The organism is Pseudoalteromonas sp. NCIMB 1079, assembly GCF_040567695.1.
In the GTDB taxonomy this organism is placed as follows: domain Bacteria; phylum Pseudomonadota; class Gammaproteobacteria; order Enterobacterales; family Alteromonadaceae; genus Pseudoalteromonas; species Pseudoalteromonas distincta.
Genome location: NZ_JBEWZA010000001.1, coordinates 1,211,102 through 1,672,474, shown reverse-complemented (window position 1 = coordinate 1,672,474; position 461,373 = coordinate 1,211,102). Strand labels below are relative to the sequence as shown.

Genomic DNA, 461,373 nt, shown 5'->3' with positions numbered 1-461,373 from the left:
GGATATACTAATTCAATTAACTATGGGGGCTATTTTAACGTTAAATAAATCATTTAGTAACTAGGCAAAAAACTTTGTGTTTAGTGGTTCTAAATAAAAGTTTTTTAACGACGTTAGTAATTGATTTAGATCGTTAAATTGTTCAAATAGTTATTTGGGTTAGTATCATTCACGGCTTTTTTCCAAAGCTTTATCATATTGCACCACTTGAAAAATTAATGACTGGCAGTGCGGGCTATTCTGAACAGGTGTCTGATTTAATTACACGTTCGGCGGGTGTTGGCGAAATTATATTTGGCGTGTGTTTATTTGTATTTTATAAAAATAAATACTTAGTAATTTTAAATATTTTAGCGTTAATTGGCCTTCTACTCGCTGTAGTTGCAGTGCAGCCACAATTACTTATTGAAGCATTTAACCCTGTAACCACTAATCTGCCTCTTATTGGGCTGAGCGTTATTTGGTTAAAAGAAATTAAGCAGTTGAATAATCGATACCTCTAAATAAAAAAAGGGTATGCAAGCGCATACCCTTTTTTGTAGTACTTAAGTTATATAATTAGTACTTATTTTTATGCGTCCACAAATGCAGTAATTCGCTCGCAATGGTTGCTGCGGCAATAGCGGTAAGCTCACTTTGGTCGTACGAAGGTGATACTTCTACTACATCCATACCTACCATGTTTATGCCTTTTAGCGCGCGCAGTACTTTAAGTACTTTATCTGACGTTAAACCACCACACACAGGAGTGCCTGTACCAGGCGCAAACGCAGGGTCTAAACAATCTATATCAAACGTTAAGTAAACAGGTAGGTCACCTACTCGCTCAAGTATTTGCGCTGCAATTTCATTTGCATGTAAATCATTGGCTTGCATTGCATCAATCACAGCAAACTCATGTTTACTTTGATCAAAGTCGGTACGAATACCTATTTGTATACTGCGTTCAACATCTATCAGCCCTTCCATTGGTGCATGATAAAACATAGTGCCGTGATCAAATCGCGAGCCATTGCTATAAGTATCGGTGTGCGCATCAAAATGCACTAACGCCATTTTGCCATGTATTTTTGCATGAGCACGTAATAGCGGAAGCGTTACAAAGTGATCGCCCCCTAAACCTAATAGTGTTTTACCTTGGCGAAGTATTTGATCCGCAGCCATTTCTAGTTGCGCAGTAAAATACTCAGGATCCCCGACAGGGTAAGTAAAGTCCCCTGCGTCTGCCACTTTTAAGCGATCAAACAACGGGAACGTCCACGGGTATTTAGTGTCTTCCCATGCTAAATGAACCGATGCACGACGAATTGCATCAGGGCCTAAGCGCGCACCAGGGCGGCCCGAGGTCGCTAAATCAAATGGTAAGCCTAAAACCACTACGTCTGCATCAATTGCATTAATGTTTTGCACCATAGGACGACGTAAAAACGTCATCCCATTTGAGTACAATGAGTGATCTGCGTGACCAAACAAAGTCGACATTGCTTATAACTCTTCTAAATAAGTGTAGCCATCAAGGCCGCTTTGCAACTCGTCTAAAACGCTTTGCTGTTCGTGTTTTTCAATTTTAGTGCTTACTAACTGCTCGTATGATTGCTGAAAACTTTCAACATCTAAATGTACATAGCGCATCATATCGGCAACAGTGTCACCTTGGTTTATCTCGGTAATACTTGCAACGCCTTGCTCATCCATATTGACAATTGCGCTGTGCGTATCGCCAAACAAATTATGCATGTCACCTAAAATTTCTTGATAAGCACCCACCAAGAAAAAACCCATTAAATAAGGTTTATCAGCGCTAAATTCTGGTACAGGTAATGTGCTTTCAATACCTTGTCCATCTACGTAATGCTCAAGTGCGCCATCTGAATCACAGGTTATATCAAGTAATACAGCACGTTTTTTTGGTGCTTCAGTTAAGCCACTTAATGGCAATACCGGAAATACTTGATCAATGCCCCATGCGTCTGGAAGCGATTGAAATAACGAAAAGTTTACAAAAAACTTATCGGCTAGACGTACGTTTAACTCGTCAATAATAGGACGATGAAAACGGTTTTTATTATCCATGTGCTTGTTAAGTTCATAACAAATACGGATATTTATTTGTTCAGCCCACGCACGCTGCGATAAGTCTAATAAGCCGAGTGCAAATTGGTTATGCGCTTCAGCTAAATCACCTTGGCTGTCGTGATAAATTTCAATTAATGCACGGTCATCCGTTAAATCAGTTAACTGTACAAACGATGCCCACATGTTTTTTAATAACAGGGGTGCATCTGCCGCTGGCGCTACTAACTCTTCTGGCGTGTAACTTTCAGTACCAATAACATTAGAAATAAGCACAGCATGATGCGCCGTAAGCGCACGACCCGACTCAGAAATAATAGTCGGCATTGGTTGCTCATATTGCTTACATGTATCACCAATGGTGTACACAATGTTATTTGCATATTCAGCTAAGCTGTAATTCATAGAGTTATGCGACTGGCTACGCGTGCCGTCGTAATCAACAGCCAAACCGCCACCTACATCAAGGCAATCAATTTCTGCGCCTAATTTACGTAGCTCACAGTAAAAACGCGCCGCTTCGCTTACACCTAAACGTACGTCACGAATGTTCGCCATTTGTGACCCTAAGTGAAAATGTACTAGCTGAAGTAAATCAAGCTGGTTTGCGTCTTTTAAACGATTAACTACATGCAAAACTTGCGATGCAGATAAACCAAATTTTGATTTTTCGCCGCCACTCGCTTGCCATTTACCTTTACCTTGCGACGCTAAACGTACACGAATACCGATGCGTGGTTTTACGTTAAGCTCTTTTGCTTGGCTAAGTACCATGTCTAGCTCAGAAAGCTTTTCAAGTACGATATACACTTTATGACCTAGCTTTTCGCCAATAAGTGCTAAACGAACGTATTCTTTATCTTTGTAGCCATTACATACAATAACAGCGCTGGTTTTTTCAGCCAATGCTAATACTGTAAGTAGTTCAGGCTTGCTGCCTGCTTCTAAACCAAGTTGCTTTTTTTCTACTTGTGCTTGGCTTGCTACTATTTCCTCAACCACTTCACGCTGTTGGTTTACTTTTATTGGGTAAACTAATAGGTAGTCTTTAGGGTAACCATAGTTTTCAATTGCAGTATTAAATGCGCCGCATAAGCTGTGTACACGATGGTGTAAAATTTGCGGAAAACGAACTAAAGCAGGTAAGCTTAAACCTTTATCTTGTAGTTGCTTTGCGATATCTGTTAATGCAATGGTTTGCTCTGGGGCATGAGCCTTGGGCGCAACATACACATCACCTTGATCATTAATACCAAAAAAACCTTGGCTCCAATGACGAACATTGTAGCTCGTACGAGCTTGTTCTAGTGATGTTGTTTCTTTCATTTATCTTTCTCTTTTATTTAATTAATTAGTGCCAACTCGGCTAGTGCCGCGCATTAAAAGAAAAATAGAGATCTAAGTCCAACAAGTATTTTTACTCGTAACGAGTGATTTCTAATATTAACAAAACAACCAATCACGCATTGCCCTCCAGCGTATATAAAATAGGACTTTGATGATTATTAAAGATAAGAAAAGCTGTAAAAAAATGGCTGTTTTTAAATGACTCTTTATAAATTTTATTAGCAAAAATGAGTTACCCTATTCAATAAAACTAATCTGGAGTTACTTTGGTAATAGAATCTGCTTTTGAAGAATTAGAACCGAGTGTTCTTCACGCTTCATATTACTCATAGTTTAGCCAACGTGTTGTGTTTAAGTAATACCTATGCATTTTTAAAATTGAATATAATCTGCACTTCTAAAACGCTCAGCATAACATCCACCAGCTTCAATAGTTGCTTAGCGCATATGTAGCGTTAGGTACTGCCTGTCGTATTGAAGTTGTTATATTTTATTGGCAGTTTGAAAATAATCGAGGTAGGACTTTAAATAGCACTAGGGTGTGTTTATCTTTGGAGGTAGAAATTGCAGCTGTGCATTTGGTTTTTAGCCAAGACAGGGCCTATATGTGTTTACCCCTATAAATAGCCGCTTTTTATTTATTGAGTATGAGCCAGCTATGCACTTTTTGGTGCGAACATAATTATAGCCATACCTAGCAGTGCAACTAAACCACCAATAATATCCCACATAGTAAGCTTTACGCCATCAACAACCCATAACCATAATAGCGCAACACAAATATATACGCCGCCATAAGCTGCATACACGCGCCCTGCTGCAGTAGGATGTAAAGATAGCAACCATGCAAATAGTGCCAAACTTAAAGCCGCAGGAATTAAAAGTAAAATGCTTTTATCTTGCTTAAGCCAAAGGTAAGGCAAATAACAACCCACTATTTCTGCTAAGGCTGTAATAGTAAAAAGTGCGATTGTTTTTAGTTCAAACATAATGCTCCACGCTAATATAACAAGCATAACAATCTATATAAATTGTTATGCTTAGTATTCGTTATGAATCTGCGTTGTTATTCGCTAAGCGCCATGGTGGCAAGTTTCATTGTGCTTTCAAACGACTTAGTGCCCGCTATAAATAAGCCATTGTGACAGAACACAGCGTCGTCAATACCGGTTTCATCTATAAACGCTTGATCAGATAAACCTGACCATGCTTTAGGAAGCGGTTTTCTATCTTCAAACGAGCCAGGCTCAACGGGTACTGTTTGTAATATCCATTGCCCAGAATGCGATGGGTAAACCATGTATAGTGCATCGCTTGATAAGATATGCACTGTTTTTTTCCACGGTGTGTACTTTTCAAGCACGATTACTCTGGCATCATCTGCATTTTCAATTGCTCTGGCGACAATCTCTTTTGCATTAACACTACCGTGAGCTGAGGCGATAAAACGAATGAGCATACGTGCTGCAAATTCAACGGCTTCATCAAAGCAGGTATCAAAGTTACTTTCTTCTTCCCATGTAGGGTTAAACATTGAAATTGTTTGGCTCAAGCTTATCCCTTTTGATACACCTTCAACATGACCACAATCAATGGCGTCAATAGTTGAAACTAAGCCTGAATCCACTCTATCAGCAACGGCCTGGTTATTATCACACAGTGCTAAGCCGTATTTTTTCCACACTAAACCAAATGATGAAAAAGGAATGCCATTTTCTCGCTCGCCTGCACCACCGCGTTGATGATGATCAAAGCGATTAGTTTCAGGATCGTATTCCCCACCTACATCTATTACGTAGTCGGCACTTTCTATAAGCGCTTTATCGCGTGTGCGTACCAATTTAAACGTTGGCAAAACATGTTTAAGTACCGCAATACTAAAAACGTCATCTGCATGAAAATTACCATTGTGGGTTACTACTGTTATTTCGCTCATTTGTTTATTGCTACTTTTAGAAAAGATAAAAATTCTCGCTTTGTAAGTTAGTCACTAATTATCGAGGCCGATTTTATACGAAGACAGGTGTTAAAAACAGTGAAGTATTTTTGCATCACTATAAAAGCTGCTTTTATAGTTAATAGTTTGAGTATGACTTTTATTACAAGGTAATAATGAGGCCAGATATTTACGACACATTAAGCTTTAACATGTCGTAGCGTTAATAAGCTTATTGGCTAAGCCCTAACTCCATAAATACACTTTGTGGATTATCTACATATGAGCCAAAACTGCTACAGCGTTTAAAGCCTAAATTTTCATATAAATTGATTGATTTTATTTGCTTTGGACCAGTTTCTAAACGTATTAACGGGATTTTCTTTTCGCCAGCTTGATGTAATAAAATCTGCATAATACGTCTTGATAGCCCTTTACCACGATGACTTGGTTTTACATATAAACGTCTTATTTCGCCATAAGGCTGAGTATCAAATTTCTCTACAATCGCACCACAAGCGATAATACCTTCTTCAGTTTTTAAACCAATAGCATACACATTAGGTAAGGTTAATTCGTTTAACTCCAAAGACTGCGCTGTAGCAACAGGGTATAAAGAATTTATAAGTCGGTCTATATCGTCAAATACATTTACTACATCGGGATCATTAGGGTTCAAATCGACTAACTGCATAAAGCTTCCATTCATTGTTATAAGTTTATTAAGCTTTAAATAATATATTCAAGCGGGCATAGCTTAGCATTGTTTAACCAAAAAATCTTTAGTCCTTATTTAGCATATAGTTTGAAGAATTTTAGCAGTTAGAAAAAGTAAAAGTGACCTAGCATATGGGAAGTCTCTTTTAGGTTATTCCCAATTATTAAACATTGGCCTTTAAGTAATGAAGCTCTGAGAGCATTTCCGTACCAAATTTGCTTAATTAATTGATCTATTTTGAGATAAGAAAATCGTGTCGATAACAAGGCAGAATTTTTTAACACAGTTACCGCCAGATTTAATCCCTCTAATTGATTAAGTATTATTGCGCATTAGTATTAGCGCTATGCCATTTTGCATAGCCTTCTTTATCCATCGGCCTTGCAATTAAGTAGCCTTGCATGGCGTCAATATTCATTTTTTTAAGTAAGTCATATTGTTCTGTTGTTTCTACGCCCTCTGCAACTACCTCTAAGTTTAAGCTTTTTCCTAAACTGATAATTGTTTGCGCAATATTAAAGCCAACCGTGCTATCTAAAATTTTATCAATAAAGCTTTTATCTATTTTTAATTCTTTAACAGGAAACGCACTTAAGTACGCTAAGCAGGAGTAACCGGTTCCGAAATCATCAATCGAAAATAAAAAGCCAGCGGCAATGAGTTCTTTCATTTGCCTAATTGTATAATCTATATCGCTTGAGAGCATTGACTCAGTTATTTCTAACTTAATTTGCTGTGCCCGAATATCAAATTTATTGATAGTGCTAAACAGCTCTCCTTTTAAATTTGATGAATTAAACTGGCTTTGACTAATATTAATTGAAACACTAAACGAGTCGTCAATTATGTTATCTGCTTTAAGTTCGTTTATTAAAATACATATATCATGTAAAACAATATTTTGTAGTTTTTGAATAAGCCCGTATTGCTCTGCAATTGGTATAAATTCGTTTGCCGCTATTAACCCTTTTTGAGGATGGTTCCACCTAATGAGTGCTTCAGCACCAATAACATCACCATACGTATTTACCTGAGGCTGAAAGTAAGCACAAAACTCATCAGATGCAATCGCCCTGACTATATCGGTTTCTAGTTCAGTTTGTTTTTCAAGCAGTGTTTGTAAGGCTGGATCGTAAAAGCTACTGCTATTCCCCCCTTTATTTTTAGAACGATACATAGCCGTGTCGGCAAATTTTAATATATTGTCAGCCTGTGCGTTTACGCTATCAATTAGACAAATACCTATGCTGCAGCTTACTTGAAATGCAAGGTTGCCCACTTCAAATTTATCATGAAAAGCTCTTTGGATCTCTTTGGCTACTATTTTGCACTCGATGCTCGCCTGCTGTGTATTTTCTCCAACGTGTTTTAGTAAAATAATAAACTCATCGCCACCCGCTCTGGCCAACGTATCAGATCCTTTTATTATTGCGCTTAACCTTTTTGATAATTCCACAAGTACTTCATCACCCGCACTGTGCCCAAGTGAATCATTAATACGCTTAAAATTATCTAGGTCTAAAAATAATAACGCCCCTATATTTTTATCACGCTTAACACTCTCCACACACATGCTTAATTTGTCGCTAAGCATTCTTCTATTTGGAAGATTCGTTAATGGGTCATAAAAGGCAAGCTTATGTACTTCTTGTTCGGCCTTTTTCTTTATTGAAATATCTCTGGCCATCCATACTACGTGCCTTTTTGTAGGACTATTGGGGTGGTAATGATCTAATGCAGCAGCCCTGCCTTCAAAAACTATATTCCCCTTTGGTACAGCTAATTCATATTCAAAAATTTGCGTCTCGTTAGTCGAGAGTGTTTTTTTAATAACGTCCATTATCATTTGTGCATCGTCTTGGGAGAGCAGGTCCTTAACACTTTGACCAATAAGGTCCTTGCTTGAATCAAGCAGTAACTCATTAGAAGTACCATACACATCGGTATAAATTCCCTCTTCACTTAAAATAAGGATGAGATCGGGCATTACCTTAGTGAAGGCTTTAAACTTTTTATTACTTTGCTGTAAATTCGCGAGAAGCTGTTTTGCTTTGTTAAATTCGTTACTTTTTTCAAGAGCGATACTAGAAAAGTGCACAAAAAAATCGATTAACTCTAAATCTTGCTTTGATGGTGATTTAGGAGTGCTGTGATAGATAGCAAAGGTGCCTAATAAATCGGCTTGAGTTGAGAAAATAGGCGTTGACCAACATGACTTAAGACCAAACTTTAGTGCTAAGTATTTAAAGTCCTCCCACAGCGGTGAAGTTTCGATATTTTCAACAATAGTGCGCGATTTCGAAAATGCTGCAGTACCACATGAACCTACTTTTGGCCCTATGTGAACTCCATCAAGCAAACTACAGTACTCTGGATGAATATTAGGAGCTGCGCAATGAAAAAGCTGCTGGCCTTTAACTGATAAGATTGAACACCTAGCGGATTCATCATCAATAATCTGCTCGATTGATGAACAAATTTCAGTAAGCACCTCACTTAAAGGTACCCCTAATGCAATTTTAGATAAAATGCCTTGCTGGTGAGATAATAACTTTTTTAACCTATCCGTACCCATTTTCCTTTACCCGTATTATTTATACACATTGAAACAACAAAAGCTTTAATCAAGCGCTTTTTTCTTACGCAGTAAAGTTCATTATAGTCATGATTAGTAAGTTTTTTATTTTATTGGCAAAAAATAATCGGGCCTGTCTTAAATAATCATAGTTGCATATTACTGAACACCTATTGTTACTATATAAACAAAACCACAATATTAAAGCTAACACTTTGTTACTTAAAAGTACTGTTCAAAATTTTTAAGCTATTTATACTATAAGTAATGATAAATATTTTTTGAGGTTACAGTGCAGATCACACAAGGTATGGAATACTTTTTTTCGGGGTTTAAATTAATTAGCCAAAAAGGGCTAAAGCGTTTTGTCCTTATTCCGCTATTAATTAATATTTTGCTGTTTGGTAGCTCGCTGTTTTTTTTAGTTGGCTGGTTAAGTGATAGTTTTAGCTACATAAACAACATGCTCCCCGAGTGGTTAAGCTGGTTAGAGTGGCTAATGTGGCCTATTGCTGTATTAGTTGTTTTGTTTAGCTATAGTATGCTCTTTACAGTTATCACTAATTTTATTGCAGCCCCTTTCAATGCGCTCTTGAGTGAAAAAGTTGAGCTTTACCTAACAGGTCAAAAAATTAACGATGACGGCTTTGCCGAACTAGTTAAAGATATACCTCGCATGCTTGCCCGTGAGTGGACAAAACTATGCTACTACCTTCCTCGCGCAATTGGCTTTTTTATATTGTTATGGGTTTTACCGGTCATTGGTCAAATACTATGGGTGTTGTTTACTTGTTGGATGTACGCAGTTCAATACGAAGACTATGCGTTTGATAATCATAAAATTGACTTTAAGCAAATGAAAGACGATTTAAAATCTAAGCAAGGTTTGTCATACGGATTTGGTTTTGCTGTTATGTTGTTAACTGCTATCCCTTTTATAAACTTAATAGTTATGCCAGTCGCAGTCTGCGGTGCAACACGTTTATGGGTAGATAACTATCGTCCAAAATATCGCAGTTAATTAAAAGGTTGCTAACTTTTTCAATATCCGAAGGACACCGCATTCTAGATTAAAAAGCACCTAAAGTGCTTTTTTTAATCTATTTTTAAAGCAATAAACTCAAGCGATGCACGCCTTGGTAATGCATCGCTTTGTTTATCTACTTATTCAAATTTTTTAATCAAAATACTAAAGCGCTGATTATTAATATTAACGGCTGTAACTTCACCAATTTTTATACTGTAGTTTTGCTGCTGATCAAACAGCTTTAGTATTTGACCTTTTACACGCTCTACGTATAAATAAGGTGTTTGGTCTGGCATCTTTAAACGAATGACATTGATTTTACTTAGTTCATGTACCGCGACCCAATTCTGACTCTGCATTAACGTATTATAACGACTAATACCTTCAGGCTGATAAACAACATCTTGGCGTATAACGCATGTATTACAGCCCTTTACTGATTCAATTCGCCAGTCAACAGCTGTATTTTTATAATACAAATTATCATTTTTTAGTAACCACTCACGTGCATTGTTAGTATCGCTACACGCTATTAGTAAGCTAAAAAAACTATTCAAGATAATAAACTTAGTGCTTAGCATTGGCTTCATACTATTGCTCTTTAATTGCTTTTAACTCAGCAATAATTGCACTACTTGGCTGTGCTTCTTTTATATAACTGGGCAGCGTTTCAATATTAGTAGGCGAGCTTTGTAAATTATGCACCTTACTGTTATTTGTCTTTGGCACCCCAAATCGATTACCTGCACTTTGCATATAAAACTGTAAATTAAGCATGCTCCACTCATCTACATCACTCAGAATTGATATTGTATTATCTTGGTTAGTATCAAAGCTGGTTAAGCTTTCGGTGTTAATTGCATTACAATTAAAATCAACTGGTAGTGAGCTATTTCTATTTAACCCCTGTACTTCAAGTATGGTGCTTTCATTTAAATCTGCTGAACTACCATTTGAATAATCAATAATAAAATCATCCGTAGAGCCTAAATGACTATTAGTATTTGGTGCAATATCGCAACTAGCATTGCCTGGGTAAAAACGCTCATAGTAGCGATCGCCTTCGTTATTACCTATTGTTGATAAACCCGCTAATTGATATAAATAGTTCATAGAGCTTAAATGATTAGGCTTAAAATTAACTTCTTCATCACCGCCATGGTATAAACCTAAGTTATGACCTAACTCATGAAATATTGTTGATGCTTGATAATTATAAATTACATTGGTTGCTACTTGCGTATCAAGCGTTAAACCCCAGCCCCCCATAGTTACCATTAAATTATTACCGCTTATCTCAGCAATACCCGAACCACTAATACTACCGTCTTCGTTACCACTACTTGCCATTAATAAATAATGGAAAATGGGCCTGCGAGTTATATCGCTATATTCCATTTTATAAGTAAATAAATTAGGGCTACTTAAATCGTATTCAAACGGGGTATAGCTATTAAAAGGGACAAGATTTCCGCCACCTAAATCAAAGTTTTGCGGTGCTGTATTTGTATTTTGATCAAACAAATCACCTACGTCAAAGTGGACTGTATAACCTTTTTCTGCAAAAACAGTGGCTACTTTTTCAAATGCTGTTCGATGTGGAGTAATACCTACATCACTGCTGTCCATATAATCAACTTCAATAAATATATCTTTTTGTGCGGTACGCGCCCCCCACTCATAAAGTGGTAAACCCGCGAATGTTGTACCCTGTTGCTCAGCGCAATCAGGAATACCATCCTCATCATCTATTGTGCAATTTATATTGTTTGGCCCAGCGGGTGTGTTAAACACAGAATAACTCCAATCAGTACTTTGATTAGTGTCTGTCGCATTAAACTCGCGCTTTAAGCTGCCTCCTTGCTCGGAGATGATTTGCTCTGCGTTACCACCTTGCCATTGTGATGGCGTTACTGGTTCTTGTACTGAGTTACCAAATTTTACAAAGTCGATTGTTTGTGTACCTGCACTATTAAGTAATTCTACAAAACCGTTTATGTACCAATAAGGTCTAATTTCATCACTAGCATTACCTACAAGCGCTATTTTAGGGTTGTTAACTGATGCATTTACTAAAAAATCATCTCCAAACTTACTTTGTAAAATAAGGTACTCACCATTTTCAAGCTCTTTATTGGGCAGTGAAAAAGTTGTCTCTGCACTAGTCGAGCTATTAACCATATTAATACTGCGGGATTTAAGCGAATAACTCTGTAAGTCTACAGCAGCCCCTGTGCCGTTATAAATTTCAATCCAAGGTAGGTCGTTACTAAATTGCACAGAAGAAACTTCAGTTATTTTTATATCTTGGCTAGAGGTAGTAAAAGAAGTAGCTGTTTGCGTTTCAATGGCCGTATCATCAAAATTAGTTAAATCAGCTGTAACACGGACAATATATTGGGTATCTTCATTAAAGCTTGCGCTTACATTTACAGTATGAAAATAAGTACTTGTGTCAATAGTAGTACCCGACAAACTTTCAATATTTAAGGCCAAGCAAGTAGTAAAATCATCTGCTGACACTTGTACACTTCCTGTACAAGCACCACTACTAGAATTAACTGCTAAAGTGCTCGTTAGCATAATATCTGAAAATGTAATACTAACAGGGCTATCTACAAGAACTGGGTCATTATTACTTTGGGGTGTTACATTACTAATTGTAGCGGGCGTTGAATCAACCACAGTAATATTCAAGGTAAATTCGGTTGTGTCTTTTGAATCAGACGCTGTTAACGTATAGCTTTGTGAAGTGATACTGTTTGCAGGAGGCGTGTAGCTAAAAAGTAAGGCCTGTGCATCAATGACACTAATTTGTGCACCATTTAAATCATCACCAAAATCAATCTGAACCGTATCGTTATCAGCATCGCTAACTACTAAACTAAATTCTGTGGCTTGATTATATTGCACGCTAATACTTACATCATCTGCAGTTGGTGGATTGTTTGGTGCTAATACTACAGCTGTTTTTTGAGCGCTATTTGTAGCGTTATCGTCATCGGTTACAGTAACCACAAATGTAACATTGGTATTTTGTGCAACAGTGGGCGCATTAAAGCTAATGCTTGTTTGTGTTTGAGTAAGTTCAACTACAGGACCACTTATTTGCTGCCAAGTTATGCTATTAATACTACCATCGCTGTCTTGTGCATCTGCAACTAGGGTTACGCTGTCACCTTTTTCAGCTTCTTCAGGGCCTGTAACAATGACTGTTGGCGCGCTATTTACTTGATTAATTAAAACCGTTTTACTCGCTTGAGCGCTTTTACCTGCATTGTCAGTTACGGTTACGCTAAAACCTAGTGTTGTATTTTCAGATACATTAGGGGCGGTAAAACTAAGGACTCCATCAGTTTGTGAAAACTCAACATTGTCCCCAGCAGACTGAATCCAATTAATATTACTTATAGTGCCATCTGTATCTTGAGCGTTAGCAACTAAACTAACTGTGTGCTGGCAAGTGCACTACTTGGGCCTGTTATATTAACTGTGGGAGCATTATTTTGAGAGGTGATAGTGCCTGAAAAAACTTGTTGTGCAGTAGCACCTGAGTTGTCAGTAACTGTAACCGAAAAGCTAAAGGTCGTATCGGTTGTTACACTAGGTGCAGTGGCTGTAAGCGTGTTACCGTTAGAGGTAAACGTAAACTCGGGCCCGCTAAGTTGTTGCCATTGATAGCTGACAATTTGTCCGTCGCTATCACTTGCAAGCGCTGTAATAGTAAATGATTGATTAGAAGTAATAACGTTACTGCTAACCGAAGGCGTAACACTGTGCGCAGTGTTACCAGAGGGCGTAGTTGTATCACTACTTTCGCCTCCCCCGCCACAACCTGTGATTAAAAGTGATAAAAAAAGTAAACTTAGCTATTTATTAATATTGTTTTTTACCACTTTTAGCCTCTACATATTAACTATACAAATTTTGTGGCACCTTAGTAACGTTTAAATGAACGGTTATTTCCTCACGATCATGATATAGATGTTTAGCTTGCAACTCGTAATTGATACCTTGTTTCTCAAGCTCTTTTCTGATCATCGAAAGGCATTCATAAACACTATCAAAGCGTTTTTTCATAGGCAGCTTTAAGTTAAATATAAACTCTTTTGCGTATGCATTTACTGCCCAGTCAATCATTAGCGTAGTCACTTTGGTCGGTTTTTCCACCATATCGCACACTAACCAAGTAATATTTCTTTTTTCTGGGCGATATTTAAAACCGTCGGCCCTAAAATGTTTAACTTGCCCAGTTTGCATTAAATCGTCATTCATTGGGCCGTTATCAATCGCACTTACAAACATACCACGGCGTACAAGCTGATAAGTCCAACCACCTGGGCATGCACCTAAATCAACACTGCGCATACCGGCAGCTACGCGTGACTCGCGTTGTTGCTCAGGTATAAATACGTTAAATGCTTCATCGAGTTTTAACGTTGAGCGACTCGGTGCATCGCTTGGCATACGAAGGCGCAAAATACCCATGAAAAATGGAGAATTATTAAAGCTATACGAGTAACCAACATAAGCCGTATTGTTTGTTAAAAACATGACATGCATTACTGGGCGATTTACTTTTGGCTCACGTAGTACAGTATTTTGTTTTTCGAGGGCTTTTTTAAGCGGTGTTGAGATTTTTTTACAGAACGTTAAAAGCTCTTTGCCTTCGTTTGTGTCTGGCGTTTCAACGCGCAGTTCTGAGCATAATGTAAAATCTTTAGCAGCTTCAACTACTGCGCTCACACGGTCCTCTACTGGCATGTTTTCAAGTAATGTGCCGGCAAACCATTGACGTGCAAACACCATGTTTTTAAAATCAACTTTTTTGATTATTTCATCGCTGTGATGCGCTTCAAAACATTCGTAAACAACATAACCTGTATTTGGTTTTGCTTTTACATACCCTGCAAAACCTTGCTCTGCAGCATGAAACGTTATTTCAGCAGCGGCATCGTTTTCAAAACCACTACGACAAAAAATCACAACACTAGACATATTAACCCTTAAACTCTTTAAAACTTAAATCGTGCAACTTGCACTAAAATAACAATCCAACCAATAATAAAGCACAACCCACCAAGCGGTGTTATAGGCCCAAGCCACTTCATTCCTGTTAGAGCGAGTAAATATAAACTACCACTAAAAAGTAGTGTGCCCATTATAAAAAAGCCACCAGCCCAACTCAGGTTTATGCCCCATTTAATTAAAATAGCCACCGCAATAAGTGCAAGTCCATGTACCATTTGATACTCAGCAGCCGTTTTAAAAACCCCTAATGAATACTCCGATAAACGGCTTTTTAAACCATGGGCAGCAAATGCACCTAACATCACCGAAAGCATACAAAAAATACTACCGGTCATTAAAAATAATTTAATCATCTAACCCCCTGCTCGAGTCTTAACGTATCTCAATTTGTTGCTTAATAAATTCAACGGCACTTAACGCTGCTGTTTCTCTATTTTGCAGTTCAGTTACGCCACTTTTTTTACGTGGTTTTAATGAGTGATCGCCATCACTCAGCCAAGTAAACAAAGGCTGCTTTGGCATTTTCATAGTAAGAAGTTCTTCACGTGTACCAAATGTATCTCGCTCGCCCTGTAATACCAAAAAAGGGCAAACAATATCAGCAAAATGATCGGTGCGTAATTTTTCTAGCTTACCAGGCGGATGAAATGGATAACCAAATGCTATAACACCTGAAAGGCTTTGCTCTGTACTACATGCAAGCATTGATGCCATGCGACCGCCCATCGATTTACCCCCTATAAACAACGGTAAATCTGGCTGCGCATTCGTTAGCACTCGTTCATAATAAATAAGTAACTTTGGTGCTCGCTCAGGAGGCCTGCGTTTATTAGTTTGTTTAGCGATTTGCATATATTCAAAATCAAATAAACCAACATCAACACCCTGCTCGCTTATTAATTTTGCCATGTGCTGCATAAAGTCAGAATCGCTACCAGCACCTGCGCCATGTGCAAATATAAACTGTGCTATTGCAGGTTGCTCCGTGCTTTTAAACCATTCAATCATTATTAATACTCATGTTCTTGCTCATGCTCTACTAGGCTCAGCATCCACTCTTTAAACGAAACTATTTTACCAAGCTCTGTTTGCGACTCACGAAGCACTAAGTAATACGCATTTTTACTCTCTAGGCTATGATTAAATGGAATTACCAAACGCCCTGCGTCTATGTCGGGTTTAGCTAATACACTATTGCCAATTGCCACACCTTGTCCATGTACCGCTGCTTGTAACACCATAGATGAGTGGCTAAATATAGGCCCTTGATTTACCTGGATGTTACGCACGCCTGCGGTTTTCATCCACGTTTTCCAGTTTTTACGTGTAGTGTCGTGTAATAGTGTGTGATGCGCTAAATCACTAGGTTGATCAAGCGGCTTTAAACCGCTTAATAACATAGGACTACAAAGTGGTACTAAATATTCGGTATGAAGCTTGTACGCTTGTACGCCATTCCAATGACCCCTTCCATAATAAATAGCAATATCTACGTCATCCGTGAGTGAGTTTTCATCTTGGTCTTGTGCTTTTATTCGCACATCTATCTCTGGATGTAACTCATTAAACAAACTCAAACGAGGCACTAACCACTGAATAGCAAAACTAGGGGTTAGGCTTACCGTTAGTGAGCCCTTAGCGCCACGAGCTAATAGCTTTTCAGTTGCATCAATAAGCTGAGTAAAAATCTCTTTAATATCTAAAAAATAGCCTTGGCCTTCTTCAGTTAATAATAAAGAGCGGTTTTTACGTAAAAACAACTTCAGCCCTAAATGCTCTTCAAGTGTTTTTATTTGATGACTTACTGCCGCCTGCGTTACATAAAGCTCTTCTGCAGCTTTTGTAAAACTTAAATGGCGCGCAGCCGCTTCAAAGGCTTTTAATGCGTTTAATGGAGGTACCCGTCTTGACATAATAACCAAGCTTAGAATTAGTTTTTCTTATGCGTGAGATTATATAGATCATATAAGTTTGTGTATATTAAAGGCATAAAAAAAGCGACCTGAGTCGCTTTTTAATAAACATCATGCTTAATTATAAATCGCTTGCACTTGTATCAAGTGGTGCAAAACTTTTAATTAAATCATCAACCGCTTTCATTTGCGTTAAGTACCCTTCTAACTTGCTAAGCGCTAGCGCACATGGGCCATCACATTTAGCTTCGTTAGGATTTGGATGCGCTTCAATAAATAAACCAGCAATACCCAACGCCATACCACTGCGCGCAAGCTCTGCAGCTTGTGCACGACGACCATCAGCAGAGTCAGCTCGTCCACCAGGGCGTTGTAGCGCATGTGTTGCATCAAAAATAACAGGTGCCATTGCCTTCATGTCATCCATACCCAGCATATCAACCACAAGGTTGTTGTAACCAAAGCTAGAACCACGCTCACAAAGAGCTACGTTGTTATTACCAGCTTCATTAAATTTAGTAATGATATGACGCATTTCATGTGGCGCTAAAAACTGTGGTTTTTTCACATTAATAATTGCACCTGTTTTAGCCATCGCCACAACTAAATCTGTTTGACGCGCTAAAAAAGCAGGTAACTGAATTACATCAACAACTTCTGCAACAGGTGCAGCTTGATGCGGTTCATGTACGTCAGTAATTAGTGGAATTTTAAACGTGTTTTTAATTTCTTCGAATATTTTTAAACCTTCTTCCATACCTGGACCGCGGTACGAATTGATTGAAGAGCGATTAGCTTTATCAAATGAGGCCTTAAATACATAAGGAATATTTAGTTTCGTCGTAACTTCTACGTAATGCTCTGCAACACGCATTGCTAAATCGCGAGATTCTAATACGTTAATACCACCAAACAATACAAACGGTTTGTTGTTTGCAAGTTCAATTTCATTAATTTTAATAATTTGGTCTTTCATTTAAATTCCTTAAGGTGCAACTGCTTGCATCATTAATCCACAAATATAAGCCATATAAGTACCCACACCGTAGCCTAGTACAGCTAACAAGACACCAACAGGCGCTAATGACGGATGAAACGCTGATGCTACAACAGGTGCTGACGCTGCGCCGCCCACATTAGCCTGAGAACCCACTGCCATATAAAATAACGGTGCTTTAATCAGTTTAGCCACAATTAACATGATGCTTGCATGCACTAACATCCAAATTGCACCCACTAAAAATAGCCCAGGGTTATTGAAAATAGCGGTTACATTCATGTGTAAACCAATCGATGCAACCAAAATATATAAAAAGCTAGAAGCTACTTTTGAAGCGCCAAACGCTTCTATTTGCCTCACTTTAGTAAACGATAAGCCTATACCAATCGTTGTTGATATAACAATTAGCCAAAAGAATTTACTGTTTAAGCTGTATTCTTTTGCCCATTCATAAGTAGTGCCAAAGTACGGCCCCAAAAAGTCAGCGCAAAAGTGTGCTAAGCCAGTTATACCAAATGCAATTGCAATCAGCGTCATGTAATCATTAAGAGTTGGGATGCGTGCATGTTCTGCGTGATATTCTTCCACACGCTTTTTCAAGTCTTCAATTGCGCTTGTATCAGCACCCGTCGCTGCATCAATCTTTTTATGATTTGCTGCCATTAACAATAAAACAGCCATCCAAATATTAGCGACAATTACATCTACTGTAATCATTACTGAGAATATATCACCACCAACTTCAAACATTTCTTTCATTGATGCTTGGTTAGCACCGCCGCCAATCCAGCTACCTGCAACAGTTGTCATACCGCGCCATACGGCATCTGGGCCATGCCCACCAACAATACTTGGGTCAAATGCGCTCACCACTAAAATAGCTAATGGCCCACCAATAACAATGCCTAAAGTACCCACTAAAAACATAATAAGTGCTTTAGGGCCTAAGTTAATAATCGCTTTTAAATCAATACTAATGGTAAGTAGTATCAAACAGGCTGGTAGTAAGTAGCGCGAAGCCACATAATAAACATTAGATTTATTACCATCTACAATACCAAAGGTATTTAATAACGAAGGTAAAAAGTAACACAGTAATAAAGCAGGTACGTATTTATAAAATCGTTTTAAAGCTGGACGCTCACTGTTTGAGGTTTTAAAAATAAACCCCAAAATAATAGCAAGCAAACCAAGCACAACGGCATCATTTGTAATTAATGCGCTTTGAGTTTCAACCATAATTATTCCTATTCTTAATGGTGCGTTTTATTATTATCTTCTAGTTCTTCTATTTGGTGTTGAATAATCTCTATTGCAGGATCGTCCGGACACTCATCTACAAAAAACTGTAAATCATCACGTGCCATTTTAGGGCAACCGAGCTGATTTAATAAGTAACCTCTGTCGCGTCTCTCATACGGGTCGTCGCCTATTAACTCCATTAGCATCTCTACACAGGTTAAAGCATGACCAAATTTATTTTCGCTAATGAAAGACCATTTTTGCTGAGCTAAAAATAACTTATATACTTCGTCATCAAAAATCAGTTCTAGTGGCTCTTGCTCTTGACCATCATCTTCATCTGCGTTTTCAGGGATAATATACCAACTTTGTTGTCCACTGCTTGGCTCTATTATGTAGCCTTCTTCGTCACTAATCGCCACATGTACGCCAACATCACCTTGGGTAAGACTAAGGTTCGCGTCACAGTTAGCTTGTTGTAAAAAATGACAAAGTATAATTGCCAGTGTTGTAGGTGAACCACTGCGCATAGAAAGCGTATAGCTTAATGTATTTAATTTATATTCAGGCACTTTTAAACCTGATGCACTAAATAGCCAATCACTGTAAAACATATCTAATAATTTTTCGAGGCGATCGTGCTCATCACTCACTTTTAAACACAGCGCTGAAATTTGCTGTTCAAAGTCAGTTAAAGTTTCATAACATGGTGTTAAATCTATCTGAGGGTCCCACTTTGACTCTGCTTTAATACAGCGGTAAATCGCTGGAGGTGTAAATTCATCGTAAGCATCATCAAGATAAGATTCATCGTGTTCGTCAAACCCGAGGGTAGTCATTAATACTGCAACATTTTAGAAAACGAAGGCGTAGTTTACCTAACTTTAAAGCTATATACCAATATAGAGGTGTATTTGAATATTTTCTGAGAGGGAGTTGTATTTGAGCTTTACAAAACAACTATAAAGCTCAAATAGTCAGATATTACTTAAAGCAAAAAAGCTGATTTAGACGTCGCTAAATAACCTATCGCTAAAATAACAGCGGTGTTAACTAAAACGTAAGCAACTTTCGCCGTCATTTTAGTTTGTCTGGCGCTTTTAGCCCCAATACCGATGTATATAACCACTAAAATTACTTTTTCTAATAGCCAATATTGTTCAAACGGATTAATTTTAGCCATAAATATAAGCGTAAGTGCAGACACTAATAACAAAGTATCTATACTGTGACTACCAATCATTACCGCTTTATTTTTTGCTAATTTACCACTGCCCATTCGCGAAAAAGCGCGAACATAAAATAATATTACACTTAACATCGCAATTGCCATGTGCGAGTGCTTTACTGCTAAATAATCCATATGCCCCTGTACTTCTGTTTTATAAAAATTTAATCAGGAAAACGGCTAAGAACCGCCTCTAACTCATCAAGCTTTTCGTTAAATACTTCAACCATTTTTGGTTCAAAATGTGTGCCTTTTTCAGCATTAATTTCATCAACCACATTTTGTAATGTCCAAGGCTCTTTATAACACCGTTTATGGCGAAGTGCATCGTATACATCAGCAAGTGCGACTATGCGACCAAATACATTAATTGCGTTTCCGCTTAGACCTTGTGGGTAACCAGACCCATCCCATTTTTCATGATGCTCTTTTGCAATAATTGCACCTGTACTCACAATTTCATGGGGAGAGTCTTTTAAAATAGTATAGCCTTTATCAGTATGGGTTTTCATCACTTCCCATTCTTGAGGTTCTAACTTTGCTGGTTTGTTTAAAATCGCATCAGGAATACCCACTTTACCTACATCATGAAGAGGAGACGCCAACCTTACTAAATCTGCATCATGTTTAGATAAACCATAGCCCTCAGCTAAAATATGACAAATATGTGCTACACGTTTAACATGATTACCTGTCTCGGTTGAGCGCTGCTCTACTGCTTCACTTAACCTATAAACAAGCTCTTGTTGTGTCGCTTCTATTTCAGACTGAAGCTGCACATTTTCAAAGGCAAGTTGCACATTTTGAGAAAATATTTTGATTAAATGACGCTGAGTATCCGTTAAATCCTTTGGGACACCTGATATGAACAGCATTGAATTATGATTGTACTCACTACTGCAGTACGCAAATAAGTAATTATCTTTATAAATGATACTTTTATCATTAAGCGCCTGATGACACGCACTTAACTGCTCAGCTTGTAATACCTCATCAAGCTCTTTACCTTCACTTTTTTCAAAATCGCCAGTGCCAGAGCAAACTATTAGTCTTTTATTTTTTTCATGTTCTGGGTTTTGTGCAACTAAAGTGGTGGCATACATAGCTTGATCAGCAATACCCAATAAAGATGTTAATTGCTGCATAACGCCTTCAATAAAGTGCTCTATTGAATGCGCAGAAAAAATATCACGAGACGCTATAATTATTTTCTCAAGCCCTTCGCGTGATTGCTCAATCGAAATAATATCCCGATACGAGCGTAGGCTCGACATAATAACAGTAAATAATTTTTGAGCCGTTAGCTCCGTTTTCGATTTGTAATCGTTAATATCATAATTAATAATGACTTGACGTTCAGGTGCCTGGCCAGGTTGGCCTGTTCTTAAAATAATCCGTATATGATTATTTTTAGCTTCTTCACGAATAAACTTAGCAACCTGCAAACCAGCGTCGTCGGTTTCCATTACCACGTCAAGTAGCACAATAGCGGCATCTGGATGCTCTTTTATGAGCTCTTTCGCTTCAGCACCTGAGTAGGCACTAATAAACTCTAAGCGTTTATTTTGAAATTCAAAATCACTCAGTGCTAGTTTTGTAACAGCATGAACTTCAGGTTCATCATCAACGATTAATACTTTCCAGGTACCGTGTTCAATCTCATCGATTGTTTCTTCTGGTTCATCTGAAAATAAAAAATCACCCATCATAGTCGAAATTCCTTCATGGCATTATTTAACGCACTAGTAGGAAATTATTATTCTCTAGGGCCACAGTGCAAGTGTTACACGGTCATTGTTACCAAGGTCTTTCACTGTTTTAATATTAACAAACGCCATTTTTTCAAAAAAATGACGAACAGCTTCACCTTGCTCAAAACCGTGTTCTATTAAAAGATAGCCATTAGATGACAAATAGTCACGTGATTGTGTAATTATTTGTTTAATATCAGACATTCCGCAATCATCAGCCACTAATGCCGATAGAGGCTCAAAGCGCACATCACCCTGATTTAAATGTATATCACTACTTTCTATATAAGGAGGGTTAGTGACAATTAAATTGAATTTTTCGCCATGCAACTCACTAAACCAGTTACTTTGTTTAACATGTACATTATTAATCGCTAATCGCTGCTGGTTACGTGTAGCAAGTGCAACTGCATCGCTTACTCTATCTACTGCAGTAATTTGCCAATTAGGCATTTCACTACCCAGTGCCAACGCTATTGCACCAGTACCTGTGCCTAAATCCAGCACTTTTGCTGTAGCGGGTAGCGCTATTTCAAGTGCTTGCTCGACTAATGTTTCAGTATCTGGTCGAGGTATTAGGGTCGTTGCGTTAACTTCAAGCGATAAGCTCCAAAATTCACGCAGCCCAGTTATATGGGCTACGGGCTCACCTTTTAAACGTCTTTGGATAAATACATTAAACTGCGATTGTTGCTCATCACTAAGCGTATGTTCTGGCCAAGTAAAAAGGTAACTGCGAGGTTTTTGAAGTATATGAAGAAGTAAAACTTGTGCATCTAATTTAGCACTTTCGCTGCTAAGTGCTAATAAGTCAGCACCTGCAGCAATTGCTTGTTCAAGAGTGTGAGCCACAATTACTCGTCGCCCATGGCCGCAAGTAAGTCAGCTTGATGCTCTTGCATTAATGGGTCAATAACACAGCTTAAATCACCGGCTACCACTTCGTTTAAACGATAAAGTGTTAAGTTAATACGGTGATCGGTAATACGACCTTGCGGGTAGTTATAAGTACGAATACGCTCAGAACGATCGCCACTACCTACCAAGTCACGACGTTCAGAGGCTTCTGCCGCATGGCGTTTTTCATCTTCAGCTTGTTGCAGTCGAGCTGCAAGTACTGACATCGCTTTAGCGCGGTTTTTATGCTGCGAACGCTGATCCTGACACTCAACCACAACACCGGTAGGTATATGTGTAAGTCGAATAGCAGAATCAGTTTTATTTACGTGCTGACCACCTGCGCCTGATGCACGAAATGTATCAACTTTTAAATCTGCTGTATTAATTTGTATCGCTTCTGCTTCTGGTACTTCTGCCATAACCGCAACAGTACACGCTGAGGTATGAACACGACCTTGTGATTCAGTCTCTGGTACACGTTGTACGCGATGTACGCCTGATTCAAACTTTAATTGACCGTAAACACCTTCGCCACTGATATTTGCAATAACTTCTTTGTAACCGCCATGCTCACCTTCATTGGTGCTTACAACTTCTACTTTCCATTTTTTATTTTCTGCGTAGCGGCTGTACATACGAAATAAGTCACCAGCAAAAATAGCCGCTTCATCGCCGCCCGTCCCTGCACGTACTTCAACAAACACGTTGTTGTTATCTCGCGGATCTTTTGGCAACATTAATACTTGAATTTGATCTTCAATCACTAGTATTTGTGCTTTTGCTTCTTTATATTCTTCTTGCGCCATTTCACGCATTTCAGGGTCAGAATCTTTAAGCATTTCTTCTGCACTGGCTAAATCGTCTTGCGTTTCTTTGTAGGTTAAAAACGTTTTTACAATCTCTTCAAGCTCAGAATATTCTTTTGAAAGCCCACGAAAACGATTTTGATCACTAATGACCGACGGGTCGCTTAGCAGCGCTTGTACTTCTTCGTAACGCTCTACTAAGGTTTCTAATTTATTATAAACAGACTCTTTCATTTAACGGTTATTCCTGATCAATACCTAACATTTTTTTCAACTGGTTTAGCTGCGCCACTTCACCTTTTTTCGCTGCGTCTTGTATTGCACGGGTAGGCGCGTGCATTAAGCGATTGGTTAATTTATTGGCGAGCTCTAATATAATTTTTTCTGCATCTTTACCTGTGTTTAGCTGACTAACAGCACGCTCTACAAGTTCTGACTTAATTGTTTGTACATCATTTCGATAATGGCGGATTAAATCTACCGAATCGAGTGAACGCATCCACATTGCAAATTCTTTGGTGCGCTCAGTAATAATTATTTGTGCTTGCTCGGCAGCTTGCTCTCGCGCTGCCATATTCTCGCTTACAATGGTTTGTAAGTCATCAACGGAATATAAATAGGCAGCATCTAGCTCCCCTACTTGGCTTTCTATATCGCGCGGAACCGCAATATCTATAAATAGCATAGGCTTGTGACGGCGCTGCTTAAGCGCTTGTTCAACAACCCCTTTACCAATAATAGGCAAAGTACTGGCTGTAGAACTAATCACTATATCGGCTTTATGTAAACGTTCTGGCAATTGCGCTAAAGCAATTACATCCGCCGACACCTCGTCAGCTAAGCTTCGAGCTCGCTCAATAGTTCGGTTTGCAACGGTGATATTTTGTGGCTCATTTTGATATAAATGTTTAGCAACTAACTCTATGGTTTCGCCGGCGCCAATTAATAATACGTTTGTTTTATCGAGCTTACCGTAAATATGCTTCGCTAAATTAACAGCCGCAAATGCAACCGATACAGCGCTTGCGCCAATATTTGTTTCGGTTCTAACTTGTTTCGCCACCGAAAATGTTTTTTGAAACAATCTATCAAAAGTAACACCTACAGCATCGTGGGTTTTAGCGCTAAAAAACGATTGTTTTATTTGCCCTAAAATTTGCGGCTCCCCTAATACCAAGGAATCTAAACCGCAAGCTACACGCATCAAGTGATTAATAGCGTCATTACCTTCGTGGCAATAAATATTATTACTCAGTTCATGTTCATCCAAACCATGGAAACTGGCAAGCCAAGTCAACAGTGTTTGGGAATTTTGCTGAGCGAGGCTACAATAGATCTCGGTTCGATTGCAGGTAGACACAATAACCGCTTCATTAAAGTCGGCATGGCCGCTTAATTGTTGCAACGCCTCTGAAATTTGCTCAGGCGAAAAGGCCACTTTTTCACGTAATTCTACGGATGCGGTTTTGTGATTTATACCTAGTGCTATTATGGTCATATTTGCCAAATATTGCTGAGCCCTACTTCAAAGGCGGTAATTTTACCAAAAATCAGCGGAATATGGAAAGTAAGGAACAACATTTGATTCGACAATATTTGATTTTATTCATGTTTTTTTTGTTTTTAGGTGGCTGTGCTCATCAAATTGATACAAAAACAACACTTTATGATGATTGGAAACCACGTTTAGCTGCTCAAAAAACTTGGCAGGTCGAGGGTAAACTCGCGTTTATTAGCCCACAAGAGCGTCAATCTGCAAACTTAAATTGGCAGCAAACAACAAATTCCAATAATTTAATACTGACTACCTTTATTGGTACGCGTATTTTGTCGCTTAAACAAACAGCAAACGGTGCTGAATTAGAGTTTGACGGCGATGAGTACTTTGATACTAATGCTGCAGAACTCTTAAAGCGCTTAACGGGTTTTACACTCCCTGTTGATAATGCCGATAATTGGCTTAAGGGCACCATTGACGATCAAAGTTTAGTTGTTGATGAGTTAGGCCGCGCAAAGCAAGTATTGTGGTTTGATAATACAGGTAAAAAATGGCAAATAGATTACGGCACTTATATACAAAACGCAGGTTACTGGCTACCAACTAAACTGACGCTAAAGCATCAACAAATAAAAATTAAGATTCAACTCTACGATTGGCAATTTAAATAAACATGAATAACAAAACCTCTTTTTCACTTATTGCTCCGGCAAAGCTCAATTTATTTTTACATATAAATGCTCGCCGAGAAGATGGCTATCATGAACTAGAAACCTTATTTACTTTTTTAAATTTTGGTGATGAGTTGCATTTTGAGCTAACAACGAATGGTAGTATTTCTATCGATGGTGATACTAAAGACATACCTTTAACTGATAATCTCATCTATAAAGCGGCACTTTTATTACAAACTCACTGCAAAACATCGCTTGGTGTAAAAATAAATTTAATTAAACGCCTGCCAATGGGTGGCGGTGTTGGAGGTGGTTCGTCCGATGCAGCCAGCACTTTATTAGCCCTAAATAAGTTATGGAAATTAGAGCTGAATTTAGAAACCCTAGCTCAATTAGGGCTTAAATTAGGCGCTGATGTTCCGGTGTTCATACAAGGTCAAAGCGCCATAGCACATGGTATTGGTGAGAAATTGCACCACGTAGAACTTGAACAAAAATGGTACTGTGTTGTGCACCCAAATCAACATGTAAGTACGGCTAAAATATTTACACACCCCGATTTAAAACGCGACACACCAAAAATAATAGGCGATTGGAAACACCATATTTTAACCAACGATTGTGAGCCTTTAGTTAAAAAGCTTTGTCCCGAGGTTGAAAAAACCCTCCAGTGGTTGCTAAAATACGCACCGTCGAAGATGACCGGAACAGGTTCATGTTGTTTTGTCGAATTTGCTAGTCAAGTTCAAGCACAAGATGTACTTGAAAATCTCCCCCATACTTGGCAGGGTTTTGTGGCTTCAAGCGCAAATGTCTCACCTGCTCATACGGAGTTAACCGCCATTTTCGATCAATGAAGTAACGTACAAGTAATCATAAGTTAACTTGCAGTGGTATTTATTACTGCTCGTTAGTCCAAATATTCAGTGCCTGAGGAACCCTACCGTGCCTGACATGAAGCTCTTCGCTGGTAACGCAACACCTGAGTTAGCTCAAAAAGTTGCAAAACGTTTATATATTGAATTAGGCGATGCTGTTGTTGGCCGTTTTAGCGACGGTGAGATCAGTGTTCAAATAAATGAAAACGTTCGTGGCTCGGATGTTTTTATCTTGCAATCAACCTGTGCCCCTACAAACGATAACTTAATGGAGCTTATCGTTATGGTTGATGCTCTACGTCGTGCATCTGCAGGTCGTATTACTGCCGTCATTCCTTATTTTGGTTATGCGCGCCAAGACCGTCGTGTACGTTCTGCTCGTGTTCCAATTACCGCTAAAGTTGTTGCCGATTTCTTATCAAGTGTAGGTGTTGACCGTGTTCTTACGGTTGATTTACATGCGGAACAAATCCAAGGCTTCTTTGATGTACCAGTAGACAACGTATTTGGCAGCCCTGTATTACTTGAAGATATGAAAGAACGCGACTTTGAAGACGTCGTTGTTGTATCTCCAGATATTGGTGGTGTTGTACGTGCGCGTGCAATTGCAAAACTACTAAACGATACCGATTTAGCTATTATTGATAAACGTCGCCCACAAGCAAACGTTTCTCAAGTAATGCACATTATTGGTGATGTTGAAGGCCGTGATTGTATTATCGTAGATGATATGATTGATACCGGTGGTACGTTATGTAAAGCCGCTGAAGCACTTAAAGAACATGGAGCTAAGCGTGTATTTGCATACGCAACGCACCCTATTCTTTCAGGTAAAGCAGCAGAGAACCTACGTGACTCAATGATTGACGAAGTAATTGTAACTGACTCAATTCCGCTATCTGACGAGCTTAAAGCCCTTGATAAAATAAAGGTACTTACGCTTGCTGACATGTTAGCAGAGACTATTCGTCGTATTAGTAACGAAGAATCTATCTCAGCGATGTTTGAACACTAAGATTAAACATTCCTGAGTATAAAAGCGCCTTTTGGCGCTTTTTTTGTAAGCGATGTTTATTTTGTCTGAGCGTGGTGGTATGATAGCGCGCCTTTTGGCTAGGGACCTTGGTCGCAAAGGCCCTACACATTTAAATAACTGGAGACATCATGTCTAACAAAACTTATACGTATAACGCTGAACTTCGCGTAGAAACTGGTACTGGTGCGAGCCGCCGCCTACGTCGCGAAGACAAAGTTCCTGCAATCCTTTACGGAGCTGACAAAGAAGCTTTATCTCTTACTTTTGCTCATAAAGATATGATCAAAGCGCAAGAAGACGAAGGTTTCTACACGCATATCCTTACGCTTAACGTAGATGGCGAAGCTGTTGAAGTAATCTTAAAAGATATCCAACGTCACCCATTCAAACCTAAGCTTACTCACCTTGATTTCCAACGTGTAGATGCTACTCATAAATTTCAAACTAAAGTTCCTCTACACTTCATCGGTGAAGATATTGTAACTAAAGCTGGCGCAACTGTTGTTCACCAGTTAACTGAAGTTGAAATCACGTGTCTTCCAAAAGCACTTCCAGAATTCATCGAAGTAGATGTGTCTAAGTTTGTTGTTGGCGATTCTGTTCATATTTCTGACCTTACTTTCCCTAAAGGCGTAAGCTCTGTAGATTTAGGTAAAGGCGAAGGCCATGATCAGTCTATCCTGACTATCAAAGCAAACAAAGCAGCTCCAGTTGAAGACGACGCTGCAGCAGCAGAATAATTTTTAAGGTCTCGCAACCTTGAATTCTATTCAAATGCTTGTGGGCCTGGCTAATCCAGGCCCCGAATACGCAAACACACGCCACAATGCAGGTGCTTGGTTCATCGAGCAAATCGCTGCACGCTACAACTGCACTCTAAAACACGATCCTAAATATCACGGCCTCACTGGCAAAGTGATAATTCAAGGCCAAGAATTCAAATTATTGATCCCCACTACTTACATGAATTTAAGTGGTAAAGCGGTCAGTAGTTTAGCTAATTTTTTCAAAATCCCTGTCGAGGACATTTTAGTTGCCCATGACGAATTGGATTTAGACCCAGGCGTTGCCAAATTAAAAAAAGGCGGCGGACATGGCGGTCATAATGGTTTAAAAGACATTATTGCAAAAATGGCAAATCAAAAAGACTTTATGCGTTTACGCATAGGTGTAGGTCATCCGGGGCATCGTGAAATGGTAACTGGTTGGGTGCTTGGAAAAGCGGCCAAAGTAGACCAAGAAAAAATGGATGCTGCTGTTGATGAAGCAGTTCGTTGTATGGAAATACTTGCAAAAGATGGTGTGTTAAAAGCACAAAACAGACTACATTCGTTTAAACCCTAATAACTTGGGTTCAAGCACATCGTTTAAACGAATCTAAACAAGGTATCTTACTATGGGTTTTAAATGTGGCATCGTTGGCTTGCCTAACGTTGGTAAATCAACGCTTTTCAATGCACTAACTAAAGCGGGTATTGAAGCCGCTAACTTTCCTTTTTGTACCATTGAGCCTAATACAGGTGTGGTACCTGTGCCAGATCCTCGTCTAGACGAACTTGCTAAAATTGTTAATCCTCAACGAGTTCTTACCACTAGTATGGAATTTGTAGACATTGCTGGCTTAGTAAAAGGCGCATCTAAAGGTGAAGGCCTTGGTAACCAGTTTTTAGCTAACATTCGTGAAACCGATGCAATTGGCCACGTAGTTCGCTGTTTTGAAGATGAAAACATCATCCACGTAGCGGGTACTATTGACCCTGCTGACGATATTGACGTAATCAACACTGAGTTAGTGCTTGCTGATATGGATAGTGCTGAAAAAGCCCTTTTCCGTAATTCAAAAAAAGCTAAAGGTGGCGATAAAGACGCTAAAGAGCAAAATGCTGTACTTGAAAAAGTAAAAGTGCATCTTGACGAAGGCTTAACTTTACGTGCTCTAGCACTAACTAAAGAAGAAAAAGCAGCAATTAGCTCTATAAACTTCTTAACGATTAAACCAACAATGTATATTGCAAACGTTGCTGAAGATGGTTTTGAAAATAACCCATACCTTGATCGTGTACGCGCTATTGCCGCAGCTGAAGATGCGATTGTTGTTCCTGTATGTGCCGCTATCGAATCTGAGCTTTCAGAATTAGATGACGAAGATAAGCTTGAGTTTATGGCTGATCTTGGCCTAGAAGAGCCAGGCCTTAACCTTGTTATTCGTGGTGGTTATGAATTACTACAATTACAAACTTACTTTACAGCTGGCGTAAAAGAAGTACGCGCATGGACAATCCCTGTAGGTGCAACAGCACCACAAGCAGCGGGTAAAATCCATACCGACTTCGAGCGTGGCTTTATCCGTGCGCAAACTATTGCTTTTGACGACTTTGTTGCCTTTAAAGGTGAGAGTGGCGCAAAAGAAGCAGGTAAGATGCGTCAAGAAGGTAAAGAGTACATTGTTAAAGATGGCGATGTAATGAACTTCTTGTTCAACGTATAAGTACAGATTAAACCAATTTAGCTTGGTAATAATTTTTAAAGGCTCGTTTTTACGAGCCTTTTTTGTATCCTTTATTTTATAACCTTTACCTCTCTCTCCTGCTAATTAATTATCGCATTTGCGTTTATATAATCTCTTTATAAGAGCACTTAAACAATGCATACAATCAAGCTAAACCTTTTTTAAAACGCCTCGTTACAGTTAAAAAACGAATTAATACCAGCCTTTTTAAAAATAAAATAACACTTTGGCTATTAATTTACGTATCGGGATATCAAATTAATGCTAAAATTTAAGCCATGCACGATAGTTTGTTGAATAATCAAACAGCTTTAAATAGTGTGTTTTTACTATTTAAATTTATCGTCATGATTTGTATTTGAATTGCAGTCAAAAAAACAGCATTTTTATTAAATTTTAGCCTGTTAGCTTAATTTTCCTGCAAACAAACACAGTTAAGTGTTTTTTTGCAAAAAAGGTGTTGACGAATTTGGGTCATATCAGCATAATACGCCCCGCACTCAGCGATGAAGTGCTAACAAAAAAAGATGGCTAAGTAGCTCAGCTGGTTAGAGCACATCACTCATAATGATGGGGTCACAGGTTCAAATCCCGTCTTAGCCACCATTTATTTTTTTGTTGCTCAATGAAGAGTTTAAAATAACTACCTGTACTTTATTGTACAAACGATGCGGGAGTGGCGGAATTGGTAGACGCGCTGGATTTAGGTTCCAGTAACTTCGGTTGTGAGAGTTCAAGTCTCTCTTTCCGCACCATTTCTTGATAAGAATTAAAACTATCAATTGTTATTGTTGGGATATCGCCAAGCGGTAAGGCACCAGGTTTTGATCCTGGCATTCCCAGGTTCAAATCCTGGTATCCCAGCCAACAATGGCTAAGTAGCTCAGCTGGTTAGAGCACATCACTCATAATGATGGGGTCACAGGTTCAAATCCCGTCTTAGCCACCATTTCTTTTTTTAGAAATGGCTCTGCAAGAGTTAAATTGCACTCAATGAAGAGTTTAAAATAACTACCTGTACTTTATTGTACAAACGATGCGGGAGTGGCGGAATTGGTAGACGCGCTGGATTTAGGTTCCAGTAACTTCGGTTGTGAGAGTTCAAGTCTCTCTTTCCGCACCATTTCTTGATAAGAAATAAAATTATCATTAATTCTTTGTTGGGATATCGCCAAGCGGTAAGGCACCAGGTTTTGATCCTGGCATTCCCAGGTTCAAATCCTGGTATCCCAGCCAACTTCTTCTACCAAGGAAAGTTGGATAAAAGAATTGCTCTAGCTTAGAGTTTAAATTGGCAAATTAGTGATGCGGGAGTGGCGGAATTGGTAGACGCGCTGGATTTAGGTTCCAGTAACTTAGGTTGTGAGAGTTCAAGTCTCTCCTTCCGCACCATGTTCTTATAAGAACTAAAATTATAAAGAATTCTTTGTTGGGATATCGCCAAGCGGTAAGGCACCAGGTTTTGATCCTGGCATTCCCAGGTTCAAATCCTGGTATCCCAGCCAACTTCTTCTACCAAGGAAAGTTGGATAAAAGAATAGCTCTTGCTTAGAGTTTAAATTAGCAAATTAGTGATGCGGGAGTGGCGGAATTGGTAGACGCGCTGGATTTAGGTTCCAGTAACTTAGGTTGTGAGAGTTCAAGTCTCTCCTTCCGCACCATGTTCTTATTAAGAACTAAAACTATTTCAAATTTATAGTTGGGATATCGCCAAGCGGTAAGGCACCAGGTTTTGATCCTGGCATTCCCAGGTTCAAATCCTGGTATCCCAGCCAATTTGACTCCCCTGTCTAAAACTTCTCAATACTCATTAAATTCAACTTACTTTTTCTGCACTTAAATAGATACTTATAAATTCATCTATTGTTATCGGTTTACTATATAAATACCCTTGCAAATAATCACAGTTCATACCTAATAGCGCTTGCTCTACCTCTTTTGTTTCTATTCCTTCAGCTACTACGTCACAATTTAATCGACTCGCTAAAAATAATGTAGATTCAACAATGGCATAATCTGGTGGGTTAATAAGCATATCTTTGATAAACGACTGATCTATTTTTATTTGATTGATTGGCAGCTCTCTTAATAACGACAGTGACGAAAACCCAGTACCAAAGTCATCAACATTAAATTTAAACCCGCGCATACTCAACTGCTGCATCATTTTTCTTGCAGCCGGGATATTTGTCATCATTGCACCTTCAGTAATTTCAAATATTAGTGAGTCACTTAAAGTAGGGTCGGTTGTAAGTAGGTTAATTATAAAATCGTAAAACTCACTACTCTCAATATCTTTAGTCGATAAATTGACATGTATAGTACCGGTGAAACCAAATAGTTTGAGTTTTCTAATGTGGTTAACCGCTTCTTGTACAACCCATTTCGATAAAGGAAAAATAAGCCCTGTACGCTCAGCTACGGTTATAAACTTTTCAGGGCTAATAAAGCTACCATCATCTTGCGGCCATCGGATAAGCGCTTCTAGGCCATGTAATTGTAAATCTTTAGAGTCTATTATGGGTTGTAAATAAAGTTCAAACTCACCTTTATGTAATGCCACTTTAATTTTGGCTGATAAATCAAAAAAGTCCTCCGCTCTTTTACCTATTGCAGATGAGTAATTTACTAAAGGTTGAAATGTTTTTTTAGCTTCATGCAGTGCCAAGTCGGCTTTTTTTAATAACTGATCGGGTAATCGGCTATCATCAGGAAAACGACTTACGCCTATACTTAATTGTATTTTAACTATTTGCTCATTCGTACAAAATGGAGCTTTAACAGCTGAATTTATAATATTTACACAGTAATCCATACTTTCATCCGCATCGGTATGCAGTAAAAATGCAAACTCATCACCTCCTATTCGATATAATTTAGCAATTCCGCACAAGTCTTTGCTTAGTTTATTGGCGAACGCTGCTAATAGTTGATCGCCACATTGATGACCAAACGCATCATTAATTTGTTTAAAGTTATTTAAATCAATATAAAATAATGCAAATGAAGAAGGGTAATCGACTTGTTTACTCAAGGATTTAAAAAAGCTATTGCGGTTGGGTAAGGTTGTTAAGTTATCGTGCTCAGTTTGATATTTTTGATACTGCGTTGCTTGCTCTATTTTAAGGATGCTTTTTAAACTCAGTTTGACAACTAAGAAAACAAACCCTGCACCACCAAATAATATTGTGGCAACTGCATTTCTTATTATTGGTGCCGTATCGTAATTTGAAAAGTAATAAAGTATCCACCAATACCCTAAAATAAAACAGACAATAGCGCATAAAAGTACACTCCACGCTCTTTGCGATGTTTTTTTACAAACTTTAAAGGTTGTTTTTAAGCTAGCAACTAGCAGTAGCGCACCTAAAATAATTATTACTGAAAAAAAATTATCCACACATAGGCTCTTTAAAATTATTAAATTGCGGTTTAGTGATATAACCCTAGTCAAATTAAAATTTTATTTAATATAACTGGGTCACTATTTGTCCACTTAAACACAGACATAAAAAAAGGCTCATAAATGAGCCTTTTTAATATCTACTTTAAATTTAGCCTAAATCACCGCTAATTGCGTATTTTAAAACCCAGTTTTTTATTGGCCCCGTATTATTCGCCATTTTTAAAAACTGGCTGCGTGCCCATTTAAGTGGCGTAATTTGATTAGAAAACCCAAAGTAACAGGCATCCATCATGCTCATCATTAACAAATTGGCTTTGCGTCGAGCTCGCTCGTATTCTTTAAGCTTTAGTGGGCAACCAACATCATCTGCATCATTTAAAATATCAGCAAGTGCCACAACATCCTGAAAACCTAAATTAACGCCCTGCCCTGCAAGGGGGTTAATTGTATGTGCAGCATCGCCCACTAAAACTAAGCGCCCTTGCGAATAGCTATTAGCATGCTGACGAGTAAGCGGAAATATCGCATGGGTCTGTACTTCAAAGTCTCCAGCAAGCTCTGGAAACTTATTAAGTATGTGCATTTTTAACTGCTCTGGGTTTAACCCTCTAAATGCTTGCAGTGTATTTGCATCGTCGTACCAAATTAAATTAGCGTACGGTGCCTGCATTGGTAAAAATGCCAATGGCCCTGTTGGTGTAAACTGCTGCCATGTTTTAATTTGTTGCGGTGCATCGAGCTTAATTAAGACCCCCATGCAATGCTGTTGGTACTGCCAACCAGTAATTCCTATATTAGCTTTAGCACGCAGCTGCGATTGCCCGCCATCGGCTGCAATCACTAAATCGGCTGTATAGGTTTGATCTCCATACACAAGCGTAATTAAATCATCCGTTTGCTCTATTTTAGTAACCGGTAATGATTGCTCAATAACCTCAATCTTATACCGCCCAAATTGCTGCCACAAACTTGCTTGAATTAAACTATTTTCAATCAAGTGGCCTAAATGTGTCGTGTTTATATCGGCGCAATCGAATAATAAATTATCTCCACCGCGCTCAAATGCTTCCAACTGTTGATAAGGCGCTATACGGTTTTGCCTTAAAAGCGGCATTGCCCCTAATTCATCAAGTAAATTTTCTGAAAAACGATTAATGGCCGACACTCTAATATCCACCTTATCGCTACTAAGAATGTGTGATGGGTCTATAAGGTGTTTTTCAATTATGCGCACGCCAAAGCCTTGTTGAGCCAGCTTTATCGCCATAGCCGCGCCAACCATGCCTCCGCCCACTACTATCACATTATTTTTAGTCATGTTTTTCATCATTTTATTATTACTTGAGTCTGTTTTGATTGTATCAAAATTAATTTGTTTTATACCAGAGGATATCCCTAACAGCACATTAAACTCGCCCTGTATTGATTTGAGATCACAAACATGAAAACTATACTTGGATCTGGGCGGGTATCCAGCTAAAATACGCCTCCTTTAAGTGAGCATGCTTGCTCCTTAATCCTGTTTCTAGCACATTTTTGTGCCACTATCGAATTGAACACGAGGCAATATTTCAATGAGCAAAAAGCTGCATATTAAAACCTGGGGTTGTCAGATGAACGAATACGACTCTCAGAAAATGGCTGAACTTTTAGATGCCACCAACGGCTACCAGCTAACTGAAGATGCAACAGATGCCGACGTAATCTTACTTAACACCTGTTCAATTCGTGAAAAAGCACAAGAAAAAGTATTTCACCAATTAGGTCGCTGGAAGTTATTAAAAGACGACAAGCCAGATTTAATCATTGGTGTAGGTGGTTGTGTTGCCTCACAAGAAGGTGACTCTATTCGCCAACGTGCACCATTTGTAGATGTTATTTTTGGTCCGCAAACGCTACACCGTTTACCTGAAATGATTAAACAAGTGCAAGGCGACAAAGGCTCATCGGTTGTTGATATTTCATTCCCAGAGATTGAAAAATTTGACCGCCTGCCAGAGCCAAAAGCAGATGGCCCATCTGCTTTCGTATCAATTATGGAAGGCTGTTCTAAGTACTGTACTTTTTGTGTTGTACCTTATACTCGTGGTGAAGAAGTTAGTCGCCCAGTAGATGACGTACTACTTGAAGTTGCACAACTTGCAGAGCAAGGCGTACGTGAAGTAAATCTTTTAGGTCAAAACGTAAACGCATACCGCGGCGATACGCACGATGGCGAAATTTGTTACTTCTCTGATTTAATTCGTCTTATTGCAGCTATTGATGGTATTGACCGTATTCGTTACACCACATCGCACCCGGTAGAATTTACCCCAGATATAATCGACGTTTACGCCGATGTACCAGAGCTTGTAGATCACTTACATTTACCAGTACAAAGTGGTTCAGACCGTATATTAAACCTAATGAAACGTGGCCATACGGCAATTGAATACAAATCGACAATTCGTAAGTTACGTAAAATTCGTCCTAACTTAAGCATGTCATCAGATTTCATTATTGGTTTCCCAGGCGAAAGCAAAGAAGACTTTGAAGCAACCATGAAGCTTATTAGCGACATAGGTTTTGATATGAGCTTTAGCTTTATTTACAGCGCACGCCCAGGTACGCCAGCGGCAGATTTACCAGATGACGTAACAGAGCAAGAGAAAAAAGAACGCTTATACTTACTACAAAACCGTATTACACAAATGGCGCAGCAAATTAGTCGTCAAATGTTCGATACAGAGCAACGTATACTTGTTGAAGGTCCTTCTAAGAAGAACCCTATGGAATTACGTGGCCGTACAGAAAACAACCGTGTAGTAAACTTTGTTGGCCCGCACACTGTGATCGGACAGTTTGTTGATGTACGTATCACCGAAGCACTACCTAACTCTTTACGTGGTGACTTAATTCGTACAGAATCAGAAATGAACTTACGACGTGAAGTCGCTCCTTCAGCTATTTTAACTAAAGCTGCAGCTGCAGAGCCAAAACCAGACACTGTTAACGAAATTGGCGTAGCTACTTTCGTTCCTTAGTCACACAATTAGCGCCAGTTAACGCTGGCGCAGTACTATAGGAAGCAATTTTGAGTAATCAGTTAAAAACATTAGAGATTTATTTAGAACCTGCCGATAACAAACGCCTATCTTCTTTATGTGGCCCGTTTGACGAAAACATCAAACAAATTGAACGCCACCTGGCTGTTGAAATAATTCACCGTGACAACTTTTTTAAAGTAACCGGTAAACTACACAACTGCGCCGGCGCTGTAGAAATCTTAAAAAACCTTTATGTTGATACTCAGCCCGTTCGTGGTGTTTTAGGCGAAATAGAACCCGACGCCGTTCATTTAGCTATTACCGAATCAAAAGCCTTAGAGCAAGATGCATCCAGCAGCGCTTATGGCAAAGAAATGGTTATTAAAACCCGCCGTGGTGTTATTAAACCACGTAACGACAACCAAGGTGTTTATGTGGCTAATATTCTAAACCACGACATTACCTTTGGTATTGGCCCTGCAGGTACTGGTAAAACTTACCTTGCAGTTGCAGCCGCCGTCGACGCTCTTGAGCGCCAAGAAATACGCCGTATATTACTAACGCGCCCTGCTGTAGAAGCTGGCGAAAAGCTTGGCTTTTTACCAGGCGATTTAAGTCAAAAAATAGACCCATACCTGCGCCCTCTTTACGATGCGCTTTTTGAAATGCTAGGTTTTGAAAAAGTAGAAAAGCTCATCGAAAAAAATATCATCGAAGTCGCACCGCTTGCTTACATGCGCGGACGTACTTTAAACGATGCCTTTATTATTTTAGATGAAAGCCAAAATACCACCGCCGAGCAAATGAAAATGTTTTTAACCCGTATAGGGTTTAACTCAAAAGCGGTGATTACAGGCGATATTACACAGGTCGATTTACCTCGTGGCACACGCTCAGGCCTTCGCCATGCAATTGAAGTACTTGATGGCGTAAACGAAATTAGCTTTAACTACTTCAAAGCCCACGACGTAGTACGCCACCCTGTTGTAGCACGCATAGTTGAAGCCTACGAGCGTAACGACGAAAGCGAGCGACTTAAGCGTATTGAAAAGCAAAATGCAAAAGACGCACTCGCTGCTCTTCAACAGCCTACTACTAAAGAGTAATACTTTGACAACCGAACTTGATTTACAAATAGCCTGTGAGTTTGACAACCTCCCAAGCGAAGAACAATTTGCACTATGGGCCGACAAAGCCCTTAGCCAATACCGTGACGAGTCCGAACTCAGTATCGTTATTAGCGACGAAGCGCAATCGCAACAACTTAATAACGACTATCGCGGTAAAAATAAACCGACCAACGTACTGTCGTTCGAATTTGAGGCACCACCAGGCATAGATATTCCCTTGGTTGGTGATTTAATTATTTGCCCAGCCATTGTATTAGCTGAAGCAATTGAGCAAGAGAAGTCATTTCATGACCACTTTGCTCACATGGTTATTCACGGATGCTTGCATTTGCTTGGATTTGACCATATAAAGAGTGACGATGCTTTAGAGATGGAAAGCATCGAAAAGCAATTACTTGCAGAGCTAAACATAGCAGACCCATACCGGGACGATATTTAAATTAACGGAGCAATTAGACGCAATGAGCGACGGTAACTCGCAATCTAGCCAGGGTTCTTCTGGCAAAACGTGGTTGGGCAGAATAGCCCAAATGTTGCAAGGGGAACCCCAGAATAGAGAAGAGCTGGTCGAAGTTATTGCCGATGCGCAAGAACGAGACGTAATCGATCCAGAAACAAAAGAGATGATAGAAGGTGTGCTTGGCGTGTCTGAGCTTAAAGTGCGAGACATAATGGTTCCGCGCTCACAAATGATCACTCTTGAGATCGACAGCCCGCTTGAAGAACTAATTCCAATGATGGTTGACTCAACTCACTCACGTTTTCCAGTGGTGATTGAAGACAAAGATCATGTAGAAGGTTTTTTACTCGCTAAAGATTTATTGCCACTGATCTTAAATAAAGACGAGCATTTACCATCAATACGCGATTATTTACGCCCAGCAATGGTAGTACCTGAAAGCAAACGTGTTGATACATTGCTAAACGAATTCCGTCAGCAACGCTACCATATGGCTGTTGTTATTGACGAATACGGCGGCGTATCAGGCTTAGTAACGATTGAAGATATTCTTGAGATAATTGTTGGCGAAATCGAAGATGAGCACGACGAAGAAGAAGAACATCAAGATATTCGTCAACTTGCTAAACATGTCCACGTAGTGCAAGCACTCACTCCTGTAGATGACTTTAACGAGCATTTTAAAACAGGCTACAGCACAGACGAAGCCGATACTATTGGCGGAACTGTACTGCACGCATTTGGCCATATGCCAAGCCGTGGTGAAACGATTGACATAGAAGGTTACCAATTTAAAGTAACCAACGCCGACAATCGTCGTATTTTGCAACTGCAAGTCACCGTTCCTAAGGCTGATGATAACGACAGTGAAGAAACTGCTAACTAGACTTACCCTATTAGCAAAAGATAAAAAAGCATGGCTCGCACTCGTTGCGGGCCTTGTTTTAACTTTTGGCTATGCCCCTTTTGAAATTTGGCCCATCGTATTTATTAGTCTTGGCGCCATAATTTTTTGCATTAATCCCAATAATACCGGTAAAGCACACGCAAAAACCGCCGCTAAATATGGCTTTATATTTGGCCTAGGCTGGTTTGGTGCAGGTATAAGCTGGGTACATGTTTCTATTGCCACCTTTGGCGGTATGCCGCTTATAGCGTCGCTCTCGTTAATGGCTTTTTTGTGCTCATACTTAGCATTATTTCCCGCACTTGCCTTTTGGGCAACTACACGCTTTGCCAGTGGCCCTAAAAGCTTTGGCGCATTATTAATTGCCTGCTTTGCAATTAGTGAGTATTTACGTGGCACCGTACTTACCGGTTTCCCGTGGTTAAGTTTTGGCTACACACAAACCGACGGACCTTTAAGGCTGCTTGCCCCTTATATTGGCGAGTTTGGCTTAACACTAACGTGTGTGGCTATTGGCTTTGCACTATATAGACTTACCCAAAAAGATTTTAAAACCCCGGCGGTTACTGCGACAGCTGTTGCGCTTATTTTTACAGGCGCAAATACCACAGGCAGCATTCATTACACAGATAAAAACATGTCAGTATTGCTCGTACAAGGCAACATACAGCAACACCTGCGCTTTGAGCCAAGTGAGTTTTGGACCACAATGAGCAAATACCAAGACATGACACGCCCACATTGGGATGCCGACTTAATAGTATGGCCAGAAGCCGCAGTGCCTGAAATAGAAATGCTTGCCGATTCCTACCTAGCCAATTTAGACAGTGCCGCCTCGTTTAATCAAACCGCCCTTGTAACCGGTATTGTTGACTACCAGCGAGACACCAAAAATATATTCAACACACTTATTGTGGTCGGTAATAAAGAACGTGGCGACGAGCATGGGCATTACCATTACCTTGATAAAAACCGCTATCAAAAACACCAGCTACTACCTATTGGCGAATTTGTACCGTTTCAAGACTTTTTGCGCCCTATTGCCCCATTATTCGATTTGCCTATGTCATCGTTTACCCGTGGCGACAAAGTGCAAAACAACTTACGCGCCAATGGCTATAACTTACTCCCTGCTATTTGCTACGAAATTGTTTTTGCCGACTTAGTACGCGGTAATTACAAAAGCGACTCCGACCTACTCTTTACTGTAAGTAACGATGCCTGGTTTGGCGACTCTATTGGACCTTTGCAACATATGCAAATAGCCCGTATGCGCGCGCTCGAACTACAGCGCCCTCTAGTGCGTGTTACTAACAATGGTGTAAGCGCCGTATACGACCCTATAAGCCACACTCAACAAACCATGCCTCAGTTTGAAGCTACCATATTGAAAGCCAACATTAAGCTTATAAAAGGCGACAGCGTGTACAGCCAATACGGCAATGTGTTTGTGTGGGGATTTGTGCTGTTGATGGGAGTTGTTGGCGTTCGATATGTATCTTCCAAGTGATTTTCTCCAGTATCACAAAATAACGATAAACGTTTTATTTAGTAATAATGGTGCCAAATTTGATTGAACAAAACAGCTTAATAGAGTTTTCTAAACTAAACTTAAATTTTGCAGAGTGCGCCTATGATTGTGATGCAAGTGAATTTGTTGAAGAGGAAGTAGTCATAGATCCAGTAACATATAAATCGAATCATATTTATAGATTCAAAAGCTTTTATTTAGATCATATGAACTTTTCAGAGTATTCTCTATATCCATATCAAGTTTTATTTATTAAAAACAAAGCTTATTTAATGTATGAAATAAGTGAAATTATCTTTATTTGGGTGTGCTATTCAGAACCCAACTATAGAAATATAGGTCTTATGTCATTATTAATAAAACAGTTAAAAAGCAAATATCCAAATAAACAAATTCAAATTGATACTTTTAATAGAAGCTTGCAAAAGATTAGTAAAGCAAGTGGTATAAAGCTATTCAGGGACTGATTAAGCGTTGGAGTAACCGAAAGCTTTATTTACAATTTCAATAAACGTATTAAACCATAGTACCAACTAAGCGCTGCCACCGTGCCATGAGTTTCTTCTTCAAAGTAACGTTGATTTATATATAAACTATTACTCGGGTGCGCTTTTAGTTTTTTAGCAAGCTCTAAGCCCCATTTATAATTAGCCTCTCCAATTTCACCAAAAGCTGCATTATTAGCAAAAGTAAAATATACATTGCCTTTAAGCTGCTTATTTATAAGTTGTTGTTCGTCAAAATAACGATTGAGATAATTATTATCCCAAAGGTAGGTTGCATCAATAATTAAGTAATCAGTAAATAAAGAGTGATTTGTAAGTAAAACATAACTTGCGAACAAGCCGCCGAAAGATTCCCCAATTAATACCCGCTTATTTGATGTACGGTAATTTTTATTAATGAAGGGAATAAGTTCTTTTTCAAAGAAAGCGGTGTAGTTTGCGGCATTGCCAATATTTTCAAATTTTTCGAGTAGCTTGCCGTTAAAAGTCCAATCGACATTGGTAGGGGTAAAGTCGCGCTCTCTTATCGCATTTTTACTGTTTGGAACAGCGACAATAATTGCTTGTTGAATTTGTTTTTCTAGCCGCTCAGTACTGAGTGCTTCAACAAGCCCCGCTAAGGCTTTTAAATGGGTTGGGTCGCCATCAAGCAGGTAAATAACAGGATATACTCGTTCGAGGTTTTGCTTGTAGCTTGGCGGTAAATAAACACTATAACTGCGCTGCTCACCTAAAATAATAGACTTAAGCTGATGTGTTTCTGCTAACACAATATTTTCTGACGCATACGAAGCTGTAATAAAATACAGATAACTAAACGCCATTAATAAAGCTTTCATAACCATCCTTGTAATTAATAAGAGCAAACTTAACTTTTTACAGTCTCTTCTACCGTTTCAACATTTACAACTTGATTCAAGTTACCTTTAATAACCACAGTGGCTGATATTTTATCTTGAATGGCTTGTCTGTTTGGATCCCAATATATCTGTAAAAACCCTAACAAGCCTGTGGCAAAGCCTGCACCGTAGCCGCCGTAGCGACCAAAACAATCTAATAATCCTAATGGCTCACCGCTTAAGGCAACCACACGAATATTACATACCTTTTTACCCGGTGTTTGGCCGCGCCAAAGTAACGAGAACAACGTAAAGTAAACAGCAGCCCAGCCAAAACCTAAGCCCAAGTCTTGAATAATGCCTTTGCTCCACTGCAAAATACTATTTGTGCTTGTTTGTGCAGGTTTTTCTTCTATTAACTGTGCAGGCTTTATTTCGTTATTTTCACTGAGCACTAATAATTGTAAAAGTACGGTAGCAAGTTGTGGGTTTTGTAGGCCGTCCATTTCTGCTAATTTGGGAACTTGCCCAATTAAATTATCAAGCGCGTTTCGTTGACAGGGTTGCTCACAGCTGTCATCGGCTGTTTGCGCTAAATAAGTATTTAGCTGTTGTTTTTCTGTGGCGGTAAGCTGAATTTCATCTTGTATTTTTACGCCCTGAACAGCTAAACCTTGATCAGTGTTATCGTCTTCTAGGTAATCAATGCCAATTGAAAGCACAGTAAGTGCGCTTACAAATAAAATACTTGCTGCCGTTATTTTTAAGATTCTTCGCCACACATTCGACATTTTTGGAAGGTATTGCTGTGCTGTACCTTTATAAAAAGCCATTGCAGCAACAAATGCTATTAAAGCAGCGCTAAGTTTGGCTGCTAAAAATATCAGTGCAACATCAATAATAATCGCTAGTGCACGCTGAATAGGTGTAGCTAAAGGCAAGCCCAGTAAAGCGCTGTCAATTTTAAAAGCGTAGGGTGTAATAACTTCTCGGGTTTCAGAATTTGATAATTCTAATTGTTCTATTTCTGTGGCTTTCATTTATTTTCTTGTTATTAAAATAGGTAACCCGGTTAACTTACGCGTTTTTTATTTTTTGCTCAAGGTAAAGCTATTAGAATCAATGCACAAAAAAGGGCTGCATAAAATGCAGCCCTTCATGTTTTTACTCAATGTTTATTACTTACTAGCAATTATACCGTTGGATAATCGGTATAGCCTTGTTCTGCGCCACCAAATAAGGTGTCGGGGTTGTGGCTGTTAAGAGGCTTGCCTTGCTTTAAGCGTGCTGGTAAGTCTGGGTTTGATACAAACGGGCGACCAAAGCCAATCATGTCGGCCCAGCCTTCGCTAAGTGCTTCGTCTGCGCGCTCTTTGGTGTACTTACCTGCGTAAATTAATACACCACTGTAGGCTTTGCGAATCGATTTTTTAAATTCAACACTCATTAAAGGTGCGTCATCCCAATCGGCTTCGGCTATATGCATGTAACCTACACCGGCTTTATTTAATGCCTCAGAAACCGCTAAGTAAGTTTCCTCAGGGTTTTCGTCTACTGTGCCATTAAGGGTTGTTAACGGGGCTAGTCTTACGCCTACTTTGCTGCTACCAATTTCGTCGCTAACAGCATGTACCACTTCAATTAAAAAGCGTATGCGGTTTTGCACACTGCCACCATATTCATCGGTGCGAGCATTTGACTCTGAGTCTAAAAATTGATTAATAAGGTAACCATTTGCAGCATGAAGCTCTATGCCATCAAACCCTGCATTAACTGCATTTCTAGCAGCTTGGCGAAATTCGCCTATGACATGCGTAATATCTTGTTTGCTCATTTCGCGTGGGAGTTGGGTGTCTACAAACCGCGGTGCGCCGTTTGTATCTACAAATACTTTTACGTCTTTTGCGGCAATGCCCGAGGCTGAAATAGGCTGCACGCCACCAGTGTTGTCACTGTGGGTAACACGGCCAACATGCCAAAGCTGAGCAAACATCACTCCACCAGCGCTATGTACTGCGCTTGTTACTTTACTCCAGCCTGCAACTTGCTCATTTGAATAAATACCCGGAGTCCAAGCGTAACCTTTACCAAGCTCACTAATTTGTGTGCCTTCGCTTACAATTAGTCCGGCACTTGCGCGCTGTGCGTAATATGTTGCCATTAAGTCGTTAGCTATATCGCCAGGCTGTGTTGAACGCGAGCGAGTCATTGGGGGCATAACAATACGGTTTTTTAATGTTTTACCTGCAAGTTCTATTGGTTCAAAAAGCAATGTCATAATGCCTCCTAAGTTTGATTGCGCTCATAATAACGTAACCAAGCACATGCAAAAACAACAAAAACTGCAAAATAGTTTTGTTGTATCTGCAATAAAGCCACAAAGTAAAACACATTAACTTTAGGTGAACTAAATGTATTTTATTGACTCTTAACAGCACTATTAAGTTGAGGGTTTGATGTGAATAAAGGGAATGCATGGCCGTGGGTTATCTCGTTGTGTATACACGCTATTGTGTTGTACTTTTTGTTTTCGCAATCTATTAAAGTTGCGCCGCCAAAGGAGGAAAAAAACGCAATAATACAGGCCTATGTTACGGTTAATTTAGCAAGCCTACCTAAGCTAAGCTCAGTTGTTACAACAACCAATGCGCCTGATATAAAAACTGTAAACACTAAAACTGATGCACCAAATTCAGCGACCTCTAACACTACACCTATAAAAAAAGATTCTACAAAAGCCAAAGTAAGGGCAACTAAAAAAACGCAAGCCAAAACCATCACGTTACCAAAGGCACAAACAGAGCTTAAAAAAGCCTCTGTAAAACCTGTTGAACCCCTGGTAGCCGCGCCTTCAGAGCCTACAACAAAAGCTTCTCAAACATTTAAAAAGCTAAATCCATACGCGCCGCTATTTGGCTCTCCTGTAAATAATATGACTCATAAAAAAATGGTCTCCTTTGGTGAAGATAAAAGCTCTGAAAATGAAGAGATAAACAATAAGCCCACAATTAAAACACCAGTAAAATCTGATAATTCAGAAGTTATTAACCAAAATACAACAGGCACACGACGATTAGAAAAATTTAATGGTAAATGCTATTTAATTGATACTTCCACCGTATTTGGTAGTAATGGCATGCCTCAAGGTAGCGGTAAACCCTGCCCTGAGGATAAAACTGATAAAGAAATTATGTTTGAAAAAATCATGAAAAAATGGAGCCGTAAAAATAATTAGCTTTAAATAAGTGAACAAATAATATGTTTATCCGTATTGATAAGCTTAAAGTACTTAGGAGTAAGCCATGATCACCAAACAACTATCATCACTTTTTGTATTTAATTTATTAGTTGTAAGTGCACAAGCGAATGCAAACCAGCGCTGGTACGTTGTTAACGACTCAGTAATGGGCGGTGTATCTAATAGCCAAGTAACACAAACTCAAGAAAGTTTGCTTTTTACAGGCAATGTTTCGCTTGATAATAACGGCGGTTTTGCATCAATACGTACAGAGCTAAATACACAAAGCCAAAACACTAAAGCTATAGCACTGCGTGTTAAAGGCGATGGACAAACCTATCAGCTCAGGCTCAGAACAACCAATTACCTTGATGGCGCAGCGTACACCCACTCATTTAAAACAGTAAAAAATGAATGGGTAGATATAAACTTTGCTCCGAGTGATTTTACTTTAACGTATCGCGGCCGCGTGCTTGAGCAACAACCGATTATTGATTTTGATGATATAAAACAGCTAGGCTTTATGATTGCAGGCAAGCAAGAAGGTAGGTTTAAACTTGAAGTGGGTAAAATTGAGTTTAAAAGCTAGCCCACCAGCATGTTGGCGGCGCTAAATAGTATAGTCGTCGCCCCGCCTCTTTAGTTCATTAATAACCAGTTCAACCATTTGTTGCTTTATTGCCGCTTGCTCTGATTTTAACTCCCCTAATTGCAGCTCTAACATATCTATTTGTTCTTGCTGTTGCGTGTTTTTATATTGTTTTACACCTAGGTGCTCAGCATCTAAAGTTAAACTCACATCACTTTTATTCGGCTCACTTACAGAAGTGTTTATAGTTATACTACGTTGTACGGGGCTTTGTTTAAGTTTATTAATTTGCTCTTGCAGTGCAATAATTCGCCAGGTGAAGTGTTTGTATACTTTTTCGAGGTTTTTATATTGATTGCCGAACGTAGCGTTATCTTCACTATATTCTTGCGCTTTGGTATCTAGAAACTTTGATAACACATATTTTGGCTCTTCCTCATTTTCTTCCTCGCTCTTTTCTTCACTCGCTTTTTCAACAGGTAGTTTATCTGATTGCGCTAAAGTTTGAGTATTTGAGCTGTATACTTGGTATGGAATGGGAGTCGGTGAAATCTTCATTATTTTATCCCTAAAATAGCTTTGTAACTATTATAGGTATCGACCTCGTATTAAAATCCTTGAGTAAATTTTAATGTTAGCTAAAAGCAAAAAGCCCCACTTTATTAAAGTAGGGCTTATACCAATTTATTAAACTAACTCGTTGCTTACTTAGTGCTTTGGTTATCTTGTGAGAGCGCAATAAGTGCAAGCGCCGCATTTAGGCGAGTATTTAAATTATTATAAATAGTCATTCCAAACACACCGATAATACAAACTATTAAACCCATTTGTAGGTTAACGCTCATCTTTAGTAAAAAAACAGCTGCAACGAGTAAGCACAGCGCTAATGCATAAATAATAGATTGAAAGGTAAAGTTAATATCACCCTTGGCTATTTTAAGTAATTCGTCTTTATTCATAATTTACTTCCTTGTTATTTAATTACTAAGACTCAATTGCCAGTAGCTCTACTTCAAAAATAAGTACTGAGGCAGGAGGAATACTCCCTACACGTTTTTCGCCGTATGCTAATTGGTGCGGTACATAAAATGTGTATTTATCGCCTGGGCTCATCAGTTGTAAGCCCTCAGTCCAGCCTTTAATCACTTGGTGCAAGCCAAAGCTAATCGGTGTTTTACGCTCTACTGAGCTGTCAAACACCGTGCCGTCGATTAGTGTGCCGTGGTAATGCACGTTAACCATACTTGTTGGGCTTGGTGTGTTTTCACTCTCACCTTTATGCAGTATTTTGTACTGCAAGCCAGAAGCTGTTTCTACTACACCTTCTACTTTTGCGTTAGCGGCTAAGTAATCTGCCCCTATTTGTGCATTTATGCCTGCTTGTTGTTTTGCTTTTTTACTATTTTGAAATATTAAAAAACAAAAAATGGCGATAACCACCGCCAAAATTATATTGATCATTATTAACCTTTTTCGTTATCTAGTTCTTCGTCTTTTTCGTCATCGTTATCGCCATTTACTATGTCGGCAATTTCTTTAAGGCGAGCAAGCGCAATTCCGTTTACTGAGTTTTCTGGATACTGGTCATCAATAATATCGCCAGCTTCTATATCCATTAACAGATTAAGCGCTTGGTCTACGGTTTCAACTGCGTAAATATTAAATTTACCCGCCTCAACTGCATTAAGTATTTCGTCATCAAGCACTAAGTTAACTTGGTTTGATTTTGGAATGATAACGCCTTGCGAACCTGTTAAGCCACGCATTTTACACAGTTTGAAAAAGCCTTCTATTTTTTCGTTTACGCCACCAATAGCCTGTACATCACCATGTTGGTTAATAGAGCCTGTTAGTGCAATTGATTGGCTAATAGGTAGGCTTGTAATAGACGAAATAAGCGCACACAACTCAGCCAAAGATGCGCTATCGCCATCTATGTAACCATAGCTTTGCTCAATGGCAATATTAGCGCTAAGCGTTAAGCTAAAGTGCTGCGCATATTTATTACCTAAATAACCGGTAAGCAACATAACACCTTTTGAGTGAATTGCTTTACCAAGCTCAGCTTCGCGTTCAACATCTATTACGCCATCGGCGCCAGCATAAACCGTTGCCGTAATACGCGCAGGGGTACCAAATGAGGTATCGCCAATGTGTAATACGGTTAAGCCATTTACTTTACCAATGGCTTGGCCGTCGGTTGCAATAAGTGTGTGACCTTCTTTTATATCGCTTAGCATGTTTTCACTAATTTGGCCGGTACGGTATTGCTTACCTTCAATGGCTTCATCAATATGATGCGCATCTATAACAGTTAATTTATCTTGTTTTGCGTAGTAACTTGCCTCTGCAACTAATTCAAGTACATCAGCAAAGCGCGCAGAAAGCTTATTGTGATGCTCTGCTTGGCGGTAGCTAAACTTAAGTAAACGCACCATAGCTGCTTGTGTGGTAGTGCACTTTAATGTTTGCTCGCAGTACTCGGTAACTTTAGTTATAAATTGGTACTGTAATTTATCGCTACTTGGTAAGTAGTAATCAAAGTCAGCTAATACTCTAAATAACTCTGCAAACTCTTCATCGTATTCACCTATGGTGTAATACAGTTCGCGCGAGCCTAATAAAATAATTTTTACATCAAGCGGTATAAGCTGCGGGCGAAGTGTAAAACTACTACCTACTGAGCTATCTTGATACGGTAAGTCGTTTTTAATTTGATGCGTTTTAAGCGACAGTTTTAAACCATCCCACACTTGAGGGTTAGCCATTACCTTTTCAGCATCCATAATTAAATAACCGCCATTAGCACGGTGCAATGCGCCCGGCTGAATAGAGCGATAACTGGTAATTAAAGACCCTTGCGATGTGGAATACTCAATTTTACCAAATATATTACCAAATGTTGGATTGGGCTCGTACACCACGGGTGCTGCATCGTCTTCTTTAAACTCAACTAAAATATTAGGTGCAAAAAAGTCGGTAAGCATGCCTTTACGATCAAAGTCTTCTTTGCTTTCTTCGCTTTCGTCTTCGTCATCGAGCCATTCAAGTACCGCGTCTATAATTTCAACGCGTATATCTTTTAAATAACGCAGTACACCAATATGAGTTGCATATTTATGTTCTAAGTCTTTTAAAAGCGGTTTTGTGGCCTGCTCTGCAGTCGACTTTTTAAGATTACGCTGTTTTTCTTTTGATTCGCGCTTCCAGCGTGGCAGCTCAATTAACGCTTCTATTAATGCATCTTCTAGCTTTTCAATTTTTTCAAAAAACTCTTCGCGTAACGTTTCTTCAAGTTCGCCAAATTCGCTGTCGCTTAATTGTTTACCATCTACTAGCGGTGCAAACCCTACTGAATTTTTTTCTTCAACTAATGCAACACTTTGCTCAAATGCCGCAATTTCTACTGCGGTAATAGCGCTGTCGTAGGCATCGTTAAATTCACGGTCGATTGATTTTTTTTTGCGTTGGTATCCTGGGTTATCAAATGCAGCAGGAAATGTGTCGAGTACTTCATCTAAAAATGAATCTATGTCGTCACTAAGTTGCTTGCTTTGCCCTGCATGCATAAACAACGCGATAGGCTCTCTGTGATCATCGTAATTATTTACGTATAGCCATTCGTTTGGGGTTGGGCGGTCTTTTGCGTGTTGCTTAAGTTTATCTTTAACAAGCGTAAAGCGCCCATGGGCAGCCTCGCCCATTACATAAACGTTATAACCAGGTAGTTCCATCCCTAAAGAGAAATCTAAGGCACTTTGGGCGCGTTGTTGGCCTATAAATGTTAGTTGCTCGGGGTATGGATTGCTCATACACGTATGTACGTGATTAGTAGAAATACTCGGTGCGAGCTTTGAAACAGATAGTGGCAGCAATTTTTTCGTCATTCTAACTTCTTTTTTTACCAACATATTCGCTGGCCTTTGGGCGTATTAAGTGGCCCGCAGCCACTTAATACTTATATTTAAGGGTGCAGCGCCTTACGACTAAAATAGATTCCATCACATTCAATACACGGTGTAATTTGTGTCGCGTGATAAACATCGTAACTATGGGTGCAATTCTTACATACTAATGTGCCCATGGCTATCCATTCGGCTGCGTGATACACACCATTGTGCTTAAAATCTTGACTAAGAGATTGCCACTCAAGCTGAGTTTTATCTTCTATGTGTGAAAGCTCAAACCATAATGATTCTTTAAGCTCTTGCCATGCAAGCGAATTATAGTGCGATTCGTTTTCTTGGACATGTTCTATATCGCGCTGTAAATAACTTTTATATAAAGCGTATCTTTCTTGCCCTAAATCTTTAAGTGCCTGCTCAGATTCAACAAATCGAGTAACTGCGTCTTTTACTTCATGATCTTTTACATCTTTTAGCCATTTGGTTAAATCGCCAAGCCATGCTTTATAATCTGCCATTTTTTACTCCTTCAAAATTGCTGTTAAATCACCCTATAACTTAGATAAGTATAGGTTAACCTGAACTGAAGGTTAGAATTTATCAAAACCGCGTTTTTGACGCTGTGAATAGCACTTTATTTGGGGTATCCTAATGGCAATTTTTTATTAGTTTGCAAGAAGTCTGGAACCATAGATGCAAGAGCAATATAACCCGCAAGATATAGAGTCAAAAGTACAAAGCTACTGGGAAGAAAACCAGGTATTTAAAGTCACTGAAGATGAGAGCAAAGAAAAGTATTATTGCCTTTCTATGTTTCCTTATCCGAGTGGTCGACTGCATATGGGTCATGTACGTAACTACACCATTGGTGATGTTGTTTCTCGTTTCCAGCGCCTGCAAGGCAAAAACGTAATGCAACCTATGGGTTGGGATGCGTTTGGTTTACCTGCAGAAAACGCTGCTATTAAAAACAAAACAGCACCTGCTAAGTGGACATACGAAAATATTGATTACATGCGTACACAGCTTAAGCAATTAGGTTTTGGTTATGACTGGGATCGCGAAATTGCGACATGTCATCCAGAATACTACAAGTGGGAGCAGTGGTTTTTCACTAAGCTTTACGAAAAAGGCTTAGTGTATAAAAAAATGTCGACGGTTAACTGGGATCCAGTGGATCAAACAGTATTAGCTAACGAGCAAGTTATTGACGGTCGCGGTTGGCGTTCAGGCGCTGTGGTTGAGCAAAAAGAAATCCCACAGTGGTTTATTAAAATTACCGACTACGCACAAGAACTACTTGACGATTTAGACAAGTTGGAAGATTGGCCAGAGCAAGTTAAAACAATGCAGCGTAACTGGATTGGCCGCTCTGAAGGGTGTGATATTGAATTTAAACGCACCGATAATAACGAAACTTTTAGTGTATACACAACTCGTCCAGACACCTTTATGGGTGTTACGTATGTTGCTGTTGCTGGTGGTCACCCTATTGCACAAGAAGCCGCTAAAAATAGCGATGCTGTTGCAATGTTTGTTGAAGAATGCAAAAACACCAAAATTGCCGAAGCAGACATAGCAACAATGGAGAAAAAAGGCATAGCAACAGGCTTTTATGCAACTCACCCATTAACGGGCGAGCAAGTACCAATTTGGGTCGCTAACTTTGTATTAATGCATTACGGCTCAGGCGCTGTTATGGCGGTACCTGCACACGACCAACGCGATTTTGAATTTGCAACGGCTTACGGCCTAGATATTAAACAAGTAATTGCACCGGTTGAAGGCTCAGATCTTGAAGTAAACCTTGAGCAAGAAGCATTTACCGACAAAGGTGTGCTTGTAAATTCAGGTGAATTTGACGGTCTTGATTTTGATACCGCGTTTAAAGCCATTGCCGACAAGCTTGAAGCACTCGGTGTTGGGGAGCGTAAAGTAAACTTCCGTCTACGTGACTGGGGTGTGAGCCGTCAGCGTTATTGGGGTTCTCCAATCCCAATGCTTAGCGACCAAGAAGGCAAAGAACTTGCAGCAACAGAAGATATGCTACCAGTTCGCTTACCAGAAGATGTGGTAATGAATGGTGTAACGTCACCTCTTAAAGCAGACCCAGAATGGGCTAAAACAACAGTAAATGGCGCACCTGCGTTTCACGAAACTGACACGTTTGACACCTTTATGGAATCATCTTGGTACTACGCACGCTACTGTAGCCCACGCTACGACGAAGGCATGCTAGATCCAGCGGCTGCTAACTATTGGTTACCAGTAAACCAATACATTGGTGGTATTGAGCACGCTATTTTACACTTATTGTACTCGCGATTTTTCCATAAATTATTACGTGACTTTGGTTTGGTAAATTCAGACGAACCGTTCGACCGCTTACTTTGTCAAGGTATGGTGCTTGCTGAAACATTTTATCGTAAAGATGAAAAAGGCGGCGATGTATGGATTTCGCCAAGCGATGTAAATACCGAAACCGACGACAAAGGCCGCGTAACTAAAGCATGGCATAAAGAAGACGGTGAGCCGGTATTCTCATCAGGCATGAGTAAAATGTCTAAGTCTAAAAACAATGGTATAGACCCACAACATGTAATTGCCCAGTATGGTGCAGATACAGTGCGTTTATTTATGATGTTTACAGCACCACCAGAGCAAACGCTTGAATGGTCAGACTCAGGTGTTGAAGGCGCACATCGCTTCTTAAAACGTGTATGGAAATACGCAGTAGACGTTAAAACAGTAGGTTACCAAGCACTTGATAAATCAGCGCTCACTAACCCGCAAAAATTACTACGTCGCGACTTACACAAAGCAATTGCTAAAGTGACTGATGATGTTGAACGTCGTCAAACCTTTAACACCGCTATTGCAGCCATTATGGAGCTTTCTAATAAGTTATTAAAAGCACCACTGAGCGACAAACAAGATGTAGCGATTGCTAACGAAGCACTTGAAGCATTAGTTATTATGCTTGCACCTATTACTCCGCATTTATCGCATGAGCTTTGGAAAGAGCTTGGTAAAAAAGGCGAGATTTTAGATGCTGCATGGCCAAAAGTTGACGAGTCTGCACTTGTTGAAGATGAAAAACTAATCATCGTACAAGTAAACGGCAAGCTTCGCGCTAAGTTAACAGTGGCAGCTGATGCCACTCAAGAGCAAGTAGAAGCCCTTGCGTTTGCAGAATCTAACGTAACTAAATTTACTGATGGCTCAACCATTCGTAAAATCATTTACGTACCAGGTAAACTACTTAACGTGGTAGCTAACTAATATGGCTGCATTTAACGCCATTAAAAATGGACTAGCCTTAGTGCTAGTCTGTTTTTTGTTATCAAGCTGTGGCTTTCATTTAAAAAAAGCCTCTAGCTTGCCTGATAACTTAAAACAGCTAACACTTGTAGGCGATGATGAAAAATCGACTTTATTTTCTGAGCTTAAAAAAGAGCTTAAAGCGAGTAACGTAGAGCTAGTATCGTCAGCTAAAGATAAAGCCCAATTGTATTTACGCAAAGAAAGTATTGAACGCCAAACACTTTCGCTGTTTCAAAATGGTCAGGTTGCTGAATACGAACTTGCTTATGGCGTGTCGTATGTAGTTAAACGCCCTGGTGAAAAAGCGATAGAAAAACGTTTTGAGCTTTATCGTAATTACCAAGACGATCCGGATCATGCATTAGCAAAAGCAAAAGAGCTTGAGCTACTCATTAGCGAGATTCGTGAGCAAGCCAGTCGTCGTATTGTTAGAGAGCTGTCGCAACTATAATGCGCTGCTATGCTAATCAACTACCGAGTGAATTAAATAAAGGGCTAAAGCCCTTTTATTTAGTATTTGGTGAAGAGCCTTTTCAAGAAGCGCAGTGCGTACAACAAATTCGCGACAGTGCTAAGCAACAAGGTTTTGATGAAGTAATTAAGTTTACTTTAATGCAAGGATTCGATTGGCAAGAAATTATAGCCCAGTACCAAAGTATGTCGCTGTTTAGTGCGCGCACTATTATTGAACTTGATTTAAACCAACAAAAGCCAGGCGTTATTGGCAGCAACACCTTTAAAAAAGTAGTTGAGCTGGTTAATCCCGATACTATTTTAATTGTTAAAGGCGCTAAAGCCAGCCAAGAAGTACAACGTGGAGCATGGTTTAAAGCTCTTGATAAGCAAGGTGTATTTGTACCTTGCTACCCGCTTACGGGCTCTCATGTAAAACGATGGCTTGATGAGCAATGCCAACGTTTATCACTTAATATGCAAAGCGACGCCAAAGTAAGCTTAATAAATGCCACCGAAGGCAACTTGTTAGCCTGTTTTCAGGAACTTGAGAAGCTCTCGCTACTGCACGGCAATGCATTAATTACTCAGCAATTAGTAATGCAAGGTCTGTTAAACCAAGCCAAGTTTGATATTTTTGATTTAAGCGATGCGCTATTAAATGGTCACGCGAAACAAGCTATAAAAGTATTAAACAAACTTGCCAGCGATAACACCGAAGTGGTGAGTATTTTGTGGGCTATAACCAAAGAGCTTAATACACTTATAAGTGTGCAACTTGGTTTATTAAATGGCGAACCTATAGCAAATTTATTTAAACAAAAAGCAATTTGGAAAAACCAACAAGGTCCAGTTCAAAACGCAATTAACCGTTTAAATATGCACACACTAGAACAAATAAACAGTGATGTTGCGTTGTTTGATGCTAGTTACAAGCAAGGTAATTTAATTGCACCTTACCAAGCGCTTGCTCATATTTGTATTAAATTTTGCCAGCCGCTCAACATTCCTATGCCGTGCCACGCGGTTAATTAATAAATAACTAATGGGTGTTAAATGATCGCAATTTTTGGTGGCACTTTCGACCCAGTCCATTTAGGCCATCTAAATATGGCGCAGCAATGCGTTAATGTGTTTAATTTAGATACGCTTTATTTTATGCCCTGTGCACTCCCTGCACATAAAGCAGCTCCGGGAATTAGTACTCAGCACCGTATTAATATGCTAAACGCAGCCATTGCACCTCATCCTCATTTTGAACTCGATTTAAGAGAGCTTAACCGAGCTGGTCCATCGTATTCACTACTTAGTTTGCAAGAACTTCGTAAAGAGCACCCCACTACGCCTATTTTATTTTTAATTGGTATGGACTCGTTTAACAATCTCGATAAATGGTTTGAGTGGAAGGCAATAACGCAGCTTTGCCATATTGTGGTGTACCAGCGTCCTGCTCAACATTGCACTGTAACAGGTGAGCTCAAAAGCTATATGCAACGCGCAAATGCCGGCGAAGTCGCGGCACTAAAACACTCACTTGCAGGTAAACTTTATTTTTTACCGGGTGAAATGCTCGATGCGGCCTCAAGTACAATTCGCAAGCAGCTAAAAAAAAGTAATAAAAAGAATGAACTATTGCCCGACGCAGTGAGTCATTACATAGAAGTGCATCAGCTCTATCAAATTGATGCTTAAAAACTCCTAGCGTGTTAAAATGCGCGCCATTAAATTTTTAAATTGAGACAAAACCTTGGATTCAAAACAACTACTCGCCTTTGCAATGGATAAAATTGACGATATGAAAGCGCGTGACATCGTTCATATTGACGTAACTGAAACATCAGATATTACAGATTACATGGTAATTTGTTCTGGTACTTCTAAACGCCACGTACAGTCAATTGCCGATCACTTAGCAAAAGAAGCGCGTCATGCAGATTCAGAGCCACTAGGTTATGAAGGTGAAGGCGACGGCGAATGGGCACTGGTTGATTTAGGTGATGTGGTTGTACACGTGATGCAAAACGAAGCACGTAGCTATTACGATCTAGAAAAACTGTGGGGCTAAACGCTCACTCATTTTAGACAATGCTTGGAAGTAATACGTGAAAATACAAATGATTGCTGTTGGTACTAAAATGCCAGCATGGGTAGAAACGGGATTTGCAGAATATCAGCGCCGTTTCCCTAAAGATATGGCGCTAGAGTTAATCGAAATTCCAGCCGGTAAACGTGGTAAAAATGCAGATATAAAGCGTATTTTACACATTGAAGGTGAAAAAACATTAGCGGCTATTCCAAAAGGCAATCGTATTGTAACGTTAGAGGTAACAGGGAAAGCACTGGATACTCACCAACTTGCTAAAAATATGGAAAAATGGCAACTCGATGGCCGCGATGTAAGTTTACTTATTGGCGGACCTGAAGGACTTGCTCCAGAGTGTATTGCAGCGTCTGAGCAAAAATGGTCGTTATCTAATTTAACATTGCCGCATCCTTTGGTGCGTATAATTGTTGCAGAGAGCCTTTACCGAGGCTGGAGCTTAAATAACAACCATCCTTATCATCGCGAGTAACCCTTGCCATGCTAAAACATAGACCCACTATTCGTGACCACTCCGCAGAAGCAAACTTATTTGCTAGGCGAGCATTCGTGGGTTTTGTTTTTGTATTAGGATTAGTCGCAGTATTGCTTTCTAATCTTTATACTATTCAGGTCGAAGATCACCAAGACTACCAAACCCGCTCCAACGATAACCGCATTAAAGTTATTCCTATTGCACCCAACCGTGGTTTAATTTACGACCGTAACGGTGTGCTACTTGCTGAAAACAAACCTGTTTACAACCTTGAGGTCATCCCCGAAGAGGTAGACGACCTTGACGAATCGCTTAATCAAATAAGTAAAATAATTGCGATTACAGAGCAAGACAAACAAGACTTTTTAAAAGATATAAAACACACCCGTCGTTTTAAATCACAAGTATTAAAAGCCCGCTTAGACGAAACAGAAGTGGCGAAATTTTCGGTTAATCAACATAAATTTCCTGGTTTTAGCATTGAGGCACGCCTTGCTCGCTACTACCCATTTGGCGACACACTAACGCATGCGCTCGGTTATGTTGCCAAGCTTAATAGAAAAGAGCTAAACCAATTAGAGCAAGAAGACCGTGCAACCAATTACCGCGCCACACATGATATTGGCAAACTCGGCATAGAGAAATATTACGAAGAAACACTGCACGGTAAAGTAGGCTCACAACGGGTAGAAGTTAATAACCGTGGCCGTGTAATACGCACCCTGAGCATGACCCAACCGCAACCAGGTAGCGACTTAGTACTGACTTTAGACGTTGGCTTGCAACAAATAGCACAACACGCGCTTAAAGATATGCGCGGCGCTGTTGTAGTTATGGACGCCAAAGATGGCGGCGTGCTGGCACTTTATTCAAACCCAAGTTACGATCCAAACTTATTTGTACACGGCATTAGCAGCAAAAATTATAAAGCGCTGCTTAACCAAGACCGGCCATTAATAAACCGTACTACGCAAGGTCGTTATGCGCCGGCCTCTACTGTAAAGCCTTTAATGGCAGTATTAGCGCTTGAAGAAAATATAGTAAATGAGTCAACATCAATGTGGGATCCTGGCTTTTTTCAAATTCCAAATGTTGAACATAAATGGCGAGATTGGAAACGTTGGGGCCATGGTCATGTAGATGTATATAAAGCGATTGAAGAGTCGTGTGATACCTATTTTTACGATGCGGCTTATCGATTAGGCATTACTAAAATAAGCGATTTTATGGCCCGTTTTGGCTACGGTGATTTGTCAGGTATTGATATTCACGAAGAAACTACTGCTATTCTACCTTCAAAAGAATGGAAAGAAGGACGCTTTAAAGAGTCTTGGTGGCGCGGTGATACTATTTCGGTAGGCATTGGCCAAGGTTACTGGACTGCCACACCTATTCAAATTGCAAATGCAACTAACATATTAGTTAATCGTGGTATTAATCATCCCCCTCATTTGGTGCAAGTGATAAAAAAAGATAACGACATAACGCAAATTAACAACGAAGAAAAACCCCCTGTTATTTTAAAAGATCCGCGCCATTGGCAGGTATCGTTAGATGCAATGCATAATACAGTACAAAAAATATCAGGCACAGCCCACAAAGCATTTAAAGGGACTAACTACGACTCGGCTGGTAAAACCGGTACCGCGCAAGTAGTTAGTATTGCCCAAGGTGAACGCTACGATGCAGAATCTCTTAAAGAGCGCCAACGCGATAATACAATTTATGTAGGCTTTGCACCTTATAGCGATCCTAAAATTGTGGTTTCTGTTGTGTTAGAAAACAACCACGGCGGCATTCAAATAGCTCGCCAACTTATGGATTACTACTTTGCAGCCAATCCTGTTAATCTTGCAAGGAACGAGACACCATGACCGCTTTGCACGATAAACGCTCTATTTGGATGCGTATGCACCTAGACCTACCGCTGCTTATTGCACTACTTATAATGATGGCTGGCAGCATAATGGTTGTTTACAGCGCAAGCGGGCAAGAGTCTTCTATGATGATTAGGCACATGACCCGCATGGGCGGTGCGGTTGTTGCTATGATTGTTTTAGCCCAGTTTTCGCCTGCCACGTTAAAGCGGTTAGTGATCCCACTTTATTGTGTTGGGTTATTAATGCTAGTCGGTGTACTTTTATTTGGTGTAAGCTCAAAAGGCGCGCAGCGTTGGCTCAATTTAGGGGTGACACGATTTCAACCTGCAGAATTAATGAAGTTGGCTGTCCCGATGATGGTAGCTTGGTATATAGGTAGAAACCACTTACCACCTCGCCCGCTACATTTAATTATTGGTTTTATGATTGTAATGCTCCCTACATTATTAATTAAAGAACAACCCGACTTAGGTACCGCTATACTTATTGCAAGCTCAGGTATATTTGTATTATTTTTGTCTGGGTTGAGTTGGCGTTTAATAGGCTTTTTAAGCTCGATTGTAGCGCTTGCTGCATGGCCATTTTGGCACTACGGTATGCACGATTATCAAAAACAACGTGTACTCACCTTTTTAGATCCTGAGAGCGATCCGCTTGGTTCGGGTTATCATATTATTCAATCGAAAATTGCTATTGGATCAGGCGGCATAGAAGGTAAAGGCTGGTTGCTTGGTACACAATCGCAATTAGAGTTTTTGCCAGAGCGCCACACCGACTTTATATTTTCGGTTTTAAGCGAAGAATTTGGCTTATTCGGCGTATGTGTTTTACTTAGCCTGTACTTATTTATTATTGGTCGTGGTTTATACATTGCTGTTAATGCACAAGATGCATTTGGTAAATTGCTCGCAGGCGCACTCACCCTCACCTTTTTTGTATATGTATTCGTAAACATAGGCATGGTATCGGGTTTATTACCTGTTGTAGGCGTACCTTTACCACTGATTAGTTATGGTGGTACATCGATGGTGACGTTAATGGCAGGATTTGGCATTATTATGTCAATCGCGACAGATAAAAGGATGCTTTTAAAATAATGCGACACACAAATCAGCTTATATTTACCACGTTATTAATTTTGCTTTTAAGTGCTTGTAGTAGCGGTTCTAGTAGCCGTTATAGTATGCGTCATGATGCAGCGCCATTAAGAGCCCCAACTACACTTGAGATGCAAGACGCTATAGTTACTGAAACCACTAAAAGCGCTAGCGCTAGCCGCCCATACACAGTGCTTGGTAAAAGCTATTCGCCCATGCTTGATGAGACGGGTTATAGTGAGGAAGGCATTGCCTCTTGGTATGGTCGTAAATTTCATGGTTATCACACCTCAAATGGTGAAACGTATGATATGTTTGCGATGACCGCAGCGCATAAAACGCTCCCCCTACCTAGCTTTGTTAGAGTAACCAATACAGCAAATGGTAAGTCGGTAATAGTACGCGTGAACGACCGTGGCCCGTTTCATGACGATAGAATAATTGATCTTTCGTACGCAGCCGCTTATAAGCTTGGCTACTACACCCATGGTACAGCAAAGGTTAAGCTAGAGGCCGTTACGCTTGCGGGCGCAACTGCGCGTCAAACCTATATTCAGGTAGCTGCAGGTAGTACACTTGCTAATATTGAAGCACTTGCCAGCACATTGCGAGAGCAATACAAATTACCAACAAATATTGTGCAAAAAGACGATATTTACAGACTGCATTTAGGGCCAATAAAAGATACCCCTCATGCAAACGAAGTATTAAAAAAATTAAAAGAAAATCAATTTCAAAACGCGTTCTTGCTTTACACTCAGTAAGACTAATACCCAAACTACCCCAGGATGCAGAATTCAGCGTTGCACTGGGGCTTAATATCTAGGCGTTACTTTGTAGAAATGGTAATCCCTTTTAAAAAGTAACAACACAGAGAGTAAGCTCCAGTGAAACGCCCTAAGGGTTGGTTTAAAAACGATTTATACTGCGTTATTGATTTGAACAATAGAGTAACTATTATTTGCAATCAATGCCTTGCCTAAATCGTTTTTAACTCCAACTGAAACTCGCATCTCGGGGTAGTTTGGGTATAGAATGGCGTAACGCGAATCTTTAACTTTAACCATTAATGAGTATGATGAAATCTATTAAACATAAAATCCTCAAAGGTGTATGCGGCCTAGTTTGTACAGCCGCCGTATTCTCAGCCAGCGCCCAAATTATTCCGGCACCACCTCAAGTTAATGCGAAAGGTTATTTTTTAGTCGACTTTACAACAGGTAAAGTTATTGCTGAAGGTGAAGCCGATACACAGCTAGCACCTGCAAGTTTAACTAAAATGATGACCAGTTATGTAATTGGTACTGAAATTAAAGCAGGTAATATTGCCACTACCGATATGGTAACGGTAAGCGAAAAAGCATGGGCTAAAAACTTTCCAGAATCTTCAAAGATGTTTATTGAAGTAGGTAAACAAATTAGTGTTGATGAGCTTAACCACGGTATTATTATTCAATCAGGTAATGATGCATGTGTAGCAATGGCTGAGCATATTGCTGGAAGCGAAAGTGCATTTGCTGATTTAATGAATGCCCATGCTGCTAAATTAGGTATGAGCAACAGTCACTTTATCAACAGCCACGGCCTTGATACTGACGAGCACTTCACAACTCCACGCGATATGGCGACACTTGGTGCTGCTCTTATTCGTGATGTGCCAGATGAATATGCACTTTATAAGCAAAAATCGTTTACTTACAACGGCATTAAGCAATATAACCGTAACTCATTATTATGGGATGAAAGCTTAGATGTTGACGGCATTAAAACAGGGCATACATCAGAAGCTGGTTACAGCCTAGTTACCTCAGCAACTAAAAACGATATGCGTTTAATTGCTGTTGTTATGGGTACCTCAAGCGAACGAGCTCGTAAAGTAGAAAGTAAAAAGCTACTTAACTATGGTTTCCGTTTTTATGAAACAATTACTCCGTACAAAGCAGGCGATAGCTTTGCAGAACAACGTATTTGGATGGGTAACAAAGAGAACGTATCTTTAGGTATTTTAGAAGATACACCAATTACTATCCCACGTGGTCAGCATAAAAACCTTAAAGCTAACTTTGAGCTAGATAATACGCTTGAAGCACCACTTGCTAAAGGTACTAAAGTAGGTACGTTATTCTTACAACTAGAGGGCGAAGATATTGCTCAATACCCACTAGTTACACTTGAAGAAGTGGAAGAAGGAAGCTTCTTTAGCAAAATTTATGATTACTTACGCTTACAGATCATGCAGTAATTTATATCTCCCCTATTAACTAGGTAACTAATTTAAACGTCTCCACTGTGAGGCGTTTTTTTTTGCTTGAAAAATGTTAGAATGCGCCCCATATAAGCAAGACTGCTAATTGCCTATCTGTATTAAGCTTCAAGCTTGCATAGAGTCCACACTTTTGTATGAGGAGTCACCGTCGTGGTTCAACCTGTTAAAGATACTAAATTTGATGAGTACCTAGAGTACCCTTGCCCATTTACATTCAGAATAATGGGTTTAGCTAACGTAAACTTAACTGATCAAATTTTAGCTAAGTTACAACCAATAGCACCTGGCGATTACGCCCCTAAAGTAAAACCAAGCAGCAAAGGTAATTACGAGTCAGTAAGCCTTGTAGCAACAGTTACTAGTGGCAAACACATTGAAGAAATTTACAACGTGATCAGCAATATTGATGACGTACGCCACATGCTTTAATCCATAGTTGAGATTTGTTGTGAACGAAAACACTTTGATCGTACGCCAACTGGGTCGTCAGCGTTATATGCCAATTTGGCAAAAAATGCAGGACTTTACCGACACCCGTGATGAAAATACGCCAGATGAAATTTGGCTTGTAGAGCACGAGAGTGTATTCACCCAAGGTCAGGCTGGTAAGGACGAACACTTACTAGCTCCTGGCGACATTGAGGTGATTAAAGTTGACCGTGGCGGGCAAGTAACTTACCACGGCCCTGGCCAGCAAATGATGTATGTATTATTTAATCTACGTCGTTTAAAGATTGGTGTACGTGAACTGGTTACTTGGCTTGAAGAGTGCATTATTGAATCACTCGCCGAGTATAGTATTGAAGCTTATGCTAAAGCTGATGCACCAGGTGTATACGTTAATGACAGTAAAATTGCATCCCTTGGTTTAAGGGTTCGTCGTGGTTGCTCGTTTCATGGCTTAGCATTAAATGTTAACATGGACCTAAGTCCATTTTTACGCATTAACCCATGTGGTTATGCGGGCATGAATATGGTGCAAACTAAAGAATTAGATGGTCCTCAAAACCTAGAAAGTGCGGGTGAAGGATTGGTGAAACACATGATCAAGAAGCTTAATGCAACACAGGTTAAGCATACTGAAGGGTTTGAAAACGAATGAATAAACCAGTCAAAATGGAACCAGGTGTAAAACTACGCGACGCAGAAAAAATGGCGTTGATCCCAGTAAAAGTTTTACCTACAGAAAAAACTGAAATGTTGCGTAAGCCAGAATGGTTAAAAATTCGCTTACCTAAATCAACCGATCGTATTGACGGTATTAAAAAAGCGCTACGTAAGCATGGCTTACACTCGGTATGTGAAGAAGCTTCGTGCCCTAACCTATCTGAATGTTTTAACCACGGTACAGCTACCTTTATGATTTTAGGTGCAATTTGTACTCGTCGTTGCCCATTTTGTGATGTTGCTCATGGTCGCCCATTAAAACCTGATGCCACCGAACCTGAAAAGCTAGCACTTACTATTAAAGATATGAAGCTAAGCTACGTTGTAATCACTTCAGTTGACCGTGATGATTTACGTGATGGTGGTGCACAGCATTTTGCCGATTGTATTCGCGAGATTCGTAAACATAATCCAACTATCACTATCGAAATTTTAGTACCTGACTTTCGTGGCCGTATGGACCGCGCACTAGAGATATTAATCGAGACGCCACCAGATGTGTTTAACCACAATCTTGAAACTGCGCCACGTTTATACAAACTAGCTCGTCCAGGTGCTGACTATAAATGGTCTTTAGAATTACTTCGTCGCTTTAAAGAAGCTCACCCAGAAGTAAAAACTAAATCAGGCTTAATGGTTGGTTTAGGTGAGGAAATTAGCGAAATTGAAGAAGTACTTCGCGATTTACGTGCTCACAACGTTGACATGCTAACTGTAGGCCAATACCTACAACCTTCTAAGCATCACTTACCGGTTAAGCGCTACGTGCCACCAGTAGAGTTTGACGGCTTAAAAGCGTATGCAGACGAAATTGGCTTTACTCACGCGGCTTCTGGCCCGTTTGTACGTTCAAGCTACCATGCTGATCAACAAGCAGCGGGTAAAGAAGTGAAGTAATCACTTTTATCAAAAAATTAAAAAAGCCGTTAATGATGCATAATCATTAACAGCTTTTTCATGCTAATTGATAAAATAGCTTACTGCACTATCTTACCTTTTGTAATAGAAAAATCAGCAAACCTAACACGTTCTTCATCAGCGCGAAGGCTGTCGGTTTCAACAATCGAGCGGTAAATTCCCCACTTAGGACGAGCAAAATCAGCATCACTAAAGCCGCGCCACATATCTATGTTTTGCTCGCTTATATTAAATACCTCTGCATTATCGCTTAAGCGCGTTAACGTCATATCTAACTTGCCATTTTCACTAAATGTAGCTTGTACAAATACCTCGACCCATTCATCTGTAATGAGTGACCAGTCGGTTTCAATGAGGTTTTTATCAAGCCCTGTGTTGTTGCCGTTTTCATCAAACCCTGCGCTATATCGCACTTGCAGCTGATTACCTGTACTGTTTTTTTGTGCTCCAGAGAGAGTGATAATAGGCTGGTCGTCGTTGCCATTAGTATTATCGTTGCTGTCATTTCGAGCTTTTATTTGAAAAAAATGGCTAAACTTACTCGTAAGCTCAAGCTCGATGCTTACTTTAAATTTCCAGCTATATTGAAATGTCTCCCCCTCAAACGCCAGTGTTTCTTGTGGTGATTTATCGTAGGTTTTTATTTCGTTACGTTGTCTATCACTTACGCCTTTGTCTTTATCTTGGTCATCATCTCGGTGAGCTAAAAAGACAAAATGGTTACCAATTATCGTATCGGTATCTTCAATAATATGGACAACACTTTCATGATTACCAGCATATAAGTCTGGAGATTCAATTGACCCTTCGCCGAAGGCATTTTCAATAAGTGTGTATGCGTCAAGCCCCGAATTAACGCTATCTGATCGCAATAAAACGTGTGATATTTTCTCAAAGCCATCAGCTTGAGCTATTGGTGCACCTACAATTGTTATGATAATTTGTGCGCTAGTACCATCTACAGAGTTTACTGTTATTGTATCTTGTAGTGTTTCACCTTCACTTAAAGATGTTATTGATGCGTTTAAATCGTCAAGTGTGTATGACCAATCTCCACCAGCATTTAAGCTAAAAAAACCATAGCTTGTAGCGCTATTTTCTTGTGCTACAAAAGCAGCTTCACCTGATTGTTGATCCGTAATAGTTAACGAGCCTGTTATTGCATCATTACTATCGCTAATAACTTCACCTAGAGTGTTACCACCAATTGTTGCAGGAGTTTGTGAGGAAATCGCTTCATTATTTTGCACCGTAGGATCAGAGCCTGAGCTGCCACAACCAGTAACTAAACAAGATAGAAGTATAGCTGTAACTGTATTACAGGGTTTAAGGGTATATTTAGACATGAGTAGTTCTGCGGTTAATAGTAAGTTAATTAAATATGAATTTACCAATTTATTGTACAAATAACCACAATTCAATTACCAATTAACATTACCAATTTACTGATATTTTAAATTTAATTATAAAATCTATTATTTTCATAGTGATACAAAAAATTATTTCTATAGAGTGTTTATTTATATTTGTTTTAAAATAAAATTAGGTTAAACCTGAGTTACTTGAGATAATTAATACTGACATAATTATTTAGGTTCATTATGAAACTATTAGTTCGTAACTTGTCTCGTGCTACCACTGAGCATGAGCTTCGTACTTTATTTGCAGAGCACGGTAAAGTGACTACCTGTAACTTGGTACTTGATAAAGAAACTGGCCAATCTAAAGGTTTTGCCTTTGTAGAAATGCCAAACGACATAGAAAGTAAAAGCGCAATTACTGCACTTAACCAATCTACTGTTGATAAAAGTAAGATCCGCGTAAAACTTGCAGACGCATAAAGCTAACTGCAACCTATGCAAAAAAACCAGCTAATGCTGGTTTTTTGCTTTTAGTGCCCAGTATTATAAAAGAAGCAGACAGCACAAAAAATGTCTCCTGCTCAGCTAATATTGCAGCAGCAAAAAAATGCAATGCCACTAGCTATAAATAAATACCCACTTTTTTACATTGGCCCATTATGTGCTCCTTTAGATTGTTCGTTATTTATACGCCTTATAAAATCAATCTGCAATTGAATGAAAAGTTCTCTATAAAAATTCGACATCGCTGCGGTGCTTCCTTTATATTGAAAGCCTAATTAAATAACAATATGAAGACTATGGCATCTACTCTTTTAAAAAGCGCTAGCCTAAGCTTGCTAGTTGCACTCTTTGGCTGCTCAGAGCCTGCAAGCGAACAAACTCCATTAGAAAATACAGCAGGTGTAAGCCTTAGCAATATTAAACAGCATATTAAAACACTAGCCTCTGATGACTTTGAAGGCCGAGGCCCGCTTACTCATGGTGAAGTAAAAACCGTAGGCTACTTAAGCGAGCAATATAAAGCGCTGGGTTTAACCGGTGCTTATAAAGGTAAATACTTACAGCCTGTAAAAATGGCAATGGTGACAGCTAATCAGGATATGGAGTTAAAGGTAGGTGATTTAAGCTTTGAATCAGGTAAAGACTTTACCGCACGTACCGAGCAACTTCAGCCATTAATTGATGTACGCAATTCTGACGTTGTATTTGTTGGCTATGGTATTAATGCACCAGAATATAACTGGAATGACTATAAAAATATTGATGTAACTGGTAAAACAGTGGTTGTTCTAGTTAACGATCCAGGCTTTGCTACTCAAAACGACGCCCTTTTTACTGGTAATGCAATGACCTACTACGGTCGTTGGACTTATAAATATGAAGAAGCCGCTCGCCAAGGTGCAAAGGCTGTATTTATTGTTCATGAAGCAGCACCTGCGGCATACCCTTGGGGCGTAGTTGAAAGTTCAAACACCGGCACTAAATACACGTTAATGGATAACAATTTAAACGCATCAAAATTACCGGTTATGGGCTGGCTAACACTTGATGCAACTAAGCAAATGTTTAACGCCGCAAAGCTTAACTACCAAGATTTAAAACAAGCAGCATTAAATGATGACTTTAAAGCGACGCCACTTAACTTAAAAGCAAACCTTGCCTTTAAAAACGAAGTATCTCATGCAAAATCACATAACGTCGTTGCACAAATTACAGGTAGCGAATCACCTGACGAATACGTTGTTATTAGCGCTCACTGGGACCACTTTGGTACTAAACAAACCGATACCGGCCCTAAAATTTATAACGGCGCGGTAGATAACGCTTCAGGCACTGCAGCCACGCTTGAAATAGCACGTATAATGAGCAAAATGAACAAGCAAAAACCATTTAAACGCTCAATTATTTTTGCAAACTTTACAGCAGAAGAAACGGGGTTAATTGGTTCTGAAGAATTTGCATCGGGTGCGGTTGTACCTACAAAACAAATGGTCGGTTTATTAAATATTGATGGCATGAACGTGCTTGATGGCACTGACTACATTTTACAATACGGTAAAGATTTATCGACAATGGAAAACTATTTAGCAAAGGCTGCAAAATCACAAGGCCGCGTTGTTAAAATGGACCCTCGCCCGCAGAATGGCTTGTTTTTTAGATCAGATCATTTCTCGCTTTCTAAGCAAGGCGTGCCTAGTTTATTATTTATGAGTCTGGGCGATACCGACCCTGAGTACATTGCGCATAAATACCATAAAGAAGCAGACGACTACTCAGCTGATTGGTCGTTAGGTGGTGTTAAGCAAGATATAGATCTTATTGTTGATATAGCCACACAGCTTGCAAATAATGGCGATTGGCCAAAATGGACGAGCGAGTCTGACTTTAAAGCCAAACGCGCGCAAGATAAGCAATAAATAGCTATTAAATGGTTATGTAATATAAAAATCCTCCTACTTGGAGGATTTTTGTTTTAAACGAGCGCGCATTAATAGCGTTTCGGCCTTTGCCCCTAAATAAACATAAATAGCCAGTGCAATTAAAAGCCCTACTACTGCCAGCATCATCGCTATGGCAGGCATTAAATACTCCGATTGCCCCAAAGCCGCTTTAAACATAGTTAACAGCGCCTCAATTGATATAGCAATCAACACAGTAGAGATAAACCGTGTAATAGTGCGCCGCGTAGACGAGTGCCTAAAAATATCCTTATGCATCAGGATTTCTTCTTCGAGTATTGTTTTACCTAAATCAAATACTGCCAATGCCAAGGTGATGTAAATAATGATACTAAAGGGTTCAAGTGGGTCTGATGAGGTATCTACATGAGTTAATAGCGCGTATATATCACTAAAAACGATATTTAGTAAAAATAATACTAAGCAAAATAAGCACGCCACAATAATACCGTAACCCGCCTTGAAGTAAGGCGACATATTAGCGCGCGCAGTATCACCCATTACAAACTCAATAAGCTGCGTTAAGCTCACATCAACGACCAAGTAATGTTGATTATTAATTGGTTTTTTTAGCTCTTTAATCGCCGATATACATAAATGGTTAGTCGCTATAGAAATATAGGGATCAGTAAAGCACACTTTATCACTTGCTTTAGCGTTCAAAAAATAGGGTCGCTCGCTTAAATCTTGTTGATTACCACTTTCACCTAATTTTTTGCTGTATGCGCGTTTAAAGCAGACGTTATTACCCTGCTGCAAACCTTCTGCATTTAAACAATATTGTAATTCTAAAAATGGGTACTGCTTAATCAGATAGCGGGTATCACGCTCTTTAGTTAATCCGTCCTCAATACTCATTAAAATAGATTCAAGTAAACTGTGTATTACATGCTCATATTCGTGGTAGCGCTCAACACTACTGATATAACTCATCCGCGCCATTTTAAATACTCATTAACCTAAGTTATAAATAGAGTTGCAAGTTTAAAACCAACAATAAAATAACTTAACAATCAGTAACTTGACACTATCCAAACTCAACTTTTGCACTACGTTGGTGACTAAATAGTAATATAATAAATTAAATGCACAAAAAAGCAGCTAAGTATTAATTACTTAGCTGCTTTGTGAGTATGACTGGTAAGGTTCTACATAGAGCTTATTACTGAACCTTCGAAAACTCTTCTTTAGATAACTCGCCATTTCCATCTGTATCTAATTGATCAAAAAGCTGTACTAGTTGCGAGTTTACTTGGGCTTCTGTTTTGCTAATTACGCCGTCGCCATCTGTATCAAAAGAATCAAAATCTACCGCAGCAAACGCCGCTGAAGAAGAAGCTAGGGCTACAAGAGCTAGAGTTTTATGTAATGTTTTCATAATCGTTTCCTTAGGCTTTGGGCCTGATCAGGGGTAAGAAGTCCTTTTCAAAGATCCTTTAGGAGTAAAGTGTTTATAAATTAATATTCAAAAAAATTATTTTCTGTCGGGCCACCGCTACTTTGAACATTCAGCTCGTCAAATTGCTTTATCACTTGCAGTGACTCTTCAAAGCGACTAATTGAAGCGTTGTCGACTGCATCGCGTGTTTCAAAGTCTGTGTTTGCAAATACTACTGACGAAGAAACAATAGCCATAAGTACAAATGTTGATTGTAGCTTTTTCATAATTTAATCCTTCAAAAGTTTGCGGTGTCCTAAATAAATTTGCTCTATAGTGTTCTCTAGTCACTTCCTGGTTATTCTTTTTAGTAAGCTCCCTTGCCTATTTAGGTTGTCTTTGGCAACTCAGAATTTAGATAACATCACAGAGCATTAACTGCTTAAGGCTTTAATTTTAGGCCTTAGAAAACTCATCTTCAGATAGCTCACCATCTTGGTTTGTATCGAGTTCTTCAAATTTGCTTAAAAGCTCAGCATCTACTGAAGCTTCGGCTTGGCTGATTGCGCCATTACCATCTACGTCTAGCGTATCAAAATCTGTTGCTGCAAAAGCCGCTGATGAAGAAGCTAGCGCCATTAGTACTAATGTTGATTGAAATGTTTTCATAATAGTATTCCTTCATTGGGTTGTTGCGATTAAGGCCTTTGGCTTTCATCACGTTTTGCTTAATACACTCTAGGTATTACAACTTCGGTGCCACTTTTTATTTATTACTTAAAAACAATGAGTTAAATGATATAAAGCGAGAAAAGCTTAATTTGGGGAGGTGTTATTGTTGCTATTTAGCAACAGCCATTTAACTAAAAATAATAAACCACTATAAATCAATTGGTTAAGTTTAATTAAAAAGACACACTTTTGCTAAAAAGCCAATAAGGGGGCGTTTAGGTTAGCCTTCAAAATAAACTGAATATGAACATGGAAATTACATAGGATTTATTTCCGGCTATTAAATAATTAATTTATTTATAGTCAGTAAGTTATATTGTTTTTGAAATTTATTATAAAAATTTTGGAAAGATATTTTGAAATTAACTGTTTTGTTGCCAAATGGCGAATTTATTTAGGAAGGTTTCAATGCTAAAGCTAAGTTGTAGCATTAAACTCCTAATTTAATGCGCTGTAAAGCATAGGTTCGCTTGAGTTAAACAAACCTACATCGTGTGCCAGCTATTGGAGTGAAGTAAATTATATAGATTTAAACTACTTCCACCCTTGCAGCCACTTTTGGTTATCTTTTAAATCTCGCCAACTAATTGGATATTGATTTTTTGACATAACAGCCTCAGTAATACATTCAATTACATTGCCGTCTTCATCAAATTCCACCTCAACAATAATGAAGTGTTTTTCTTTATTTATAGCAGGTATTGCGGTCCATTTACTATTCAATAATTTTTTAGGGTTTAGTTTATTCATTTAGTATAACGACTCCTACTCATCTATTTATACAGCTTATATAAGGCAACTATACGACCCCAACATCTACTTAGTTCAGGTTACTGAGCAACTAGCTTGCCCTTATACATTTGCATTTGGCAATGAAAGTCGTATTCACCGGCTTCAAGCGCAGGTAGTTTAACCGTATTGCCATCACCCATTGCCAGCATTTTACTTATATCAAGCTGTGGAAATACCACTGTTTCGGCGCACGGCGCGCTGTCTTTTCTATCAAAGGTAAGTACAACCTCTTTGTTGGCTGCCACTTTAATGTGTCCTGGCTTATAAACACCGTTATCAACGACTATTGTTACTTTGTTGTCATCACTTTGTGTTTGCTCTGGTTTGTATAGCCAAAACCAATAAATAATTGCAGCTATTAACAGTGCACCACCTATATTAATCATCAACATAATGTACTCCTTAGCTTAAATTACGATTTATTTGGTTTGAAAAAACGTAAGCGATTAGCGTTACTTACCACTGTAAGCGATGAAAGTGCCATAGCTGCACCTGCAACAACAGGGTTAAGTAGGATGCCAAAAAATGGATACAACACGCCAGCTGCAATCGGAATACCCGCCACGTTATAAATAAAGGCACCAAATAGGTTTTGTTTAATATTTGAAATAGTTGCATTACTCACTGCAATTGCATCAGCAAGGCCATGTAATGAACCACGCATTAAGGTAATGTCTGCACTTTCTATTGCAACATCGGTACCTGTGCCAATTGCAAATCCTACGTCGGCTTGTGCAAGTGCGGGAGCATCGTTAATACCGTCACCTGTCATACCCACTATTTCACCATTTGCTTGGCGTTTTGTTACTTCGTTTACTTTGTCATCGGGCATTACTTCTGCAATAAAGTCATCAATACCAACTTGTTTAGCAACGGCTTGTGCAGTGGCTTTGTTGTCACCTGTTAGCATAACTAGGTGGATACCTTTATCTTGCAGGCGTTTAATAGCTTCAACTGAATCCTCTTTAATTGGATCGGCTACTGCAATAATAGCGTGGAGCTTATTATTACTTGCAAAATACATGGGCGTTTTAGCATCACTGGCAAGTGTTTGAGCTTGCTCGGTGGCATCATCAACGGCCACGTTGTATTTATCCATTAGCGCTTTATTGCCAAACAACAATGTTTGCCCGTCAACACTGCCAGTGACACCTTTACCTGTAATTGCGTTAAAGTCAGCTACTTTACTTAAAGTTAACCCCTGCTTTTTAGCATGTCCCGTAATTGCTTCTGCCAATGGATGCTCTGAGCTACTTTCAAGGCTTGCAACACGTTGCATTACTGTATTTTCATCACTGTTGTTAAACGTAACTACATCGGTAACTTGCGGTGTGCCTTGAGTAATAGTGCCTGTTTTATCTAAAATCATGGTGGTGATTTTAGATGTTGTTTGCAGCGACTCACCATTTCGAATTAATATTCCTGACTCTGCAGCTTTACCAATACCCACCATAACCGACATAGGGGTTGCGAGTCCTAGCGCACAAGGACAAGCAATAATAAGTACGGTGGTTACCGCAACTACGGCATAAGCAATTGATGGCTCAGGTCCAAAGTTTAACCATGCAAGCCCTGCAAGTACTGCAATAATCATCACTGTTGGTACAAATATTCCTGATATAACATCGGCTAAGCGCCCTATTGATGGCTTAGAGTTTTGCGCACGCTTTACCATATTGATAATATTGGCAAGTGTGGTTTCGCTACCAATGTGCGTTGCTTTAAATAATAAAGTGCCACTTTTATTAATACTTCCGGCAACGACTTTGTCGCCCGTTTTTTTGCGGACGGCCATTGGCTCACCAGTAAGCATTGACTCATCAACCGTACTGCTGCCTTCAATAACATCGCCATCCACAGGGATTTTTTCACCCGGGCGTACCCGTACTTCATTATTTTTTACAACATCACTAATGTCGATGTCTTGCTCTTGACCATTGCGAATTACGCGTGCAGTTTTTGGTTGCAGGCCAATCAAGCGTTTAATTGCTTGTGAGGTGCGCCCACGTGCTTTTACTTCAAAAGCGAGTCCTAAACTAATTAAACCGATGATCATCGATGATGCTTCAAAATATACGTGTCTTGCGACTTGTGGTAATAAGTTTGGTGCTATTACTACAAACATTGAATACAACCACGCAGTACCTGTACCAAGTGCTATTAATGTATCCATATTGGCAGCATGGTTTTTGAATGCCTGCCATGCACCGTTGTAAAATTGTTTACCTGATATAGCCATAACCACAAGCGTGACTATACCCACTAAAAACCAAGCTATTCGTTGTGTGTCGGTGGTCACACTCATGTCAAAAATAAGCCCGTATATCATTAACGGCGCACCGACTCCTAACGCCAATATCATATTACGCATTAGCTTTTTATAATGTGCCTCATCCGACTTTGCTTTTTCATCAAGTGCATCTTGATCAGACTCATTACTCATTGGCTTAGCTGAATAACCAATGTTTTCGACTGCTTTAATAAGCGTGCTTTCGCGGGCTTTACCTTCTACACGTACAGTACGCTCAGCAAAGTTCATTTCCACGTTTTGCGCGCCTTGCACGCTATTAAGGGCTTTTTCAATTTTAGCCACACAACTGCCGCAATTAGCACCTTCAATAATAAAGTTTTGCGCGGTGTCTTTTGTATTAGTCGTCATTACGCTGCTCCTTATTTGCAGAATCGTTTATTGGATCAACAAAAGATTCTATTAAACTACATACGTCACTGGCATTTGCACCATCGGCTGATGTATCCCATTGCGCCAGAGCTGCATGCATTCTGTTTCGTAACTTTAATGTTTCTTGAAATAGTGCTTCGGTTTCTTCTAGGCGTTTAGTAATGAGTTTACGCGTTAACGGACAAGGACAATTCCCCTGCTCAGACTCGCCTATAATGTGTTGAATATCTTTGAGTGAAAAACCAAGTTGACGAGAGCTAATAATAAACTTTAAACGCTGCTGGTCTTGCTTTGTATATTCTTGATAGCCATTTCCTTCACTGCGTATTGGGTTAAGTAACCCAATACGTGTGTAATGACGAACAGTATCGGCAGTCACGCCCATTAATTTGGCAAGTTGTTTAACATACATAATTTAGCCCCGTGGAATTTCAATAGATCAATAATAAACCTATGTGCAACACACAGGTCAATAGAGAGGAGCATTAAAGCATAATTTAAATTTACTGAAACTGATTTAGCGAAAAAGAGAAAGCGCTCTGGCTAGAGCGCTTAAATAAGAGAGGTAAAAGTATTGAATCTATTGTTCTTTAAAGGTTAAATTTAACCAGCAAATATCAGCAGTCTCTAGTTAGCATGCTCGCGTGAGGCTTTTAGCTCTTCGCTTAGCTTGCCTGCTATATCTTGAATTTTTGGCATAGCATCTTTCATTAAGCTTTGTGACATTTGCATAGACTCTTGCATTACAACAGGCATTTTTTCAAGTATTTTTTGCCCTGTATCTGTTTTATAAAACGCTAACATATCGGCAATCTCTTGCTCACTAAAATGCTTGTCGTATACATTGACCATCATTGGCTGCATTTTAGCCCAGCTCATTTCGGTTTTTAATACCGTCGTCATGTCGCCGTAGTACTTATCAAAAATAGCTTGCTCAGAAGGCTTAACACCCATTTGGTCTGACATGCCTTTCATCATACCTTCAATCTGGCCGTACATAGAATCAACCATTGAATCTAAATTCATTACACTAATGAGTTCATCTATTTTTTGCTGCTTAGTATTTTGTTCAGCATATAAACTACTAGAAAAAATCAGTAATGATAAAAGTAGTACCTTACCCATAATAATATCCTTTCATATAAATAATTAATTTATAGTCACATGAATAGTTTGTATTGTAAAGGGTACAAGCAATCATTAAAAAGGCCGAATAAAATGAATTTATTCGGCCTTTTATAAATTAATTTTTGCGTTAGTCGTCTTCTACATTATCTAGGCCTTTAGTGCCTTCTTTGGCTTTTAGCTTATGATGAATAGCTGACTTTATTAGCATGTAACCACTAATCGGTGCTGTAATTAGTAAAAATATAGTGATGAGTATTTCTTTAACACTTAGGCCATGCTCTGAACTTGCAAAATAAACCATAGCCGCAATTAACATACTCGCCATGCCCAACGTAGTTGCTTTAGTTGGTCCATGTAAACGCATAAAAAAGTCAGGTAGTTTAATTAAACCTATTGAGCCAATTAAAATAAACGTACCACCAAATAACAATAATATTGATACAACCCATTCGCTGATCATGTTTTCACCTTATTCAATTATATCGCCACGTAGTAAATACTTACACACTGCAACCGTACTTATAAAGCCGAGCATGGCAATGAGCAGTGCAGCTTCAAAATAAAGCCCTGTATCCATACTAATGCTGTATAAAATAATCAGTGCGATGACGTTAATGTACATAGTATCGAGCGCTAAAACACGGTCAGGCACTGACGGACCGATGATCAATCGCCATAAATTAAGCAATAATGATAAGCCAATCATCGAAAAAACAATGAGTAATACGGTGTCTAACATTGAAATATCTCCTTTAGTGGAGCTTCGTAGCGTTGTTTTATTTGTTTGATAAGTGCTTCTTCATCTTTAAGGTCAAGCACATGTATCAGTAAGTAGCGTTGCGTTGGCTCTTCACCTTCAGGTAACGACTCAGCAATTGGATAAACTTCTGCACTCACAGTACCAGGTGTAAGCGATACACAACTAGCCAATATAGTAATTGGCATGTCGTGTGTTAAATCTATAGGAACTTTTATAAAGGCCGGACGCAATTTTTTTGATGGCCCAAGTATAAGTAAAGCCACTTGTAAATTTGCAACAACAATATCGTACAGCACTATAAGTAACTGCTTAAGCGCCAAGCCTGGCTTTAAAATCAGTGGCTGAGGGTCTCGAAACGAAAAACTTAATATAGGGATGAGTATCGCAAAAATAGTCGCTAATACTAAGTGCCCTACCGATACGCTATTGTTTAACAATAACCAAACCATAAACAAAAATAAGCTACGAAATGGCGTTGGTAACCAACGAAAACGGGCTTGTAATCTCATCACATGCCTCCTTTAAGTACAGCATTAATACCGCCGCTTAGATCATGTAACTGAGTAGCAGCATTTAGCATATATTCACTTATTGGTCCGCCCAAAATAACGAGCAATGGCGAACATGCAAGTAAAGCTATAATTACAGTTACCTGCACTGGGTGTGCACTTGCACAATCGGCATTTTCGCTATTTTTGCTTCTATGCTCCCAGAACAAAGTTGTGCCAGCGCGCGAAAGCGCTACTAGCAACGCAAAACTTGTTACTAAATATACTGGCCAAAATAATAAAGCTTGCTCACTGTTTAATGTCGCTTTAAGTATCCAAATTTTACCTACAAAGCCTGACAGTGGTGGCATACCAACTACCGTTAAAGACGCAATAATAAAGCACACACCTAATAAAAATGGCTGTTTTACAGAGCGACCTGCTACTAGTCTATCGCCAACTTTACCGCGCTGGATTGAAACTAAGTCTGCTAGTAAAAATAGTGCGGCACTAACAAGTGTTGAATGCACTAAATAATATAAAAGTGCAGCAGTGGCATTTACATTTTGCAATGCTATTAGCGCAACCAGCGTACCTACCGATACTAATACTAAGTTAGAGGTGAGTTTACGTAAGTCTTGTGCTGCCATCACACCAATTGCACCTACTATAATGGTCGCAATTGCTAAGCCCCAAAGCCAAGGCTGCGCCATGTGTTCAAGCGCTCCGGCTTGTTCACCAAATATCACAGTGTAAACACGAAGCATGGCGTAAACGCCTACTTTGGTCATAATCGCAAACAATGCGGCAACCACAGGTTTAGCACTTGCGTAAGTATTTGGAAGCCATAAATGCAGAGGTAATAGTGCGCCTTTTAAAGCAAATACTATTAATAGTAGTAAGCCACCTGCTTTTGCTAGATATACATCATCACCTGTAAGTAGTGATACCTTTTGCGTCATATCTGCAATATTAAGCGTACCAAGCACACCGTACAAAATACCCAAACCAATTAAAAATACGCTTGAGCCAACTAAATTCAATATTACATATTGCAATGCCGCACGAGTATTTTGTTTATCACCTGCGTGCATTAACAATGCATACGATGCAATCAGTAGCACTTCAAAAAATACAAATAGGTTAAATAAATCGCCAGTTAAAAACGCGCCATTTACACCTAATATCAAAAAGTGAACAAGTGGGTGATAAAAGCTACCTTTTTCATCATCGCCAGCACTACCATATAAAATAGCGCCCAAACCTAAAAATGAAGTTAACGTAACCAATAAGGTAGACAACATATCGGCTACTAAGACTATTCCAAATGGTGCAGACCAATTACCAATAGCGTAAACGTTAATACCCGTATTATTAATATGTACAAGTAAAAGCACACTAATGGCAAAAGTAGCTATTGCCATTACAATTGAAACTAAGCGGCGAATTTTAACGCTTTTACCACATGGTGGCAGTAATAAAATAACGGCCGTCAGCATAGGTAATAAAATAGGGAGCGAAGCTAAATGTTGGATCATTTTTGCTCCTTATTATCTGCAGAGGTGTTAGGCACATAACCATCAACATGGTCGCTACCTAAATCGGCGCGCCCACGTATTGCCAAAATAACCACGAATGCGGTCATCGCAAAACCAATAACAATAGCTGTAAGCACTAAAGCTTGAGGTAATGGGTCGGCGTATTCTGTACCAGTACCAAGCACTACCGCTTTATTAATAGTAAGACGACCTGCTGAAAACAAAAATAAGTTAACAGCATATGAAATCATAGTAAGTCCAAGTACTACAGGGAACGTACGAGCTCTTAGCAGTAAAAACACACCGCAACTGACCAATACTCCAACGCAAGATGCGTACAATAATTCCATTAAATATTTACCTCTTTTTTCTGGGTATCTGCCGTCATATTACCTAAGCTTGCCAAAATCATTAGCGTAGCGCCTACAACCGTTAAGTAAACACCTAGGTCAAATGCAATCGCGCTGGCAAGCTCTGTTTTACCGACAAACGGAATATCAAAGTAGTCAAACCAAGTTGTTAAAAATGGCTTATCAAAGAACCAGCTACCCACACCAGTGAACAGTGAAATACCAATGCCTGAAGCTATGATTTTACGATAATTAACATCAAAACGTCCGTTTATCCATGCTGTACCATGCGCCATGTATTGCAAAATAAACGCGATTGACGTTACCAGTCCTGCAATAAAGCCACCGCCAGGTAAGTTATGTCCGCGTAAGAAAATATATGCAGAAACCAATAACGCAAGCGGTAATAAACTTTGTGAAATACTCGCCAGTAAGATTGGGTGGCGCTCTCGTGCCCATGGACGCCCTTCGCTGTCACTTGCTGGCATAAATAATGGGATTCGAGAAAGTACTTTAAATATACCTAATGCGGCAATGCCTAATACGGTAATTTCACCAAGCGTATCAAAGCCCCTAAAGTCGACTAAAATAACGTTAACTACATTAGTACCACCGCCACCAATTTTAGCGTTAGCAATAAAGAAGTCTGAGATTGAATCTAATGGACGTGTAAGTAATGCATAACAGATACTCGCTATAACTACACCTAACGTAGAGGCAATTCCTAAATCTCGAAGTACGCGTAATGAACTTGATTCTTTTGGCGTATGCTGGGGTAAGAAAAACAATGCCAGCATAAGTAAAATAATAGTAACAACCTCAACAGTTAACTGTGTAAGTGCTAAATCAGGAGCAGAAAAGCGTGTGAATACAACCGATACCATTAACCCTACGATTGAGAGCATTAACAACGATACCATTCGAGAGCGATGCCAAATAACGGTAGCAAGAGCACCAATAATCAATAAGCCCGCACCAATTGCATTGTGCACATCAACAGGGGTAAGTGGCATGCTGCCAGCAAGTTGTTGCATTTCAAATAATGGCCAACCGGCACACAGTAAGACTACCGCTAACATAATTACTAGGTAGCGCTGCAGCGATCCATTTTCGATACTGCTTACCTTTGACTGACACCAAGCAACAACACTTAAAATTACACGTTCAAACGTCTTTTTAGCATTTAAAGGTGGTAATGATGCTTGAAACTGAAATAAATATTTACGATTAATATAAATAAATAAGCCGCCAGCAATCGCCATTGCACTCATTAATAGAGGCAAGTTAAACCCGTGCCAAATAGCCAATTCGTAAACTGGCATCTCTTTTCCAAGTACAGCTAAAGAGGCCGCAGATAAAATGCCATCAATTGTAAAGTGTGGGAACATACCCACTAGCAAACAAATCACAACTAATATTTCTATTGGTACTCGCATATAACGTGGCGGTTCGTGCGGCGTGCGAGGTAAATCGATTGGCTCACCATTAAAGAACACGTCATGAATAAAGCGTGCGGAGTACGCAACAGCTAATGCGCCTGCAACCGTTGCCAGTACTGGAATTAACCACGACATAGAACCAAGCACTTGCTGATGCAGCGTTTCTGCAAAAAACATTTCTTTAGATAAAAACCCATTAAGTAATGGAACCCCTGCCATTGCAGCCGCCGCGACCATTGCAAGCGTTGCAGTGTATGGTAAGTATCGCCACATACCATTTAATTTACGCATATCGCGCGTGCCTGTTTCATGATCGATAATACCAACGGCCATAAATAACGACGCTTTAAACGTTGCATGGTTAATTATATGAAATATAGCAGCAACAGTCGCAAGCTCAGTATCAAGCCCGAGTAATAGCGTTATTAAACCCAAATGGCTTATTGTTGAGTAGGCTAACAGTCCTTTTAAATCGTGTTTGAATAACGCTATATAAGCACCAAACAACAGCGTAGCTAAACCTGTTAATCCAACAAGTAAGAACCACGTATCGGTGCCAGCTAAAGCCGGATGAAAACGTGCTAACAAAAATATACCGGCTTTTACCATGGTTGCAGAATGTAAATACGCGCTCACTGGTGTAGGAGCTGCCATTGCATGAGGAAGCCAAAAATGAAAAGGAAATTGTGCCGATTTAGTAAACGCACCCAATAGCACCAATACTAATGCTACTTCGTATAAATCGTGAGATTGAATTATTGCTTTACTCGCTAGGATAACATCTAGGTCATAACTACCAACAATATCACCTAATAGCATTAAGCCTGCAAGTAACGCTAAGCCGCCCGCGCCTGTTACAGCAAGTGCCATACGAGCACCCTTTCGCGCTTCAGACTTATGCCACCAAAAACTAATTAATAAAAATGAGCTGATGCTCGTTAATTCCCAAAACAACCACAGCTGAATAACATTGTTAGACATAACAATGCCAAGCATAGCGGTCATAAACAGCATTAAATAACTATATAACTTAGCCATTGAGTCGTTGGCACTGAGGTAGTAACGCGTGTAGAGGATAACGAGCAAGCCTATGCCTAAAATCATAAACATAAACAATAAACTGAGGCCGTCTAACCGCAGAGATAGGTCGAGCCCTATTGACGGGATCCAAGCGAAAGAGTAACGAATGGTTTCGCCCGCTAAAACTGCAGGTGCATGGTATAAAGTTATTCCCAAAGCCGTTAAAGGCGCAAGAGCCGTTAAGCTAGTGCTTAAATTGCGGGATAACTTACCCGTGCATGCAGAAATAACACTGCCAATTAAGGATAACAAGGGTATCCAGAGCAAAGTCATAATGTAGGGCCTTTTATAATCATAAGTTTATCAGGGCATCTCTTTTTAATACTAAGGGATGCTTTTACTGCCTGTTTTTAAACGACATTAATGACTATAGTTATACTGAAAAACACTGATTTTGTCTATAAAAAGCGGTTCTGTATGGGTGTTTTTTAAACATGAACTAACAATTTATTAAGCCTACAAAAACAATTAATTAATACTGATAATTGTTAATTTAATATGGCCTTATTTGCAAATGTAAGCGCGCTGGAGTGGCGATAAGAATTACCATTGGTCATATCTAAATGCTTCAACCAAATCTCTCTATACTGCGCCGAGAGCCCTAACTGCTGATATTGCATAATAGACCAATTTTCACTAGGTTTATATGCAACACCACCTATCTGGCAACTCTTTGCTTTATGCCAGCCTATTGGGGGCGACTCATCATGAGAAATAAATAAATTAGGTGCCACAAAACCCGTTTTTGCACACAACCATGCTTGTTTAGTTTTAGGCAAAGCATATTCATCTTCAAAACCGTTAAAATGCATCAACTCATGCAAAAACACACTGTATTTTGCTTTTGAGTTTATTAGCATTGTTCCTTTAGTAACATTAGCCGTTCCATCTTTTGGCATCATTACTATAAAATCAAAATTGTTAGGAAGCTGGTTATTGAGTTTAGCTGATTGCCAGTCACACTTTGCTATTTGATTAGTGCTACTTTTACACTCAAGCATACCTGCAACGTAAACTGGTTTTGAAAAGCAAAAAATATTTTCACGGGGCTCTGGCTGTTTATTATAAACATTAATAAACTCGGTGAGTTTATATAAGCCACTACGATGATCGCTCATAGCCAGCACGTTAAACATACATTGCTTATTAGGTTTACTTATATTTATTAAAGATGAAAAACCGAGAGCGTGGATAAACTCACTAGATACTTTACTCTGTGGTGTTTTTAACTGAAGTTTTAGATGATTTAGCACATCCCCTGCTGGTAATTTGTTTTTACTAGCGAGTAACTTTAAATCGCTCCAACGTGAGTGCTCAAGTAACTTTGTTGCTAATATTTTACGCTCTGGGATTGTTAAGTCATTTAATGCTGTGAGCCAAAATTGTTTTGCAGTATCGCTCTGACTGTTTTTAATAAGCTTAAGAGAATACATATATTGGGCTGAAGAAATTTTACTGCGGGCAAGTATAGCTAAAGAGGTATTTGGTAACTGCTCTAAGTGATCAGAAAAATAACCAGGTGATTTCCAATAACTTTGTAGCACATTAGCTTTTGCGTTTAAAACATGCCAAAAGCCAATAGCGCCTAGGTGATTACTCGAGCCTGTAATTAACAAACAACATAGTAATACACCTATTAATTTAAAACGCTTAACTTGCGTCAACACCTTGCATCAACTCAAGCTCTAAACGCGCATATTTGTACTCAATAAACTCGTGTACATTAGTTGCTAGCGCAAGCCTAAAGTAGTCTGATGCTAAATACAGCTCACCTGCTGCTTGATGCATTTTAGCTAAATAAAAATAAGCTTCGCATAAACGCTGCGCATATTCTTGCTCAGTTCTAACACCATCACTAATGCCAGATAAAAATGCATGTTCACTCATATCCCCCGTATAAAGAGAAATTAACTGGTACGCCCATTGTGATTCATCAAGCGCAGTGGCATTTTGTTTAAGTGCATCAAGCGCAACGGCTTTATCCTCTTGTGCTTGTGCTAAATAAACCCATAAAACTCGGTACGGATCTTTTGGAGAGCGAGCTAAAAATTCATTAAAATCATTTTTAGCAAGGCCTGCTCTGTCGCCGTAATACAGTGCGATACCACGATTTAAATAGGCGTATTCATGCTCTTCATCAAGTTCTAGGGCAGAATCGAAAAACTCATAGGCTTTTTCATACTGCTGCATAAGCGTATGTTGAATACCTAAAAAATTATACACTTCAGCTAAATCAGGCTTAAGCTTTACTGCGCGATTAAAATCAATACGTGAAAGAGTTGTCATACCTAGACTATCAAAAAGTACACCACGGTCGTAATAAAGCTTAGCTTGTTGCTCTTCGCTTAAGTCGGCTCTATTTAATAGCTCTGAGTAGCGTGCAATAGCAATTTCACTTCTAAAGTCAGAAGCTAAAGGTGCAGTAAATGGCACATTAACAATCGGGGTTGGTTCTGATTCTGTTGTAGTTTGGCAAGCGCTTAAAGACAAAATAGCAAAAGATGCCAAAGCTAAATGTTTGAGTATCATTAAAATCCTTAATACCAAGATATATCGCGATTAATATAAGACAGACCTTGTCCAATAAGGTTTCATTAAAGCATAAAAAAAGGGGCTAAACAGCCCCTTTTTTACTATCTAGCTAATATAACTAGATTAATAAGTTAGCAATTACGCGTCAGTTGGCGCGTCAGCTGCAGGTGCTGCTGATTCCATTGCTTCTTTAATACTTAGACGTACACGGCCTTGGCGATCTACTTCTAGTACTTTAACTTTAACTTCTTGACCTTCAGAAAGGTGATCAGCCACGTTATTAACGCGCTCAGTACTAATTTGAGAAATATGTACTAGACCATCTTTGCCAGGAAGAATGTTTACAAACGCACCGAAGTCTACGATACGTACAACTTTACCTTCGTAGATAGTACCTACTTCAAGTTCAGCTGTTAATTGCTCAATGCGGCTAATTGCATTAGCTGCACTTTCGCCATCTGTAGCGGCAATTTTAATTGTACCGTCGTCACCGATTTCAATCGTTGTACCAGTTTCTTCAGTAAGCTGACGAATAGTTGCGCCACCTTTACCAATAACTTCAGCGATTTTCTTCTGTGGGATTTTCATTGTGTATATGCGAGGAGCAAACATTGATAGCTCTTCAGAAGGAGCAGAAATCGCTTCATCCATCACTTCTAAGATATGTAAACGTGCAGCTTTTGCTTGTTTAAGCGCAATTTGCATGATTTCTTGAGTGATACCTTCGATTTTGATATCCATTTGAAGTGCAGTAATACCTGCAGCAGTACCAGCAACTTTAAAGTCCATGTCACCTAAGTGATCTTCATCACCTAAAATGTCAGAAAGAACAACGAATTTATCGTCTTCTTTAACTAGACCCATCGCAATACCAGCAACAGATGCTTTAATTGGTACACCCGCGTTCATAAGTGCTAGAGAAGTACCACAAACAGACGCCATTGAAGAAGAACCGTTTGATTCAGTAATTTCAGATACTACACGGATTGAGTAAGGGAACTCAGTAAGTGTAGGCATTACAGCTGAAATACCACGCTTAGCAAGGTTACCATGGCCGATTTCACGACGCTTAGGAGAACCAACAAAACCAGTTTCACCTACACAGAATGGAGGGAAGTTGTAGTTAAGCATAAAGTGGTTTTTATGAGTACCAGTTAAATCGTCGATTAACTGTGAATCACGTTCTGTACCAAGTGTCGCTGTTACTAACGCTTGAGTTTCACCACGTGTAAAGATAGCAGAACCGTGAGTACGCGGTAATACGCCAGTCATTACGTCTAGTGCACGAATCATATCTGGTTCACGACCATCGATACGTTTTTCGCCAGCAGCGATACGGCCACGAACGATTTTCTTCTCAAGTGAACCGAAGATTTTGCCAATTTCTTGCTTGTCTAAAGACTCGCCTTCTGCAAGTTCAGCTGTTAATACTGCAACAACTTCATCTTTAGCTTCACCAAGAGCTTCTTTACGCGCTACTTTATCAGTGATTAAGTAAGCTGCGCCTACTTTTTCAGCAGCAATAGTTGCTACTTTATCTTCTAGTGCAACATTTTTCTCAGGTGCAGTCCAATCCCAAGTAGGCTTGCCTGCTTGCGCTTTAAATTCTTCGATTGCAGTAATGATCGCTTGAGATTGCTCATGACCATATACAACAGCGCCAAGCATTACGTCTTCTGCAAGTACGTTAGCTTCTGATTCAACCATAAGTACCGCTTTATCAGTACCGGCTACCACTAAATCAAGTTGGCTTTCTTCAAGCTCTTTTAATGTAGGGTTAAGTACGTATTCGCCGTTGATGTAACCAACACGAGATGCACCAATTGGACCACTGAATGGGATACCAGAGATAGCAAGTGCTGCTGAAGTACCAATCATCGCAACCATATCAGGTTGGATTTCAGGGTTAACAGAAACAACAGTAGCAATAACTTGTACTTCGTTTACAAAGCCGCTTGGGAAAAGTGGACGAATTGGACGGTCAATAAGACGTGCAATAAGAGTTTCGCCATCGTTAGGACGACCTTCACGCTTTAAGAAACCACCAGGGATACGACCAGCAGCGTACATACGCTCTTGGTAGTTAACTGTTAGTGGGAAAAAGTCTTGACCAGGTTGTGCTTCACGCTTACCAACAACAGTTACTAAAACTGAAGTGTCGCCAATGCTTGCAAGTACAGCGCCGTCTGCTTGACGAGCGATTGCACCAGTTTCTAGAGTCACTGTATGTTGACCTAGTTTGAATTCTTTAATAATTGCTTGCACTTAAAATATTCCTTAAATGTATTCTAATAAGTTGTCATCAAAGTACCAATTACAGTACATAATTGTATTCAGTTGGAAATCAATTAAGTACTACAATTGGCAATGATGTGAATAATTGCAGATAAACCTTTTTACCTACGCGCATAGTATATACCAAAGCTACTTCAAAATGCGAGTCTAGGGTGTGTTGATCTTTGTGGATTGAAATTTGTTCAATCTAGGGGCGATTTAATCACGGCGCGAGATTTGTAACCTAGTGGGCTAAGTAAAAATCGAGTAACAAAGAGTTAATCGCCCCTAGGATGAACCCGCAGGGCAGCGCATGTTTGGCATTAATGCTGCGTTATCGCCTATTTGTGGCGAATAACCACACTACATAGGCGCTGCCTTGCCTAAAGACCAAACATACAGCTGCAAAATTAATCACGAAAGGTCAACACACACTAGCTACTAGATTTAAGCTGGGCTAATGAGTGGGTAAATACAACGATGCTTGATAAGCTATGAAATAGGAGTTTTACAATATAATTCAATAAGTTTATAAATTTGTTTTATTTTCAAACACAAATTTTAGGCACAAAAAAAGGAGCTAAAAAGCTCCCATTTCTATAATCTAGTTCTTAACGACGTAGGCCAAGTTCTTTGATTAGTGCAGTATAACTAGTGATATCTTTACCTTTAAGGTAATCAAGTAGTTTACGGCGAGTGCTTACTTTACGAAGCAGACCACGGCGTGAGTGGAAGTCATGCTTGTGATCAGCAAAGTGACCTTGAAGCTTGTTGATATCATAAGTAAGTAATGCTACTTGTACTTCTGATGAACCTGTATCGCCTTCTGCACGTGCAAATTTAGCAATGATATCGATTTTTTCTTGATTGCTTAGTGACATAGTAACTCCAAAAATTAAATTTAAAAGGTGTCTTAGCCGATCACTAATTCAGCCAAAACGATTAAGCCGGCGTATTCTACCAACTGTAGGAATAACTACAAGTTAATTATTCCCATCTACAACTAATAAGCCACTGCTGGGCACACTAGTTGCTTATTCAGGCTTTACGTAATCATCTTGCTGGCTAGCAAGACCACGTTTAACCTTTAAATGGCCACTTGAGTTGCGCTCGCCAGTACCAATAAACACACCATCCGCAACAACTTTAATTGCCCCCTCAGGTAAAGCTTCAGGTAACTCGACTGCTTGCCCATGACTAAATACTTTGCCCTGCTCTTTCGAAATTTCAATAACAGGTAAATCAGTTAAAGCAGTGTCTATAGGTAATAACAACGCGTCTAAATAAGTAGAAGGCGCAAGCTCTTCTGCTTTCGCTTTAGCAAGCAACGCTTCAATTTCATCAAGCGAAACCATTTTATCTGCCGGATACTGACCAACAGCAGTTCTGTGAAGCATTATAACGTGTGCGCCACACCCTAGGTTTTCGCCCAAATCATCAACGATTGTACGAATATACGTCCCTTTTGATACATGAGCCGTCATTTGTAATACGTTGTTTTGTTCATCAAATTCGTCAAACGATAAGCTAAACACATTTATTTTTCTGCATTTACGAGGGACTTCAATACCCTCTCGTGCGTACTTATATAATGGTCTACCTTGATACTTAAGTGCTGAGTACATTGATGGATATTGATCTGACTCTCCAACAAAAGCTGCAATTTCTTTTGTTAACTGCTCACGCGTCACATTCACATCTTTCGTGCTTACGATTTCGCCATCAGAATCTGATGTTGTTGTACGCTCACCCAGTTTTGCACGAACGATATAGGTTTTATCTGTATCGAGTAAAAACTGCGTAAACTTAGTCGCCTCACCAAAACAAATTGGCAGCATACCTGTAGCAAGCGGGTCTAAAGCCCCAGTGTGGCCAGCTTTTTGTGCAAAATAAACACCTTTCGCTTGCTGCAGAGCTTTATTTGATGAAATGCCTTGCGGTTTGTTTAACAACAAAATACCGTCAACTGCACGGCCTTTACTGCGCTTTGCCATCTGTATCAGTGCCTTCTTCGCTATCTGTATCTTCTACGTGCTTAGTACTTTGTTCACTATCTGAAATATCAGCATCAACACTTTCTACATCTTCATCGACATGCTTTGCGTTATCTTCGCGGATAATAGAATCCACTAAATTAGAAATACGCATACCTTCCATCAGTGAATTATCAACTACAAACTTTAACTCAGGCATTATACGAGCACGAATACGCTTACCAAGTAACGAGCGAATATAACCCGTTGCTTCATTAAGTACTTTAGCGCTTTGCTTAGCTGCATCTTCATCTTGTGTGTTAAACACAGTGATGAAAATTTTGGCATAAGATAAATCACGCGATACTTCTACCGCTGACACTGTCACCATACCTAAGCGTGGATCTTTAATTTCGCGTTGTAAAATTACAGCAATTTCTTTTTGGATTTGCTGTGCAACACGATCAGTGCGAGAAAATTCTCTCATTGCATTTGTCCTAAAATCATAACTTATTGAAATTTAATAATAAGCTAATTAAATAATGGATACACAAATGGGGGCTAAGCCCCCATTTATTAGTTTAGCGAGCTAACAATTAAAGAGTACGTTGTACTTCAACTGTTTCAAATACTTCGATTTGGTCACCAACACGTACGTCATTGTAGTTCTTAACGCCGATACCACATTCCATGCCGTTACGAACATCAGCAACATCGTCTTTAAAGCGACGAAGTGACTCAAGTTCACCTTCATAGATAACCACGTTTTCACGTAGTACACGGATTGGAGCGCTACGTTTAATAACACCTTCAGTAACCATACAACCAGCAATTGCGCCAATTTTTGGAGACTTGAATACGTCACGAACTTGCGCAAGACCAATGATTTCTTGTTTAAACTCAGGTGCTAGCATGCCTGACATTGCTTGCTTAACTTCTTCGATTAAGGCATAAATTACGCTGTAATAACGAAGGTCTAAGTTTTCAGTATCAATCACTTTACGAGCAGAAGCATCAGCACGAACGTTAAAGCCAACTACAATTGCGTTAGACGCTGCAGCTAGTGTCGCATCAGTCTCAGTAATACCACCAACACCAGAGCCTACAATCTTCACTTTCACTTCATCAGTAGAAAGTTTAGTTAGTGAATCAGAGATTGCTTCGATAGAACCTTGAACGTCTGCTTTAAGTACCACGTTAACTTCAGAAACATCACCTTCAGTCATGTTAGTAAACATGTTTTCAAGCTTAGCTTTTTGTTGACGTGCTAGTTTAACATCGCGGAACTTACCTTGACGGTATAAAGCAACTTCACGCGCTTTACGCTCGTCTTTAACAACAGTTGCTTCGTCGCCCGCAGCTGGAATACCAGAAAGACCTAAAATTTCCACTGGAATAGATGGACCTGCCGACTTGATGTCTTTACCGTTTTCATCGCGCATTGCACGAACACGGCCATACTCAAGACCACATAATACAATGTCACCTTGGTTAAGCGTACCAGATTGAACAAGTACTGATGCAACTGGACCGCGGCCTTTATCAAGACGAGATTCAATAACAACACCTGCAGCCATACCTTCGGTAGGGGCAGAAAGCTCTAAAAGCTCAGATTGCATAAGTACGGCTTCAAGAAGGTCATCAATACCTAGACCAGTTTTAGCTGAGATATGAACGTACTGCGTATCGCCGCCCCATTCTTCAGGGATAACGTCTAGCTGAGCTAGTTCGTTTTTAACGCGATCTGGATCTGCGCCTTCTTTATCCATTTTGTTTACAGCAATGATTAAAGGAACGCCAGCTGCACGTGCGTGCTGTACCGCTTCTTTAGTTTGTGGCATAACACCATCATCTGCTGCAACCACTAAGATTACGATATCTGTCGCTTTAGCACCACGAGCACGCATTGATGTAAATGCAGCATGTCCTGGAGTATCTAAGAAGGTAATCATATTGCCATTTACATCAACATGGTATGCACCAATATGCTGTGTAATACCACCGGCTTCGCCAGAAGCAACCTTCGCAGAACGAATGTAATCTAGAGTCGATGTTTTACCATGGTCAACGTGACCCATTACAGTTACTACTGGAGCACGAGGCTCTGACTTACCATCTTCATGGCGGTCGTTAAGTACTGTTTGCTCTAATTCGTTTTCTTTAACAATGATAACCTTGTGACCCATTTCTTCTGCAACTAGTTGTGCAGCTTCTTGGTCAATCACTTGGTTAATAGTAACCATGTCACCCATTTTCATCATTGTTTTAACAACTTCAGCGCCTTTAACAGCCATGCGTGATGCAAGCTCAGCTACTGTAATTGTTTCGCTAATACGCACTTCATTTTTAACATCAACAGTTGGTTTTTGGAAACCATGCTGCAGCGATGCTGGTGCTTTTAATTTAGACTTGTTACGGCCTCTTGACGCTGCAAATTTATCTTTTGCTGGCGCTTTTTTCTTTTTCTTAGCACGGCGAGTGCCTTGCTCATCACGAGCATCGGCAACATCTTCTGCTTCACGTGCATAAGTTGAAGTCGTAAGATGGTGATCCGCTGTTTCTTCGCGTTTCTTACGTTCTTCTTCTTCTTTCTTCCAGCGTGCTGAATTCTCTTCAGCTAGCTTTCTTGCCTCTTCTGCTTGACGTTTCGCTTCTTCTTCAGCTTTCTTCAATGCGGCCTCTTCTGCTTCTTTTTGCAGACGCTCAGCTTCTATGCGATCTTTCTCAGACTTAGCACTTTGCTCTGGGGTCATCTGCTTTTGTTTCGCTTTACGCTCTGCATCAGCTTTGCGTTTAGCTTCTTCTTTGGCTTTACGGTCAGCTTCTTCTTTCGCTTTACGTTCTGCCTCTTGTTTCGCTTTTAATTCTGCGGCTTCTTGTTCAGCTTTTTGTTGCTGTTCAAGACGGGCTTTTTCTTCAGCGGCTAAGCGTGCTTGCTCTTGTTCTTGCTCCATTGCGCTTTTCTTCACGTAGGTACGTGTTTTACGAACTTCAACTTGAACATCTTTAGCTTTACCCGTAGAACCAGTCACACTTAATGTGCTTTTGCTCTTACGTTGTAAAGTCATACGCGCTGGGCCATCTGAACCTGTACCACCATGATGCTTGCTTAAATGATCAAGTAACGTTGCTTTTTCAGCTTCTGTTACGTTATCAGTTGCTTGCTTAGTGATACCTGCTTGTGAAAACTGCTGTAGCAATTTATCAACAGTTGTACCTATATCGCCGGCTAGTTTTTCAACATTTACTTCTGCCATAGTGTGTAATACCTCCGTTAATAAATTACTCGTCTGCAAACCAACAAATGTTTCGTGCAGCCATAATCAGTTCACCCGCTTTTTCAGATGAAAGTTCTGTGATATCAACTAATTCGTCAATACCTTGCTCTGCCAAGTCTTCAAGTGTAACAACACCTTTGCTTGCCATAACAAATGCTAAGTGACGCTCTAAGCCTTCAAGCGCAAGTAAGTCTTCAGCAGGCTCTGCGCCATCTAAGCTTTCTTCCGTTTTAAGTGCTTTAGTTGTCAATGCATCTTTTGCGCGTGAACGCAATAAATCTACAGTCTCTTCATCAAGACCATCAATTTCTAAAAATTCAGACGCAGGTACATACGCCACTTCTTCAAGTGTCGAGAAACCTTCGTTAATAAGTAATGATGCAAACTCATCATCTATATCTAAATTTTCAGTGAATAAGTTAAGTAACTTATCAGATTCAGCTTCATTTTTAGTACGCATGTCTTCAACAGTCATTACGTTCAGTTCCCAGCCAGTTAATTGGCTTGCTAAACGAACATTCTGACCATTACGACCAATTGCTTGTGCTAGGTTATCGGCTTCTACAGCGATATCCATTGAGTGAGTGTCTTCATCCATTACGATTGAAGCAACTTCTGCTGGCGCCATTGCATTGATAACAAATTGTGCTGGGTTGTCATCGTAAAGTACGATATCAACACGCTCACCACCAAGCTCAGACGATACAGCTTGAACTCGTGCGCCACGCATACCAACACATGCACCAATTGGATCAATGCGTTTGTCGTTAGATTTAACAGCAATTTTAGCGCGTGAACCTGGATCACGTGCAGCTGCACGTAACTCAATCATCTCTTCGCCAATTTCTGGCACCTCAATGCGGAATAATTCCATTAGCATTTCAGGTTTAGAGCGCGTTACAAATAATTGTGCACCGCGTGCTTCAGGTTTAACTTCATATAAAAGACCACGGATTCGATCACCCGGGCGGAAGTTTTCACGTGGCAACATGTCATCACGGTAAATTACCGCTTCTGCGTTGTTACCTAAATCAAGTACGATTGCATCGCGAGTTGCTTTTTTAACAACACCCGTTACCAGCTCGCCTTCTTGATCTTTGTATGCTTCAACAACTAAAGCGCGCTCAGCTTCACGTACTTTTTGTACGATAACTTGCTTAGCCATTTGTGTTGTAATACGGTCAAATTTGATTGAGTCGATTTGCTCTTCAACATAATCACCCATTTGCAAATCAGGTTCTTCAACCTGTGCTGCTTCTAGAGTGATTTCGCTGTATGGGTTCTCTAATGAACCATCTTCTAATACAGCGGCAATTTGCCAGCGACGGAACGTATCGTAATCACCGGTTTTACGGTCAATTGCTACACGTACTTCAATTTCGCCATCGTGTTTTTTCTTTGTCGCCGTCGCTAGAGCGAACTCTAGAGCTTCAAAAATCTTTTCTTTTGGAACCGCTTTCTCATTGGAAACGGCTTCAGCAACCAATAATATCTCTTTTGCCATGGGTAATGCCTCGCTTGCCCTATTCCTTCGCACTCGAATTTAAAACTTCGCGATTAAATTCGCACGTTCGATGTTACTAAGCATGATCAGATGCTCCGCACCATCGTTAGATAGTGTGATCATATCGCTGCTAACTGCTACTAAGTCGCCTTTAAAATTACGACGACCATCCTGTGGAAGTTTAGTACGCACGCGTACTTCCTCTCCTTGCGCCTGCTCGTAGTGATCTTGTTTGAATAATAGACGATCAACACCAGGAGACGATACTTCCAAATCATATTCATTTGTAATTGGGTCTTCGACGTCTAAAATCGCACTAATTTGGCGACTGGCATCCGCACAGTTATCAACTGAGATCCCATCCTCATGAGCAATATATACTCTTAAGGTAGAATGGCGACCCGCTTGTACAAATTCAAGACCATGCAACTCAAAGCCTAACATTTCTACCGCAGGCGTTAACATGGTTACTAAATCTTGTTCAAGTTTTGTCACGAAAATCCTCCATACAAACAAAAAAAGGGCTTATAGCCCTAAAATACTGAGTTTAAATTTTAATTTGATAGCAATTGCCACAAATCGTAAGGTGCAGATACAACAACGCCCCGAACCAAGCGGGGCGTCACACCAATAAAGCATAAAACTGTGTGGCCGAGGGCCAAGCTTGGTTGCGAGTCAGTAAACTGACCTAATTAAACTACATAGCCTAAAACGCAAAACGCGCATTACTTAGAATGCGCGATATAAATTAGTAAGGTAATACCTACTAGTAGAATTGGTTGCGGGAGCCGGATTTGAACCGACGACCTTCGGGTTATGAGCCCGACGAGCTACCAGACTGCTCCATCCCGCGCCAATAGATATCAAACCTTAAATTTAATATCGCTGTTAGCTGTTATACAACACACTAAACAATGGCCGCTATTATAAGGATGTACAGGATAATTAGCAACTATAATACGCAATTAGTTTATAAAATTTGCAATTCGTCAAGATGCTAATTTAATGTATATGTAAGTAACATAAGTAATCAGCCAACTTTATAAAATCCCCATACTTGAGCCATAAAATGTAGTAGCTTATTATTTCAGGATAAAAATCAGATAAACTGAAGTTTAATAACTCTTAAAATACGTTTTAAAGGCTCACTAATTACCAGAAAGTAAATAGATATAACAAAAAGCCATACTTTCACACTAAAAAAACGTGCAGAATTTGAACTGCCCGCTATAATCAACATTATTCCTACTTGATAATAATAGTTATTACTCACTGCAACGAGATAAAAATGAATCAACAACAATCAGCATTATTAAATAACTTAACAATTATTAAGCCTAACTTTCATGCGTTTACGGCTAAGTTTCATAGTAAATTAGCCCAATCTAGTATTGAGATGAATTACCCGACGGCCTTACAGTTTAACGAAAAGAGCTTTACCCTCTTTTGCGTGTTAGAACGAATTGTTAAACATTTAGATAAACCAGCATCGGTAGCTCCTTTTTTAGCTCACCATTTAATGTATCTAAAAAAAAGCGGCGCTTCACACAGTGACATTGCCCTTTTATCTAACGCTTTTTACGAAACCCTTGAAGAGCACCTTGGTAAGCATTTTACTACTGAGAGTCAACTCGCTTGGAAAAAAGCGCTTAGGTACTTTGAAAGCTTTGCAAGCAATGTTCTTTTCAACGTTACCAACGTGGTTTCGTTACAACAAAGAATGCAGCAAAAGCAAAGTAATAAAATTTAGATATTCAATTGGGGGGAGACTTAATTTACTTAATCTCCCCTTAATTATGCTCATTTTAACACCATGGTCAAAAACGCCTTGATATGCGGTTAAACTTTTTTGCCCTATTGCTAACAGCACAATGTATTGTGTTATTTAACGCTTCTATTCGTTTTACTAATCCATTATTAAACTCAAGAAACAACTAATCCCCAGCATTAAAAACAGCAAACTATTGTCGTTATGCACTTAATTACTCCTATTTGCTTGTTATAAAATATTAAAACGATCGTTTAATTAACTATGTCCGTATAAGAAAATTTGGCTTTACTATGACCTATCATAAAACACTTAGATTAATATTAGGCGATCAGCTAAACCTATCTCATTCATGGTATAAACAAAAAGACGACGACACGCTTTATCTCATCGCAGAATTAAAACAAGAAACCAACTACGTTAAGCATCACATTCAAAAACTGTGTGCTTTTTTTAATGCTATGGAAAACTTTGCAACTGCATTAAAAACGGCAGGATTTAATGTTTTGCATTTAACACTTGACGATACAGCTGACGACAAAGATTTAATTGAATTACTCAAGCGAATTGCTGATAAATACCAATGCGAAACTATTGAATATCAATATCCTGATGAGTTTAGGCTTAAGTCTCAATTAGCTAAGTTTAAAAGTGATGGCTCATTTGATGTAATTGCCACAGATACTGAACATTTTTTATTACCGTTCACCGATATAAAAACACGCTTTACAAAAAACAAGCATGTGACAATGGAGCACTTCTATCGTGCTATGCGTAAGCAGTTTAATATATTAATTGATGATACTAAGCCAACCGGTGGCAAATGGAATTTTGACAGTAATAATCGTAATAAATTTTCCAAAGCTGACTTAGCGTGTATACCAAAACCTAAGCTATTCAATAATGATGTTAAGAACATCATTTCTCGCTTAAATAAGCACAAGATCGTTTACTTTGGCGAAATAGCCGATCAGAAACTAGAGTGGCCAACAACGCGTAAACAAGCCATTGAATCTCTCGAATACTTTTGCGAGCATTTACTTAGTTGCTTTGGTCACTTTCAAGATGCGATGACAGATCAAAGTAAAAATAATACCAGCTTGTACCATAGCCGATTATCGTTTGCCCTAAACGCAAAAATACTCCACCCGTTATATGTAATCAAACGTGTAATAAGAGAATACGAACAAAGACCAAGTGAAATATCCCTCTCGCAAGTAGAGGGCTTTACTAGGCAAATATTAGGTTGGAGAGAACATGTACGTGCCATTTATTGGATTAACATGCCCGACTACGCTGTTAAAAATCAATTACAAGCCAAAAACACACTACCATCTTATTTTTGGAACAGCTCAACAAAAATGAATTGCCTAAGCCACTCATTAAAACAAAGCCTTGAAACCGCTTATGCCCACCATATTCAACGCCTAATGGTTATTGGAAACTTTTGCATGCTTACAGGAATAAACCCTGATGACGTAGACAACTGGTACCTAGGTGTTTATATCGATGCCATAGAGTGGGTAGAGATGCCCAACACCCGAGGAATGAGCCAGTTTGCCGATGATGGAATAATTGCGACTAAACCTTATGCTGCAAGCGGTAACTACATTAATAAGATGAGCGATTACTGCAAAAGCTGTCAGTACGATGTTAAACAAAAAGTAGGTGATAAAGCTTGCCCGCTAAATAGCCTGTACTGGCATTTCATGAATAAACACAGAGACAGACTAGAAAAGAACCCACGTATTGGTATGGTATATAAAAACTGGGATAAACAAGAAAAAACACTCCAAGAACAAACGCTGCAACAAGCAACCTACTACCTTAATAATTTAGAAGCGCTGTAAACAAAAAAGCCGCCTCGAATGAGGCGGCTAAGTAATCAGGGAAATATGTACTTTAGAAGATTATTTACCTTCTATTAGATTGCTATTACCAATTTCAATTTTGCGTGGTTTTAGCGCTTCAGGGATTTCACGTTCTAAGTCAATACTTAGTAAGCCATTGGCTAAATCTGCGCCGAGTACTTTTACGTGATCTCCTAACTGGAATTTACGTTCAAAGTTACGCTCAGCAATACCTTGATGAATAAATTTACGCTCTGCGTTTTCATCTTTATTTGCTTTAGTACCTGTAACTTTTAATGTGTTATTTTCTGACTCAATGGTTAATTCGTTATCGCTAAAACCGGCAACGGCCATAGTGATTCTGTATTTGTCTTTATCGAGTGCTTCTATGTTGTAAGGAGGAAAGCTTGGCTGCTTATCTGTATTAGCTGCCGCATCCATAAGTGATGCTAAATGTTCGAAGCCGATAAATGAACGATAAAGTGGTGATAAGTCTACTGTACGCATAATAATACCCTCATATTTAAGCGATATTTTGCATGTGCTCTTCTATTGAACAAGCTCAAGCAAAGTTTAATTAACAATATAAATTTCAATTATTTAAGTTTAATTTAGGACCCATCAGGCGTCCTACTAAACTATATATGGACGGTAAAATTGTTTTCAAGAGATTAATTTTAAAAAAATTAAAAATAAATAAAAAAAGGCACTAAAAAGTGCCTTTTGAAACCATGAAAATGAATGTTATTTAATAAATGTGCCTCGGATTGGATAGTCGTTTTCTCTAGAAAACTTAATTCCACCTAGCAGTTGCTCTAAATCAGGACGAACAAATGGGCTGTTTGATATATCGACCATTTGAAGCTGATTTTTTTCATTAAGTACAAAAATGCCTGGCTCAGCAAATGGATGATCAGTTTCTGCATCACTGCGAGGCTCGCTGATATGTAGCCCTAAATCGGTCATTTGTTCGATTGTTAAACCATAGTAAATTGGGAAGTTAACATCTATTTTTTCAAGATGTTTATCAAGCTGCTCATGGCTATCACCACTTACCGCAACCACTTCAACACCAGCATCTTTAAAGTCTTTATGAACTTTAGCAAGCTCGTTAAGTTGCGCAGTACATTTAGGGCAGTGCTGGCCTCGATAAACAACAATCATTTTCCAGGGAGAGTCACTTACTCTATCAACTAAATCTACCTTGTTCTCATCAACATCACTCACGACTAGTGATGGCATAATATCCGCAGGTTTTAAACTAGTGTTACTCATTGCGATCTCCTTTTACTGTGTCAGATTAAAAATTAATTTGCTCTTACCCATAAAGCTTAGGGTAACTTTTATTAATTCAACCTGAAAAGTGTAATTAAAAATCGATTATAACTTTAAGACCATCCCTTTATTTTTCTATAAATGGTAGATGCACTAACCCCTAGATAAGCAGCAGCAAGAGGAATATTGTCTTCACAGCTTTTAATTGCATTTTCAATCGCCCTTTTTTCAACTTGCCACAAAGGTTCTATATCATGAACAGACATAGGCGATAGTTGAACACTCTGCTCGTTTGTATTGTGAACTGACTTAGCGGATATCGAGTGCTTCACAGCGCCTAATCCAAATGAGCTTGGTAGCATGTCTTTTTCAATTACATCGTCATCATTAATAACAACGGTGTTTTCAATTACATTTTGTAGTTCGCGAATATTTCCTGGCCAATCGTAATTACAAAAAAGCGCCTTAACTTCATCAGAAAAACCAGTGAAATGCTTTGCATTACTATCGCTTTTTTGTTTCAAAATATACTCAGCAAGCAGTAATATATCGCCTCCGCGTTCTCTTAAAGGGGGGAGCTTTACGGGGATAACATTTAAACGGTAATATAAATCTTCTCTAAAACGCCCTTCTGCAACCTCTATGATTGGGTTTCTGTTTGTTGCACAGACTAAACGAACATCGCTGTGTAATACTTCACTACTACCCACCTTACTAAAAATGCCTGTTTGTAAAAAGCGTAATAACTTTGCTTGTAAGTTAAGTTCCATTTCACATAATTCATCTAAAAATAAGGTACCGCCGTTGGCCACTTCAACAGCCCCTTTTCGATCGCTTAATGCCCCACTAAACGCACCTTTAACATGACCAAAAAATTCTGATTCAAATAGCTCAGCAGGAATAGCTGCACAGTTTATGGCAATAAATGGTCCTGTATTTCTCGGGCTTGTATCATGAAGGGTTTGTGCGCAAACTTCTTTACCGGTTCCACTTTCACCTGTGATAAATACACACGCTTTACTTCTAGCTGCACTATCAAGTAATCTAAAAACGGTTTTCATTGCCAGAGATTCACCAACAAAATCTTGATTTTTATCTCTGTTTTTAACCAATGGTTGAACTTTAACTTGCTCTTTTGGCGTCAAGGCACTTTCTACTGAACTAATGAGTCGTTGACTTGTGAAAGGTTTTTCTAAAAAATCAAAACCGCCTAAACGCATTGCTTCCACTGCAATATCAATAGAGCTGTTTGAGGTGATCATGACTACATTAGCAGGATTTTTCTGCTTATTTACAAATTGTAATACCTCAAGCCCACTTATATCTGGCAATCATACGTCTTGTACTATGACCGCTGGCATTTTTTCTTTAATACCGACTAAAGCAGAGTACCCATCTGTAAAGTGTTTGCATTGGAAACCAGCCTGCTCAAGCTGACTTGCATATAAAGCACCACTGGCAATGCTATCTTCAACAATATAAACAAGACCTTTATCAATTATATCTGACACAGCTTTCTCCTAGATAGCTATACTATTACTCATTATTTGATACGCATCTCGGGTTTTATCCAAGTTGTGTTTAATAACAAGCGCTGCGTGCAAGTTTTCTTGTGTAGTTGACGGTGGCGAATCGTGTAATTGTGTTGCTAACGCGGCTAAAGCAGATGCACCATATAAAGCTGCTGAATTTTTTAAGACATGCATTACTTCTTTAATTTTTATAGTATCTTCACTACTAATTGCCGTATCTAATTGGTTAGCCATAGTAACTAATTCATCAATAAATAATTTAATTAAACGAGCTAACACGGTTGTCCCAACATCCTTTTCGAGTTGAGTTAATACATTTAGCTCGGTAATACTTTTATCGACAAACTGCTCTGATATGGGCATAGATAACCTTTGTGTAAGTTAAAACTTCTTACACTAATCAAATGTAAGAGTTGTAGTTTAAGAGTAATTTGTTTTTTGCATTTTGCAAATCAAAATGAATATAAACATTTACAAAGCCCAAGTATCAATACTTTTAGTTAACGTTTGCGGCTTATCTAGCAGGTACCCCTGAGCTATATCGCAACCAAGTTGTTCTAATATTTGTAATTGCTCATTCTCTTCAATACCTTCTGCTACCGTTTGTAAACCCAATCGTTGAGCCATCGCAATAATTGCGCTACATAACGTAAAGTCTTCATTATTAGTTGCAATACCACTTACAAAACTGCGATCAATTTTTAAACCATCAATATCAAATTGACGAAGTAAACCTAAAGAGGCATACCCAGTGCCAAAATCATCAATCCACACCTTTACGCCTTCATTATGGAAGTTTTCAAACGCCTTAGCTATTTTATCAGGACTATGAATGAGCGCTGTTTCCGTTAATTCTACTTTAATAGCCTGTGGTGGTATTTGGTACTTTTCTAGTAAAGCCATTACTTTTGAAAACACATCACCATCTAAAATTTGCACCGGCGAGATATTTAAAGAAACGGCTATATCTGTCATACCAAAATGTCGCATCTGCTTTAAATCAGACAAACATTGCTCAAAAATCCAGTCACCTAATTCTAAAATCATTCCCGATTGCTCTACATGAGGGATAAACTCATCTGGGCCAACAATGCCAAAACGCGGAGATTGGCACCTTACTAACGACTCGAAGCCGACCAGCTTTCCAGAACCCAATGATACAAGCGGTTGATACACCATTTTAAAATAATTATTTTGCATTGCATCAGACATAATTCTTTCTAGTTCATGCCATCTTGCTAGGTTGACAGGGCTTTCCGATTCTAGGTATTTAAACGCACTCATGATTTTGCTCCGGTTTTCACTCTTAGTGACTTATTATATTAACGAGCAATTTACAGGCCAATTTAAATGCTAAGGAATAGGAATAAAAGTCAATATATTCAATTGGTTAAATTATAAAATAAAATAACTCTATTTCACCCATTTCATTCGCATTTTGCAATTCAGATTGCAATGCAACTAAATTGGCAAATGAGTGCTTAACCGAGCTTATAAAGCACAGATAAGCCAGTTAATAGATGCTGACTAAAGCTAATATGAGCAATTGCAGATGAGATAAGGGAAAACTTTGATTAAACCCTGTTTAGGTCAAATACTATCTAAATTTAAGAGCATATAACTGATTTTATGGGGAGGGATAAAAATTAAATTAATGGTAGGAACATAAAAAAACGCAGGCAACTATAAATAATTACCTGCGCAAAAGTCTCTAGTTTGAAAGAGTATCGCTGTCGTCGTTTTTAGAAGCGGTTACATTTTGTGCATAGTTGGTATCTTGTGAGTCGAATGTATTACTCATCAACTGCGCGCTTTCAACATCAGCTTGTGTAAAAGTAATTGGCTGAATATCTGCCAGCGGTTCAATTGAGTCGCTACCTCGTAAAACTGTAATACCGACTACTAAAGTGGCAACAAGCAAAATAGACAAAACCATAATTTCAGGTGTAAGTACCCAATTGTTACCTTTAGGTTGTTGTTTGGCTTTTGTGTTTGTTTGCATATTGCACCCCTTAAAAATTTAACTAAATTCGTCTTGATTTGATATTTAATATATTGCGAAAGTCGTGCCAACCAGATAACAACGTTATAAAAAAATAAAAAGACAATAAAATCAGGTCGTTAAAATAAATTAAAGGTATGATTGAGGATTTAAATAAAGTTCAAAATAAAAACACTCATTAAATACTAAAAAATAAATTTAACTTACTCCTAAAATACTAGGTCAATTTTTTCATTTATCAAATTTATACAACACAAATCCACTTTTAATATTAGGGACTGTTGATCTTTGTGGATCAAAATTCGTTCAAACTAAAGGCGGTTTAATCGCGGCGCGAGGTTTGTAACCTAGCTGGCTCGGTAACTGCTCCTGCATTACCCTACTGGCTTACATCCATGTAAGAATAAGTAAAAACCGAGCAACAAAGAGTAAACAGCTCCTAGCCTTCATTACTCAACTCAGCTTTTCCCACACTTGCACTAAACGAGAAAGCTTTAAATGTTTAGATTCAATAACCTGCTCTGGGGCATATCTATCAAGCAGTAAATAAAGCATCTCACTTACAATTGGCTTAGCTAAATAGTCATTCATCCCCGCGTCTATAAATCGCTCTTTATCACCATGAACCGCATTTGCAGTGAGTGCTATTATGGGAGTGGCTATACCTAACTTTCTGATTGCTTTAGTTGCAGAAATCCCATCGAGTATTGGCATTTGAATATCCATAAAAATAATATCGATTTCATCGCTTTGCGCCTTTATTATTGCCTCTTGACCATCACTAACAATATGTACACTGCAACCTTTTTGTTCTAAAAACTGCCGAATTACAATTTGATTATTTGTATTATCTTCAGCAACCAATACATTGGTTCCGCTTAACTGAGTTAACCCTGAGGGGCTTTCTAAAGTTTCTTTTTGCTCACGATTGGTAAATATAATATCCAAATGAAACAGCTGCTCTTCTAATAAACTAATTGCCCGTAGTACATGCGATACTTTATAAGGGCCATTTAACCTAAGCTCTCTGTCGTTAATATTTTGCGGTAATAAGCTTTTACCTAGCAAATCTAGGATGAGTAAACACGGTGAATTAAGGGAGTTGTATGTATTTATACGCTCGCGTGTTTGGGCTAACATTTGAGGATCAGTTAATACAATTGCATCAGGAAAACTATCGTACTTGGGTATATCTGGGCATACTTCGTAGTGTTCAAAAGTGATAGAAAACCGAGTGAGCGTATGCTCCAAGGCTGTTTTTAGAATTTCGTGACTTCCTACTATCCATACTTTTGGCTTTTTACTTCGTGCTGCAAACCCTTCTCTTAAAATTGAGTCAGTTGTGTCTATTTGCAGCGGGTAATTAACTATAAACTCGCTTCCTTTATTAAACTCAGAACTAACCGAAATATCTCCACCTACTACATCACAAATTTGCCTACATATCGCAAGCCCTAAGCCACTGCCACCATGCTTTCGAGTAATTGAATTATCCGATTGAATAAAAGGCATAAACATACTGTCAATTTTATTTTTTGCAATTCCCATACCCGTGTCTTTTACAGATAAATAAAGGTTTAAATTATCACCTTCAATATGAGTGCACTTAACAGTAACGGTTATTACACCATGTTGAGTAAATTTAATTGCATTGGCTAATAAATTTATGACTATTTGTCTTATACGGGCATGATCACCAATTACTTGAGCTGGTACATCAGGATAAAAATCAAAAATAACCTCAAGCCCTTTTTGCAAAGCGCCTTGAGAAATTATATCTATTGCTTCTTCAATACACGTATCAATACTAAATGGCTGATTATTGAGTGTTATGGCTTGTGCTTCAAAGCGTGAGTACGTTAATACATCGTCCAATACACTTAATAGCGCGTCAGAACTTGTTTTAATCATTTGTGTATAGCGCATTTGTTCAGAAGTCAAACCGGTATGATGCAAAATATCTGCAGACCCAATCACAGCATTTAATGGCGTGCGAATTTCATGACTAATATTTGCCATGAATCGGCTTTTTGACTCCGCTAGGGTTTCTGCCTGATGTTTAGCATCAAGTAATATTTGCTCGCTTTCAATACGCTCTTGTATATCCACAAGTGTCGCAGCAATTGATGATAAATCACTTTCGTAACCACCAACAATAGGAGTAAGTGTAATTTCGACCCAGTTATTTATACCTTGTGCATTAATTAAACGTATATCAAAGCGACGAATGTCACGCTTACCTTGTTTATAATCAAGTAAAGTGTTACTAATTTTTTCTACATCTTCTTTTGCTATAAACTTAATTATAGGTAAGCCAAGGCTCTCATCTACCTTGCTGTGCAGAACTCGCTGCCATGCTTGATTTATAAATAATAGATTGCCAAATGTATCAAGGCGTAAAACAATATCAGGGATATTATCAACGACAGAGTGATAATTATATTCTATCTCTGCCATTGCTTGTTCGGCTTTAACTCGCTGCGTAATATTAGTTTCTATAGCGATAAAATGCTTTACTTGGCCTTCATCATCTCGCACTGGGTTTGCATCAATAGCAACCCAATAAATATTACCGTTTTTATCGTAATTTGTAGTTTCAACTTGAAAAGGAAGTCCATTTTTTACGGCATGAGACATGACCTTACGGCTTTTTTCACATGTTTTTGGCCCTTGCAGTAATTGACCTGGACTGGTGCCTATAACCTCATCACAGGTGTAACCTGTAAGTACTTCAAAACTATTGTTAACCCACTCAATTATGCCAAATTTATCTGTAATTATTACTAAGTTATTTGTATGGCTCGCAACAAGCGATAAGCGTTTTACATATTTTTGCTGCTGTGTGAGCAAAAGTTGCGAGTCTTTATGACGCTGAATGTCATAGAGTGAACCTATAAAACCGCTTTTTTCATCATAAACTAGCCTCAACTCAAACCAGTTTAAGAGTCCGAGACTATTTTTTATTTGTATTTCTACACTAGGAGTCTGCTTTCCTTCAAGCAAACAACAACTGTATGCAACAAAATGCATAATATCTTCGCAATTCATTAACTTAGTAATATTAGAACCAATTAATGGATCGCTTGAGTAACCTAGTTTCTTCTCCCACGCTTCGTTAATATAGGTAAGATTTAAATGCTTATCACACTCAAAAATACATTCATCTAAAATAGCTAATAGCTTTGCTTGACGTCGATTACTATTGGAGAGCTTTTCAACCAATGCATATTGAATTTGCACTTGTAGTTCATCGTAGTTATCCATGCTCTCTCCAATGCTTAATAAGAGTTTTGCTATCACAAACTCGCGCATAAAGAGGAAAAACCTCTTCACAGTAAAAAGTTTGTTCAAAAGGAGTGCGACTCGATGTGCAGTCACTTAAAATAGTGACGTTAAAACCAAGTTCAACAGCCGTACGCGCAGTTGAGTCAATACAAATAGAAGTCACCGTACCGGCTAAAATTACATTAGTTACACCATGTTCTTTGAGCTTTTGCGCTAGAGCAGTATGTGTAAAAGCATTTAAACCTCTTTTCCCAGGCACCACTTCTATAACATTGCTAAAAAAATCTAGCTGCTCAATGGTTTGAGCGCCGTACGAACCTGCTTTAAATGCGCCCACATCTGCAATAGCTTTTAATATGCCAATCGGATTTTTAAGCTCACTGTAGTTTTGTGTAAAATGAATGGGTGTATTAACAACTAACGCAAATTGCTCTGCACAGGCGGTCAATAAAGAGAGTGTATTTTCTACCACGCCAGTAATTCTTGACGACTCTTCAACCACGTCATACAAAATACCTTTGGTGAAAAGTAATCATTTTGAAAACCAATCAAAATAAGCGCTGTTTTAGAAAAGTCATGCATCATTGCCACCTTATTAACCAATTTAAGACGCTAATTGCCAAGGTTTAATAAACTTTTCGAGCACTGCTTTGGTCACTGGTTTTTGTAAATAGTGCGTAATACCTTTTTCAAATAACTCAGCTATCTGCTCATCCCCTGTTAGCCCCGTTAAAATAACTTTGGGTGTATCATTATTAGGGGTATTTTGACGCACCAATTGCTGTGCTACGTCACTGCCAAACATTCCTGGCATGCGCTCATCTAAGAGCAGTAAATCAAATGGTTCATTTTGAGCAAGCGTTAAGGCACTAGCACCATTTTCTGCACATGTTACTAAGCAGCCCAGCATTTCGAGCATCACTTTTGTTGCAATTTGGCTTGGTAAGCTGTCATCCGTCACTAATACAGATAAACGTGTTTGCGTATGAAATGTTGTTAAAATAGTAATTAGGTCAGTATCAAAAAATGGCCAACCTAATATTTTTTTAGATAGTTTATTCTCTTGGCTCAGCTCACTAATGTCGCTAATAGTGCATAACTTTATGTGTCTATTCATTCTGTCACCATTTAGTTTATCAGTAAGCGCGTCACCACTAAGGTGACGTAAATCCTCAATCTGTACCGTTTCCTTAAAAGTGCTATTGAATAATTTAAAATTTAAGCCAAAGCGCTCATGGGTATTATCCGATGTTATTAAACAACTTTTAAATAACGCCTCACAATCAGTTAGAACGTCTATATTTTGGCTAATATCAAGCGCCAAACTAACAGACTCTTTTGTTGCTAAAAGCCCATGAAAATCCAGCGTGCTTACTTGCTCAGAACCATCAATCTGGTAATGAAGGCTAACCCCTTGTATATTTGCTCCTAGGTTAAGTAAAAAGCTCTGCTTTACAGATGCTAGCGCTGGAATCAGAAATTCCTCGCATTGCGCAATCATTTGCTCAAGAGGAATTTGCAAACATACGTAGTTACATTGCAACTTGTTAATTAAAGTAACTGAAAAATTTCGATTTTGGGTTTCACAATATTTACCGATTACCCCTTGGATAATTTCTAAAACGTGACTATTAATATTCATAAAGTATTCTCATTAACCCAATGTATACTTCTTAATCATCAAGTTATGTGCCACAAATTAATTCTTGTAAACACACTTGCATTCATATACTTAAGTATTAGACAGACAGCGCTTTAGTTTCTCATTCGCATTTTGCAAATCATATTACTATGCAATATATGATTTATAGTTTTTATTAGAATGGTGTAATCGATTTTTTTTGCTTTAAATAATTTTTCAATCATTTAAACTGATTTTAATCAAATTGAGGAGAAAGCTATGTTAACTGTAATTTTTGGCCGTGAAGGTTGTCCATATTGTGTTCGTGCAAAAGATGTTGCGCAGCAACTATCAAATGAACGTGATGACTTTAAATTTCGCTACATCGATATAATTAAAGAAGGCATTAGTAAAGCCGACCTTGAAAAGTCAGCTGGTAAACCTTGCCCTACCGTTCCACAAATTTTTGTGGATCAAAATCACATCGGTGGATTTACAGAATTTGAAGCTTACGCAAAAGAAAACCTAGGCTTGTACAAATAAGCGTTGTATTAAATATGTTAACCAGTTTAATAAACCCCAAATTAAACTGGTTAAATTTCGACCAACATCAAACACATAGAAATTAGTTTCAATTTATACAAGCATTTGCCTCGCGAATCCTATATAATGCGCGCCTCTTTAAATTCGTTGAGGCGTATTAATGTCAGAACCAGTCACGTTTGAATCTCTAAATCTTTCTCCTGCAATTTTGAAGGCAGTTGAAGAGTTGGGTTACAAGACACCATCTGAAATCCAAGCTCAATGTATACCGTTATTGCTAGAAAGAAAGGACGTACTGGGACTAGCTCAAACGGGTACAGGTAAAACCGCAGCATTTGCACTGCCATTACTAAATAATATTGACCCGTCTGTGAAACAGCCACAGATCCTTGTACTCACACCAACACGTGAGCTTGCGATCCAAGTTGCTGAGGCATTCGAACAATATGCTAAACATGTTCGTGGTATTGAAGTATTGGCACTATATGGTGGCCAAAGCTACAGTATCCAATTAAGCGCACTTCGTCGTGGCGCTCAGGTTATTGTTGCAACTCCAGGTCGTTTAATCGATCACATTAACCGTGGCACTATCAAGTTTGATGCTCTACAAGCACTTGTACTTGATGAAGCCGATGAAATGTTACGTATGGGCTTTATCGATGATGTAGAAAGCATCATGGAAAAAACACCGCGCGAAAAGCAAACATGTCTTTTCTCTGCGACTATGCCTAAGCAAATTCAAAACATCAGCAGCAAGTATATGAACAATCCTGAACAGGTTCATATTTCTGCGCGTAACTCTACAGTATCATCTGTTGAGCAAGTGTTTTGGAATGCAAGCGTACATAAAAATAAAGCAATTGTTCGTTTCTTAGAAGCTGAGCAATATGAAGGTGCTATTGTTTTCGTACGTACGCGTAACGATACAGTACAACTTGCTGAGTTATTAGAGCGCGAAGGTTTCTCTGCTGCTCCACTTAACGGTGACATGAACCAGCAAGCACGTGAACGCACTGTAGATCGCTTAAAAAGTGGCATGCTAAACATTGTTATTGCAACAGATGTAGCGGCACGTGGTCTAGATGTTGACCGTTTAAGCTTAGTTATCAACTACGATATCCCACAAGATTCTGAAGCCTACGTTCACCGTATCGGCCGTACAGGTCGTGCTGGTCGTACTGGTAAAGCAATCTTATTCGTAAAACATAACGAACGTTATTTACTTAAAAATATCATTCGTCATACGAAGTCTGAAATTGCTCAAGTTGAATTACCTACAGCAAAAATTGTTGAAGAAAAACGTATCGAAGCGTTACAAGCAAAATTAACTATTGCGCTTGAAAACAAAGACATCACGTTCTTCAATGAAGTAGCTACTAACATGGCTGAAAAACTTGATCTTCCTCTTGAAAGCTTAGCGGGTGCGTTACTGTGTTTAGCACAGCAACAGTCGCCAATTAAAGTTGAAGAAGTTAAGATTCAACCTCGTGAACGTAACGAGCGTAACGACCGCAATTCACGCAACGATCGTGGTGACCGTGGACGTCGTAACGAACGTGGCGGCGAACGTGGTGGTGAACGCGCTGAGCGTAAACCTCGCGAACGTAACAGCCGTGATGCAGGTCCTATGGATACTTACCGTATCGAAGTAGGTCGTGAACATGGTGTTCAGGTTAAAAATATTGTTGGCGCTATCGCTAACGAAGCTGACATCTCAAGCAAGTTTATTGGTGATATTCGTCTACACGACAATCACAGCACGGTTCAATTACCGCAAAACATGCCTAAAGATGTACTTGATCACTTTCAAAAAGTGTTTATTTGTAAACGCCCTATGGGCTTAACAATTACAACTGATCAAGGTCCTGCTGAACCACGTGGCGAACGCTCTGAGCGTCCAGCTGGTGATAAGAAACGCAGCTTTAATAAAGATGACGGCGCACGCGGTGATAAGCGCAGCGGTCCTCGTAAAGAACGTCGCCCTGTAAGCTTCACAGCTAAATAAGCAACGACTCTTTAATAAAAAAACCTTGCCACGAAAGTGACAAGGTTTTTTTGTTTTTAAGCTGCTGCTACAGTGAAAACAAAGTAGACTTTCGCGTCAATTCAATAGCGGCTTGAGATAGTTTTTTTAGCCTGAGTTCGGGTTGCTTAATGCCTATAAATACATTTCTCTGATTTTTAAAATAACAAAAATTCTGTAAACTAGACAAAGGCTATAGTTCACGGACGAATTAAAAATTGAAAAAGATTTACGACAACTTGCTCCTTGTAGCAATAATACTCCCCATTTTATTATGCATCACTCTTCCTATTTTAATGGACTTTACAGATCCACCATTCATCTCAAATGAACTATACGACGTTGTTTTCTTTATAACCCTCCCTATTATCTGTTGTGCACTATTTATCTATTTAAATATACTTATATTTAATAAATATAAACGCTGCAGTAAATATAGAGAATCACTTAAATACAATTTCTCAGATACTAAAATAAAATTAGCATCCATTTTCATGTACCCATTATCCCCTTTATTAATCTTTGGAATACTCTATTTTTTTATCTCTGATCCTATTAAATTATGGGCTTACTACACACAAGGCGACTATTGGTATAAAGAATACATCCTGACCGATGTACAAGAGTGTGGCACTGAGTATGAAGATAGCTGTACTCGTTTATACTTCAAAGACCCTAAAACGAATAAGATTCATGATTTTAGGTGGTATGACGATAAGTCTACAATAATGAACAACAAAAATGATTATGTGTATATTGTTGGAGAGGCCAGCTTATTTGGCTATATAGTGAGAGATTTAGAAAGATAACTTAGACTTACTTTTACATTACAGGACTTTTATTTAAAAACCTCACTCAAGTGAGTGAGGTTCATAAAGGTTTAGGTTAAGGCAATGCTGGATAAATGTAGCTTGCATCTAAACCTAAAGGAATACCAAGTGCCCAGTAACCTAATAAAAAGATACTCCAGCCAATCATAAAGGCGATTGAATACGGTAGCATAATAGCAATTAAAGTGCCTATCCCGGTGCCTTTCACATACTTTTGACAGTACACCACCACTAATGGGAAGTATGGCATTAACGGTGTAATAATATTAGAGCTTGAGTCACCTACACGATAAGCGGCTTGAGTTAAGTCTGGCGAAATGCCAAGTTGCATTAACATTGGTACAAAAATAGGGCCAAGTAACGCCCATTTTGCTGAACTTGAACCTACAAACAAATTAACAAAGCCAGTTAAAAAGATAATGCCTACAACCGTTACTGCACTGGGCAATTCCATTGCCTTTAATAACTGCGCACCTTCGATTGCAAGCAGTGCACCTAAATTTGATTTACTAAATGCAGCAATAAATAGCGAACAGAAAAACGCCATAACGATATAATATGCCATACCGCTCATCGCTTTACTCATGGCATCAATCATATCTTTTGAAGTTTTAAAAGTGCCTACCGTAAATCCATATACAGTGCCTGGAATCCAAAAAAGTAAAAATATTAGTGGCACAATTGATTGCATTAAAGGAGAGCTAAAATTAGTAAGGGATCCGTCACTACTGCGCATTGCAGAATCGTCTGGAGCAGAGACAAATGCTAATAACGCAAGTCCTGTAATCATCACGGTACTGGCTATATAAAAGGCACGTTTTTCATCACTACGTGCATCTTCAAATACAGGTAAATCCTCTTTAGCACCATCAACCGCTGTTTTTTGTAAACGTGGTTCAATAATTTTATCGGTAATGTACCAGCCTAATGCCACAATAAATAAGCTAGATGCTGAAGCAAATGCCCAGTTATTTAACGGGTTAATTGTTATTGCAGGATTAATTATTTGCGCCGCACTTTGGGTAAAGCTTTGTAGTAATGGATCAATCCCTGATGGAATAAAGTTAGCCCCAAAACCACCACTGACTCCTGCAAAGGCAGCTGCAATACCCGCAAGTGGATGGCGTCCTGCAGCATAAAATATAACACCAGCAAGTGGAATAACTAATACATAACCTGCGTCAGTAGCGGTATGGCTCACAATGGCCACTAAAATGATTGAAGGCGTTAATAGCTTTTTAGGAGTCACTTTAAGCATTAACTTAAGACCGGTATTAATAAAGCCCGAATGATCTGCAACACCGACACCTAACATAGCTACTAAAACAACACCTAAGGGAGCGAAGCCAGTAAAGGTTTTTACCATAGAGGATAAAAAGGTAGCGAGCGAATCACTTGCCAGCATATTATTAATAATAATCGCTTCACCGGTACGTGGGTCTATTGCATCAAAACTCACGCTTGAAAACCACCACGACAAAAACCAAATTAATAACATTGCAAATAGAAATATTACGGCTGGATCTGGAAGCTTATTTCCTACTCGCTCAACAAAGTTTAAAAAACGCGCTACAACCCCTGAAGGTAAAGCATCTTGATTATTATTCATTCTTATTGTTCCTAAAATTTATTTTAGTAACAATATCGCATAAAAACAAAACAGTAAATTAACATGAAAATCTACTTTAAAAGTTTTGGGCACAAAAAAACACGATAGTGATAAACACATCGTGTTTTTTGTAACACTTAGGGTTAAGCGAGGGCTTTAACTTCATCCCATAAGCGTGCAACTAATGCCTTGTCTTCTTCGTTAAGCTCGCCGTTGCGATATGCTTTAACTAAGCTTTGCTCTACAGTTTCGTTTAGCTCATCTATACTGATTGTCAGCTTTTCTACTTCGGCATAACCAACTGCAAGATCAAAATGACCTCGTAAATAGCCGCCTGCAAATAACTCATCGTCAGTTGCTTTTATTACTAAATCATCGAAGTACTGCTGGGCTGCATCGATATAGTTCACTAAACTCATTTATTAATCTCCTGGTTTTGCAAAGCACCTGTATTTTCAAGGTTTTGGTGCCCTACTGCATACATAATATGGTCGTTAAATCCGGTGGTTACTTTAATATAACCCGTTAATTCATCATCTAATTCGCCATCGCCTGTATCACAAATAAGGGGGCGACCATTAAGCGCTTGTAGTTTTGTTTTAGTTGCTACTACAATAATATTTTCTTTTCCAATTGCGCGTATAAGCGCAGGGCTCAATTGCTGGTTACCACGGCCAAATATATGCCCTTGCCCGCCAATGAGCGTAATGGCTAACTTAGTACATTGATCATGTGTAAGCTCAAGTAATTGCTTCGCCGTTAAATCTTGAGCAACTAAGGTTTGATCTTTTATTAAATCAACACCAAGTAACGTATTCTCAAGACCCATTTCTTCCATTATGGCTTCAACCGTTGAGCCGCTACCCATTATATAAAATGTGTCTTCATCCATTTGCGATACAACATGCGCTGCAATGTCGGCAAGTACGAGTTCGTCGGTTTCTTTGCCGCCATTTTTAACCGCTTGCATATAGCGTACTTCGCTAGGTGTTTGCATTTCGCCGTAGCGTTTGGCTTTTACTGTGCCTTGCCTGAAAGCATCTTCATCTATATCCATTACATCGGCATCAGCTAAGGTAACTAACTCCCCCTTAACCAGCATTTCGACTACGCGCCCTGCAGCTTTTGGTGTAATGGCGTATACACCAGAATGAATTTTACAGCCTGCAGGAATACCAAGTACGGGAATGGTATCCTCTATTGCATCGCAAATATTACGCGCTGTACCATCGCCTCCAGCAAATAAAACTAAATCAACACCAAAGTCTTTAAGTACTTTTGCTGCTTGTTCTGTGTCATCTGGGGTTGTTATTGCAGAAGTGTTATATACAACCTCTACATTAAAGCCCAAGGCTTTTGCTGTTTGCTCACCCATGTCACCGTTAACGGTGTAAATGGTTAAGCGCTCTTTATAAGGCAATAGCACCTCAAGCGCTGCTTTTGTGCGGCTATTTGCTTTGGGTTCTGCACCTAATTCGATTGCTTTAACGGCTGTGTGTGCGCCATCACTACCTTTTAAAGCAACTGTTCCGCCTAAACCCGCTACTGGGTTTACAATTAAACCTAATTTAAACGCCATTACAAAGCTCCTTCGGATGTTGCCAATTAAATTGCTGCGCTGTTAATGGCCACTGTGTATTATAAAAATCAGAGAGTGCTTTTAAAAGTGACTCTGTACGAGAGTTAAAGCCATTTTCGATTAACGATAATACACGTGCATGTACTCGCTGCTGAAAATCAAACCGACATGTTTGCTCGCCGTTTAAGTTATCCACCGACACATTAAAAGTAAACCCTGCTGCGGTGCTTAATAACCACTCTATAGCTTGGGGCTTTACTTCTACGCTTTCAAACTCAGCTTGTTTTTGTTTGTCGCGCCCATCGGGGCAATACCAATAGCCGTAATCTTCTAATAAACGACGTGCATCGCCTGCTACTAGCCAATGCGCAATTTCATGCAGTGCACTCGCGTAAAAACCATGCGCAAATACAACTTGGTGATATGGCACGTGCTCTGTTGCTGGTAAATACACAGGTTCAAAATCGCCTTTTATCAGACATGTATTATGACTTTGATAAAAAGTGCGTTCAAAAATTGAAATTAGATCAGCTATTTGATGCATAAAATTAGGCTAATTTTTCTCGGTTGCAGCGCTATTTTGCGCAGTAAAAACGAGACGAATTGTACGGGCTTTTACAACTAAAGTAAAAATAAGCTCCTAGTGTTTACCACTTAAACAACAATACTTATAAATAAACTGCTTGCACACATAGATAGGAAACACCAATACCTCACGATCATAAAGCAAACCTATTTGCTTATTACGGCGCATTGATTTATTAGGGTTACTCTCTATGTTTAATAACAAAAGTATCAGTCTCAACTTATTTGCTATTCCTTAGGAGCTACTTATTAAAGCTGTTAGGTAAGTTAGTGATGAACTAAAAGAATGGGGAATCAGCTCTTTTTATTACAAAGGTTTTAGTGTTTCACAAAGTATTACTTCGATTACGCTGAAAAGTAAAATAAGTGGTTAATGTATCGCTGCTGCACTACTAAAAATAGGCAGCCTTAATAAAGACTGCCTGTCATTAAGCGTTTATTAATCGCGAGTTGGTGTTACCTTAAGTGAATAAACTTGTGGTTTTTTATGTACTTCTACAAACTTTTCACTAACATCCGATTTGTCTGATGCAGCTGCTTTAGTTAAAGAAGGAGTTAATGCTTTGGTGCTCTGTAGCATCTTAGAATCCGAAGCAAAACCAAGCATTTCAAAGTCATCAATTATCCAGCCTCTAAAGCCATTGTAGAGCCCATCATTCGTTTGGAAATCAAAACGTATGACAACTGATTGACCTACATAATCAGTTAGGTCTAGCTCTTCTAGCACCCAAACAGGTTTACGATTATAACCACCCGATGAGAATGGTTTTGCCTTACGATCTGCCTCATTTGGATCAACAAAAGGGTTTAGCTTCTTAAGTGTTTCAAAGGTTTCACCACTGTCAGTACTTATTTGCACTTCCATGATATCGTATCCATTCTCATTAGGATTTACTGATTCAATTTCCCACCATGTTCTAAATTTAAGAAGTGCGGCACTAACTGATGTCAAGTCAATCGCAGGCGATACAAGCTGTCCTGAATTTGCTTGCTCTGACTGCCCGCCACTAAGAAGGTAATCATTACTGTTTTGTGTGCCTATGAATGTACCCGTATCTTCCTGACCATACCACCACGCACTGTTACCGCTCGATGCTTTAGGTAATAACGCTTTTGGGCCTTCCTCATCTGGCGCTAGAGAAGTATATCCTCCATCAACTAAGGTATTAGTAATGCTATTATTTGCGAGGTCAACCTGGTTCCAAAATCCTGTAAATTGCCAGCTATTTTCACCTTCTTCAAAGCCATCAGAAAATATTATTTGCTCTTCTAAATTTTGGCTAACAAGTGTGAAGTTCTCTAGACGCTCCTTACCTGCCAATATGATAACTTCTTCACGCACTGAGGTTGTATAACCAAATGCAGAAACTTCCATTATGAAAGATTCAATTTCACCACCATCCGAATCACTTTTTGAAATATTCGAAATAGCAAATTCACCATTACTATCAGTAGTTGAAGCTGCAAAGAAACCATTTGTTTGCTCACCACCAGAAATCCTTACAGAGGCACCTTCTAATGGATTACCGTTACCATCAACAACAAAACCACTTAAAGAACCAACAGCACCAACTTCAGTAGATGCTAAGTTTAAGGTTGTTTGAATTGTACTTTCATCATTAACGATGATTGAGATAGCGGCTGTTTGGTAACCTTCTTGAGTGCCATATGCTTTATATGATCCCGCTTCTAAGTACATCTTACTAACACCTAACGAATCTGTGTAGCTAGACATTTCAAAGTTTTGTCCTGTGTCAGATTCAAGGCTAATTTGTACGCCCACTTGCGGCTCAAGGGATACAGTGTCTTTTGCGGTTAATATGACTGTTGAGTACTCAAATTCATACTCCTTAACCACAACAACTTCTGATCCACTCGTAGGGTTAAGCAAGTTAATAGTTGCAAGCAAGCGATGTCTTGAAGCGCTTGTATCAAGATCAACTAATAATTCGCTTTCAGCTGTTGAGCTAGTCTTAACCGTTTGCCATTTATCTGAGGCACCAAAAGACTGCAGTTCCCATTCAATATTTTCTACTTGTAAATCAGTATCTATAGAGTCAAATAATAGTTGTGTTTGAGCCGTAAAAGGATCAGGTATAGCACTTGAAATGATCACTTTGCTATCAATAATTGCCTGTGCTTTTTCTAAGGCTTTTTGTGCATTAACAATTGGAATTTGGTGAGCTAACGTCGCAATATTAGTCCCCTCATCCACACTCTTTGATGGAGTAATATAACGCTCAGTCACAAACTCTGTTGCACTATCAATTAATATATTTTTTACCTCTTCGCCTGTAAAATCTGGGTAAATAGAATATATGAGTGAAGCCACCCCTGTTACTATAGCTGCACCTGAAGATGTTCCCGAAAAAGCACTTGTACCATCTCCATATTGACCATCTGTATAATATTGAGAATTTGACTTCAAGGTTTTATAAGAAGTCGGTGCTGCTATATCTACTGAGCTTCCATAGTTGCTGTAAAAAGGTAAACGGTTATCATCATCAACAACGGCAACAAACATCACGTTCTGCTGCTTTTGTAGAGTACCGTTACTAGTAAAGTGAAGAGCTGAGCTATGTAAGCGTGCATCCACACCGTAAACATTGTTGCTGTTGCCCGCACCATTGCCGATGCCATTACCTGCAGACCACACTAATAACTTATCTAAATTACTTTCTGCTATTTTTCGGTAGGGTCTAGAAGCGACTAGAGCAAGCGTATTTCGCTCTTCTAAGCTAACAATGTTCGATGGGTCGAAAGAAACTGGAATATAACCAGGGATTGACCATGAGCTATTTACCGTCACAACACCTGCTTTTGATAATAAAGCTTTAAGGCTTTCTTTACCCCAATTACCTAAGATTAATTGAGAAGACCAGTTAATCCCAGACATGCCTGTCCCATTATTGGTAGCGGCACCAATAGTACCTGCTACAGCTGTACCATGATCAGAAACTTGGGACGTCAATACTTCAGAGTAGCGTCCTTTTAGCTCTGGATGGGTTGTATCAAAGCCACCATCAGAAATTGCTACTAAAACATCAGTGCTACCTGTTGTAAAGTCCCATGCAGCCGTTGCTAATATTTTCTCTAGATGCCAGTTATCGCCGCCATCAGTGAAGTCACTACCGTCATTTGGTATTGTATCTTCTTGTCGTAATACGTTCTGCCCTTCAAAAACACGGTTATCAACACTTGAAACGCCCTGCTCTAGCTTTAACAGCTCCATTGCTTCTTTAGTCTTTAAATCACTTTCATCATATTCAACTAATAAGCCCTGTGTTTCGTCATAACCTTTTACAACTAACTGCTCATAATTAGCCACGAGCGTTTTAAGTGCATCCTTATCAAGTGAAGACGAGTAGACCCAAGATTGATTTGATATCGCCCCTATTAGCTCGTTAACTTCAGTAGTATCATCATTACCAGAAACTTTTAACACATCAAATTCAAAACTTGGAGTAATACTAAATGTTGTACTTTTAACGCTATCATTATCTTTTGACTGCGCAATTAATTTATACTCACCCACGGCAGTTGGAGTAAGAGTTACTGATTGATCTTCAGATTTAGTTAACGTTAATGCTGAAGTCTCTGGTTGCATTTCCACTTGCCAGTTAATTTCACCTAAATCATCATCAGAGATAAAATTAATAGCCACTTCTTGGTTTTGTACTGGCACAGAACTAAAGCTAATTGCGGTATTACTTAGCTGTGCAAATACCGGATTAACTGTAACAATCACACTTCCTGTGACCACTTCACCTGCAGAGTCTTTGACTGATAACTGAAACTCTAAATTTGCTTGCTCAGAGACATCTGGCGCTATAAATGAGGTCGAAGCAGTTGTTGATGTGTTCAACTCAACACTTGTCCCATCAGTTTGAGACCATTCATATGATAACTCACGGCCTTCAGGGTCTGTTCCCTGAGCAGTTAAAACAACTTTAGTATTTTCATCAACACTTTGATCTTCTCCCATTACTAACGCTGGAGGTTTATTTTGTAATGCTGTTGGTTCGACACTTTTATCATCACTTCCACACCCAACCAAAGATGTTATAGTGATCGCAAGTAGTAATTTTTTAAAATATTTAACTTCTGTATTTAATCCAAATTTAGTTTGTCGCATTCCTGCTCCTTTTTAAATCCATGATAAATATTTACTTAGCTAATAAAAACGATTTTACGTCTCTATAAAGATAGATAAATCCTCATAGAAACACGCTAAAATAGCGAGAGTAAATAATAGATTGATTGCGGCAGGAAGTTACAGATCATGGTAAAGACGAGGTGCAACTTCCTTGTTGCTATGATTAGTATTTAATATAATTAAGCTAATAGTTCTATATACTAATCAATTTCTTATTTAAAGAGTAATTCTTTGTATAATTATTAAGCACTGGTTTTTTGATAATAAAAAACCTAACTTAATTAACATTAACATTAACATTACGAGAGAGAGAAAACCATAGTCTATCCTTCAAGATTGAATTTATATTAATATATTTTTTATTTGCTGTTTTAGCTTATTTTTATTCAGTATTTGAGTCTATTCGATTTGAAAAACACATCAACAATGGTCGGGAATAGTTCTAGGAGAACCATAATCTTCGAGTTCTCTTTGGTTATCGTCTACTATCATTTCATGTAGGGCACTGGCACAAAATAGAGTGTAGACATCACCTTATTAAGTATTGTGTTATGGTTTTGTAAAAAATAGAAATGAGATCCGTTATTTTCCGCACTAAAAACGAGATGAATTGTATGGTTTTTTTTACAACTAAAGTAAAAACAAGACGTAAGAGTAAAATCTAAATAGGTTAACCATTTACTTTATTGATGTTTTTAATAATACCTAAACAGTAAAGCGTATTGGCAAGTTCTATACGCTGTGTTTTTTCGCTAGCGGTTTTGTTGGCTAAGCTAGTTAACATATCGTACCGTTTACGTAGAGTTAGTATATATCTGGCATGCTTACGGCATTCAAAACAACGTGTGCAGTGTGAATCCACCCAAAAACCAAGTACCTCAAACCAATATTGTTGCTCTTGAGCAAAGAAAATAAATGCCTTAGGGCAGGTCTCGCACTGCTCCTCAATATCTACATAGAGTGTTCGAGGAAAACTGGCATAATTTTGCTTTTTTATATCAGCCAACATTACCGTATTAGAGAAGTATTTAAGGCTCGAGTAACGTCAATGCCCTTTCTCTATCTCCTCTATTGTCACTAAGGTATTTGTAGTTATTGGTCTATTGCCATACCTTAGGTGGTTAAGGTACATATATCTACCTATTTTAAATTCACGGCTTACATCTTAAAAGTAAGCTAAATAAAAGCAAGTTAAAGCAAAATCAATAATACGTAGTTATTATCCGAATTTAGGTATAAGTAATTTCTATACTTTGAATAATTTAGCCCATTAAATACATTCGGCATTAGCATTACTTAGTGTTCAATGCTCTCTACTTTTACCTGCTTAGCTATATGGTTTTTTAACAAACGGGTATTACGCGTGTTAGCTTTAAAAAACGCATCAAATATATCGCCAAAAAATGGCACTAAGCCGCCCACAAAATCTATGAGCATATTAATGATCATCTTAGTCTTTATACGTTTACTCACACCTAAACGCTGCGCTTCTATAAGCACATAGCTTGATAAAATTAGCCCTGCGGCATCACCTATAACAGGGACTAAGCCAATCACAGCCTCCAAACCTATATTAAATTTAGTAAAAGGAATACCAATGCTGCTATCCGTTAACTTACTGAAACGTTCTAAGCGGGCTATTGCAGCTTGGGCTTTTATTTGTGAGTGTTCATTAATATTATCGTTCATGATTACTACCCTCCTTCTTGCAGTATATAGTGCTTACTTGAACAACTCCTGAAAGGCTCCTAACTAAATTACAGACATAAAAAAACGCGGTAATCCGCGTTTTTTTATAATTATAAATACTTACACAGAGCCATTAATTGGCCCATGTTCGTGGTTTACATGTGGATTTTGTCCGCGTTGACGCAGTAAGTGGTCCATTAAGGTAATGGCCATCATTGCCTCTGCAATCGGTATTGCACGAATACCTACACACGGATCGTGACGACCTTTAGTGATCATCTCTACCGCTTCGTTGCTTGTATTAATACTCTTACCCGGAATAGTAATGCTCGACGTTGGTTTTAGCGCAATAGAAGCAATAATATCTTGCCCTGTCGAAATCCCCGCAAGTACGCCACCAGCATGATTTGATGTAAAACCTTCAGGGGTTAGCTCGTCGCGATGCTCAGAGCCTTTTTGCTCAACTACGTCAAAGCCATCACCAATTTCAACGCCTTTCACTGCGTTAATACTCATTAATGAGTGTGCAAGTTCGGCGTCAAGACGGTCAAATACTGGCTCACCAAGGCCAACTGGTACATTGCTTGCCACTACTTTTACTTTAGCGCCAACTGAGTCACCTTGCTTTTTAAGGTCACGCATATATTCGTCAAGTGCTTCAAGCTTACTTGCATCAGGGAAAAAGAATAAGTTGTTTTCCACTTCATCCCAGTCAAACGTTTCAGCCTTGATAGGACCAAGCTGACTTAAGCATGCTTTAACTTCAATACCATGAAATTGCTTTAAGTATTTTTTAGCAATAGCACCTGCCGCTACGCGTATCGCGGTTTCGCGTGCAGACGAACGGCCACCACCGCGATAATCGCGCAAGCCGTACTTATGCCAATACGTGTAATCGCCATGACCTGGGCGAAATACATCTTTAATTTTGCCGTAATCTTGCGAGCGTTGATCAGTATTTTCAATCAATAAACCAATGCTGGTACCTGTGGTTTTACCTTCAAAAACGCCTGCTAATATTTTTATTTGATCGCTTTCACGGCGCTGCGTTGTATAACGGCTTTGGCCTGGTTTTCGGCGATCTAAATCAATTTGTAAGTCGGCCTCTGTGATTTCAAGACCTGCGGGAGTACCATCAACAACGCCGCCTAATGCAACGCCGTGGCTCTCACCAAAGGTGGACACTTTAAATAACTGCCCAATGCTATTACCTGCCATTAACTTTCCTCATTCCTAATGACTACCAATAGCCAAGCACAGGGCTTGGCTATTCATTTTTTTACTTATTTTGCAAAATACTCATCTAGCTGCTTTTTGCTAATTACAAATACACCTAAGCCGCCTTGTTCAAATTCAATCCATTCAAACGGCGCGCCCGGATACAGTGCATCCATATGTACCATAGAGTTACCAACTTCTACAAATAACAAACCGTTATCAGTTAGATGTTCACTCGCTTCGCTCAATATAGTACGGGTTACATCTAAACCATCGTGACCTGATGCAAGTCCAAGCTCTGGCTCATGATGAAATTCGCGTGGTAAGTCAGCCATATCTTCTGCATCAACATACGGTGGGTTTGCTACTATTAGGTCGTATTTTTGACCTGGTACACCGCTAAATACATCAGACTGAATTGGTAACACGCGATCACTCAACATGTAATCGTTAATGTTAATGTCTGTCACTTCAAGCGCTTCATACGATATATCTACCGCATCAACTTGTGCCTGCTCAAAAGCTTGCGCAAGTGCAATTGCGATACAGCCCGAACCCGTACATAAATCTAATATACGGTTTACCGATTGTGGCTCTTCAAGCCACGGCGTAAAGCGGTTACTAATAAGCTCGGCAAATGGTGAGCGAGGTATAAGTACACGTTCATCAACATAAAACGGCATACCCGCAAACCATGCAATGTTTGTTAAGTAAGGTACTGGTGTGCAGTCGTTAATACGTTCTGCAATAAGACCCGCAAGTCGGTTTTTTTCTGTGCTTGTTAAACGCGCGTGCATTAATTCTTTTGGCGCATCAACAGGCAAGCTAAGCGCAGGCAGTAATAAGCTTACAGCTTCATCCCATGCGTTATCTGTACCGTGTCCAAAAAATATACTACTACTTGCAAATTGGCTTGTAGTCCAACGTAACCAGTCATGTAAAGTTGACAGTTCTGCAACGGCTTCTTCGAGTGTTGCTTCTTCTATTTGTAAATCGCTCATATATTTTTACCTGTATTAGCTTACTGACTGTTTTGAGTCTTTAAGACGATTGCATTGCCTATCTGCGCTGGGCAAATTACAATTGCCCCTCATTTAAGTATTGTACCGCCTTTTGCGCTGCGTTTTTACGTTTTTTTGTTTAGGTAATAGTTATGAAAAAAGACACTCCATCACATTCGTCCCTAAGCAATGACGACATAAGCTTATTTCGTCAAACGATCACAGGCGCCAAAATATTTAAACAAGATACTCATCGTTTTGATACAAAGCCTAAGGTGTCACAAGCTAAGCAATTTGCCCAGCAAAAAAAGCAGGCTCAATCTGAATTTTTCTTCTCAGACGTTTATATTCCCGATATAGACACCCACGGCACGGTTAAATATGTAAAACCTGGCCAAGATACTTTCCTAGCTAAACAGCTTCGCCGTGGTGACTTTGCACCCGATTTGACGCTAGATTTACATGGCTTAAATAAAGAACTTGCTAAAGATGAACTCGCTGGACTCATTCACGAATGTAAAAAGCAGCATTACTATTGTGCATGTGTAGTGCACGGTATTGGTGGCGGCGTACTAAAGCACAAAGTGCCTCAGTACTTAGTACAGCACCCAGACGTAATAGCGATGCACCAAGCCCCTCTCGAATATGGTGGTAGAGGCGCTGTACTTATTTTAATTAATTTACCGCAAAATGATGAGTTTAGGCGCTAACTTTAGCTATTACTAGGATGTAACTACGTGCATATTTTTTCAATTATTTTTCCGCTCATTTTTATTGTTGCGCTTGGTTATAGCTGTTGCCGATTAAAATTTTTCGACAAGCAGCATATCGCAGGCCTGAGTAAGTTTACTTTTTATATTAGTTTGCCAGCTTTTTTATTATTAAACATGTCGCAAATTAACTTACAGCAAAGCATTAGCCTTTTTGCTTTTTTGCTTTTTTGAGCTTTTACATACCTGTTCTGAGTGTATTTTGGGTGGGTATATTAATTGATCGCTTTTATTTAAGTAAAAAACATTTAAAAAATTACCAACAACACGGTGTATTTGGACTTGCTTCTAGCTATTCAAATATGGTGTTAGTGGGTATCCCTATTGTTATTGCCTCACTTGGCAAAGAGATGATAGCCATTGCGTTTATGATCATTACTTTTCATAGCACATTGTTATTTGCACTTACATTTTTAATAGGCGCTAAAGGTAGCAGCGATAAATTTTCGTGGTCGCACTTTGGAAAAAGTATGGTACTAAATCCTATTGTACTGAGTATTGGGTGCGGGCTTATATTAAACATATTAGGAGTTACACTGTTTAGCGACTTAGCAAATAGTTTGGAGCTATTAGCTAAACCAGCAATTGCCTGTGCGCTATTTGTACTTGGTGCAAATTTAGCTTTTTATAAAATAGCTGCAAATTGGCAACCGGCGTTAATAGCATCAATTTTAAAAATATTTTTATTGCCTGCATTAGTTTTATTGGTAGGCACTTATGTATTTAAGCTAGACACGCAAATACTTAATGTATTGGTACTTTTAAGTGCGTCTCCTGTTGGCGTAAATGCTTATCTTATTGCGACTCAAATAAAGCAACATGAAGCTACTCTTGCTGGGGCTGTCGTACTTTCTACTATCTTAAGTGTTATTAGCTTTACGTTTTGGCTAGCTTTACTACTTTAGCTTACAAACCGCCGGCTACATCAACAAAGCTACCCGTTGTAAAAGAAGCGTGCTCTGAAGCTAAAAAGTAAATTGCTACAGCAACTTCCTCCGGTGTACCGCCTCTGCCAAGGGGTAATTTACTTTTAAGACGATCGACTCGATTTTTTTCACCGCCATCGCTATGCATATCAGTGTAAATAAGCCCAGGTCTAACCGAGTTAACTCGAATACCTTTACTTGCCACCTCTTTTGCCAAGCCAATAGTAAATGTGTCCATTGCACCTTTAGATGCTGCATAATCAATGTACTCATTAGGAGAGCCCGTTTTAGCGGCCCCCGATGAAACATTAACAATACTACCGCCATTTCCCATTCGCTTTATTGCCTCACGGCTACATAAAAAAGCACTGGTAATATTTGTAGTCAAAACTTCGTTTATGCGCTCAGCACTCATTTCTAACAAGGGCATTTGTGGTTTTAAAATACCGGCGTTATTTATTAGTACATCAAGTTGGCTAAATTCTTTATCAATAAAATCAAACAACGCCAAAACATCTGCCTCTTTCGATACATCTGCTTTTATAACTTGAGCTCTAACGCCAAAGCTTCTTACTTGATCGGCTACTAGCTTCGCACTAGCTAAATCTGCTTTATAATTAATGCAAACATCATAACCATGCTTTGCAAAATATAGTGCGGTAGCTGCGCCAATACCTCGGCTAGAGCCTGTGATAAGTACAACGGGGGAGCGATTCATTAAAGCTATTATTCTTTTAAAGCTGCAGCTACTGAAATTTCAACAAGTAGTGCATCACGTGCCATTTTAGCTTCCACACAGGCACGTGCAGGCGCATAACCCTCGGGTACCCATGCATCCCATACTGCATTCATATCAGCAAAGTATTCCATGCTCTTTACATAAATAGTCGCGCTAAGCATATGTTCTTTTGAACTTCCCGCTTCATCAAGCAATGCCTCAACTTTATCAAGCATGGTTTGAGTTTGTTCTTTGATATCTTTTTGTGCGTCGGCGCATACTTGCCCACATAAATACACAGTACCGTTGTGTTTTACTATGCGGCTCATGCGCGCACCTGTTTGTAAGCGTTCTATCGTCATTTTAATTTACTCAATTATTTATATTTAAACGTTTTCTGGGGCATTTATACTTAAATAACTACTACGCTGGGTCTGTTCATCGTAATTAATAACAGCAACGGCACCCGTATTAAAAATTGGCATGTTGCCAGGGCTTAATTGATCCACTAAATAACTGACAATAGGCATATGGGCTACAATGAGCCACGTATTACATTGGGGGTGAGTAGCTATGAGTGTTTCGATGTAATCAGCGGCAATTTGAGGCTTGCCCTCAGGGATTATATCGGACGTGGTTTCGCTAAATTTAAATTCGTTATTTTTAGCCACACCTGCAGCTGTTTGCTGTGCACGAATGTAAGGACTAACTAACAGTGCATCCGGGTGATGTGTTTTATTGAGCCAAAGACCCATTTTTTCAGCTTCATTGTGCCCTGCTTGGGTTAAATTTCTACCTGCATCATCAGCCTGCATTGGTGTTGCTTCGCCGTGGCGCATTATTAGGATTGTTTTCATAAAAAATCAACCAATTAAAGAATATAAAACAGTAGCCAGTTTGCCCGTTTGTCAGCTATATTGACAACATAAACCTATTTATTTCTAAAATAGTTCTTTCATGAGACTCAGGTAAATTTTCAAGCTATATTTCGCTTTCCTGAAGCCATCATCTGTTGTTAACAAGTAAACGTTTAGTTTCAGGAGCATCATTTGAATATCAGCCGCAATGATAACAGAGCATACCGTGCCTTTACACTGGACAATGGTCTAAAAGTACTATTAGTGCAAGATAAAGATTCTACAAAAGCGGCAGCATCAATGGCAGTTAACGCCGGACATTTTGACGACCCTCTTGACAGGCAAGGCCTCGCACACTTTTTAGAGCACATGCTTTTTTTAGGCACAGACCAATATCCAGATTCAGGCAGTTTTAATAATTTTGTTTCTCAAGCTGGTGGCAACACTAATGCGTGGACTGGCACTGAGCATACCTGTTACTTTTTTGATATTAACAATCAAGAATTTGAACAAGCGCTAACACAATTTAGCCGTTTTTTTATTGCGCCACTTTTAAATTCAGCCGAAACAGAAAAAGAACGCAACGCAATTGAAGCCGAGTTTAAACTAAAAATAAAAGACGATGGTCGCCGTATTTATCAGGCCCATAAAGAAACAGTAAACCCAGCTCATCCATTTGCTAAATTTTCTGTAGGAAACCTACAAACCTTAGCTGACAGAGAGCGCTGTATTAGTGATGAGCTTCGCGACTTTTTTAATAGTCAGTACCAAGCTCAGTGGATGACTTTAGTTATTTGCGCAAACGAAACATTAGACACACTACAAAGCTGGGCACAAACTTACTTTGGCGCAATTAAGGGTAATAAAAACCTCAAAAAGCCAGAGATCAGTGAGCCACTCTATCGCAAACAAGACATAGGAAAAATACTTCATATTGAGCCGCATAAGCATATGCAAAAACTTATCATAAGTTTTGCTATGCCTAATATTGACGACTTTTATCGCCACAAAACAGTGAGTTTTATTGCCCATTTACTTGGCTATGAAGGCGCGGGTTCTCTTTATTCTATTTTAAAAGAGCAAGGCTGGATAAACGCGCTTTCTGCTGGCGGTGGTATTAATGGCAGCAACTTTAAAGACTTTAATATTAGTTTAGCGCTTACCGATGAAGGTATTGAATACTTCGAAGACATTATTGAAATGGTGTTTGAATACATTTGTTTAATTAACGATAACACCGAAAAATTGCCGCGTTTATATCAAGATAAAAAAAATCTATTACAAATAGCATTTGATAACCAAGAAAAGTCACGCTTGATTGATTGGGTCAGTAATTTAAGCATTAATATGCAGCATTACGACGAAGCAAATTACGTGCAAGGCGACTATTTAATGGAAGGCTTTAAAAAAGCGACCCACGAAATGGCCATGCAGTGGTTAACGCCACATAATATGCGCATCGTACTTATACATCCAGATGTAGAGCCTGAACATAAAACCGCATGGTACAACACACCATATAAAGTAGAACATATTTCACCTAGTTGGCTTGATGCACTTAGCGAGATAAATAAACCGCTGAGCGAAATGCTGCTGCCTACCGCTAATCCTTATTTAACAAAAGAAGTGGTGTTATTTGATGTCATAAAACCACAAACAAAACCCGAGTTATTAGTAAAAGAACCCGGTTTTGATTTTTGGTTTAAACAAGACAACACATTTCGTGTTGCTAAAGGCCATTTTTATTTGGCCATGGATTCTGATTTTGCCGTAAAAGATGTAAAGCATATGGCACTCACCCGCTTATTTACAGATTTATTTATGGATAGCGTAGGCGAGCAATTTTATCCTGCAGAACTTGCGGGACTTAGCTACCACTTAACCTCGCATCAAGGTGGATTAACTCTACATACCGCTGGGCTTTCATCCAGTCAGTTAGAGCTTGTTGATCAATTAATAGATGCTTTATTTAATGTAGAAATTTGTGCAAAACGCTTTGCTGAATATAAAAAACAACTTGTAAGGCATTGGCGCAATAGCAACCAAAACAAACCAGTCAGTGAGTTATTTAGTATTTTAGGCGCAAAAATAATGCCTTGGAACCCTCAACCTGGGGAGCTTGCATCGGCATTAAAAAACACCTGTTTTCAGCAATTTAATGAGTTCAGAACAGACTTTTTTAAAGCACTACATGTTGAATCATTTTTACATGGTAACTGGCAGCAAAGTGATGCATTAGCCTTTCAAAAAAAGGTCGCCGAACACCTAAAAAACGCAGCCATAATTGAAGATTTAAGACGCCCTCTTTTTGAAATTAAAAAAGTAACTCGCTACGAGTTAGAACTTCCTTGTAGCGACCATGCCATGGTAGTTTACTATCAGGCGCAAACGGATTGCGTGGCCGAAAAAGTAAAAATGATGGCGTTAAACCATTTAATTAATCAAGATTACTTTAACGAGTTACGAACAACACAACAGCTAGGTTATTTAGTGGGCGCAGGTTATGCACCTTTTAATACTCGTGCTGGAATAGCATTTTATGTGCAGTCACCTAAGTTTGATGCAAAAACATTATTGCATCGACATAACAGCTTTATTAAAAAATACCTTGACAACATTGATGCACTTGATGAAAACGATTGGCAACAGCAAAAACATGGCCTTAGTACTCATATTGCAGAAAAAGATAAAAACTTGCGCCTGCGCTCACAACGGTTATGGCTTGCTATTGGTAACAGAGATCACGAATTTCATATGCAGCAGCGACTTTTAGATGCCCTAAACGCACTAACACTAAGAGAAGTAAAAGTTTATGCACTAAGCCTATTTGATGATAATAGACCAAGATATGAGCTTTTAAGCTCGGCGAAAGTCAGTAAATCTCAAAATATGCCCGTTTACTCTCAATCTCTTTGACTCTAGGTTTAGCTTGTTTTAAATTATCATTTGTAAATTAGAAGTAATCAAAAAATGATAAAAACAATAATAAAACTAAGCATGCTTGTAGTACTTGCTTACTCATTTGAGCTTTTTGCCTTTGAGTCATCACTTAATTACAACTCAGACAATATACTTATACTAGCAAGCGTCATTATAGCGCTTGCTTTGCCCTACCTGTTATTTGTAATCCACAAACTTAGGCGTTCGCGTCGACAGCTCCGTCTTTCTGAAAAACGCCTTAAAAGTACTGTAGAAGGTAGCGGCGATACCCTGTGGGATTGGAACATAAAAACAGGCGAAGTCATTCGTATTAACGATAAGTATTTAATGGACTCAACTACGTTAATGGGGTTTCCACCAAATAAAGGCCTGATTCATCCTCACGATATTAATAACGTTGAACACTTATTAAAAGTGCATTTTGCAGAGCAGTCTGCTTTTTTTGAAGCCACCTACCGAATCAAAGATACTTTTGGTCGTTGGCACTGGGTGCTCGACCGCGGAAAAATAATTGAAAAAGACGCCAACTTATCACCCCTTAGAATGACAGGTACCGTTCGCGATATATCACAGTTAAAATCAACTGAAGAGCGCTTAAACCTTTTTGCAAAATGTGTTGAGTCGCTTACTGACGCCTTAGCAATTTACGATAAAAACTTTAAACTGGTTGATATAAACCCTAGCTTTTTAACCTTGTTTGGTGGCGTACGCGAACAATACTTAGGAAAAGAATTTAGCCTATCTGGGTATGAGCCAAGCTACACAAACAGAATTATTGAAATAGTAAAAGAGCGCGAACATATTCAACAAGAAGTGAAGCTTCGTAATAGTGAGCGTATTTTATTACCGATAGAAATATCCATAGATGAAATTAAAAACGATCAAAATCAAATAACTAATTATGTCGTTGTATATTCAGATTTAACAGAGCGTAAAAAAGCAGAATCGCAATTACATAACTTATCGAATCGAGATCGCACAACCAGTCTGCCTAACCGAAATTTATTTTTTACTGATTTGCATAAACTAGTAAAACTCAATTCGCATCACGCCTTGCTTGTATTCGATTTAGATAACTTTAAAAAAATAAATGACTCGTTAGGACATCAGCTAGGTGACAGCTTATTAGCTAAACTAGCAATGCGCTTAAATAAACTAACCCGCGAAAATGATGTGTTTTATCGTTTAGGCGGCGATGAGTTTGCTCTGGTAATGTCTGACACTAACGACATACATGTAATTACACGCATGGCTAAACAGTTTTTAGCAGCCATTGCTACACCATTTAAAATGGCAGGCCACGAACTGGCAATCACCTCAAGTGTAGGTATTGTATTATTCCCTGAAGACGGTAATACGCCTGAACTGCTTTTAAAAAATGCAGATACCGCCATGTATCATGCTAAAAAGAAAGGTAACAGCTACTTATTTTTTAACGACACGATGAACCGTCAAGCCGTTAAACGACTGCAAATTGAAAACCTCATGCGCTTTGGTTTAAAAGAAGATCACTTTGAAGTGTACTACCAACCAAAAATGAATATTCGCACAGGCAAGCTAACCGGAATGGAAGCATTAGTGCGCTTTATTACACCCAAAAAAGGCATTATTAGTCCGGGAGTTTTTATACCTATAGCCGAGGAAACGGGCCAAATAATTGAAATTGGTGAAGTGGTATTAAACAAAGCCTGCAGAGACGTAAAAGAATGGCTAGATAGCGGTTTATTTAGCGGCCGAGTAGCTGTCAATTTATCAGCAAAGCAATTTAGCCTCCCCGATTTAACCTCTCGTATTGACGTTATTTTGCAAAAAAATGAATTACCTTCTTACTTTTTAGAGCTTGAAATAACAGAAGGTACTGTAATGGATGACCCTAAAGAAGCCATTGCAATTATGCGTTCGTTAAGTGCCCGAGGTATTCATTTAGCAATGGATGATTTTGGTACTGGTTATTCATCATTAGCGTATTTAAAGCAATTTCCACTTAATACACTTAAAGTAGATAAAGCATTTATAGATGACATGACCAACGAACGTGGCCGTAATATGGTCGACTCAATAGTCACTATTGCACATAACCTTGATTTACATGTAGTAGCTGAAGGTGTAGAACAAGCTCATCAAATTGATATACTCAAAAAGCTTAATTGCGAAACAGTACAAGGTTATTACTATTCTAAGCCTCTATCAAAAAGTGAATTTACTGAATTTTTAAAGCAACAACAAACTAAAGCAGCCCCAAGCTTAATTAGAAAAAATAAAAATGTGGCGTCAATAAATTAAGGGCGCCATATACACGCATTTATTCCTACATTTCTTACTAAAGCACGACGATAATGTAGATTAAACAAGCACCAGGCTACAGGTCCAAGTAAACCGCCTAAAATCAGCCATCGCTTAATTGGCATGCCTTTTTTAATGGTTTCTAAATACATTAAAGCTATAAATGCACTGCTTAGTAAAACTATAAACAAAGCTACCCCTTAAAGTTGCTCAAAAATACAGCGCTTATTTTAACGCTAACGTGATTAAATTTAAAGCAACAAATCCCCGCGCGCAAAAAAGCCGAAGCTGTTAAATACAGATTCGGCTTTTAAAATTATAATTTACAAGTTACTTTTCAGCACGACCCATAAATTTGTGTTCAACAGTATTAATACGGATACGGTCACCTGTTGAAATATGCTCTGGCACAGAAATATTTAAGCCAGTAGACATACGTGCAGGTTTTGAACGCGCACTCGCAGATGCACCTTTGATAGATGGGTCTGTTTCTTCAACAACAAGTTCAACACTTGACGGTAAATCAAGCCCTACTGGCGCGCCATCAATAACAATTACGTGTACGCCTTGCGTTTCTTCATTAACAAACTGAATTTCTTCGCTAATAGCGTCTTTATTCAAGTTGTAAGGCGTGTAATCTTCATTATCCATAAACACATACTCGTCGCCATCAATGTACGATAGCATTACTTCACGGCGTGTTAAATCAGCCAGCGTTAGCATGTCACTGTCTTTGAATGTTTCGTCAACTTTACCACCGGTTACCACATCGTATAAACGCATACGGTATAAACTACCACCAGCACGACCTTGCGGCACAGAGCGCACAATATCTTTTACAACTAAAACGCGGCCATTGAAGTCAATAGCAGTACCTTTTTTAACATCACTCGCCTTTGGCATGTGTGAATTCCTATTATTTTTTTGATTGGCAGAAACATACCACGAACTGGATTTTGTTCAACTAAAATTACGTTGGTTTTACGCTACATGTTGTATTAGCTTGTAAAATTTTAATTTATACTAAAATACATATAATCAAATGTGAAAAAAACTGCTATGGTAGCTTTACCGAGTATGACTTCAAGGAATGGATCATGGACCAGAAAAAAGTACATGAGTATTTAGTTAAAAAACCACTTGTTCAGGTTACAAAACCATTTGCGCAAGAGGTTGATGTATATAAAGTGAATCATAAAATGTTTGCGACTCTTGCTATTGGCAATGACGGTCAAACTAATGATGATGGTGAGGTTATTTGGTGGCTTAACTTAAAGTGCGATCCTGATGAAGCAATATCATTGCGTGATACTTTCCCGGCAGTGATCCCTGGTTACCATATGAATAAACGCTTATGGAACACAGTAATTTTAGACGGCACAATTGCACAAAGTGAAATTGAGAGAATGATTGATAACTCATTTAATTTAGTCGTAGAAAACATGCCAGAAAAAGACCGCAAAGCTATCGCACTTCACTTGTAGCACTTTTTGGGCTAGGCTACTAGCCCATTAAAACCTTACACCTTAAGCGTATAAATTAAATCGTCGTATAACTTTTCGCCTATTGTATGCACTTTAAAAAGTGTATCGGTATGGGTTAAGCCGCACTTACTAAGCACCTTTTCAGAACCAACATTGCCACGCGTTACGACTGCTTTAAACTGCCTAATACCACATTCTTTCCAAGCCCAATCAATCACAGCTCTTAACGACTCTGTCGCGTAGCCTTTATTAAAATACTCTGGCAATAATAAATACCCAAGCTCTGCGGTTTCTCCGTCATAGGCAAAGCCTGTAACACCCACAGGTTGTTTTGTTTGATTATTAATAATGAGTAAACACAGTGGATGACGTGATTTAGCATTCCACTTAGGCAAGCGTATCTCAAAGCGGTTTCTTACCAGTGACTCCATTGGCATATCAAAACAATACTTAAGGACTTGAGGATCGCGATGAAGCGCTAGAAAAAGAGGCCAATCAGACTCTTCTATTTGGTACATGCTCAATCTTTGTGTAAATAATGTCATTAAGCTCCTCATTTAAATATTAAAAATCATAAAAAAACCGCATCTAAATGCGGTTTTTATAAACAGTAGAAACTTTATTCTTTTGTTTCAATCTCTTTAGTAACTTCAGGCTCAGTGACACCTTGCTCTTGTGGCTCAGTGCTTTGTACTTCAGGAGCTACAACCTCAACAGTTGCTGCATTATAAAAAGTAGTACCAGAGCTTGCCATTGTTACCAGTGACTCACAAGGAGCAAAATTAGCATCGCTGTTAGCCAATGTAGACATATCAGAGCTTATTTTACTTGCGCCTAATTTATCCATATAGCTAAACGGGCCACCTAAAAATGGTGGGAAACCAATACCAAATATTGCACCAATGTCGCCATCACGAGGGCTTGCAATAATACCATCATCTAAACAGCGTACTGCTTCGTTAAGCATTTTTGATACACATCGCTTAGCAATTTCGCTTTTGTTTAAACGTGGAGCTAGGGTAACACCCAATAGTTCGTAAACTGACTCATCAACCTTTTTGCCTTTTTTATCGTATTCATAAAAACCACGACCCGACTTACGGCCAAGGCGTTTTGAATCAATCATACGAGTAAATGCATCAGGACCTTTAAAACGCTCACCTAATTCTTTTTCAAGAATTGGAGCAATTTTAGAGCCAATATCAATCCCTACTTCATCAAGTAGAGCCAGTGGCCCTACCGGAAAGCCAAACTCAACTAGGGCTGCATCAATCTTTTCAATTGGCTCACCCGCAAGCATTAAGTTAGCAGCTTCATTTAAGTAAGGCGCTAAAATACGATTTACGTAAAAACCGGCCATGTCTTTTACAACAATTGGCGTTTTACCTTGCTTACGTGCAAAGTTAACAACACGAGCAATAGTCTCTTTAGATGTACCTTCGTGTGGAATAATTTCCACTAATGGCATTTTTTCTACTGGTGAAAAGTAATGTAAGCCAATTACATTTTCAGGACGTGCTGCCTGCGCTGCAATTTGCGAAATTGGTAATGATGACGTGTTACTAGCAAAAATTGTATTTTCTTGGCATTGCTGCTCTACGTCTGCAACCATACCTTGCTTAAGTGCAAGATCTTCAAACACCGCTTCTATTACTAAATCAATGTGTTTAAAGCCACTGTAGTCTGTTGTACCTGTAATGCGGTTCATTGTTAATTGCATATCAGCTTTAGACATAATACGGCGCTTAAGGCGCTTGTCTAAAATTTTGTAGGTGTAGCTCATTGCATTACTAATGCCCTGCTCTGCTACATCTTTAATACGTACCGGTACTTTAGCTTTAACAGCACTTACGTGCGCAATACCTGCGCCCATTAGTCCACCACCTAAAACAGCAGTTTTGCTAATTGCGGGGGCGTCATCATTGCGCCACTCTTTTTTCATTTCAGTGGTTGCAAAGAAAATACCGCGAAGCGCTTTCGATTCGTCACTCATTACAAGTGTTGCAAAGCTTTCAGCTTCTGTTTTATACGCTTTTAGCTCATCAAGCTCTACACTAGCTCGCACTGCTTTAATAATGGCTAGCGGTGCTGGGTAGTGTCCGCCCGTTTTTTTAAGTACGTTTTCTTTGGCTTTTTTAAAGATAAAGTTACGACCAAACGGGTTTGACTCTAATAATTTACTAATATTGTCGAGCTTTGGCTCTTTTGCTTGTGGCTTTTTCTTAGTCGCAAATTCTTTTGCAACTTTTAGCAGCGCACTGCGTGGTACGCAATCATCAAGCACGCCTGCTTTTTTAGCTTGCTTAGGGCGAATTTGTTTACCTGTTAGCATCCACTCAAGTGCTTTTTGAATACCAACAATTTTAGTTAAGCGCTGCGTACCGCCGCCACCTGGAAGTAAACCAAGCTGCACTTCTGGTAAGCCAATTTTTGTTAAATCGCTGTCGGTACCAACACGGTAGTCACACGCTAAAGCAAACTCTAAACCACCACCTAATGCAGCGCCATGAATCGCGCTTACTGTTGTGTATGGCAGTTTTGTCATATCAAAAAATGCTTGATGACATAGTTCGCTAATTGCTAAAGCATCATCACGCTTTTGAACGCTATCGAGCATTTTTACATCGGCGCCCGCGATAAAGTTATCGCTTTTTCCGCTTATAAATACCATGCCTTTTACATTTTGCGACTTAGCGTCTTCTAATAATGCTTTTAAGTCATCGGCAAAACTACTGCGCAGGGTATTCATTTTCTCCCCTGGCACATCAATCGTTACTACGGCAATTTTGTTTTCATCTACCGCTAAATTAAATACTGAATCAGTCATTACGCGCTCTCCAATACAAAGGCTGCACCTAAACCACCAGCAGCACACGCTGTTGTTAATGCCAAACCGCCACCACGACGTTTAAGCTCGTGTAAGCTTTGCGTAATTAAGCGTGCACCTGTTGCTGCAAATGGGTGACCATATGCTAAAGAGCCGCCGTTAACGTTAAACTTATCCATGTTAATTTCGCCAATTGCTTTGCTGCGACCTAAATGCTCTTGTGCAAATTTGTCTGAGGCAAACATTTTCATATTGGCAAGTGTTTGCGATGCAAACGCTTCGTGCATTTCAATTAAATCTAAATCAGCAAGCGTAATACCCGCTCTATCTAGTGCAATAGGCGTTGAATGAGCTGGGCCCATTAACATGTCTTTTTCTACGCCAATTGCCGAAAATGCAAAGCTACGTACGTAACCTAGTATTTCGTAACCCAGTGCTTTTGCTTTGCTTTCGCTCATCATAAGTACGGCCGCTGCACCATCAGTTAATGGTGTTGCATTTGCAGCGGTAACAGTACCGTGCTGACGGTCAAAAACAGGTTTAAGCTTTGCGTAGCCTTCAACCGTTGAGTTTTTACGAATGTTGTTGTCTTCTGAAATAAAGCTTTTATATGGCGGTAAATGCGCCGTCATTACTTCATCTTTTAACTTACCATCAGCCCATGCTTGCGTTGCAAGTGAGTGAGAACGATGCGCTAATGCATCTTGATCTTCACGGCTAATATTATGTGTTTTAGCCATTTGCTCAGCAGTTTGCCCCATTGAAAGGCCTGTTGAGTACTCTGCAACTGCAGGAGGCACTGGTAATAAATCTTTTAAGCGCAGTTTTGAAAATATTTTTAAACGTTGACCAAGCGTACGCGCTTTATTTAAATCAACTAAGCTGCCTGCTAGCTTTTTACTAACACCAATCGGTAGTACTGATGACGAATCTGCGCCGCCTGCAATACCTACACTTACAGATCCCGCCATAATAGACTCAGCTACATTAGCAATAGCCTGAAAGCTGGTAGCACATGCGCGCGATACAGAATATGCATCAACCGATACAGGCATACCTGTGCCCAATACAATTTCACGTGCAATATTTGGCGCTTCTGGCATTTGTACTACTTGACCAAATACAAGTTGATCAATTTCTGATTTGTTGAAATTTAATCGTTCAAGCATTTCGTTAACCACCAATTTACCCATATCAAGTGCTGGTACATGGTGAAACGCTGTTGCTTGTTTTGCAAAAGGTGTACGTAAGCCGCTAACTATGGCAATACGGTCGCCCTTTGGTGTTTTTAGTATGTTTTGCTCAGACATTTATGCTCTCCCGCTGACAGGTCTGACCTGTTTGTTTTCCTCGATTCTAAACAACCCGTGCCCTAAAGCCAATAGATAAACACAAATTTATATAAACAGTGTTTAATTACGACTATCACAATAGGCTTTTTTAGACGCATTTACAAAGTTTTGTGGTACGCTAAAATTCGTTAAAAAATAACGAACTATTTTAAAAAATACAGTCTAACTCTTGAGTTACCCAATTATAAACCTTATAAATAGGTCAGTATTTATCACCTAACACTATTAGGTACAAACCCAGCTGACGAGGACAGTCCACTTATTATGGCAGCTAACGCATTTTCACAATTAAAAACGTACTTAGATACACAAATCATTGGCCAGCCAGAGCTTACACAAGCACTACTTATTGCTATTTTAGCTGATGGTCACTTATTAGTAGAAGGCCCTCCTGGGCTTGCAAAAACACGTGCAGTTAATGCACTTGCTAAAGGCATTGAAGGCTCATTTCAGCGCGTACAGTTTACGCCAGATTTATTACCAGCTGATGTAACAGGTACCGATATTTACCGCCAACAAACTAGCGAGTTTGTATTTGAAAAAGGCCCTCTTTTTCACAACCTAATTTTAGCTGACGAGATTAACCGTGCACCAGCCAAAGTACAATCAGCACTATTAGAAGCCATGGCAGAGCGCCAAGTAACCGTGGGTAAAAATACCTATCCGCTTAGCGAACTGTTTTTAGTTATGGCAACGCAAAACCCGCTAGAGCAAGAAGGCACATACCCGTTACCAGAAGCCCAGCTGGATCGCTTTTTACTGCACCTAAGTATTGACTACCCTGGCGCAGAGCATGAGCTTGATATACTGCGTTTAACACGCGGCGAGGCGCTTAATGAACAACAACCAGTAATGCAAAAAATTAGTCAAAGCGATTTATTTGCAGCTCGTAAAGAAATATTAGGCCTTTATTTAGCAGAGCCGCTTGAGCAATATTTAGTACAACTTATTATAGCCACTCGTGAAGGCGCTAAATTAGATGCGCAACTAGGTAGCTGGATTGAGTTTGGTGCAAGTCCGCGTGCAACAATAGCACTTGATAAATGTGCTCGCGCCCACGCATGGCTTCAAGGCCGTGACTTTGTAGCACCTGATGATATTCAAGCTGTTGTGCATAACGTACTGCGTCATCGCATTATCTTAAGTTACGAAGCCCAAGCCGATGGCATTACTAAAGATCAAGTAATAAGCCGTATAGTTGAACTTGTAGCCGTACCATAAGTTATGCAAAAACAATTAGAAACCCAAGCATGGCTCAAACAGAGCCATAGCCACGGTGTTAATTTAGCACTCAAAGAGCTGATGTATTACAAAGCCAAAGCGCAATTGCTTGAACTTGCCCCTAAGGTAAAAATAAAAAATACCTTAACAGGACAATACCTTGCACCGCACAAAGGCCGAGGAATGGAATTTGCCGAAGTGCGACATTATCAGCAAGGTGACGATATTCGCTCTATTGATTGGCGAGTTACTGCGCGTACCGGCGAGACTCACACAAAGCTCTTTCAAGAAGAAAAAGAGCGCCCTGTGTTTGTGTTTACTGATTTTTCTAACTCAATGCTGTTTGGTTCAAAGTTACTATTAAAGTCGGTGCAAGCTGCGCATATAAGCGCTCTTGTTGCATGGTCGGCGTGTCAGCGCGGCGATAGAATTGGCGGTATTGTGTTTAATCAGCACTCGCATTTAGAGCTAAAACCCAGCGCCCGTGAAAAAGCCGTGCTTAAGCTTTGCCATAATTTATGCGACAACCACCAGCAAGCGCTTAACAATATTGATAAAACAGCCACTAACAACTTTAGCGATAACCTAAAGCGCCTTAACCATTTAGCAAAACCAGGCAGCTTAGTGTATTTAGTGTCTGATTTTAATGCTCTGGATGATGCCAGCTTTAAGCAACTTGAAATATTAAGCCGCCACTGCGAGCTGATTGGTTGCCACATAAGCGATCCGTTTGAGCATCAGTTACCTGCGTTTAAGCAAGCCGTTACGGTTAATGCAAATGGTCAAGACTTTGCCCTACCATTAATGGATAACAGCTTTAGAGAACGCTTTGCTAAAAATGCTGAGCAAGCATTTAGCGCGCGCTTTAATCGCCTAACTAAATCGGGTCTTAATTTAATATCATTCAATGCGGCAACACCGCTTGAGCTGCAATTAGTGAGAAAATAACCATGCAAACCAATCCACTCGATGGCCTGCACGATATAATAGCGCCAAGCCAAGTTAATTGGTGGCCACTCGCCCCTGCTTGGTGGGTTATTATTGCACTGCTGTTTTTAGCACTGTGCGCAGCTATTTATATATTTTATAAAAAACATAAATTTAAAAAGCCTAAACGCTACGCAATACAATTGAGCCAAAGTGAGCAAAACCCTCAGCAACTGCATATTATTTTAAAACGTTTAGTGATTGAATATTACGACAAGCGACTTGCTGCGCAATCTACCTCTAAATGGTGCACAACACTTAATACACTCACCGGTTTAAGCTTTACAGAACAAGAAATACTAAGCTTGTATAACCCCAGCCAAAAAGATACAACACTGTGCGAAAAATTTCGCCAAGGTATTAAGCAATTTAAAATAAAGGAGTCAGTAAATGTTTGAATTTAGCTGGCCATGGTTATTTTTATTACTACCCTTGCCTTTATTATTTTTACTATTAAAACCCGCAGCAAGTAATGCCAGTACGCGTTTACGTATACCCAGTTTTGCAAAGCACAATTTAACCAGCCACAGCATCGAGCCACACGCACGACGTTTAAGTCCCCTCGAGTGGGTAATTTGGTTATTACTTGTTACTGCTGCTGCCAATCCAACATGGTTAGATGAGCCAATTTCATTACCAAATGAAGGACGCGATATAATGTTAGCAGTTGACTTATCAGGCTCGATGACCGAACAAGACATGGCTTATAATGGCCAATATGTTGACCGCCTTACCATGGTAAAAGCTGTACTCAGTGATTTTATAGAACAGCGTCAAGGCGACAGGCTTGGGCTGATATTATTTGGCGACACCGCGTTTTTACAAACCCCGCTCACCCGCGACGTTAAAACAGTAAGTAAAATGCTCAGCGAAGCGCAAATTGGTTTAGTGGGGCGCGCAACAGCCATTGGTGATGCATTGGGTCTTTCGGTAAAACGCTTTGCCAATAAAGATGAAAGTAACCGAATTGTGGTGCTATTAACCGACGGACAAAACACCGCGGGCAATCTAAACCCAGAAGATGCCCTACTGCTAGCTCGCGAAGAAGGTATTAAAGTGTACACCATTGGTGTTGGCTCAGATAATCCGCGCGGCTTTAGTCTCTTTAATGTGGGAGGCTCTAGTGGCAGTAATTTAGATGAAAGATTACTTAAAAAGATTGCCGAGCAAACTGGCGGATTATACTTTAGAGCCAAAGATGTAGCTGGCCTTCAACAAATTTACGCAGAGCTTGATAAGCTTGAACCTATTAGCGCTGATGAACAAACATTTCGCCCACAAAGCTCATTATTTTACTACCCGTTACTTATCGCTATTTTACTTATTAGCTTAAAAGTAATGCTTAGTACACTGCGTGCATTAAAGGAGCCAAACTAATGGATTTTGAATTTATTCGCCCCGCTCTTTTATGGTTACTCATACCTGCTGTGGCATTATTTTTTGTTGCCTTAATTAAGCATAAAAAAACCACCAGTGAGCAGCTAATTGCACCTCATTTAGCACAATTTATAATGAGCGAAGCAAATACTAAAGCCAGCCAGCCACTTTGGTTAGTTGCTTTGTTTTGCAGCCTTGGCATTTTATTTAGTGCTGGGCCTAGTTTTGAGAAAAAACAAGTTCCTGTATTTCAAAGTAAAAGTGCCCGTGTAATTGTTATGGATATGTCGTACTCAATGTACAGCACCGATATTTTGCCAAATCGTTTAATGCAATCACGCTTTAAAGCGCTTGATATGATTGAGCTATTTAAAGAAGGTGATACCGCGCTTGTAGCTTACGCAGGCACGGCCTATGTAATTTCGCCACTAACAAACGATGCCACAACACTCAGTAATTTAATTCCAAGCTTAAGCCCTGAAATAATGCCAGACAAAGGCTCAAACGTTTTAGCCGGTCTTGATATGGCCAAAGAGCTATTAACGCAAGCGGGTTATATTGATGGCGACATTATTTTAGTGACAGACGGTATTGACCAACAAGAACAAAGCGACGTGAGTAGCTTTACCAGTAACACCCAATATAGATTAAATATATATGGTGTAGGTACCGCTCAAGGCGCACCAATTAGGTTACCTGAAGGCGGATTTTTGAAAGACAGATACGGCCAAATTGTAGTACCTACAATTAATGCCTCTCAGCTTAAAAATTTAGCATCGAGCAGCGGTGGTAAATTTGCTAGTTACCAACCTAGCAATAACGACATCAATACGTTTGCCCCAAATGCGCAGAGTGAATTATTGAAAGACGAAAAACAAAGCCATGCGCTTTGGCGAATAGATGCAGGTATTTACGGACTCTTGTTATTACTGCCATTTGGTTTGTATTTATTTAGACGCGCTGCCTTGCTAGGCGCATTTTTAGCTTTTGGTTTTTTACCGCAGCAAAATGCGTATGCCGTAGAGCTCCCTACTCTTTTGCAAAATGCAGATCAACGTGCATTAGAGGCTTACAATAATAAAGAATACGATGCAGCAACACAGGCGCAATCGAGTGAGTTGAAAGGCGCGGCGCTTTACCAGCAAGGTAATTTTGATGCTGCACTTAGTGAGTTTAGTAATGATAAGTCGGCTACCGGATTATACAACTACGGTAATGCCCTTGCCAAAGCTGGCAAACTTGAGGACGCAATTGAGGCGTACAAACAGGCCCAAACCTTACAAGATGACTTTACACAAGCAGCCGATAACCAAGCCTTAGTCGAGCAATTACTAAATCAACAACAGCAACAAAACCAGCAAGATCAGCAAGGCGACGGCGACGACTCTCAAGACCAAGATGATAGTCAGAAAAAAGATGAGCAAAACCAAGGGCAAAATTCTGATGAGTCAAAACAGGATCAGCAACAAAATGGTGATAAAAGCGATTCTGAAAAAGGCGAAAACGAAAGTCAAAGCTCAAGCGATGAAAAATCAGATAAAGAATCTGAACAATCAAAAGATCAACAAGGTGAGCCTGGCGAGCAATCAGATAAGCAAAATGAACCTGATATGCAAGCCCAGCCACAAAGCGAACAAGGGCAAAATAAAGACGCTGATCAGCCTAAAGAGGATGAGCAGCAACAAAGTAAGCCACAAGCAATAAGTGAGCAACCTGCCACTGATGAGCAAAAACAAAATGCTCAGCAACAAGCGATGCAAGCCCAAGCAAGTGAGCTCACTAATGAAGAAAAAGAAAAAGCACAACAGCTTAATCAACTACTTAGAAAAGTCCCGGACGATCCGGCTATTTTATTACGGAATAAAATGCAATTAGAAGCCCAAAAAAGACAATACAAACGTCGCCCTACAGGAGTCGAAAAATCATGGTAATGCGATTATTTTGCTGTTTATTGCTATTAAGTGCGATGCCTTCGTGGGCTGCCACCAAATTAGAAGCCAGCGTAGATAAAAACCCTGTATTAGCGGGTGAATTTTTTATGCTTAATATATCGGTAGACGATACAGTTAAAGGCGAGCAACCAGACACCTCATCGCTGTTAAAAGACTTTGTTGTAGGCCCAACAAGCTTAAGCTCTCGTACCAATATTATTAATGGCAGCATTAATAAACAAACTACGTGGTCAGTTAAACTAATGACCCGTACAGAGGGTGATTACACGATACCGGCATTTAGCGTTGCAGGGTTAACCTCACAACCTATTAAATTAAAAGTGGCAAAACGCTCAGTTGATGCAGATAAAAATAACGAAATATTTTTAAAAACGTCGCTCTCGAGTAATTCATTATTTGTGCAAGAAGCCGGTGTTTACACTGTTAAGCTCTACCTTGCCAAAGAACTGCTTGATGGCAGCTTAAGCACACCAAGTATGGAAGATGCTCAGCTAACCCAATTAGGTAAACAAACTGAGAGTTATGAGCTAGTTGATGGCAAACGCTACCTTGTTATTACTCGTGAGTATTTGATTCAGCCACAAAAAAGTGGTGCCTACACGATTGCAGGCCCTGCGTTTCAAGGGCGAGTACAGCAAAATTACCGCCAACTGGAGGTATCTGCTCTTGGCGATGATCAGCAAGTAGAAATAAAACCAATCCCGAGTGACTATAAAGGTGCATGGTTACCAAGCGAATTGGTTAACCTTGATGAAGAATGGCAACCTAACGACAACACAGTAGAAGTAGGTACGCCTATAACTCGTACTATTACACTTACCGCGCTTGGAGTTACAAAAGAGCAATTACCTGAAATCTCTATGCCTACTATTGATGGTATACGCAGCTACCCTGATAAAAAAGAAAATAACAATGCAGTGCGAGACGGACGCGTTGTGTCGCAGCAAACGGCATCATATGCCTTACTGCCGCAAAAACCAGGTACTTATACTTTGCCTGAAATAAAGCTGCCTTGGTTTAATACCAAAATGAACCGTATTAGCTTAGCCACATTACCAAAGCGTACTATTACAGTAACGCCAAGTACTACCGCGCCTAATACAGCCATAGCAAACCCACAACCCAGCACAAATAATTCACCTACTCTTGAAAATATTTCGAATCAAGCAACTGGCACACAACCTATTGAAACTAAAAGTGATACTCCTCTTTGGTTAATAGTTGTTGCCGCTTTAGGGTATATTTTATGGATTGGTACTGTAATTTTTTACTTAATAAGCCGTTCTACTAAAAATACGACTGAAAAATTACAGCTAAACACCCGTGGTACTTCTCAGCCAAGCTTAAATGAGCTTAAAGCATTAGCCAAAACACACGATGTGAAAGCCTTTTACACCGCATTAAATAACTTTTCTGTAAAGGTGACCCATAAAAATGTTGGCGCGATTGATGAGCTCTGCATCCGCGTAAACAGCAGCGAGCTTAATGGTCTCATTAGCCAATTGCAGGCACAACTTTATAGTAATAAAGGCGCAAACACGGATCTTAATGCTATTATTAAAATCCTTGAGATCTATCAAACTCAGGCATCAAAGTCGCAACAAGCTGTATTAAAAGACCTTTATGATTAATAACTACGAACCTTATGTCTTTTTTTGCAATAACTAATAATTTTTAATTAAAAAAGTGCTTATGCTTGGAAAGAAAAAATCAAACAATCAGGTCTTAATCGATATGGCAGAGAAACAAAAGCGTTATGAAGCCTTGGTCCACGTTTACAATAAAGAGCTTTATCGCTTTGCTTATTGGTTATGCCGTGATCCGCACATAGCAGATGATTTAGTACAGGAAACGTTTTTACGCGCATGGCGTTCACTCGACTCTTTACTTGATCAAAAGGCAGCTAAACCTTGGCTGCTTACTATATTACGAAGAGAAAACGCACGCCGATTTGAACGTAAACAGTTTGATTGCAGCGACGTAGAAAACGATACGCTTGTTGATGAAACCAGCCATTCATTAGACGATGAAATGGAACAAACGGTAATTCAACGCCAGATTGCACTGCTATCTGATGAATACCGAGAGCCATTATTACTGCAAGTTGTAATGGGCTGCTCTGGTGAAGAAATTGCAGGCATACTTAATTTAAATAAAAACACGGTAATGACTCGTTTATACCGTGCCAGAAATCAACTTAAAGAGGCTTTAAGCCGTGATGATGAACAACTTAAAGGGGCATCAAAATAATGGATGAACTTGAGTTTCGTCGCCGCACTATTGCGCAGCCAAACGACATTGACAAGGAGCTTATGGAGTTTGCTGACAATAACCCAGAGCGACAAAGTTTTATTAACGATATGAAAGGTTTTGATAAATTCATTCGAGATTCTTTAGATATACCTGTGCCTGAAAATCTTGCAGACCGCATTCTTTTAAACACATCGTTAAAAGAAAAAGCACTCCAAGAAGAACAAGCAACTGGTAAAAACGTGGTTGATGCTCGATCGCGTTTTAAGTTTGATCGTGTACATCTTGCGTTAGCAGCGTCTTTTGTAGTGGCGATTAGTGCCTTCTTTTTTAGTACAGAGCAAAATATTGCACACGAAGCAGGTGAGCATGCGCTTGCCCATGTGTACTACGAAATTAATGCGCTTGATAAAAAAGAGCCCATTAGCCTACAAAGCGTTAACGACAAGCTTGCAGTATTAGGTGGTCACCTTGATGAGCTTCCTGGCGCTGTAACTTATGCCATGTTTTGTGATTTTAAAGGCGAAAAAGGACTGCATTTAATATTTGAGTCTGATTTTGGTCCAATGACGGTATTTATAGTGCCTTCTGAAAATAAATCATTTGGTTTTGGCGATGATAATTTCAAAGACGAGCGCTTTGAAGGTCATATTAACCGAGGCTCACAAGCTGATACTATTTTAGTGGCAAGTCTTGGGGCACCTCTAGATACATACAATGAACGCGTTACTGGCGCAATTCGTTGGCTTTAAAATAGACAAATTTACCGCTTAGTTTCTACTGAGCGGTTTTTTGATTATATACTCACCAACAAAGCGTTTCTTCACTCCCCAAAACCTCTGATTTTTAAAGTAATTAATTAAATTTCTAAAGAAAGTAAATTATAATCGCGGCTCGATTTTAATTAGGGAATTTCATGAAGAACATCATCGTTATTTTTTCATTATTGGCATTATTATGTACTGCCAGTTTTGATGCACACGCACGTAAAAAATTTGGCAGTAGTAAACGCGGACAGACACCTGCAACACAACAAACAGCGCAAAAACAACAAACAGATACAACAACACCTAACGCTACACCTAAAGCCACACCTAAAGCCACATCAAATAAAAAAGGCATTATGGCAGGCGTTTTTGGAGGGCTTTTAGCGGGTGGCTTAATTGCAGCAATGCTAGGCGACGATTTTGAAGGTTTTCAGCTATTAGAAATGATTTTATTAGCTGGCGGACTCTTTATTTTATTTAAGCTAGTAACAGGTTTTTTACGTGCTAATCGTGCCCCACAACTTGCCAGTGCAAGTACAAGTGCTCAGCAAAATGCTTTTAAACAAGCACCTATCGAGCAACCAACAAGTACAGGCTTTGCAAGCAGCGCCCCACAAGGTGAAAGTGTGCCTTTTAATTTACCACCTAACTTTGACGTTAATGGCTTTTTGCAAGGTGCCCGTAGTCATTACCATACCCTACAAACTGCATGGAACAATGCCGATTACTCCACAATGGCTGAATACTTAAGCCCTGCACTTGTTGCCGAGTTTAAAGCTGAACGTGAAGCTATACAAAGCGTAGAAACGGAAGTTATGTTTATTGATGCCGAACTTGTGCGCGCAGATACAAACGCGCAATCGTGGCAGGTTAGTGTTCGCTTTAAAGGTAAGTACCGTGATTTAGGCGATAAAAAAGAAGAGCCTATTTTAGAAATTTGGCACTTAGAGCGTCTAATTTCAGACGATGCTCCATGGCTAATAGTGGGTGTTGAAGATTTAATTGATACGCAATAAGCGTTAACGTTTAAAACACCGCGCCTTTTAGCGCGGTGTTTTTTTATTTAAAAAACAATTGATTTACCGCGCCCAGATGCTTCAGAAGCGGCATCTAATTGGCCCTCTTTATTAATAATAACGTGTAAGTCACCAAAGTGGTTCTCATCTATGGTGTAACCCATTTTTGTAAGCTCTGCTTTTACGCTATCGGTTAAACCTATGTGTGTTCTAATTATATTTTTAGGCCACAGTTGATGATGAAAACGAGGGCTATTTACAACCTGCTCTGCAGTCATATCAAACTCTACCGCATTTAAAATAGATTCGTACACAGAGCTAATAATTGTTGTGCCACCAGGCGAGCCTGTCACCATTTTAACGGTGTTGTCTTTAAGGAGTATTGTAGGCGTCATAGAGCTAAGCATACGCTTGTGCGGCTGTATTTCGTTAGCTTTGCCGCCTATTGCACCAAACACATTCATAACGCCAGGTTTAGCACTAAAGTCGTCCATTTCATCATTTAAAATAAACCCTGCACCTTCAACAACTACACCGCTACCAAACCCTAAGTTTATTGTGGTGGTATTTGCAACAGCGTTACCCATTTTATCAACGATTGAAAAGTGTGTAGTTTGCTCACTTTCTTTAAGGCCCGGTTTAATATTTTCGGTAGTCGAGATAGCGGTTAACGAAATGCCATTACTGCGCTCTTTGAGGTAGTTAATATTAGTTAATGCGTTGACTGGTACATCAAAAAAATCAGGATCGCCTAAATACTCAGCCCTATCTGCAAATACACGTTTACCTATTTCAGAAAGTAAGTGTACATACTGAGTAGAGTTATGCGCTAAGCCCGCATCTGGTTTTTGTAACTCATACATTTTAAGCCACTGTAAAATAGCAATACCACCTGAACTCGGCGGTGGAGAAGTAAGTACTTCATAACCATTCCAACTCGCTTTAATAGGTGTACGTGATTTAGCGGTGTAACCTTTCAAATCATCTTGATTAATTATACCGCCATGTTGGTGCATAAATTTAGCAATAATATTTGCAGTTTCGCCTTTATAAAACCCATCTTGGCCGTTATCACGGATACGCTTTAGCGTCGCCGCTAACTCGGGTTGCTTAAATGCTTTATTAGCTTTTACATCAGCAAAGTATTTTTCGAAGTTTACATTTATTTTTTGCTCTTTTAGGTGGGCTATATAATTGCTCACACCTTTTGCTAACTTAGGCGGAACTACAAACCCTTGCTCAGCCAACGTTACCGCTGGTTGTACTAATTCTTCCCACTTTAAAGTGCCATGTTTTTGATGGGCAAGCCACATGCCCGCTACGCTGCCAGGTACACCGCTTGCGTGAATACCATATATTGATTTGTTTGCAATAACATTACCTTGCTCATCTAAATACATATCACGATGAGCCGCTGTTGGCGCTGTTTCGCGATAATCTATAAAATCGCCCTTGCCATCTTTTTGAATAAGCATAAATCCCCCGCCGCCAATATTGCCGGCTTCAGGAAGCGTTACTGCAAGTACAAATTGTGCCGTAATAGCCGCATCAACAGCATTACCGCCTTGCTCTAATATACTTTTAGCAGCATCGGCACTGAACGAGTCAGGCATTGCTACCGCGCTTTGCGATAAAGGCTGCGCTAAAACACTAAAAGCAGCGAACTGTAAAACCAGCACACTTTTGACAATTAATTTACTTGGTGCAAAAAACAATCCCATACAACATCCTTAATTTATTATTTTTTAGTTACGCATTCTTATTAATGCACGTCACTTAAGGACAGGTCAATCTTTATACTGTTGATATTTAATCATCTTTAAACATTTTTTGAATAAAGCACCGCAGGTAAGTCGCCTTGCTCGTCTGTATGTGTATAATTTTTCATAAATTGCAGACCTAGCTTTTTCATTATATTTATAGAGGCCGTATTATCTTTTAGTGCCGTTGCACTTATCGCCTTAATGTCATCTTGCTTTATAAGTTCATCACATAATGCTAAAGCCGCCTCGGTTGCATAACCATGCCCCCAACTTGCTTGCTTAAAGCGCCAGCCTATTTCAATATCACTGTAGTTTGGTGCATCAGTAAAAAAGCACATAGGCCTTATTAATATCCAACCTATAAATGTATTGGTTTGCTTTATAGTGATACTCCACAGCCCCAGCCTTTTAGATCATTTCGATATGCGAGCATACGAGGCACACCCTCATTTTTTATTTGCTCTAAAGAGGTAGGTTCACCTCGTGTTAAATACTGCATTACAGCTGGGTCTTGGTCGAGTTCAAATAATTGAGGCCAATCATGCTCATTCATTAATTTAAAATTTAATCGTTTTGTTACGGGGACGTTCATTTTCATTGTTGTATAGTCTGCCTCGAATTAATTATCAGTCTCTAAAGGAGATAGCACATGAATAAATTAGCAGGTTTAGCTTTATTAGGCACTTTAATTACATTAACTGGTTGTGAAGATGCCAACGAAGTAAAAGAAGATAAAAAAGATAAAAGCGCACAAATGCAAGAAAAGCTTGGTGATGCATGGAACGACGTTAAAGAGACAACTAACGATCTTAAAAATGACGAGTCTTTAAACGAGCTATTAGAGCAAAGTAAAGCAATGGGCTTAGACATGTACGACGACGGCAAAGAGATTGCGGTTGACGCATGGATTAAAAGCAAAGAAGCTGCTGGCGAGTTAACTGAAAAGACTAAGCAAAAAGCGCAAGAAATTGCTGACGAAATTGAGCAAGCGCGCCAAGAACATAACGAAGGTTAATTAAACTTTCGATAATAAAAAAGGAAAGCCTCGGCTTTCCTTTTTTGTTTTGGGCTATTTAATCAAGATATGCGTTTGCATATAGGACTTATAAGCTCAAATTAACCTTTGTACTTACTCATAACTAAAGTCGCGTTTGTGCCACCAAAGCCAAAGCTATTAGACATTACAGTATTTAACTCAACATCACGACGCTCAGTAATAATATCTAAACCTGTCGCTTGCTCATCTAGCTCATCAATATTAATTGAAGGTGCTACAAAGCCGTGCTCTAGCATTAATAATGAGAAGATAGCTTCGTGAACACCTGCAGCACCTAGGGCATGACCCGTCATTGCTTTAGTTGCACTGATCATTGGTGATTTACCACCAAACACTTCTTGTATCGCACCTAACTCTTTAACATCGCCTACAGGCGTTGATGTGCCGTGCGTATTTAAGTAATCAATACTATCTACATCTTGCATAGCTTGGCGCATACAACGTGCTGCACCTTCGCCAGATGGAGCAACCATATCGTAGCCATCTGACGTTGCACCGTAGCCAACAATTTCAGCGTAAATGTGCGCGCCACGTGCAAGTGCATGTTCAAGTTCTTCAACTACAACAATACCGCCACCGCCAGAAATAACAAAACCATCGCGATTAGCATCGTATGTACGAGATGCTTTTTCAGGTGTTTCGTTATATTTAGTAGAAAGTGCGCCCATAGCGTCAAATTCCATTGCCAATGTCCAGTGTAGCTCTTCACCGCCACCTGCAAAAATTACATCTTGTTTACCAAGTTGGATTTGCTCTACAGCGTGGCCAATACAGTGCGCAGATGTTGCACAAGCAGAGCTAATTGAATAGTTAACACCTTTAATTTTAAATGGTGTTGCTAAACATGCTGATGTAGTGCTTGCCATAGTACGTGGCACCATATAAGGCCCTACGCGTTTTACGCCTTTTTCACGTAAAATATCAGCAGCTTCTACTTGCCATTTAGACGAACCACCGCCAGAGCCAACAATAATACCCGTGCGCTCATTTGATACTTGGTCGTCAGACAAACCTGAGTCTTCAATTGCTTGCGTCATTGAAATATAAGAGTAAGCAGCAGCATCTCCCATAAAGCGCATTGCTTTGCGGTCAACGTGTGCTTTAACGTCAATATCAATTTTACCCGATACGTTACTACGTAACTTATAATCGGCAAATTCTTGATTAAAAGCGATGCCGCTTTTGCCCGTTTTTAACGATTCTAATACTTCTTCTTTGTTGTTACCTATACTTGATACAACACCGATACCTGTAATTACAGCTCTTCTCATGGGTAATTCCCTTAGCTTAATACTTAATTGCATTCTATTTTACGCGAATTTAATCACCTAAGTGGTCAGCTTTCTAGCGTACACTTGTACTCTGAACTGCTAGCTTATAAATAACGCCAGACTATTTCAAAGAAAACCCGTAAAATAATTAAAAAATATATCTATAAAATTAAAAATCATGATCAAAAATGCACATATACACTTTAATAATTTAGGTACACCTTTCGCTAATGACTTCGGTGATATTTATTTTTCTAACGACGATGGCTTAGCTGAATCGCATTATGTGTATTATGAGCAAAATAATATAGATGCACGATTACAAAATCATGACCAGCCACATTTTGTTATTGCCGAAACCGGCTTTGGTACAGGTTTAAACTTTTTAAATACATGGCAACGCTTTACTGACCACCTTGCACGTCAACAAGTTCAAAATCAATTAGATAATGGTGTTAAACGCTTACACTTTATTTCATTTGAAAAATATCCACTGCACATAGACGATTTAAACAAAGCACTACAGGCATGGCCTTCATTAAGCGCCTTTAGTAACAAATTATCTAAACAATACCCAATTAATTTAGAAGGATGCCACAGACTCGAATTTGACAATGGACTTGTTGTTCTCGATTTATACTTTGGTGATGCACTTGAATCAATACAAGCAATGAGCTATCCGCAAACAGGAATTGTTGACGCTTGGTATTTAGATGGTTTTGCGCCAAGTAAAAATCCCGAAATGTGGCAGCAAAGTTTATTTAATTCTATGGCCAATATATCAAGGGCAAGTGCAACCTTATCAACATTTACTTCAGCAGGTTTTGTTCGTCGTGGATTAATTGATGCAGGCTTTAATACTAAAAAAGCCAAAGGCTTTGGCCAAAAAAGAGATATGCTTGTTGGCCAACTAGAGTGCGTAAATGATGCTCAATCAGCTCCTGCATATTTTCATCAAGATAGCAGCGCTTTAAAAAATGTAGCGGTCATTGGTGGCGGTATAGCCAGTAGCTGCATTTTATATAGTTTGGCTAAACGAGGCATAGCAAGCCAATTATTCTGCCAAGATGAAAAACCAGCTATGGGGGCATCGCACAATGTGCAAGGCGCTATTTACCCTCACCTTCAAGCAAAAAACTCGCCGCACAGCGAATTGTTTGCACATAGCTTTTTATACGCAAAGCGCCTATATAACAACTTACTTAGCAGTGGTTTCAATTTTGATTACGATTGGTGCGGCGTATTACAACACGCAGTAAAAAAACCACTGGCCGATAAACATGAAAACTTAGCACAAAAACAACTGTGGCCAACCCAGCTAATGCACAACGTAACCGCAGAGCAAGGCGACGAAATAGCCGGCGTAGTAACAGGTTATTCGGGCGTATTTTTTGAACAAGGCGGCTGGGTTAACCCTCCTCAATTAGTAAACGCCATGTTAAGGGCTGCAAATAGCATAAACCCATTTAAAAGCGTATTTAACTGCAATATAAAACAGCTTAAAAAAACTGACAGCGGTTGGTTTTTATTAACGAATGATGAGCAGTTAGGTCCTTTTAGTGATGTAATTCTTTGTGCAGGCGAGCACAGTGATGCATTTGAGCAAACAAAAGCGCTACCAATAGTAGGCGTACGCGGGCAAGTTTCACATATTGAGGCAAGTGAGCAATCACGCAAACTTAAAACAGTGCTATGCCATAAAGGGTATTTTACCCCGGCTTATTTAGATCATCACTGTATGGGTGCCACGTTTGAAAAAAACACCAAAAGCCGTCAAGTTACAGCGCTCGACAACCAGTTAAACCAAGAGCAACTACTTAGCTTTTATCAGCAAAGTGAATTTGCCTCAACCCTTGGCAATATTACCTCGGCAAAAGCAGCTGTACGATGCACATTTATAGATCACCTACCAATGGCAGGGCAATGGTGCGAACAAAGTGATTACACTATGGCTTTTGCTAACCTACGTTTAGGTAAACGCTATCAATATGAGCAACTTAATAAGCCACAACAAGGCCTACATATTTTTACCGGCTTTGGCGCCCGCGCTTTATGTAGCGCACCGCTCAGTGCAGAACATCTCGTAAGTTGTTTAAATAACGAGCCTCGCCCATTAAGCGAACGTGTAAGCCAAGCTATTCACCCTGCTCGGTTTATAGTACGAGATTTAATTCGTAATAAAATTTAAATGACAAAGGTGCTTATTGAGGTAAAATGAGTACCAATAAATGGAATTTATTATTTAAAGGACTTTAATGAAAACTTTAGCATTTTTAATAATACTGCTATGCACTCTATCGTTTAATGTACTTAGCCAAAACGTCACTGAAATCCCACTTCCTGAAGAGTTTGTTACAACAATGGATGTAGCCGGCGAATACCCAATGGTTCGCACTGGTTATTTAACAGATTCAATTTCTGATATCGCTCGCTTTTATCAGCAAAAATTAGGAGAGCCGTTAAAAACAAGCGGCAATAATACATATCGCACTTTGTTTTATAATTACCAAGAACATAAGGTTCGTATTAGTCTATATCGCCGTAGTTATGTGACCGAAGTGAGTATAATGGTTGAATAAAAAGTTCTAAAAAACACCCCAAAAGCAGCTAATTTTAATGCTCAGTTAAGTATTGAATTTTAATTAAAGTATTTTTTGAAATTAGCTCATTTAAACTCTTTTTTACCCTTTAAAAATCATCCCCTACCCCAAGGTCTGTTTGTAAGCACATTACTTTTACTATTTATTGGAAGGAGTTAATTATGAGTAAGACCCTAATTATTGGCGCAAGCGGACAAATAGGTAAAATGGCAACTGAGCTACTTTTAAAAAATGAGCAAAATGTTGTGGCATTAGTGCGCGACAAGAATAAGCTAAGCGATTTAAACAGCTCTTTTTTAACTATTGTTGAGCAAGATCTTGAAGGCGATTTTGGTGATGCAATGAAAGGCTGTGACCAAGTGATTTTTGCTGCAGGTTCTGGCGGAAGTACGGGCGATGATAAAACTGTACTTATTGATTTATGGGCTGCAACTAAAGCAGCTACCTTTGCAAAAGAGCATGGCGTTAAACACTTTATTATGGTCAGCTCAATCGGTGCAGACGACCCAGATTCGATTCAAGGTGATTTAAAACCTTACTTAGTTGCCAAGCACATGGCTGACGAGCACTTAATCAATAGTGGTTTAAATTACACCATTGTTCGCCCTGGTACACTGACTGATGATAGCGCTTCAATGCAAGTAACGACGCAGCGACCAAGTGATCGTTCTGAGGCTAAAATTAGCCGCGAAAACGTAGCCAATGCATTATTACATATTGCGACTAACTCATTTATTAGTAACCGCATTTTTGAGTTATTTGATGGTGACAAACCAATTAAAGCCGCTGTTAAATAAGCTTTAATACCAATTTATTTAAACGTATAAACAATTATTGCAGATTAGTATAGTTCATCGATAAGCCAAAAAATTACAGTGTAGTCGCTCTATATCAGTAACTTTTTGGCGCAATGAATTGTTTAATTCGCTTAAGTGATTTATGTTTAATAAAATTAAATTTACTCCACTAAGCAAATTAGTGGAGTAATATTTTTATACCTTGCCAACCGAGTTGTAGCGTTAATAACGTTAAAACGACTCTAAAAATACGCTTAAATTTATCCCCAGACATACTTTTAAGTAATTTAATTCCAAACCAAGTACCTACAGCACCACTTATTACCATAGCAATTACAAGCGGCATCCATTGCCAAAAGCTGAAGCCAACAGCACCATAAATTACCGCTTTTAATAAATGCTGCACACTCATAATGCTCGAAAACGTTGCCGTAAATTGTAACTTTTCGTAATTATTTATATATAAACAGCTACCAACTAATGGCCCGCTTGCCCCCACAAACATAGAAACAAAAGTCGTTATGCCACCGGCGACCATACGCCATAGCTTAGAGGTTAGTTTTACTGGCGGTGTTTTACCCCACAGTAAATAAATAACAAAAATAGCGACCACTAACTTCATAGCATCAAGCGATATATCATCAATAACAAAACTTGATAACCCCGCCCCTACTAAGCCGCCTAACGCAAAATATACAAACATGCTTTTATCAATATGCTTAAAGCTGAGTAATAACCTATTTGCATTAGAGCCAAGCTGTACTAAACCATGCACAGGCACAACAACTGCCATAGGCATAAACGACGCCATAACAACAAGCAACATTAGCCCGCCACCCGCACCAAATGCAGCAGATATAAAAGAAGTAAAGCCAGCGGTGATCATCATTAATAGAAACAAAAATAAAGACATACTGTCGGGAAATAAAAAGTCCATAAAACTCCACTGCCTATTTAGGTACTTTAAAGTCGCAGTATTTTAAACAATAAAAGGTACAACATACACCTATAGCAAGTGTTATAAGTCTCTATTTCAGGCAATGTATTATGTTGCGTTGTTTTTGCACTTTGTTTGCACATTTAACAAATATTATACATTCAACTTCATTACCGGATATTTCTGATGAAAAAACTTAACGCACCAATTTTAGCACCGCTTGCAGTGTGCATACTTGCACTGAGTTTAGCTGCCTGTAACGGTAGCGATACTCAAAGTAGCGTCGTAACTGAAACAACCACCGATGAGGGCACTACAACAGATACTTCAACCGATTTTGTTGTAGAAGTTGACCCTTTTAACTTTGAAAGCGATGCGCTCATTTCATCAATTACCACTCAAACATGTACGCTAAGTAATGGCGATGAAGCCTCATGCTACAAAATTGATATTGCCGGTGCGCCTTCAAATTACGAGATTGGTGTATTTTGCCCTCAAAATATCACCTCAACAGCTGACGAAGCCGGTATTTGGTTTGATGGTACCGGTGAGGTTTACGATATAACCGGAGACTTTATTTTAAATCTACCAACATTATATAACGATAGCCATTGGCAGCTATACGACGAAGGTACAGGCCTTGTAAATGTAACAGACACACAAGAATCGTGTGATGGTGCTGCACGTCCAAACGTAGAGGAGCAATACCAAAACCACTGCGTAGAATGCTCTATTGATTATGTTGGTGGCGGTATATCAGAATCATTTTTAATTCCAATAACGCCTGTTGCAACCACTCAAAATAGCAGTATTGGTAACGCTAATGTAGGTGTTGCTCTCAATGGTGTTGTACTTGCTGCACCCGCCCCTGTTGAGGCTATTTTAGGCGCATACACTATTGCAGCCTTTGATGATTGCGCCGGGCATATTAACTTAGTAGCAGGTTATCACTACCACGGTGAAGCAGGTTGTAGCCAAACACAAATCCAATCAGACGGTCATGCCGCCATGATGGGTTATGCACTCGATGGATTTGGTATATTTGGCATGCTTAACGAAGATGGATTAGAACCCACTGATTTAGACGAATGTAGAGGCCACACCGACGATACACGCGGTTACCACTACCATGCTGCCGATGTATCTGAAAACATGTTTATTGGTTGTTTTAAAGGTGCTACCGCAAGATAACTCGCATTCTGGCCAAATAATTAACTGAGATACTAATGAAAATATTTAACGTAATAAAAGCACTAACCACTGGCTTTTTACTTGCTACCTCATGCTCAGCGCTAAGTCATGCAGGCCACGGTTCAAACGCGCCTTGGGAAGCATGTGAAGAAAAAGCCATTAATGAAGGTTGCAGCTACACAAGCCATGATAAAAAAGCGACAGGCACATGCCAAGCAATGAACAAAGTACTTATGTGCGTTCGAAATAAACCACTTGAAACATTAATAGACAAAGCAACCCAACCAGCAAGTGAGCAAAAGCAATCTGTAAAATCACTCGCTAAACGATAAAGTAAAAGCTACACGCCAAAGCCTTAACGCTGTTTGTTAAGGCTTTTTTAATCGCAAATCATTAGAAAGCATACCCTTTATCTGTTAAGTTAGCTTGGTGTATCAAATAATAAAAATAAAATTCCAAAAATGGAATTACACAAGCAAGGTACTAACGTGAGCGCTACATTTAAAATTGTTTTTAATGGTCAGTTATATCAAAATACTGACCTTACCTCTGCCCAAGAACAACTCAGCCAACTTCTTAATATTCCTCATAATATTGTTATTCAGTTATTTGATGGAAAAGCTTACGCTTTAAAAAAAGACTTATCGAGTATTGATGCTGTTAAAACAGAATCCTCACTTAAAAAGCTAGGTTTGATTACTAAAGTAGAACCTCAACTCATTACTGTAATCTCTCAATCTCAAAATAATCAAATAGCACTCACTGAGCACAGTAAAAATACAGATAAACACATTAATGAAAGTACTGACGGCAAAAGTATTTCAATACAAAACGAACGCCTAGATACAGACGAAGCCCCAAATACAGCTGCAGCTGTTGAGCAAAGTTATAATAAATATAAACTACTGCGTAACACTTTAAAAAGCGCATTGTACTTTTGCTATTGCGCACTTTGTATTATTACCATAATAGGCGTAGGGATCAGTGTTAATGCACTTAAAAACAATTTTGGCACTCTAAATAATGGAACCACAAATAACACAACTACAAACAGCTTAAGTTACCAAAACTATAAACAATATTTGATTGATCAAAACAGCCTAAATCAACCAACACAAAAAGTAACAAACGAGCAAGCAGCTAACCCTACCCTACAAAAAAGTAATGAGTACTTTAGTCGCTTTTCATCGCTAATAAATAGCTACGCGCAAAGTACAGGACAAGCTGATATAAAAACGATGGGGGGCGATAAATTACAACAGCACCTGCAAGAAATAGATGACCTAGGCCCTAAAAATGAATTTTGGCAGCAACTGATACAACTTTCAAAAAGCTTAGATAACGATAAGCATGTAATAGGGATGCTAAACAATACTGATCCCGCCAAAGTACAATGGATAAACGCGGTAGATTGGATCAGCCAAAGCTATATTAGGCAACATCAAAACTCGCAAACTACAAACAACTCTCCTGTCGCTACCTACGAGCCAAGTAACCTTATACTTAACCTAACGTTGTTAATAAGTATGCTGTCGTTATTTAGCCTGCTTGTGATTGCAATAAAAATAAAGCTACGTGCTATAAGACATTCTTAAACTTTATTTTATAAATTCCATAAAAAAACCCGCAAATTTGAATTAACAAATTTGCGGGTTTCTTATGGTTTTCGAATAACGAGTTCAAAAACCTTTATTGGTGGGCTGGGGGGATTTGAACGCGCGTCCGAAAAGCCTCGATTGTTATAGGTAACTAATAGAAACAATGAGTTACCTTAGTATCAAGCAGTTAACCTCTAATGTTATCTTATATAATCTAATGCAAACTATTATTTGTGGTCACTGACTGGTCAATAAAACTTACAGCCTAAACACGTGAATTTGACGTTTTTCGTCAAAAAAACCTATTTAGCTTGTTAATTTAGGTAAACCTCTCTATCATCCATATTGTTTCAATTCGTAGATATGAGGTTATCACCAAATGATTTTAGAATATGGCTTAAAGAACTTTTTTGGGTTCAAGGAAGGTTGTATTGTTAACTTTAGAGTTCCAAAAAAAGTATCTAAAAAAGGTGTCGCTGATTTTCTGTGCGTAAAAGGCAAAAATGCCTCCGGTAAGACAAATTTGTTGAAGGCTTTATCATTCATCAGTGACTTTTGTACTGACTCTTTTCAAGATTACAAACCTAAAGATTATATAAGAGTAGAGCCTTTTTTTAGAAATCAAAATCCTATTGAGTTCTACATTGAATTTATATGGAACAATTGTGAATACAGCTACGAGCTATCTTTAACTGATACCGAAGTTTTCAGTGAAGTTCTTTATAGGAAAAATAATAGAAAAGTAAAAATAATAGAACGACAAAAAAATGAATTTACTCATCTTATTTCGGAGTTTTCTGAACTCGCGTCAATGAAATTACGAACTAACGCTTCTTTTATCAGTTCTTTTAAACAATATGATTTAGATTTGATGGACTCGTTGTCAGATGTTTACTGTTTTTTTGACTCTATCACCTATAACGTTAGTTACGGTGGCCTAGTAGAGCATCTCCCTGATATAAACCAAATATCTAAAGTTTTGTATCACAATGAAGAAATGTTTAATTTTACAAAAGATATCATTGTTGCAAGTGATACCGGTGTTAGTGATATTGTAATACGACAAAAAGATGATCAAGAAACTGGGAGAGTTATTTATACCCCTCTTTTCATACATGAAGTGAGTGGTGAATTACATCCATTACCAATATTTGCAGTATCAAGTGGTACAAAATCGCTATTCACTCAATTAGGTAAGTATCAAAATGCTTTGAAATTTGGTGGGGTTCTATGTATCGATGAATTTGATATTAATCTTCATCCTCATATTTTACCTAAATTAATAGGTCTTTTTGATTGCCCAGAAAATAATCCAAAGAATGCCCAACTAATTTTCACAACTCACAATTCTGAAATTATGGAATATATGGGGAAATATAGAACTTACCTTGTTGAAAAAGAAAACAATGAATGTTTTGCATACCGATTAGATGAAATACCGAGTGATATATTACGAAATGATCGCGCAATTTTACCAGCATATAATAGCGGTAAATTGGGTGGAGTTCCTGTTCTATGAGCTTCAAAAATCACAGAAAACAAAGTTTCCTAGATCGATTCCCTACAGCTAGCCTTGATAGCCCTGAAGATAAAATAGCTAGTTTGTGCAAATTTAACTTTTCATATTTTACTCACGACCAACCTGCTGGCCAAAACTTTTCCGATTGGACTGAAGTACAGTTACAAAAGCTACTTGATAAGTTAGTTAATTATTCAAAAAAGCCCTTAGTACAATGGGAGAAAGAAAAAATAGGACAAGGAAAAAACCACGTCTTAGAGGTTTATGGTTCTTTTCCAAAAAAATCTGACTTTACTCAACCCAAGCATATTCCTCACCAAGCTAAGTGGGCTAGATTTAGGTTAGAAGGTTCTGTTAGGTTAATAGGATTTGTTATTCCAGATGATTTTAACAAAAAGGAGCAAAACAAATCCTCCTATAATTTCTGTTCGAACACTTTTTATATTGTTTTTCTAGATAAGGACCATAATTTTTACAAATAATCGCTAGTTTATTTTTGGACCTAATCTAATAGCATCTTCTAAATGACTTGGTGCAAAGTGCGCGTAAACCATAGTTTGCTCAATCTTTGCATGAACAAGTATCTGTTGTAAAACTAAAATATTACCTCCGTTCATCATAAAATGACTCGCAAAAGTATGCCGTAAAACATGGCTACACTGTCCCTTCGGCAAATTAATATCGCTTTATTTACTGCACTGTAAAACGCTGAAATAACAGCTAAAACTTAGTTGCCACAAACGTTAAACGATCATTAATAATTAAATTATAAGCATAAAAAAACCCGCAAATTTGAATTAACAAATTTGCGGGTTTCTTATGGTTTTCGAATAACGAGTTCAAAAACCTTTATTGGTGGAGCTGGGGGGATTTGAACCCCCGTCCGAAAAGCCTCGACCGTCGGTACTACATGTTTAGTATTGTCATTTAATTAACCTTTAAGTCCCGGACAAACACGGTAAATAAAGGCGAGGCCGCTTAGTTTTAACGCTTCAACCCCGGCCAGGGTTTCCGTCGCGATCAGGTGTTAGGGTGACACTCCAAAATCCAGTCCACAAGAATACATGGAAGGAGCGCTAGCCAGCCTAAGCTGCTAGAGAGTAGTTATCGTCGTTTGCGATTACTTTAGGTTGCGGCTGTTTAACGAGGCAAACCGCACCTCGACATGCACCTTGGGCTTCTTGAATTCCGTCGAATCCTAATCAGCCCCTGAATTAGTAACTCAATTCAGAGCGTGCAAACAGTATAACTGAGTAAAGTACTGATACTCAAGGCCTAGTAACGCTTTATTTTAATTGCGTGCACTAACCGAGCATTAAGTAACCAAAATTTAGTTTATGCAAGCCCATATAAACATTTGCTTAACAATGTGTTTAACCTGTGTTCAAATAAGGAGTTAAGGTTTTTGTCATTTCTAAACCTTTAGTTGTAAAAAACAAAAATAATAACAGGCATAGAGTAGGGAATTAATAAATGTCGGTTTTTTCATTTGATCAAAATACAGGGTTTGTCTCTTTAGTTAGTCACCCTATTGATAGTGGCTTTCCTGTTACGAGTACTCAGCTTACGCAAATGCTCGAACAATCTGAGTTTAGTGAGTACGAAGCTGTCATTGCCAATATTGGAAAGCTTTTTGCGCCGACTAAAAACTATCAGGAAGTATCACTTGTCGTTGCTAAAGCGGTAGATGCGTCGCTTGTCATTAATATTGATGAAAAAAACATGGTCGCAGAAGCAACATTAACTACCGCTAAAGGTGGTGCGCTTTTGTCTATGGAAGGTGCGCAAAAAGCGCTTGCTGATGCAGGTGTTAAAAAAGGAATAAGCCCACGCGCGCTTGATACCTTTTTAGGCCAGCAATTTGAAAAACCAGCAGGAAGCTCTTATAGCGCCATAATTGCACATGGGCGTAATCCTAAAAAAGGCAGCGATGCTAAATTTGTGCGTTTATGCTCAACAGCCCAAGACCGTGTGCTTAGCCCACAAGCTAAGGAAGGTGGTAAGGTTGATATGAAAAACCTTGGCGCTATTATCACCGTAAAACCTGGTACTCCCTTAATGCAGCGTATTGCCGCTACCCCTGGAGAAGATGGTTATACGGTATTTGGCGATTCAATTAGTGCAAAACCAGGTACAGATCACCAACTCCAGCCTTTCGAAGGTACAAAAGTAGATCCTAATAACCCTAATATGCTTATTGCCGACTGCAAAGGTGTGCCCGTTGCCCTACCCCGTGGTATGCGTGTAGATGACGTTTTATGCTTTGATAACGTAGATGTAAGTACAGGCCACGTTGATTTTGATGGTAGCGTAATTATTACTGGCGATATTAAAGACGGCATGCGTGTAAAAGCCAATGGTGATATTACGGTACTGGGTTTTGTAGAATCAGGAGCTGTTGAAAGTAAAAGTGCGGTAACCATTATGCTTGGCGCAATTGGTAGAAAACGTGAAGGCGAGGAAGCATTTACATGCTCTATAACCGCTCAACGAACTATTTCTATTGGTTATGCTCAGTACTGCAATATTAAATCAGAACAAGATTTATTTATTGAACGCCAAGCCCTACATTGTGATTTAAGCGCTAGGCGATTAATACGTGTAGGCAAAGCAAATGATCCGCGAGGTAAAATTATTGGCGGTAATATTTTAGATGCTATGCGCATTGAAACGGGTGAGCTAGGCGCGCCAGCCGGTACTAAAACGCGAGTATTTTTAGCGCAACTCTGGTTTGAGCTTCGCCAAAAGCAAACACAAATAACCGATTTTGAAAAAGTACTTGCGACTAAAGTAACCGCTTTACAACAGGCTCGTGAAAAAGCGAGTAAAATTGCGGGGGCTGCTCAGCGCCAGCAATTCATGAATAAGATAACTGAAAATGAAAAGCATATAAAAATACGCTCTGCACATATTCATCGTCAAAAACTACTTATTAAGCAAAAAATAGTGCAATTACTTGCCAGTAGTCGTTTAAAAGTAAATGAATTAATGCACCCTGGTGTGGAGCTTAAAATAGCCAAAGATTCTAAACAATTTTCGCGTATTTACCCGCCCCACCTAGTTAAGCTAACTGAGGGTAAAATTACTCAGACGTTTTAGTTTCTTCGTTATTTTGTGTCTCAGTTTCAACTTCGTTATTAGCGTCGCAATCATCAGTTGGCGCTAATGGCCAACCACCTAATTGCTGCCAGCGATTTACTATTAAGCAATAAAGCTCAGCTGTACGTTCTGTGTCGTAAAGCGCTGAGTGTGCTTGGCTGTTATCAAACTCGATACCTGCCGCTCTACATGCTTTTGCTAATACAGTTTGCCCTAACGCTAAACCCGCTAAAGATGTTGTATCAAAGCTTACGAACGGATGAAATGGCGTACGCTTAATGTTATTACGCTCTATTGCTGCATTTAAAAAGCCATGATCGAATGCGGCATTATGCGCCACTATAACTGAGCGTTGGCACCCAGCGGCCTTTTGCGCTTTGCGTACTACTTTACATATTTCTTTAATTACTTCGTCTTCAGGTACTGCGCCACGTAATGGTGAAAATGGGTCTATACCGTTAAAGTCGATGGCTGCTTGTTCAATATTAGCGCCTTCGAATGGCTGAACATGAAAATGAACAGTATGATCTATGCTGAGCAGTCCTTCGTCATCCATTTTTAAAACAGAAGCTGCTATTTCTAACAAGGCATCTGTCTCTTTGTTAAAACCAGCAGTTTCAACATCAATAACAACAGGAAAAAATCCACGAAAGCGTTTTGCGAAAGGTGTTTGCTCAGTATTTGCCATAGTCTTCTTTGTTTATACGTGTAAGCTGACTATTATGTCAAAATTGATGCCCCCTAGGCTAGGGGATTTAAGTATTTATTGCTTTAAAATTGTAGGCACATAACTTGCTTTAACTTATAAGTTAGTTACGTAGAGAACAAACTAATCATTGCAGTCGTTAATTTGCCAAATTATTGGCATTCCCGGATAGCTGGAGAGCACCATGAAGTATAAGTTGTTATTTATTAGCCTTAGTATAAGTGCAGTGCTTTACAGTACTCACTCGCAAGCTGCTATGCGCCAATATACAGCAACCCAAGACAACTCCAACTGGGAAGTAGTTAAAACAACGCGCTTACAATGCCAATTAAATCATGAAGTTCCTTATTATGGGGAAGCTATTTTTAAAGCTTCAGCAAGTAAAAATAAAAACTTAACGTTTAATTTAGATATGGTTGTACGCCCAGATAACTACGCAATTGCTGGTTTAAAAGCCGTGCCACCGTCTTGGCGTGCAGGCTTACCGGCTCGCGATATTGCAAATATGAAATTACTTAAAAAGTTTGATGGCGAGCTGGGTAATAAAACCGCATGGGAGATGCTTAGCGAGCTTGAAAAAGGCTACTACCCTACTTTTTATTATCAAGACTGGCAAAACAGTGCCGATAAAATTGCCGTTGGTATATCGAGTGTAAACTTTAAACAAGCTTACTGGGCTTTTTTACAATGCCGCGATGAGCTACTCCCTTACAGCTTTGAAGATATTTCGTTTACTGTAATGAACTATCAATCTAACAGCAGTAAATTAACTAAATCGTCGCAACAACGTCTTGATAAGATTGCTGAGTATTTAAAAAATGACGCAAGCATAGAGTCCATTAGCATTGACTCATACACCGATAGTTATGGCGGACGCTGGAATAACTTAGATTTATCGCGCAAGCGCGCCAAAACTATAAAAGATTATATGGTGAGCTTAGGTGTTGATGAAGCAAAAGTACAAACCACCGGTTTAGGCGAAAAACGCTTTGTTGATAATAACGATAACATTTTAGGCCGAGACAAAAACCGTCGTTTAATTATTCAAATAGAGAAAATGTAGTAAAACTAATTTGCGCTTACTCTCTTTCGCTTTAAAAACTTATCAACAAATTGAAAAAATGCAGTAAAACTAATTTGCGCTTACTCTCTTTCGCTTTAAAAATTTATCACCAAATTGAAAAATGTAGTAAAACTAATTTGCGCTTACTCTCTTTCGCTTTAAAAATTTATCACCAAATTGGAAAAAGCCCAGACTAATTAAAATAATAACCGCACCAATGATTAGCTCTTGGCTTAATGGCTCATTGTTTAGCCAAGCTCCTAAGCCTAACGCAAAGCTAGGAGTTATGAGCGTAGTAAGTGATACCGTACTCGCATTTAGGTTTTGCAGTACATGAAAATACGCCAAAGCCCCAACTAAAGATCCAAACACACCTAGATAACCAATAGCCCACAATGATTTTGCACTCCAGTTCTGTATATGCAACTGACCATCTAATAACCACCAAGCAATAAAAAAGAGTGGGGTTACAAAAACTAAGGCACCAAATGTTGTCGCCATAGGATGAATCGCAATTTGTACGCGTTTAATCATCACACCACTTAAGCTAAAAAAGCAGACAGCCATAAACACATAAAGTAACCCGAGCCCTTGAGTTTGCGAGTTTTGTACTTGGTTATAACTAACAAAATATAAGCCGATTAAGGCGCACGCTAACGCCACTAATTTAATCGGGCTAAATTTAGGTTCATTTAATAACTGCTGAGCAAGCAACCCCGACAAGATAGGTGCAAGGCCAAACATAAGCGAAATAATACCCGAAGGGACTGTTTTAGCTGCCATATAGCTCAGTAACATACCGCCAAAAATACCTATACTCGAATAAAAATAAAGTAAGCACGCATTTTTGCTCCAAGGTACTCTAATGTTTGTTATGGCAACAATTAAACCACCTAAAAACAACCCCACCAGCATACGCATTAATACAGCAAGCGTTGGCGATACTGTTTCACTGCTCCACACAATCCCCAGAGGTGTAGTAGACCAAATGAGAACCATAAAAAAATACGATACTTTTACCGGCACATGCCAATCCTTAGCGTTTTATAACGCAATCCAACGTATATAAAATTATACCCTCACCACCCTATTTTAATACTTTTAAATGCATACAAGTCCTTAATAAATACAGTTGTAAATTGTAAGTTACATTTTAATACCGCTCTTTTATTACAAAACTATTTGAGATTTGAGTAACTAGTTATATCGTGCATGTATATTAATAATAATTAAGGTAATTAAGTGCTTAAAAATAAAACAACTGGAAGCATGTTAATTGTTGCAGGCACAACTATTGGTGCAGGTATGTTGGCATTGCCAATAGCATCTGCCGGGCTTGGGTTTAGTACCGCGCTTGCATTAATAATTGCTAGCTGGTTACTAATGACCTACACCGCACTACTCATGCTAGAGCTACACCAATATGCACCACGCGATGCAACGTTAAATACGTTGGCTAAATTATGGCTTGGAAAGCGCGGACAATACATCGCGAATTTTTCGATGGTTTTTTTATTTTACGCTTTATGCGCTGCTTATATTGCAGGTGGTGGTGCACAACTTCAAGCGCGTATAAATATAGGCTTTGATGTAAATATAGCCCCACAGTTTGGCTCTGTGATCCTCGCTGTTATTATTGCAAGTGTGGTAACGCTGGGCACTAGCAAGGTAGATAAACTAAATAGAGTGTTATTTACAATAAAAATTATTGTATTAGCTAGTTTGTTTTACATGCTAACCCCTTATGTACAAGGTAAGCATTTATTAGAGATGCCTGTAGAGCAAGGGTTAATCCTTTCAGCTATACCGGTTATATTTACTTCGTTTGGCTTCCATGGCTCTATTCCTTCTATTGTTAAATATGTTGGTGTAGAAATAAAAGTACTGCGCAAAGTAATGATTGCTGGAGCCGCCCTGCCTTTAGTCATTTATATTTTTTGGCAACTACTTAGCCAAGGTATTATGAGCCAAGTTGACTTACTCAACAGCCAAGGCCTTAGTGGCTTTGTATCAAGCGTGGCAAGTATTGCGCATAACCCAAGTGTTGCAACGGCCGTTAAATTATTTGCTGATTTAGCACTTGCGACATCATTTTTAGGGGTGAGTTTAGGGTTATTCGATTTTTTTGCTGATACATTTAAAAAAGGTGACAATAAAACGGACCGAATTAAAACGGCCTTAATTACGTTTATTCCGCCGCTTGGCTTTGCATTATTTTATCCTCAAGGCTTTATTATGGCTTTAGGTTACGCTGCAATAGCACTTGTCGTACTTGCAATATTTTTGCCTGTAGCAATGGTTTATAAACAGCGTACAACATCAAGTAAAACAGGCTACAAAGTTAAAAGTGGGAATGTTGGGCTTGGCATAGCAGCTATATGTGGCATAACGATTATTGCTGCGCAGTTTATGCAAATGGCGGGGCTAATTCCTGCTATTGGTTAAAGCTTTTTGTTTTAATTTAGATAATAAAAAACCGCACATCATTAGATGTGCGGTTTTTTTATATTAACTGCGTTTATTTACAAACGTCAGCTACAGCATTTGAAAAGTATTCAATATTTGACTGGCTAACACCTGCAACATTTACGCGGCTAGAACCTACAATGTAAATACCATATTCTTTTTGTAGGCGAGCAATTTGCTCTTTATTAATACCTAAGAAAGAAAACATACCGTTTTGGCGTTCAATAAATGAGAAGTCTTGCGCAATATCTTTAGTTGCTAAGCTTTCTTTAATTAAGCTACGTAAGCCATTTATGCGGCTACGCATTTCATCAAGCTCAGAGTGCCATAATTGTGTAAGCTCTGTGCTGCTTAAAATAGTATTAACAATATCAGCACCATGCGCTGGCGGCATTGAGTAAATACTACGTACAACGCTTAGCATTACAGAGTTTGAAATATCTGCTGTTGCGCTATCTTTTGCAATTAGTGAACATGCACCAATACGCTCGCGGTATAAGCCAAAGTTTTTAGAACATGAAGAACAAATAATTAGCTCTTCTACTGCATCAGCTAAAATACGTAAGCCACGTGCATCTTCTTCAAGTGAAGCACCAAAGCCTTGATATGCAATATCAACAAGTGGTGTAAAGCCAACTTCTTTTGCAAGTTCGGCAACTGTGTTCCACTGTGTTTCGTTTAAGTCCATACCGCTTGGGTTATGACAACATGCATGCACTAAAACCACATCACCTTTAGGCACTTGTTTAAGTGTATTGATCATTTCATCAAACAGTAAGTCTTTATTTTCGTAATCGTAATACGGGTATTCTTTTACTGTTAAGCCTGCCGCTTCAAACAAGCTAATATGGTTTGCCCATGTTGGGTTAGTTACCCATACTGTTGCATCTGCATTGCAACGCTTAATAAATTCAGCTGCAACGCGAAGTGCGCCCGTACCACCTGGCGCTTGTGCAGTACGTACGCGATTTGCTAACAATGCTTGATGTTCGCCTAGTAGTAACTGCTCCATCTTTTGGCAGTAATCTAAGTTACCCGCTAAACCAATGTAAGATTTGCTCATTTCGTTTTCAAGACGAAACGCTTCAGCTTTTTTAACCGCTTTAAGAACCGGTGTATTGCCTTGCTCATCTTTGTAGACACCTACACCTAAATCAATTTTATTAGGGTTTGTATCTTGTTTATAGGCCGCCATAAGGCCAAGAATAGGATCTGTTGGTAATGGTTTTAATACTGAGAACATTGGCTATCTCTTATCGTTATTTAGGGGTTAGCTGTTAAGCTAAGCTTAACATAAAAGCACATCATGTTGACTAGCGTTATTTACACTAGAAAGTGAGGAATTTTAATACAACATGCAATTAAAACGGCAAGCGTCTTTTCATCAAAAAAATCATTTTTAAAGGCTTCAGCATCTACAATACCAACACATTCATTTTGTGTATTAAATAAAGGTAAGCAGGTTTCTGATTTAACTTTAGGATCGCATGTGTAGTATTCACCACCTTGTGATAAGTACTCTTCAACGTTATTAATAATACGGCCCTTGTGAGATAGCGCAACCTGTACGTTATTACTACCTGCCGCAAATGCTTGCGTTAAAGGGAACAACGGACGACTAGGCGCACCATGATAAGCCAATTTTAATAGTTGTTTACCTTCACTAGTATTAGTTGATTGATAAATACCATACCAATCAACACTTGTTTGTTGCTCAATGTAGCTCACAATACTTTGTAAATTAGCTAGCTTGAATTGTGTTTGCTCATCACTTTTAAGATAGTCAGTTAATTTGAATGGCTCATCTTGTAGGTAACCAAATAAACTACACGCACCGCCCTCGCCAAGCTCAGGTATTTGATACTCCCAACAGACATCAGGCAAAGCTGTGTTTGCTAAATGTAGCTCAAGCTTTTCAAGCTCTGTTGAAATCAAAGCTGGATTAGCACTTAGTTGTGCTTGTTTTAGGTAAGAAGAAATCATTTGGCCATCCATACATCTAAAGTTTCGAGAATAATAGCATGGATATTTTTGCAGAGCTAGCTCAACTTGTAGCACATTTCAACTTGGTTACCGCTGGCGTTATAAGTTACCTTTTCGGCTATTTCTTCTAGTAAAGACACCCCTCTACCAAATTCATTATTAACCTTTGCCAACTCATCGTGCTTACTACTAAACCCTCGGCCTGAATCACAAATAATGAAATATAAACTGAGCGTGTCGGGGCAATAGCGCATATCAATAATAATCATCGCATCTGTAAGTTTAGCAAGAGCTGCCTCTCTTAATTCATAATATCGAAAAAAGCCGTCTTCTTGTTTTTTAATCTCTGAGTTAAGCCCTAGTACACCATGATCAAGCGCATTGTTATAAGCCTCAGACAACAGTAAAAATATATTAGAACGATGGGCGTTTAGCCCCCCAACACTGCTTAAAATATTAACAACGTCGTAAACGGGGTCTGTTTTTTTTATTTGTTCTGAGTTTAAACTCAAAGATAAATTAAACGCTAAAGTAGAGAATGCTTCTCGCTCTTGCTCCTCAGGAACTAAAGGCAGGCAGTTTAGTAAAACAATGCTTAAATCGTCTTGCTGTTTAGTGCCATCTGCAAACTCAGTAACGTCAGCCACTATATCTTCGCTACTAATCATCGATTTACTTTTTAAGGTTTGTAAAAAACGCTCTTCCCCAAAAAATGTATCTTCTTTGTTTGCTGTTTCTATAATACCGTCGGTTGCTAATACTAGGCGTGTATTACTATTTGTTTCAAAGTGAATAACTTCATATTCAAATTCTTGATCGTCTAAAATCCCCAGCGCCATATGTTGCGACTCTAATGTTTGTTTTACATTACCGTCTTTATCTATTAGGTACGCATCTGGCAGGCCGCCCATCCATGCAGAAATACTTTTACCGGATGCACTAAGCTCTATAATGGTTGCAGCACAAAACATGTGTCCAGGTAGGAGATTGTAAAGCAGTGTATTTAGCTCACAGGCAATGTCATTAATCGCCATGCCTTTTTGTACCATAGTATAAAAAACACGAGAGATAGGTAATGCACCAATAGCTGCCGCTAAGCCGTGCCCTGTAAAGTCTCCCAACATGCAATACAGATTGCCTATTGGACTTTGCGCCACTAAAAACATATCGCCGTTAAACATAGACGCCGGCGATAAATTAAAATCGAGGTACTCTTTAAACTTGCCTTGATTCTCTAATGAGTTATTAAAAATATGCTCAATTATTTCGTGTTCACGTTCAATTTGATTATGATGATATTCAAGCAGTTTTTTTTGTTTATTTGATTTTTTACTTAGCTCTCTGGTGCGGCTATGTGCTTTAATTTTTGCATGCAAAATAACTTTTTCAAATGGTTTATGAATAAAGTCATCGCCACCTACCGCGAGGCACCGCTCAAAACTTGCTTGATCGTCTAAGGAAGTTATAAAAATAATCGGTAAGTAAACTTCACTATACTGCTGTTTTATTTTTTCAGCGGTTTCAAAACCATCCATTACGGGCATTAAAACATCAAGTAGTACAATGTCTATTTGCTCTCTTTTAAGTACATTAAGTGCATCTAGCCCATTGTAAGCCACTGAAATTTTGTAACCTTCCTGCTCAAGCATTTTACTTAGTAAAATGCGATTGAGCGCCTGATCGTCAACAATCAACACATGTATCATTAGCTAATATCAAACTTTTTATCAAAACGTGAAATTTGTAGGATTTTTCTAAGCTGAGGTTGGCAATTACTTATTTCGATGGTTTTCACTTGGCTATCAATGGTTTTTTTCATATTAAGTAACATGCCAAGTGCTGAACTATCCATGTAATCAGTCTCTCTTAAATCGATAATAACCTTTACTGTTTTTTCGCTCATTTGAGCATAAGCTTGGCGAAACGATTGCACTAAATTAAAATCAAACTTACCTTTAATTTGTATTGTTAATGTAGTGCCATCGACTGATTCATTCTTAGTTAAACTCATATTAAACTCCAATAATATTTCCTTTGAACTAAATATAACCTGTTAAAAGTATTTAGCAAAAAGAAAAACACACAACTTCAAATTTGCTATCATTTACACCAGTATTTAATTCATTTTTATCCACAAAGGTAAGGTATGAGTGATAGTCACTTAGTATATTCAACTAGTACGGGTCGCATTGACCAGCCGAAACCAGAAAAAGAGTTGCACGCTAAACTTTTTAAAGATGGTTTTATTCGCATTGAGCGTCAAACAAAAGGGCGTAAAGGCAAAGGCGTAATGCTAGTTGTTGGCATTGATCCAAAAGATCACGATTTAAAAAAGTTAGCTAAAACTATAAAAAGCAAAATGGGCCAAGGCGGCGCAGTAAAAGAAGGCATTATTGAAGTACAAGGTGATGACCGAGATAAACTAAAAGGCATTTTAGAAGCGTTAAAATTTAAAGTTAAAATTGCGGGTGGTTAACCCGCAATTTTATTAACTAGTTACTTCGCTATTTGCGAGTTCATTTAACCTTTCATACAAATTCGGTAGTTCGTGCTCAGCAATTGGCTTACTAAAATAATAACCTTGCACAATGAAGCAATTATTATTTTGTAAAAACTGCATCTGCTCTATTGTCTCAACCCCTTCTGCGACCACGTCTAGCTTTAACTTTTGCGCCATGGCAATAATAGCTGCAGTGATTTCCATATCATTTGTATCCTCTGGGATATCTTTTACAAATGAACGGTCAATTTTCAATATATCAACCGGGAATCGTTTTAAGTAACTGAGCGATGAATAACCTGTACCAAAGTCATCAATAGAAATTGATATACCTAATGCTTTAAGCTCGTGCAATTGTGTAATGGCTGCCTCTACATTACCCATTAGCATGCTTTCGGTCAGCTCTAAATGAAGGCGCTTTGCTGAAACACCCGACTTAATTATCATTTTGCTCAGTGTTGTAACTAAGCTTGAGTCTTTAAACTGGCGGGCCGATAAGTTTATCGATATATTATTTTCTAGACCTTGTTCTGCCAATCTTACGGCAAAATCACAAGACTCTTGAAGCACCCATTCACCTAATTCAACTATAAGGCCTGTCGCTTCTGCAATAGGAATAAATTTATCTGGAGGGATTGCGCCTTCAGTTGGGTGGAACCATCTTAATAACGCTTCATAACCAACGACCTGATGAGTACGGCTATCAACTTGAGGTTGGTAGTAAACTACAAATTGCTTTTCTTTGAGCCCTATACGTAACTCATTTTCAATAAATAAACGCTCATTTGCGGCCGCATTTAATTCTTGGCTATAAAAGTGGAAGGTATTACGTCCTTTTGCTTTTGCCTCATACATTGCCAAATCAGCATGTTTGAGTAACTGATCTTCCTCTAAGCTATCGTAAGGAGCCATAGTTATACCAATACTCGCGCTCACAATAACTTCATTGCTACCTAGTTTTATAGGCACGTTCAGTGTTTTTTGAATTGTATTGGCAACATCAGCCGCGTGAGCTTGGCTTTCTATACCACTGAGCAACACTGCAAATTCATCACCACCTAAGCGCGCTATGGTGTCCTCGGCTCGTAAACGTTTTTTAAGTCTGTTTGCCACTTCAATTAATAATTGATCGCCAGCATCGTGCCCTAATGTGTCGTTAATACGCTTAAATTCGTCTAAATCAAAGTAAAACAAAGCAAATGCATAATGCCCGCGCTCTGCTAATGCCATTGATTTACGCAATTGCATTCTAAAAAACGTTCTGTTGGCAAGTCCGGTAAGGGTGTCAAAGTAAGCCAGTTGTTCCATTTTACGCTGGCTTTCTTTTACAAACGAAATATCTTGTGCTGATGCTACATAACTGGTTATTTCACCGCCCTCTTCACGAATTGGCGAAACACTTAAAGACACCCAAATTGGCTCTTTGTTTAAACCCGCTATTAATGTGTCCCCGCGCCAGTAATTACGGCTGCGTAAATCTATGTCTATATCTTCGACTAAAATAGACATTTCTGAGGCAATAATATTAAGTAATGGTGCTCTATTAAAATGACTTTCTGGATAGCCTGTCATTTCGAGCATTTTGGGGTTTACATACTCAATGACAAAATTTTCATCGGTGATCACAACCCCAGTGCCCGAGAACGCGACCGCTTTAGATAAACGATTAGCTGCTTTTTCAGCAATTTCTTTTTCTGTAATTCTTTGGTTTAAACCATCAATAAGTTTGCGGATTTCTACCGTCATGTCTCTAAATGAGCCATTAAGGGTACCAATCTCATCTTTGTTTTCTGGCGGAAACTCTGTTGTTAGCTGACCTTTACCAAAGCTTGTTACTGCATAAACTAAAGTATGTAAACGCCGAAGCACTAGTTGATAAAGCGCCTGATGCAGCAATAAGGCAACTAATATTGCGTATAAAATAAAGAGTCCAAAAAACTTCAGTTTTAAATCTTGTAACGCAGATAACGTTGATGAACGTTTTTTATAAACCCCTATGTACCAATCTAAATCATCAATTTTACGGATATTAATAATGTGAGCTTCATCATTTTGTTCAAATGAATTGGCGTATTCTGGTAACTTCACCGCAATTGCATCGTCAATAATTGACTGCAGTTCTGGGTTTACAAATTCGTTAGTAGCGAGTGCTTTATTGTCACTACCGTAGTCAGCTAATAATGCAGGGTTTAGATTGGGATGGGCTAACAATTGCCCTTTACTATCAAATACAAGTAAGTGTTTTTCTTTATCGCCAACAGGTAAAAATGAAATAAGTTTATTAAGGGAAATATCGCTTCCCGTTACACCTAAAAACTCGTTATCAACATACACCGGCACTAGTAAGCTAATAACCCACTTTCGCCATACTGTATCGTAATAAACTTTTGACCATGCAGGCTCTCGCTCTGACCCCAACATACTTTTAATATATTTATACGTTGTACCTTGCGTAACTCTAAACTCGGCTGGTGCATTTAATGCCCAGTTTGGAGGAGAAACACGAATGAAATCGTCATCGGTAATTAAATAAAAGTTAAAAAAGTCATGTACCAGAGTCGGAGAAATTATACGCCATAACATTTCAGAATCATTAAATAGGCGTTTATAAAAAGGAGAGTAATTTTGCTGTGGTAAAAATGCTGCTGATAATCCGTCAGCCGAGGCACTTCGAATGGTACCATCGCTATTAAACTGTAACTGTGATTTATTACCTAAATTAATTGGTGAATTAGATTGAAAAAGCTGCTCTGTCACTACGTTATTAGCTTGCTGAGCAATATTTATTTTTGTTTTAATACGCTCATTAAACTGCTTCACTAATAAATCTGTAGAGCTTTTTAACACCTCATGTTCTTCAAAAACAAGTTGTTTCTCTTCAGATTTAAGCATTAAGGCAGCCGCACATACCCCTGCTATTAAACAAATAGCAGATATAAGCAGTGAAAGTTTTACACTTAAAGAATTCAATCCAAAACGAGATGGAGGCCGTCTGTAAACCACGGGTCAACCTTAATTATTAATAATTGTTATTATTTGAACCAGTTAACGAAATATACCAGATCCGCATTCATATTTATAAATTATTTGTAAAGTTTCTATAATAATCACCTAAGGTAAATAAATAGTACCCTAAGCTTATTTAGATCTTTATTGACATTGTTGGCAACTCTCCATACATTAACCGTATGAACATATTTATCTCTCGCACTTTTTTTTCGTTTTTTAGCTTCTTTATATAGAAGAGGCTTCCCTGTTTGTGAGATAAAATCAATCGAATAGTAAAGCCTCCCAACCGGGAGGCTTTTTTGTTTTTGCTGTGTAATAACAGCCTACTTTTGGAATGAGGATACCAAAATGACAAATGATGTATTAAATGCACTAAGACACGATATAAATGAAATAGACTCCGACCTACTCGTGTTATTAGCTAAACGTCGTCGCATTAGCCACGGTGTGGTTGAATATAAAATCGCCAACAACAAGCCAATTCGCGATGAAGCACGTGAACTCGCGCTTCTAGAAAAATTAATTGGTTATGGTAAGTCACTGGGTTTAGATGCTTACTACGTAAATAATGTGTTTCAAACTATTTTGGAAGATTCAGTTTTACACCAACAAGCAATGTTACAAAAAAACCTTAATCCAGACGCACTGAGTGAAACACACCGTGTAACTTACTTAGGTGGTCAAGGTTCTTATAGCCAGCTTGCATGTCATAAATACTTTAGTCGCCGCCCTGGTAAATTAATTGAAATTGGCTGTACATCGTTTGACGAAATAACAGGTAAAGTAGAAAACGGCCAAGCTGATTTTGGTTTATTACCGATTGAAAACACAAGCTCTGGTAGCATTAACGAAGTATTTGACTTATTACAGCACGCACAAGTCTCTATTGTTGGAGAAGTCACTCACAGTGTAGAGCATTGCTTACTCGCAAACCCTGATACTGAACTTAGCCAACTAACAAAAGTATTTGCACATCCACAACCATTTGCACAGTGCAGCCGTTTTTTGCAAGGCTTGGGTGATTTGCAACACGAAACTTGTGACTCTACATCAAGCGCATTACAATCAGCTCTGAACACACCAAATAGTGCTGCAATTGGCTCTGCACAAGCAGGAAAAAATGTCGGCCTTGAAGTCATCAAATCAAATCTTGCTAATCAAAGCGAAAACCATAGCCGCTTTATTGTTGTTGCGCGTAAACCTCTGCAAGTGTCTAACCAAATTCCAACTAAAACTAGTTTAATCATGTCGACAAAACAGCAAGCGGGCTCACTAGCCGATGCGTTGATGATTTTTAAACAGCATAAGATTAATTTAGTAAAACTTGAGTCGCGCCCAACTCCGGGCAATCCGTGGGAAGAAGTATTTTATGTAGATCTTGAAGCAAACTTAGCTGATAGCCAAGTAAAAGAAGCGCTAGAAGAACTTAAAGAACACACCCAATATGTGCGTATTTTAGGCTGCTATCAAAGCGAGTCATTACAGGCAGTAAGCGTTAATACTTAATACACACTTTCATAATTAAAAAGGGCCGATATCGGCCCTTTTTAGTAAAAAGTGACAAGTATTAGTCTAAAACTTTTGAATCATTCGCTTTATTTAATAAGCTTCGGCTTTGTGTTAAAAAGTGCTCTGTTGAGTCAGAAAAGTAAACTTTCGCTTGCGCAAAAGAATCAATAAGCGCTGCTTTATCTCCTGCTTTTAATTTTTCCAATGTACTTGCAAAAGTGTCTTGGTACTGTGCGAGCAGGCTCTCTACATCATCGAATTGCGCTAACATAATATCTGAGTACAACTCCGGCGACTGCGCAAATAAACGCCCTACCATCATCAGCTCTAATTGATAAATAGGTGACGAGCAACTACGTAACTCTTCAAGTGTATGACTTTGTTTTGCTAAAAACTGTCCGTACACAAATGTTGTTAAATGGCGCATTACCTGAATAATTTGCATTGCTTCGTCGTGCTTTTTAGCATGAAGCTCAACAAGCTGACAACCCCATACTTGTAACTGCTGTAACAAACCTTTTGCCGCTTGGTGCTCTCGCCCTTCACATACAACGACCGTTTGTTTTACCCAGTGTGATATGTCAGGGCCAAACATAGGATGCAAACCCACCACAGGGCCACTGTGCGCAGCTTTTAGTGCTTTAATAGGCGATTGCTTTACCGATGTAATATCAACTAGTAAACAGTCATCATCTAGTTTAGGTAACTTAGCAACTACTGCGTCCAATGCATTAATTGGTACGCTAATCATTACCAGCTTGGCACCTTTTAAAATATTTTGCGCATCGTTTTGCTGATCTTTATCTAAAACTTTAACTTCGTAACCTGAGCGAATAAACTGCTGAGCAAATAGCTGCCCCATAGCACCTTGGCCACCTACAATAACAATTGGCGAAAGTTCTGGCGCTGCACATGCAAGTTTTGCTTGTTGGTTTTGATAGGCTTCTCGCATCATGCGTCTTAGTATATCTTCAACGAGATCGGGGCTTACATTTTGATTTATTGCTTCTTGCCTTCTTGCCGCTAATAGCTCTGCTTCACGATTAGGTGCATGTAAAGGCGCGCCTGTTTGTTGTTTTATCTCACCAATTTTTTGCGTAATACCATTACGTTTAGCGAGTAAGGCAACAAGTTGTGCGTCGCATTCATCTATACCTTCTCTCAGCTGTGCTAAATCACTTATGTCAGCCACGTTCATACCACCTTAAAAAACAAATAACGTAAATATAAATTTACATAAAAGTAAACTAATCAATACGATAAATACTAACAGGATCAGCTAACTGATAAAAGGCTAAAGCTTAAATTTTACTAATGAGGAAATAAGAATTGAGAATTGAGAATTGAGAATTGAGAATTGAGATAATAATATTCTAAAACCAAAACGGGTTGCAACCCGAAGGATGCAACCCGTTTTTTTGCGTTGATAAACAGCGCGTATTAGTTAAGTTTTTCTCTAATACGTGCAGATTTACCAGAACGCTCACGTAGGTAGTAAAGCTTAGCACGGCGAACTGCACCGCGACGCTTAACTGCTACGCTATCAATAAGAGGGCTGTGCGTTTGGAATACACGCTCAACACCTTCACCGTTCGAAATTTTACGAACTGTGAATGCTGAGTGAAGACCACGATTACGCTTAGCGATTACAACACCTTCAAAGGCCTGTAGACGCTCTTTAGCACCTTCTTTTACTTTTACCTGTACAACCACTGTATCACCAGGGCCAAATGCAGGTACGTCTGTTTTAAGCTGCTCATCTTCAAGCGCTTTAATAATATTTTGGTTTACTTTTGCCATTATGTTTCTCACTTTCCTAGGTGTAACTGTCTTCTAGCCACAAGCTTTTTGGTACTCTTGCTGAAATTCTGCGAGTAATACCGCTTGCTCCTCAGTCAGAGCTAGGTTATGCAACAAGTCAGGACGTCGTAACCAAGTTCTACCTAATGACTGCTTAAGCCGCCACTTTGCTATCTCTTGGTGGTTTCCACTGAGTAATACAGCAGGAACCTGTTTGTCGTCCAATGTTTCTGGTCGTGTATAGTGTGGACAATCTAACAAGCCATCCGAAAACGAATCTTGTTCTGCTGACTGGTTATGACCTAACACACCTGGCACTAATCGCGCTACTGCGTCAATTAATGTCATGGCAGGTAGTTCACCACCACTCAAAATAAAATCACCAATTGACCATTCTTCGTCAACATATGATTCTATTATTCTCTCATCTATACCTTCATAGCGACCGGCAATCAAAATCAGTTTATTAGAGTTAGCGAGTTCGCTAGCGCCCTGCTGATCAAGTTTGCGCCCTTGCGGGGACATATAAATTACTTTAGCGCCATCACCAGCTGCTTTTTTAGCTTCGGCAATCGCTTTTTTTAATGGCTCAACCATCATTAACATACCTGGTCCGCCCCCGTAAGGACGGTCATCTACGGTTCTATGCTTATCTAAAGCGTAGTCTCGCGGATTCCAACAGTTAAAATCAATTAAACCATTTTTTACTGCGCGACCGGTAACACCTTGGTCTGTAATAGCGTCAAACATGTCTGGAAAAAGGCTTATCACCCCTACCCATAATGAACTAGTTTGCGTCATTAAAACCCTGGATCCCAATCTACGGTAATTTCTCTTGCGTCGTATTTAACTTCTTTAATAACTGAATCAGTTAAAAAAGGAATCAAACGTTCAGCTTGACCAAATGCGTCTTTACTGTTTGCTTTCACAACTAGTACGTCATTTGACCCTGTCTCCATAAGGTCATCAACAATGCCTAAGCTATAACCTTTATCGGTTACAACAGACATGCCAATGAGATCTCGCCAATAGAACTCACCTTGCGGAAGTTCTGGTAAATGCGCTGCATCCATTGAGATTTCAGCATGGGTATAAGCCATTGCTTCGTCTCGGTCGTTTATCTGCGCAAATTTAGCGATAAAGCCTTTGTTGTGGCGACGCCAGTCGACCACTTCTAAGGACTGCCATTTACCTTGCTGCCCTATCAACCACGGGCTGAAATCGAAGATCCCTACGGGATCATCAGTAAATGAATGTACCTTAAGCCAGCCCTTTATACCATATGGGGCACCGAGCTTTCCTACGACAATTATTGATGAGGTGTTCTCTTGACTCATGGTTACACTTACGCCTATTAAGCCGCTTTACGAGCGTCTTTTACTAACTTAGCTACGCGATCTGAAAGAGATGCGCCCTGACCTACCCAGTGTTCAACACGTGGTAAATCTAAACGAATTTTTTCTTCTTGACCTGAAGCAATTGGGTTAAAAAAGCCTACTTTCTCGATGAAGCGACCGTCACGCGAGAAACGGCTATCCGCAACCACAATTTGATAGAAAGGGCGTTTTTTAGCGCCACCACGTTGCAAACGAATAGTTACCATACCGTCCTCTATAAAGATTGACTGTTTTCATTAATAAGATTTACTCCCCAGAATGGGGAGCTGGGGAATTGTACGAGTTTTTGGCAATAACGCAAGTAAGAAGTGAAGCAAAAAGACAGTTTAGTAGGTTAAACCGTGATCTCAACGACAAATTAGGGTTAAAGGTGTATTACATGCATAATTTATTCAACAAAAAAGGAGCTATTTGCTCCTTTAAATATGATTCGCTATTATTTTAAAAAATAACTCAAAAGTATTTTTTAAAACTTAGGACCACCGCCACCCATCATCCCAGGTGGTAACATGCCTTTCATACCGCGCATCATTTTAGTCATGCCGCCTTTACCTTTCATCTTTTTCATCATTTTTTGCATTTGCGTAAACTGCTTAAGCAGCTTATTGATCTCTTGTACTTGTGTACCAGAGCCAGCTGCGATGCGTTTTTTACGCGAACCTTTGATGATTTCTGGACGTGCGCGCTCTTTTTTAGTCATTGAGCTAATAATAGCTTCCATTTGGATAAATGTTTTGTCACCCATTTGGCCTTTAACAGCATCTGGTAAGTTAGACATACCAGGGAGCTTATCAAGCATCGACATCATGCCACCCATATTTTTCATTTGCTTTAATTGATCAGCAAAGTCGTCAAGGGTAAAACCGGCACCTTTAAATACTTTTTCAGCAACTTTGGCAGCTTGCTCTTTATCTACTTTCATTTCGACTTCTTCGATTAATGAAAGTACATCACCCATACCTAAAATACGCGACGCTATACGGTCTGGATGAAAAGGCTCTAGTGCGTCAGTACGCTCACCCACACCCATAAATTTAATTGGTTTGCCTGTGATATGACGAATAGATAAAGCAGCACCACCACGTGCATCACCATCGGTTTTTGTTAATATTACACCGGTTAGTGGCAGGGCTTCGTCAAATGCTTTAGCTGTATTTGCCGCATCTTGACCCGTCATTGCATCAACAACGAATAAAGTTTCAATTGGGTTGATTGCTTTGTGAAGATCTTTAATCTCGTCCATCATGTTGCTGTCAACATGTAAACGACCTGCGGTATCAACAAGTACTACATCTATAAATTTCTTTTTAGCATGAGAAATTGCAGCGTTTGCAATATCCACTGGCTTTTGCGAAATATCACTTGGAAAGAAATCAACGTCAACTTCTGTAGCAAGCGTTTCTAGCTGTTTAATCGCAGCAGGGCGATAAACATCGGCACTTACTACAAGCACTGATTTCTTTTTGCGTTCTTTTAAAAACTTAGCAAGCTTAGCTACACTGGTGGTTTTACCCGCACCTTGCAGACCCGCTACCATAACAACGGCTGGCGGTTGTGCATTTAGGCTTAGCTCTTCATTGGCCTCACCCATTGCTTTTTCTAGTTCTTCACGCACTATTTTTATAAATACTTGGCCTGGGCTTAAGCTTTTTGTAACTTCAACCCCAACTGCACGTTCTTTAACTTGTTTTACAAACTCGCGAACAACAGGCAGTGCCACATCGGCTTCTAAAAATGCCATACGCACTTCGCGAAGTGTGTCTTTTATGTTGTCTTCAGTCAGACGGCCACGGCCACTGATATTTTTTAAGGTTTTACCTAATCGTTCTTGGAGGTTCTCAAACATGTAACGGTTCCGATAAGACGTTTATATCAATCCATTAAAATTTTACGGTTAGTTTGATTTTCAATTAACCAGGATTGACTTATTAAGTTTCAATTAAAAGTAGTATACCGTATATGGCGTCTTACAATACAGTGTTCAAGTGCACCTTGTTGAGTTTCTTTTTTTAAGGTCTATGCATTTGCTTTGCTATAAAATACAATGGCTATATAACAACAAGGATTATTTTGTCTCAAATTAAGTGGCCCAAGCACAATGCTGATTATTAGTTTAACTATTATTGCCAGTTTATTTTATGTGTTAGCAACGTCTCACGTGCTCTCACGCCTGTTTCATCAACAAGGCCCTAGCCAAAAGGTAACCGTCATATTGAGCACGGTTGCTATAGTGGCGCATATGCTGCTGTTAGTTAACTCTGTTTTTAGATCCGATGGTCAAGACTTAAGTATTGTAAACGTCTCCCTTTTAACATGCTGGGTTATTGTAGTTTCAGTAACAGCTGTGTCGCTAAAGTTCCCTGCCACTTTATTATTGCCCGTTGTTTATGGTTTTGGTGCTTTACTTACAATTGCCAGTTTATTTATTCCTCATCATATTTTACTGCAAAGCATTAATATTGAGGTTGGCTTAGTAACACACATTTCCTTATCCCTATTGGCCTACTGTATTTTAATTATTGCTACTTTATATGGTGTACAGTTCTACTTTATTGATAAACGTTTAAAACGTAAAGATTTAGCAATTGTGCATAGTCACCTTCCGCCTTTGATGGTTGTTGAGCGCCAGCTTTACCAACTGCTTAATTTAGGCACCATATTACTCACGTTCGCATTACTCTCGGGGTTTGTATTTCTTGATGGGATGTTTGCTAAAGAGTTCATTCATAAAACGATATTGTCGTTAGTTGCGTGGGCTATTTTTGCCATTGTAGCCATCGGGCATATGAAAAAGGGTTGGCGCGGTAAACCTGTGGTTATTACCATCATGGTCGCTGCATTTGTCCTCACACTCGCATATTTTGGCAGCCGTTTCATACAAGAAGTGATACTAAATAAGTTTTAACTTGACTCTGCTTGCTCACTCTAGCTTAATACGCATTGATTTATAAGAAAAGGATCCATCGTTGGACGACATATCGACAAGTACCCTATTTATCATTTTAGGTTTTTTGGTGCTTTTTTCTGCTTATTTTTCTGGTTCAGAAACCGGAATTATGTCAATCAATCGTATACGCCTGCGACACCTCGCTAAAGAGGATCATCGTGCAGCTAAACGAGTCAGTAAATTACTTAGCCGTCCAGATAGGCTCATCGGTTTAATCTTAATTGGAAATAACCTTGTCAATATAGCTGCAGCTCAAGTTGCTACCATTATAGGTATTCGCCTTTACGGTGACCTTGGTATTGCTATCGCTACGGGTGTGTTAACTTTAGTCGTGCTTATATTTGCCGAAGTAACACCTAAAACTCTTGCTGCCCTCTATCCTGAAAAAGTTGCTTTTCCAAGCTCAATAATACTTAAAGGGTTACTAAAAATTCTTTTTCCTTTTGTTGTTATCGTTAACTGGATGACCAACGGGATATTGCGATTATTTGGTATTAGTGCCGCTCAAATCGACGAGCACAGCATGAGCAAAGAAGAATTAAAAACAGTGCTCAATGAGTCAGGCGCACTTATCCCTGCTCGCCATCAAAGTATGCTGACCTCAATTTTAGATTTAGAGCAAGTAACCGTTGAAGATATCATGATCCCACGTAACGAAATTGTGGCTATTGATATTAATGATGATTGGAAACTAATTAGTCGTCAGCTTACCCATGCACAACATACTCGCGTGTTGTTGTATCGCGACAATATAGATGACGCAGTAGGCTTTATTCACTCTCGAGATGCACTTCGTCTACTTACAAAAGAGCAATTTGATAAACCATCTTTGCTGCGTGCTGTACGCGAAATTTACTTTATCCCAGAGGGAACATCACTTAACACTCAGCTGTTAAAGTTTCAGCAGTCTAAAGAGCGTATTGGCTTAGTAGTAGACGAGTATGGCGATATTCAAGGTTTAGTAACGCTTGAAGATATTTTAGAAGAAGTTGTTGGCGATTTTACAACTACACAAACTCGTACGCCAAGCGAAGAAGTAGAAACACAAACTGATGGCTCTTGTATTGTAGATGGCGGCGCTAACGTACGCGATTTAAATAAAGAGATGGGTTGGGATTTCCCACTAGACGGCCCAAAAACTTTGAGTGGTTTAATTGTTGAATACTTAGAAGATATTCCCGATGCAAATATTAGTCTACGTATTGCGGGCTACCCTATTGAAGTACTTGAAGTAAAAGAGAATATGATAAAACAGGTGAAAATTCAGCCTAATAAGCGTTCTCGCTAAGTATAAAAGGAGCCGATTGGCTAATGCCAGTCAGTTAAGCTGACTGGCATTTTTCTTTTTATGGGGATACTTAGATGGTTTTGGCTTAACCCATCGGGCTGACGAATCCCCAAAACGTGACAGGCACAGCAATTTATGATCTTATGTAAATCACCACAACCCACATAAGTCACAACTGCTATGCCTGAGACATCAGTTTGCCATAAGTACTTTAAACATGCATTAGCGCCATTCAATAATGCCAGAGTAAAAACATTACTAAGCTGCAGTAATGCATTAATTTCGGGCAATAAACTTACCTTAACTGAAATCGGCAGAAATTTGTCTGGCGCTGTGGATGTAAAACATAAAATAAAACGCGTTGATCGCTTCTTAAAAAATACTCACCTCTACAATGAAAGGGTCGCTATCTATGAAGCATTAGCTCATCCTATTATTGACTCTTTACCCATGCTTGCAATTGCCGTTGACTGGAGCGGTGCCTGTGGTCACGACTATCACTTACTGCGAGCAAGCTTACTTGTGGATGGGCGCTCTATCGTGATTTATAACATGATTGTTGAGCAGAAGGATTTTGATAGCCCAGCAACCAACAGCCTGTTTTTAGATGAACTTTATGAAGTGCTTGGACGACATCCTAGTGTCTATATTGTAACAGACGGCGGCTTTCTTACGCCTTGGTATAGTAAAGTACGCGAACTTGGTTGGCATATGATAGGTCGATTAAGAGGCTCAATGAAGTGTAAACTAGCCATGCAATCACAATGGCATACATTAAAACAACTTAGGACTGGTGCCAGCGATATACCTAAGGCGTTAGGTCAAGCACGACTAACTCAGTCCAGCCCGACAGCATGCGATGCATTTTTACACGTATATCATGGAAAAAATAAAGGAAGAAAAGGAAAAAGCAGATTTACGAAAGATACAAAAATGTATCAAAACTTAGCTAAAGAGCCATGGTTACTCGCGACATCAGACAATACAATGACGAGTAAGCGAGTAGTTGGTTTATATAGTAAAAGAATGCAAATAGAGCAAAATTTCCGCGATGACAAAAGTTTGAGATATGGTTTTTCGTGGCGTTTTAGTAAAAGCACCGGCATAAATAGAATAGGAATATTATGCTTGATAGCCACAATAGCGAGCACTGCGTTATGGTTTATAGGGTGTGAAGCAGAAAAAAGAAAGTGGCATATAAAATTTCAAGCAAATAGCGTTAAGAATCGCCGAGTTCTTTCATTTTTAACCTTAGCCAAGCAAGTCATAAAGCTATGTAAGAGACGTATTACACAAAGCTATATAGAAAAAAGTTTAAAAAACTTTATTTTGAATTACGAAAAAGAGGCCGCAGGATAAAGTGGGGATCCCTCAGCCCATCGGGGATATCTTCTATCCTCTCGTCTAGCTGGAAGCTTAAATAAGACCAGTGTATTGAGTAAGTGCTGCCAGTGTATTGGAATGTTCCCTGGACTCATTATAGATACTGACGAGAAATACTGAATGACAGCCATCGAACTGCTAGAGAAACTAAGCTGGTTAGGCCATATCCCTGTAACTGTCGCCGCCATCGTCATTATTCTTCGTATTAAATTATAGGCGAGTAACACGCCCCATAGCTCCTGACGCACCATGTCTGGACGCTTGCTTCTTAAATGGTATGCGCTATCAAGCATGGTTTGTTTGATTTCTCTAAACCCAAGTTCTATCTCCCAACGATGACAATATAATTCAACAATTTCATTACCTGGATAACGCAATCTATCCGTCATCGAGGTTAATATACGGTAGCTTTTGCCCTTTATTGTTTTGCTGATTAATCTCGCTTTAATCGTTTCAGGAACATCGGGAAAGTTTTTTTGTGCATGCTTTGTTGTTTTCAATTCAATGATATGGTCATTTTTACCCGCGCTGGAGATGATTTCATACTGTAAGTCGGGCCTTGCTGGTATCAGCCAGTGCCTCATCTTCCCAGTTTGGTGCCAACGATTTAACAGGCCTAAAGAATAATATCCTTTATCAAACATAGTCAGTGAATTATCTGGTGTACGTTCAATTAAACGCTCAGCTAATTTCATCTCGTTGGTTTTATAGTTATCAAACTCGCTACTGAGCAGTTGATGGCTGGTCAATTCCATATGACAGACCATGCGTATTTGAGGAAAGGCTGTATCACCGTATTGGTTGCTACCTGAAGAGAAGGCTTTACGGTTATCAGGCGTGTCGGCTGTTCGCCACACAACACCGTCAACAGCTAATAGGTTCAAACCATTCCATGTTTCGAATGACTGTTGCTTATACATTGATTGAGCAGATTTATTGAAAACGTGTTTAACGGAATCATCACCTAACCTTTGTCTCGCCTGTACCATCGCACTTGGAGCAACGAGTGGGTTCTTGCCAGGTAACATGATATCTAGCTTATTAGCGATATTCCAAACTGATTCTTTTCGAAACAATGCCATGCCAATAACTGACCACAAAACAGCCTCAAGCGGTAACCTTCGCTTACGAACGGTTGCAATCCCAGCTTGTTGAAAGCCTTGTTCAATGATTTCAGGGTCAAGAATTTCTGATAATTTTTCAAAGGTATGGTATCGGCTGCTTTCTTCAAGTGTTGCTTGCAGTGCTTGTTCTATATTCACAAAAAAAATCCGTAGTTAGTTTCCTAACTACGGATTTTGCATGATCGTTTGGATCGGTCAACCGGTCATTTTCTTAACTGATCGGCATTAGCCGATTGGCTCCTTTTTTATATCCATTAATAACTCTCTAGCCAAATATAAGACGTTCAAACCAACCTTTATCAAGCTCGTCTTCACAGCGCTTTAATTGCGCGCCATAACGGCTCGCTCTGTGTTTAACTTTATTTGCGACACCCATTAACCACTTTTTCTTTTTATATGTGCCACGCTTATAGCCACCCCAACCTTCATGATAATTAAGGTATTGTGCGTAAGCATCCCATTTAGAGATTTTATTTACTTTATGCGTTTTATAAACAAACCACGCCATAAAGTCGATTGCATCGTCAAAGTCGTCTCTATCAGCACCATTGTTGCCTGTTTCACGAATATAATCTGACCATGTTGGTGTTTTAGCCTGTGAGTAACCATAAGCATCACTTGCGCGACCGGTTGGAATTATCCATAAGAAGTACTCCATAGGCGGAGCGGCATCATGCTTAAATGAGCTTTCCTGGTACATCATACTCATGAGTACATGCTTAGGAGAACCCCATTTTTCTTGCGCGTCTTTTGCGTCAAAATACCAATCAGGTTTTTCTTCAAAGATTTTACATAGATCATTAGGTTGCTTTGGAGGCGCTGTAGCACAACCAGCTAAAGTAATGGCAAGAGATAAAATAATTGCATTTTTTTTCATTTTTCTAAGATCTCACAGAACTTTTCTAAAAAGTGTGGGTCTGACTCAATGAATGCAGCAGTACAGCATTAGTTCATCCCTGAATATATATTTACGCAGCCTACTTAGGCTGCGTTTTTTTTGCTTAAATTTTACTAAGTATTAAGATTATTTACCGCCAAAATACGCATCTAAAAAGGCGGTAAATGACTGGGTATCTGCTTGCTCAATTGCAGTTTGTGCTTCGTTAGACTCTACAACTTGTTGTTCCAGCCAAGGCTTTAAAAACTCACTGTAATCAGTGTCAGCGTGACTTTGTTTGTATTTATTAGCCAGTGCTAGTGCAAAGTGACCGTTGTCTAAACCAGACTCTTTTAATTGCGACACGTAACGTCCAGAATAAGTAAGCTCTGGATTATGCACCCACGTTGCCATGCGCTTTATAGTATCGGAGTAATAATTAACACCATAAGCATTATCCATCCATTTAGCGACATCAGTGAGCTGTGCAAATATTTCATCGCCCCACGACTGAAAACTACGCTGTGTGTTATTAAAGTTAAGCATTAGCCCTTCTTCTCGACCTTGATTGACTACTGTGTCGAGGTTTTCAGTACTGCGTGTTTGTTCTTTCCAATCCATTGGAGCTGAATCTTTTAATAAACAATACGTTAAAAACACATCTAAAAAGTGAATTTGCTCAATATCAATACCCACTTCGCTAAACGGGTTAACGTCTAACGCGCGAATTTCTACATATTCAATGCCTGCTCGAAGCAATGCATCCGTTGGCGTTTCGCCACTTTTAGCATTACGCTTAGGACGAATTGGCGAGTAAAATTCGTTTTCAATCTGCAGAATATTTTTATTTAATTGTTTAGGGTTTTCACTCTTATAGTCATCAAGATCACCATAAATTTCTGATGGTGTGTTGATTGCTTTTTTAAGACCTGCAACATATTCATCTAACGAGTTATACATTACGCGTAGTGACGACTGGGCGCTATTTGTATAACCTAAATTGCCTAAACGCAGTGCCGTACCAACTTCTAAGTAAAGCGTACCTTTACCTAGTTTTTTAAATGGTAAATCGGTTTTTCGACCTTGTAAAAATGAGTTACATAATGCTGGTGATGCACCAAACATGTAACTTATTAGCCATAGTTCGCGTTTAAAGTTACGAATAAGCGCTAAATAACCCTCTGAAATAAAATCTTGAAGGCTTGCATTACTTTGTTGTAACGAGTGAAGCGACTGCCAAAGCGTATCTGGAAATGAAATATTAAAGTGAACGCCTGCAATTGCTTGCATCATACTACCGTAGCGATTTTTTAATCCTTCACGGTATAGTGTTTTCATTTTGCCTGTATTAGAACTACCAAATTGAGCTAAAACAATATCATCTTGGTGTTCAATAAAGCATGGCATACTGATAGGCCAAAGCAGTTCATCGTCCATCTTTTCTAGAGTGAACTTTTGAAGGTCCTTTAATTGTTTAAGAGTTTGCGTTGACGACTCACTAACTGGAGTAATAAATTCAAGTAAAGATTCAGAAAAATCAGTTGTGATATGGCCATTAGTTAACGCACTGCCCACCCCTTTTGGATGGCCTTTAGGTGATATAGCACCATTCTCTTGTATTCTTAGTGACTCTCGCTCTATGCCACGTTTAATGCCTTTAACTGCATGTTGGTGCTCATCTACTGATAACGCTTCAAGTGCGTTAGCTAAATCATGTGTTGTCAAAAAATCTTTCCTCGGGCCACGTGGCTTAATCATAAGGTTATGGGGGCTAATTACTTAGACTCAAGATGAATACCAATTTTATTGAAAATATGATCATTATATCGCGTTAAATAACGCCCTCACTGCGTTAAAAATTATTCATATAGAACAACTATATGTCATAATTTTCGCCTTGTTATTGTGCTATTTTCTTGGCGCTATAATAGATCATTCATTTAATGCAACTGGAATAAATTGCTAAGAACAATATAACTTTTCAAATCTAATAATTATTTGCCCACTTTATACATGCGCTTAATATGACCAACATCATTATATTAAGTCGTAATATTGCCATTGCTATGTGCATTATACAAATGCTTTATATACGTATTTAATTATAAATCAAATAAGTAAAATATCAGCCTATAGTAATAGACCGGAACTTATACAAAATCAGTTCAATTTAGCTGTCTGGTATTTAAACTTGATCTAGATCAATAAATACAATCATTTGTCTTATGAGCATAGAAGGAAAGACGCTATTTTTTGCTTTGTAGTGTGTAAGCAATATAATGACTGCAACAATAAAGGATGATAATAAATACAATGCACAATGATAAAAGCTTAAAAAATGAAGAAGTATACTTTGATGAATCACAAGAGCTGGTTTCCACTACTGATCTTAAAGGTGTAATAACATACGTCAATCAAGCGTTTTGTTCTATAGCCGGATATAGCGCACAAGAGCTTATCGGTCAGCATCATAATATCGTGCGCCACCCTGATATGCCAAAAGCAGCCTTTAAAGAAATGTGGGCAACATTAAAACAAGAACACTCGTGGCGCGGTATGGTTAAAAACCGCTGTAAAGATGGCCGCTATTACTGGGTAGATGCCTTTGTAACCCCCATTTTTGAACATGGCCGACTTGTTGGTTATCAATCTGTAAGAACCAAAGCAAGCTCTCAACTTAAGCAACGTGCACAAACACTTTACAACAAAATAAATACCAACAAGTCATTATTTAAACTACGAGAACACACCACAATACGACAAAGCCTTACTTTTATAAGCCTATTATTTTGGCTGATTTTTATTGCTGTTGCGGCATCAATCACCATTGCTGCAATTAGCCTATTTATTTGTGCTTTAGTTATTGTGCTAAATTATGACGAACTCATTGTTACCCCTAAAATATTACGCGAACAAAAAGCAAAAGCCGATTCAATCTCTCGTTATATTTACAGCGGCCATACACCGCACAGTGTAAGTGATTATAGAGAGCAAATGCTAAGTGCAAAATTGCGCACGGTTCTTGGTCGTATGAAAGACTCAACATTAAGCTTTAATGGCATCGCAACTGATTTAGACAAACAATCAACACTCACCGAAAAAGGGATTTCTTCTCAAGGTGAGCGTTTAGAACAAATTGCATCAGCGATGACTCAAATGAGTTCTACCATTGGTGAAATATCAGTAAATACCGCTCAAACAGCGGATAAAGTGAATAACACCCATCAAAGTTGCTCAGAGATAAAAGACCACATTGCAGATAATAGTAAAATGGTATCTGATTTAGCTTTTCAAGTAGAACAAGCAGCAAATACAGCCACCAGCTTAGCCTCTGAAGCAGATAAAATTGGTAAGGTAATGAGTGAAATAGAAGGAATTGCCGATCAAACTAACTTACTTGCTCTTAATGCAGCGATTGAAGCAGCTAGAGCAGGAGAACATGGTCGAGGCTTTGCAGTAGTCGCCGATGAGGTAAGGACTCTTTCGTCACGCACTCAAAATGCTACGACGCAAATCCATAGTTCTATTAAAGAAATACAAGACACTTTATTTAGCTGGTCCAAAGTAATGCAAAGCACTAAAGCACAAGCCGATAACTGTGTTTTGACAACCGATAAAACCCAAGTTGAATTAGAGGGTATTTTTATCCAAATCAGTGAAATATCTCACTTAGCAATACAAATATCATCCGCTGCAGAAGAGCAACAAATGGTTAGTAACGACATTAGTAATAATGTTTCGCAAATTAAAGACTTTGGCGATAACAACTTAAGTTTAAGCTTTAATGTGGCAAAAGGTGCAGCTGAGCTTGTTGAAGGCTCACGTAGAGTGAACGATTTATTACTAACCTTTAAAGTTTAACAAACATAAAAAAGCCGCTATTTTAGCTGTCTCTTGATCACAAGTCTGACTCAAGAGATTTTGCTAAATCGTAGCCTTCCAGGATGGCTTGTAACTTAAGCCATCCTTTCCATAACACTTTCACAGATGCACGCCCTGTGCGCTTGGTATCTTTCCAGCCTCCTAACTTTGCCAGTTCCTGATACGCCCATGACATATTTGGAGCAGTTTCAGGCAATGGTGTTTTTATTCTCTTTAACCACAATAACTTCCATGCTTTGGGAGATAACAGTTGTTCACAACTTGGAGAATCAGGCTGCTCATTGGTGAACTTTAGTTGCAATATTCGCGTCGCAATAAAGCCATTAATCGTCACCAATCTTTCCATGTTATCTTGGCTTTGAAGGCGTAAACTTTCGATATCCGTACCATCACTTTTCCAGACTTTATGGTATTCCTCTACAAGCCAACGGTGCTCATAGTAGGTGATGATAGCTAAGGCGTCTTCTTTGCTGGTGACTGGTTCACTGGTTAATAGGTGCCAGCTTAAGCCATTCTTAGCGTTTCCTCGCTCTGTACAGCCGACATAGTAAACTGGGAGGGAGTGTCCTTTCTTATTGTAAGGCGCTTTGAGTGTCACTGGCGCATAGGTGATATCCAGTGTTGCGCTTCGGGCTTTTCTTCCTCCTTTTTGTGCAATGTGGATGTGTTTGGTGCCTGCACTCATCAGCTCGCTTGCAAACGCATAGAGCTTATCCTCACCTTCTTCAATATGACGACTTTGCATCGAGCGTACGACGAATCGTTGCTGCTCGGTCAGTTTATACTGCAAGTATTCGTAGATGTCCGCTTCGCGGTCACACACCGATATCACGTTCGCCATTTGTCCTTGCAGCCGCTCTGCCATCGCTCGTGACGCTGACTCCCACTTGTAACTTTCTTTTTCTTCGTAAGAAGTCGTCGCGTGTTTTTCTCTTTTTCCAATCGTGTTGATATCACGACTCCAGCGAGACTGTTCAATTAATCCCACAACTTGCTTTGTGTCTGGCGCAAACAGTAATACGCTATGAGCTAACAAGCCTCGTTGTTTTGCTCCTCGTCCGACATGACCCAAATCATCTCGAATGGAGGAATGCTTATAAATTAGTGTGGTCGTGTCTTCTAATGCGAGCAATAAGTTATGACTTTTTGCTTGTTCAACCGTGGCTTTAAAGCCTGACTCTGCTATAGCCGTTGCGTCAATATTCTCGTTGCGAATAAAGCGGTAGGCACCTTCCATATCGGCGGGGGATTGAGTGATGTTCACAAGTGGTTTTCCTGGTTCATTTGCAAGCGTTGATGCTAACTTTACCAGACGCGCTGTTCTTCTTGGATCACCTAAGTCCGATTTACCGAATTGTTGTTTTGCCCAATGAGTATGTTCGTTAATCATAATGTGCCCTCAAACAAGATTTGAAGATCTGATCATGACATTGAGATTTAGTTCAAAAAAATCCCCGCTAATTTCTTAGCAGGGATTTGTGTATAAGAGACAGCTATTTTAGCGGCTTTAGAGTTTAATTATTTACAATCAGCGTTTGGTAAATACCAAAGAGTCGTCATTTACATCAATAACAATCACGCTACCTGGTATGTAGTCCCCATTAAGTAGCTTTTGTGCTAGCGGATTTTCAATCGTTTGCTGAATAGCACGCTTAAGCGGGCGTGCACCGTACACAGGATCAAACCCACTTGCTGCAATTCGCTCAAGTGCAGCATCGCTTATTTCAAGCAGATACCCCATCTCTGTTAAACGCTCACGTAATTTCATTAACTGAATATCAGCTATTTCTTTTATATGCTCGTTTGCTAACGGGTGGAATACAACAGTCTCGTCAATACGGTTAATAAACTCAGGTCTAAACTCATTAATCAATACTTCCATTACTTTAGCTTTAAGGGTCGTATAGTCATTATTACCCGCTTGTTCTTGGATAATATCTGAGCCTAAATTTGATGTCATGATAATAACCGTATTTTTAAAATCAACGGTTCTACCTTGTCCGTCAGTTAATCGGCCATCATCTAACACTTGCAGTAAAATGTTAAACACATCTGGGTGTGCTTTTTCTATTTCATCAAGCAATATAACTGAGTAAGGTTTACGACGAACAGCTTCTGTTAAATAACCGCCCTCTTCATAACCCACATAACCTGGAGGTGCGCCCACTAGGCGTGCAACTGAGTGCTTTTCCATAAACTCAGACATGTCGATACGCACCATGGCATCTTCGGTATCAAACATAAAACCAGCCAGTGCTTTTGTAAGCTCGGTTTTACCCACACCTGTTGGACCTAAAAACAAGAAAGAACCAATTGGGCGATTAGGATCTGCAAGTCCTGCACGTGAGCGTCTTATTGCGTTAGCAACAGCAACGACCGCTTCATCTTGCCCTATTACTTTACTGTGTAACTTATCTTCCATTTGCAGCAGCTTTTCACGCTCACCTTGTAGCATTCTTGCAACAGGAATACCTGTCCAGCGAGATAAAATTTCAGCAATTTCATCCTCACCTACTTGGTTCTTAAGCAGAGTCATTTCTTGCATTTCGGCTTGTGAGGCTAAATCAAGTTTTCGTTCAAGCTCTGGAATTCGCCCATATTGCAGCTCTGACATACGCTGTAAGTCGCTTGCTCTTCGCGCTACATCTAAATCTAATCTTGCTTGTTCAAGCTCGGCTTTAATTACTTGCGTGCCTTGAAGCGATGCTTTTTCAGCGTTCCAAATTTCGTCTAGCTCACGATATTGCCCATCAAGGTCGGTGATCAACTCTTGCATTTCACTGCGACGTTTTTGACTCGCCTCATCTTTTTCTTTAGCAAGTGCATTATCTTCTAATTTTAACTGGATAATACGACGCTCAAGCTTATCTAGCGACTCTGGTTTTGAATCAATTTGTAATCGAATTGAAGAACCCGCTTCGTCTATTAAATCAATCGCCTTATCTGGTAACTGGCGATCGCTAATGTAACGATGAGATAACTGAGCTGCAGCAACAATCGCGGGATCAGTAATTTCTACTGAATGATGTAGCTCATATCGCTCTTTTAAGCCACGCAATATTGCAATGGTATCTTCAACCGACGGCTCTTCAATGAGTACCTTTTGGAATCGACGTTCAAGGGCTGCATCTTTCTCTATATATTTACGGTATTCATCAAGCGTGGTTGCGCCAACACAGTGTAACTCACCGCGTGCTAAAGCTGGTTTTAGCATATTACCCGCATCCATTGCGCCATCACTTTTGCCTGCACCTACAATAGTGTGTATTTCATCAATAAATAAAATGACTTGGCCTTCTTCTTTAGCCAATTCGTTTAACACTGATTTTAAACGCTCTTCAAATTCACCGCGATATTTAGCGCCCGCAACTAGTGCTCCTAAATCAAGCGATAAAACACGTTTGTTTTTTAATCCTTCAGGTACTTCACCATTAATAATACGCTGTGCTAAACCTTCTGCTATTGCTGTTTTACCAACACCTGGCTCACCGATTAATACAGGGTTATTTTTAGTACGGCGCTGTAATACTTGAATCGTGCGGCGAATTTCGTCATCACGACCAATAACAGGGTCAAGCTTACCTTGCTCTGCTCGCTCAGTTAGATCAATCGTGTACTTTTCAAGCGCTTGGCGTGTTTCTTCAGCATTTGGGTCATCAACTTTTTGACCACCACGAATCGCTTTAATTGCGGTTTCAATTTTAGTGGAGGTAATATTTAACGATCTGAATATATCGCCAAGTGGACCTTTATCGTCGCATGCTGCCAGTACAAATAATTCACTTGAAATGTATTTGTCTTTGCGTTTTTGCGCATACTTGTCACATAGGTTAATAAGTGAAGCCATATTATTTGATAGCTGCACATCGCCACCTACACCTTCTACTTTAAATAGTTTTTCTATTTCTTGTGAAAGCTTGGTGTTAAGTTCATCTGCGCTGACCCCCGTTTGGGCAAATAACGCGCGCACACTGGAGCCGCTTTGTTGCAGTAATGAATACATTAAATGTACAGGTTCAATAAATTGATGGTCGCGGCCAAGGGCTAACGATTGCGCATCAGAAAGCGCAGATTGAAATTTACTTGTAAATCTATCTAAACGCATGGTGTTACCTATTAAATAATCTAATTGCTTAATTAATGGGTATGTTTAGGTGTTTGTTCAAGGTGTAGAGAGAAATATAATAGCTAAAGGTGCTAATTACTTGCGCCAGATCAAACTTGCCATACGTCCGGTTTGTCCATCCCGTCGATAAGAAAAAAATAAGTCACTTTGAGAGACTGTACAATAGTCGCCGCCTGTAATCTTTTTAACGCCTTGCTGGGTAAGTAAAGTACGCGCAATGCCATAAATATCAGCAAGATATTTGCCATTAGCTTGTGGTGTAAATGCTTGAATAAATGAAGAAGACCTTTTTTGAAATAACTCAAACACTTCAGCGCCAACCTCAAATTGAGTTGGCCCAATTGCAGGCCCTAGCCAAGCATTTATATTTTCATACTTTGAGCTAAAACATTCTAAAGTATTTTTAATAATTCCCTGCTCAAGCCCTCGCCAGCCACCATGTATAGCTGCAACTTCCTTCTCATCATCACTCACTAATAAAATAGGTAAGCAATCGGCAGTCATTATAGCCAAAGGCTGATTTAATAACTGAGTATAAAGCGCATCAGCATTGTGTAACTTATTAGAGTCAAAATGTTCATCAACAATAACAACATCAGAGCTATGAACTTGATTTAGCCACACGGCAGGTTTAGGTAAGAGTTTGGTTAATAGTGAGCGGTTTTTTGATACATGATCTTGATTATCTCCAACATGGTATCCCAAATTGAAACTTTCAAATGGGGTTTTTGAAACACCACCTCCACAAGTAGTACTTAACGTTCCTACTTTATGAAGGTTTTGCCATGTCGCTGACAATAAGTGCATTATCTATCGATATCAGGATTAGCTTTAGTATCTTCACGTAGTGCATGTGTCATAGCAACCATATCGTCAGGGATAGGAGCTTGCCATGTCATCATTTCACCGGTGATTGGGTGCGCAATACTTAATTTTACAGCATGCAGAGCTTGGCGTCTAAAGCTACGGAGTAACTCAAATAACTCAGGTGTTGCACCTTTAGGTGGACGCGGACGGCCGCCATAAGATTGATCGCCAATTAGCGGATGATTTAAATGTGCCATATGCACACGAATTTGGTGAGTACGACCTGTTTCTAAACGCAAACGTAAACGAGTATGAGCACGGAATTTTTCAGCAACACGGTAATGTGTAATTGCCGGCTTACCCATTTCATGTACGGCCATATGCGTACGCTGCGTAGGATGGCGGCCAATCGCTTTTTCAACCATACCACCTGCAGTCATAGTACCATTACACAGAGCTTCATATTCACGAGTGAAATTTTCGCGCTTTTGTAGTGCTTTTACCAAATGCGTTTGGGCCTGAATCGTTTTAGCTACAACCATTAAACCGGTCGTGTCTTTATCTAAACGATGCACAATACCTGCGCGTGGCACGTTAATTATTTCAGGGTAGTAATGTAGCAATGCGTTTAACACTGTTCCATTAGGGTTACCCGCACCTGGGTGAACCACTAGGCCCATTGGTTTATTAATTACCAAAATATCATCGTCTTCATAAACAATGTTTAATTTGATATCTTGTGCTTCGTATTCGCGTGGTGCTTCAATTGTTGTTTCAACACTTACAACTTCACCACCTAGTAGCTTTTCGCGTGGAGTGTTGAAAATTTCACCGTCTACAGTGATTTTATCATCCAAAATCCACGTTTTTATACGAGAACGTGAATAATCAGGGAACAATTGTGCTAATACTTGGTCTAGACGTTTACCACCTAATTCGGTTGGAACGTCGGCTTGAAGAGAAATTTGCTCTGACATTAGTAACTTTACCCAATTTACCAGTGCAAGCTTTGCTCGACTGGGTTAGAATCGCTTTTAATAAAAGCATAATATAATACGCATAGTTTACTCGGTTTTACCGACTTGGCCTAGCCGAAGACATCGAAGGTAACAAATAAAATGATAAATAAAATAGGGAAACGTGCATTTGCCATTGTTTTTTCAGTTTCTGTACTTAGTTTAGGTGCTTGTTCGTCGGCTCCTGACCAAGAAGACATTCAACGTGTACCGAATAAGTCTGCACACGCTTTATATGAAGATGCAAAAGAAACGCTAGATTCTGGTTTATATGCTCGTGCAATTGAACTTTTGAGTGCAATAGACTCTCGCTACCCATTTGGCCCATTCTCTAAGCAAGTACAAATGGACTTAGTCTATGCACATTATCAATCAGGCAATACTGAACAAGCACTTGCAACCATTGACCGCTTTATTCGCTTAAACCCAAATCATAAAGATTTAGACTACATGTATTACATGCGTGGTTTAGTAAATATTAAAGCAGATAAAAATGCGTTCCAAGAGTACTTTGGTGTAGATAGAGCCGACCGTGATGCTAACCGTACTCGTGTTGCATTTACAGATTTATCGACATTAGTAAAACGTTTTCCTAAAAGTGATTACGCGCCTGAAGCTAAGCGTCGTTTAGTATGGCTTTTAAATCGTATGGCACGTTATGAATTAAAAGTAGCCACTTACTATTATGAGCGTGAAGCTTATTTAGCTGCTGCTAATAGAGGTAAGTTTGTTGTTGAGCACTACTCACAAAGCAGTTACTTAGATCCCGCGCTTGAAATGATGGAAAAAAGTTACGACCAATTAGGTTTAACTGAGCTTAGTGAGCACGCAAAGCAAACACGAAAACTAAATAAAAGAACTAAATAAACAAAAAGGCGCTTAGTAAGCTGTCTCTTATACACAAATCCCTGCTAAGAAATTAGCGGGGATTTTTTTGAACTAAATCTCAATGTCATGATCAGATCTTCAAATCTTGTTTGAGGGCACATTATGATTAACGAACATACTCATTGGGCAAAACAACAATTCGGTAAATCGGACTTAGGTGATCCAAGAAGAACAGCGCGTCTGGTAAAGTTAGCATCAACGCTTGCAAATGAACCAGGAAAACCACTTGTGAACATCACTCAATCCCCCGCCGATATGGAAGGTGCCTACCGCTTTATTCGCAACGAGAATATTGACGCAACGGCTATAGCAGAGTCAGGCTTTAAAGCCACGGTTGAACAAGCAAAAAGTCATAACTTATTGCTCGCATTGGAAGACACGACCACACTAATTTATAAGCATTCCTCCATTCGAGATGATTTGGGTCATGTCGGACGAGGAGCAAAACAACGAGGCTTGTTAGCTCATAGCGTATTACTGTTTGCGCCAGACACAAAGCAAGTTGTGGGATTAATTGAACAGTCTCGCTGGAGTCGTGATATCAACACGATTGGAAAAAGAGAAAAACACGCGACGACTTCTTACGAAGAAAAAGAAAGTTACAAGTGGGAGTCAGCGTCACGAGCGATGGCAGAGCGGCTGCAAGGACAAATGGCGAACGTGATATCGGTGTGTGACCGCGAAGCGGACATCTACGAATACTTGCAGTATAAACTGACCGAGCAGCAACGATTCGTCGTACGCTCGATGCAAAGTCGTCATATTGAAGAAGGTGAGGATAAGCTCTATGCGTTTGCAAGCGAGCTGATGAGTGCAGGCACCAAACACATCCACATTGCACAAAAAGGAGGAAGAAAAGCCCGAAGCGCAACACTGGATATCACCTATGCGCCAGTGACACTCAAAGCGCCTTACAATAAGAAAGGACACTCCCTCCCAGTTTACTATGTCGGCTGTACAGAGCGAGGAAACGCTAAGAACGGCTTAAGCTGGCACCTATTAACCAGTGAACCAGTCACCAGCAAAGAAGACGCCTTAGCTATCATCACCTACTATGAGCACCGTTGGCTTGTAGAGGAATACCATAAAGTCTGGAAAAGTGATGGTACGGATATCGAAAGTTTACGCCTTCAAAGCCAAGATAACATGGAAAGATTGGTGACGATTAATGGCTTTATTGCGACGCGAATATTGCAACTAAAGTTCACCAATGAGCAGCCTGATTCTCCAAGTTGTGAACAACTGTTATCTCCCAAAGCATGGAAGTTATTGTGGTTAAAGAGAATAAAAACACCATTGCCTGAAACTGCTCCAAATATGTCATGGGCGTATCAGGAACTGGCAAAGTTAGGAGGCTGGAAAGATACCAAGCGCACAGGGCGTGCATCTGTGAAAGTGTTATGGAAAGGATGGCTTAAGTTACAAGCCATCCTGGAAGGCTACGATTTAGCAAAATCTCTTGAGTCAGACTTGTGATCAAGAGACAGCTTAGTAAGCGCCTTTTTATTGCGTAGAAGAAAATCTTAAATCGCTTCTTCATCTTCCTCTGCAGTACGAATACGTATTACACGCTCAACATCTGTGACAAATATTTTACCATCACCGATTTTTCCTGTTTGCGCCGTTTTTACAATAACTTCAATTGCACGGTCTACATCTTCATCAGTCAATACAATATCAAGTTTTACTTTAGGTAAAAAATCGACCATATACTCTGCGCCACGATATAGCTCAGTGTGACCTTTTTGACGCCCAAAGCCTTTAACTTCGCTTACCGTCATCCCCGTAATACCCACATCAGACAACGCTTCACGCACATCATCTAACTTAAAAGGTTTAATAATTGCTTCTATTTTTTTCATATTAATTACTTTTGAAAGCTTCAGTTGCCTCGATTTTAGACAATCATAGTGTTCATAGCAAACAAAGCAATTGAATTACGGTGATAAAACAACCGATCGTGGTATAATTTATTATATAAAAATCGCTATACTTAAATGACTAGCAGTAAATGAGATTAATATGAAAAACAAACAAAACGGGTTCACCCTTTTAGAACTCATGGTAACCGTTGCTATCGTTGGCATTATTGCATCAATTGCGATTTGGAATAGCAGCGATATGCTAGAAGAAAATAGAGCTGAGAACTTTTTGTTGGAATTAAAAAGAAACATTGCATATGCCCGCTCTCAAGCCGCAAGCACTGATGAAATAGTTGTTGTATGTCCTACAGGACAAGGAAAAGTTAAAAACAAACAAGATACGTTCAACTGCAACGCCAAGTGGGATGTGAATAAGATTATTGTTGTGTTTATCGATGTTGATAATGATGGAAACTACAATAACGCTTCTGATACATTACTAAGAGCAATGGAAGAAATATCAGACAACGATAAGCTGTCGTTTGATGGTAACGATCGTCGCTTACGCTTTAATACTAGTGGTAGAATTACGACGAAACCTGGAGACTTTATTTTTTGTCCCAATGGTACTAATGAAAATAATAAAGCATTAACCGTATCACAGTCAGGTACAGCCTTTTACGTTGGCGATACAGACAAAAAATGTGGTTAAAAAAGACATAGCCCATATTGTCATATTTTTATCATTTACTATACTGAGTTAATCATTTATTAACTCAGGTCTTCAAGGATGAGATTATCAATATCAAAAAACAAGGGAGTGACACTTCTCGAATTAATGGTATCTATGGCTGTTGTCAGTATTATCAGCCAATTATCTATGTGGTTTTACCCAGATTTTTTAGCTAAAAACCGCTTAGATAACCATGTGAATCTGCTACACCGAAATATAAATTATGGCCGCCTTTATGCGATTGAAAATGCTACTTACGTCACGCTTTGTGCACTAAAAGACAGTCAATGTACAAAAGACGAGTGGAATGGCCAAATGTCACTCTTTATCGACAAAGATAAATCAACCTCGTTAGATGATGATGAACTACTCTTAGGTACTTTCGAGGATGTTCATGAAGCTGATACTTTAGAATACCCTCGTAGCGCCATTACTTTTCGCCCGGATGGGTCTTTAAATGGCTTCCAAAATGGGACTTTTATATATTGCCCCAATAGTGATAAAGCCAATCTCGAAGGATTGGCTTTATCTGTAAGTCAAACGGGTAGAATTCGCATTAAATCAACTGATAAGTGTCAGAAGAAGTAATCTAGTTATCTTCCCCAGCAGTAGTCAATATCTGCTCCCTTGTTTGTTTTTGCCCCTTGCGCGCCTTTAGTACCTATATCAGTTATAGATAGCTCGGTGCAATCACCATCTCCTTTTACCGGCCCTGCCACAGGTTTAGCAGTGATTGTAAAAGTACTTTTATCAACTACTTTAATCGCTAATTCGAAATGCCCATTCTCTGTTTTACTTTGAATCCCTAAATCACTCGCTAATTCTGTATATTCTCTGTTATCTACAAAGTACTGCTCTTGCTTATTAGCTGCATCTAATAATGCAGCAACTGCCTCTGCACGCGAAGCACGCTTCACATACTCTGTATAATTAGGCAATGCAATTGCTGCAAGTATACCGACGATAGCAACTGCTATCATCAGCTCAATTAAGGTAAATCCATGTTGCTTTTTATTCATTTAAACACCCTTAGCCTTCTTCATCAGGTATAATTTCGTCGTTTTCTTCGCGCTTATAAATGTAAGTTTGCTGGGTTTTAAAACCAAACCCTAGCGCTTTATCTTTTACAAGTTGTATTTTACCATCAACAACTTTTAATCCCGGCCCTGTAATTTCAAGTGGTTGAAGCGGGTTTTCTGCATTCTCACCTTTAATACCCGGGCCAATTAAATAAAACTGACTTTTCACTTCCTCTTTAGGGTTATCGTCGCACATTCCATTACCATCACTATCTGCGCACGATGAACCAAAGTATAATTGTGGAGTATCAGGTACTTCATTACTTGTATCAAACTTAAGTTTATCATATACCTTAGTTCCATAATGAAGATGAAAAGCATAGAGTGAACCGCCACCACCACTAAGTGAGCACTGGTTTTTTGTAGAGGAGTCTGAAGCGGGTGTAAATGAGGTAAAATAAGCAACCCCACCCACAACTGTAGCAGCTGCTAATGACTTTTCACCCGTAGTTAGTTCGTATCGCCAACCTTTTTTTAAAGCCAAAGCAGCTTCTAATTTAACGAACCCTCCTATATCACTTTTTCCATTTTTGCTATTTAATGTTTTCTCAAATGGGTCATCGTTCATAACCATTAAATCATGTGGCATGATTGGTGTAGGTTCTTTACCTGTAAATGATTTTGTAACTGTATTTTCATCTCTTATCATAAATAATTGATCTGCAGTTTTTGCATCATTCGGATTAGTTCTTTTACCACTACCGATGACAACTGCATCATATGGAGAGTCTAGTCTAGTTATAACCTCTCCAATTATTGTTACTTTACTAAACAGCGTTCGTGCAATCACTGGTTTATAAAAAAAGCGTCTATCTGCTCCAATACCTAATTGAGCTAATTTATGGTGATTAAAAGCTCCTTTCTTATCGCCCGGCATATCTATACGCCAGATATCACCTCCTGTATCTGCAGCATATATTCTGTCGATATAACCATCATAATCAGAATCTAGTAGAGTTATATCTGCAGCAATACTATGTTTTCCTTTAAAATTATTATTATCTAGTAATGACCAAAGCTTAGTACCTGTATTTGCGTCAACAATATAAATATTATTACCTACAGAGTCAGCCTCTGAGCTAGTATCTTTATTTGTGTCATAACCACCACCAAAAACCAGTACTGGTTTATCACCAAAAGCTTTTATAAATGCCACTTGCGGCTTTGACCAAGTTTGACCCAGTTTTGTGAAGTCTCCTTCACCTCCCTTTATAGTCCATTTTAACTTTGGATTATCAGGAGCGGTTATATCAAAAGCATAATAATTTTTTCCTCCACGACGCATTCCAACAAATGCTAAAACTTTATCTCCTTTGGATACATTTACAATACCATCGTTAACGTTATCACTATTGAGACTTTCATTTTTGGAATACACGCTAATAGGCCCATCCATGCCATATTGCTTACCAGATTCTGCTTTTCTTAATGATTTAATTATTTTAAAAAGTACAGACGGTATAAACGCCCAACTTTCTTTAACTTCATTATTTACATCGTCATCTTTAAACATATGTAAAAAGCCAGCATTAGTACCAATCAGTATACGTATATCATTATTACCATAATCTATTGCTACAGGCCTAGAGTGTAAGGGATCACCAAAGATATCATTACGCTGTTCGCTTTCAGGATTCTTATTATCAACATCAACCCCACGCGCCCAATTAATCGTATTTTCAAGCTCAGACTTATCAATTAAGAAAGCACTAGCTGCCTGGCTTTCACCCATAGCATCAATAATACTGTCGGCCTTAAAAAAGCCGATATCCGTTAGCACTTTACGATCTTTATCCTTTATAGTTGCCAGCATTGCATTAACGCCACCATTTTTTACCGAATTACCATCTGCAGAATTATTAACAGACCAAAAAGTTTTTGCATCCTTACTAATTAATCCATCTTCATTGAGTGCTAACTTTAACGATGAATCAATAATTTTTCCGTCTGATACTTTTAATTTTTTTAAATTACCTCGCCAACGTGTACTTTTATCTGGATAAAACATAGCAAAATAGATTGCATCTCGACTTCGAGTTTGATCTACGTTATTACTGGCCACTGATGGAGAAATGAAAGTACTATTTTCTTCTCTAATTTGTGAAATTGTATTTTTAAGTGCAGAAGAAAGGGCTGCTGCTGATTTAGCTTCAAAATAATCCCCACCACCAACCTTAGCTGCTTCTTCTAAAAGTTTGAGCGCATTTTCACCCATTCCATCACCAAAACCTATAGTAAAAAGCCTACCCGTATCAATCACCTCAGAGGTCTGAGGATATAAATCAACAGATATAGTCTCTGTACCATATAAAATTTTGGCTAACGCTACTAAATAACTTTTATAGCTCCCAAATGAACTCGAATTAGCTCCAAATATACCTTTATATTCTTTATTTATACTTCCATCAGCTTCATCATCATTTTGAGGTTCACCGTCTGTTATAAGAATAATATTAATAGAGTTATCACAGCGCAGTGGAGTTCCTTGATCTTGTTTAAAAGGTGATATGTACTTGCTATTTTCATCAATGCTTTTATCTCTGCCGTTAACCCTTCTCGCAAACTTAAGATTTTGTCCTGTGATGTATAAATATGCCTCCCACAAAGTTTCTGTTAATGGAGTTGAACCATACGCAGGTAGCTCATTGATTTTATTAATCAGTATATTTTCATTTGCACCTATTCTAGCAAGCACATAGCCGCCACCGGGTTCATTACCTGCGTTATAATTAAAACGCATTAAACCAAAGTCAATATCACTGTTGTCATTTATTAAACCTTTTACAGCTCTTTTTGCAACCTCAAGCCTTGTCCCACCTTCAACTTCATCAACACAACTTGGTTGATAATTGGGGTTGTAACTACCTCCAATGTTTATGTAACATTGTTGATTATATTCACTATAGCTGCTTTTACTTTCATAGCACTGCCCTAGTTCCACATATACATCACGCCATAAAAGCCCAAAGAAGTAACTTTCTCTTTCCTTTATATAACATCGCTCTCTTGTGCCTGCTGATGTAACTTCCTCGTCCATACTTCCTGACGTATCAAAAATAAAAAGAACTCTTGGTTTTTCATCGAATTTTACATCTTTATTTACGTAAATCTCAATATCCTCAGCGTATGCATGCATATTAATTACTGATGTAAATAATAAAACTAGTGCTATATAAAGTTTAAATTTCATCTTAAATTCCCTTCCCCGTACTGGCCATCTCTTGAGCTATACCAGTAACTATGGTTAGTTGATGCTTGCTTTTAGAGCCATATTCTATCGTAGTAGATACTTGAACCATATTGCATGAAACACCCGCTGTAAAACTATAACTACGAGGACAATTAAGCTCTAGCGAACCACGATTTAAATTCGTCATTATGCTTTTCATTTCGTGCCCAGGCTCTGTAATGTCCTTCTCTGGTATAATTATTTTATTACCATCACCATCACCATCACCATCAAGCTTACCCGAATCTGTAGCGATCTCATCTGGAGTAAGAAAAAAGTCACTATCAGCACCTTTTTTAGCTTCTGACGCAATTACTCTTTGCACTTCGCCAATCAATTGATTTTCTGCAACTTCTCGCTCTTGTGCTGCATTAGTAATTTTAATATCAATTGTACTACTACTCATAAGAGTAACTGCAATGCCGGTAACAGCTATCACCATAATTAATGCTGTTAAAAGCACCACACCTTGTTGCTTATTTGGTAACAACTTTAAATTTTCCATAAGTTCCCTCCAACATTACTTAAGCGAATAGTTGTTGTAAAAACAGTGCGTCTATAATTATCATCAAATTTTAAAACTCGTTTTTCGGGTCCATCTCCTAATGTATATTCTTGTTTTTTTATTTTTATACCGGGGTCCGGTTGCAGTGATCTAATTAATAAGAAGAGTTGAACGGTTAAAATACCTTTACGATTTTCCCATTCTGTAGCAGAGATAGCTGCCGAGCTTTTATAAGTATCAACCTTGCTATCGCTATTAGTATCAAGGCCAAAAAGAAAACGCATGTTTTCAACACCTTCCATTATCGTTTCAGAGGTCATCTTTCCATTTACTAATCGTTTTCGTCTTAATGCGGGGACTTTTATTTCTTTATTATTTACTAAATACTTTTCTTCTTTAATATAATAAACATGATGACTATATGGCCAAATAGTTGCATTGATATTTGTTGGGGTATGTTTACCGGTTACAAAACTTGCTTGTTCTTGTTCTGCGATAAAATAATTTATTTTATCGCTAGTTGTATTAGTACCTGCAACAGCATCATATTGAGGATCACCTTGTAAAAACTTGAGCTGAAGAATATCGGTCTCTTTATTATCAGCAGGAATAATGCCATCGTTTATGCAATGTAGGTTATCTTTACTCGTAGTAGTTTTTGCATAAATAGTACGAAAATTACTACTACTGGTTAAATCTGGAAAGCTGCCGTTATTAGTTCCATCTGAACAATCACCTGTAATCGTCGTTGCAGAAACGGTTGTATTTACTGCTGTGAACGAGTCATCATAATAAGTTCCCCAAAAGCCAACTTGCTCGATATCGCGTTGCATAATATTTATAGCTAAACGTCCTGACTCCTGGAGTTCACCGATAGTCATAGTGTCTTTTGTGGTTACTTTCATACTAATAAAAGTAAACATAACGCCACCAAGAATTAAACCGCCTATAAATAGCGAAATCATTACTTCTACTAGCGTAAAGCCTTTTTGCTTCATGTTAGCTCCTAACATATATATAGCTGGTTAAGACCACTAAACGGCGTTTATTATTAGTTTTATCACCACAGGTAACTTTTCCTGTATTCGTATTTGCTTTGAACTCTTGCCGCCCTTGCCATGCTATAATTACTTCAATGTTGAACCCTTTCCCTCCAGTATCTGCTACTGAGGCTGGATTTATACATATTGTGGCATCATCTAAAGTTCCCGTATTTTCGCTAGCTCGAATGGCGCGTTTCCATTGCACTATATCCATATCCGCTATTCCTGATGAATCACAGCTTTTCCCAAAACAAGCATCAGTTGTAGCAAGTGCACCTGTACTGTCTATTTCTGCTTTCCCATACTTTCCAATTGATGCAATGGTATCATTTGCTCGAATGCGCTGAATAATGTCGTTACCTAAAGCCACAGCGGCGGCGCGCTGCATAGAGTCAAAACTGGCTTGTTTGGCTTTTGCTTGCAGTGCAACGGCGCCTAACAAACCAAAGCTGAGGATGATAAAAGCAATAAGTACTTCGATTAAAGTGAAGCCTTTGCGTCGCTTAATTGGGGGTGAATACATAATAAAACCAAATAAATATTATCTGATTATAAGTGTATGCAAATAAAATATAGATTCAAGAACTACTAAGACTAACGGTTTATTTTGTTGATAAACGGTTAATAAACACTGTTTTTGCCAAAATAGCTTTATAGTAAATGAGTTAACACAAGCTAGATTTAACTGTTTTTAGCTCGCGGCGACTAACCACTAACAGCTCTTGGCAATTTTGTAGTTCAATAGCATGACTACCGCTACTTAATGAATGCAGAGCAACCACCTTTTTTTTATTTACTAACGTATTGCGGTGTACTCTTAAAACATGTGTGGGATAAAGGGTTTCTAATTGTTTTAAACTTTGCTCTATAAGCGCACTGCCCCCTTTAAATACCATTTTTGTATATTTTTCTTCAGCAGCAAAATAATAAATACACTCCATTTCTATACTTTTTAATGTGCCCGCGAGCTGATACGTAATTTTTGTTGTTTGTTGTTTTTGTATATGTACTTTATTTAAGCGCCCAAGTTGTTCAACTACTTTTTGTAATGATTGCGCCGATACAGGCTTTACCAAATAACCCGCCGCATTTAATTGCAATGCGTCTAGCGCGTGCTCAGGGTGGGCGGTAATAAATACAATGGCGGGTGGAACTGCAAGTTTGTTAAGCTCACTTGCTACCTCCAAGCCATTAATACCCGGCATATCAACATCTAAAAACACTAAGTCAGGCTGGTTTACTTTACTTAACGCAAGTGCTTCTGTGCCATTGCTCGCTTCATTTTGTACAACTATATTTTGAGCCGCCAATAAACGTACTAAACGCGCTCTAGCTAAGGGTTCATCATCAACAATAATTACATTCATAATTGACTCTCAATATGTTTAGGGATCACTACTTTCACTCTAAATACGCCATTTTTATTAGCAATAGTGAGCTGCGCTTTACCCGTGTAATAAATATTAAGTCGTTGACGAATATTTTCCAGCGCCATGCCGTTACTTGGCCGAGTATTGGTGGTTGCCACGGCTATTGGGTTAGTGACTATAATAGTTAAATAGCCACTTGTGACATGCAGCTCAACTTTAATGACAGCGCCTGTTTCGCTAGGCTCTACGCCATGGCACACGGCATTTTCAATTAATGGCTGCAGGGTTAAACAAGGAATGCTCAATGCAGGTAGTTCATTGGGTATTTGCCAATTAACTCTTAAGCGATTACCGAAACGCCATGTTTCAAGTGCTATATATTGCTTACTCAGCGTTATTTCATCGTCAAGAGATACATTTTTTCCTGAGTGCATTGCAGCCTGCGATAAGGCGGCTAATGCTAAAATAGCCTGCTCTGCCGCATCGGCATCATGATGAGTAAGCTCTGCAGCAGTGTTTAAACTATTATATAAAAAATGAGGACGTATTCTAGCTTGCAAGGCATCAAGTTCAGCTCGAGAAAGCGCTTTAGTTTGCTGCTCTTTTTCAAAATGAATTAATAAAAATTGGACGAATAAAGCCGCCAGCAAAGCCACTATAATGCAATTGCGAAGTGTGAAATAAATTAAGTTATCTGTATCATCTATATCAAAAGCAAAATGGGAAAATAAAATACTAAAAATGCACGTAGATAATAAAAAAAAGATAAAAAACAAACTTAACTGAAAAGTTTGAGTGCGCGTTTGTAAGAAAAAACGACAAAAGTATAAAGAAGAGGTACCGACTAAAACAATTAAATGCATAAACAAACTGATGATCCCAAGTCGAAGCCAAATATCTCCTTCTACATTGGGTGCAAAGGCTAAAACAATAGCAATAACTTGAGAAACAACAAGCGAAGCTAATACGCCTCGCTCATTAAAAAGAGCCGAAAAAAGCAAACCATCATTTTTTAGTGACTTGCTCATAACGACTCTCCTATAATCTAAATTTTAAATTAACGTAGCTCTACAGGAACAGCAAATACGATATTCTCTTCTTTGCCTGGGTTTTCAACAACCTGCGTACCACCAAGATCTTTTAATCGGCTTATAACTTGTTGTACAAGTACTTCTGGCGCAGAGGCACCCGCAGTTACACCCACTGATTTAGAACCTGAAACCCACTGCTCTTGCACATCAGTTGCATCATCAATTAAATAAGCAACAGTGTCCATTTTATCTGCAAGTTCACGTAAGCGATTAGAGTTAGAGCTGTTTTTAGCGCCAACAACTAATAGCACATCAACTTTGTCAGCTAAGTCACGAACAGCATCCTGACGATTTTGCGTTGCATAACAAATATCATCTTTACGAGGTCCGTCAATTGATGGAAACTTATTGCGTAGTGCATCAATAACATCAGCAGTATCATCAACTGATAAAGTCGTTTGACTACAGTAAAAAAGATTTTCAGCATTTTTTACATTAAGCGCAACAACATCATCAACGGTTTCAACAAGATAAATACCACCGGCTGAGTTATCATATTGTCCCATTGTTCCCTCTACTTCAGGGTGACCATGGTGTCCAATTAAAATACACTCAATACCTTTACGACTCGCACGTGTAACTTCCATATGCACTTTAGTTACAAGCGGACACGTTGCATCAAATACTTTTAAATCACGACGTTTAGCCTCGCTGCGAACCGCTTGCGATACGCCATGTGCGCTAAAAATAACAATACTGTCGTCAGGTACTTGATCAAGCTCTTCAACAAATACCGCACCACGACTTTTTAATCCATCAACCACATAGCGGTTATGTACTACTTCGTGGCGCACATAAATTGGCTTTTCAAAAATATCTAGGGCGCGCTCAACAATACTAATAGCACGGTCAACACCAGCGCAAAAGCCGCGTGGATTAGCTAGTAATATTTCCATTAACCTTCCACCTCAATAATATCAACTTCAAACGTTAAACGTTGGCCAGATAAAGGGTGATTAAAATCAATCGTTACCGACTCACCTTGCACTTCGCGAACTAATCCAGGAAGCTCAGTACCGTCTGGTTGAGTAAACGCAATAATTGCACCTACCTTAGCTGGTGTTTCTGGACCAAACTTACTACGGTCAACGTAGTAAATATTATCTGGGTTTGGCTGACCAAACGCATCTTCAGGTTCTAATTCAAACGTTTTACTTTCGCCTGCAGTTAAACCTAATAAACACTTTTCGAAGTTTGCCGTTAAGCTGCCATCACCCATTGTTAATTTAGCAGGTTTGTTGTGCACCTTGGTAGAATCAGCGGCAGAGCCATCTTCTAATTTAATAGAAAAATGGAAAATAACTTGCGAGTTTTCACCAATTACAGCTTGGCTCATGCTTTATGCTCCTTTGGACTCTCGCCGGTGAAGGCGTCAAATAACAATAATGCTGCGCCAATACAAATAGCGCAATCGGCAATATTGAATACAGGAAAATGTGAGTCTTTATAAAAAACGTGAATAAAGTCGATTACATAACCATACGCAATACGATCGTATAAATTACCAATAGCGCCAGCAAGTACCAATGCATAAGCACCGCATAGTACTTTATTTGTAGCAGGTAAGCGTTTTAGCCACCACACAAGCAAAGCACTAATAGCAACGGCAATTGCACTTAAAAACCAACGCTGCCAACCACCCGCTTCACTTAAAAAGCTATAAGCAGCACCATAGTTATGTACATAAGTAATACTAAAAACAGGGAGTAAGTTTATAGACTCTTGATAAGCCATAGTCCCTACAACAAGTGTTTTACTGGCAAAGTCTATTACTAAAAGTAATAGACTCAACCAAAGCCACACTAAACCACTTTTTTGGGCTAGTTTGCTCACTAAGAATAACTCCTAAGCGAATTGACGCTTTTCACCTTCGCCGTCAACATTACTTACACAACGACCACAAATTTCAGGATGAGCAGGCTCAACACCTACATCTTCGCTGTAATGCCAACAACGCTCACATTTAGCAGCATCTGTTGCAGCAACGCTAATGAACAAACCTTCAATCTCGGTAGCTTGTGTATCTTCAGGCTGGCTATCAACTTCAGTAACATTCACGGCTGATGTTAACAATACAAAACGCAGTTCATCACCAAGCGCGTTTAATTTAGCGGCAAGCTCTTTACCCGTAAATAAATTCACCGTTGCTTGAAGTGTTGCACCAATGACTTCTTCTTTACGTGCAGCTTCTAATAAGCGGTTTACTTCGTCACGTACAGTTAAAATCTCTAACCAATCATCGTTACTAAATTGGCTATTTGTTGGCGCTTGTAAGCCATCGTACCAAACTGATGTAAATACGTAGTCACTACGCTCACCCGGTAACGCTTCCCAAATTTCTTGTGCGGTAAAGCTCATAATTGGAGCCATCCAGCGCGTCATTGCTTCAGCAATATGATAAAGCGCAGTTTGACAAGAGCGACGTGCATGGCTATCACTTTTAGCTGTGTACTGACGATCTTTAATTACATCTAAGTAGAATGAACCAAGCTCACCCGTACAGAAGTTCATTAGCTTTTGCGTTACTAATAGCATTTGGTAGCTATCGTAAGCGGCTAAAATTTCGTCTTGCAACTGAGCAGCACGACCCACAATCCACTTATCAAGCTCAACCATGTCATTAATAGCTACTTGATCTGTTTTTGGATCAAAACCATTTAGGTTAGCTAGTAAGTAACGGCTGGTGTTACGAATTCGGCGGTAACGATCAGCTGAGCGTTTAAATATTTCATCCGATACAGTCATTTCTGCTGTGTAATCGGTAGAAGCAACCCATAAACGAAGAATATCGGCGCCTAGTTTATTCATCACATTTTGTGGAGAAATAACATTGCCTAACGACTTAGACATTTTTCGGCCAGTTTCATCAACAGTAAAACCATGCGTCAATACTTGGCGGTATGGTGCATGGCCATTAATAGCCACTGACGTCATCATTGATGACATAAACCAACCACGGTGTTGATCAGAGCCTTCAAGGTATAAATCAGCTGGACCAACCAAGTCTTCACGTGCATCTACTACACACGCGTGCGAAACACCTGAGTCAAACCATACATCTAGCGTATCTTGCACTTTCATGTATTGCTTGGCATCTTCTTCACCAAGTAATGTAGCAGGCTCCAAATCGTACCACGCTTGAATACCAGACTTTTCAACAAGCTCTGCTGCTTGAGCAATTAGCTCTTGTGTATTTGGGTGAAGTGCACCGGTGTCTTTATCAACGAACAATGCAATAGGAACGCCCCAAGTACGCTGGCGAGAAATACACCAATCTGGGCGGCTTTCAACCATGTTAGAAATACGGCTTTCGCCCCACTCTGGTAACCACTGCGTGTTTTTAATCTCAGCAAGAGAATCTTGACGTAAGTTAGCCTGATCCATACTTACAAACCACTGCGGTGTAGCACGGAAAATGATTGGTGTTTTGTGGCGCCAACAATGTGGGTAACTATGCGTAAGCGCATGGTGATGCATAAGCGCACCACGCTCTTTTAACACTTCAATTACGCTCGCATTCGCCTTAAATACGTGCTGACCTGCAAAAAGTTCGGTATCTGGTAAATAAACACCATTTGCACCAACAGGGTTAGCCACTTCAAGGTTGTAATTTAAGCCTGCCACGAAATCTTCTTGACCATGGCCTGGGGCGGTATGTACAACACCAGTACCTGAATCAGTAGTTACGTGTTCTGCAACAATCACTGGTACATTAAAATCATAAAAAGGATGGGCTACTTGCAAGTTTTCAAGCGCTGCACCTTTTACATACCCTAGTACGTGAAAGTGATTAAAACCAAAACGGTCCATAGCATCTTTAACAAGCTCAGAACCTAAAATTAGGCGTTGTTGTACGCCTTCATCTTCAACCTGTACTAACGCATACTCTAAATCGGCATGCACAGCCACAGCGCGGTTTGCAGGAAGCGTCCACGGTGTTGTTGTCCAAATAACAGTACCAACACTGCCTTCACCTTTATGACCATCAGCCAGATCAAAGGCACTAACAACAGCATCTTGATCAACAAACGTAAAACGCACATCGATTGCTGGTGACTGCTTATCTTGGTATTCAACTTCAGCTTCTGCTAATGCAGAGCCACAGTCTGTACACCAATGCACAGGCTTGGCGCCTTTATGCAAATGACCTTTTTCAATAATTCGACCAAGTACACGAATTGCATTTGCTTCAAAGTCAAAGTTCATTGTTAAATAAGGCTTATCCCAATCTGCAAATACGCCTAAACGTTTAAAGTCGACTTTTTGACCTTCAACTTGTTTTTTAGCGTATGCACGGCATTTTTCACGAAACTCGCTCGCGGTTACTTTTACGCCCGGCTTGCCTACTTTTTTCTCAACCATTAACTCGATTGGTAAACCATGACAGTCCCAACCTGGTACATAAGGAGAATCAAAGTCAGATAATGTTTTAGACTTAACAATAATGTCTTTTAAAATCTTGTTTACTGAGTGGCCTAAATGGATATCGCCATTTGCATACGGAGGGCCGTCATGCAAAATAAAGGTTTTTTTACCTTTCTTAGCGCTGCGAATTTGACCATAAAGGTCGTCTTCATACCATGCTTTAAGCATTTTTGGTTCACGTTGTGCCAAATTGCCACGCATTGGAAACGGTGTTTCCGGTAAGTTCAAAGTATGTTTATAGTCGCTCATTTATCCTACATTCCGTCTCTATCGGCTACCTGATTTAAACCAAAACACTGCTTAGCGGCAGCAACATCGGTTGCTATTTGCGCCGTTAATTGTGTTAATGTCTCGAATTTTTTCTCATTGCGAAGTTTTTTTATTAACTCCACATGCATAAATTGTCCGTAAATATCCTGTGCAAAATCAAAAAGATGAACTTCTAACAATGCACGAGTTCCATTAAATGTCGGCTTATTACCTACATTTGCAACTCCAAAAATCTGTTTTCCTGCAATCGTTGCTTGCACTGCAAACACCCCATTAACAGGACACACTTGGCGTTTTAGGGCAATATTTGCCGTTCTAAAACCGAGTTCACGTCCTCTTTTCCAGCCATGTATAACACGCCCAGAAATAGCATAATCGTGACCAAGCATTATTTTAGCACTTCCTAAGTCACCGGATGCTAAAGCATCTCGTATTAAAGTGCTGCTTACTCTAGCATTTAATTGACGAAAGCTCGCGGTGCTTTTTACATCCATGCCCGCTTGCTTACCCATGCTAGCAAGTAAGTGAAAGTTACCTTGGCGTTGCTTTCCAAACTTAAAATCATCACCAACAGTAAGTGCTTTAACACCTAACTTTTTAATCAAAATCTCATTAACGAATTGCTCAGCATGCATGTTTGCAAATTGCTGATTAAAGCTAATGCAAATAACTCGCTCAATACCTAAATCACTCAATAAACGTAACTTATCTCGTAAGCGCGTTAACCGTGCAGGGGCATTGTTTTTAGCAAAAAACTCTTGTGGCTGGGGTTCAAACAGCATTACAGTGCTAGGCAAACTATGCGCTTTAGCATCGCTAAGTAAACCTTTTAACACTTCTGCGTGGCCTAAATGAACGCCGTCAAAATTACCAATAGTTAACACACAACCAAAATGGTGTGGGCGAATATTGTGTATACCTCTAATTAACTCCATGCCACCTAATGCCTTGTTTAGCGAGCTATTAATTACGGCTAAAAAATGATTAAAGCCGCAGAGTTGCCGATTATAATCTTTTTTTTAGTTTGATTCAGTAATTGCTACACTTTTTATCGTATTTAGTCTAACGCCCATCACAAATAGCATTGCAAAGTAGCTAATACCAGCCAAAGCCACTAGCGCTACTAATAATATTACTTGCTGTGTAAAGGCCCATGTAGCCCAATAATAGTAACTGCTCACAAACCATGTGACAGCTGCCATAACAATACTTGCAACAACACATTTAAGTGTAAAACGCATACTCATTGATGAGAACTGGTATACATTTTCTTTTTTAAGCTGTCTGTATAATAAAAATGCATTGCAGCTAGCCGATAACGAAGTAGCAAGTGCCAACCCTAAATAACCAATGAAAGGAGCCAGCATAATGTTAAACACCATATTAAGTACTAAGGTAATAATACCAATACGCACCGGCGTTTTTGTATCTTGACGAGCATAAAAGCCAGGAGCGAGTACTTTTATTAGCATAAAGCTTACAAGTCCGACCGAATATGCGACTACGCCTAAGCTTACAGCTTTGACATGATCAACACTGTCTTCTTTAAATGCACCGTGGTCGAACAATACGGTAATAATAAGTGGACTGATGATCATTAAACCTATCATTGCTGGCAGGCCTAAAAATATAACAAAACGAACTCCCCAATCGAGAGTATGCTGAAAGTCGCTACTTTTTTTACTGCTATGTAGTTTAGAAAGCGCCGGTAAAATAACTGTCGCAATACCAATACCAAATAATCCCAGCGGAAATTCAATTAAGCGGTCTGAATAATAAAGCCATGCAATTGAGCCCGTCATCAGTAATGACGCAATCATGGTATCTAGCAACAGATTAATTTGACTAATAGAGACACCAAACAAAGCCGGTAGCATAAGTTTTCGTACTTTTTTTACGTTTTCGTCTTGCCATGCCCAGCGCGGACGCGCCAACATTTTAGCGCGATACAAGAACGGTAGTTGAAATAGTAGCTGCACTACACCACCGACAAATACACCTATGGCAAGTGAATAAGCACCTACTGAAAATTTATCATGTAAAAAAATTGCACACGTAATAATAGAAACATTAAGCAAAACTGGTGTAAAAGCAGCAACAGCGAAACGGTTATACACATTCATAACCGCACCACTAAGTGCAACTAAGCTTACAAAAAATAAATAGGGGAATGTAAGTTTAAGTAGTGAACTTGCAAGTTCAAATTTTTCGGCATTAGGTCCGCCTTGCCACCAATCTATAAACCAACCGGTACCAAATAATGCTGCAATAACAGGAGAAGCAACAACACCTATAATAGTGACAATTAGTAAAATGGTTCCTAATGTGCCTGCTGCTTGTGCAACAAAAAGTCTGACCTTGTCGTCGCCTTGCTGTTCTTTAATTTCACTTAGCACAGGTACGAATGCTTGTGCGAAGGCACCTTCTGCAAATAAACGGCGTAAAAAATTAGGAATACGGTTAGCAAATAAAAAAACATCAGCCGCTGCACTTGCGCCTAATAAATTGGCAACGACAGCATCTCGAACGAGCCCTAAAATACGCGATATCATAGTCATACAACTAACAATCATACCAGAGCGAAATAAACCTTTTGACACCTTAAACCTACTCAAAAATCCTCAAGATAGGCGATTATGCCACAGTCTTTTTTATAAATCGCTTTAAAGCACTAGGCTGGGGGTCTGTGCTTTGTTACAATGTCTATATTAACTGCTAAAGCGGCAAATTGATGCTCGTTATATGGTGCAGTTTTTCTTGGATTGTTAAATTTAAATTGACATCCATGATAGAAACAGGCATATTCCACGGCCTTTAATTTAAGCTTTATTTTAAGATTGTTAGGAGCAAACCTTGGCTAACATCAAGTCTGCAAAAAAACGCGCTATCACAAGCGAAAAAAACCGTCAGCACAACGCAAGCCGTCGTTCAATGATGCGCACTTACTTCAAAAAAGTAATTGTTGCTATTGAAGCGGGCGATAAAGAAGCTGCACAGCAAGCTTTTTCTGTTGCTACACCTATCCTAGACCGTTACGCAACTAAGGGTCTAATTCACAAAAACAAAGCAGCTCGTCATAAGAGCCGTATAGCAGCTAAGATTAAAGCTCTATAATTTGTTTTTGATAGAATATAAAAAACCGGCTTTTGCCGGTTTTTTTTTATCTAAGATTTAATCTCATACTTTAATAACAGTCGACATGAATATTTAAACAGATTGGTGTCATACATTTTCCAAGTCTGGATAAAACTTCTTAAGCATTGCCGCTATTTTTTTAGGTGTAAACGGCTTCACTACAAATCCTTTAGCGCCTTTATCAATTGCATCCTTAACATTTTCAATACCTGAATGCGCAGATACCATTACTACATTTGTCTCAGGGCTTAATTCATTGATTTGTGCAATCAAATCTTTGCCATCGCCGTCCGGCAGTTCTATGTCTAAAAAAATGATATTATAATTTGCAGCCTGGCACTCACTAATACATTGTGAGGCAGTAGATGCTTCCTTTACGTTATCTATCCCTAAGTGCATGAGCGTTTGACTCAAAAAACTACGCACTGTGCTAACGTCATCTACAATTAAAATTGATAGCTGCGTATTCATCTTTATTCCTCGTAGGCTATAAGCTAACTTTAAGTTATCATAATAATTAGCTTAGTATATAAATTTGCTCATTTAATTATAGAGACCTACGGAAAAAAGGCCAGATTTGCTTTATGTCTAAAACCCCAAATAAACAGTCGTTGCTAGGTAAAGCACCAACAAGAAAAAAAACAGCGCAAAAAAGAAAGCCGCAACGCCCTACTCAGCGCTCTATACCCGCAGAGGAAAAAACAAGCATAAACAATGGCACTAGCCAAAAAACAAAGTCAAAAAAGGGGCTATTTATATCTCTGGCCATTGTTATTGTAATAATTTTAGCTTTTCCAAAACCAACCTTGCTCACCTATAAAAAATTAGGGATGGTAAGTGAGAGTGTTTACTGGCCTGGACTTTTAGGTTACGGAGCTACTTTAATTGATTCCAACTTGCACCCCAACTATGATTCTAGCCGTGAATCCCTTTATTTATGCAGTGATTTACAAAAACCACAGAGCTGTCAAAAGTATCAAGTAATTGCTGACAATGGTTTGTTTTCGGCAATTGGCAGTTACTTTTAGCATTAAAAAAACTAATCTGAAAATTTAAAATTACTTGGTTGAAAGGTGTGCAAAAGATCAACATAATGGCGCTCCTTTTTTCAACAACTGAACTATTGAAACGACCATGCTAAACGAGCTAGATTGGCTTTTAAATACTACACTACTTGCACTAGGTTTAGGTGCATTCTTTATTAACCAGATAACACTGCTGCGCGTTGCCGCCATTAGTGCATGTGGTTTATTGTTCTTATCATTTAGCCTAGATCTTATGTCGTCGAGCGTTATTTCAAATATGAGTTTAGTGTTGATCAACACTTTTTACTTGTTTAAAGTTTATACATTCGGGCAATTTAATGTAACCCAAAGTTAACAACTTTTCCTTAGAATATTTAATAGCCCAGCATTGCTGGGCTTTTTTATTGCGAATTTTTAAAATATTAGAAACACGTTGGATCAGGACAGTATTGAACGCCACTAAAGCACCACTACAATAATGGTGCTGAGCATGTACTGTTGAGAGAAACGAGAAGAAAGACGAAAACCGAAAATACCTAATAAGCTAGGTTAATCTACTGTTGTTAATTCACTTTGGGTTTGTGTTTTAGATGGACTATCTTCAGCGTTAGCCTGATTAAACCAAGCTGAAACACCTAGCACGATAATTGAAATAACAACGAGGCTTAATTTAGCCCCACTTTGACCGGATTTCATAACACCCTCTTTATATTTTTATTAGTGAGAATATCTTTTACACTAATGAAAATTACAAATGTTAACAAGCTGTTTTTTAAACTAATTAGCTATCAGCTAATAACCTTTTGTTCTATCCACTGAATTATTGAGTGCTAAGCCCTTATTCAAACGTTCAATATTATCGGCTATTTGGTCTATAACGCTATTTAAATCAGATAGCGCTGCACAATGTGGTGTAAGTGTTATTTTGGGGTTTCCCCAGTAAGGGTGATTCTGCGTTAAAGGTTCTTGGTCAAAAACATCCAAGGTAGCTGCGCGTAAGCTATCGTTATTTAATGCATTTAATAAATCTTGCTCAACCACATGAGCACCACGTGCCACATTAATAACAACAGCATGTGAAGGTAGCTTAGCGAGCATTGAGCGATTAATAATGCCTGTAGTTGCTTGCGTAAGGGGTAATAGACATACAAGGTAGTCAACGTCAGAAAGCATACCGCTAAGCCCTTCATCGCCATAATAAACCTCGACATTAGCCGTGTTTTTATTACTTTGCGCCCAGGCACTTACTTTAAAGCCATTAATTATAAGTTTTTGCGCACATGCTTTACCTAATTCGCCAAATCCAAGTATACCAACATGTTTATTACTAAAAGCTCGTTTTGGCTTCCATGTTTGCTGTGTTTGTTTAGTGTAATACTCTTTTAAGCGTAATTTTTGAGCTAAGACATGTGTAAGTATATATTCCGCCATATCTTCAGCTAATTGCATGTCCACAATACGTACTACTTCGACATGTTCAGGTAATAATGTTAAATCGATACTGTCTACGCCTGCACCAAATGACGACACAGCTTTTAAGTTAGGCAGCTGCGGCCACAGAGACTCAGGAGCATTCCACGCAAGTACAAAATCCACATTATTTGCGTTTTTGCAATCAGGCCATTGCTCTATCAATGTATTTGGTAATCGCTCTTGTAACTTCGTTATTAGCTTTTCGTTGTTGCGCCCCGTTATAGCCACCAATACCGACATAAATTCTCCTAGCAATTCACAGTTTATAATTTAGTACTTTAAAAAGTCACACTACTGCAAAGTAACTGTCACACCCTTTTTTTAATCTTACATGTATAGCGAATAGACCAAACGGAATATGAGGTTAATATGATAAGTGTTGATAAAGTAATTGCAGCAAACTTACCACAACTAGAGAACTCTCCAAAAGTAAAAGGTTTAGTAAAAAAGGGCTTAGGTTACTTATTGCATGAGCAAGAGTTTATCACCTTTGGTAATACCTACCCTCACCTACAAGGGTTAGAATTTGTTGAGCAAGTACTTGATGAACTCAATTTTGATACGCGCTATAAACCTAAGCAGATAGAACATATTCCTAACGAGGGTAAACTTGTTATTGTTGCTAACCACCCTATTGGTTCACTAGATGCTTTAGCACTTATCAAAGTACTCTCTACAGTAAGGCAAGATTTAAAAGTAGTCGCAAACCGCATGTTAATGTCGGTCAGCGCAATGCATTCTCTGTTACTCCCTGTTGATAACTTATCTGGTATGAGTAAAAAGCAAGAGCTTAGTAATATACAAAACCATTTAAAAGGTGGAGGTGCCTTACTTATATTTCCTGCAGGGGAAGTATCGCGCCTAGGACCAACCGGTATTAAGGATTGCAAATGGAATAGCGGTTTTTTACGTATGGCAAAAAAAGCCAACTGCCCCATTTTACCTATTTTTATTAAAGCCAAAAATAGTCCACTTTTTTATGGTACATCAATGATTTATAAGCCTCTGGCAAGTTTATTATTAGTGACAGAAATGTTTAAGCAGCGCAAAAAATCTTTAGAGTTTGAGATTGGTGCTTCTATCCCTCCTGAGTCCTACTTAATAGAAAACCTTAAAGATAAAGAAATTGTAAACCTCATACGTAAACAGCTTTATAGGCTTACAACTAAAAAAACACTGCCGCTAAAAACACAAACACCTATTGCTGTGCCCGAGTGTAGAAAAGAACTAAAAAGAGCAATTGAGCAATGTCAGCTTTTGGGTAAAACACACGATGGCATGCACATTCATCTATATCAATATGTAGGTAGTTCACCTATTTTTAGAGAGCTGGGACGCCTCAGAGAAATAGCATTTAGAGCAGTAGGTGAAGGAAGCGGTAAGCGTCGTGATATAGATAAATACGATATGGATTACCAACACCTTGTACTGTGGGACCCTATGCAACTAGAGCTAGTAGGTGCTTATCGATTAGCCTGCGCACAACAGATAATACAAAAGCATGGACGTGAAGGTTTATATACCGATAGTTTATTTTCTTACACTGACGCTATGACGCCCTATCTACACCAAGGAATTGAGCTTGGTCGAAGTTTTGTACAACCTAAGTATTGGGGACGTAAGAGTCTTGACTATTTATGGTACGGTATTGGTGCTTTTATAAAAAACTACCCACAGTATAGATATTTATTTGGGGCCGTAAGCGTGTCCAACGCTCTACCTGAGCAAGCCAAAGCCATGCTCGTTTATTACTATCAACATTACTATAAAAGCAGCATAGAACTAGCTACACCTAATAATGAGCTTAAATTAACTGAGCAACAGCTAACTCAATGCAATATTCTTTTTAATGGAAACGATGTTAAAGAAGATTTTGTAGAGTTAAAACATGTGTTAGCTAATATGGGCGCTCAAGTCCCTACTTTATTTAAACAATACACTGAGCTTTGCAACCCTGGCGGCGTACAATTTTTAAGCTTTAGCATTGATCCCGATTTTAATAATTGTATTGATGGATTGGTATTAGTCGATCTTAAAAGTGTTAAAGAAAACAAAGCTAAACGTTATTTGGAATAACTATTGATAAGTAAAGTCAGTGCACCGAGTATTTTATGCCTTATAAAGTACTCGGTTTATATTTAATTATAAATACCAACTCAATCGCATTTAAGTCTTCCAATACTTTTTTAAGTGTCGGGTGTTTAAATTATTTTCGTTCCCTGCTAAAAAGATATTTTCTTGTTTATTAAGGCCCTGATTAAACACGAGATTATGGCAAGGCAGTGCCTGCCTTATATTCATGTGACTGTTAATTAAATAAATATGTCAATCTTTACAAAAGCATAACGACACTAAAATTAATCTAAATCAATAAAACATTTTATAAGCTTCAAATGCTTTTTAAACTTTGATCTAGAACAGGTTTTCATATTTATTGCTCGGTAATAATAGCGCTAATTAAATAGTAGTTCTTGGAGAACAACATGAAAACTCAAATTAGCATCGCATTATTAACCTCTTTATTAGCACTCTCTCCAGCTGCACACGCTAACTTTAGCGTAAATGTTGGCGCTATTAACGTAAACCCTGATAACAGTAGCTCAGCGATTAATGAAGCACCTACGCTAGGCCTTAAAGGTGATTCAGATACTCAACTAGGTATCACCGTAGATTATGCATTTAACGATCAATGGGTGTTAGAACTGATAGCAGCAACACCGTTTTCACACGATATAAATGGCGCAGGCGGCTTAGCAGGCAATAAAATTGCAGATATAAAACAACTTCCACCGTCATTGGTTGCACAATACCACTTTTTAGATACAAGCTATGCGCTAAGACCTTTTATAGGCGTAGGCATAAACTACACTGCATTTTTTGATGAGCAACCCTCTCAAGCACTTAAAGCAACACTAGGAACAGACGATGTAGAAGTAAAGTTAGATGATTCGTTTGGCTTTATGGCTCAGGTAGGTGCTAACTATAAAATTGATAAAAACTGGGGTTTACACGCCATGGTATCAATTATGGATATTGATACCGATGCCACTGTTTATGCTAATGGTGCAAAAGCACTTACATCAACTGTTGAGCTTGACCCAGTTGTTGCAATGTTCGGTGTTAGGTACAGTTTTTAAAGCAAATATAAAGTAGTACATAGTTACCCAATTACAATGTGTGTTAAAAGGCCGAAAGGCCTTTTTTTCATTTGTAGAGATTAGGGCAGGTTACTTAACTTTTTCTGCTCTAACATTTCTTTCCAGTGCATTACTTCACTTGGCAATATAGGTGTTTTCCCATCAAAACCAGCAACTTCAAGCATTTCTTCAATACTTATAATACCCTTTTTACTTTTAAATACACCGCGTACATAAGCAATAGCATGTAAGCCTCGCTCTGAGTGAAACTTTTGCTCAATATAAAAGTATTTATGATCCCAGCCAACTAACTTAGTACTTATTGTATATCGCTGCATAGGTTTAATATCGCGGATATAAGTAATAGCAGTTGCGTTAACAATCGGAAACCAACGTCGCTTCATTATTTGTTTTAGTAAGCCAACACGCTCCGTCATCCACGTGCGAGATAAATCCATCATCGCAAGATAGCGTGAGTTCGTTAAATGTAGATTAATATCACAATCAGTCGGCAAAGCTTTGTAATCAATATCTACTGTATCAAGTAGATTTTGATATTGCTTATTGCGTTTAATTTTGAAAAATAATAATAAAAGTCGAATATATAAGTTCACAAAAAAGGTCTTACCAGTTAAATTTATTCGAGTGTAGCATAGCCCCTTGCGAAGACGAATATTCTACTTTAATCTTAAATCATTATTACAATAAAAAAGATAACTAATGAAATCAAAACTAAAAATCATCGCTGCACTGGCCCTATCAGTCCCTAGCTACAATGCTTTTGCCGATTTTTCGTTACCAGGTAAAGGCTCAGTAACTTACCCTACCGGTGTAGTTAAAGAATTTAAATTTGGTTTTGAATGGCAGCAAAAAGCTGAGAAATTCACTATTGGATCTAAAAGTTACAATATGGAGCAAATTCCTAGCTCTTATTCTGTCGCCATCACGCTTTCGAAAGATGACAGCCAAGTATGGGTTCAAGAATTTAATAATGGGTTTATTGAGGAGTTTGAATGGCAAATTGGCGAACATACAGTCACTCTAAAAAAGCAGCAGTTTAGCGATCCGGTAAAAGGTGACTATGTTATTGAGCTAAATGGCCGTAGCTATTTTTTCACTCGTAATAACGCCAGTATCGTAATGAACTTTAACGAAGAAGGTATTGAGACGATTGCAATTGATGGGGTAACAAAAAATATGGGCACTAAAAATTAGTCCCCATATTTTAATTTCTTTATGTCAATTACACTTTTACTGTTTTTCGGTTAATCCCGTAATCACGTAATTTATTAGCTACCGCGGTGTGACTTAGGCCCAATCGCTTAGCTAACTGACGTGAGCTTGGATAAGCTGGGTAGAGTTTGCGAAGTAAAGTCGCCTCAAAACGTTTAACAGCTTGATCTAGTGAGCCTTCAAAATCAGACTCTAAATACCCTAAATCATGAGTAAAAGTTGGTAACTGCAAATGCTCTACGCGAAGCTCGCTATCATCTAGTAACGACACTGCACGGTAAATTGCATTTTCCAGCTGACGCACATTTCCAGGCCACGGGTACTCTTGTAAAAAGCTTAAACATTCTTGTGATAAAACAGGAATTGCATGACCATTTTGTTGTGCGTATTTTTGAATAAAATGCTCTGCAAGTGGCCCTACATCTGCTTTTCTATCTCTTAGTGGCGCTATTTCTAAAGTAAGCACGTTTATACGGTAATATAAGTCTTCTCTAAAAACCCCTTCTTGTACCATTGCAGGTAAGTCTTTTTGAGTAGCGGCAACAATACGTACATTTACTTTAACTTCGTTCTCATCGCCTACTTTTCTAAACGTACCATCTTGTAAAAAACGCAGTAACTTAGTTTGTAGTTGAGTCGACATTTCGCCAACTTCATCTAAAAATACAGTTCCACCATCAGCTTGCTCTAATACACCACGCTTTGGCGCTGCGTTTTCTTCGTACCCGGCATAACCAAATAATTCAGACTCAGCAACATCATCAGGAAGTGAAGCACACGACAGCGCAATAAAAGGCTTAACAGAGCGATTAGATGCGTAATGGCACGCCCTAGCTAATAACTCTTTACCTGTACCAGTTTCACCAGTAATCAAAATAGGGGCTTCTAGTTGCGCCATTTTGCGTGCTTCGCGCACAACTCGGCGCATTGCCGTACTAAAGTTATGAATAGTAGCAAAGCTTTCTTGCCCGTAGCGTCTAAATGCACTGACCTGCTGCCCTAAGCGACTTTGCGATTTAATGTTAATAACCGCACCCGCAAGCACATCACCTTCACTACCTTGAGGGACTGCAATTGGTAAAATGTCTGCAATAAAATCCTCACCCGCCACTTCAACGCGTGTGGTTTGCCCGAGTACTTCTTTACCTTCTAGCCAACGTGTAAAGTTAAACCCTTTAAGTAAGTTATTAATATTTGCACCAATAACTTCTTTTTCAATTAACTGTAAGTCCTTACATGCTGCATCGTTGCATAAGCGTACCCAACCTTTAGCATCAATAGAGATAACGCCATCAGGCAATGCACGTAGCAAAGTATTTAATTCGTTGTGTTCACGCTCAGATGGTAAAAACGCAGTGGTACGCACGTCATGTACGCCGTCGATTAAACGTATCGATGGCATAATTTTTTGAAATTGTTCAAATTCTATTTCGGGAAAACTAACGTACATACGACAATTTACAGAATCAACTTCAATTCCTTTTAGATCAACGCTGTAGTTAACTAATATATTAAGGATTTCTTGAGCAATACCAATTCGATCAGCACAGTGAATATCTAGACGCATACATCCTCAAAGAAGGAAAAACTATATTAGCTGAATAATACGCTAAGTCGCTTTGAGAAGGTAGCTTATTGTAAACATTTTTGGACGAAACAGACTGCGAAAGCGATAAGTTGAAATGTAATTAAATGAAGAAAAGTAGCACTGATATTTAACTATACCAGTGCTATTTGTTAAATCTTATTATGTGACTACTTACCTTGTGGGTAAGCATACCAATCACCACCATCTAATTGTATAAATGGTCTTTGGTTAACATACATCATTATTGTGCCTTCGTTTTCAGCAACCTTAGGTGCTGTAGGTAGGTTTTCAAGCAAATTAGCAACACTATTATTCCCACCAAATACATCAGTTTGCAGCGCCTTACTTACCAGCTCTGAAAGCGCAAAGTAACTTGTTGAATCATCAACCACAATTTGCGAGTAGTTTTGTACGTCTGGGCCTATAAATTTAATTGCTACAGGTACCGACACAATTGCTGGGCTTGGGATTTCACGTAAACCTGCAAACTGTACTTTGTCACCTTTTAAATTAGCGCCGTGTTCAGGCACTATCATTAACATAACGTTGCGACCGCGTTTTTCTAATTTTTTTACAAATTGGTTAATATCAGCAAACAAGTTTTTATGTCTGATTGGGTATGTCTCTTTACTATTAACCCTTGGTTGATTCTCTAGCTGATTACCATCATGTAAACTTGTGGTGTTGTAGTACATCGCACACGGCTTACAATCATCAGCTTGCTCTAACCAACCATCCAGCACAGCTTCATCTGAGTAAATAGGACTATTATCAAAACCTCGTAGCGCCACTGGCATTGAATCGATATTAAATGGCGTGCTATCTAGACCACCGTAGTGATACACCGCGAATACTTCCCCTAGCACTAAGGTATATGTATACTTGAGCGCAATTGTAACTAGGATAAGGGTGTGTCTCTTACCTTCTGGTGTTACTACCATATAGCAAATCATTATCTTAGCTACAAATAATAAACTGATGGTCGAGCATTTTAGTATGACTAAATACTAAGATAGCTAAAGCAAAAAATTATAAGGCCATTACAACAATTCTTAAAGTTAGGAAGTAAATATGAGTTCAGCTCCAGATAGTGGTTGGTTTGGCCACCCTAAAGGACTTTCGACATTGTTCTTCACTGAAATGTGGGAACGAATGAGTTATTACGGTATGCGAGCTATGCTCGTATTATTCATGACAGCAAGCTTACAAGAAGAAGGCCTTGCCTTTACTGTTGCATCAGCTGCTGCAATCTATGGTTTGTACACAGGCGCAGTATACTTTTTAGGCTTACCAGGTGGTTGGCTAGCTGATAGATTGTTTGGTGGTCAAAAAGCAGTTTGGTATGGCGGCATAACTATTATGATTGGCCATATTATTTTGGCTATTCCACATGATTATTCTTTCTTTATTGGCTTAATATTTGTAGCAACAGGTACTGGTTTACTAAAACCAAATATCAGTGCAATGGTAGGCCAATTATATAGCGATGCTGATGAGCGTCGTGATGGCGGTTACGCTATTTATTACATGGGTATTAACATGGGTTCTTTAATAGGTTACTACGTATGTGGTTACTTTATGGAGAACGTAGGCTGGCACTGGGCATTTGGTGCGGCTGCTGTAGGTATGGCCATTGGTTTAGTGCAGTACAAACTCACACTTAATAACTTACCAGAGCACGGCGCACTACCTGCTAATCCATTAGGCCCTAAAGGCACTTCACGCGCTTGGGGTGGTATTGCTGTATTTATAATTGCAGCTGCTGCAGTTACTACGGCAGCAATGACCGGCGCAATTGTAATCAATCCAACAGTGGTTGCAGGGTACGTAGCTATTGTATTTACTATTATCTTTTTTGTTTATTTTGGTGTTATTTACTTTACAGGTAATTTAACCGATGCCGAAAAACAAAGAATGTGGGCACTATTTTTAGTCTGTATTGCATCTGCATGTTTTTGGTCTGGCTTTGAACAAGCTGGTTCATCATTAAACTTATTTGCTCGCGACTATACTGACCGTCTTATTGGTACTTTTGAAATCCCTACAACGTGGTTTCAATCATTAAACTCACTGTTTATTATTACTTTATCGCCATTTTTTGCAGCGCTTTGGATTAACTTATCTAAAAGCTTAGTATCACCTAGCTACAGCGTTAAATGTGCAATTGGCTTAATTATCATGGCATCAGGCTTTTTAGTTATGTTTATGGCGGCTCATTATGCAGCTGAAGGTTTAAAAGTAGCGCCTTACTGGCTTGTTACTACGTACTTTTTACATACAGTGGGTGAGCTTTGTTTAAGCCCTGTAGCATTAAGTGCTGTAAGTAAGTTATCGCCTAAACGTTACACTGGCCAAATGATGGGTGTGTTTGTATTAACTTACTCAATCGGTAACATCATCGCAGGTTTACTTGCTGGTAATTTCGATCCGAATAATGTTGATGAAATTCCTAACTTATACTTACAAATTGCATTATTTAGCATTGGTGTTGGTGTTGTTTTAGTACTAATGACTTTTAAAGCTAAAGTATGGGAAAAACAAGGTTTAGAAGAGAAAGTCTCTTAATTATTGTTTATTTCAAATGTAGCAATATAACCTAAGACAATTCCTCCATAGCTTCTATGGAGGAATTTTTTATCCAACTTTGCCCTGCCCCCGTTAACTGATATTATATCCTGATTGATTATTGAATAGACTCAGGGACAGCAGTATATGCATGCATTGACGTTATCACGTACCACTCTAATAGCATTATTTCTCCTTATTTTTTATCTGCCTGTGGTGGCGGTGATGAAGTAACAGTAAATCCAAATGATCCTGTAGAGCCTGAGCCTAGTGGTTTAATTATTACCAACGCTAATGGCTTACAAACCTCATTAGATGAAGGTAACTTTACTATCAATGCTCCTGGGCAAATAGTGGCTAGCGATACTGAAATAACCTACGAAAAATTAGTTCTTGATGAGAATAATCAAGCAAAAAATATCATTTCAGATATACATACGCTTACACCAGATACACTTCAACTTTCTAGCCCAATGACTGTCACTATAAAAATACCTGACGACTATGTATTAGGCGGCCAATTAACTATTGCTCGTTTTAGCGGAGACTCTTGGTCAAGCATTACTGATTCAACGGTATCGCAAGGCTTTGTTAGTGCACAAGTAAACCAACTAGGTAGCTATGCAATAGAAATGCAACGTACTGTCGCGTTTTCTGATGTTGGCCCTACATGTGATGCTAATGCAACAGAGCAATCTGTAAGGTTTGTTCATGTTGCCGACATGCATTCTCGCTTTGGATATCAAGAACAATATTTTAGTCGCATTAAAGCTTATTATAAAAAAGCGCTAAGCGAATCACCGCATACATTATTCACCGATGGTGGCGATGTTTACGAAAAAGGCACTGTAGCAGAGCAAATATCACAAGGGTTAGCCTCTGATGAAACCGTAAAACTAATGGCTTTTGATTTACGTGTTTTAGGGAACCATGACTATGCGTGGGGCCCTGAAAAACTACTTGAATTTTCACAAGACGATAATGCCATTGTACTTGCCAGTAATACCCGCTTTGAGGGAGAAAACAGTCAGAATTTTGGTGGTGTCGACTTTGCTAAGGTACAGGTTGGTTGCATAACATTAGGTGTGTTTGGGATGACGTCAGTACCATGGGATGAGCTTGACGAACCAATTGAAGATGACCCTATTCCTGACTTTATAAAACAATTTAAAATGAGTTGGAAATGGCAACAAATCGCGCAAAGTATTGTAAGCCAATACAGCGATGAAGTTGACTACATGATTATGCTAAGCCACTTAGGTAAAGGAACTGATGTAGAGATAGCAACCAACGTACCCGGTATAGATTTAGTACTTGGTGGGCATACTCATGGTGGTGAGGACTTTATAGAGCTTGAGAATAACGCCTTAGTCATCCAGCCCGACTTTTATGCACGCGGAGTCACCGACTTAAATTTAGTATTTGATACAGCCGATAAAACACTAAGTCGTTACGATTATCAACATGTAGATACACGAACATCTATAGAACCTGACGAAGAAACCAAATTGGCTGTCGATGAAATAATGGGGCGTTATGCTCCCGATGCAGAAACTGAAATCGCTATTTCTGAAAACTATCCAACTGATGCGCAGCTAGCCGAAATAACCGCCTTAGCCGCAAAACATTCAAGCACAATTAGCGCAGCATTACTTAACCCTGAACTAGTACAAAAGCGCTGGACACCCGGCACACTGACTCAAGAAGACTTCCATAAAGCTTTTTACGTAGAAAGACAGCCATCAAATACGCCAGGGTTTAACTCTATTTATAAAGTAACAGTATCGGGAAGCGACTTAACAACGATGTTTGCAAGTCAACCAGATTGGTTTTTACTTAAACCTGAAGATATACAACCCACTAATAATTACGAAGTTGCACTATTTAAAGGAGCAGCTTTGAATCCTGATTTATTTTTTAATAGTGTTACATTCTCAAACGTAGAACCAATAGCTGAAGCTTGGTGGCTACTTGATAAATATGCACGTGCTAGAACAAGTCAGTGCCTACACCTTGACACTGACACCGAACTTTATTCATGTAACAACTTAGCAAATGTAACCGTATGGAACTTTGACGATACTAACAACCCGTTAGCAGCTGATTTTGGACCTTCGGTACTTAGCTACTTTGATCCAGATGAAACAAATTGGGGCACTGCAGAGACACAATATAGCACCACTACTCAATTAAATTTTGATGATTTAAGTGATGGTCCTTCAGGTGTTATGGCGTTTTCTCGCCACGCTCCAACAGAAGGCTTACTTATTGATTTAAACACACCAGCAAATGGTGACTTTGCAAATGAAGGAATGGTGTCTGACTACACCTTGGTAATGGATTTATACTGGCCCGCAGAAGGTAAAGATATTTACCGTGCAATTATGCAAGCCAATACAACTGATTATCTTAATGATGATGCCGATATGTTTATTGACCCAAGCGGCGGCTATGGACAAGCAACTAGCGATAGCGGCTATTTTGGCAATACACAACCTGACTCTTGGCATCGTATAGCTTTTGTATTTTATACAGCACCAACCAACGGGGTATTTGAAGTCTATATAGATGGAGAACTTGCTGGCGTAAAAGAAGATGGCGAAATCGATAGTCGCTGGGCACTCAATCAATCTGTATTGCTTTTTACAGATAACAATTACGAAATAGTACCAGGGTACTTAAACTCGCTGCTTTATGCAGGACGTGCTATGACCAGAGATGAAATTAAAAGTATGGGTAGCGCACAACAAAAGCTGTCTTTTGAGCAACCGACGCGAGTGCTAAATCAAACCATTGAGCGCCATTATCAAGCAGCTCCAGCAATTAAAACTAACGTGTGGATAGAACAACGGAACAAGTTCTTTGGTAACGGCTCTTAAAGTGTAAATAATTACATACAAAAAGGCTTTTGCTTATTAATTGTAAAAGGAGGTTTAGCGCAGGTTAAACCTCCTTTTTAATATTTAAATACAATGACTTAAAACAAGTGCTCCCACTTGAATTTATACCATATAAGTTCATTTTACTTAACTGTATTACAAACACGCAACTTTATAATAACCGTCCTATAAAATTTACACATGCACTACATACTAAATAACGCCCTCCTCTTCCCCAAATTAAAAATCTGGTTGATTATCTACTGCAATATGACAACAACACATAATCGCAGTGCTTAATTGCGGGAGTAATAATAATGAGTGAAGTAAATAACTATTTGGGTTTAGTCGGTATTGAATTTACCGAGTATGCAACACCTGATGCTGATTATATGGATAAAGTATTTACTGATTTTGGCTTCTCAAAGCTTAAAAAATTTAAAGGTAAAGACATTGTTTATTACAACCAAAACGATATTCACTTTTTACTGAATAACGAGCGTGAAGGTTTCTCTGCAGAATTTGCTAAAAGCCATGGCCCTGCTATTTGTTCAATGGGTTGGCGTGTTGAGAATGCGCAAAAAGCATTTGAAACTGCAGTAGAGCGTGGTGCAAAACCAGCGACCGACTCAACGCATAAAAATATGCCTTACCCTGCAATCTATGGTATTGGCGACAGCCTAATTTACTTTATTGAACAATTTGGCGACAAAGGCACTATTTACGAAAGTGATTTTGAAGACTTAGAAACGCAAAATGTTGTAGAAGATAAAGGCTTTATCCGAATCGATCATTTAACCAATAACGTTTATAAAGGCACCATGGAAAAATGGGCTAACTTTTATAAAGATGTATTTGGTTTTACTGAAGTACGCTACTTTGACATTAAAGGTCAAAAAACAGCGCTTATTTCCTATGCACTTAAATCACCTTGTGGCACCTTCTCTATTCCAATAAACGAAGGTAAAGGTAACGATAACAACCAAATTGATGAATACCTTGGTGAGTACAACGGCCCAGGCGTTCAACATTTAGCGTTTTTAACAGATGACTTAGTAAGCTCTCTTGATAAGCTTGATAAATCAACAATTGCCACACTCGATATAATCCCAGAGTATTACGATACTATTTTTGACCGTGTACCTTGGGTTGCTGAAGATAAAGAAAAAATTCGTGAGCATCAGATACTCGTAGATAGCCAAAGTGAAAATTGTTATTTATTACAAATTTTCTCTAAAAACTTATTTGGTCCAATCTTTATAGAAATGATCCAACGCGTTGATGATGGTGGCTTTGGTGAAGGTAACTTCCAAGCATTATTTGAATCAATCGAACGTGACCAAGAGCGTCGCGGCGTTTTATAAAATATTTGAGTAAATTAAAAGCAGCGAACTTCGCTGCTTTTTGTCGTTTTAATATTTAAAAAGTATGGCGCCAAGTACAAGTATGATTAAATAAACTATACCTTGTCGCCATACAGTAAAATCCAAAGGAAATGTAATGAGCCTAATTAACGAAACCCACGATATTAATTTAACCAGCTGGGTAGAATCAGCTAATGTTGATAATTGCGACTTCCCGATTCAAAACTTACCGTTTGCAGAATTTCGTCGTAAAGGGTCTGATGAGGCCTTTCGTGGTGGTGTTGCAATTGGTGACCAAGTAATCGATTTAGCAAAACTAAGTAAATTAATCGTTTTAACAGGTGACGCTAAAACAGCCGCAGATGCAGCAAGTGAAGCAACCTTAAATACATTTATGGGTTTAGGGAAGCAGTATTGGTCAGCTCTTCGTTTAGCGCTTTCAAAAGCACTAAGAGCAGGCTCTGAGCACCAACAAGCGCTTAGCGATACATTGGTTGCACAATCCGATATAGAGTTTTCTTTGCCTTGTCGTATCGGTGATTACACCGACTTTTACACTTCTATTTATCATGCTACTGCTGTGGGTAGTTTATTTCGCCCTGATAACCCATTACTACCTAACTATAAATGGGTACCTATTGGTTATCATGGTCGCTCTTCATCTATTGACGTATCGGGTCAAACATTTCATCGCCCTAAAGGCCAAACTAAAGCTCCTGATGCAGAAGTGCCATCATTCGGTCCTTGTAAACGCCTTGATTACGAACTAGAGCTGGGTATTTACTTAGGTAAAGGCAATGCACTGGGCGATGCAATCACTATCGAAAATGCTGAAAACCATGTATTTGGCTTTTGTGTATTTAACGATTGGTCAGCACGTGACTTGCAAGCGTGGGAATACCAACCGCTTGGTCCATTTTTAGCTAAAAACTTTGCCTCAACGGTATCGCCTTGGATTGTAACAACCGAAGCATTAGCGCCTTACAGAACAAGCTGGACACGTGATGAAAACGATCCACAGCCTATGGACTATTTAGAATCAAAAGCGAATCGCGACCAAGGTGCTTTTGATATTCAAATGGATGTTAAAATTCAAACGCAAAAAATGCGTAGCGAAGGCCATAACCCAACGCGCGTATCAACATCTAGCTTTAAGCACTCTTACTGGACTGTGGCACAAATGGTTACTCATCACACAGTAAATGGCTGTAACTTTATGCCAGGTGACATGCTAGGTTCGGGCACTCAGTCGGGTCCAACGCACGAAGAAGCAGGTTCATTACTTGAGCTTTCTCGTGGCGGTAAAGAAAAAATCACGCTAAGTAATGGCGAACAACGTAGCTTTTTAGAAGATGGCGATAACGTTATTATGCGTGGCTGGTGTGAAAAAGAAGGCTATGCACGTATAGGTTTTGGCTCTGTAGAGAGTACTGTACTGCCGGCAAAATAATACGCATATTAAAAAATTTATTAAAAGGGCTGCTTATTAAAAGCAGCCCTTTTTTATTAATTTTTGAACAGTTACAATTTTTTTCTAGCTTTTTTAACTCAAATTGCTATCTTAATTCGGTTAATAGCCAGTGTTATATGCCATGTCAGTATTTATAAAGTCTTTTTATCATAAATTTTTCCCTGCTCGTCAGCTACTTATTCGTCAAAATGGCGAAGTTAAGCATGTTGTTTTAGCCTCTTGGTTTCAACTTCTTGTAGCGTTGCTTATTTTAGTCACTTTTACTTGGCTGAGTATTTCGAGCTTTCGTGTTTATACACAAACAAATAAAATCTCTGACATAAAACAAAATCAAATAACCGAGCAAACGCTGTGGCAACAAAAAGTCAGTGAGCAACAAGCCCTTCAAGCAACGCAGCTAGAGCAACTTGCAATACTTGAACAAAAGCAGGCGCTACTGCAAAGCATGATAGAATCCCTTCCTGCTTCAATTAGCAAAGATGTTATTAAGCTTGATACTGAACTTGATGTACCAATTAATGAAAATGGCAATGAATTTCATGAGCCATTAGTCGATGAAAATCAAAAAGGTAAACAAGCACAGTTAATCGCTCCAATCACATTCGCAACAAGAGTGGCCAACTTAAATAGTCATTATGAGCAAAGCTTTACCTATTTAGATAACCAAATTAGTGAACGTCACCAAGCCATTTTAGCTATGGTTAAAGGCGCAGGAATTGAGTCTGCGCTTGAGCAACACCTAATATTAAGCGCCCAGACAACTGCACAAGGTGGGCCCCTTGATATATTTAACGAAACAAAAATTCCGAGCCACTTTTTAGCCATCGTTGATAAGTTATTAATATTAAATAATTTAGAAAACTTTTTAACTGAGCTACCAAACACCCTGCCTTTAGCTAAAGCTAAATACTATATTTCGAGTAATTTCGGCCTTAGAAAAGATCCCATGAATAGTAATCATGCCTTTCATAAAGGAATTGATTTAGCCGGTTGGCATAAAACCGAAATATTCGCTCCAGCAGACGCTGTAGTTCTTCGTGCCGGTCGTAATGGTGGTTATGGTAACTTTATCGAGCTTGAACATAAAAATGGCTTAGTGACTCGATTTGGACACTTAAATAAAATTAAAGTAAAGAAAGGTCAATCAATCACTAAACATGATGTGATCGGCCTAATGGGCAGCACCGGCCGAAGCACAGGCACGCATTTACACTACGAAGTATTACTTAATGGTAAACAAGTCAATCCTCTAAAAATAACAAAGGCGCTTTCTCGTGTTTGGTAGAAAAAAACAAAAAACAGTTAGCTCTAATTTAAAAAGAGTGAATCACACACCGTCTATTATTTCTGAAGACGTACGCCTTACAGGCACTTTAGTTAGCCAAGGTGAAGTACAGCTTGATGGCCGTATTGATGGTGACATAAAAGTGGAGCATTTAGTTATTGGCTCAGCGGGAGTTGTTGAAGGTATTGTTGAAGCTAAAAGCGTTATTGTTAAAGGTAAAGTTATTGGGTCAATTAATGCCAGTGAAGTAAAAGTACAAAGTGGCGCTCATGTTCATGGCGATGTATTTCACGATACATTGAGTATTGATGCAGGCGCAGTAATTGAAGGCAGTTTAAAGCAACGCTTTGAAAAAGAAGAGCCGGAACTAATTTCGAAAGAACTAAAACCCGCAAAAGAAGTTAAAGCATTATTGAAAGAAGATGGCAGCGACTTATCATTTGTAAATAAACAAGCCGCTGATAAAAGCTAAGTCAAATCAGCTTTACTTAAGTTACCTTTTCTCAGTAATGTACATAGTAATATCTGCAGTGAAAACAAGTTCATTGCGGGTATTATAAAGTTTCACCGGTACTACTAAGTCTTCTTTATCAATCCACTTATGTGGTAAATCAATTTCAGCGACTGCTCGTACATCTGTATCTACTTTAGCCAAATACCTAACTGTCATGCCTTTTGGGATCCAACGATGCGTTTTAACTGGCACTGTTGCATCAACCATTACACCTGCACACAATTCAGCTAAGTTACACTGTGCAATAGCATGAATAGTTCCAATATGATTATGAACGCTGCGACGATTTTTAACCACTGCACTACAATGGCCCTCTCTCAAATCAAGTACGTAAGGTTTCATCGAACCAAAATATGGCGCTTTAAAGCAAACAGCCTTAGTAAAAAGCCAATTCCCAAAAGGTAGGCGCTTAAATTTATGCCATGTTTGTACAAGTGCAGATTTATTACTCATTATTATTTTCCATCAACAGTTACTTTTTTAAAATTAACACATCAGACCAGTCTTAAAAAGTGCATTTATGCTGGCTTTTTAACTTAATCCAATCAAAAAGTAAGAAAGACAACCTATGCAGGGGTCATAAGCCCTTTCTTTTTTATGAGTGCCCACCTAAAATACTCGACAAAAGGAGACTCAATGCAAACACAGCCCGCTAAACCTAATATGACTTTGTTACTTATCTTAGCGTTACTCGTTATATTTTGCCCTATGGCAATCGATATTTACCTACCTGCTTTCCCTACTATTGCAGAACAATTTGCAGTTACTGAACAACAAGTACAGCAAACCGTTGCTATTTTTATGCTTACAGTGGGTTTAGGCCAATTAATTGCGGGCCCTTTGGCTGATAGATTTGGCCGAAAACCAGTGGCAGTAGTGGGCATTAGTTTGTATGCAAGCTCTGCATTACTCGCATACTACTCGCCTTCTTTTGAGATATTACTAATAGCACGTGCTTTTCAGGGATTTGGAGCCTGTGCCACATTTGTTGTCGCATTTGCGATAGTGCGTGATAAATATGGTAGTGAACGAAGCGGACAAATGATTACCTACCTTAACGGGATTGTGTGCTTTATTCCGGCAATGGCACCTATTTTAGGGGCTTGGCTTACCGTACAGTTTGGCTGGCGTATGAACTTTATGTTTTTAACCGCGTTTGCTATTTTGGGCCTTATTGTTACCCTATTCTTTTTTAGAGAAACTCGTCCTGCTGATAGTCATTATCAGGGGCATATTTTAGATTTACGTCGCTTTACACCGATTATTAAAACACCGGTATTTTTGTTTAATAGCCTAATTTGTATGGTCTCAATGTCGGCCATATTAGTGTATGTAACGCTCGCACCAGGCTGGCTTATTACACATTTAGGCGGCACCGTAGCCGACTTTACTTTTTGGTTTACGTTAAATGCCATAATAAGTATTGTCGCAAGTTTTATTTTACCAACCTACATTAAACGAAATAGCCAACGTGCTTTGCGTGTCGGTGTAAGTGTACTGGTTTTCTCAGGTATTTTAATGCTAGCCTTGAGTCATATAGAAACAGCATTTGCGCTTATGCTACCTATCTTAATTGCTGCATTAGGGTTTGCTTTAAGTTTAGGCTCTGCTGCAGGAATGTCTCTGTCTAGCTTTCCTAAACAAGCAGGCACAGCTTCTGCATTACTCGGTGCTATGCAAATGAGTGGCGCGAGTATACTTGTTGTTTTAACCCAAGATTTAGGGCTAAGCACACCGTGGTTGATTGCTTTTCACTTATTATTGCTAGTTCCGCTTTGGCTTATTTTAATGAGCAAAAAAGCACATAGTTTACACCCGGCTAAAAGTACTCAATGATCAATCCTGACTTTCTAGTCTCATTTTTATTAGCCAGCTTTTTAATGGCAGTAGCGCCTGGGCCATCAAATGCATTTTTGATGGCGCAAACATTTGCTAATGGTCGAAGTGCTGGTATGCAAAGTGCTTTTGGTTTTGCATTAGGTGGGGTTGTTCATACGCTATTTGCTGTTGTAGGCCTAAGCGCAGTACTGAAAGCTTCCTCTAGTGCCTATGCCGCAGTGCAATATGCAGGCGCAGCATACTTATGCTATTTAGGGTTTATGATGATTAAAGGCACGCTAAAGCAGCCAGAGCCGACATCTGATGACAAGCAAACCGATAAACCGCATATAAGTACCAGTAAAAAAAGTAATGTCATGTTTCAGGCCATGATGACTGAAGTATTAAACCCTAAAGTAGCATTATTCTTTATTGCATTTATTCCACAATTTGTAGATCCAACGCTTTCATCGGCTACTTTTCAGCTCGCTTTTTTTGGCTTACTTTACCCTCTTTTTGCTTTTCCGATTGACTGCACGTATATTTATTTTGGCGACAAAATTGCACAGTTTTTTAGACGTAACCCAAATAGCCAACTTTGGATTGATAGGATCACTGGCATTGTATTTATTGCCCTTGCTATCAATCTATTATTTTAACTAACCTGCACTTTGGTTAAGAGATTTATTCTTCCGAGTTTAGGTTCACCAATAAAAAGAATTAGCATGGAACAAAAAACACAATCTCTTCCCGCACAAAAAAATATTGCTTTAGTGGCACACGATGGTAAAAAAGCAGCACTAAAATTATGGTGTGAAAAGCACAAACAAATACTAAGTAAGCACACTTTATATGGCACAGGTACTACGGGGCATTTAATTCAAAAAACCACGGGGCTTGATGTAGTTCAGCTTTTAAGTGGTCCTATGGGCGGCGATCAACAACTTGGCGCTAAAATAGCAGAACATGAGATACATGTTTTAATATTTTTTTGGGATCCATTAGCATCACAGCCTCATGACCCTGATGTTAAAGCGCTGCTGCGTTTAGCCGCTGTTTGGAATATTCCGGTGGCGTGTAATGAAGTGAGTGCAGATATGTTATTAAGCTCACCGCTTATGGACGTAGAGCTTGAACGCACATTGCCAGATTACGAAAAATACCTCGCAACCCGACAAATAGATCTTTAACCTCAATTGTAATCTAGGTTATTTATAAAGCATGCTGGCCCATTTAGTCAGGCCAGCGGTTACACTACCAAAGTGATCCCCGTTAACCATTTTTATATTGCCTAAGTGCTCACTTAAAGCCGCTTTAATCAATGGTGATTGTGCACTTCCGCCTGTTAAATAGATAATGTCTGGCGTGGTCGCAGCGTCACTGATTGCTTGTTTTGCTAAAGTAACTATTTGGCTAATACTACTCTCAACGGCAACAGCTAAATCGCTTACTGATACATTTTTATTCAGTCCACTATCTAAAAAACTTAAATCACAATCAAACACACTAGCAGACGAAAGTGCTATTTTAGCCGCTTCACCTTGTTGCACTAACTGATGGCCTTGCTTGTTTTGCTGTAAATGTATTAAACGCTTATAAAGCTCAGGCGCACTAACATCACGTAATTGTGCATTTAGCTCTCGGGTATGGCTTTCACTATAAAATTGGCTTTGTAAGTTTACATCGTTAATTTTACACGCTTGCCAAAACGCTTGATTAGGCAAAGGCAAACCCGATTTAAACGTACTACCTAAACCCAATAACGGCATTAAACCATGAAAGCTCAAAGCAATATCTAAATCATTTCCGCCAACACGTTTACCACTGTGAGATAAAAAATCGCTATCGCGCTGGCTATTTCCTCTAAAGCTTGGGCCCATTTGTACAAATGAGCAGTCACTTGTACCACCACCAATATCAATAACGAGTACTTTTTGATCCTGAGTTAAATCACTCTCGTAATCGATACCCGCAGCAAGTGGCTCATATAAAAACTCTACGTCTTTAAAACCAGCACGTTTAGCAGCACGCTCTAAAATACCGACCGCTTGTTGATTTGATTGCTCGCCACCCACAGCTTGAAAGTTTACTGGGCGACCAATTACTGTTTGTGTAAGTGTTTTACCTAAAGAGAGCTCAGCGCGTTGCTTAATTTTTAAGATCATCGCGGTTGCGATATCTTCAAAAAAGTTAATTTGACCTTGCTTTAAACCTGTTGCACCAAAAAATGATTTAGGAGACTTAACAAAATAGCCTTCTTCAGGAAACTGCACGTACTCGCTAATCGCTTCACGACCAATAAATAGGGTTTCATCTGAGGGTTGTAAATCAAGGTCTGACTTAATACGAGGTAAGGTATTTAATAATGCTTGGCGCTGCGTTAAAAAGTCATGCTCATGGGCTGTGCCATGTAAATGCTTAGCAACAAAATCAACAACCAACGCGCTGTGATGAGTGTAAAGTGTAGACGGTAAGTAATGTTTTCCTTGCTCTAGCGGTACTAATTGAACATTACCCTCGCTCATTACACCCATAGCACAATTAGAACTACCGTAATCAAAACCTACAAACATACTTCACCACACATTACCAAAAAGGCCGCGCAATTTAGCACACTTTGTAAAATTTATAAATGTTATAAACTATCTCTGACCCGTAAAAAACTAGCAAAACGCGGTAACCCATTTTTTGTTAAGCCATGAAATCGGTACGTTACAGTACTACCAATCTCCGGTGGAATGGAGCGCTGTGCATCATTAAACCCAGTACCAATAGAAAATACCTGCCCCTGCGCTGTTTTTACCCTCAATGCACCTAACATACCTTGATATTTACCTTTGCCTGGTAAGTGCGCAATTACAACCGCTTCTGCATCTAAATAAGGTTTTAATTTTAGTAATGCATTACTTCTTCCATTGCTGTGCTTCGCGCTGGCCAAATGAAGCATTACGCCCTCGCCGCCCTGCTTAGTTATGTTCTCAAAATACTCTGTAAGCTGCTCATTATTTGTAAAGCTATATTGAACTACAGCACTAATGTGCGGCGAGTTTAGGCTAGTAATAAGCTCATTATAGTTTTTATAGCGAGTGCTAAAAGGCAGATTTTTATCTGGCATATCAAATACTTTATAAGTAATAGTTTGCCAATCATGATTATTAGGTTTTTTAGTTCTGACTATGCCACTAAGCGCAGAAAAGTGCTCACGTTTAGTCCACAGCTCACCATCAAGCCATACATTTGGCAATGGCACTGTAAACCAACTTGGCGCATTGATAATATTACCCTTACGAGTGACAAACTGCGTGCCGGTCCAGATAGCTCTTACGCCATCATATTTTTCACTGACTAAATATTTACTTACATCATAATGCTTCGTTTCGTCATATACTTTAGCCAGTAAAACAGACGGTTGTGCTGCACTTATGCATTGCGTAAAAAGTACAATAACAATTAAAAGCAGGTGTTTAATAGTAAACATTGGCGCATCCAAGCACGTAAAAGTTGGCTTAAACTATAGTTGAGATTGCGCCCATTGCCAAAACTCATCTAAGTTGCTCATTTGATAGGTAGCTTGGCTAAAGTCGTGATCTTTAGTATGGCTATTGGCAATGGCTACAACACGTAACAAAGCATTATTGGCCGCCGTAACGCCGGTAAATGTATCCTCAACAGCAATTGCATTGCTTGCCTGTATATTTATCTGCTCAAGTGCCAATAAATATGGGTCCCCAGCAGGTTTAGGATTACTTACGTCATCTTTTGTAACCACCGTATCAAACAGCTCATAAAACCCTAAACCTTTAAGTATTGGCATAGCTTCACTTTTAGCACTGCCTGTTACTAGCGCCATTTTTAAGCCACTCGCTTTTACAGCTTTCAATGTTTGCTCTGTAAATGGCATCAGTGGCGGTAAATGTGTTACTACATATTCACCAAATAAACGGTATTTTTCATCTGCTAAAAACTGTGCACTTACCGATAAGTTATGCTCTTGCTTAATTTCGATTGCGGCTTCTAAAGTGGGCCGTCCCGAAAAGCGCTGACAAAAATCATTTTCTAAATAACTAACACCGTAGGGTTTAAGTAATTTACTCCAGCATACAAAGTGCATGCTTTCTGAATCAACTAATGTGCCATCCATATCAAATAATATTGCTTTTAAAGCCATCCTCATTCCTTATTTAACTTGTGCTAAATTTTGACAATAAAAAAGGCGCCTTAAGCACCTTTTATATAAATACAGTTATTGCGTTAAGCCTGCTGGCGGCTCACCCGTTGCTTCCTCACCCGTTTCAACATCAACAAGCTCGTAGCCACGCGTTTTACGTACAACTTTAAGTACTGGTTTATCAAATGCAGTTTTTAAACGCTCAGAGTCATCTTTCAACTCATCTAAGGTTGTTCCAAAAGGGGCTGCGCCAGTTTCTGACCAGTTAGTTACTTTACCATTTAGGTTATATTCTACTTCATGTATTTGATATTGCGCTGCTTCGTCTTTCGTTGCTTCACAAAAAATTACACGGTAATTCCAAAATCCAGCCATCTTTTTATCTCTTTAAATTAATTAACGCTACTTTACCAGCTTTATAAAAACATAAAAGCCTGCACAAGGCAGGCTTTTAAAAATTAATATAATTTAAGGTTATCTCTAGAAGAAGTTAACTTTAAATTCAGCACCTACATAACGCTCTTCGTTAACCATTGCTGTGTTGTTATTAAAGTCAATTGCACCAATAGCAACTTGCTCATCAAATAAGTTGCGAGCAAATAAAGCTACTTCGTACTCATTATCATCTTGAGCCCATGTGTAACCGGCGCGCACACCTACCTCTGTTAACGGTTTACCTTCAAACTCAACTGCTTCATATAAGAAGAAGTTAACTTTACTGCGGTACGATATATCGGTGTAAGCGTAAAAGTTACCATCAGCCAACTCTTTAGAATAGCGAAGTGTTAAGTTAGAAATAAACTCAGGAGCATTTGGTAAACTATTTCCATCAATGATAGCTCTGCCATTTACTGTCGTGTCAGTAATATGAAGCGTCTCACGATCTGGTACAGGAATAGTAATACTGTCATCTTTTAACTCTGTTTTGTTATAACTAAAGTTAAATGTTGCATTAAGCTCATCAGTTAATACCCACTCTGTATCAAGTTCAAAACCATAGCCAGTTGTTTTATCAGCATTAAGTAAGCTTGTTGTATTTGCAGTACCACCAACAGCCGTTAATTGCTGATCGTCCATTGTAAAGTAGTAAATACTCGCATTTACACGGCCACGGCCATCAAGCACGTCTGATTTAATACCAGTCTCATACGATGTAACCGTTTCTGAGTCAGCTGTAGTAATTTTATCAGAAAATGTAATACGACCTTGAATACTTGGCGCACGGAATGTATTTGCAACTCGCGCATATAAGTTAACGTCATCATTCAATTTATAAGACGCTGAAATATCCCAACTTACATGATCATCACTTACTTCTGCTGTACGTGTGATATCAGTTGTACATTGCATTAAGTTGTTTAAACAATCATCACTTATTGTTTTACGCACGGCTTCGAAGTCTTTTTCATCGTCAGAGTAACGCAGGCCAGCTGTTAGTTTTAAATCGTCTGATACCGTGTAATCTACAGAGCCAAATACAGCCCAAGCTTTCGTATCTTGCTGCTGGTTAACGTAACCGTTTAACGCGCCGCCAGCTAGAGTGTTATAGCCATAGTTTTCAATAGTTACGGACTCGTCGAAGTAAAATAAACCAGTTTGAAAGTTAATATCACCGTCGTAGTTACTTGCTAGACGCAACTCTTGAGTATATTGGTCATGGTCAGGCATTACACTTTCACTTTCAGATGCAAATGGAATTGAACCAGGGCCATGGTAATCGCCTAGGAAATCAGCACCATAACCACCATCAATATCACCGCGCGAGCTTACTTCAGCGCTTTCCCAACCAGATATAGAGGTAATAGTATAATCATTAAAATCATACTCAAGCTTTAAGCTCATACCTTCTGCATCAACAGCTTGCTTTTCACGTGCTGCTGCATCGTGATAAACAACTTTGTAGTCAAAGTCATCAACTAGATCGTTAGTACCACTTTTGATTGCATTAGCACGAAATGGAATTGGCGTACCATCCATGTTACGTACGTGGTAGTTAAGAAGAGCACTGAAATCATCTTTTTCGTACAAAAATTGAATACGAGCAGCACGGTCTGTATACCCGCCAAGTACGTCGTCCTGTTCAAAACCTGGTGCACGATTATCAATAAAGTTATCTTTATCTTGCCATAAAACAGAAACACGTGCAGAAAGGTTATCCGTTAAGCCACCACCTACAGCACCTCTAAAATCAACAGCGCTGTCAGTACCGTATGATACTGAGCTAAACCCTTCAAATTCTTGGCTTGGCTTAACCGAATCAAACTTAACAAGGCCAGCCGGTGTATTACGACCAAACAATGTACCCTGTGGTCCACGTAATACTTCAACGCGTTCAACATCAAATACCGGGAAACCTTTTAAAATCGCATTTTCTTGTACAATATCGTCAACAACTAACGATACTGGCTGAGATGCATTCAAATCGAAATCGGTATTACCTAAGCCACGTACATAAAAACGCGGAAAAGTACGGCCATATGAAGACTCAATTGCTAAGCTTGGAATTTTCGCATTCATAAAACGAATATCCATACCCGCAGAGCTGTATGCATCAAGGTTATCGCCTTGTAATGCAGAGACTGCTACTGGTACTTCTTGAGCGTTTTCTACACGTTTACGAGCTGTTACTTGAATAACTTCTAGTTGATTACTTTTTTTAGCTGTTTCTTCTTCAGCAGCTAAAGAAGAAAATGAAGTACCTGCTACTGCAGAGAACAACGTTGCATTGATTAGGGTAGCTAACGTAGATCTTTTCATTGCTTTCATGTTGGGTTTAACCTTTTTTGTGCACTCTTGTTCAACGGTTTTTTGTGTTGCGCAATGTATTCACTGCGGGCTCGTTCAATTTTTCGCGACTTGCGTCATGCGCGCGGACCTTATTACCGAGAGTACAAAAACGATGTTATAAGGCTGAACGAACGATTAAGATTATATCATTGTGTGACAATTTTACTGCATAAATATAGACATAATTAGAAACTTTTTTGCAACATTTAACTACAAAATCACGTGTTTTTATCACTATTTAGATGCAAAATCACAACACTAAGGACATATGTCCTTTATTTGGTTTGGTGAAATGAAGTAGGAATAAGAGATTGTTTTACATGTTAACCTAAAATAGAAACACCTGTGATTTTATTAAAAGCCGCCCAAGAGCGACTTTAAATATTAACTATATTTGAACTATGAGCGCTTAAAAGCAATTTCACCATCTATATGAATATCGCGCTGTGGAAACGCAATCACTACATCATGCTCTTCAAATACAGCATAAATACTAAAACGAATATCACTGCGCACTTTTCTAAGCATAGTTTCAGACTCAGCGCATACCCAAAAAATAGCATTAAATACTAAAGAGCTATCTGCAAAGTCATCAAATAACACTGATGACTTTGGGTTAACCAATATTGCATCATGATCATCAAGCACTTGCTGGATAAGCTTTTTAACCAGTATAACATCTGAACCATACGCAACACCTACACTGACCGCTGAACGTGCATTGCCATCTATCAGTGTCCAGTTTGTTACTGTATTTTCGAGCAATTGAGAATTAGGTATAAGCATATGTACGCCGTCATTTCGGCGAATACGTGTAGAACGCGTATTAATAGTCTCAACTACGCCCTTTGCGTTACCTACCTCTAAAAAGTCACCAATGCGAATTGGGCGCTCCCACATCAATATCCAGCCACTAATAAAGTTATTGATAATATTTTGTGCACCAAAACCTACACCAATGGCTATTGCACCAGATACAAAAGCAAATGCAGTAAGCGGGATGCTGAGCACTTCAAGCGATGTAAAAATTAAAATGGCGATACTTAAAATAAAGTAAATTCGAGTAAACAAATGCACTGCATCTTGGCTTATTTTTTTAGCGAGTAATGTTTTTTTAATGAGCTTGCCAATACGTGTGACTACAAACCAAATAGCAAACAATATAAGTGGCACTTGAATTACCTTTGCAACTGTAATATTCACATCGTTATAAGTGAATATTACAAAGGCTAAGTATTGATTAATTTGTTCGAGAGTCATAAGTGTTCCCAATATCTTTTTTGATTGTTATTTGTTCACTAGAAAAAAGTGTGGTTCAGTTTTCGCTAAGCTTAGCACGTCATAATATAACTAAAACGCCAAGTTAATAAGTTCAATATGAATTTTATAAACAATTTATTAACTCTTTATTGCACCGAGTGCTATATAAATAGTGTACAAGCACTGGAGATCACATATGACACAACTTACTCTAAATCAAAGACTCGCTACTTTGCAGCCGCAGGTAGATTTAAAATTGTTTGAAAGCAGCCTAGATTACCGAAATAAAGTTTTGTGCTTGCTGGCCGAACAAGAGCAAACTCTAGCAACTATTAATAAAGAGTTTGGGCAGCAATCTAATAGCTTTGGCTCAGAGAAAAAATTTGTTTTAGGTTATAACTAACTCCTTCTCAAACACACAATCGTATAATTAAGTAGCTTTAATGTTTAATTTTAGAGCTACTTTTACCCACCTTAGTACTAATTATTAGCTAATTTGCGTTCAAATCCCCCTTAATACCGATAAACTTTATTGTATAAACCTACAAATTTGATAAGTTAACTAGGTTTTTCGACTCGCAAAGCCTATTTCGGCTAATCTTTTTATGGAGTTATTATGCGTAAAACCCTGATCGCCACTACTATTGCTAGTGCTTTAATACTATCTGCCTGTTCATCTAACGATACACAAAACATGGCAAAAGAAGGCGCAGCACAAGTGCAAGACATGAACGCAACCAATGTTTTATTCAAACCAAGCCCATTACAATACATGGCACCTGAGTTTGATAAGTTTGGTACAAAAGACTACGAAGCCGGCTTTGATGCAGGTATTGCTCAGCATACAGCGCAAGTACAAGCTATTGCTAACAACCCAGCTCCTGCAACTTTTAAAAATACATTAGTTGAAATGGAAATGTCTGGCGAGCTACTAAACCGTGTATCAGCTGCTTTTTATAACCTTTCAGGTTTGATTTCTGATGACGAATACCAGCGTATAAGTAAAAAAATGGCGCCAGTGTTATCAGCTCACTCTGATGACATTTACTTAAATGGTGCATTATTCAAGCGCGTACAAACTATTTACGACAACAAAGACTCGCTTAATGCTGAAGATCAACGCCTTGTGGATTTTTACTATAAGCAATTTGTAAAAGCAGGCGCTAAATTAAATGACGCTGAAAAAGCAAAAATGCGTGAAATCAACTCACAACTTGCAGAGCTTTCTACTGCGTTTTCTCAAAACATTTTAAAATCGTTTAAAGAAGATGTCATTGTAGTTACCGATAAATCTAAACTTGCTGGCCTTTCTGAAGGTGAAATTGCAGGTCTTGCGTCCGCTGCTAAAAAAGCAGGTAAAGACGGCTACATGATCACGCTAGTAAATACGACTCAACAGCCAATTTTATCAAGCCTTGAAAACCGCGACCTACGTGAGCAAATATTTAAAGCCTCTGCTAACCGTGCAGCAAAAACTAACGGCCCAATTATTATTGAAGAAACAAACCTACGCGCTCAAAAAGCAGAGCTACTAGGGTTTAAAGATTGGGCATCGTATGTAATGACTTCGCGTATGGCACAAACAACTGACAACGTGTATGGCATTTTAGATGATCTAGCACCAAAAGCAGTTGAAAAAGCTAAAATTGAAGCAGCTGCTATTCAAAAAGTAATTAACGATTCAGGTGAAAGCTTTGAGCTTAAACCATGGGATTGGGCTTTTTACGCAGAAAAAGTACGTGCTGAAAAGTACGACTTAGATCCTGCCCTTGTTAAGCCTTACTTTGAAATGGATTCTGTAATTCACGATGGTTTATTCTTTGCGATGAATAAGCTATACGGTATTACATTTAAAGAGCGTAAAGACTTACCGGTTTATCATGAAGATGTTACAGCCTACGAAGTATTTAACGCTGACGGCAGCGCCATCGGTTTATTTTACTTAGACCCATACGCACGTGAAGGTAAGCGTGGCGGTGCATGGATGAGCGCTTACGTAAGTCAAAGCGGCTTAAAAGGCACTAAACCAGTTATTTACAATGCGCAGAACATTCCAAAACCTGCTGCAGGCGAGCCAACGTTAATGACGTTTGACGAAGTGTCAACTATGTTCCATGAGTTTGGTCATGCGGCGCACGGTTTATTCTCTGACGTTAAATACCCAAGCTTAGCGGGTACTGCTACAGCGCGTGACTTTGTTGAGTTTCCGTCGCAAGCGAATGAAGATTGGATGATTGAACCTACGGTACTTGCTAACTACGCCAAACACTACAAAACAGGTGAGCCAATTCCACAAGCTTTACTTGATAAAGTACTTGCATCGCAAAAATTCAACCAAGGTTTTGGTACCACTGAATATTTAGCAGCTGCTTTACTTGATATGGAATGGCACTCGTTTGGCTCAGATAAAAAAATTACTGATGTTCAAAAGTTTGAAAGCGATGCGCTAAAAGCACACGGTATTGATTACTACCCTGTACCACCGCGTTATAAATCAAACTACTTTAGCCATACATTTGCCGGTGGTTACTCTGCGGGTTACTACGCATACCTTTGGACTGAAGTATTTGCAGCCGATGCCTTTGCACACATGGAAAACAACGGCGGCTTAACACGTAAAAATGGTGATAAGTTCCGTAAAGAAATCCTATCTAAAGGTAACAGCCGCGACTTAATGCAAAGTTACATTGAGTTTAGAGGTCAAAAACCAACTACCGACGCATTACTTAAGCGCCGTGGTTTAGTTGAGTAAATAACTTAATTTATTGAGCTCACTTTTATAAAAGCCCGCTTGCGGGCTTTTATTGTTTATACCCTCACATATAACAGATAAACTTAGCTCAATATTTATTAAAAGATGATGGTTATGCAGTACTTATTTGCAGTCACTTTGCTTTGGGCGTTTTCGTTTAGTTTAATTGGTGTGTATTTAGCAGGCCAAGTTGACGCTTGGTTTAGCGTATTAATACGCATAGCACTGGCAACACTGATTTTTTTACCTTTTTTAAAGCTCAAACAAACGCCTAAACCTTTAGCCTTAAAGCTTATGCTGATTGGCGCTATACAACTTGGTGTTATGTATAGCTTTTACTACCACTCATTTTTATTTTTAACCGTTCCCGAAGTGCTGCTATTTACTGTAATGACTCCTTTGTACATTACCCTGCTAAATGATGGATTGAACAGACGCTTTAACCCACGCTTTTTTATAGTCGCACTTATTGCTGTAATCGGTGCAATTACTATTCGTTACGAAAACCTAAATAGCAATTTCATAATCGGCTTATTAATCGTTCAAGGGGCGAATATAAGTTTTGCTGTAGGCCAAGTTACCTACAAACGCTTAATGAATAACAATCAGCTTGATGACAAAGCCGTATTTGGATGGTTTTTTATAGGCGCACTTATTATTGCCACAATTTGCTATGCATTATTTGGTAACTCAAACAAATTACCAACCACTATCACACAGTGGGGCATACTAATTTATTTAGGGTTGGTTGCATCAGGACTTGGTTACTTTATGTGGAATAAAGGCGCAACCCTTGTCAACGTAGGTGCTTTGGCAGTTATGAATAACTTGCTTATCCCAGCTGGGATTATAATTAACGTGCTGATCTGGAACCGAGATGCCGATATAGTTCGGTTAAGTATTGGGGCTGCTATAATGTTAGGTGCATTATTGGTCAATCAAATGCTTAATAAAAAAGTAAATTAATAAGCTTGTAGCAAAATCGTCATTAATAATCATTAAGGTAGTACAAATTTTACTTTTTAAGGATAAACAATGAAACGTATTACCTTACTTACAAGCTGTATATTGTTAGCCACACTTGCTGGCTGCGACGACGATGTAGAAATAGTAGAAAAAGAAGTGGTTGTTACCAACACCGAAGTGGAAATTGTTGAAGTACCTACGCCTATTGTTGTAGAGGTTGCTGAAGGAGTAAATATTCAGCTAGGGACTCGCCCTGACTATTTAGTTAACGATATGGCGCAAAGCACACTAAAAACAAAGTTAGAGTCATGCAGCGAAGGTCCTTTTTACCGCACCGATTTTTCTATTGGTCATCGCGGTGCATCAATGCAATACCCAGAACACACTAAAGAAGCCTACATTGCGGCAGCGAGAATGGGCGCTGGCATTGTTGAATGCGATGTTACATTTACAAACGACAAAGAGCTTGTTTGTCGCCACTCTCAATGCGATTTACATACCACAACTAATATTTTAGCCATTCCTGAGCTTGCAGCTAAATGCAGTGTGCCATTTACACCAGCCGACCCTGCTAATGGTATTGCCGCTTCTGCAAAATGTTGTACCAGCGATATAAGCTTAGCGGAGTTTTTAACCCTTGAAGGTAAAATGGATGGTGCAAACACTAATGCAACAACCGTTGCCGATTACATGGATGGCACACCAAGTTGGCGCACTGATTTATATGCCACCAACGGCACATTGATGACCCATAAACAAAGCATTGCACTGTTTAATGAGCTAGGTGTAAAAATGACACCAGAGCTAAAATCGCCACAAGTAAGTATGCCATTTGATGGAATGACACAAAAACAATATGCGCAAAAAATGCTAGACGAGTACACGCAAATGGGTGTGCCAGCCTCAAAAGTTTATCCGCAATCATTTAACCTTGAAGACGTAAAATACTGGATTAACAATAACCCTGACTTTGCAGATAAAAGCGTTTACCTAGATGGTCGCGACAGTGAAGCCGGATTTGATCCAAGTAACCCACAAACATGGCAACCGGGCATGGATGAACTTGTTGCCGATGGCGTTAAGATTTTAGCTCCTCCAATTTGGATGATGCTAACAATAGATAACGAAAGTAATATTGTGCCATCGCAATACGCTATTGACGCAAAAGCAGCTGGTTTAAAGCTTATTGCATGGAGCCTTGAGCGCTCGGGCCCGCTTAATGAAGGTGGCGGTTATTACTATCAATCAATTGCTGATGTTATAGATAACGATGGCGACATGATGACAGTAGTCGACGTACTCGCAAAGGACGTGGGGGTAATGGGTATTTTTTCAGATTGGCCGGCTACGGTAAGTTATTACGCCAGCTGTAATAAAATGCCTGCAAGTATTTAAAAACAGACTACAAAAGTCGTTTATTTTATCGCGCTCAGTTACCATATCAGCATATATAATTTTATTTTACTGAGCGCTTTTTATGATAATCCAACAACATAATGCTGACTTGCCAACACCGACAGGTTTAATGCGAACAACTGTATATCGCCCTCAAGCGCAAGGACAGTTTCCTGCTATCATTTTTTATTCTGAAATATTTCAGCAAACTGCCCCCATCGCACGCAGCGCAGCTATTTTAGCAAGCCATGGCTTTGCAGTGTTAGTGCCTGAAGTGTTTCATGAGTTAAACCCTATAGGCACTGTGCTTGCTTATGATGATACAGGTAAAGACAAAGGCAATGCCGACAAATGGGCAAAGCCACTTGAGCACCACGACAGTGACACACAAACTATGATCGACTTCATTAGATTACAAAGCTATTGCACAGGCTCCGTCGGCGCAATGGGCGTATGTATTGGCGGTCACTTAGCTTACAGAGCGGCACTAAATCCTGAAATTAATGCGGCTTTTTGTTTATACGCAACTGATATTCACAGCAATACGTTACCTGCGCAACCTGGAAATAACTCATTCGAGCGTATGGCTGATATACAAGGCGAAATTCACTTTATATGGGGTAAACAAGACCCGCATGTGTCACAGGAAGGCCGCGCTAAAATATACCAACAATGTGTAAGCACGGGCATCAATTACCAGTGGCAGGAAGTTAACGCACAGCATGCCTTTATGCGTGATGAAGGTGAGCGATACGATGCAGCCCTTGCGATAAATATGTATCAACAAGCGGTGGCATTATTTAGCCGAACTTTATAAATGCTTTAAAAAACTACTCATTAAGTACTTTTCAGCATACCTAAAGCGGTATGCTGCTTTACAAAATATGCTTTTAAGTAATCAATGAACAATCGTAGCTTTTTAGAGCCCGCTGCTCCTGGCGGAAATACCCCGTAAAGCTCAATATCTTTGCTTTTATAATCATCTAATATTATTTCAAGCAGTCCAGCTTGCACTTTTGGCCACGCATCGTAAAGCGGAATACGCCCAATACCATGCCCTGCTTCAACAAAAGCAGTACGAGCAGCGGCATTATTGGTGCTTAAGGCGCCTTGCATTGTAATATCGTGTTTTTTGCCATCTTTTTGAAGTGTTAATGTTTTACTGCCCAATTGATAAACGACCCATTGGTGCTCTGCTAACTCTAAAGGCGTTTTAGGTTTACCAAAATGTGCAAAGTATTCCGGCGCGCCACAAATACAAGTGCTCATTGTAGTCAGCTTGGTTGCCTGCAAGTTAGAGTCACTCAGTGCCACGCCTCTAATTGCAAAATCAAACCCATTTTTAATAATATCAACCACATCGTCAGTAAGCTGTAAGTCTATTTGAATCTTAGGATATTGGCGCTTAAACGTATTTATTGCAGGCACAATTAATTGCATTCCCACATTTACTGGGCAACTAATTTTAAGTAAACCTTGTGGCTCGCTCTTTATATTTTCTATTTGCTGATTAGCCGCATTAGCTTGTTCGGTAATTATTCTACAACGCTCATAATAAGCAATGCCTGCTTCAGTGAGCGCCATGGTACGGGTTGAGCGATTTAATAAAGTAACTTCAAGCTGCGTTTCTAATTTTTTTAAATGATAACTTGCAACTGCTCGCGTAAGCCCTAGCTGTTTGGCAGCAGCGGTTAAGCTGCCCTGCTCTACAATTTGTGCAAATACAACCATGCTCTTTAACTGCTCAAACGACACTTTCATAAATGCTCCGTAGTGTGTTTTAAATTCAACCTTTTTATTGTATCAATAATTAAATCAATAAAGTTAAATTTATCATCGTTGTTTAAAGCAGTGTTAGTGCATATAGTAATTGGTAAGCAAGATAAACTAATTCAAATCATCAGAAGGAATATATTCAATGTCTAAAAAAATACTTATGGTTCTTACATCTCACGCAGAACTTGGTAACACTGGCGAAAAAACAGGTTTTTGGGTAGAAGAATTTGCAGCCCCTTATTACGCATTTGTTGATGCAGGCGTTGAAGTAACATTAGCGTCTCCAGCTGGCGGCCAACCACCCATTGATCCGACAAGTACACTTGCCGATTTTCAAACAGATGCAACAAAACGTTACGACGCAGACAGCGCGGCGCAAACATTAATGGCAAACACTAAAGTGTTGAGTGAGGTTAAATCTAGCGATTTTGACGCTGTATTTTACCCAGGCGGTCACGGTCCATTATGGGACTTGGTTGACAACACAGATTCAATTTCACTTATCGAAAGCTTTGTAAAAGAGCAAAAACCTGTTGCTGCGGTATGCCATGCAAGTGCTGCATTTTTAAATGTTAAAGATGCCGATGGCAATGCATTAGTAGCGGGTAAAAAAGTAACTGGTTTTACTAACTCTGAAGAAGCTGCAGTGCAACTTACCGATATCGTGCCATTTTTAGTTGAAGACGAGCTAATTAAAAAAGGTGGTGATTATCAAAAAACTGACGACTGGGGTGTATTAGCGCTAGAAGACGGTTTAGTAATTACCGGCCAAAACCCAGCAAGCTCTGAACTAGCTGCAAAAAAACTATTAACTAAATTAGGTTAATAGTGAGTAATAATTAAAATTAAGCACAGCATTTTATGCTGTGCTTTTTTAATTGCTTTTCATTAGCAAATACAATTCCTATACTGGCAACTCTTAAAGTCAATTAGGGCGATTATATGGCAACCAAGCCAACCACACTGTCATTACTAACTAGTACCTGTTTCGCAATATTTAGTATTGTTGTTATTTGCTTCGTACTACAAGTGATCAATAGTCTACCTGGCATAAATCTTAATGGTTTAGGCATATATCCACGCAGTATCCAAGGATTAATTGGCATACTATGCGCACCTTTTTTACATGGTAGCTGGTGGCACTTTGCCAGTAATATGATCCCATTTGTAGTATTAAGTTGGCTAATTTGCCAGTACAGCGTAAAACGTTTTTATAACGTATTTATTTTTACCGCTCTAGTCGGTGGACTTTTAGTTTGGGCATTTGGGCGCAGTAACATACATGTTGGTTTAAGCGGTGTTATATATGGTTTATGGGGCTTTATTCTATGCTACGGCTTAGTAAGACGCTCATTAAAATCAATTATAATTGCAGTTGTAGTGGCTATACTTTATAGCGGTTTTATATGGGGTGTTTTACCTCAGCGCTATCATGTATCGTTTGAAAGCCATTTATTTGGAGCGCTAAGCGGGTTGTTTTTAGGTTATAGATTAGCAAAAGCCGATAAATTAAAAGGTCGGTAAATTAAATATTTAGGGCCTTTAATTAATTTTTTATGGCCACATTTATGAGTAAGTATTAAACATTTCCATTTAACATTGAGGTTATTTATGAGTGATCAAAACGAATACACGCCACCGAAAGTATGGACGTGGGAAAGTGAAAGTGGCGGTAAATTTGCCAGCATTAACCGCCCAATTGCAGGCGCGACTCATGACAAAACTCTACCTATTGGCGAGCACGCATTTCAGCTTTATTCTCTTGCTACGCCAAATGGCCAAAAAGCTACAATCATGTTTGAAGAGCTTTTACAGCTTGGTTGCACCGATGCAGACTATGACGCATATTTAATAAACATAGGTGATGGCGATCAGTTTGGATCTGACTTTGTTGATATTAATCCAAACTCAAAAATCCCAGCGCTAATGGATCATTCAACCACACCACCTACTCGCATCTTTGAATCAGGTTCTATTTTACAGTATTTGGCTGAAAAATTTGATGTACTCATCCCTAAGGATTTAAAAGCTAAAACAGAGTGTCGTAACTGGCTATTTTGGCAAATGGGCTCAGCGCCATACTTAGGTGGTGGGTTTGGTCACTTTTATAGTTACGCACCAAGTAAAATGCAATACCCTATTGATCGTTTTACTATGGAAACTAAACGCCAACTTGACGTGTTAAATCGTCATTTAAGCGAAAATGAATACATGGCGGGTGATGAATACTCAATTGCCGATATTGCAATTTGGCCCTGGTATGGCTCGCTTGTTTTAGGCGACTTATATGACGCAGCTGAATTTTTAGATGTTGCCTCATACACTCATGTTGTTCGTTGGGCAAAACAAGTTGCTGATCGCCCTGCTGTAAAGCGCGGCCGCCGCGTAAATCGCACATGGGGCCCTGAAGAAGATCAAATGGCAGAGCGCCATAACGATAGTGATTTCGAAGGCTAAATCTACTAAACAGCAAGTAAAGTCGTTAACACTTTAACCTGCTTAATAATTTTAAGGCTCATAATGATTATTTATTATGAGCCTTTTTACTGTACTAGCTTTTTTTTTGCTTTCATAAACTATATTTATTCCTATACTCAGGATTAGAGCCTAACTAATCGATGTTTAATACGCTTTTGTTCATCTGGAATATTTGCAGTATTTCTTGAACGTTTCTCCATCGCTAGTTGGAGTGACTTTTGTATAAGGTTTTACTTAGTGCCATATAAAAATCTAAATAGTGAAGAACGCAGAGAATCCGTTAAAATTTATACTCTAATGCCATCTCTGGCATTGCCATTTCGATTGTAGTCAGTTTTATATTAGTGTTTGCTTTTGATTTAAATAACCAGAAAATATCCTACGAAAAAAGTATTTGGCTAAGCATTATGGTTATCTTATTAGCAGCTCGCGCTATTGATGTAATGTGGTTTTATAAAACCAAAAAGGATAGCCCGTTATTTAATGCTGACACATATTCAAAAAGATTTTCAACGGGGTGTATTTTAACTGCGCTATCGTGGTGTGGGTATGCACTTTGGTTTCATAGCACCTCATCAGCAATAGAGACGACAACCACGATTGCTATTTTATCTGCCTTTGCAGGAGGCTCTGCAAATCTGCTTTCAGGAAGTCGAGTAACCGCTGTACTCTATAGCATTATTTTATTGGCGCCCTACTCTTTTTTATTAACCTTTTCTAACGAAAACTACAACTCTGTCCTCGGTATTTTAGGCCTAGCATTTACTGCTATTATGGTGGCTTCATCGTACAAATCAGCCACATTTACACACAGCGCAATCAAGCTCAAAAACCAAAACAGAGAGCTGCTTAATGAAATGGAAAACAAGGTTGAGCAACGCACAGAAGAAATCTACCGTTTATCGAATACCGATCCACTTACGAATCTATTAAACCGAACCGCATTTTTAAAAAATGCAAACAGACAACTAGCAGACAACCCTCAAGAACCCTTTGCTTTATTATTTGTAGATTTAGATGGGTTTAAACAAATAAATGATTCGTTGGGTCATAAAGTAGGCGATAAAGTATTAAAAGAAATAGCACGAAGAATTAGTAATGTATGCAATCAACAGCTATTTAAATGCCGATGGGGCGGGGATGAGTTTTTAATTTTAGCAACGTATCAAAAACAAGCTGAGCTTATCGAGTTTGCAGATAAAGTACTTCAAAGCATTGGTGCCGAGCATGAAACATATAAATATCAAAAATGGGTATCTGCAACTATTGGTATTGCCATGTATCCTGAGCACGGGAGTGATTTTAATACTTTAATTCGCTCTGCTGATACTGCAATGTATCACCAAAAACGCATGGCGAAAGGTAATATCAATATTTATAACGATTCACTCAAATTAATACAAGAAAGAGAGTATCTTTTGAGTCAACGCTTAGCCAGTGCCATAGAAGAAAATAGTTTAAGGCTAGTATTTCAACCAATTGTTGATAGCAAAACCTCAAAAGTAACCTCTTTTGAATCATTATTACGCTGGCAACTAGATGGTGAAAATATTTTCCCTGATGAATTTATAGCTATTGCCGAGCAATACGGTTTAATAACCGAGTTAGGTATTTGGGTAATAGAACAGGCATGTATACAAGCAACAAAATTAAGTCACTTACAACCACAAATTGCTATAAGCGTAAACGTATCGGTTATTCAGCTACAAGATCCTGATTTTGTATCTAAGGTATTAAAAATAGTAAATCGCCACCAGGTAGAACCTAAAAACCTACACATAGAAATTACTGAGTCAGTATTTGCCGAGGATAAACTCACATTTTTGACAGCCGTTAAAGCACTACAAAAACAAGGCTTTTGTATTTCAATTGATGATTTTGGTACAGGCTACTCATCACTATCAAGCATGCTTGATATTGGTGTAGATATAGTAAAAATAGACAGAAGCTTTATTCAAAATATGGATAAAAGAGGGTTAAGTATTATTCATGCAATTGTACAAATGGCCTCTACTTTAGATTTTACTGTTGTTGCAGAAGGCGTTGAAACTATTGAGCAAGCAAACACACTCACTAAAATTGGTGTATTTCACCTACAAGGTTATTACTTTTCAAAACCGATGGAAGTAGGTTTTGTAGATGCTTATTTAAATGAGCAAAATAAGCAATGTAGTTAATAGCAAACACCTCTAAAAGCGCTTAGCTACCATATGAGTTATGCGCAACCTTTCTTATTAGGGCCTGTTTATTTTTTGAGGTTGAATTTGCAGTAGACTGTCTGGTATTTAAGCAAGGCAGAGCCTATGAAGTGTGGTTATTAACCATACATAGTTGATAACGTAGTATTAATGCCAAACATGCGCTGCCCAAAGGTTCTGCCTAGGGAGATAGACTCTTTGTTACTAGGTTACAAACCTCGCGCCGCGATTAAATCGTCCTTAGATTGAACAAATTTCAATCCTTAAAGGTCAACAGCCCCTTCCTAAAACATAATCTTACAATTGCTTACACCCAGTAAATAGTAATTAGCGTAGGCTAAATATAATCCAACTTACATATGTATATTACGTTTAAACGAAAAAGCCCCAGCGCTGGATAGTAGGCAAAATTATGCGCTGACGCTGCTTAAATAATAAAAACTTTAACGATACAACTAAATATAAAAAAGGAATTTGCATGATAAAACCACTTTGCTATTCACTCATCACTTTACTTACCCCCATAAGCGTTATAGCTCAAACAATGGCAATAAAAACAACGGATGAATTAGTATCAACCGATTCAGAGATTTTATTTGCATATAATAAAGAATCAAAACAATTAGAAGCCATCAATTTACTTACATCACTTAGTAGTGAACTTGCTTTACCAAAAAACGCCATCGGGTTTGATGTGGCAACACTTGCTAACATCACCGATAAACAAGCACTCGTACTAACAAGTGATGGCGTATATAAAGCCCAAGCAGGTAAACCAACATTGTTGTTTAATTATGAGTCGGTTCTTAATCAATTAAAAATAGATAAATTTGAAAAAGTAGACTTTGTTTTCGATGCTAACAACGATGGTCTAAGCGATATTTTTATCCCCGGGTTAGCAAGCAGTACTTTATACATTCAAAATAAAGATGGCAGCTTTAAGCCTAACAAATTTAAACAAACGCCTAAGTATGAAGGCCGCTTTTCAGGAAAAGGGCTTTCTTTAGAAGTTAATATTAACAATAAACCTGTGGTTATCGATTTTAACCACGACGGATTAAACGACCTGGTTTTTTCAAATGACTTTGGAGCAGATGTACTACTTGCTAATTCAGAGGGCTTAGAGCAAAAGCTTACCTCAATTGATTTTAACATTGAGCTAGGCGAGCTAAGCAATGGCGAGACTCGCAAAATAAAGCAAATTATTGATATTAATAACGACGGATTTCTAGATTTTACAACCAGACAGTTTAAGCCTACACAAGGTATGGATTCGTTAGATATAAAAATAGCACATACTTTGTACCTAGGGAGTGCTAAAGGTTTTACTAATACGCCCATTACCTTATTTGAAACACAGGGCCCTAGTGAGTTATTGCTCAAAACTGACTTTAATAATGATGGCTTAATTGATTTACAAAAAAATGGACTTAGATATTGGCTTAGGTACTATCGCCTCTATGGCATTAGGCGGTGGCAGTACTGATGTAGATGTAGAAATGAATCTTTATAAGCAGCAACCCGACGGCTCATTTGCCAATAAATCGAGTATTGAACTTGATTTAGAAATGGAAGTGGGGATGAATGGCGATGAATCAGAACCGGTTCTCTATTTAGGTGACATTAACGGCGATAACTATATTGATGCGGTATACAAATACAGTAAAAAAACGCTGTATATTTATTATGGAGAGCAAGACTCACTGCTAAATGATAAATGCAAAAAATTAAAGCTAACGCTGCCTAAAAATAATAAAGATATTCTTCTAGTAGATATAAACCAAGACGGTAAAAAAGATTTTGTATTTAAATTTACCGAAGAAGATGGCACCAGCAAAATAGAAACACGGTTAAATTAAGCCAATAAAAAAGCCCAACAGAGTTAACCGTTGGGCTTTGGACTTAAGACTTTCGAGTAACAGTCAGCTTTACTCTAAGTTATAACACCTAAGCAGTTACATTTAGCAGCGAGTCGCCTTCACTTAAACCAAATTTCTCTTGCACTGATGCAAGGATTGATTCTTTATCTTCATCAGACAACTGGTTTGAATACTCAGTTAAGAGCTCATCTAAGTAGCTCACTACCTCGTCTGTATCGACTGATTCTAATGAGTTTTGTGGCGGTGGCGGCGGCCTTTGACCTTCAGCTCTTCCTGCATCACCAATGCTTTTAGCATCAAACTCGAGTTCGCCCATTAAATCAGCAAGCTCTTTTGTTGGTTCAATACCTTGTTCTTTAAATGCAGCTTGAATACTTTGCGCATCGTCGCTAGTTAAGTTTTCTGCATCAAACTGTGCAAGCGTTTCTTTAACGAAATCACTTTGCTCTGTTGTTAATTTTGCAGCTTGACTACTTTGTTGCGGCACAAAACTCGCAGAGCTGCTGCCAATATTATTAATCATTTTAGTATCCTTTCAACGTTCACGACGAGGTGGTTTATGATCGCTAAGCTCTTGTTCACTAATTTCGCCATTACCATCGGCATCTATAGAATCAAAAATTGTTTGTGCATCACCGTGCGGCGGTTTTTTAGCACTAAACTCTTCAAAGCTAATTACGCCATCCCCATCAGTATCAATAGTTGAAAAGTCAGGTTTTTCAGGAGGATTGTCACCGCCTCGAGCAGCTACATTAGCTGAAAAAGCAATAGATAATATTGCCACAGTGGCAAGAGTTGAAAAATGCTTCATAGTAATAACCTCGTATTTAAGAATTAAACTAAGATTACGCTTTAAAAACGCAAACAATGTGCAAATAATGAGGAAGTAATAAATTATTTTTAATAAAAACTGATGATTCAAAAAAAGTTCTGGTTGATTGCTTTGCAATCAATATATAAGCTAATAAAATAATACGATTAATTACTCTCTGGCAGTAGTGTTACTGCCCTTAATTCTCAAAGCTGATATACTGCTTGAGCCAATTAAACAAACAAATACAGAGCACTTTCATAAATAATGATTAATAACCAACCCTACTTAGCAGGCAATCTGTGAAAATACCTAAACGCCTAGAACCTCTTGTTGATGATGGCCTTATTGACGAAGTAATAAGCCGACTAATGAGCGGTAAAGAAGCCGATGTATTTATTGTGCGTTGTGGTGAACATATTCGCTGTGCGAAAGTGTATAAAGATGCGGTTAAACGTAGTTTTAAAAAAGCGGCACAATATCAAGAAGGCCGAAAAGTGCGTGGTGGACGCCAAGCGCGTGCAATGGGTAAACGCTCTAGCTATGGCCGCCAATTAGAAGAAGAAATTTGGCAAAATGCCGAAGTTGATGCGTTATCTCGTTTAGCTGGCGTGGGTGTACGTGTTCCTGATACTTACTTTTGTATTGATGGCGTGCTGCTTATGGAGCTCGTCTCTGATGAAGATGGTAACGTGGCCCCTCAACTAGGACATGTCGTTTTTAGTGAAGAGCAAGCGATTGAGCAGTATAAACTTATGATACATTACATTAAGCTAATGCTTTGCGCAGGTATAATACACGGTGATTTATCTGAGTTTAATGTACTTGTAGATAATAACGGCCCTGTAATTATAGATTTACCGCAAGCCGTTAACGCTTCAGCAAATAACAGTGCACAAGCTATGTTTGCACGCGATGTAAATAACATACGCCGCTACTATGGTGAATTTGCGCCAAGCATACTAAAAACTCAATACGCTAAAGAAATGTGGGCACTATTTGAAGAGGCCAATTTAACGCCTAATTCAACGCTTACAGGTGAATTTGAAGACAGCGACGAACTTGCTGATGTAGATTCTATTCTTGATGAAATTCAAGCTGCCGAATACGAAGAGTTTGACCGTTTAGAGCGAATTAAAAATGCTGACGACGATGAGTAACTCATCGTCATAGCTCATTCCACCTTACTGTGGATGCACAAACCGGTAGCCAACCCCATAAACAGACTGGATAACACTTTCAGTTTGTGTCACTTCATCTAGTTTTTTACGCAACTTTTTAATATGGCTATCAATAGTACGGTGGCTCACAATACGCTGATCGGCGTACATAGTGTCCATTAAGCTATCGCGCGAATAAATACGATTTGGGTTGTTAAACAAAGGTTTAAATAGTTGAAATTCAAAGTTCGTCAATTCTATACTGTTTGATTTAAATTTTACGCTGTAGCTGCTTTCGTCAAGCTTCATTGTTGACTCTGTAACGTCACTTGCGTTATTTAATCGCCTTAAAATAGCTTTTACGCGTGCCACCAGCTCAGCATAGCTAAACGGCTTACAAATATAATCATCTGCACCTAATTCCAGCCCAAGCAGCCTATCTATTTCTTCTACTTTTGCCGATACCATAATAATAGGCACGTTTGAAAAGCGCCTGATTGCTTTACACAGTTCAATACCACTTTGACCTGGTAACATTATGTCTAGCAAGATTACACTCGGCCTGTTAATTTCAAGCCAAGGTAATACTTCTTTCCCGTGATGTATTTGATGAGTAATAAAGTGATGGCTGCTTAAAAAGTCACTCATTAAGTTAGCTAGCTTTACTTCATCTTCCACAATTAGTATTTGTTCACTCATAGGCATCTCTGTAAGTAACCTTAACTTTATTTTATAAGCTAAATAGTTGGCAATCTAATAATAATAGCAAGGCCGCCTAAGCTGGCTTTTTCTGCAGCGATTTCACCTTTATGACCTTTAACTATATGCTGGCAAATAGATAAACCTAAGCCAGAACCGCCTTCTTGGCGATTACGCGAACTATCTACTCGGTATAAATACTCAAATAAATGCGATAAATGCGACTGATCTACACCTACGCCATTATCTTCGATTATAAGCTCTAAATAAGTTTGCCCTTTAATGCTTATATTATTAGCCGTTAAAGAAATAGTTGTACATTGTGCATAGTGTACTGCGTTCATTAGAATATTATCGAGTAGCTGCAAAAGGCGTGTTTTATCTGCTTGTACAGTTATGTGTTTAGCGCTATTTAGTAGGTATATTTTTATATTATGTTGTTCAAGCAAAACCTGATACTTTTGCTCAATAGTATTTAATAATAACGCCATATCAGTAGGTTGCATAGTGTAGTGCATACCTCCTAACTCTGCGCTATTGAGCATATGCAAGTCGTCTATTAAGCGTTTTAAATGTAGGGCTTCATCGTTAGCCGAACTTATATTTTTTGCGTTCGGTTCTCGTATACCAAGTAGCATAGCTTCAAGTTCACCGAGTAAAATACTCATTGGCGTCCTAAGCTCATGAGAAATATTAGCAAGCCAACGCTTACGTACTTGCTCATCTTTAGCGAGTGTAAATGCAAGCGTATTAAAATCTTCGCTCAACTGTCCTAGCTCGTCTTTTCGCTCAAGCGTGAGTTTGGTCTCGTAATTACCTTGCGTTAAGCGATGCATACCGTTAGCAATTTGCTTTACAGGGCTTACTAGGTGACGAGACAATAAAAAAGTAACCATTAATGTTAGCAATACCGCAGCTAAAGCAATAAACCATAAGTAGTTAGTTTGCTGCTGTAAAAAATCAAGCTCGTAGCCATCAACCAAGCTATCTCTTTTAGAAACTGCTAAGTAACCCACTATTTTATCGTTAACAATAATTGGGGTTGTTATATATTTTAAATCGCTGAGGTATCTACCCACTACTCGCTGTTTATTTTCATCAAGCAAAGCGTAGTGAGCAATATTTTCTGGCGGTGGGCGGCGATCTTCCTCTAAACGAATATGATCTGGCGGCGGTCGTCGCATCATTCGCCCACGCGGACCTGGACCTTCTTGTGGCCTAGGCAAAAACTGGCTATTTTCTAATTGCGATTCAACACGTTTTCTAAAGTTTTCGCCATTGCCGACAACACGCTCCCATGAGGGTGTTTGTTCATATTGCTTTGCAAATTGCACAACAAGTGGTTCAAGCGCTTTCACCTCTTTTGCATTAACAAAATCAATTACGCCTTGCCCTATGCTCCACTGTATAAGAACCACCAGCCCTGCAATAACACTAAAGGTAAAACTAAATAGTATTAAAAAAAGTTTATTATGAATTTTCATTAATGCGTGTTTTCAACCTTGCTAGGAAAGCTTTCAAATCGGTATGTTATAAACTCTTTGGTTTGGTCGTTAACATACAGCGTAGCAACTATTTTTTTACCTTGAGCGGTCCAATACATATGACCATGATTATTTAAAGTAACCGATACGGTATTTATACCTGTTTTAAATAAGTTAGCAGGTAAATGCAACGCTTGTCCGTAAATTCGCTGTATTTTAACCCCATTAATGTATAAATGAGCATGACCTTGTAAAAAACCGGTGTCTTGGTTTGTTGTCACGCCCATCATTTGTTGCATGTTCATCGTGCCCTCTGGCGGCACAGACAAATCATAACGCTGTGTATCTAAAATTAAGTTATAACCCGACATACTATCTTTTAATAACTTAAGGCTTAATGCCGGGATTGGCGTGTCATTTGGCACTGCTATAGGCATATGGCTATGATCCATCATTTCCTGCTGCGCAAAGAGCTTAAAACTCGATAGCACAGCAGTAGTTAGGATCAATGCGTATTTAAAATAACGCATAGTTACTCCTTACATTCCCGGTGGTGGACCCATTGTTTCGCCAGTATCACAGCGACCAATTGAATTATCGGCTAATTGACCTTTAAAACGAGGCCCTATTTGATAAGGAAAAGAAGGCTGTAATTTACCATCACTGTCTAACGTTAGTGTTATATGGTAGTGATAACCCTTACCATCATTAGTATCGTGGCCGTTATGCTCATCTAATTGAGCACCGGTTACTGTTTTTTGCGCGTAGTAATAATCTTCAAAGTAATAACCATCGTCGGCATTTAATGTGTTACCAGAGAGCGTCGTTACTTGTGCACCAATAGCAGGACCTGCATCACTTGTTTGTGTACCTTGGCTAACATCGTATTGATCAACTAAGGTACAGCTTCGCTCACCCTCAGTACCACAACCCCCTTCACTTGTAGGTGCACCGTAATCTCGCATTTCCCAGCCACTTAATGCTAGTTGTCCGTTACTTTCATAAGGACCATAAAGCGGATAGCCATCAGCTGCAAACCCATAAATAGGTGAATGCGCATCGCCATCATCTTCGAGTAAATCAGCTAAGCAACTCGTATAAAAATGGTGATGATATTCACCGTTAGCAGCATGTCCGCCACACACATCAACATCATATTGCTCAGCAATGGGCGCTAATGTATACCAAATATTATTTCCGTAGCTCATACCATCGCCCCAGTTAAATATACTGGTGCCATTAACCATTAAGCCAACTGTACCTAAACCTGTTTCGCAAGTTTCAGCGTCAGATAAATCGGTAGGTGTTAGCGGAAAATACGCTTCAACCGCTTGTTCTGTTGGGCAACCCGGTCCTGGAGGCCAATAACCTGCACCGCCTGTGTCATCACAGTTTTCAGTGCTGCTGTTATAGCCAATATCTTCACCAAAGGAAATGGTTTGCCCTACTGCTGCAGAAGTTACACCGTTATAAAAATCGGTAGCTGCACGCGGGCGGTTATTTAACGCGTCTACTTGGTCTTGTGTAAGCGTTACATCATATTTAGGAATGTCAGTAGTTTGCACATACATGTATTCAACGTCAGCATCTTCCTCAGTAACGCTAACAACCTCAACTGATTGAACATCTTCAACCACTGCACCATTATTTTGTATGTATGTAGAAGTTGTATCGTTGTTAATTAACCAGCTGGTAAGTTTTGCACTATTATCAACTGTATCTGAGTCTGATGAAGCAATCACATTAACTATAACTGTATCTACAACGACATCGTTTGTGCCATCATCTGCAATGATCTCAAATACAAGTGCTTCATCGGTTAAAACTTCAGGTGCAACAAACTCAGTAGACGTTGCAGTACTTGAAGATAAACTAACGGTAGTGCCTGATGTTTGTGACCAGCTAACAGATACTTCGCCATCATCTTCAACTGTTGAAATTAAATAAACGGTATCGCCCGCATTAACAGTTTGGTCAATACCGGCGTCAACAGTTGGAGCACTATTACTGACCGTTTCGCCGTCTGTTGTAGTACTTGTAGAATCGCTATTACATGCGCTTAAAGCAATACAAAGCGCGCTTAACGCAAATAACTTAGTGGCATTAACGGCTTTTGTTTTAAGAAGTGTTTTCAATGCTTGAACCTTTACTTTAACGTTTAATAAAACAAAGTTAACAAGTAAAAGTGCAAACAATGTGCACAAACAAAGGAAGAATCTATATTAAAATTACAACTGTGGCCTTTTAATCAAAAACTTATCTTTGGTTGTACTAAAGTAATCGCCGCCCATTTTGCCCACTGCATTTAATAATTCAGGGTCAATATAGCCACCACTCATCACTTCATCGTCTATACAAATACCCACTACATCCAGCAACATCATTGTTCCACCGCCAGGCTCATTTGAAATACTAATAACTTCGCGTAACTTACATTCAAACCGTACTTTTGAATCGGCAACGCTTGGCGCGTTAACTAACTTACTTGGAGCTTGGGCAATGTTAGCTGCATCAAACTCGCTTATATCACTAGGATAATTTGCACAACTTTGGTTCATTTTTTCAACTAGCTCTTGGCTGACAATATTAACCACACATTCTTTAGTTGCCATTAGATTACTGAGCGTATCTTTATTCGTTTTATCACTAGGGTTTACTTGCGTAACACTTAAAACAGCTGGCTTGCAACTAGCCACAGTAAAAAATGAATAAGGCGCAATATTTGCACTACCTTCGCTATTTAATGTACTTATCCATGCGATAGGCCTTGGGCTGATACCGCCTACTAAGTAAGAGTAAACATTTTGGTTGGTATTTTCGGTGAGATCTAAAAACATATTTTTTCAACTAAATAAGAATATCAACATGCCTAATATCTTAATCCGATGAAGGTTGGGGTTAAAGAAGATTTACAAATGAGAAAAGTTAAAAAGTAAAACCGAGCCTTCAGGCTCGGTTTTCAATCCATTTAGCAAGGCGCTACATTATTGAATACTCTGACTTTTGTTTTTAAATCAAATGCAGCATAAGCTGCAACAATAATAAAACACCCCGCAGGCACAACATAAGAAAACGCGACACTGTATGTATCAATAAACACAGCTTGGAATACAGGAACTATCGCTCCACCTAAAATAGCCATTACTAAACCAGCAGCACCTAGTTTTGCATCATCGCCTAACCCATGTAGTGAAATCGCGTAAATAGTTGGAAACATTAACGACAAGCAAGCCGATATACTTACCAGCGCCCATACGCCACTTATATTTGGCATTTTCACCATATAAAAACACAGCAGCATTGCAATAATAGAGGTTGCCATTAACAGTTTGGCAGGACGAATAAATCCCATAAGCCAGGTCATTACAAATCGAGAAACTAAAAAGGTGATCATACTGTATTGTAAAATACTTCCCCCAGTAACTTCATTTGTATCGAGTGCCTCCATTACGTACTGGATGGTAAATGTCCATACACAAGTTTGCGCCGCAACATTAAAAAACTGGGCGATAACACCAAAGCGGTAATGGGTATTTTTAAACAAGCGCTTAAACGTTGCACTAAATTCTACATGCTTAGAGACTTTTTTTTGCTTACAAAAATTAGGTGTTTTAGTAAACGCAATTGCCAACCAAATAAAAACCAACACACAAGCCATACCAACATAAGGCACCATAACTGCATCAAGTTCTGCGCTTATAATGCTAGTTAATTGCTCACTATTCATATTTGTGCGCTCACCAGAGGTTGCGGTATTGAGCTTTGGTAAAATAAGGGTAGCGGCTAAAAAAACACCAATGTTAGTACCGACAGGGTTAAATGATTGCGCCAAATTCAACCTGCGAGTTGCACCTTGTTGGGTGCCCATTCCCATTACATAAGGGTTTGCTGATGTCTCTAAAATAGATAAGCCTCCAGCTAACACAAACAAAGCCACTAAAAAAAAACCATAAGTCATTGCTTGGCTGGCGGGATAAAACAAAAATGCTCCGATTGCAGCCATCCCTAAACCGGTTAACACACCTGTTTTATACGAAAAGCGTTTATTGATATATGCCGCCGGAATAGCTAGGCAAAAGTAAGCTCCATAGTAGCTAAATTGTACCAATGCAGACTGCACTGACGACATAGTAAAAATTTTACTAAACACTTTTACTAGCGGATCAGTCATGTTTGCCGCAGCTCCCCATGCAGCAAAGCACAGAACAAGTAAAATAAAGGGAACCACCATCTCCTTGGAGACAAGAGGTGTTTGTGTGTGTGTGTGTGTGGTCATTGCCGTGTCTCAGTTGTTAATGTTAAGTAAAGCATTTAACCAGTTAAATATCATTCCGTCAATAAATCAACTATAGTTATTTATTGACCTCCTGTGACTTATTTATACTCTGTCGTAAATTTAATAATAAGAAATGAACCCGGCAATAAAGCTAATATAGTCGCCAATTACACACACTCGGTGTACAATTAATCAGGTTATTTAAGATAATAACAACTAGGTAGGAATAATTATCAAATCTAAAAACCCTCGACTCTCTTTACAAGAAGGCCGAAGCCAATCTGGCCTGCGTGCTCATAATGAACGCCGAATTATGTCATTAATTCGCCAACACGGTAGTGCTCCAAAAGCTGAAATTGCACAAAAAACAGGGCTTTCAGCACAGGCCGTCACAGTAATTATCAATAGTTTAGAAGCCGAATCGTTATTAATACGGAAAGACCCTCAGCGTGGTAAGGTTGGCCAACCAACCATCCCATTTGCGTTAAATCCAGATGGTGCATTTGGAATTGGCTTAAAAGTAGGTCGTCGCAGTTTTGATTTAACCTTGATTGACTTAGTAGGAAATATACGCGCAACTTTGCACGAAAACTGCGCTTACCCCACAGTACAGAGCTTGCTAACCTTTTTAGAGAAAGGGATCAGCGTACTTAAAATGAGCTTAAGTGACGAATTAGCCAAGCGTATCTTAGGTGTGGGTGTTGCAACCCCTTACGAAATTTGGAACTGGACAGAAGAAGCCGGCGCTCCAAAAACAGTATTGAATGAATGGAAGTCTTTTGATTTTAAAGAAAAAATAAATCAAATTGTACATCTTCCCGTGTATGTATGTAATGATGATACCGCTGCTTGTTCAGCTGAATTAAGCTTTGGTAATCCTGCTCGTTTTAGCGATTTTTTATATATTTTTATTGGTACTTTTATTGGTGGTGGAGTTGTTATAAACGAAACCTTATTTACTGGTAAAAAAGGTAATGCCGGCGCTATAGGTTCATTACCTAGGCCTATGCTTAATAGTGAAGGACAACTAACCTCCCAACAACTTATTATGCAATCATCACTGTATATTCTCGAAAAAATGCTCAAAGGTGATGGCTACAATACTGACATACTATGGAGTTCAAAAGAGTATTGGGGAGACTTAGGCCCCGTACTCGATAAGTGGATAGACCAAGTTGCAGATGGCCTCGCCTACGCGGCATTGTGTTCTTTAGCTATTTTTGATTTTGAGGCAATTGTCATTGATGGCGCCATTCCTATCAATGTCAGAGAAAAAATAGTTTTGGCAACAAAGTTAAAATTGAGCCAGGCTGATCATCGCGGTATTAATCGCTGTGAAGTACAAAGTGGCTCTATTGGCGCCAAGGCTCAATCAGTAGGCTGCGCTAACCTTCCGTTACTTATCAACTTTTCTCAAGATCACGCAAGCCTTTCACACCACTAATATACTTTAAAGTTAAAAAGCAGCCATCGGTAACGTTGGCTGCTTATTTATTTTTTATCAGAGGTAAAAAATTCACTTAAACAATCAAAAAGCTGTACAAAAAATAATAAGTAATAATAGTTGATTTATTATTTTAAGTTCTCTACATTCTATTTACAAATTTGATAACACTGACATGTTTGATTAATAAAACCGCAAATTTGTATACACACACAACAAAGAGAGAACAGAAAAATGAAAGTATCAGCAAAAATGACTCTAATTGCAGTCGCTGTAGGTCTATCCATATCCCCTAGCGTCTTGTCACAAGAGCAACAAGAAGCAAAAAGTGATTTAGGGTTTGAGCGCATCATTGTAACGGGAACATCTCGGCCAAAAGAGAAAATCGAATCAACTAATGCAATAACTACCTTTAACGAAGCAAAGTTAGAGCAATTGGCTCCGCACAGTGTTGCTGAATTAGTGCGAAGTATTCCTGGTTTTCATGCCGAAGACACCGGTGGAGAAACCGGTAACAACGTAGCCCCACGAGGCTTTCCGTTATCAACGCAAACAGAGTTTACAGCACTACTTCGTGATGGTATGACCGTGTTTTATAATCAAGATATTTTATTTACTCAAAATGATCGCTTTACCCGTTTGTCTAATTTTGTTGGCAGCGTTGAAGCTATTCGTGGTGGTGCCTCGTCAATTTTTGTTGGTAGCGCGCCAGCTGGGTTTATTAATTTTATTTCTCGTGAAGGCTCCGATGATACCCAAGGTGATGTGTTTTTTGAAACCAACAGCAACAACCGCCTAGGTGGACAAGGTTGGGTTAGCGGATCAATAGACGATCAGACAACCTATGCTGTTGGCGCTTGGTATCGCAAGGATGACTCCGCACGCGATCCGGGGTATACAGCTAACCAAGGTGGTGAGCTTAATGGCAATATTAAGCACTTTTTTAAAGATGGCAGCGGCTTTACCCGCTTTGAGTTTAATAAACAAAACGATAGATCATTCTTTTTTATTCCTCAGCCATTAATAGGCTCAACCACCAATGCTAAAACAATCCCAGGCGGGATGGATATCAGAGATGGCACCACCGGTAACTCAGCAGGTGCGCGTTTATTAACTCTTAATAACACCCCAAGCGGCGACATTGATTTGGATATTGCAGATGGTAACTACGCTAATGTGACCTACTTTGGCAATACAACCGAAATTGAAATTAACGAAAACTTAGTCTTTTCAAATCAAATGCGTTATACCGATATGCTAACAACCTTTTCCGGCATCATTAACGTAGGTAACGCCGAATCGTTAGCTAGTAAAGCACAAGCTATATATGCTGCAAATACTGATGTCCTTGCAGGTGCCATGGTTGATGGTAACCTAAGTTACGATATACGCGATGCAGGAAACGGCTTTGTATTGGCTGATTCAAGCAACGTAAATACCTACAACACCAATGGATACGGAATAAACGCAGGCTTTTGGCATAGACGTTTTGAAGGCGATAACTTTCAAAACGAAACCAGATTCAACTACACCTTTGATGATGTAGGCGAAGGGACTCTTTATGCTAATTTTGGCTTATTCTTCTCTAATATTAATGGCCATGTTACCGACTATCGAATTAATACACTGCAATCAGTAGAGCCCCTGCCGCAGCGCTTAGATGTTGTATTTACAGATGCACAAGGTCTTGACATTGCCAGCGGTACTTACAAAGGTATTCAGTCTGGATCACATGGTTTTGCCGATATTGTTTATAGTGAAAATACCCTGGCGCCCTTTGCTGACTTTGAATACGAGCTTGAAGATGTGTCGTTTAATCTGGGCCTAAGGTACGAAACCCTCAAAGCAGATGGGGAAGCGCAAAACCAAGCTAATTACACAATTGACAGTTTTGCCAGCGATACTGATACCGTCAATGGGAATATTACCCTGCCCTTTGGTGATGGGACTTACCGAAACTTTAATGTTGAATACAACGAAATGGCATGGACAGTTGCAGCTAATTACAAATTTAACGACGACTTAGCGGTATTCACTCGATATGCAGATGGTTTTCGTATGCCTGATGTAGATAAATACATGGCGATTACCAACCTAACTAGTCAAGAGGAAATTAATCAATTTAATAACTCTGAGAGACGTGAAACACAACCAACTTCAACGGTAATGGCCGAAGTGGGCATTAAATATAACGAAGGTGATGTCGCAGCATTTGTAACCGGTTACTTCGCCGGTGCGGATGATTTATTCTTTAATGTACCTACTGTTGAAAATGGTCAAGTAGTGCAACGTCAAGCCTTTAGAAACACAGAAACCTTAGGTGTAGAAGCCGAATTTAACCTGCAAATCACCCAAGACTGGCGCATTGGTGTATCTGCAACGTACCAATCACCCGAATTTGTAAACACACCAGCGGCGCAATACTTGGATGCTAATGGAAGCTCTGCCTCTATTGATATAAACGGCAACTTACCTGTACGTGTGCCTAAGCACTTTGGCCAATTAACTAGTAGCTATCAGTTTGAAGATTTTTCGTGGGGTATGGCAGCTATTCATGGTAGCTACTCTTGGAGCGGTAAACGTTATGCCGACGACGCCAACACAGCAGAACTGCCTATGTATGGCATGTTAAACCTTGGTTTATCCCTTGAAAACGAAGACGGTTATTACCTTCGTGCCGATGTTAAAAACCTAAATAACTCAGAAGGCTTATCAGAGGGAGATCCTCGCGCAGGTGAAACGGTAGCAGGTCAAGCAACTACATTTAATGCGCGCGTTGTCTTACCTCGTACCTTTAGCCTTACTATTGGTAAGCGTTTTTAATTTTACTCTAATCTAGGGTATCTTCATGCAAAGCGATACCCTCGCAATTTTTAGGAAAATATAATGGAAGTAGTTGCAATTGGTGAAGCTTTAATAGATATACTCTCACATGACTGCATGCACAATAAGGCATCAAATAGCGAACTAGACTTCACACAGTTTGCCGGAGGCGCACCCGCTAATGTTGCTGTAGCCGTAGCAAAGCTTGGTGGTTCAAGTTATTTGCTTGGTAAAGTAGGCAATGATAAATTTGGTCGCTTTTTAATAAATGCACTCAAAATGTATAATGTAAACACATCTTATGTTGGCTTTTCAAAAAAAGGGAAGACGGCACTCGCGTTCGTATCGTTGGATGAAAACGGTGAACGTACATTTGAATTTTACGATAAAGATGCTGCACATTACGATTTACAAATAACCGATTTAGAGCCCTCTTTATTTTCAACACCTAAAATTGTGAGTTTTTGTTCAGGCTCTTTTGCAAAACCTTTAGTATTAAATACAACCTTACATGCGCTAAAACACTTTAAAGAATCAGGCTCGGTTACATGCTTTGACATTAACTTTCGTTCAGCCTTCTGGGATGAACCACTCACAGCTAAATCTGTTATTGAGGATGTTGCTAAAACAGTTGATGTTATTAAAGCGAGTAAAGATGAGCTGATCTCGCTTTATGGAATAGAGCATATTGATACCACCATTAGAAGTTGGGTAGATAGTGGCGTAGCTTTAGTTTTAATGACTGATGGTGGCGAGCCTATTACTTTTTCATCTAGCTCATTTAGTGGTACTTATCCTTGCCCTCAGGCATATGTTGTGGATACCACAGCTGCAGGCGATGCGTTTGTAGGTGGTTTTTTATATCAAATATCTTCGCTAGTGAGTAATAAAACAGAATTTACTGACTGGGCAAGTAACTTTACTAACGTTTCAAAGGCTATCGACTTTGCTACTAAGTGCGGAGCCAAAACAGTAGCAACGTTTGGAGCCTTTGATGCCCTACCTACATTCCATGATATCTCGGCGAGTACCCTTAAATCTTCGTGTCGATGTTAAAAACCTAAATAACTCAGGAAACTTATCAGAGGGAAGTTTCACTCAGGTGAAACGGTAGCAGATCAATCAACTATATTTAATGCGCGCGTTGTCTTATCTCGTGTCTTTAGCTTTACTATTGGTAAGCGTTTTTAATTTCACCCTAACTGAGGGTATCGTTATACAAAGCGATACCCCCGCAAGTTTTAGGAAAAGATAATGGAAGTAGTTGCAATTGGTGAAGCTTTAATAGGTGTACTCTCACATGACTGTAAGTGCCAAAATTGCTTAAGTATCACGGTAATTCTCCCTATTTATAATACTTCTTTTATTGGCGACTCATTTTAGTATCACCTTAACATGAGTTGCCTATATCAAAATCGTTTTTACACTAGTCTTCTTTTACATTTAATACGTATTGGTTTTGTCTTATTATTTATAATGCCACGGTTTTAATATTGCCAGTATGAAAGAAAAAATAAACATCGTGTGGTTTAAACGTGATTTACGTCTTAGCGATCATCAACCATTAAAAAATGCATTTAGTAATGGCTTACCGACCCTGTTACTTTATAACTTTGAGCCATTACTGCTCGAAGATGCACACTACAATGAGCGGCACTGGCGCTTTGTGTATCAATCAATAGTTGAGTTAAATAATCAGCTAGCGCGTTTTAACGCCTGTGTTTATATATTTAATTTAAATATGAACGATTTACTTGAGTCGATAAAGACGCAGTTTGAAATAGTTAATATTTTTAGCCATCAAGAAATAGGCTTAAACAACACCTTTGAGCGCGATAAGGCAATAAAAGCATGGTGCCAGCATAACCATATTAACTGGCAAGAGTCGCAAACAGGCGCGATTATTCGCGGCAAAAAAAATCGTAATAATTGGAACGAACGCTGGCAGCAAACAATGCAAGCACCTATTGCTGTTCCTAATTGGAAGAGTATAAAAACAATTACCCTCAATAACTACCAAACACCTGAGCTACCAAGCGCTTACACGCAAGATCACGACAGCTTTCAACAAGGTGGCCCGCTGCATGCGCGAACTGTAATGCAGAGCTTTTTTGCCGAGCGCGGTAAAGGTTATCAAAAAGGAATATCGAGCCCAAGTTTAAGCCAAACTCATTGCTCCCGACTTTCGCCGTACTTAGCGTGGGGGAATATTAGCCTTAGGCAAGTGTATCAAATGGCCATTGATGAATATCATTCAAAACACCCTGATAAAAGAGGCTGGAAACGCCCACTAGCAGCGTTTGTATCGCGCTTGCATTGGCACTGCCATTTTATGCAAAAGTTTGAGAGCGAGTGCTCTATGGAATTTTTAGCCCTTAATCCAGGCTACCATGTATTTCCGTATCGCGATGATGAACATGTTAAAAACGATATTGAACGCTGGGCGCAAGGTCAAACAGGTATTCCCATTATTGACGCTTGCATGCGCTGCTTAAAAGCCACCGGCTATATAAACTTTAGAATGCGCGCCATGCTTGTAAGCTTTGTAACGCATCATTTAAATATAAGCTGGCAGCAAGCAAGCTTTCCTCTCGCTAATTACTTTTTAGATTTTGAGCCCGGAATTCACTATCCGCAAATTCAAATGCAAGCCTCGGTAACAGGCATTAACACCATCAGGCACTACAACCCAATTAAACAATCAGAAGATCAAGACCCAACAGGTTCGTTTATTAAAAAGTGGTGCCCCGAGCTTGAAAAACTCCCTATTGAATATTTACATCAGCCTTGGGAGCAAACTCCAATGGAAGCACTCTTTAACGACTTTAAGCTAGGGGAGGATTATCCCGAACCGATGCTTGATTTAACAGCAGCCTCAAAAGAAGCACGCGAACGCTTATGGCAATACCGTGAGCGAGCCGATGTTAAACGCGCCATAGGGAGGATTCTTAAAAAGCACGTTGGGGGTACTCAAAAAGTTACTCGAACAAAAAGTAAAACGGATACTAAAAGTAACAGCAAGGCTAAGTAAGCATGGCACACAAAAAACTAAACTTACCTCAAAAAATATGTCCTATTTGTAATAAACCTTTTACATGGCGTAAAAAATGGCAGCGCGACTGGGATAACGTTATTTTCTGTTCAGAGCGCTGCAGGCGTAATAAATAAGAGTAATAATTAACTGGCGTCTATTTTGCAGCATCATCAGTAATTAGTGCTTTTAAGGCTTTATATAAGCTTATTTTGTAAATAAGGCTTAGATAACCTGAAAAGCTTACACTCAAGCAAGGAGAAGATGATGACGATTAAAAAAACGGCAAGTTCAACATGGTCTGGCGACATTAAAACAGGCAAAGGTAGCATATCAACTCAAAGTGGCGCGCTTAATAAACAACCATATGGTTTTAATACCCGCTTTGAAGATGAGGCAGGCTCAAACCCTGAAGAATTAGTAGGTGCAGCGCATAGTGCATGTTTTAGTATGGCGCTTTCACTTGCATTAGGTGATGCAGGCTTTACCGCAGATAAAATTGATACTAAAGCCACTGTAAGCCTTGATGAAGTAGATGATGGTTTTTCGGTGACGCATATTGCCCTTGAGGTAAAAGCGCGTATTGATGATATTCAAAACGAGCAGTTTCAAGCTTTATGTGAGCAAACCAAAAAGAGCTGCCCTATTTCAAAACTCTTAAATACCGAAATATCACTAGATGCGACACTTCAATCAGCATTTTAAATATTTAGACTTAACTATTTAGACAGTCCCTTACTAAACAAGCCAAGTAAATATTTACTTGGCTTTTTTATTATAAAGAAGTATCTCTAGGTTTATTCCTACTCAAAGCACTTACTACTAGCCCAATTCCCATCCCAAGCGCTGGCCATACTACCCAGATATAACTAGGCGAAGTTAGTAAATTTATAATGCTTAGCAAAGTTAAAATAAGTAAATATGCTTTAATTTTTTTGCCTATTGTAATTGTATTGCTCATTTATATTCTCCAAGTAATGTATGTCGCTATTATTGTTTTAATAAGCAACGTACACACCTGCCAAATGTCACTAAGTGATCTGACATTAGTCATTATTTTTCATTTAATTACATAGTTATTTATTACGTATAAAAACATAAAAAACAATACTTTAATCTATTTGTGTTAGAATCTAATCTCAACTAACCTAAACAAATATGCATAAGAGGATGAGCTAAATGAGCGAAAAATCAAAAGATTGCGAAAAAGTGACGTGTAGTAACTGTGCTGACGCTAACGATCTCGAATTTGATTTTTCTATGGCTTTTCAACCGATTATAAACTGTAAAACTAATCTCATTTACGGCTATGAAGCGCTGGTTAGAGGTTTAAATGGCGAGTCTGCCTATTCAATTATTTCAAAAGTGAATGAAGACAACCGCTATGCATTTGATCAGCTTTGCCGTATTAAAGCCATTCAACTAGCTTCAAAGTTAGGCATAACATCAATGCTAAGTATTAATTTTTTACCTAATGCTATTTATAAACCAGAACGATGTATACGCACCACACTAGAAGCTGCAAAAAAGTATAACTTTCCTATTCAAAATATTATGTTTGAATTTACTGAAGTAGAAAAAATAGAAGACACCGCACACATTAAACGCGTTGTTGATTACTACCAGTCTCTCGGATTTAAAACCGCCACTGATGACTTTGGTGCAGGTTATTCTGGTTTAAATCTACTGGCTGACTTTCAAACAGATATTATCAAGCTGGATATGGCGCTCATACGCGATATTAACAACGACAAAAAACGCCAACTAATAGTAACTCATTGCTTAAATATGTTTCGCGATTTAAACATAACCGCACTAGCTGAAGGCATTGAAACAGTAGAAGAATATAAGTGGCTTAAAAACGCAGGTGTTGAGCTTATGCAAGGGTATTTATTTGCCAAACCAAGCTTTGAAAACTTACCTGAGGTAAATTTTAAGGACATAGGTGCTGATTAGTACTCAACACCTATTATTAAACCTTATTGAATTTAAGTAAGGCTTAAACTACATATTACCTAGCTCTATCATCATTGCTGTGTACATACGTAAATTCAGTTCAAGTTGCTCAAGTGTCATAAATTCATGCTCGGAGTGACCTGTATAGCGCTTACCTGGCATTGAAGGGCCAAACGATACCGCATTATCAAACAGCTTTGCGTTAGTGCCACCACCTATTGATACAAAGTCAGCTTTTTCGTCGCCCGTAAAATGCTTGAAAATATCAAGCAGCTTTTGCGCGTGTGGCGCGCCATCAAGTAGCATAGGTGTGCCAATAATTGTTTCTATGTTAGCAAGTGTTACATTGTTAGTAGCTTGCCAATTAGCGAGTGCATCATCAATTTGCTTTTGTAATACAGCTTCGCCTTTACCCATTGGACGACGTGCATTTACAGCAAGTGTTAGCGCATTACCATCGCGCTCAATAACTGTTGGTGCCACTGTCATTGGGCCCATAAAGTCGTGCTTGTAAGCTATTTCGCCAAATTGTTTACCGTGAATGTCTAAACCAATTAACTGATTCACAAAGTCGATTAGCTCGCCGTCACTGTTATTTTCAAGCTCCACACCTTTAAATAACTCAGCTAAATAAGCAATAGCATTTATACCCGACTCCGGCTCAGATGAATGCGCCGACATACCTTTAACGCTTATTGCTAAGCCATTACTTTTTTCACTAAAGTTAAATTCAACTTTATTTAATGTTTTAGCTTTTGCTTTTAATGTATTAATAAGTGCCGCGTCTGCATTGTGAAGTACTAAGCTGGCGTCTTCTGGAATTTGGCTTCTAAACGCACCGCCAGTTACATCGCTTACATATAAACCCGTCTGTGGTGATGTTGCATTAAAAGTAGGTGCAATTAGGCTCCAACCTTTCTCGGCAACCACTACAGGGTATGATGCATCAATCGTTACTGCATATTTTGGTTGTTCATACATTTTCATGAATTTAGTAAGCGGACCCCAATCAGACTCCTCAGCAAGGTAAATCATAAGCTCAATACGGTTATTAAGCGTTATGCCTTTATCTTTAATTGCTTTCATGGCGTAAAGCGCTGTCGCTATTGCGCCTTTGTCATCCTCAGTACCACGACCAACTAATTTACCAGGCTCAGACGTATCAATAATAAAAGGGCTTTGTTTCCATTTGCTAGCATTAGCAGGCTGCACGTCGCCGTGGGTTACTACCGTTACTTTTTCGCTTTGCTCGCCCATTCCAATTAATACGGTGTACCCTAAATCTTGATAGTCGAAACCAAGCTCTGCAGCTTTCATTTTTAAAAGTGCTTTAAAGCCAATAAAATCGGGATTTTGAGGAGCGGCAATATCGCTCTTATTAACGGTCGGAAAAGCCACTAAGTTAGTTAGTGTGTGTATTTGAGCATTTTGGTAGGTATTTACTGCGTAATCGGCAACGCTATCAATATTTTTATTTAACTGCGCATGTGCGCTAAATGCAAATAAAGCAATACTGGCTAAAGCTAACTTTTTCAAAACAATTCCCATTTAATTAATAACTAAGAGCGGTAATTATAACGCTATGGGAGGCTTACATATAGCAATTTGTGGCAGGCACACAGCTAACTTAAGGTAAATATTTATATAGCAGCTTTTATGAGGATGACTGTATAATGCGCGACTTAAAATTAAGAGAGTATTTAATTGTGAACCGTCGTAAAAAAATCGTCACTAAATTTCAAAAGAAAGATAAACGCACTAACGCTAAATTGCATAAAAGCAACAAACCCTCTTATGTATCAAAAGCTGAGCGCGAAAAACAAGCTGAACAAGAAAGTAATGAGCCACAGGTAATCCAAGAGTAGCTTTACGTTACCTGTTGCTTTGATAATTTAAAGTGGCAAAAGTACCGACCACTTACATAACATACCACTGCCGTGGCAACTATAAGTTCAAACGTAGCTAAGTAATTAACTGTATCTACATATGGCATTGCGAGGTTTATACTTTGCATCCAATCAGCCATTTTAAATAATGCAGTTGCCCCAATAACCATTGGAAATGTAAAAGCACCGTAGCTCGGCGAAAAAGGTCTGCGTAATAACTTTATAAATAACACATAAACAATCAGTGTTTTTATTATCGCTAATATAAATAATGCCCCCACTATAACAAGTGATGGATTAGCTACAATATGAAAGTATCCCGCTAATGTTAAGCTAGCAGGCGCTGCTAAAATGGCGAGTGTTGGCTGTATTTCGTAGTCACTTTTTAATGCTAATATAAAACGATAAAACATAATTGGCAGCATTATAGCGTACGTTGATATACCAATAACTAACGCACTATAAGCTAACCACGCTAATGTCGGATTTCCCGAAAAAGTAACATCTGCAATAATTATCCCCACTGGTGGCACAAACCAGCTGGGCGCCATATCCTCAAAGTTAAACTTTTTTACTCGCTGGTATAAAAAGCTCACCAAAAATGTGAGATGCAACACAAAAGCTAAAACCCACATAATGTCGCCAGCTAATGAGTGAAATTGCCCAACTGAGTTTGAAATAACAAGATTAGCCATTGCAAATGTAGGGATCACACTTCCTGCAACTGGGTGTGCTAAATCAGCTTTTAATAAATGAGGGTGTAGTAAAAACTTAGCAGCCAAAAGTAAAACTAATACGCCAGCTAATACCGCTCCCAAAAATTGCCCTTGAGAGTTTAAGTTAAAAACGTTTTCCCATGTCCATCCCATACTGGCAATACCCAAAGCTAAACCGGCCATAGCTGTTGGCGCACCCATCACTTTATTTTTAAATTGCTTAAAAACTGTACTTTCTAATCATTGGGTGATGAACAAGCTACTGCTTTTTACTGCATTGCCTTAAAATAACGCTGTAAAATTAGTACAAGCGTGCTTAATAGAACGCTTTTTGCGTACAAATATTTCATAAAAATAAGTTTACGGCTTACATATTAAAGCGTATGAAAAAAGCCATAACACAGTTATGGCTTTTACTTTATTTTAAAATTTAATTTAGTTAAAACGCGTAACTAATGCTTACATTAAATGAACGACCCTGCCCAGCAAGTTGTTCAAACCCGTTGCTGCTATCTTGTTTAAGTGCTGCAATACTTACGCCGCCTAGTGGGAGTTGGTAGTACTCATCAAACACGTTACTCACTTCTGCGCTTAGCGTTAATGAATCCCATGTGGCTTTAGAGCTTAAATTAACCAAGCTGTAGCTGTCTGTTTGGTTTTCAAAACGATTATTATCTACACGGGTTTTAGTATCTACCCACTGCCAAGTTAATGCGTTTTCAAACCGACCCATTTGCTGGCTAATACCTAGCTGGGTTTGCAGTGGTTTAATTTGATAAAGCGGCTGGTTAGTATCGTCGCGCTTGCCTCTCGTATTAGTAACATTAGCGTGTAACTGCCAGTTACCTAAATCCTTAGATTCATAAATGTTGACTGTTAAATCTATTTTTGCACCATATAAAATGGCATCTACATTAGTAAACTGCAAAATGTTACGCGCAGTGTTGTCCAAGTCATAACTATTGAAGCTTCTTACAATATCAGCATCAATATAATCATTCACATCGGTATACCAAACATTAGTGCTTAAACGCCAACGGTCATCTTTAGCCGATTTAATATAAGTAGCACTTAAAGTATGCGCTGTTTCAACGTCTAAATCAGGGTTACCAATATAGCCATTACCATCGCCATACCAACCAATCATGGTGGTTGCCATATTACTTACGCCCCAGCTGTATCGCTCATATAAATTAGGTGCGCGGTTTTTACGGGCAAGACCAAATTGCAGCTCATCATAATTTGTTATTTGGTAGTTAATTAATAAGTTAGCATCAACTATAGTGTCGGTTTTATGTCTGTCGCCAGCATTAAAATTCTGTGCAGCAATAGTGTTATCTGTAGACGTATCGCTCATGGTCATAGTTTCCATACTATCCATGTCGCTCATATCGTCCATATCCATCATGCTCATACCATCGTTGTAAGGCTGAACCTCACCTACTTGGGTATTAACACTTTCAATACGTACACCTGCGTTTAGCCACAGTTTTGTATTTATTTGGCTCTCGTATTCAGCAAATGCCGTTATGCGCTCTCGTTTGCCATTATTTATATTTACGTAATCGTTTGGTCCCATCATGGTTGAGCCTTCGATACCTGGCCACCAATCATCAATGCTGTAATTGTAATATTCTTGACCGAGTAAAATACTGCTGTTTTTATCAAGGGCAATACGCCATTTAAGCTGCGTACTTATATCTTGTGCATCGGTTTTCATTCGCATCATGCCTGTTTTTTCTTCACTGAAAAAACCCATTTCGTGCTTTACGCTATGCCAGTTAACTTGCCCTTCAAGCTCGCTGTTTTCAAAGGAGCGTTTGTATTGAGCTATTGCACCGAAACTGTTGTTATCGGTCATATCCATATACTGATTTGCAAATCCCTGATACGGGATTTTTTGATGTGTTAGCTTTATCACTAATTGCTGTTTATCATCGCGCATAGCTGCGGTTAAGCTATGATTTTGTGAGCGATACAACGTATCAAGCACTGCATCACCGTTACCATCTTCATAACTATCTGCATCGCTAAACGAGCCCTGATAATTAAGGCTAAACTTGTAGGTTGCTAAACGAGCGCCTACACCAAGTTTACGTCCGTTATCAACGCTACTGTACTTTGCTGACACATAACCTGAGTGCCAATCTAATTCACTTTTATCGCTATACTGTGGTGAAATAGAATTTACGCTTATAACACCGGCAATATTATCGCCGCCCGCGCTTACAGCCGACACGCCTGCAACCACATTGTAAGACGTAATTTGATTAGCCGAAATATACGAAAGTGGCGGGTTCATGTGATTAGCGCATGCAGCGGTAACATCTGCGCCATCAATTAACACTTTAACTCTGTCGCCCATTAAACCATTTAAAATAGGGAGGTTAGATACGCCGCCCGCGGCTGAAAAATCGACACCTAAATCACTTAATAACGATTCTGACGAACCAAGTGCTAAATGCTTATTTTGAGCATGTCCGTGTACTTCAATTACTTCTAAAGGCGTATCGTCGGCAAATGCAAAAGGAGATAGCACACCGCTAATAAAAAGTGCGACAGGGGAAAGTAAGTAAGTTTTTTGAGCTTTGCTTTTATAAACCATTGTTAATTTATGCCACTGTAATAATTGGCGTAATTATAGTGTGAACTGCAAAAGCAAAAGCGCGACATATTGTCGCACTTTATCAATTAAGAATGTTGTTAGGTGTGTTTAATCTAAAAGGTCATATAATAAATTAAGTATTTAACTTAGCGACCGTTTGAGAAACAATATCTGCTCCGCGTTCAATCTCTTTAATGACCTCAGATACATTCGCAATAAGCTCCCGGCCTTGCTCTGAAGAGTCTGAAACCGACGTTATTTGTCTTGATATATCATTAGTGAGCTCTTGGTTATTTTTAACAACGGTCGCTATTTCATTAGTTGAACTACTCGTACTGGCTGCAAGTTGTCTTACTTCATCAGCTACTACAGCAAAACCACGGCCGTATTCACCAGCACGAGCAGCTTCAATAGCAGCATTTAGTGCTAGTAAATTAGTTTGATCAGCAATGCTGCTAATTGTAGAAACAATGGAGCCTATAACAGCTGATTGTTCATTAAGATTTTTAATTAAATCAACTGACTTAAGTACTTGGCTTACAATGGCATCGGAGTTTGCAACAGAGCTTTGTAGTATTTCAGAGCCTTTCTTAGCGGTCTGCGCAGTAGCTACCGCCGATTTATACGCTATTGCAGCAGCTTCAGTTACTGCACTGTTATTATTAATTCGATCGGTAATATTTGATGCAAACTTAATTATTTTAATTACACTACCTTTGCTATCTAATATTGGATTATAAGTAGCTTCTAGCCAAATTTCTGAACCATCGGCGGCAATACGTTTAAATTTTCCTGACTTAAACTGCCCCTGCGCTAATTCATTCCAAAAGCGCGGATTTTTCTCATAAAATACTTCAGTACAAAACATTTTATGATGCTTACCTACAATATCTTTTAAGCTATACCCGATTGTTGTTAAAAAGTTTTGGTTTGCGCTTAAAATATTTCCTTCAGGAGTAAACTCTATCGTAGCTAATGCTTTATCAAGTGCACTAGCGATAGCTTCTTGTGCCTTTCGTTGTATGTAACTAGCCGTAATATCAGAGGCTATTTTAATAACCTTAGTAACTACGCCGTGCTCTTCAACCGGGAAGTAAGTTGCTTCAAGCCAAAGCTTATCACCATTCGCTTTGTATCTTAAAAACGATCCTGCTTTAGAGTCACCTGCCTTTAATGCTTGCCAAAACTTGCTGTATTCGTTTGAGCTTGCATACTCACTTTCGCAAAACATACGATGATGCTTACCAATTATTTGCTCTTTACTGTAACCAATAGTTTTTAAAAACAACTGGTTTGCGTCTAATATTATTCCTTCAGGGGTAAACTCTATATAAGCCACATGCTTATTAATTGCAGATAAAACAGACTGCTTTTGAATTAATTGAAGCTCCATTTCTTCAATTTTTGCGTTTTTTTTAGAAATACCAAACATATAAAAACCTTAAGGAGTAAATTAGCACTAGGGTTGTTGACCTAAAATTAGCAAATTAATGTAATATCAATATGTAACTATACTGTAAATATAAGCTTTAAATAGCCTTTCAGCTAATATTTAATACCTTACAGGCGCCTGCTTTATAAATAGTTTTTTTATTTTATGAATTTTAAGTAGTATTTTATTCTAATTAATATTTTAAAAACCTAACAAAAACACTAATTTATGCATGACTCTGTACTTTTTTTAACTTAAAATAGCACTTTCACAGACTACCCTCTCACACCAAAATTTAAGCATACATATAATATTTTCTATTCAGAATTTATTGCGCTGTTTCACTTTTAAAATTAAATCTTAAGGGATCATCTATGACATCAGATGTAACGTCGGCATCTAGTCAACTTAACAGAACCGCTATTTTACTCGTATTAGCACTTGGCACATTTATTTTAGGATTATCTGAGTTTTCGATGATGCCTATGCTGCCACTAATTAGCGAAACATTTGGCTCAACGCCCTCACAAAGTGGTTACGCAATTAGTGCTTACGCCATTGGTGTTGTAGTTGGCGCCCCTATTTTAATGCTCACTACAGCTAATATGAGAAAGCGTAAAGCATTGCTCATTTTTATAAGCTTAATGTTTATCTCAAACGGGTTAAGCGCGATGGCAACATCGCTTGAGCAGCTTGTAATATTTAGATTTTTAAGTGGCTTACCTCATGGTGCATATTTTGGTGCTGCTATTTTATTAGCATCAGATATTGCCCCAAAAGGTAAGCGTGCTAGCTTTATGTCTAAGGTGTTTATGGGTTTAACTGTGGCTACTATTGTTGGCGTGCCTATAGTTACACTTGTAGGTCAAAATTTAAGTTGGCGTTATTGTTTAGCTGGCGCTGCAGTACTGGCCTTTATTGCTTTTGTTTTTGTTTATAAAGTAGTGCCTAATATCGATAACGCTAAGCCTTCTAACTTACTAAACGAGTTTGGCGTACTTAAAAATAAACTGGTTTGGTCCATTTTGGGTATTGTAATTATTGGCTTTGGCGGAGTGTTTTGTATTTATACTTACATTGCCGACACCATATTAGTGGTAACAAAAACAGCTCCGTATACTATTTCTATCGCAATGGTAATGTTTGGTATCGGTTGTACACTCGGTAACTATGTACTGGGTAAAGCTGCCGATAAATCAGCAATTAAAACGACTGGCCTTGCGCTTGTATGTACTATTGTATTTGCCTTTGCATATGTAACGGCAAGCCATAATATTTGGGCTCTTTACGCGGTGATCTTCTTTATTGGTTGCAGTGTGGGCTTGGCTACGCTGATTCAAACGCTTTTAATGGACGTTGCGCCCGAAGGCCACGCTATGATTGGTGCCTTAGTACAGTGCGCATTTAATACTGCCAATGCTATAGGTCCTTGGGTTGGCGGAATAGCAATAGCGCAAGGTGCTGCACCTAATCAAACAGGTTACGTAGCAGCTGCATTGTTTTTAGGTGGTTTGGGTATGTGGCTATTAAGTTACTTACAACTAAACAAACAGCAACCAACAGCGCAAGCTACTAATTAACTGAGTTCGAGTTAATTTAAAATACAAAAAGAGCCGCTAATTAGCTGTCTCTTATACACAAATCCCTGCTAAGAAATTAGCGGGGATTTTTTTGAACTAAATCTCAATGTCATGATCAGATCTTCAAATCTTGTTTGAGGGCACATTATGATTAACGAACATACTCATTGGGCAAAACAACAATTCGGTAAATCGGACTTAGGTGATCCAAGAAGAACAGCGCGTCTGGTAAAGTTAGCATCAACGCTTGCAAATGAACCAGGAAAACCACTTGTGAACATCACTCAATCCCCCGCCGATATGGAAGGTGCCTACCGCTTTATTCGCAACGAGAATATTGACGCAACGGCTATAGCAGAGTCAGGCTTTAAAGCCACGGTTGAACAAGCAAAAAGTCATAACTTATTGCTCGCATTAGAAGACACGACCACACTAATTTATAAGCATTCCTCCATTCGAGATGATTTGGGTCATGTCGGACGAGGAGCAAAACAACGAGGCTTGTTAGCTCATAGCGTATTACTGTTTGCGCCAGACACAAAGCAAGTTGTGGGATTAATTGAACAGTCTCGCTGGAGTCGTGATATCAACACGATTGGAAAAAGAGAAAAACACGCGACGACTTCTTACGAAGAAAAAGAAAGTTACAAGTGGGAGTCAGCGTCACGAGCGATGGCAGAGCGGCTGCAAGGACAAATGGCGAACGTGATATCGGTGTGTGACCGCGAAGCGGACATCTACGAATACTTGCAGTATAAACTGACCGAGCAGCAACGATTCGTCGTACGCTCGATGCAAAGTCGTCATATTGAAGAAGGTGAGGATAAGCTCTATGCGTTTGCAAGCGAGCTGATGAGTGCAGGCACCAAACACATCCACATTGCACAAAAAGGAGGAAGAAAAGCCCGAAGCGCAACACTGGATATCACCTATGCGCCAGTGACACTCAAAGCGCCTTACAATAAGAAAGGACACTCCCTCCCAGTTTACTATGTCGGCTGTACAGAGCGAGGAAACGCTAAGAACGGCTTAAGCTGGCACCTATTAACCAGTGAACCAGTCACCAGCAAAGAAGACGCCTTAGCTATCATCACCTACTATGAGCACCGTTGGCTTGTAGAGGAATACCATAAAGTCTGGAAAAGTGATGGTACGGATATCGAAAGTTTACGCCTTCAAAGCCAAGATAACATGGAAAGATTGGTGACGATTAATGGCTTTATTGCGACGCGAATATTGCAACTAAAGTTCACCAATGAGCAGCCTGATTCTCCAAGTTGTGAACAACTGTTATCTCCCAAAGCATGGAAGTTATTGTGGTTAAAGAGAATAAAAACACCATTGCCTGAAACTGCTCCAAATATGTCATGGGCGTATCAGGAACTGGCAAAGTTAGGAGGCTGGAAAGATACCAAGCGCACAGGGCGTGCATCTGTGAAAGTGTTATGGAAAGGATGGCTTAAGTTACAAGCCATCCTGGAAGGCTACGATTTAGCAAAATCTCTTGAGTCAGACTTGTGATCAAGAGACAGCTAATTAGCGGCTCTTTTATTTTTAATTTACCTAGTAAATTAAGCGTTTAACGATGCCATATCAATAACAAAGCGGTATCGTACGTCTGACTTTTCCATACGCTCGTATGCCGTGTTAATTTCGTCAATGTTGATCATTTCGCACTCAGGTAGCACGTTATTTTCACCACAAAAGTCGAGCATTTGTTGCGTCTGTGCAATACCACCAATAAGTGAGCCTGCAATACGACGGCGACCCATTAATAATGGCACCGTGCTTAGCTCATCCACTGGACCAACTTGGCCAACAATAACTAATGTACCATCTACATCAAGTAGCGGTGTGTAAATAGATAAATCATGTTTTACAGGGACTGTATCTATAATGACGTCAAAGGCAGATTGCGAGTCTTTCATTTCGTCATCATTAGATGACACTAAATAGTGCTGAGCGCCTAATTTAACCGCATCATCTTTTTTAGACTCACTACGGCCAATTACCGTAACGCTTGCACCCATTGCAACTGCATTTTTAACGGCCATGTGACCAAGACCACCTAGACCAACAACACCAACACGGCTACCTTTTTTTACGCCCCACTTATGAAGTGGCGAATACGTAGTAATACCTGCACAAAGTAGCGGTGCAACGCGTGAAAGGTCTAAATTTTCTGGTACAGAAAGTACAAATTCTTCGCGTACAACAACATGCTTAGAATATCCACCTTGGGTCATTTCACCACTAACGCGGTCTTTGCCTGCGTACGTACCAACCATGCCTTCGCGGCAAAATTGCTCTTCGTCGTTATCACATTGATCGCAACTTTGGCACGAATCAACCATACAACCCACAGCAACTGTGTCGCCTTGCTTATATTTTTTAACGTCGCTACCTACCGACATAACTTTACCAACAATTTCGTGCCCAGGTACTAGCGGGTAGTCACTGCCACCCCAATCATTTCGTACGGCGTGTAAATCTGAATGGCACACACCACAGTATAAAATTTCAATTTCTACATCGTTATTTCGCAAATCGCGGCGCTCAAAAGAAAACTCTGTCAATTCAGAACCTTGGCTTTTTGCTGCATATCCTACTGTTTTCATAATAACTCCATAGTGGTTAAAAATTTAAATCATCAACAGCATAGTCCATAGCCCGTGAATAGAACCTGACAATATAAAATAGGCACAAAAAAGCCCAAACAGTGTTTGGGCTCAATCGTTAGTACTAGGGCGCTAAATTTAATTATTTTGCAAGTAAGCTGTTTAGTTCATTAATAATTGAATGAATGCGCTCTGCATTTTTTCCTAAATCACTACGCCCTACTCGCGATTTACTACGAATATCAACAAAACGCTGGCTGCCTTCATCTTTAATACGAATTACCACATCGTCTTTAAAACCAAACCATGTGGTTGTATCAGTAGCTTCTACAATACCTGTAGCCGTATTTGCACTTACCACTGCAAAGCCAAGATTTTTAACTGCTTGTTCGCTTGCTGCCATCAAATCGGCTTTAGATTGTGCAAAGCTTAACGTTGCCAGTTCAGGGTATGCTTTGCGTTGTTGTACTGCCGTTTCTTCACCCGCGTACTCTACTGGATTTGGTGCTTCAGCACGAAGTGGCGCAATTGCTACAAATTTTGGTGGGTTAACTAAATCTGTTGAAATATCATGAATTGCCGGTACGCTTTTAGCTTTGTTCATCATGTTAAGTGGCATAGCAATAGCCACAACCGAAAACACAAGCGCAATAACACCACTGCTTAGCGTTAACGTTTTACGCATAAATAACGCTTGTACTATAAGTAGCACCAATGCAGCGCCACCAGCGTAAACACCAAATTTAAAACCAGCAAACGCAGTTCCTAGCTCTACAATACCAAATTTATACAAAGGCCCCGGCAGTATGACGAGTAAAAAGGCGATTAGACTAACTAAGCTCACTAAAACTTTCATTTTATGATTCCTATATTGTGTGATTTTTTATTATTAAAACAATTAAGCACTATTAAACAGTAGCTTATACTACTAACAAGCGCTTTTAGATTACTATTAGCGACTAATTACACAAAAAAGTCCAATGTTGTGTGATCAAAGTTACTCAAGTTTGGAAAAATATCAACAAGCTCAGAGCTTGGCACACCAAACCACTGAGCCAATGTGGCAAAGTACTGCTCATTAGCAACACTAGGAATTAAACGCCCGCCACCGGTATCTTGTGGCCCATCCAAATGTTGAGTTAATAGCTCGCCATATATATTGCCGCCTTTTACTGCGCCGCCCATTACTATTTGGTTCCCTGCCCAACCATGGTCAGTGCCATCGCCATTTGAGGTCAACGTGCGACCAAAATCAGACATAGTAAACGTAGTCACTTTATCAGCCATATCAAGCTCTTTCATCGCACTATCAAATTCACTTAACCCTTGAGCTAACGTATTTAATAAAGCAGGGTGCGTTGTTAATTGGTTGTCGTGGGTATCATACCCCCCCATAGAAACAAAAAACACTTGGCGTTGAGTACTCAACTTTGCCTGTACGCTAATTGTTTTAGCGACTGCGGCAAATTGCTCACTAAGGCTATTATCGCTAAATGGGGTAATAAGTGCAGGCGCGCTTTCTAACGCGCTGTTCATTGCTTGAGTGTTATTTATCGCACTTGTTAAGCCATTGGCATAAGCTGTACTTAACGGATGGCTCGTATTGCCTAGTAAGCGGTTCATAATAGCGGTTACGTGCTCGCTACGAGGTTGATACCCTCCAAACGCGTTAATACTACTAATGCCGCTTTTGTTAAGCGCAAATGCATTGCTAGCACTTCCCGTTTGCCATAAATTAGTACCGTCGAGTGATACATTAGCTGCAAACTCATCTTGTAACTCTAAACGCTCTAAAAGTCGTGCGCCCCACCCGCTATTAAGTGATTGTTTTTCTCGACCATACATCCACGCAGCTTGCTGATCGTTATGCGAAAACAAATGCTTAGGCAAACCTATTGTTTTATTTTTATAGTCATTCAATGTTGTGGGAGCGAGTAAAGTACCTACCCCGCCTATAAATGCTAAATTTTGAGATTCAAACACATTTTGTATCGGTTCAAGTGAAGGATGAATACCTACGCCACCTGCAAACTGGCTTTTAATGCTTAGCTCAAGTGGGCTCTCTACCGCTAGGTTTTGCCTGCTTTGCTTGTACAAACTCCGTTGCTCGCCTTCAAGCGGAACGAGCATATTTAACGAATCATTCCCCCCGTATAAATACACACACACTAATGCTTTATAATCACCTAGCTCAACGGCATTAGTCGCTCCAGTTAATGCTTGTAATTGCAGGCTCGTTAACGCGGCAGCCGATACGCTGCCTTTTACACATAACGACAAAAACTCTCTTCTATTAATGCTCATTATGCGCTCCTAATACTGCACGTTAAATTCAGGTGAAATAGCAATCATATATAATAAATACGAAACCCGTTCACGGTATTGCTCTTCATTAAAGTAGGCATCTAAATCAAGTAATGCTTGGCGTGTGCCACTGCTCATTGCGCCTGCAAAATATAACGTGTTGTACTGAGTTAATAGCGCGCTAACACCGTTTTTCTCTAAAACATTCATGTCGTCTTGAATATAAACATAAATACCATTTGAATTTAAATCACTGTGTGCTTCAGCGGTACTCCACACTAAACTTGCGTAAAGCGCGTTCATGGTGCCAATCAGTGTCGCATCGTTTGCTATTTGTAACTCTGGCGCAACAATACCTTCATTTCGCAAAGCTGCGGTTTGATAATCAGGCCTAAAAAAGTTAAATACCGAAGCCGACTGCATGGGTCCTTGCCCGTAGCTATTTATTAAATTCCATGTTTTATAGTAACCAGCCAAAGATTTAGCATCGAGATTTCGCCAAAACTGTACGGTTTTTAAAATAGGCTCTTTAATTTTACCTTGATAGTTAAGCACTGAGCCAAAATGCCGTGCTTCATCATCTAAATATATAGCCTTTACTACAGCCGCTAAATCGCCGCGTACACCGGCGCCATTATCAATAAATACATTAGCTACTCGTTCAACGTATTGGGGGGTTGGATTTGACGTAATTAATCGCTGAATAAGTTGCTTAGTAATATATGGCGCAACATTTTGATGGTTAAATAAATTATCGAGCGCTATTTGCAATGACTCTTCTGCTGTATAACCTTGTGGTATAACCTCGCCATTTAGTAAGGTTTTTTGTTTACTAGAATGGTACTCGTCAAATGCTTCCATTGGTTTAATATAGTCACGACTTTTACGCTTAAATGTTTCACTATCGGCAAACGTCCAACCAGTAAATACGCGTGCAAAACCCTCTATTTCGACCTGTCCGTAAGTAGCAATAGTATTACCTTGTGCATCAAGCTTGGCGCTGCCATCTAGATTTAGCTCTTCAAGGCCGATAGTAAATAACTGCATTACTTCACGTGCGTAATTTTCGTCTGGGCGAATATTAAGTGTATCGTCTGCTTTTTCGTTACCCAAATGGCTTAAGTAAGTTCCCATAATAGGCGAAAGCGTGACATCTTCGAGTAAGTCACGATAATTACCAAAGGCATGCTTTAGTAACAAATCGTAATAAGTGATCATGCCCTCAGGTTGCCCTCTTAAGGCACTGTTTTCATCCGACACTACTAATATTTCACTTAACGCAAATGCAACACGTTGACGAAGTTGATCGTCACTTTGCATTACTACCTCCACCATGCGTCTATGCGGCTTATGTATTTAAAGTCGTCATCGTCATTTAACTTTACTAAATAATCACGGTGATAATTAATAGGTAGCGCTATTTGCTTATCAAGCCATTGCTGCTCGCTTAAACCTTGTGCGTTTTGTATTTCACTAAGCTTAGGTCCCATTGTTGCTTGGTGTAGTAACCGTGCGGCGCTAATGTCATCCATACTATTACGTGCAGTAAAGCTTAGCGTTTTTACACTGCTTGCCCCTTCGTTATCGGTTGCAGTGACCGAAAAAGCGTAATCAACAGGCTTATAACTTTGCGCATTTAGCAGTGTTACTGAAGTAGTTGTTGCCTCTAAAGGCGCACTAATTAGTTCAGGCCCTTGCGTTTGTTGCCACACAACAGATGTAATAGTGCCGTCTTTATCACTGGCTGTTGCTGTTAGCTCGATTGTTTGGCCTTTACTTAATTCACTAGGAATATCAGCGACTGACAAAATGGGGATTTTATTTCCGTTAACGGTTGGCGTATCATCGGAGCCTGAACCACCGCAAGCGCTTAGTATAAAAACCGAGCTTGCGATAAGAGCAAATTTATAATGCATGTAAAGTCGTCATCATTTGTTAATTAAAGTACGTTAGTGTGTACCGAGTTTAATGCATTTATTGAAACACAAAATTTACAATTTAATTCTTTATTTTTTGTAACCGAATCATGAACGCCCCATTAATAATGCACTAGCTGCAGGGGTAAACAGCCAGAGCTTTATTATTTATGAAAACAGAAATTCGCTATTGTTTTGAATCATCACAAGTTGCTAACCGATTTTTACACGAGCTCAAAGACTGGCCGGTTAACGATGTAAAAACACGACTTTTTAATGGCGGCGATAGTGTAAAAGTGACATACGAATACGACGAAAGTGGTTTTGATTACACTTGCGCCGAACTTGATGACCTAGCGCAGAGCCATGGCGGGAAAGAGGTTTAAGCGTTTTATAATAAAAAACAGCTGATGCATCTTTAATAATTGACTTAAATTATATAGATTTGATTGATGTTTTATCTCTACCTGAGTTTTTCGCTTCGTAGAGCATTATGTCAGCTTCTTTAATTAGTGATTGGATAGACACATTATTACCACTTAAGGTTTCTTTTGTAGCAAATACACACCCAGCACTAATTGTTAAATATTTACGTACAGGCGACGCTTCATGAGGTAAATTTAACTCCCGAACCGCCAAAAGCAATTGCTGAGATATATCTACAAACTCTTCATAAGAAAGCTCTTTAAAGAATAATATGAACTCTTCGCCGCCATAGCGCGTAACTGTTCCTGTGTTTTGCTTTGCCATTTGTTGTAATTTACATGCTAGGAGCTGTAAAGCGTTGTCTCCACCTTGGTGACCATAAAAATCGTTATAATTTTTAAAGTGATCTACATCAAGTAATATTACTCCAAAGGCATTTTGTTGCTGTTGAGCCTGCTCCCATTGCGCCGCTATAATTTCATCAAAGGCACGCCTGTTGTAAATTTGGGTTAACCCATCAATTTTACTTATTTTTTCGAGCTTAGAATTTTGCTCTTTTACTTGTTTAATTAACGCATTAAAACCGCTAATTAAAACGCGCATTTCTAAAAATTGATTAGTGAACCTCAAAGGCTGTAAATCGTTTTTAACCAACATTGAATTAATAGCGGACGCACCACTAATAAGCGGTTCAATAAAATAACGATTTACAATATAAAAACCTAATAATGACATTACAAAAAACATTAACAAAATAAGCTTTAAATAATCATCAAATAAAACTGGCAGTGTTTGGTGATGGTGCTTAATGTTCAAAGCAAGCAATGGCTTACCATTTACATCTAGAATCACCCTCTTCCTTTGAGTGGCAATGTCCTCTTCTTGGAGGCTCCCTTTAAGCGTCGCAATATCGTTTAAAGAACTACCGTGTGCTATTTGTGTATAGCTAAGCTCCACTTGTGCAATTTCCGCTAAGGATTTGATCAACGACGGTCTTACTTTTTTTATAAAAACAATACTACCAACAGGCTCACCTGTTTTATCTGTTCGCTTTATTACATGCGATGCAAACATGATAGGGCCGCCCGCTGTTTGTAAAAAACCAGAATGGCTTAAACTACTGTCTTCATTAGCAGCTTTTGGATTAGGAATAATTGCGCGGTTTAATTTATTAACCTGTAAATCTAAATCAGGCGCATCAAACTCCGTATGCTTCATATAATCATACGCTTGTCCGTAAACCATATTAAAGTTTACATCGTAGATAAACACACCATCAATTTTGAGAGAATAGAAGGTATCCCCTACAAAGTTTGAATCTACATATTCTGCTTCAAAATCAGCCATATAATCATAGGTATCATCCCATACGGCGTAGTCATAATTGAGTGTTTCTAAAAATATAAACTCTTTATCAAGCGCAATTTTAAGACTCAGTAATTCACGATTTTGATAATCTTCAATACTAGTGTTTATAGTCGGCAGGCTAAAAAAATAGCGATACCCAACTAATAAACTTGTTACAAAGCACATTAAAATTAAAGTACCTATTGTTACAAAAAATCTTAATGTCATAGTCTCTATCTAATCGTGTAGAGTTAAGTCAAAGTAGCTTACGTTTTATGTTTTAGACTTCTGCATCTAAATTATAAATAATTAGCTTCTTACTAAAGCGTAGTATAAATTCATGAGCAGGTATAAACAAAGCTTACTATTAAGTTTTATAGCGTTAAAACGTTAGCACTTTCAATAATATATTTAATATAGACATAAAATTATACCAATTCGCTTAATTAAATGGTCTATTGTGAGGGCGGAAAAACGTGTTGATAGCTAGGCAAAAAATTAGCTATTTAGTTGTTCTAAATGAGAATTTTTTAACGCAGGTAGCGACACGTTTAGCCTCGCAAAATGATTAAGTATTATTGCGAATTGGTATTACACATTTAATGTAATACAAAAAGCTGAAACTATTTCGCTACCGAAACTTCCACTTTCGACGAAGATGAACTCGCAAGATCCAGTACTTCATAATAATTTAAGCCATCAATTTTTTTACCAATAATAAAATAATTCATTTCATTCATCATGGTTGGGTCGCCTAAAACATCTTCTGCGCTTTGCACATCAGAAAATTGAATTGCAATTAAGGCGCCTATAAAGCGCATTACATCTTGAGATTTTAATGTCTTTAAAACTTTATGAACTCCCGCCTGAGTTGACTCAGGTGTAGAACCATCAAATCTAAAATCACTTTTTGTACTAGCGCATGCACTAAGCATTAATATTGATAGTGCGATCAGTAAATGTTTCATATATATCCTTATTTTTTATTCGTGATACTTGCGTATCATCGCCACTTTACCGTTTTCAAGTTCTATTACTTCCATCATTGTGGAGGTGTATTCTATTGGCTGCTTACTTTGCGGGTGAATGCCCTTTGCATGACTCTTATAACGAATAGCAAAGCCTGTATCATTAAACACAAATGTATTAAGCAGTGTGCTTTCAAACAACGTGTGCGCACCTAAGTAAAAACTCATACCTTTGCGCATCTGCTCTTTGCCATCAGGAGTACGTGAGTCATCCGGTTGATACGGAATATGCTGATTACCAATATCATCGGTTAACAATGCAAGATAAGCCTCAAGCTCTTTAGCACCTGCGTTAGGTGCTTGTGTTGCGGTCATTGTTTTATAGTATTGCTGCGCAAATGCATTTAAGTCGAGTGGCTTTTCAGCATAAGCCGAAAAAGCAGTTACTAGAGCCAAACCTAACGTTAAAAGTAACCTCATTGACTATTCCCTGTAGTTAAAAATATTTTATAGGTACATTACCTTAGTAAGTTCAATAATCAAACAAAATCAGTTTTAAGTAAATTAACACCTACATTTTGCTCTTTACTCTATTTGTTGCAACGCTGTTGGCTGGGTCGTCTGGCCAAAAATGTTTAGGGTAGCGGCCTTTCATTTCCTTTTGCACATCGCGGTAACTGCTAGCCCAAAAGTGGGCTAAATCTTGAGTAAGTTGCAATGAACGTTTACCTGGCGATAGCAGCTCCATAAGCAATGGCAATTTACCGTTGGCAAGCATAGGCGTACTGGTCAAGCCGTAAACTTCTTGCATACGCACGCTTAGCTTTGCTGGGCCATCAAGCTGGTATTCTATTTTTATATTTGAGCCACTTGGCACCGTTAAGCGCAAAGGTAACAAAGCTTTTAACGTGGTTTGTTGTTGCCAATCAAAGCAGTTTTGTAATGCTTCAAAGTAGTTAAACTTTTTAAGCTGCGTGAGCGTTTTAATATCTTCTAAAAACACGCCTAGCCACTGCGCTGCATTTTGAATAAGTTGTTGCTCGTTTATTTGCGGGAATTTATCGGGCATTAAATTACTTGCTAGGCTCATACGTATCAGCAATTGTTGCGCATCAGGTTGCTCGTTAAATAATGCAAAACCGTGTTTAGCAAATAAGTTAAGCCACGCTTTAGCACGCTCGCTCTTATCTAGTTTTTGTTTACTAGGCTGGCTGCTGAGCGTTATAGCCCCGAGTTTCACTTCATCTTGATGAATAAAGCGCGCTGATTTTTCATCAAACTCACAACGAGTAAGTTCACTAAATAAATGCGGTAAAAATTCTTGTAACTCAAATGGGTTAAGCGCGGTGGCTGCAAATATACGCCCGCCTTTGTGCCCGCCCATGGTTGCTATGGCTAAGTAATCGTCGTTGTGCCAGTAATCGACATTTAACTCAGCACCAGCACCATTGGCAAGTAAATAACCATTACCACGTTTTTTAGCAATACGATCGGGGTATGCCAATGCCACCAGCAAACTTATATAATGCGTATTTAATTCGCTGTTTTCGTCTTTTACTTTTAAGCGGCTTTGCCAATATTTTAACTGTTGTTTAAATACCGGATGCGGACGTTGCTGTTGGCTATGTAGCGCTAAACTCAACTCGTTTGCACTATTTACTCGGCTCTCAAGTAATGCCACTAAATAAATAGCGAGCCTAAAAATACCAGAGAGTTGGTCATCAAGTATTTGTGCTTTTAATAGCATATGCGCCAAACGAATATCAGCACCAAACCCTAACATTTTACTGCCAAGCGGTGTGAGCTTACCTTTGCTATCAATAGCTTCTAGCATGTTAAGCAGATTACTTGCTTGCTCGCATTGCTGCTCAGTGGGCTTATCGAGCAAGGTTAGCTCATCAATACTGGCTCCCCATTGCTTTGCCTCAAGCATAAGTTGGCTTATGTCTGATGTGAGTATTTCGGGATTGTCGTGACTATTACGTCGCTCAAAGGTTTGCTTTGAGCCAATTCGATAAACAATGCCCGGCTCTATTCGCCCTGCACGCCCAGCGCGCTGCACAGCAGACGAGCGCGATATGCTTTGTGTTGTGAGTTCAGTAACACCGGTTTTTAAATTAAAGGTCGCGGCGCGGCGTTTACCGCTATCAATCACAATCCTTATGCCTTCAATGGTTAAGCTAGTTTCGGCCACATTGGTACTAAGTACCACCTTGCGCATCCCTTCAGGCGCAGGAGCAATAGCTGCTTGCTGGTTGGCTTTATCTTGCTCGCCAAATAGCGTTGCCACTATACAATTGTTTGGTAAGTCAGTGAGTGCTTGTTGTACCCTGAGTATTTCGTGCTGCCCTGGTAAAAACACCAACGCGCTGCCTGTTTGCTCACTCAGTGCTTGTTTTATTATAGTGGGGATTGCATCAAGCCAGCGGCTTTCATCTTTTATGGGTATATATACTTCATCTATTGGATAGCTGCGCCCATTTGATTGAATTACAGGGCAAGCAAAAAACTCAGTGTAGCGCTGGGTATCAAGGGTTGCCGACATCAACATTATGGTTAAATCTTCGCGCAGCGCACTTTGGGTCTCTAACGCAAATGCCAATGAAGTATCGGCTGCAATAGAGCGCTCATGAAACTCATCAAATATCAGTAAATCAACATCGCTAAGCTCAGGATCGTTTTGCAGCATGCGGGTAAGCATGCCTTCGGTAACTATTTCAAGGCGCGTATTAACACTTACTTTGCTCTCACCTCTTATACGCAGGCCAACACTTTGGCCAACACTCTCGTTTTGACACTTTGCCAAGTAACTAGCAATATTACGCGCAGCTAAACGACGCGGCTCTAGCATTACAATACGTTTAAAGTGCCCATCACGCATAAGTTGCAGCGGCAACCAAGTAGACTTACCTGCACCCGGCGGCGCTTGCAGTAGCGTAATTGGGTTGCTTTGTAATGTTATTACGAGTTGTTGATATATGTTTTGAACCGGCAGCACAGCTATTTACCCTAAATTGCTTTACCGGCATTGTAACAAAAAACCGCAGCGTGACTGCGGTTGATGTTTAATAATTAATACTCTTTTACAAGCAACTAAGCTCAATAGGTTGCCCATTAGCTACCCACTTTCTACCTATTAACTCTCTACTAGCTACCCGATACCATTCTAATTCGCTCTGCGGGTACGCGCAATTGCTGCATTAAATACACTTTAAACGACTCTGCATAAGGCTGATCATCTACGGCTTTTTGCATGCATAATAGCCAAGCTTCACTTTCGGCAACGCCTACCGCCAAGTGTTTATGCGCCTGGGGAATGTTAATGCTGCCAAAATGCTCCGCGTACAGCTTAGGTCCGCCCATCCAACCTGACAAAAAGTAAGCTAACTTTTTACGCGACTGCGACAAGTCTTTACTGTGCATATCTCTTATGTGCTTAGCCTCTTTTAACTGTTGCATATAATCATAAAATGCATCAACCAGCTGGGTAATACCTACTAACTCCCCCGCCATTTTGTAAGAGCAATCTCCTACGCCATATTCACACACTTTAGTATCCATAACTCACTCATACCGTCTATTTTATCGCAACATAATAACTTAAAACCTATATTGGATAAGCAATTATTACAAACTGCTATGTATATTTTGTATGCATTTAAAGAAGGACCACATAATTACACCCACCTTTTAGCCTTACTCTATTTATGATTGATATTAAGCTACTGATATTAATTACAAAAAATATTTATGCTTTTTTTTGGTATACGACTTGCTACTTTATAGTTGACTGTTAATTTCACTAATCTAAAGTAAGGAGCTACTTATGAACAGCGATCGTATCAAAGGTAATTGGAAAGAACTTAAAGGTAAAGCGCAACGTAAATGGGGCGACATAACCGACGATGATTTAGATAAAATTGAAGGTAGCCGCAAAGAGTTAGTTGGCAAAATTCAACAGCAATACGGTAAGTCGAAAGAAGAAGCCGAACGCGAAGTTGATGAATTTGAAAAAGACCATTAATTTTAGCTATTAGCTACTTAAAAATAACCGCCTTTGTTGGCGGTTTTGTTTTTGGCTAAACATTAATGAGCACTTATCACATCTTCAGCTAATAGTAGCTCATCGCCTTTATATACTTCGAGCCAGCCTGGCGGGGATGTATCGCAACCAATAATAGTTACCTGTAACACATAACTATAACGACCATTTTTAAACGTATAATTATGATTGCCACCACTGCCTTCAAATGTAATATCGCCATTTAGTAAAACCATATCAGGCTTGTCGCTTGGCTTTTTATCAATACCCCACACTGCATAACGAAAATTATGATCGCCTAAATCATCCACACGAATATGGTAGTTAGCTGTTTTCCAATCAAGTACTGGCTTTTCAAAAGTATTGATACTTGCATGCAAAGATTGCTTACCTTGTTTTATTAAGCTTTTAGCAAGTGCCTGCTCTTTAGCGTTTTGGGTATTTACAGCAATAATTTTACCGTCGGTATCTACCCACATAACGCCGTTATTGAGCATAATGCCGCGCCAACCTACTTTCTCCCAATCAGTTTTAATGTTTGAACTGGCAATAACTGCCGCTAGCTCATCATTAAACACTTCATCAAAGCGGTTAATAAACTCGGCTTCATTTTTAATGTCAGGTATGGGGTATCGTCGTTTAAGCGGGTAACGAATATGTGCAGCAATCGCAGCTTTATCATGCGTTTTAAAAGCAGCAATAACAGGTAAAACGAACTCGTGATACTTTGGCTCAAGCGCAAATGTATTCGATGTGAAAAGTAGAGATAAGCAAAGTAAGATGAAATTTAGATACTTCATCCTTAGTCCTTTAGTTTTTGATTCGCTATTATTTTCTGCAACTTATCGACCAGATGTTTTATATCAGTAATAGCCTGATATAAATCATGAGGAAGAATATCAATTACCTCATTTTCTTTGGTATACCCATTTCTATGAACAATATCATGCCTTATGTCGATGATTAATTTCACTTTAGAAGTGTCTATATTTATTTTACAACCAAGTACTTTTTTGTACATTTCCATGGTTTTATCAATTTTGTGAAATAATACTTCACTAACGCACTTAATTGCCAACCCACTTAAATCCATTCCTGATTTAGATAAATCAAATAATGAATATTTCGTATTTCTTATTTGATCCACACGCTCTAACGCATTATTTAGATAGACATTATTTTCAGATATTAAGGCTTTTATTGTGTCCCCTAAAAAAGCTTCAAGAAGTGTTACTGAATATGAATAACACATTTTAATTATTAAATTTTCATTAAGAGGTATAGGTTCAGAAAGTGAATTTTCAGCAAGTTTTTTGATATTGGTTAACTCAGTCACAAAATTTTGATAGATATCAACTGAGCCATTTTCTTTTAACCATTTTATCTCTGAAATCCATTCATATTCATCATTTAAATAATCTTGATAAGCTGAATAGTCATTGAGTAAACTTTGCCACTCCTCAGATTCAACTGTTAAATTTTGATCAGTAAGCCTTTCACGAACCCATTTTTCAGCCTGTTTCTCTTGTTCACCAAATAAAACTTCTTTTATAGAGCTCAAAATATTTCCTTATAATTTATGTTTAAATAATGAATATATTAACTATTTTTATACTTTAAAAATAATTTATTCTTAATAAAAAGACAAAAAACGAGCCTAATTTGGCTCGTTTTTGTTTTACTGATAGCTGACCGCTTCGCTTTTACTCCGGCTCATACCCCAAGTTAGGCGATAGCCATCTTTCAGCTTCCTCTAACGTCATATTAGTTCGCTTAGCGTAGTCTTCTACTTGATCGCGTTGTACTGCGGCTACTGCGTAGTATTTTGCCTCTGGGTGTGAGAAATACCAGCCCGAAACAGCAGCCCCTGGCCACATGGCGTACGAGCTGGTTAGCTGCATGCCAATACGTTTTTCGGTGTCGAGCAACTGCCAAATTTTCTTTTTCTCGGTGTGTTCTGGGCACGCTGGGTAGCCTGGCGCAGGGCGAATACCTTGGTAGTTTTCACGTATTAGCTCATCGTTTTCTAAGTTTTCATCTGGTGCAAAACCCCAGTATTCTTTACGTACTTGCTCGTGTAGGTACTCGGCAAACGCTTCGGCGAGCCTGTCGGCAACGGCTTTAATCATTATTTTGTTGTAGTCGTCTTGCTGGGCGTCAAACGCATTAGCTAGGTCGTCTTCTTCCAACCCCCCCGTTACTGCAAATGCGCCAAAGTAATCTGGCGTACCTTTTGGGGCTATGTAATCGGCTAGGCAGTAGTTAGCAAAGTCGGTTTTTTCGGTTTGCTGGCGTAAATGGCACGAGGTAGTTAACACCTCTTTGCGTGTTTCGTCTGTGTATATTTCTATGTCATCACCCACGCGGTTAGCCGGGAATAAACCAATTACGCCAAGTGGTTGCAAACTGCCTGCTTTTTCAAGGTCGTCTAACATATCGTTAGCGTCTTTAAATAAGCTTTGCGCTTGCTCGCCTACGACTTCATCGTCCATTATGCGCGGGTATTTACCGGCAATTGACCACGTCATAAAGTATGGCGTCCAATCTATGTATTTACGCAAAGTAGCAATTGATACATTTTTAAACTCGGTCACGCCCAGCTTTTTAGGCACTGGTGGTGTGTAGTTATCCCAATCAAGCTTTGCTGCGTTATCGCGTGCGCGCTGGATTGTAACAGGCTTAGAGCGTGGTTTTTTACGCGCTTGTTGCTCGCGTACTTTTACATATTCAGCTTTAGTTTTAGCTAAAAAGTCAGGTTTAATGTCTTTTGATAATAAGTTTGAAACTACACCAACTGCACGGCTTGCGTTATTTACATACACAACGCCTTTGTCATATTGCGGCTCAATTTTTACTGCGGTGTGCGCTTTAGAGGTAGTTGCACCACCAATAAGTAGCGGCAGTTCAAAACCACGGCGTTTCATTTCTTTTGCTACGTGCACCATTTCGTCAAGCGATGGGGTAATTAAGCCCGATAAACCAATAATATCGGCTTTTTCGTCGATGGCGGTTTGCAGTATTTTATCAGCAGGTACCATTACGCCTAAATCAATAACTTCGTAGTTATTACACTGTAGTACCACGCCTACAATATTTTTACCTATGTCGTGTACGTCGCCTTTTACGGTCGCCATTACTATTTTACCATTGGTTGAGCCTTCTTCTTTTTCGGCTTCAATAAATGGGTCTAGGTAGGCTACGGCTCGTTTCATTACGCGCGCCGATTTAACCACTTGTGGTAAAAACATTTTACCTGCGCCAAATAAATCACCTACCACGTTCATGCCATCCATTAACGGCCCTTCAATTACGTGAATAGGTTTATCGGCAGCAGCGCGGCACTCTTCGGTATCTTCATCTATAAAGGTAGTAATGCCTTTTACAAGCGCGTGCTCAAGGCGTTTTTCTACAGGCCATGTGCGCCATTCTAAATCTTCTACTCGCTCGGCTTGTGCCATACCAGAGTATTTTGGTGCAAGCTCTACTAAACGCTCGCCTGCGCCTGGGTCTGTGTTAAGTATTACGTCTTCAACGGCTTTACGAAGCTCCTCTGGTATGTCATCGTAAACAGCGAGTTGCCCTGCATTTACAATACCCATATCCATACCCGCTTTTATTGCGTGGTATAAAAATACCGAGTGAATAGCTTCACGTACTGGGTTATTACCTCTAAATGAAAACGATACATTTGACACCCCGCCCGACACTTTACAGTGCGGTAAGTTTTGCTTAATACGGCGTGTGCCTTCAATAAATTCTACTGCGTAGTTATCGTGCTCTTCTATACCGGTGGCTACGGCAAATATATTAGGATCGAATATAATATCTTCTGGTGGAAAACCAATGTCTTCTACTAATATTTTGTAGCTGCGGGCACATATTTCATATTTGCGGTCTGCTGTATCAGCTTGTCCGTCGGTGTCAAACGCCATTACAACGGCAGCTGCACCAAAGCGTTTTATTATTTTAGCTTGGCGAATAAACGGCTCTTCGCCCTCTTTTAGTGATATAGAATTAACAATGGCCTTACCTTGAATACACTTTAGGCCTGCTTCTATTACTTCCCATTTAGAGGAGTCGACCATGATGGGTACGCGTGAAATATCAGGCTCTGAGGCTATTAAGTTTAAAAACTTAACCATGGCGGCTTTTGAGTCCAACATGGCTTCGTCCATGTTTATATCAATAACCTGTGCGCCATTTTCTACTTGCTCGCGGGCCACTGTTAGCGCGGCTTCAAAGTCTTCTTCCATGATTAAACGTTTAAACATGGCAGAACCGGTTACATTGGTACGTTCGCCGACATTAGTAAATACTGCTATTTGTTGGGTCATGTTGGCTCCTTAATTTAAGTTACAGGCTTCAAGGCCTGATAAACGCATGCGTACTTCAAGCTCTGGCAGTTGGCGTGGTTTAACGCCTGCTAAACCTTTTGCAAAAGCACGAATATGCGCAGGCGTGGTGCCACAACATCCACCTACTATATTAATAAAGCCCGATTTACCCCAATCGATAATTTCGGCTGCCATTTCAGGCGCTTCTAAGTCGTATTCACCAAACTCATTAGGCAAGCCCGCATTAGGGTGTACCGACGTAAAGGTTTCGCACACGCGCGAAAGCTCTTCTACATATTGGCGCAGTAAATCAGGGCCAAGCGCGCAATTTAAACCAATCGAAATAGGCTTAATATGGCGAATAGAGTTATAAAATGCTTCGGTTGTTTGCCCAGAAAGCGTACGCCCTGAAGCGTCGGTAATAGTGCCCGAGATCATAACTGGTAATGTGCGCCCTGCTTGCTCAAAGGCTTCTTCTACACCAAACGAGGCGGCTTTTGCATTAAGCGTGTCGAATATAGTTTCGATTAGTATTAAATCGGCGCCGCCTTCCATTAATGCAAGGGTAGACTCTACATACGCAGTAACTAGCTTATCAAAGGTGACATTTCGGTAACCCGGATCGTTTACATCTGGCGAAATTGAACACGTTTTAGATGTCGGCCCTAAAACACCGGCTACATAGCGTGGTTTTTCTGGCGTTTTAGCCGTAAATTCATCGCAAATTGCGCGTGCTAATTTAGCCGACTCTAGGTTTATTTCACGGCTTAGGTTTGCCATGTCGTAATCTTCCATCGAAATAGTGGTCGAGTTAAACGTGTTGGTTTCAATAATATCGGCGCCCGCTGATAAAAAACCACGATGAATATCAGTGATTAAGTCGGGCTTGGTTAGGCTTAATAAATCGTTATTGCCTTTAATTAATACATGCCAGTCTTTAAAACGCTCTCCGCGATAGTCTTCTTCTTCTAGCTTATGATCTTGGATCATGGTGCCCATAGCGCCATCTAAAATTAAAATGCGTTCTTTTAATGCGGCACTTATTTCGGCTTGCTTATTATTTGTAGGCGCGTTATTCGGCATAGTTGTTAGTCCTCACATCTTGGCTAACTAAATTAATATCATACGGTGTGGTTTGGTACACGTAGTAATTTAACCAGTTCGAAAAAAGTAAAAAAGCATGGCTTTGCCACGTTTTTGAAGGTTGTTTGGTTGCATCGTCATCCGGAAAGTAATTTTCGGGCTTAGGTGCATTAGGGCTTTTTTTACAATCGCGCTCGTATTCAGCTTTTAAGCTATCGGCGTCGTACTCTGGGTGGCCGGTTATAAACACTTGGCTACCCGATTTATTTTTAAGTAAGTAAGCCCCTACTCGCTCAGAACCTGCCAGTACAACGAGCTCTTCACAGGCATTTATTTTATTTATATCAATGTGGCCGTAGCGTGAGTGCGGTACTAAAAAGGTGTCGTCGAATCCGCGAGTCAGTGCACCGTGATCAAAATAACATTGGTGGGTAAATACACCACACAGTTTGTCGTCTTTTAAATCACGCTTTAAGTTGTAACGGTGATATAACGCTGCATGTGCTGCCCAACACGAAAACAACGTAGAGGTAACGTGTTGCTCAGCCCAATCAATAATGACTTTTAGCTCATCCCAATACGCTACATCGTCGTATTCTAAATGCGCAAGTGGCGCACCGGTTACTATTAATGCATCGTAATTGTTGTCTTTAACCTCAGAAAAATAACGGTAAAAGGTATCAAGGTGCTCTTCTGAATTGCTGCTACTGCGGTGAGTGTCGAGGCGCAGTAGCTCTACGTTTACTTGCAAAGGCGAATTGGCAAGTAAGCGAATAAACTGAACTTCGGTTTCTACTTTATTAGGCATTAAGTTTAAAATAGCCAAACGCATTGGGCGTATTTCTTGCGTTTTTGCACGACTTTTTGGCATTACAAATACGTTTTCTTGACGTAAACGTGCAATTGCCGGCAACTCGTCTTTTACTGTAATTGGCATACTTTACTCCTGCTCATAAAAACCGAGGCTTAATTATGAACTGAAAGTAAAAAATATCAACCTCTAGATGTATAGATGTCCAAATGAAATTTATTCATGATTTTATATTTTACTTACAAGCATGCTTTGGTGCTTTAAAACCCGCCATTCGTTGACTGTTTCACCCGTCAGCCACTACAATACAACATTGAAATTTTTATTATTATTTGAAGGCTTTCCTCCATGGTTTTACCTGATAAATTTATATTCTCGATGAGTCGAGTATCTAAGGTTGTGCCACCTAAGCGCACTATCTTAAAAGATATTTCGTTGCACTTTTTTCCTGGCGCTAAAATTGGTGTGCTTGGTTTAAACGGTTCTGGTAAATCTACGTTACTACGTATTATGGCCGGTGTTGACCAAGATTTTGAAGGTGATGCACATCCTCAGCCTGGTACTAAAATTGGTTATTTACCGCAAGAACCTATTTTAGACGAAAGTAAAACAGTACGTGAAACTGTTGAAGAAGCTGTTGGCGAAGTTAAACACGCACTTAAACGTCTTGACGAAGTGTATAACGAATACGCCATGGAAGACGCTGACTTTGACGCACTTGCAAAAGAGCAAGGCGAGCTTGAAGCTGTTATTCAGGCGCACGATGGTCATAACATCGACAACGTTTTAGAACGTGCAGCTGATGCACTTCGCCTGCCAGAGTGGGATGCTAAAATTGAGCACCTTTCAGGTGGTGAGCGTCGCCGTGTTGCTATATGTCGATTATTACTTGAAAAACCAGACATGCTTATCCTTGATGAACCTACTAACCACTTGGATGCTGAGTCGGTTGCCTGGTTAGAGCGCTTCTTACACGATTACGAAGGCACTGTTGTGGCAGTAACGCATGACCGTTACTTCCTTGATAATGTAGCTGGTTGGATATTAGAGCTTGACCGTGGTGAAGGTATTCCATGGGAAGGTAACTACTCTTCTTGGCTTGAACAAAAAGATGCGCGCTTACAGCAAGAACAAAAATCTGAAAAAGCACGTCAAAAATCAATTGCGCAAGAACTTGAATGGGTTCGTTCAAACCCTAAAGGTCGTCAAGCTAAGTCAAAAGCACGTATGGCTCAGTTTACTGAAATGCAGCAGTCTGATTACCAAAAACGTAACGAAACTAACGAGATGTTTATTCCACCTGGTCCGCGTTTAGGTGACCAAGTACTTGAAGTGACTAATCTTCGTAAGAGTTTTGGCGATCGCGTTTTAATTGATGACTTAAGCTTTAGCATGCCAAAAGGTGCCATTGTGGGCATTATTGGCGCGAATGGCGCGGGTAAATCAACGCTGTTTAAAATGATAAGCGGTGAGCAAACGCAAGACAGCGGTAACATCAGCGTTGGCGAAACAGTACACCTTGCGACCGTTGATCAGTTCCGCGACGGTATGGACGAAAGCAAAACTGTTTTCCAAGAAATATCAGACGGACAAGACGTACTGAAAATTGGTAACTTTGAGTTCCCAAGCCGAGCATATGTAAGTCGCTTTAACTTTAAAGGTAACGATCAGCAAAAGTTTGTTAAAGACCTATCAGGTGGTGAGCGTAACCGCTTACACCTTGCTAAGTTATTAAAAGCTGGCGGCAATGTGTTACTACTCGATGAGCCAACCAATGACTTGGACGTTGAAACACTACGTGCACTGGAGAACGCTATTTTAGAGTTCCCAGGTTGTGTAATGTGTATCTCGCATGACCGTTGGTTCCTTGACCGTATTGCTACACATATTTTAGATTACCGTGATGAAGGTCAAATTAACTTCTTTGATGGTAACTACACTGAATATGAAGAGTGGCTTAAAAAGACCCTAGGCGCTGAGGCAACTCAACCTAAACGTATTAAGTACAAAAAAATTGGCTAAAAATATTGGTTAATTTTATGTTTGTATAACTTAAGCCCTGCACTTTGCAGGGCTTTTTTATGCCACCAGCATTACAGGAGCACATCTTGCTAGCATGTAGAGAATTACCCGCTATGCTTAATTTATTATAAAAAACAGTAAGGCTAAATTAGGTTATGCAAAATCGTCGACAGTTTTCTCGTGTGCTATTTTCAACTAACGCTCTGTTATGTTTTGATAGCCAACAGTATCCGTGTAAATTACTCGATCTATCGTTACATGGCGCGTTGGTTACTAATTGTGATGCATTTATTGGCAGCCACAATACGCAAGCAATACTGCGTTTTACATTGCCTCAAAGCGATATAGAAATAAAAATGGAAGTAGTGATTTGCCATATTGAAGCCGATCATATTGGTTTAAAATGCCATCACATTGATATAGACAGTATTACTTATTTAAAGCGTTTAATAGAGCTAAACTTAGCCGATGATGAGCTACTGCATCGCGAATTAGCGTCACTTATTAATGACTCGCAATAGACTCATTCTCTTAAGTTGATTACCATAGCGCAAACTTTATAAAGCTTGTAAATATGCGCTTAAATCCTCATTTGCCTTTGGTATACCATCCTAACTACTCGTTTAGCTTTGATCCTAAGCATCGCTTTGTAATGAGTAAATTTGCACATTTATATCAACATATTGCAGAGCTTGGTTTAATCGGCAGTAACCTAGTTGAGCCAATATTAGGCACGCCAGAGCCGCTTGAGCTTGTGCATTGCGATAATTATATCCAAGATTTATGGCACAACCGCTTAGATGAAAAAGCAATGCGTCGCATTGGTCTACCTTGGTCAAAAGAGCTTATGGCACGTACATTTACAGCCCCTCAAGGAACGCTACAGACAGCCCGCTTAGCACTTGAACACGGTATAGCGTGTCATCTTGCCGGTGGTACACATCACGCACATAATGACTTTGGTTCAGGTTTTTGTATGGTTAACGATTTGGCCTTTACCACGCAAACTTTAATTGAATCGGGTGAGGTAACTAACGTACTTATTTTTGATTTAGACGTGCACCAAGGTGATGGCACAGCCGCAATGTTACAGCATCAACCCTATGCGTATACCTGCTCTATCCATTGCGAAAAAAACTTCCCCTTTAGAAAGTCCGCTAGCGATTTAGACATTGGCCTGGCAAATAATATGAAGGACGACGAATACCTTGCCATAGTTGACGAAACACTAAGTTATTTACTTAAAGAGCTAAACCCAAGCTTAGTACTTTACGATGCTGGCGTTGATATTTGGCAAGGTGATGGCTTGGGTAAGTTAGATATTAGCTGGGATGGCATAGCTAAACGAGACCATTTAGTGCTAAAACGCTGCCTTGAACACAATACACCTGTAGCTACTGTGATAGGCGGAGGTTACGATAGAGATCATCTACGCCTCGCTAAACGCCACGCTATTGTTGTTGAACAAGCTGCAGGCTTTTAGTTTGAAAGAAAAATGTTAAATTATCGTTCTTGTTTAATATGTAAAATAAAAAAGAGCATATTATGAAACAGCTATTTATTACCATCACGCTAATTTTATTAAGCTTTACAGCTTACGCACAAGATACAAGCTCAGAAGCAACATATCCTAAATTGCCTACATTAAATTTACAAATGGCTGATGGGTCGCCACTCAATACTCAAGATTTACTAGGTCAACCTTACGTTTTACACTTTTGGGCAACGTGGTGTCCGTACTGTAAAAAGCTGCAGCCAGCACTTCAAAAAATTGATGATATGGGCTTAAAAGTTATTGCCGTGAGCTTTAAAGAAGATGACGATGCTACTCCCGCTAAAGCACTTAGCGAAAGAGGTTATACTTTTAAAACAGCTGTAAAAGCCGATGCAATAGCACAGCAATTAGGTATACGAGGCACACCTACTACATTGTTTGTAAATAAAGAAGGCAATGTAATTTGGCTGACTAATACGTCAAATCCAGAAGATCCAAACCTTCATTTAAATGCACGAACATTGTTGCACTCCATCGACATGGCAACTGAGTAACTTATTGCGCTTTTAACTGATTAGGTGTTAAGCCTGTCCAGCGCTTAAAGGCGCGCCGAAAGTTAGGTATATCGTAAAAAGCTAAATGCTCAGCGACTTGTTCGTTATGTTTAGCGCACAGAGTAAGTAGGTAAATAGCTTTGTGCTTATTTTGCTCATCTATTAACGCTGAAAAGCGTACCCCATTGAGTTTGAGTCTGCGCTTAAATGTAGCTGAGCTCATAGCAAAGTGCTTTGCGGTACACTCTAAATTAGCACTTGGATGAGAGTATAAGTATCTGCAGACGGCTTCAATAAAAGTCATGCTAACTACGCTTTTATTATGTAGCTGCGACTGCGCTTGCATAAATCGTAATTGACTCGCATGCGGGTTTTTAGCCCTTAACATGGTTTTATTTAATACCCAGCGAGTACATGGCTTATCAAAACTTACCTTTAGCCCTAAACTTTGCTCGTATTCTTGAATATGCCGAGGGCGTTTAAAAGCAAAGTCGAACTGACAATGCGGGTAACTTTCGCTCACTCGTTTAAGTAAACTATAAAATGCAGTGCTGTATATCTCTAGCACATAGTGGTAAAGGCTTTCATCAAACCCATGTGCTGGCTGAATATAAATATAAACATTATCGTTTTTAATATACGTTTGGCTAAACAGCAAAGGCGCTAATTGCATTCTTAAAAGTGATAATTGCTTTAATACTTGAGCTAAATTATCGCTATATTTTAATGCCTGAGCTTCGGCTCGAGTGTCGTTAATAAGTTGGCTACCGAGTAAAAAACCACTGTCAGTACTTTTCATCAACAACTTAAATTGAGCTAATAAACGCACCTGCTGAGACACACTAAATGTATGCTGAAAATTAAGTAAGTCTTGTTCAAAAATACCGGTACCGCGTAGCAGCTTATGTAAATTTATGTTTCGGCTTTGAGCAAGCTCTACAGCTGACGTAATAAGCCCTTGAGCGCTTAAATATTTGTCGTCTTGGCTAACAAACATGTGCACGGTGCGCTACTTTTAGTTGATGCTTTTTTTGTTGTAATTGACTATGTAGTTGGCTTGTTAGTTTACCTGTACTGCTATGCTTATTACCTTGTATTAAGGCGGTAGTGACATATTGAAACTTTGCTTTTTTAGATGCTTCAACTTTAAATGCACAATGCTTTAGAGCTCCTTTAATTTGTGCCATCAACTCTTTAGCTTGTTGCTCTGTGGTGGCTGGCATCAATACCATAAAGCAATCTCCTGCGTAGCGGCACACTACATCACTTAGTCGGCAATTCATTAACAATAGCTCGCTAATTTCACGCAGTAACCGGTCGCCCTCACTAAAGCCAAACTCACTATTAAAATGCGAAAAATCACGAATATCAATAGCCCCAAGCCAGAGTGGTTGTTTGCTCGTAAGTTGCTCTTTAATTGCACAATCTAGGTACTGCGCCTTATAAAGACCTGTAACTGAACACACCTTATCGCACTCACGTAAATGCGCTTCACGGCGGCGTAGCTGACGATTTAATACGTACTGCTCTTGATGCCAATAATACAAACCCACACTCGTTAACAACATGCCTAAAGGTGCTGGCAGAGATTCAATCCAACTGAGCCATTGATGGGCGGGATGCATTAGCCATTCATCAAGTAAATCTAGGGTTGCCGAGAACATAAATAACCCAACACCTATTACTAAGTAAGTGGTTACTTTACTCGGTGGTCTTGAAATTAATAACGCGGTAATCCATACAAGAGTCATTAATACAATACCGCCCTCCCCCATAATATCGAGCCACTGAATACTGGCGTAAGTTTTTAATACACCTAAATAACTACTTAAAAACACAGCACTAAAAAACATCGCAATAATAGCGTTTATTAATAATCGGTGGCTGATAAAGGGGTTAAATCGCATGTGCGGTATCTCGTTTATAAATGAGTTTTAAAGTTAGTTCATACAAGTTTTTGTTAGCAGGGTCATATTAGCTCAGCTATATGACAACGAGATGATACCTACTTTAAAAACAGCCCTGCACGGTACATAACACCTGACTTTACGAGGAGTGATAAAAGCTCAATACACTCTATATATTGCTCAAATACCTCTAAATACATGTATTAAACCTAAACCCTGTCACATTTACGTAATCAAATATCTTTAGCTTGCTCGCCATACCAAGAAGCAACCCAGCAATAACCAAGAGCAAATACAATGAAAGACTTTAAAATAAAAGCACTGGTAGCCGCATTAGCCTTATGTAATTTGACGGCTTATGCAGAAGATGATGCAAAAGAAACCACAAAAAAAGATATCGAAGTTTCTGACAAAATTGTTGTATATGGTGAAATTGGCTACAGAAACCGCTCAGACGAACTCGCACCAACCTTGGAGTATTCACAAGAGTACTTTCAACGTTTTGAACCTTTAACCGCAGGCGATGCATTAAAACGAGTACCCAGTGTTACATTTTTATCGGATGTACTTGAATCGGATGGTGCACGTATGCGGGGGTTAAGCCCTGCTTATACAAAGGTGCTTATAAACGGTGAAGAAGTACCTGGCGCTGGTGCCGACCGTTCATTTTTTGTTGACCGAATTCCGGCTGAGTTAATTGAACGCGTTGAAATTATTCGCTCATCAAGTGCTAACCGCTCAGCCGATGCTATTGCAGGCACATTAAATATTGTATTACGCGATGGTTACAGTTTAGATGGCGGTTACTTACGCGCTGGTGGCTTGCTTTATGACGATGGTGAATTTAAAGAAAGCTTAGCTGCTGTGTACGGTACTGAATTTGCGGGTGGACGTTTATTACTTGGTGCAAATTTACAAGGCAGATATAACCCAAAACAAAAAACTAGTTTGCGCTACGGCGATAGCCCTGAAAACAATATAAATTTTCAAACAGAAGAATTTGATAACCGCGAAGACCAATCTGACACTCGCGATGGTGACGATACGTCACTTAACTCCAGCTACGAAATTGTTTTTGACGACGATAGTCAGTTTAATATTAGCGCTATGTGGGTTGATACCGAGCGTACTGAAGATGAACGTTCATTTGAATACAACGACCCAACTGCAGCCAATAACGACATTATAAGTGGCGGTAACTTAGAAACAGATAATGCCAATGTTAAGTATATTGACCAAACTAATTACAACATCAATACCGCTTATGAATTTCCACTACTAAGTGGCACAAGTAAGTTTAAATTTGGTATGGCCAAGTTTGAAGAGTCGGTATATGAGCAAGAAGTCGAATTAGATACGTCTGAGCTACCAATGATATTTGAAGAAGAACAAGCTCGCAGCAACATAGACGATAAAGAATGGACTCTGCAATGGCAGCACAGTCAACCTTGGGGTGACAGTAAAGAAATTCAGTTTGGTGCATTTTTGCAAAATAAAAAACGCGATAGCAATATTTTTGAAGCCGAAGACGAGCTTGAATTAGCACTTACCAGTTGGGATCAATATGCTGCAACACCTTTAACGCTTGCTGCATTTAATAGCGAGTACGAAGCGGTTACTGGTGGTGTAAATACTTTAGAAGAAGATCGCTTTGACTTATTTGCCCTTGTTAAGCACAAAGATGATTTATTTGCTTGGGAGCTAGGCGTTCGCTGGGAGTCTACCGATTCTAAAATTAATGATAAAACAATTGGTGTAACCGAAGATAATAATTACGACTTTATCCTCCCATCAGCACATTTTCGTTTTAACGTGAGTGAAAATGGACGCGTTAGCGCCTCTGTTGCGCGTAGTTTACGACGCCCCGAGTTTGATTTTTTAACACCGGCACTTATCGAAAAAGAACTTGGCGATAACGACCAACTAGGTAACCCTGAATTAAAACCAGAATCTGCTTGGGGTATGGACTTAGGCTACGAGTATCGTTTAGGGAAAAGCGGTGTTGTCGGTATTAATTTATTTTATCGCAAAGTAAATGACTTAATAGAAATTGCCAACACAGAACAAGAAGGCTCTGAAGGCGACGGTACGTTTGTACTGCAACCACGCAACACAGGCGATGGTAATGTAAAAGGAGTTGAACTTGATTTATCGACACCACTTGGCGCATTTAGCATGCCTAATACGGGTGTATTTTTAAATTACTCATGGCTCGATAGTGAAGTAACCGACTTTTTTGGAACTCGCAAATTTAACGACCAATCAGACTACGTTTATAACGTTGGGTTTATTCAAGACTTACCCGAACTTAAAGCTGCATTTGGCGCAACTTACCGCAAGCAAGGTGATGCCTATGGACGCATTGTAGGTGAAGAAATAACTACATCTTACAGTGCCGATTTTGAAGTATTTATAGAAAAACGTTGGGAAGATGTAACACTGCGCTTGGTAGGTTCAAACCTACTTGATGCAAGTAAAGACGAAACCTTTAATAAATTTGATACCGTTGATGATCAATTTAGTAGAAGCTTTGATGAGTACGAAATTGAATCTGAAGAAGCGGGTCCGGTTTATCAACTTATGCTGCGTTACGCGTTTTAAATAAGTTTATGAGGTAGCGCTAATCACTTTATTTAGCGCTACCAACATGGGAGAACAATAATGATAAAAAAAACATTACTGCTAATAACACTTGGTCTATGCAGTATACAAAGCGTATTGGCAAACGTAACGTACACCGACGCATTGTACGAGCAACAAAAAATTGCAAACTTGACTGCGCTGCCTAAGAGCTTAAATTTTACGGTTATTGGTGATTGGGGTCATAACGGGCACTTTTATCAAAAAGACGTAGCGCACCAGTTAGAAATAGCGATGTTTCAAACGGATGGTGATTTTACTATTTCAACGGGCGATAACTTTTATCCCAATGGGGTAGCAAGTGTTAACGACCCGCTTTGGCAAAGTGCCTATGAAGATATTTACCATGGTCCACATACATTCGAGCCTTGGTATGTAGTACTGGGTAATCATGATTATTTAGGTAATGCGCAAGCACAACTTGATTACAGTAAAAAAAGTCAGCGCTGGAATTTACCTGCACGCTATTACAGCAAAACCTTTACTTTAAAAGGTGGCGAGCAGATATTAATGGTGTTTTTAGACACTAATACTTTAAACCCTGAATACAAAACACGCGAAAAATACAAAGCAACTCAAGGGCAAAACAGCCAAGCGCAATTAACATGGTTAAATAGCCAACTCTCAAATAGCCAAGCTCGATGGAAAATAGTGGTTGGTCATCACCCACTTTATAGCAGTGGAAAACGTTATGGACTTACTGAAGGTTTGCGTAATTTACTCGAGCCCATATTTGAGCAAAATGGTGTGCAAGCATACATAGCAGGACACGAACATGACCTGCAACATAACCAAATAGATGGCAGTAAACTCGACCACTTTGTATCTGGTGGTGGTAGCGAAGCGCGTTACGTAAAACAACGTGAATTTACGCGTTTTGCAGAAGCTACTCCAGGATTTTTGAGCTTTTCGATTAACAATGAAGCACTAAAAGCAACGGCTATTAACTATAAAGGCGAAGTGCGTTACAGCACTCAAAAGCGCTTTGACCAATAAAAGGTTACAACATGAAATTTAAATTAAAAACATCTCTTAGCTTAATTGTAAGTAGCTTAGTGCTTAGCACATTAAGTGCATGTAGCAATAGTAACGTGGCTACAAATACGGCAGTAAAAAACACACCTGATAAAGTAGTCATTAATAGTACTAAATTTGGTCCAACAGATAACATGCAAGGCTCACAAGCGGCATGGTTAAATAATAACAATTGGTTGCTAGCAAGCGAAAGCAAAGGCTTAGTGTTAGTTGAAAGTGAAACGCAACAAAGCCGCATTATAAAAAAAGGTAACTTTGAAGCACTTGCTGTCACTAAGCTAACAGCACACTCATTTTTGGTTGCAACTATTGATAACAATCAAGATAACGTTGTTATATTTAAGCTTGAGCACACTCAAAGTGGCTGGAATACAATTGAACTAACCCGCATTAACCCACCACAAGCACAACCCGATACGGTGTGTTTATTTGCTAATAAAGCGAGTGAATCAATATCGGCATTTGTACCTGATGTACGCGGGCTAATTACCGAAACTATTATTTTTGATACAGCGAATAATAAAGCGGTTAACGTAAATGTACGTGAATTTTCTGGCGTTAGTGAGGCGTCGGGTTGTGCTGTAAGTACAACAACAAATACCTTATATGTAAGTGAAAGCGAAGTAGGCATTTGGGCAATAAACGCGAACGCGGAATCGCAAGCAGATAAAAAACCGATTGCTTTAGTCGCCCCCTTTGGAAAGTTACACAGTGAACTAGGAGCTATTTCAGCTTCGCAAGATGGTATTATCTGGTTTACTAGTACCAAAAACAATACTGTGTATGCTTATGATCCAATTAGTAAAATGCTTAATAACTGGATGTTAAATGGTGACTTGAGCTTGGAATCGGTAGCGGTAAATTACACAAGTAACAACGCGGCAACGGCAGTGCTGTATAACGACGAAACAGGTGCTTATATTAAAAGTACATTACCTGTAACACCTATCAAAAAACCATTAAAAACCAACACTCAATCAATCACTCAATCAATCACTCAAATAAAGGCAAGTGCACAAACGGCCCCCGTTCAAGCATTTGGTGATGCAGCAGACGATCCGGCAATTTGGGTTAACCCTAAAGATGCAGCAAACAGCTTAATTTTAGGCACCGATAAACGCCGTGGACTAATGGTATACAGCCTAAATGGCAAGCTTGAACAGTCACTTGAAGTTGGTCGTTTAAATAACGTAGACCTGCGACAAAATAGCACGATTAAAAACAGTACCAATACATTAATAACTGCTAGTAACCGAACGCTTAACGGTATTAGTCTATTTACAGTACAAGCTAATAATAGTGTGAAGTACATTGCTGATATTCCTACCAATCTTGATGAAATTTATGGCTTATGTATGTACTCGTCAAATACGGGGAACTATGTATTTGTAAATGATAAATCGGGGCTGTATCAGCAATATAAAATCAGTGAGGATAACGAAAAAATAACAGGCAAACTTGTTCGCGAGTTTAACCTACCAAGCCAACCAGAAGGCTGTAGTGCAGATGATGAACTGGGACAATTATTTGTAGGCGAAGAAGATGCCGGTATTTGGTTTATAGGTGCAGAGCCAACGGCAGGCAGTACACCGGTTATGCTGCAAGGTATAAATGAGCAACTTGTTGATGATGTTGAAGGTATGGAAATTTACCACAGCGACAAAACACGTTATTTAGTTGTTTCCAGCCAAGGTGATAACAGCTACGTACTGTATAAAATAAATAATGATACTGCGGGCATTAAAACACCTAGCTTAGAGTTTACGGGTAAGTTTAATGTAATAAGTGATTTGGTTAATGGTATTGATGGCTCATCAGAAACCGACGGGTTAACAGTAACATCTAAGTCCCTACCGGGTTATCCTGAAGGTATTTTAGTTGTACAAGATGGTTATAATCGTATGCCACAGCAACCTCAAAACTTTAAAATAATAGATTGGCGAGAAGTAAAAAAAGCAATTAAATAGTGCTTATTTTAATGTCGCTTTAAGATTACCTGAAATTGTATAAAAGGCTCATTTGAGCCTTTTATACAATGCTTGGCATTTAAGTATTAAGTGTAATTAACTCAATGTAATATATATTTTATACTACAATTTAAGCTCATAAATTAATTGAGATTATAATGCGCCTACTACTTACTTTATTACTAGTTACTTTAAGTGGCTTTGCCGCAGCTGAAGAAGAAAAAGCAGAACTTCCACCGGTAGACCCCGCTTACAATGCTGAGCATCCTATGGCTTTGGTTAATCAAGGCTCATCTATAATTGCGATTAACTTACCTAGTTATAATTCTCCAGATGATGTGCAAGTTGTTTATAAAATAGGAAACCCCGATGTCGCACTCTTAAACTTTGTTAGAAATGCTGAACTAATCACGGTTAAGCCACAAGCGTTTAATATTCAACATTTAATGCGTGGTGAAGAAATTACGATTATTGCCGACATTTACGAGGGTGATTATCAACAAGGTGGTAGTTTAATTTACTCAAAAAAAGAGCTTGAACTGAGTAAGCAACTGTATGCCAGAGATCTAAAAGATTTAAGTGAATCATCGCAATGGCAAGACTACGACATGATTAATCTGGGCGGGAGTGAGCGTATTTATATTCATAAAATTCAACAAGCGCCGAGCTATAACCATCTTATTTTTGTTGATTTAGTTAATGCATGTATGCAAAAGCTTCGTACCTCAAAACGTGTCCCAGCTGAAAATGAGCTTACCTATAAATTTATTAACTGCGGCACCCTTAAACCACTTTATTACAATGCTGATGATTTTAGAAAGTAAAAGGGCGAGAGTACTGATGTTCAATTATTTTAATATTTAGGCATAAAAAAAGGCCCTTTCGAGCCTTTGGATTAACTTTGGAATAGTTAAAATTTTTAAATTAGGTAAGCGTTAATAGCTGTGGAGCAACACTATGATAATCAACAGCCATAGCAATACTTAACGCTGTAATATTAATAATTGAAAATGCGAACACTTTACGTGCCCAGCTACTCATATCAATATTACGACGATAACCACGTAGCGCCATTAGCAACCACCAAAAGCTGGTAATACAAGCAACAGCCATAAAAGCAGCACCTGTGTAGCCAGTAATTGGCAGTAACATCACAACTAGGGCATATACAGCAATGTAAAGTACGATATGGCGTTTTGCTTTGTCGATACCTTGCGCTACTGGTAATACAGGAATACCTGCAGCTTGATAATCTTTAAAGCGAAAAATAGCAATAGCGTAAGAGTGCGGCATTTGCCACAAGCTAAACATGACTAGCAGTATTAATGCGCCCATATCGAACTGCCCTGTTACGGCGCAGTAACCTACTACTGGCGGTACAGCGCCAGAAAGGCTGCCTACAAAAGTGCCATATACTGAGTTGCGTTTCATGTAGAGGCTATAAACCCCTACATAAATTACGTAGCCAAAGGCTGCAAAAAATACCGCGGCTTGAGTGGTGTAGGCGATAAGTAAACCAAAGCCCACAACACCCAATAAAATACCGTGACTAAGTGCAGCAAAGGCCGACATTTCGCCCGTTACTGTAACCCGCGTACGAGTACGCGCCATGGCCACATCTATGTCTCTATCTATAACATTATTGATAGCGCAACCTGATGCAACCACTAGCGACAAACCAATTAATGTGGCAATCATTAACCATGGGTCTATATCACCGCGCGAAGCAAGTAAAAACCCGCCCGCTACGCTGATCAAATTGCCCATAATAATACCCGGCTTTGTCACTGATAAATAACGACGAAACATCTTCAACTCCTAGTACATCATCATTGCGTTAGATTCATAAATGATCCAAACAGATAACCCAACAACCATTACGATGATCAGAGCACTGAATAGGAATGTGAAAGTACTTGCACGGCCATCTTCGGTGGTAAAATTAAGGTGTAAAAAGTATTTTAAATGCACCCAAATTTGTACGATTGCTAAAGTAACAATGCTCCAAAGCGTTGTTGCTTTTGAAAAGTCACCTTCCATTACCATGTAAAACGGTATAGCAGTTAAAATTACCGATAGCACAAAGCCAATTAAGTAAGTTTTAACACTGCCATGAGATTCATCATGATGATCACTTTGCGTTTGCTTTAACGCATGCGTTTCGCTGTGGCTCATTACATTGCTCCCATTAAATAAACAACGGTAAATACACAAATCCAAACAATGTCTAAGAAGTGCCAAAATAGGCTTAAGCAGCTTAAACGCGTTACGGTTGCTTTACCTAAGCCGCGTTTAGCAACTTCAATCATCATTATGGTCATCCAAATTAGACCCGCAGTTACATGTAAACCATGTAGGCCAACTAATGAGAAAAATGATGTCAAAAAAGCACTTTGTTGTGGGCCATTGCCATGCACAATTAGGTGATGAAATTCGTATACTTCCATACCAATAAACACAGCACCTAAACAAAACGTAACAAATAACCAAGTCAGTGTTAGTGCCTTTTTTTGCCCTTGAGCGGCAATCATGGCAAAACCAAAGGTAATACTACTAATAAGTAGTGCAGCAGTTTCTACTGCTACAAAGTCGAGCTCAAAAATATCTTTACCCGATACACCGCCGGCAGTGTTCATAAACAGCACTGCGTAGGTGGCAAAAAACGAGGCAAATAATAGGCAATCGGTCATTAGGTATAACCAAAAGCCAAATATCGTGTCACCCGAAGTATCGTGATGATCATGCGCGTGGGCATGATCATCGTGTGATACAGAGTCTAAATTTGCTGATTCTAAATTTGCAGAAAGTGTACTCACGCTTTTAGCTCCTTAATGCCACTTGAATTATATGCAGCTTCAGTGCGTGCAATTTCATCAGGTTGTATATAGTAATCTACATCGCTGGTGTAACAACGTTTGATAAATATGGCAATTCCGCCTACTAGCCCAACAACAGCTAACCACCAAATATGCCAAATCATTGCAAAACAAAATACTGTTAAGCTTGCTGCCATTAACACGCCAGCTGATGTGTTTTTAGGCATATGAATAGGGCTGTAGTTTGCCTTATCTTGATATGCTTGACCTTTTTCTTTCATGTCGGTCCATGCATCAATATCATCAATATGTGGAATTGTTGCAAAGTTATAAATTTGCGGAGGTGAACTTGTAGCCCACTCAAGTGTGTGGCCGTTCCACGGATCGCCTGTTGTATCGTCAAGCGCTTCACGGTCTCTAAAGCTCACATATAATTGAATTACCTGGCTGATAATACCAAACATAATAATTACAGCACCGCCTGCGGCAATGTATAACCATATGTTCCAATCTGGGTTGTTAGTGTGGTTTAAGCGACGTGTCATACCTAAGAAACCAAGTACGTACAGCGGCATAAATGCTACGAAGAAACCAATAATCCAACACCAAAATGATGCTTTGCCCCATTTTTCATTAAGTTTAAAGCCCATTGCTTTAGGGAACCAAAATACAAAACCGGCCAGGTAACCAAACACAGCACCACCAATAATTGTGTTATGAAAATGTGCAATTAAGAATAAGCTGTTATGCAGTACATAATCGGCGCCAGGAATAGCAAGTAATACACCGGTCATACCGCCTACGGTAAAGGTAACCATAAAGCCAAGTGTCCAAAGTACCGGTACGCTAATACGTAAACGACCTCGGTAAATGGTAAATAACCAGTTAAATAACTTAACCCCAGTTGGTACGGCAATAACCATGGTCATTACCCCAAAAAACGCATTAACGTTAGCACTCGAGCCCATCGTAAAGAAGTGATGTAGCCAAACAATAAAGCCTAAAATTGAGATTGCACCGCTGGCGTAAACCATCGACTTGTAACCAAATAAACGTTTACCGGCAAAGGTCGAAATAATTTCAGAAAAAATACCAAACGCTGGTAATACTAATATGTATACCTCAGGATGACCCCATGCCCAAAACAGGTTGATGTACATCATGGCGTTACCGCCCAATTCATTGGTAAAGAAGTGGAAGTCGAGATAACGGTCAAGCGTTAGCATTGCAAGTACAGCAGTTAAAATTGGGAATGATGCTGCAATTAATATGTTTGCCCATGTACATGCCCATGTGAAAATTGGCATTTTCATTAGGGTCATACCTGGTGCACGCATTTTAAACACGGTTGCTAAAAAGTTTACGGCTGTTAGAAGTGTACCGAGCCCGGATATTTGCAAGGCCCAAATATAATAATCAACCCCCACCCCAGGGCTAAAGGTCAGCTCCGAAAGCGGCGGATATGCCACCCAACCTGTTTTTGCAAACTCACCAAACACAAGTGATAAGTTAATTAAAATTGCACCACTGGCTGTAAACCAAAAACTTAAATTATTTAAAAATGGGAAAGCAACATCGCGAGCACCAATTTGAAGTGGTAATACAATGTTCATTAGACCAATCATAAATGGCATTGCCATAAATATGATCATGATTACGCCGTGGGCAGTAAATATTTGGTCGTAGTGTTCTGGTGGTAAATAACCTGGCGCACCACTGGTAGCAAGTGCCAACTGCGCACGCATCATTATTGCATCTGAAAAACCACGAAACAGCATTATTAGTGCTAAAAGAATATACATTACGCCTAAGCGTTTGTGATCAACAGACGTGATCCAGTCGCGCCAAAGCACGCCCCATTTTTTATACTTTGTAATAAGCCCGGCAATAATAAGCCCAGCTATCGCAATAACCGACATCGTGAACACAAGAATTGGCTCATGAAACGGAATTGCGTCGAGTGAAAGATTACCTAATAACGACATTATTATTCCTCGCCTTGGCTGTGAGATGAAGGCATTGAGTGCTCACTCATTTCATGATGCTTTTTACTCATTTGCCCATGTTCGCCCATTGCATGGTGTTTTTTGTTCATATCGCCATGCGCCTGCATATACTTCATAACAATGGTATGAAATAAGCCGTCATCAACTTTTCCGTAATAGGCTACAGGGTTATTTTCACTTGCTTTTGCAAGCTCAACATAATTTGCATGAGTCAGGTTGTTAGCGCTTGAATTCGCTTTCACATCACTCACCCACTTATCAAAACCAGCTTGGGTAGGTGTAGCAATGGCATTAAATTTCATGCCAGTAAAACCTGCGCCGCTGTAATTTGCAGAAAAGCCTTTAAACGTACCTGGCTCATTTGCAATTAAGTGAAGCTTGGTTTCCATCCCAGCCATTGAGTATATTTGACTACCCAATTGCGGAATAAAAAAGGAGTTCATTGTGCTCTCTGAAGTGATTTTATATTCAACAGGTACATTTGCTGGGAACACTAATTCATTAACCGTAGCAATACCTTGCTCAGGATATATAAACAGCCACTTCCAGTTTAATGAAACCACTTCAACAGTAAGATGCTTACCTTTACCTTCAATTGGTTTGTAAGGGTCTAGCTCTTGGGTAGACTGCCAGGTAATAACACCTAAAATGATTACAATAACAATAGGAACAGCCCAAACAACGGCTTCAATTTTATTTGAATGAGCCCATTTTGGAGCATAAATTTCTTGGTTTTGAGTGTCTCTATATTTCCAAGCGAAATACAAAGTCATCACAATAACGGGAACGACTACAAGCAACATAAGCACAGTTGCGATGATGATTAAATTTTTCTCATCAATGCCTATCTGCCCTTTTGGATCGAGTATCCCGCCTTTACAGCCTGACAACGCCAGCACTGTACTAGCTAAAGCAATATTACAAAGGTTACGAATTAACAAGGGAGTATCCTACAAACCTAGAGTTTCAATTTGCTGCTTAAAATAAAAACCAAAGCAACGATTTTTCAATAAAAACCCAAGTTAACTAGAATTAAATTATAAAAATAAGGGGGCTATTCAAAACCTAAAGCTCATGCCATTAATGACCTAGCAACAAACCCAGCTTTCTAAACGCATTTATATAACGTAATAAAAGTTAACTTGGGTGAGTGGTGGTTGGCTGAAATGTGTTTAAAAAACACGGAGCTACTTTGTTGTAGCTAACCTTAATTATTTACAGCAAGAACAAATAATTAAAACCAGCAACAAGATGCAGCGTTACAGGCAACCTGTAAAGCTAGGTGGAGCACGACAACCGTGTGAAGAGATCACAGGCTGAAGAACTTTAGCCTCGCTAAAAGCAAAGGCTGCTTTACGGAGGACTATGCCAGCACGACGCGCTGGACAAATATGGAACAATAACCAACAAAGGCCAATAAGTAACTGACTTGATATGATCGGATGAGCTAAAAATTGCGCAAGATTAAGTAACAGTGGCTCTACAATAAACCCATCACTTAATAGCGCTTCAAGCTTGAAGGCATCCTCTAATGCACCGCTTAGCAACATTACAGTATTAAACACTAATAAAGTTATAGCTACACACACGCCCTTGCCTGCTTTATTCAAGCGCTCACACGTCTGCGGCTCGCCAGAGGCAAGTTCCGTAGCTGTATGATGCAAAGAAAGTGTGTTCAAAGACATTAACCTACTAAAATGACTATAACAAAATTAGAGTAATACAGTTCGCAATGGAAAAATTTAAAAAACATTGCTGTTGTAAGCCCTAAAACCAGGTGCTAAATACAATCAAATCCAGCTAGCACATATTTATCTAGCGAAAATTGATCCGTATCAACCAAACTTTCAAAACTTACTGAAAGTTCGAACTTGAGTATAACAAAGAGAATTTTCTGTTCAACTAAAAATCAATTAATTTGAGTTAAGCTTTCGAAGCTATTTTGTTAATAAAAAATAACACGATAAAAAACATTCGGTTAGTTCAAATAAAAAACGATTTAAAGAGAAGTATTTAATAGGATTATAGGTTTTTAGGAGGGGGTAATAATTGTGTCGCACAAATAAAAACAGCCCAAATTCAGTCACCACCGAACTTGAGCCGCCTTTTACACTGACAACATCTTCACACACAATATAAAGATTTTTGGTTTACACTGCATGGCAATTGTAGGGAATAAAAACAACTCAAACTCGTTCTTTATGGAAGTGAATCCACCGAATTTGAGTTGCCTTTCACACTGACAACATCTTCACACACAATATAAAGATTCTTGGTTTACACTACGTGGCAATTGTAGGGAAATAAAAACAACTCAAATGCAGTCACCACCGAATTTGAGTTGCCTTTCACACTGACAACATCTTCACACACAATATAAAGATTTTTGGTTTACACTACGTGGCAATTGTAGGGAATAAAAACAACTCAAACTCGTTCTTTATGGAAGTAAATCCACCGAACTTGAGCTGCCTTTCACACTGACAACATCTTCACACACAATATAAAGATTTTTGGTTTACACTGCGTGGCAATTGTAGGGAATAAAAACAACTCAAATGCAGTCACCACCGAATTTGAGTTGCCTTTCACACTGACAACATCTTCACACACAATATAAAGATTCTTTTAAGCGAGGCTAACTTATGCCTCAAGCTTATGACGAGAGCCTTGCTCTTTGTCTATGGTTAAACTTTAGAGTGTTAGCTCCAATTTGACAAACGAGAAAAATAAACCTAATAGGTGAAAAAAACTAAACTATATACCTTTGTCTAATACATTTAGATTGGATTGCTTTGGAAGCTATGATGCGAAGGCGTTTTACAGGCACAAAAAAAGCGCTATAAAGCGCTTTTTAATATTTAAGACAGGCTTAAATAATTTGGTTTTCTTTCCAGGCTTGCTCTTTTGCTAAACGGTTTTTGCGTTTATCACATGGATCATCGCAATCACAGGCTTTATCAATACCAACCGAACCTAAACCACCACAGCTGCTTGCCATAGATTTTTTTTGCACGATCATACCAACGGCCATAGCCGAAACTATCAAAATTAGTAAGCCAAAAGTAAGAAGAAAAAGTGACATTGCTTAGCCCCTATTGATCAGCAATAAATTAAACTCAAATATTTTTGAGCAACTGCTATTATATACCCAAATAACACGGAAATAAACAAGTCAAGCACCATACTATAAATAAGACTTAAATGCTGGGCTTGAGTAGGTAATTAAACCCTCTTTTGATTTACCTATTAAATAAACCGGTAAATCATGTTGCTCAGCATAAGCTTGCGCTTTTTGCATCCCCATTACAGTAAGTGCCGTCGCTAAACCATCTGCCGTCATAGCGCTTGGATGAAGCACAGTTACCGACACTAAGTCGTGCTTAATAGGCATACCTGTTGCTGGATCAATTAAGTGGGTATAGATCTCGCCATCCATTTTATAAAAAATACGGTAATCACCCGATGTCGCTATACCACTTGTACCTGGCGATAAAACACGGTGTACCTTACGCTCTCCAGGTTGCGCATCTGGTTGCTCAATCGCGATTTTCCAATCCTGATTATTTGGCTTTTCACCTGCTATACGCAGCTCACCACCAATCTCAACCATGTAATTAGTAATGTCGTGGCTTTCTAATAACTGGACAACTTTATCAATACCATAGCCCTTAGCTGTTGCCGAAAAAGAAAGCTCCAGTCCATTAACTGTTTTAGCCAGTCCTTGCTCATTTAAGATAAGTTTATCAATGCCTATTTTTTCAACCATACTTGCAAGCTCTTCATCACTTGGGCGATTAGTTGGTTTTTTATCAGGCCCAAAGCCCCATAAATCAATTAAAGGCCCCATTGTTACGTCGAGTGTTTTAGTTGATTCACCCAAGCGAATAGACTCGCTTATAACAGCCCTAAAATCTTCGCTAATTGGCATGACTTGATTTGCAGGTAATCTGTTAAATGTATTTATTTCAGAGTCTTCTATGTAAGTAGACATAGATTGGTTCACATCTTTTAAAACAGCGTCTATTTGCAGCTGTAGTTGTGAAGCCGATAGCTGGGCTTGCTCATCATAATATTTAATATGATAAGTGGTACCCATAGTCTTACCTTCTAAAAAGGTTTCTTTTAACTCTGGCTTTTCACCACACCCAGACAATAATAAAGTCAGTGTAATTAGTAAAAAGGCCATTATGCCCTGTGAAGTACTTACTCGATTCATAACAGCTCTACTTAATAGATTGATAAAATTAAAGAATAAAAAAAGCCTCGTAACACAAGTGCTACGAGGCTGGTATTTTAACCAAAACTAAACTGTTTTGGTATTAGTGTTAGCCACCGAAGTCATCTAGTAAGATATTTTCGTCTTCAACACCTAAATCTTTAAGCATAGTAATAACTGCCGCATTCATCATTGGAGGACCACACATGTAGTACTCACAATCTTCAGGCGCTTCGTGATCTTTAAGATAGTTCTCAAATAACACGTTATGGATAAAGCCAGTATAGCCTTCCCAGTTATCTTCAGGCTGTGGATCTGAAAGTGCTGTATGCCATACGAAGTTAGGATTTTCAGCGGCTAGGCCGTCAAAATCTTCTACGTAGAACATTTCACGCTCAGAACGTGCACCATACCAAAAGCTCATCTTACGTTTAGAGTTCAAACGTTTAAGTTGGTCAAAGATATGAGAACGCATTGGCGCCATACCAGCACCACCACCAACAAATACCATTTCTGCGTCAGTGTCTTTAGCAAAGAACTCACCAAATGGACCCGAAATAGTTACCTTGTCGCCTTCTTTAAGTGACCAAATGTACGAAGACATTTTACCACATGGCAAGCTAAGGTTTCTTGGAGGTGGAGCAGCAATACGCACGTTAAGCATAATGATGCCTTCTTCTTCTGGGTAGTTAGCCATTGAGTAAGCACGAATTGTTTCTTCGTCTACTTTTGACTCCAGATCGAAGAAACCAAAATGGTTCCAGTCGCCACGATACTCTTCAGGAACATCGAAATCTGCATATTTAACATGGTGAGGTGGAGCTTCGATTTGGATGTAACCACCCGCACGAAACGGCACTGACTCGCCATCTGGAATTTGCAGCTTAAGTTCTTTGATGAACGTTGCTTTGTTATCATTAGAGATAACTTCACAATCCCACTTCTTAACACCGAAAATTGACTCTTCAAGTTCAATTTCCATGTCATTTTTAACATTTACCTGACACGCTAAACGACAGCCTTCACGGGCTTCACCTTTAGATATGTGATCAAGCTCAGTTGGCAGAATATCACCACCACCTTCTTTAATGTGTACACGACACTGACCACAAGAACCACCGCCACCACAAGCAGATGATACAAATATACCTGACTCAGATAGTGCGCCTAAAAGCTTACTACCTGCTGATGTTTTAATGGCTTTATCTGGGTCGCCATTAATGCCGATGATAATATCGCCACTTGCAACTAACTGAGATTTAGCACCAATGATGACTAAAACCAGTAGTACAACGATAGCGATAAAAACACCAACGCCTAAGAAAATCTGATAATCCATGATTTATCCTCGCTACCTTTACAGTGAAATACCAGAGAATGACATAAAGCCAAGTCCCATTAAACCAACAGTGATGAAGGTAATACCTAAACCACGTAAGCCGTCAGGTACGTCTGAGTATTTCAGTTTCTCACGGATACCTGCAAGTAATGTAATTGCAAGTGCCCAACCAACACCAGCGCCAATACCATAAACAACAGACTCGCCGAAGTTATAGTTACGCTCAACCATGAATGATACCGCACCAAATATTGCACAGTTAACTGTGATAAGTGGTAAGAAGATACCTAACGCGTTGTATAGTGCAGGGAAAAACTTATCTAATGCCATTTCAAGAATTTGCACAAGTGCTGCAATAACACCAATGAAAGTTAAGAAACGTAAAAAGCTAAGATCTGCATCTGGGTAACCTAACCAAGTTAGTGAACCAGGTGCAAGTACCGCATGATAAACCAAGTTGTTTACAGGTACAGAAATACCCAATACAACTATAACCGCTATGCCTAGGCCAATTGATGTGGTTACTTTTTTAGATACCGCTAAAAAAGTACACATGCCTAAGAAGAATGACAACGCTAAGTTCTCAATAAAAACGGCTTTTACAAATAAACTAATATAATGTTCCACTATTTGCCCCTTACGCTTTAGCTTCTACTTGGTCTTTCTTATAAGTACGCAGTACCCATATGAACAAACCAATGATGAAGAATGCACTCGGTGGTAAGATCAATAGACCCATAGGCTGATACCAACCGCCATCTTGTACTAATGGGATAATATCAACACCGAATAGTGACCCCTTACCAAATAGCTCACGAATGAAACCAACAGTAAGTAGTACTACAGAGTAACCTAAGCCGTTACCAATACCGTCAAGGAATGACATAAGTGGTGGCGACTTCATCGCGTATGCTTCAGCACGACCCATTACGATACAGTTAGTAATGATTAGACCAACGAATACAGAAAGCTCTTTTGCAGTAGCATAAGAAAATGCCTGTAATACTTGGTCAACAACGATTACCAATGATGCGATAATGGTCATTTGTACGATGATACGTACAGATGATGGGATCTGGTTACGAATAAGCGAGATAAAGAAGCTCGAAAACGCAGTTACAAGTGTCAATGCAATTGACATGATTAACGCATTTTTTAAGCTAGACGTTACCGCTAGCGCAGAACAAATACCAAGTACTTGTAGTGCGATTGGGTTGTTAGCTAAAACCGGACCAAATAGGACCGCCTTCATTTCTTTAGTATCAGCCATTATTTCAATGCTCCTTTACGTACTTTCGCAAGGAAAGGGCCAAAGCCATTTTCGCCAGTCCAAAAGTCAACTGCATGATCAACACCGTTAGACGTTAATGTAGCACCTGAAAGACCATCGATCTTATGCTCATCATTGCCCGCAGTACCTTTAACAATTTGAATTGGAAGTTCTTTACCTTCCCATGTAGCAGTCCACTGTGGATTTTGGATTTCGCCACCAAGACCTGGGGTTTCATTATGCTTGTAAAAGATAATGCCCTTAACTGTTTCACCATCGCTTTCAAGCGAGATAAAACCGTACATTAAGCCCCATAAGCCGTAGCCTTGAATAGGAAGAATGATTGCATCAACTGAGCCATCTTCTTTTTTAGAGATATACACCGGTGACTCTTTAGTCACACGTTGAATACCAGCAATATCTTTAACGCCTTTCTCTTGAAGAGAAACACTTAGCGCTGCATCATATTTGCTTTTTTCAAAGTCAAAGATTGTTGGGTCTGTATCTACAAACTCACCTGTAGTCATGTTTACAACGCGCGCTTCGATTTTTGCATCAAATGTTTCAAGAACATTTTCAACTTTGTCGATGCCCGCAGCAGCTAAGATATTGCTTTGAATATCTTTGTTTTTATTAGCTTGCTGTAAAGGACGAAGCTGTACAGAAGCAAACGATACAATGATTGCACACACTAAACATAGTGCTACAACAACTGATAACGTTTTGCCGATTGATTCGTTATTACTAGACATTACGTGCCAACCTCCGCTTAATATTAGCCTGCACTACAAAGTGATCGAACAGTGGAGCGAACAAGTTAGCAAATAAGATTGCTAGCATCATGCCTTCTGGGAAAGCAGGATTCACAACACGTATCATAACCACCATAAAGCCAATTAATAGACCATATGCTAATTTACCTTTGTCAGTAAATGCAGCTGATACAGGGTCAGTAGCCATAAAGAACATACCAAACGCAAAGCCACCAAGTACAAAATGCCAATACCAAGGCATTGCAAATACAGGGTTAGTTTCTGAGCCAACAGCATTTAATAAAAATGCAGTTGCTACCATACCTAGGAATACACCTAGTACGATGCGCCAAGAAGCGATACGAACGTAAATTAAGAACAAACCACCTACTAATAATGCAAGTGTAGATGTTTCACCTACAGAACCTTGAATGAAACCATAAAACGCATTCCACCATAATTCCATGTTTGCAAAGTCAAGTGTGCCAGCAAATGCTTGGCCTAGCATAGTTGCACCAGAGAAAGAATCTACTGCTGTCCATACTGTGTCACCTGAGATTTGAGCTGGGTATGCAAAGAATAAAAATGCACGACCGGCTAAAGCAGGGTTTAAGAAGTTACGGCCAGTACCACCAAAGATTTCTTTAGCGATTACTACACCAAACGTAATACCTAACGCAACTTGCCATAAAGGAATAGTTGCTGGCAAAATAAGTGCAAATAATACAGAAGTAACGAAGAAACCTTCGTTAATTTCATGCTTACGCACTGAAGCAAATATAACTTCCCAGAAACCACCTACTGCAAATGTTACAGCGTAGATAGGTAAGAAGAAACATGCTCCATAGAACATCTTAGCGCCCCAGCCTGCATCAGCGGTTAACTCACCACCGAATAACTGGAACAAACCAACTTGCCACGTGTTTGCTAGTTCAAAACCTTGTGCTAAAGCACCAGCGGCCTGATGACCGATATTGAACATACCAAAAAACATAGCTGGGAACGTCGCCATCCACACTAAAATCATCATACGTTTTAGGTCGATGTTATCGCGTACGTGTGTCGCGCCTTTATTTACGTAGCCTGGTGTATAAAAAATAGTTGCAGCTGCTTCATACAGTGCATAAAACTTTTCATATTTACCACCGGCTTCAAAATTCGGCTCGATATCTTCTAGATATTTTTTTAAACCCATCTCTCTAGCCTTCCTTCTCGATCGTAGTTAAGCAATCGCGTAGGATAGAACCATACTCGTATTTGCCTGGACAAACGAAGGTACATAACGCTAAATCTTCTTCATCAAGTTCAAGCGCGCCCAATGAAATTGCACTGTCTAAATCACGTGCAATTAAGTCACGTAATAATAGAGTAGGCAAAATATCTAACGGCATTACGCGCTCGTAGCTACCAATTGGTACCATGGCACGTTTTGAACCACCTGTTGACGTTGTCATTTTAAATAAACGACTTGGTGCAAGGTGAGAAAGGAATGTACGCGTTACAGAGAATTTATCACTACCTGGTGCAATCCAGCCAAACAATTCTTTTTCGCGACCTTCAAGTAAAACAGATACTTGAACGTGGTAACGACCTAAGAATGCATGAACACCGTTTGAAATAGAACCCGATAGAACAGAACCAGAAATAACGCGGTTATCTCCGTCTTCTAACTCACCAGCCACTAAATCATCCAATGAAGCACCTAATTGTGTTTTCACTAAACGTGGGTTTTTAACGCGAGGACCTGCAAGCGAAATAACACGATTTGTGTAAATTTCACCAGTAAGGAATAAGTGACCATACGCAATAACGTCTTGGTAACCAATATGCCAAACTTGTTTGCTAACAGAAACTGCATCAAGATGATGGATATGAGTGCCAACGAGGCCAGCCGGATGCACACCACCAAACTCATGTACTTCTACTTGAGCTATAGATGAGCTAGGAACTTGGCTGCCTGCTTTTTTACACACAAATACTTTGCCATCGGTCAAACGCGAAACAACTGCAAGACCCGCTTCAAATGCTTGCGCATTTTCTGCAATAATTACTGCAGGATCTGCAGCTAATGGGTTTGTGTCGATTGCGGTCACAAAAATAGAACTAGGATTTGCATCCACAGCCGCTACTTTGCTGAATGGGCGAACACGAAGTGCTGTCCATTGACCAGACTGGATAAGTACTTCTTTGGCTTTTTCGCGCTCTAAGCTCGGAAGCTCGTCTGCTTTGAAAGAGTCAAAGGTGATTTGCTCACTGCCTGCTACTTCAATAACAACAGATTGCAGCACACGTTTAGCACCACGATTTATTTCTTTTACTGTACCAGAAGCTGGAGCAGTAAATAGGACGCCTGGGTTCTTTTTATCTTCAAAAAGTACCTGGCCTTTTTTGACTTGGTCATCCACACGAACATGCATGGTTGGACGCATACCGATAAACTCTTCGCCAAGCACAGCTACACGTTTGACAGCAGAACCGTCATGTATAACTTGCTGTGGCGCGCCCTCTAAGGGTAAATCCAGACCTTTTTTTATGTTGATCATACGCACTTGCATTACATTAAAGGAAAGAAACTGAAAAATCGTATCAACCACGTCGCCATTTGAGTTATTCCAAGTTATATCAAGGTACAAAAGAGCAGCTTGCTAGAGATATCAAACAAGCAACGTAGTAAAACTCATCACATATTGTCGAGATTTTAACATCATTTTAGATGACTATGCGAGTGTATTTATGAAAATTATACGACAGAAACACTTATTTAGTTTTGTTAAGTGAATTAAATAAAAATCAAGCTAGACCAAAGTGGTAGCCTAAGCAATTATCATTCCTGATTTCATCGTAAATTCAACAAATCGCATAATACAAAAAAAGCCGCGATAGCGGCTTTTTATAACTAGGGCCTGTTGACCTTTCAGGATTAAAATTTGTTCAATCTAGGGGCTATTTAATCGCGGCGTGAGGTTTGTAACCTAGTGGGCTCGATAACTGCTCCTGCGTTATTCTAATGGCTTACATCCATGTAAGAATAAGTAAAAACCGAGCAACAAAGAGTAAATAGCCCCTAGGCAGAACCCTTTGGGCAGCGCATGTTTGGCATTTATTCCACGTTATCGCCCCATTTATGGGGAATAACCACACTACACAGGCTCTGCCTTGCCTAAATACCAAACAGACTGCTGCAAATTTAACCTCGAAAGATAAACAGGCCCTAAGTTCTGTTAGTCAATCATATTGGCAATTGGCTTAACTGAATCTACATCCTGATCGTAGTCAACACTATCTATACCAAAACCAAATAAGCGTAAAAACTCATTATGGTAACCAACATAATCTGTTAGCTCATCAATGCTGCTTGTATCTACTTTATCCCAAACAGCTTGCACGCGAGCTTGTACATCGTCTTCTAGCTCTTTGTAGTTTTGGAATAAATGTCCACCGTCGTCAAAGCGAGGTGATTCACCATACAAGTTTTCACTAAATAAAGCGTGAATTTGCTCAATAGTGCCTTCATATGTGCCATCTGCTTTCATAACTTTAAATAAAGCAGAGATATATAGCGGCATAATAGGAATAGCAGAACTTGCTTGCGTTACCACAGCATTAAGTGATGAAACATATGCCTCACCATTTAAATCTTTTGTTGATTCTTTAATAGCAGCGGTTGCACGGTCTAGATCTTCTTTAGCCTTACCAATAGTAGCGTGTCCGTATATTGGCCATGTTAGCTCTTTACCAATATAAGTGTACGCAGTCGTTTTAAAGTTATCGGCTAATACATCCGCTTCTTTTAATGCGTCAATCCACATTTCCCAATCTTCACCGCCCATTACTTTAATGGTGTTGTCGATATCGTCTTGGTTTGCAGCTTCAACAGTAATTTCATCAATTTCACGCTTTGATGTATTTAAGTTTTTAGTAGTAACGGCATTTCCAATTGGCTTAAGCGTAGATGAGTAAACTTCGCCCGTATTTGGGTCTGTACGACGAGGAGACGCTAAGCTATAAATAATACAATCTACTTTGCCCAAATCTGCTTTAATAGTGTCGATTGCTTTTTGTTTAATTTCGTTAGAAAAGGCATCGCCATTAATATTTTTAGACCAAAGGCCTGCTTCGTCTGCTGCATCTTGAAAAGCAGCGGTATTGTACCAACCAGCAGAACCTGTTTTGCGTTCTGTACCTTCTTTTTCAAAGAAAATACCTAATGTTTTAGCACCACCACCAAACGCAGCTGTAATGCGCGAAGCCAAGCCGTAGCCTGTTGATGCGCCAATAACTAATACATTTTTTGGTGCATTTTTTAATGCGCCTTGTTGTTTTACATAGTTAATTTGTTCTTGAACATGCTCTGCACAACCTGCTGGATGTGCGTTTGTGCAGATAAATCCACGAATTTTAGGCTTAATGACCATTGATCATCCTATATCTTTTACAATAAAAATTAGCGCTAGTTTAAAGGCTAATACTAAAAACACTGATCTGATCAGTTAACCACAAGTGTAACAATCAAATCGCTATTAATTATTTAAGCTAATTTAGAGCCGCCCATACAATTAGGTGAATCAGGTGCCTCGCCGCCCTGCTCTGTATACTCATCGGGTGTATATGTATGAATTGCGAGTGCATGAATATGATTTGCTAATTCATCTTTTAGAATTTCATTAATTTCACGATGGCGCTGCAATAAACGTTTACCTGTAAAACCTTCGCTAACCACTATTACTTTAAAGTGTGATTCAGTGCCCGCACTGTGCATATGGCTTTCGTTAATTACGTTTAAATGTTTACACGCAATAGCGTTGCTTATTTTTTCTTGGATCTGTTGCTGCATTGACATAAAAGACCGTTTTAATTAGCTAATTTATACACTTACTATAACAATTTAACGCAGCGCTTGGCTAACTAAATTGCTTTTGTTTAATGTGCTTAATAAATCGGTAAGTTAAACTTATTCGAGGATGTGCAAGCGTTGTTTGCTTAGGTATTGCATGTTGATAATCTCGCTGGCTATGTCCGCTCATTATTAAACAGCTGCCACTTTGTAATTTCAAGTCGGTTACTTTATTGCTCGCCTTGTGCTTTAACTTTAGAACCCGATCAGCTCCTAGAGAGACACACACAATTGTTGGTTTATCACCAAGCTCTATTTCATCATCACTGTGCCAGCCCATCGTATCATTACCATCTCGGTAATAATTAACGAGTAATGAGTTTAGAGGCTGATTTAAGTGCGCCTCTAAACGCCTTCTCATATTAAGTAACAATTCATCCCATGGCTCTACTATTTGCTTACTACTTGAATAGCCGTATTCAATATTTAAATCGCTCATGAAGCATTGTAGCCGTGGAATAGGCCCCGTTTTACCATAAACAGTTACATCGGGTTGCTGCCAACGTAGGTTTTTTTGCAAATAATAAAATAGATCGAGGCTTTTTTGTGCACTAAGTGCCCTACTTTGATAAGAAAAGCCATTTGGTAACTGTTGGGGGTTGGCGTTTTGCCGTTGCATGTTAGAATTTACCTACATTAGATTACTGATCAACGAACCATTATGACGACGCAAGCCCAGCTAGGCGATAAAACCTTTACTCTTGAACGCTTTCCTTTGGATCAAAAAAACCGCAGCTTACAAGCGTGGGATTCGGCAGATGAGTACCTTATCAATTATGTTAACGAACATCACCCTGATTGTCGCTCATTGCTTATTTTAAACGATAGCTTTGGTGCACTTGCTTGTTATTTTAATAAGTTAACGGTTTGTTCAGTTAACGATTCTTATATTAGCCACCAAGCTGCGGCTTATAACTTACAAGAAAACAAACTGCCTACAGCAGATTTTACACAATTAGATAGTTTGTCTGCATTACCACAGGATGTTGATTTAGTACTTATTAAAATCCCTCGTAATGTGGGGTTTTTACAGTTTCAGTTAAGTGAGCTCAGTGAAGTCCTTGCACCTAGTACGCCAGTAATTGCCGCAGGTAAAACAAAAGAAATTCATAACTCAACAATAAAATCATTTGAGCAATTTATTGGTGAAACAAAAACTAGCCTAGCAGTTAAAAAATCCCGTCTTATATTAAGTACAGCTAAAGGCGGATATAAAGCAGCAGACTTCCCTGTAACGTGGGAGCTTGAAGGTACTGAGTTTAATATAACAAGCCATGCAAATGTGTTTTCGCGTGATTCGTTAGATATTGGTGCACGCTTCTTTTTTAACTACTTACCAGAAACACCAAAAGCTAAAAGCATTATTGATTTAGGCTGTGGTAACGGAGTTGTTGGATTAATGACGCTTGCTCGTTGCCCTAATGCATCAGTTACTTTTGTTGATGAGTCTTACATGGCAGTAGAGTCGGCTCGGTTAAATGTAGAAATTAACCTAGGCGATAAGTTTGATAACTGCGAGTTCATCGAAAACGACTGTTTAACAGGCTTTGAAAGAGACAGTGTAGATATGGTGCTTTGTAACCCTCCATTTCACCAAGCTCAGGCCGTTACCGACCATATTGCTTGGCAAATGTTTAAACAAGCAAAAGATACTTTAAAAGAAGGCGGCGAGCTGCGTATTATTGGTAATCGTCATTTAGATTATCATGATAAATTAAACCGTATGTTCGGCAACTGTAAGTTGTTAGGTTCAAACAAAAAGTTTGTCGTTTTAAGTGCAACAAAAAATAGTGGAATGCTATAAATGAAATTAACAAACATTATAATTGGGTGTTGTGTATTACTGATACTTGGTGGCTGCGCGAATCAGCCTAGCCAAGTAATACTTAACCCTGTTTATAAAAATGGTCAAATTAGCACTATAAATAGTAGCTTAAGTACTAGTGTAATTGATTTACGTGGCGATACATCAACACTTAAACTTATTGAGTCAGACAAAACTAAAACCTTTGCAAGCCAAGGCATTACCAGCTCTATTAAAAGTGTGTTAGACAGCGCCCTTAGCCGCAATGGAGCCAGTATTTCTAACTTAGCAACGGTTCGCTTTGAAGTAGATATTCATGCATTGCAAGCTATTGTAACTGAAAAGCTAGTGAGCCATACCAGCGAAGCCCACATAGAACTTGGCGTGCGTGTTATTCGCGCCTCAAGTAACTTTAGTAAAGTGTATAGAGGTAGTGCTAATTTAGAAGGCCCATTTAGTCATGAGCGAGCAAAAATAGAAGGTCAGCTCAATAAGTTGACTGAGCAAGTTATTACCCGCATTGTATCTGACCCTGAATTAATAGAATTTTTAGAAGGTTAACTATGAAACGACTTTTTTTAATCTGCTTAGGCCTATTCTTTAGTGTAAGTAGCTTAGCAGCCCAAGAAGGCCGCTTTGTGCAAAAGGACAACATTTTTCCACGCGTAGAAATTGTAACCTCAATGGGTAGCATCGTGGTTGAGCTAGATCGTTCTAAAGCGCCCATCACAGTCAATAATTTTTTAACTTACGTGTCAGACAAAAGTTATCAAGGGAGCGTTTTTCACCGTATTGAGCGCGATGTAGAAAATGATCGCGACTTTGTTATTCAAGGTGGCGGTTACGATAAAGACTATGATGGTCTACATGAAAATGACCCTATTTTTAATGAAAGCGGTAACGGTTTAAAAAACGATATGTATAGCATCGCTATGGCCTATCAAGATAGACAACCGCACTCAGGAACTCGCCAATTCTTTTTTAATATGGATAATAACGATCACTTAAATCCAGGGAAAGATTGGGGCTTTGCAGTATTTGGTAGCGTAATGGATGGTTACGACACGCTTGATAAAATTATGACTGTTGAAACCGGTTTTAATGAAAAAATTGGCTACGATTTCGTACCTAAAAAACCTGTTGTCATCTTAAATATTAAAGTGCTTGAACAAGTCCCACTATAATTTTTTAAGAGCAGCTTAGCTGCTCTGCATCAAAGCCAATGAAGGCCCTATGAGCAAATCTCTCTCTATTAGCGAATATTTTTCTTACTTTAAAGACAAACGCTTAATCCACATTTTCATATTTGGTATGAGTAGCGGTTTTCCGTGGGTTTTAATTGGCTCTGTTATGTCTGCTTGGCTAAAAGATGAAGGGCTAAGTCGCAGTATGATTGGCCTATTTGGCATTGTATTTGGCGCTTACAGCATAAACTTTTTGTGGTCGCCACTCATTGACCGTACAAAGCTTCCTATTTTATATAAATGGCTAGGCCAGCGTCGCAGTTGGATACTATTTTGCCAAAGTTTTATTTTTATTGGCACCTTGCTATTAGCAGGGCTTGATTTAAAAGCTAATTTGGCAATTGTTGCTGCGATTTGTTTATTAATCGCCATTGCTTCGGCTACTCAAGACATTGCTATTGATGCCTTTAGAATAGACACCCTAAGCGAAAGCGAATCACACAAAGCAACCGCTGCAGCCGCCATGGCAACTTCGGGTTGGTGGACAGGTTATGCACTTTTAGGCGCCATTCCATTTTACATGGCCGATATCCCCTCGCTCGACTGGCCACAAATTTATTACTTTTTAGCTGCCGTAATGCTGCTGTTAATGAGTGGAGCACTGTTTGCAAAAGAGCCCGAAACTAACCGCGAAGCAGTACATGCTGAACTTGAGCGTGTGTACCTTGAAAAACTGTCCTCTACAAAACAAACTCCTTTAACAAAAGCTGTTGCGTGGCTTGCGGTAACCGTTATTGATCCCTTTAGAGCTTTTTTTACTAAAAATGGCGTTAAAACAGCACTAGCATTACTTGCGTTTATTTTCTTATTTAAAATAGGCGAAGCGTTTTTAGGGCGCATGTCGATTGTGTTTTATAAAGAAATTGGTTTTAGTAATAGCGATATAGCTACATTTTCGAAGGTAGGTACAGCGGTACTTACAATCATATTTACCTTTGTTGGCAGTTTATTTAATCAAAAATATGGCATTGTTAAGGGTTTATTTGTAAGTGGTATTGCAATGGCTGCTTCAAACTTAGCCTTCTCGTGGATTGCTTTAGTTGGCCCTGACCTAAGGCTGTATGCCTTTGCTATTGTTATTGATGGCTTTACGCAAGCGTGGTCGTTGGTCGCTATGGTGGCCTTTATATCGATGTTATGCGATAGAGCATTTAGTGCAACGCACTATGCATTACTGGCGTCATTAGGGAATTTAGGACGAACATTGCTTTCAAGCTACAGTGGTGTAGTAATTGATGATTGGTTAATGGGGAATTGGTCGCTGTTCTTTATTTTAACAGCCTTAATGGTTTTACCTTCGTTGATATTTTTATATCTGATTAGGCATAAGTTGTATGAGCTTGAGAAGAATTACCACAAAAATATTTAATGCATCCCTGCATTAACATATTGCTTAGCACTATCAAGTGCCCCTTAGAGTGTACTAAGCAATTATTGAGTTAATCTACTTTTAGCAAGCCAAGTGCTTCATGTGGATCAACTTCTAGAGCTGTACAATAGCGAACAAACTCAATTACATCTAAACGGCGTTCTTGATTTTCAATCTTGCCGATAAACGAATGAGGCGTTCCAAGCACTTGTGCTAGGCTTCGCATTGTATGACCCTTTTCATGGCGCTTAGTTTTAAGCCACTTTGTTAGCTTTGCATTTTCTTCAGAAGAAACTGTTTTGCCCATCATTTTACATCTCCTACTAGATGATTTGACGTCCCCATTAAAGCAGTAGTTTCCATCAATAGCCGTAGGCAGGTAAGCAGTCATACTTTCAATAGCAAGCTATTGCTTAATAAAGCATGTGTTGCTACTCACTCCACCAACACAGCTAAAAACTATGCTAATAATATGGTAAAGATTTGTTTTTATTGAGAATGAAATTTTGCCCGTCTCATTCTTGGATACATTATATACTATTAACACTTTGGTTAAATAATTAATTACATACTCGGTACAAAATCAACCTGAAAAAACCTTTATAAAAACTGAATACTTACCCTAAGTCATCAGAAAATATTAAAAAAATAATATTACCCTCTAAAAATAGCTTAAAAATATTTATGACATATTTGTTCCTTTTTAATGTTACACGTTTATTATTAAGCAATAATTTGCACTAAAAAGGCCAAGTAATGTTCAGACTTCTTTTTTTATTACCTATCGTGTTGTGTTTAGGTTGGTACTTTTTTTTGCGCCACAACGGCGTACCAATTAAACAAGGTAAAAAAGGCTTTATGTATATTTTAGCGTTTTCAGCCTTTGTGCTCGGCTTTTTTGTATTGATAATGCAAATTACCGAATACGCACCAACTGATTTGTAGGCATTAAAAAAGCCGCAAAAGCGGCTTTATTCTATTTAGCGTTTGGCTGTTAAACGCTAAAGCTTGCACCACAACCACAGGTTGTTGTTGCATTTGGATTAGATACAAAAAAGCGTGCGCCTTCTAATCCTTCAGTGTAATCAACCTCACCATCAACCAAATATTGAATGCTCATTGGATCAATAACGAGTGTTACACCATTTTTTACAATTTCTAAATCGCCAGGATTCGCTTTTTCATCAAAAGTAAAACCATATTGAAAACCAGAACAACCACCGCCTGTTACATAAACACGCAGTTTTAAGTCTGGGTTTTCTTCTTCGTCGATTAACTGTTTAACACGAACAGCAGCTGCATCGCTGAACTTAATTGGTAATTCTTCAGACATTTTAAAACCCTCAATATCGCAATGGCGTGATTATCTAATACCCGAGTGTTTTAATCAAGTATAGTAAAACAACTCTTTCCCCTAAGTTATACCTATAAATTAGTAAAAAAGTGGCCAAACATTAACTAGCTAAAATAATACTTAAGCAAACTAAAAGCGACCTTTATACGCTATAAACTCATTAAATATTTTAGTTATAGGCAATAGGTCTTAATCTTCACTGCAAATTGTTAATATAAGTTACGAAAATTTCAAAATCACAAGGACTTAGCTAAACTCTTTTGCTAAAATGCTGCTGAAAAATACAGCGAGGAATTATGCATGTGGCTTGAGCAACTCAGGCGTCGGCTGGCAAAACCTAAAACATCTGTACAATTATGCTTATTAGGCGTAGTTGCCGGATTAATTGCTGCATTTTTTATTATTTTATTTCGCTTAACCATTCTGTTTTTCCAAAGCTTATTTTTAGAAACACCTGACGACTTTACTACCCTACCAACACTTGAACGTGTACTAATGCCTTTAGTTGCTGCATTACTAATAGCCACGTTTGCTGCCTTTACTGGGTTTAAACATTACCGCTTGGGTATCCCCTTCGTTATACACAGAATTAAACGTCACTACGGGCAAATGCCTTTATACAATACGGTTAATCAATTTGTTGGTGGCGCACTTGCTCTCATTAGCGGTTTTTCAGTTGGCCGAGAAGGGCCTTCCGTGCATATGGGCGCAACGGGGGCGAGTATTTTGGCAGATAAGCTACATTTACCGCATAATGCCATGCGTACTCTAAGTGGTTGTGGAGTAGCGGCAGGCATAGCCGCGTCGTTTAATACTCCACTTGCAGCCGTTATTTTTGTAATGGAAGTGGTACTTCGTGAATATAAAGTACATATATTTGTACCTATCATGCTTGCCGCTGTTACTGGCGCACTGGCAACACAGTTTGTTTTTGGTGAAGGTTCAGAGCTTGCACTCATTACCATAGCGCCATTGAGTGGTTGGCATTACCCTTATTTAATATTATGCGGTATGGCGCTGGGTGCTATTGCATTTAGCTTTAATCAAAACTTAATGCTAATTATTAAAACATTTAAACCTTTAAGTATGTTCCCTCGTTTATTAATTGCAGGATGCATTGCCAGCTTAATAGCTTACGCAGTGCCTCATGCTATGGGCTCTGGTATGAGCGCAATAACTATCGCGGTTGAATCTCCTGATGACGTGAAGCTACTCACAACTATTTTAATCGCTAAACTACTTGCTACATTGTTTGCTATCGGTTTGGGTATACCAGGTGGTTTAATTGGTCCGGTAATTGGGCTTGGCGTATTAATTGGCACTCTAATGGCTTTTTTTGCTCAGTTTATTAGTCCTGGCACTGATATAGCGGGTACTTATGGCGTGTTAGGTATGGCCGGATTAATGGCCGCCACGTTGCATGCGCCACTAGCTGCTTTAACAACGGTCATGGAGCTTACATCGTCACCTGAAATAATTGTTCCAGCTATGCTTGTGATCACCACGGCCTATGTAACAGCATTACAGTTTTTTGGAAATCGCTCCATATTTTTGCAGCAATTAGATTTTCAGGGGTTACCGTACCATGTATCTCCCGCTACCGAAGCATTACAAAAAGTGGGGATAATGGATGATATGGATGAAGACTTTAAATTGCTTTATTCTGACGACAAAGTGCAAATAAAAAGCACATTAGATGCCATGGATAGCCAAACTCCGTTAATTGTTTTTGACGAAGAAAATGGCTATCGTCTCGCTGAATACGATTTAACGCTAATGTCTAATGAAACAATAAATATAAATTATATTAGTTTGCAGGGCATCAGTAGTCAGGCCACCCTAGCCGATGCTTTCGATATCCTAAAAGATAAAAGAAGTGGCGCGCTTTACGTTTATAACCTTTTAGATAATCAACAAATTATGGGGCTATTACGCTGGGATCAAATTCATCATATTTTAACCATTCGTAACAGCTTACTTTAAACAATAAGGACTATTATGAGCGCATTATTGATTTATAAAACACTCCACATATTTTTTATGATTGCGTGGTTTGCCGGTATTTTTTACTTGCCTCGATTATTTGTATATCACGCTATGAGCGAGGAAAGATCATGCAACTCTATGTTAAAAGTTATGGAGCGCAGACTACTTTATTTCGTTACCCCATTTGCTGTATTAACCGCTGTATTTGGTGTATTGACCATTGTTGAATATGGTCGTGATTGGTTTAGATACAGTATGTGGTTACACTATAAACTAGTGCTGGTGATCATATTATATATATACCACGGCTACTGTTTTAAGTTATTAAATGACTTTAAACATGACCGCAACACTAAGACAGATCGCTTTTACCGTATTTTTAACGAGCTCCCAGTTATTGCGTTGCTCATCATAGTGGCGCTTGCGGTAATAAAACCTAATTTATAATACCAATCGGCTTATATGGGGTCTATTTAACGTTTAGAAAATTACGCTAGAGCTTGGCAAAATTTTTTATCTAGTTGTTCTAGGTTAAAAATTTTTAACAACGTTATAGTGAAATTTAATGCGCTAAATTGCTCAAATATCTATGCCGGTTGGTACAAGCTTTGCGGCGCATGTTAAACTTCGCTGCAATTTACAATACTTGCTTTAACACGCGCGATTGCGTGCTCCATTTATGGATTATCGCGCCCATTTGATTGATTAGGAATAACCCCATGTTAAGTTTCCAAGGTGAGCATATACTGTCTGTAAATCAGCTAGACAGAGACTGCATTGAACGTATTTTTGCAGTAGCAAAAAAAATGGAGCCTTATGCTAAAAAGCAAAAGCAAACTACGGTGCTAGAAGGCGCTATTTTAGCTAATTTGTTTTTTGAACCAAGCACTCGTACACGAGTTAGCTTTGGCACCGCCTTTAATTTACTTGGCGGTGGCGTACGTGAAACTACAGGTATGCAAAGTTCAGCCCTTGCTAAGGGTGAGTCTCTTTACGATACCGCCCGCGTTATTTCAGCTTATGCTGACGCTGTTGCTATGCGCCATCCTGATGCAGGCTCAGTAAGTGAATTTGCTGATGGCTGTACTGTGCCGGTTATTAATGGCGGCGACGGCCCAAATGAGCACCCTACTCAAGCATTGCTTGACTTATTAACCATTGAGCGCGAATTACATCGTTTTGGTCAAAATATTGATGGTATGCATATAGCGCTTGTGGGCGATTTAAAGTATGGCCGCACAGTGCATTCTTTATCTAAACTATTGTGCCATTATAAAAACGTAAAGTTTTCGATGGTCGCGCCTGATGGCTTACAAATGCCAACAAGCATTTTAGATGCAGTAGAAAATGCTGGCCATAAAATTGAGCTAGTAAATAAGATGGAAGGCAATTTAGCAGCCGATATTGTTTACCAAACACGTATTCAAGAAGAGCGTTTTCCATCGCAAGAAGAAGCAAATAAATACCGTGGCGGCTTTAGGATTAGCCAATCTATTTACAGCGCTCACTGTAAGCCTAACTCTGTATTAATGCATCCTCTTCCACGTGACAGTCGCTTAGAAGCCAACGAGCTTGATAACGACTTAAACAGTAACGACAATTTAGCAATATTTCGCCAGGTACAAAACGGCGTATTAATTCGTATGGCACTGTTTGCTTTAACACTCGGCGTAGAAAACAAAGTCGATAAGTATGAAGTAGACGTACCTTGGTTTAGCCGCAAACGCGACAGCTAACCCCCTTTTAAGTGACAATTTATAGGATTTTTCATGACAATTAGCCAAGACTTATTTGAACGCGCCCAAGCTTCTATTCCTGGTGGCGTAAACTCACCAGTTCGTGCTTTTAATGGTGTAGGCGGTACGCCACTATTCATTACAAAAGCAGAAGGCGCGTTTACATTTGATGCCGACGGTAATCGTTACATTGATTATGTTGGCTCTTGGGGGCCTATGATCATGGGCCATAATCACCCTGCAATTAAACAAGCTGTACACGAAGCTGTAGAAAATGGCCTTAGCTATGGCGCACCAACTGAAGCCGAAATATTAATGGCTGAAAAAGTAAAAGAGCTAGTTCCATCAATCGAAAAAGTACGCATGGTTAGCTCAGGCACTGAAGCAACAATGAGTGCAATTCGTTTAGCACGTGGCTTTACCGGTCGCGATAAAATATTAAAATTTGAAGGTTGTTACCACGGTCACGCTGACTCGTTATTAGTTAAGGCAGGCTCTGGTGCGCTAACAATGGGTGTGCCTAATTCTCCAGGTATTCCTGAAGACTTTGCTAAGCATACACTTACAGTTTCGTTTAATAACCTAGATGAAGTAAAAGCTATTTTTGCAAAATACGCAGACGAAATTGCCTGTATTATTGTAGAGCCAGTAGCCGGTAACATGAACTGTATTCCACCAGTGCCTGGCTTTTTAGAAGGTTTGCGTGATGTGTGTGACGAATATAAATCAGTACTTATTTTTGATGAAGTAATGACAGGCTTTCGTGTTGCACTTGGCGGTGCACAAGCTTATTACAACATTAAACCAGATCTTACGTGTTTAGGTAAAGTAATCGGCGGCGGCATGCCAGTTGGCGCGTTTGGTGGTAAAACTGAAATAATGGATTACATTGCGCCTGTAGGACCAGTTTACCAAGCAGGTACTCTTTCTGGTAACCCTATTGCAATGGCTGCAGGTTTAAAATCACTTGAGCTATTAAGTGAGCCTGGCCTTCACGATAAGTTAGAAGCTATTTCAAAAGCAATTTGTGAAGGCTTTGAAGCTGGTGCTAAAAAAGCCGGTGTTGCGCTAACAACTAACTATGCGGGCGGCATGTATGGATTCTTTTTTACTGATGCTGAAAAAGTAACAACCTACAAGCAAGCAACTGAGTGTGACCTAGAGCGCTTCAAACGTTTTTTCCACCTTATGCTTGAAGAAGGCGTTTACCTTGCCCCATCAGCATTTGAGGCTGGTTTTGTATGTGCTGCGCATACTGAGCAAGAAGTAAAAAACACAATAGCGGCAGCGGAACGCTCGTTTGCTAAACTTTAAGCTAAAAATTACTATTTATACATTTGTAACCACTTGTTTTTAAGTATGTAATTAAGACTAAAGATTGAAAAAAGCCCGAAAGGGCTTTTTTTATTTGTATGTCTATAAATGAATGATAATTAAGCATAACAAGGTCTATTCACCTTTACTCTATTACAAAAAATACAAGAGAGCCTTATGTCAGGATTACGCCAATTTTCTTTTCCCGCTATCCAGCTAATGGCAAACTTAAAATACAAAACTAAAATCAGCTTAATGTTTGGAATTTTACTCGTTCCTCTAGCACTTAGTTTGTCTTTTTTATTCTCGTTATTAAGTGAAAGTATTACTGTTTCAAAAATGCAGCAGCAAGGCTTAAAAGGCTACCGATCTATACTTTCAAATCAAATGCAGGGAGATACGAATCAAAATATAAAAATAGCTCGCTCACTCGGCTTTGATATAAAAGACACACAAGCAAATGAAGTACTTGAACTTGTTTCTATTCAATCAAATCTAGCCTTAGACAGTCAATTAGCAAGCGCTTATGTAAACCGCTCTTTAGTCACGCCAATTCCTGCACTTATAATGCAAATAAACTCAACAGCGCAAAGCGCTAATACTGTTTTAGCTAGTAACCGTTTTACGCCTGATACGTTTATAGCACTTTCAAATTTTAGTAAGTCACTTCCTTTATACGAAAAACAACTCGATAAAATACTCAACGTAGCCACCAATGCAGATAAAGCAGTAAACAAAGCGCTCATGCCTCCTTTAACTAATTTACACAGTGCTGTGGGAGCATTTAAAAAAGCGATAGATGAAAAACTACTTGAACCAGACGATATTCTATTAACTCAAGCAGAGTTCACTAAGCTAACAAACAACGTTCACAGTAGTATTAATCAACTTGTTAGTAAGAGCATTCCAACACATGAGAGCCTTATAGAGGCAAAACTGCAAACTCAACAGTGGACACGAAATCTTGTTTTAGCTGCTTCATTGATCAGTTTGCTATTTGCATTTTATTTGATGATTGGTTTTTATTTTGCAGTTGTTGATACCATTAATCGCTTTGCTGATGCCGCGAATAGAGCCGCGAATGGCGACTTAAATGCCACTATCGATTCGAGCACTAATGATGAAATGGGAATTATTGCATCGCGCTACAATGCATTACTTAATGCATTTTCACATTTATTATTTGATGTTAAAACAAGTACAGAAGAGCTATGCGATGCAACTAAATCGCTATCACATGCGAGTAGCGAAACAAGCAATGATGTTTCAAAACAGCAAATTCGAGTCAATGCCATTTATAATGCACTAAGCGATATGGCTCAAAACGCACTTGCAGTTGAAGAGTCAGCGCATCAAGCTACGCTTACCGCACAAAATGCTGCAGCTCATGTGAAACAAGGTTCAGACAATACACTGGAGCTTGCTAAATATATGCAAGACCTCCAAATTGAATTTGCAGAGAGCCAACAAGCGCTCGATAAGCTAGCACAAGATAGCCAGAAATTAGCAAAGTAAGTAAAGGGATCAGTGAAATAGCCGATCAAACAAACTTGCTTGCACTTAATGCCGCTATTGAAGCCGCGCGAGCTGGCGAGCATGGTCGTGGATTTGCCGTTGTAGCTGATGAGGTAAGAACATTTGCTCAGCGTACACAAACACAAACCCAAGAAATACATCAAATTATTAGCTCTTTACAACAAGCATCTGACGACACCCAGCAAAAAATGCGCTCAAGTGTTGAAAAAATGGAGCAATCAGTAAAAGCAGCCAATCAAACCAATGAAGTATTGCAAAGTGCAGAGCAAAGTATGGGCGATATTAAACATCAAGGAGAAGTAATTGCAGAGCGTGTTAAACAGCAATCAAATGCAACAACACAAGCATTAAATGATTCGCAAGAAGTGAGTAATTTAGCAGATCAAACGCTAACATCGGCTCAATCAACGCTATAAGATGCACAGCAGTTAAGTCGCTTATCCGATGATTTAACTAAATCGATGCAGTTTTTTAAATCTCCTAGATTCAAATTGTAAGTGCATAACTTGTTTTGGCTAGATTAAGTGGTCAGTTGCTCATAAGCTAACTACTTTTTCTCCGGCAAGAGATTTTACAATGAGACATTACAAACAACTGACCTATGCGCAAAGATGCCAGATCGCCGTTCTAAAGAAAAGCGGTTTTACGCAACAAAGTATTGCTGAGCTAACTAATTTATCGCAATCTACGATTTCAAGAGAGCTTTCTAGAAATACAGGTAAGCGAGGTTACAGACACAAACAAGCTCATGAGCGGGCTTTGTTTCGCCGAAGAAGTGCAAGAAAACCGCTTAAGATGACACCTGAAATGATAGCTTTAATTACCCAGAAGCTTAATGAGAAGTGGAGTCCTGAACAAATAACGGGATGGTTACGCAAAGAAAGTGAACAGTCTGTCAGCCATGAATGCATTTATCTGTATATCTGGGAAGATAAAAAAGCAGGTGGTGATTTATACCTACATCTGCGCCGACACGGTAAGAAATATCACAAGCGCAGTCATGGTAAAACAAACCGAGGGCAAATAAAAAATCGCGTTAGCATTGAAGAGCGCCCACAAATAGTTGATGAGAAAGGCCGTATCGGAGATTGGGAAATAGATACCGTCATAGGCAAAGGTCATCGAGGCGCCCTTGTTACCATTGTAGAGCGGGTTACCCAATTCACTGTATCAACTCAGGTGGCAGGAAAAACAGCACAAGCCGTCACTGCGGCGACGATAGAACTATTAAGGCCATATAGGTCAGCGCTTCATACCATCACGGCTAACAATGGAAAAGAGTTCGCTTATCACGAGCAAATCACAGAGGCTTTAAGTGTTCCTGTTTATTTTGCTCACCCTTATCACTCATGGGAGCGCGGATTGAATGAAAACACGAATGGATTACTACGTCAGTATTGGCCGAAGAGCACAGATTTTAAGGCGGTAACACCAGCGCAAGTTATACCAGTACTTGAGCAACTTAATAATCGTCCGAGGAAGACACTTGGATTTGAAACGCCTGCAAAATTGATGCAGGATCACTTGGCGGCTAAAGCCGCCTAAACGTTATGCACTTCAGGTTTGAATCCGCGTCTTAAGAGTTAATAAATAAATTCAAATAAAAAAACCCTCCTAATCAGAAGGGTTTTTAGTAAAGATAATTAGACTTATTAGAAGCGAGCTTCAAAACCTAAGCGTACATACCTAGGAGTCTGCCAAGAATAAGCAGCATCATGATATGCATTAACAACACCCTCACTTTGCTCATAGTGCTCATTCATTGAGTACTCAGATTGCGTATTCAATATATTGAAAATATTTACCGATGCACGCATGTCAATATCTGATACCGTAAAGTCATACGCAGCAGATAAATCTAAATTAAATACCCAAGGTGTACGACCATTTGTACCACGATCGTGTTTTTCATAGATTTTTTCATCTTGCTCACACTCGCCATTGCCACTAGTGTCAGGGCAATCGTTAGTGTAAATGTAGAATTTATCACCCCAGCCACCATTTAGATTTGGATCTGTAGATGGGTAACCTTGACCAAATAAGCTTTTTGGACGACCGCTTTGCAAAGTTGCGTTCCAACCAACTGTAAGATCTTCCATAGGCTCCCAGCTACCAAAGAACTTAAATGTATGGCGTCTATCATTAGGTTGATAACCTTGTGAGCCATCCATAACTGCAGGGAAGTCAAAATCTTGTGTAATACCGGCATCAGCTTGACCAATATCTGATTTAACCGCACCTTCAAAGTTACCTACACTCCTTGCCCACGTATAGCCGAACTGGTAACGAATTGTATCGGCCTTGTAATCAAGGCTAAATTCAACCGCTGTATATTCATTATTAGCTTTCGGTAAACCGATTGTCTCTGCTGAGTAAGTAGTTAATGAATTTGCATCTGGGATGCCATCGTTTATTTCTGTTGTAGGATCATTACTTGTACCATTCCAATACACACCGTCTTTATACCAACTTGCTGAAGAACCTGGATTAATCATTACACAAAATGGATATGCATAACGACCACAGTAATCATCAAGCGCTGTAGCTACCTCACGGTATACACCTTTTACACCAACAGTATATTCATCATTAAGTGCCTGTTGAAAGCCTATGATATATTCGTCTTTAGAGAATGGGTCTGCCTCTTGCGCTTGAAAGATATCTTTTTCAGGAATAATTGGTACACCACTCACTTGCTGAGAATTAGCAAGGCCACCAGAGCCTAATGTATCTGCAAGTGGCGATAAACCTGTAGGAGCACCAGTTTGGCCATCAACACCAGAGTAAGTATAAGCTGTCGTTATATCACTCACACCAGATGCAGCTCTAAAAATAGTATTATTAGCAACTGGTAAGTAATAGCGTCCATATGTACCATAAATTTTAGTATCGCCAGTACCTGTTGGATCCCATGTAAAACCCAATCTAGGAGCAATATCTGTTTCAAAACTAGTTAGGAGCTTACCGGTCGTACCCCAGCTATCAAATTCATCAATACGTAAGCCAACTTTTACTGAGAAATCCTCTGTTACTTGCCATTGATCTTCAATGTAGTAAGCGGTTAATTCTGACTCAAAGCTACCACCTCCATCGAAAACACGATCTTCAACGTATTGTAAAACATTACCTGTATTATTCGTTAAAGCTCCATTATCTGCTTGAAAAGTTCCGTTTGCAGCAAGTGTTTTATAATCATAGCTATGGCCTCCAATTGGGCGATCGATACGCACCGACTCACGTTCTTGGTAATCAATACCAAATGTTATTTCATGATCATTCCAGACATACTCGACATCTAAGCGGTATTGTGTGTTTTCATCATTATTAGCACCAAAACTACCACCTGCGCCACAACCTGTAATAGGGTTAGCTGTGCCGCGTGAATCTGTAATTGAAGGACAAACTAAGTTCTCAGATTGTGTTTCATACTCTGTCTTAATATTACCAGCCATTGCCGTCACTACTAAGTTTTCAGTTAACACACCTGTGTAGCTTAAACTTTGCGCTTCACCACCACGCTTGAGAAGAGCGCCATCAATACGATCTCCAACTGTCCCATTATCATATTCATAAACAGAGCGCTCAATATCACGACGGTTAGAGTACGCAAAGTAGCTTAATCTGTGGTTTTCATTAATATCCCAATCAAGCTTACCACCCCAGAATAAATTATCACCACCAGAAGCTGATTCGTTGCGGTATTGATCATTTGGCGAGAACTCATCTCCACCCCAAGTATATGTAGATTCTGTATCCCTTGGGTTTATCAAGCCGTAGAAAAACAGTGTATCTTCGATTAGTGGACCACCAGCAGAAAACGTTACATCAGTTTTGCTATCTGAATCCAGGCTTTCATCTCTGAAAATTTGGCCAGCGCCATTATTACCACGAGAGATGCTGCCCTCTTCTTGTAAAGAGTCAGGTTGAAATTGTACGACTGCCGCAAATTCCCACTCATTTGTACCACTTTTAGTAGTTGTATTAATAGTACCACCGGTTGCACGACCAAACTTCGCGGAATAACCGCCTGTTTTAACTTGAAATTGGTCGTAAAATTCGAAAGGTACTTCACCACAACCAAGACCTTGGCGAGTATTAGTAACTTCTAACCCGTTTATATAACATGCATTTTCAGCAACCGATGAACCACCAAAAGAAGCGGTGTTTCCAAATGCACTATCACCTTTAACCGCTCCTGGCGCTAATAGCGCAACAGATGTAAGGTCTCTGTTTATAGGCATACGGTCTATTTCAGCATCAGTAATTACTAACCCCGAATCAGCTGTAGTTAAATCAATTGAAGATATACGAGCACCTAATACTTGGATTACTTCAGGCCCAGAGTCACTAACTTGAGCTAAATCAAAACTGGCTCTTGCATTTGCTCCTAACGAAACTCGAACGTTATCTTCTGCAACAACAGCACCATTTTTTATAATTTGTATTTGATAACTACCAGAAGGTAAAGATGCAAAACGAAAAGATCCATCATCAGAAATACTTAGTGTTCTTTCTAACCCTGTTGCTGGGTTTTTGACTTTTACTGTATACCCTGCAGTAGTAGAAATATTATTAATAGACCCTACAACATCAGATGCAGCTGCTGGGAGAGTAACTCCGAGAGAAGCAAGAACCGCTATTGCTGTAAGATTTTTTTTGAATATATTTTTCATATTCTTATCCCTGTAAAGTTTATAATTATTTTAGCACTTTAGACAAAATGCATACAGAGAGTAACAAAAGAGTACAAATTGTAAATATGTTAATTAATCTAAGATAAAATTAAAATTAAAAACAAATAAAAACAAAAGCTTAAAATGATTTAAGCGTGCTTATTTGTATAATATAAAACTTGAAATGTTAATTTAAAGATACAAAAATAGAATACCAACCAGCAATAATTTAAATAAACGCAACACTAACAAGTTATTTACAAAAGTTTTTTTTAATCTCGAATAATGCTATTTTTATTTTAGTTATACTCACTAATTTTTAAATAATTTCTAAAAAACATGGTAATAAAACCAATTAAAATTTATTTAATTGCTGATTCGAACTGCTAGATAGTTAAGCTAAATATAATAAAACCGCTGAGTTAGCGGTTTTATTATTAAGGGCTCTGTTTTATTAACGTATGCATTGCGGCCTAGGCTCGAACTCACTCGCTCTAAGCGGTAGCTGAATCACCTTGCCACATCCTGGTGGTGCCTGCTTACCCGTTTGCTCATTTACAAATGCCCAGCGTATTGATGGCGGACGAGTATCAGCTATTGCTTGTGGGTTAAGTGGCTTTAAGTAACGAATATATGCTTCTAATGCGCCTACGCTACCTGTTAACCCCGTACTTTTGTTGTCATCTCGACCAAGCCACGCAACAGTCACTGTATTTTGATCAAAGCCTGCAAACCAACTATCACGTAAATCGTTGCTGGTCCCTGTTTTACCAGCGAGCTGGATTGACGGAAAGTGTAAATTTAAGCGTTTAGCAGTGCCATCTTTCGTTACGCGTTTCATCGCGTATTTGGTCATATACATTGCAGATTTATCAAAACGAGGCTCTGCATTTACTTTATGCTTATAAAGTACTTTACCAACAGAGTCAGTTAATGCCGAAATTGCAGTGAGCTTTTTATATTCGCCATCTGCAGCAATTGTTGTATAAAGCTGAGCCACTTCAAAACTCGACATTTCAACAGCCCCTAAAAGCAGCGATGGGTATTCGTCTATCGCCCCTGTTGCGCCTAAACCTTTCAATGTATTTACTACTTTATCAACACCTACATCGAGGCCTAAATTAACCGCTGGGATATTTATACTGTTACTAAATGCTTTATAAAGTGGAATTGCACCACGGTATTGGTGGTCAAAATTTTCTGGTTGCCACACTTTACCTTGCTCATTTGTGACCTGTACTGGCGAGTCATCAAGCAAAGTAGCTAAATTATAATGTGGCAATTGCAGTGCGGTTAAATACACGGCAGGTTTTACAAGCGAGCCTATATTACGTTTTGTGTCTAAAACACGGTTAAATCCTGAATATCGAACATCGCGACCAGCAATAAGTGCAGAAACACCGCCTTTTTCTACATTAACAGAGATCATGGCTGCTTCTAGTTTTTCAGTTCTAGGGCGATTTTCCAAGTACGGTAAACTCTTTTCAATCGACTCTTCCATTGCTGTTTGCTTTTGCAAGTCAAAATAAGTAAATACTCTTACGCCTGCATCAAGTGTTTGCTGATCAGGTAATAATTCATTTAACTCTCTGTTTACTAGCTCTAAATAGCCTGGGTATGATTTTTGTAAACTGGCTTTCATTGGCGCAATATCAATTGGGCGATTAAGCGATGCACGGTACTCTTTTGTGCTAAGTAACTTATTTTCGACCATTAGACGTAGCACTAAGTCCCTGCGCTCCATTGTGCGCTCTTTATAACGACGTGGGTTGTAATAAGATGGGCCTTTAACCATTGCCACCAGCAGAGCAATTTGATCGTACTCAAGCTCGTCTACAGGCTTTGAAAAGTAAAAGTCAGAGGCAAGCCCCATACCATGGATGCCTTGGTTGTATGATTGCCCTAGGTATACCTCATTTAAGTATGCTTCTAATATCTGATCTTTTGAATAGCGATAATCTAAAATAAGGGCAATAAAGGCCTCATTTATTTTTCGTACTAAAGAACGCTCACGCGTGAGGTAAATATTTTTAGCTAATTGCTGAGTAAGCGTACTGCCACCTTGAACGGTGCGTCCCGCTTTAATATTTGAATAAAGCGCACGTAAAATAGAAAACACCGACACACCATGGTGATCATAAAAATCACGGTCTTCAACCACCAGTAGCGTATCTTTAAGCATGGCTGGGAACTTATCTAGCGGTACAAATTCTCTATCTTGTTTAGAGTCGTTGCCAATTCGCGCTATTTGCACAGGTTCTAGGCGAGCAGAGTTTAAACGCCTGCCGAACTTATCTTTAATAGTCGCAACTTTTTGCCCTGCAAAACGAAGTTCAATAATATGTGATTCTTCAAGGCCATCATAAAATTCAAAATCACGGCGATAAATCTTGATGCTATCTGCTGTTTTAACAAACTGCCCTGTTCTGCTTAATCTATTAACAGATGAATAATGTAGACGCTCTAACTCAAACACAACTTCTTGGCTTGATAAAAATTGCCCCGGATAGAACTCCATAGAACGAGCATACACTTGCGCTGGAAGTTGCCATTTATTACCTTCAAATATACGTGTAGTTTTTGAATCTAAATAAATGAAATACATTGCCATTGCAATAAAAACAGCCAAGCTGAATTTCCAAAACACTGACCATGTTTTTCTCATAAAAGAGCGTTTAACAGTGGGCTTCACTGTTTTTTTACTGCCCTTTGATGTGCTTTTTTTTGTCGTGCTTGACGATTTACTAGCACGTTTAGCTGCAGGTTTGCTGGTAGGTGTTTTTTTATTGTCGGCCATTTAAGTGTAATTTATTCCAAGGGTTATTCACGAGTGTGAGCTTAGCATATTGGGCATATCCTAACATCCGAAAAGTTAACCCCCCCTGAAACAAAAAAAGCCCTACCGAAGTAGGGCTTTGTGTAAACACACTATTATTTAAATAAACTATTAGCTATTTCGAACAGAAACAAACTCTGGGTAGGCTTCAATACCACAATCGTGTTGATCCATACCGTTTAGTTCTTCCTCTTCAGTTACTCGTATACCCATTGTTTTGTTAAGCACAGTCCAAACAATAAATGATGCTACAAATACAAAGGCAAGAATACATACTAGACCCGTTAACTGATTAACAAAGCTTGCGTCACCATTGGTTAGCGGTACTAACATAATACCTAATGCGCCACACGTACCATGAACAGAGATAGCACCCACTGGATCGTCAATCTTAACTTTATCAAGTGCTATGATACTAAATATAACAAGTGCACCACCAAGTAGACCAAGTAAACATGCCATTAATGGAGAAGGTGAAAGTGGGTCAGCAGTAATTACAACTAAACCTGCTAATGCACCGTTTAATACCATGGTTAAATCTGATTTGCCCCAAAGTATCTTACATACAAACAGTGCAGCAATGGCACCCATTGCAGCAGCTGCATTAGTATTAAGTAATATTTGACCTACCGCAGTTGCGTTTTCTTTATCCGAAAGTAGTAATTGAGAACCACCGTTAAAGCCAAACCAACCCATCCATAAAATAAATGTACCTAGTGTAGCAAGTGGTAAGTTTGAACCTGGAATTGGGTATATTTCACCGTTCTTACCATATTTACCTTTACGAGCACCTAAGATTAATACACCCGCCAGTGCAGCAGCTGCACCTGCGCCATGTACAATTGCAGAACCTGCAAAATCTACAAAGCCCATTTCAGATAAGAAACCACCACCCCACGTCCAGTAACCTTCAATAGGGTAAATAAAACCAGTTAGTACTACAGCAAAGCCAAGGAAAGCCCATAGCTTCATACGCTCAGCAACTGCACCCGATACAATCGACATAGCCGTTGCAACAAATACTACTTGGAAGAAAAAGTCAGATTCTAAAGAATGATCAGCATCAGCAGCTTGTGTGCCAATTAAAGCGCCTATTGAAGGAATAAAACCACCTTCGGCATTGTCTACATACATAATGTTGTAGCCAACTAATAAAAACATCGTACATGCAATTGAATACAGCGCGACATTTTTAGTTAAAATTTCAGCTGTGTTTTTAGAGCGAACTAAGCCCGCTTCTAACATGGCAAAACCTGCTGCCATCCACATTACTAATATACCTGATATTAAAAAATAGAAGGTATCGAGTGAAAACTTTAGTTCTATTATTGTATTTTCCATGAGACCCCCTTAAATTGCTTCTTCGTCAAGTTCGCCAGTACGGATACGAACAATTTGATCTAAGTCGTACACGAAAATTTTCCCGTCACCGATTTTACCTGTTGATGCAATTTTAGTAATAGCTTCAACAACGCGTTGACAATTTTCAGTACGAGTTGCAATTTCAAGTTTGATCTTAGGAATAAAATCTACTTGGTATTCTGCACCACGATATAACTCAGTATGACCTCGTTGACGTCCAAAACCTTTAACATCAACTACTGTCATCCCCTCAATTCCTAAATCAGCGAGTGCTTCACGCACGTCGTCTAATTTAAATGGTTTTATGATTGCACTAATCATTTTCATAGCGGCCCCCTCGGACTCTTTATTGTTATCCTGTTGGGTTAAACAATCCAACCTTTGTGCCACTATTTTTATATTTTTTAAAACAATAAGTTAGTGAAAAACAGAAACTAAATAACAAAAAAAACGCACCAATTAGGTGCGTTAATTTAACAAGTTATCTACATTGGTGCGTGCAATATATTAATTGCATGCTTAGCTTTATATAACAGAGTTATACCACGCAGTTTCTACCTTGGTTTTTAGCTTCGTATAATGCTTTGTCAGCAACACGCATTGCCTGCGTCAAGCTAGTGTCTTGAAAGTCTGCCAAGCCTATACTTGTAGTAATTTTAATTGATTTATCGCTGATAGAAAAATCGTAACTAGCCAGCTTTTTTCTAAATGCTTCAAAGTATTCACGACCACGTGCAAGCTCTATCTCAGGTAATATTATGGCAAACTCTTCTCCACCAACCCGTGCAACTGTAAACTTTGAAAACGTAGTACGGATTAATGAACCAACCTGCTTTAAAGCCTGATCGCCACCCTCATGGCCTAATGTATCGTTAATATTTTTGAAAAAATCGATATCTAACAATGCGAGAGTATTTTTCTGGTTTTTACTTTTAAGGAGCTTTTCTGCATATTGATAAAAATAGCGTCGATTATGAAGCCCTGTTAAATGATCCCTATGCGCGCTTTCTTTAATATCTGAAATTAACGATAGTTGCTCCATTGTTTGAAGTACTCGACAATGAAACTCCTCATTCATAAATGGCTTTGTTAAAAAATCATTGGCGCCATATTTAATAAATCGCGCTGATAGGCCATGTTTCCCCGCGCCCGACAAGCCAATAATTGCTAAGTCGTCTCGGCCTCTAAAGTTACGTACCGCTTTAACAAGTTCAAAGCCATCCATAGAAGGCATAGCGTAGTCGGTCATAAGTAGCTTTATATCAGGATTAGCTTTTAATATTTCGAGTGCTTGTTGTCCATCGTGGGCATCTGTCACATCAAACAATTGCTTTTCAAGCATTTGCTTCATTAACGAGCGGCTCAGTAATGAATCATCTGCTACTAATGCTTTACAACCTTGGTTTCTTAGCAATTGCGCAACGAGTTTAACGGCGTAATGGTAAGAGTCGCGATTATCTTTAATAACATAATCAACGACACCTAATTCAAGCATTTGTTGGCGCTTGTACTCATCTATTTTTGAGGTTAAAACAACCGTAGGAATCTTTTTAGATAAAGTATATTTTGCGACTTCACCGTGAGGAGCATCTGGCAAGGTTAAATCAACTAACGCAAGCGTGTAGTCGTATCTTTCTACGTAAGTGGCACATTCAGCTAAAGACCAAGCAAAATCGATTGCCACATCAAGGTATTGTGCAGTTAAGTGGCGAAGTACCTGCTGCACTACTTTACTGTCTTCAACCACTAATACTCTTTGCATAAAGCTTCTCTTTACCTTTAATTAGTTTTACCACAAAACGACAAATACAACGCTATTACTGCAATAGCATTAGTCATAAACATCCGGTGTAGAGTGCACTTATGTGCTTGAAAGCGTAATCCGTTAGATTTTTTTTTGGTGATAGCCTGTATAAAAAATCAATACAAGTAGGCCGCAATATACCTGAATTTTGCAATTAACTAAATAAAGAAAGTAAATCCAAAATAACTATAAAAGCGATTAATACGCGTCTTTCAATGTATTAATACCTTACTTAACCAGTATTATCGGCCACTAGTCTCAATACTTTTGTTATTTAACTCATTTTTATCTTTAATGATGTATCAACAATAATAAGGACACCTAATGAAGCTTAGTCGTATTATCAGTTTACCGATAACAGTTATTGCATTAATAATTAGTACAAGCACGCTTGCCGATAACCAACGTCGTATTGATGTAGACAGCAAAGTAGTTACCCAACATAAGGCTAAAATTAATGGCCAGCGTTTTAGTTATACCGTAGCTACAGGCACACAACCTGTATGGGATGATAAAGGCGACGCGGTTGCTACACTACAATACACCTACTACACACGTGACAAAGTTGACGACAGGACAGCTCGCCCATTACTTATTTCATTTAATGGCGGGCCGGGTTCGGCTTCTGTATGGATGCATCTTGCTTATACTGGCCCTCGCGTATTAAAAATTGATGACGAAGGCTATCCAATTCAACCTTATGGCGTAAAAGACAATCCATATTCTGTACTTGATATTGCCGATATTGTTTACGTAAACCCGGTAAATACTGGCTACTCACGCGTACTTGAAAACGAAAAAGGCGAACTGCCTTCTAAAGCAAAACAAAAAGAGCTATTTTTTGGTGTTAATGCCGATATTAAATACCTTGCTGAGTGGTTAAATACTTTTGTAAATAGAGCCCAGCGCTGGCGCTCGCCTAAATTTTTAATTGGTGAAAGCTACGGTACAACACGTGTATCTGGACTCGCTCATGAGCTTCAAAACAGTCAGTGGATGTACATAAACGGTGTTGTTCTCGTATCACCTACCGATATTGGTATCAAGCGCGACGGTCCGATTAAAGCCGCTAACCGCCTACCTTACTTTGCAGCGACTGCTTGGTATCACAAAGCACTTAAAGCCGATTTACAAGTTAAAGATCTAGATGAATTATTACCTGAAGTTGAAGAATTTACTGTAAACGAGTTAATCCCAGCGCTTGCTAAGGGTGGCTTTATTAATGCTGATGAAAAGCGACGCATAATTACAAAAATGGCGCACTACGCTGGCTTATCAGAAAAATTTGTTGAGCAAAATAACTTAGATATTCCAACTCAGTTTTTCTGGAAAGAGTTACTACGTGAACGTGGTCAAACAGTGGGTCGCTTAGATTCTCGTTATTTAGGAATAGATAAACGAGGCGCAGGTGAATCCCCAGACTACTGGGCTGAACTTACCTCTTGGTTACACTCTTTCACTCCTGCAATTAATCACTACTTACGTGAAGAGTTAAACTATAAAACTGATGTAAAATATAACTTATTTGGTAATGTCCATCCATGGGATAGAACCGGTAATAATACAGGCGAAAATCTACGTTTAGCAATGGCGCAAAACCCTTACTTAAACGTGATGATCCAATCAGGATACTTTGATGGCGCAACCAATTACTTTGACGCTAAATATACGTTATGGCAATTAGACCCAAGCGGTAAAATGAAAGACCGTTTGAGCTTTAAAGGCTACAGAAGCGGACACATGATGTACCTTCGCCACGCTGATTTAGAAAGCTCTAATAACGATTTACGTGACTTTATACAGCACGCTTTACCCAAAAAAGGGCAAGCGGCTAAATACTAAAATACCTAAAACAAAAAATGGCTCTTAAAGAGCCATTTTTTATGTGCGTTTTTCATATCGTAAACAATAGCTTTTAAGTTGTGTGACTACAGCGTTAAAGCGCTCTTCCAGCTGCTGTATATATTCATTTTTGACTGTTTCGTTTTCTGCCTGTGTTTCTATCTGCTGGCATATATTTGCCAACTCAATAGCCCCCACAGACTTTGAAGACGACTTTAATGCATGAGCCTGAAAAGCTAAATCAACATAGTTTTTACTCTTAGCATACGCGTTAGCTAATTTAATTTGCTCCCCTGCTGTTTTTAAAAACGCATTAAATACCATGCAATGTACGCTAGGATCATCACCAAGCATTGCTTTTAGTAGCGTAATATCTAATTGATCAAAACTATCTGAAGCTATATTTTCACCATCTGATTTTTCTGAACGTGTATTGACCATAGTTTGAGAATGCTCCATCAATAACGACTTTAATTTAACAAGCTCAATAGGCTTTGTTAAAAAGCCATTCATTCCACAACTATAGCAATTATCTATGTTGTTTTTGGTAATGTTGGCCGTAATTGCAATTATAATCAGTTCATCAAAATGAGTGTTTTCTCGTATTTTTTTGGCTAACCCTAACCCATCGAGTAAGGGCATTTGAATGTCGGTTAGTAAAATATCAAAGCGTTTATTTTGTATAGCCTCCCAAGCTTGCTCACCGTTACTTACAAAAGTAGAGCACACTCCAAGCATAGTTAATTGCTGTTTTAACACTTGCTGATTTGTAACTTGATCTTCTGCCACTAAAACCTCAAGCGTAGGAAGCGTTACCGCATTTAAGCTTTGCTGTGTTATTTGAGGGGCTTGCACTTGTGCTGGCAAGTCAGTTTGATCAAAACTGTTAAAGTTTAGCGTAAAACAAGAACCTTTGTGCTGCTCGCTTTGTGCGCTCAAAAACCCTTGCATACGCTCTACCAGCTGCTTAGTTATCACTAAACCAATACCGGTTCCATTTACTTTACTGGTTTCAGCGCCTAAGCGGTCAAAAGGTTTAAATAGGCGAGAAATGTCATCTGGAGAAAATCCGCATCCGGTATCTATTACATCTATTTCGCATTGTTTATTACTTAACACCCGACAATTAATATTAATGCTGCCATTTAGTTTGTTATATTTAATCGCATTTGAAAGCAAGTTAAGCATCACTTGTTTAAAGCAGCGCTGATCAATATAAATACTCAATCCTTCTAAGGACTCAAAACCGTGAGTTTGCAGTGTTATTGATTGCCCTTTAATTAGCTCAGTGACAAGCTCTACTGACTCTTCTAATATGCTTTTAATAGGCACATAAGAAAAACTAAACTGCATATTACCCGACTCAATAGCTGTTAAATCAAGCACATCGTCTATGAGTAATAGTAAATGCTCTCCAGCTTGATAAATGCTTTTCGCGTTTTCTTTTTGTACTTTATTAGCACTCTCATCATATCCATACAGCTGGGCTAAGCCTAAAATTGCATTTAATGGAGTTCTTAATTCGTGGCTCATACTGGCCATAAAATCTGACTTTGCTTTACTTGCAGACTCAGCTTGAATGCGTAATGCATTTAATTTTTGATGGTTATTCGCAACCTCATCAACCATATTATTAAATGCATTTATTACACTGCCCACTTCATTTTGTTGTTTATCTATATGGCAATCAAAGTCGCCTTTGGCTAAACGTGAAAACCCAAGTTTTAGCGTCCTCAAAGGCGATGTAACCCTGTAATCCACCAGCCAAGCTAAACCTATAAAAACGATAACTAAAATAATAAATTGTATATATATTAAGGTGTAATGAAGTTTTGAAGATTCGTTAATTTCATTCGTAAAATTAACAACCAAGCTAATATTAGCCAGCGGTTTGTCTAAAAATACCACCTGTTGAGATAACAGCATGTCGCCGTTTTCATTTGCTCCAACCCAATTCTCAAGCGGATACAATTGGTTTTTTGAATCAACATCAACAATTTTAATACTTTTCCAATTAGGGCGAGTTTGAAGTTGACTGTCTATTTCTTCATATAGCTCTGCATATTGCCTAGTTAACAACGGAGTCGTTATAGAAGTCGATAACTGCGCTAAAGAACGCTGAGCGGCCTTTGAAAGGCCATCGTTTACCCAACGCGCTTGTTCCGGTAAGGCGTAAAACATAAAAAGACAGGCCATAAGCAAGCCACAATAAAGCTTTGTGCTCTTAGGATACGAAACCCACTAATTTTCAACATAAAAAGAGCGTAAGCCCCACTGAGTTAACTGCTGATACTCAGCTAAAGCTGCAATACTAGGTTTAATAATTGGGATACCTGCAAGCAAATGTTTATGCTCTGGGCTTTGCCCTATATCTAAAATAGCTTGTTGCACTTTTAACTGTATTGCAGCATCAACCCTTGGGTGGGCGACAATTGGGTGGCGACTAATTTCATGCGTTTTATAAAGAATTTTGAGTTTATTTTGTAAGCTTTCTGGTTGTTGTTTAAATGTGCCCATTACACCACCGCCCGCCATTGTTGAGTGCAGTGCTACATTTAAATATACCGATGGATGAGTTTGGACATATACAGGCTTTATTGTTAGCCCGTATAACAATGCTAAATCAGCCCTCATTAATAATGACGCACCTAATGCGTTAGGTGCAGGGAATGCTATTTCAGCGCCCTCTAGTTGGCTTAAATTATCAATATCACTGTCTTTGTTTACGAGCAAAATACCTTGCAGCTTTCGCCCTGCATCTTTTATTAGTGGTAAATATCCCTGTTTTTCGTATGCTACAACACTATGCCATGGGTTCATATATGCAAAGTCGTACTCACCATTAGCAAAGGCTTTTTCAAATACAGGAATAGACTCAACTGTAATTAGCTTTATTGTTACTCCCGTTTGCTTACTTACTTGCTTTAACAAAGGTTGCCAAATAGTATTTAGCTTTTGCGGCTCGTATTGCGGCACTACACCAAAGGTATATTCTTGAGCTAATAAGAATGGGCTGTGTATCAAACATAATATAGCCACTAAATACTTCATCAATTCTCCAAATAATAGCGTGTCATTATTGCTTAAGCGTAGTTAAAGACTACTCAACACAGCATTAAATTATTATATATTCGATATTTAGCATTGACCTGCTTTGATTACAGGTAGTTTTGGAGTGTATTTTTTATCTGTGAGCATATGATGCAAGTTCATAAATGTGGTGTAAGTACTTTTCAATCCGACCTTATTGCTTAGTCAAGTAGGTATTGCCCCATCAGGCAAAGCATATACTTGGTACTCAATATCAAGGCGGCCTTTGTCCTCACTCAGTAGCCAGCGTGCATTTAAAGTAGTAATTCTTATAACGCCATTGTTTTTGGGCTGCTTATTAGGGCGAGCACTAATAAGCAATTGGCTTTTATTTGCAGTTAACTGTGAATAACAAGAATAAGTAATGCTATCTCTATCTCTAACAGGCCAAGGGGAATTAAAATAACTGTACACTAAATTTTCTGGTGGGCTTATGTGCTTAATAACCTTTACCTGAGATATATTTTCGAGCCATTGGGGTGCGGCATCGGTATCACTAAGTAATTCTAAAAACTCATTGGTGGATACGCCTTTCACGCTCATCTGCGCTTTTACTTCAAAGGTATTATCACTGTGGCTTTGATAATACACACTTACGCCATTTTTGTTTTTATACAAATGCCATATGGGCTCAGCGTAAGTGTTAAAACTAACTAATAAAAAAATAACGAATAAACACTTTTGCAACTGAATTTTATTACAAAAGCGCATCATTTATTTTTGCCAGTAAGGTTCTATGTCAAGTGAAGCAAGGCGACTTTGCTCCATGGCACTGACCAAATATTCAGACTTTTGTTCAAGCCATGACTGGATTTTAGCAAGCTGTTCGTCTTCTTGCCCTGCACATAATTGCTTTAAATACTCAAGCGTACTTAATTCATAAATACCATGAGAAATATCAAGCCAAGGCAATCTAAACTCTAGGCGCTCTTCTTTATCAAATAACGATCCTAAACAGTTACCGCTCAGTAGGCTATTTTCAAGCTGAGTTCGCAGGTTTAAATACGAAGCGACATCGAGTGTTTGCTCCTTTGGAAGCAACTCGTGCAGGTTTTTCCAGTCTTTATTAAAAAGCCTATTGGCAATAGACGATACATTTTGCTCAGCCGCTTGAAGCTCTGCTTGCCCCCAGTCTTTACGCCATTGCTTATCGATTAACCAGGTAGTTAACGACAGTAATAAACGATTATAACGTGCGCTGTGAAACAGTGCATTTATATCGTCAATGCTTGGCTGTAACTCTTTTAAGTCTCCAATGACTTGAGCAAGTGCTGGCGCCGCATTAATTTTTTTATAAAAAGCATGGCGTTTAGACGTGTACGTTTTTAATTGAATCGCGTTTTCTACCCACGCTAATTCACTTAATAACCATTTAAGTTCGGTACGTAAGTGCTCTGTACTTTCTTTAGATACTATATCGTCGTATAGCCAAAAAGTATGGCGGATTAAACTGATGCCGTCAGTTACGCGTTTAAGTGTTTTTAAACTTGGCTTATCGAAATAGCACTGCTCGTGCTTTTGTACAAAGCGAATGCCAAAGTTCATGGCTTCAACTAAAGCACGCTCTTGAGTAGTCGACTTTGGTAATTGTACAAAACCAATAGATTTGCTTGGCATTAAAGGTTTTTCATCAGCAAGTCGATAACCACGCGCGGCCTTAGAATACAAACCCAAGCGTATGCAGTTTTGGCTAACTAGTATATCTGCAAATGCAAACAGCTCATTACGACTGCCCTCAACTAGCTCAATTTCTAGCTCGCTAATAATTTCAATTTTACCCGAAGCCGCAATTTCACCTTTATCGAGTACGACTTCAATTTTAGCGCCACTTTCGGTTTCAATTAACCAAGTACGACGAATAAAGTTAGTACTAAATATTGGATACAGGTTTCTTGAGATGGCGCTTATTTGCATGCCATGAGGCCAAATATCAGCATCAAACGCCATTAAATTAGGGCGGCTTGATTCAATTGGTAAATTGTACTCTGGACGTTGGTGTAAACCACCTACCACTTCACCTGCAAGCTTTATAGTTTGCTCGCATTCGCTGTCAGAACAACGCGTTCTAAAGCCTATATCAAGCGCTCTAAGCTCTCTGCTTGGCGTATCGTAGTATGCATTTTGTAAGCTGCGAGACGGTTTATTCTTCACCGTTTTTGCAAATTGAGTAATTAACGAGGGGATCAGTGGAATAACGGCATCTGATACCAAAAATTTCAGTTCTATCTCAGTATCCATTCGGTTTGCGGATTACCTTTAAAATAAATAAGTGCTCAAAATAAACAAAGCGCCTTAACAATGCAAATTTTTTAACCTTATTTTAGGGCTTGATGACCTTTGTGGATTAAAATTCGTTCTATCTAGGAGCAATTTAATCATAGCGTGAGGCTTGTAACCTAGTGGACTCGATAACTACTCCTGCGTTACCGTACTGGGTTACAATATCAGTCTTGCTATTGATCTATTTAATCCATACTATCTAACTACTTATGTGAAATAAAAATCACGTTCATAACGGACGCAGTTAGATCAACAAGGTAGATAAATGCTAAAACATTGTTTATTAGGGCTACTTTTAACAGCCACCACATTCATGAGTTATGCACAAGAAGCACAACCTGCAAATTCAACGAATGCAAACACCGCTTATATTATCGATAATCTATACACTTTTATGCGCTCTGGGGCGAGTAAAAATTATCGACTACTCGGCTCTGTAGATGCTGGAACAAAGTTAACCTTGTTATCAAATGAAGAAAACGGCTTTATAAAAATTAAAGATGATAAAGACCGCGAAGGCTGGATAGAAACTAAGTTTATTACTAAAACAGCGGGCTTACACCAACAGTACAAAACACTAAGTAGCGAAATGAGCACTATGCAAGAAAAGCTACGTCAAGCTCAAATAGAACTTCCACAGCTACAAGAACAAAATCAAACTTTAACAGATCAAAATCTGCAGTTATCTGCTCAAATTACTAAGCTTAAAACAACGCTAGAGCAAGAGCGCACTCAAAAAGAAGCTGCTAGCTCAAAAGAGAAACGCCAGCTACTGACTTACGGTGGTGCTATTGCGTTTTTAGGCCTGTTTTTAGGTATTATATTAACGATAGTGCTGTCACGTCGTAAGCGCTACGAAGGTTGGGCGTAAAGCTCCATCCAACTAAATACAAAAAAGCCGCTTTATTGCGGCTTTTTATTCTCTGTATTTTCATGCAGTTCGAGTTTTGGTGCACTCATACCTTTGAGCAACCGACCAAATATATCAGCGCCGGTAATAATGCGTTTTACATCGCTCCACACTAATACCACATCGTGATCAATGGCCCCATCAAACGATTTATCTAAAGAATGATTAGCTCGTATTTTTAAAATCACTTCACTCAAACGCATCGCTTCATCAGCAACAATTATAGGCCTGTGACAATAATGATAAGGGTCAAACGTATCTGGCTCAAATAACGCTGATCTTAAAAAACCGTCAGCATCTACCACTAATAAAGGCCAACCGTCTTCATTGGTAATGATCACCCAGTTATAACCTGACTTATGTAGTTTGCGTAAAAACTCATTATCAGTTGTTAATGTAAGGTCTGGGAAAATAGGTAAATCAAGCTTAGTAGGCAAAGCAATAATAGAGTCTGGATCAATTACCTCACCCTCTTTGGTTACGCTTATTTCATCTAAGCTAAAAAAGTTAAGCGCGCCTATTCCCTCAACGTGTTGAACATCAGCTTCTTCAGCCTCTATGTGTTTGCGAATAATACCCCTGAGCTCGCTTTCAGCAAAGTACGTAATCCCCTCTTTACCTAACCATGCATCGAGTATTAAAGCCGTTGGCTTAGCAACTATATAAAACAGAATCTGATAAAACTTAATTAACGGCGAAAGTAGGCTTGCCATTTTTAACGCATTACGCGAAAAATAAGCCTGCGGTGTTATTTCACCAATAAGAGTAATTGCGATAGTTGAGAATAAAAACGAACTTGCGCCCATTAATACCGAATCAGAAAGTAGTGTAAGTAGTACGTTAATACCTACGTTGCCCCACAAAATAGTCGACAATAAAAAGTTAGAGTCGTTTCGAAGGGCCATGACTTTTATAGCCGCCTCGTTCCCTTTTGCACTTTCCATTTCAAGCTGAAGCCTACTTAGTGAAAAAAACGCTAAGTTTAAGCCCGAAAATATTGCCGATTGTGAAATACACAAAGCAATTGCACACCAGATCATGACTTCAAAGGTCATTGTATTTTCCTGTTAGTAATACCAATTCACTTAATTAAGCGAATTGGTACAAGGCTTATAAAAGCAATAAACTGCCTAAACCTAAAAAGGTAACAAACCCAACAATATCGGTAACGGTAGTTAAAATTACCGAACCAGATAACGCAGGATCAATTTTCATTTTGTCTAAAATAGACGGAATAACAACACCTGCTAGTGACGCGGCCACTAAATTCAATAATATGGCTACCGTAATCGTAATACTAAGCATTAAGTCGTTAAACCATAAAAAGGTAAGTAGGCCGATTACAAACGCCCATACCAAGCCATTTACAGCGCCAACACGCAGCTCTTTTTTAAGCAACGCATTACGGTTTGAATCTGTAACCTGTCCAAGCGCTAAACCTCGCACAATAACGGTTAATGTTTGACTACCTGCAATTCCCCCCATAGAAGCGACCACTGGCATTAATACAGCTAATGCTACAACTTGTTCTATCGTTGCGCCAAATAAACCGATAAACCACGACGCTAAAAAGGCAGTTGCTAAATTAATGCCTAACCATATACCACGGTTTTTAGCACTTTTTCGCACACTTGCGAACAGGTCTTCGTCTTCACGTAAACCACCGGCTTTAGCGGCTGCTTCATCAGCAATTTCTTGTCGTAATTCATAAGCAGAGGCAATGGTTAATCGCCCAAGTAATTTGTTATCAGCATTAACCACTGGCAGTGCCATTTTTTCACTGTGGATCACCACTTCTGCCGCTTCATATAAATCATCATCAGCATGGAGCGATGAAAAGTCATGATTTGCCAATGTCATTAAATTATCGGTGTCGCTGGCTTTTATTAAATCATTTACCGCAACCTCACCTATTAAACTACCCTTGCGGCTTACTAAATAAATAACTTCACTGTATTGCGGTAAACCTTTATGTAGCAATTTTTTAGCACCACCGGCTGTTAGCTTCTCCGATACTTTTAAAAAGTCAAAACCTAACCAGTGACCTAATTGCTCTGGCGGGTATTGCTGCGCTAAATCATATTGTTTGGTTTGCGCTTCATCGAGTTGCTTTTTTGCATACTCAACAAATCGCTCTGGTATAACTTCTTCAAGTTCCAGTAGCTCTTCTACATTAACTTCATCAAGAAGTTTAAAAGCCTCAGTGTCTTCTAGCGTTTGTAGCAACCACAAACAACTATCTTCACTTAAATTAACAAAAATTTCGTGTTGCGTGTCTTCATCAAGCAACTGCCAAATTTCAAGTCGTTGTTCTTTTGGTATCGCCTCAAAAAGTAATGACAGGTGCTCTGTTGAAAGCGTTAACTGCGCATCTGCTAATAATTTATTTTTGCGTTCTGTTGTATCGCATTGCAATAAATCATTTATGAGCTGTGGAAGTTGGTCTACCGGATACTCAATCATCTTAAAACCTTAAAATTTAAAAGCACACATTATTTATAGTCTACTTGAACAATAAAAAATTGCAGAAAAAACGTGAACTTATTAAGCATGCGCAAGCTATTTTTGCGCATTGTATGGGCAAACTAAATGCAGTACTAATATTTATTTTAAAAAATTAAAAAAACAGTAAAAGGAATTATTTTTGAGGGATTAAACAACAAGTAAGCAAACTAAAGGGATTACTTATAATAAAAAAAAATCCCATATTAGCTAGGCTAATATGGGCAAAATCACACAATGAATTAGGTGTTTTTAAATTACGGTTTATGCTTTAAATTAAAGTCTATCTGTAATATTTCGTACCAAGTCAGAATCTACAAATTGAGTAATAAGTGCTGCGCCCCACGCATAGCCTCGCTGTATTGGGTAACCTTTAAAAATCCAGCGTTTACGCACGTGATTAAAGCGCTCTAAATAGTCTTGCTTTTTTTGTGGCAGAGGCTGCTCACCCAATTTATTCCATGCTTTATATACGCCTGACATGTCGGATCCTCGCATAAAGCGTTGCAACCAACGTGGAAAACGAGAAAAGCTAATAGTAGACTGAAAATCTATAAAATAAGGTTTACCGTCTGCGCCGCATAAAATGTTACCCATATTACGCAAGTCTAAATGCACGATGCCTTTGCGATGCATTTTTGCTACTTGACGCTCAAGCTCACTAAAAAAGTTAACAGGTAGTGTTTTGTCTTCATGAATTAAAGCGCGCAGTGGCGTGCCTTCGATATAGTTATAAGCAACCGCTATCGGCGACAATCTACAAAAGCGGTTAGCAACTGCATCAAGCTCAGCTAAACGGCTCAACCCTTTATACTCTTGATTTACCGACATTCGTGCAAATGTTTTGCGGATAAACCAGGGGCTTTGGCTAAAATCTTTAACAATTAAATCAAATTCATTATCTTTATATCGATACACAATCGCGTTAGCAAAACGTCCCTTATGGACAACACTTAAGTGTTGTTGCGTAAAAGTATGTTCTGGATATTGCTGCTGTAATTGTACTAACAAATTATTTTCAATCATAACAAACCTAACAAGATGACAACCTTAATTGCCTAGGCAACTATATTATCAAAGTTAGATTCTGCGCACAATCAGATCAACTAATTAGCACGCTAACTTTCTATTGAAACAGTATCGCTATTTTATTGATAATCTACTTTTGGGGGGAGTCTGGCAGTAAATCAAGATTATTTATAGCTTTGAATAGTAAGTCGATTATTTGGTTTTTTTCTGGCTCTGAAAAACCATTTAATGCTTGCGTATAGACTTCGTTCACTACAGGCATAATTTCAGGACAAAGCGCTTTACCTTTTTCACTTAAACACAAAATAGTTGAGCGCTTATCAAGCTCACATTGCGTTTTAATAATGAGTCCTTTTTCTTCAAGTCGGTTTAGTAAGCGGCTCATAGCGCCACGATCATAAACCATATATTCGCAAAGTCCTGCAAGCGTATTAACCGACTCTCTCGCAAGTAGTACAACCACAATATATTGCGCTGAAGTTAGGTCCATAGGGAGTAACTTGGCATCAACATGAATGGCTAATCTCGAACGTAAAAAAGAGACTAAACGCCCCAAATCTTGCTCTGGCACTAACTCTTCTCGAGTACAACGTTTAATTGATGGCATGTTTTGCATGGTTATTTCACTGTATAGGTATATTTGCATGCTGATAGACCTTAACGCATACAAAAAATTCAATAATTTTTACAAAAAATCGCCCACAAAAATAAAGCCGCTATTAGCGGCTTTTAGTGTAGGGCTTTGAGCTTTGTTAAATCTTAAACTGGCCAACTAAGTGTCCTAAGCTTTCACCACGCCCAGCTAAATGCTGACCGACCGAAGAGGTCGTTTTACTTGAAATAGTTAGCTCATTAACTATTTCTTGAATGGCAAACACATTACGGTTTATTTCTTCTGTAACGCTACTTTGCTCCAGCGCCGCTGTCGCAATTTGCGTACTCATGTCGTTAATTGATCTAACTGAGCTTGTTACCGCGCCTAAACTTTCTGAAATAGCACGAGAGGATTCAACAGAGCGATTACAACTACTTTGGCTTGCTTGCATTGCAGCAACTGCATCTGATACTAAATTATGTAGCTCACTCAACATTTCGCTAATCTCTAGTGTGCTAACTTGAGTACGACTTGCTAGGCTTCTTACTTCATCAGCAACAACTGCAAACCCTCTGCCTTGCTCACCTGCTCGCGCAGCTTCTATTGCAGCATTAAGTGCAAGTAAATTTGTTTGCTCAGCAATTCCACCAATTACACTTAGTACGCTATTAATCTTTTTAGATTGATCACTGAGTGAATCAACCTGTTCAGCAGCTAAGTTAATTTCTCCCATTAAGTTTGAAACCTCACTGAGTGAAATATCAACACACTCTTGCGCTTTAGCAACTTCTTGCGTTGCCGCTTGGGTTGACTCTGCCACTTGGTTTGTATTTTGAGCCACCTCATGAGAAGTAGCCGACATTTCAGTAATAGCCGTCGCAACAAGGTCTGTTTCATGATTGTGATTAAGTAACTTGTCTTCAATTAATCGTGTTTGTGTATTTATATCACCAGAAGCTGTTTTTACATCGTGTGTTACATCAACCACATTAGCAATAATGCCATGTAGCTTACTTACAAACATATTAAATGCTTCGCCAAGTTGACCTATTTCATCGTTAGTATCAATGTCTAGACGCTTAGTTAAATCGCCCTCACCTTTTGCAATATCGTCAAGGCTTTGCGCCATGCGCTGTATTGGTTTTACCATTGTGTTTGCGGCAACTAACGCACATATAATTGTTAAAACAACCCAAAACAAAGCAATTAATAATAAGGTCATTACCTTATCATTCATGTGCTCTTGCATTGTTGTTTGGTATTTAAGTAGCTCCGCATCTATATCATCCATATATGCGCCAGTACCAATCATCCAGTTTGTGCCTGGTATCATTGCTGCATAGCCCATCTTTTCAACTAAGCCTGTGGTATTTGGTTTTTGAAAATGATAGTTAAAAGCGCCGCCGCCTTTTCTAGCTTGATCTAATAAGCCCACTATTATTTTTTTACCGTTAGGGTCAGTCATCCCTATTTTATTTTGTCCTTCAATAGCATCACCTAGTAATGCATGAAAAACACTAATGCCATTGGTGTCGTATATAAAAAAGTAACCACCTTGGCCAAATGTTAAGTCTCTTAAAGCGTTTTTAGCATCTTGCTCAGAGCCATTTGCTAATTGATAGCGAACAATTTTGCTAGCAATTTCAATTTCGGTACTTAATAACGTTTGCTTGTCACTTATCAGCTTAGTTTGAAATGATTCAAAATTTTGTTGCTGATTTTTATTCTCTAAATAATAAGAGCTCAGCATTAAGCTGATTAAAAGTAGCATTAGCGGTAAAATAGCTAGTAACAGCAATTTGTTTTTCAAGCTTAAATTACTCATTTTTTCTCCGAGGTGTATAAATGCATATATAGCGACAATTGCCAAAGTTAAATTACGACTGTTTACTATGTTTTATTGGGTTTAAAACGTAGTAAATAAAAAATTTGGTGAGAGTATACTCATACCTTGCTCTGCGTGCTGATATTATAGTCACAAAGGAGGTATTTGAACACTAAAAACACTGCGACCTTTGTATTAATCAATATATTATTTACCACCCTATTTGTTATATTCAAAATTCTAACGACTGTATTGATCTAAAATTAATTTGATAGCGTATTGAGCCGCTCGATTGCTTCGTATGTAATGAGTTAACTCATTAGTCATGTTAGTATTGGTTTTAGGTTCATATAAATAATGAACATATGAATATTAAACTTCCATTAACATATGATAGTCCTATATTCCTAATACCAAACAACTAGATGAAAATTGGAACACAACACTTTGAGCCACAGTTATAATCTAATAAAAATGAATTATTAATGAAGTATATTTTATACCTTGCACTTTTAGTGTCGGCTCACGCATTCGCAACGCCTGTAAATAATAGTATCGCTTTTTACTACTCAGCGCCGATGCCATTAGCCGAAATGACCTTTTATTCTCGCGTTGTAGTTCAGCCTGACCTTGTGACTGAGCACGAACTCAATTGGTTTAAACAGCGTGACATAGCTGTTTATGCTTATTTAAGTGTTGGTGAGTCGTTTATTGAAAGTGAGTCTTCACTCGCAGTTAACCCTAATTGGAATAGCCACATTGCCGATTTAACATCTACGCATTGGCAACAACATGTGCAAAATAACGCAGCTACTTTAAAAGCACGAGGCTTCAGTGGCTTGTTTTTAGATACTCTAGACAGCTATCAACTTTTAGATGATAAGCACAGTAAATCAGATCAACAAAATGGCTTAGTCGCAATTATAAAAAGTCTGTCTGGCACGTTTAATAAACACCTTATCCTCAACCGAGGCTTTGAGTTACTACCTAGACTTACCGGTTTAGCCAGCGATTTAGTGGCTGAAGGTTTATATAGCCATTACAACCCAATCAATAATAGCTACAAATTAACCACCGAGAACGATCAAGCTTGGCTAAGTGCACAATTAAAAACGGCACAAAAGCTTGGTTTTAAAGTACAAGTTATTGATTATGCACAGCCTGACAACCGTCTTACTATGGCGCAAAAAATTAAGCAGGCAGGTTTTACCCCTTGGGTAACTGATGGACACTTACAAACATGGGGTACATCAACTATATCACCAGTACCAAGACGCATCCTCATTCCGTACAACAGTAACGTAAAGCCACTCATTTACACTACCGTACATTTAAAACTAGCGACCATGATTGAGTATTTGGGATATATACCTGATTACATAGATACGGCAAAGCGCGACTTACCTTTAGTTGATCCTAGCTTGCATGCAGGTATTATCTCGTGGACCACAAGCGATACGTTTTACACACCAACACTAAACAATTGGCTTGAAGCTAATTTAGGTGTTGTACCAGAACTCATTTTAGGCGAGTTACCACAATCAACTAAATTATTATTAAGCTTAGGTATTGAGTCGTTAAACACACTACCTGAAGGTCCATATAAACAAGATAGCTTTGCACCTTGGCTCAAAGGGGAGTCAACAAAACCTCCCCCTATTGTTAAACCATACTTACTTAAATTAGCAACTGATGCGACTCCTCTAATAACAATAAAGTCTGCTAATAATATAAGTATTTTACAAGCGGCTAAAACTAAATATGGTGCAGTCGTGGCCGCTCCTTGGTTAATTGACACATTTCCGATGGAAGGCAGCAAATGGGTTATTGATCCGCGTACATTACTTACTCAAGCAATGGGGTTACCACCTATATTAGTGCCAGATACAACCACCGAAAGCGGCAGGCGAATGCTTACTTTGCATATCGATGGAGATGGATTTACAAGTGTTGCCCACTACGCAGGTAAGCCTTATTCAGCAGAAGTAATTCGAGATGAAATAATTAAACACTACAAACTACCGTTAACGTCATCAGTGATCCAAGCTGATATTGAAGAAGGCGGTATTCATTCTAAACAAAGTGCCAAACTCGAAGGCATTGCGCGTAGTATTTTTAACCTGCCTTACGTAGAAGTTGCTTCACACACTTATAGTCATCCCTATTTTTGGACAGCCCTATCTGGGCGAAAAAAAATAGATGAAGACGACACAGATTACGGTTTTCATCTAGACGTCCCTGGCTACAACACAATTAGCCTTAAAAAAGAAATTACCGACTCGATAAAGTACATTGATGAAAAACTCACACCTAAAAATAAAAAAACAGTAATGATGCTATGGTCTGGTGATGCAACACCTGGCCCAAAAGCACTTGAACTTGCTCGTGACGCTGGCGTGTTAAATGTCAATGGCGGTAATACTGATGTAAATGCTGATAACCCAAGCCTTTCTCACATCTCCCCTATCGGTCGCCCTGAAAGAGATTTGCTGTATCAAATTTACGCCCCCATATTGAATGAAAATGTTTACACAAACTTATGGCATGGCCCTTATTACGGCTTTAGACGCTTAACCGAAACATTCGAAATAACAGAAAAGCCATATAGGTTAAAACCTTACACTATTTATTATCACTTTTATTCAGGTGAAGTTCTTGCGGGCTTAGACGCTCTTAAACACAACATTGATTATGTTTTAGCAAGGCCAAATACACCGGTGCATTTAAGCCACTATGCAAAAGTAGCAAAAGACTTTTACTTTTCTGCACTTGCAAAAAACAGTAATAATGAATGGTTATTTAGCTCAAAGTACATTCGTACTCTACGCATACCTAGCGATTTTGATGTGCCAAACATAGCTCAAAGTGAAGGTGTATCTGGTGTAACTGAAAAAGGTGACTACATACATATTATAAATAACATAGCTCGCCTTAGCTTTGATCATAGCCAAAATAGTAAAAAACCTTATTTAGCGTCTGCAAATGTTGTTATTGATAACTGGCAAGTTAACGGACCGGTTAGTTTTAAAGCATGGGTGCCCGCTTCACTTGATTTAATTAATGCACGCTCATGCGAATTTGTATCTAATTTGGGTGAACACTTTAAAGGTGTAACACGCACTAATGTGACGCACTTTAATCTGCCAAAAGGTCAATTTTATGGTTACCTTAACTGCAACGGATCTGCTCTATAATGAATACTAAAAAGCGCCCTCAGTTAATTTCTATAAAAACAATATTAGCGTTACTAGCTGTAAGTTGTTTTGTACTTTATGCGTTATTTCCCCATACTTTATTTTTTGAAGATGATGCACTTTCACAAGATTATACCTTTGAGAAATCTTACCTTAATGCAGCGCTCAATACAGAGCCCGACAACGAAAAGCTTCGCGCTAAATTGGTTGAGCTACATATAGGGCTTAGTGAGTATTCACAAGCCACTAACGAGCTTGAAAAGCTACCTAGGGGCGAGCGCAAAGCAACACTTGAAATAAAGTTGCTTTACTCATTATGGCTAGCAAGTGGTGCTAAAGTTGACGACCGCTTTGAAGAGCTATCATTAAAAATAGGAGCTCATAAAAATTGGAACGAACAAATACTGACAATTGCAAAAGCCGTTGGGTTAAACGCAAAAGTTGCTCAGTATTATCAAAAAAATAAACAGCCACTCCTTGCAGCCGATTACTGGTTAAGCGCAGGGGAACCTGACAAAGCATTCGCTATTTATAAAACAAATATAAATGCTGACATTGCAGCTAAAGCGATTGAAACTGCACTTGGCGCAAATAATCCGATTCAAGCTTATGCATGGTGGAGCACCTACGGTGACAAAGCCGATGTTAAACGCACCCTTTATTTAGCTAACCTAGCTGGTAACACAGAAGATGCAGCTCAAGCCATTGAAAGCTTATTAAAAGCTGAGCCAAATAACACCGACTACTTAACACAAGCTATGCACCTGCGTTTAGCAAATGGAAATGCAAAAGGGGCTGAGCAATTACTTGCAAAGTTATTACTACAAAGCCCAGATGACAAAGAGCTACATTTATTAAATTGGAAGATAAAGCGCTGGCAAAACAAGCCTAAAGAGGCACTTCGAGAGTTTAAATGGCTAATGTCTAACAAAGCCGTAACCCCTTCGATGCTTACCGATAGTATTAACGATGCCACCGCTTTATATTTATACCAAGATGCTAATGATATATACGAATATAAAGCCCAAAATAGAAATCTAAAAGGAAATGGCTTTGCTAATTGGATGCAAGCTAACGAATTTATTGGTAACACAAAGCAAGAGTTAAATAATATTGAACGCTTTGAGCAAATAAATGGTAAAAGTGCATTATCACAATATTGGAAAGCAAAAGTACTTCACGATACTGGTAATTTAAAAGCATTAAGAGCTTTGTGGCCTACATATAAAGGGCCTAAAAATGAAGAGGATTTACTTTGGATTGCCCGCGCATTTTGGCTAGAAGATGACTTTTCTACAGCTCTGCAAGTACTAAAAAACAAACATGAAAGTTCTGACGATGAGTTTTGGAGTGCCAATGTAGACATGGCAATGCGAGTCCAAGACAAAGCTCATGAGCTATATGCATTAGAGCAGTTACAACAAATAAGCCCTTTAAGCGTAGGCGACATGCTGCACTACCAACAATTGCGCTTTGAAGGTAGGCCTCAGGAGCTTCTTGATTATTTATGGAAAAGTGAGTCGCAAACTGACCGTCAATTGATTCAAATTGCATTATTAAGCACACAGGTAAATGATGCTAAATCAGTTGCACGTATTCATGCTGAACTTGATAAACAACGATATAATAAAGCTCTCTATCCTGCTTGGTTAATTCTTTCTAATTGGTATCAAAACCAAAGTGATTTAAATTCAGCTTATACAACTTTAAACCGCGCTGCTAAATTAAGCGAATATGACTCTGATGTTGTGCTTGCACAAGGTTGGTTAGCGCTGCAAATGCATGACACTGTAATGATTGGCCGCATTTTAACGCGCTATTCTCAAAGCGACACTTCCTATGGGTGGACGCAACTCTTAGCTAGCCTATCTATTCACGAAAAGTCATATAACAGTGCCTACTTTTATTTGCGTAAATTAGCCATTGCAGATCCAAGTGACTTAACAACACTGGTTAACTTAGCCGATGTAATGAAACAACTTGGTTACTATGCAAATGCTGCTGAACTTAATCACTATTTACTGCAACACTTACCTAAAGATAAATATGCATACAGAGGCTTAATGTTCCGCTGGGCGGGCGCGATGGCTGTTCCTCATTTAATGCAATTAAACACAATGGAAGAACTTGCCCCCGACACTATTGGTGAGCCCCAAACAAACTGGTGGTTAGCACGCCGAGCTGCACAAAAATTAGAGCCATGGCAAAAACTACAACTTTATATGACCAACGGCGAATTTAATAAAGCGAAACAGCTTATAGCTGAAGGTTCACTAAGCAAACTAGATGAGCTAAACGCCCTACTCTATTTAAAACAACCCTATGCCACCATGCAACGTTGGTACGAAGAACTCACTGGCGAGGCAAATGAATCGCAATTGAGTTTACTCAGAAATGCACGCGCATCCTATTTTAGAGCGCTTGAAATAAACCTATCGCCAGAGGCTGGTTTAAACAGTAGCCAGTACGATGTAAACGTTTATTTTCCTTATGCTAATGGGCAATGGAAATTAAGTTTAAGTAATCAGCAAAACCTTGATAACAACGGATTACTGTTTGCGATAGAAGATAAAATGACCTTTGGTCGTTGGTATTTTGATGCAAAAATAGATTCGCACCAAGGCAGCTTAGTTAGCCGCCAAGGTCTTAGCTTAGACTCTCGTTATCAATGGGATTCACGAACACAGGTAGGTTTAAAGCTTGAATATAATGTTGAAAACCGCCAATCAGAAGCACTACTTAGCTATGCTCAGCTAGATAAAGCCACGGCCTATGTTAACTACAACATTGATGGTAGACAAAACGTACAGCTATCAGCAGCAGCGATGTCTTTTTCTCGAAGAAGCGATGGCAGCTCACTAATAAACGGCCAAGAATATAATGCTCGTTACCAATACAGCATTTTAAAAGACCGCCCAATTTGGAACGCTTATTTTAGTGCGCAATGGCAAGACTTTGAACGTGTTAATGCATTAATAAATACAGATTCAAGCAGAAGACCGCTAAGAGTTGACCTTCAACCATTTAGACGTTTTGCACTAGGGACCTCATTTGCTTCAACTGGTTCATTAGAACCTCCTTATTTAGGCGCAAGCCCTTCGTGGTTATTTGATATAAGTACTGGCTATCAAACACTTAACGATACAGTAGATGTATCAGTTTCAAGTGGCGCAGGTTGGTCTGTACTGGGCGATGATTTATTTAAATTACAGCTGGGTTACCAAAGTAGTAATAAAGTGGGTAACTCAGATACACAATTACAATTAGGTTATTACGTACATTTTTAATGTTAGGAGAGAGTATGTTTCGTTTAATTATACCGTGTTTGGTATTACTATTATCAGCATGTACCACCAGCAGAGTTGCTGATGATATAGAGCTTAGCCCTTCAAAAACAGTGGCACTAATGCCGCTTGTTAATCATGCTCAAACACCGCTTGCCGGTGAGCGTGCTGAAGATATTTTAGCCAGTATTTGGCAACAAAATAAATTACCAACTCTAATACGTGCACCTCGCGTAAACAGCAAAGAGCTTCCACCACTGGATGATCAATACCGTTTAGACAATGCTATGCAATGGTTAAGCACTCAACAAGCTGACTATGTACTAACAGGCAGCATTGAAGAGTGGCGCTATAAAGCAGGCCTTGATGGCGAACCTGTTGTTGCACTTACATTATCACTCACTGTAAATGGACAAACCACACCAGTTTGGACAGGTACTATTGCTAAAAGTGGCTGGGGCCGCGATAGCATTGCAGCAACAGCACAAGATGTGATTGCCGATTTAATTTCTTATATAGAGGTTAGTGAGTGAAAACACATTTCCTTAGACCAAGAGACGTTCCTGAGCTACAAATATGGGCTGAGGTATTTATATTTACCGCGCTTGCTTTAGGGCTGCCTGTATTATTTAACGCACAGGACCCATTTTGGACTGAGGGAGGGTTTTCGTGGCCTGTACTTGGCCCACTTTTAGTTTCTTTACGCTATGGCTTTTCAAAAGGCTTTATTAGTATTTTATGTTTGCTTGTTGGCCAACTTTTTTTACTTCAAGCAAATATTTTATCACCGCAAAGCGACTTCAATATTAACGCTATGATTGGCTACATTATTGTAATTATGATCACAGGCGAATTTAGAGATGTGTGGGAGCGTACTAATCAACAGCAAAGTATTCAGCTTGAGTACGTAACTGATCGTCTTGAAACATTTACTCGTCAGTATCATTTAATTAATTCATCTCACGATAGAATTGAGCAAATGCTAGCTGGCCATACGTTAAGTTTACGTGAATCACTACAAGCAGTAAGAACCTCTATCGGGCTATTAAAAGAAAGAAGACTTGATAGCGCAGCGCAAAAAATAATCGACTTGTTTGTTGAGTACGGTTCGCTAGAAAGAGCGGGGTTATATAAAGTTGAAAACGACAGTGTTTTAGAGCCACCACTTGCCTCCATAGGTAAAATGAGTCAAATAGCTAAAAACGATCCTCTTATATTAGCAATGATCGAAGAAAAAGAATTAGTATCGGTAAAAGACGAAAAAGCATCATCGGGTATAAGTAAATACCATATGGCAATCCCACTTATCGACGTAAACAATACTATTTACGGCGCTATTTTAGTTGAAAGAGTACAATTTTTTGCGCTTAAAAATACCACTCTAACATTACTTGCTGTAATGGCTGGGCATATAGGCGATTTACTTCGTCATGAAATAACAAACCCAGTAATGACGTATGAAGAGTCTCCATACTTTATTCGCCAAGTTAAGCGCGCAAATAAAGAAGCAAAACGATACAACATTCCATCGCAGCTACTAAAAATAAAAGCCAACAATATTACTGATAAATCGACTCAACTTATGAGTTATTTAAGTGAAGCCCGTCGTGGTTTAGACATTTATTTATATGATGATAAAAATCAGATATTACTGCTATTAATGCCATTAGCTGATGAACTTGAAAAAGCAGGCTTTATTGCCCGAATGAACACTTGGTGTAAAGAGCGCACTGGTAGCACTTTAGCTGAGCTTGATATTGTTATTGAGCAACAACTTGCACTACCAATAAGCTCAGATGACATAAAGAGATTGGTTTCACTTTCATGATTATAATTATTGTAGCGGCTATTTTAGGGTGTATTTGTCAGTACTTTGCACTAATAGAAGTACTGGAAACACCTAATTGGTTTTTAGCTATACTATTGCATGCTATTGCTAGCATTCTTTTTGCTTTTGTTAGCTATTTCCTGATACCTAAAAAATACAAAACGACTCCCTATAGCTCTTTAGTACTCATGTTTTTATTGTTGTTTACATTGCCTGTACTTGGAATTATAGGCGTTGTAGTAGCGCTTACGTTTGCTCTGTGTAAACCACTCAAAAACGATGACATAGAAATTGAAGAGCATAAAATACCTGAGCTTCCTTTTGAAGCCAGAGCAATATCAGCAAACCCGACCTATTCTATGGGCGGACTTAAAGCAATTTTGAAGCATGCTAGTGAACCAAATAAACGTCTAAGTGCCGTAATGGCGGCTCGTCACATGAGTGACTCACAAGCTATTCCTATTTTAAAGCTAGCACTTAAAGATTTAGAAGATGATATTCGCCTACTCGCCTACTCAACTCTTGATGGTAAAGAAACCAAACTCAACGAAAAAATCAGTTTGTACCAGCAAGAAATAGCCATTACGACTAAGCAGCCAAAGTTAAGTAATTTACAAAAACAACTAGCCGAACTTTATTGGGAACTTAGCTACTTAGGTTTAGCACAAGGTGCGCTTCGTAAATACGTTTTAGAAAAAGCCGAAGCACTTGCACAGCAAAGTATTGAGCACGTAAAAACACCTGCAACCTTTATATTTTTAGGGCGTATATCTTTAGCCTTAAACAAATACGAAATAGCCCATGAGTACTTACTAAAAGCAACTGAGTCGGGCATGGCAAGGCGTCATGTTCTCCCTTATAAGGCCGAAGTTGCCTTTTGTATGAACAAGTTTGACGACTGTAAACGCTACTTAAAAGAACTCCCAGAACAACCTAAGGGCAGTGAATTACGTCATTTACAGGAGTATTGGCATGAGTAACAAAAATGCAGACATTTTACTGCTTTTAGAAGGTACTTACCCTTATGTGCGTGGTGGCGTATCTAGCTGGGTCCATCAAATAATTGAAGGGTTACCTCATTATAACTTTGAGCTTGTTTTTATAGGTGGAGCGCCAGAGCATTATGGCGAGATTCAATATACCTTGCCTGAAAACGTTACCAAGCTGCATGTTCATTATTTAGTACAAAATGATACCTCTGAAATAAAAGCTAAGCATGGGGTTAAATATAAAAAAGAACTCTTTGATTTTTGGCAGCAACTACAAAATTATTTTAGAGATTGTAACGAGCCAATCCCGACTGAATTATTAAAGTTTGCATTTGAAACTTTAGCTAAAAAAGACGGTATTAATGAAGCCGACTTTTTATATAGTGAATCTTCATGGCAAGTACTCACTAATTATTATTCAACTTTTTGTGATGAATCTTCTTTTATTGACTTTTTTTGGTCATATCGCAATTTATATAAGCCGCTATTTAAAATAGCCGAAATTGCACGAGGGCTTCCTAAAGTTAAACTTATTCACTCAATATCTACCGGGTATGCGGGTATTTTAGGAGCTGGCGCCAGTGTAATATGTAATACTCCCTTTTTGTTGACCGAGCATGGTATTTACACCAAAGAGAGAAAAATAGATCTTATTCAAGCCAGTTGGATCAAAGAGTCAGAACAAAGCCTAGGTAAAAAATTAAATACCGAGATGGGCTTTATTCGCCGTATGTGGATCAGCTTTTTTGAGCAAATTGGCCGAACAACATACCAAGAAGCAGATAAGATCATTTCGCTATACGACGGTAACAGGCAGCGCCAAATAAAAGATGGTACAGCGCCAGAAAAAGCATTTGTTGTACCTAATGGCATTAAAACAGTGCGCTTTATTGAAGCGCTTGATCAGCGTCCAAAACAGATACCACCGGTTGTTGGGTTAATTGGACGTGTAGTGCCTATAAAAGATATTAAAACCTTTATACGTGCGATTAAAGAAGCGCAATCGATATTACCAGAGGTCGAAGGCTGGATCATCGGCCCTTTCGAAGAAGACCCACAATACTACAAAGAGTGTGAGCTACTGGTAGGCAGCCTTGATTTACAAAACAGTGTTAAGTTTTTAGGTATGCAAGATATTACTAAAATTTTGCCTCAGCTCGGAATTGTAGCTTTAACCTCGATTTCTGAAGCCCAGCCTTTAGTGCTTTTAGAAGCAATGGCGGCTGGTGTACCTGTACTTGCTAGTGATGTTGGCTCGTGCCGCGAAATAATCGAAGGCGGAACTGATGAAGATAAAGCGTTAGGTAAAGCCGGTGAAGTTGTCCCAATTGCTTCTCCGAGCGAAACTGCAAAACAAATATCAAACATGCTAACAAATGAGCAAACTTGGCTTGAGTATCAAAAAAGTGGTTTAGACCGCGTACAAAAATTTTATGACGAGAGCCACATGTTTGCCCGTTACGATAAACTTTATAAGGATACAATAGCATGGCTGGAATAGGTTTTGAGATACGAAAAATTCTCAAAAAAAATACCCTGCTCTCAGTTTTTGAAGCATACGGCTACGCAGGTTTAATAGGCTCAGGGCCTTGGCTGCTCTCTATTGTAGCGTTAATGCTTATTGGTATTTTAAGTTTGGGAATTGTATTACCTAAAGTACTTATTATTCAATTTTTAACGCTTGTTACCTACATGATGGCAGCCTCACTTATTTTAACGGGTGGTTTACAGTTATTACTAACTCGATTTATTGCCGATTTATTTTTTCAAAAAGAAGAGGCAAAGGTACTGCCTAATCTACTCGGTGCACAGCTTATAACAACAATAGCCGCGTTATTGGTAGGCTTGGCTGTATGGCCTATGCTCCCTATACCCGTTGTTACTAAGATTATAATTTTAGGTGCCTTTGTAAGCTTATGTAATCAGTGGCTTGGCGCTATTTTTCTATCAGGTATGAAAGAATACCGGTTAATTTTAATAACCATGCTAAGTGGTTACGCCTTTATGGTATTACTTGCATACTTATTAAGAGACTGGCAGTTAGACGGCTTATTTTTTGCGTTTTTTGCAGGCGAAGCTCTGCTCTTTTTTAGCTTTTTGTTTATGATTATTCGCCGCTACCCAGGTGAAAAACTTATAAGCTTTGACTTTTTAAGCAATAAAAAAGTGTATTACAGCCTATTCTTTTGTGGTCTGTTTTATAACATTGGTGTGTGGGCTGATAAAATCATTTTTTGGTATTCACCAAGCACATCAATTCAGATTATTGGCACGTTAAGAGCCAGCCCAATTTACGACTTACCTATATTTTTAGCCTATTTGTCTATTATTCCCGGTATGGCAGTATTTTTAGTAAAAATGGAAACCGACTTTGTAGAAGAATACGACCGTTTTTACACAGCTATTCGAGAGGGTTCATCGTTAGAAGAGATTTACTATTTAAAAGATAATATGATCCAAACTGCACGTGCCGGTTTATACGATATATTTAAAATTCAAGGTATTACCGTTGCCTGCTTATTATTATGGGGCGAGCAAATACTTACCTTTATTGGTATTGATCCAAACTATAAAACGCTTTTATTTATTGATGTAGTTGGTGTGGGTGTACAAGTTATATTTTTGTCTATTTTAAATATTTTGTTTTATTTAGATAAACGCTCAACCGTCCTGTTTTTAGCGGGACTATTTTTGGTAATAAACGTTGTTTTAACTTTGCTATCAATCGCTTTTGGGCCGCAGTTTTATGGTTACGGCTTTGCTCTCTCAACTATTATTACCTCTGTTGTTGGCTTATTTTGGCTTTCTAAACAATTTGAAGATTTAGAATACGAAACGTTTATGCTGCAATAGCATAATATAAAGGCTGCTGATGCAGCCTTTATATTTAAAGCTTTTCGTACAAAATAAAATAATTAAATATTGGAAAGCGGCTGATACACACCATGTTTATAGCTCACATAAGCGCCTCAGTTTAAAGTAAAAAAGACTAGCTCAGTAAAGATATTAAATGGGTATAAAACAAAGGGCTTATAAAAACAAAGCTACCTTGGCTTAGCTAATCTCTTATACAATTAGACTTAACTAGTTTAGCTTTATACTAAATGAGGTAGCCGTTGCCATTACTCACTCACCCATCGCGCTTTAAAGCCACGCGTATCAACATGTATAAATGCGCCTCTGTGCGACTTAGGCCCATAAATACCTAAACCACCTAGTAAACCTTTAAATGATTCACGTCTAGCTAACGACTCCACTATATCGGCCATCGCTTTAGCGTCACCAATTGAATGCTTACCGTCATTATTAATATCATCCATACGGTAGTTGCCATCGTTATCTATAAAAATATCGGCAGCATCACCAAATACATGTCGGCTAAGTTTTACATTGCCAATTGATTTGTTGTAGTACGGAGTTCTATAACCGCTCATAACCACCATATTACTAACCGGTATACCTTCTAAAATCAGTTCTTTGCGTATTTTTTCTAGTTTAAGTAGCAACTTATTTTGTAAAAATAAATACTTTGGGTACTTACTTCGCTGCTTACTAACAAATTCTTTTAGTGAAAAGTGAGGTGATATTTTTACATTTTCAGGCGTTACCTTAACAAAGCCATCGGGCACTATGTAGTGTGAAGCGTCTTTAATCTGTGAAGGTTTAGGATAGTGCCCAATGTGGTAATACTTGAGCTTTCCTCCTTCAACATTGTCTGCCGGTACTTTTACAAATACGTTGATTTTCATACGCTGTTTTTTATCGGGCGACTCAATAATTACCGTTGTTAAACCAGGCTCTTTGGGTGCTTGCCATTGCCAGCGGTTGGTGTCTGTAAGCTTAGATTTCCCTTGAGTGTTAATTAGCGTGTAAGCATTTTTTGATTGCGCAAAAAGCACTTCAAACTCAACTTGCTCTTTGGGCATTACAAATACTGAAAACATCGAATATGGCATAACTATGTCGTTAATTTTTAGACTAAATTCTGCATCTTCAAAGTTGGCTTTGTTTTTTATATCAACTACCTGATGCGCAGGCTTTATAGGCGCGGCAGCAAATACACTATTGCTAAATATAATTGTGAATATGGCGATAGAAATATAATGAATAAATTGCATAAACCCTCTCATTATTTATTTTTTAATAAAGCGGCAATCACCGACTGTTCATCATTTTTTAATAGCGCTTTTTTATCGCGTTGATATATGTCATCTCTAAAGTTAACCAGCTTATTTTCGTCAACCCATGCAGTCCAATAAACTAAATGAATAGGAAGAGGCTCATCTAAATGAAACGTTTGAGTACTATTTTGAGCAAGTGCGGTGTCCATATTATTGAGTGTTTGCGCTTCTCCTTCGTACTTAATAATTTCACGCGCTAACGAAAAAGGCTTTTCTATTCTTATACAGCCATGCGATAAGGCTCGGTTTGCTTGGCTAAAACGGTGCTTTGCAGGTGTATCGTGAACATAAATTGCTTCGGGATTGGGGAATAAATACTTAACTTCCCCTAGGGGGTTTTCTTCACCAGCACGTTTTACTAAAAAGTGATCAAATTGGTAGGGCTCAATAGAATCCCAATCAATATTGCTTGGATTAACAGTTTGTGAGTCTAGGTAGCTGTTTTTTCTAATTTCAATATTATTTTTTACAAGGTAGTCAGGATCCTCGGCTACCTTTGGAGCAATTTCTTTGGTGGCAATTGAGGTGGGTATACGCCATTCAGGATTAACTACAAACTTTTCTATTTCGTCGCTAAATGCAGGTGTTTCCCAACTTGGTTTACCTACAATTACGTTATTTTTTAATTTTACATCGCCCGCTTTTACAAATCGTAAGCTGTATTCAGGAATATTTACATACACATATTGCTCATCACTTGCGCCTGCAAAGTTAGTTATTCTATAAAAGTTAAGTTTTAATTTATCGAGTTTTTGTTGTGCGGGCACATTAAGCGATGCAAAAGTACGCTTACCCACTCGGCCATCAACTTTTAAACCATGGCGGCTTTGAAATTGCTTAACAGCTTGCTCTATATCTTTATCAAACGTGCATATAGCTTCGTCGCACACGTTAATTTTTAAGTCACGCTCTTGATATAAACGCTGTGCAAGTAAGCTCACCTGTTTATTATTACTGCCTAGTTCAAGCAATTCATCGTTATATAAGTGTGTAAAACCACCTTTGTTAACTATTTCTTGATACCAATTAATGGCTTTTTCTGTACGTTCAATTAACTGCGCTGAATATTGGTCAAAGTAGTAGGTATCATCAGCTTGCATGTACTTTTGTGAGTTGTAAGTAGTTAGTGAAGAGTTAGCGAGTACCACACTTTCAAGCTCATTGGCAGCGAGTGTTGGTGCTGAGCATAAGCCGCTCATGCCAATAAACAATGCAGTTTTTAGTGTAAAACCCTTTGCTTTAGTAAGCGCTTGATTTGAAAATGACCCCTTCACTGTGTACCTCCTCGCTAAATATCGTTGATAAATGCTTATGTACTTACCACTAAGTAGTACACTGGAGGTGCAATGCTAATGCCAAATTAAAGCTTCAGATTAACCCTTTGAAATTTAATAATTTTTTAAAAGATCGTATTTTATACGTAAATAAATTAGATTAGTGAATATGTAATTAATATGCCCAAGTGTGTAAAGTTGCTACGGCAATTAATCGTTTAAAAAAGCTAAAAAACCACGTTCATAACGACTCAAGTACTTCGTTTTTCGTGGTAATGAAAGGGACTCTCTCCACGCAGTTTGAGTATCTTCATCTTCTTTACACAGCGTAATTAAATCGGGATGCACATAAGATTTGCGTGCTATAGCGGGAGTATTACCAAGTTGCTCAGATACGCTATCAAGCATGCTTTTTAAAGTAAGCGCCCCTTTAGCTTTAGCTAATTGTTTGAATGCAATAACGCTTGCTCGCCAAGTTCTAAAGTGTTTTGCACTAAATTCCTCACCCATTATTTGCTGAATGTATTGATTTATTTCACCTGATGTAACATTTGTGCGCTCACCTTCATTTATATACTGGAATAAATGCTGGCCGGGTAAATCTTGCAAGTCTTTTATAACATGGCTAAGCACCCTATCGGTTATGTTTACTTCACGCTCCTTGCCTGATTTAGCACGGTACTTTAGCTGGATATTTTTACCCGTGAGTTTTGCATGGCGTGTGCGTAGTGTTGTAGCGCCAAAACTTTTATTTTGCTTTACGTTACGCTCGTTACCTACCCTCAACGCACCTAAATCCATAAGTCTTACAACTGCCGCTAAAGTGCGTTCAATATTAAGCTCATCGCCTTGTAAGTCTGTTTCTAAACGCGCTCTTAACAAAGGGAGTTTATTACCGAACACTCCACATGCTTGGTATTTTTTTGCTTCTTGTTGCGCCCTAAATTCAGGATGGTAGCGGTATTGCTTTCGCCCCTTACTATCAAATCCTGTCGCTAAAATATGTCCGTTTTCTTCTGGGCAAAACCAAGCGTTTTTATAGGCAGGCGGAAATGCCAATCCATTCAAACGATCAATCACATTTTGCTCTTTTATTTGCTTACCGATTGGATCAAAGTAAAGCCAACTTTTCTGTTTAAGTTTACGAGTGATCCCTGGTAAATTATCGTCTACATAAATTAGCTTCATTAACCCTCCAGTTATATTTAAGCATGCGTCGAGCTTTAAAATGTATCACTTTAAAATAACCTTAAACTGAACAAGACTATTGATATATAATAAAAAACAAACAACAATTATAAATACTTAATATATATTAATAATTCTATTTAGGTTTTTGTAAAAGTAGGTAGAACTTACGTGCCAGCAGCGAGTCTATTACGATTAAACTTGATGCACTCGGCGCTAAAAGTAACTACTTTAGATAGATTTATTATCCTAAGTTCAGATTAATTACACTTTGTCCCCCGCAAGTGGGGTGCTGTTTAAATGGAGAATTCAATGGCTTTTGATTATGGATCGATTGATCTTGGACTAAAAAACCCCTTCAAACTGGAAGGTAAAGTAACAGCATTAAGAGGACTCATTGAGTCTATAGCAGGTATTAGTTTACTTGTTATTGCTGCGGGCTCTGTGAAAGAAGATACAACCGCAGGTTGGATTTTAATGGTGTTTGGCATGCTTATTTTAGCATTCGGCATTCGCTCACTATCGGCAGGTATTTATGCAACACTTAAATACTTTGTAGGTAGAAACCACCCAACTTCACTTGCTTATAACTACAGTAAATCGCAAGCATCAACCGCTCAAGAAGAACAAAAAGAAGTAGCCTACACAGCGCAATCACTTGAAGAAATGCTGGTTGGTCGTAAAAACAGTACATTTAAAGAGCCTAATGGTTTTTTATCACGCTTACTTCACAGCTTAATCCCTAAGCTATTGTTTCTACCATATCCTATTCGTAATGTTGCCCAGCGATTATTTGGCTCATGGGTAAGCACCTTTGTCGCCCTTATTGCTTATGGACTTGTTGCATTTGTATCTTTGTCGGGCTTTACCGGTGAAGCTGGGGAATTAGCATTTCCGGTTTATAGTGCAATATTAATGTTTTACGTGCTTTTTTCTTGGCGCTCTACAGGTAAACCTATCTCTCGAAATGCAGAAAAGAATATTGAAGCACTTGGTACTGGTGCACTCGCTAAAATTATTTCTTTATCTTTTATTTTACCCATCGCTATTGGTCTTTCTATGTCATGGTTGATGAAAGAGCAGCACATTAGTAAACAAGAAATAGATAGCTGGCTTGAGCAACTACCTAGTCTTCATGCTGGAATGTACTTAATTGCAATTATTATATTAGCAACTCTAAGCTGTGTGCTTGCTTTTATCATGATTAAAGCGCGTTTAAATTCAGTTACCCCTTCAGCTGAAGTATCTGAACTACGTGAAAACTGGCAAGAGTCTGTTCATCCAGACGAGATTTTCATAAACCTCGATAACCTAGTAATGGCTAATCGCCGTTATAAAGAAGTACCTAACAGAGTTTACAGAGAATTAGACCCTAAGCTTCAAGAGCAAATAGAAGGTAAAGGCGGTTTTAAAGGTGAAATGATCCAAGAGATTCAGCCTAAACTGCACTCAATGGACTTAGGTAAAAACTTTACACTCGCGAGATTACTTGCTTTGGTGAGCGGTAACTTACTTTATATTGTAGCGTTAGCATTTACTGTACTTTTAGCGTATTCGTTTATTAATATTTACCATTACATTGATGCGGCAAATATTAATAGTTTTAAACAGGCATTTAATAACCAACATGTCATTCAATTTAGTGAGCTATTAATGACAAGCTTTCACTTATTGCTAATAGGCGTACTTATTAAAGCATTTGCGCAATTACTTGCAAACACAGCGCATCTATTTTTTGCAGAAATGCAATTTGAGTCACTGCTTGTGTACTTTAAATGTGAAGGCACGTTTACTGAGTCTAAAATATCAACAGGTACTGGTATTCACGATAGCACCCGCTCAGAAAATACTTTAGTACGCAGTAGCATAACGCCTTGGATTATTGTTTCTCGTGTTATCTCTACTACGTTTGCTGCAACAGGTATGAAAAACCTTGAACATCCTCGCCACATTATGGAAATGCATAAAGACGAAGGGCAATTACAAGCAATCAAAAAAGACGTTATTGCGTTCTTAAAAGACCGCGAATCTATCGCCTCAATCACCAGTGAGCGTGATTTAGGTAATGCGTCACAAATACATCAACTAAACCAACAAACGCGCGCTATACCTGCTCAGCAAGCGATAGCGAAAGATGATGAAGAAGCTGCCGGGTATTTAAGACAAGAAGAAAACTTATCTCCCGAGCCCAAGGGTTAATTAACCTCAAACCTAGATAACTTTTATAAATGCCACCTTGTTAACTTAGGTGGCATTTTTTTTAACCTCTATTCAATACTTTTTAACTTTATTACCTCTTTTGCACTCAACAACATGATTAATATTGGATTAGTTCACAAAGCCCTTGCTTTATGTGCCAAAACACAAATAATGAAAGGATTAATTACAGGGTAAGAATGAGGACAATGAGCTATATACTAACCACCCAATGTGCTGATGATGTAGGCTTAATAGCTAAAATTACAGGGCTTTGCCATAAAAATAATTTAAACATTACGCGTAACAACGAATTTGTAGATAAAGACGCGCAGCGATTTTTTATGCGTACAGAGCTTACAGGTGAGCCACAAAGCGACTTTTTAGATCAATTACGCGCACTGTTGCCACAAGGCGCTAAACTTGCGCTACATTGCGGCGCAAAAACTAAAGTAGTTTTACTGGCGACTAAAGAAGCTCATTGTTTAGGTGGTATGCTGTTAAAGCAATTTGAACAAACTCTTAATATTGAAGTACTCGCTGTAATTGCTAACTATGCTGATTTAGAGCCGCTAGCTAAAGGGTTTGGTGTGCCATTTCATGTTGTATCGCACGAAGGATTAACCCGTAGCGAGCATGATAAAAAGGTAGGCGATTTAATTGCCAGCTACAACCCTGACATTATTGGCCTTGCTAAATACATGCGTATTTTAAGTCCTGAATTTGTGGGTCGATTTGAAGGTAAAATAATTAATATTCATCACTCATTTTTGCCAGCATTTATAGGTGCTAAACCTTATCATCAAGCATTTGAGCGCGGCGTAAAAATTATTGGTGCTACCGCTCACTTTGTTAATAATGAACTTGATGAAGGTCCTATTATTTTGCAAGATGTAACCAGCGTTACACATGCTAATACCGCCGAAATGATGGCTAAAATGGGCAAAGATGTTGAAAAGACTGTGTTTTGTAAAGCACTTCAACTTGCCTCAGAGCATAAGCTATTTATTAATGGCAATAAAACCGTGGTGTTTTCTTAGCATTATTCCAACTGCTTAATTATTCTACATATAAAAAATGCCAGCATTGTTGCTGGCATTTTTTTGCTCATAAATAAGCTAATAACTTTTTAAATGTAAATTATGCCTGCTCTATTGGTTCGAGCTTTAATTTAGCTGCAATTAAAACGGCTTGGGTACGATTGTACACACCGAGTTTTCTAAATATGGCTGTAATGTGTGCTTTTACTGTCGCTTCTGATATGTGTAGTTCATAAGCAATTTGCTTATTAAGTAAACCTTCGTGCAGATATTGCAGCACTCGGTATTGTTGAGGCGTTAATGAGGCAACTTGCGCTGCTATTTCTCTATCTTCACCTTCAATTTCAGCTACTTTGTTTTTTAGCTCTTTTGGTAGCCATGTATCGCCTTCAAGTATTTGGTTAATCGCACTGGCAATATCATCAGACGATGATGATTTAGGAATAAAACCCATAGCGCCGTAACCCATTACTTTAGAAACGATATTCACGTCTTCACTACCCGAAACAACGGCAATAGGTAAGCTTGGGTATTCTTCTCTAATACGAATAAGACCATATAAATCACCATTACCTGGCATGTGAAGGTCTAGCAGTAATATATCAAGATCCTCTTGCTCGCTTAACACTTGCAGTGTGCTGTCAAAATCGGATGATTCAAAAACGGCTAAACCCTCAAATTTTGCGCTCAGTGCGCCCTTTAGTGCTTCACGAAATAACGGATGATCGTCCGCTATTAAAAACTGACTCATGGTTCACTCCTAATAAATTCGGCTGCCAGTTAGGTTTAAAACCTTTACTGACAGCCGATATACTACGTTTAGAATCAACTTGTAATCAAGTTTTTAACGCACATTTAACGATTTAATCTGTTCTCGATTAGTTCATCGACAACTGAAGGATCGGCAAGCGTTGACGTATCACCGAGTTGTTGGTGCTCATTTGCAGCGATTTTACGTAAAATACGACGCATAATCTTGCCTGAACGTGTTTTTGGCAAACCAGGTGACCATTGAATCATATCTGGAGATGCAATTGGGCTGAGCTCTTTACGAACCCAATTACGTACCTCTTTAGTTAATTCATCGCTGACTGTTATACCTTCGTTAGGCGTAATGTAAACATAAATACCTTGGCCTTTAATATCATGCGGGTAACCTACAACAGCAGCTTCTGCTACCGCTTCATGCGCAACTAACGCACTTTCAATTTCGGCAGTACCAAGGCGGTGCCCAGACACATTAAGTACATCGTCCACACGACCGGTGATCCAGTAATAACCATCTTCATCACGACGACAACCATCGCCTGTAAAGTAAACTCCTGGGTAGGCGCTAAAATAAGTTTGTTCAAAACGTTCATGGTCGCCATAAACAGTTCGAGCTTGCGATGGCCAACTATCTAAAATAACTAAATTACCATCTACGGCACCTTCGAGTGTATTACCTTCAGCATCAAATAATGCAGGCGCAATACCAAAAAATGGATGTGTTGCAGAACCTGGTTTTGTATCAGTAGCGCCCGGAAGTGGTGTGATCATAATGCCACCGGTTTCTGTTTGCCACCATGTATCAACAATCGGGCAATTAGATTTACCAATACTCTCGTAATACCATGTCCACGCTTCTGGATTTATTGGCTCACCTACTGAACCTAAAATACGTAAACTATCGCGATGTGACGAAGCTGTAGGCTCATCACCTTTAGCCATTAGTGCTCTAATTGCTGTAGGGGCGGTATATAAAATAGTAACACCGTGTTTATCAACTACTTCGCCCATACGCCCTGCAGTTGGATAAGTGGGTACACCTTCAAATAAAACCTGAGTACAACCGTTTACTAATGGCCCGTACGCAATGTAACTGTGGCCTGTGATCCAACCTACATCGGCACTACACCAATACACATCATCTTCTTTTAAATCAAATACGTATTCATGTGTCATTGATGAGTAAACTAAGTAGCCACCTGTAGTATGTACAACACCTTTAGGCTGACCAGTAGAACCTGATGTATACAATATAAACAAAGGATCTTCAGCATTCATTGGCTCTGGCTCACACTGTGCTGGTAAGTCAGCAACTAGCTCGTGCCACCATATATCGTGCTCATTCCAATCAACTTCACCGCCTGTTAATTGGTGCACAATAACGTGTTCAATTGTGGTTACAGTTTCTTGCGCTACCGCTTCATCTACATTTGCTTTTAATGGAACACAATTTCCTGCTCTGCGTCCCTCATCAGAAGTAATAACAACCTTAGCGCCAGAATCTCTAATACGATCAGCAATAGCCGATGGTGAAAAACCACCAAATACAACAGAATGAATAGCACCAATACGTGCACAGGCTTGCATTGCATACACCGCTTGTGGGGTCATTGGCATATAAATAGCTACGCGGTCACCTTTTTGTACACCCAGTTTTTTTAAACCATTGGCAAATTTAGCCACTTCATCATGAAGTTTTTGATAAGTAATGTTCTCACTTTGAGAAGGATCATCACCTTCCCAAATAAGCGCAATTTTGTCTGCTTTCGTTTTTAAGTGGCGGTCAATACAGTTGTAAGACGCATTTAAATAGCCATCTTCATACCATTTAATACTGATGTGGCCTTTATCAAAAGAGGTGTTTTTAACTTTAGTGTAAGGAGTAGACCAATCGAGGCGTTTGCCATGCTCACGCCAAAAACTTTCAGGGTCATCAATAGATTGCTTATAAAGCGTATTATATTTATTTTTATCAATGAGAGTCGCATCTTTAATATGCGCAGGAACTGGATAGATACTTTGTGACATCTTCGTCTCCATTTAAATTACTTGCCTTAAGCTTTTATCAAGGATTACTCAGCAGTACTTTATTAAGTATTAGACCTTAGTTGTACTCTACTCCAATTTACTCATTTGTAGTTTATAATCCACCTGCTTTCAATTTTTTACATAAATAATACAACGCGTTAAATGTAAGTAAATGCAAACTAATCAACTCTAAAACCTTAGTCTTATAGACCAATAGGTAATTGAGTAAATATTGCACATATTCAAAAGTGTTTGTGCACTTTAATAAAGATATTTGCGGTATTACTTGCTAAAGCTTTATTTAACGAATGAAAACAATATGTGTATTGAAAAGCCAAACTAACACCCTTTTTTATTCGTAAGTAATACTAGTAGCAAGTAATACAACCTTACATGAAAAAAAAAGCAACAAACATCAAGTAGCCTATAAAGGACACCACAATGAAATTTACCCCATTAAAAACATTAGCAGCAAGCGCTGTATTATGTGCACTAACAAGCACTGCTTATGCAGCGACTGCCGCAAAAATTGGTGATACGGAATTTACTTACGGTGGATACATTAAACTCGACTCTATGTGGAGTGATTATTCAGCGGGTGCGCCTGCAGGCTCAGACGTAGGTCGTGACTTTTACGTACCAAGTACGTTAACAGTTGGCGATGATAACAGCTCAGATGCTGTATTTGATATGCATGCTCGTGAGTCACGTTTTAACTTTGGCACAGCCACTGTTATGGATAACGGTAAAACCGTTAATACTAAAATTGAAATTGACTTTTTGGCCTCGGCTGCTGGCGGTAATGAGCGAGTTTCAAATTCTTACGCCCCGCGTATTCGCCATGCCTTTGTGACTTACGATGGTTGGTTATTTGGTCAAACATGGTCTAACTTCCAAAACGTGGGGGCGCTTGCTGAAACGCTTGATTTTGTAGGCCCTGCTGAGGGCACTGTGTTTGTGCGTCAATCGCAAATTAAATACACCACTGGCGCATGGTCGTTTTCATTAGAAAACCCAGAAAGTACAATTTCTACTACTAGCGGTATGGTAGTAACTGATGATGCATCATTGCCTGACTTTACAGCTCGTTACACACACAAAGCTGATTGGGGTAACATTGTGGTTGCAGCGCTTGCTCGCCAACTTACTTATAAAGTAGGCAGTGTTGATGCAGATGAAACTTCTTTTGGTATTAGTGCATCGGGTAAAATAAACCTTGGTGAAGACAACCTTAAATTTATGCTTACTCAAGGTAAAGGCTTAGGCCGTTACGTAGGCTTAAACGTTGCTCACGGTGCAGTACTTAATGGCGATGAACTAGATGCAATTGATTCGACTTCTGGTTTTGTTGCTTACCAGCACAAGTGGACAAGCCAATGGCGTTCAACGTTCTTATATTCATTCTTCAGTGCTGATAACAACACTGATTTATTAGCTATTTCTGGTGATCCGACTGAATCAAGCCAAAGCTATAGCGCTAACATTCTATACTCACCGGTTAAACGTCTAACTTTTGGTGCTGAGCTAAAGCATGCTGAGCGTGAAACTGAAAGCGGCGTTGATGGCGATTTAGACCGCTTACAGTTTTCTGTTAAATACTCTTTTTAATAGCTAAAAAGCTAACTACTTTAAAAAGCGGCCTAGGCCGCTTTTTTTGTAATTCAATTTAAGTTAAAAAAACAACCATATTTTTATAAGCCGTATCGTTTATCCTAATCATAATATTATTTACAGGCTAAGTAATCTCCCCTAAAACAGCGCTAACGCGTTTGCAAATGATAATAGTTTTTGTTTGAGTTTATTGATTCTAAATAGTAGAATGTCCCAATTATTTAAATAAACACAAATAATATTAAATATTAATTAAGGGAAAACATGAAACTCAATCGCACTTTTGCACTTTCTTCATTAGTTTTAGCCATGGGCTTTTCAGCTCAAGCACAAGAAACATCAACCAAAAATACAGTTGAAAATAACAACGAAACAATGGAAGAAATATTAATAGTTGGTGTACGTCAAGACCGAGTTAGCCAAGGTGCTACTGGTTTAACTATGGAACTTAACGAAACACCACAATCTATTAGTGTAATAGGCGCAGAGCAACTTCAAAACTTTGCAGCAAACAGTATTAATGACGCAATGAAAATGGCAACGGGTATTACTGTAGAACAAGGTGAAACTAACCGTACACGATATACATCACGTGGTTTTGATATTAAAAGCACACAAGTTGATGGAGTTGGACTGCCTAATAACTGGGGCCTTGTTACAGGTGCAATGGAAAGTTATGGTTATGAAAAAATAGAAGTTATTCGTGGTGCTAATGGACAATTAACAGGCGTTGGTAATGCTGCGGGTACAATTAACTATGTTCGAAAGCGTCCGACAAATGAGAATGAAGGTGAAGTAAGCATTTCTGTAGGTACTTATGGTTTAAAGCGCTTACAAGCTGATTATTCATTTTTATTAACAGATTCTGGTAGCTGGGCTGCACGTGTTGTTGGTGCTGCAGAAGGCTCTGATTCATACCTTGATGGTTTAGAAAACGATCGTACTTACTTCTCTGCTGTAGTTGATGGACAACTTACTGGTAATTCAACACTTTCATTTGGTGCTTCACATCAAGATGCCAATACAGATGGAACCATGTGGGGAGGATTACCACTTTCATATGCCGATGGTACACAAGCAGAGTGGGATGTAGGTACTAGTACTACTCAAGAGTGGACTAAATGGGATACGCTTAATACCACAGCTTTTATTGAATATACTTATGTATTCGATAATAACTGGGAAATCAAAACAACTTATAATTACCAAGACTCAGAAGATCAAAGTAAATTACTTTATCTTTATGACGCTAGTGGAATGTTTGATAGTGAAACTAATTTAGGTTTAGCCAGTCTTCCTGGACGATATGATACAGAATTTTCAGCTGATTTATTTGATATAACAGCTAAAGGTGAGTACAGCTTGTTTGGTCAAGAGCATGAGTTAATGCTTGGTGGAAGTATTTCACAAAGTACATCTTACTCTTTTACTAACTCTTACAATGCAGCAACAACTGAAGCTTATGGTTTAGCGCCTGCTTTTCCATACGCATTAGATGCGATTGCTGAACCTATTTGGGGCGAACAAACTAAATATGCAGATATTGATGTTACGTTAAAGCGTTTTTTTGGTTCTACTAAATTAAACCTAACAAGTGACTTATTTGTTATTGCGGGCTTTAACGCTATCGATTATGAGCGCACAGGTTTTAGTCAAGGCGTTGATATAGATAATGATGAAAGTGAAGTAAGCCCTTACCTTGCAACAACGTATGCAATTAATGACGATGTTAACTTATATGTAAGCTACTCCGACATTTATCAACCACAAGAGCAATACGATTACGACGGTAACTTTTTAGATCCAAGTAAAGGCGTTAATTACGAAGTTGGAGTGAAAACTCAATGGCTTGATGATCGCCTACTTGCAACCTTTGCAGTATTTAGTGCCAAACAAGATAATATTGCAACTTATGCAGGACTAAATGCCTCTGGATTTACTTACTATAAAGGAGCCGATCAAGATTCGCAGGGCTTTGAATTAGAATTAACCGGACATATAACTGATAATCTTAACGCTGTATTTGCTTATACATACCTAGATATTAATGATGACGCAGGCGATAGCTCTCACGAATGGGAACCTGAAAATGTTGTTAATTTTTCATTGGATTATACGCTCCCCCAACTACCTGAGTTTCAGTTTGGTTTAGCGGGTAAATGGCAATCGAAAACCGCGAATTTAGCCAGTAACGTTAAGCAGGATTCTTATTTACTTATGAATGCATTTGCTCGATGGGATGCTAGCGAAGACTTATCAATTCAAGCTAACATTGATAACATCACAGATGAAAAACATATTACTAGCTTAGCCAATGTTGGTTTTTATGGCTCTCCTATTAGCGGTAAAGTTAGCTTAACTTATCGCTTTTAAAGTTCTATTTTAATTAGGGCGCATTCTTAGCTCTTCTCCCGATTAAAATGTATAGCGTATGATCGCTTTGCTCTTACATTTAGTGTAGTAATTACTATTGCAGTGCCTGCTCATGTGCTATGTAATCGTATATTTTTATAGGTTAAATTAAAAAACGACACACTTTTAGCGTGTCGTTTTATTTTTATCCGCTTTAAGTTTTGAACAACAAAAAAGCACTAACCATTGCTGATTAGCGCTCTTTAAAGCTCGGGTCAAACCAAGCTTAATAACTCATTTTGATGCAGTTTAAAGGTCTGCTTCGTCGCCTAACTTATCTTCACCGTCTTCTGGTTCAATAGTTGCTTTTAGTAAAAGCATGTCGCGTAATTTACCTTCAATCTCATCTGCAATTTCTGGGTTTTCTTTCAAAAACTTAATTGAATTAGATTTACCTTGGCCAACCTTGTTGCCACTGTAACTGTACCAAGCACCTGCTTTTTCAACAATTTTATGCTTAACACCTAAATCAATTAACTCGCCTTGCTTAGAAATACCTTCGCCATACATGATGATAAATTCAGCTTGTTTAAATGGCGGCGCTACTTTGTTTTTAACAATTTTAACGCGGGTTTCGTTACCAACAACTTCGTCGCCTTCTTTTACAGAACCAATACGACGAATATCTATACGAACTGACGCGTAAAACTTAAGTGCGTTACCGCCCGTTGTTGTTTCTGGGTTACCAAACATTACACCTATTTTCATACGAATTTGGTTAATGAAAATACATAACGTGTTAGAGCGTTTAATATTACCCGTAAGCTTACGTAATGCTTGTGACATTAAACGTGCTTGTAAGCCCATGTGCGAGTCGCCCATGTCGCCTTCAATCTCAGCTTTTGGTGTAAGTGCAGCAACCGAGTCAATAATAACTACGTCTACAGCACTTGAGCGTACTAACATGTCACAAATTTCTAGCGCTTGCTCACCGGTGTCTGGTTGAGAAACAAAAAGATCGTCAATGTTTACGCCTAATTTTTGTGCGTACACTGGATCTAGAGCATGCTCAGCATCGATAAAGGCACATGTTTTGCCTTCTTTTTGTGCAGCAGCGATAACTTGTAAAGTAAGCGTTGTTTTACCAGACGATTCAGGGCCGTATACTTCAACAATACGTCCCATAGGTAGGCCGCCTATGCCTAAAGCAATATCAATACCTAATGAGCCTGTAGATACAGATTCAATATTTAACGCTTTGTTATCACCCAATTTCATGATTGAGCCTTTACCAAATTGACGTTCAATTTGTGATAGTGCTGCGTCTAACGCTTTTTGTTTGTTATCGTTCATTTTGTTCTCCAATCCAGCTAATGCAGACAAGTATACTGTATGAAATTACAGTATCAAGCTAATTTTTTAATTTTATCTCATCCATTACACTTTTCAATGCAAATACAATAGCTTGCAGCCTAACTTGAGCTCTATCACCAGTAAATACTTGTTTAAAGGTCAGTACTTTGTCATTAATTTGTATGCCAAACCACACGAGTCCTACAGGTTTGCCATCAGTTGCACCTCCGGGGCCCGCAATGCCAGATACAGCTATAGATATATTTGCATTTGTTGCCTTAATAGCACCGATTGCCATTTCACGTACAGTTTGCTCGCTCACTGCACCATATTGCGCTAATGTGCCTGCACTCACATTTAGTAAATCTTGCTTTGCTTGGTTACTGTAAGTTACAAATGCACGGTCAATATAGGCAGAGCTTCCAGGAGTGTCGGTAAGTGCATAACTTACCCCGCCACCAGTACATGACTCAGCAGTAGTGATCCATAAGCATTTATCCGTTAAAATAGCGCCTAATTGCGCAGCAAGTGTTTTAATCTCTTGATGTAATTCCATATTCAGCCTTTGGGTAAATACATGTCGTTTGATCTTTATGCTCCACACACTATAAAACAACAAACCCCTATGATGCAGCAGTATCTAAAAATAAAATCAGAGCATCGCGATATTTTATTGTTTTATCGGATGGGGGATTTTTATGAACTCTTTTTTGATGACGCAAAACGCGCCGCTCAATTACTCGATATTTCGCAAACTCAGCGCGGTAAAGCCGGTGGCGATCCTATTCCTATGGCAGGTGTACCTTATCATGCCGTAGAAAACTATTTAGCCCGTTTAGTGCAAATGGGCGAATCTGTTGCTATTTGCGAACAAGTAGGCGATCCGGCTACCAGTAAAGGGCCTGTTGATCGCAAAGTGGTGCGTATTGTCACCCCTGGTACTATTTCTGATGAAGCCCTACTGCAAGAGCGCCAAGACAACTTACTTACCAGCGTATGGCAGAGTAAAAATGGTACTTATGGCATTGCTTATCTTGATATTAACTCGGGTCGTTTTAACGTTGTAGAAGTTAATACCGACGAGGCATTCACTTCAACTATACAACGCCTCGCCCCTGCAGAATTACTGTATAGCGAAAGCTTCGAAAATGTTCATTTAATTGAGCACATTAAAGGCGCGCGTCGCCGCCCTGAGTGGGAGTTTGATTTAGACACCGCCCAGCATTTATTGTGTGAGCAATTTGGTACAAAAGATTTAGTCGGTTTTGGCGTTGATAAAGCCCACTGCGCCTTAGTTGCCGCAGGTTGTTTAATGCAATACGTTAAAGACACTCAACGTATTGCATTACCCCATATTCGTGCCATTACTCTTGAACACAACGAGCATGCCGTTATTTTAGATGCTGCTACTCGTAAAAATTTAGAGCTGACCGTTAATTTATCGGGTGGATTTGAAAACACGCTAGCGCAAGTACTTGATAAAACAGCAACCCCTATGGGATCTCGTTTACTTAAGCGCCGTATTCATACCCCAGTGCGTAATAAAGACGAGCTAAACTCGCGGTTAAACGCTATTAGCGCAATTTTAGATGTACAGCTTTGTGGTGAGCTACACGAATCATTAAGAGAAATTGGCGACGTAGAACGTGTTATTGCCCGCCTTGCTTTGTGCACTGCTCGTCCTCGCGATTTAACTCGTTTGCGTAGCGCCTTACAAGCACTTGCACCGCTGCATACTTTATTAAACGATGCCAGCGATCCGCGCATTGCCAGCATTATTAAGCAATCGCCTGAGCTACCTGATTTACAAGCGCTATTAGAGCGTGCAGTAATCGAAAACCCGCCGGTACTTATTCGCGACGGTGGTGTAATTGCCCCTGGTTATAACAGCGAGCTTGATGAATGGCGTAACTTAAGCAAAGGCGCAACCGATGTGCTTGATCAGTTAGAGTTACGAGAGCGTGCACGTACAGGGATCAGTACCCTTAAAATTGGTTATAACCGAGTACACGGCTTTTTTATTGAAGTTAGTCGCGCCAATGCGCATTTAGTGCCTGCCGATTATATTCGCCGCCAAACACTTAAAAATAATGAACGCTATATTATTCCTGAGCTAAAAGAGCACGAAGACAAAGTACTTGGCAGCCAGTCAAAAGCATTAGCGCTCGAAAAACAGCTTTACGAAGAGCTATTTAGATTTATTGCGCCGCATATTGAGCAATTACAAATAATGGCAGCCGCCCTTGCCGACTTAGATGTGCTAAATAACTTAGCAGAGCGTGCACTTACACTTAACTACGCTAAGCCGATACTTTGCGATAACGATAACATAAGCATTAAACAAGGTCGTCATCCTGTGGTTGAGCAAGTAATGAAAGAACCCTTTATTGCCAACCCAGTAGAGCTAAATGCACAACGTAAAATGTTAATAATTACCGGTCCAAACATGGGTGGTAAATCAACCTATATGCGCCAAACTGCACTTATAGTGCTAATGGCTCATATTGGCAGTTACGTACCTGCAGACAGCGCTAAAATAGGCAATATTGACCGTATATTTACTCGTATTGGCGCAAGTGACGATCTCGCCTCAGGGCGTTCTACCTTTATGGTAGAAATGACCGAAACCGCCACGATTTTAAATAATGCCACAGCGCAATCTTTGGTATTAATGGATGAAATTGGCCGCGGAACAAGCACTTACGATGGACTCTCGCTTGCGTATGCTACTGCCGATCATTTAGCGTCAAAAATATCAGCAAAAACCTTGTTTGCCACCCACTACTTTGAGCTAACCGAGCTTGCAGAGCAAACGCCTGGGCTGGTAAATGTGCACCTTGATGCCATAGAGCATAACGACACTATTGCCTTTATGCACACGGTACTTGATGGCGCAGCAAGTAAAAGCTTTGGCTTACAAGTTGCTGCACTTGCTGGCGTACCCAAGTCTGTAATAAATCAGGCAAAACAAAAGCTTAAACTACTCGAAAATCACCAAAGTGTCACCGCGCCTAATATTGAGCAGCAAGCATTTACCTTTAATAATCAAGCCCAACAAATTAGCCCTTCTGAAGTAGAATTGCAGTTAACGGCTATCGATCCTGATAATCTATCACCGCGACAAGCTCACGATTTACTCTATAAATTAAAAGCACTTCTTTAATTTACAAACAAAAAAAAGCTGAAGAATAAAACCTTCAGCTTTTTTACACATAACATGGTACTTTATTAAAACTTACGCAAAGTGCTCAAATAAACTCTCTGTGCTTAAGCCTTCTTGTTGCAAAATATCTTTTAAACGACGTAATGCTTCTACCTGAATTTGTCTAACGCGTTCACGGGTTAATCCTATTTCACGGCCAACATCTTCAAGCGTTGATGGCTCATAGCCTAATAAACCAAAGCGACGGGCTAACACCTCACGCTGCTTTGGGTTTAGCTCTCCTAACCAGTCAACAATGTGTTTATTCATATCGTTATTTTGTACTTCGCCCTCAGGACCAACATTGTTGTCATCGGCAATAATATCGAGCAAAGCGGTATCGTTTTCGCCGCCGATCGGCATATCAACCGAGGCTATTTTTTCATTCAAGCGCAGCATTTTGGTGACATCTTCAACCGGCTTATCTAAACAAGCTGCTATTTCTTCGGCGGTTGGTTCATGATCTAATTTTTGAGTTAGCTCGCGCGCGGTACGTAAATATACGTTAAGTTCTTTTACTACATGTATTGGCAAGCGAATAGTGCGCGTTTGATTCATAATGGCGCGTTCTATCGTTTGGCGTATCCACCATGTTGCATAAGTAGAAAATCGAAAGCCACGCTCAGGATCAAACTTCTCTACGGCGCGAATTAGGCCTAAGTTACCCTCTTCAATTAAATCAAGTAACGCTAAACCTCGGTTGTTATAACGACGAGCAATTTTTACTACAAGGCGCAAGTTACTTTCAATCATGCGCTTGCGAGACGCTTCGCACCCTTTTAAAGATTTACGAGAAAAAAACACCTCTTCCTCAGCGCTTAACAACGGAGAAAAACCAATTTCACCTAAATAAAGCTGAGTAGCATCTAAATTTTTAGTGACTTCTTCTTTGACAAAAACGTCATCATCCACAGCTTCAAGCAGCGGTGTTGAATCATCATCAACAGCAGTTTCATCTAATTTATTATCTACGAGGGTGTTTTTATCAACTTTTGCTGCATCAGCCATAAGACTTCTCCTGAGCAAGTTATCAATATCTTTAAAAATTAGGGAAGGTACTTAGCAGGATTTACAGCTTGCCCTCGGTAGCGAATTTCAAAACGAAGTGCCGTTACCGCAGATTCTGTATTTCCTATCTCTGCTATTTTCTGTCCAGCCTTAACTTCCTGTTTTTCTTTAACAAGTAGTTTCGAGTTGTGTGCATAAGCACTCAAGTAGTCGTCATTATGTTTTAAAATAATTAAACTACCATAACCTCGAAGCGCATTACCCGCATAAACCACTGTTCCTTGTGCGGCGGCTAAAACGGCAGCCCCTTTTTTATTAGCAATCTGTAAGCCTTTGTAGCCATTTTCCTTGTTCGAAAAGCGTTGTGTTATTTTGCCTTTTGCTGGCCAAAACCACTGCACTTTACTACTCGACAAATGCTTAGAGTTACTAATTTTTTTATTGGCTTGTTTCTGAACATACCCTCGTTGTTTAGGCTTATCAAGCTCTTTCTTTGATTTATTGTTGTTTTTTTGTGAAGTTTTTGCGGCTTTTTTAATAGGAGGAGTATATTTTTTTGTCTTTTTGTATTTTTTTGCTATGGCAGAAAAAGAAATACTCTGCCCGGGGAATATTGTGTAAGGTGCTGATATTGAATTATTTTTTGCTAAGGTTCTAACATCTTGGCCTGCACTAAATGCAATTGAATAAAGTGTATCGCCTTTTTGAACAGTATATTTATCGCCATTAATGTTAATTTTTCTGCCGTAATTATTAACATCATTATTTAAACTACTGACAGGCGCCGGAACATGGCTAGACGAGCAAGCAAAGAGCAAAATACTAATAAATAAAGCAACATAACATTTTATTTGTTTATTCACTGTATTTAGCTCCTTATGTTAATAACATTATTTTATAGTGCTTAACGTAATAAAATGTATGCAACTGCAATTAAAAGCACAACTGCCCATCCAAGCACTTCAATGTATTGACGTAATTTTTGCTCCATTTTAACACCGCCCCACTTCATCAGTGCAGCAACTAAAAAGAACCGAGCGCCTCGCCCTACTGCAGACGCAATTAAAAACGGCAAAAATGCCATTTGTAATACCCCTGCGCCTATAGTAAATACTTTATAAGGAATAGGCGAAAAACCGGCTATAAATACCACCCACACGCCATAGTTTTTAAACCAATCAAGTGCAATATCAAATTTATCTTGCCAGTGCATTTGTACTATAAGTGGCTCTACAACCGGTTCAAATAACCAAAAGCCAAGTAAATAACCTACTATGCCACCAACAACAGACGCTATAGTGGCAAAACTTGCAAACCGCCATGCTTTTTTAGGCTGAGCAAGCGACATTGGTGCCAGCATTACATCTGGAGGGACAGGAAAAAACACAGACTCTGCAAAGCTCATTGCAGCTAAATAACGCTCAGCATGACGGTGCTTAGCCCACACTAGAGCCATATCGTATAACTTAGTAAACAACTTCAAAATGAATTCCTATTCAATATCACCAGCGACTAGCGGTACAAATCTAACCGGCGCAATTACGTGTTCTGTGTAGTTATTGCCATTGCGAATAACCATAGTTAATTTTTGCTCTTGCTCGCCAATTGGGGCAAGTAACACACCACCATCTGCTAATTGAGCTAATAGATCTTGCGGGATTTTAGCCGCGGCTGCGGTGACTATAATGCCGTTAAACGGCGCTTGCGACTCCCAACCTTGCCAGCCATCGCCATGTTTCATTGCCACATTATATAAATCGAGCTGATGTAAACGGCGCTTAGCTTGCCATTGTAATGCTTTAATCCGCTCTACTGAGTAAACCTTGGTAAATATTTTAGCCAGTATTGCCGTTTGATAGCCCGATCCCGTGCCTATTTCTAGCACCTTGTCGCGCACACCAGCTAATTGCAGCAGTTCGGTCATACGCGCCACAATATAAGGCTGCGAAATAGTTTGCCCTTGGCCTATTGGTAACGCAGTATTTTGATACGCTTTATGTTGCAGCACGTCACCCACAAATATATGTCGTGGTATTTGTGCAATCGCATCTAGTACTTGCGTATCCTCAACACCTTCACGCTGTAATAGCGCTGATAGCGCCTTGGCGCTGCGGGTATAATTAGCCAGCACGGTTTATCTCCAAATCAGCTAACCACTCCCCTACCGCTTTAATGCTCTCGTTAGCGGTCATATCAACACTCAGTGGGGTAACCGAGGCATAGCCATTATTAATTGCATGAAAATCGGTACCTTCTCCAGCATCACTTTCTGTCCCTAAAGATCCGTACCAGTAAATATCTCGACCCCAAGGATCGGTTTGCTTGGTCATGGTTTCGGCTTTATGGCGCGCACCCAAACGCGTTACCTGCACGCCTTTTAATTCGCTTAAAGGAATGTCGGGTACATTAATATTTATAATTTGATCTTTTGGTAGCGGATGCGACGCTAAACCTTTAATAATACTTATAGTTACCGCTGCCGCCGTTTCAAAATGCTCGCCGTGGTGCGAACACAAAGACACCGCAATAGCAGGCAAACCTAAATGGCGTCCTTCGGTTGCTGCAGCTACCGTGCCTGAGTACAAAGTGTCGTCACCTAAATTAGCGCCGTGGTTTATACCTGCGACCACTAAATCGGGCATTTCATCAACAAGCTGGTTAACGCCTAAATGCACACAGTCAGTAGGTGTACCATTAACCGATATAAAGCCATTTTCAAGCTTTGTAGCACGCAGTGGGTTAAGCAAAGTTAACGAGTTACTTGCACCACTGCAGTTTCGGTCGGGGGCAACTAAAGTGACCTCGGCAATTTGCATTAATGCTTGATATAACACCGCAATACCTTTAGCGCCTACACCATCGTCGTTACTTAATAGGATCTTCATCTTTGCTGTCCTTTTCTTTTCGCTCGCGTGGGCTTGCGTCTGTGTAATCCACCAGCTCACGTAATAATGCCGTAGCAAAACAGCCTTTTGGTAAACCAAAAATTAACTTCAAAGTGCTTTCATCTATGGTTTCTACGCTAAAATCTTGCGGGATTAAACGCAGCATTCTGCGCTCATTTTTTAGCCCTAACTCGCCTAAACCATCGCACCAAGACTGATAAGGCCCAAGCCATACTTTTTCTTGTTCGGTGAGCCCTTTTTCGCTTTTACCTACCATAGGTGCCGACATCATAATATCGCCAGAGGCTAAGCGGGCAATATTTTCATCGCTAATAGCGTCTTCAAAAAAGGCGTTACTGCCGCTGAGCATAAATACTTCACGGTGCATGGTTTTAGCTAAACCATGCTCCTTTACTCGTAAACTTACGAGTTGATTAAATACATGCGAGCGCGCTGCAGAAATAATAATACCGCGTAATTTTTTATCGCGAATACGCTCACCTGCAAACATTTTTTCAGCCATTACCAGGTTATGGCCATCACGGCCAAAGCGTTGCTCGCCAAAATAGTTAGGCACGCCACTGCGTACCGCATTAATACGGCACAAAATATCCAGAGGATCGGTAACATTGCGCAGCGTAATAGTAAATTTATTACCTTTATGACAGCCCGTTCTCAGCTTACGTTCGTGGCGTTGCTGCGATACAACAAACACGCTTTCGCTGTTTAAATCACTAAAATCAATCGGTTTTTTAATGGGTACTTTTACACTAAACCACTGCGAACACACTCCGTGGCGATCTTTCATCCCAGCATAACTTACATCGCGTGGTGATACCCCAGCTCGCTGCGCAATTAACTTTGCTACGTACTGGGTGTTTTCGCCTTTTTTTACTACTTGCAAACATACATGCTCGCCGCTACCGGTAAACTCAATGCCTAAGTCTTCATCTACCATAAAGTCTTCGGCTGTGGTTTTAAAGTCAGCTTTTGATAACGGTGCGCCGTATAAATAATTTAAATCGCTCATGCGTTTGTTTTACTCATTGACTCTTTGTTCATAATTACCACTGCATGGCTCGAAATGCCTTCTTTTCGCCCTTCAAAACCGAGCTTTTCGGTGGTTGTAGCTTTAACATTTATTTGCGATAGTTCGCAGTTTAAATCACTTGCAAGGTTGCTACGCATAGCTTGAATATGAGGCAACATTTTTGGCGCTTGTGCCACTATAGTTACATCTCCATTGCCCAATACATAACCTTGCTCTTTAGCTAAGCTCACCACATGACGCAGTAATATTCGGCTGTCGATATTTTCATATTCACTGGCCGTATCAGGAAAGTGTTTACCAATGTCGCCCATTGCAAGCGCGCCTAAAATAGCATCGCACAGAGCATGAATAGCAACATCGCCGTCGGAGTGCGCTAAAAAACCTTGCGGATAATCAATCTTTTCGCCGCCGATAGTTAATGGGCCAACACCGCCAAATTTATGCACGTCAAAACCATGACCAATTCGTATCATAATGCATTCTCGTTTTGTTGTTTTTGAAGTAAAAAACCAGCCAAGTCTAAATCCTCAGGAGTGGTTATTTTAATATTATCGCTACGCCCTGGTATTAATTTTACTGGCTTGTTAGCCCATTCAATGGCGCTTGCTTCGTCGGTAATAACTGCGCCGCTTGCCAGTGCATTTTGCAGCGCATTTTTAAGATCTTCGTATTTAAAAAACTGCGGAGTAAGGGCTTGCCATAAATCATCTCGGGGTACGGTTTGCTCAGCATAAATATGGCCACGTTTTATAGTGTCTTTTACTTTACTGGCTAAAATTCCGCCTTCATCGGCGCTTATACACTCATTTATAAGTGTATTTATGTCGTCAATAGTAACTAGCGGGCGGGCAGCATCGTGCACAAGTACCCAGTCAGGCGGGTTGGCGGCTAAAAAAAGCAAACTATTTAAAACGGAATCTGCACGCTCTTTACCGCCACAAGTACGCACAATGCGCGCATCAATCACTGGCAATTGCTCAAAGTAAGGATCGTTTTCATTTAGGGCTACAACAATTGTATTAAGCTGCGCTAAAGCAGATAATTTTGTGAGCGTATGCTCTAAAATAGTTTTACCTGCTAATTTAATATACTGTTTAGGTGCATTATGTTTCATTCTGCTACCAACCCCGGCAGCAGGTATAATGGCAGCTATAGTTGGTTTATTTGTCATATTATTGTTGAGCTGGTAAAACACGTATAAATGTTTCGCCCGCTTTAATCATTCCTAATTCGTTACGTGCGCGCTCTTCTATGCCTTCATGGCCAAGCTTTAAATCTTCTATATCGGCGGTTAATACTTTATTGCGTTTAATCAATTTTTCGTTAGTTTGTAAATGAGATGCAACCGCACTTTTTAAACGTGTGTAGTCTTGTACGCCATTATGGCCAAACCACAATCTATACTGCACAAACAGTGCTAAACATAACAAGCCAACCTGAAAAAACCGCATTTAACACTCCTTATTTTAAATTCAAATAAACTTATTTAATTAACCAAGTTACGTTTGTAATCGTTTTACATTGCGCCAATTTATACTTCCTGCCAGTAGCATTTCGCGCAGCGATAAAACCCGTGGCAAACAACGCTTTGAAAACTGCCATTGGTGCCCGCAACACGCCGCGGTTAATGACACTTTACTCGGCGTTAATAATTGCGCGTTTGGCAGCTCAAGTCCCTGCCCCGAAAACGCAAACCAACCTAGCTCATTACAATGCACTTTATTGTCGCTTACTTGGTCTAGGCTGTCTATTCTAACGCGAATTTGCTCATCACTACGCACTAAAATAGGAATTATTAACCCGACTTTGGCATTATGTTGATAAAAAAGTTCATTTGCTTGAATGTTAATCTCTGGTGGGGTCGGTTTTTGCTTTGCAAGCCAAGAGCCATTTTGCGAATCTAGTTTAAAAGGCGAGCTTGTATTAGCAACTAATGTGGCAGCACGTTCAATGTAATAAGGTAGACTTTTTAATTGGCGACGCAGCCTATCGCTATTAGGCTCAGCGACTAAACGCTGAACCTCACGTTGATAAAATGCATTACACAATTGTGCATATAACACTTTTTTTGCATCGGCTTGCCACATTTCAACTTGTTGTGGCGCGCCAACAGGCTCATTTTTTGCTGCCAATTGCCGTACTCAAAAACACTTAGGTAAATGTTTTATAACACAGTACTGCATAATTTTTAAGCGCCGAGTGCTAAATTAAGCGCTTGGCTTTTCACCTAATTTAGCCATGCCCGACTCTAAAAACTGCACTACAGTATTGCGTTTTTTACCTATGAGTAAACTGCCGTCGGCTAAAAACATAAAGTTTTGCCAGTTGCGTTTAAACACATCAAAGGTGGTTTCAATAATATTGTCGCGTGCCATGCAAAAATAAACTGTGGTATTAGCTTGCCAATCTAAGTGCGCTAAAATAGCTTCGGGAAGTTGTTCATCGCCGTTTTCCCATGCGCTTTCCCAGTTTACTTCTTGGCTATAACTTTCATCTTGACCACACCAATCTGTTTTATCAAAAAAATCAGGGTGATCAAACTCACGGCTCACCATAGTTGTCCACAGTACAGCTGCGCGCTCAAGGCTCATAGGTTTAATGTTTACAGCATCGTCGGCTGAAACAGGCATGTCTTTATGGCGAAAAACCCATGCTTTTTTGTAATCATCTAGCGTAATATAGTTCATAGTATTGGCAAATTAGTTAGCATTAAAAGTGCAGAAACAAATTATACAAGAGATCAAAACATGACTACAGCAATAAAACCACTTTCCCTCAAATCAGGATTATACCAACACTACAAAGGGCCACAGTACAAAGTGCTTTATGTAGCCACTCACAGCGAAACCAGTGAGCAACTGGTAATTTACCAAGCGCTATACGGTGAGTTTGGTATATGGGCACGCCCTTTAGAAATGTTTAGCGAAACAGTTGAAAAAGACGGCAAAACTATTCCTCGGTTTAGCTACCTTGGTGAAGCCGGTTAACTATGGCATGATAGGATTATAAAAACTCATCTGACCTGTGACGAAAAGAAGGTAATAAAGTGCAATTTAATTCAACCGACAATTACATCGCCAGCTCTGCGCTTAAGCAAGCTGTAAACGCGGCTATTATGCTCGAAAAGCCACTTTTAATTAAAGGTGAGCCGGGTACAGGTAAAACCATGCTAGCTGAAGAGCTGGCAAAAAGTTTAGATACCGAACTTATTCAGTGGCACATTAAATCGACCACCAAAGCGCAGCAAGGTTTGTATGAATACGATGCGGTTTCGCGCCTGCGCGACAGCCAGCTGGGCGACGAGCGCGTACATAATATTAGTAACTACATAGTTAAAGGCAAACTGTGGCAAGCATTTACTTACGCCGACCAACACGGTAAACGCCCTGTATTATTAATAGATGAAATAGACAAAGCCGATATTGAGTTTCCAAACGATCTACTGTTAGAGCTCGATAAAATGGAATTTCATGTTTACGAAACCAGCGAGCGAGTAGTAGCAAAAGAGCGCCCTATTGTGATAATCACCTCTAATAACGAAAAAGAGCTGCCCGACGCATTTTTACGCCGCTGCTTTTTTCATTACATTGATTTTCCATCTGCCGATGAAATGCAGCAAATTATTGACGTGCACTACCCTAATGTTAAGCAAGATTTAGTACGCCAAGCACTCGAAGTGTTTTTTAACCTACGCGAAGCAAACGGTCTTAAAAAGAAGCCATCTACCAGCGAATTACTCGACTGGTTAAAGCTCCTTATGGCAGAAGATATAGACGCAAAAACACTCCACGACAAAGCTAAAAAAGGCGGTTTAATGCCAATGTTTGGCGCATTACTTAAAAATGAGCAAGACATAAGCCTAATCGAAAAACTCGCGTTTATGAGCCGCTAGGGCCTGTTGACCTTTCAGGATTAAAATTTGTTCTAACTAAGGACGATTTAATCGTGGCGCGAGGTTTGTAACCTAGTGGGCTAAGTAAAAGCCGAGCAACAAAGAGTTAATCGTCCCTAGGACGAACCTTCAGGCAGCGCGTGTTTGGTATTTATGCTGTGTTATCGCCTATTTATGGGGAATAACCACACTACATAGGCTCTGCCTTGCCTAAATACCAAACACACTGCTGCAAATTTAACCTCGAAAGATAAACAGGCCCTTATATGTTGATTGCATTTTTTTTCAAACTGCGTGAATACCGCCTACCGGTAAGCCTGCGCGAGTTACTCGACTTAATCAACGCCTTAAAAAAAGGCGTTATATTTGCTGACGTAGACGCCTTTTACTATTTAGCTCGCACCATAATGGTAAAAGACGAAACGCACTTTGATCGATTCGACAAAGCCTTTAGCGACTATTTTAGTGGTATTGCCGATCTTGATTTGCTCGAGAGCTTAAAGCAGCAACACAACTTGCCTGAAGACTGGCTACGTAAAGAGTTTGAAAAAAACCTAAGCGATGAAGAAAAAGCCCAACTTAAAGCCATGGGCGGGCTCGACGAGCTTATGAAAACCTTAAAAGAGCGTTTAGAAGAGCAACAAAAACGCCACGCTGGCGGTAATAAATGGGTAGGTACTGGCGGCACATCACCTTTTGGGGCATACGGCTATAACCCAGAAGGTGTGCGTATAGGGCAAGACGGCAATCGTAACCGCCAAGCAGTAAAAGTGTGGGATAAACGAGAATACAAAAACCTCGACACCGACAGAGAAATTAGTTCGCGCACAGTTAAACTCGCCCTTAAAAAGTTACGTAAGTTTGCCCGCACAGGCGCAAGCGACACGCTTGATTTAAACGAGACTATTCGCGCTACTGCAAAACAAGGCGGCATGCTTGATGTAAAAATGGCACCCGAACGCCACAATGCAGTAAAAGTATTGATGCTGTTTGATATTGGCGGCTCAATGGATGACTACATCCACACCTGCGAAGAATTATTTAGCGCAGCCCACAGCGAATTTAAACACCTAGAGTTTTACTACTTTCATAACTGTTTATACGAGCACGTTTGGCAAGACAACGCGCGCCGCCATTCAAACGTAATAGACACCATGACGCTAATTAATAAATTTACCAGCGACTATAAAGTAATATTTGTTGGCGATGCCACTATGGGACCTTACGAAATAGCCTACCCTGGCGGCTCCGTAGAACACTACAACGAAGAGCCCGGCAGTGCCTGGTTACAACGTATAACAAACCACTTTGATAAAGTCGCCTGGCTCAACCCACAACCCGTTGAACACTGGCCTTACTATCAATCAATTGGCTTTATAAAAGAGCTAATGAACAACCGCATGTATGCGCTGAGTTTAGATGGGATAAGTAGAGCGATAAAAGAGCTGAGTTAAACAATGCTATTAATGTCAGCTCAATGCTCTGATAAGCAAATGTGACACGCAAACTTAGCGGTTAGTTTTTACCTTGATTGAGGTAGGTTAGTTTGAGCGTAGCGAAACCCAACGAAAAAAGGCAACGTCAATTATCATAGGCGTTTTGCATTAACGATTGACTAAAAAGTGCTAAGTGTAGGTCGGATAAGCGAAGCGCCATCCGACACAGTAAAATATTTTGCCAATTTATTATCAGCATTTTATATTGCTTAGTGGCTGGAATGTGCCATTTCCGGACGTTCGTAATGTAACGCCGCAATAAACGGATTAAAATAGTGGGCTATAATTTGCAGCGAAGCGAAATTTAACCCACTGTTTTAGTTGAATTTAATTGCCTTGTTATACATTTGTATCAGCTAAGTACTAATGTTGGTTTTTCTGGGCTGTAATAAAAATCTTCATTGCTCTCTTGTAAAGCAAGGTAATCTTTTACATCTTGCAAACAGTGAGGAGTATAAATAGTGTTCGAATGACTAGTATTGAACAAGTTTATGATGGAAGTAATGTTGTCTATATAATCATGTGAAACCTTATAAATATTTATTCTCTTATTTTTTATACAAGTTAATTTACTTGGATCTGCACTAAAAATATTTATTGATGAATTGTAAAACTCTCTTTTTCCGATAGAAAAATGAATCGCAAAATTATGTGACAATGGTAAATAAACTAAACACTTCTCACGGTCATAGCACATAATATTAGGTCCCAAAGTAAACACAGGGCGAGGACCAATTGCATCAAATTCATACCCTGTATGATAAATCCCTTCAATATGAATATTTTTGAAAAGGTTATTTCTAAGTGTGGGCAAAAAATTCATTAAAGTAGGTAAACCTTCAGACTCTGCGACCATAAATAGAATTAAAAGTGTTTCACAGATATCTTTTTTAGGTGAGCTAGAATTTATTACTTTAATAATCTTTGTGTATATTTTACCTTCTAACAAAGCCGCAAAGTGAGGTGGTGGGTTCTCTAATTTCTGTTTGATATGGTCAAAGTCACGTATTAGAGATGCAGTATAGTGTTCAAAAATTTCTTCTTTATATTCTAATTTATTTTGAGGATTTTGTAAGTTCAAAACAAATTGAATCACAATAAAATTCAATAACATCTCTAACGGGTAATCACGTCCTTCCACATTCAATAATTGTAAAAAATCATGATCTTTAACTATAGAGTTGAATAAATCAGAAGTCTTTTTTTCATATATAGATAACTCATTTTCAATATCAAATTTTACACCCGTTTCTCCATCTAAAAGAGTAAAACAATCTTTCTTCATACCGACAGAAGAAATTGGTAAAGGTAAGTTTTTTATAATGTTACCTTTCTTCTCATCATAGTAAATTGTATGAGTCCAAACTCGTTTTTTATCACGAACTAATTTAGCTGTGTCATCACTTCTAAAATTTCTCAACATCCATTGAGAAAGCACATGCTGATCTTTTGTATAGCTCATAATAGAATACTCAAATAAAATTTAGGGAACATATAACGCCGTTTAAACGGCAAATTTGAAAACTCTTGTTAGGCACAATTACCCAATAAACCATCAAATAATTGATTAGCCCAACCTTTATATGAATTTATAAATATTTTAAACTCTTCATCTTCCCACTCGATTAAATCAGCAACTACTTTCTCTGTAGAAATTACATGATTAATTTTAAATTTTTGTTTAATTTCAACTTCACCGGAAGTTGATGTTCTGCCCCAAACCAGAGCAGTACCAGCTATATTTTGGTTTTTATTATTGCATCTTACATCATATTTTTTCGGTGTATGCGATAGTTCCAAAAACAATTCAAAAGCACGTTTTGAGCAATGATGCCTAAGCTGTTTGGATTCATTTAAGGTTAAATATTTATATTTTTGATATTCAATTTCACACTTCATTTCAGTTACAAACAATCGATTTTCAGTATCTTTTAGTAGAAAATCTAAAGTGAAATACTTTCCATTAGAATCATAAATGGTTGGTCGACCGATATTAGTGAAAGGAGATTTTTTGTTTTCACACCAAATTCGAATTATTTCTTCATTGAAAATACCGAATATTCGCGAAAGAAACTTATCTTTTCTTGATTTACCTTTATACGGTTTCACCTCTGAGATGAATAATGCTTCGAAATCCATTTTTTATGCCTAACAATTTAATAGTGCGCTCATCGCGCATATTTCTGCCGACGCTACGCTCATTTTTCTGCATGGTATAGTTTTAACAAATAACCTAAGATATTACTATTACTAAGTTTTCTAAGACTTTAAAGAAAAGTTAAATAGAACAATATGCGCGCGTCGGTCATTTTCATGAATATATGCGCAAAGAGCAGTTTAACAAATCAATTAGCGACGATATTTAGCCAATCTCAATGACCGGTTATCGCTCTAAGCTGACTATCAGCGCTCGTAATTATGGGTATTTAGCTTCTAATCAGAGACTTCAAGATTGCAGGCTAAATTTATTAGCCTGCAACTTATTAATTACGTGCTTAGCAACAGCAAGTGGCCTGCCAACTTTGCAACCCCCACCAAATCAAGTATTCAGTGATTGCTCGTTTTACTATGGGTCCTTCGCCTCGCACCTAAAATCACATCATCATCCACACTACAAATGCCACAGAAAAACCGACTAAGTAAAGTAGCCCTAACCAGCTTAAACTTTTAAGTAGTACGCCGTGTTTAATGCTGGGCTCGGAGCGCACTAGGCTAAAGTTAAGCCATGCAAATATAGGGGTGGTTACAAATGACAGTGTCATGGCAAAGGTAAGCATAGGACCTAAGGCTGATTCAAAAAATAAAATAACCGCCATACCAGCAAGTGCTTGCAGTATTAGCCATGTATTTAAGCTGTGTTTTGATTGCTTAAAACCAAGTAATTTATGCGATTCGTTTAAAGTACGCGCATAACCATCAAGTACCGTTAATGTGGTGCCAAACATACATAAAAAAGCGATGGCTGATACTAGCGGCCTTGCCCACTCACCAATGGTAAGTGCGTACATATCAATAAGCTGTTTGGCAAAAGCGACCCCACCGAGTTCTATATTACTGCTTTGCCCGTATTGCACTAATACACCTAAGCTAAAAAACACTAGCGCTAAGCCTGCGGTTAACCAGTAACCTACGTTAAAATCGAACAAGCCTTGGCTTTTAGAAACTGTTTGCTGCGCTTGTTTTTCTTTTAGCCATAAAGAACTTAATGCAGATATTTCGATAGGTGCTGGCATCCAGCCCATTAAAGCCACCATAAAGCTAAGCATGGCAAGTTCATACGGTGAAGGTCCCACATAATCAGCAGGTGCCATTGGGCCGTTACTAAATGCAATGGCAAGGGCAATCAAAGTAGCGAGCGTAAGCAGCCCCATAATGCCTTTGGCAACGTTATCTAGCGCTTTAAAGTGTCCAAGTAGCAATATAACTAAACATACACCCAGCAGCATCCAACAAAGCAAGGTTACTTCAATAACCACGGGTAAGGCGTAATGCAGTAAGCTTGCGGTAAGCAGTAATACGCCGGCGGTATTAACAACAGCGGCAACAATGTTTAAGCCAATAAAACTATAAAAATAAAACGGGCCTTTACTTTTATAGCCCTCCACTAGGCTATTTTTAGTGGCAAGTGTGTATTCCATACCAAAGCGAAAAAACGGATATTTTAAAACATTAACAACCAGTATTAGCCAAAATAGTTGCCAACCAAATATTGCTCCAGCCTGCGTAGAGGCAACTAAGTGAGAACCGCCAATAGCGGCTGTTGCCATGAGTATTCCAGGCCCAAGCGCACCTAGTCGAGACTTCCATACTGCTTTTGTTGTGTGCATTAATTTCTCAAAATATGTGTGTTATGTGTTCTTTTTATTAATTTTTTTAATTAATAAACGGCAAGAACGCATAACTTACCTAAATTACAGGCAATAAAAAAGAGCCATACGGCTCTTTTTTACAATACTTTGTGACTAAATTTTATTTAAGATCCATCTCTTGGATGATCTCGTGTGCGATTTCAGGTGTAGTGCTAACAGGCTTTTCGTGTAAGTTTGCTTTTATCTGCCCTTTTCGATGTTTTAGTGCCGCATCGAGTTTTTTAGCTGCGCTTGCAATGGCTGGGTACATAACTTCATTTTCCCCTTTTACCGATATGCGCGTGCCTTCGTAATTAGTGCTAATTTCAGCTTGGATTTTATGATGCTCTTTAGACAAAATAATATCGAGTGCAATAAGCGATGGAAAGTGGCTCTCGATTTTTGAAAATTTTTCGTTGATGTGCTCTCTAATAGAGTCAGTAACTTCAACATGGTGACCAGAAAGATTAATTTTCATAGGGTATCCTTTTATTTGTTACCTCATAAATAGTATTGGGGGCTATTTAGATTAACACAAGGAAAAAAGAGAGATATTTGAGGTTTATTTGCGGTTTTTGGTGATTTAAATCATGCGTTGTGCAAAGTTTATGCAAAGCCCATAGTACATGGGCTTTCAGACGTCTAGCTGTATTGATTAATCTGTGTACGAACAACAGTAGTCAGCAAAATCAGATACTTTTACTTTAAAGCTTACATTTGCATCAACATTAAACGATTCACCCGCGTTAAATGTTTTCCACTCACTTGCCCCTGGTAATAAAATATCCCATTGGCCAGCTAAAAGCTCCATGCACTCTTTTTGGTTTGTATCAAAAACAAACTCACCAGGTTGCATAAAGCCTAACGTTTTCGCTTCGCCATCACCTAAAATAACGGTACGGCTCGACACTTTTCCGTCAAAATATACATTGGCTTTTTTTACTACACTCACGTTATCGAACTTTGCCATTTTTAGCTCCTGCTATTAATTTAAGATTTTTGTTTATAAATTTTATCGCACTACCTTGCCTGATAGCTTACTTTCTTGCAAGGAAAGCAGCATTGTTCAAGGTGAAGTTGCTTCATGTAAGGGCATAAAAAAACCCGCAGCATGTGCGGGTTTTTCAATTACTTACTTTATTTAATCAAAGCGATTAAAAAAGCTCGTTTGCTTTGCTTACAATGTTTGCCACTGTAAAACCAAAGTGCTCAAACAGCTCACCAGCAGGTGCTGACTCACCAAAGGTAGTCATACCTACTACTGCGCCATTTAGACCTACGTACTTGTACCAGTAGTCAGCAATACCTGCTTCTACTGCTACGCGGCGTGTAACAGATGCCGGTAATACGCTTTCTTTGTACTCTGCGCTTTGATCTTCAAAGGCATCAGTACATGGCATAGATACAACACGTACCTTTTTACCTTGGCTGCGTAGCTCAGTTGCTGAATCTTGTGCTAGTTGCACTTCAGAGCCCGTCGCAATTAAAATAATTTCAGGATTGCCGTCACAGCTAAGGATGTAACCACCCTTTTTAACATCGCTTAATTGCTGTGCGTCACGCGCTTGTTGCTCAAGACCTTGGCGAGTAAAGATTAACGATGTAGGACCGTCTTTACGCTCAATAGCTTGTTGCCATGCAATTGCCGACTCAACTTGGTCACATGGGCGCCAGTTGTATAAGTTAGGCGTTAAACGCATGCTTGCAATTTGCTCTACTGGTTGGTGAGTTGGACCATCTTCACCTAAACCGATTGAATCGTGCGTGTATACAAAAATGCTTGGTTGCTTCATTAATGCAGCCATACGTACGGCATTTTTTGCATATTCAACAAACATTAAGAACGTAGCACCGTAAGGAATAAAGCCTTTATGAAGGGCAATACCATTCATAATTGCCGACATACCAAACTCACGTACACCGTAGTAAATGTAGTTACCGCTTGCATCGTCGTGTGTTAAACCTTTAGAGCCATCCCAAATTGTTAAGTTTGAGCCTGCTAAATCGGCTGAGCCACCCATAAATTCTGGTAATAACGGACCAAATGCGTTTAATGCATTTTGTGATGCTTTACGAGACGCTGGGTTTGCTGGGTTTGCTTGTAATTGCTCAATGTACGCTTGAGATTTTTCAGCCCAATCGCCAGGCAGTTCGTTATTAATACGACGCTTATATTCAGCTGCAAGCTCTGGGTATGCTTTTGCGTATGCTGCAAATTTTTCGTCCCAGCTTGATTCAAGCTGCTGACCTTTTTCTTTGCTATCCCATTGTGCGTAAATATCATCAGGAATTTCGAACGCATCGCCAGTCCAACCTAAGAATTCGCGAGACGCTTTAATTTCGTCATCACCTAGTGGTGCACCGTGACAATCGTGGCTACCAGATTTATTAGGTGAGCCGTAACCAATAATTGTTTTACAACAAATTAGTGATGGTTTATCGGTAACACTTTTAGCTTCTGCAATTGCAGCACTTATAGCATCGCTGTCGTGACCATCAACACCACTAATTACATGCCAACCGTATGCTTTAAAGCGAGCTGGCGTGTCATCTGTAAACCAACCTTCTACTTCACCATCGATTGAAATGCCGTTGTCATCCCAAAATGCAACAAGTTTACCCAGACCTAATGTGCCTGCAAGTGAACCAGCTTCATGAGAAATACCTTCCATAAGGCAGCCATCGCCCATAAATGCATAGGTAAAGTGATCAACAATATCGTGACCTTCGCGGTTAAACTGTGCAGCTAGCGCTTTTTCAGCAATTGCCATACCTACGGCATTTGTGATCCCTTGACCTAATGGACCCGTAGTAGTTTCGATTCCTGGTGCATAGCCATATTCAGGGTGACCTGGTGTTTTAGAATGCATTTGACGGAAGTTTTTAATTTCGTCCAGTGGTAAGTCGTAACCACTTAGGTGCAATAGAGAATAGATAAGCATTGAACCGTGGCCGTTTGAAAGAATAAATCTGTCACGGTCAGCCCACTCTGGATTTGTTGGGTTGTGTTTTAGATAATCGCGCCATAATACTTCTGCGATATCAGCCATGCCCATAGGGGCTCCAGGGTGACCAGATTTGGCCTTTTGTACTGCGTCCATTGACAAGACGCGAATAGCATTTGCAAGTTCTTTGCGAGATGGCATGAATTCTCCTACCTTTATGTGTATTTGCGCGGGTATTTATGTGTTTGTTTATGCACCCAAGTAACTTGGGTTTGTTTATATAGACCATTCTTACTTATTGTGGGGGCTGTGTGCAATTAAAAACCCTATAAAAGTGAGGCATTATGAATATTTTTTAAGACCAAAAAGTTATTAGAAATTTTATTTAGACGTCTAGGCGTAAAAACACTATGCAAGGTGTTTTGTTTTCGATAAAATACGCCCCTTAATTTTTTAGCGCTAATACCGACGTTTGTGAAGCGCAATATTTGTGAGCAGAAATACAATGGCAAAACATTTATTTACTTCTGAATCAGTTTCTGAAGGTCATCCGGATAAAATCGCCGATCAAATCTCTGATGCGGTACTTGATGCTATCCTAGAGCAAGACTCTCATGCCCGTGTTGCGTGCGAAACTTACGTAAAAACAGGTATGGTTATGGTTGGTGGTGAAATCACTACTAGCGCATGGGTTGATATTGAAGAAATTACACGTAAAACAGTACGTGAAATTGGCTACACGCATTCAGACATGGGTTTCGATGCTGATTCATGTGCAATTTTAAACACTATTGGTAAACAGTCTCCTGACATTAACCAAGGTGTTGACCGTACTAGCCCAGAAGAACAAGGTGCTGGCGACCAAGGTCTTATGTTTGGTTACGCATGTAACGAAACAGAAGTGCTAATGCCTGCGCCAATTACTTACTCACACCGTTTAGTACAGCGCCAAGCGCAAGTACGTAAAAGCGGCGAGCTTAACTGGTTACGTCCAGATGCAAAATCTCAAGTTACTTTTGCATACGAAAATGGTAAGCCAGTAGGTATTGATGCAGTAGTACTATCTACTCAGCACAGCGAAGACATTTCACAAAAAGATTTAGTAGAAGCGGTGATGGAAACTATCATCAAGCCGGTACTTCCTGCAGAGCTTATTACAAGCGCGACTAAATTTTTCATTAACCCAACGGGTCGCTTTGTAATTGGCGGACCAATGGGCGATTGTGGTTTAACAGGTCGTAAAATCATCGTTGATACATACGGTGGTATGGCTCGTCACGGTGGTGGTGCTTTCTCTGGTAAAGATCCATCAAAAGTTGACCGCTCAGCTGCATACGCTGCACGTTACGTTGCTAAAAACGTAGTTGCGGCTGGCCTTGCTGATAAATGTGAATTACAAGTTTCTTACGCAATCGGTGTTGCAGAGCCTACATCTATCAGCGTTGAAACGTTTGGTACAAGCAAGTTAGAAGAAAGCCGTTTAATCGAGCTTATTCGTGAACACTTTGACCTGCGCCCTTACGGCTTAATTCAAATGCTTGATTTAGAGCGCCCTATCTACCTTCCTACAGCGGCTTACGGCCACTTTGGTCGCGACGAATTCCCTTGGGAACGTACAGATAAAGCTGATGCACTTCGTGCAGCTGCTGGCCTTTGATTGGCTAAGTAAATATAAAAAAAGCGCCAATTGGCGCTTTTTTTATATGTAAACTAATTGAGTAAAAGCAGCTTTAAAAGCTACTTTTAAATCTATTAATCCATTCCTTTAGTAAGTAACTGCCACGCTGTAGCCATATACTTATTATAAGCTTGCTCTGTTGCTACATCAATTGGTTCAAAAGGCTGCGGCTTAAGTGGTACTAAGTTAATCCGATCCTCTGGTTCAACTTTTTGATACTCATACATTGACGAAAAATCACCACGCCAAAGCTGTTCTGGTTTACGCACAGTTTGAAAACCAAATACAGTACGATCTTTAGGTTGATTTAATAGTGACTGGCCCATGCTATAAAATGTCGTATTTTGCGGTGCTATTAAGTTTAATAATGTAGGTGCAATATCCATATGGCTCGCTAATTGATCGCTAGATACCCAGTTTGGATTTACACCTTTACCATAAATAACAAGCGGTACATGTGTTAGTTCATATAGATCTGGGCGATGATGTAAATAACGGCGACTATAGTGATCACCTGTAATTACAAATAATGCATCTGGGTAGTGCTGCTCCATTTTACGAACAAATTGACCAAGCATTTTATCGGCATACCATAAATGCCCTAATACGTAAGGGTCTAATAAGTCATCATCTAAAGCTTGAATTTCCTTTGGATAGTCAGCAACTGATTTTAAAGGATACCCATACTTATCTAAATCTAAGTTAAATGGTCCGTGGTAACTCCCACTCATGATTAAGTTAAAACTTTTTTCATCTGTTTTAGTATCGACTAAATCAAATAACTGACCATCATCAATTCCCCACACACCAGCACTTCCTTTACCTCCAGTGTCTGCAGCCGAAAATACTTTATCAGCTCCTTGTGAAAGCACATATTCGCCTATATTTTGCCATGACAGCAAGCCGCCATAATAAAATCGACTTTGATAACCTAGTTGCTCAAGTTGATTAAATATTGATAACTTACTCGCTGGTTTTTGTGGTCCAATACGGCTCATATTAACGCCCGAAAACGCTATACCAGACATAAGGCTAGATAGCGAATTCATAGTACTGCTTGCTGCAGGTAACACATTATTTAAATATATACCTTTACTAGCTAAATTACGTAGTTCATTAGTTAAATTGAGCGATGTATATTTTTGCTGTAACGGCCAAGCATCATAACTTTCCATAACAATAAAAAACACTTGTGAAGGTGCCGCTAACATTGGCGCACTGGTTTTTTTCTCAAGCGTCGTTAAAGGGTTATCTATGTCAGGTGCATTTTTTTGTAAGTAAGGATTGTGACCATTTAAACCAAAACTTTGTAAATCATTATAATCTTTAATGGCATATATAAAGCTTCGAAACGGATTTATTACAAGATTATTTACAAAAGCATCTGTCGTTACTGCTGACCATTTTCGAGAAGCAGGACGAGTTTCAAATGATCCTCTTATTGCACAAACAAATAAAACAATAATCAATGCAACTAAAATCGTACGCTTTAATATATTAGTCGTGAAAAGATGGTTGATAGCACTATAGCTTTTCCTATCAACTAGTTTATTTATTTTAAATGCTATCGCTAATAAAATAACTAAACTAAGTAGGCTACCCCACGGTTTATATTGCTCGATTACAGTTAATGCAATTGCCTGTTGATCGTCATTTAGCCCTTCGAACATAAAAAAGTTAAACTGGCTTCCATATTCAGCAATGTAAGTAATACTCGTTATACATAGTATTGTTGACGTAATGAAAAATATTAGACTTGTATATATACGTGCTTTTCTAACCCATTGTCCTAAACGCAGAGGCTGTAAAATACAGTTTAAAATAAAAACAATACTAAAACAGACTCCCGTCGCGGCAGAATCAAATGCTAGACCCGCTTTTAATGTCGCGATTATTGAATCAATATCTAGTTCGGAAGTTATACGATCACTAAAGTGAATTAAAAAGAAAATCCGAAAGCCCATAAAAAGTAGTACACCAGCAAACCAAAGAGTGGCGATACGTCCGCTTTCTTTTACAAATTCTAGCCAGCGACTAGATGGAAGTGTGTGTGTGTTTAGCAAAATCCTGTACCTAATATATTATACCCCTAGGAAAACAATTTTACTTGTTTAAGCTATTTCAACAAGGAAATAGCTGTAATTACTTGTAATTAAAGAATAAATTTTACATATAAAATATTCTATTCACATTTAATTGCAAGTAATGGAATATTCTATTGAAATACTAATCAACTTTTTTTGTAAGTCATCTTTTGGGAAATAGATACGTTTAACAATTTTATTTTACATAGAGATACATTTATAAAGGGGTTCGGTTTATACTCGCTTCATTATAAAGCTTTAGGGATAGTTAAATGGCCGATAACTTTCGCGTTATATTTGCAGGACTTGGCGATAACGTTGACATAAAAACAGCGTGCGCAAACTTAGCTGCAAAATTAAAAACGTCAGATGAAAAAGTAGCTCTTTTTTTTAAAGGTAAGCCGCTATTTGCGCCAAGCGATAAAGACAAAGCGTTAAAACAGAGTAAGTTATTAGCAAGCTTAGGTATTAAAAGTAAGCTGCAAGCTGTTTCAAACACCATTCAAAATAGCTCCTCCGCAGCTGCAAATAACAACCAACGTGATGAACGTATTTTTGATGCTCTAGATTACATCACTAGCAGCTTAATACGTCTTGAAGAAAAGCTAGATGAGCTAGAGCAACGCCTTCCTGAAGCTCAATTAAAAACACCAGACGAAAGTGTAGACGAATGGCAAAATGACGACCTAATGCTAGATGAGGATTTAGCACCTCCTAAAAAACGCAGTAACTTACTTTTATATTCATTGATTGCAACTGCCACAATTTTGCTAGTCGTACTGGCTGTTTTTTTAATTTTTCCCGATTTATTCTCTTTTTAAGAATGGCTAATTAGTTTAATGAGCAATAAACGCGCACAAATAAGAGCTGAAATTCGTAACACCCGTAAAAACTTGTCAAATAATCAGCAAATAATTGCTGCGCAATCGCTAAAAATGAATTTTATTCAACACTTAAAAAGCGAAAAAACAACGAGTCCTAAGCATATTGCCATTTATTTAAGTAACGACGGAGAACTAGACACTTCATTGTTAATTAAAGAATTATGGAACTTAAACCATGTTGTTTATCTACCTATAATACACCCATTTAATGGCGCTAATTTACTATTTCAGCGCTATGAGAAAAACTCACCCATGAGGGCAAATCGCTATGGTATCTTGGAGCCTAAGCTGAACTGCTCTCAAATATGCCCATTACCAGCGCTTGATTACATCCTTATGCCGTTAGTTGCATTTGATAAACAAGGTAATCGCCTAGGAATGGGAGGTGGGTTTTACGACCGGACATTGGCGCGTTTACATGAACAAAATTGGCAAAAACCACAACTAATTGGCCTTGCACATGAATGCCAAAAAGTTGATGTTCTACCAATCGAGTCGTGGGACGTACCACTTAAAACCATTATCACCCCAGATAAAACATACTGTTGGTAACATTTAATTTTGGTTACTAACCGCATATTTCTGACATACATGAGCACATAGCAATGACACAAGACGAATTAAAAAAAGCAGCTGCCTGGGCAGCACTCGAGTTTGTAAAAGAAAACACCATTGTAGGTGTCGGTACAGGCTCTACTGTTAATCACTTTATTGATGCCCTTGGCTCTGTAAAGGACACTATTGTAGGCGCTGTATCAAGCTCAGAAGCGTCAACTGCACGTTTGGAAGCGTTAGGTATTGAAGTGTTCGAACTTAATAACATTGATGCTTTAGATGTATACGTTGACGGCGCTGACGAAATTAACGCTCAAAACGAAATGATTAAAGGCGGCGGCGCAGCGCTAACACGTGAAAAAATAGTAGCAGCAGTTGCAAAACAGTTTGTGTGTATTGTTGATGACACAAAGCTGGTAGATACATTGGGCGACTTCCCGCTTCCGGTAGAAGTTATTCCAATGGCGCGCAGCTACGTTGCACGAAAATTATTAAAACTTGGTGGTGACCCTGTTTATCGCCAAGGCGTAGTTACCGATAATGGTAACGTTATATTAGATGTATTTAACTTAAAAATTACCAATGCCAAACAACTTGAAACACAAATAAATTCAATTGTTGGCGTAGTTACCAACGGCCTATTTGCGATGCGAGGTGCTGATAAAGTGATTATCGGTACCAAAAATGGGCCACAAATAAAATAGGATGAGGTTATGAGTAAGGTATCGTTAGCAAAAGACAAAATTAAAATTCTCTTGCTTGAAGGTGTTCACCAAAGCGCAGTTGAAACGCTAAAACGTAACGGTTACAGCAATATCGACTACGTTAAAACATCCTTACCTGAGGACGAGCTTAAAGAGCGCATTAAAGATGTTCACTTTGTAGGACTTCGTTCTCGTACTCATATTAACCAAGCCGTATTAGACTCAGCTGAAAAGCTAGTTGCTATTGGTTGTTTTTGTATTGGTACAAACCAAGTTGACTTAGATGCAGCACGCGAACGTGGTATTGCTGTATTTAACGCTCCATTTTCTAATACTCGTTCAGTTGCTGAACTTGTACTTGGCGAAATACTACTTTTATTACGTGGTATTCCAGAGCGTAACGCAGCGGCTCATCGTGGTGGCTGGTTAAAAACAGCAAATGGTTCGTTTGAAGCACGTGGTAAAACATTAGGTATTATTGGCTACGGTCACATTGGTACTCAGCTAGGTATTATGGCTGAAAATATCGGTATGAACGTGGAGTTTTACGATATCGAAGACAAGTTATCACTGGGTAATGCAACACAAGTTCATAACCTTACTCAGCTGTTACAACGCTCTGATATTATTAGCTTACATGTACCAGAAACACCGCAAACTAAAAACCTTATTGGTACAGCAGAACTTGCAGTTATGAAGCAGGGGTCTATTTTGATCAATGCATCACGCGGAACTGTTGTTGATATTGATGCCCTTGCAGAAGCGCTTACAGAGAAAAAACTAAGTGGTGCAGCAATTGATGTGTTCCCTACTGAGCCAAAATCTAACGATGAAGAATTTGTATCGCCACTGCGCCAATTCGACAATGTTATTTTAACGCCGCACATTGGTGGTTCTACACAAGAAGCGCAAGAAAACATTGGTATTGAAGTAGCGGGTAAATTGGCTAAATACTCAGATAATGGCTCAACTATTACTGCGGTTAACTTCCCTGAAGTATCGCTACCTGAGCTTGCTAATCGTAGCCGTTTATTACACGTACACCACAACCGCCCAGGTGTACTAACGCAAATTAACCAAGCGTTTGCACAGCACGGTATTAATATTGCTGCGCAATACCTACAAACAGACGCATCTATTGGTTATGTAGTTATTGATGTTGATACAGATCAATCTGAAGTAGCACTTAAAGAACTAAGCGCTGTTGAGGGTACAATTAGAGCACGTATCTTACATTAACCATTCTTTGATATTAAAAAAGGGTCCTTATGGACTAATGCCAGTCAGTTAAGCTGACTGGCATTTTTCTTTTTATGGGGATACTTAGATGGTTTTGGCTTAACCCATCGGGGATATCTTCTATCCTCTCGTCTAGCTGGAAGCTTAAATAAGACCAGTGTATCGAGTAAGTGCTGCCAGTGTATTGGAATGTTCCCTGGGCTCATTATAGATACTGACGAGAAATACTGAATGACAGCCATCGAACTGCTAGAGAAACTAAGCTGGTTAGGCCATATCCCTGTGACTGTCGCCGCCATCGTCATTATTCTTCGTATTAAATTATAGGCGAGTAACACGGCCCATAGCTCCTGACGTACCATGTCTGGACGCTTACTTCTTAAATGGTATGCGCTATCAAGCATGGTTTGTTTGATTTCTCTAAACCCAAGTTCTATCTCCCAACGATGACAATATAATTCAACAATTTCATTACCTGGATAACGCAATCTATCCGTCATCGAGGTTAATATACGGTAGCTTTTGCCCTTTATTGTTTTGCTGATTAATCTCGCTTTAATCGTTTCAGGAACATCGGGAAAGTTTTTTTGTGCATGCTTTGTGGTTTTCAATTCAATGATATGGTCATTTTTACCCGCGCTGGAGATGATTTCATACTGTAAGTCGGGCCTTGCTGGTATCAGCCAGTGCCTCATCTCCCCAGTTTGATGCCAACGGTTTAACAGGCCTAAAGAATAATATCCTTTATCAAACATAGTCAGTGAATTATCTGGTGTACGTTCAATTAAACGCTCAGCTAATTTCATCTCGTTGGTTTTATAGTTATCAAACTCGCTACTGAGAAGTTGATGGCTGGTCAATTCCATATGACAGACCCTGCGTATTTGAGGAAAGGCTGTATCACCGTATTGGTTGCTACCTGAAGAGAAGGCTTTACGATTATCAGGCGTGTCGGCTGTTCGCCACACAACACCGTCAACAGCTAATAGGTTCAAACCATTCCATGTTTCGAATGACTGTTGCTTATACATTGATTGAGCAGATTTATTGAAAACGTGTTTAACGGAATCATCACCTAACCTTTGTCTCGCCTGTACCATCGCACTTGGAGCAACGAGTGGGTTCTTGCCAGGTAACATGATATCTAGCTTATTAGCGATATTCCAAACTGATTCTTTTCGAAACAATGCCATGCCAATAACTGACCACAAAACGGCCTCAAGCGGTAACCTTCGCTTACGAACGGTTGCAATCCCAGCTTGTTGAAAACCTTGTTCAATGATTTCAGGGTCAAGAATTTCTGATAATTTTTCAAAGGTATGGTATCGGCTGCTTTCTTCAAGTGTTGCTTGCAGTGCTTGTTCTATATTCACAAAAAAATCCGTAGTTAGTTTCCTAACTACGGATTTTGCATGATCGTTTGGATCGGTCAACCGGTCATTTTCTTAACTGATCGGCATTATCCTTATGGACCCTTTTTGTATTTAGATTACATATACTTTCTCAAGTATTTTTTGAATACCGGATCTGTTTCAGCCAACTCTTTTTGCTCAGCTAATATCTCTTTTAAAATAGCGCCTGAGGTAAGCGGGTTAGCAAGGACCACTCTAAATACAACCGTTGGTTGATTGTCGTATTTAGAAGGCGTTAAGCGTGTACGTGATACAAATGAGCGACCAGACTCTCGCTGACGCTTTTGCATACTGGCAGTAAAACGGTTCAGTGAAGCAAAAATATCTAACCGAGTTGCAGCATCTGCATCGGCTATTGCTTGTTTAATTTGCTTAGGTACATAACGATACGTTAATAAGCACAACTCAGGCTCCGAAATAAGCTCGAAGTCTTCATCAGCTTTAATTAAATCAGCAAAGTAATGTGCTTTTTTGATGCTTCGATCAATCAGCATTTCGTAACCTTTGCGACCAATAACACGTAAGCAAGCGTGTACTAACATTGCCATACCCGGTCGGCTGCCTTCAAGCGTGTGGCTACCTAAGTCTTTTGAACCTTTACGTAATATATACTCAGCGTGATGTTCTATTGCATCAGTTGCAGCGGGGTCTTTAAATAAAACCAAACCCGCTCCCATTGGTACATACATTTGTTTATGTGCATCGATGGTAATTGAATCTGCTCGCTCAATCCCTTTTAGTAAAGGACGGTGCGTACTCGATAAAAGGGTCGCTCCCCCCCATGCAGCATCTACATGAAAATGGCAGTTAATGTCTTGTGCTAAGTCGGCCATTTCATCAAGTGGGTCAATATTACCGGTCTCGGTTGTTCCCGCGACCCCAATAATCGCCATTACTTTAATGCCTTGCGCTTCAAGCTCACGTGCTTTTTCACGCATAGCTCCTACATCTACTTTATTATTTTCACAGGTTTTAATACCAATTAAGTTATCGCGACCAATGCCGAGTAAATCAACCGATTTACCTAATGAGTAATGCCCGCGTTCTGATATTAATACCGCTAAACCTTTATAACCGTAATGCAGTATACCGGCAATTAAGCCTTGTGCGCCGATACCTCTAAAATCGCCATCAGGTTTTAATAAGCGGTTTCGCGCAATCCAAAGCGCAGTAATATTAGCAACCGTACCACCAGAGCAAAATGCACCTAATGAGGTTTTAGCACTGTGCATCCATTTAGAATAAAATGAGTCTTCTTGCCCATAAGCTAAATGATGCATCATCCCAAGCACTTGACGCTCAAGAGGCGTAAACGCTTTAGATGTTTCTATTTTTACTAGATTTTGATTTAGCCCTACCATCAATTTTGACAGCGGTAATAAAAAGTGCGGCAAGGCTGAGGTCATGTGACCAATAAAACTAGGCGCAGCTGTATGCACAGAATGTGCAACAAGCTGCTCCATTATGTCTTGGGCATAAGCAGAGACAAACGTTGGATCTTCTGGGATCACTGCCGATTGAAAATCTTTTTCTATTTCATGTAATGGTTTTTCAATTGCCGCTATATTTTCGTTTAGAAAACCCGCTAAATTACTCGAAATTTCAAGCTCGATTTTGCTTAAAGTTGAGTCTGGCGCTTCAGGTACAGTAAATATACGCTTAAGGCTTTCTTTAGAGGCGACGGCACAACGCTTTTGATCCATCTTAATACCTAGTGTGTGTAGCTAAAACACGCGCTTACCCATCAAAAACGCCTACTTATTAGGACATTTGGAGCAATCGTGTTTCTTTAAAAATTGCGCTAACTTTACTGCAATATAACTAAAATGTCTCGTTTAAACCTATAAAAGCAATCAAAGCGATGACAAAAAAATGATAATTTAATTAAAACTCTACCAAACCTAATTATTTATTGGGCATTTACTTATTTTGGGTATAATAAATTTGATAACAAAAAAGGGACACATATGCCAGAAGGAAGAGTCAAAGTTAGTTGGATAGTGGCAGGCTTTAGCTTGTTTTTAATAAGCTTGCTAACCTACGTTTACTACACTTACCAAACCACGCGTGCTGAAATAATGCAGTCGGTTGATAATCGCTTACTTAATGCCGCCACCAGCGTTAAACATATTTTAGGTGACGATTATTTAAGTGCGGTTAATCAAGGCGATAATATAAGTTTTTCTTACTATCAAGATAAAAGTAAACAACTCTCTGAGTTTGCTCAAGCACTTGATATTGCTTATGTCTATTCAATGATTTTAAAAGACGGTAAGGTGCTTTTTAGCTCATCAAGCTACACGCAAGACGATCAGAATAATGGCAAGGTAACTCAATTTTTAGATCTCTACCCTGAAGCTACCGATGCAAATATAAGTGCTTTTTATTCAACAGAGCCAGTATTTGAAATATCGAGCGATCAGTGGGGCCACTTTAAAACAATTTTTATTCCTTACGTTGACCCAATCAACGGCAATACCTATTTAACGGGTGCCGATATAACTATTTATGACTTAAACGAGAAACTTAAAGAAAGCGTATCGAAAGCTGCTGCAATGGCTAGCTTCTTCTTTTTTATCGCGATACTTGTTGCCGCCATATATATTTATTTACTAAAGCGCTCTTTAGCAACTGACTCAAGTACTGGTTTTTCAAATCATATTGCTCTTGAGTACTTTATTAAAAAAAGTAATGCTCATCACATGCAGTTAGCCGTTATTTGGGTTAATGAAATAGAAGATATAAACAGTTTTTACGGCACGGAAGTGGGTGACAAGGTAATGAAAAACTTACTTATTCACTTTAAACTTAGAAGCTCTACGCATTGCCATATATACAGACTAGCAACAAATAAAATAGTATTACTCGCGCCTAAAGAAATGAGTAATGACGAATTTACCGATCTCGTAAAAACATATAACTTTAATACACCGGTGTTAACTGACCCTTTTATCTACATAACCCTATGCGCAGGTATTGCCAGTGGTAATAAATCGCTATTACTTGAAAACGCTCATATAGCAGCGCTGCAAGCTAAACAAGGCAGGCATAGTGTAGTTAACTACTCAAAAGCGCTACACGATGTAAAAACGCAATATCAATACAATGTAGAGATGGCTAAAGAAGTGCGAGAAGCGTTTGATAACAATCGTATAGTGCCTTACTTTCAACCCATTATTGACACAAATACCAATAAGGTCGTTCAATACGAATGTTTAGCTCGAATGGTAACAGCGCAAGGGGAAGTATTAAAACCTGATGCATTTTTAAATGTTGTTACCCGCTCAAGAATGGACGGAATACTTACCCGTACTATATTTTCACAATGTGTTAGTCGCTTTAGAAAAACCGATATTTGCTGGAGTTTAAATATAACAGCACAAGATATGCTCGACCCTAATTTAAGTGAGTTTATTGCGGACGAACTTAAGCGCTACCCGCATCCAGGTAATATCACATTAGAGCTTTTAGAAACCCAAGCTATTGCCAACTTCTCTGAAGTAAAAGCATTTATTGGAATGGTTAAAACGAAAGGCGTTAAGGTTATTATTGATGACTTTGGTAGTGGTTATTCAAATATATCAAACGTACTTAAGCTTGAAGTAGATGGTATTAAATTAGATGGCGCACTAATAAAGCAAATAGTGAATGACAAAGATATCTACTTGTTTATTGAGCATATAGCCAGCTTTGCTAATCAACTTGGTTTACAATTAATGGCAGAATCGGTAGAAAATACAACCATAGTAACCGCACTTAAAAAGGCGAATGTGACACTAATGCAAGGCAACTATTTTGCCCACCCAGTGCCACATGTTAATACGGTTACAGAAGAATTAGCACTTTGACTTACTTTAACCAGGGCGTGTTGATCTTTGTGGATTGAAATTTGTTCAATCTAGGGGCGATTAAATCGCGGCGCGAGGTTTGTAACCTAGTGGGCTAAGTAAAAACTGAGCAACAAAGAGTTAATCGTCCCTAAAAAGAACCCAAAGGGCAGCACATGTTTGGTCTTTATGCTGCGTTATCGCCTATTTATGGGGAATAACCACACTACATAGGCTCCGCCTTGCCTAAAAACCAAACATGCTGCTGCAAAATCAATCACGAAAGGTCAACACGCCCTAGGTAAGTTTATAACGAGCCGGTGGCTTTGCTGGCCACTGGCCCAGTATTTACGCTCAAAAGGCGTAATTGCATCGTCTAACTCATAAAGCGTTACATCGCAAGGGTTGCCTGTTAATTCAAGCGCCCGAGCAAACTCCTTAACGTAAATATCCCAATTGCTGCGCACTTCTAATTTTCCACCTAACTTAACGATAAATGGAAAAATAGCTGCGCCATGCCAGCGCCTACGAATATGCTTAGATTTAGGCCACGGGTTTGGATACAACAAATAATGGTGCGTAGGTTGCCAATTGGCGGCTACCGCTAAACGCCAAAAGTCATTTAAATCTGCTTGCACTAAGATGTACTGACCACTGTCGGTTTGCTTATATTCAACATCATGCTTATCTAATCGGTGCGAAGATTTATCAATACCAACTATAAGTGCATCAGGGTGGCGTTTAGCTAGATTAGCTGAGCTTTCACCCACGCCACAACACGAGTCCAAAATAAGCGGGCCACTAAAGGCTTGTACTTTAGCATTAACCTCGTCAAATGCGACTTGGGTATGCGCTGCTATTGGCTTTTTAAATTCAGCATCTAAGTGCTTATTTACTATTTCATCAAGCTTTTCGTGAATACCCGCTTGATTAGATACAATACTACGTGAATTTGCATCACTCATTAGTGTCTTAGCCCCACACCTTTTTTAATTAAAGTTAGCGCTAAAGTAAATAACACAGTAATAAACACCAAAATAACACCTAGCGCTACACTTAAATCAACATCCGACACACCTAAAAAGCCATAGCGAAATGCATTTACCATATAAATAATAGGGTTTATTTGCGATACGTTTTGCCAAAATTCTGGCAATAACGTTATTGAATAAAATACACCGCCTAAGTAAGTTAATGGCGTTAGTATGAAGGTGGGGATAATGCTTATATCGTCAAAGCTGTTTGCGTAAATCGCATTAATTAAGCCACCTAAAGCAAACACAGCTGAGGTTAAAATAACCGTCGCCATAATTACAAAAATATTATGAATTTGAATATCAACAAATAATAACGATACACAGGTAACTATAAAGCCCACCATAATGCCGCGCGTCATACCGCCACCCATATAACCTAGAACAATGATGTAGTTAGGTACAGGTGCAACTAAAAGCTCTTCAATGCTTTTTTGAAACTTTGTTGAGTAAAAACTTGAGGCTACGTTGGAATAGGAATTAGTAATGACCGACATCATTATAAGGCCAGGTACAATAAACTCCATATAACTAAAGCCGCCCATGTCGCCAATGCGTGAACCAATTAAGTTACCAAAAATAACAAAATATAAGCTCATCGTAATTGCTGGCGGCACTAAGGTTTGTACCCAGATACGTAAAAAACGAATACACTCTTTAATCCATAAACTCTTTAAGGCTACGCCATATTTAAACATTTATTCGCCCCGCCCTTGCTCTAGTAATCCTACAAATAACTCTTCTAGTCTGTTTGCTTTATTTCGCATACTCAATACTGTATTACCTTGGGTTGTTAATGCGCTAAATACCGCATTTAAGCCCTGTGATTTAGCGACTTCTATTTCAACAGTATGATCGTCCGTCATCGTAAACTTATAACCTTCAAGCGTGACAGGGTTTGCTGGCATTTTTAAATCTAAAATAAAGGTTTCTTTATCAAGTTTTGCAAGCAGTGCTTTAATGGTGGTGTTTTCAACAATTCGACCAGAATCAATAATCGCTATGTTTTTACACAGTAACTCAGCTTCCTCAAGGTAGTGTGTGGTTAAAATAATAGTAACGCCTTGCTCATTTATTTGGCGTAAAAAATCCCACATTGAACGACGAAGTTCTATGTCTACACCCGCTGTTGGCTCATCAAGTATAAGTAATTTTGGCTCGTGCATAAGGGCGCGTGCAATCATTAATCGACGTTTCATTCCGCCTGAAAGCGTACGAGCTTGCTTGTCTTTTTTCTCTAATAAACCCAGCTGTGCTAGGTATTTATCAGCACGTTTATGGGCTTCGCCACGTGGCACACCATAATAACCGGCTTGGTTAACCAGTATTTGGCTAAGCGTTTCAAACTGGCTAAAGTTAAATTCTTGCGGCACTAAGCCTAAATGCGCTTTTGCAGCTTCTAAATCAGTATCAATATCACAGCCAAATACTTCTACTTTGCCTTTTGTTTTATTAACAAGTGACGAAATAACACCAATAGTGGTTGATTTACCGGCTCCATTTGGACCAAGCAAAGCGAAAAAATCGCCCTCTTCAACTTGTAAATCAACGCCTTTAATTGCCTCAACACCATTTTTATAAACCTTGGTAAGGCCTTCTATATTTAAAGCAATATTTTGCTTATTCATTACTTACCCTCACCATAACCCCAACGTTTTGTTAGGTTATGCTCAATGTTTAAATGATCTAAAATTCTCGCCACCATAAAATCAACTAAGTCTTCGATACTTTGTGGCTTATGATAAAAACCAGGTGCGGCTGGCATAATTGTTACCCCTAGACGAGATAACTTAAGCATGTTTTCTAAATGAATTTCGTTAAATGGTGTTTCGCGAGGCACTAAAATGAGCTGTCCGCGCTCTTTAATTACCACATCAGCGGCGCGCTCTAATAAATTATCAGACGCCCCCACTGCAATTGCAGAAACCGACCCGGCACTACATGGGCATACTACCATTTTTTTAGGAGCAGCAGAGCCCGAAGCCACAGGGCTAAACCAGTTATCTTTACCGTATACTTTTAGCTGTTCAGGTTTGGCATTAAACAGCGTACTTAACTGCTCTGTGGCTTTATCTTCATTACCAGAGAGCTTAATATTTGATTCTGTATCAAGCACCACGCGTGCTGCACTTGAAATGAGAACGTAGACCTGAAATTGCTGCTCTAGTAATACTTCAAGTAACCTAAGCCCATAAGGCGCACCCGATGCACCACTAAATGCGAGCGTAATTCTATCTTTAAATTGCACACTATTCTCCGCTGTATTTATCAGCTAAGCCATCAACAAGGTGTTGATGAAGGCCATTAAAACCGCCATTGCTCATAATTAAAATATGTTGATTAGGCTCAATATTTTCAAGCACTGTATCAATAATTGTTTGTGTGCTGTTAAAGCACTGCATGCCTGCTTTATCTGCTTGCTCTTTTAGCGACCAATTTAGATTCTCTGGTTCAAAAAGGAGTACGTTGTCAGCATCACGTAATGAATCTAATAATGTATGTTGGTGTACGCCCATTTTCATGGTGTTTGAGCGCGGCTCTAAAATAGCGATAATTTTTTCATCGCCTACTTTTGCGCGCAATCCTGCAAGCGTAGTTTTAATTGCTGTTGGGTGATGCGCAAAGTCGTCATACACTTTAATATTATTTATATCCGCCTTTAGCTCCATACGCCTTTTAGGGCTAATAAACTCTCCTAAAGCATCAATACTATGATCAATGGCTATACCCACATGGCGCGCTGCTGCGATAGTCATAATCGCATTTTGAACGTTATGCTCGCCTATTGCTTGCCAACAGACAGTGCCCTGCTTTTCGCCATTAAGTAATACATTAAACTCACTTCCATCGGCTTTTATTAATTCATAGCTCCAATCATCGCCTAGCGTTTCGCTTTCGCTCCAAAGCCCTTGTGCTATTACGTCATTAAGCGCTACGTCTTGCTTTGGCCAAATTACCTTGCCGCTTTGAGGTAATGTACGCATTAAGTGATGAAATTGTTTTTTTATTGCGTTTAAATCTTCAAAAATATCAGCGTGATCAAATTCAAGATTATTTAAGATAAGTGTACGTGGGAGGTAGTGTACAAACTTACTGCGCTTATCAAAAAAAGCTGTGTCGTATTCATCGGCTTCAATAACAAAAAATGGCGTTTCACCCACTTTTGCCGATACACCAAAATTTTGCACTATGCCGCCAATTAAAAACCCTGGTTTTAAACCTGCGTACTCTAATACCCACGCAAGCATACTTGCTGTGGTTGTTTTACCATGCGTACCAGCAACCGCAAGCACCCAAGAATCTTGCAGTAAGTTATGCTTAAGCCACTCAGGGCCAGATGTATAAGGCAGACCTTTATCAAGCACATATTCAACACATGGGTTACCCCGGCTCATTGCATTACCAATAACGACCATATCTGGCTTTGGCTCTAATTGAAATACGTCATAGCCTTGAGTTAGTTCAATGCCAAGCTCTTCAAGTTGCGTACTCATTGGTGGGTAAACGTTTTGATCCGAACCCGTTACTTTATGACCCAACGATTTAGCAATGGCTGCAATACCACCCATAAACGTGCCACAAATACCCAAAATATGTATATGCATATACTTTCCTTAAATCGTATGCTCACTTTACAGCTATGCAAAGTTTAATGGCGCTATAATGCCAAAATTCGTGCTTAGTTACCATTGCGAGTAAGCATTTCACTCGTGCCAAAATGACCACTTGATAATAAAAAAGCCTTCTTAATTAGAAGGCTTTTTTATTAGTCATTATTTGCTACATCATTAAAAATACTATTAAACCTACACCGAGCAATAAACGATATATCACAAATGGCAACATGCCCATTCGCTCTATTACTTTTAAAAACATAAATATACATGCATAAGCCGATAAGAACGATAGCACTACACCTAGTAATAATGTATTCCAATCAACCACATGGTCACCCAAAGCAAGCTCTGCAGTATAATAAAGCCCCATCATAGAAATAATTGGAATTGCCAGTAAGAACGAAAAACGCGCTGCGCTTTGCTTATTCATTCCAAGCATTAAACCAGCAGTCATCGTGATACCTGAGCGAGAAGTTCCCGGGATCATTGCAACAGCTTGTGCAAAACCAATAATAAGTGCTGTTTTCCAATTAAGCTGATAAATAGTTTTAATTTGCTTACCTTTTGCATCCGCGTACCAAAGCAATAAACCAAACACAATTGTGGTAGTAGCAATTACCCAAGCGCTTCGTAGGTACAACTCTATAAAGTCTTTTAAAAGTAAGCCTAAAATAGCGGCAGGCACAGTGCCTAAAATTATCCACCAACCTAGCTTACTATCATCAGTAGTACCCTGTGCTCCAAAGGATTTAAACCACGCACTGAGTATGTCGACGACCTCTTTGCGAAAATAAATAACAACGGCAATTAAAGTACCAACATGTACTGCCACGTCAAACGCAAGCCCTTGATCTTCCCAGCCTAAAATTTGCGATGGGAGAATTAAGTGCGCAGAACTAGATATTGGTAAAAACTCAGTAAATCCCTGTATGAGGGCTAAAATAATTATTTCGATGATACTCATGGGTTAGAAAACTCCACCTTCCATAGCTTTTGTTGAGGGTTATTATATTCATTCCATAACTGCGCAATCGTTTGTTTAGCTACAGGATGATAGAAATCTGGGGCAACCTCGCTAAGAGGTTGTAATACAAATGCGTTTTTAGTTATTTCATCTCGTGGTAATTGTGCTGGAGAAGCGCAAATTACATCATCATAAAATAGTAAATCTAAATCGAGCGTTCGTGGACTAAACTTTTTATCGTTCGCTGTGCGTCCATTATCACGCTCTATTTGTTTTAATAAAGCGCATACATCAACAAGCGACATATCAGTTGTAGCGCCAACGACTGAATTATAAAAATTATTGCCAGCAAACCCAACTGCTTCACTTTCAAAAACAGACGAGTGTACAATATGTTCAAAGTGCTGCTTAAGTGCAATTAATGCACATTGTATATAATGCGCTTTATTTATATTTGACCCTAGGCTGATATAAATTTGAGCCATTTAGTCAGTTGCCTTAACACGTGTAATTTCAACACCTACAGTTTGCGCTTGTGCTACTGCTGCTGGTTTACTTACTCTTATAGTAACTTGTGGAGTATTAAACTCGCTTAAAATAATATGCGCTAATTGTTCAACTAAAGTTTCTAGCAACTCTACAGGTTTTAAAGTGCAGTGCTCAATAACTCGCTCACTTACTTTTGAGTAATCGAGTGCTAAATTAATATCGTCATTTTCAGCTGCAGGCTTAATATCGCTTAGCATTTCAATATCAAAATAAAGGCTCTGTTTACTTTCTTTTTCAAAGTCGTACACTCCAATAATAGTGTCGACGTGCAATTGAGATATAAAAACCTTATCCATTGATACTCCAAATAACAACAAACTACTAAGCAACTATACTAAGCATCAATAAAATTAATACTGTATATGGTTTAGCCAGTGTTTAAATATGTAAAAATAACTTCTACAATAGCAAAATAACTAAACTAGCTATTAAATAGCCTGTTAATAATTTTTACGATAAATTTTTCTGCCAATAATAGCCTAAAAGCACTATCAATTGGTATAGCAATTAAAAAATAAGGAAGCGCGTGTTAGCCACTATAATGTTTGTTTTAGCTTATTTACTTGGGTCGATTTCGTCGGCTATTTTAGTGTCGCGGTTGTTCAAACTCCCAGACCCTCGTAATAGTGGTTCTAATAACCCAGGAGCTACAAATGTTTATAGATTAGGCGGAGCATTTCCGGCTTGCTTGGTTCTAGTGTTTGATATTTTAAAAGGCACTATTCCGGTATGGGGGGCTTATTTTTTAGAAGTTGAACCTTTAGAGCTTGGTTTAGTCGCAGTAGCTGCTTGTTTAGGCCATATGTATCCACTGTTTTTTAGCTTCAAAGGCGGTAAAGCCGTAGCAACGGCATTTGGCTCATTATTACCTATTGGCTTATCATTGGCAGGTTTACTTGTGTGTACTTGGTTAGTTATAGTGGCAATAACACGCTATTCATCACTGGCGGCGCTTGTAGCTGTATCTTTAGCGCCCTTGTATACATGGCTAATAAAGCCACTTTATACTCTTCCCGTTACTTTTATCACGCTGTTAATTATATTTCGTCACCGTACTAATATTATTCGATTATTTAGTGGGGAAGAACCAAAAGTGGGTGCTAAAAAAGCACCCACCGATGAAAACAAAAATATCTAAAATATGAGTCATTAAATCGGCTCAAGGCTATCTATAGGCCAACGAGGTTTTGTTTTCATATCAAGCGTGGCAAATTGCCCTGCTTTTAAACGTTGCATTCCGGCATAAGCAATCATTGCACCATTGTCGGTACAAAATTCAGTACGCGGATAAAACACTTCGCCTTTCATACCTTTCATTACGCGTTCGAGCTGCAGTCGAAGCTGTGTATTCGCACTTACGCCACCGGCGATAACCAAACGCTTAATATCTGTTTGTTTAAGCGCACGCTTGCACTTAATAACGAGGGTATCAATAACCGCAGTTTGAAATGCATGCGCTATATCAGCTTTGGTTTGATCGTCGTCGTCCTTTTCACGAATCGTGATTGATGCCGCTGTTTTTAGACCACTAAAACTAAAATCAAGACCTGGCTTGTCGGTCATAGGGCGAGGAAATACAAAGCGCTTTGCTACGCCTTGTTCAGCCATTTTAGCTAAGCGTGGGCCACCGGGGTAATCAAGACCAAGTAACTTAGCCGTTTTATCAAAGGCCTCGCCTGCGGCATCATCAACTGACTCACCTAGTACTTCGTATTGTCCAATACCCGCTACTTTAACCATCATGGTATGACCGCCCGATACAAGCAATGCAATAAACGGAAACTCAGGGGTATTTTCCTCAAGCATCGGAGCAAGTAAATGCCCTTCCATGTGATGTACTGCTACCGCAGGTATATCCCAGCCGTATGCTAATGAGCGACCAATAGACGTACCTACCAATAATGCACCAACTAGACCTGGGCCTGCAGTATAAGCAATACCGTCTAAATCTTCAGGGCCACAACCTGCTTGTGCAAAAGCTGCATCTATAAGTGGTAATGTTTTACGAACATGATCGCGCGATGCAAGTTCCGGCACTACACCGCCGTAATCAGCGTGTACTTTTACTTGGCTGTATAATTGATGAGCTAACAAGCCTTTTTCGTCATCATATATTGCAATACCCGTTTCATCACATGACGATTCAATGCCTAAAATTCGCACTGTACTTCTCCTGCCTTTTAAATTCTACTTTGCTACTTTTATAACGTAAGACCAATATTTGTTTGGCCATCTTCAAGGGCAAACTTTTTTAGTGCCTTTACGCTATCAGAGGTAATACGCCCCATATTTTCTACAAAATCAATTAGCTCACCTAATACTTCAATTTCGTACTGCATTAATGGGTGCTCTCTCACTGCTGTGTTATCAGCAATCTCACCTTCAACCGTCATTTGATATTCAATAAAGCGAGCCACTGTTGCTTGAGATATTTTGCTCACACTGATGAACTCTTGCTCATCTTGCGCCACTAAACCGTGCATTAAGCTAAGTAAAGACGTTGCAGCATCAATAGCAGGATAAGTACCAAACATATCAAAATCAGCAAGTTCAGGAACATTTGGCTCTATTTTTTCAACTTGTTTTTCGAGATCTATTTTACTTTTAGGCAGTAATATTTTTTCCCAACAAACATTAAGCGAATTACGTAATAAGGTTTCATCACCAAACCCCGTTGCTTCGCTAAATAAACCGTAATTTGGCAGCATTCGCTCTATTAAAGCACTTGCTAAGACGGCCTTTTGTAAATAGTTAAGCTCTCTAATACGCTGAAAATTATTTGCTTTAGTCATTCTTTAACGTCTCACACGACCAACAAAAATCAAATGTTGATCCATTATGCTCATTACAATTAGGGCATACCCAATCTGGAGCGGATTGTTTTACTTGTTGATAGTTTATCAATATTTGCCGCGCATGGCGCTCTTTTATCGCATAAACCTGCACACTAACTTGCGCCTGATCATATGGGATTTCTCCAAGCGCCCCTTGGAGCATCTCGCCTTTAATTTTACACTCTATTCCAGCAGTTTGTATTAAGCCTTTTACGATATTCGCTTCCAAGGTATTTTCAGCTTTATAAATTGTAACCCATTGAAAAGAGCTATCTGTTGAATTGTTATTATTAATATTTTGCAAAATTCACCTCATTTATTTTGTGTTAACAATATCCTGCGCTAGATTATTAGCATGCTGTACTTTTAAGGAATAAACATGACACTAACAACCCCAGGCTTACTTTTTCCGGCCATATCGCTGCTATTACTCGCCTATACAAACCGATTTTTAGTTTTAGCGCAATTAATTAGGGAGCTAAATGCACGTGAAGGTGAATCTATTCGGCCTGTTGTAGTGGCTCAAATCACTAACTTACGTAAACGTATTAAGCTAATTAGGACGATGCAAGTGTACGGGGTAGCCTCTTTTCTACTGTGTACACTATCAATGTTTGCATTATTTATTGAGTTTAATGCCACAGGAATTATTTTATTTGGCATTAGCTTAGCTTGCTTAAGTTTATCGTTATTAACGTCTTTATTTGAAATACATATTTCCTGTGATGCAATCGAGATAGAACTACAAAGCATTGAAAATAAACCGCTAAGCAGCCGAATAAATAGAAATTTTGTAAAATAGAGTCTTATAAATAAAACACTCTATTATTTGTCACAATCATGTTGTATGAACGCCCCTTTTTGGGGCGTACTTTTTTATTAATTAGAACAATTTAATCCAAATATACTAACTAACTCACTGACAATAAATAACTTTACTTAGATAACCCATTGCAAAAATATAGATAAAATACAATAAACAACTAGTTATGAATTTAAAAAGTAATACTATTTGGTCGCTTTACTCTTTAATTAATACTAAAAGGGGGGTATCCTGCTGGAAACACGTATGAACTTACAAACGTATTTCAATATAGAATTTTACTAAACTTTAGAATAAAAAATTAATGTATTTGATGCCCGTGGTATCTGCGACTTACTTATAAAAAGGGACTATAAAGTGAGATTTGAACAATTAGAGCAATTTGTAGCACTTGGTATATTACGTCATTTTAGACAAGCTGCTGAACAAACCCAAATTAGCACTTCAGCGCTAACGCGCAGCATTCAAACACTTGAAGATGAAATGGGATATGAGTTAGTAAAACGCTCAACACGCTCTGTTAAATTAACGCCAGAAGGCGAGCTTTTTCTAGAATATGCTAAAACGACCCTATCGGAACTTGAGCTAACGAAAAAGCGGATTTTTCAATCAGTAAACGGTAATGCCAATGAAAAGCTCGTTATTGGGTATACCAATAAGGCAAGCAGCATAGTCCCTATTTCTTGTGGACAGTTTTTAGCTCAATACCCTCATATAAAAATTGAGATGCAGCTACAAGATCAGCAAGAGCTAACGCGCAAACTCCAACAAGGTGAAATAGACATTAGCGTATACTCTCAAGCTATTAATAGTATTGGTAGTGACATTCACTTACCAGATCAGCTTGTGTTATTTGTTTCAAAAAACCACCCTCTTGCCCATAAAAACGATATAAGTAAACAAAACCTTGATAGCTACCCGATGTTTGGCTGTTTCTCTGAGTCTAAACAAGTACAAACTATGCTTAATGAAGCGATTGATTCTTTAAATAAATCATCAAGTATTAAAGTGGGCAGTATTGAGCAAGTAATGGCAAGTGTAGTTAAATCAGATCATTTTGCTATTGCAAGCATTGAACATGCTAATGCAATCGCAGAGAATTCTGAATTAGTACAACTTAAAACAAATAAAGGTTTAAACCACGAACAACTCGTTGTACAAACAAGCCAACAGACGTCGATTACTGAACATGTAGAGCATTTACTATCGCTTATAAAAAAAGCGAGTGCTGCATTTAGCTAATCTGATGTTTCAAAAAGTGCGGCACAATAAACAGTAGCTTTTAACAGCTTTTCGGCTACACTGTCGCACCTTTTTTAAACAGCTGATGTGAATGAACACACTTTTTGGTCCTGATGTCTATTTAGATGATATAGAACGCCAAGGATATACCGTAATTCATAACGCGCTTATTGCCGATTTAGTTAACGATTTAGTTGCAGACTGCCACCGTATAAACCCTCACTTTAGCCTTGCTGGTATTGGTCGATTAAATGACTTACAAATAGATAAAGCCGTACGTACTGATAAAACCTATTGGTTTGACGGCAGCTCTCAAGCACAGCTTACCTATCAAGCAATAATGCAAAGTATAAAGACCACGTTAAATCGCAGTTTTTTTATGGGGTTATTTGATTACGAATGCCATTATGCAAAATATACACAGGGTGATTTTTACAAAAAGCACTTAGATGCATTTAAAGGTCGCTCTAATCGAGTATTTACAACGGTACTTTATTTAAATACGCCTAAGCAAGGTGGCGAACTTGTTATTTATAAACCTAAAAGTAAAGAGATAGAAATAACAATTAAACCAACTGCTGGCACATTAGTAATGTTTGAAAGCGAACGCTTTGCCCACGAAGTACTTCCCGCCGTTGACGATCGCTATTCTATTGCAGGCTGGTTTAGAAAAAACGCCTCTATTAGCGGCATTATTGATCCGCCCCGATAACTCCTAATAGAGCATTTTAACAGCCTTTATTGAGGTTTTTAAAATGCTATTGGGTATGAAAGTAATAACCCTATAAAGATAGCCAAACCCACGTAATGATTATTTAAAAACGCTTTAAAACAGGCATCTCTTTCACGTTTATGAATAAGCGTTTGTTGGTATGCCAATAGGCCCGCAGCAATACTTAAACCAACGCCAAACGCGACACTTAAATGATTGCTTATACCAATAAAAGCAACCAACGCTATAAATACAGCATTAAGTAAAAAGATAATATGGCGGTCGTATTTACCAAATAAAATAGCGGTTGATTTTACCCCTATTTTTAAATCGTCGTCCCTATCAACCATCGCATACATGGTGTCGTAAGCCACTGTCCAGCAAATATTGGCTATAAGTAATAACCATGCCTGCTGTGGTAGTGCATTAATTGAAGCCATATACGCCATAGGAATAGTCCAACCAAATGCAGCCCCTAAAACAACTTGAGGTAACTGTGTATAGCGCTTCATAAAGGGGTAACAAAAGGCTAAAGCCAAAGCTCCAAAAGAAAGCAAAATAGTATTAACGCTAAGCATTAATACTAAAATGAACGCAATAACTATGAGTAGTAAAAATAGACTAAGTGCTTCACCACTACTCACCTGCCCTGAAGCTAGCGGCCGTTGAGCTGTGCGTTTTACCGAGCCGTCTATTTTTCTATCTGCAAAATCATTAATTACACACCCTGCGCTACGCATAACAACAACGCCCAGCGTGAATATAATAAAGTTGAGTAAGCTCGGCATCCCACTATTAGCAAGCCATAAAGCCCAGTATGTTGGCCAAAGTAATAACAAGGTACCAATGGGCTTATCTATACGCATTAACTGTATATAATAAGGAATATGTTTTGGCTTTAAAGCGGCTAATTTCATGAGTATAAATATGCTCCAGGTAAAAACACTTCACACACTAAAAACTTATATTCTTTGAGTGAGAATACACTTCGACGCCCTAGTAAGTTTTTCTCGGGTAAGTTCAATTTTGTAACTAGTTGCTGAATAGGGTGCGTGTCATCAAAATAAGCAATTTCTATATCCGTTCTTTTTAATGCTGGGTCCTGAAAAATCACATCACCTAAAGGACGCTCGCCCATATTGTGCAAAGGATTAATAGAATCATTTTTCGGAAGCCAGCTTTGTGCGTACACCACAGGTTTGTTATCGCACAGTAAGAGAACTTCTCGATTCATAGCTGTTTTAGCTGTGCTGTTTAGTAGTAAGTTTTGCTCTGGGCTTAAAGTAAATAACTGCTCACTTAATACCTTTACATTAAAAGTTTTTGAGTTGCTTTTTAATTTAGCCGTTAATGAATTCTGTTCAAAAAGCCACTCTTGCTCTAGAGGAGATAAGTCACTTATATAAGAAGTGGACTGCCAATTAGCAGATATAGACAGAGGATAAGTAATCATAATAGCTCAACAAAATAAAAAACAACGAGATGATACCATTGCCAAAGCTTTTGAAAAAGTGATGTTTTATAACCATAAATAATTGCTTGGCGCTGTTTATTACCTACTATTAAGTATAAACTATTTGTAACAAGTTTTAAGAAACGCTTTAAATATGAAAAAAATAGTATACGCAGGTCTTTTTACGTTCTTTGTAAGCGTTATAAGCTTTACAGCTCGTGCTGAATCCACAGTTGGTTATTTTGGTTTTGAGCCAGATATAATCACCAACTACATTGGCGCATCAAGTAAAAAAATGGGCTATGTGCGTGTAACTATTGATTTAATGCTTACTGATACTTCTGATATTGCACTGGTTGAACACCACACGCCACTACTTCGTGATGCCCTAGTAGAGATTTTATCTAAAGAACCAGAAGAAAAAATAAAATCACTTACTGGCCGTGAAGAAATACGTGCAAAGTGCGCCGAAAAACTAAAAAGCCTGCTAAAAGAAGAAACAGGACAAGAGATCATCCGTGAAGTCTTGTTCACTAAATATTTATATCATTAGTATTTAACGTTTTGCGTTAAATATTTTGGCGGTATAGGTAAAAGCCATACCGCTAAGTAACCCACCTAAGTGCGCCCAATTAGCCATACCTACAAACAATACATCAGCAAACCCAAGCACTAACCAAATCAACATAAAGCCAACAATAGCCGTACTTACAAGCGCAGGCTTGTTAGGATTTAAAAAGCTATGAATCCAGCAAAAACCAAGTAGCCCATACACCACACCACTCAAGCCGCCAAAATTGGGGCCAACCATTAAGTATTGTGCCCAATTACTTATAAGTGCAGTTACTAAAAACAAACCTATTAGGGTGAGTTGTCCGCATTGTTTTTCGATATTGTCACCAAGCGACATCCACCAAATTAAATTAAACACTATATGCATCGCGCTAAAATGTACGAGGGCGGGCGTTAACCAACTTAAAGGCTGCGTAGGTTTAAACTGCATCATGGTGTAAATGGTCTCAAAACCACCTAGTAAAAAAGCAAAATAAATTATAACGCTTACAATACTTACGGTTTGATTTAACCAGCTAAGCGCTTTAAATCGCGTCATTAGATTAAGTGATTGCCCTTGGTATTTAAGCGGCGATTGTGTGCTACCTACATCCCATGAAGCTTGTTGATAGCGTTCATGGTTAGGGTTTTGTGTAAATTCGGCCCATAAAGGTTGTATTTGATGAAAATGCCCAGGCGCAACACTAATAATGACATTGCTACCATCTGAGGAGCTTAATTGTCCTTGTAAACCTTGGCTTTTTAAATAATCTATAAAGCCCTGTGCGGCGCGCGGGTTATTTAAACTGCCAAGCTCTATCATCGCTCTACTTTCTCGCTGTAAGCAGCTTCCCAAGCTGTAAAGCCGCCATCCATACTGTAAACGTCTTCAAAACCTTGCTCAACTAAGTAGCTAGCTGCGCCTTGTGAGCTCATACCGTGGTAGCAGACAATAATAATTGGCTGATCGAATTCTTTTTCCATCATAAATTGTGCGATATTACCGTTAGAAAGTGCTTCTGAGCCTGGAATGCGACCGGCTTGATACGAATTAGGATCGCGAATATCTGCAATTACCACGTCTTCTTTATCTAAAAGCTCTAACGTTTGCGCTATAGAAATATGTTTAAATGCCATTGAAATCTCTTTAATTAATAGTATAAAAAAGGCGGCTAAAGCCGCCCTTCTTGTAATTTAGTGAGGAACTAATCCCAGTTTAAAATTACTTTACCTGACTGACCTGAAATCATCATATCAAAGCCAGCTTGGAAGTCATCCACAGAATATTGATGTGTAATGATTGGGTTTAAATCTAGGCCAGATTGAATCAAACTTGCCATTTTGTACCACGTTTCGAACATTTCGCGACCGTAAATACCTTTAATCACTAAACCTTTAAAAATAACTTGGTTCCAGTCAACTGCCATATCAGATGGTGGAATACCCAGCATGGCAATTTTACCGCCGTGGTTCATATTATTAAGCATTGAATTAAACGCGCTTGGCACACCTGACATTTCAAGGCCAATATCAAAACCCTCTGTCATACCTAGCTCTTTCATTACATCTTCAAGCTTTTCATTGGCAACGTTTACAGCGCGTGAAGCCCCCATTTTACGTGCTAAATCTAGGCGGTATTCGTTTACGTCGGTAATTACAACGTGGCGAGCACCAACATGTTTTGCAACAGCTGCTGCCATAATACCAATTGGGCCTGCACCAGTGATAAGTACATCTTCGCCAACTAAGTCAAACGATAGTGCGGTATGAACTGCGTTACCAAATGGGTCGAAAATAGAAGCGAGTTCGTCAGAAATATTATCTGGAATTTTAAATGCGTTAAATGCAGGAATAACTAAATATTCGGCAAACGCACCTTCACGGTTTACACCTACACCCGTTGTATTACGGCATAAATGTACACGCCCTGCACGACAATTTCGACAATGCCCACACGTAATATGCCCTTCGCCAGATACGCGGTCGCCAACCTGAAAGCCACGAACTTCTTGGCCCATATCAACGACTTCACCAACATATTCATGGCCAACAACCATAGGCGTTGGAATGGTTTTACTTGCCCATTCGTCCCACTTGTAAATATGTACGTCGGTACCACAAATAGCTGTTTTGCGAATTTTAATCAGTAAGTCGTTATGACCTACTTCTGGCTTTGGTGCATCTGTCATCCAAATGCCCGGTTCTGCTTTTAATTTTGATAATGCTTTCATAATCCACACTCAATTAAAAAACCGAAGCGAGGCTTCGGTTTAAAATAAAATTAAATAACGCCCATTTCTTTACCAATACGGGTAAATGCATCGATAGCTGTATCGAGTTGCTCAATACTATGTGCCGCTGAAATTTGTGTACGAATACGCGCTTGCCCTTTTGGTACTACAGGGAATGAAAAACCGGTTACGTAAATGCCTTCAGCAAGTAATTTATCAGCCATTAACGAGGCTACTTTGGCATCTCCTAGCATTACGGGGATAATTGCATGATCTTTACCTGCACACGTAAAACCAGCAGCTTCCATTTGCTCACGGAAATATTTAGCATTTGACCAAAGTTTAGCGCGAAGCTCGCCGCCATTTTCAAGCATTTCAAGTACTTTAATTGATGCAGTAACAATTGAAGGCGCTAATGAGTTTGAGAACAAGTATGGGCGTGAACGCTGACGTAACCATTCAACAATTTCTTTTTTACCTGATGTATAACCACCTGAAGCACCGCCCAGCGCCTTACCTAATGTACCGGTGATAATATCTACACGGTCTAATACATTACAGTACTCAGGTGTACCCTTACCGTTTTCGCCAACAAAGCCAACTGCGTGAGAGTCATCTACCATTACAAGCGCATCATATTTATCGGCTAAGTCGCATACAGCTTCTAAATTACAAATAACGCCGTCCATAGAAAACACGCCATCGGTAGCAATTAGTTTAGTTTTAGCACCGGCTTCGTCTGCTGCAATAAGTTGCTTCTCAAGATCAGCCATGTCGTTATTTGCATAACGAAAACGTTTAGCTTTACATAAACGTACACCGTCAATAATTGATGCATGATTTAATGAATCAGAAATAATAGCGTCTTCTGCGCCTAAAATAGTTTCGAACAAACCTGTATTTGCGTCAAAACATGAAGAATATAAAATAGTATCTTCTGTTTCTAAAAACGCACTGATTTTTTGCTCTAGTGTTTTATGGATATCTTGCGTGCCACAAATAAAACGAACAGACGCAACACCAAAACCATGATTATTTAAACCGTTTTGCGCCGCTTCAATTAACTCTGGGCTATTAGCTAAACCTAAATAGTTATTAGCACAAAAGTTGATTACTTTACCTGATGCAACTTCGATTTGAGCTTGCTGCTGGGACTTGATAATACGTTCGTTTTTATACAAACCTTCGGTTTTTACGTCTTCAATTTGCTGTTGTAGCTGGCTAAAAAAAGCAGATGCTCTCATCTAGGTTCTCCATATATTTGAACGGGTAAACAACCGCACTTTCGCGGCTGTTTATTATGCGGGGTATTGTAAAAGTTTAATGGGTAAAATGCACGGTTTGCAGTTCGTCGCAAACGCCCTAAGTTGGAAGGAATTCCTGCCAGTTTACAGGCTGTTTATTTATGTGTTTAAAAGTGCAGGTAAACTACTTATAGAATCGATAATTAAATCAGCTTCTTGCTTAGCGCTTTCGTCAAAGCTTTGACCTGAGCGCACTAAAACGCGTGTAGTGATCCCTGCTTTTTTCGCAGCCTGCATATCACTGAGTTTATCGCCCACCATAATACTGCAAGCAGGGTCGATGTTATGCTCTTGTATGCCTTGTAATAACATACCTGGCGCAGGCTTTCTGCAACTGCACTCTTTCAAATATTCAGGGTGCGCTTTTTTAGGGTGATGCGGGCAAAAATACACATCGGTAACTGCAATGCTGTGGGCACTAAACTGGTCTTTCATCCACTCGGTCAGTGCTAAAAAATCAGCTTCGGTGTAATAACCTCGACCAATTCCAGATTGATTAGTGACGATTATGATTTTATAGCCTGCATCATAAAATGTTTTACAAGTACTAAAAACACCGTCAATAAATTCAAATTTATCGCTTTGATACACATAACCATGATCAACATTTACCACGCCATCTCGGTCTAAAAAAAGCGCTTTATTTTTTTGTTGTGCATTCATTACAAAGACTCTTTTTGTACAACATGGTCAAACATCGCTTTTACATCATCAACTGTAATTTGGCTCATTAAATCATCGCCTTTTACGCGTGTACCCCACGGTACTTGCTCAGCCGTTTTACCTGTTTGCTTAAACAAGTTTTGATGATAAACCTCTACCACGTAGTCTTGATATAAATAAGGACCTGTGCGTGCTGGATTTGAATGTGCATATAAACCAATAACCGGCGTACCAACTGTTACTGCCATATGCGCAGGACCCGTATCGGGCGCAAGCACTAAGCTGCCACGCTTTAACACGCACAACAACTCTTTGAGTTTTGTTTTACCTACTAAATTTAAAATAGGCGTGTTGCTGTGCTCAATAACGCTATTTGCTAGGTTAATTTCAAGCTCTGTTGGGCCACCAGTCAATACCACCTTAAAGCCTTGCTCGCTTGCATAATCAGCCAATGTGGCATAACGATCAGCGAGCCAATTACGCTGCGCTTTACTAGCTGCGGGCGATATTACTAATAGTTTATTAGTTAGGTATTCTGATGTTAATAACTCATCTGCAACCGCTTGGTCTTGCTCGGTGTATGGCATGTCCCAACTCGGTTTATAATCAGAAACACCAATGGCTTTTGCAAAACCTTTAAAGCCTTCAAGCACATGCGCCTGGGCTTGTGGGTCTATTCGTTTATTAATAAATAAGCTGTGCAATTCTTTTGAACGTGCCCAATCGAACCCTACTTTTACTTTTGCAGGAATACAACGCGCTACAAACCCAGCCCTTAATGCAACTTGCATATTAAGAAGCACATCAAATTTTTGGTTGTTGAAGCGTTGCTTTAAGCTTTTAAGCGCTGCTTTGCCTTGCTTTTTATCAAATACCACCAGCTCAACACCCGGTAAGTCAGCAAGTAACATGGCTTCTATTTTGCCAATTACCCAAGTGATTTTTGCATTCGGGTGTGCCTTTTGAATAGCTTGTACTGCACTCACACCATGACATACGTCACCAATGGCAGAGAGTCTTAATATACAAATAGATGAATAATTAGGAGCTTGAGTCACACATTCCCTTAGGTATTAAATACAAAAGCCGATCTTAAATTATAATCACGCTATTGCAAGCACTTATCCTGCGCTTTAAAACGCGCTAATATAGACTCATTATTTAGCAATTACACAGAGCTATGTTTAAACAACACGTGCAAGGCAATCACACGCTATTAAGCCACCCTAAATACACAAGCCAAATTACCCTCGATTGGTTTGATGCAAATTATTGGCAACAACAAAATAAAATTGTGGGCGCTAAAAAAGGTCGAGCAACTGCGTGGTTTTTTAAGCAAGACGAATTAACAGCCGTACTTAGGCATTATTGGCGCGGTGGCTTAGTGGGTAAATTGCTAAGCGATCAATATTTATACCCAGGACTTGAACAAACCCGCGTATTTAAAGAGTTTAGCTTAATGAGTAAGCTTATAGAGCTTGGTTTAAACGTACCAACCCCTGTTGCAGCTAAAGTAACCCACAGCGGATTAATTTACCGTGGTGATATTATTACCGAGGCTGTTAAAGGCGCTAAAAGTGTACTCGATATATTAATTGAACGTTCATTGACTGAAGATGAGTTGGAGCGCATTGCTAAAACAATCGCGCTATTTCATTCAAAAGGTGTGTATCACGCCGATTTAAACATTAATAACATATTGTTTGATGATACTGGTGATGTGTATATTATCGACTTTGATAGAGGTGAAATAAGAGCGCCGAACCCACAGTGGCAACAAAGTAATATGGCACGCCTTGAGCGCTCATTTTTAAAAGAGCAAGGTCGAAATGATGTATTTAATTGGCAAGTGAATGACTGGCAAACTCTGCACAGCAACTACCTCAAAACACTCGCTAATATAAGTTAACTTAGTTAGCCAATGCTAAATACTGCAGAGCAACCTGCTCTGCCTGTACTTGTTTTAGAATATCTGCGTTTTCTACATTTGGCTTATCTACTAGCACCTGCTTAACGGCATTGGCTAATGCCTCACTTTGTCCAGCAGGTACTAAATATTTATTTAGCTCGCCTGTTAATATCTCGCTTGGTCCAAATGTACAATTAGTGCTAACTACCGGAGTACCCACCGCTAAAGCCTCAATTAATACCGTTGGCAGTCCTTCAAAATCAGAACTCAAAACTAAAGCTTTGGCATGCTTAATCCAGTTGTACGGGTTTTGTTGAAATCCTGGCACTACTAACTGTTTTTCTATGCCATATTGCTGTGCAAGCTTTAGCGCTTTAGCCGGTTTATTACATAAAAGGACTAGCTTGTATTTTTTATCAAGCTTTGCAAATGCTGCAAATAATATATCGTGGCGTTTTTGTTTGGCGAGTCTTCCTACATGAATTAAGTAAGGCTCATTTGGGATATTGTTATTTTGCTCATTTGCTTGCTGTCTTATTTTTTCAAAATCGAACGGGTTATAAATAGTCGCGATTGCACTTGGATTAATTAAAACCCCTTGTGTTATTTCTTTTTCAACACCCTTTGATACGCAAATAAGTGATTTACCATTTAAGTTTTGCTTACTTTTTTTAAGGTATAAGTATGAAAATGGACCTAACTTTTTTTGACGAGCAAGTTCTGCATTGACGGAGTTATGAATAACAAAGTGAACATTTTTGATATTACTACGTGCAAGTAAATTATTACTTCTATCAAGGTTAGAAAGCACTAGATCAATATTGCCAATCTCGCTTTGTTTTTTTTCAAACCACGCTTCTAATCGCAAAATACTATTTTTTCGCTGCCAGAATCTATCTACTTTAGATGCTCTATCAGGAAAAAGGCTATCAACTTTAACTATATCAGGAATGTCATACTCAGCGTTGCTAGCAAGAGATAAGATAGTGATATTGTGATGTAGTTTCGCCATTTTTTCAGCCAAAGTAAGCATTACTTTTTCAGCTCCTCCCCCCACTAATGAATCTATTACAATAACAACATTCATCAACTTTCCCCTGCAAGCATACTTTTTATACCATTAATTATTACATCATAACTATTTGAATTATCAAGCTGGTTATATTTATCAATAAACTCACTATAAAAAGGCTCGGTAATAACTTGAGCTATGTTTGTAGTGATTTCATCTATATCAAGATTTGTTTTAATTACAACACCTGCATTAACGCAATGATCCAAACGTGTATTTTGATCTTTTGAGATAGCACATGCCACAACAGGGGTTTGAACTGCAATTGCTTGTAGTAGGGTATCGCCGCCACTCAGTAATGCAACTTTAGCTTGATTCATTAATGCTAAAAAATCAGTGTTTTGCAAGCTTGTTAAACAAATTAGCTCATCACTTTTGGGAATGGTTTGATTATAATTTGGACCAAAAACAACAACGCCTTTTAGGCCTGTGAGTTTAGTTATTTTGAGTGCAGCTTCAAAATATACATCAGCGCAGTTTAGGTTGTTTACACTATGGCCGCCTGAACCCGCATTAACAATAAAGTAGCCATTCGGTACTAAATTATAGCGATTTAAAACATCCCGCTTTTGCACACAAGAAGCAAATGCAACAAAAGGCCCAACATTACGAGGATACGCCAAAGAAAACATGTCTAACTTGGTAGTTTCTGTCCATGTAAGTGGTTCAATACAGTAATCAGGTTGAACCACCCAATGTGCATCAATTAAATTTACCCTGTTAAGCTTTAAACCTTTAGCACGTTTTTTAGCATGCTGAGAAATAAATATAACTTTAGCACCTACCTTTTTAGCTGCTTTCATGTGGCCCGCGCGCCCTGCACAATCGAAAATAACGACATCAGGTTTAAATTGCGTTATAAAATCGCAAACTGAATCTAGCTCTTTAGTCGCTGAGTGTTCAAGCAATGTGGCTTCAAAAGGACACTTTTTTGCGTAGCTTGTATGCTTGTTTAGTATAAAATGAATATGGAGAGAATCAGCAACTTCTGCCTGTAAACTTTGAGCTAACAACAACGAGCGCATATACTCACCAATGCCTTCTGGCGATGATACTGGAATAAATAAAAGTCGTTTGTTGCTCATTGCATTCTCAATTTCCTATTTGAGCAGTAGTATACCAATCAGATACTTCATGCGATAGACAGGTTACATTTTTATGCATTAAATTAACGCCAAAAAATTGATTATTTACTGCATTCCACCGCTTTGATTGATAAACTTAGCCACAATATAAATCACAAGGATCTGAACTTTGCGAAACAGAATTTTTCTTCTCTCTACTCTTTTCTGCGCAGTAAGCGCATCAGTAAATGCTGAACCCTGGGTAAAGCCTGATGATTACGGGTTAAGAGCTGATATTCAACAATTAGCTGATGCGGGTGTTATTTTGGCGCCTGTAACCACCTACCCGCTTATGTGGAAGAGTTTTATAAGTGATGTTGAAAGCATACCGCTGGAGCAATTATCTCCAAGTTTACAGGATGCTTTATTACGCGTTAAACACCGTTATAAATCAGAGAATAGTAGTTCGCATAGCGTTCAATTTTCAGCATTTGCAGCGACAGATCCTATTGTAGCAACGAGCTTTGGTGCAACTGATACTCAAGAGACCGAGCTTTCTGCTGCTTATTCCTATTTAGGTGATAACTTTGCGGCTAAAATAGCTGTAAATTATCGTAAAGATGGTAAAAAATGTTTAGTTGATGGGAAAACGACTGACGATATAGCCACTGATGTGCAAGCTTTAACTGATTGTAACGATACCTCATTTGATGACAGCTACTTAGCATATCGCTTAGGTAACTGGATTTTTAGAGCGGGTGCTGTTGAACAATTTTGGGGCCCAAGTGTTGATAACAGCTTAATTATGTCTGGTAATGCAAAACCTTTACCTGCGCTTAGTGTTACTCGAGAAAAAAGTACCGCTTTTGAAACACCATGGTTAAGCTGGATCGGCCAATGGGGCTTTACTGCACAAATGGCAAAGCTTGAATCAACGCGTGTTGTTCCTGATGCTTTACTTTGGAGCAGCAGATTAAACATTCGTCCAATGCAACAATTAGAAATTGCCGTGAGTTGGTCTGCTCAATGGGCTGGCGAAGGTCAACCAAGCTCTGCAGGAGACTTTATTGATGTTATCACTGGGCAAACGGCATGTATTGATGGCACTGATAATTGCGATAGCCAATTAGAGTCAAAAATTGGTAATCAGCTAGCGGGTATTGACGTTCGTTGGTCAGATACACTTTTTAATCAACCTTATGCTGTATATGCCAGTACGATTGGCGAAGATGCTAGTTCACAGTTTAAGCCAGCCGATAGAGCTTATTTATTTGGTGTGCAAACGACACAACGAATATACGATCAAAATATATTAGTAAATGTTGAATATATAGATACAGGTGTTTCATGTTCAGCAGAGTCTACAAATGAAAATTGCTACTATGAGCACTCAGATTACAAATCTGGTTATCGCTACCACGGCCGTACAATTGGTTCAACTTATGATAATGATGCACAATCAGTTGTTCTAACTTTATTAGGCCAACTGTCAAATGGTAATGATTGGCAGGTAAAACTGCGCAGTGTTGATTATAATAGTGACAATCGCGATCGTTATCCTAACAATCCTGACTTAGGAAACACCATCACTAAAACTGGGTTTAACTCTAAACAGCTAGAAGTACGTTACAGAATGCTTTCTATGGGGGGGCGCGTCACTTTAGGTGCATTTGCATCAAACAATGACGGTGCTGAAAACGATACTTCTGCATTTGCTAAGTATGAATATAATTTTTAATACGTTACTTTTAATAAAGTAACGTATTAAAAATTAAAAAAAGGGATGAAAACACTGTTCTCATCCCTTTTCTGTTTGTTTAATAAGTTAAATCAGTAGTTATACCAACCTGCATAAATCTTTGATCAATTTAACGAATTAAATTGCATTATAACGTCGTTAAAAATTTTTATTTAGAACACTAGATACAAAAATTTTTGCCTAGTTCTAGCGTAATTTTCTTAACGTTAAATAGACCCCATATATAAGCAGATTGGTATTACTCTTTTATTTTACTAATCACTTTTGATGTTGAACACCCATCTAAAAATTCAAGCACTTCAACTTTTCCGCCATGGCGAAGTACATGCTCAGCACCCGCTATTTGATCTACAGTGTAGTCGCCACCTTTAACTAAAATATCAGGACTTATTTGCTCAATTAATTTAGCGGGAGTATCGTTTTCATCTAAACTTCCAAACGGAATAACCCAATCAACTGATGAAAGTGCGCTAAGTACCATCGCACGCTCATCTAGCGGGTTAATAGGGCGTTCTGCCCCTTTTAAACGCGTAATTGATTCATCATTATTTAATCCAACAACGAGTCTATCGCCTCGTGCTTTAGCTTGCGCTAAATAACGTACATGCCCAGCATGCAAAATATCAAAACAGCCATTAGTGAATACAATGGTTTCGCCGTTTTGTTTTGCAAATTCAATATGCTGAAGTACATCATCAAATGGTGTTTGGTAATGCTCACCCGTAGTATGTAAATACTGACCAAGCTTGCGGCTTAGCTCTTCTGGCGAGACAGTTGCAGCCCCAAACTTACTCACAACGATACCTGCGGCTAAATTAGCAATTTCGACAGCATCTTTAGATTCCATGCCCGCGCCAAGCATAACCGCGAGTGTAGCTATAACCGTATCACCGGCCCCGGTTACATCGCTTACTTCAAGCTCTTGCGCTGCAAAATCAAATTTTTCATCTGCACTAATAAGCGACATACCTTGCTCAGAACGCGTAAGCAACATAGCTTTAATGCCATTTTTGCTAATTAAATCACGCGCACTTGCGGCTAAAGCCTCTTCTGAATCGGTTTGACCACCCGCTAACTTAAACTCATGTAAGTTAGGTGTAATGTAATCAGCACCTTCGTATAAGTGTAAGTCTGGCGATTTAGGGTCGATTAAAACCGTTTTTCCGGCGCCCTTCGCAAGGCTTACCATTTCTTTAATTAAACTCAAAGATCCTTTGCTGTAATCAGAAAACACAATAAAGTCGTATTCATCAAGTACAAGCTCTAAGCGGTTTAATAAAAGCTGGCTGTGTTGCTCAGTAAACGTTTCTTCTAAATCAAGACGAACCAGTTGTTGATGGCGGCTAATAACACGCATTTTTGAAATAGTCGGTAAATCACATACACTGACTAATTGTGAGCTTATTTTTTCACCTTTTAAGATGGTCTCTAAAATCTGCCCGCTTTCGTCCTCACCAATTAAACCCAATAAGCCAACTTTTGCATCTAACCGCGCTATATTTTTTGCAACGTTAGCTGCGCCACCGGCTTTGTCTTCAAATTTACTTACTTTAACAACCGGTACTGGTGCTTCTGGCGAAATGCGACCTGTATCACCATACCAATAGCGGTCTAGCATTACATCGCCAACAACTAATATTCGTGCCGCTGATAAGTTTTTTAATAACGATAAATCCATTACTGCTGCTCCGCAACAACCATATCCATGGCTTCACATAACCAGTGACCTATAAACATGTGAGCTTCTTGAATACGTGCTGTTTCGTCATTTTTTATAATAATAGGTAACTTAGCAATATCTTTTACTTTACCGCCATCACGCCCAGTTAATGCCACTGTAAAAGCGCCTAGTTTATTTGCAGCCTCTAATGCTAAATTAATATTGTTACTAGTACCTGATGTAGTTAAACCAATTACTAAATCTTCTGGCTTACATAACGCTTGAACTTGGCGCTCAAACACCGTATCAAAGTGATAGTCGTTGCTGTGCGCTGTTAAAATTGAGGTGTCGGTGGTCAATGCCATTGAAGCAAGCGGACCACGTTCTAATTTATAACGCACTACAAATTCTGCTGCTAAATGCTGTGCATCTGCTGCACTACCACCGTTACCAAACCAAACAATCTTGCCACCAGCTTGTAATGCACTATGGCATGCTTCTAACAATTGCATAGATTCTTGATGATAAGCCTCCATCGTTTCAAATAATGCCTGATGACGGTTTAATGTTTCAACGTAGCTAGTTGCCACTGAATCGATAATTGACATGAAAAAATTCCTCTTGGAACTGAAATGGCAGGAAAAATTAAATTCATTATTCCATAATTTTATTTAATTGTGTGTATTTTATCGGGTTATAACTGAACCCAGACCATATTTTATAACGAGTCTGTTTAGAAAACGGCTATTTCACGGTAAACTAACGCCACTTCCCTTTAAGAAAGATCAGTATGGCACGCATTTTTTACTCATTCGCATTAATTATTATTAGCCCACTGATTGTATTTTATCTCTATATTTTACGAGGTAAAAAAAACCAAGGCTATCGTGCACACTTTAAAGAGCGCTTTGGGTTTGTCAGTAAGTCTTTATTTACGGTTAAAACTAAACCTTTAGTTTTTCATTGTGCTTCTGTTGGCGAGGTACTTGCCGCAACGCCACTTATTAAAGCTTTGCAAAAAGTGCATCCAAATTTAAATATACTTATAACCTGTAATACTCCAACAGGCAGAGAGCAAATACTTAGCCAGTTTAAAAATACTGTAGCGTGTAGCTATTTACCAATCGATTTCCCGTTTGCGACAGCCCGATTTTTAAAGCGTATAAAGCCACAAGCATTATGTATTTTAGAAACCGAGCTATGGCCAAATTTAATGGCGATAAGCCACAAAAAAAACATACCAGTACTTGTCATCAATGCAAGACTCTCTGAAAAGTCACAGCAGGGCTATCAAAAGGTCGCTAAATTAACGCATATTATTATGCGCTCAATTACGGTACTTGCGAGTCACAATAAAACAGATGCTAAACGCTTTATTGAACTTGGTCTTGAAGCTTCAAAAAGCCATGTAACAGGCTCAATAAAATTTGATATAACACCAAGTGACGAGCAATTAGCTAAAGTACTCAACCTTAAACAGCTTTATAACAGTAATGAAGACAATAAAGATGAACGCTTTGTATGGGTGGCAGGCTCAACACATCCTGTTGAGCATGAGCTGGTACTTTCAGCCCATCAAGAGTTACTAAAAAAGCAACCGAACGCATTACTTATAATTGCCCCGCGCCATCCAGAGCAATTTGACAAAGTGGCAGAGCTTTTAACGCAAAGCCCACTTAGCTTTAGCCGTCGTAGCCAAAATAACTATAATAATGAGCAAATACTCCTTGCAGATACGCTTGGTGAATTACAGTGTTTATATGGCGCTGCAAATGTGAGCTTTATTGGTGGCAGCTTAATTCGCAGAGGTGGGCATAACCCACTGGAATCAGCAGCGTTTTCGGTAGGTGTAATAACAGGTCCACACACATACAATTTTGACCATGTTTATCCCGAGCTAACAAAGCTCAAAGGTGCTGTAGTGGTTGATAGTAACGACGAACTCGCAAAGCAGCTTATAACGTTTAGCCAAAACACAAAAGCGTGCCAAACCTTAGGTATTAAAGCTGCGCAATGCGTAACTAAAAACCAAGGTGCTATACAAAAAACACTTAACATTATTAATCAATATTTAGAGCCAAAACCGTGACCAACATAGCTATAAGCCAAACCCGTGAATGGGTGTCATCTGTTATTGTTAAATATAACTTTTGCCCATTTGCACGTAAAGAAGTAGAAAATAACTGTATTCATTACATAGTAAGCTCTGCAACGAGCATGGATGATGCTGTAATGGATATGCTTGAGCAATGTGTTGAGCTTGACCGTGAACCAGAGCGCGAAACAACCCTTATCATGTTTGACAATGGCTTTAGTGACTTTGAAGACTTTTTAGACTTGGTCGATTTAGCTAATGCACTTTTAGTCGCGCAAGGCTTTGAAGGTAAGTATCAAATCGCTAATTTTCATCCTGATTACGTATTTGCTGACAGTGATGAAACCGATGCCGCAAACTACACAAATAGAGCGCCCTTTCCTACATTGCATTTAATCCGCGAAGCAAGTATGAGCGAAGCACTTGATAGTTATAACGAGCCTGAATCTATTCCTGAGCATAATATAAATCTAGCAAGGCGTAAGGGGATTGATTTTTGGCAGCAGTTACTTGAAGGCTGTAAAAAACCGAGCGCTTAAATGCTCGGTTTTATTTTGGTTTGTGCAGAACAAGACAATCACAAACGCTTATTTTTTAACCCAGTTACCATTTACTTCAACGTAATGACCACTTTGGGTTTTTTCAATTGTTTTAGCGGCAGCAAGTGCTTCTACTTGTGAAAGCGACAAGTTATTCTTTTTAGCGAGCTTTAAGTACTGCGCTTTACGCTTTGCATTTATGTCATCAACAACGGCTTTTGCCTCTGCGTTTTGTACAACAAGTCCTAAATAACCAGAGCTATCTTCACCTACTAAACCTTGGTTTTTAGCGTCATCAAGGCTAATAGCCCAAGCAGAGAACGACATACATACTGCACTAACTAACGTAATAATATTTAATTTTTTCTTCGTATTCATGTTCAAGCTCCTTAAAATAACTCACTGTCGTCACTAAATAAATTGTCGAGTTCTTTATCTACTTTTACGCGAATTTCGTGATCGACCTTCACATTTAAATTAATAGTAATGGGCTCTTTAGCAGACACCTCAACACGATGCGTGCAAGCACTGAGTGCACTAATAGCACTCAGTGCGAGCAGTACTTTTATCAATAACGACTGTCTCATTATTAGTTTCCTTTTTGTGAGTATTGTTGCTCAACTTTCTGTGTAATTTCGTCACTTAAACGTAGTGCGCGTAAAAGTGTAAATACGTTTTCTTCGTGGTTATAATTAAAGTTAACCTGCTGCTGCTCTGCTTTATTATAGCCTTGCAAATTAACCCCTAGTTTTAACCAACCATCATTTTTTAGTGCCACACTGCTATTAAGTTTTTGAATATCTAAATTAGTTAATAACCCTAACACAGGTTGTAACTCTTGCTGTTGCTGCATTACTGAATCAAAAGCGGCATTATTGGTAATTTTTAAATTACCTGTTCCTTGGCTAAATAAGCTTCCGTCAATTATCTCAATTTTTCCACTATCAAAGTGAACCGGTAAAGACCCCGCCAAGCGTCCCGTTAATACAATGCCCGACTTATCGTCGAGTGTAACAAGTTTGCTTGCATCAATATTATCAAACTTAACATTAGCAACTTGGTTTGGCTTCCCTACTGTGTAGCTATCTAACGAAAACTCGCCACCAAACACACTTCCTTTTACATCATTTATAAGCGCGGTATTGTTATTAACTTGCCATTGCCCTTCAATCGCTTTAACTACGGCACCCGCCCTAAGCTCATTTAAATTAAAGGTAGTTGGTTTTACATTAAGCTTACCTGAATTATATTCCCCGCTAAATGTACTCCTTAAATCGCTCGCAAGGTAATCGTTATACAATGCACTTGTATGACTAATCCCTATATTGAACAGTGCATTTTGTAAGTTTATATCGCCACTAATATAGCCATTAAATTCGCCCTCTGTTAGCTGTGCAAGTGGCTCAAATTGACTAATAAACGCATTTAACGACAGCGCACTTTGTTCAGGAATAACCACTTCAAATGGATGAGCTTGCGACGACATATGATGATTTATCACTAACTCAACATCGTTTATAAATGCGTGATGCGTGGCTTTTAGTGCACGGCTTTGCAAGCCCGTAGACTCTACTTTTATATTATTAAGTTTTATGTCGGGGCTATTAACAGCCTTTATATTCGTTTTTGCTGTTAGATCAGCAAATAACTCACCTACGCCTAAATTAGCATTTGCTGTTAATGTGTTACTTATATCTGTGACTTTAAATTCTTTATATTCTGCGCTTTTTAATTGCTGAGTTAACGCTACCTCTGCGTTTAACTGTTTATCCATTTTTGCTGTTAAATCACCTTGGTATTGCACTGCACTTATATCAAACGCATCTACACTATTAAGCGTTAATTTAGCATTTATAAGCCCAATTGGTTTTGAGTCTATAAACTCACTTATATTAAAGTGACCACTAAGGCTAAGCCCATCCGCTGTTGCGGGTACAAACTCAGGTAAATTTTCAAGCATAACGACGTAATCGCCTTTAATTGCAGCGTCAGATAACTGAGCATTAACGCTAATATTATTTATATCAGGTGTATTTATTTGAGCTGACAAAGTTGTCTGTAAGTCTTCAAATGGAGATGTAATATTTAGTGTTGTATCTGTTATTAAAATATCAAATTGCTTATCGCCCACGCTTACCAAATTAATTGCAGGAACACTGAGCTCACTAGCCTCTAAGCGAATTGATTGAGGGAGTTTAAGTTGCCAATTTAAAGGCACTTGTTTGCTAATAAAGCCTGCATATTCACTTGGTGGAATTAACTCAGTACAGCTTGGTGTTAAATTAATTTTGTTATTAAGCAAATCGGTATTAAACATTAACGCTTGGCTATTTAAATTAAAACGCGTCGCCAATTTACCAGTGGTTAATACGTTAACTTTGCACTGCTCATACGTGTGAGCAAACTGGGAGCTAATATCGCCATTTAACTCAAGTTCTATACCATCAAAGCTAAATGCTTGCTGAGTATTAAAGTTAAAATCTGCTATTAATGTATTTTTAGTGTTTATAACGTGCTTTAAAAAAGTGTCATTAATTTCAAACTGACCTCTTACTTTATTAGCAGTCAAAATTGCACTTGCGTTTATATCACCTGAGACATTAAATTTATTTAGGTCAGGCTCTAATATGCTTATTTTAAGTGGCTTATTGAGCTCATCACTTTTTACTACAAGCTGTTTAATATTGATTAATGGGCGATTTAAGGGAAGTGCTAAATCGAGATTTTTAGCAAGCTGATTAGCATTATCACTTTTAGGGAGTGGATTAACTGTTAGCACTGCATTTTCAATATCTACACGCTTTGTATTTGCAGTAATACCAGTAAGTTGTAATTGTTGATTTTGATAATTTACACACACTTTATCAGCATGAATATTTAGTTCAGACGTGATTGAAAAATCAAGGCAGTTTAATGTGACACCCGCTTTTTCGAGCTCAGGCGCTATAACCCACTGTAATAAAGGTAAACGAAATACATAACTAAGCAGCAAGGTACTTAGCAATAAAACGCCAACAATTAAACCAATTCGCTTAAACATACTATCCTTAAATGCTTTGTGCTTTTAGCTATACTAATACCAACCTGCATAAATCTTTGATCAATTTAACGAATTAAATTGCACTATAACGTCGTTAAAAGTTTTTTATTTAGAACAACTAGATATAAAAACTTTTGCCTAGTTCTAGCGTAATTTTCTTAACGTTAAATAGACCCCATATATAAGCAGATTGGTATAATCAAAAAAGGCTGCACAATGCAGCCTTTTTAAGTTTACTGTAAGATTATGAATCTAACTTGTATAAACGTAAATATAATTAACCTACGTTTTTACGTGCGTTACGGAACATACGCATCCACGGGCTATCCTCGATCCACTCATCTGGATGCCAAGAGTTGGCAACGCTTCTGAATACACGTTCTGGATGCGGCATCATTACAGTGGCACGGCCATCAGTTGACGTAACACCTGTAATACCTTCTGGAGAACCATTAGGGTTAGCTGGGTACTGCGTTGTAGGGTTACCGTAGTTATCTACAAACTTAACCGCTACAGTGCCGCTATCAAGCGCCGCTTTAGTGGCTGCATCGTTTGCAAACTCAGCATGACCTTCACCATGAGAAACTGCAATTGGCATACGCGATCCAGCCATTCCGTTAAAGAACACAGACGGATTCTCTTGTATTTCTACTAAACTAAAGCGTGCTTCAAAACGCTCTGATTTATTAGTTACAAAGCGCGGCCAATGTTCAGTACCAGGGATCAACTCTTTTAACGTTGATAACATTTGGCAACCGTTACATACACCTAAGCTAAAGGTATCTTCACGGTGGAAAAAGTTTTGGAACTGATCGCGTGCCATGTCGTTAAACAAAATAGACTTAGCCCAACCTTCACCCGCACCAAGTACGTCACCGTATGAGAAACCACCACAGGCCACTAAACCTTTAAATTGCTCTAGTGTTAAACGACCTTCTAAAATGTCGCTCATGTGTACATCAACGGCTGCAAAACCTGCGCGATTAAACGCTGCCGCCATTTCTAAATGAGAGTTAACACCCTGCTCACGTAAAATAGCCATTTGCGGTTTAGCACCGGTTGCAATATATGGTGCAGCTATATCTTCGTTTAAATCAAAGTTAAGTTTTACGTTTAAGCCTGGATCTTTTGCATCAAACTTAGCATCAAACTCTTGCTTAGCACACTCAGGGTTATCACGGCGTGCTTGCATTTGATACGTTGTTTCAGCCCAAATAGTACGAAGCTCAGTACGCGTATGATTAAGTACCGTATTTTCGCCACGGTTAAATATAATCGTATCGTCACTGTTAAGCGTGCCAATGTTGTGACTAATGGCTGCTATACCATATTGTTCAAACACCGCATTTACTGCATCTAAATCAGCATTTGCAACTTGAATTACGGCACCTAGCTCTTCGTTATAAAGCGCTTCAATGTCAGAACCTGTTAAAGCTGCTAAATCAACCGTTACACCGGTATGACCCGTAAACGCCATTTCAGCTACTGTGGTAAATAAACCACCGTCTGAGCGGTCATGATAAGCAAGTAACTTACTATCAGCCACAAGCGCTTGCATTGCGTTATAGAAGCCTTTTAATAACTCAGGGCTATCAACATCAGGGGTTACATCACCTAATTGCTTATAAACTTGCGCAAGGCTTGATGCGCCCATGCGGTTTTTACCCGCACCTAAATCAACTAATATAAGCGATGTATCGCCTTTATCTGTGCGCAGTTGTGGCGTTACTGTTTTACGTACGTCGTCAACACGACCAAATGCAGTTATAACTAGTGAAAGCGGCGATGTTACTGACCTCTCTTGTGAGTCACCTTCATCTTTCCATGTCGTTTTCATCGACATAGAATCTTTACCTACAGGAATCGTTAAACCAAGCGCAGGACAAAGCTCTTCGCCTACGGCTTTAACAGCTTCATATAAACCAGCATCTTCACCTGGGTGACCTGCTGCTGCCATCCAGTTTGCCGATAACTTAATGTTTTCAAGGCTACCAATATTTGCACAGGCAATATTAGTTAACGACTCTGCCACAGCTAAACGAGCAGATGCACCGTAATTAAGTAATGCAGCCGGAGTACGCTCACCGAGTGACATAGCTTCACCGTGGTAAGTATCATACGTTGCCGCAGTTACAGCACAGTTAGCAACAGGTACTTGCCAAGGACCAACCATTTGGTCGCGTGCTACTAAACCCGTAACTGAGCGATCGCCGATTGTTATTAAGAATGTTTTTTCTGCAATGGTTGGTAAACGCATTAAGCGCTGCGCTGCATCTGCTGCATTTATTGATGTGATATCAAGCGCCTTGCCAACAACTTGCTTTGACGTTACATCGCGGTGCATTTTAGGTGCTTTACCTAATAATACGTCCAGCGGCAAATCAACAGGGTTATTTTCAAAGTGGCTGTCTGACACTGTTAAGTGAGGTTCCGCTGTTGCTTCACCAATAACAGCGTACTGGGCACGTTCGCGCTTACAAATTGCTTCAAAGCGGTCAAAGTCCTCTACGCCAACAGCGAGTACATAACGCTCTTGTGATTCATTACACCAAATTTCGTGTGGTGCCATGCCTGGCTCATCGTTAGGGATGCTACGTAATTGAAACTTACCACCACGTCCGCCATCATTAACAAGCTCAGGAAACGCGTTAGATAAACCACCGGCACCTACATCATGGATGAATGCAATTGGGTTTTCGTCACCAAGCTGCCAACATTTATCGATAACTTCTTGGCAACGACGTTCCATTTCTGGGTTTTCGCGCTGTACTGAAGCAAAGTCTAAATCTTCGTTTGACTGACCAGAGGCCATACTTGATGCAGCACCACCGCCTAAACCAATGTTCATTGCAGGTCCGCCTAGCGCAATTAACTTAGCGCCAACAGGAATATCGCCTTTTTGAACATGATCAGAGCGAATATTGCCTAAACCACCGGCAAGCATAATTGGTTTATGGTAACCACGCACTTCTTCACCATTATGGCTTGTTACTTTTTCTTCGTAAGTACGGAAATAGCCTAACAAGTTAGGACGACCAAACTCATTATTAAATGCAGCACCACCTAGTGGACCTTCTGTCATTATATCAAGTGCGTTTACAATACGACCCGGCTTACCAAAATCGCTTTCCCACGGTTGCTCGTAACCTGGAATACGTAAATTTGATACAGTAAAGCCAACTAAGCCTGCTTTTGGCTTAGAACCACGACCAGTTGCGCCTTCATCGCGAATCTCACCACCAGAACCTGTAGCAGCACCTGAGAATGGCGCAATAGCTGTTGGGTGGTTATGCGTTTCAACTTTCATTAGTATTTCAATGTCTTCTTGATGATACGCATATTCACCTTGCGCATTTGGGAAGAAGCGACCCGCTTTTGAGCCTTTCATTACTGCCGCGTTATCTTTATACGCCGACAATACATTTTCAGGATTTAGCTCAAACGTATTTTTAATCATTTTAAACAGCGATTTTGGCTGCTCTTTACCATCGATTGTCCAGTCAGCATTAAATATTTTATGGCGACAATGCTCTGAGTTCGCTTGTGCAAACATAAACAATTCGATGTCGTTAGGGTTACGTCCTAACTTTGTAAAATTTTCTACTAAATAGTCTATTTCGTCATCAGCAAGCGCAAAGCCTTGCTCAACATTGGCTATTACTAATGCTTCGCGTCCACCACCTAAAATATCGACAGACGACATTTGGCGTGGGGCATCACTGCGAAACAGCTGAGCCGCATCT

The 461,373-nt window shown here is 39.1% G+C and carries 408 protein-coding genes, 11 tRNA genes, 1 other RNA gene, 7 pseudogenes and 1 other annotated feature (1 of these 428 running past the window's edge); of the genes and pseudogenes, 172 read left to right on the top strand and 255 right to left on the bottom strand.

Going from position 1 to position 461,373, the window contains the following annotated elements; genetic code table 11:
- Positions 1–137 precede the first annotated feature (137 nt).
- Entirely contained in the window at positions 138–503 is a 366-nt protein-coding gene (locus tag ABX891_RS07735; RefSeq protein WP_354630121.1) for a DoxX-like family protein, read from the top strand.
- 55 nt (positions 504–558) lie between these two features.
- Here ABX891_RS07735 and speB read toward each other — a convergent pair whose 3' ends face one another.
- From speB to ABX891_RS07705, 6 genes are all read right to left on the bottom strand, one after another.
- Positions 559–1,482, bottom strand: a complete 924-nt coding sequence (gene speB / locus ABX891_RS07730) for an agmatinase (RefSeq protein WP_354629230.1) — start codon at positions 1,480–1,482, stop codon at positions 559–561.
- A gap of 3 nt (positions 1,483–1,485) precedes the next feature.
- Entirely contained in the window at positions 1,486–3,399 is a 1,914-nt protein-coding gene (speA, locus tag ABX891_RS07725; RefSeq protein WP_024593856.1) for a biosynthetic arginine decarboxylase, read from the bottom strand.
- A gap of 677 nt (positions 3,400–4,076) precedes the next feature.
- On the bottom strand, positions 4,077–4,409 hold the full coding sequence (locus ABX891_RS07720; RefSeq protein WP_007378102.1) for a YnfA family protein: 333 nt from the start codon (positions 4,407–4,409) through the stop codon (positions 4,077–4,079).
- A gap of 77 nt (positions 4,410–4,486) precedes the next feature.
- Positions 4,487–5,356 (bottom strand): MYG1 family protein, encoded by an 870-nt coding sequence (locus tag ABX891_RS07715; protein ID WP_354629229.1) that lies wholly within the window; start codon positions 5,354–5,356, stop codon positions 4,487–4,489.
- Between the two features lie 232 nt (positions 5,357–5,588).
- A complete protein-coding gene (locus ABX891_RS07710; RefSeq protein WP_024591605.1) occupies positions 5,589–6,050 on the bottom strand; it encodes a GNAT family N-acetyltransferase in 462 nt (153 codons plus the stop codon).
- Between the two features lie 346 nt (positions 6,051–6,396).
- The gene (locus ABX891_RS07705; RefSeq protein WP_354629228.1) at positions 6,397–8,649 is read right to left on the bottom strand and encodes a sensor domain-containing phosphodiesterase; all 2,253 of its coding nucleotides are present in this window, start codon (positions 8,647–8,649) and stop codon (positions 6,397–6,399) included.
- A gap of 310 nt (positions 8,650–8,959) precedes the next feature.
- Between ABX891_RS07705 and cysZ the strand changes: the two genes are divergently transcribed.
- A complete protein-coding gene (gene cysZ / locus ABX891_RS07700; protein WP_182671383.1) occupies positions 8,960–9,670 on the top strand; it encodes a sulfate transporter CysZ in 711 nt (236 codons plus the stop codon).
- 143 nt (positions 9,671–9,813) lie between these two features.
- On the opposite strand, the gene ABX891_RS07695 is transcribed toward cysZ, so the two are convergent.
- From ABX891_RS07695 to hemA, 16 genes and pseudogenes are all read right to left on the bottom strand, one after another.
- Positions 9,814–10,266 (bottom strand): hypothetical protein, encoded by a 453-nt coding sequence (locus tag ABX891_RS07695; protein ID WP_354629227.1) that lies wholly within the window; start codon positions 10,264–10,266, stop codon positions 9,814–9,816.
- 1 nt (position 10,267) lies between these two features.
- Positions 10,268–12,694 carry a lamin tail domain-containing protein gene (locus ABX891_RS07690; protein ID WP_354629226.1) on the bottom strand — a complete coding sequence of 809 codons (2,427 nt, stop codon included), beginning with the start codon at positions 12,692–12,694 and terminating at the stop codon, positions 10,268–10,270.
- Between the two features lie 9 nt (positions 12,695–12,703).
- Positions 12,704–13,078 (bottom strand): annotated as a pseudogene (locus ABX891_RS20565) (PKD domain-containing protein); the annotation flags it as partial.
- 38 nt (positions 13,079–13,116) lie between these two features.
- Positions 13,117–13,398 (bottom strand): PKD domain-containing protein, encoded by a 282-nt coding sequence (locus ABX891_RS20560; RefSeq protein ID WP_442449130.1) that lies wholly within the window; start codon positions 13,396–13,398, stop codon positions 13,117–13,119.
- A gap of 190 nt (positions 13,399–13,588) precedes the next feature.
- Positions 13,589–14,674 (bottom strand): 23S rRNA (cytidine(2498)-2'-O)-methyltransferase RlmM, encoded by a 1,086-nt coding sequence (gene rlmM / locus ABX891_RS07680; RefSeq protein ID WP_354629225.1) that lies wholly within the window; start codon positions 14,672–14,674, stop codon positions 13,589–13,591.
- Between the two features lie 17 nt (positions 14,675–14,691).
- Positions 14,692–15,060, bottom strand: a complete 369-nt coding sequence (locus tag ABX891_RS07675) for a DUF423 domain-containing protein (RefSeq protein ID WP_024595287.1) — start codon at positions 15,058–15,060, stop codon at positions 14,692–14,694.
- A 19-nt stretch (positions 15,061–15,079) separates the two neighbouring features.
- Positions 15,080–15,715: an alpha/beta family hydrolase gene (locus ABX891_RS07670; RefSeq protein ID WP_354629224.1), complete on the bottom strand. Its 636-nt coding sequence runs from the start codon at positions 15,713–15,715 to the stop codon at positions 15,080–15,082.
- Between the two features lie 2 nt (positions 15,716–15,717).
- Positions 15,718–16,620, bottom strand: coding sequence for a transcriptional regulator GcvA (locus ABX891_RS07665; protein ID WP_002958561.1), 903 nt, complete (start codon positions 16,618–16,620; stop codon positions 15,718–15,720).
- A gap of 121 nt (positions 16,621–16,741) precedes the next feature.
- Positions 16,742–17,596 (bottom strand): 3-deoxy-8-phosphooctulonate synthase, encoded by an 855-nt coding sequence (gene kdsA, locus ABX891_RS07660; protein ID WP_002958560.1) that lies wholly within the window; start codon positions 17,594–17,596, stop codon positions 16,742–16,744.
- A 9-nt stretch (positions 17,597–17,605) separates the two neighbouring features.
- Positions 17,606–18,859: a DUF819 family protein gene (locus tag ABX891_RS07655; RefSeq protein WP_024595290.1), complete on the bottom strand. Its 1,254-nt coding sequence runs from the start codon at positions 18,857–18,859 to the stop codon at positions 17,606–17,608.
- Positions 18,860–18,873: 14 nt separating this feature from the next.
- Positions 18,874–19,701, bottom strand: a complete 828-nt coding sequence (locus ABX891_RS07650; protein ID WP_002958558.1) for a tetratricopeptide repeat protein — start codon at positions 19,699–19,701, stop codon at positions 18,874–18,876.
- A 149-nt stretch (positions 19,702–19,850) separates the two neighbouring features.
- Entirely contained in the window at positions 19,851–20,225 is a 375-nt protein-coding gene (locus ABX891_RS07645) for a SirB2 family protein (protein ID WP_354629223.1), read from the bottom strand.
- A 29-nt stretch (positions 20,226–20,254) separates the two neighbouring features.
- Positions 20,255–21,799, bottom strand: a complete 1,545-nt coding sequence (locus ABX891_RS07640) for a response regulator (RefSeq protein WP_197099054.1) — start codon at positions 21,797–21,799, stop codon at positions 20,255–20,257.
- 54 nt (positions 21,800–21,853) lie between these two features.
- Complete coding sequence (gene prmC, locus ABX891_RS07635) at positions 21,854–22,693, bottom strand: peptide chain release factor N(5)-glutamine methyltransferase (RefSeq protein WP_197099055.1); 840 nt, start codon at positions 22,691–22,693, stop codon at positions 21,854–21,856.
- 2 nt (positions 22,694–22,695) lie between these two features.
- Positions 22,696–23,781, bottom strand: coding sequence for a peptide chain release factor 1 (gene prfA / locus ABX891_RS07630; protein WP_024607703.1), 1,086 nt, complete (start codon positions 23,779–23,781; stop codon positions 22,696–22,698).
- A gap of 7 nt (positions 23,782–23,788) precedes the next feature.
- Positions 23,789–25,045, bottom strand: a complete 1,257-nt coding sequence (gene hemA, locus ABX891_RS07625) for a glutamyl-tRNA reductase (RefSeq protein WP_294119031.1) — start codon at positions 25,043–25,045, stop codon at positions 23,789–23,791.
- 83 nt (positions 25,046–25,128) lie between these two features.
- On the opposite strand from hemA, the gene lolB reads away from it, so the two are divergent.
- The 16 genes from lolB to ABX891_RS07545 all read left to right on the top strand — a co-directional run bounded on the left by lolB (position 25,129) and on the right by ABX891_RS07545 (position 31,917).
- Positions 25,129–25,716 (top strand): lipoprotein insertase outer membrane protein LolB, encoded by a 588-nt coding sequence (gene lolB / locus ABX891_RS07620; protein ID WP_024598309.1) that lies wholly within the window; start codon positions 25,129–25,131, stop codon positions 25,714–25,716.
- Positions 25,717–25,718: 2 nt separating this feature from the next.
- Positions 25,719–26,576, top strand: a complete 858-nt coding sequence (gene ispE, locus ABX891_RS07615; RefSeq protein ID WP_354629222.1) for a 4-(cytidine 5'-diphospho)-2-C-methyl-D-erythritol kinase — start codon at positions 25,719–25,721, stop codon at positions 26,574–26,576.
- A gap of 88 nt (positions 26,577–26,664) precedes the next feature.
- Complete coding sequence (locus tag ABX891_RS07610; RefSeq protein WP_007583957.1) at positions 26,665–27,612, top strand: ribose-phosphate pyrophosphokinase; 948 nt, start codon at positions 26,665–26,667, stop codon at positions 27,610–27,612.
- Between the two features lie 149 nt (positions 27,613–27,761).
- A complete protein-coding gene (locus ABX891_RS07605) occupies positions 27,762–28,373 on the top strand; it encodes a 50S ribosomal protein L25/general stress protein Ctc (protein ID WP_008171830.1) in 612 nt (203 codons plus the stop codon).
- 19 nt (positions 28,374–28,392) lie between these two features.
- Positions 28,393–28,977 carry an aminoacyl-tRNA hydrolase gene (gene pth, locus ABX891_RS07600; protein ID WP_166419131.1) on the top strand — a complete coding sequence of 195 codons (585 nt, stop codon included), beginning with the start codon at positions 28,393–28,395 and terminating at the stop codon, positions 28,975–28,977.
- A 52-nt stretch (positions 28,978–29,029) separates the two neighbouring features.
- Positions 29,030–30,121 (top strand): redox-regulated ATPase YchF, encoded by a 1,092-nt coding sequence (gene ychF, locus ABX891_RS07595; protein ID WP_354629221.1) that lies wholly within the window; start codon positions 29,030–29,032, stop codon positions 30,119–30,121.
- 550 nt (positions 30,122–30,671) lie between these two features.
- Positions 30,672–30,748 (top strand) — tRNA-Met (locus ABX891_RS07590).
- 64 nt (positions 30,749–30,812) lie between these two features.
- Positions 30,813–30,897, top strand: a tRNA-Leu gene (locus ABX891_RS07585).
- A 37-nt stretch (positions 30,898–30,934) separates the two neighbouring features.
- A tRNA-Gln gene (locus ABX891_RS07580) sits at positions 30,935–31,009 on the top strand.
- Positions 31,010–31,014: 5 nt separating this feature from the next.
- Positions 31,015–31,091, top strand: a tRNA-Met gene (locus tag ABX891_RS07575).
- An 89-nt stretch (positions 31,092–31,180) separates the two neighbouring features.
- A tRNA-Leu gene (locus ABX891_RS07570) sits at positions 31,181–31,265 on the top strand.
- A 38-nt stretch (positions 31,266–31,303) separates the two neighbouring features.
- A tRNA-Gln gene (locus tag ABX891_RS07565) sits at positions 31,304–31,378 on the top strand.
- Between the two features lie 71 nt (positions 31,379–31,449).
- Positions 31,450–31,534, top strand: a tRNA-Leu gene (locus ABX891_RS07560).
- Positions 31,535–31,572: 38 nt separating this feature from the next.
- A tRNA-Gln gene (locus ABX891_RS07555) sits at positions 31,573–31,647 on the top strand.
- 71 nt (positions 31,648–31,718) lie between these two features.
- A tRNA-Leu gene (locus tag ABX891_RS07550) sits at positions 31,719–31,803 on the top strand.
- A gap of 39 nt (positions 31,804–31,842) precedes the next feature.
- A tRNA-Gln gene (locus tag ABX891_RS07545) sits at positions 31,843–31,917 on the top strand.
- 41 nt (positions 31,918–31,958) lie between these two features.
- Here ABX891_RS07545 and ABX891_RS07540 read toward each other — a convergent pair.
- Positions 31,959–33,542: a putative bifunctional diguanylate cyclase/phosphodiesterase gene (locus ABX891_RS07540; protein WP_354629220.1), complete on the bottom strand. Its 1,584-nt coding sequence runs from the start codon at positions 33,540–33,542 to the stop codon at positions 31,959–31,961.
- A gap of 154 nt (positions 33,543–33,696) precedes the next feature.
- Positions 33,697–34,953, bottom strand: coding sequence for an FAD-dependent monooxygenase (locus tag ABX891_RS07535; RefSeq protein WP_354629219.1), 1,257 nt, complete (start codon positions 34,951–34,953; stop codon positions 33,697–33,699).
- Between the two features lie 169 nt (positions 34,954–35,122).
- Here ABX891_RS07535 and miaB point away from each other — a divergent pair, with 169 nt between their 5' ends.
- Genes miaB through ABX891_RS07505 form a run of 6 tightly spaced genes read left to right on the top strand, consistent with a single transcriptional unit; the run spans position 35,123 to position 41,069 of the window.
- Positions 35,123–36,571, top strand: a complete 1,449-nt coding sequence (miaB, locus tag ABX891_RS07530) for a tRNA (N6-isopentenyl adenosine(37)-C2)-methylthiotransferase MiaB (RefSeq protein ID WP_002958544.1) — start codon at positions 35,123–35,125, stop codon at positions 36,569–36,571.
- Positions 36,572–36,621: 50 nt separating this feature from the next.
- Positions 36,622–37,680 carry a PhoH family protein gene (locus ABX891_RS07525; RefSeq protein ID WP_002958543.1) on the top strand — a complete coding sequence of 353 codons (1,059 nt, stop codon included), beginning with the start codon at positions 36,622–36,624 and terminating at the stop codon, positions 37,678–37,680.
- A 4-nt stretch (positions 37,681–37,684) separates the two neighbouring features.
- On the top strand, positions 37,685–38,143 hold the full coding sequence (gene ybeY / locus ABX891_RS07520; protein ID WP_002958542.1) for an rRNA maturation RNase YbeY: 459 nt from the start codon (positions 37,685–37,687) through the stop codon (positions 38,141–38,143).
- A 22-nt stretch (positions 38,144–38,165) separates the two neighbouring features.
- Positions 38,166–39,050 (top strand): CNNM family magnesium/cobalt transport protein CorC, encoded by an 885-nt coding sequence (gene corC, locus ABX891_RS07515; RefSeq protein WP_002958541.1) that lies wholly within the window; start codon positions 38,166–38,168, stop codon positions 39,048–39,050.
- A complete protein-coding gene (gene lnt / locus ABX891_RS07510) occupies positions 39,031–40,581 on the top strand; it encodes an apolipoprotein N-acyltransferase (protein WP_354629218.1) in 1,551 nt (516 codons plus the stop codon). The genes corC and lnt overlap by 20 nt, the downstream gene beginning before the upstream one ends.
- 59 nt (positions 40,582–40,640) lie before the next feature.
- Complete coding sequence (locus ABX891_RS07505; protein ID WP_354629217.1) at positions 40,641–41,069, top strand: hypothetical protein; 429 nt, start codon at positions 40,641–40,643, stop codon at positions 41,067–41,069.
- 29 nt (positions 41,070–41,098) lie between these two features.
- Here ABX891_RS07505 and ABX891_RS07500 read toward each other — a convergent pair whose 3' ends face one another.
- From ABX891_RS07500 to ABX891_RS07490, 3 genes are all read right to left on the bottom strand, one after another.
- The gene (locus tag ABX891_RS07500; protein WP_354629216.1) at positions 41,099–41,947 is read right to left on the bottom strand and encodes an alpha/beta hydrolase; all 849 of its coding nucleotides are present in this window, start codon (positions 41,945–41,947) and stop codon (positions 41,099–41,101) included.
- Between the two features lie 29 nt (positions 41,948–41,976).
- Positions 41,977–42,987, bottom strand: a complete 1,011-nt coding sequence (locus ABX891_RS07495) for an RDD family protein (RefSeq protein WP_354629215.1) — start codon at positions 42,985–42,987, stop codon at positions 41,977–41,979.
- A 152-nt stretch (positions 42,988–43,139) separates the two neighbouring features.
- Complete coding sequence (locus ABX891_RS07490) at positions 43,140–44,225, bottom strand: alkene reductase (RefSeq protein ID WP_354629214.1); 1,086 nt, start codon at positions 44,223–44,225, stop codon at positions 43,140–43,142.
- Positions 44,226–44,405: 180 nt separating this feature from the next.
- Between ABX891_RS07490 and ABX891_RS07485 the strand changes: the two genes are divergently transcribed.
- Positions 44,406–45,182 carry a hypothetical protein gene (locus ABX891_RS07485; RefSeq protein WP_354629213.1) on the top strand — a complete coding sequence of 259 codons (777 nt, stop codon included), beginning with the start codon at positions 44,406–44,408 and terminating at the stop codon, positions 45,180–45,182.
- Between the two features lie 67 nt (positions 45,183–45,249).
- Positions 45,250–45,774: a CIA30 family protein gene (locus ABX891_RS07480; RefSeq protein ID WP_354629212.1), complete on the top strand. Its 525-nt coding sequence runs from the start codon at positions 45,250–45,252 to the stop codon at positions 45,772–45,774.
- 21 nt (positions 45,775–45,795) lie between these two features.
- Here ABX891_RS07480 and ABX891_RS07475 read toward each other — a convergent pair whose 3' ends face one another.
- The 5 genes from ABX891_RS07475 to ABX891_RS07455 all read right to left on the bottom strand — a co-directional run bounded on the left by ABX891_RS07475 (position 45,796) and on the right by ABX891_RS07455 (position 50,197).
- Positions 45,796–46,332 (bottom strand): hypothetical protein, encoded by a 537-nt coding sequence (locus tag ABX891_RS07475; RefSeq protein ID WP_354629211.1) that lies wholly within the window; start codon positions 46,330–46,332, stop codon positions 45,796–45,798.
- 146 nt (positions 46,333–46,478) lie between these two features.
- The gene (locus tag ABX891_RS07470) at positions 46,479–46,733 is read right to left on the bottom strand and encodes a hypothetical protein (protein ID WP_354629210.1); all 255 of its coding nucleotides are present in this window, start codon (positions 46,731–46,733) and stop codon (positions 46,479–46,481) included.
- Between the two features lie 25 nt (positions 46,734–46,758).
- Positions 46,759–47,235: a BamJ family beta-barrel-assembly machinery protein gene (gene bamJ / locus ABX891_RS07465; RefSeq protein WP_200219278.1), complete on the bottom strand. Its 477-nt coding sequence runs from the start codon at positions 47,233–47,235 to the stop codon at positions 46,759–46,761.
- Between the two features lie 2 nt (positions 47,236–47,237).
- Positions 47,238–49,661, bottom strand: coding sequence for a Lon protease family protein (locus tag ABX891_RS07460; protein ID WP_223231687.1), 2,424 nt, complete (start codon positions 49,659–49,661; stop codon positions 47,238–47,240).
- Positions 49,662–49,738: 77 nt separating this feature from the next.
- Entirely contained in the window at positions 49,739–50,197 is a 459-nt protein-coding gene (locus ABX891_RS07455) for a zinc ribbon-containing protein (protein ID WP_354629209.1), read from the bottom strand.
- A gap of 175 nt (positions 50,198–50,372) precedes the next feature.
- Here ABX891_RS07455 and leuS point away from each other — a divergent pair, with 175 nt between their 5' ends.
- The 13 genes from leuS to lipA all read left to right on the top strand — a co-directional run bounded on the left by leuS (position 50,373) and on the right by lipA (position 63,339).
- Complete coding sequence (gene leuS / locus ABX891_RS07450; RefSeq protein WP_309168590.1) at positions 50,373–52,961, top strand: leucine--tRNA ligase; 2,589 nt, start codon at positions 50,373–50,375, stop codon at positions 52,959–52,961.
- Position 52,962: 1 nt separating this feature from the next.
- On the top strand, positions 52,963–53,454 hold the full coding sequence (locus tag ABX891_RS07445; RefSeq protein WP_309168589.1) for an LPS-assembly lipoprotein LptE: 492 nt from the start codon (positions 52,963–52,965) through the stop codon (positions 53,452–53,454).
- Entirely contained in the window at positions 53,454–54,491 is a 1,038-nt protein-coding gene (holA, locus tag ABX891_RS07440) for a DNA polymerase III subunit delta (protein ID WP_010554702.1), read from the top strand. Before ABX891_RS07445 ends, holA begins: the two co-directional genes overlap by 1 nt.
- A 21-nt stretch (positions 54,492–54,512) precedes the next feature.
- Positions 54,513–55,148 (top strand): nicotinate-nucleotide adenylyltransferase, encoded by a 636-nt coding sequence (gene nadD, locus ABX891_RS07435; RefSeq protein WP_309168587.1) that lies wholly within the window; start codon positions 54,513–54,515, stop codon positions 55,146–55,148.
- Positions 55,149–55,203: 55 nt separating this feature from the next.
- Positions 55,204–55,521 carry a ribosome silencing factor gene (gene rsfS / locus ABX891_RS07430; RefSeq protein WP_002958523.1) on the top strand — a complete coding sequence of 106 codons (318 nt, stop codon included), beginning with the start codon at positions 55,204–55,206 and terminating at the stop codon, positions 55,519–55,521.
- 37 nt (positions 55,522–55,558) lie between these two features.
- On the top strand, positions 55,559–56,029 hold the full coding sequence (rlmH, locus tag ABX891_RS07425; protein ID WP_002958522.1) for a 23S rRNA (pseudouridine(1915)-N(3))-methyltransferase RlmH: 471 nt from the start codon (positions 55,559–55,561) through the stop codon (positions 56,027–56,029).
- A gap of 8 nt (positions 56,030–56,037) precedes the next feature.
- A complete protein-coding gene (gene mrdA / locus ABX891_RS07420) occupies positions 56,038–57,906 on the top strand; it encodes a penicillin-binding protein 2 (protein WP_354629208.1) in 1,869 nt (622 codons plus the stop codon).
- A complete protein-coding gene (gene rodA / locus ABX891_RS07415; RefSeq protein WP_182671323.1) occupies positions 57,903–59,009 on the top strand; it encodes a rod shape-determining protein RodA in 1,107 nt (368 codons plus the stop codon). The genes mrdA and rodA overlap by 4 nt, the downstream gene beginning before the upstream one ends.
- On the top strand, positions 59,009–59,773 hold the full coding sequence (locus tag ABX891_RS07410) for a septal ring lytic transglycosylase RlpA family protein (protein WP_182682065.1): 765 nt from the start codon (positions 59,009–59,011) through the stop codon (positions 59,771–59,773). Before rodA ends, ABX891_RS07410 begins: the two co-directional genes overlap by 1 nt.
- 314 nt (positions 59,774–60,087) lie before the next feature.
- Positions 60,088–61,251, top strand: coding sequence for a serine hydrolase (locus tag ABX891_RS07405; RefSeq protein WP_002958518.1), 1,164 nt, complete (start codon positions 60,088–60,090; stop codon positions 61,249–61,251).
- 174 nt (positions 61,252–61,425) lie between these two features.
- Positions 61,426–61,704: a DUF493 family protein YbeD gene (gene ybeD / locus ABX891_RS07400; RefSeq protein WP_002958517.1), complete on the top strand. Its 279-nt coding sequence runs from the start codon at positions 61,426–61,428 to the stop codon at positions 61,702–61,704.
- Between the two features lie 19 nt (positions 61,705–61,723).
- On the top strand, positions 61,724–62,377 hold the full coding sequence (gene lipB / locus ABX891_RS07395; protein WP_024605578.1) for a lipoyl(octanoyl) transferase LipB: 654 nt from the start codon (positions 61,724–61,726) through the stop codon (positions 62,375–62,377).
- A complete protein-coding gene (gene lipA / locus ABX891_RS07390; RefSeq protein WP_002958515.1) occupies positions 62,374–63,339 on the top strand; it encodes a lipoyl synthase in 966 nt (321 codons plus the stop codon). Before lipB ends, lipA begins: the two co-directional genes overlap by 4 nt.
- Before the next feature lie 80 nt (positions 63,340–63,419).
- On the opposite strand, the gene ABX891_RS07385 is transcribed toward lipA, so the two are convergent.
- Positions 63,420–64,706 carry a VCBS domain-containing protein gene (locus ABX891_RS07385; RefSeq protein ID WP_309168585.1) on the bottom strand — a complete coding sequence of 429 codons (1,287 nt, stop codon included), beginning with the start codon at positions 64,704–64,706 and terminating at the stop codon, positions 63,420–63,422.
- Positions 64,707–64,961: 255 nt separating this feature from the next.
- Between ABX891_RS07385 and ABX891_RS07380 the strand changes: the two genes are divergently transcribed.
- Both ABX891_RS07380 and ABX891_RS07375 read left to right on the top strand, forming a co-directional pair.
- Entirely contained in the window at positions 64,962–65,201 is a 240-nt protein-coding gene (locus ABX891_RS07380; RefSeq protein ID WP_002958513.1) for an RNA recognition motif domain-containing protein, read from the top strand.
- 320 nt (positions 65,202–65,521) lie between these two features.
- Entirely contained in the window at positions 65,522–67,141 is a 1,620-nt protein-coding gene (locus tag ABX891_RS07375) for a M28 family metallopeptidase (RefSeq protein WP_309168958.1), read from the top strand.
- Positions 67,142–67,177: 36 nt separating this feature from the next.
- On the opposite strand, the gene ABX891_RS07370 is transcribed toward ABX891_RS07375, so the two are convergent.
- The 25 genes from ABX891_RS07370 to ABX891_RS07250 form a co-directional block, all read right to left on the bottom strand.
- Positions 67,178–68,125: a PDC sensor domain-containing protein gene (locus tag ABX891_RS07370; RefSeq protein WP_024603579.1), complete on the bottom strand. Its 948-nt coding sequence runs from the start codon at positions 68,123–68,125 to the stop codon at positions 67,178–67,180.
- 220 nt (positions 68,126–68,345) lie between these two features.
- Positions 68,346–68,561 (bottom strand): EF-hand domain-containing protein, encoded by a 216-nt coding sequence (locus tag ABX891_RS07365; RefSeq protein ID WP_024597051.1) that lies wholly within the window; start codon positions 68,559–68,561, stop codon positions 68,346–68,348.
- Between the two features lie 80 nt (positions 68,562–68,641).
- Positions 68,642–68,848 (bottom strand): calmodulin, encoded by a 207-nt coding sequence (locus ABX891_RS07360; RefSeq protein ID WP_354629207.1) that lies wholly within the window; start codon positions 68,846–68,848, stop codon positions 68,642–68,644.
- A 169-nt stretch (positions 68,849–69,017) separates the two neighbouring features.
- Positions 69,018–69,230 carry an EF-hand domain-containing protein gene (locus ABX891_RS07355; RefSeq protein ID WP_007585535.1) on the bottom strand — a complete coding sequence of 71 codons (213 nt, stop codon included), beginning with the start codon at positions 69,228–69,230 and terminating at the stop codon, positions 69,018–69,020.
- 597 nt (positions 69,231–69,827) lie between these two features.
- A complete protein-coding gene (locus tag ABX891_RS07350) occupies positions 69,828–70,043 on the bottom strand; it encodes a TIGR02450 family Trp-rich protein (RefSeq protein ID WP_182755538.1) in 216 nt (71 codons plus the stop codon).
- 80 nt (positions 70,044–70,123) lie between these two features.
- The gene (locus ABX891_RS07345; protein WP_354629206.1) at positions 70,124–70,477 is read right to left on the bottom strand and encodes a cupredoxin domain-containing protein; all 354 of its coding nucleotides are present in this window, start codon (positions 70,475–70,477) and stop codon (positions 70,124–70,126) included.
- 20 nt (positions 70,478–70,497) lie between these two features.
- Complete coding sequence (locus tag ABX891_RS07340; protein WP_354629205.1) at positions 70,498–72,744, bottom strand: heavy metal translocating P-type ATPase; 2,247 nt, start codon at positions 72,742–72,744, stop codon at positions 70,498–70,500.
- Positions 72,734–73,177 carry a MerR family transcriptional regulator gene (locus ABX891_RS07335; RefSeq protein WP_354629204.1) on the bottom strand — a complete coding sequence of 148 codons (444 nt, stop codon included), beginning with the start codon at positions 73,175–73,177 and terminating at the stop codon, positions 72,734–72,736. The genes ABX891_RS07340 and ABX891_RS07335 overlap by 11 nt, the downstream gene beginning before the upstream one ends.
- Before the next feature lie 215 nt (positions 73,178–73,392).
- Positions 73,393–73,890: a DUF2059 domain-containing protein gene (locus ABX891_RS07330; RefSeq protein ID WP_354629202.1), complete on the bottom strand. Its 498-nt coding sequence runs from the start codon at positions 73,888–73,890 to the stop codon at positions 73,393–73,395.
- A 130-nt stretch (positions 73,891–74,020) separates the two neighbouring features.
- Positions 74,021–74,353, bottom strand: a complete 333-nt coding sequence (locus ABX891_RS07325) for a Na+/H+ antiporter subunit G (RefSeq protein WP_002958501.1) — start codon at positions 74,351–74,353, stop codon at positions 74,021–74,023.
- Between the two features lie 9 nt (positions 74,354–74,362).
- Complete coding sequence (locus ABX891_RS07320) at positions 74,363–74,632, bottom strand: K+/H+ antiporter subunit F (RefSeq protein ID WP_007378493.1); 270 nt, start codon at positions 74,630–74,632, stop codon at positions 74,363–74,365.
- Complete coding sequence (locus ABX891_RS07315) at positions 74,626–75,162, bottom strand: Na+/H+ antiporter subunit E (RefSeq protein ID WP_002958499.1); 537 nt, start codon at positions 75,160–75,162, stop codon at positions 74,626–74,628. Before ABX891_RS07315 ends, ABX891_RS07320 begins: the two co-directional genes overlap by 7 nt.
- On the bottom strand, positions 75,162–76,679 hold the full coding sequence (locus ABX891_RS07310) for a monovalent cation/H+ antiporter subunit D (protein ID WP_354629201.1): 1,518 nt from the start codon (positions 76,677–76,679) through the stop codon (positions 75,162–75,164). Before ABX891_RS07310 ends, ABX891_RS07315 begins: the two co-directional genes overlap by 1 nt.
- On the bottom strand, positions 76,676–77,029 hold the full coding sequence (locus tag ABX891_RS07305; protein WP_010554685.1) for a Na+/H+ antiporter subunit C: 354 nt from the start codon (positions 77,027–77,029) through the stop codon (positions 76,676–76,678). Before ABX891_RS07305 ends, ABX891_RS07310 begins: the two co-directional genes overlap by 4 nt.
- The gene (locus ABX891_RS07300) at positions 77,029–79,821 is read right to left on the bottom strand and encodes a monovalent cation/H+ antiporter subunit A (protein WP_024603510.1); all 2,793 of its coding nucleotides are present in this window, start codon (positions 79,819–79,821) and stop codon (positions 77,029–77,031) included. Before ABX891_RS07300 ends, ABX891_RS07305 begins: the two co-directional genes overlap by 1 nt.
- Positions 79,822–80,036: 215 nt before the next feature.
- Positions 80,037–81,212: a hypothetical protein gene (locus ABX891_RS07295; RefSeq protein WP_354630119.1), complete on the bottom strand. Its 1,176-nt coding sequence runs from the start codon at positions 81,210–81,212 to the stop codon at positions 80,037–80,039.
- Positions 81,199–82,077 (bottom strand): lipoprotein NlpI, encoded by an 879-nt coding sequence (gene nlpI / locus ABX891_RS07290; protein ID WP_002958493.1) that lies wholly within the window; start codon positions 82,075–82,077, stop codon positions 81,199–81,201. Before nlpI ends, ABX891_RS07295 begins: the two co-directional genes overlap by 14 nt.
- Before the next feature lie 141 nt (positions 82,078–82,218).
- Positions 82,219–84,345 (bottom strand): polyribonucleotide nucleotidyltransferase, encoded by a 2,127-nt coding sequence (pnp, locus tag ABX891_RS07285; protein WP_002958491.1) that lies wholly within the window; start codon positions 84,343–84,345, stop codon positions 82,219–82,221.
- Between the two features lie 620 nt (positions 84,346–84,965).
- Entirely contained in the window at positions 84,966–85,235 is a 270-nt protein-coding gene (rpsO, locus tag ABX891_RS07280) for a 30S ribosomal protein S15 (protein ID WP_002958490.1), read from the bottom strand.
- 153 nt (positions 85,236–85,388) lie between these two features.
- Positions 85,389–86,348, bottom strand: coding sequence for a tRNA pseudouridine(55) synthase TruB (truB, locus tag ABX891_RS07275; protein WP_024595969.1), 960 nt, complete (start codon positions 86,346–86,348; stop codon positions 85,389–85,391).
- On the bottom strand, positions 86,332–86,814 hold the full coding sequence (rbfA, locus tag ABX891_RS07270) for a 30S ribosome-binding factor RbfA (protein ID WP_002958487.1): 483 nt from the start codon (positions 86,812–86,814) through the stop codon (positions 86,332–86,334). Before rbfA ends, truB begins: the two co-directional genes overlap by 17 nt.
- A gap of 109 nt (positions 86,815–86,923) precedes the next feature.
- Positions 86,924–89,584, bottom strand: coding sequence for a translation initiation factor IF-2 (infB, locus tag ABX891_RS07265; RefSeq protein ID WP_002958484.1), 2,661 nt, complete (start codon positions 89,582–89,584; stop codon positions 86,924–86,926).
- 25 nt (positions 89,585–89,609) lie between these two features.
- Entirely contained in the window at positions 89,610–91,109 is a 1,500-nt protein-coding gene (gene nusA / locus ABX891_RS07260) for a transcription termination factor NusA (RefSeq protein ID WP_002958483.1), read from the bottom strand.
- 39 nt (positions 91,110–91,148) lie between these two features.
- Positions 91,149–91,604 carry a ribosome maturation factor RimP gene (gene rimP, locus ABX891_RS07255; protein ID WP_024595970.1) on the bottom strand — a complete coding sequence of 152 codons (456 nt, stop codon included), beginning with the start codon at positions 91,602–91,604 and terminating at the stop codon, positions 91,149–91,151.
- Between the two features lie 281 nt (positions 91,605–91,885).
- Positions 91,886–91,962 (bottom strand) — tRNA-Met (locus ABX891_RS07250).
- 435 nt (positions 91,963–92,397) lie between these two features.
- On the opposite strand from ABX891_RS07250, the gene ABX891_RS07245 reads away from it, so the two are divergent.
- Positions 92,398–92,859 (top strand): globin domain-containing protein, encoded by a 462-nt coding sequence (locus ABX891_RS07245; protein ID WP_002958480.1) that lies wholly within the window; start codon positions 92,398–92,400, stop codon positions 92,857–92,859.
- A gap of 311 nt (positions 92,860–93,170) precedes the next feature.
- On the top strand, positions 93,171–94,727 hold the full coding sequence (locus ABX891_RS07240; protein ID WP_354629200.1) for a cryptochrome/photolyase family protein: 1,557 nt from the start codon (positions 93,171–93,173) through the stop codon (positions 94,725–94,727).
- A 60-nt stretch (positions 94,728–94,787) separates the two neighbouring features.
- Here the strand turns inward: ABX891_RS07240 and ABX891_RS07235 are convergent, their stop codons facing one another.
- The 10 genes from ABX891_RS07235 to ABX891_RS07190 form a co-directional block, all read right to left on the bottom strand.
- Entirely contained in the window at positions 94,788–95,234 is a 447-nt protein-coding gene (locus ABX891_RS07235; protein ID WP_024595972.1) for an Hsp20 family protein, read from the bottom strand.
- Between the two features lie 237 nt (positions 95,235–95,471).
- Positions 95,472–96,002 (bottom strand): peroxiredoxin-like family protein, encoded by a 531-nt coding sequence (locus ABX891_RS07230; RefSeq protein ID WP_182671309.1) that lies wholly within the window; start codon positions 96,000–96,002, stop codon positions 95,472–95,474.
- Between the two features lie 113 nt (positions 96,003–96,115).
- The gene (locus ABX891_RS07225) at positions 96,116–97,333 is read right to left on the bottom strand and encodes a sigma-54-dependent transcriptional regulator (protein ID WP_354629199.1); all 1,218 of its coding nucleotides are present in this window, start codon (positions 97,331–97,333) and stop codon (positions 96,116–96,118) included.
- Positions 97,334–97,513 (bottom strand): PleD family two-component system response regulator, encoded by a 180-nt coding sequence (locus ABX891_RS07220; protein ID WP_354629198.1) that lies wholly within the window; start codon positions 97,511–97,513, stop codon positions 97,334–97,336. It lies immediately after the preceding gene.
- 9 nt (positions 97,514–97,522) lie between these two features.
- Positions 97,523–97,897 carry an Hpt domain-containing protein gene (locus ABX891_RS07215; protein WP_039489282.1) on the bottom strand — a complete coding sequence of 125 codons (375 nt, stop codon included), beginning with the start codon at positions 97,895–97,897 and terminating at the stop codon, positions 97,523–97,525.
- 108 nt (positions 97,898–98,005) lie between these two features.
- Positions 98,006–98,818 (bottom strand): putative bifunctional diguanylate cyclase/phosphodiesterase, encoded by an 813-nt coding sequence (locus tag ABX891_RS07210; protein ID WP_354629197.1) that lies wholly within the window; start codon positions 98,816–98,818, stop codon positions 98,006–98,008.
- Positions 98,819–99,245: 427 nt separating this feature from the next.
- Positions 99,246–99,536, bottom strand: a complete 291-nt coding sequence (locus tag ABX891_RS07205) for a hypothetical protein (protein WP_149594518.1) — start codon at positions 99,534–99,536, stop codon at positions 99,246–99,248.
- Between the two features lie 453 nt (positions 99,537–99,989).
- Positions 99,990–102,800 carry a PAS domain S-box protein gene (locus ABX891_RS07200; RefSeq protein WP_354629196.1) on the bottom strand — a complete coding sequence of 937 codons (2,811 nt, stop codon included), beginning with the start codon at positions 102,798–102,800 and terminating at the stop codon, positions 99,990–99,992.
- Complete coding sequence (locus ABX891_RS07195; protein WP_354630117.1) at positions 102,793–103,323, bottom strand: cysteine hydrolase family protein; 531 nt, start codon at positions 103,321–103,323, stop codon at positions 102,793–102,795. Before ABX891_RS07195 ends, ABX891_RS07200 begins: the two co-directional genes overlap by 8 nt.
- A 102-nt stretch (positions 103,324–103,425) precedes the next feature.
- Entirely contained in the window at positions 103,426–104,463 is a 1,038-nt protein-coding gene (locus tag ABX891_RS07190; RefSeq protein WP_354629195.1) for a response regulator, read from the bottom strand.
- 258 nt (positions 104,464–104,721) lie between these two features.
- Here ABX891_RS07190 and ABX891_RS07185 point away from each other — a divergent pair, with 258 nt between their 5' ends.
- The 3 genes from ABX891_RS07185 to ABX891_RS07175 all read left to right on the top strand — a co-directional run bounded on the left by ABX891_RS07185 (position 104,722) and on the right by ABX891_RS07175 (position 107,817).
- Positions 104,722–104,985 carry a GrxA family glutaredoxin gene (locus ABX891_RS07185; RefSeq protein WP_024605333.1) on the top strand — a complete coding sequence of 88 codons (264 nt, stop codon included), beginning with the start codon at positions 104,722–104,724 and terminating at the stop codon, positions 104,983–104,985.
- 160 nt (positions 104,986–105,145) lie between these two features.
- Positions 105,146–106,990 carry a DEAD/DEAH box helicase gene (locus ABX891_RS07180; RefSeq protein ID WP_024606656.1) on the top strand — a complete coding sequence of 615 codons (1,845 nt, stop codon included), beginning with the start codon at positions 105,146–105,148 and terminating at the stop codon, positions 106,988–106,990.
- 512 nt (positions 106,991–107,502) lie between these two features.
- Positions 107,503–107,817, top strand: coding sequence for a hypothetical protein (locus ABX891_RS07175; RefSeq protein ID WP_354629194.1), 315 nt, complete (start codon positions 107,503–107,505; stop codon positions 107,815–107,817).
- 76 nt (positions 107,818–107,893) lie between these two features.
- Here the strand turns inward: ABX891_RS07175 and ABX891_RS07170 are convergent, their stop codons facing one another.
- From ABX891_RS07170 to prmB, 9 genes are all read right to left on the bottom strand, one after another.
- A complete protein-coding gene (locus tag ABX891_RS07170; protein WP_354629192.1) occupies positions 107,894–109,447 on the bottom strand; it encodes an AbgT family transporter in 1,554 nt (517 codons plus the stop codon).
- Positions 109,448–109,590: 143 nt separating this feature from the next.
- A complete protein-coding gene (locus ABX891_RS07165; protein ID WP_024596509.1) occupies positions 109,591–109,866 on the bottom strand; it encodes a YfcL family protein in 276 nt (91 codons plus the stop codon).
- Positions 109,863–111,026 (bottom strand): ATP-NAD kinase family protein, encoded by a 1,164-nt coding sequence (locus ABX891_RS07160; protein WP_354629190.1) that lies wholly within the window; start codon positions 111,024–111,026, stop codon positions 109,863–109,865. The genes ABX891_RS07165 and ABX891_RS07160 overlap by 4 nt, the downstream gene beginning before the upstream one ends.
- Positions 111,016–111,570, bottom strand: a complete 555-nt coding sequence (locus tag ABX891_RS07155; protein WP_350586398.1) for an elongation factor P hydroxylase — start codon at positions 111,568–111,570, stop codon at positions 111,016–111,018. The genes ABX891_RS07160 and ABX891_RS07155 overlap by 11 nt, the downstream gene beginning before the upstream one ends.
- A gap of 480 nt (positions 111,571–112,050) precedes the next feature.
- Positions 112,051–115,746: a S8 family serine peptidase gene (locus ABX891_RS07150; RefSeq protein ID WP_354629189.1), complete on the bottom strand. Its 3,696-nt coding sequence runs from the start codon at positions 115,744–115,746 to the stop codon at positions 112,051–112,053.
- Positions 115,747–116,437: 691 nt separating this feature from the next.
- Positions 116,438–116,776, bottom strand: a complete 339-nt coding sequence (locus ABX891_RS07145) for a zinc-ribbon domain containing protein (RefSeq protein WP_231619957.1) — start codon at positions 116,774–116,776, stop codon at positions 116,438–116,440.
- A gap of 287 nt (positions 116,777–117,063) precedes the next feature.
- Positions 117,064–117,456: a DUF4112 domain-containing protein gene (locus ABX891_RS07140; protein ID WP_354629188.1), complete on the bottom strand. Its 393-nt coding sequence runs from the start codon at positions 117,454–117,456 to the stop codon at positions 117,064–117,066.
- Positions 117,457–117,576: 120 nt separating this feature from the next.
- Complete coding sequence (gene aroC / locus ABX891_RS07135) at positions 117,577–118,674, bottom strand: chorismate synthase (RefSeq protein ID WP_007377744.1); 1,098 nt, start codon at positions 118,672–118,674, stop codon at positions 117,577–117,579.
- Positions 118,675–118,739: 65 nt separating this feature from the next.
- Complete coding sequence (gene prmB, locus ABX891_RS07130; RefSeq protein ID WP_007377743.1) at positions 118,740–119,675, bottom strand: 50S ribosomal protein L3 N(5)-glutamine methyltransferase; 936 nt, start codon at positions 119,673–119,675, stop codon at positions 118,740–118,742.
- A gap of 152 nt (positions 119,676–119,827) precedes the next feature.
- Between prmB and smrB the strand changes: the two genes are divergently transcribed.
- Positions 119,828–120,385 (top strand): endonuclease SmrB, encoded by a 558-nt coding sequence (gene smrB, locus ABX891_RS07125; RefSeq protein WP_354629186.1) that lies wholly within the window; start codon positions 119,828–119,830, stop codon positions 120,383–120,385.
- 27 nt (positions 120,386–120,412) lie between these two features.
- Positions 120,413–121,350 (top strand): annotated as a pseudogene (locus ABX891_RS07120) (AEC family transporter).
- A gap of 1 nt (position 121,351) precedes the next feature.
- On the opposite strand, the gene ABX891_RS07115 reads toward ABX891_RS07120, so the two are convergent.
- From ABX891_RS07115 to sixA, 3 genes are read right to left on the bottom strand one after another with little or no spacing between them, the layout of a single operon-like run.
- Complete coding sequence (locus ABX891_RS07115; RefSeq protein WP_354629185.1) at positions 121,352–122,089, bottom strand: SDR family oxidoreductase; 738 nt, start codon at positions 122,087–122,089, stop codon at positions 121,352–121,354.
- An 8-nt stretch (positions 122,090–122,097) separates the two neighbouring features.
- The gene (locus ABX891_RS07110) at positions 122,098–122,451 is read right to left on the bottom strand and encodes a RidA family protein (RefSeq protein WP_354629184.1); all 354 of its coding nucleotides are present in this window, start codon (positions 122,449–122,451) and stop codon (positions 122,098–122,100) included.
- Positions 122,452–122,475: 24 nt separating this feature from the next.
- Positions 122,476–122,946, bottom strand: a complete 471-nt coding sequence (sixA, locus tag ABX891_RS07105) for a phosphohistidine phosphatase SixA (protein WP_149594326.1) — start codon at positions 122,944–122,946, stop codon at positions 122,476–122,478.
- Between the two features lie 192 nt (positions 122,947–123,138).
- On the opposite strand from sixA, the gene ABX891_RS07100 reads away from it, so the two are divergent.
- Both ABX891_RS07100 and ABX891_RS07095 read left to right on the top strand, forming a co-directional pair.
- Positions 123,139–125,862: an insulinase family protein gene (locus tag ABX891_RS07100; protein WP_197121807.1), complete on the top strand. Its 2,724-nt coding sequence runs from the start codon at positions 123,139–123,141 to the stop codon at positions 125,860–125,862.
- A 54-nt stretch (positions 125,863–125,916) separates the two neighbouring features.
- A complete protein-coding gene (locus ABX891_RS07095) occupies positions 125,917–128,169 on the top strand; it encodes a sensor domain-containing protein (protein ID WP_354629183.1) in 2,253 nt (750 codons plus the stop codon).
- Here the strand turns inward: ABX891_RS07095 and ABX891_RS07090 are convergent.
- Positions 128,166–128,360 (bottom strand): hypothetical protein, encoded by a 195-nt coding sequence (locus ABX891_RS07090; protein WP_024604473.1) that lies wholly within the window; start codon positions 128,358–128,360, stop codon positions 128,166–128,168. The two genes, ABX891_RS07095 and ABX891_RS07090, sit on opposite strands and share 4 nt — an antisense overlap.
- 139 nt (positions 128,361–128,499) lie before the next feature.
- Positions 128,500–129,072: an elongation factor P-like protein EfpL gene (gene efpL, locus ABX891_RS07085; RefSeq protein WP_165743667.1), complete on the bottom strand. Its 573-nt coding sequence runs from the start codon at positions 129,070–129,072 to the stop codon at positions 128,500–128,502.
- A gap of 194 nt (positions 129,073–129,266) precedes the next feature.
- Here efpL and ABX891_RS07080 point away from each other — a divergent pair, with 194 nt between their 5' ends.
- Positions 129,267–129,653: an MmcQ/YjbR family DNA-binding protein gene (locus ABX891_RS07080; RefSeq protein ID WP_024596739.1), complete on the top strand. Its 387-nt coding sequence runs from the start codon at positions 129,267–129,269 to the stop codon at positions 129,651–129,653.
- Between the two features lie 35 nt (positions 129,654–129,688).
- Here ABX891_RS07080 and ABX891_RS07075 read toward each other — a convergent pair whose 3' ends face one another.
- The 3 genes from ABX891_RS07075 to fadI form a co-directional block, all read right to left on the bottom strand.
- Positions 129,689–130,198 (bottom strand): GNAT family N-acetyltransferase, encoded by a 510-nt coding sequence (locus ABX891_RS07075; RefSeq protein ID WP_165743665.1) that lies wholly within the window; start codon positions 130,196–130,198, stop codon positions 129,689–129,691.
- A gap of 74 nt (positions 130,199–130,272) precedes the next feature.
- Positions 130,273–132,480, bottom strand: coding sequence for a fatty acid oxidation complex subunit alpha FadJ (fadJ, locus tag ABX891_RS07070; RefSeq protein ID WP_354629182.1), 2,208 nt, complete (start codon positions 132,478–132,480; stop codon positions 130,273–130,275).
- Entirely contained in the window at positions 132,480–133,790 is a 1,311-nt protein-coding gene (gene fadI / locus ABX891_RS07065) for an acetyl-CoA C-acyltransferase FadI (protein WP_004335629.1), read from the bottom strand. Before fadI ends, fadJ begins: the two co-directional genes overlap by 1 nt.
- Before the next feature lie 306 nt (positions 133,791–134,096).
- Between fadI and ABX891_RS07060 the strand changes: the two genes are divergently transcribed.
- From ABX891_RS07060 to ABX891_RS07020, 9 genes are all read left to right on the top strand, one after another.
- Positions 134,097–135,053 (top strand): AAA family ATPase, encoded by a 957-nt coding sequence (locus ABX891_RS07060; protein ID WP_007377762.1) that lies wholly within the window; start codon positions 134,097–134,099, stop codon positions 135,051–135,053.
- A 3-nt stretch (positions 135,054–135,056) separates the two neighbouring features.
- Positions 135,057–136,001, top strand: coding sequence for a DUF58 domain-containing protein (locus ABX891_RS07055; RefSeq protein ID WP_004335626.1), 945 nt, complete (start codon positions 135,057–135,059; stop codon positions 135,999–136,001).
- Positions 136,002–136,003: 2 nt separating this feature from the next.
- The gene (locus ABX891_RS07050) at positions 136,004–136,438 is read left to right on the top strand and encodes a DUF4381 domain-containing protein (protein WP_004335624.1); all 435 of its coding nucleotides are present in this window, start codon (positions 136,004–136,006) and stop codon (positions 136,436–136,438) included.
- Positions 136,431–137,417, top strand: coding sequence for a vWA domain-containing protein (locus tag ABX891_RS07045; protein ID WP_354629180.1), 987 nt, complete (start codon positions 136,431–136,433; stop codon positions 137,415–137,417). Before ABX891_RS07050 ends, ABX891_RS07045 begins: the two co-directional genes overlap by 8 nt.
- Positions 137,417–139,348: a VWA domain-containing protein gene (locus tag ABX891_RS07040; protein ID WP_354629179.1), complete on the top strand. Its 1,932-nt coding sequence runs from the start codon at positions 137,417–137,419 to the stop codon at positions 139,346–139,348. Before ABX891_RS07045 ends, ABX891_RS07040 begins: the two co-directional genes overlap by 1 nt.
- Positions 139,342–141,000, top strand: a complete 1,659-nt coding sequence (locus ABX891_RS07035) for a BatD family protein (protein WP_165743656.1) — start codon at positions 139,342–139,344, stop codon at positions 140,998–141,000. The genes ABX891_RS07040 and ABX891_RS07035 overlap by 7 nt, the downstream gene beginning before the upstream one ends.
- Positions 141,001–141,061: 61 nt before the next feature.
- Positions 141,062–141,619 (top strand): sigma-70 family RNA polymerase sigma factor, encoded by a 558-nt coding sequence (locus ABX891_RS07030; protein WP_033011540.1) that lies wholly within the window; start codon positions 141,062–141,064, stop codon positions 141,617–141,619.
- The gene (locus ABX891_RS07025) at positions 141,619–142,371 is read left to right on the top strand and encodes a DUF3379 family protein (protein ID WP_354629177.1); all 753 of its coding nucleotides are present in this window, start codon (positions 141,619–141,621) and stop codon (positions 142,369–142,371) included. The genes ABX891_RS07030 and ABX891_RS07025 overlap by 1 nt, the downstream gene beginning before the upstream one ends.
- Before the next feature lie 164 nt (positions 142,372–142,535).
- Entirely contained in the window at positions 142,536–143,402 is an 867-nt protein-coding gene (locus tag ABX891_RS07020; protein ID WP_354629176.1) for a Tim44 domain-containing protein, read from the top strand.
- 47 nt (positions 143,403–143,449) lie between these two features.
- On the opposite strand, the gene ggt is transcribed toward ABX891_RS07020, so the two are convergent.
- Together ggt and ABX891_RS07010 are read right to left on the bottom strand one after the other, a co-directional pair.
- A complete protein-coding gene (ggt, locus tag ABX891_RS07015) occupies positions 143,450–145,123 on the bottom strand; it encodes a gamma-glutamyltransferase (RefSeq protein ID WP_354629175.1) in 1,674 nt (557 codons plus the stop codon).
- Between the two features lie 98 nt (positions 145,124–145,221).
- Positions 145,222–145,763, bottom strand: a pseudogene (locus tag ABX891_RS07010) (GNAT family N-acetyltransferase).
- A 51-nt stretch (positions 145,764–145,814) separates the two neighbouring features.
- On the opposite strand from ABX891_RS07010, the gene ABX891_RS07005 reads away from it, so the two are divergent.
- Positions 145,815–146,180 carry a hypothetical protein gene (locus ABX891_RS07005; RefSeq protein WP_354629173.1) on the top strand — a complete coding sequence of 122 codons (366 nt, stop codon included), beginning with the start codon at positions 145,815–145,817 and terminating at the stop codon, positions 146,178–146,180.
- A 101-nt stretch (positions 146,181–146,281) separates the two neighbouring features.
- Here ABX891_RS07005 and fabB read toward each other — a convergent pair whose 3' ends face one another.
- Positions 146,282–147,493, bottom strand: a complete 1,212-nt coding sequence (fabB, locus tag ABX891_RS07000; protein ID WP_354629172.1) for a beta-ketoacyl-ACP synthase I — start codon at positions 147,491–147,493, stop codon at positions 146,282–146,284.
- 178 nt (positions 147,494–147,671) lie between these two features.
- Here fabB and mnmC point away from each other — a divergent pair, with 178 nt between their 5' ends.
- From mnmC to ABX891_RS06985, 3 genes are all read left to right on the top strand, one after another.
- Complete coding sequence (gene mnmC, locus ABX891_RS06995; protein ID WP_354629170.1) at positions 147,672–149,681, top strand: bifunctional tRNA (5-methylaminomethyl-2-thiouridine)(34)-methyltransferase MnmC2/FAD-dependent 5-carboxymethylaminomethyl-2-thiouridine(34) oxidoreductase MnmC1; 2,010 nt, start codon at positions 147,672–147,674, stop codon at positions 149,679–149,681.
- A gap of 67 nt (positions 149,682–149,748) precedes the next feature.
- Positions 149,749–150,072, top strand: coding sequence for a hypothetical protein (locus tag ABX891_RS06990; RefSeq protein ID WP_024596752.1), 324 nt, complete (start codon positions 149,749–149,751; stop codon positions 150,070–150,072).
- Positions 150,073–150,254: 182 nt separating this feature from the next.
- Complete coding sequence (locus ABX891_RS06985) at positions 150,255–150,890, top strand: SDR family oxidoreductase (protein ID WP_149602990.1); 636 nt, start codon at positions 150,255–150,257, stop codon at positions 150,888–150,890.
- A gap of 178 nt (positions 150,891–151,068) precedes the next feature.
- Here ABX891_RS06985 and ABX891_RS06980 read toward each other — a convergent pair whose 3' ends face one another.
- Positions 151,069–151,827 (bottom strand): sulfite exporter TauE/SafE family protein, encoded by a 759-nt coding sequence (locus ABX891_RS06980; protein WP_354629168.1) that lies wholly within the window; start codon positions 151,825–151,827, stop codon positions 151,069–151,071.
- A 186-nt stretch (positions 151,828–152,013) separates the two neighbouring features.
- Here ABX891_RS06980 and ABX891_RS06975 point away from each other — a divergent pair, with 186 nt between their 5' ends.
- From ABX891_RS06975 to ABX891_RS06955, 5 genes are all read left to right on the top strand, one after another.
- Positions 152,014–153,018, top strand: coding sequence for a YHYH protein (locus tag ABX891_RS06975; RefSeq protein ID WP_354629167.1), 1,005 nt, complete (start codon positions 152,014–152,016; stop codon positions 153,016–153,018).
- A 35-nt stretch (positions 153,019–153,053) separates the two neighbouring features.
- A complete protein-coding gene (locus ABX891_RS06970; protein WP_354629165.1) occupies positions 153,054–153,350 on the top strand; it encodes a hypothetical protein in 297 nt (98 codons plus the stop codon).
- A 156-nt stretch (positions 153,351–153,506) separates the two neighbouring features.
- On the top strand, positions 153,507–154,613 hold the full coding sequence (locus ABX891_RS06965) for a hypothetical protein (RefSeq protein ID WP_354629164.1): 1,107 nt from the start codon (positions 153,507–153,509) through the stop codon (positions 154,611–154,613).
- 382 nt (positions 154,614–154,995) lie between these two features.
- A complete protein-coding gene (locus ABX891_RS06960) occupies positions 154,996–156,135 on the top strand; it encodes an AAA family ATPase (RefSeq protein WP_007379099.1) in 1,140 nt (379 codons plus the stop codon).
- Complete coding sequence (locus ABX891_RS06955) at positions 156,132–156,617, top strand: hypothetical protein (protein ID WP_209326559.1); 486 nt, start codon at positions 156,132–156,134, stop codon at positions 156,615–156,617. The genes ABX891_RS06960 and ABX891_RS06955 overlap by 4 nt, the downstream gene beginning before the upstream one ends.
- A gap of 3 nt (positions 156,618–156,620) precedes the next feature.
- Here the strand turns inward: ABX891_RS06955 and ABX891_RS06950 are convergent.
- Positions 156,621–156,815 (bottom strand): annotated as a pseudogene (locus tag ABX891_RS06950) (tyrosine-type recombinase/integrase); the annotation flags it as partial.
- Positions 156,816–156,988: 173 nt separating this feature from the next.
- Positions 156,989–157,345, bottom strand: a transfer-messenger RNA (tmRNA) gene (gene ssrA, locus ABX891_RS06945).
- A 263-nt stretch (positions 157,346–157,608) separates the two neighbouring features.
- Here ssrA and ABX891_RS06940 point away from each other — a divergent pair.
- A complete protein-coding gene (locus tag ABX891_RS06940) occupies positions 157,609–159,234 on the top strand; it encodes a flagellar assembly protein A (protein ID WP_182737335.1) in 1,626 nt (541 codons plus the stop codon).
- On the opposite strand, the gene rnt is transcribed toward ABX891_RS06940, so the two are convergent.
- Complete coding sequence (gene rnt / locus ABX891_RS06935; RefSeq protein ID WP_354629162.1) at positions 159,218–159,922, bottom strand: ribonuclease T; 705 nt, start codon at positions 159,920–159,922, stop codon at positions 159,218–159,220. The genes ABX891_RS06940 and rnt overlap by 17 nt on opposite strands.
- A 202-nt stretch (positions 159,923–160,124) precedes the next feature.
- Here rnt and ABX891_RS06930 point away from each other — a divergent pair, with 202 nt between their 5' ends.
- On the top strand, positions 160,125–161,003 hold the full coding sequence (locus ABX891_RS06930; RefSeq protein WP_002961265.1) for a flagellar protein MotY: 879 nt from the start codon (positions 160,125–160,127) through the stop codon (positions 161,001–161,003).
- A 132-nt stretch (positions 161,004–161,135) separates the two neighbouring features.
- Here ABX891_RS06930 and ABX891_RS06925 read toward each other — a convergent pair whose 3' ends face one another.
- Entirely contained in the window at positions 161,136–162,029 is an 894-nt protein-coding gene (locus ABX891_RS06925) for a DMT family transporter (RefSeq protein WP_024595662.1), read from the bottom strand.
- A gap of 216 nt (positions 162,030–162,245) precedes the next feature.
- Between ABX891_RS06925 and ABX891_RS06920 the strand changes: the two genes are divergently transcribed.
- Positions 162,246–163,448 carry an aromatic amino acid transport family protein gene (locus ABX891_RS06920; RefSeq protein WP_182748361.1) on the top strand — a complete coding sequence of 401 codons (1,203 nt, stop codon included), beginning with the start codon at positions 162,246–162,248 and terminating at the stop codon, positions 163,446–163,448.
- Between the two features lie 73 nt (positions 163,449–163,521).
- Here ABX891_RS06920 and ABX891_RS06915 read toward each other — a convergent pair whose 3' ends face one another.
- From ABX891_RS06915 to ABX891_RS06900, 4 genes are all read right to left on the bottom strand, one after another.
- The gene (locus tag ABX891_RS06915) at positions 163,522–164,712 is read right to left on the bottom strand and encodes an amino acid aminotransferase (RefSeq protein WP_002962951.1); all 1,191 of its coding nucleotides are present in this window, start codon (positions 164,710–164,712) and stop codon (positions 163,522–163,524) included.
- A gap of 80 nt (positions 164,713–164,792) precedes the next feature.
- A complete protein-coding gene (locus ABX891_RS06910) occupies positions 164,793–165,452 on the bottom strand; it encodes a GAF domain-containing protein (RefSeq protein WP_002962950.1) in 660 nt (219 codons plus the stop codon).
- 56 nt (positions 165,453–165,508) lie between these two features.
- Positions 165,509–167,158, bottom strand: a complete 1,650-nt coding sequence (locus tag ABX891_RS06905) for a SpoIIE family protein phosphatase (RefSeq protein WP_024595659.1) — start codon at positions 167,156–167,158, stop codon at positions 165,509–165,511.
- Positions 167,158–167,463: an STAS domain-containing protein gene (locus ABX891_RS06900; protein WP_002962948.1), complete on the bottom strand. Its 306-nt coding sequence runs from the start codon at positions 167,461–167,463 to the stop codon at positions 167,158–167,160. The genes ABX891_RS06905 and ABX891_RS06900 overlap by 1 nt, the downstream gene beginning before the upstream one ends.
- Positions 167,464–167,598: 135 nt before the next feature.
- Here ABX891_RS06900 and ABX891_RS06895 point away from each other — a divergent pair, with 135 nt between their 5' ends.
- Positions 167,599–167,928 carry an SUI1 family translation initiation factor gene (locus ABX891_RS06895; RefSeq protein ID WP_002962947.1) on the top strand — a complete coding sequence of 110 codons (330 nt, stop codon included), beginning with the start codon at positions 167,599–167,601 and terminating at the stop codon, positions 167,926–167,928.
- 12 nt (positions 167,929–167,940) lie between these two features.
- Here the strand turns inward: ABX891_RS06895 and ABX891_RS06890 are convergent, their stop codons facing one another.
- Positions 167,941–170,955 (bottom strand): bifunctional diguanylate cyclase/phosphodiesterase, encoded by a 3,015-nt coding sequence (locus tag ABX891_RS06890; RefSeq protein WP_039489199.1) that lies wholly within the window; start codon positions 170,953–170,955, stop codon positions 167,941–167,943.
- A 192-nt stretch (positions 170,956–171,147) separates the two neighbouring features.
- Positions 171,148–171,265 (top strand) — a sequence feature (Phe leader region).
- 44 nt (positions 171,266–171,309) lie between these two features.
- Between ABX891_RS06890 and ABX891_RS06885 the strand changes: the two genes are divergently transcribed.
- Positions 171,310–172,467, top strand: a complete 1,158-nt coding sequence (locus ABX891_RS06885) for a chorismate mutase (protein ID WP_002962945.1) — start codon at positions 171,310–171,312, stop codon at positions 172,465–172,467.
- Between the two features lie 61 nt (positions 172,468–172,528).
- On the opposite strand, the gene tyrA is transcribed toward ABX891_RS06885, so the two are convergent.
- The 6 genes from tyrA to ffh form a co-directional block, all read right to left on the bottom strand.
- The gene (gene tyrA / locus ABX891_RS06880; RefSeq protein ID WP_024596585.1) at positions 172,529–173,662 is read right to left on the bottom strand and encodes a bifunctional chorismate mutase/prephenate dehydrogenase; all 1,134 of its coding nucleotides are present in this window, start codon (positions 173,660–173,662) and stop codon (positions 172,529–172,531) included.
- 248 nt (positions 173,663–173,910) lie between these two features.
- Positions 173,911–174,270: a 50S ribosomal protein L19 gene (rplS, locus tag ABX891_RS06875; protein WP_002962189.1), complete on the bottom strand. Its 360-nt coding sequence runs from the start codon at positions 174,268–174,270 to the stop codon at positions 173,911–173,913.
- A gap of 33 nt (positions 174,271–174,303) precedes the next feature.
- Positions 174,304–175,071, bottom strand: a complete 768-nt coding sequence (gene trmD, locus ABX891_RS06870; protein WP_002962190.1) for a tRNA (guanosine(37)-N1)-methyltransferase TrmD — start codon at positions 175,069–175,071, stop codon at positions 174,304–174,306.
- The gene (gene rimM / locus ABX891_RS06865; RefSeq protein WP_024596584.1) at positions 175,071–175,607 is read right to left on the bottom strand and encodes a ribosome maturation factor RimM; all 537 of its coding nucleotides are present in this window, start codon (positions 175,605–175,607) and stop codon (positions 175,071–175,073) included. Before rimM ends, trmD begins: the two co-directional genes overlap by 1 nt.
- A 17-nt stretch (positions 175,608–175,624) precedes the next feature.
- Complete coding sequence (rpsP, locus tag ABX891_RS06860; RefSeq protein WP_002962192.1) at positions 175,625–175,873, bottom strand: 30S ribosomal protein S16; 249 nt, start codon at positions 175,871–175,873, stop codon at positions 175,625–175,627.
- 260 nt (positions 175,874–176,133) lie between these two features.
- Positions 176,134–177,513, bottom strand: a complete 1,380-nt coding sequence (gene ffh, locus ABX891_RS06855; protein WP_002962194.1) for a signal recognition particle protein — start codon at positions 177,511–177,513, stop codon at positions 176,134–176,136.
- 252 nt (positions 177,514–177,765) lie between these two features.
- Between ffh and ABX891_RS06850 the strand changes: the two genes are divergently transcribed.
- From ABX891_RS06850 to ABX891_RS06840, 3 genes are all read left to right on the top strand, one after another.
- Positions 177,766–178,572 carry a cytochrome C assembly family protein gene (locus ABX891_RS06850; protein WP_002962197.1) on the top strand — a complete coding sequence of 269 codons (807 nt, stop codon included), beginning with the start codon at positions 177,766–177,768 and terminating at the stop codon, positions 178,570–178,572.
- A gap of 61 nt (positions 178,573–178,633) precedes the next feature.
- The gene (locus ABX891_RS06845; RefSeq protein WP_002962198.1) at positions 178,634–179,902 is read left to right on the top strand and encodes an HlyC/CorC family transporter; all 1,269 of its coding nucleotides are present in this window, start codon (positions 178,634–178,636) and stop codon (positions 179,900–179,902) included.
- Positions 179,903–180,082: 180 nt separating this feature from the next.
- Positions 180,083–181,261, top strand: a complete 1,179-nt coding sequence (locus ABX891_RS06840) for an IS4 family transposase (RefSeq protein WP_354629161.1) — start codon at positions 180,083–180,085, stop codon at positions 181,259–181,261.
- On the opposite strand, the gene ABX891_RS06835 is transcribed toward ABX891_RS06840, so the two are convergent.
- From ABX891_RS06835 to gshA, 3 genes are all read right to left on the bottom strand, one after another.
- Positions 181,237–182,547 carry an IS4 family transposase gene (locus tag ABX891_RS06835; RefSeq protein WP_354629160.1) on the bottom strand — a complete coding sequence of 437 codons (1,311 nt, stop codon included), beginning with the start codon at positions 182,545–182,547 and terminating at the stop codon, positions 181,237–181,239. The genes ABX891_RS06840 and ABX891_RS06835 overlap by 25 nt on opposite strands.
- A 127-nt stretch (positions 182,548–182,674) precedes the next feature.
- On the bottom strand, positions 182,675–183,286 hold the full coding sequence (locus ABX891_RS06830; protein ID WP_002962200.1) for a transglycosylase SLT domain-containing protein: 612 nt from the start codon (positions 183,284–183,286) through the stop codon (positions 182,675–182,677).
- Between the two features lie 147 nt (positions 183,287–183,433).
- On the bottom strand, positions 183,434–185,011 hold the full coding sequence (gene gshA / locus ABX891_RS06825; protein WP_354629159.1) for a glutamate--cysteine ligase: 1,578 nt from the start codon (positions 185,009–185,011) through the stop codon (positions 183,434–183,436).
- Positions 185,012–185,599: 588 nt separating this feature from the next.
- Here gshA and ABX891_RS06820 point away from each other — a divergent pair.
- Positions 185,600–187,147 carry a methyl-accepting chemotaxis protein gene (locus tag ABX891_RS06820; protein WP_024604444.1) on the top strand — a complete coding sequence of 516 codons (1,548 nt, stop codon included), beginning with the start codon at positions 185,600–185,602 and terminating at the stop codon, positions 187,145–187,147.
- A gap of 37 nt (positions 187,148–187,184) precedes the next feature.
- Here ABX891_RS06820 and ABX891_RS06815 read toward each other — a convergent pair whose 3' ends face one another.
- From ABX891_RS06815 to rluD, 4 genes are all read right to left on the bottom strand, one after another.
- Complete coding sequence (locus tag ABX891_RS06815; protein WP_024598303.1) at positions 187,185–188,558, bottom strand: IS4 family transposase; 1,374 nt, start codon at positions 188,556–188,558, stop codon at positions 187,185–187,187.
- 138 nt (positions 188,559–188,696) lie between these two features.
- Positions 188,697–191,273 (bottom strand): ATP-dependent chaperone ClpB, encoded by a 2,577-nt coding sequence (clpB, locus tag ABX891_RS06810; RefSeq protein ID WP_354629158.1) that lies wholly within the window; start codon positions 191,271–191,273, stop codon positions 188,697–188,699.
- Positions 191,274–191,369: 96 nt separating this feature from the next.
- Positions 191,370–192,101: a peptidoglycan editing factor PgeF gene (pgeF, locus tag ABX891_RS06805; protein WP_354629157.1), complete on the bottom strand. Its 732-nt coding sequence runs from the start codon at positions 192,099–192,101 to the stop codon at positions 191,370–191,372.
- Positions 192,101–193,078: a 23S rRNA pseudouridine(1911/1915/1917) synthase RluD gene (gene rluD, locus ABX891_RS06800; RefSeq protein ID WP_149594281.1), complete on the bottom strand. Its 978-nt coding sequence runs from the start codon at positions 193,076–193,078 to the stop codon at positions 192,101–192,103. The genes pgeF and rluD overlap by 1 nt, the downstream gene beginning before the upstream one ends.
- A gap of 141 nt (positions 193,079–193,219) precedes the next feature.
- Here rluD and ABX891_RS06795 point away from each other — a divergent pair, with 141 nt between their 5' ends.
- A complete protein-coding gene (locus ABX891_RS06795) occupies positions 193,220–193,984 on the top strand; it encodes an outer membrane protein assembly factor BamD (RefSeq protein ID WP_002962210.1) in 765 nt (254 codons plus the stop codon).
- A 123-nt stretch (positions 193,985–194,107) separates the two neighbouring features.
- Positions 194,108–195,481, top strand: a complete 1,374-nt coding sequence (locus tag ABX891_RS06790) for an IS4 family transposase (protein ID WP_024598303.1) — start codon at positions 194,108–194,110, stop codon at positions 195,479–195,481.
- 47 nt (positions 195,482–195,528) lie between these two features.
- Here ABX891_RS06790 and glnB read toward each other — a convergent pair whose 3' ends face one another.
- Positions 195,529–195,867 (bottom strand): nitrogen regulatory protein P-II, encoded by a 339-nt coding sequence (gene glnB / locus ABX891_RS06785; RefSeq protein ID WP_002962211.1) that lies wholly within the window; start codon positions 195,865–195,867, stop codon positions 195,529–195,531.
- A gap of 160 nt (positions 195,868–196,027) precedes the next feature.
- On the opposite strand from glnB, the gene ABX891_RS06780 reads away from it, so the two are divergent.
- Complete coding sequence (locus ABX891_RS06780; RefSeq protein WP_354629156.1) at positions 196,028–196,579, top strand: GspH/FimT family pseudopilin; 552 nt, start codon at positions 196,028–196,030, stop codon at positions 196,577–196,579.
- Positions 196,580–196,657: 78 nt separating this feature from the next.
- Complete coding sequence (locus tag ABX891_RS06775) at positions 196,658–197,188, top strand: GspH/FimT family pseudopilin (RefSeq protein ID WP_309168532.1); 531 nt, start codon at positions 196,658–196,660, stop codon at positions 197,186–197,188.
- Between the two features lie 5 nt (positions 197,189–197,193).
- On the opposite strand, the gene ABX891_RS06770 is transcribed toward ABX891_RS06775, so the two are convergent.
- The 13 genes from ABX891_RS06770 to murJ all read right to left on the bottom strand — a co-directional run bounded on the left by ABX891_RS06770 (position 197,194) and on the right by murJ (position 212,170).
- Positions 197,194–197,619, bottom strand: a complete 426-nt coding sequence (locus ABX891_RS06770) for a type IV pilin protein (protein WP_165744536.1) — start codon at positions 197,617–197,619, stop codon at positions 197,194–197,196.
- 10 nt (positions 197,620–197,629) lie between these two features.
- Entirely contained in the window at positions 197,630–200,869 is a 3,240-nt protein-coding gene (locus ABX891_RS06765) for a PilC/PilY family type IV pilus protein (RefSeq protein ID WP_165744535.1), read from the bottom strand.
- Between the two features lies 1 nt (position 200,870).
- On the bottom strand, positions 200,871–201,413 hold the full coding sequence (locus tag ABX891_RS06760; RefSeq protein WP_354629155.1) for a pilus assembly PilX family protein: 543 nt from the start codon (positions 201,411–201,413) through the stop codon (positions 200,871–200,873).
- Complete coding sequence (locus tag ABX891_RS06755; RefSeq protein ID WP_309216955.1) at positions 201,401–202,411, bottom strand: PilW family protein; 1,011 nt, start codon at positions 202,409–202,411, stop codon at positions 201,401–201,403. The genes ABX891_RS06760 and ABX891_RS06755 overlap by 13 nt, the downstream gene beginning before the upstream one ends.
- 1 nt (position 202,412) lies before the next feature.
- Entirely contained in the window at positions 202,413–202,979 is a 567-nt protein-coding gene (pilV, locus tag ABX891_RS06750; protein ID WP_179807241.1) for a type IV pilus modification protein PilV, read from the bottom strand.
- Between the two features lie 142 nt (positions 202,980–203,121).
- The gene (locus tag ABX891_RS06745) at positions 203,122–203,823 is read right to left on the bottom strand and encodes a LytR/AlgR family response regulator transcription factor (RefSeq protein WP_179807242.1); all 702 of its coding nucleotides are present in this window, start codon (positions 203,821–203,823) and stop codon (positions 203,122–203,124) included.
- A complete protein-coding gene (locus ABX891_RS06740) occupies positions 203,820–204,854 on the bottom strand; it encodes a sensor histidine kinase (RefSeq protein ID WP_354629154.1) in 1,035 nt (344 codons plus the stop codon). The genes ABX891_RS06745 and ABX891_RS06740 overlap by 4 nt, the downstream gene beginning before the upstream one ends.
- Positions 204,855–204,883: 29 nt before the next feature.
- Positions 204,884–205,813 (bottom strand): 4-hydroxy-3-methylbut-2-enyl diphosphate reductase, encoded by a 930-nt coding sequence (gene ispH / locus ABX891_RS06735; RefSeq protein ID WP_354629153.1) that lies wholly within the window; start codon positions 205,811–205,813, stop codon positions 204,884–204,886.
- Positions 205,813–206,253 (bottom strand): FKBP-type peptidyl-prolyl cis-trans isomerase, encoded by a 441-nt coding sequence (fkpB, locus tag ABX891_RS06730; protein ID WP_002958231.1) that lies wholly within the window; start codon positions 206,251–206,253, stop codon positions 205,813–205,815. Before fkpB ends, ispH begins: the two co-directional genes overlap by 1 nt.
- Positions 206,250–206,750 (bottom strand): signal peptidase II, encoded by a 501-nt coding sequence (gene lspA / locus ABX891_RS06725; protein ID WP_002958230.1) that lies wholly within the window; start codon positions 206,748–206,750, stop codon positions 206,250–206,252. The genes fkpB and lspA overlap by 4 nt, the downstream gene beginning before the upstream one ends.
- Positions 206,751–206,762: 12 nt before the next feature.
- Positions 206,763–209,591: an isoleucine--tRNA ligase gene (ileS, locus tag ABX891_RS06720; RefSeq protein WP_354629152.1), complete on the bottom strand. Its 2,829-nt coding sequence runs from the start codon at positions 209,589–209,591 to the stop codon at positions 206,763–206,765.
- Positions 209,592–209,596: 5 nt separating this feature from the next.
- Entirely contained in the window at positions 209,597–210,547 is a 951-nt protein-coding gene (ribF, locus tag ABX891_RS06715) for a bifunctional riboflavin kinase/FAD synthetase (protein WP_354629151.1), read from the bottom strand.
- An 84-nt stretch (positions 210,548–210,631) separates the two neighbouring features.
- Positions 210,632–212,170, bottom strand: coding sequence for a murein biosynthesis integral membrane protein MurJ (murJ, locus tag ABX891_RS06710; RefSeq protein ID WP_502936054.1), 1,539 nt, complete (start codon positions 212,168–212,170; stop codon positions 210,632–210,634).
- Positions 212,171–212,465: 295 nt separating this feature from the next.
- On the opposite strand from murJ, the gene rpsT reads away from it, so the two are divergent.
- The gene (gene rpsT, locus ABX891_RS06705) at positions 212,466–212,726 is read left to right on the top strand and encodes a 30S ribosomal protein S20 (RefSeq protein ID WP_002958225.1); all 261 of its coding nucleotides are present in this window, start codon (positions 212,466–212,468) and stop codon (positions 212,724–212,726) included.
- Between the two features lie 108 nt (positions 212,727–212,834).
- Here rpsT and ABX891_RS06700 read toward each other — a convergent pair whose 3' ends face one another.
- A complete protein-coding gene (locus ABX891_RS06700; RefSeq protein ID WP_002958224.1) occupies positions 212,835–213,218 on the bottom strand; it encodes a response regulator in 384 nt (127 codons plus the stop codon).
- A 113-nt stretch (positions 213,219–213,331) separates the two neighbouring features.
- Here ABX891_RS06700 and ABX891_RS06695 point away from each other — a divergent pair, with 113 nt between their 5' ends.
- Positions 213,332–213,775, top strand: coding sequence for a hypothetical protein (locus ABX891_RS06695; RefSeq protein WP_354629149.1), 444 nt, complete (start codon positions 213,332–213,334; stop codon positions 213,773–213,775).
- A gap of 106 nt (positions 213,776–213,881) precedes the next feature.
- On the top strand, positions 213,882–214,127 hold the full coding sequence (locus ABX891_RS06690) for a hypothetical protein (RefSeq protein ID WP_002958222.1): 246 nt from the start codon (positions 213,882–213,884) through the stop codon (positions 214,125–214,127).
- A gap of 194 nt (positions 214,128–214,321) precedes the next feature.
- Here the strand turns inward: ABX891_RS06690 and ABX891_RS06685 are convergent, their stop codons facing one another.
- The gene (locus ABX891_RS06685) at positions 214,322–214,468 is read right to left on the bottom strand and encodes a hypothetical protein (protein ID WP_024603735.1); all 147 of its coding nucleotides are present in this window, start codon (positions 214,466–214,468) and stop codon (positions 214,322–214,324) included.
- Between the two features lie 96 nt (positions 214,469–214,564).
- Positions 214,565–215,485, bottom strand: a complete 921-nt coding sequence (locus ABX891_RS06680) for a 2-hydroxyacid dehydrogenase (protein ID WP_354629148.1) — start codon at positions 215,483–215,485, stop codon at positions 214,565–214,567.
- A gap of 129 nt (positions 215,486–215,614) precedes the next feature.
- Between ABX891_RS06680 and olsF the strand changes: the two genes are divergently transcribed.
- Together olsF and ABX891_RS06670 are read left to right on the top strand one after the other, a co-directional pair.
- On the top strand, positions 215,615–217,321 hold the full coding sequence (olsF, locus tag ABX891_RS06675) for a bifunctional ornithine lipid synthase OlsF (protein ID WP_002958219.1): 1,707 nt from the start codon (positions 215,615–215,617) through the stop codon (positions 217,319–217,321).
- A 407-nt stretch (positions 217,322–217,728) separates the two neighbouring features.
- Positions 217,729–218,382: an OmpW/AlkL family protein gene (locus ABX891_RS06670; RefSeq protein ID WP_354629147.1), complete on the top strand. Its 654-nt coding sequence runs from the start codon at positions 217,729–217,731 to the stop codon at positions 218,380–218,382.
- 80 nt (positions 218,383–218,462) lie between these two features.
- Here the strand turns inward: ABX891_RS06670 and ABX891_RS06665 are convergent, their stop codons facing one another.
- Complete coding sequence (locus ABX891_RS06665) at positions 218,463–218,996, bottom strand: thioesterase family protein (RefSeq protein ID WP_121954443.1); 534 nt, start codon at positions 218,994–218,996, stop codon at positions 218,463–218,465.
- A gap of 106 nt (positions 218,997–219,102) precedes the next feature.
- Between ABX891_RS06665 and ABX891_RS06660 the strand changes: the two genes are divergently transcribed.
- Positions 219,103–219,597 (top strand): hypothetical protein, encoded by a 495-nt coding sequence (locus ABX891_RS06660; RefSeq protein WP_197098769.1) that lies wholly within the window; start codon positions 219,103–219,105, stop codon positions 219,595–219,597.
- Positions 219,598–219,625: 28 nt separating this feature from the next.
- Here ABX891_RS06660 and tyrR read toward each other — a convergent pair whose 3' ends face one another.
- The gene (tyrR, locus tag ABX891_RS06655; RefSeq protein ID WP_002958215.1) at positions 219,626–221,182 is read right to left on the bottom strand and encodes a transcriptional regulator TyrR; all 1,557 of its coding nucleotides are present in this window, start codon (positions 221,180–221,182) and stop codon (positions 219,626–219,628) included.
- A 188-nt stretch (positions 221,183–221,370) separates the two neighbouring features.
- A pseudogene (gene bcsG / locus ABX891_RS06650) lies at positions 221,371–222,048 on the bottom strand (cellulose biosynthesis protein BcsG); the annotation flags it as partial.
- 226 nt (positions 222,049–222,274) lie between these two features.
- Between bcsG and ABX891_RS06645 the strand changes: the two are divergent.
- From ABX891_RS06645 to ABX891_RS06620, 6 genes are all read left to right on the top strand, one after another.
- Entirely contained in the window at positions 222,275–223,768 is a 1,494-nt protein-coding gene (locus ABX891_RS06645) for a peptide MFS transporter (protein WP_354629146.1), read from the top strand.
- Between the two features lie 185 nt (positions 223,769–223,953).
- Positions 223,954–226,647, top strand: a complete 2,694-nt coding sequence (locus tag ABX891_RS06640; RefSeq protein ID WP_502936053.1) for a metallophosphoesterase — start codon at positions 223,954–223,956, stop codon at positions 226,645–226,647.
- Positions 226,648–226,964: 317 nt separating this feature from the next.
- Positions 226,965–228,011: a 4-hydroxyphenylpyruvate dioxygenase gene (gene hppD / locus ABX891_RS06635; protein ID WP_002958202.1), complete on the top strand. Its 1,047-nt coding sequence runs from the start codon at positions 226,965–226,967 to the stop codon at positions 228,009–228,011.
- 136 nt (positions 228,012–228,147) lie between these two features.
- Positions 228,148–229,461, top strand: coding sequence for a fumarylacetoacetase (fahA, locus tag ABX891_RS06630; protein ID WP_354629144.1), 1,314 nt, complete (start codon positions 228,148–228,150; stop codon positions 229,459–229,461).
- Between the two features lie 142 nt (positions 229,462–229,603).
- Complete coding sequence (locus tag ABX891_RS06625; RefSeq protein ID WP_002958199.1) at positions 229,604–230,767, top strand: M23 family metallopeptidase; 1,164 nt, start codon at positions 229,604–229,606, stop codon at positions 230,765–230,767.
- Positions 230,757–231,239 carry a bactofilin family protein gene (locus tag ABX891_RS06620; RefSeq protein ID WP_002958196.1) on the top strand — a complete coding sequence of 161 codons (483 nt, stop codon included), beginning with the start codon at positions 230,757–230,759 and terminating at the stop codon, positions 231,237–231,239. Before ABX891_RS06625 ends, ABX891_RS06620 begins: the two co-directional genes overlap by 11 nt.
- 21 nt (positions 231,240–231,260) lie before the next feature.
- On the opposite strand, the gene ABX891_RS06615 is transcribed toward ABX891_RS06620, so the two are convergent.
- Positions 231,261–231,734 carry a hotdog fold domain-containing protein gene (locus tag ABX891_RS06615; protein WP_002958195.1) on the bottom strand — a complete coding sequence of 158 codons (474 nt, stop codon included), beginning with the start codon at positions 231,732–231,734 and terminating at the stop codon, positions 231,261–231,263.
- A gap of 183 nt (positions 231,735–231,917) precedes the next feature.
- Here ABX891_RS06615 and ABX891_RS06610 point away from each other — a divergent pair, with 183 nt between their 5' ends.
- From ABX891_RS06610 to ABX891_RS06600, 3 genes are all read left to right on the top strand, one after another.
- Entirely contained in the window at positions 231,918–233,117 is a 1,200-nt protein-coding gene (locus tag ABX891_RS06610; protein ID WP_354629143.1) for a multidrug effflux MFS transporter, read from the top strand.
- A complete protein-coding gene (locus ABX891_RS06605) occupies positions 233,114–233,758 on the top strand; it encodes a LysE family translocator (protein ID WP_024605848.1) in 645 nt (214 codons plus the stop codon). Before ABX891_RS06610 ends, ABX891_RS06605 begins: the two co-directional genes overlap by 4 nt.
- A gap of 66 nt (positions 233,759–233,824) precedes the next feature.
- Positions 233,825–234,289, top strand: a complete 465-nt coding sequence (locus tag ABX891_RS06600) for a methylglyoxal synthase (protein ID WP_182682239.1) — start codon at positions 233,825–233,827, stop codon at positions 234,287–234,289.
- Positions 234,290–234,307: 18 nt separating this feature from the next.
- Here the strand turns inward: ABX891_RS06600 and yegD are convergent, their stop codons facing one another.
- From yegD to ABX891_RS06570, 6 genes are all read right to left on the bottom strand, one after another.
- Entirely contained in the window at positions 234,308–235,672 is a 1,365-nt protein-coding gene (gene yegD, locus ABX891_RS06595; RefSeq protein ID WP_272451476.1) for a molecular chaperone, read from the bottom strand.
- Positions 235,673–235,734: 62 nt separating this feature from the next.
- Positions 235,735–236,577 (bottom strand): DNA ligase, encoded by an 843-nt coding sequence (locus ABX891_RS06590; RefSeq protein ID WP_024595668.1) that lies wholly within the window; start codon positions 236,575–236,577, stop codon positions 235,735–235,737.
- Positions 236,578–236,610: 33 nt separating this feature from the next.
- Complete coding sequence (locus ABX891_RS06585; RefSeq protein ID WP_354629142.1) at positions 236,611–237,267, bottom strand: HAD family hydrolase; 657 nt, start codon at positions 237,265–237,267, stop codon at positions 236,611–236,613.
- Positions 237,268–237,342: 75 nt separating this feature from the next.
- Positions 237,343–237,642 carry a hypothetical protein gene (locus ABX891_RS06580; RefSeq protein WP_002958185.1) on the bottom strand — a complete coding sequence of 100 codons (300 nt, stop codon included), beginning with the start codon at positions 237,640–237,642 and terminating at the stop codon, positions 237,343–237,345.
- A gap of 105 nt (positions 237,643–237,747) precedes the next feature.
- A complete protein-coding gene (locus ABX891_RS06575; RefSeq protein WP_354629141.1) occupies positions 237,748–240,033 on the bottom strand; it encodes a TonB-dependent receptor in 2,286 nt (761 codons plus the stop codon).
- A 420-nt stretch (positions 240,034–240,453) separates the two neighbouring features.
- Entirely contained in the window at positions 240,454–241,314 is an 861-nt protein-coding gene (locus ABX891_RS06570) for a mechanosensitive ion channel family protein (RefSeq protein ID WP_309168509.1), read from the bottom strand.
- A 196-nt stretch (positions 241,315–241,510) separates the two neighbouring features.
- On the opposite strand from ABX891_RS06570, the gene ABX891_RS06565 reads away from it, so the two are divergent.
- From ABX891_RS06565 to ABX891_RS06545, 5 genes are all read left to right on the top strand, one after another.
- Positions 241,511–241,717 carry a hypothetical protein gene (locus ABX891_RS06565; protein WP_002958182.1) on the top strand — a complete coding sequence of 69 codons (207 nt, stop codon included), beginning with the start codon at positions 241,511–241,513 and terminating at the stop codon, positions 241,715–241,717.
- A 213-nt stretch (positions 241,718–241,930) separates the two neighbouring features.
- Entirely contained in the window at positions 241,931–244,066 is a 2,136-nt protein-coding gene (locus tag ABX891_RS06560) for a M3 family metallopeptidase (RefSeq protein WP_354629140.1), read from the top strand.
- 114 nt (positions 244,067–244,180) lie between these two features.
- Entirely contained in the window at positions 244,181–245,032 is an 852-nt protein-coding gene (locus tag ABX891_RS06555; protein ID WP_354629139.1) for a carboxylate/amino acid/amine transporter, read from the top strand.
- A gap of 69 nt (positions 245,033–245,101) precedes the next feature.
- Positions 245,102–246,427, top strand: coding sequence for a glycerophosphodiester phosphodiesterase family protein (locus ABX891_RS06550; protein WP_354629138.1), 1,326 nt, complete (start codon positions 245,102–245,104; stop codon positions 246,425–246,427).
- A gap of 82 nt (positions 246,428–246,509) precedes the next feature.
- Positions 246,510–247,244, top strand: a complete 735-nt coding sequence (locus ABX891_RS06545; RefSeq protein ID WP_354629137.1) for a dienelactone hydrolase family protein — start codon at positions 246,510–246,512, stop codon at positions 247,242–247,244.
- Between the two features lie 20 nt (positions 247,245–247,264).
- Here ABX891_RS06545 and ABX891_RS06540 read toward each other — a convergent pair whose 3' ends face one another.
- Positions 247,265–248,188, bottom strand: coding sequence for a LysR family transcriptional regulator (locus ABX891_RS06540; RefSeq protein WP_024597041.1), 924 nt, complete (start codon positions 248,186–248,188; stop codon positions 247,265–247,267).
- A 157-nt stretch (positions 248,189–248,345) separates the two neighbouring features.
- On the opposite strand from ABX891_RS06540, the gene ABX891_RS06535 reads away from it, so the two are divergent.
- From ABX891_RS06535 to ABX891_RS06510, 6 genes are all read left to right on the top strand, one after another.
- Complete coding sequence (locus tag ABX891_RS06535) at positions 248,346–249,029, top strand: type 1 glutamine amidotransferase domain-containing protein (protein WP_182196857.1); 684 nt, start codon at positions 248,346–248,348, stop codon at positions 249,027–249,029.
- 116 nt (positions 249,030–249,145) lie between these two features.
- Complete coding sequence (locus ABX891_RS06530) at positions 249,146–249,727, top strand: rhomboid family intramembrane serine protease (protein WP_354629136.1); 582 nt, start codon at positions 249,146–249,148, stop codon at positions 249,725–249,727.
- Between the two features lie 87 nt (positions 249,728–249,814).
- Complete coding sequence (yghU, locus tag ABX891_RS06525) at positions 249,815–250,660, top strand: glutathione-dependent disulfide-bond oxidoreductase (RefSeq protein ID WP_138489477.1); 846 nt, start codon at positions 249,815–249,817, stop codon at positions 250,658–250,660.
- A gap of 428 nt (positions 250,661–251,088) precedes the next feature.
- Positions 251,089–252,858, top strand: coding sequence for a putative bifunctional diguanylate cyclase/phosphodiesterase (locus ABX891_RS06520; RefSeq protein ID WP_354629135.1), 1,770 nt, complete (start codon positions 251,089–251,091; stop codon positions 252,856–252,858).
- A 499-nt stretch (positions 252,859–253,357) separates the two neighbouring features.
- The gene (locus tag ABX891_RS06515) at positions 253,358–254,365 is read left to right on the top strand and encodes an FG-GAP repeat domain-containing protein (RefSeq protein WP_354629134.1); all 1,008 of its coding nucleotides are present in this window, start codon (positions 253,358–253,360) and stop codon (positions 254,363–254,365) included.
- Positions 254,304–254,738 (top strand): hypothetical protein, encoded by a 435-nt coding sequence (locus ABX891_RS06510; protein WP_354629133.1) that lies wholly within the window; start codon positions 254,304–254,306, stop codon positions 254,736–254,738. The genes ABX891_RS06515 and ABX891_RS06510 overlap by 62 nt, the downstream gene beginning before the upstream one ends.
- Positions 254,739–254,826: 88 nt before the next feature.
- On the opposite strand, the gene ABX891_RS06505 is transcribed toward ABX891_RS06510, so the two are convergent.
- Both ABX891_RS06505 and ABX891_RS06500 read right to left on the bottom strand, forming a co-directional pair.
- Positions 254,827–255,282, bottom strand: a complete 456-nt coding sequence (locus tag ABX891_RS06505; protein WP_024604676.1) for a hypothetical protein — start codon at positions 255,280–255,282, stop codon at positions 254,827–254,829.
- Between the two features lie 12 nt (positions 255,283–255,294).
- Positions 255,295–255,570 carry an EF-hand domain-containing protein gene (locus tag ABX891_RS06500; protein WP_007581281.1) on the bottom strand — a complete coding sequence of 92 codons (276 nt, stop codon included), beginning with the start codon at positions 255,568–255,570 and terminating at the stop codon, positions 255,295–255,297.
- 302 nt (positions 255,571–255,872) lie between these two features.
- Here ABX891_RS06500 and ABX891_RS06495 point away from each other — a divergent pair, with 302 nt between their 5' ends.
- The gene (locus tag ABX891_RS06495) at positions 255,873–256,730 is read left to right on the top strand and encodes a PA4780 family RIO1-like protein kinase (RefSeq protein WP_335680862.1); all 858 of its coding nucleotides are present in this window, start codon (positions 255,873–255,875) and stop codon (positions 256,728–256,730) included.
- 24 nt (positions 256,731–256,754) lie between these two features.
- Here ABX891_RS06495 and ABX891_RS06490 read toward each other — a convergent pair whose 3' ends face one another.
- The 6 genes from ABX891_RS06490 to fucP all read right to left on the bottom strand — a co-directional run bounded on the left by ABX891_RS06490 (position 256,755) and on the right by fucP (position 263,189).
- Positions 256,755–257,429 carry a response regulator gene (locus tag ABX891_RS06490; protein WP_335680861.1) on the bottom strand — a complete coding sequence of 225 codons (675 nt, stop codon included), beginning with the start codon at positions 257,427–257,429 and terminating at the stop codon, positions 256,755–256,757.
- A 38-nt stretch (positions 257,430–257,467) separates the two neighbouring features.
- Positions 257,468–258,913 carry an ATP-binding protein gene (locus tag ABX891_RS06485; RefSeq protein WP_024597034.1) on the bottom strand — a complete coding sequence of 482 codons (1,446 nt, stop codon included), beginning with the start codon at positions 258,911–258,913 and terminating at the stop codon, positions 257,468–257,470.
- The gene (locus ABX891_RS06480; protein WP_335680859.1) at positions 258,913–259,443 is read right to left on the bottom strand and encodes a hypothetical protein; all 531 of its coding nucleotides are present in this window, start codon (positions 259,441–259,443) and stop codon (positions 258,913–258,915) included. Before ABX891_RS06480 ends, ABX891_RS06485 begins: the two co-directional genes overlap by 1 nt.
- Positions 259,444–259,452: 9 nt before the next feature.
- On the bottom strand, positions 259,453–261,108 hold the full coding sequence (locus tag ABX891_RS06475) for a YHYH protein (protein WP_354629132.1): 1,656 nt from the start codon (positions 261,106–261,108) through the stop codon (positions 259,453–259,455).
- 33 nt (positions 261,109–261,141) lie between these two features.
- Entirely contained in the window at positions 261,142–261,750 is a 609-nt protein-coding gene (locus tag ABX891_RS06470; RefSeq protein ID WP_354629131.1) for a flavin reductase family protein, read from the bottom strand.
- Between the two features lie 131 nt (positions 261,751–261,881).
- The gene (gene fucP / locus ABX891_RS06465) at positions 261,882–263,189 is read right to left on the bottom strand and encodes an L-fucose:H+ symporter permease (protein WP_029753314.1); all 1,308 of its coding nucleotides are present in this window, start codon (positions 263,187–263,189) and stop codon (positions 261,882–261,884) included.
- A gap of 226 nt (positions 263,190–263,415) precedes the next feature.
- Here fucP and ABX891_RS06460 point away from each other — a divergent pair, with 226 nt between their 5' ends.
- The 6 genes from ABX891_RS06460 (at position 263,416) to ABX891_RS06435 (ending at position 271,192) form a co-directional block, all read left to right on the top strand.
- Complete coding sequence (locus ABX891_RS06460; RefSeq protein ID WP_100218334.1) at positions 263,416–264,633, top strand: ROK family transcriptional regulator; 1,218 nt, start codon at positions 263,416–263,418, stop codon at positions 264,631–264,633.
- A gap of 234 nt (positions 264,634–264,867) precedes the next feature.
- Positions 264,868–267,456: a TonB-dependent receptor gene (locus tag ABX891_RS06455; protein ID WP_354629130.1), complete on the top strand. Its 2,589-nt coding sequence runs from the start codon at positions 264,868–264,870 to the stop codon at positions 267,454–267,456.
- 63 nt (positions 267,457–267,519) lie between these two features.
- Positions 267,520–268,512, top strand: coding sequence for a carbohydrate kinase family protein (locus ABX891_RS06450; RefSeq protein WP_002958156.1), 993 nt, complete (start codon positions 267,520–267,522; stop codon positions 268,510–268,512).
- Positions 268,513–268,957: 445 nt separating this feature from the next.
- Positions 268,958–270,487: a cryptochrome/deoxyribodipyrimidine photo-lyase family protein gene (locus ABX891_RS06445; RefSeq protein WP_354629129.1), complete on the top strand. Its 1,530-nt coding sequence runs from the start codon at positions 268,958–268,960 to the stop codon at positions 270,485–270,487.
- A 2-nt stretch (positions 270,488–270,489) separates the two neighbouring features.
- Positions 270,490–270,624 carry a DUF2256 domain-containing protein gene (locus ABX891_RS06440; protein WP_076916399.1) on the top strand — a complete coding sequence of 45 codons (135 nt, stop codon included), beginning with the start codon at positions 270,490–270,492 and terminating at the stop codon, positions 270,622–270,624.
- A 130-nt stretch (positions 270,625–270,754) separates the two neighbouring features.
- A complete protein-coding gene (locus tag ABX891_RS06435; RefSeq protein ID WP_024593544.1) occupies positions 270,755–271,192 on the top strand; it encodes an OsmC family protein in 438 nt (145 codons plus the stop codon).
- Positions 271,193–271,262: 70 nt separating this feature from the next.
- Here ABX891_RS06435 and ABX891_RS06430 read toward each other — a convergent pair whose 3' ends face one another.
- Positions 271,263–271,448, bottom strand: a complete 186-nt coding sequence (locus ABX891_RS06430) for a 2TM domain-containing protein (RefSeq protein WP_354629128.1) — start codon at positions 271,446–271,448, stop codon at positions 271,263–271,265.
- A 218-nt stretch (positions 271,449–271,666) separates the two neighbouring features.
- On the opposite strand from ABX891_RS06430, the gene ABX891_RS06425 reads away from it, so the two are divergent.
- Positions 271,667–272,443: an EAL domain-containing protein gene (locus ABX891_RS06425; RefSeq protein ID WP_354629127.1), complete on the top strand. Its 777-nt coding sequence runs from the start codon at positions 271,667–271,669 to the stop codon at positions 272,441–272,443.
- 48 nt (positions 272,444–272,491) lie between these two features.
- On the opposite strand, the gene ABX891_RS06420 is transcribed toward ABX891_RS06425, so the two are convergent.
- Positions 272,492–273,979, bottom strand: coding sequence for a dipeptidase (locus tag ABX891_RS06420; RefSeq protein ID WP_354629126.1), 1,488 nt, complete (start codon positions 273,977–273,979; stop codon positions 272,492–272,494).
- A 137-nt stretch (positions 273,980–274,116) separates the two neighbouring features.
- Between ABX891_RS06420 and ABX891_RS06415 the strand changes: the two genes are divergently transcribed.
- Positions 274,117–274,308: a DUF2986 domain-containing protein gene (locus tag ABX891_RS06415; protein WP_182754262.1), complete on the top strand. Its 192-nt coding sequence runs from the start codon at positions 274,117–274,119 to the stop codon at positions 274,306–274,308.
- 2 nt (positions 274,309–274,310) lie between these two features.
- On the opposite strand, the gene ABX891_RS06410 is transcribed toward ABX891_RS06415, so the two are convergent.
- From ABX891_RS06410 to ABX891_RS06400, 3 genes are all read right to left on the bottom strand, one after another.
- Positions 274,311–275,246 (bottom strand): TDT family transporter, encoded by a 936-nt coding sequence (locus ABX891_RS06410; RefSeq protein ID WP_165744378.1) that lies wholly within the window; start codon positions 275,244–275,246, stop codon positions 274,311–274,313.
- A gap of 238 nt (positions 275,247–275,484) precedes the next feature.
- A complete protein-coding gene (locus ABX891_RS06405; RefSeq protein ID WP_354629125.1) occupies positions 275,485–277,650 on the bottom strand; it encodes a TonB-dependent receptor in 2,166 nt (721 codons plus the stop codon).
- 133 nt (positions 277,651–277,783) lie between these two features.
- A complete protein-coding gene (locus ABX891_RS06400) occupies positions 277,784–279,082 on the bottom strand; it encodes a methyl-accepting chemotaxis protein (protein ID WP_197098742.1) in 1,299 nt (432 codons plus the stop codon).
- A gap of 374 nt (positions 279,083–279,456) precedes the next feature.
- Here ABX891_RS06400 and ABX891_RS06395 point away from each other — a divergent pair, with 374 nt between their 5' ends.
- Together ABX891_RS06395 and ABX891_RS06390 are read left to right on the top strand one after the other, a co-directional pair.
- Positions 279,457–280,662 carry an MFS transporter gene (locus tag ABX891_RS06395; protein WP_154903362.1) on the top strand — a complete coding sequence of 402 codons (1,206 nt, stop codon included), beginning with the start codon at positions 279,457–279,459 and terminating at the stop codon, positions 280,660–280,662.
- A gap of 147 nt (positions 280,663–280,809) precedes the next feature.
- Positions 280,810–282,183 carry an IS4 family transposase gene (locus ABX891_RS06390; protein WP_024598303.1) on the top strand — a complete coding sequence of 458 codons (1,374 nt, stop codon included), beginning with the start codon at positions 280,810–280,812 and terminating at the stop codon, positions 282,181–282,183.
- 50 nt (positions 282,184–282,233) lie between these two features.
- On the opposite strand, the gene ABX891_RS06385 is transcribed toward ABX891_RS06390, so the two are convergent.
- The 4 genes and pseudogenes from ABX891_RS06385 to ABX891_RS06370 form a co-directional block, all read right to left on the bottom strand.
- Positions 282,234–283,280, bottom strand: coding sequence for an NAD(P)-dependent alcohol dehydrogenase (locus ABX891_RS06385; protein ID WP_002958143.1), 1,047 nt, complete (start codon positions 283,278–283,280; stop codon positions 282,234–282,236).
- A gap of 142 nt (positions 283,281–283,422) precedes the next feature.
- Positions 283,423–284,136 carry a DUF1499 domain-containing protein gene (locus ABX891_RS06380; protein ID WP_024596009.1) on the bottom strand — a complete coding sequence of 238 codons (714 nt, stop codon included), beginning with the start codon at positions 284,134–284,136 and terminating at the stop codon, positions 283,423–283,425.
- Positions 284,137–284,243: 107 nt separating this feature from the next.
- Entirely contained in the window at positions 284,244–285,584 is a 1,341-nt protein-coding gene (locus tag ABX891_RS06375) for a DUF1501 domain-containing protein (RefSeq protein WP_165723822.1), read from the bottom strand.
- 9 nt (positions 285,585–285,593) lie between these two features.
- Positions 285,594–287,500, bottom strand: a pseudogene (locus ABX891_RS06370) (DUF1800 domain-containing protein).
- A 170-nt stretch (positions 287,501–287,670) separates the two neighbouring features.
- Here ABX891_RS06370 and ABX891_RS06365 point away from each other — a divergent pair.
- Entirely contained in the window at positions 287,671–287,886 is a 216-nt protein-coding gene (locus tag ABX891_RS06365; protein ID WP_002958138.1) for a hypothetical protein, read from the top strand.
- A 49-nt stretch (positions 287,887–287,935) separates the two neighbouring features.
- Here the strand turns inward: ABX891_RS06365 and ABX891_RS06360 are convergent, their stop codons facing one another.
- The 5 genes from ABX891_RS06360 to ABX891_RS06340 form a co-directional block, all read right to left on the bottom strand.
- Positions 287,936–289,501 carry a diguanylate cyclase domain-containing protein gene (locus ABX891_RS06360; RefSeq protein ID WP_354629124.1) on the bottom strand — a complete coding sequence of 522 codons (1,566 nt, stop codon included), beginning with the start codon at positions 289,499–289,501 and terminating at the stop codon, positions 287,936–287,938.
- Between the two features lie 395 nt (positions 289,502–289,896).
- Positions 289,897–290,241: a hypothetical protein gene (locus tag ABX891_RS06355; RefSeq protein WP_165744382.1), complete on the bottom strand. Its 345-nt coding sequence runs from the start codon at positions 290,239–290,241 to the stop codon at positions 289,897–289,899.
- Between the two features lie 15 nt (positions 290,242–290,256).
- The gene (locus tag ABX891_RS06350) at positions 290,257–290,721 is read right to left on the bottom strand and encodes a nuclear transport factor 2 family protein (protein WP_165744383.1); all 465 of its coding nucleotides are present in this window, start codon (positions 290,719–290,721) and stop codon (positions 290,257–290,259) included.
- 91 nt (positions 290,722–290,812) lie between these two features.
- Entirely contained in the window at positions 290,813–293,239 is a 2,427-nt protein-coding gene (gene hrpB / locus ABX891_RS06345) for an ATP-dependent helicase HrpB (protein WP_354629123.1), read from the bottom strand.
- 149 nt (positions 293,240–293,388) lie between these two features.
- Positions 293,389–293,802 carry a group II truncated hemoglobin gene (locus ABX891_RS06340; RefSeq protein WP_011328874.1) on the bottom strand — a complete coding sequence of 138 codons (414 nt, stop codon included), beginning with the start codon at positions 293,800–293,802 and terminating at the stop codon, positions 293,389–293,391.
- 265 nt (positions 293,803–294,067) lie between these two features.
- On the opposite strand from ABX891_RS06340, the gene ABX891_RS06335 reads away from it, so the two are divergent.
- Positions 294,068–294,265, top strand: coding sequence for a CsbD family protein (locus ABX891_RS06335; protein ID WP_011328875.1), 198 nt, complete (start codon positions 294,068–294,070; stop codon positions 294,263–294,265).
- A 62-nt stretch (positions 294,266–294,327) separates the two neighbouring features.
- Here the strand turns inward: ABX891_RS06335 and ABX891_RS06330 are convergent, their stop codons facing one another.
- The 5 genes from ABX891_RS06330 to metA all read right to left on the bottom strand — a co-directional run bounded on the left by ABX891_RS06330 (position 294,328) and on the right by metA (position 300,637).
- Positions 294,328–295,083 carry a hypothetical protein gene (locus ABX891_RS06330; protein WP_354629122.1) on the bottom strand — a complete coding sequence of 252 codons (756 nt, stop codon included), beginning with the start codon at positions 295,081–295,083 and terminating at the stop codon, positions 294,328–294,330.
- A gap of 2 nt (positions 295,084–295,085) precedes the next feature.
- A complete protein-coding gene (locus tag ABX891_RS06325) occupies positions 295,086–295,844 on the bottom strand; it encodes a HEPN domain-containing protein (RefSeq protein WP_149603054.1) in 759 nt (252 codons plus the stop codon).
- 142 nt (positions 295,845–295,986) lie between these two features.
- Positions 295,987–298,617, bottom strand: coding sequence for a methionine synthase (gene metH, locus ABX891_RS06320; protein WP_354629121.1), 2,631 nt, complete (start codon positions 298,615–298,617; stop codon positions 295,987–295,989).
- A gap of 9 nt (positions 298,618–298,626) precedes the next feature.
- Positions 298,627–299,700 (bottom strand): homocysteine S-methyltransferase family protein, encoded by a 1,074-nt coding sequence (locus tag ABX891_RS06315; protein WP_024605362.1) that lies wholly within the window; start codon positions 299,698–299,700, stop codon positions 298,627–298,629.
- On the bottom strand, positions 299,690–300,637 hold the full coding sequence (metA, locus tag ABX891_RS06310) for a homoserine O-acetyltransferase MetA (protein WP_002958117.1): 948 nt from the start codon (positions 300,635–300,637) through the stop codon (positions 299,690–299,692). The genes ABX891_RS06315 and metA overlap by 11 nt, the downstream gene beginning before the upstream one ends.
- Before the next feature lie 222 nt (positions 300,638–300,859).
- On the opposite strand from metA, the gene ettA reads away from it, so the two are divergent.
- The 4 genes from ettA to ABX891_RS06290 all read left to right on the top strand — a co-directional run bounded on the left by ettA (position 300,860) and on the right by ABX891_RS06290 (position 304,582).
- The gene (gene ettA, locus ABX891_RS06305) at positions 300,860–302,533 is read left to right on the top strand and encodes an energy-dependent translational throttle protein EttA (RefSeq protein WP_002958115.1); all 1,674 of its coding nucleotides are present in this window, start codon (positions 300,860–300,862) and stop codon (positions 302,531–302,533) included.
- A gap of 155 nt (positions 302,534–302,688) precedes the next feature.
- Positions 302,689–303,054, top strand: a complete 366-nt coding sequence (locus ABX891_RS06300; RefSeq protein ID WP_002958114.1) for a PilZ domain-containing protein — start codon at positions 302,689–302,691, stop codon at positions 303,052–303,054.
- 53 nt (positions 303,055–303,107) lie between these two features.
- Complete coding sequence (locus ABX891_RS06295) at positions 303,108–304,016, top strand: histone deacetylase family protein (RefSeq protein WP_197098957.1); 909 nt, start codon at positions 303,108–303,110, stop codon at positions 304,014–304,016.
- A gap of 62 nt (positions 304,017–304,078) precedes the next feature.
- Entirely contained in the window at positions 304,079–304,582 is a 504-nt protein-coding gene (locus ABX891_RS06290) for a TlpA family protein disulfide reductase (protein ID WP_138489503.1), read from the top strand.
- Position 304,583: 1 nt separating this feature from the next.
- On the opposite strand, the gene ABX891_RS06285 is transcribed toward ABX891_RS06290, so the two are convergent.
- Positions 304,584–305,585 carry an AraC family transcriptional regulator gene (locus ABX891_RS06285; protein ID WP_354629120.1) on the bottom strand — a complete coding sequence of 334 codons (1,002 nt, stop codon included), beginning with the start codon at positions 305,583–305,585 and terminating at the stop codon, positions 304,584–304,586.
- Positions 305,569–306,489, bottom strand: coding sequence for a GGDEF domain-containing protein (locus tag ABX891_RS06280; RefSeq protein ID WP_354629119.1), 921 nt, complete (start codon positions 306,487–306,489; stop codon positions 305,569–305,571). Before ABX891_RS06280 ends, ABX891_RS06285 begins: the two co-directional genes overlap by 17 nt.
- 297 nt (positions 306,490–306,786) lie before the next feature.
- Here ABX891_RS06280 and ABX891_RS06275 point away from each other — a divergent pair, with 297 nt between their 5' ends.
- The 4 genes from ABX891_RS06275 to ABX891_RS06260 all read left to right on the top strand — a co-directional run bounded on the left by ABX891_RS06275 (position 306,787) and on the right by ABX891_RS06260 (position 312,955).
- Positions 306,787–309,090, top strand: a complete 2,304-nt coding sequence (locus ABX891_RS06275; RefSeq protein WP_354629118.1) for a TonB-dependent receptor plug domain-containing protein — start codon at positions 306,787–306,789, stop codon at positions 309,088–309,090.
- Positions 309,091–309,150: 60 nt separating this feature from the next.
- Positions 309,151–310,125, top strand: coding sequence for a metallophosphoesterase (locus tag ABX891_RS06270; RefSeq protein WP_165744649.1), 975 nt, complete (start codon positions 309,151–309,153; stop codon positions 310,123–310,125).
- Positions 310,126–310,136: 11 nt separating this feature from the next.
- Positions 310,137–312,131: a phytase gene (locus tag ABX891_RS06265; protein ID WP_354629117.1), complete on the top strand. Its 1,995-nt coding sequence runs from the start codon at positions 310,137–310,139 to the stop codon at positions 312,129–312,131.
- A gap of 158 nt (positions 312,132–312,289) precedes the next feature.
- Complete coding sequence (locus ABX891_RS06260) at positions 312,290–312,955, top strand: hypothetical protein (RefSeq protein ID WP_354629116.1); 666 nt, start codon at positions 312,290–312,292, stop codon at positions 312,953–312,955.
- A 100-nt stretch (positions 312,956–313,055) separates the two neighbouring features.
- Here ABX891_RS06260 and cyoE read toward each other — a convergent pair whose 3' ends face one another.
- The 17 genes from cyoE to ABX891_RS06175 all read right to left on the bottom strand — a co-directional run bounded on the left by cyoE (position 313,056) and on the right by ABX891_RS06175 (position 330,046).
- Entirely contained in the window at positions 313,056–313,940 is an 885-nt protein-coding gene (cyoE, locus tag ABX891_RS06255) for a heme o synthase (protein WP_002958102.1), read from the bottom strand.
- A 9-nt stretch (positions 313,941–313,949) separates the two neighbouring features.
- Positions 313,950–314,306 (bottom strand): cytochrome o ubiquinol oxidase subunit IV, encoded by a 357-nt coding sequence (cyoD, locus tag ABX891_RS06250; protein ID WP_024603769.1) that lies wholly within the window; start codon positions 314,304–314,306, stop codon positions 313,950–313,952.
- Positions 314,306–314,947, bottom strand: coding sequence for a cytochrome o ubiquinol oxidase subunit III (cyoC, locus tag ABX891_RS06245; protein WP_149615280.1), 642 nt, complete (start codon positions 314,945–314,947; stop codon positions 314,306–314,308). Before cyoC ends, cyoD begins: the two co-directional genes overlap by 1 nt.
- Entirely contained in the window at positions 314,944–316,932 is a 1,989-nt protein-coding gene (cyoB, locus tag ABX891_RS06240) for a cytochrome o ubiquinol oxidase subunit I (protein WP_149594194.1), read from the bottom strand. The genes cyoC and cyoB overlap by 4 nt, the downstream gene beginning before the upstream one ends.
- A 2-nt stretch (positions 316,933–316,934) precedes the next feature.
- The gene (gene cyoA, locus ABX891_RS06235) at positions 316,935–317,894 is read right to left on the bottom strand and encodes a ubiquinol oxidase subunit II (protein ID WP_024603771.1); all 960 of its coding nucleotides are present in this window, start codon (positions 317,892–317,894) and stop codon (positions 316,935–316,937) included.
- Positions 317,895–318,212: 318 nt separating this feature from the next.
- A complete protein-coding gene (locus ABX891_RS06230) occupies positions 318,213–318,632 on the bottom strand; it encodes a hypothetical protein (RefSeq protein ID WP_354630115.1) in 420 nt (139 codons plus the stop codon).
- A gap of 1,193 nt (positions 318,633–319,825) precedes the next feature.
- Positions 319,826–320,038, bottom strand: a complete 213-nt coding sequence (gene nqrM, locus ABX891_RS06225; RefSeq protein WP_007376137.1) for a (Na+)-NQR maturation NqrM — start codon at positions 320,036–320,038, stop codon at positions 319,826–319,828.
- Positions 320,039–320,140: 102 nt separating this feature from the next.
- Entirely contained in the window at positions 320,141–321,172 is a 1,032-nt protein-coding gene (locus tag ABX891_RS06220) for an FAD:protein FMN transferase (RefSeq protein ID WP_354629115.1), read from the bottom strand.
- Positions 321,173–321,281: 109 nt separating this feature from the next.
- Positions 321,282–322,511 (bottom strand): NADH:ubiquinone reductase (Na(+)-transporting) subunit F, encoded by a 1,230-nt coding sequence (nqrF, locus tag ABX891_RS06215; RefSeq protein ID WP_002958895.1) that lies wholly within the window; start codon positions 322,509–322,511, stop codon positions 321,282–321,284.
- Between the two features lie 18 nt (positions 322,512–322,529).
- Positions 322,530–323,138 (bottom strand): NADH:ubiquinone reductase (Na(+)-transporting) subunit E, encoded by a 609-nt coding sequence (gene nqrE, locus ABX891_RS06210; protein ID WP_002958896.1) that lies wholly within the window; start codon positions 323,136–323,138, stop codon positions 322,530–322,532.
- Between the two features lie 10 nt (positions 323,139–323,148).
- Positions 323,149–323,781 (bottom strand): NADH:ubiquinone reductase (Na(+)-transporting) subunit D, encoded by a 633-nt coding sequence (locus ABX891_RS06205; protein ID WP_002958897.1) that lies wholly within the window; start codon positions 323,779–323,781, stop codon positions 323,149–323,151.
- Complete coding sequence (locus ABX891_RS06200; protein ID WP_002958898.1) at positions 323,781–324,533, bottom strand: Na(+)-translocating NADH-quinone reductase subunit C; 753 nt, start codon at positions 324,531–324,533, stop codon at positions 323,781–323,783. The genes ABX891_RS06205 and ABX891_RS06200 overlap by 1 nt, the downstream gene beginning before the upstream one ends.
- On the bottom strand, positions 324,526–325,728 hold the full coding sequence (locus tag ABX891_RS06195) for an NADH:ubiquinone reductase (Na(+)-transporting) subunit B (RefSeq protein WP_002958899.1): 1,203 nt from the start codon (positions 325,726–325,728) through the stop codon (positions 324,526–324,528). The genes ABX891_RS06200 and ABX891_RS06195 overlap by 8 nt, the downstream gene beginning before the upstream one ends.
- Before the next feature lie 4 nt (positions 325,729–325,732).
- Positions 325,733–327,076 carry a Na(+)-translocating NADH-quinone reductase subunit A gene (locus ABX891_RS06190; RefSeq protein ID WP_024596562.1) on the bottom strand — a complete coding sequence of 448 codons (1,344 nt, stop codon included), beginning with the start codon at positions 327,074–327,076 and terminating at the stop codon, positions 325,733–325,735.
- 678 nt (positions 327,077–327,754) lie between these two features.
- Positions 327,755–328,948 (bottom strand): enoyl-ACP reductase FabV, encoded by a 1,194-nt coding sequence (gene fabV, locus ABX891_RS06185; protein WP_182735947.1) that lies wholly within the window; start codon positions 328,946–328,948, stop codon positions 327,755–327,757.
- A 113-nt stretch (positions 328,949–329,061) separates the two neighbouring features.
- Positions 329,062–329,373 (bottom strand): BolA family protein, encoded by a 312-nt coding sequence (locus tag ABX891_RS06180; RefSeq protein ID WP_024596564.1) that lies wholly within the window; start codon positions 329,371–329,373, stop codon positions 329,062–329,064.
- 61 nt (positions 329,374–329,434) lie between these two features.
- Complete coding sequence (locus ABX891_RS06175) at positions 329,435–330,046, bottom strand: alpha-ketoglutarate-dependent dioxygenase AlkB family protein (protein WP_354629114.1); 612 nt, start codon at positions 330,044–330,046, stop codon at positions 329,435–329,437.
- A 42-nt stretch (positions 330,047–330,088) separates the two neighbouring features.
- Between ABX891_RS06175 and ABX891_RS06170 the strand changes: the two genes are divergently transcribed.
- The 4 genes from ABX891_RS06170 to ABX891_RS06155 are packed head-to-tail and all read left to right on the top strand — an operon-like array spanning position 330,089 to position 333,844.
- Positions 330,089–331,231, top strand: coding sequence for a methyltransferase (locus tag ABX891_RS06170; RefSeq protein WP_354629113.1), 1,143 nt, complete (start codon positions 330,089–330,091; stop codon positions 331,229–331,231).
- Positions 331,232–331,792: a YajG family lipoprotein gene (locus tag ABX891_RS06165; protein ID WP_309168462.1), complete on the top strand. Its 561-nt coding sequence runs from the start codon at positions 331,232–331,234 to the stop codon at positions 331,790–331,792.
- 2 nt (positions 331,793–331,794) lie between these two features.
- Positions 331,795–332,415 carry a peptidylprolyl isomerase gene (locus tag ABX891_RS06160; protein WP_002958906.1) on the top strand — a complete coding sequence of 207 codons (621 nt, stop codon included), beginning with the start codon at positions 331,795–331,797 and terminating at the stop codon, positions 332,413–332,415.
- A gap of 49 nt (positions 332,416–332,464) precedes the next feature.
- On the top strand, positions 332,465–333,844 hold the full coding sequence (locus tag ABX891_RS06155) for an AmpG family muropeptide MFS transporter (protein ID WP_182754189.1): 1,380 nt from the start codon (positions 332,465–332,467) through the stop codon (positions 333,842–333,844).
- 70 nt (positions 333,845–333,914) lie between these two features.
- Here the strand turns inward: ABX891_RS06155 and ABX891_RS06150 are convergent, their stop codons facing one another.
- Positions 333,915–334,154 carry a helix-turn-helix domain-containing protein gene (locus tag ABX891_RS06150; protein WP_354629112.1) on the bottom strand — a complete coding sequence of 80 codons (240 nt, stop codon included), beginning with the start codon at positions 334,152–334,154 and terminating at the stop codon, positions 333,915–333,917.
- Positions 334,155–334,600: 446 nt separating this feature from the next.
- On the opposite strand from ABX891_RS06150, the gene ABX891_RS06145 reads away from it, so the two are divergent.
- A complete protein-coding gene (locus ABX891_RS06145) occupies positions 334,601–334,789 on the top strand; it encodes a hypothetical protein (RefSeq protein WP_024596569.1) in 189 nt (62 codons plus the stop codon).
- Between the two features lie 49 nt (positions 334,790–334,838).
- On the opposite strand, the gene erpA is transcribed toward ABX891_RS06145, so the two are convergent.
- Positions 334,839–335,177, bottom strand: coding sequence for an iron-sulfur cluster insertion protein ErpA (gene erpA / locus ABX891_RS06140; RefSeq protein ID WP_002958911.1), 339 nt, complete (start codon positions 335,175–335,177; stop codon positions 334,839–334,841).
- Positions 335,178–335,498: 321 nt separating this feature from the next.
- Here erpA and ABX891_RS06135 point away from each other — a divergent pair, with 321 nt between their 5' ends.
- From ABX891_RS06135 to ABX891_RS06110, 6 genes and pseudogenes are all read left to right on the top strand, one after another.
- Positions 335,499–337,181 carry a chloride channel protein gene (locus ABX891_RS06135; protein WP_002958912.1) on the top strand — a complete coding sequence of 561 codons (1,683 nt, stop codon included), beginning with the start codon at positions 335,499–335,501 and terminating at the stop codon, positions 337,179–337,181.
- A gap of 15 nt (positions 337,182–337,196) precedes the next feature.
- Positions 337,197–337,631, top strand: coding sequence for a CopD family protein (locus tag ABX891_RS06130; protein ID WP_002958913.1), 435 nt, complete (start codon positions 337,197–337,199; stop codon positions 337,629–337,631).
- A gap of 272 nt (positions 337,632–337,903) precedes the next feature.
- Entirely contained in the window at positions 337,904–338,920 is a 1,017-nt protein-coding gene (locus ABX891_RS06125) for an aspartate carbamoyltransferase (protein ID WP_002958914.1), read from the top strand.
- Between the two features lie 33 nt (positions 338,921–338,953).
- Positions 338,954–340,234, top strand: a complete 1,281-nt coding sequence (hemL, locus tag ABX891_RS06120; protein ID WP_024604975.1) for a glutamate-1-semialdehyde 2,1-aminomutase — start codon at positions 338,954–338,956, stop codon at positions 340,232–340,234.
- Positions 340,235–340,411: 177 nt separating this feature from the next.
- Positions 340,412–342,267 (top strand): annotated as a pseudogene (locus tag ABX891_RS06115) (methyl-accepting chemotaxis protein).
- Positions 342,268–342,346: 79 nt separating this feature from the next.
- Positions 342,347–343,315: an IS30 family transposase gene (locus ABX891_RS06110; protein ID WP_354629111.1), complete on the top strand. Its 969-nt coding sequence runs from the start codon at positions 342,347–342,349 to the stop codon at positions 343,313–343,315.
- 107 nt (positions 343,316–343,422) lie between these two features.
- Here the strand turns inward: ABX891_RS06110 and ABX891_RS06105 are convergent, their stop codons facing one another.
- The 5 genes from ABX891_RS06105 to ABX891_RS06085 all read right to left on the bottom strand — a co-directional run bounded on the left by ABX891_RS06105 (position 343,423) and on the right by ABX891_RS06085 (position 352,403).
- Positions 343,423–346,443 carry a TonB-dependent receptor gene (locus tag ABX891_RS06105; protein ID WP_309168459.1) on the bottom strand — a complete coding sequence of 1,007 codons (3,021 nt, stop codon included), beginning with the start codon at positions 346,441–346,443 and terminating at the stop codon, positions 343,423–343,425.
- A 454-nt stretch (positions 346,444–346,897) separates the two neighbouring features.
- Positions 346,898–349,240, bottom strand: a complete 2,343-nt coding sequence (mrcB, locus tag ABX891_RS06100; RefSeq protein WP_039486782.1) for a penicillin-binding protein 1B — start codon at positions 349,238–349,240, stop codon at positions 346,898–346,900.
- A 150-nt stretch (positions 349,241–349,390) separates the two neighbouring features.
- Positions 349,391–350,620 (bottom strand): ammonium transporter AmtB, encoded by a 1,230-nt coding sequence (locus ABX891_RS06095; protein ID WP_354629110.1) that lies wholly within the window; start codon positions 350,618–350,620, stop codon positions 349,391–349,393.
- Between the two features lie 9 nt (positions 350,621–350,629).
- Positions 350,630–350,968 (bottom strand): P-II family nitrogen regulator, encoded by a 339-nt coding sequence (locus ABX891_RS06090; protein WP_004587162.1) that lies wholly within the window; start codon positions 350,966–350,968, stop codon positions 350,630–350,632.
- Between the two features lie 211 nt (positions 350,969–351,179).
- The gene (locus ABX891_RS06085) at positions 351,180–352,403 is read right to left on the bottom strand and encodes a diguanylate cyclase domain-containing protein (RefSeq protein WP_354629109.1); all 1,224 of its coding nucleotides are present in this window, start codon (positions 352,401–352,403) and stop codon (positions 351,180–351,182) included.
- A gap of 366 nt (positions 352,404–352,769) precedes the next feature.
- On the opposite strand from ABX891_RS06085, the gene ABX891_RS06080 reads away from it, so the two are divergent.
- Complete coding sequence (locus ABX891_RS06080; RefSeq protein ID WP_354629108.1) at positions 352,770–354,287, top strand: S10 family peptidase; 1,518 nt, start codon at positions 352,770–352,772, stop codon at positions 354,285–354,287.
- A 39-nt stretch (positions 354,288–354,326) separates the two neighbouring features.
- Here ABX891_RS06080 and ABX891_RS06075 read toward each other — a convergent pair whose 3' ends face one another.
- The 4 genes from ABX891_RS06075 to ABX891_RS06060 all read right to left on the bottom strand — a co-directional run bounded on the left by ABX891_RS06075 (position 354,327) and on the right by ABX891_RS06060 (position 359,615).
- Entirely contained in the window at positions 354,327–356,483 is a 2,157-nt protein-coding gene (locus ABX891_RS06075; protein ID WP_354629107.1) for an ATP-binding protein, read from the bottom strand.
- A gap of 45 nt (positions 356,484–356,528) precedes the next feature.
- Positions 356,529–357,338: a phosphate/phosphite/phosphonate ABC transporter substrate-binding protein gene (locus ABX891_RS06070; protein ID WP_354629106.1), complete on the bottom strand. Its 810-nt coding sequence runs from the start codon at positions 357,336–357,338 to the stop codon at positions 356,529–356,531.
- A gap of 204 nt (positions 357,339–357,542) precedes the next feature.
- On the bottom strand, positions 357,543–358,088 hold the full coding sequence (locus tag ABX891_RS06065) for an START domain-containing protein (protein WP_354630113.1): 546 nt from the start codon (positions 358,086–358,088) through the stop codon (positions 357,543–357,545).
- 3 nt (positions 358,089–358,091) lie between these two features.
- Positions 358,092–359,615, bottom strand: a complete 1,524-nt coding sequence (locus ABX891_RS06060) for a CYTH and CHAD domain-containing protein (protein WP_354629105.1) — start codon at positions 359,613–359,615, stop codon at positions 358,092–358,094.
- A 307-nt stretch (positions 359,616–359,922) separates the two neighbouring features.
- Between ABX891_RS06060 and ABX891_RS06055 the strand changes: the two genes are divergently transcribed.
- Positions 359,923–360,528: a TIGR04211 family SH3 domain-containing protein gene (locus tag ABX891_RS06055; protein ID WP_002958928.1), complete on the top strand. Its 606-nt coding sequence runs from the start codon at positions 359,923–359,925 to the stop codon at positions 360,526–360,528.
- A gap of 32 nt (positions 360,529–360,560) precedes the next feature.
- Here ABX891_RS06055 and ABX891_RS06050 read toward each other — a convergent pair whose 3' ends face one another.
- The 5 genes from ABX891_RS06050 to ABX891_RS06030 all read right to left on the bottom strand — a co-directional run bounded on the left by ABX891_RS06050 (position 360,561) and on the right by ABX891_RS06030 (position 366,518).
- Positions 360,561–361,622, bottom strand: a complete 1,062-nt coding sequence (locus ABX891_RS06050) for a DUF21 domain-containing protein (protein ID WP_354629104.1) — start codon at positions 361,620–361,622, stop codon at positions 360,561–360,563.
- 55 nt (positions 361,623–361,677) lie between these two features.
- Complete coding sequence (locus ABX891_RS06045) at positions 361,678–363,030, bottom strand: magnesium transporter (protein WP_007584828.1); 1,353 nt, start codon at positions 363,028–363,030, stop codon at positions 361,678–361,680.
- A 315-nt stretch (positions 363,031–363,345) separates the two neighbouring features.
- Positions 363,346–364,095 (bottom strand): RIO1 family regulatory kinase/ATPase domain-containing protein, encoded by a 750-nt coding sequence (locus ABX891_RS06040; protein WP_024604985.1) that lies wholly within the window; start codon positions 364,093–364,095, stop codon positions 363,346–363,348.
- 133 nt (positions 364,096–364,228) lie between these two features.
- Positions 364,229–364,744, bottom strand: a complete 516-nt coding sequence (locus ABX891_RS06035) for a MarR family winged helix-turn-helix transcriptional regulator (protein ID WP_354629103.1) — start codon at positions 364,742–364,744, stop codon at positions 364,229–364,231.
- 106 nt (positions 364,745–364,850) lie between these two features.
- A complete protein-coding gene (locus ABX891_RS06030) occupies positions 364,851–366,518 on the bottom strand; it encodes a methyl-accepting chemotaxis protein (protein ID WP_024600626.1) in 1,668 nt (555 codons plus the stop codon).
- A gap of 485 nt (positions 366,519–367,003) precedes the next feature.
- On the opposite strand from ABX891_RS06030, the gene ABX891_RS06025 reads away from it, so the two are divergent.
- The 7 genes from ABX891_RS06025 to pelG are packed head-to-tail and all read left to right on the top strand — an operon-like array spanning position 367,004 to position 378,666.
- Complete coding sequence (locus ABX891_RS06025; RefSeq protein ID WP_354629102.1) at positions 367,004–369,712, top strand: endo alpha-1,4 polygalactosaminidase; 2,709 nt, start codon at positions 367,004–367,006, stop codon at positions 369,710–369,712.
- Positions 369,712–372,999 carry a tetratricopeptide repeat protein gene (locus ABX891_RS06020; protein ID WP_354629101.1) on the top strand — a complete coding sequence of 1,096 codons (3,288 nt, stop codon included), beginning with the start codon at positions 369,712–369,714 and terminating at the stop codon, positions 372,997–372,999. Before ABX891_RS06025 ends, ABX891_RS06020 begins: the two co-directional genes overlap by 1 nt.
- A gap of 14 nt (positions 373,000–373,013) precedes the next feature.
- Positions 373,014–373,529: a hypothetical protein gene (locus tag ABX891_RS06015; RefSeq protein WP_002958938.1), complete on the top strand. Its 516-nt coding sequence runs from the start codon at positions 373,014–373,016 to the stop codon at positions 373,527–373,529.
- On the top strand, positions 373,526–374,824 hold the full coding sequence (locus ABX891_RS06010; protein ID WP_354629100.1) for a PelD GGDEF domain-containing protein: 1,299 nt from the start codon (positions 373,526–373,528) through the stop codon (positions 374,822–374,824). Before ABX891_RS06015 ends, ABX891_RS06010 begins: the two co-directional genes overlap by 4 nt.
- Entirely contained in the window at positions 374,821–375,804 is a 984-nt protein-coding gene (locus ABX891_RS06005; RefSeq protein ID WP_138489529.1) for a HEAT repeat domain-containing protein, read from the top strand. The genes ABX891_RS06010 and ABX891_RS06005 overlap by 4 nt, the downstream gene beginning before the upstream one ends.
- Positions 375,797–377,314, top strand: a complete 1,518-nt coding sequence (gene pelF / locus ABX891_RS06000; RefSeq protein ID WP_354629099.1) for a GT4 family glycosyltransferase PelF — start codon at positions 375,797–375,799, stop codon at positions 377,312–377,314. Before ABX891_RS06005 ends, pelF begins: the two co-directional genes overlap by 8 nt.
- Entirely contained in the window at positions 377,302–378,666 is a 1,365-nt protein-coding gene (pelG, locus tag ABX891_RS05995; protein WP_010554451.1) for an exopolysaccharide Pel transporter PelG, read from the top strand. Before pelF ends, pelG begins: the two co-directional genes overlap by 13 nt.
- Positions 378,667–378,935: 269 nt before the next feature.
- Here pelG and ABX891_RS05990 read toward each other — a convergent pair whose 3' ends face one another.
- The 3 genes from ABX891_RS05990 to ABX891_RS05980 form a co-directional block, all read right to left on the bottom strand.
- Entirely contained in the window at positions 378,936–379,931 is a 996-nt protein-coding gene (locus ABX891_RS05990) for a D-Ala-D-Ala carboxypeptidase family metallohydrolase (protein WP_354629098.1), read from the bottom strand.
- 11 nt (positions 379,932–379,942) lie between these two features.
- Positions 379,943–381,268, bottom strand: a complete 1,326-nt coding sequence (locus tag ABX891_RS05985; RefSeq protein ID WP_354629097.1) for a L,D-transpeptidase family protein — start codon at positions 381,266–381,268, stop codon at positions 379,943–379,945.
- Between the two features lie 210 nt (positions 381,269–381,478).
- Entirely contained in the window at positions 381,479–382,456 is a 978-nt protein-coding gene (locus tag ABX891_RS05980; protein ID WP_354629096.1) for a DNA topoisomerase IB, read from the bottom strand.
- A gap of 312 nt (positions 382,457–382,768) precedes the next feature.
- Between ABX891_RS05980 and ABX891_RS05975 the strand changes: the two genes are divergently transcribed.
- A complete protein-coding gene (locus tag ABX891_RS05975; RefSeq protein WP_024600616.1) occupies positions 382,769–384,655 on the top strand; it encodes a hypothetical protein in 1,887 nt (628 codons plus the stop codon).
- Between the two features lie 206 nt (positions 384,656–384,861).
- On the top strand, positions 384,862–385,692 hold the full coding sequence (gene purU / locus ABX891_RS05970; RefSeq protein ID WP_024597310.1) for a formyltetrahydrofolate deformylase: 831 nt from the start codon (positions 384,862–384,864) through the stop codon (positions 385,690–385,692).
- Between the two features lie 100 nt (positions 385,693–385,792).
- On the opposite strand, the gene ABX891_RS05965 is transcribed toward purU, so the two are convergent.
- On the bottom strand, positions 385,793–386,443 hold the full coding sequence (locus ABX891_RS05965; protein WP_007376082.1) for a response regulator transcription factor: 651 nt from the start codon (positions 386,441–386,443) through the stop codon (positions 385,793–385,795).
- 104 nt (positions 386,444–386,547) lie between these two features.
- The gene (acs, locus tag ABX891_RS05960) at positions 386,548–388,488 is read right to left on the bottom strand and encodes an acetate--CoA ligase (RefSeq protein WP_039486744.1); all 1,941 of its coding nucleotides are present in this window, start codon (positions 388,486–388,488) and stop codon (positions 386,548–386,550) included.
- 441 nt (positions 388,489–388,929) lie between these two features.
- Here acs and ABX891_RS05955 point away from each other — a divergent pair, with 441 nt between their 5' ends.
- Both ABX891_RS05955 and ABX891_RS05950 read left to right on the top strand, forming a co-directional pair.
- Positions 388,930–390,096, top strand: a complete 1,167-nt coding sequence (locus tag ABX891_RS05955) for a DcaP family trimeric outer membrane transporter (protein WP_354629095.1) — start codon at positions 388,930–388,932, stop codon at positions 390,094–390,096.
- A gap of 267 nt (positions 390,097–390,363) precedes the next feature.
- Positions 390,364–392,472, top strand: a complete 2,109-nt coding sequence (locus tag ABX891_RS05950) for a TonB-dependent siderophore receptor (RefSeq protein WP_354629094.1) — start codon at positions 390,364–390,366, stop codon at positions 392,470–392,472.
- 288 nt (positions 392,473–392,760) lie between these two features.
- Here the strand turns inward: ABX891_RS05950 and recA are convergent, their stop codons facing one another.
- Positions 392,761–393,804, bottom strand: a complete 1,044-nt coding sequence (gene recA / locus ABX891_RS05945; RefSeq protein WP_354629093.1) for a recombinase RecA — start codon at positions 393,802–393,804, stop codon at positions 392,761–392,763.
- 58 nt (positions 393,805–393,862) lie between these two features.
- Positions 393,863–394,360 (bottom strand): CinA family protein, encoded by a 498-nt coding sequence (locus ABX891_RS05940; protein ID WP_354629092.1) that lies wholly within the window; start codon positions 394,358–394,360, stop codon positions 393,863–393,865.
- Between the two features lie 21 nt (positions 394,361–394,381).
- On the opposite strand from ABX891_RS05940, the gene mutS reads away from it, so the two are divergent.
- A complete protein-coding gene (gene mutS / locus ABX891_RS05935; protein ID WP_182677747.1) occupies positions 394,382–396,967 on the top strand; it encodes a DNA mismatch repair protein MutS in 2,586 nt (861 codons plus the stop codon).
- A gap of 72 nt (positions 396,968–397,039) precedes the next feature.
- Here mutS and rpoS read toward each other — a convergent pair whose 3' ends face one another.
- The 11 genes from rpoS to ABX891_RS05880 form a co-directional block, all read right to left on the bottom strand.
- Entirely contained in the window at positions 397,040–398,014 is a 975-nt protein-coding gene (rpoS, locus tag ABX891_RS05930; protein WP_011327388.1) for an RNA polymerase sigma factor RpoS, read from the bottom strand.
- Positions 398,015–398,052: 38 nt separating this feature from the next.
- On the bottom strand, positions 398,053–398,877 hold the full coding sequence (locus ABX891_RS05925; RefSeq protein WP_354629091.1) for a peptidoglycan DD-metalloendopeptidase family protein: 825 nt from the start codon (positions 398,875–398,877) through the stop codon (positions 398,053–398,055).
- A 41-nt stretch (positions 398,878–398,918) separates the two neighbouring features.
- Positions 398,919–399,497: a YqaA family protein gene (locus ABX891_RS05920; RefSeq protein ID WP_041454351.1), complete on the bottom strand. Its 579-nt coding sequence runs from the start codon at positions 399,495–399,497 to the stop codon at positions 398,919–398,921.
- A gap of 9 nt (positions 399,498–399,506) precedes the next feature.
- Complete coding sequence (locus ABX891_RS05915) at positions 399,507–400,145, bottom strand: protein-L-isoaspartate(D-aspartate) O-methyltransferase (protein WP_011327385.1); 639 nt, start codon at positions 400,143–400,145, stop codon at positions 399,507–399,509.
- Positions 400,135–400,899: a 5'/3'-nucleotidase SurE gene (gene surE / locus ABX891_RS05910; RefSeq protein WP_011327384.1), complete on the bottom strand. Its 765-nt coding sequence runs from the start codon at positions 400,897–400,899 to the stop codon at positions 400,135–400,137. The genes ABX891_RS05915 and surE overlap by 11 nt, the downstream gene beginning before the upstream one ends.
- Positions 400,880–401,929 (bottom strand): tRNA pseudouridine(13) synthase TruD, encoded by a 1,050-nt coding sequence (gene truD, locus ABX891_RS05905; protein ID WP_354629090.1) that lies wholly within the window; start codon positions 401,927–401,929, stop codon positions 400,880–400,882. Before truD ends, surE begins: the two co-directional genes overlap by 20 nt.
- Positions 401,926–402,423: a 2-C-methyl-D-erythritol 2,4-cyclodiphosphate synthase gene (gene ispF / locus ABX891_RS05900; RefSeq protein ID WP_011327382.1), complete on the bottom strand. Its 498-nt coding sequence runs from the start codon at positions 402,421–402,423 to the stop codon at positions 401,926–401,928. Before ispF ends, truD begins: the two co-directional genes overlap by 4 nt.
- On the bottom strand, positions 402,420–403,121 hold the full coding sequence (ispD, locus tag ABX891_RS05895; protein ID WP_179808077.1) for a 2-C-methyl-D-erythritol 4-phosphate cytidylyltransferase: 702 nt from the start codon (positions 403,119–403,121) through the stop codon (positions 402,420–402,422). Before ispD ends, ispF begins: the two co-directional genes overlap by 4 nt.
- A gap of 1 nt (position 403,122) precedes the next feature.
- Positions 403,123–403,401: a cell division protein FtsB gene (gene ftsB / locus ABX891_RS05890; RefSeq protein WP_011327380.1), complete on the bottom strand. Its 279-nt coding sequence runs from the start codon at positions 403,399–403,401 to the stop codon at positions 403,123–403,125.
- Positions 403,402–403,449: 48 nt separating this feature from the next.
- Positions 403,450–404,082, bottom strand: coding sequence for a hypothetical protein (locus tag ABX891_RS05885; RefSeq protein WP_041454349.1), 633 nt, complete (start codon positions 404,080–404,082; stop codon positions 403,450–403,452).
- A gap of 75 nt (positions 404,083–404,157) precedes the next feature.
- Complete coding sequence (locus tag ABX891_RS05880; protein ID WP_354629089.1) at positions 404,158–404,637, bottom strand: DUF2947 domain-containing protein; 480 nt, start codon at positions 404,635–404,637, stop codon at positions 404,158–404,160.
- A gap of 60 nt (positions 404,638–404,697) precedes the next feature.
- Here ABX891_RS05880 and ABX891_RS05875 point away from each other — a divergent pair, with 60 nt between their 5' ends.
- The 3 genes from ABX891_RS05875 (at position 404,698) to ABX891_RS05865 (ending at position 407,296) form a co-directional block, all read left to right on the top strand.
- Positions 404,698–404,937, top strand: coding sequence for a DUF1653 domain-containing protein (locus ABX891_RS05875; protein ID WP_354629088.1), 240 nt, complete (start codon positions 404,698–404,700; stop codon positions 404,935–404,937).
- 59 nt (positions 404,938–404,996) lie between these two features.
- On the top strand, positions 404,997–405,842 hold the full coding sequence (locus tag ABX891_RS05870; protein ID WP_011327376.1) for an AAA family ATPase: 846 nt from the start codon (positions 404,997–404,999) through the stop codon (positions 405,840–405,842).
- 266 nt (positions 405,843–406,108) lie between these two features.
- Positions 406,109–407,296, top strand: a complete 1,188-nt coding sequence (locus tag ABX891_RS05865) for a vWA domain-containing protein (RefSeq protein WP_354629087.1) — start codon at positions 406,109–406,111, stop codon at positions 407,294–407,296.
- A gap of 394 nt (positions 407,297–407,690) precedes the next feature.
- Here ABX891_RS05865 and ABX891_RS05860 read toward each other — a convergent pair whose 3' ends face one another.
- From ABX891_RS05860 to tkt, 6 genes are all read right to left on the bottom strand, one after another.
- Positions 407,691–408,800 carry a DUF4238 domain-containing protein gene (locus ABX891_RS05860; RefSeq protein WP_354629086.1) on the bottom strand — a complete coding sequence of 370 codons (1,110 nt, stop codon included), beginning with the start codon at positions 408,798–408,800 and terminating at the stop codon, positions 407,691–407,693.
- 68 nt (positions 408,801–408,868) lie between these two features.
- Positions 408,869–409,477 (bottom strand): hypothetical protein, encoded by a 609-nt coding sequence (locus ABX891_RS05855; RefSeq protein ID WP_154902957.1) that lies wholly within the window; start codon positions 409,475–409,477, stop codon positions 408,869–408,871.
- A 455-nt stretch (positions 409,478–409,932) separates the two neighbouring features.
- Complete coding sequence (locus ABX891_RS05850) at positions 409,933–411,105, bottom strand: NRAMP family divalent metal transporter (protein ID WP_354630111.1); 1,173 nt, start codon at positions 411,103–411,105, stop codon at positions 409,933–409,935.
- A gap of 202 nt (positions 411,106–411,307) precedes the next feature.
- On the bottom strand, positions 411,308–411,664 hold the full coding sequence (gene hpf / locus ABX891_RS05845; RefSeq protein ID WP_007376058.1) for a ribosome hibernation-promoting factor, HPF/YfiA family: 357 nt from the start codon (positions 411,662–411,664) through the stop codon (positions 411,308–411,310).
- A 177-nt stretch (positions 411,665–411,841) separates the two neighbouring features.
- On the bottom strand, positions 411,842–412,156 hold the full coding sequence (gene ppnP / locus ABX891_RS05840) for a pyrimidine/purine nucleoside phosphorylase (protein ID WP_354629085.1): 315 nt from the start codon (positions 412,154–412,156) through the stop codon (positions 411,842–411,844).
- A gap of 184 nt (positions 412,157–412,340) precedes the next feature.
- The gene (gene tkt, locus ABX891_RS05835) at positions 412,341–414,332 is read right to left on the bottom strand and encodes a transketolase (RefSeq protein WP_024604068.1); all 1,992 of its coding nucleotides are present in this window, start codon (positions 414,330–414,332) and stop codon (positions 412,341–412,343) included.
- Between the two features lie 304 nt (positions 414,333–414,636).
- On the opposite strand from tkt, the gene metK reads away from it, so the two are divergent.
- Complete coding sequence (metK, locus tag ABX891_RS05830; RefSeq protein ID WP_002958976.1) at positions 414,637–415,788, top strand: methionine adenosyltransferase; 1,152 nt, start codon at positions 414,637–414,639, stop codon at positions 415,786–415,788.
- Positions 415,789–415,883: 95 nt separating this feature from the next.
- Here metK and ABX891_RS05825 read toward each other — a convergent pair whose 3' ends face one another.
- Positions 415,884–417,872 carry an LTA synthase family protein gene (locus tag ABX891_RS05825; RefSeq protein ID WP_197099016.1) on the bottom strand — a complete coding sequence of 663 codons (1,989 nt, stop codon included), beginning with the start codon at positions 417,870–417,872 and terminating at the stop codon, positions 415,884–415,886.
- 293 nt (positions 417,873–418,165) lie between these two features.
- Here ABX891_RS05825 and ABX891_RS05820 point away from each other — a divergent pair, with 293 nt between their 5' ends.
- The 4 genes from ABX891_RS05820 to serA are packed head-to-tail and all read left to right on the top strand — an operon-like array spanning position 418,166 to position 421,275.
- Positions 418,166–418,714: a hypothetical protein gene (locus ABX891_RS05820; RefSeq protein ID WP_354629084.1), complete on the top strand. Its 549-nt coding sequence runs from the start codon at positions 418,166–418,168 to the stop codon at positions 418,712–418,714.
- 18 nt (positions 418,715–418,732) lie between these two features.
- Positions 418,733–419,329 carry a 5-formyltetrahydrofolate cyclo-ligase gene (locus ABX891_RS05815; protein ID WP_197099018.1) on the top strand — a complete coding sequence of 199 codons (597 nt, stop codon included), beginning with the start codon at positions 418,733–418,735 and terminating at the stop codon, positions 419,327–419,329.
- Positions 419,330–419,382: 53 nt separating this feature from the next.
- Positions 419,383–420,036 (top strand): ribose-5-phosphate isomerase RpiA, encoded by a 654-nt coding sequence (rpiA, locus tag ABX891_RS05810; RefSeq protein WP_354629083.1) that lies wholly within the window; start codon positions 419,383–419,385, stop codon positions 420,034–420,036.
- Positions 420,037–420,045: 9 nt separating this feature from the next.
- On the top strand, positions 420,046–421,275 hold the full coding sequence (gene serA / locus ABX891_RS05805) for a phosphoglycerate dehydrogenase (RefSeq protein WP_024595232.1): 1,230 nt from the start codon (positions 420,046–420,048) through the stop codon (positions 421,273–421,275).
- 44 nt (positions 421,276–421,319) lie between these two features.
- Here serA and ABX891_RS05800 read toward each other — a convergent pair whose 3' ends face one another.
- The gene (locus tag ABX891_RS05800; protein ID WP_375144324.1) at positions 421,320–422,648 is read right to left on the bottom strand and encodes an IS4 family transposase; all 1,329 of its coding nucleotides are present in this window, start codon (positions 422,646–422,648) and stop codon (positions 421,320–421,322) included.
- Between the two features lie 116 nt (positions 422,649–422,764).
- Positions 422,765–424,390 carry a pyridoxal-dependent aspartate 1-decarboxylase PanP gene (gene panP / locus ABX891_RS05795; protein WP_354629082.1) on the bottom strand — a complete coding sequence of 542 codons (1,626 nt, stop codon included), beginning with the start codon at positions 424,388–424,390 and terminating at the stop codon, positions 422,765–422,767.
- Positions 424,391–424,654: 264 nt separating this feature from the next.
- On the opposite strand from panP, the gene ABX891_RS05790 reads away from it, so the two are divergent.
- Positions 424,655–426,535 (top strand): bifunctional diguanylate cyclase/phosphodiesterase, encoded by a 1,881-nt coding sequence (locus ABX891_RS05790; protein ID WP_033020723.1) that lies wholly within the window; start codon positions 424,655–424,657, stop codon positions 426,533–426,535.
- Positions 426,536–426,801: 266 nt separating this feature from the next.
- Here ABX891_RS05790 and trmB read toward each other — a convergent pair whose 3' ends face one another.
- From trmB to folB, 8 genes are all read right to left on the bottom strand, one after another.
- The gene (trmB, locus tag ABX891_RS05785; RefSeq protein ID WP_354629081.1) at positions 426,802–427,479 is read right to left on the bottom strand and encodes a tRNA (guanine(46)-N(7))-methyltransferase TrmB; all 678 of its coding nucleotides are present in this window, start codon (positions 427,477–427,479) and stop codon (positions 426,802–426,804) included.
- Positions 427,479–428,246, bottom strand: a complete 768-nt coding sequence (locus ABX891_RS05780; RefSeq protein WP_002961025.1) for an ABC transporter permease — start codon at positions 428,244–428,246, stop codon at positions 427,479–427,481. The genes trmB and ABX891_RS05780 overlap by 1 nt, the downstream gene beginning before the upstream one ends.
- Positions 428,247–429,176, bottom strand: coding sequence for an ABC transporter ATP-binding protein (locus ABX891_RS05775; protein ID WP_165744222.1), 930 nt, complete (start codon positions 429,174–429,176; stop codon positions 428,247–428,249).
- Complete coding sequence (locus ABX891_RS05770) at positions 429,176–429,796, bottom strand: flavin prenyltransferase UbiX (protein WP_002961027.1); 621 nt, start codon at positions 429,794–429,796, stop codon at positions 429,176–429,178. Before ABX891_RS05770 ends, ABX891_RS05775 begins: the two co-directional genes overlap by 1 nt.
- Position 429,797: 1 nt before the next feature.
- Positions 429,798–431,153 carry a UDP-N-acetylmuramate:L-alanyl-gamma-D-glutamyl-meso-diaminopimelate ligase gene (gene mpl, locus ABX891_RS05765; RefSeq protein WP_354629080.1) on the bottom strand — a complete coding sequence of 452 codons (1,356 nt, stop codon included), beginning with the start codon at positions 431,151–431,153 and terminating at the stop codon, positions 429,798–429,800.
- A gap of 175 nt (positions 431,154–431,328) precedes the next feature.
- Positions 431,329–432,129, bottom strand: coding sequence for an undecaprenyl-diphosphate phosphatase (locus ABX891_RS05760; protein ID WP_149603106.1), 801 nt, complete (start codon positions 432,127–432,129; stop codon positions 431,329–431,331).
- Complete coding sequence (gene folK, locus ABX891_RS05755) at positions 432,126–432,614, bottom strand: 2-amino-4-hydroxy-6-hydroxymethyldihydropteridine diphosphokinase (protein ID WP_024604057.1); 489 nt, start codon at positions 432,612–432,614, stop codon at positions 432,126–432,128. The genes ABX891_RS05760 and folK overlap by 4 nt, the downstream gene beginning before the upstream one ends.
- The gene (gene folB / locus ABX891_RS05750; RefSeq protein WP_024604056.1) at positions 432,615–432,974 is read right to left on the bottom strand and encodes a dihydroneopterin aldolase; all 360 of its coding nucleotides are present in this window, start codon (positions 432,972–432,974) and stop codon (positions 432,615–432,617) included. It abuts the gene before it with no gap.
- Between the two features lie 230 nt (positions 432,975–433,204).
- Here folB and plsY point away from each other — a divergent pair, with 230 nt between their 5' ends.
- A complete protein-coding gene (gene plsY, locus ABX891_RS05745; protein WP_002961038.1) occupies positions 433,205–433,816 on the top strand; it encodes a glycerol-3-phosphate 1-O-acyltransferase PlsY in 612 nt (203 codons plus the stop codon).
- Positions 433,817–433,827: 11 nt separating this feature from the next.
- Here the strand turns inward: plsY and tsaD are convergent, their stop codons facing one another.
- From tsaD to ABX891_RS05730, 3 genes are read right to left on the bottom strand one after another with little or no spacing between them, the layout of a single operon-like run.
- The gene (gene tsaD, locus ABX891_RS05740; protein ID WP_354629079.1) at positions 433,828–434,841 is read right to left on the bottom strand and encodes a tRNA (adenosine(37)-N6)-threonylcarbamoyltransferase complex transferase subunit TsaD; all 1,014 of its coding nucleotides are present in this window, start codon (positions 434,839–434,841) and stop codon (positions 433,828–433,830) included.
- Positions 434,842–434,879: 38 nt separating this feature from the next.
- Entirely contained in the window at positions 434,880–435,470 is a 591-nt protein-coding gene (locus ABX891_RS05735; RefSeq protein WP_002961040.1) for a YjaG family protein, read from the bottom strand.
- Entirely contained in the window at positions 435,463–435,816 is a 354-nt protein-coding gene (locus tag ABX891_RS05730) for a putative signal transducing protein (protein ID WP_354629078.1), read from the bottom strand. The genes ABX891_RS05735 and ABX891_RS05730 overlap by 8 nt, the downstream gene beginning before the upstream one ends.
- 75 nt (positions 435,817–435,891) lie before the next feature.
- Here ABX891_RS05730 and ABX891_RS05725 point away from each other — a divergent pair, with 75 nt between their 5' ends.
- From ABX891_RS05725 to ABX891_RS05715, 3 genes are all read left to right on the top strand, one after another.
- Positions 435,892–436,314 (top strand): DUF2721 domain-containing protein, encoded by a 423-nt coding sequence (locus tag ABX891_RS05725; RefSeq protein ID WP_002961042.1) that lies wholly within the window; start codon positions 435,892–435,894, stop codon positions 436,312–436,314.
- 378 nt (positions 436,315–436,692) lie between these two features.
- Entirely contained in the window at positions 436,693–437,577 is an 885-nt protein-coding gene (locus ABX891_RS05720) for a LysR family transcriptional regulator (protein ID WP_354629077.1), read from the top strand.
- A 91-nt stretch (positions 437,578–437,668) separates the two neighbouring features.
- Positions 437,669–438,289: a 2OG-Fe(II) oxygenase gene (locus ABX891_RS05715; RefSeq protein WP_154903688.1), complete on the top strand. Its 621-nt coding sequence runs from the start codon at positions 437,669–437,671 to the stop codon at positions 438,287–438,289.
- A gap of 38 nt (positions 438,290–438,327) precedes the next feature.
- Here ABX891_RS05715 and ubiA read toward each other — a convergent pair whose 3' ends face one another.
- Both ubiA and ABX891_RS05705 read right to left on the bottom strand, forming a co-directional pair.
- Entirely contained in the window at positions 438,328–439,206 is an 879-nt protein-coding gene (gene ubiA, locus ABX891_RS05710; protein WP_354629076.1) for a 4-hydroxybenzoate octaprenyltransferase, read from the bottom strand.
- Positions 439,203–439,742 (bottom strand): chorismate--pyruvate lyase family protein, encoded by a 540-nt coding sequence (locus ABX891_RS05705; protein WP_165744228.1) that lies wholly within the window; start codon positions 439,740–439,742, stop codon positions 439,203–439,205. Before ABX891_RS05705 ends, ubiA begins: the two co-directional genes overlap by 4 nt.
- 154 nt (positions 439,743–439,896) lie before the next feature.
- Between ABX891_RS05705 and ABX891_RS05700 the strand changes: the two genes are divergently transcribed.
- Entirely contained in the window at positions 439,897–440,295 is a 399-nt protein-coding gene (locus ABX891_RS05700) for a flagellar basal body-associated protein FliL (RefSeq protein WP_165744229.1), read from the top strand.
- A gap of 3 nt (positions 440,296–440,298) precedes the next feature.
- On the opposite strand, the gene glpG is transcribed toward ABX891_RS05700, so the two are convergent.
- From glpG to ABX891_RS05670, 6 genes are all read right to left on the bottom strand, one after another.
- Positions 440,299–441,117: a rhomboid family intramembrane serine protease GlpG gene (gene glpG / locus ABX891_RS05695; RefSeq protein ID WP_354629075.1), complete on the bottom strand. Its 819-nt coding sequence runs from the start codon at positions 441,115–441,117 to the stop codon at positions 440,299–440,301.
- Entirely contained in the window at positions 441,114–441,431 is a 318-nt protein-coding gene (gene glpE, locus ABX891_RS05690) for a thiosulfate sulfurtransferase GlpE (protein WP_010554397.1), read from the bottom strand. The genes glpG and glpE overlap by 4 nt, the downstream gene beginning before the upstream one ends.
- 68 nt (positions 441,432–441,499) lie before the next feature.
- Positions 441,500–442,525 (bottom strand): L-threonine 3-dehydrogenase, encoded by a 1,026-nt coding sequence (tdh, locus tag ABX891_RS05685; RefSeq protein WP_024595694.1) that lies wholly within the window; start codon positions 442,523–442,525, stop codon positions 441,500–441,502.
- A 50-nt stretch (positions 442,526–442,575) separates the two neighbouring features.
- Positions 442,576–443,769, bottom strand: a complete 1,194-nt coding sequence (locus ABX891_RS05680; protein ID WP_002961055.1) for a glycine C-acetyltransferase — start codon at positions 443,767–443,769, stop codon at positions 442,576–442,578.
- Positions 443,770–443,928: 159 nt separating this feature from the next.
- Positions 443,929–444,492: a D-glycero-beta-D-manno-heptose 1,7-bisphosphate 7-phosphatase gene (gene gmhB, locus ABX891_RS05675; RefSeq protein WP_354629074.1), complete on the bottom strand. Its 564-nt coding sequence runs from the start codon at positions 444,490–444,492 to the stop codon at positions 443,929–443,931.
- A complete protein-coding gene (locus ABX891_RS05670) occupies positions 444,492–445,550 on the bottom strand; it encodes a glycosyltransferase family 9 protein (protein ID WP_354629073.1) in 1,059 nt (352 codons plus the stop codon). Before ABX891_RS05670 ends, gmhB begins: the two co-directional genes overlap by 1 nt.
- Before the next feature lie 122 nt (positions 445,551–445,672).
- Between ABX891_RS05670 and ABX891_RS05665 the strand changes: the two genes are divergently transcribed.
- A complete protein-coding gene (locus ABX891_RS05665; RefSeq protein WP_197099145.1) occupies positions 445,673–446,401 on the top strand; it encodes a 3-deoxy-D-manno-octulosonic acid kinase in 729 nt (242 codons plus the stop codon).
- Position 446,402: 1 nt separating this feature from the next.
- Here ABX891_RS05665 and ABX891_RS05660 read toward each other — a convergent pair whose 3' ends face one another.
- Positions 446,403–447,488, bottom strand: a complete 1,086-nt coding sequence (locus ABX891_RS05660) for a glycosyltransferase (protein ID WP_354629072.1) — start codon at positions 447,486–447,488, stop codon at positions 446,403–446,405.
- Positions 447,488–448,558 carry a glycosyltransferase family 1 protein gene (locus ABX891_RS05655; protein ID WP_354629071.1) on the bottom strand — a complete coding sequence of 357 codons (1,071 nt, stop codon included), beginning with the start codon at positions 448,556–448,558 and terminating at the stop codon, positions 447,488–447,490. Before ABX891_RS05655 ends, ABX891_RS05660 begins: the two co-directional genes overlap by 1 nt.
- Before the next feature lie 169 nt (positions 448,559–448,727).
- On the opposite strand from ABX891_RS05655, the gene ABX891_RS05650 reads away from it, so the two are divergent.
- On the top strand, positions 448,728–450,275 hold the full coding sequence (locus tag ABX891_RS05650; protein ID WP_354629070.1) for a capsule assembly Wzi family protein: 1,548 nt from the start codon (positions 448,728–448,730) through the stop codon (positions 450,273–450,275).
- A gap of 259 nt (positions 450,276–450,534) precedes the next feature.
- Here ABX891_RS05650 and hldE read toward each other — a convergent pair whose 3' ends face one another.
- Together hldE and ABX891_RS05640 are read right to left on the bottom strand one after the other, a co-directional pair.
- Positions 450,535–451,974, bottom strand: coding sequence for a bifunctional D-glycero-beta-D-manno-heptose-7-phosphate kinase/D-glycero-beta-D-manno-heptose 1-phosphate adenylyltransferase HldE (gene hldE, locus ABX891_RS05645; protein ID WP_354629069.1), 1,440 nt, complete (start codon positions 451,972–451,974; stop codon positions 450,535–450,537).
- Positions 451,974–452,564 (bottom strand): SIS domain-containing protein, encoded by a 591-nt coding sequence (locus ABX891_RS05640; RefSeq protein WP_002961065.1) that lies wholly within the window; start codon positions 452,562–452,564, stop codon positions 451,974–451,976. The genes hldE and ABX891_RS05640 overlap by 1 nt, the downstream gene beginning before the upstream one ends.
- A 182-nt stretch (positions 452,565–452,746) precedes the next feature.
- Here ABX891_RS05640 and waaA point away from each other — a divergent pair, with 182 nt between their 5' ends.
- Positions 452,747–454,045, top strand: a complete 1,299-nt coding sequence (waaA, locus tag ABX891_RS05635; protein WP_354629068.1) for a lipid IV(A) 3-deoxy-D-manno-octulosonic acid transferase — start codon at positions 452,747–452,749, stop codon at positions 454,043–454,045.
- Positions 454,042–454,590 (top strand): DUF1415 domain-containing protein, encoded by a 549-nt coding sequence (locus ABX891_RS05630; RefSeq protein WP_002961067.1) that lies wholly within the window; start codon positions 454,042–454,044, stop codon positions 454,588–454,590. The genes waaA and ABX891_RS05630 overlap by 4 nt, the downstream gene beginning before the upstream one ends.
- 48 nt (positions 454,591–454,638) lie before the next feature.
- On the opposite strand, the gene ABX891_RS05625 is transcribed toward ABX891_RS05630, so the two are convergent.
- The 4 genes from ABX891_RS05625 to purL form a co-directional block, all read right to left on the bottom strand.
- Positions 454,639–454,968 (bottom strand): YdbL family probable chaperone protein, encoded by a 330-nt coding sequence (locus ABX891_RS05625; protein ID WP_002961068.1) that lies wholly within the window; start codon positions 454,966–454,968, stop codon positions 454,639–454,641.
- 11 nt (positions 454,969–454,979) lie between these two features.
- A complete protein-coding gene (locus ABX891_RS05620) occupies positions 454,980–455,177 on the bottom strand; it encodes a YnbE family lipoprotein (protein ID WP_007378800.1) in 198 nt (65 codons plus the stop codon).
- Between the two features lie 2 nt (positions 455,178–455,179).
- Positions 455,180–457,630, bottom strand: a complete 2,451-nt coding sequence (locus ABX891_RS05615; protein ID WP_354629067.1) for an intermembrane phospholipid transport YdbH family protein — start codon at positions 457,628–457,630, stop codon at positions 455,180–455,182.
- Between the two features lie 277 nt (positions 457,631–457,907).
- On the bottom strand, positions 457,908–461,373 hold the 3' portion of the coding sequence (gene purL / locus ABX891_RS05610; RefSeq protein ID WP_354629066.1) for a phosphoribosylformylglycinamidine synthase. It continues 425 nt past the right edge of the window; the window shows 3,466 of its 3,891 coding nt (coding positions 426–3,891); the start codon falls outside the window, past its right edge — the gene reads right to left on this strand; it ends in the stop codon at positions 457,908–457,910.

What these genes read in the sequence shown, in the direction of transcription:
- lipA (WP_002958515.1), top strand. Translation starts at nt 62,374, where the DNA reads ATGAATAAACCAGTCAAAATGGAACCAGGTGTAAAACTACGCGACGCA.
- ABX891_RS07385 (WP_309168585.1), bottom strand. Translation starts at nt 64,706, where the DNA reads ATGTCTAAATATACCCTTAAACCCTGTAATACAGTTACAGCTATACTT.
- ABX891_RS06885 (WP_002962945.1), top strand. Translation starts at nt 171,310, where the DNA reads ATGACAAATGATGTATTAAATGCACTAAGACACGATATAAATGAAATA.
- ABX891_RS06150 (WP_354629112.1), bottom strand. Translation starts at nt 334,154, where the DNA reads ATGATGGGCAAAACAGTTTCTTCTGAAGAAAATGCAAAGCTAACAAAG.
- ABX891_RS06840 (WP_354629161.1), top strand. Translation starts at nt 180,083, where the DNA reads ATGCCTGAGACATCAGTTTGCCATAAGTACTTTAAACATGCATTAGCG.
- metA (WP_002958117.1), bottom strand. Translation starts at nt 300,637, where the DNA reads ATGCCAATTACAGTAAAAGACGAGTTGCCGGCAATTGCACGTTTACGT.
- metH (WP_354629121.1), bottom strand. Translation starts at nt 298,617, where the DNA reads ATGACCCAACAAATAGCAGTATTTACTAATGTCGGCGAACGTACCAAT.
- ABX891_RS06795 (WP_002962210.1), top strand. Translation starts at nt 193,220, where the DNA reads ATGATAAATAAAATAGGGAAACGTGCATTTGCCATTGTTTTTTCAGTT.
- ABX891_RS06555 (WP_354629139.1), top strand. Translation starts at nt 244,181, where the DNA reads ATGCAGTACTTATTTGCAGTCACTTTGCTTTGGGCGTTTTCGTTTAGT.
- ABX891_RS07055 (WP_004335626.1), top strand. Translation starts at nt 135,057, where the DNA reads ATGCAAAAACAATTAGAAACCCAAGCATGGCTCAAACAGAGCCATAGC.
- ispE (WP_354629222.1), top strand. Translation starts at nt 25,719, where the DNA reads ATGAATAACAAAACCTCTTTTTCACTTATTGCTCCGGCAAAGCTCAAT.
- rodA (WP_182671323.1), top strand. Translation starts at nt 57,903, where the DNA reads ATGACCGCTTTGCACGATAAACGCTCTATTTGGATGCGTATGCACCTA.
- ABX891_RS07705 (WP_354629228.1), bottom strand. Translation starts at nt 8,649, where the DNA reads ATGGGTACGGATAGGTTAAAAAAGTTATTATCTCACCAGCAAGGCATT.
- ABX891_RS06605 (WP_024605848.1), top strand. Translation starts at nt 233,114, where the DNA reads ATGATCAATCCTGACTTTCTAGTCTCATTTTTATTAGCCAGCTTTTTA.
- ABX891_RS06660 (WP_197098769.1), top strand. Translation starts at nt 219,103, where the DNA reads ATGAAATCAAAACTAAAAATCATCGCTGCACTGGCCCTATCAGTCCCT.
- ABX891_RS05865 (WP_354629087.1), top strand. Translation starts at nt 406,109, where the DNA reads ATGTTGATTGCATTTTTTTTCAAACTGCGTGAATACCGCCTACCGGTA.
- rnt (WP_354629162.1), bottom strand. Translation starts at nt 159,922, where the DNA reads ATGGCAAATACTGAGCAAACACCTTTCGCAAAACGCTTTCGTGGATTT.
- ABX891_RS05780 (WP_002961025.1), bottom strand. Translation starts at nt 428,246, where the DNA reads ATGTTTAAATATGGCGTAGCCTTAAAGAGTTTATGGATTAAAGAGTGT.
- ABX891_RS07605 (WP_008171830.1), top strand. Translation starts at nt 27,762, where the DNA reads ATGTCTAACAAAACTTATACGTATAACGCTGAACTTCGCGTAGAAACT.
- ABX891_RS07140 (WP_354629188.1), bottom strand. Translation starts at nt 117,456, where the DNA reads ATGAACGATAATATTAATGAACACTCACAAATAAAAGCCCAAGCTGCA.
- miaB (WP_002958544.1), top strand. Translation starts at nt 35,123, where the DNA reads ATGAGCAAAAAGCTGCATATTAAAACCTGGGGTTGTCAGATGAACGAA.
- efpL (WP_165743667.1), bottom strand. Translation starts at nt 129,072, where the DNA reads ATGCCAAAGGCGAGTGATGTTAAAAAAGGTACTGCTATTGACTTCAAT.
- ABX891_RS07005 (WP_354629173.1), top strand. Translation starts at nt 145,815, where the DNA reads ATGAATAAATTAGCAGGTTTAGCTTTATTAGGCACTTTAATTACATTA.
- infB (WP_002958484.1), bottom strand. Translation starts at nt 89,584, where the DNA reads ATGGCAGAAGTAAATGTTGAAAAACTAGCCGGCGATATAGGTACAACT.
- ABX891_RS06960 (WP_007379099.1), top strand. Translation starts at nt 154,996, where the DNA reads ATGATTTTAGAATATGGCTTAAAGAACTTTTTTGGGTTCAAGGAAGGT.
- speA (WP_024593856.1), bottom strand. Translation starts at nt 3,399, where the DNA reads ATGAAAGAAACAACATCACTAGAACAAGCTCGTACGAGCTACAATGTT.
- ABX891_RS07075 (WP_165743665.1), bottom strand. Translation starts at nt 130,198, where the DNA reads ATGACATTATTTACACAAAGATTGAGCATGTACCAAATAGAAGAGTCT.
- trmD (WP_002962190.1), bottom strand. Translation starts at nt 175,071, where the DNA reads ATGACGCAAACTAGTTCATTATGGGTAGGGGTGATAAGCCTTTTTCCA.
- ABX891_RS07650 (WP_002958558.1), bottom strand. Translation starts at nt 19,701, where the DNA reads ATGACTACCCTCGGGTTTGACGAACACGATGAATCTTATCTTGATGAT.
- ABX891_RS06170 (WP_354629113.1), top strand. Translation starts at nt 330,089, where the DNA reads ATGACGACGCAAGCCCAGCTAGGCGATAAAACCTTTACTCTTGAACGC.
- ABX891_RS07360 (WP_354629207.1), bottom strand. Translation starts at nt 68,848, where the DNA reads ATGAAAAAGCTACAATCAACATTTGTACTTATGGCTATTGTTTCTTCG.
- ettA (WP_002958115.1), top strand. Translation starts at nt 300,860, where the DNA reads ATGGTTTTACCTGATAAATTTATATTCTCGATGAGTCGAGTATCTAAG.
- ABX891_RS06520 (WP_354629135.1), top strand. Translation starts at nt 251,089, where the DNA reads ATGGTTATCTTATTAGCAGCTCGCGCTATTGATGTAATGTGGTTTTAT.
- rimM (WP_024596584.1), bottom strand. Translation starts at nt 175,607, where the DNA reads ATGAGTCAAGAGAACACCTCATCAATAATTGTCGTAGGAAAGCTCGGT.
- nusA (WP_002958483.1), bottom strand. Translation starts at nt 91,109, where the DNA reads ATGGCAAAAGAGATATTATTGGTTGCTGAAGCCGTTTCCAATGAGAAA.
- ABX891_RS07300 (WP_024603510.1), bottom strand. Translation starts at nt 79,821, where the DNA reads ATGACTTTGCTCTGGATACCCTTGTTATCCTTAATTGGCAGTGTTATT.
- ABX891_RS06085 (WP_354629109.1), bottom strand. Translation starts at nt 352,403, where the DNA reads ATGCAAAGAGTATTAGTGGTTGAAGACAGTAAAGTAGTGCAGCAGGTA.
- ABX891_RS06275 (WP_354629118.1), top strand. Translation starts at nt 306,787, where the DNA reads ATGAAAGACTTTAAAATAAAAGCACTGGTAGCCGCATTAGCCTTATGT.
- ABX891_RS07375 (WP_309168958.1), top strand. Translation starts at nt 65,522, where the DNA reads ATGGCATCTACTCTTTTAAAAAGCGCTAGCCTAAGCTTGCTAGTTGCA.
- ABX891_RS06415 (WP_182754262.1), top strand. Translation starts at nt 274,117, where the DNA reads ATGCGCGACTTAAAATTAAGAGAGTATTTAATTGTGAACCGTCGTAAA.
- ABX891_RS06035 (WP_354629103.1), bottom strand. Translation starts at nt 364,744, where the DNA reads ATGCAAATATACCTATACAGTGAAATAACCATGCAAAACATGCCATCA.
- ABX891_RS07645 (WP_354629223.1), bottom strand. Translation starts at nt 20,225, where the DNA reads ATGGATTATTTAGCAGTAAAGCACTCGCACATGGCAATTGCGATGTTA.
- holA (WP_010554702.1), top strand. Translation starts at nt 53,454, where the DNA reads ATGCGCTGCTATGCTAATCAACTACCGAGTGAATTAAATAAAGGGCTA.
- acs (WP_039486744.1), bottom strand. Translation starts at nt 388,488, where the DNA reads ATGTCACAAAGTATCTATCCAGTTCCTGCGCATATTAAAGATGCGACT.
- ABX891_RS07370 (WP_024603579.1), bottom strand. Translation starts at nt 68,125, where the DNA reads ATGGCGCGGATGAGTTATATCAGTAGTGTTGAGCGCTACCACGAATAT.
- ABX891_RS07475 (WP_354629211.1), bottom strand. Translation starts at nt 46,332, where the DNA reads ATGAAGATTTCACCGACTCCCATTCCATACCAAGTATACAGCTCAAAT.
- ABX891_RS07640 (WP_197099054.1), bottom strand. Translation starts at nt 21,799, where the DNA reads ATGATGGGTGATTTTTTATTTTCAGATGAACCAGAAGAAACAATCGAT.
- ABX891_RS07045 (WP_354629180.1), top strand. Translation starts at nt 136,431, where the DNA reads ATGTTTGAATTTAGCTGGCCATGGTTATTTTTATTACTACCCTTGCCT.
- ABX891_RS06260 (WP_354629116.1), top strand. Translation starts at nt 312,290, where the DNA reads ATGCGCCTACTACTTACTTTATTACTAGTTACTTTAAGTGGCTTTGCC.
- ABX891_RS06975 (WP_354629167.1), top strand. Translation starts at nt 152,014, where the DNA reads ATGAAAAAACTTAACGCACCAATTTTAGCACCGCTTGCAGTGTGCATA.
- ABX891_RS05940 (WP_354629092.1), bottom strand. Translation starts at nt 394,360, where the DNA reads ATGGAATTACATCAAGAGATTAAAACACTTGCTGCGCAATTAGGCGCT.
- tyrR (WP_002958215.1), bottom strand. Translation starts at nt 221,182, where the DNA reads ATGCGTCTAGATATTCACTGTGCTGATCGAATTGGTATTGCTCAAGAA.
- ABX891_RS07340 (WP_354629205.1), bottom strand. Translation starts at nt 72,744, where the DNA reads ATGACGACTAATACAAAAGACACCGCGCAAAACTTTATTATTGAAGGT.
- corC (WP_002958541.1), top strand. Translation starts at nt 38,166, where the DNA reads ATGAGCGACGGTAACTCGCAATCTAGCCAGGGTTCTTCTGGCAAAACG.
- ABX891_RS05875 (WP_354629088.1), top strand. Translation starts at nt 404,698, where the DNA reads ATGACTACAGCAATAAAACCACTTTCCCTCAAATCAGGATTATACCAA.
- ABX891_RS07305 (WP_010554685.1), bottom strand. Translation starts at nt 77,029, where the DNA reads ATGGAATTATTGTACGCATCTTGCGTTGGAGTATTGGTCAGTTGCGGT.
- ABX891_RS06980 (WP_354629168.1), bottom strand. Translation starts at nt 151,827, where the DNA reads ATGGACTTTTTATTTCCCGACAGTATGTCTTTATTTTTGTTTCTATTA.
- ABX891_RS06690 (WP_002958222.1), top strand. Translation starts at nt 213,882, where the DNA reads ATGCTAAACGAGCTAGATTGGCTTTTAAATACTACACTACTTGCACTA.
- ABX891_RS06105 (WP_309168459.1), bottom strand. Translation starts at nt 346,443, where the DNA reads ATGAAAAATATATTCAAAAAAAATCTTACAGCAATAGCGGTTCTTGCT.
- ABX891_RS06560 (WP_354629140.1), top strand. Translation starts at nt 241,931, where the DNA reads ATGCGTAAAACCCTGATCGCCACTACTATTGCTAGTGCTTTAATACTA.
- ABX891_RS05990 (WP_354629098.1), bottom strand. Translation starts at nt 379,931, where the DNA reads ATGCAATTTATTCATTATATTTCTATCGCCATATTCACAATTATATTT.
- fadJ (WP_354629182.1), bottom strand. Translation starts at nt 132,480, where the DNA reads ATGACTGATTCAGTATTTAATTTAGCGGTAGATGAAAACAAAATTGCC.
- ABX891_RS07355 (WP_007585535.1), bottom strand. Translation starts at nt 69,230, where the DNA reads ATGAAAACATTTCAATCAACATTAGTACTAATGGCGCTAGCTTCTTCA.
- ABX891_RS06145 (WP_024596569.1), top strand. Translation starts at nt 334,601, where the DNA reads ATGTTCAGACTTCTTTTTTTATTACCTATCGTGTTGTGTTTAGGTTGG.
- ABX891_RS06175 (WP_354629114.1), bottom strand. Translation starts at nt 330,046, where the DNA reads ATGCAACGGCAAAACGCCAACCCCCAACAGTTACCAAATGGCTTTTCT.
- ABX891_RS05620 (WP_007378800.1), bottom strand. Translation starts at nt 455,177, where the DNA reads ATGAGACAGTCGTTATTGATAAAAGTACTGCTCGCACTGAGTGCTATT.
- ABX891_RS06070 (WP_354629106.1), bottom strand. Translation starts at nt 357,338, where the DNA reads ATGAAGTATTTAGTGGCTATATTATGTTTGATACACAGCCCATTCTTA.
- ABX891_RS07655 (WP_024595290.1), bottom strand. Translation starts at nt 18,859, where the DNA reads ATGGTTGAAACTCAAAGCGCATTAATTACAAATGATGCCGTTGTGCTT.
- speB (WP_354629230.1), bottom strand. Translation starts at nt 1,482, where the DNA reads ATGTCGACTTTGTTTGGTCACGCAGATCACTCATTGTACTCAAATGGG.
- recA (WP_354629093.1), bottom strand. Translation starts at nt 393,804, where the DNA reads ATGAACGATAACAAACAAAAAGCGTTAGACGCAGCACTATCACAAATT.
- ABX891_RS07345 (WP_354629206.1), bottom strand. Translation starts at nt 70,477, where the DNA reads ATGTTGATGATTAATATAGGTGGTGCACTGTTAATAGCTGCAATTATT.
- ABX891_RS06905 (WP_024595659.1), bottom strand. Translation starts at nt 167,158, where the DNA reads ATGATACATGTGTTGATTGTTGACGATCAGGCGCTCAATCGCATTTTA.
- ABX891_RS06065 (WP_354630113.1), bottom strand. Translation starts at nt 358,088, where the DNA reads ATGCGCTTTTGTAATAAAATTCAGTTGCAAAAGTGTTTATTCGTTATT.
- waaA (WP_354629068.1), top strand. Translation starts at nt 452,747, where the DNA reads ATGGCACGCATTTTTTACTCATTCGCATTAATTATTATTAGCCCACTG.
- yegD (WP_272451476.1), bottom strand. Translation starts at nt 235,672, where the DNA reads ATGTTTGTAGGTTTTGATTACGGTAGTTCTAATTGTGCTATGGGTGTA.
- cyoD (WP_024603769.1), bottom strand. Translation starts at nt 314,306, where the DNA reads ATGAGCCACAGCGAAACGCATGCGTTAAAGCAAACGCAAAGTGATCAT.
- ABX891_RS07030 (WP_033011540.1), top strand. Translation starts at nt 141,062, where the DNA reads ATGCTTGGAAAGAAAAAATCAAACAATCAGGTCTTAATCGATATGGCA.
- ABX891_RS06515 (WP_354629134.1), top strand. Translation starts at nt 253,358, where the DNA reads ATGATAAAACCACTTTGCTATTCACTCATCACTTTACTTACCCCCATA.
- ABX891_RS06815 (WP_024598303.1), bottom strand. Translation starts at nt 188,558, where the DNA reads ATGATTAACGAACATACTCATTGGGCAAAACAACAATTCGGTAAATCG.
- glpE (WP_010554397.1), bottom strand. Translation starts at nt 441,431, where the DNA reads ATGGCATTTAAACATATTTCTATAGCGCAAACGTTAGAGCTTTTAGAT.
- ABX891_RS05700 (WP_165744229.1), top strand. Translation starts at nt 439,897, where the DNA reads ATGAAAAAAATAGTATACGCAGGTCTTTTTACGTTCTTTGTAAGCGTT.
- ABX891_RS05735 (WP_002961040.1), bottom strand. Translation starts at nt 435,470, where the DNA reads ATGACTAAAGCAAATAATTTTCAGCGTATTAGAGAGCTTAACTATTTA.
- ABX891_RS06095 (WP_354629110.1), bottom strand. Translation starts at nt 350,620, where the DNA reads ATGGAAAATACAATAATAGAACTAAAGTTTTCACTCGATACCTTCTAT.
- ABX891_RS06570 (WP_309168509.1), bottom strand. Translation starts at nt 241,314, where the DNA reads ATGACTCTCGAACAAATTAATCAATACTTAGCCTTTGTAATATTCACT.
- ABX891_RS05660 (WP_354629072.1), bottom strand. Translation starts at nt 447,488, where the DNA reads ATGAATGTTGTTATTGTAATAGATTCATTAGTGGGGGGAGGAGCTGAA.
- ABX891_RS05640 (WP_002961065.1), bottom strand. Translation starts at nt 452,564, where the DNA reads ATGTCAATTATCGATTCAGTGGCAACTAGCTACGTTGAAACATTAAAC.
- ABX891_RS06940 (WP_182737335.1), top strand. Translation starts at nt 157,609, where the DNA reads ATGTCGGTTTTTTCATTTGATCAAAATACAGGGTTTGTCTCTTTAGTT.
- ABX891_RS06790 (WP_024598303.1), top strand. Translation starts at nt 194,108, where the DNA reads ATGATTAACGAACATACTCATTGGGCAAAACAACAATTCGGTAAATCG.
- ABX891_RS05820 (WP_354629084.1), top strand. Translation starts at nt 418,166, where the DNA reads ATGGCCGATAACTTTCGCGTTATATTTGCAGGACTTGGCGATAACGTT.
- ABX891_RS07500 (WP_354629216.1), bottom strand. Translation starts at nt 41,947, where the DNA reads ATGAAAGCTTTATTAATGGCGTTTAGTTATCTGTATTTTATTACAGCT.
- nadD (WP_309168587.1), top strand. Translation starts at nt 54,513, where the DNA reads ATGATCGCAATTTTTGGTGGCACTTTCGACCCAGTCCATTTAGGCCAT.
- rplS (WP_002962189.1), bottom strand. Translation starts at nt 174,270, where the DNA reads ATGGCAAAAGTAAACCAAAATATTATTAAAGCGCTTGAAGATGAGCAG.
- ABX891_RS06780 (WP_354629156.1), top strand. Translation starts at nt 196,028, where the DNA reads ATGAAAAACAAACAAAACGGGTTCACCCTTTTAGAACTCATGGTAACC.
- ABX891_RS06585 (WP_354629142.1), bottom strand. Translation starts at nt 237,267, where the DNA reads ATGGCTTTAAAAGCAATATTATTTGATATGGATGGCACATTAGTTGAT.
- ABX891_RS05625 (WP_002961068.1), bottom strand. Translation starts at nt 454,968, where the DNA reads ATGAATACGAAGAAAAAATTAAATATTATTACGTTAGTTAGTGCAGTA.
- ABX891_RS06390 (WP_024598303.1), top strand. Translation starts at nt 280,810, where the DNA reads ATGATTAACGAACATACTCATTGGGCAAAACAACAATTCGGTAAATCG.
- ABX891_RS06165 (WP_309168462.1), top strand. Translation starts at nt 331,232, where the DNA reads ATGAAATTAACAAACATTATAATTGGGTGTTGTGTATTACTGATACTT.
- ABX891_RS06915 (WP_002962951.1), bottom strand. Translation starts at nt 164,712, where the DNA reads ATGTTCTCAGTATTAAAACCATTACCAACAGATCCTATTCTTGGCCTT.
- ABX891_RS06155 (WP_182754189.1), top strand. Translation starts at nt 332,465, where the DNA reads ATGAGCAAATCTCTCTCTATTAGCGAATATTTTTCTTACTTTAAAGAC.
- ABX891_RS06080 (WP_354629108.1), top strand. Translation starts at nt 352,770, where the DNA reads ATGAAGCTTAGTCGTATTATCAGTTTACCGATAACAGTTATTGCATTA.
- pelF (WP_354629099.1), top strand. Translation starts at nt 375,797, where the DNA reads ATGAGTAACAAAAATGCAGACATTTTACTGCTTTTAGAAGGTACTTAC.
- ABX891_RS07235 (WP_024595972.1), bottom strand. Translation starts at nt 95,234, where the DNA reads ATGCGTACAGTAGACTTATCACCACTTTATCGTTCATTTATCGGCTTC.
- pgeF (WP_354629157.1), bottom strand. Translation starts at nt 192,101, where the DNA reads ATGCACTTATTGTCAGCGACATGGCAAAACCTTCATAAAGTAGGAACG.
- ABX891_RS06535 (WP_182196857.1), top strand. Translation starts at nt 248,346, where the DNA reads ATGTCTAAAAAAATACTTATGGTTCTTACATCTCACGCAGAACTTGGT.
- ABX891_RS07240 (WP_354629200.1), top strand. Translation starts at nt 93,171, where the DNA reads ATGACCTATCATAAAACACTTAGATTAATATTAGGCGATCAGCTAAAC.
- pelG (WP_010554451.1), top strand. Translation starts at nt 377,302, where the DNA reads ATGGCTGGAATAGGTTTTGAGATACGAAAAATTCTCAAAAAAAATACC.
- mrcB (WP_039486782.1), bottom strand. Translation starts at nt 349,240, where the DNA reads ATGGCCGACAATAAAAAAACACCTACCAGCAAACCTGCAGCTAAACGT.
- ABX891_RS07230 (WP_182671309.1), bottom strand. Translation starts at nt 96,002, where the DNA reads ATGAGTAACACTAGTTTAAAACCTGCGGATATTATGCCATCACTAGTC.
- ABX891_RS07095 (WP_354629183.1), top strand. Translation starts at nt 125,917, where the DNA reads ATGATAAAAACAATAATAAAACTAAGCATGCTTGTAGTACTTGCTTAC.
- ABX891_RS07380 (WP_002958513.1), top strand. Translation starts at nt 64,962, where the DNA reads ATGAAACTATTAGTTCGTAACTTGTCTCGTGCTACCACTGAGCATGAG.
- ABX891_RS06740 (WP_354629154.1), bottom strand. Translation starts at nt 204,854, where the DNA reads ATGAGCAAGTCACTAAAAAATGATGGTTTGCTTTTTTCGGCTCTTTTT.
- ABX891_RS07155 (WP_350586398.1), bottom strand. Translation starts at nt 111,570, where the DNA reads ATGCATCAAATAGCTGATCTAATTTCAATTTTTGAACGCACTTTTTAT.
- ABX891_RS07480 (WP_354629212.1), top strand. Translation starts at nt 45,250, where the DNA reads ATGATCACCAAACAACTATCATCACTTTTTGTATTTAATTTATTAGTT.
- fabV (WP_182735947.1), bottom strand. Translation starts at nt 328,948, where the DNA reads ATGGTCATTAAGCCTAAAATTCGTGGATTTATCTGCACAAACGCACAT.
- ABX891_RS06425 (WP_354629127.1), top strand. Translation starts at nt 271,667, where the DNA reads ATGAGCGAAAAATCAAAAGATTGCGAAAAAGTGACGTGTAGTAACTGT.
- ABX891_RS06385 (WP_002958143.1), bottom strand. Translation starts at nt 283,280, where the DNA reads ATGAAAACAGTAGGATATGCAGCAAAAAGCCAAGGTTCTGAATTGACA.
- truD (WP_354629090.1), bottom strand. Translation starts at nt 401,929, where the DNA reads ATGAGCGATTTAAATTATTTATACGGCGCACCGTTATCAAAAGCTGAC.
- ABX891_RS06395 (WP_154903362.1), top strand. Translation starts at nt 279,457, where the DNA reads ATGACATCAGATGTAACGTCGGCATCTAGTCAACTTAACAGAACCGCT.
- ABX891_RS07205 (WP_149594518.1), bottom strand. Translation starts at nt 99,536, where the DNA reads ATGCAAACAAACACAAAAGCCAAACAACAACCTAAAGGTAACAATTGG.
- ABX891_RS06410 (WP_165744378.1), bottom strand. Translation starts at nt 275,246, where the DNA reads ATGGGTGCGCCAACAGCTATGGCCGGTTTAGCTTTGGGTATTGCCAGT.
- ABX891_RS07035 (WP_165743656.1), top strand. Translation starts at nt 139,342, where the DNA reads ATGGTAATGCGATTATTTTGCTGTTTATTGCTATTAAGTGCGATGCCT.
- ftsB (WP_011327380.1), bottom strand. Translation starts at nt 403,401, where the DNA reads ATGCGGTTTTTTCAGGTTGGCTTGTTATGTTTAGCACTGTTTGTGCAG.
- ABX891_RS06500 (WP_007581281.1), bottom strand. Translation starts at nt 255,570, where the DNA reads ATGAAGCATTTTTCAACTCTTGCCACTGTGGCAATATTATCTATTGCT.
- yghU (WP_138489477.1), top strand. Translation starts at nt 249,815, where the DNA reads ATGAGTGATCAAAACGAATACACGCCACCGAAAGTATGGACGTGGGAA.
- rlmM (WP_354629225.1), bottom strand. Translation starts at nt 14,674, where the DNA reads ATGTCTAGTGTTGTGATTTTTTGTCGTAGTGGTTTTGAAAACGATGCC.
- nqrM (WP_007376137.1), bottom strand. Translation starts at nt 320,038, where the DNA reads ATGTCACTTTTTCTTCTTACTTTTGGCTTACTAATTTTGATAGTTTCG.
- ABX891_RS06700 (WP_002958224.1), bottom strand. Translation starts at nt 213,218, where the DNA reads ATGAATACGCAGCTATCAATTTTAATTGTAGATGACGTTAGCACAGTG.
- mnmC (WP_354629170.1), top strand. Translation starts at nt 147,672, where the DNA reads ATGATCAAAAATGCACATATACACTTTAATAATTTAGGTACACCTTTC.
- ABX891_RS06545 (WP_354629137.1), top strand. Translation starts at nt 246,510, where the DNA reads ATGATAATCCAACAACATAATGCTGACTTGCCAACACCGACAGGTTTA.
- metK (WP_002958976.1), top strand. Translation starts at nt 414,637, where the DNA reads ATGGCAAAACATTTATTTACTTCTGAATCAGTTTCTGAAGGTCATCCG.
- ABX891_RS06450 (WP_002958156.1), top strand. Translation starts at nt 267,520, where the DNA reads ATGGAAGTAGTTGCAATTGGTGAAGCTTTAATAGATATACTCTCACAT.
- ABX891_RS06615 (WP_002958195.1), bottom strand. Translation starts at nt 231,734, where the DNA reads ATGAGTAATAAATCTGCACTTGTACAAACATGGCATAAATTTAAGCGC.
- ABX891_RS06695 (WP_354629149.1), top strand. Translation starts at nt 213,332, where the DNA reads ATGTCTAAAACCCCAAATAAACAGTCGTTGCTAGGTAAAGCACCAACA.
- ABX891_RS06600 (WP_182682239.1), top strand. Translation starts at nt 233,825, where the DNA reads ATGGAACAAAAAACACAATCTCTTCCCGCACAAAAAAATATTGCTTTA.
- ABX891_RS07330 (WP_354629202.1), bottom strand. Translation starts at nt 73,890, where the DNA reads ATGGGTAAGGTACTACTTTTATCATTACTGATTTTTTCTAGTAGTTTA.
- ABX891_RS06580 (WP_002958185.1), bottom strand. Translation starts at nt 237,642, where the DNA reads ATGGCTGGATTTTGGAATTACCGTGTAATTTTTTGTGAAGCAACGAAA.
- ispF (WP_011327382.1), bottom strand. Translation starts at nt 402,423, where the DNA reads ATGATACGAATTGGTCATGGTTTTGACGTGCATAAATTTGGCGGTGTT.
- mutS (WP_182677747.1), top strand. Translation starts at nt 394,382, where the DNA reads ATGTCGTTTGATCTTTATGCTCCACACACTATAAAACAACAAACCCCT.
- ABX891_RS05955 (WP_354629095.1), top strand. Translation starts at nt 388,930, where the DNA reads ATGAAATTTACCCCATTAAAAACATTAGCAGCAAGCGCTGTATTATGT.
- ABX891_RS06315 (WP_024605362.1), bottom strand. Translation starts at nt 299,700, where the DNA reads ATGCCGAATAACGCGCCTACAAATAATAAGCAAGCCGAAATAAGTGCC.
- hppD (WP_002958202.1), top strand. Translation starts at nt 226,965, where the DNA reads ATGAGTGAAGTAAATAACTATTTGGGTTTAGTCGGTATTGAATTTACC.
- ABX891_RS05705 (WP_165744228.1), bottom strand. Translation starts at nt 439,742, where the DNA reads ATGATTACTTATCCTCTGTCTATATCTGCTAATTGGCAGTCCACTTCT.
- rpsP (WP_002962192.1), bottom strand. Translation starts at nt 175,873, where the DNA reads ATGGTAACTATTCGTTTGCAACGTGGTGGCGCTAAAAAACGCCCTTTC.
- ABX891_RS06090 (WP_004587162.1), bottom strand. Translation starts at nt 350,968, where the DNA reads ATGAAAATGATTAGTGCAATCATAAAACCATTTAAATTAGACGACGTG.
- ABX891_RS07490 (WP_354629214.1), bottom strand. Translation starts at nt 44,225, where the DNA reads ATGACATTGCTTTTTGAACCAATAGAACTTGCAGGTAAAACATTAAAA.
- ABX891_RS06290 (WP_138489503.1), top strand. Translation starts at nt 304,079, where the DNA reads ATGAAACAGCTATTTATTACCATCACGCTAATTTTATTAAGCTTTACA.
- ABX891_RS07150 (WP_354629189.1), bottom strand. Translation starts at nt 115,746, where the DNA reads ATGCGACAAACTAAATTTGGATTAAATACAGAAGTTAAATATTTTAAA.
- surE (WP_011327384.1), bottom strand. Translation starts at nt 400,899, where the DNA reads ATGAAGATCCTATTAAGTAACGACGATGGTGTAGGCGCTAAAGGTATT.
- ABX891_RS06330 (WP_354629122.1), bottom strand. Translation starts at nt 295,083, where the DNA reads ATGAAGTATCTAAATTTCATCTTACTTTGCTTATCTCTACTTTTCACA.
- tdh (WP_024595694.1), bottom strand. Translation starts at nt 442,525, where the DNA reads ATGAAAGCATTATCAAAATTAAAAGCAGAACCGGGCATTTGGATGACA.
- rpoS (WP_011327388.1), bottom strand. Translation starts at nt 398,014, where the DNA reads ATGGCTGATGCAGCAAAAGTTGATAAAAACACCCTCGTAGATAATAAA.
- ABX891_RS06830 (WP_002962200.1), bottom strand. Translation starts at nt 183,286, where the DNA reads ATGAAAAAAAATGCAATTATTTTATCTCTTGCCATTACTTTAGCTGGT.
- ABX891_RS06005 (WP_138489529.1), top strand. Translation starts at nt 374,821, where the DNA reads ATGATTATAATTATTGTAGCGGCTATTTTAGGGTGTATTTGTCAGTAC.
- prfA (WP_024607703.1), bottom strand. Translation starts at nt 23,781, where the DNA reads ATGAAAGAGTCTGTTTATAATAAATTAGAAACCTTAGTAGAGCGTTAC.
- ABX891_RS05615 (WP_354629067.1), bottom strand. Translation starts at nt 457,630, where the DNA reads ATGTTTAAGCGAATTGGTTTAATTGTTGGCGTTTTATTGCTAAGTACC.
- mpl (WP_354629080.1), bottom strand. Translation starts at nt 431,153, where the DNA reads ATGCATATACATATTTTGGGTATTTGTGGCACGTTTATGGGTGGTATT.
- ABX891_RS06060 (WP_354629105.1), bottom strand. Translation starts at nt 359,615, where the DNA reads ATGGATACTGAGATAGAACTGAAATTTTTGGTATCAGATGCCGTTATT.
- ABX891_RS06470 (WP_354629131.1), bottom strand. Translation starts at nt 261,750, where the DNA reads ATGTTTTTAGATCTCACCGAAAATACCAACCAAAATGTTTACTCTTAC.
- ABX891_RS07170 (WP_354629192.1), bottom strand. Translation starts at nt 109,447, where the DNA reads ATGAATAATAATCAAGATGCTTTACCTTCAGGGGTTGTAGCGCGTTTT.
- ABX891_RS07210 (WP_354629197.1), bottom strand. Translation starts at nt 98,818, where the DNA reads ATGAGTGCGTTTAAATACCTAGAATCGGAAAGCCCTGTCAACCTAGCA.
- ABX891_RS06335 (WP_011328875.1), top strand. Translation starts at nt 294,068, where the DNA reads ATGAACAGCGATCGTATCAAAGGTAATTGGAAAGAACTTAAAGGTAAA.
- ABX891_RS07470 (WP_354629210.1), bottom strand. Translation starts at nt 46,733, where the DNA reads ATGAATAAAGACGAATTACTTAAAATAGCCAAGGGTGATATTAACTTT.
- sixA (WP_149594326.1), bottom strand. Translation starts at nt 122,946, where the DNA reads ATGAAAACAATCCTAATAATGCGCCACGGCGAAGCAACACCAATGCAG.
- ABX891_RS06955 (WP_209326559.1), top strand. Translation starts at nt 156,132, where the DNA reads ATGAGCTTCAAAAATCACAGAAAACAAAGTTTCCTAGATCGATTCCCT.
- mrdA (WP_354629208.1), top strand. Translation starts at nt 56,038, where the DNA reads ATGCTAAAACATAGACCCACTATTCGTGACCACTCCGCAGAAGCAAAC.
- rbfA (WP_002958487.1), bottom strand. Translation starts at nt 86,814, where the DNA reads ATGAGAGAATTTTCTCGCACTGATCGTGTTGCACAGCAAATCCAAAAA.
- ABX891_RS06575 (WP_354629141.1), bottom strand. Translation starts at nt 240,033, where the DNA reads ATGAAAGCAATGAAAAGATCTACGTTAGCTACCCTAATCAATGCAACG.
- erpA (WP_002958911.1), bottom strand. Translation starts at nt 335,177, where the DNA reads ATGTCTGAAGAATTACCAATTAAGTTCAGCGATGCAGCTGCTGTTCGT.
- ABX891_RS06180 (WP_024596564.1), bottom strand. Translation starts at nt 329,373, where the DNA reads ATGTCAATGCAGCAACAGATCCAAGAAAAAATAAGCAACGCTATTGCG.
- ABX891_RS06030 (WP_024600626.1), bottom strand. Translation starts at nt 366,518, where the DNA reads ATGAGTAATTTAAGCTTGAAAAACAAATTGCTGTTACTAGCTATTTTA.
- ABX891_RS06990 (WP_024596752.1), top strand. Translation starts at nt 149,749, where the DNA reads ATGAAAACTTTAGCATTTTTAATAATACTGCTATGCACTCTATCGTTT.
- ABX891_RS06610 (WP_354629143.1), top strand. Translation starts at nt 231,918, where the DNA reads ATGCAAACACAGCCCGCTAAACCTAATATGACTTTGTTACTTATCTTA.
- ABX891_RS07665 (WP_002958561.1), bottom strand. Translation starts at nt 16,620, where the DNA reads ATGTCAAGACGGGTACCTCCATTAAACGCATTAAAAGCCTTTGAAGCG.
- ABX891_RS07160 (WP_354629190.1), bottom strand. Translation starts at nt 111,026, where the DNA reads ATGGCGTTTAAATTAGGTTTAATTGTAAACCCAGTAGCGGGTTTAGGC.
- ABX891_RS05715 (WP_154903688.1), top strand. Translation starts at nt 437,669, where the DNA reads ATGAACACACTTTTTGGTCCTGATGTCTATTTAGATGATATAGAACGC.
- ABX891_RS07110 (WP_354629184.1), bottom strand. Translation starts at nt 122,451, where the DNA reads ATGACGATAGAACGCTTACAAACAGGTGCGCGCATGAGCCGCATAGTA.
- ABX891_RS06445 (WP_354629129.1), top strand. Translation starts at nt 268,958, where the DNA reads ATGAAAGAAAAAATAAACATCGTGTGGTTTAAACGTGATTTACGTCTT.
- ABX891_RS06970 (WP_354629165.1), top strand. Translation starts at nt 153,054, where the DNA reads ATGAAAATATTTAACGTAATAAAAGCACTAACCACTGGCTTTTTACTT.
- ubiA (WP_354629076.1), bottom strand. Translation starts at nt 439,206, where the DNA reads ATGAAATTAGCCGCTTTAAAGCCAAAACATATTCCTTATTATATACAG.
- ABX891_RS07715 (WP_354629229.1), bottom strand. Translation starts at nt 5,356, where the DNA reads ATGAGCGAAATAACAGTAGTAACCCACAATGGTAATTTTCATGCAGAT.
- ABX891_RS05815 (WP_197099018.1), top strand. Translation starts at nt 418,733, where the DNA reads ATGAGCAATAAACGCGCACAAATAAGAGCTGAAATTCGTAACACCCGT.
- ABX891_RS06160 (WP_002958906.1), top strand. Translation starts at nt 331,795, where the DNA reads ATGAAACGACTTTTTTTAATCTGCTTAGGCCTATTCTTTAGTGTAAGT.
- purU (WP_024597310.1), top strand. Translation starts at nt 384,862, where the DNA reads ATGAGCTATATACTAACCACCCAATGTGCTGATGATGTAGGCTTAATA.
- ABX891_RS06435 (WP_024593544.1), top strand. Translation starts at nt 270,755, where the DNA reads ATGACGATTAAAAAAACGGCAAGTTCAACATGGTCTGGCGACATTAAA.
- ychF (WP_354629221.1), top strand. Translation starts at nt 29,030, where the DNA reads ATGGGTTTTAAATGTGGCATCGTTGGCTTGCCTAACGTTGGTAAATCA.
- ABX891_RS06455 (WP_354629130.1), top strand. Translation starts at nt 264,868, where the DNA reads ATGAAAGTATCAGCAAAAATGACTCTAATTGCAGTCGCTGTAGGTCTA.
- ABX891_RS06540 (WP_024597041.1), bottom strand. Translation starts at nt 248,188, where the DNA reads ATGAAAGTGTCGTTTGAGCAGTTAAAGAGCATGGTTGTATTTGCACAA.
- ABX891_RS06365 (WP_002958138.1), top strand. Translation starts at nt 287,671, where the DNA reads ATGAAAACAGAAATTCGCTATTGTTTTGAATCATCACAAGTTGCTAAC.
- leuS (WP_309168590.1), top strand. Translation starts at nt 50,373, where the DNA reads ATGCAAGAGCAATATAACCCGCAAGATATAGAGTCAAAAGTACAAAGC.
- ABX891_RS06270 (WP_165744649.1), top strand. Translation starts at nt 309,151, where the DNA reads ATGATAAAAAAAACATTACTGCTAATAACACTTGGTCTATGCAGTATA.
- fabB (WP_354629172.1), bottom strand. Translation starts at nt 147,493, where the DNA reads ATGAGAAGAGCTGTAATTACAGGTATCGGTGTTGTATCAAGTATAGGT.
- panP (WP_354629082.1), bottom strand. Translation starts at nt 424,390, where the DNA reads ATGGATCAAAAGCGTTGTGCCGTCGCCTCTAAAGAAAGCCTTAAGCGT.
- fahA (WP_354629144.1), top strand. Translation starts at nt 228,148, where the DNA reads ATGAGCCTAATTAACGAAACCCACGATATTAATTTAACCAGCTGGGTA.
- ABX891_RS07455 (WP_354629209.1), bottom strand. Translation starts at nt 50,197, where the DNA reads ATGGCAGATTATAAAGCATGGCTTGGCGATTTAACCAAATGGCTAAAA.
- hldE (WP_354629069.1), bottom strand. Translation starts at nt 451,974, where the DNA reads ATGGATTTATCGTTATTAAAAAACTTATCAGCGGCACGAATATTAGTT.
- ABX891_RS05855 (WP_154902957.1), bottom strand. Translation starts at nt 409,477, where the DNA reads ATGGATTTCGAAGCATTATTCATCTCAGAGGTGAAACCGTATAAAGGT.
- ABX891_RS05860 (WP_354629086.1), bottom strand. Translation starts at nt 408,800, where the DNA reads ATGAGCTATACAAAAGATCAGCATGTGCTTTCTCAATGGATGTTGAGA.
- ileS (WP_354629152.1), bottom strand. Translation starts at nt 209,591, where the DNA reads ATGAGCGACTATAAACATACTTTGAACTTACCGGAAACACCGTTTCCA.
- ppnP (WP_354629085.1), bottom strand. Translation starts at nt 412,156, where the DNA reads ATGGCAAAGTTCGATAACGTGAGTGTAGTAAAAAAAGCCAATGTATAT.
- ABX891_RS05850 (WP_354630111.1), bottom strand. Translation starts at nt 411,105, where the DNA reads ATGGCAACAGCCGCTATTGGCGGTTCTCACTTAGTTGCCTCTACGCAG.
- tkt (WP_024604068.1), bottom strand. Translation starts at nt 414,332, where the DNA reads ATGCCATCTCGCAAAGAACTTGCAAATGCTATTCGCGTCTTGTCAATG.
- ABX891_RS06895 (WP_002962947.1), top strand. Translation starts at nt 167,599, where the DNA reads ATGAGTGATAGTCACTTAGTATATTCAACTAGTACGGGTCGCATTGAC.
- ABX891_RS06400 (WP_197098742.1), bottom strand. Translation starts at nt 279,082, where the DNA reads ATGTTTGGTATTTCTAAAAAAAACGCAAAAATTGAAGAAATGGAGCTT.
- ABX891_RS06930 (WP_002961265.1), top strand. Translation starts at nt 160,125, where the DNA reads ATGAAGTATAAGTTGTTATTTATTAGCCTTAGTATAAGTGCAGTGCTT.
- ABX891_RS06405 (WP_354629125.1), bottom strand. Translation starts at nt 277,650, where the DNA reads ATGGTTTATAAAAGCAAAGCTCAAAAAACTTACTTACTTTCCCCTGTC.
- ABX891_RS05725 (WP_002961042.1), top strand. Translation starts at nt 435,892, where the DNA reads ATGACACTAACAACCCCAGGCTTACTTTTTCCGGCCATATCGCTGCTA.
- ABX891_RS07185 (WP_024605333.1), top strand. Translation starts at nt 104,722, where the DNA reads ATGTTAACTGTAATTTTTGGCCGTGAAGGTTGTCCATATTGTGTTCGT.
- ABX891_RS06055 (WP_002958928.1), top strand. Translation starts at nt 359,923, where the DNA reads ATGCTAAAACATTGTTTATTAGGGCTACTTTTAACAGCCACCACATTC.
- hpf (WP_007376058.1), bottom strand. Translation starts at nt 411,664, where the DNA reads ATGAAAATTAATCTTTCTGGTCACCATGTTGAAGTTACTGACTCTATT.
- ABX891_RS07710 (WP_024591605.1), bottom strand. Translation starts at nt 6,050, where the DNA reads ATGCAGTTAGTCGATTTGAACCCTAATGATCCCGATGTAGTAAATGTA.
- ABX891_RS06220 (WP_354629115.1), bottom strand. Translation starts at nt 321,172, where the DNA reads ATGAATCGAGTAAGTACTTCACAGGGCATAATGGCCTTTTTACTAATT.
- ABX891_RS07145 (WP_231619957.1), bottom strand. Translation starts at nt 116,776, where the DNA reads ATGTTGGCTGATATAAAAAAGCAAAATTATGCCAGTTTTCCTCGAACA.
- ABX891_RS05680 (WP_002961055.1), bottom strand. Translation starts at nt 443,769, where the DNA reads ATGAGAGCATCTGCTTTTTTTAGCCAGCTACAACAGCAAATTGAAGAC.
- ribF (WP_354629151.1), bottom strand. Translation starts at nt 210,547, where the DNA reads ATGGAGTTAATTAGAGGTATACACAATATTCGCCCACACCATTTTGGT.
- ABX891_RS07495 (WP_354629215.1), bottom strand. Translation starts at nt 42,987, where the DNA reads ATGAAAGCCACAGAAATAGAACAATTAGAATTATCAAATTCTGAAACC.
- ABX891_RS06265 (WP_354629117.1), top strand. Translation starts at nt 310,137, where the DNA reads ATGAAATTTAAATTAAAAACATCTCTTAGCTTAATTGTAAGTAGCTTA.
- folK (WP_024604057.1), bottom strand. Translation starts at nt 432,614, where the DNA reads ATGGCTCAAATTTATATCAGCCTAGGGTCAAATATAAATAAAGCGCAT.
- ABX891_RS07060 (WP_007377762.1), top strand. Translation starts at nt 134,097, where the DNA reads ATGGCAGCTAACGCATTTTCACAATTAAAAACGTACTTAGATACACAA.
- folB (WP_024604056.1), bottom strand. Translation starts at nt 432,974, where the DNA reads ATGGATAAGGTTTTTATATCTCAATTGCACGTCGACACTATTATTGGA.
- ABX891_RS06340 (WP_011328874.1), bottom strand. Translation starts at nt 293,802, where the DNA reads ATGGATACTAAAGTGTGTGAATATGGCGTAGGAGATTGCTCTTACAAA.
- ABX891_RS06775 (WP_309168532.1), top strand. Translation starts at nt 196,658, where the DNA reads ATGAGATTATCAATATCAAAAAACAAGGGAGTGACACTTCTCGAATTA.
- trmB (WP_354629081.1), bottom strand. Translation starts at nt 427,479, where the DNA reads ATGAGTGATGCAAATTCACGTAGTATTGTATCTAATCAAGCGGGTATT.
- ABX891_RS06375 (WP_165723822.1), bottom strand. Translation starts at nt 285,584, where the DNA reads ATGAGCATTAATAGAAGAGAGTTTTTGTCGTTATGTGTAAAAGGCAGC.
- ABX891_RS07175 (WP_354629194.1), top strand. Translation starts at nt 107,503, where the DNA reads ATGTACCCATTATCCCCTTTATTAATCTTTGGAATACTCTATTTTTTT.
- ABX891_RS06015 (WP_002958938.1), top strand. Translation starts at nt 373,014, where the DNA reads ATGTTTCGTTTAATTATACCGTGTTTGGTATTACTATTATCAGCATGT.
- ABX891_RS07310 (WP_354629201.1), bottom strand. Translation starts at nt 76,679, where the DNA reads ATGATCCAACATTTAGCTTCGCTCCCTATTTTATTACCTATGCTGACG.
- gmhB (WP_354629074.1), bottom strand. Translation starts at nt 444,492, where the DNA reads ATGAATGCACAACAAAAAAATAAAGCGCTTTTTTTAGACCGAGATGGC.
- ABX891_RS06755 (WP_309216955.1), bottom strand. Translation starts at nt 202,411, where the DNA reads ATGAAGCAAAAAGGCTTTACGCTAGTAGAAGTAATGATTTCGCTATTT.
- ABX891_RS07350 (WP_182755538.1), bottom strand. Translation starts at nt 70,043, where the DNA reads ATGAATAAACTAAACCCTAAAAAATTATTGAATAGTAAATGGACCGCA.
- ABX891_RS06430 (WP_354629128.1), bottom strand. Translation starts at nt 271,448, where the DNA reads ATGAGCAATACAATTACAATAGGCAAAAAAATTAAAGCATATTTACTT.
- ABX891_RS06300 (WP_002958114.1), top strand. Translation starts at nt 302,689, where the DNA reads ATGCAAAATCGTCGACAGTTTTCTCGTGTGCTATTTTCAACTAACGCT.
- nqrF (WP_002958895.1), bottom strand. Translation starts at nt 322,511, where the DNA reads ATGGATTATCAGATTTTCTTAGGCGTTGGTGTTTTTATCGCTATCGTT.
- ABX891_RS07460 (WP_223231687.1), bottom strand. Translation starts at nt 49,661, where the DNA reads ATGACGAAAAAATTGCTGCCACTATCTGTTTCAAAGCTCGCACCGAGT.
- fucP (WP_029753314.1), bottom strand. Translation starts at nt 263,189, where the DNA reads ATGACCACACACACACACACACAAACACCTCTTGTCTCCAAGGAGATG.
- ABX891_RS05775 (WP_165744222.1), bottom strand. Translation starts at nt 429,176, where the DNA reads ATGAATAAGCAAAATATTGCTTTAAATATAGAAGGCCTTACCAAGGTT.
- rpiA (WP_354629083.1), top strand. Translation starts at nt 419,383, where the DNA reads ATGACACAAGACGAATTAAAAAAAGCAGCTGCCTGGGCAGCACTCGAG.
- ABX891_RS06680 (WP_354629148.1), bottom strand. Translation starts at nt 215,485, where the DNA reads ATGTCGGTATTGGTGGCTATAACGGGGCGCAACAACGAAAAGCTAATA.
- ABX891_RS06670 (WP_354629147.1), top strand. Translation starts at nt 217,729, where the DNA reads ATGAAAACTCAAATTAGCATCGCATTATTAACCTCTTTATTAGCACTC.
- ABX891_RS05980 (WP_354629096.1), bottom strand. Translation starts at nt 382,456, where the DNA reads ATGAAGCTAATTTATGTAGACGATAATTTACCAGGGATCACTCGTAAA.
- ABX891_RS06765 (WP_165744535.1), bottom strand. Translation starts at nt 200,869, where the DNA reads ATGAAATTTAAACTTTATATAGCACTAGTTTTATTATTTACATCAGTA.
- ABX891_RS06355 (WP_165744382.1), bottom strand. Translation starts at nt 290,241, where the DNA reads ATGAAACATTTACTGATCGCACTATCAATATTAATGCTTAGTGCATGC.
- ABX891_RS07180 (WP_024606656.1), top strand. Translation starts at nt 105,146, where the DNA reads ATGTCAGAACCAGTCACGTTTGAATCTCTAAATCTTTCTCCTGCAATT.
- fadI (WP_004335629.1), bottom strand. Translation starts at nt 133,790, where the DNA reads ATGTCTGAGCAAAACATACTAAAAACACCAAAGGGCGACCGTATTGCC.
- ABX891_RS06135 (WP_002958912.1), top strand. Translation starts at nt 335,499, where the DNA reads ATGTGGCTTGAGCAACTCAGGCGTCGGCTGGCAAAACCTAAAACATCT.
- ABX891_RS06550 (WP_354629138.1), top strand. Translation starts at nt 245,102, where the DNA reads ATGAAACGTATTACCTTACTTACAAGCTGTATATTGTTAGCCACACTT.
- ABX891_RS07445 (WP_309168589.1), top strand. Translation starts at nt 52,963, where the DNA reads ATGGCTGCATTTAACGCCATTAAAAATGGACTAGCCTTAGTGCTAGTC.
- pilV (WP_179807241.1), bottom strand. Translation starts at nt 202,979, where the DNA reads ATGTATTCACCCCCAATTAAGCGACGCAAAGGCTTCACTTTAATCGAA.
- ABX891_RS06295 (WP_197098957.1), top strand. Translation starts at nt 303,108, where the DNA reads ATGCGCTTAAATCCTCATTTGCCTTTGGTATACCATCCTAACTACTCG.
- ABX891_RS07365 (WP_024597051.1), bottom strand. Translation starts at nt 68,561, where the DNA reads ATGAAAACATTACATAAAACTCTAGCTCTTGTAGCCCTAGCTTCTTCT.
- fkpB (WP_002958231.1), bottom strand. Translation starts at nt 206,253, where the DNA reads ATGAGCCAAGCTGTAATTGGTGAAAACTCGCAAGTTATTTTCCATTTT.
- ABX891_RS05965 (WP_007376082.1), bottom strand. Translation starts at nt 386,443, where the DNA reads ATGAGTCAGTTTTTAATAGCGGACGATCATCCGTTATTTCGTGAAGCA.
- ABX891_RS06480 (WP_335680859.1), bottom strand. Translation starts at nt 259,443, where the DNA reads ATGCGTTATTTTAAATACGCATTGATCCTAACTACTGCTGTGCTATCG.
- ABX891_RS06195 (WP_002958899.1), bottom strand. Translation starts at nt 325,728, where the DNA reads ATGGGTTTAAAAAAATATCTAGAAGATATCGAGCCGAATTTTGAAGCC.
- ABX891_RS07080 (WP_024596739.1), top strand. Translation starts at nt 129,267, where the DNA reads ATGGACCAGAAAAAAGTACATGAGTATTTAGTTAAAAAACCACTTGTT.
- glpG (WP_354629075.1), bottom strand. Translation starts at nt 441,117, where the DNA reads ATGATAGAGCTTGGCAGTTTAAATAACCCGCGCGCCGCACAGGGCTTT.
- serA (WP_024595232.1), top strand. Translation starts at nt 420,046, where the DNA reads ATGAGTAAGGTATCGTTAGCAAAAGACAAAATTAAAATTCTCTTGCTT.
- ABX891_RS05760 (WP_149603106.1), bottom strand. Translation starts at nt 432,129, where the DNA reads ATGAGTATCATCGAAATAATTATTTTAGCCCTCATACAGGGATTTACT.
- ABX891_RS06505 (WP_024604676.1), bottom strand. Translation starts at nt 255,282, where the DNA reads ATGATTAATAATATTGGCAGCAGCTCTGCGAGTTTTGTGCCGCAACAA.
- bamJ (WP_200219278.1), bottom strand. Translation starts at nt 47,235, where the DNA reads ATGATCAATATAATTTTGGCGGTGGTTATCGCCATTTTTTGTTTTTTA.
- ABX891_RS06125 (WP_002958914.1), top strand. Translation starts at nt 337,904, where the DNA reads ATGTTAAGTTTCCAAGGTGAGCATATACTGTCTGTAAATCAGCTAGAC.
- clpB (WP_354629158.1), bottom strand. Translation starts at nt 191,273, where the DNA reads ATGCGTTTAGATAGATTTACAAGTAAATTTCAATCTGCGCTTTCTGAT.
- ABX891_RS07190 (WP_354629195.1), bottom strand. Translation starts at nt 104,463, where the DNA reads ATGAATATTAATAGTCACGTTTTAGAAATTATCCAAGGGGTAATCGGT.
- ABX891_RS07025 (WP_354629177.1), top strand. Translation starts at nt 141,619, where the DNA reads ATGGATGAACTTGAGTTTCGTCGCCGCACTATTGCGCAGCCAAACGAC.
- ABX891_RS07320 (WP_007378493.1), bottom strand. Translation starts at nt 74,632, where the DNA reads ATGTTAGACACCGTATTACTCATTGTTTTTTCGATGATTGGCTTATCA.
- ABX891_RS06280 (WP_354629119.1), bottom strand. Translation starts at nt 306,489, where the DNA reads ATGCGATTTAACCCCTTTATCAGCCACCGATTATTAATAAACGCTATT.
- ABX891_RS05975 (WP_024600616.1), top strand. Translation starts at nt 382,769, where the DNA reads ATGGCTTTTGATTATGGATCGATTGATCTTGGACTAAAAAACCCCTTC.
- ABX891_RS06490 (WP_335680861.1), bottom strand. Translation starts at nt 257,429, where the DNA reads ATGAGTGAACAAATACTAATTGTGGAAGATGAAGTAAAGCTAGCTAAC.
- ABX891_RS06205 (WP_002958897.1), bottom strand. Translation starts at nt 323,781, where the DNA reads ATGGCTGATACTAAAGAAATGAAGGCGGTCCTATTTGGTCCGGTTTTA.
- ABX891_RS05950 (WP_354629094.1), top strand. Translation starts at nt 390,364, where the DNA reads ATGAAACTCAATCGCACTTTTGCACTTTCTTCATTAGTTTTAGCCATG.
- ABX891_RS07050 (WP_004335624.1), top strand. Translation starts at nt 136,004, where the DNA reads ATGCAAACCAATCCACTCGATGGCCTGCACGATATAATAGCGCCAAGC.
- ABX891_RS06900 (WP_002962948.1), bottom strand. Translation starts at nt 167,463, where the DNA reads ATGAGTTTAACTAAGAATGAATCAGTCGATGGCACTACATTAACAATA.
- ABX891_RS06820 (WP_024604444.1), top strand. Translation starts at nt 185,600, where the DNA reads ATGCACAATGATAAAAGCTTAAAAAATGAAGAAGTATACTTTGATGAA.
- ABX891_RS06380 (WP_024596009.1), bottom strand. Translation starts at nt 284,136, where the DNA reads ATGAAAGTTTTAGTGAGCTTAGTTAGTCTAATCGCCTTTTTACTCGTC.
- ABX891_RS06190 (WP_024596562.1), bottom strand. Translation starts at nt 327,076, where the DNA reads ATGATCAACATAAAAAAAGGTCTGGATTTACCCTTAGAGGGCGCGCCA.
- ABX891_RS05790 (WP_033020723.1), top strand. Translation starts at nt 424,655, where the DNA reads ATGCCAGAAGGAAGAGTCAAAGTTAGTTGGATAGTGGCAGGCTTTAGC.
- truB (WP_024595969.1), bottom strand. Translation starts at nt 86,348, where the DNA reads ATGGCAAAGCGCAGTAAAGGCCGTGCAGTTGACGGTATTTTGTTGTTA.
- hemL (WP_024604975.1), top strand. Translation starts at nt 338,954, where the DNA reads ATGACAATTAGCCAAGACTTATTTGAACGCGCCCAAGCTTCTATTCCT.
- aroC (WP_007377744.1), bottom strand. Translation starts at nt 118,674, where the DNA reads ATGGCAGGTAATAGCATTGGGCAGTTATTTAAAGTGTCCACCTTTGGT.
- ABX891_RS06045 (WP_007584828.1), bottom strand. Translation starts at nt 363,030, where the DNA reads ATGATTGAGTATCCGGTAGACCAACTTCCACAGCTCATAAATGATTTA.
- ABX891_RS06770 (WP_165744536.1), bottom strand. Translation starts at nt 197,619, where the DNA reads ATGAATAAAAAGCAACATGGATTTACCTTAATTGAGCTGATGATAGCA.
- ABX891_RS07335 (WP_354629204.1), bottom strand. Translation starts at nt 73,177, where the DNA reads ATGTATGTTAAACAACTTGCCAAATTAATGGGCGTGACTGCCGATACT.
- ABX891_RS07020 (WP_354629176.1), top strand. Translation starts at nt 142,536, where the DNA reads ATGAAGAACATCATCGTTATTTTTTCATTATTGGCATTATTATGTACT.
- ABX891_RS06200 (WP_002958898.1), bottom strand. Translation starts at nt 324,533, where the DNA reads ATGTCTAGTAATAACGAATCAATCGGCAAAACGTTATCAGTTGTTGTA.
- ABX891_RS07315 (WP_002958499.1), bottom strand. Translation starts at nt 75,162, where the DNA reads ATGAGATTACAAGCCCGTTTTCGTTGGTTACCAACGCCATTTCGTAGC.
- hemA (WP_294119031.1), bottom strand. Translation starts at nt 25,045, where the DNA reads ATGACCATAATAGCACTAGGTATAAATCACAAAACCGCATCCGTAGAA.
- murJ (WP_502936054.1), bottom strand. Translation starts at nt 212,170, where the DNA reads ATGACTATGATATCGCGTATTTTAGGGCTCGTTCGAGATGCTGTCGTT.
- cyoE (WP_002958102.1), bottom strand. Translation starts at nt 313,940, where the DNA reads ATGTTTCGTCGTTATTTATCAGTGACAAAGCCGGGTATTATTATGGGC.
- ABX891_RS07695 (WP_354629227.1), bottom strand. Translation starts at nt 10,266, where the DNA reads ATGAAGCCAATGCTAAGCACTAAGTTTATTATCTTGAATAGTTTTTTT.
- ABX891_RS07115 (WP_354629185.1), bottom strand. Translation starts at nt 122,089, where the DNA reads ATGAATCGCTCCCCCGTTGTACTTATCACAGGCTCTAGCCGAGGTATT.
- ABX891_RS07165 (WP_024596509.1), bottom strand. Translation starts at nt 109,866, where the DNA reads ATGAGTTTAGTGAACTATATCGATGCAGCCCAGCAGTACTTCGATGAT.
- ffh (WP_002962194.1), bottom strand. Translation starts at nt 177,513, where the DNA reads ATGTTTGAGAACCTCCAAGAACGATTAGGTAAAACCTTAAAAAATATC.
- ABX891_RS06530 (WP_354629136.1), top strand. Translation starts at nt 249,146, where the DNA reads ATGGCAACCAAGCCAACCACACTGTCATTACTAACTAGTACCTGTTTC.
- ABX891_RS06850 (WP_002962197.1), top strand. Translation starts at nt 177,766, where the DNA reads ATGCTGATTATTAGTTTAACTATTATTGCCAGTTTATTTTATGTGTTA.
- smrB (WP_354629186.1), top strand. Translation starts at nt 119,828, where the DNA reads ATGAAAAAAGACACTCCATCACATTCGTCCCTAAGCAATGACGACATA.
- ABX891_RS07720 (WP_007378102.1), bottom strand. Translation starts at nt 4,409, where the DNA reads ATGTTTGAACTAAAAACAATCGCACTTTTTACTATTACAGCCTTAGCA.
- olsF (WP_002958219.1), top strand. Translation starts at nt 215,615, where the DNA reads ATGATAAGTGTTGATAAAGTAATTGCAGCAAACTTACCACAACTAGAG.
- ABX891_RS05655 (WP_354629071.1), bottom strand. Translation starts at nt 448,558, where the DNA reads ATGAGCAACAAACGACTTTTATTTATTCCAGTATCATCGCCAGAAGGC.
- ABX891_RS06110 (WP_354629111.1), top strand. Translation starts at nt 342,347, where the DNA reads ATGAGACATTACAAACAACTGACCTATGCGCAAAGATGCCAGATCGCC.
- ABX891_RS06645 (WP_354629146.1), top strand. Translation starts at nt 222,275, where the DNA reads ATGAGTTCAGCTCCAGATAGTGGTTGGTTTGGCCACCCTAAAGGACTT.
- prmB (WP_007377743.1), bottom strand. Translation starts at nt 119,675, where the DNA reads ATGAGCGATTTACAAATAGAAGAAGCAACACTCGAAGAAGCCGTTGCA.
- ggt (WP_354629175.1), bottom strand. Translation starts at nt 145,123, where the DNA reads ATGGGATTGTTTTTTGCACCAAGTAAATTAATTGTCAAAAGTGTGCTG.
- ABX891_RS06040 (WP_024604985.1), bottom strand. Translation starts at nt 364,095, where the DNA reads ATGATTGAAAATAATTTGTTAGTACAATTACAGCAGCAATATCCAGAA.
- ABX891_RS07040 (WP_354629179.1), top strand. Translation starts at nt 137,417, where the DNA reads ATGGATTTTGAATTTATTCGCCCCGCTCTTTTATGGTTACTCATACCT.
- ABX891_RS06020 (WP_354629101.1), top strand. Translation starts at nt 369,712, where the DNA reads ATGAATACTAAAAAGCGCCCTCAGTTAATTTCTATAAAAACAATATTA.
- kdsA (WP_002958560.1), bottom strand. Translation starts at nt 17,596, where the DNA reads ATGAAAGACCAAATTATTAAAATTAATGAAATTGAACTTGCAAACAAC.
- ispD (WP_179808077.1), bottom strand. Translation starts at nt 403,121, where the DNA reads ATGACAAATAAACCAACTATAGCTGCCATTATACCTGCTGCCGGGGTT.
- ABX891_RS06130 (WP_002958913.1), top strand. Translation starts at nt 337,197, where the DNA reads ATGAGCGCATTATTGATTTATAAAACACTCCACATATTTTTTATGATT.
- ABX891_RS06625 (WP_002958199.1), top strand. Translation starts at nt 229,604, where the DNA reads ATGTCAGTATTTATAAAGTCTTTTTATCATAAATTTTTCCCTGCTCGT.
- ABX891_RS06565 (WP_002958182.1), top strand. Translation starts at nt 241,511, where the DNA reads ATGACACAACTTACTCTAAATCAAAGACTCGCTACTTTGCAGCCGCAG.
- ABX891_RS07245 (WP_002958480.1), top strand. Translation starts at nt 92,398, where the DNA reads ATGAATCAACAACAATCAGCATTATTAAATAACTTAACAATTATTAAG.
- ABX891_RS06745 (WP_179807242.1), bottom strand. Translation starts at nt 203,823, where the DNA reads ATGAATGTAATTATTGTTGATGATGAACCCTTAGCTAGAGCGCGTTTA.
- ABX891_RS06350 (WP_165744383.1), bottom strand. Translation starts at nt 290,721, where the DNA reads ATGAGGTTACTTTTAACGTTAGGTTTGGCTCTAGTAACTGCTTTTTCG.
- ABX891_RS06590 (WP_024595668.1), bottom strand. Translation starts at nt 236,577, where the DNA reads ATGTTTACTATTAAACACCTGCTTTTAATTGTTATTGTACTTTTTACG.
- ABX891_RS07200 (WP_354629196.1), bottom strand. Translation starts at nt 102,800, where the DNA reads ATGGATAACTACGATGAACTACAAGTGCAAATTCAATATGCATTGGTT.
- rpsO (WP_002958490.1), bottom strand. Translation starts at nt 85,235, where the DNA reads ATGTCACTAAGCAATCAAGAAAAAATCGATATCATTGCTAAATTTGCA.
- ispH (WP_354629153.1), bottom strand. Translation starts at nt 205,813, where the DNA reads ATGGAAATATTACTAGCTAATCCACGCGGCTTTTGCGCTGGTGTTGAC.
- ABX891_RS06910 (WP_002962950.1), bottom strand. Translation starts at nt 165,452, where the DNA reads ATGATTTCTTCTTACCTAAAACAAGCACAACTAAGTGCTAATCCAGCT.
- ABX891_RS07675 (WP_024595287.1), bottom strand. Translation starts at nt 15,060, where the DNA reads ATGATTAAATTATTTTTAATGACCGGTAGTATTTTTTGTATGCTTTCG.
- ABX891_RS06985 (WP_149602990.1), top strand. Translation starts at nt 150,255, where the DNA reads ATGAGTAAGACCCTAATTATTGGCGCAAGCGGACAAATAGGTAAAATG.
- glnB (WP_002962211.1), bottom strand. Translation starts at nt 195,867, where the DNA reads ATGAAAAAAATAGAAGCAATTATTAAACCTTTTAAGTTAGATGATGTG.
- ABX891_RS06360 (WP_354629124.1), bottom strand. Translation starts at nt 289,501, where the DNA reads ATGACATTAAGATTTTTTGTAACAATAGGTACTTTAATTTTAATGTGC.
- ABX891_RS06440 (WP_076916399.1), top strand. Translation starts at nt 270,490, where the DNA reads ATGGCACACAAAAAACTAAACTTACCTCAAAAAATATGTCCTATTTGT.
- ABX891_RS05880 (WP_354629089.1), bottom strand. Translation starts at nt 404,637, where the DNA reads ATGAACTATATTACGCTAGATGATTACAAAAAAGCATGGGTTTTTCGC.
- ABX891_RS06075 (WP_354629107.1), bottom strand. Translation starts at nt 356,483, where the DNA reads ATGGCCTGTCTTTTTATGTTTTACGCCTTACCGGAACAAGCGCGTTGG.
- rluD (WP_149594281.1), bottom strand. Translation starts at nt 193,078, where the DNA reads ATGTCAGAGCAAATTTCTCTTCAAGCCGACGTTCCAACCGAATTAGGT.
- ABX891_RS06025 (WP_354629102.1), top strand. Translation starts at nt 367,004, where the DNA reads ATGAAGTATATTTTATACCTTGCACTTTTAGTGTCGGCTCACGCATTC.
- ABX891_RS06685 (WP_024603735.1), bottom strand. Translation starts at nt 214,468, where the DNA reads ATGAAATCCGGTCAAAGTGGGGCTAAATTAAGCCTCGTTGTTATTTCA.
- ABX891_RS07410 (WP_182682065.1), top strand. Translation starts at nt 59,009, where the DNA reads ATGCGACACACAAATCAGCTTATATTTACCACGTTATTAATTTTGCTT.
- ABX891_RS06760 (WP_354629155.1), bottom strand. Translation starts at nt 201,413, where the DNA reads ATGGAAAATTTAAAGTTGTTACCAAATAAGCAACAAGGTGTGGTGCTT.
- ABX891_RS06050 (WP_354629104.1), bottom strand. Translation starts at nt 361,622, where the DNA reads ATGACCTTTGAAGTCATGATCTGGTGTGCAATTGCTTTGTGTATTTCA.
- ABX891_RS07405 (WP_002958518.1), top strand. Translation starts at nt 60,088, where the DNA reads ATGAAATCTATTAAACATAAAATCCTCAAAGGTGTATGCGGCCTAGTT.
- ABX891_RS05665 (WP_197099145.1), top strand. Translation starts at nt 445,673, where the DNA reads ATGTTTAAACAACACGTGCAAGGCAATCACACGCTATTAAGCCACCCT.
- ABX891_RS07215 (WP_039489282.1), bottom strand. Translation starts at nt 97,897, where the DNA reads ATGCCCATATCAGAGCAGTTTGTCGATAAAAGTATTACCGAGCTAAAT.
- ABX891_RS07325 (WP_002958501.1), bottom strand. Translation starts at nt 74,353, where the DNA reads ATGATCAGCGAATGGGTTGTATCAATATTATTGTTATTTGGTGGTACG.
- ABX891_RS06510 (WP_354629133.1), top strand. Translation starts at nt 254,304, where the DNA reads ATGGACTTAGATATTGGCTTAGGTACTATCGCCTCTATGGCATTAGGC.
- ABX891_RS07670 (WP_354629224.1), bottom strand. Translation starts at nt 15,715, where the DNA reads ATGATTGAATGGTTTAAAAGCACGGAGCAACCTGCAATAGCACAGTTT.
- ABX891_RS06485 (WP_024597034.1), bottom strand. Translation starts at nt 258,913, where the DNA reads ATGAAAATTCATAATAAACTTTTTTTAATACTATTTAGTTTTACCTTT.
- cysZ (WP_182671383.1), top strand. Translation starts at nt 8,960, where the DNA reads ATGGAATACTTTTTTTCGGGGTTTAAATTAATTAGCCAAAAAGGGCTA.
- nlpI (WP_002958493.1), bottom strand. Translation starts at nt 82,077, where the DNA reads ATGATACTCAAACATTTAGCTTTGGCATCTTTTGCTATTTTGTCTTTA.
- cyoB (WP_149594194.1), bottom strand. Translation starts at nt 316,932, where the DNA reads ATGTCGTTATTAGGTAATCTTTCACTCGACGCAATTCCGTTTCATGAG.